Consider the following 461,373-nt stretch of genomic DNA (forward strand, 5'->3'; position numbering starts at 1 on the left):
CTCGTCACCGTTGATTGGTGAGGCGGGTGAGAACGAAGCGCTTGTGGGCAATGCGGCAAGCAATGATCAGATCGTCCGCGACGGTACCGAGTCGGTTGGCCAACGCGCTCAGAACATTGGCAACTTGGTCGGCAACAAGAACAATGTGATCAGTGTGGCGGGCTCGCTGAGCAGTGGTTTTGATGTTGACTTCTATCAATTCGATATCGATTACAGTCTTGGTAACACGTCGCTGCATTCGACGGTATTCGACATCGATTATGCCGACGGGTTCAATCGCCCGAACACCTCCGTGAGCGTGTTTTACGATCCCGACGGCGAAACCGGAGGCCAATTGCCTCGCTTGGTGCTGTACGGTCAAGACGCCAATATTTTGGATGACTTGACGAGTCCTAACGGTGAGAATTCAGCGCTGGAGAAACTGTTGCGTGGTTCGATTGGCACCGGCGATGCCTTCATCGGCCCGGTCTCGTTACCCGAGGGTTCCTACTACGTCGCGGTGACCGCCGACGGACGCGAGCCGGTGGAGTTGACCTCCAACAGTAGCCTTCGACGTGAGCCGATCAACTCGGTGCACCGCATCGTCGAAGACCGCATCAATCCATCGACGCCTAGCACGGCACGGCAAGCCGACCTCATCAAGCTGTTCTCGGATGCGACGCTTGCTGCCGGAGGCTTTGTCGAAGCCGACGACGCAAACCCCGGTCATGGGAAACCAGCCCATTTCGATCGCACTCAAGGTGCCCCAGGTGCCGTCGAGAATACCTCGTTGTATTACAACCGGATGACTGCGACGGGCGCGGGAACGATCACGAGCGATCCGTTCAGCTTGGCGGGCTACGTCGCCGCCGATGCGCCCACATTCTATTACAACTACCGTTTCGACCCCACCGCGGGCGATACGGTTGCGTTAAGGATCTTCAGCGACCAAGACCCGACCGGCAGCACGCTTGACGCCGTGCCGCAAACCGATGCGATTTGGCATCAATCGCGGATCCCGCTAGACGCATTTGCAGGCCACAGCGGCGTCCGGGTTGAAATCACCTACACCCCGCTCGATGCGGGCGGGGGCGTTCCAGTGGTGGGGACGAGCGAAGGCTTGTACCTGGACGACTTTATCGTTGGCTTTGCCGAGCGTGGCGAAACGGTGTTCGGCGCAACCGCGGGCGAAGATGGCTTTACCGGATTCGGGACCGGCGAATCGGGCGAGTACCAATTGGAGCTTCGATCGGGCACGCAATACGCGACCCCGACCCCAGGCGGTACGGTGTTGAATCTCGATTTTGATACCAATGATCGCCACAGCGAAACGATTACGATCGTCGCTCCCGCCGGAGATCAGATTATCGATGGCGACACGTTCATCATTAGCGATGGCAGCGTCAGCCAAACCTTCGAGTTCACCACGACGGCCGGAACTGTCCGCTTCGGAAACACGCCCGTCTTGTTCAGCGCTGCGGATCAGCCGAAGGACATTGCACGTTCGATTCGCACCGCGATCACGACGCAGACTCGGATCAAGGTCGAAGCCTCTTCGGCTGCAGGTCAGGACACCGGCGCGTTGACCGATGGACGATTGTCCTTGGTTGGCGCTCGGGGCGGATCGTTCATGGGCGTTAACGGTGTTGCGGACGCACCGGCGCCGGGCACGCGATTGGACTTGGACAGCAACGGCAATTTGAAGCTACCGGTGATTTTCCACCAAGGCGAAGGGGACGTTAACTTCGTCCGCCGTCAAAGCCAGGTGGTGATCGAGCAAAATATGATCAGCGACGTGCATGCAATCGGAATTTGGAACGAGCCGGGCGTGCGTCAAACCGATCCCGAAGACCAATTCGGAAGCTTCCCATTGCTACCGTTTGGCAATCCGTTGCCCGGTGTTGCGAGAAACCTTCCCACCTTGAATAACGAAGTGCTCGGCGGCTTGATGCCGGGAGTGGTCATTCGCAACAACACCATCGACCAAGCGGGTTATGTCGGCATCAAAGTCGAGGGAGAAACTCGCCCGTTTATGATCGAAACCGGAGACGGCGATAGTATTTCGGATGGTGTGACGATGGCGATCGATTCAGGCGGCACCCGCGTCGTGTTTGAATTCGAAGACATTAGCGGAAGTCCTACGCTCACGAGCGGATCGGGCGTTGTCGGTGGCGATGGCGTCGCCGACGGGCATGTGCCGATCTATTACCGCCGCACCCATAGTGCGCTGTATGACAATCGGGCGAGCGTGGCTTATTCGTCGCGTCAAATGGCCTCGGCGATCATGCAAGCGATCCAGGGCAGCATTTTGGTGACCAACAATTCAACGGAGTTGGTCAGCGCCACATTGGGGCCATCCTTGACGAGTGATCTGGCGAGCGGAGATACCGCTGTCTACCTCTCGGGTGTCAGCAATATCTATGTGGTAGGCCGCAGCGGAGTCGCCGAGACTCCGATTCGAGTTGGCGTGCAAACGCAATTGGCTCCTGTCGCCGAACCGCTTCAACCGTTCACGCGAATCGTCAACAACACGATCTACGGTGCCGATGGAACGGAAGCATTGTTTCCTGAATCGGGCACGCGTGAATCCAACGACACCCTCGCCGAAGCGATCGACACCAAAGTCGGACGCAGTCACGTTGGTCCTTATGTCACCACCGGAACGATCGGTGATAACTCAGGACCGATCGGTGCTGCCGGCGATGTCGATTTCTACCGCGTGGAGATGCAGGTGGGTGACCGCTTGATTGTCGACATCGATACCGGCAACACACTTGATACCGTGTTGCAAGTCTTCGATGCACGAGGCGTCGCTCAATTGTTGGCCAATGGATCGACCGTCGTCGATACCGCGACCGCGCCGGGGCATTTGAACCCAGGGTCCACGGTTGCCAATCCCACGGCCGATGCGGTCAACGAACGCGATCCGTTTGTTGACTTTACCGCATTGTCGACCGGCACGTACTTTGTCGCGGTTAGCGGCAAAGGCAACGAATCGTTTGATCCGGCTAGCTTGTCGGGGCGTGAACTCGGCACCGGCGGAACGGGTGACTACACGATCTCGATCGAAAACTACACCGCGCGTAGCTTCGTGATGAGCATCAATGGCGGATCCGCTAGCGATGGCGGCGGAGTACGCGGTTCGGACTTGTTGGGCACCACCTTTACGGTGACGCAGATCCCCGACGTGCTCAATGGCACCACCAACCAAGTGACCTTCACGTTCGCCACCGGTGGCGGAGTCGGCAATGTGATCATCGCGGCCAACGACCAGATGCCCGATATCATCGAAGCGATCGCTCAGGCGATCAATTTCGCAGCAGGCGTGAACAACGGACTGCTTGAGAATCACGTACGTGGCAACGGGCCGGGTGGAATCAGCGGTCCGATCCAACGCGTCTCGGCACTCGCATTGGGCGGGCGTGATGGAAATAATGCCTCTGTCGCCACGTTCAATTTGACCGGGGATCGCGCGTCGGGCTTCGGGCACGATCGCTTGACGACCCCTGGGGACGGAACTACGGAACTTTACGCGGTCATCAACAACGTCGCCAAGATCGAATTGAGTGCGGCAGCACGGAATGCGGGGTTGAGGCTTGATCCGGTGGAGGGACGTGACACCGATCAACTCTTGAACGAAACGGGGATCATGATCGCCGGGGGCGCTAGTCCCGCAATTTTGAACAACGTCCTGGTCAATCTGCACGAAAGTGTGGTGATCGAAGAGACGAACTTGTTTGGGTTTGGGCAATTTTCGAATTCCCATGTCAAGCCGATGGATCAAGACACCGTGGTGGTGGGTTCGGTATTCCAATTTGACCAACCTGAACCGACCTCCTTCAACGACGAGATGACGTTTCTGTTGAACGGTGGCGTGAACAACGGGATTTCCACCGGAATCAATGAACCGAGCAATCTCAACGGCGGCAGCGACGATTTCAATGTCAGCTTGGGTAACAATGCTGCGGCGCTTCAGTATCCCGGTGGAAATAACTTCTTACCGATCGGAAACTCGGTGCTCGTCGATTCGGGCGTGAATTCGTTAATCGATCGAGACAAGTTCAAGACGCTCAAAGCCTCTGTGGGGATCGCGGCCAGCAACGTGCTCGCGCCGATCCGTGACGTCAACGGCGTTTTCCGTGCCGACAATCCGTCCTTCCAACCTCCGGGTACCGTGGGCGAATCCGTCTTCCGTGATCGTGGCTCCAATGAGCTTGCCGACTTCGTGGGCCCCGTCGCGACAGCTGAATTTCCACGTGATAATGGGGTCACGCAACGTGATGGCGATCCCGCGGTTAGCTTCATCAATTTGAGCGAGGGTGCTTACAAGGAATTCCGTATCCTGCTGCGTGATAACGGTGACGCATCGGACCCGTTCTACGGAATTGGTATCGATGACAACACCGTTGTCGTTCCTGCGATTCCTGGACTGCGTCCAAGCGGATCGAATGTCACCGTGTTTGAAAATGACCGGATGCTGATCGAAGGCATCGACTACACGTTCCATTACGCGGAAACCAAAAACCTGATCACGCTCAAGCCGTTGACGGGGATTTGGCAAGAGGATCGCTCGTACCGAGTTGCTCTGAACCAACGTGACCGCACCGTGTTGGTCGCGCCCGAGGCTCAGGAACTTACCGATGGCGATCAAATCAAGATCACCGATGCCAACGGCGGCGATATCGTCTTCGAATTTGAAACGGGTTATCAGCTGCTATTGCCGGAAACGATTTCCTTGATCGTGCCGCAGGTCGGAACGAATTTCGGAGGCGTTAGCGACGGTGACATTTTCCAAATCAATGATGGAAAGAACCCGGTCGTCGTGTTCGAACTCGACAGTGACGGTGTTCGATTGCCGAGCAGTGTCGTCGTCGCGTTACCGAGCGATCGTCCGCCAACGGATCCGACCGCGTTAGCAGCGTTTTTGAACCAAATTGCCTTGAATATCCAAACCGCAATCGACGCGGAAGTGGCCGGGGGACGTTTGGATGTCGAAACTCGCGTGATCGGCAGCCGCGTCGCGATCGGTGCGGAACCGGGGGCGACGGCCATCACCAGTGGCAGCGGATTGTTGCAAGATGCTCGCACGTTGGCATTCCGAGTTCCCGAAGTGGGATCCGGCTTCGGCGGCGTGGTCGATGGAGACACCTTCATCGTCAATGATGGTATTCGCGCCATTACATTTGAATTCAATACCGGTGGCGGGTTGGTCGACTCGGCCAATACCGAAGTGGCCATTGCGACCGATCTAAGTGCGAACCAAGTTGCGATCGCGATTCAACAAGCAATTTTGGCGTCATCGCTGCGATTGAACCCCAACGTGCAAGGCGATTCGGTTTATCTGAACCTGCCGGATACGGGATCGGCCAGTGTGCCGTTTGGTCAATTGACCTTGGTGGGAATCAGTCGCACGCCTACCGATGGCGACTTGATCACTTTCTCACCTAGTGATGGAAGCGATCCGGTGACGATCGAGATCAATCGCACCGATGAGCCCAACGATATTTTGGGTGTCCGAATCGACGATGGGGTGACCGCTCCGAACATTCCGGTCAACATCACTCGTTCGACCACCGCGTCTGAATTGGCGGACTTGATCCTCGCGGCGATCCAGTCAACTCGACAGGCGGGCGTTGACACGATCGCGGGCTTGGACACCAGTCAAGTTTCGGTGATCAATGGCACCCTCGTCTCCATCGGAGGCAGCAAAGGCCTCGGTTTGGGAGTCACGGGAACGTCGCTCGAAGTGGTCGGTGCACCGGACGTTACCGGCAGCTCGACGATCGAAGTGTTTGGTCCACTGCTACTGAACTTGCCGCTCGTCGGCGGTGGTGGTTTCCAAGACGGTAGCGTGTTGATTCTTCGTGACGCGCTCGGCAACGATGTGGTCTTCGAATTCAATTTGGTCAACACGCTACAAGCGGTACCGGGTGCTATTCCGGTTACCTTCAACACGTTTGACACGGTCGACATTTTGGCGGACAGCTTGGTCGCAGCGATCAATGCTTCGTCGGCCGGAGTGACGGCCCAGAACCTTCTTAACGGCCGGATCACGTTGGGACGCATTAGTGCCGACCGCGTTGAGCTGACCGGCATTCCCGCCGATCCTGATATCCCAGGTAGCGGTGCGCCAGGCGTTTCCCAGATTTCCGTCCGTCGTGGCATTGTCAATGACGGCGAAGTGCTGACGTTGCGTCAGGGAACGACTTCGATCTCGCTCGAATTTGAATCGGTCAATAACGGGGGCGGAGTTCGCCCGGGCAACATTGCGATTCCATTCCAACCGACCAGCACGATCGGGGACATTGCGGTTTCGTTGGCTGCGGCCATCAACAACAACCGGGGGAACTTGAGCATTACCGCAACGGCAGATCTCGACTTGCTCGGCGAGCCGATCGGTACCGTCTCGCTGGACGATCTACCGGGGACGGTGGTTGACGCTTCGCAAGCACCGACATTGAACGTCGTCGGCGTCCCAGGCGGGGCCATTCCGATTTCAATTGATCCGGACTTTACCGCCGAGCAGGTAAAGCTGGCTTTGCTACAAGCAATCAATAACGTCAACAGGGAAGGTCAACCAGCGTTGACGAACCTTGCAGCGGAAGATCGCGGTGGAGCCACGTTGTTCATTGAGAACGGGCAAATCTTCGAGGGCCCGGTCTCGACGTTCTACTTGCCTGGGATCAAGGACAAAGTCGGCAATCCGTTGGAACCGAATCGCCAGGATCAAACAACCCAGTTCACCTTCATGTTGCCAAGCGTTGGGTTTGACTTTGGCGATGCACCGGACCCCGTCAACGGAGTTCCCGGTCGCTATCCCACCACCCTCGCTAGCGATGGTCCGCGACACGTCGTCGATGGTGAAATCATGTTGGGATCCAAGGTCGATGTGGACGTCGATGGGATGCCATCGCGTGCCGCCGATGGGGACGACGCGACGATTTTGGCCAGCTCCACTGGCACTTTATTCACGGTCGCGGTCGTCGACGGTCGTGTCGAAGTCACGGTCAATACCGCGGTCGACGCGGCGACCCGGGATGGGGATACGATTACGATCGATACGGGAGCCGATATTGCCACGCTCGAATTCGACATCAACGGTCGATTTGAAGAGGACAACTTCGCGATTCGTCCGGTCGACAACACCCCAGAATCGATTGCTGCGGCGATCGCGCAGGCGATCCAAGAGAGTCCGCTCCGCCCGGCCGGAGTGTCGATTTCGGGTAACCTGGTGATTGTCGACGGCAACGACGAAGATGGAGTCAGCTTTGTCAGCAACCTGAATCCACAAGGCATTCTCAATCGTGGCGTCGGGGTGACGCGAGTCGATGGAAATGGCCAACTGATTCGCGACAACAACGGAAACCCCGTGATCTTCTTGCCGATTCAAGTGACCGGCACGGGCGTCTTGGACGCTTGGATCGACTTCGCGGCGGACGGTGACTTCACCGATGTCGGCGACCAGATCATTACCAGTGCGATTTTGAACGGCGATGGACGCCCCCAAACGTTCTACGTGCCCTTCCCTGCACACGCTCCGGATCCCGTGACGGCCACCGATACCTATGCGAGGTTCCGTGTTTCCCGCAACGGTGGTTTGGAACCCATCGGGTTGGCACTCAGTGGCGAAGTTCAAGACTATCGCTTGCGATTGCTACCCGGAACACCTCCGATGGTCGGCGATCAACAAGCCAATCTCAGCTACAGCACCGATGAAGACCAGCAGCTCCAGGCCACTGACGTCAACGGTTTGTTGTCGCCCGGAAATGCGAACGACAACAGTATCTTGGTGGGTGTGACCGATGCGGACGGTGACGACATCGCGGTCTATCCCGACGATGTTGGTGTCAGAACGATTATGGTCAGCGGCGAGGCAGCGGGTGTGTTGGATCTGCAAAGCGACGGCACGTTCACGTTTGTGCCGGCTCAGGATTTCAACGGACCGGTGACGTTCAGCGCTCGAGTGACGGACGTCAAACCGCTCTCCCCTGAAGACCAATTGCTCAGCGGGCGGCCGATCTCGGTCACCATCAATGTGCAACCGGTCAACGATCTTCCGGTCGCAACGACCAACAACGTTGTCGTGCCTCGCACGATTGCAGAAGACGCTGTGACAACCTTTACCAAGGCTGAGTTGATCGATCCGTTCTACGTTCCGGGACCTGCCAACGAGGCAAGCCAGCCGTTGATCATTCAATCGGTCGGAAGCGTACGTGGTCCTTTCCTCTCTGCGCTCGGCGGAGTGATTGCGATCTCGGCGGATGGACGAACCGTGACCTACACGCCACCGGCGGATTACAACGGGCCCGACTCCGATACGTTCTTCTACTCGGTTGCAGACGTGCCTGGTGCAGGACAAACCTCCGAAACGGCGATCAAACAAGGCACGGTTTCGATCTCGTTTACGAAGGTCAACGATCCCCCACGATTGGTCAACGACACCTTTACGACCCAGGAAAACGAGCCGTTAAGCATTCCGCTTCGCACGGCGGATAATCAAGGCATCCTTGACAATGACACCGCTGGGCCGACGAACGAAACCGATGCGCCCGAAAGCCAAACCATCAGCTTGGTGACGGCCGAATTTCCTAAGCGGACATTCCGTGGCGGAAATGTGGTGTTCGAGGGTGGTAGCTTGCGTTACACCCCGCCGGCACAATTCAGTGGCGTGGACCAGTTCAGTTACACGGTTAGCGATGACTTGGGACTAACCTCGTCCGCGTTGGTGATCATCAACGTCGGCGGAGTGAACGATGCTCCGCAGTTCATCGGCATCAACGGCGACCCGAACGAAACTTCGTTGACGTTGGATGAGAGCAAAGCGGATGCGAGAACGGTCCAATACGATTTGTCGACTTGGTTCAGTGACCCTGAGAATGACGACATCAATTTCTCCGTGACGTCGTCCAATACGTCCATCATTAGTGCCGCCGTTTCGGGTGACACGTTGCTTCTAACGCTTCCACCGTTCGCGTTTGGGCAAGCCACGCTGAATATTACCGCGGTTGATCCGAGCGGAGCAACCGTCGTCACTCCGATCCCCGTGACCGTCACTGATACGCCCGATCCACCGACGCTCGTCGGTACGCTCGACCCTTTAAGTGGCGTGGAAGACGTGTTGGTGACCGCTGATTTGGGCAGCGTGTTTGCGGATCCCGATGGCGAACCGTTGACCTATTCGGTTGCCCGCATCGGCAACATTGTGAATCCAACGCCGACCCAAATTGCGCAAAATCCGTTGGTCCAAGCGATTCGGTTTGTCGGCGATGAGTTGCAAATTGAACTGAAGCCAAATCAATCGGGTAGCGTTGAAATCGAAATTGCGGCCAGGGACGGAAACTTCCGCATTAGCGATGCGTTCACGTTGACGGTCGCGCCGACGCCGGATGCACCGGTTGCTGCGAACGACGCGTACAACGTCCCCGTGGGAACGAAACTTCAGGTGTTGAATCCAGCAAACGGTTTGTTGCGAAACGATAGCGATGCCGATGGCGATACGTTGTCAATCGACCCGGCTTCGGTCACGCCAAGTGATCCGAACTTTGTGCTCAATGCGGACGGCACGTTTACCTTCACCGCCCAATCGGGCGCCGTCGGGGACACCGTGACATTTAGCTACAACGTGGTCGATTCGACTGGTTTGCCAAGTAATACCGCGACGGTCACCTTCACGTTTAACCAATCGCGTTACCAGAATCCGATTTCGTCGCTGGTCACGGACGTGAACGCCGATGGTTCGGTTTCGGCACTCGATGCGTTACGCATCATCAACCTGCTCGATCAACGACTCACAGGGCAAAGTTCGTCGATCCCGGTTGCCGACCTTGGTGCTCCGCCACCGGACTACTATGACGTCAGCGGGGATGGTCGAGTTTCGGCGTTTGATGCGTTGCTCGTGATCAACGCATTGGAGCTCCGTGGTGTTCAACCGATGGGCAGCGGGGAATCGGTCGCGGAAGGTGAGATCGTGGCGGCAAACGCCTCGCCTTCAAACGATGCGAATTTTGCGGCTTCGGTTTCGTTCGCATCGGCCTCCAATGCCAATTTGCCTGTCCGAAACGCGGTCGCAGTGGCTGAAGAGCCGAGCATCGAAACCGTCGATCCACGCGACGCGATTCTTCAAGCGGGCTTCGAGATTGGTCGCTCGTCGGTTGAAAATGCGGTCGATTCCTTCGGGCCGACGCTGGCCAATGGAGGCTCAGCCGATTCGTCCAGCGTGGATGAAGCGTTTGCCTCGCTACTGGACGATTCCTTGCTTGAGGGAGGATTGCAATGATCGATCCTTCACGATCTCTGAGTCGTTCGGTCGCAACTTGCGATCGAACGTTTAGGGAGCTGACTCGGTTGGGGATACCATTGGCACCGAGAGAACTTTTTTTAGCGAGGTCCGGTGGGGGTGCCCCCTTCGTGCCCCCCCTTGAAATTGACAGTGATACCTCCACATTGACTGCGGGACGTTCCATGATCGGAGCGGTTGAGCCGAGACGACCCGTCGTGATTTGATGAATGGCAACGCGTCTTTATGGGCGACGTTGTCTCGCAGCATGCTTTATTTCCCGCGACGATTTCCTACCTTCCTTTAATACGATCCCTCGAGGTTCGGGCGAATATGACTCAGCGACGAAACTTTCGTAAATCCGCCACGCTATCGAAAAAGACTTCTCGGCGTCTGCACCATGAAACGCTGGAACGCCGCGAGCTTTTGGCGGCAGAAATCGGCATGCTTGGCGAACGCGACATCCAAGCGATGGTGTCATCGTTCCCATCCTCGGCGGATTCAGCGGGAGGCGAGGCCGATCAGTATCGCTCGCAGATGGCTTCGGCCTACGCGATGGATGCCATGTACTCCGCTGGAACGACACAGGCGGTAGCGGCGGAGTCAGCGTCACCCCACTTGCAAATGCTCGATGCAAATGGAACGCAAATGGCGGTAGGGGCGTCGTTTGACGATCTCGATGTCCATCCGCATGCCGTCTTTGCGGAGGGAACTCCGACCGAGGTGGTGGAAGAGTGGGAGCGGCGTTTCAGCGGTCCGACTAGCGAGAATGGAATCAGTTTGCAAGGCGGACGATGGGACACATCGGCCAGTGGTACGAGTCAGAACTATGGTGACGCGGTCACGTTGACGTGGAGCATCGTGCCTGATGGTACGATTGTCGCCGGTTCCGATGGTCCAGGGGCCGCCAGCAATTTGATCTCCTTTTTTGACGGAATCTACGGCACGGGCGGTAACACCGTTGCCGAACGTCCTTGGTTCCCGTTGATCAAGAAAGCTTACGATGACTGGAGTGCCCTGAGCGGGATCACATTCGTCTATGAGGCTAACGACGATGGGATGGCGATGAGCAATCCGGCCCTGGGAGAACTCGGAGTCCGGGGGGATATGCGCATCGGCGGAGCGACGGTCGACGGTGACTACGGTGTCTTGGCCTACAATTTCTACCCGACTAGCAGCGGGGTGGGCGGGGATATGGTGATCGACACGGCCGACATCTTTCTTGCGAACAATGCCAGCGGCGAGAGTCTCGCGCTGCACAATATGTTGATGCACGAAATTGGTCACGGCATTGGCTTGGGGCATGTCACTCCCGTTAATCAAACCAAGCTGTTAGAGCCTTTTGTTTCGACGGCATTTCGTGGGCCACAGCACGATGACATCTTGGCCGCACAAAGCTTGTACGGGGATCGTTATGACGACAATGACGTGCCGGAAAACGCGGTTGATTTAGGCTCCATTGATGCCGATCCCATTGAAATGTTCGATGTTTCGATTGATCGGGATAGCGATGCGGACTGGTATTCCTTTAGCGGTTCGGCCGACACGTTGGTGACAATCGTCGTCGCTCCGGATGGTCAGATTTACGATGTCGGTATCGACGGCGGAACGATTCGCTCGATTGATTCCACCCAATTGGGCGATTTGCGATTCGAGCTCTACGGTCCCGACGGCACGTTGATTCGTAGCCAAGACGCAGGCGGGGTTGGGCGACCGGAGATCATTTCCGGTCTTCGCTTGTCCGAGACCGGCGCCTATACGCTCGGCGTTTTTGGACGCTCGACGTACGGACCCACGCTGGGGGATGTCACCGAATCTCAGCTCTATTCGCTGTCGATCAATCGCAGTGATTTCTCGGATCCAAGGTTGATCGCGGTGGCGCCTAACGGCAGCGATTTGTTCGATTTGGACCCTGCGGATCAAGCCAATCAAAACATTCGGCAAACCGCGCCGACCGAATTGCGGGTGACGTTCAGCGGACTCAATGCGCTTGATTCCGCGACGCTCGACGCCCTGGAAATTTATTACAGTGAAACGGGGAACTTTGAGGCCGATTCGGATCTTGTTCCTATTCCCTACCGCGGCCTCGATGCCGATGGACGCAACGTAACCCTGCGTTTCGCTGAGAACTTGAAAGATGGTTTCTATCAGCTTTCGGTTTCGACCGATCTAACCAGTGTGATCGGCGCGGCATTTGTGCCCACGAATCCTCAATCCGTTCCTGGTGATCCGAGCAAACTACGCGATGTGATCGGCTTTGAACTCGAACTCGGTGGCAAGGTGGTCGCGGTCGTTCCGCAGCCTATCGATAACGGGGTTTCACGACCGAACGAGATCGACGTTTACTTTGACGACCTTGATCTGTTCCGCGGCGGTTCGAGTGTCGACACCAAGTCGTTTTACCAGTTGATCAATACGCAAGGCACGGTGACGACCGAGGACGACGTCGTGATCCCTGTGGTCAGTGCGACACGCGTCGATGCCGATCGAAAAGTGACATTGAGTTTCGCCTCCGATTTGGGCAGCTATGTCAGTGGCGGTAGCACGCTCCGTCTACGCATCGGCGACAGTACTGATTTCAGCACCGTCGGCGTCACCCAACACAACGTCGCCAACACCTCCGCTGCGGATCCTGGTTTGACCGCCGCAACGGCTAACACGATTCCGAGTGCGGCGACGGGCAGTTGGTCGACCGTGGTCGTGGGGCAAGAGGTTCGCAATACGACGGCGAGCGGATTGTCTATTTTGGTTGACAACCCGGGAGGAACGGATGAACCGGGCCATCGTGATATCGAAGTCGAAGATCACTTCCTGTTCCCCGGGGCTCGGGATGGTGACAACTCGATCACGAGCATGCCGTACACCTTCTTGCGCAACACCTCCTATGGAACCAATAGCGCCGGTGCGCAATTATTCAACGACATCAACGCGGACCAAGAAGAGCGATTCCGCGAAATTCTCGAGCTTTACGAGACCTTTCTGGGGATCGATTTCTACGAGACCGCTAACTCAGGTTTAGCGCTGATCGTCGGCGACCTCAGCACCGCCGATCCGACCGTCGTGAGCGGCGTCGGCGGCGTCGCGGGACTGGGCGGTCCTGGACGCGTGACGATGGACTCGCTTGATTTTCAAGATCAAGCATCGAATCGATTTGGCGGATCCTTCTTTGACGTTGCGTTGCACGAAGTGGGGCATGCGATCGGTCTCGGGCATGCTTATGATTTGCCACCTGGAACCGTGCAAGGCTCCGAATCAGAATATCCCGATACCGTGCGTCCCGGTCCGTCTATTTCTGAATGGGCATTCCCGGGCGACAACGATCTCGTCCATGCCCTTTACCTGCACCAACGTGAGTCGCTCGACGTCGATCTCTATCGCGTCGATGTCACTGAAAATGGCATGTTGAAGGCGCAAACGTTTGCTCAGCGTCTGTCCGATGCAAGTTTGCTTGACACGCGATTATCCTTGTTCCGTCAAAACGGCACGGAATTGGAGCTGGTCTCTAGCAATGAAGATTATTTCGGGAGTGATTCGTTTGTTGAGTTCGCGGTCACCCCGGGCGTCTATTTCGTAGGCGTCGCTGCGGAAGGCAACGAAGCTTACGACCCGAACTCAGGCGTTTCGTCGGCCGGCGGTGCCAGCGAAGGCAAGTACGAATTACGGGTTGATTTTAGCTCGGATGTCGGGGCCGCGATCACCGATGCCGGCGGTAGCGAATTGGACGGGGATCGCGATGGAGTCGCCGGTGGGAACTATAACTTCTGGTTCAAACCTGCCGGTGCGAACACGATCTACGTGAACAAATCTGCGGGCGCCGGCAGTGGTTTGCTCGGTTCCCAAACCAATCCATTCAACAACATTCCCAATGCACTCGCGGCGGCCCAAACGCTCGTCAATAACGGTGCCCAAGATGTCGTGGTACGGCTGCTTCCCAACGGCGGAAGCGATGGCGAAATCAGCACAGCGGATGATAATCTCGCCTACGAGGTCGGGTACATCGATGCGTTGGACCAAACCCTCGCCGATGGTCGCAACCTCGTATTGCCCGGCGGGATCCAATTGGTCATCGATGCTGGCGTCGTGATGAAGTTCTTGGACAGCCGGATTTCGGTCGGTAGCGATGACGACGGCGTCGATCGCAGTGGAAGTTCGATCCAAGTTCAAGGCACCCCCGAGTTGCCGGTCTACTTCACCAGCTACAACGACCGCGCGCTGGGGAGTAACAGCAATCCGCTGTTGACTGTCCAACCCGCATCGGGGAACTGGGGTGGGATCGAAATCCGTAATGACATTGACCGGCTACAAGGCCGTGGCGATGCGGAACGCCAAGGGATCTTTGACAACTACATCAACCATGCTGAGTTTACGTTTGGTGGCGGTGAAGTCAGCACGATCAATCGGGTGATCGATCCGATTCATCTCTCCGAAGCCCGTGCCGAGGTCTCCTACAACGAACTCCAATTCAATTCACGAGGCATCTCAGCCGACCCGAATACGTTTGCAGTGACGACGTTCTCCGAACCACGTTACCAAAAACAATCGATTTCTGGAGATGGCTTTGTTAGCGGTTATGACCGCGTCGGGCCGAGCATTCATGGCAACATTCTCGTCAACAACGCGACGAATGGCTTGTTCGTTCGCATCGATACGCCCACGGGCGGTTCGCTAGAGCAATTAGTGGTGCCCGCGCGCTTCGATGATACCGACATCGTGCATGTGCTGAGCGAAAACTTGCTGGTCGATGGATCCCCCGGTGGATTGTTTGAGGAATCGACGCGTCCTAATCCGATCATCGGATTGGCCAAGCAAGCCGGCTCCGGTGCGTTGCCGGCTGGGAACTACCAATACAGCTACACCTTCGTCGATGCGTTTGGATTCGAGAGCCCTGGGTCGCTGGCGCAGAGCGTGACCGGTGTGACCGCCGGCAGTGCGGTGAAGTTGTCGAATATTTCTCCCGCAACGGGGAAATACGTTGGCCGAATTTTATACCGCAGCGTCGATGGCGGACCCTTCAAGCGGATCGCCGCACTGGACAAAACATCGCGAGATTTTACCGACACCGTCGCAGCCCCATTAGCCACCGCGCCAACGTTGGATGTCAGCGTTGCGCGTGTTCGCCAAGGCCGCCTCGATGCCAGCTTGGTGATTGATCCTGGGACGATCATCAAGACCCAAGGTGCACGTATTCAACTTGGGTTTGGTACGACGTTGTTGGCCGAAGGCAAGGAAGGCAAGGAGATTATCTTCACCGCGCGAGGCGATGATCGTTATGGAGCGGGCGGTACGTTTAATACCAACGGCGACGCAACGAGCATCGGAGACCCCGGGGATTGGGCGGGGATCTACGCTTCGCCGACAAGCCGGCTGAGTCTCGACCACACTTTGATCGCTTTTGCCGGTGGAGTGACGGGGGTTGGTGGTGGTACCGCCGCGTTCAATCCGATTCAAATCCATCAAGCCGAAGCTCGAATTGCCAATAGCGTATTCGAGGACAACCTTGACGGAGTCGGTGGAACTCAACTCGGCGCTCGCAGCGACTTTGCACCGAATTCGGCAGCCACCATTCATGTCACCGCTGCGCAACCCACGATCGTGGGCAACACTTTTGTCGGCAATAGCGGCGCCGTGATTGACATCAATGTCAATGCGTTGAATTCCGAGTTGAAGACCGATCTGGGGCGGCAAACGGGAAACATTGACCGTTACGAATTGCCGCCTGCAAATCATGGTCCCGTCATGCGTGGTAACCGCATGGAAGACAACGATGTCAACGGTATGGTAATTCGTGGTGAGGTGTTGACGACCGAAGTGGTCTGGGATGACACGGACATCGTCCACGTGCTGCTCAGCGACATCGAGATCCCCGACCTGCACACGTTCGGCGGGATGCGACTGCAAAGTAGCTCGACGGAATCGTTGGTGGTCAAGCTTAATGATGCTGAAATTCTCGCCACAGGGCGATCATTGGACATCGTCGATCGCATTGGCGGTCGTTTGATGGTACTTGGGCAACCGGGGTTCCCCGTCGTAATGACCAGCATTTTCGATGATACCGCCGGCGCCGGGTTTACGCCCAGCGGGGAAGTACAGAACGATACGATCCCCGGCGGCCCGGATGCACAGCCCGGCGATTGGCAAGGTTTGCGTTTCGACCCGTATAGTCATGACCGCAACGTTGCCGTCGCCACCGAACGCGAGGGACGGACCGGCGGTGTCGGTGACTTGAATGCCAACATTGGACAACACCAAGAGTTAGGCACGTTGGCGGCCAACGAAAAGTCGGGCGACGAAAACATTCGCCTCGGCTTCGAGGTGTATGGCGCGATCGCAGCCGATCGTGACCAGGACTTGTACAGCTTCGAAGGCACGGCCGGCACGATGGTTTGGTTCGATATCGACCGCACCGACGCGCAACTCGATACCGTCTTGGAATTGCTTGACGGCAATGGACGCGTTTTAGCGTTGAGTCAGGATTCGCGATCCGAATCGATGTCCGGACAGTTGACGTTTGTCAATAATGCTTTGATGCGGGATGGTCATGCATTGCCGATGCAATTTGACATTGATCCTGAATTGAATGCGACCGGCGAGTACCGCGATCTGTACTCTCAGAACGATGGCGATTCAGCAATGCGAGTCGTGTTGCCGGGGACGAGCGGAACGCGGAATACGTTCTACGTGCGTGTTCGCAGCAGCAATCCGGCAGCGAATTACACCACGATGGCGGGTATTGATGCGAGTCGCTTGATGGGCGGCACGTCTCAAGGCGGTTATCAGTTCCAAATTCGGCTAAGCGAAACCGATGAATTCGCCGGCAGCGTGGTTCGTTATGCTGACCTGCGTTATGCAACCGATGCGATTGTCGCCATCGGTTTGCCAGCCCATTCGCCTTTGGCCGGAGAGATCTTTAATCCCGGCGGCACGATCGGTTTGGGTAGTCTCAGCAACACCGACCGCGGCGCCATCTCGATCGCTGGTACCGCCGACAATACGGTCGACGTCTATACCTTCACGGTCGATCGCGACTCGTTGCAAGGAGTTGTGCCGACCACCAACAAGGTCTCGACGGTGTTCGATATCGATTGGGCCGATGGTTTGACACGGCCGGATACGACGCTGTATCTGTTCGATGGCACCAGCTTGATTGCGATGGGGACGAACTCGAACATCCTCGATGACCAGATCACGCCGATCGTTCCGGGGCAAACGACTACCGAAAAAGATCTGTCGCGGGGGTCGTTCGGCAATCGCGATGCTTACATCGGTCCATTGGAACTCAATCCCAATGGGAACTATCAGATCGTGGTGGGAACCACAGGCCAAATGCCGGCCGACATGACTCAATTCACTCAAATCAATCCGACCAATACGAACGCGCGTCTTGAGCCGCTTGATCCGACCGTTTTGATCGCCGATGATCGTTTTGATTACGCACCGACCATCGTTTCCAATCCTTCCGAAGGCACGCCGGTTCAGCCGCGCGGAGATCAACTCACTGAATCGTTACAGGTCGCGTTTGAGGATGACGGCAGCAATATCGTCCCGTGGCAATTCGGCGACATTCCGTTGTTGTCAATTCGTGAACGCGTCGATTCCAATGCCGCTTCGCGGTTGTCGATCTACAACCCGTTCACCGGGCGCCACGACGCGATTATCGAAGAAGCGACCTCGGTACCGATCGGAGCGGTGGCTCAATCGGGTCGCGGTGACATCATTGCCATCCGCAATGAAGGGAATACCACACGCACCGACGCCAATACGGGAACGACCTATCGTGTGAGCGAAGATGGCGTGTTCACGGCGATTGGCGCCACCGGGATCCAAACTTACGAACGTGCGTTCAATACCGCCACGCCTCCCGTGGCCATCAACAATCGCGATGATGAAGGGATGCGGTTTGAAAGCTTGGCGTTCTACAACAGCCCGACGACGCAAACACGCTTTTTGTATGGTTTAGCCAATCGTGGCAGCTTCACCGGTACGATCGTGGGGACGGATGGGACCAACGACACGATCGGCGGCGGCACTACCGTCAACGCCAACAACTTGATCTATCGCTTGGATCCCGATACCGGGGCTGCAGTGAGTCGTGCGGGACGAAACATGACGGGCGGATTCGAGTCCGCCAATCCGCTGGACTCACGCATCCAGAACAACTATACGAACTTCAATTTCCCATCGGAAACCCCGTGGGCGGGAACGAACATCGTTGCCCAGATCCAAATCCCGACCGTGTCTCCAGCCACGGGCGGCAATACCGGCAATGTGGTTGACTTAGTCACCGACATTAACGGTGGCGAATTCTTGTATGCCTTTACGGATACCGGGGCGGTATGGCGAGCACGCTTTGACGAAGATAGCGACAACACCTACGCCAGTGGTGACATCCGCGGCATTGCCACTTTGATCGTTGACCCAACGGTCGTGGGGGCGGTTGCGGGAACGGACTTCATTACCGATTCCAACGGCAATCAATTGGTGCTCCAACGTGTCAGCGTTGGTCCCGAGAACTTCCGCGATGTGAACGATACCGTGGGGATCTCGGATCTCTATTTTGGCGTGGGACGTCCCCTCTCACAGCCTTCGGCGCCACTCCGGTTCTACGCCTTTGACTTGAACGATTTGACGGCACAACCCATCTTCAGTTTTGGTGCGGATAGCGTTTTGGTCGACAATACAGCGACCTCAGGCGATTTTGCTGGGTTGTTCTTCAGCTCACTTGATTCCACGCTTTGGCATTTGAGTGACACGCTCCGCACCGCCCCCGGCCACGGCGTCAACGCGCTGGACGATCGACAAGCGTTGCAGGGCGGCGGATCGCTTCGCTTCGGATTTGATGAGTTGGATGATGACTTCAATCATCTCTCCCATCTCGATGGCGATGGTGACGGCCGCGTGAGTGACAACTCCGACGGCAACAACGATTTGGACGCCGACGATCTCCAGGGCTTCTCGGGGTATAACTTCCTCGGCGGGGCTCACGGTAGCGTGCAAAGTAACTCGCTCGATCTGACCGGATTTTCCGCGGATGATCAACCGAAGCTGTACTTCACCTACTTGCTCGATACCGAGAACACCAACGCGGACGATAACGTTACGAGCTTTTCCGATGCGGGGCTTGATGATGTCATGCGTGACTCGCTTCGCGTGATGATTGCCGGTGATGACGGCCAATGGCAACTCGTGGCGACCAACAACTTCGACGATACGATCAACAATCGCGTGTGGGACGATGTTCGCGGCGCCACCCATGAGTACGATCCTGTGGGTAGCCAGGGCTATACCGACGTTTTTGCACAACGGTTCGTACAAGAACTGTTTGATGACAACGTTTTCCGACAAGCCCGTATCGATCTGGGACCTTGGGCCGGCCAACAAGACGTCAAGATTCGCTTCGAGTTCAGCACCGCGGGTGAAGCACGACCCGATCAGAGTGAAATTCAAGCGCTGCCGGGGCATAAGTTGACCGATGGGCAAACATTGACGGTCAGCGGAAACATGCCTGATCGACTCGTCGATGTGCAAGGCGACTCCCTCTCGAATCTAACCAAGGCGTTCGAGTTTGATCTCGGCTTGGTGGTCCAAATGCCTTCGGGACGTCAAGTGACGGCCCCTCTCGCGCTGAACCGTCCCGACGGAACAACGATCGTTGAGCTGGTTCCCGGCGTCGGGGGACTCGGGCAAATTGGAATTGCGACGACCGATACCGCAGCCGATGTTGTGGCGAAAGTCGCAGCGTACATTGCCAATGATAGCGATCCAGGCACGACCACCGTCCAAAGCCCCGGCAAACCCTCCTGGATCGGGTTCAACAGTGAAACGCAAACAGGCTCCTATACTTTCGCGGGGTTGAACGCGTTAATCCATAGCACTCCGGGGATCTCGGCCGCAGTCGTTGGCGTGGATCGAGTGGCCATCGATGTTGACATTTCGATGACAGACATCGAGGTGCGAGACGCGATTCAATTCGCGATGGCCAATGAGATCCATTATATGGATGCCCTGCCAAGCTTGGCGGCCTTCCCAGTCGTCGGCAATACCAACGCCGTCCGTCTTTACGACCTGGCGGTTTCCCAAACCGTCTCGCAAGGCATTGCGGCTGTCACAGGTAATGACACCATTGCTACGGCGCAAAACATTGATGGAGAAGCTTGGACTCAATCGTCCAATTCCAATATTACCCAGAGTACGAGTCGGCCTCATGTCACCCTACGTGGCCTCGGTGACGGCAGCTTCGATTACTACTCGTTCACGGTCGATGCGGCGGGGGCGACGGCGACGTTTGATATCGATAAAACCACCGGCGCCGACTTACAATTGCATCTCTACGATTCGGCCGGTGTTGCTTTGGCCGGCAACGATGATGCTGATGTCGACACGGGAAGCAACACGTCGTTCGATCCCTTCCTCCAGCATACGTTCCTGGCCCCCGGGACTTACGTGATCGGCGTTGCGGCATACCCGTCGACGTCGGATCCAGGTGGCATTACCGGGCTGCCGGTTCCGAGTGGTCAGGGGTATGAGCTACATGTTTCGGTCGATGGCAAGGCGGTTTCCGCTGAGAACAAGCTCACTCCGTTGACCCTGATCAATGGGGAAAACGCTGGGGCTTCTAACGTGCCGGGTTCAGATTTTGGCGTCTATAGCGGAAGTCGAACCGTGTCGGGGCTGTTGCGAGCCGGCGAACGATCGCGTGGACTCGGGGGGGCGAACGGTGTCTACCTTGATGACATTGTGATCGGTTTGGCCGAACGTGGCGAAAGCTTCACCGGAGGGACTCAAGGCACTCAGTTAGCCGATAATCCGTACCATGAAGCGCTACGCTATGATTCCTTCACAGGCACGGTCGCTCCGGTTCGCGAAGAGATTGAATCGGGCCCGTACCAACTCGAGATTCGACTTGGCCAAGAGTACTTGGGGGTCGATAATATCGGTAAGGATCAACGTTTTGCGATTAACCAACGACTTGCCGAGGCCCTCAATCTCGAAGTCCAAAGCGATGGCAGCCAATTGATCGATGGCGACACGTTTACGTTGTCCAACGGTTTTGAAAGCGTGCGTTTCGAGTTCAACGATATCACCATCCCGTCGCTGATCACGCCGGTTGATACTGATAACGTGGCAATCGAGTACCGGGCCTCCGATACCGCGGCCGAAGTTGCCCAGTCCATTCGCAATGCAATTAATAGTGGTTCGGTCCGCACCGCGCTAGGGATCGAAGTGACCTCGCGCAGTGGCGAACTTGTCGACACCACCGATGCGGTGATCATCGTTCACGGTCACGCCGCCGCCACCCATGATGGCGGTATTGACTTCAGCTCAACCGAGAGCGGGCTGACCCATTTATTGGGCGTCATTACGGGCCAGAACGTCGTGCTCGGTGAGGACAACGGCGATCGAAATCGGCATCGTGATCAAGGTCAATTCATTGTTGATTCGAACGTGATCAGTTTCTCTTCCGGAACGGCGCTAAATCTCTCAGCCAGCGACGTCGCGCCAGGAAACAAGGTGCCAAACGAAGGAAGTCGTCCCAAGCCCGGCGCGGTACGGAATCTTCCCACGCTCAATAGCGAGGGTTTGATTCCGGGTGCAGTGGTGCAAAATAATTTGTTGATCAACAACGGCAATGGCATTCTGTTGGGCGGTAATCCCGCCATGGGAGGCCCCGCAGCGTTTTCACGGGTCGTCAACAACACGGTCTACAACTCCGGCATCGGCGTACAGATTGAAAATGGTGCCGCACCAACGCTACTGAACAATGTGTTCGTGGATAACTTCATTGGGATCAACGCGGTGAGCGCGGGACCGACCGTCGTTCGTGGGACGCTGTACCAAGGGAACTTGGTATCCGTTCTGGGGATCGGAGTCGGCACCGAGGCGATTATCGATCCAACGGGCCCCTTGTTTGTGAACCCCAACGCGACGGTGTTCGATTTGGCTGGGGGAAGCCCCAACTTCTATCCCGCTGCGGGAAGTCCGTTGATCGACAGCAGCATTGAAAGCCAAATTGATCGGTCATCGATCGTTTCGGTCAAAAATTCAGTGGGCATTTCGCAAAGCCCGATCGTGGTTACCAAACGTGATTTGGCGGGCCAAATTCGCAAGAACGGTTCGACCGATTCGGGACAAGGCAACAACGTCGACATTGATCGCGGTGCCCTCGATCGTTCTGATACGACCGGTCCAAAAGCTCAACTGACCTCGCCTAACGACAACGATAGCGAGAACATCGATGTAGACCCGAGCCAGACGTTCCTGCAATTGACCGAAGGGGTTTACGAGTTCTTCGAGATCTTGATCACCGAGGGTGCCGGGATTGGTCCGGATGCCTCAACGATCAGCGCCGATCAAATCATCCTTCGTGAAAACGGCGTCGTGCTGGTTGCCGGTATTGATTTCACGCTCGGTTATAACCCGGCGACGCGAACGCTACGGTTGACCCCGATGAGCGGGATTTGGAGACCCGATTCCACTTATCAAATCATTCTCAACAATCAGGATACGCTGAGCAGCGATGGGACCACGATCCGAGCGATCTCGGACTTGGCCGGCAATCCGTTACAACCGAATCGGCCGACCGGCGAAACACGATTCACCATCGTGATGCCAGAGGTCAAACTCGATTATGGCGATGCCCCCGCTTCTTACGGCACCTTGTTGAGCAACTCTGGTGCACGGCACACGCTGAACAACAGTCGCTCGCCTCGTTTGGGGCAATACGTGGACGTGGACTCCGACGGAGCTCTCTTCCCGGGATCGGATGATGCATGGGTTCCGGTTTCGGTCAGCTCGCCTGCGGGGCTGTTCACGATCGTCAATCCGGCAGCCGGTGCGACCACCTTGATCCAATTGAATGGGCTCCCGGTCGGGGGCGAGGTGTTGACCATCGATGTCGCGGGAGTGACCACGAGACTCGAGCTCATTACCGGCTCGCAGGTGCCAAGTTCGAGCAATGTCGCGGTTCCTTTTAGCAGCACCGACACGGTGGAAGAGGTTACCACCAAGTTGCTCTCGGCAATCCGCACGCGTGTTCCCGCAGCAGGGGACTCGGTCGTTGTTTCGCTCGATGACGTACTGGCGAATACCTTGACGATCACAGCGGTCGATGATGAAGACGGCGTTGCCACAGGCATCTACACCGCCCCCAACGGGACAGTGTTACACGTGTTCACGATGCCCGATGCAGGCCCAGGAGCGGTTGCCGCCGACGAAGTGCTGGGTTACATCAATCCATTGGACCCGGCCGGAACGAATCTCAATGTAAGCGTCACCGGTGCCGGACTGCTCGACGCATGGATCGACTTTGATGGGAATGGGACGTTCGAGTCGACGGAGCAAATTTTCGTTGGCACGCCCGTGATTCAAGGTAACAATCTGCTGACGATTTCCAGCTCCCTGCCTGCCTATGCCGCGGCATTGGACGGCGACACCTGGATGCGATTCCGCATTAGCGACGAAGGCAAACTCGGACCCACCGGTGTTGCCGTGGGCGGGGAAGTCGAAGACCATCGGATCTCGGTTCGCAGTGTGAGTCTGCCGACTCCGTTCGACGATTCGTTTAATGCGGTCGAAGATACGACGCTAGAGATCACAGTGGGCGGTGCGCAAGGAACGCTGTTCGACAACGACACCGGTTTGTCCGGCCAATTATTCCCGGTTCGCTATTTCTTGGGGGCGTTACCTCAACACGGCACGATCGAGGTCATCGATCGCACTACCGGTGAATTCCGCTACACGCCTAACGACGATTACTATGGCGAAGATACCTTCACCTACCGCTTGAGCACTCAGGAGAACGTTAGCCAGCAGGCGATGAATCTGTCGACGTTTGCCACCGTGACGCTCAACATTGCTCCGGTCAACGACGCTCCCGCCGCAATCGACCAAGCGTTTGTTGCAAGCGAAGATACGACGTTGACGATCACGGCTGCAGAGTTACTCGCCGGTGCGGCTGGACATGCCGATCCGGCGATCCCAACGGCTCCTTACGACGAATCCGGTCAAACGCTTCGTATTCTTTCGGTCACCGGAGGTGACTTGCTGACCGGCACGACGATCGATCAAGCCAATGCCTCGTCCACCGCGATCACGGTCGAAGGCGGAACACTAACGGCAACCTTTGATGTCGATGGTTCTCTGGTTGAAGTTCAATACACACCGAAATTGAACTTCAACAGTGATAACTTGCCACCGGCACCGGGCGAGTTCCGATTGGACCAATTCTTGTTCACCGTCGAAGACGATGGTGTACTGGTTCTTCCCGATGGCAGCATCGATCCATCGGCGCCAGTTCCGTTGACCACCGTTGCAACCGCAACGGTGCGTGTCACGCCCGAGAATGACGCGCCGCTATTGAGCGGTGATACGGTCGCGATCACGAATCCGGATTACATTGCCTATTACACGTCGCTCAGCTTGACCGCGCCGGTTCCGACCGAAGATCAATCGCTCGTGATCCCGGCGGACTTCTTGCTGCAAAATGATCTGGCCGGTCCAGTCTCCGCAGCGGATGAAAACCAATCCATTCGCGGCAATGACGGCAGCATTAGTGTGGTGCAGCCGGTCGCGTTGGTCGATCCCTCCCTGGGGACGATCGCCCTCGATGCGAATGGCGACGTGGTCTTTACGCCAACGGCCAATGTGTATGGGCAAGTACTGTTCACGTACACGGTGGTCGATCAAGGCGTTGATGAGGCCGTCGATGGGACTCGCGTCGCGAATCCATTGACATCCACGGTCACCTCGACGATTTTCCTCGAGCCCGTGAACGACGAGCCGGTTGCCTTTGACCGTGCCCTGAGCGTTAGCGAAGTCGCCGAGCCAGACGGTCCCGCGGTATTGACCTTCAACGCTGCGGATTTGATCACTGGAAAAGTGGGTGAACAACCAAGCCGCGGCGGTAGCTTCCTAGCGACGTTGCCAGCTCCGTACAATGAGTCCAATCAAGATCTAACCCTTCGTGTCGTCGCCTTCGCCACCAGCGTCGACAGCGTCGATGTGGATGACTTGGCAAGTGGCAATGGTACGGTCACTTTGATGACAGGCATTGGCGGTCAGTTGACATTGACGTTTGATTTAGTCGCGGGGGCATTCGTCAGCGGAACGTATCAACCGCCCGTCGATTACAACGAACGCGATCCGTTCGATCCGAACGACTTCTTTACCTTTACGATCGCCGATGACGGTGACACCGCCTTCGTCTCGGGGATCGCCAATCGCGACTTGCCCGACGCGCGTTCGATCACGGCTGCAACCGTAACGTTGACCGTTACGCAAACGAACGATCCTCCTGTGTTTGAAACGTTACCGGAAGTGGATCTTTTGGAACGAGACGATTCGCTCTCGACCACGATCCCCGGCGTGATTTTCAACCAGGCTGCGGGACCGGAAACGGCACTCGACGAATTGGCCGAGCAAACGGTGACGTTTGCGATCGTCGAAACGCTTTCGAACGTTCCGCCGGGGTTGATGCTACAGGCGCCTCGCGTGCTCGCCGATGGCAGTCTCGAAGTCTTCCCGGCACCGGATCAATTCGGCACCGCGACTTATGTCGTCCGTGCGACCGATGCAGAACCCGGCAACCCGGCGTTCAATGATCCTCGCTCCACGGACAAAACGTTTGTCGTGAACGTACGCCCGGTCAACGACGCACCACGACTCAATCCAGCGGTGCTCGGCACGAGTGATCAAGTCGTTCCAACGGGCCCGAACCCAATCATCGACCAAGCCTACTCGGTCGCAAACGATGGGACGATCACCTACACGCTTCGTGAAGACAATACGCAGGCGCTCGGCGATACCTCACAAGCCTATTTCATTCCGATCCAACGACCGGCGGCGACCGCCGGTTATCGCCAAATCGGTTTGTTGGATGTGTTTACCCCTGGGCCTGCGAACGAAGTGGATCCATTGCTGCCCGGCGGTGCTCAGACATTGGAATTATTTGACTTCCCCGCAAAGACCGCTTTGGGCGGCGATTTGACGGGAGTCTTCGAAGCGGGCGTGTTGATCGGGATCCACTACGTGCCCCCCATTAACTACAACAACGCGATCGGTGGCGACGACGCCTTTACTTACACCGTGCGTGACAAGAGCCAAACGGGTGACGAAACCTACTCGCTTGCCGCGGACGCGTTGGTTCCCGATCCATTGACGTCCACCAATCAAGTTCGCTTGAATTTGAACCCGGTCAATGATCGCCCCCAGTTCCAGATCAACACGCCGCAACTCGAAGTCAGCGAAGATGGCGCGAAGACGACGATCAACAACTACGCGTTCAATATTAACGCGGGACCTCCCTTCACCGCCTTTGACGAAATTGACCTCAATAGCGGGCAACAGGTCGCATTCAGTGTGACGGCGCTCGGCTTTGCCCCCGAGCAATCGTCACAATTCTTCAGCCAATTCCCCGCGATTGATCCCAATGGCCAGCTAACGTTCCGTCCCGCTGCGAATGTGTTCGGCACCTTTGAATTCGAAGTGTTGCTGACGGATACCGGGCCCGGAAACGCGACTCGCGGTGACTTGATTTCGTCACTTCCGCAAACGATGACGATCACGGTCCAACCGGTTAACGATCCGCCGCAGATCAACCCTTCGGTTCCGCCTTTGGAATTCTCCCTGCTCGAAGATGGGGATATCACGATCCCAATTCGCGGCGACAGTTCTAATCCAGGTCTGTTGGACGTGTTCCAAGTTGGACCGGCAAACGAAGCTGCGGATGTGAATCCCGGTGGAAATCAAACCTTGACGTTGGGGACACCGATTCCCGTTGCGTCGACGGGCGGAGGGACTTTGACTCGAGTGACCGATGACCTCGGCAACTTGATCGCGCTGCGATACAAACCGCGTGCTAACTTTACGGGGACCGATTCGATCATTTACACCGTGCTGGACAATGGTGTCACGGTCGATGTCGGCACTGGAGGCACGAGCAGGAATACACCTCGAATCGCTGCCAACACGGTTGCCATCAACGTGTTGCCGGTGAATGATCCTCCGATCTTCAGTGGAGCCGGCGATGTGGTCTCGGTGGAAGACCAGGACACGGGGCTTGGCCGCGGTGTCGTGCGTGTTCCCAACTGGGCAACCAATGTACAAGCGGGCCCCGCAGGTGCGATCGATGAGCTGCAAGGTTCCGGAACGATTCCAGCCCAGCCGACTGAATTCGTAATTACTTTGATCGATGGAGACGCGTCGTTGTTCTCGGTGGCCCCTTACGCCACGATCGAGGACTCCAAGGCGACGTTGGCTTATACCTTAGCTCCCGACGCCACGGGAACGGCTACCTTTACGGCTCAACTTCGTGATCTAGGCCCCAATGATCCCGCGATCGGTGACAATCCGCTGGGGGACACCCAGACGTTCACGATCCGCGTCACGGGGGTCAATGATGCTCCAACGTTTACGGCGGGAGGCAACGTTGTCGTCGATGAAGATAGCGGTCCCTACAATGCACCATGGGCTTCCTCGATCGCTTCAGGCCCAGCCGACGAAAGCGGTCAAACGGTGGTCTTTAACGTCACCGTTCCGCTCGCATCCCAAGCCTTGTTCGCAACGCAGCCTGAGATTAACGAATTTGGGGTGTTGCGGTTCACGCCTGCATTGAACGCAGTGGGAACGGCGACCATCGTCGTCACTGCAAGCGATAGCGGAGGTGCCGTTTCAGCGCCGGTTTCGTTTGAGATCCAGCTCACCGAAGTCAACGACCCACCACAACCTTTCAGTGATGTGTTGAATCCGTCGGATGAAGACACCGTGTTGCTGATTCCAACCAGCCAATTGTTAGCCAACGACAAGGACGCGGATCAGGCGACCGATCCAAGCGAAGTCTTGACTTTGGTGATGCCGGAAGATTCGTTCTCGGTCAGTGGAGCTCGTGTCACGTACGACGAGGACACGCAAACCATTCGCTATGACCCCACGAACTCGTCGGTGCTGCAGTCGCTTGCCCCGGGCGGAAGGCTAACGGACTCGTTCACGTACCGACTGCGTGATAAAGCGGGGGATCTGAGTGCTCCGGTTGTCGTCAGCGTGAATATCAATGGAGTGAACGACAAACCAGAAGTGATGAACGATAATCCCGCGTTGGAACCGGTTGGCTCAACGATCGTGCGTGCTCTGGATAACGATACGGATATCGACGGCCAGATTGCTCCTAACTCGCTTCGCATTGAATTGCAGCCGGCCTTTGGGTCGGTGAGCGTCGATCTCAATGGCGTGATCACCTACACGCCGTTTGCGAGCTTTACCGGCGAAGACACCTTCTCGTATACCGTTGCCGACAATCTGGGGTTACGAAGCGACCCCGCGATTGTCACGATCAACGCGAACCCCGCGCCGCTCGCTAAATCGGATGCGGCAGGAACGTTCATTGATGAGGCGGTCGTGATTCCGGTGTCGGTCAACGACTCCGATTCCAACGGAAGCATTGACAAGACCAGTATTCGGATTGTCTCGGCTCCGGGTCGTGGAGATGCTGTACCGTTGGCGGATGGCTCGATTCGATACATCCCAGCGACCGGTTTCGTAGGGGTTGACTCGTTCACCTACTCGATTGCCGATAACGAGGGACGTTACAGTGCTCCGGCAACCGTGACGGTTCAAGTCGTCGCCAGTCGTCTCCAGAATCCAAATAATTTCTCGGATGTGAATGGCGACGGGGATGTTTCCGCTCTCGATGCGTTGTTGATTGTCAACCGATTGATGCTGGCCGGTGGGAATGTTTCCAGCATTCCGGTCGAACCAGGCGATCGGGGACCCAATTACTACGACACCTCGGGTGATAAGAAGATCTCGGCTCTCGATGCACTGCAAGTCATCAATCAATTGATGCTTCGTGGCACGGTTCCGGGCGGTTCAAGCGGTGCCGGTGAAATGCCTGATGGTGAACAAGTTACCAACGGGAACAACGTCATCACGACTTCAATCCCGATGATGACCAGCGAGACCGTTGCGGTGATCGCAGAGCCGAACTCGCCATTCGCTCTCGCACCGCGTCCGGACATGCTTGAGTCCTCCGGTGTGATTGCAAGTTCCGAAACGACACCGAACTCGGTGGACGACTCGGATACTGATGATTGGCTCGATACCGATGTGGTCGATTTGATCGCCGTGGAGCGTGACTCGGAAGCTTCCGAGGAAGACGCGTTTTCGGCACTCGATTCGGTCTTCCTTGACTTCTAGTTCTAGTGGCGTGTTTGCAGTGTCCCAAACGACGGGGGTGGTGTCAGTACTGACGCTGCCCCCGTTCTCGTTAGGGGGCCATCGTTTTCAAAACAACCGATGAAAAAGGTCTCGCAAACGCGGTCTTAAGCGGCTGAATTGCGGGTTGATCCTGGCTCTTGGTGCCACTCGTTCACAGCACCACTCTGTGGTTGCAGGTGTGTAACCCTCGCCCCCCACTGCAACCGCGATCTTCGCTATAATCATCCTCGCTCGAGCAGGAATGATGTCGTATTTGGCGGTCGATTCCGCGCCGCAATCCAATTGCGCATGAATCGCAATTTTCCGATTTTGCGGAAGAATCGAATTCCGCAGGTGGATTCCTGACCCACCCGACTAATCTAGTGGGTTACGCCTACGCTTTCCTAGCGCGAAGTAATTTTATCTCGAGACCAGCTCACTGCAAATTTGACACCCGGGAACTACATCCATGACGCTCCGCCGCTTCCGTTCAATTCTTGGAAAACAGTCTCACCGTCGCGGTCCCCGCAAGAGTCTCCTTCATCGCTCGCACGCGCGTAAGATGCTGACGGAACAGCTTGAAGATCGACGACTGTTGGCTGGCCCCGAGCTGATCGCGATTCGGCCCGATGCCGGAGCGTTGTTGCGAGACGGCGATACCTTGAATGTTGCACCGCGTGAATTCAACTTGCTGTTCAAGGGCGGCGCGGATCTGAAGGAATCAACCATCAATTCGAACACCGTGCGATTGGTTCGCAGCGGTGGCGATGGGGCGTTCGGAGATAGCAACGATGTCTCGGTTGCCCTTGGCTATGTCGGCTTGGCGGAACCCGGCAGTGCGGACCCCGAAGAACTCCAGCGAATTGTCTTTCGCACTGCTAGCACCGCGTCGCACAACGCGACGGACGACGCCTACGCGTTTCCCGACGATACCTATCGGATCGAGATCATGGGTGCCGGTGGCGCGGCACTTACAAACACCGGGGGTGAAGCGTTTAACGATGGGGTGGACTACGCGCTTCAGTTCCGTTTGGATCGTGGGCCTCAAGTCGTGGGCGTCGTGCCTCAACCGGTGCAGCGTGTTGGTGCAAGTCTGAACCAGCAAAGCAATAAGATTGTTGTCTACTTTGACAACCAATTGCTTGATAAAAACGACGCGGTAGACCCTCGCTTCTATCGACTGATTGATACCGCAACGACGATCGATCGCGGTGACGACGTCACGTTGATTCCACAGACCGCGGTTTACGAAGCGTCGAATCAATCGGTGACGTTGACGTTTGACTCGGACCTGCCTGAGGGAACGTTTCGGTTGGATGTGGGCTATTCGGCGGATGGCACGTCTGCGAACAACGGCGCCGTTCAAGTGGGAAGTCTGTTTCCGTCGGTTTCCGGTTCGGTGGCTAGCGGGTACGTCGTCAACAGCTATTTAGGTGACGAGAGTGGCCGCAACGACGATGCGAGCGACGTGGATGCCTTTGCGTTGCGAGTCGAAACGGGCACGACGGTAAATGTGCGAGTCGAACCCAAGCCAGGCTTGGCAGTCAAAGTGACCTTGCTCGACGCGTCGGGGGTCATGGTCGGTGCACCGGTAACGGGAGCCGATGGGGCCGTAGTGTTACTTTCACAACCGGTCACGGCTGGCAACTACACCGTGAAGGTTGAAAGCGACGGAGGGACAGGATCGTATGTGCTGCAGACCAGCTTGGCGGGCGGCACGTTGTCGATCAACGATGATAACTCGGACGTGACCAAAGCGACGCAGCTCGGGGTGCTCGGGGCCGCCGGGATCACGTTGACCTCAGCCATCCAACCACAAAGCGTTCCGCTTCCGCCGTATCCCGGTGGCAATGACGAACCCGGGCATCGCCAAATTCAACGCGAATCGCATATCGGTTCGACCGGCACCGCGTTGACGACGCCCAGTGCGATTATTACGCGCGGCTACTATTTCCCCTCCACGATCGGAAGCGATACCAGCGGAAATGCCTATCCCAACTTGATTACCGAGGAAGAGAAGCGGATTGTTCGTGGGATCTACGACGTGTTGGCGGAAGTGTCGGGCTACGAGTTTATCGAGACGACGAACTCCGGCGGCGGCGGAACCATGATCGGTAAAGGGGACTTGCGCGCGCTCAATCCCTTGATGGGACCCGACGCGGGTGTCGGTGGCTTGGGAGGCGCCGGTGCGGTCGTCCTCAATGGCGATCTGTTTAATCAAGCCAATCGTTATTACGGCGATGGTTTTACGAGCACGATGATGCATGAAATCTTGCATTCGCTGGGGCTCGGTCATGCCTATGAACTACCCGCGGCCATGTCGGGCGTCGGGTTGCCGAACGATGTCACGCCCGGCGACAACGATGTCGTTCACTTGCAACGCATTGTGCCACCGAGCAGCACCGACGTGGATCTGTTCAAATTTGTGCTCGAAGAATCAGGCAAATGGAGCGCAGAAACGGTTGCCGAGCGACGCAGCAGCCCAAGTCAATTGAACACGCTGCTGAAACTATATCGGCAAAATGATGCCGATCCGAACCAACATGACCTCGTCGCTCAGAACGATCGCTACTTCGGTAACGATTCGTTTCTTGAATTGGACCTCGGCCCGGGGACCTACTTTGTCGGCGTCACCAGTACTGGTAATGACACCTATGACCCCAAGGTTCCCGATTCCGGCTATGGCGGAACGAGCGATGGACCCTATGAATTGAAGCTTTCGTTCGAGGCCGATCGAGGCGAGGCCGGACTGCGAGATACCGACGGCACGTCACTCGATGGCGACGGCAATGGTGAACCCGGTGGTGTCTATTCATTTTGGTTTCAGGCCAGCGATCAGGCGTCGACGATTTATGTCGACCGCGTCAACGACAGCAATTTAAACGCCCCCGATGGTGATGGTTCGATTGGAAATCCGTTCGATACGATTGGCAGCGCCCTGAGTGCAGCCAAGAACCGTATCGTGGTTCCCCAGGATGCCGGCGCACGAATCAATGCCGGGGAAACCCTTACGATCGATGATGGAATCAACTCGGACGTTGCGCTGACATTTGGCAGCGGCGTCGGCGAGATTCCCTTTGTCGGATTAAGCGCCGCGGAGATTGCATCGAATATCGCTGCGGCGATCGATGCACATCGCGGTACCGCTTTAGCCGCATCGGTGAACGTGACCGTTAGCGGGCGGGTTGTCAAATTGAGCAACATCGATGCGCTCGATGTCGAGGCATCGCCGACGCTATTGAAAGCTCCCAACCTGATTCGCATCGTTGGCAACGGCGGTACCGATGGTGACATCGATACCGAGGGTGACAATGTGCCGTACTTGGTTGGGTCGGACAGCAGTAACGTTGCGCTTCGCGACGGACTCGATTTGCTTGTTCCCCAAGGCGCGACGCTGATGATCGATGCCGGGACGCTGATCAAATTGCGCAAAGCAAACATTGACATTGGCACCTCGTCGATCAACATCAGCCGCGCAGGCTCGGCCATTCAAGTGCTCGGTACCCCGCAAAACCCGGTCTTCCTGCGTTCCTACCACGACGATAGCTTCGGTGGGGATTCCGATGGAAATGGCACGGCGATGGCGGGTGATTTTGGAGGGATCGTCATTCGCGACGACTCGGATCTCGAGTCCGATGGTGTATTCCTCAACTACATCAATCACGCGGATATCCATAACGGGGGTGGCAAGGTTTTTGTTGATGCCAACGAAGAAACCTTTACTCCGATCCATATCGTTGATGCCAGACCGACGCTTAGCTTTAACTCGATCGCGAAAAGCAAAAGTGCGGCGATTTCGGCAAGCCCCAATAGCTTTGACGATTCGCTTGGGCGAATTGGTCCTGACGTGCAGGGAAACTTTCTGGCTGACAACAAAATTGATGGGTTGTTCATTCGAGTGGATCTTAAGGACGGGGCGTTACTCGATCGTTTGACCGTGCCGGGACGTTTTGATGACAGCGATATCACGCACGTGTTGACTCAAAACTTGATTATCGCCGGCAATCCTGGAGGCATGGAAACGAACGCATTGGGGCAAACGGTCGCGCGTTCGGCGGGCCGTTTGATGGTTGACCCCGGCGTGGTCGTGAAGCTGAGCAAAGCTCGGATCGAAGCGGAACGCGGTGCGTCGGCCTTAATCGCCGAGGGCACCGAAAACCGTCCGGTGATCTTTACCTCGCTATTCGACGATCGCTACGGCGGAAGTGGTACCTTCAATACCGATAGCGGCGTGTTCACGACTGGAAATCCAGGCGATTGGGCCGGGCTATTCTTTGGCGAGGTATCGTCGGGTAGCATCGACCATGGCTTGATCTCGTTTGCCGGCGGCGATTCGCCGATCGAAGGCGGTTCGGCCAACTTCAACGCAATCGAAGTCCACCAGGCCGATCTGCGGGTTACCAACTCCGTCATCAAAGACAATGCGGACGGGAACGCCAGCGGTGTTCGCAACGGTCGAGGAGCGAATCAGGCCGCGGTCATTTACGTTCGTGGGGCCCAGCCCATCCTTGTCAGCAATTCCATCGTCGACAACACCGGAACGGCGATCAATATCAATGCGAACGCATTGCGTTTTGAAACCCGTGTCGATCCGGGGCGAGCGACCGGTCCGGCTGATCGATTTAGCCAGTTTGACGATAACTCGGGACCGCTCGTCCGGCTAAATCAACTCGACAACAACAGCACCAACGGCATGTCGGTGCGGGGCGAGTTGTTAACCACGGAAAGCATCTGGGACGATACCGACATCGTGCATGTGCTGCGAAATGAAATCACGGTGGACAATCTTCACACCTACGGTGGCTTGACACTGCAAAGCAGTAACACGGAAAGTTTGGTGGTGAAGTTGTCGGGGACGACAGCCGGGTTCACGGCGACCGGAACGCCGTTGGAGACGATCGATCGCATTGGCGGCACGATTCATGTGCTGGGGACGTCCGGCCATCCCGTGGTTTTGACCTCCCTTTCGGACGATAGCATCGGCGCAGGATTCTCGCCTGACGGAACGGTGACGAAGAACACCAACAATACGGCAAACGTATCGTCGGGCGCTTCGGGAGATTGGCGTGGGTTCAAGTTTGATGAGTGGAGCAATGACCGCAATGTGGCTGTGATTCGCGAGCGTGAGAACCCCATCACCGGTGGCAAAGAGTCCAACGGGAATGTCAATAACGCTCAGTTTCTCGGTACGATGGCGCCCGATGAAAAGAGTGCGGATGAGAACCGGCGAGTGGGTTTCGAGGTCAATGGATTCATCAGCCCCGATGATTCAAACGACGTCGATCTGTACAGCTTCAAAGCGACTGCGGGAATCGGAATCTGGATCGACATCGACCGTACCAACACGTCGCTCGACGCGATCGTTGAGGTCGTCAATTCCAACGGTACCGTATTGGCCCGCTCAAATCGTTCGAGCGATCCCACGGGTCCGGGAAATAGTAACGCCAACGCGTTGACACAAAACCCGTTGCTCGGTGGCGATTACTACACGCAAAACTTCCGCGATCCAGGATTATTCTTTGTGTTGCCAGGCGTTCCGGGAAGCGAAGGGATCTACTTCGTCCGTGTGCGTTCCGCCCCCAATGGGGCAAATTTTGCAGTGCTTGATGGTCAAAGCAGCGGCAAATACCAACTGCAAATCCGCCAACGGCAAGAGGACGAATTCCCCGGTTCGACGATTCAACACTCCGACATTCGCGATGCCAATACGGCAATCGATGTGCGGGGGCTGCCATCGCATAGCTTGCTAACGGGCGAAGCGGGTGAACTTTCCAGTAATAACAATACACTTGGTTCGGCGCAGACACTCGTCAATCTGCTGGAAACCGACATGGCCGCGATCGGGATCTCGGGTGCTTTGGATTCCAATTCCGATGTCGATTGGTACAAATTCGAATTGCGTCATACCGGGGTCCAAGAGATCGCCGGCTTCAATGACAGTCCTGGAACGGTCGCGGTGGTGTTTGACTTAGACTACGCCGATAAAGCGCTTCGCGCCGATACCACCATTGCCGTGTATGACAACTCGGGACGTTTAGTCTATGTCAGCCGCGAAGGGAACATCGAGGACGATCAACAATCCCCATCGGCCCCAGAGAGTTACGACCTAAGTCGCGGTTCCCTCGGTGACAAAGACCCATACATCGGACCAATCCATATCACGCCTCAGGGGGCCAACCAGTTCTACTACGTCGCGGTGATGAGTAATCGGCAATTACCCACCGCGTTGATGGGCGTCTTTCAAGCCAGTATGAGCAATGGGGAAAACCGACTCACACGGCTCGAACCGGTCAATTCCGTTACCCGGGTAGTGGAAGACCACATTGGATTGGTCGGCTACAACTCCTACGGTATCCCGATCGAGCCTGAAACGACGCAAGGCATTTTCGATCTGACCGATGCAACGACGCTTAGCAACCACGTCGTCCCCTACCAATTTTCGGACCTCGTCACTTACGTCATCACCGATTCGTCAAGTGAAAACGGAGACAATCTCTATACGGCCAGCATCGCTGAGGACGGGGTTTTTGAAACTCGCGTCAAGCCTAATGTCGGCGATGCAAACAATGACATTCAAGACATCGTCATTCGCAGTGACGGTGCGATGTACGGATACCGCAACTTGACCAGTGGAAGTGGCACCGTTGGACAATTGGTGAAACTCGATCCGTCTACCGGAAATATCGTCAGTTCGCAGAATGACAATATCCCAGGCAACGGAGCAACGCTGAACGTTAACCTCTACCCGACGTCGTCAGCCTTCAATCGTACCGAACAATTCACAACCTCTCATGAGGTTGATGCATTTACATTCCAACGCTCCGGGGAAACAGGTTCGCCGGCTGCACCGGTTCCGACATACAATGTCTATTACTCGGTGAGAGAATCGGACGATTCTTCGAAGCTGTACCGAGCACGGCAAAATGGTGATGCCACGCCGGCGAATGCGGCTGGCGGCAATCCGCAATATGGTTACGTCGGCGATATCCAACCTGCCGGCGTTCAGAACGCGACGGCAAGCTGGACGATTAGCAATGGCGCGAGCCCTGCCATTACCACGAATATTCGATTTGAATCCAAACAGCCTGGTTCTGCCGGCAATGGAATCATCATCAACGTCACTGAAATCCGAGGTGGAACGGCATCCGCAGTCGTGACCAGCGCGGGCGGATCGACGATTAACCTGCAAATCACGCGTACCCCAGCCACCGGTGCGATTACCGGTGGCCCTACTGCGGCGAACATCGTTGACGCGATCAATAATAACGATGATGCCAGTGCGCTGGTCACCGCCGTGATTACCGCGGGTAGCAGCGCCACCACTGCCGTCTCAGGCACCCCCGACAGAACTCTTAACGGAGGCGCCGGCACTCCGCTGTCGGGTCGTGTCACGGGGCTCTCTTATGACAATTTTCAGAGCAATGGCAACCTTTTTGGGGTCACCACCGCCGGCGAACTGCTTGAGATCAATCCCAGCAACGGAGAAGTGGTTTCGAGCCAAATCCTTTCAGATGCAGGAGGCGAGGCTTTCGATTTCCAAGGGCTCGCACTGGGGCCCCAAAACGTTGATGGGGGAATGTTTGCAAATGTGTTGTTCGCGGTCACCAAAGACAATTGGGTGGTTGCGTTCGAGTCCGACGGTACCTTTGTTAACGCATTTAATGGCGGCGCAGACTACGTCAGCACCGTGACCGGAATGCAAGGCAATGCGACCGGGCTAGCCTTTTCGCCGCTCGATTTTAATCTTTGGCATCCAACGACCGGACGGGCAAGTAATGCAGGACACGGGATTAACGAGGCGCCCGATGGCAGTCGCGTTCCCGGCAATGAGGATGTGTCGATTGCGAATCCCGGAGATTTCGAGGATCGCAGCTTTGCTCAAAGTAACGGCGGGGCTAGCTTCCAGTTTGGGTTTGAAGCGTGGCAGGAAGCACCCGGCCCTAATGCGGAAGGCTATCTTACTTACCAAACCGGAACCAATGCCCAGCTAGGGATTCGTCAAACGCAGCAACATGCCGACCTCAGTAGCAATCCCGATATCCGAGACACCTACAATCTGCCCGGTGGCGGTTTAGGAACCTTGCAATCGAACTCCTTTAGTTTGGCGTCGGCAGCGGAACGCGACCGTCCAACACTCTACTTCAACTACTTTTTGGAGACCGAAAACCATCCGGGCACTCTCGCAGGCGACGACTTGGCGGATCCGTTCCGTGATAGCGCACGCGTGTTTGCCTCACGCGATAACGGGGCGACTTGGGAATTGTTGGCGACGAACAATTCGCAAGTCAGTGAGGCCGACCCCTCAGGTGAAACAGGCGAACTGCCCGGGTTCCTTTCGCATCTGTCCGATGCAGGACTCAATGCACAGACGCCACGCGCGAAGGACGAACAACTGGTTCAAGAATTGTTTGACAATAGCGGCGTGTGGCGACAAGCACGCGTCGATTTGTCCACCTTCGCCGGGGCCGACGATATTCGTTTGCGGTTTGATTTCAGCACCGCCGGGACGATGTCCGACGACACCCTTTTCATCGGTGAAGATGTTGATCCGGCCTCGGGACGTAAACTGGAGGGTTCATTTGGCGAATTCCGTGCCGACGACCGTTCCAATCGCAGCGTGAACAATAAGTTCGAAGGTTTCTATATCGACGATATCATTGTGGGCTTCGCCGAACGTGGTGAGATGGTTACCTCCGCGACGACCGATTCGTCCGTTACCAACTTGGACGCGGCGGGAAGTCGAACTCGAAATAATAATCCCACGCCCAATCCCGATATTCTCAAAGGACCTTACCAGTTGGAGATTCGTCGTACCGATGAATTTGCTGGAATGGTAGCGGACGGGATTCGCATCGGGACCACATTCGACACCAACGATCGTCATGTGTTAATTGCGGACGCGATTGCATCGGAAGATTACGAAGGCCGGGCTCTCAATTCGGTTCCTTGGGCGATACCCGGTGATATCGAACTTTTAGGAATTGAAATTCCATCGTTGGTTATCACGCCGTGGAGGGTTACCGATACCTCGCCATTCACCGGGTCCCACAGCTTACAAACGGGCAATTTCAGTGCGGGCAGCGGGATTATCCCTATCCCCAAAGCGGTCTCGGTCTACCAAGCAACCCTAGCTGACCTAGGATCGGTAAGCACCGAGGCGGGGGTAATCGAGTTCGCCTTCCGCGTCGATAGTCCCGAGGATCATGGGTTGCGGTTCTTGATCGACAACGTCCCTCAGAATTTGCGTGCTGGGGGCGATGAGAATGAAGTCATCATTGATGGGACCTTAGCCTCGGGTGACATGCCGTATCAAGTCGTTCGCTTTCCGTTCAAGAGTGGTGACCACACCTTTACCTGGGCCTTTGATTCGACGACCGACCCAGGCACCACGCTTCCCAATGTGGCCTTCATCGACGATGTGAAATTGGTCCAAGGCGGCACTGGATTACTGGCCGATCGAAACCGTGAACGTGTGCAGGGCATGTTCATTGTCGATTCCAACATCATCCGTAATTCCCAAACGGTGGGAATCAACGTGCAACCGGGAACGCCCGAGGCGAATGGGGCGGTTCCGCATCCAGGATCGACCATCCAATTCCCGCAAACCGATCCCAATCGTTTGGTTCCTGGGATCGTGATTCAAAACAACGTGATTGACGGTACCTCGGCGATCCGCTTCGCTGGCGAGTCCAACGCCTCGCCCAATCGTCCCGTACCGTTTGGACGCATTATCAACAACACGTTGATTGGAACCGGTCCCAGCGTGGGGACGGGCGTGAACATCGTCGACCGCGCCAGTCCGACGTTGATGAATAACATTATCACGGGCTTCAATCGTGGCATCAACGATGCCACGTCGGCAGGAGTGAATGTTGTCGTCCGTTCGAATTATTTCCAAGGAAACAGCGTCAATGGAGGACTGGGGACCGATGGCATTGTCCGCGCTGCGGGAACGCCGCTGTTTGTCGACGCGGCGAATCAGAATTACTATTTAGTGGACACCTCGCCAGCCTTGGATAGTTCGCTCGATGAATTAGAAGACCGCTTCGATTACATCACGTTCAAAACCGAGCTGGGGATCGCGATTTCCACGATCGACGCACCGGCACGCGATGTTTATGGCCAATTGCGAATCAGCTCGTCGCAAATTCCAGGCGGCGGTGGGTCGACTCCGTTTATCGATCGTGGTGCGGTGGACCGTTCGGACTTTGAACAACCGTTTGCTCAGTTGATCAATCCGATCGACGATTTGAACACGCTTCGTGATGACCGTGATCCGAATGCGACGGTCGTCCATCTGCGACAACCGATTCTCGATAATTTCTCGATCCTGCTGACGGATGGTCGCGGTCCAAATGCGCCGTTTGAAGGCACCGGCGTTAACCCCGCGACCGTCAATGCATCCTCGGTCACCGTCCGCCGCAACAATGTCACGTTGACCGCCGGAGTGGACTTTGTGCTCGGCTACAACGAATTCACAGGCGAACTGCGTTTGACGCCGTTCTCGACGCTATGGGCTCCCGCGGCGGTCTATGAAATCTTCTTGGACAATAGCTTGATCGCGGATAACGCGGGCAATCTGCTCAAGGAAAACCAAGCCAACGGTACGACTCAATTCACCATCATCCTGCCTGATGTTCCGCTCGATTTTGGAGATGCGACGGTCGGTCTGAGCTACGCTACCGAGCTGGACAAGAACGCGGCGCGTCATGCGATCATCGACGGCGCGTTGCCACGTCTCGGCAAAGTGATCGACTCTGAGCCTAACTCCGCGGCAAGAAGTGGCGGCAGCGATGATATGACTGCGGTTGTTTCCGCTACGAGCCCAACGGGGTCAGCGATCTTTAACATCACGGCGTTGCCCGGCGTCCGTGGTCAATCGATTGAAATCACCGCAACGCCGCCTAGCCCGCATGCACAGATCGCGATTGACATCGGCAACGGGGTCACGTTGTTTGAACTCGTTCCCGACGGCATTGCTCCGAGTGTGGGCGCGATTGCCGTGCGTTACGCTACGGGTGATACGCCCGACATGATCGCGACGCAATTGACCGCGGCGATTACCGCAGCGATGAGTTCACCGGGCGATAGCTTGGTCGTCGATCGTCCCGATCCGCTGAACCAAGCGCTGATCGATGTTTACAATCTTGACGACGAAGATGGCGTCAATGTCGGGATCTACAACGATGGGACCACCGATTACATCGTGTTCCTGAAACCGGGCGTCAATGGCACCACAACCGACAATAAGGACGTGCTCGGTTTCCTCAATCCATTAGATCAAACCGGTACACAGATTCCTGTCACAGTGACTGGTTCTGGCTACGTCAGTGGTTGGATTGATTTTAATGGAGATGGGGTCTTCCATCCCACGCTGGAAAAAGTGATCGACAATGTTTGGGTCACGGACACAGGGAACCCGACGGTCTTCACCGTCAATACGCCAGCGGGGACCGCGGACAAGGTGACTTGGGCTCGCTTCCGAATCTCACCCGAAGGCGGACTACAACCGAGCGGGTTGGCGGTTGGTGGCGAAGTGGAAGACTACCAAGTCCAGATCATGAACGTGCCGTTGCCGGTGCCAGTGAATGATCCGCTCGCGACGTCGACGCATTACACGATCCAAGAGGATCAGACGCTTGTTACTGCGGATAGTCCTAATCTGATTCCGTCGCCGATCGACAACGACACGTTTCATCCGTTGACGTTTACCCCCGTCACGGTGATCGTGGGCCAAGACGTATCCAATGGCACGCTCGATCTCGATTCGGAAACCGGCGACTTTGTGTACACACCGCATGCCGACTTTGTCGGTATCGATACGTTCACCTATCGCTTGGCGACTCAGCAAAGTGCAATTGATTTGACCTTGTCGACGACGGTGTTCGCAACGGTGACGATTGAAGTCGATCCGGTTAACGATGCTCCCCTTGCCCAAGACCAAACGATCATCGCGACCGAGGATGTGATCCGCACGGTGACGAATGCGGAATTGCTAATCAATGCCGCTGCTCATGCGTCACCGGCGTATCCTGTTGACGCTCCTTCGGCGCCATGGGATGAACGCGACCAGGTGTTACAGGTGGTGGCGCTACATGTTGACTCCGGGACGGGGGGAGTCCCCGTGACGATTGATTCCAACACGCCGATCGGTGCGTTCCCCGTTGCCACTCCGCGTGGCCAGATTCTATCGGCGACGTTCAACACCACTGATCCGTCGAACCCCTTCCTGGAAAGCTTCGAGTATCGTTCGAATCTCGACCTCAATCGTGATAATCTACGCACGGATCCTGGATCGTCGATCTTTGACGAGATCAGTTATACGATCAGCGATGACGGGTTATCCGATGATCCGAACGTCTTGGACGATGGCGGAGCCGATGATGAGACCGGGGTATTCGACTCCGACCGCGGACGATTGACTCACACCGCGAAGGTCTTCTTTGACGTTCGCCCCCAGAACGATGATCCGATTGCCAATGCGGATTCGATTAGCAAGGATTCGCCGCGATGGTTGGCCTATTGGGCTGGTCTGACACAGCCCGCTCCGATTCCGACCGAAAATGTTTCGCTCACCATCCCATTCGCGTTCTTGCTCGAAAACGACAAAAACGCTCCTGCGACGGCGGCGGATGAATTAGCTGACTACAACGACAACTTCTTGTCGATACCCGACCCGGGAACCACGTTGACAACCACGCTTGGTGGAACGGTCACATTCAATAGCGATGCCACGTTTACTTACGTGGCACCGTTAAACCACTACGGCGAAGACACCTTCGTCTACACGGCCCAGGATCAAGGAATCGACGAGGACGGTGCTGGTAATCGTCCTGTCGTTCCGAGGACGGCGACTTCGGTAGTGACGATTTTTGTTGAGCCGGTCAACCAAATTCCCGTCGCAATCCCCCGCGTTTTGAACGTCGATGAGGTTGTGGAATACGATGGTTTCGGAAACCTCGTTAACACCGATCGCAGGGTCCATTTCGACAGCGAATTTTTGCTCGGACTCTCAGGTAGCAATCCTGTTTTGCCCGGTTCATCTGATCCGTTACTCGCTGCGCCGTACGACGAGTCCAATCAAGCCTTGAGTGTGGTCGCGTTCAGCGACGCGGACGAATCGATTGACGTCGCCGACCTTACCAATCCCGATGGAACTGGCTGGCTCCCGATGACCACGCCATCCGGTGGAGTGCTGATGTTCTACTTCCAGGATGGTGTGTTCGTCGACGGTTACTACGAACCCCCGGTGGATTACAACGGGCAATTCCCGCATGAAGCTGATCCCGATAACCCGCTTGAGTTCTTTAACTACGTCGTTTCCGATGATGGCACTGTGATGCTGCCTCCGCTTCCACCGGGGACTCCCTACACGCCTGATCCGTTTGACAAAGCTCGGTCGCTTCCTGAGCGAGTTTCGTTGAAGGTCCTACAACAGAACGATGGTCCGTACATTCCAAGTTTTGACACGGGCACGACGATCGTCGATGGGACGCTCATTGCCTATGATTCGAATTCGATTTCGTTAGACGAACGCGACCGTTTCGGCGCGCCCACACTATCCTTCGATCTGTACCGAACCGTAGGAGTCGAAATCAAACCGGGGCGTCCCACCGCGCTTGACGAACTTGTGTCACAGAGTCTTTCGAGCGTCATCGTTCAACCTGCGTTGGATAGCGGCGGTCTTTCGCGTGTACCGGACGGTTTGATGGCCGCCAACCCGATACTCAGGCCCGATGGCTTGTTTACGATCGCTCCGGTAGCGGATGCATTTGGGATTGCGGTCTACGATGTAATCGTGACCGACAGCGGCTTGAGCACGGGGGCCAATCGCAATGTTTCGATCCGCCAATTGACGATCACGATCAACCCCATCAACGATGCTCCACAGGCTTCGGATCAACAGCTTGACAATGTGATCGAGGCGGTTGAACGCGATGCTAATGGCGACGAAATTAGCCCATTGCCGGTTGCTCAGATCACGTTCACCAAAGCTCAATTGTTACGCAATAGCGTCGCAGGGGTGTTCGATGCGAGCCTAAACGCTCAATACAATGAGAGCGAACAGGATTTGCGTGTCGTGGCATTCCGTGTGCCAGGAGTCCCGGACGATGTGGACGGTGCGGCCCTGGGGGCGGGTGAGGTCACGACCACTCGAACGACCCTGAATGACGCAACCCTAACCTTCACATTCATGGACGGAGAATTCATTAGCGGCACCTACGCGCCGAGCGTTGACTATAACCGCCGCTCGCCTTTCACTGCGGACGATTCATTCCAGTTCAAGATTGCTGACGGCGGCTCGGTCACGATCCCAGGGTCGGATCCGGCGGTCATGCAGGACATTGGTTCATTGAGCTCGGTTTATGCAACGGCGACGATCACCACGATCGAGCAAAATGATCCGCCCGAGTTTGATTACCTGCCAATCGTGGATGTGCTTGAACGCGATGACAACGGAGAAACGGTGGTCAAGGGTTGGGCAACCAATATCATGGCGGGGCCGCTAACCGCCCGCGACGAATTGCAGCGTGAAAGTGTTCAATTCACCGTGCGCACGGACATGTCCACGATTCCGCCGGGACTTTTCCGAGTCCCCGCAAAGGTGGCTAATAATGGTAGTTTGTCGATCTATCCGTCACCGGATGCGGTGGGCTCCGCGACGCTCGTAATCGAAGCGAATGACCTGGATCCGACGACGTCTGGGTTCGTATCCGCGTCACGCTTCGTCACGATCACCGTGAATGTCCAACCGGTTAACGATGCTCCGCGTCTGAATCCCGAGGTAGTGGGAACGTCCGCGGTCTCGTTACCGGATCCGGATCTGGGGTACACGGTCGATAGCGATGGCACGATTGTTTATTTGCTGCGTGAAGACAATACGCAACCCGGCGGCACGCCCTCGGTGTTCTTTATCCCACTCGATAAAACCCATGCAACCTCGCTCGGGGATTTTACGGCGCCGGGATTATTGGATGTATTTACCGTCGGGCCTGAAAACGAAGCCGATGGAACCACGGGCGGCTCACAAATCCTTGAATTGTTTAGCTTGCCCAACACCACGCAACGTAACGGGAAGCTGACGAAGGTGTTCGATGTGAACAACCAACTCATCGGCGTGAACTACCAACCGCCGGCAAACTACAATTCGGCGATTGGCGAGGACGATGGCTTCACCTACTCGGTGCGAGATGACAATTTCGTCGACGGCGAAACGTATGCACTTTCGCAAAATGCGTTGGTCCCCGATCAACGCACCGTTAGTAATCGAGTTCGGTTCCGGATGAGTCCGGTCAATGACCAACCCGAATTTGAATTGTCCAATTCGAAGTTGGAATCGAGTGAAGATTCGAATTTGGTGATTCGTAATGGCGTTGCGATTAATATTTCCGGTGGACCACGAAGCACGGCGCTCGATGAATCCACGCAACAAGTCGAGTTTAGTGTTGTGCCGGTCGGCTTTGATGCTGACGAGTTCTTTGTTACCAAACCGACGTTAACGTCAATGGGACGCCTGACCTATCGTCCTGCTGCGGATGTGTTCGGTGACTTTGTCTTTGAGGTGAAGTTGACGGACAAGGGACCGCAGGAAACGGCGACGCGAGGGGATCGCTTCGAATCCGAGCCACAGATGCTTACGCTCAGCATTCGTCCCATCAATGATCCACCGGTGTTGCAAGCTGCCGCGCCAAGTTTGGTCTACTCCACTTCGGAAGACGGTTTTGTCGAGATCCTCTTCGATGGGGATTCAGGAGCAAACCCAGGCTTGCTTGATTTCTTTGTGGTTGGCCCCGAGAACGAAACCTCGGCATTGGTCGGGGGGGGGCAAGACGTCAGCGTGGCCACGCCGTATCCGGTGGGCACGACGCAAGGCGGAGTTTTGACGCCGATCCTCAATTCCGCCAATGCGGTGATCGGGTTGCGTTACACGCCGAAATTGAATTTTGCGGGCACCGATCACTTTACATACACGGTGACGGATGATGGCGTTACGGTGGCACTGGGAGTGGATGGCTTACCCACCCCGGATCCACGCACGAACACCAATACGGTCACGATTGAAGTCGCCGCGATCAACAATGCTCCGATCTATGAAGGTCCGCTTGACAGTGATTCGCTTGAAGACCAAGGTCCAGTGACCGTCAACAACTGGGCCACCGGAATCCAAGCGGGACCCGATGAGGCGATCGATGAACTTGCCGGGGATGGTACAACGCCAGCCCAAACGGTGTCATTTGTTCTCAGACAAGTTTCGGGCGATGCAGCCCTGTTCGCCGTGCCGCCTACGGTCACGATTACGGGGAACACGGCGAGTTTGAGCTACACTGCCGCAGACAATGCCAACGGCGATGCCATCTTCGAAGTCATTCTGCGGGACGACGGTAACCCGACCGATCCGGTACGGGGTGACAATAACGAAACCGCGCCACGAAGGTTTACGATTTCCGTGGCCCCGGTTAACGACGCGCCGACGTTCATCCCCGGATTGCCGGTCTCCGTCGACGAAGACAGTGGCGATTACGCTGAAATTTGGGCAACCAGCGTTATGCCGGGACCCGCGAATGAGTCCTCTCAGGACGTGTCTTTCGAAGTCATCATTCCCGATGCGTCGCGTGCGTTGTTTGAGACATTGCCGACGATTAGCTCGACGGGCGAACTGCAGTTCAAACCTGCCCAAAACGCCAGCGGCTCGGTCGACATCCAGGTGCGCGCGGTGGATTCGCTAGACGGCACGTCGGACTTCGTCACCCTTTCGATCGAAATCGTCGAACAAAACGATGCCCCCGTCGCACAGGGCGATGAGCTCGACACGGATGAAGACACCATCCTGGTGATCCAAAGCAGCGAGTTGACCGCCAATGACGTGGACCCCGATGTGGCGTCCAATCCATTGGAATCGCTGTCGGTGATCCTGCAATCCGATCCGGCCACGCAGCGTAATGCGCGAGTGACGTTCAACGCCGCGACCGGGGAAATTACTTATGATCCCACCGACTCCGAGGAGTTGCAGCGACTCAAACCGGGCGAAGAGTTGGTCGATACGTTCACCTACTCGGTCATGGATGACGCCGGAGAAATCAGTGATCCGGTGATGGTCAAAGTGACCGTCAAAGGGGTCAATGACGCCCCGGTTGTGAAGCCCGATGTCGTGATGCTAAGTCCAGAGGGAGCCACGCAGATTCGTCCGCTGGACAATGACATTGATGTCGATGGTACGCTGAATCCTTTGTCCATCAAGGTGACGCTACAGCCGAAACAAGGGGCGTTGTCCGTGGAAGCCGATGGCACCTTGTCGTACCTTCCTTTCGCGAGCTTCGAAGGCCCCGACGAATTCCGCTACACCGTCGCGGATGACCTTGGTCAACAGAGCCAACAAGCAACGGTCACGATCACACCGAATCAATTGCCGATCGCTCCGGATATGGACGATGTCATCGCCACATCAAAGGACAGCACCTTGATTGATGTGGGGGCTGTGGCAATCGCCGTCGTCGGCCAACTCGATATGGAAAGTATCGAGATGGTCAGCGAGCCATCCAACGGGGTGGCGACGGTCAATTCCGATGGCACCATTTCGTACACGGCCTTCGATGACTATCTAGGGGCCGATTCGTTCGAGTTCACGATTCGGGATGCGGATGGACGCACCAGCCGACCGGCTACCGTGACAATCGACGTGGTTGCCTATCGTCTACAGAATCCCGATCCAACTCGTTTCAGCGATGTAAATGGGGATGGAAAGGTATCCTCCTTAGACGCCTTGATGATCATCAATCGGATTGGGTTGGCCGGTACGAATGCCTCGAGCATTCCCGTAACGGCGGCCGATCGGGGACCGAATTATTACGACGTTTCCGGTGACGATGTGATTTCGGTCTTCGATGCGTTGCGAGTGATTAACCAATTGATGATGCAGGGGCCGCAAACCGTAGCGGGCGGATCAGGTGAACAGCTCCCACAGCTATCTCCGATCGCCCAAACGGCGATTTCGCAATCGACTACGTTGGATGAGGCCAATGCGTTGGATGTCCCACAACCCATTGAAGCGTTTGGCACGCCCCAGAAGAGAGTTGCTGCGTCGTTCTCAAGCTCGACCGAGAACGACATCGTCGAGTTGATCGCCCAACGGCGTGAAACCGCCGATAAGAGCGAAGACGATGAGCGCGTCCGTGCGTTGGACGAGGCGTTCGCTGATCTAATGTGATGTAAGATCACGAGGTTGCTAGCTTTCTGTTTTAAGCCGTGCACTCGTGTGGAAGAGCTAATTCTTCCGCACGAGTCGAGCCGGCTTAAGTCCGGGGCTGCCTCCGTTTATTCGAATCGCTTCGCCACCCATCGCAGTGATCCGTAGGCGGTTAGGATTAAGCGACGGTTTTAACGATTGTGTCAATTGTGCTCGTAGGGATGCCGATGAAAGATTCAAGGCGTGTTTCCTACGGTCAATTGAGACAACCGCATGAGCCTTCTCGGCACAATCCAGCAATCTAAAAGTGCAATCGATGTTGCTCAAATCGGCCTCCAGGTCGTTGGGAACAACGTCGCTAATGCGAATACGCCTGGATATATTCGCCAGCAATTGCAGCAATCGTCTGCGGTGGCGGTACGTGACGGGGGCTTGATAAAGGGCCTTGGTGTTCGGGCAACGGGCATCGTTCAAGTGGTGGATCAAGCCCATTTTGAACGGATGCTTGGTGCCAAGACCGCCGTCGCGGGTGCCGAAGCTCTCGAAAAGGCCTACTCTCAACTCGAAGAACTTTCCAACGACCTGGACAACTCGGGTCTAAGCCAACAATTTTCGCTGTTTAACAATGCGGTCCATGAGCTTTCGACCCAGCCGGGGGATGCTTCGCTTCGCGAGTTCGTGATCCTGCAGGGTGAAACGCTGACGGGCAACCTTCGCCGCGCTCGAGAACAGGCCAGTGATCGTCTACAGGCTTGGGACGGCGAACTGAAGGATGTCGCCAGCGACATCAACCGCTTGACGACTCGGATCGCCAAATTGAATCTCGATATCGCGACGATCGAGGGCGGGGGGCTAGTCCACAGTGACGCCACCGGGCTACGCGACCAGCGTTACCTCGCACTCGAAGAGCTCGCCCAATTCGTTAACGTGAACGTTCAGGAGCAGGAAAGTGGTGCGGTGTCCGTCTTCGTGGGCGGCGACTACATCGTTAACGATGGGATCAACCGCTTGGTCAAAAGTGGTTACAGCGAGGAGCTCGATGCACAAGAGATTCGGATCGTTGAAACCGATTCGCCGCTGCAAGTGACCGGCGGACAACTCGCCGCAACCGCAGAAGCACGCGACGGCATCTTCGGCGACTATATCGACAATATCGATCGCATGGCCTCCGCTCTGATCCGCAGTGTCAACGAGGTCCATTCACAGGGGCAAGGCCGGAAAGGGTACCAGGAAGTTTTGTCGAGTGTGAAAGGCAATGCAAACGTTCCGCTCGCCAACGCCGACCTAGCGTGGGAACCCAAAAACGGTACGTTTGATATGAGCGTGGTCGATTCCAGCGGCGACGTGATCTCCACCCACCGCATCAAGGTGCGAAATCTGGGGCAAGTGACTGATTCGACGATGAGCTCGATCGTGGTGGACATCGATGCGATCGAAGGCATCTCAGCCAGTGTTACCAGTGACGGGCGTATCGAGATTCTATCCGACTCGCACACCTCGTCCTTTACGTTTGGCGAAGATACCAGTGGGTTTTTGGCGGCGGCGGGCATCAACACCTTCTTTGTCGGCCGCGACGCCACCGACATCAACGTCAGCGAGGCGTTGCGGCTTGACAGCGATCTGTTGGCCGTCAGCGCTGGGGGGATTGGCGAAGACACCGACGTGTTGGCGTCGATGCTCGATCTCGTCGATCGCCCGCAAGACTCGTTGGATGGCCGCTCGGTGCGCGGTATCTACGAAGGTACCATCGCTGGGGTAGCGCAAAAGATTAGTTTGCAGAACAGTGAGGCGGATGGGCTGCGGGATTTCTATGCCACCCTGCAATCACAACACCTGGCGATCACCGGGGTCAACATTGATGAAGAATCGATCAAGATGATCACCTATCAACGCGCATTCCAAGCGTCCTCTCGCGTCATTTCGACCGCGACCGAAATGCTCGATATCTTGATGAACTTGTAACGAGTTTGCCTATCTCGCCGAGTTAACGAACGCGTTTCATGTAAGCGACAAATTGTTTGTCCAGAGTTTCGAGTTTGGTGTCGAACGCATCCTCAAACATCTCAATTCGCTCACGTTTACTGAGTTCCACAAGCGGCTTGACCTCGCTGAGTCGTTTCAGATACTCGACAAAGTCTTCACGCTGCGTCTTGAGTAGGAAATAGGTCAACGCCCAACCTTCGCCGTAAGCATCTGCCGCCGTTGCAGGGCTGCGGAATCGCGAGTCATCCGCGATCAACGTTGCCAACGATTCACTGGGACGGTTGGGCAAATAGAGATTCCAGCGACGCAGATTTTTCTGATTCACCCGCCCAATCCCTCGCCAACCTTTGCTGTTCCTGCGGTCGGGAGACTCGAAGAACATCGCCAAACCTTCGCTGACCCACATCGGGTTGTCGGCGAATCGCCGTTGCAGTCCACAATTGTAAGCGAGTTGATGGGTGGCTTCATGAATGATCGTGGCGATGTTACGCTCCCAATTGGGCACGTTGAACGTCGTCATCCGATTGCTCGAAAGATGGTAGTAGCCGATCACCGAATTCGCTGATTCGCCAATCTCGACCTGGGCGTACTTGAGGAACGAATCGTGATCATCCAACAGCAATGCGACTAAGGGGAAACGCGGTTCGGTTAACTCCCAACGCTGGTTCTTCCAATAGGAAAAGAAACTGCGATACAACTGCTCGAATAAACCACCCACCTGACGAGCATGGTTCTCATCGGTGTTGTGAACAATCAGATAATTTGCGGTGCGATAAACCGAGAAACCCTCGGGCATCTCCGTCATCATTCGCTGGTTCATCTCGTCGTCATCGATCGGAACAAGCTCTCCCGGGGTGTTCGTCCGCGCGATCAATTGCTCGGGTTGAATGGTCCAGATGCGACCATCATCGGCAAGAACGAGAAGCCCTCCATCTTGAGCTTCGACCAGCAATTCGCCGGTAACGGTCCTGGTGACTGCATCCTCGTTTGGAGCGGTACCCGCCTTGAATTCGATCGTTTCAAAGGCGATGAGTTCGCCCGCTGCCATCGCCAAGAAAAGGACAGCAGTGAAGATAAGTTGTCTGTCGGCTCGAAGCATCCTTAACATTTTCCTTCGACATGGTTGGATTCTTAGATCGCGTTTTCACGACCCTCCGCTCGATCGGCATCCGCCATTGTAGTCGTGGCGATGCAAGTCTCGCCAGCGATTGAATGTTGGGTGTCCCACAAGACGCGCCGAATGCAAGAGTTATAACACCTGTGATCGACGACAAACCGGATGACGCCCCCCTTCGCAGGTTTGAGCAAGCCGCAAGTTCGGAGTTCCGTGAGCCTCCGAAACGGCGTTCACTCTCCCTTCGCGTGATTGAGTCGTGCCTTTCATCAAGAAAACTCGGCTGCGCACGATGAACAATTCTGGCCCAAATTCCAGGACCATCGGGACTCTGTATTGCCGATCGTAGGGAACCAAGCGAGCCTAAACAACCGCGGGGCATGGGCGGTGCCCCCGGCGAAGTCGGTAAGTTTGTGTATTCCAGCAACTTCGACCGGGGTGGGGGATCGCAGCAACGACAACGCAAGTGATTCGGGATCACTTCGGACTACTTGCCTAATTTGAAGCTGCGTCCGGAAACGCGATTTTCAACTTTTCGCCCTTGGGGTCTGGAAATTCATTCCGCCATGGCGATTCGCTTCCCAACAATTGCAATTCTTCGACACGTTCCGCTGCCATCAAGACGAGTTGTGGCATCTCGACAAACTTGCTGACGTTTAACAAGTCGGGGGCATTGCGGTTTCGTAACGGCAGATCGGTCAAGGCGATTCGCACGATCGGTTCGTGGAAGAGGGATGCGTAGAGCGCCCACGCGGATGCTTCCTCCCCCTGGGCCCGAAGTTCAATGGATCGCTCGGTGAAAGGGGCTAATGTTTCGATGGCTTGCAAGCCACGAACGACGTCGTAAATTTGCGTGGTCGCAGCGGTTTGTCCAAGCAACATGAACCTGCGGCGAATATGGGTGCGTTCCTTGGCGTCACGTGTCCATTCGGTGGGGCCGACGCCACGCGGGACAATGTACACGGTCGGCGAATCGGCCAACTCCGTTGTTAACGCTTCCCATTGTTGGCGGTCTGGCGTCACCCCGACGAACGAATTGGGCAAACCGACCGCTAATCCTGGTGCCACGCGTTCCCAGCCGGCTTGGTCAAGGACGACGACATTGAGCGGCTTGGTGCTATCGGCAGCCTTCGGGACGACAGCCAGCATGGTTAAACGATAGGGTGATTGAGAGGTGAAGTCGATCGCCGAGATCTTTAGCGAGTCCACTTCCGCTTCCGCTTGGACTTTCACGTCGAGCCCTTCGACGTTTTCCGTAGGCCAACTTCCAAACGTGTGACTCCGTAGCGAGTGCATCCATTGTTCCCGTTGAGCTAACATTTCCTCGCGGTTGGCACGTTCGTGCTTGGACTCGAATTTAGGAACGAATGATTCATGGATGTTGGTAACACGTTCATCGGTGGGCAGCGATGCAAAGACTTTCAATTCCTCGACCGAAAAGAGTGGCTTGGCGGGATGTTCAATTAAGGATGAGTCGTTTCGCAAAAAACGATTCATCCAACGAAACGCGTGAATGCGCAACTCTTGTGTGTCGGTGTGCGGCCCTTGGGTAATGTGCAGTCCGAGATTCTTTCCTTGCCCGTACAACCGGTAGATGTCACGCACCTTTGAATGCACGTCCACGACCCCTTCCAAAGGAAAGATCCGATCATCATCGGTATTGGAAATTAACAGCGGTCGCGGAGCAACAAGAGCGGCGACTTTGGCATAGTCCCAGCGGAACGTGTTGACCATGTACATGCAATCGCAATGCCCTTCGACACAGCCGTCCACGATATGGTTTTGTAGCGACGTGATGCCGGCAACCGGCACGGCCGCTTTGATCCGTTCATCCAACGCCGCGATCCACCACGAGGTGGCACCACCGCCACTGCGACCGGTGACTCCAAGACGTTCTGGATCCACTTCGCTGCGTGATTGCAAGTAGTCGAGTGAACGGATGCAATTCCATGCTTCGACGCCCGCAGGCGTGTAACCGCGATTGTTCCACCACCATTGACCTTTACTATAGGTGCCGTGATGAATGCCTTCGATTTCCCCTAATTGAATCGTATCGACGCTCAAACACACGTAACCGTTGCGGGCGAACCATGCACCGTGGTGTTGATAGTAAGTTTTGTTTCCGTAACTAATCCCGTCCTTCTTTACCACACCATGGCCACAGACATACAGGATTGCCGGAAGCGGGCCGTCTTGTTTTGCGGGGCGATAGAGATTTGCCGTCACATAGAGCCCTGGCATCGATTGGAAATGAATCTTTTCCACCACCACATCGTCCGCGGTCGCCGTTCCCGTAACCACCGGGGAAAGCGGAGTGCGCTCGGGCAACGGTGCGAGTCCTAGCATGTCAAAAAGCTGGCCTCGGTAGACTTCGCGGCGACGGGTCCAATCCTCAAGCGTTGTGATGTCGGCGAACGTCTGTGCAGCAATTTCCGCGGTTTGAGCTCGAAAGTACTCGGCGACTAGATCATCGCCAGCCTGCGTATCGAGGTTCAACTTCGCGGGCGGTGTTGCGGCCGGACTTCGCTTCTCTTCGCCCATACAGGTCGAGACGTGAGCCAGAACGGCGATGGAAAACAAGAGGAACGTGCGTATCAGCATGGTGTCTCCGAGGAAGGGTAGGATCGAGGGGGATAGCAAGGGAGTGTGTCCCCGAGTTGGGCACACGGCGGGCACGTGACGCGGTGGGCGAATTCCAGATCCCCAAGCATCGAGAGGGGCATCGTTAGTGGAATCGTGACACCATCTTATCATGCCGGCGACGGACGTGCGTGGCGGTGATCAGGATCATTAAACAGACTAGTCCTAGATACCATGCTGCCAAGGCAGCTTCTTGGTACCGAGCGCCGCTGTGCAAGAGCCCAAACAACCGTGTTCCCACGGTTGAAACGCCCGGCGGGGCGACTGGCAATGTGACCGGAACGTCGCCCGAAGCGACGATGCCCGCGGCGATCACTGAAATCAACAGACTTGTCGCAAGCAAGGGACGGTCAATTTGCCAAATACGACGGCTCAAAGTCGATTCGAGTTTGACGCTTTCCAATACATGCTCTGGAATCCCACGATACCCCGATCTCAATATCCAGTAGGCAATCGTGGTCGCACGAACCGAAATGGCGAGTACGGTCGGGATGATTGTCGTTTCGTAGAGAAACCTCGATCCCGGAAAAGGAACCTGAAACAACGAGACGACTGCCATCCCAATGATTGGCCCGGGGATGCAAAACAGCATGACCGATATCACGTCGATCATGGTTTCGGCTCGCCGGTGCTGGCGTCCGATCGCGGCGAGCGGCCAAGCAAACGCGGTGGCCAAGAGCCCCGTCAACCCGCCAAGCATTAGGGTCCATTGATACTCCGACGCAAACGTGCGTGGCGCCACGACGAGCTCGTGTATCGCTCGCGACCATGACCAATGCGCCGAGCGATTTCCACCTTCGACGATGACATCATGTCCCAATTTTCCAATCAATCCAGCGATCGGAATGGCAATGATCAACAACAGCGCCAAGAACAAGATTGCAACCGCAACGTAGGTGATCCAACGTGAGGGACGCTCCGAGACGCTGCCCGACGCCCAACCATCAAACTGCACCGCGCCCGATTCCGATCGTAGCGATCGCATCTTGCTAAGCAGAACCGTGATCAATGCGAACGCGAAGCACATTGGTAACGCGAGCGTCACCATGATCGACGTTAAATTGGGGTCGATCGCGTACCTCAAATAAAAGGCATCGGCAATCGTTCGATATCCGTACAGATCGACCACCGTCATTTCGGTTGCCGCCAGCGCCGCGTTGAGAATCGTCGCGGAGAGAATCCAAGGCCAAGCCAGCGGCAATTGGACCGTCCACCAAATACGCAGCGGGGGGGCGTCGAGCGAGGCACCTTGCAATAGCGACTGCGGCACCAGTTGGGTCCCGTACCAAGTTGCGAGGGTGACAATCGCGGAACCGAAAATACCATGGATCCAACCGCACGCGAACAGTCCAGCAAAGCCCGGGACCCAACGCGTTGCCGTTTGGCTCAGTGACAGCCACCCAAATTTTCCCGCGGTCGCCTCCCACGCTGCGGCGTGCAGGATCATCGGAGTAGCAATCGCGACGACCATCAGCAACAAAAATAGCTGAGTGATTTGTGGGGCGGGTTTACGGTGCCGCGCCAAAGTCGTTGCCGCCCACGCCGCAGGGATCCCCAGGGCTAAAGAACTAACGATTGTGACGGTTATTAGCCGCAAAGTCGGTAAAAGCGGTTCCCACCAATTCAAAGACAAGATCTCCTAGCGAACAACGAATGGTTTCTTATATCTTCACATTAGAATCGGGGGAAGGTAACCACGTCCAATCTGCAACTCAGAATCGTTCCCCCTTTCTCTCCCCCTTTGCCGTCCTGATTTGTCAATGAAGATCACCGCCATCCCCCAGCTCTATCGCAATTTGAAGCGATGGCGAGAGATCTTGACGGTGCTGCGTCGCTACGGGCTGGCCGATTGGCTGAGCCGATACCAGAGCTTGCCGTTTCGCGATAGCTTCAAAGACGCTAGCGGTGTGCCGCTGTCGCAGTACTCGAGCGAAGAACGCGTCCGCATGGCGCTGACGGATCTGGGGCCTACGTTCATCAAGCTAGGCCAGATGTTGGCGGCGCGACCCGATATCGTCGGTCCGCAACTCGGGCAGGAACTAAAGCGTTTGCGGGCTGATGTTCAGCCCGATGCGATTGAAAAAGTCCGTGAGACGCTTACCAAGGAACTCGGCGCTGAGTACTTGAAACAGTTCCAGTTCATCGATCCTATTCCATTGGCCACTGCTTCGATCGGACAAGTCCATCGTGCCACGTTGAATGACGGTCGCCGCGTGGTGATCAAAGTTCAACGCACCGATATCGAACGAACCGTTCGCCAGGATATGGAGGTGCTCGGCGGTGTCGCTCAGTTGGCCGAACGGGTCGAAGGCTTCGCCGTTTGGGGACCCTGCCAAATTGTGGCTCAGATGTCGACGATGCTGCAGCGAGAGCTCGACTTCGGACGCGAACGACAAAATCTAGAAGTGTTTGGCGAGATGTTGGCCTCGCAAAGTGAACATGTGGTGATCCCCAAGCCGATTCGTGAACTGTGCACCCGCCGCGTGCTTGTCATGGACGAATTGGCCGGTGAACCGCTTTCGAGCGTGCTCTCGGACGCTCACCAAGATCGTCGCCAACTCACCGGCAAAGTCAGTGCCGCCAGCAACCCACACCATCTGTCGGAATCGATCGCCCGAATCTATTTGACGATGATCTTTGATGAAGGGCTCTTTCACGCGGACCCGCACAGCGGAAATCTGTTGCTTCTCGATGATGGTCGTTTGGGGATTCTCGATTTTGGCATGGTCGGGCGAATCGACGAAACGCTTCGCGAAACCATCGAGGAAATGATGGGGTGTATTGCGACCGGGGACCAGAATCGATTGACCCGTTTGATTCGTAGGATCGGCGACACGCCGCCGACGCTTGACGAATCGCTTTTGGCAATCGATCTGGCTGAGTTTGTTGGCACCTACGGTCGACAACACCTCAGCGAGTTTGATCTCACGGGAGCACTCAATGAGCTGAGTGACATTTTGCATCGCCATGCCATCCAATTGCCAAGCCAATCGGCATTGCTATTGAAAATGTTGATTTCGCTCGAAGGGACTTTCCGAGAACTTGGGGCAAGTTTCGATTCGCTGGCAATCGTCCATCAATTTGTGCGAAAATCGATGCTCCGTCGTTTGAGTCCGCGACGGCGGATTCGTCAAGCACGACGCATCTACCTCGAAGCTGAACATTTTCTCGAGCTCGTGCCGGATGAGGTCCTCACGCTACTGCAGCAAGCTCGCCGCGGGGAAATGCGATTGACGCTGGAACATCAACGCCTCGGTCCGACCGTGAACCGAATGGTGCTGGGAGTTATGGCGAGCGCCGTGTTCTTGGGATCCTCCCTCTTGTTAGCAATGAAAGTCCCCCCGCTTCTGTTCCCCGAAAGAAATTTTTTGGCGATGCACGAGATGAGCATTTTGGGAATGCTCGGGATCCTCGCCAGCTGTTCTGTGATGATGTGGTTGTTATTGGCGATCAATCGCAGTGGGCATTTAACACGGAATAATGAGGACTAATCGCTCTCGAACCGCGTTTCTAATACGCATATAATGAATCGATCCCTCCCCAACTCCTTTTTTCCTACCAGCGAGAACGAATGATTTCCATCGTTCGAAACCCGATGACGGCGATCGATGCCGCGTTCCACTGGGGTGTCACGAATTCGATGACCACAAATCCAGTTCGCCGTTTTCTTTGTTGGCTCGCCCTGGCCACGCTCACAATCGGTGTTCCGACTTCAGCGACCGCAGATCAAGCCAGCCACGAAGCGACGTTCCGCGATGCGCTGCTGCCGCTATTGCGCACCTACTGCTTTGATTGTCATGATTCGGGGACTGAGCTCTCCTTGGTTGACGATGACTCGGCGGCCAAGATGCAGATGAATCGCGAGCTTTGGAAACGAGTGATCGCCCAAGTTCAACTTGGCAGCATGCCACCCGAAGATGGCGAAACGATGGACGCCGCGATTCGCCAGCGGATGGTTAAGCTGCTGGATGAAACGGCCAACGCCGTTGATTGTGTCCAGAACCCCAATGCCGGCAAAGTCGTCTTGCGACGATTGAATCGGGCGGAATACCGAAACACCATCAAAGATTTGCTGGAGGTCGACTACGAACCCGCCCGCGGATTTCCCGGCGACGATGTCGGCTACGGGTTTGACAACATTGGCGATGTTTTGTCCTTGCCACCTATTTTGTTGGAGAAGTACCTCGATGCGGCGGAAGCCATTTCCGGTCAAGCGATCGTGACTCCGTTGCCACCACGCATCTACGAACTTGAGGTGCCCGCCACCTCCTTGAAGGGAGCGGAGAAACTTTCACGTGGCAATCGCGTCTCGATGTCCAGCAAAGCCACCGTGTCGTTGGAACTCGATGTCCCGTTCACCGGTGAATACATTTTGACGATTTCGGCGAGCGGTGACCAAGGCGGCGATGAACCAGCGAAAATGCAGGTCGACTACGGTAAAGTGAACCGTGTGATCGACGTCCCGGCAACCCGCTCGGAAAGGTACGAAGTCCCATTTCGGCTTGCGCGCGGAACACGCAAAATTGACATCACGTTTATCAATGACTTTTATATCGCCGGAAAAGTCGATCGCAATTTGCATCTTTACCACGTTCATGTCTTTGGAACAGAAACGGAAGACGCGACGGAAGTGGTGTCCGAAAGTGATCTGCCCCCGATCCATAAAAAGATCTTGTTCACGCGGCCGAGCAAAACGGTGTCACCCGAGCACGCGACGGCCCAAGTGATCGCTCCGCTGGCCAGTCGGGCGTTTCGGCGACCCGCCACGAAAAATGAAGTCATGCGACTGACGCAATTGGCGTCCCAGGTCCGCTCCGACGGAGCAAGTTTTGAAGAGTCGATTCAAGTGGCTCTGCAAGCGATCTTGGTTTCACCCCACTTTTTGTTCAAGGTCGAACAACACGCTACACCCGATCCGTCGGGGGAATTGCCGCGAATCAATCAATATGAATTGGCCACTCGGATTTCGTATTTCCTGTGGAGCAGCATGCCCGATGACGAGTTGTTGTCGATGGCGCATCAAGGAAAACTCCATGATCGCCGAGAATTGCTGCGCAAGGTGGGCGATATGATTGTCGACCCACGATCGAATCAGTTCATCGAGAATTTTGCGGGCCAATGGCTCCAGCTTCGAAATTTGGAAACGGTGGATCCTGATGCGAGCGAATTCCCAGCATTCAATGACGAGATCCGTCAAGCGATGAGGCGAGAAACGCTGACGTTCGTTGCCGCGGTGATGCGTGAAAACCTACCGGTGACGTCGCTACTCGACGCAGACTTCACCTACTTGAACGAAGAACTGGCGGCCTTCTACGGCGTGGCCGGAGTGACCGGTAGCGAATATCGCAAAGTCTCGCTCGCAGGGACTCCACGGGGTGGGTTGTTGACGCATGCGAGTGTGTTGACTGTGACCAGCAATCCGACTCGCACCAGTCCCGTGAAGCGGGGGAAATGGATCCTCGACAATTTGCTCAATACGCCTCCTCCCCCAGCACCGCCAAACGTGCCCGAATTGGACAAGGGCAAATTGAGCGGCACGCTGCGTGAACAAATGGAACAACATCGTTCGAATCCCGCCTGTGCGGCCTGTCATAATATGATGGATCCGCTCGGCTTTGCACTAGAAAACTTTGATGCCATCGGTCGCTGGCGAACGAAGGATGGAAAGGACACGATTGACGCTTCGGGGAAATTACCCGATGGCACTCAGTTCAATGGCGCTGACGATCTTCGGCGCGTGCTGTCCAAAGAACGCAGTGAGCAATTCGTTCGTTGTTTGGCAGAGAAGATGCTGATCTATGCGACCGGGCGAGGAACGGAATATTATGATCGATGTGCAATCGACGCGATCATGGCGGAAATGAAAGAGCGAGACAATCGCTTCGCCTACCTGATTTCCGCAATCATCCAAAGTGAACCCTTCCAACGGCAAGGATCACGCGAATAGCCTTGTTTGCGTTGCCGTTAAGTTACAAACGCTTCCCTTCTCTTAAACGAGTCGATCTCACATGTTAAATTCACTCTCTCGGCGGACGATCTTACGTGGTGTTGGCGCGTCCCTTGCGTTGCCGTTATTGGATTCGATGTCGTCGACTCGCTTGCTAGCGGCCACCTCCACCGCGGCGGAGGTGCCATTGCGGATGGGATTCTTTTACGTTCCCAATGGGATGCACATGCCCGATTGGAAACCGCAAGAAGAAGGGGATGGTTACGCGTTGACGCCGACCTTGGAACGATTGGCCGAGCATCGTTCAAAGTTCAATGTGTTGACCGGTTTGACGCTCGATGGCGCAGCAGCGCACGGCGACGGAGGAGGCGACCATGCGCGTAGCGTGGCAGCGTTCCTTACCGGAGCTCATCCGAAGAAGACCAACGGGGCTGACATTCAAAACGGTGTCTCTGTCGATCAGGTCGCCGCAGAACAAATTGGCAGTGCATCGCGTTTCGGTTCCCTCGAATTGGGCTTAGAGGCGAGTGCCCAGGCCGGCAACTGTGACAGCGGTTATAGCTGTGCCTACGCGTCGAATATGTCGTGGCGTGGCCCCACCAATCCCATGGCCAAAGAGATTGATCCGGGGGCCTTGTTTGATCGCTTGTTCGCCGGGCAAACCGCTAAGGAAACCCGACGCGCTCAAAGCGTACGTGAAAAGTACCGAAAGAGTGTGCTTGACTTTGTACTCGAAGATGCCAAGCAACTTCATCAAACGTTGCCTGCAATCGATCGCCGCAAACTCGATGAGTACCTGTATTCGGTGCGTGACGTTGAAAAACGCCTCGCCGGTGCGGACCGCCTCACGATCTCCGAAGACGGGGTCCCCGATTACCCGCGTCCCAGCGGAGTACCGCACGAATTGAAAGAGCACGCCGAGTTGATGATGGACATGATTGCGTTGGCAATTCAAACCGATAGCTCGCGGATCATCTCGTTCATGTTTACCAACGCGGGCAGTAATCGCAGCTATCCTGAAATTGACGTCAAGTCAGGCCATCACGAATTGTCGCATCACGGCAAGAGCGAAGAGAAGCAAGCTCAGATCGCAAAGATCAATCGCTTTCATTTGGACCGCTTCAATTACTTGCTGACGCGGTTGAGCTCCCTTAGCGAGGGCAATGGGACGGTGCTCGATCATTGCATGTTGGTCTACGGCAGTGGAATCAGCGACGGTGATCGCCACAACCATGACGACTTGCCCATTTTGTTGGCCGGCAATGGCGGCGGACGAATCAAAACCGGCCGACATATCCGTTATGAAAATCGCACTCCACTTTGCAATCTGTATTTGTGGATGCTCAAAGAAATGGGCGTCAAGGCGGACAAGTTTGGCGACAGCAATGCGGTCTTGCCAAACCTAGCATAGCCATGTTGCATGGCGTGGCATCGCGAGCTCGGCAAGCGTTTGTTTGCCATCCCGGATCAAAGCTTGCGGAATCGGCAACCGTGCGTGAAGAGCCGACCGTCACCTTATTTTCGCGTACGCAGCCTAAACGGCTTCCTCGAGATTCCCACGTGTCTCAATGACCTTTGACTGTAACGCCGGAGGTGGGAAAAGCTGAAAAACGCGAGCTGGCTTTGCGTCATGCGCCGCCAGTTTCGCGATTTACTGTTTGACGGTCAAATCTTTCAGTGATCCTTCACCGCGAGATCGTGGGTCTGTTGAACTGACGCGGTCATTGAAGTCGCGAACGAATCGATGACGTTTTATGGCAGTACAACCAAACAGCAAAAAATGGAAGCAACATCCGTGTACATGAGTTGTGGACGCCCAGTTCGCAATCGTTCCTTCGGTGGAAACTCCCAAGCTACTCGTCGTTTGAATCCATCAAGACGACTTCCGAAAACCTGAATCATTCAGGACTCGTTTATCCAAACAAAAAGTCAATTACGGTTCCATTCCGTAATGCTTCTTATTGCGTTCTAGACACTCCGCTGAGAATGAGAGGAAGGTGGCGAACCGAGGGATCCAAGCAAGCTTGAGTCGTTCGGATTTCCCATCAGGATCTCTCCGTCAATCAGGTTTGTGAAAAGTTAAAAGAGAAGCAATCGCGTTGACGTTGTTACTCGCAGTTCATCAACGTTCTGAACGTGCGTGAATGTGGCGACGTTCGGTAGCGATGTCAACAACAAACCGGCAAGAGTTTTTCAAGCGAACGTTGCGTTATCGTGAAACTTCCGCAAAACACTGGCGTTGCTCACTTAAAAAAAGTTTTCAAAAAACGCGAACGTGATTGGCTAAGTTTACATCGCACGATCACATGCCACCTGCGCCAAATTCAGTACCGCGTTTACGGATCAACTTGCGTTACAATCGTCACCGTTACCGCTCGTCATGCTTTCCATCGTAAGTACCACATGCTAGCAGTGGTGCAGGTTCCCCAATGTGTCGTCGTAACGATTTTGGACAACGCGTTACACATCGTTGGACTCGACGTTTACTCGTGGGTGTTCAGTGATCACCAACGCATGGACACACGTCATCGTTCATCGAGAGAGCATTAAAATTCGACCGCAAACTTCGACCTTGGGGGTTTGTTTCTCGCTCGTCAAATTGCGGTGTTAAACAAAAACAAATGGCTTCATTCGGTGTCCATCTTAGGGTCACAACGGATCATCGCATCGCACGCTGGCGGTAACCCGCATCCATCGCCCGCGGTAACCCGCACACTGTCACCCCAATAGCTGCGATCAACCCAGAAGCTGTAATCGAATCCGATGCGTGTCACCTTGCAGCAAGGATCGTGGCAAGCGAATGCCTTAAGTTGAATCAATCATCGAGGTCTTTTTGCGCCGTGACCTACCGTGTGCCATCGAGTCAGCGTTTCGGAGGCAGCCCGAGATCGCTGATCCCTGCGATCTCGCAGAGACGATAGCATGCCGCCCGTCATCATGCCGCCCGTCATCAGGCCACCCGTCATCAGGCCACCCGTCATCAGGCCACCCGTCATCAGGCCACCCGTCGGGATCGATTGGGCGGTAAGCTTTCTGACCTGACTAGACACCTCCCGCTGCACTTCTCAATGCCGTTGCGTTGCCTTAAGGGGCAGAATTCGAGGGCTCACTGGGGCCGATGCATCTGGGGGGCAAACAGTACCGAAACGAAGACAGATTCGGTGCCCCGGTTCGCACGGGGACGTCCGCAGAAAAAGTCCGCAGGGCACGGTCCGCAGGGACCGCCCCTGAGGGATGCTGAGCCGGTCCCGCATGTTCGCCGGTATCGACTCTAAACCTCGTGTTGACGCTGTTCCGACGGCACTCCCCCCCTTCTTGGCGGTGGTTGGCTGAGATCCATTCACACAGGCTGGAAAATGCTTGACCCTCCTCAGTCATGCCCATTAAGATTAAGGGAGCGTTGGGTGAGGTTGGCAAGTCTAGCATTGATTGCCAGAAGGTTTCTAGAAAGTTTTCTGTCTACCGTTAGACGCGCTGCAACTGTTCCGGAGGCAAGTCCATGACTGCGGTTGTTACGACAAATCGAGCAACGACAAAGGCGTTTGTGGTCAATTCTGCTTTTCTGCAGGAGATCAAAGACAGTCATCCTGAGTTATGGGAAACGCTACATCGGGTGCGTCAAGTCTGTGAGTGTGAGGACACCCCGTTTCAATCGGTGAGTCAGCTGGTTCGTTTATTGAACGAACTTCGCGACCAAATGGCATTTCAATTTGCGTTGGAAGAAGCCTACGGCTACATCGAAGTCGGTTTGGACTTCGCGGCAACGGAAGCGAACCAAGCGAGAAAAGTAATCGCTCAGCATTGTTCGCTGTATTTGCAATTAAGCGAACTGATCGAGAAAGCCGAAGAGCTTCAATATCGCGGTGCGGCGGCGGCACACGTCCACGAGTTAATCGCGGAAACTCAGGCGTTCGACGAGCGACTACGTGCTCATGAGCGATCCGAAGACGAGCTGATCGAAGCGTCATTCGACAGACGCTAATTACATTTTGTTGGCAATGATGAAAGGGGAGCATTTCGCATGCATACTGGCTCAAGATTCAAACCGATGGAAATCCTGTTGGTCGAAGATGGTCTAATGGATGCGAGGGTGACCATTCACTCGCTACGACGTAGCCAAGTGCCCCATCGACTCACACTCGTTCGTTGTGTCAGCGAGGCGCTTCAATTTTTGCGACGTGAAGGAATCTTCGCACGCGCTCCCAAGCCCGATTTGTTGTTGCTTGACCTGAATTTGCCCGATGGCTCAGGCATTGATGTGATCGAGGCCCTGAAACATAGCGATGTGAACACCGAAACATTGACGACCGTGGTATTGACCGCGAACGAAGAAGAGTGCGTTCGCGATCGCTGTAACGAGCTTGGAGTGCACGATTACATTCGCAAACCCGTCCATGAAGATGAATTCATGCGTGTGGTTCGCGATCACAAACGGTTGATGGTTCACTCGACGCCCGTATTGGCATAGGCGTTTGCCCGCTCGCATGCACTGCCGAGACTTGCGAGCCACCGTAGCACTTTCCCACAGCCCCGCTTTTCCACCGCCCCAGCTCTCGCTGAGTGTACGGAACCCTCACGACGACACTCGCACGGTGTCACGCACTACGCTGGCGACTTTCTGTCGCCGCGGGCCGGTCCCGTCTCTTTCCCACCATTCCGTCTCCTTCCCACCATTCCGCCTCATTCGCAGGCGGCTGATCAAAGGCAAGAACGGTTCAAGCTTCAGACTCCCGCACGGCAAAAGATCCGTGCGTTCAAAAGCACCCTTCGTAGGCTACTTCTGGAACCATTTTTTAATGGTGTAAACCGTTGTAGCGCGACCGGTACGAGCGATCGACGTGGTCAACGGAATCTCTTTAGGGCACACCGACACGCAGTTCTGTGCATTCCCACAAGACTGGATCCCGCCGGGGCCGGTGAGCGCGTCGAGTCGATCGTCAGCCAGCGATTTTCCGGTCGGATGGTTATTGAACAACATCGCCTGTGAAATCGCGTGGGGGCCAACAAACGCGGTGTCAAACTCCGCGTCCTTGCGGGCCTGGAACGCTTCGTCGGATTCGCCTTCCTGACGCTCCAGCTCGATCTTCGCAAACTGCGGACATGCGTCCAAGCAACATCCACAGCTCATGCATTGGCTGAGCGGGTAGTTTTGCTCCTGATCTTCACGAGAGACCCGTTCGCCGGCTCCCATGTTGTAGTAGCTGTCTACAGGCACCCAAGCCTTGACGCGTGTCAAGTTACGGAACAATCGTTCGCGATCGACTTGAAGGTCACGGACCACTGGGAATTTGCTCATCGGCTCGAGTACAAGCTCATCGCTGTTCTCGGCTAACAAACGGTCCACGAGTGCACTGCAGCTTTGTCGAACGCGCCCGTTGATCACCATCGTGCAAGAGCCGCAAACCTCCTCGAGGCATCCGCAATCCCAAGCGACTGGAGCGACCTTTTTACCATCGGACGTCTTCGCTTGAGCTGCGATCCGTTGCAGTACGCCGATCACGTTCAATTCGGGTTCGTACTTGATTTGATGCAGTTCCCAATACGCGTCCTTTCCAGGGCCGTCTTGGCGACGAACACGAACTTTGATGAACTCGGGACGTTTTTTCAATTTGGGTTCGAGGGCAATCATCCGTCGATCCTAGCAATGGCAAAAGTTGTGATTTAAAAAATTGAATGAGACGATCTGTGTTTTGATGTGGGACAACTTCCTATTCGCCGCGGGGGCGAAATGGGTTGCAAGCGACTCCCACGATCCGCTTAGGGGGCAACCGCCTTTTGGGCGCGTTTGTTCCATACCTCTTCGATTTCTTCGGCACCGACCAAACCATACAATCGAGGTCGCGGTGGAATCAATGAAGTGTCGACATCCTCGTAAGCAAGATCGGGCATCTGAGTTTCTTGGTTCCAACTCGCCACCGTTGTCTTCAAGTACTTGCGGTTGTTCTCTTCAAACGCATCGCACCATTCCTCGGCTTGTTGACGACGCTCGGTTGGATCCTCGGCGGTCAAAGGCGGTTTTTGGAAGTCGGGTTTGAAGTGAGCTCCACGACACTCGTCGCGTTGCAACGCCCCTTTCAAAATCGTCTTGGCCAATGGGAACATGTCTTGGAGTGATTTCGCGAAAATCACGTTCTGGTTGGTCCAGCTACCGGTGTCCGATAAACTAACGCCCATCGCACGTTGATGTAGATCCTGGATCTTCTCGACCGCGTCGGATAGTTGGTCATTACGACGAACCACCGTGGCAACACGTGTCATCAGATCGCCTAGTTCCTGATGAATCAAATACGGGTTCTCATCGCGTCCCGGATGACCGGTCAACAAATCTTGATGGCGTTTGGTCTGAGTCTCCACGGCCGCGGATAAGACCGAAGCGGGAACGTCGTTGGCACCGCCCGATTGATTGTTGGCGTAGTTGACGATGGAAGGCCCCGTGAACAATCCCGTGAAGATACAAGACAACAACGAGTTCGCGCCCAAGCGGTTCGCACCATGGTAGTGATAATCGCACTCGCCGATCGCGTACAAACCGGGGATATTGGTCATGTGATTTTGCGGAGCTCCCGCTTCGAGGCCGCCATTCTCAGCTTTCACATAGTCGGCCCACAATCCTCCCATGCTGTAATGCACTGCGGGGAAGATCCGCATCGGTTCGTCACGAGGGTCGACCCCTTGGAATTTCTCGTAAATCTCGAGGATCCCGCCAAGTTTGCGGTCGAGTTCGGAGCGTTCGATATGGGTCAAGTCGAGATAAACGCACATCCGATCCGGGTCGACGCTTAGTCCATCATTGACACAAATGTCAAAGATTTCGCGGGTCGCGATGTCACGTGGGACAAGATTACCGTATTCGGGATAACGCTCTTCCAAGAAGTAATAGCGTTCGTTTTCGGGGATTTGCTTTGGCTCACGCGAGTCTTGCGGCTTTTTCGGAACCCAGACGCGACCGCCCTCACCGCGAGCCGATTCACTCATCAAACGCAGCTTGTCGCTACCGGGAATTGCGGTCGGGTGGACTTGGATAAACTCAGCGTTGGCGTACTTTGCGCCCGCTTGGTAACAGCGGCTCGCAGCGCTTCCGGTACAGAAGACACTCATCGTGCTGCGGCCGTAGACCAATCCGCAGCCGCCGGTAGCGACCACGACGGCATCGGCCGGAAACGACTTGATCTCCATCGATACCATGTCTTGGGCGACAACGCCACGACAGCGTCCATCGTCGTCCTTGATCGGCGCCAAGAAATCCCAGAACTCAAACTTTCGAACCATGCCCTCGCTTTCACGACGTCGGACTTGTTCGTCCAACGCATACAACAACTGCTGGCCCGTCGTTGCTCCGGCAAAGGCCGTTCGTTTGTAAAGTGTTCCACCAAAGCGTCGACGATCGATAAAGCCTTCGCCGGTGCGGTTAAACGGAACGCCCAAACGATCCATCAAATCGATCACTTTGGGAGCCCAGAAAGCCATCTCTTTCACGGGCGGTTGATGGTTGAGAAAGTCACCCCCATAGACGGTGTCATCAAAGTGCTTCCACTCGTCGTCGCCAAGTTGGCGCGTCGCGTCGTTGCAGCTGTTGATCCCGCCCTGAGCACAAACGCTGTGCGAGCGTTTGACCGGAGTCAGGCTAATCAAATCCACCTTCACACCGAGCTCAGCAAGCTTCATGGTGGATGCAAGGCCGGCGAGTCCACCACCAATAACGACAACACGATGCTCAGACATAATTCAAATCAAACGTTGTTTTAGGAATGACTACAGTTCTTTAGGGGGGGCAAGCGTGCATGCTTTGCCACAATTTACGATTTCACCGCGAAGAGAGCGGCAAGCAATTTTTCTGCTTATTGGTCGCTTGGCACATCGGTCTCGGACGCAGCGGCAGTGTCCGGGGTCACAGCAGCCGATCGCTTTTCAGGTAGATCGGAGATCACGCCCGCTTCGACATTGGCTTTGTACATGCGGTCTTCGATTGTTCTCATGTTGGCCACATCCTCGGGACCGGGCGCGACGGCGGCCCACCATGCACTCAGAGCAATAACCGTAAGCACGGCACCGAAAACCACTGAAACTTTGCTCGCTCGAGCTTGTGCGGCGGGTGAAATCCACAATCCCCAGGTAATTCCTGCTGTCCAAAGTCCGTTTGCCAAGTGGTAAACGCACGCCAAGATGCCCACCAAGTAGAACGCGGGCCACACGAAACCGCCCCATTGGTTCATCGATTCCGCCAACGTGCTGGCGGCGTTGTAGGGCCTAAACGAGGCCATTTGCAAGGGACGAATGACATCCAAGTAGGGACCAAAGTGGAACCAACCGTGCATATGCCAGATGTGCATGAACAAATAAACCAGAGCGATGATTCCGGTCCAACGCTGCCACGCGTAACGGCGGTTGCTCGTGAATCGATACTGGCTGGTATTAAGTTTCGCGTTCTTGGCGATCCAAATCCCTAGAATCCCGTGAAATAGCAGCGGTGCAAAAATACCGCCCCACTCGATGATCGGCAGCGCCTTTCCCGCGCTGTGAATCATGTAAACTGCACGTTGAAACGTTTCGGTGCTGTTCAACAGGCTGGCGTTGGTCGTCAAGTGGATGACCATGTAAAGCCCGAGCGGCACAATTCCAATCAAGGAATGGAACCGGCGAATCGCGAACTCATGTCGAAGGAAAAATGATGTCTTAGTAGTCGAGTTAGCCACGTCTGTCGTCTTGCTTTACATGTGAAAGAGGTAAGACCGCACCAAGCGGCAAGCCATCGGTGATCACAATCACCAGTGAATGCTTGTCACCTGAGAGCCCCAGGTCCAGAGGCCCCAACGGTTCTTCGGGAACACGCCTAGTGCTCTACGGCAATTTGCACTGCCCATTCAGCCCCTGGAACAATTTAGAGCGCAGCGCTTGAATCGCCAAGGACGGCATCTCCCCGTGAAGTCAATATTGGAAACAATGCCACCTATGATCGGTAACATCCTAGCTCCGTCGGGTTTGACCGCCCAAGATACCGCATCGCTCAGTATGAATGTTTGGTGGGTCGTTGGAATTTCAGTGCTAATCGTGCTGATTTCGGTCCTGGTGTTCCGGCTGCATGCCTTTTTGACCCTACTATTAGCAGGATTGTTAGTAGCAAGTTTGTCCACCTCCGCCAATCTTAATCGCTACGCCCAAGCCAAAGTTAGCGAAGGCAAGATGAGCGAAGCGGCGGCGATCTCGTTCGTCTCGCAATCGCCGCCGAGTCGGCTGGCGACTTCGTTTGGAGAAACCGCGGGCAAAATCGGCATTCTGATCGCTCTGGCTAGCGTGATCGGGCAATGCCTACTCGAATCCGGCGCGGCATCGACGATTGTCGACTCGATTCTGAAGATCACCGGACAACGTCGCGCCCCCGAAGCACTCTCTGCGAGTTCCTTTGTCATTGGGATCCCAGTCTACTTTGATACGGTCTTCTATTTGATGGTGCCGTTGGCGAGATCGCTTCGCCGTCGACTCGGCAAGGACTACGTTTTGTTTTTGATGGCGATCATGGCCGGGGGATCGATTGCCCATTCACTGGTACCGCCCACGCCAGGGCCGCTTCAGGTGGCGGAGATCATTGGGGTCGATATCGGCACGATGATGATCGCGGGATTGGCGATCGGAGGATGCAGCAGTGTTTTCTCGCTGATGGCCGCTCGAGTGATCAATCGGCTCGTCGATGTGCCCCTGCGACCTCTCAGCGATAGTGATGCAACGAACGAAAGCGAATCGCGAGCGATGCCGCCGCAAGGCGAGGCGGCCGATGCTTCGCGTCCCTCGCTGATCGCGTCCATTTTACCCATCGTGATCCCGGTCGCGATGATTGGAACCGGATCGGTCGGCGGTTACTTGATTCAATCGGGCTCGCTCGACTTGGCGGGCGCCGCCTCGTGGATGCGAACGCTCGGTGACAAGAACATCGCAATCTCCGTCGGTGCGGCGTTTGCCATGTCGCTGATTCGCTATTGCCCCGCCAGCACTCGGAAGTCGCTTGTCAATCGCTCGTTGAGCTCGGCGGGGAACATCATTTTAATCACCTCCGCGGGTGGGGCTTTCGGAGCGATGCTGTACCAAGCTGGCATCGCGGCTGCGATTGCGGATCTCACCGGCGACCTGCCCGGATTACTGCTGTTGCCGCTTGCCTTTCTTGTCACGGCATCGATTCGAACGCTGCAGGGGTCGGCCACCATTGCGATGATCACCGCAGCCGGCGTGCTCCAGGCGTTTGCACATGCCGAATCGTTGCCCTTTCACCCCGTCTATCTCGCGATGGCGATCGGAGCAGGTAGCAAACCGATCTCTTGGATGACCGACAGCGGCTTCTGGGTGATCACCCGCATGAGCGGCATGACTGAATCCGAAGGGCTCCGAGTGATTGCTCCGATGACCATCGCCATGGGATTTTCGGCATTGTTTTTCACCATGGTTTTCGCGTTTCTATTTCCCGGCGTTTCCTAACGATTCCTTTTTTCTGTTAGGCTAGTCCGCTCTGCTTATCGACTCCGACTCTGTTCACGATTCATCATGACTGCATCCATTTTGGCCGGCTATGCCGATAAAAACGCATCCTTGTTTCGGCGGCTTCAGGTTCCTCTGGGGGATCCGGCGGCCTGGTTTGAAATCCATGGGCACACCGTTGCACTCGTGCGTGACCTGGAAATGGACCGTGTTCGACAACGCAGCAACGCCGATCATGTGACCTGCCCTGCGGAACATGAACCGTCACTCGGATTGAGCGCTGATCGCGAGACCGCGACCGCCCAGGCCGCCGTTCAACTGCTGCGTTCCAAACGCGTTGAACAAATCAAGGTCGATCGCTCGCTGCCGTACATCTTCGCTTGGCATCTCCAGCAAGCGGAGATTGAATTGATCTACGACGAGCATCTGGGAGTGCTCGATCGACGTGTCAAAACCGACCACGAGATCGAGCATCTATGCAGCGCCCAAGCGGTAACCGAAGAGGTGATGCGGATGCTATGTGAGCGGATTGCGAACGCCTCGGCAGACGCCAAGGGGCAACTTTGTGTCGCTGGGGAAGTGCTGACCAGCGAGTCGATGCGTACCCTTGCCGCGCTGGAGTTTTTAAAACGTGGTTTCAGCATGGGACACGGCGCAATCGTGGCCACCGCCCCCGACGTCGCCGATTGCCACCATAGTGGAAGCGGCCCGCTATACACCGAGCGTCCCGTTATCGTTGACTTGTTTCCACGCGACGAGGCGACGCGATACAACGGAGATTGCACAAGAACGGTCGTGCATGGCCAAGCTTCCGATACGGTCAAGTCGATGCATGCGGCTGTGGTCGCGGCGAAAGCCGCTGCGGAAAAAGTACTGGTGGCTGGAAATTTGGCAAGCGAGGTCCAACGAGCCACCGAGGACGTACTGATCCAACACGGCTATCCCGTTTCACGGGGCACCGTCACCGATCACCCCAGCATCCAACATGGCACCGGGCATGGAATCGGTTTGGATGTCCACGAACCCATTTTGCTAGACCATGGTGGGGGGGAACTGCTCGAAGGCGAAGTGTTTACAGTCGAGCCGGGGTTGTATGGGCGATCCGATGGTGGCGTTCGTATCGAAGACATGCTGGTGGTTACCGAAGGCACACCGCGCAACTTGAATCAATTGCCAAGCGGACTCGATTGGTCCACCTGACCCCCGAAGGCAATACGGGCCTCTCGGCCGTCCATTGCCTCTTCGTCGTCCCGACCTGCCGAAACGCCCCCGCCCAAACCAAGGGCACTACGCGTCACGACCGGAGTGGCTTTGGCACCTTGATGGTTCCATGCAATCCGATTCGTCCCGTGTTGCCCAGCCATTTACGATCACGATCGACGGTGGCGTTATCCGGGGACGCTCGGTTTGGAAAAAGAAAGGCTCCATCGGCGGACAACCGATGGAGCCTTGATGGTATGCGGGAGGCTGCCAACGCAGGTGAGCGGCAGCCTCGAAAGCTTGTTCGCATTCCTAGTTGAAGAAGGCGTGCTTTGGGTTGCCGCCGCTGATCAAAAAGGCGATCAAGTCAAGAATCTCTTCTTGCGTCATGGGATTGAAAAGTCCCGTGGGCATGGCCGAGATATCCGACACCTCGAGTTCTTCGATCTCATTGCGATTCAACCTGACTTGTTGATTTGGATCGGTCAGGTCGGTGTTGATCATCATCGTATCGCCGCTCAGATTGACAACCACGCCGGTGTGCACAACGCCGTCTTCGGTCAATACTTTGATCGAGGAAAATTGTTCGTTGATCACTTTGCTCGGGTTAATGACTTGATCGAGCAAATCGTGGGGCGAGTAACGGCCTCCGGCCGACGTCAAATCGGGCCCCGTCATCCCGCCTTGGTCGCCGAAACGATGACAGGCGTAACAACCGCTCGCGGCGAACATTTTGCGTCCGTTCGCGAAATCGCGGTTTTTCAATCCGGTGCGAGCCGCCTGAGAGAGTTCCTCAAGCGTCCACTCGGTGGCCTTTCGCCCCTTAAAGACTTCACCCAAATTCTCGAGTGCCGACTTCTTGACCGGTTTCTTGGCCAACAACTCCGCCATCGATTCCTTTTCAGCGTCGCTCAGCGAAGCCACGGCATCTGTTCGAATGAACTCGATAAACTTGTCAAAACTCGCTCCGCCCTTGTAGTTGGCCGCCTTCAAAAACCACTCGAAATAGGCTTCGTGCAATTCGGGAGTCCAGCCCGCGGTCAATAGCCGAATCGAACGTGCGTACTGCATCTGTTCTTCTTGCGTTGGTGCCTCCGCGATCAAACGCATCGCCTTTTCGGCAACGGTGGGAGATTGCAACCATGCCAATGTTTCGCACAACAACCAATTCATCTCAGCCGTTTCGGCAGGAAAAAGTGGGTCGAAACGAGCGATCAGCTTGTCGACCAATTCTTGTTCGGGACGTCCCATTCGACTCAATGTGATCTGCGTAGCACGTTGAAGCGTCAAAGGTTGGGTTGATTCAAGGCTCGAAGGATCGATCGCGATTACCGCTTCGAGCAACTTGTCTCGCATCGCGGTGTCTACTTCAGGCGTGTTCTCGGTTCGGTGCAGCGGATCAACACCAGCAACGCGGGCAAGTGCCAACAATGCTTCCACTTGCTTCGCTGGATCCGATTCCGTCAACGCCTTGTCGGCCCAAGTTTCGATCGGTTGATGCTCGATCGCGGTGCGTGCTGCGAAACGGATGAACCGATCGCGATCGGAAAGGTAAGGCCAGGCAACGCGGATCGCTTCGGGATCTTGTTTGCCGTGGAACGCTTCCAATTTCTGGCGAGTGGCTCTGGCTTTGTTTTCCTCGGCCTTCGGCTGGACGAGCTCCGTCGATTCGTTGCCGACGTACGTCACACGGTACAAGCCGGATTGAACCCGGCGACCACCGATTGTGAAATACATGGCCCCGTCTTGAGGACGGATGATCGCATCGGTGATGGGCAGCGGAGCTCCGGTTAGAAATTCCTCTTTGGTTGCGGTGTAGGAAGAACCGTTTGGTTCAAGATGGACGGCGTACAACTTTCCCCAACTCCAATCGAGTGCGAACAGTGCCTCTTGATATTTCGCGGGGAATTTGGCGCCGTAACCAAACGTGGTTCCCGTGGGGGAACCGGGACCGATATCGAGCACGCCCGGCAGGTTGTCGGCATAGAACGGCATCCGTTTTCCTGCACCATTTCGCCATCCAAACTCCGCTCCGCTGGTAACGTGACAAATCCGAGTCGGACGGTACCACGGTGTATTGAAGTCGTATTCCATGTCCGCGTCATAGGTGAACAATTCTCCATCGCGATTGACCGACGCGTCAAAAATATTACGGAAGCCGGAAGCATACGCCTCGAATGATTTGCCGTCGGGGGTCACGCGATAGACGATCCCTCCGGGCGCTAGTACGCCACGATTGTGCCCTCGTCCATCCGGCATGCTCGGCAGAAGATGGTCTTCGCCCCAAATTTGAGGCACGGGCGAATTTGCCGCCAGTTCCGGTGGCGACGTGTTGTTGCCGGTGATCAGGTACAGCGCCTGACCATCCGGAGTGGGTACCACGGCGTGGACTCCATGATCGCCTTTCGAATCGACTTGGCGAAGCAATTCCACATGGTTGAGTTGGTCGTCCCCGTTGCTGTCAGTGATCCGGTACAGGCCCGAGGGAATCTTGCTTTCGTAGTCGTTGACCCCGACATAGAGGGCGCCGAAAGCCCAGACCATCCCGTTGACCGCACGAATATCGGCAGGAACCTTTTCTACGTCTGCCGGTTTGAGTGTCTCACCCTCTTCCGGAGGCGTGATGCGATACAAACCACCGAATTGATCGCTCACGATCAGCCGGCCTTGGTTGTCGGTACACAAATTCACCCACGATCCTTGCTCTTCAGAGGGGACGGAGTAGAGCAACTCGACTTTAAATCCGTCGGCCGCGGTAATACGGTCGATCGGAGTGGCTGTGTTGCCAGCGGGGGTTGGCTTGGCTTCTGCTGGCTTGGTGGCGTTCGCTGCCGCTTCCTTCGACTTTCCAGGCGTTTGTTGGGCAACCGCGTTGGAAGAAACAAACGCAGCACAGACCAGTGCAACAAGAACGGCACCTAGCGGTCGCTGCGACCTGAGCCGTGGATGCGGTGATGGGGATCGAGACGTCGAATTAGTCATCAGTTGTTTCGTGGGAAAGTATGAAGGGAGTTTGAAGGACGAATCGTCATCAACGGCGTCCGTCGCAGCTAACAGGCGGTTGCATGCGTGTTGGAATTCGGAGCTCAAACACGAGGCATCTATCCCCCAACGGGGGATGCACCGAGCCTTGCGGGGGCCGAGATGAGGGATTGCCGGCCGTGGCACCCCGGAAGTCGAAGTTGAGGATGTCAAAAGTGGGGCCAAGGACTTGACCAGTTTAACCAGTTCGAACTCGTTGTGCAGCGTTTATGCGTTGAATTTGGCCGCTGTGATGCACGTTTTTCCTTGACGCATGCCCGCTGCTACATGCCCGAAACAGGCCGACGGCTATTTTGAGCGGGCGTGCACTCCCATTCGCAGTTTTCATTTAGCCCCCCCGGCTAGATGCATTCGGGTGGAGATACACTCGGATGGTGGGTGTCTCGCGTAGCACGCGGGAGGAGTTTGGGGCAAAATGGGGGTAAGGAGGGGGCGTTAAGCGGTGGCGTTGATTCCAGACGAACCGGCGGCGCATCCCTTATTCCCAAAATCGGCACGGTTCATAGGCAGGCATCCCTGATGAAATTGGTTCATTATCTAAAGCCCGTTCGCACCGTACTCTTTTTGTGGTGTGCCTTGACTGTCGCTGCTGGCCATGCGGAGGAACCGTTGGGCCGCGAAAACGCCGTCAAGGCACTCCATCGCTGCGTTGAGTTCTTTCGCACCCATGCGTCGACTCACGGCGGATATGTATTCCGCATCAGCGAAGATCTTTCGCTGCGCGAAGGAGAAGTGAAGGTGGGCAACACAACCGCGTGGATCGAGCCGCCCGCCACGCCGAGTGTCGGCAATGCCTACCTCGAAGCCTATCGCTTGACATCGGATCCACTACTGTTGGACGCCGCGATGGAGACTGCAACCGCACTGCTCCGCGGCCAACTCGTCTCCGGGGGTTGGGGCGAACAAATCGAGTTTGCGTCGGACGATCGGGAACGATACGCGTACCGGTCCGATTCGGTTGATGGCACGAAGCGACGCAACACGACGACGTTCGATGACGATAAAACTCAATCGGTGATTCGCTTTTTGATGCGGTTGGATATTGCCACCGGACAAAGCGATGCTGCGATTCACGATGCCGTATTGTATGCCCTCGATGGCGTGCTCCAAAGCCAGTATCCCAACGGAGCGTGGCCTCAGCGTTACGATTCCATTCCCACGGGTGCTCCCAATCCCGTCCTAAAAGCATCGTACCCCACAACTTGGTCAAAGACCTATGTCAAGCAACCGTACGATCGCTATTACACACTCAATGACGGCACGATCGCAGATCTAATCACTACCCTGTTGGAAGCCTTTGATCTCTATCATGACGCCCGTTATTTCAACGCGGCAATCCGGGGAGGCGACTTTCTATTGCTCGCGCAAATGCCTTTACCTCAACCCGGTTGGGCTCAACAGTACAACCCACAAATGCAGCCCTCATGGGCTCGCAAATTTGAGCCGCCCGCAATCACCGGCGGCGAGTCTCAACAGGTCATGCGAACACTGCTGCTACTCTATCGCCGCTCGGCAGACGAGCGATATCGAGAGGCCGTCAAAACGGCGCTGACGTATTACGAAACGTGTCTGCGAAAGGATGGGCGTTTAGCAAGATTCTACGAACTGAAGACCAATCGTCCGCTGTACATGACACAAACGTATGAATTGTCGTATTCCGATGCTGATGTCCCAACCCACTACAGTTTCGTTGTCAAATCATCGCTGGGACGCATTCGCAGCGAACTCGAGAAAATTGAATCGACACCTCGTGATCGACTTTGGGTCCCCTCTCAGCCAAAGCCCCCAAAACAAACGGAGTCCTTGGCTGCGGAAGCGGCACGTGTCGTCGCGGAACTTGACGCACGTGGCGCCTGGGTCGAATCGGGCAAGCTCAAAAGCCACCCCGAAGCGAACGTTAAACGGATCATTTCGAGCGCCACTTTCATCCGAAATCTGAACACACTGGCAACCTACATCGCGGCCACGAACTAGATGGCCTGTCGAAACGTCTCGAACACGCGTGTATTCCGCAATGCGACGCTTTGTTGTCGCACACATCGCTAGGCACCTCGTTTTACAATCGCTGCGGCGCTCGGGGACCACCGCGCCGTGCCGCCTGCCCAATCGACCAGCGCGCGATCGACTGACCACGACGTTTCGCTTAACGCGCGTTCCGATTACAGTATTCCCCTGCGAGGCGTCCGCAATGCAATGATCGATTCATCTAGACCCGAAATCCCAGAGTTCACGAGTGTTTTTAAGTGCCTGTCCCCGCCTTTGGGGCGTCGTCCATCGCCACGTGTCGGCCATCCTGGTCTCGTTTTCGTTGATCCCCGGAGCTGCCGCCTTCGCAGTCTCGCCTAATGATTTCCAGGGCAGCGATGTAGAACGCATCAACCAGGCCATCGAGGCCGCCGCCGCGACAGGTGAACCCGTGGTGGTCCCCCGGATCAACCGCGCCGCCGATGGTGACCGCGACATTTGGTTGCTCGACTCCGCCATTTTGGTCCAGGACGGTACCTATTTGGAGTTGGAAAACTGTCACCTCAAACTCTCGGACCAATCCCGCGATAACATTATCCGCAGCGCCAACTGCGGCATGGGCATCACGGACATTCAACCCATTCGCAATGTCACGATCGTGGGCAAAGGGCGGGTAACTCTCGAAGGGGCCGACAACCCTCGATCGACGGGCGACAGCGCCAAGACCTTGGGAGTGCGTAGCTATGGCACCGACGCGGGGGTTGAAGGGGAAAGCCAGACGGGCGATTGGCGGAATATCAGCATTTTGATGGCCTATGTGGACCATTTCCGCATCGAGAATCTCTTTCTCAAAGACGCCCACGCCTGGACCATCTCGCTGGAACGTTGCGCCTACGGCGTCATCCGTGATCTCGAGTTCTCGGCGACCGAAAGCAAAGTCGTTAACGGCAAACGCGAAGTGTTTTTGAACCAGGATGGACTCGACCTGCGTCAAGGTTGCCACGACATCGACATTGCCAACATTTCCGGGCACACCGGCGACGATCTGATCGCGCTGACCAATATCGTTAATGATGCAATGGCGGCGGGCAGCCCCGATTACATCATGGTCAGCACTCCGAATAACCGCGGCGACGGCCAAGACGACATCTATAACATCACCATCCGGAACGTTCGCGGCCACACCGCCGGCGGCCATCACATCGTGCGTTTTCTTAACGCGGGCGGCCTACGAATTCACGACGTGATCTTGGACGGCTTGATCGATACTTCGACCGGACGCCGAGCCAAGGCGGCTGTTAAAATCGGTGACGCGAATCCCGCCTGGGGCGGCGTCGCGCCGCTCGGAGATACCTATCGTATTTTCATTAGCAATGTGATGAGTCGGGCTCAACACACCATTCTGATCGCGGGCTCGCTCTCAGAATCGTCTATCTCCAACGTGATCAAATACAACGCAGCCGGACGTCCGATCACCTACAAGTCGGGCTCCGATAACGTTCGCAACGTGATGGTACACAACGTGATGCCCCGGATGACGGACTCAAACGACCAATCGCAGTTGCCGCAACGGAAGCGTTGAATGCAGCTAATTTGGATGGAACGCGGCAGGCAATTGATTTTTCAAATTTGGGTTGGCCGGTAGTTCAACGATGACGGTCGTTCGCTCCGTGGCAACGTCGCCTGAGAAGTGGATCGGAAATCAGGACTGCGGGGGAAATTAGCGGCACCGCAAAACGGGCCTGGCGCACGACGTCCTCGTTCGGTAACATTCCCGGATTCAGTTTGCAATCAACCCGACCCTCTACACAGTTGAAGCGTTATGAGCGAAAGAATCCGCGTTGGAATCGTTGGATATGGAAATCTTGGCCAAGGGGTCGAAAGAGCCTTGGCGGTGAACCCTGACATGCAGCTTGTCGGAGTCTTTACGCGTCGTCCGCCTGCGACCGTAAACACGCTTAGCGACGCGGTACCGGTCCATTCAATGGAAGAGCTTGAATCCAGTGACGGCGGGATCGACCTGTTGATTCTGTGCGGCGGCTCACGCGATGATTTGCCCGTCCAGTCCCCAAAGCTGGCGGCGAAGTTTAATCTGATCGATAGTTTCGACACGCACGCTAGGATCCCCGAGCATTTCGCGGCCGTCGATGCAGCTGCGCAGGCCGCGGGAAAGACGGCGTTGATCGCTGCCGGTTGGGACCCCGGCCTGTTTTCCCTCAATCGCCTCTTTGGCGAGGCGATTCTTCCCGAAGGGGATACGCATACGTTTTGGGGACGCGGTCTAAGCCAAGGACATTCGGACGCCATTCGCCGCGTCCCGGGGGTCAAAGCAGGTGTCCAGTACACCGTTCCATCGGAGGATGCGATCGCGCGAGTGCGAGCCGGTGAGCGGCCCACGCTCTCGACACGCGAAAAGCACGAGCGTGTCTGCTATGTCGTGCTCGAGCAGGGGGCCTCTGCGGAGGAGGTATCGCAAGAAATCCAGACCATGCCTAACTATTTCGCCGATTACCACACCCGTGTGAACTTCATCAGTGAAGAGGAACTGCGCCGCGACCACACCGCGATGCCGCATGGTGGTTTTGTCATCCGCAGCGGGCCAACCGGCGAAGGTAACCGTCAATTGATCGAGTATCGTCTCACGCTGGACAGTAATCCTGAATTCACCGCGAGCGTTTTGGTCGCCTACGGTCGCGCCACTTATCGGATGAATCACCGAGGCGACGTCGGTGCTAAAACCGTCTTTGACGTTCCCCCAGGCCTGCTCTCCTCTAAACCGATGGACGAGCTTAGAAAAGAACTGCTCTAGCCGACGGTTTCTACCGTCGCTTGCCCGTGGCGGTCCTCGCGCACGCGGGAACGCTATGCGCGTTCACCGCCAATGCGGATCGCATCGCTGATGGCCAATGCGTATCGCATTCTTAATGGATCGTTGGATGCTTCGACCGCTTGGCAGCCATCTTGGTTGCCGAGCGGTCATTAAGCGAAGGCGAAAGGAATCGCTGATACGATCAGGGACGGGCGAATTCAGTTCGTGGGGCCTCAAGATTAGCTCCAGACCTTCCCTGTGTTTCTGGGAAACGGTCACTCGCGAAGAGCTTGCAGTGGTTCGGTGAACGCGGTGGTCTTTTGGCATGCCAAGACGACACTTGCACCGCATGGATGTAACCAATCTCGCAGCCCCGCAACGACTCAGCTCCCGTGAGAACGAGGACGAAGGCAAGTGCGTTGTACAACTCGCGGTTCGGGGTGTGGACGAGCCCCTTCGTTTCGATCCCTTGGTTGCTAGTCGTAACCAAGCACCGACGCTGGGATTGCGGGGAATGTTGACTCACACTGGGGACGCATTGCGAGGCACCGGTTAGTGGTGGTGTTGGGCTTGCTGAAAGGGCAAATACCGGCCCCGCTTTCTAATCCGGCACGACACGTGCTATTGATCTGCGGTTAGCTGAGGCAGATCGTCGAGCTCTTCGGTTCGCGTCTTCTGCCTCCCTTTAATACCAAGGAACAACAGTCATGTCCGACGAAAAAACAAAACGTGAGGAAGCACGCAAAGAAGTGCGTAATGAAGACCCCATCACCGGCGAAGCGGGCGCGCATCCGGTGGGCACCGGTGTCGGTGCGGCCTTAGGGGGCGCGGCTGCTGGCGCGGCCGCCGGTGCGGTGGCAGGCCCCGTGGGGACGGTGGCCGGAGCGGTGGTTGGCGCCCTCGCGGGAGGCTTGGCCGGCAAAGCGGTTGCCGAAGAGTATGACCCGACGGTGGAGGCGGCTTATTGGGAAGAGGAGCACCAGCGTCGCCCCTACTACAACGACGCCTATCAATACGACCAATATCGTCCCGCCTATCAAGCGGGCTGGGAAGCCCATGACGCCGACGTGAACGAAGATTGGGCCTCGCGTGAAGCGATCGCTCGACAACGTTGGGAGAACGAAGGGGGAGCCGAGTTCATGACGTGGGAGGACGCCCGCCCCGCCGCGATGGACGCTTACACGCGAGTGCAGACGCGCACAAACAAGCCTCGCTAATCGACGGTAACTCAGGACCCGTTTTAAGTTAGTGGCGGAGGAATTCTCGCGGTTCGCCGGTCTGGCCATGCGAACCATGCGTTTGATGATCTCCGCTACGTGGTACCATGGCCCGATGTTGTCTATTCAGGACTTTGTTACATGGGTGGGCCTCGCAAAAGGCCGTTGCTCTTCGCTAGATGGGAACGTAGAAATTGATAAACCATGCTCCAATCGATACCCCGTTGACCGCCGATGCAATGACCGAGCTTCGCGAGGCCAAGCGGGTGCTGGAACATCATGGGATCGCCGATCGCTTGACCGAACTGGTGGGCGCTCCGATTACCGCCTCGCTAAGAATGCTGCCCGACGCGGCTGAGAAAACGCTCTACGCCGCGATTGACAAGTCGCTCCGCGTCGCGCTGGATGTCGCGTTGCGAACGCTGGGAGATGATGCACTCAAAACCGGCAAACCTCGGCTATTGACTCACAAGTTGTTGGCGGGGATTACTGGAGCGGCTGGCGGAGCGTTGGGTGGAGCCACGATCGCTGCTGAACTACCGGTCTCGACGGTGCTGATCCTGCGGAGCGTCGCTGACATCGCCCGCAGCGAAGGAGAGGATTTATCAAGTGTCGAATCTCGGCTGGCGTGTCTGCAAGTGTTCGCTCTCGATCCGGGCGACAAATCGGACATCGACGACGACACCGAGATTGGTTATTTCGCAGTCCGGGCGGCAATGGCGAAACAGATTCGCGACGCGTCTCAGTACGTTTTGAAAAACGGCGTGGCGGACACGTCCGCGCCCGCACTTGTCAAGTTGATGGCTCAGATTGGTAAGCGATTTGGCGTCGTCGTCAGTGAGAAAATCGCGGCTCAAGCGATTCCCGTGATCGGGGCGATCGGTGGGGCGCTGATCAACAGCTACTTTATCGATCATTACCAAGATCTCGCACGTGCTCACTTTGCGATCCGACGTTTGGAACGAACGCACGGTGAAGCGACCGTGCGCGAAGCCTACGGGAAACTGGCGTGATCCCCGATTATCCCAATGAATCTAACGTGCTCGTGGTGTCCTACATCACGATTCGACGAGCGATCGGCGTCAGTGGTCTGTTGTTGCCGATGATGTTGGGGCCAGGTGGATGGTTGTTCGGGGTCCCCTTTCAAGACAATATGAGCAGTTACTACCATACCCCGATGCGTGACATCTTTGTCGGGACGCTGTTCGCGATCGGCATTTTTTTATTCTGCTATCGTGGCTACGATCGGGTCGAAAATTGGACTGCGAATCTTGGTTGCGTTTCGGCCCTCGGTGTGGCACTTTTTCCGCTGGACTTCAACAGCGACCCCTTGATTCAAAAGTCATTGACCGGTTACCTGCATACGTTTAGCGGCGGTGTGTTCTTTTCAACACTCGCGTTTTACTCGCTGTATCACTTCCCTCGTGATTCACAACGTGAGGCCGAACCACACCAACGAGAACGCCGTTGGATCTATCAGATGAGCGGCGTGATGATCCTTTTGACGCTGTTCGCAATGGGGGGCTATTTGTTCCTGTTGGATAGCCCGTGGAAACAAAAACTTAACGCCTACAACTTTCTGTTTTGGATGGAATGGGTCGCGGTTTGGTCGTTCGCTGCCGCTTGGTTGGCGAAAGGACGTACCATTATCGCTGAGATCGCCGTCGACGTATTGGCGTATTCGGCACAGTTGGTACTGAAGCGACATCCGGAATCCGACGCTCCATTCACGCGTGAGTAGCGTTGCGAACTCGGTTCGCAGCCCCACGCTGCGTTGTCGCGACTAACAAGGGGACCGTGAAGCGTAAAGCGGCGGCGGACAAGGGGCGGATTCGGTTGATGCTTTCGCCCCCGGCATGGTTGCTGGCTGGCCACACATAGCGAGTTTCCAAGACGCCCTTGCGGCTAATCATTGCGTTGATGTGCGCCGTGAATTCTCTACGTGGTCTTGAAACGCTATCGTGATTGCTTAGCTCCGAATTCGGAGTTGCGGACGGCGGATATATCAGTTGCCTTTGGTACATGAGTTGCTTTACGTAGGTTTGCTTGAAACACCTACTAGGAGACAATGATGAATGCCAAGCTCAAGTTAATGTCAGTCGCTGCAATGGTGCTGATGCTCCAGCCAGCGGTGGCGGACGATCATCGCGCCGACGCAACCACCGAGAAGCTTCAAGGACAATGGGAGATTATCGGCGGCGTGAATCAGGGACGCGAATTGACGAACGCAGAAGTCGCGGGAACCTATGTGACGATTACTACCAATTCCATCGTCACCTATGACCGTAGCCAACAAGAGAAGTTCCGCGCCGTCTTTACCCTCGATGAATCCAAACAACCGATTCAGATCACGATGACCAACATCGCCAAGAACGCTCCGGCTCGCAAAGGCATTGCCGGTGAAACGCCTGATACAGTGATGGCATCAGGGATTCTAAAGTTTGAGGGCAAGGACAAGTGGACGCTGTGCTACGCACTCCCGGGCGAGGAGCGTCCGACTCAGTTCGCATCACCTAGTGGAAGCCGAATCATGCTATTTCACATGCAGAAAAAACAAGGCGATCCGGTGCCTAAGTTATCAAAGACTCACCCGGCCAAGTAACGGTCTGTTAAAAAAAATGCTCGCCCGAACACTGCGATTCAGTGACCGGGCGAGCTTGACGGTGCCACCGTTGGCGCGTTTTCGAATTCGTCGGCAATGACGTCGGCTTCTGATTCAATTCGATCCGCCAGTTGTTCCCCGTCGCGCTCAACCTGGTCAGCTAAGGCCTCTCCCTCGACTTCGATGCGGTCCGCCATCTGCTCTAGTTCCCGAGACGGTTTGTCGGTGCGTTCACGCGTTTGTTCGGCCAGTATCTCAATTCCCTTGCGCGTTCTTTCGGCTTTCAACTCTGCCTCACTACGGACATCGTCAGCAACTTGCGATGCCGTATCGCGAACGGTCTTGGCAGCGGGGTCCGTTGACGAAGGCGAACATCCTATCGACGCCACCAAGATCGCAACTGCGACGTATGTCATCACGATTCGTATGGTCATCACTCTCACACGGTCGGCGGTAAATAGCATCGGTTGTTTCCTTTATTTATTTTTTCCAACGGCGACGAGGATCCTATGGTAAACCAACACTTTCGGTCAGACGGTTTCCCCGTAAAGGTTCCATGTCGATCTGGTTTCGCCAACGCTCGGTCCACTGGCACTACCGCAACGGGCCGTTAACGTCGTGCGAATTGCAGGGCGGCTTGGTTCCGGTTCACGCATAGGAACGCCGCGGATCGTACCGATTTGCAGTCGACCAATGCGACCATCGCGATGCTACGGAGATCCTTCGGCAACGTTCGCTAAACCATCCGCCGCACATCCGATGCAAATGTCGGGAACGCGAATAACGTTGCTTTGATGTCGGTCGCGGTCAGGCCGTATTTCATGGCAAGGGCGAACAAGTTGATCGTCTCTTCGGATGCGGGGCCGAGCAAATGGGCTCCGAGAATCTTATCCGTGTCTTTATCGACAAGGATTTTATACCCCGCGCACCGCTGCCCCGTTTTGCGTACGCTGCCCCAGGACGATGTGTTGTCATGCCGCACGTCGACGTTGTAGGATGCTTCCGCGTCTTGCTGTGACATGCCGATCGCGGCAATCGAGGGAACCGTGAACGCAACTTGCGGAATGACTCCGTACTGGGGTTGAGCTGAAGGATTCTCGGCAAACAGATTTTTCACAACGATGCGGGCCTCTTCGTTTGCCGTGGGCGTCAAACGTGGTTTACCGGTGTCGGCGCAATCGCCAGCAGCGTAGACGATTGGGTTGCTAACGCTGCGCATGCAATCGTCAACCCGGATACCCTTATCGCCAAAATCGATCCCCCCCAATTCCAGGTTCATACCGTCGAGGTTGGGAACTCGGCCCGCCCCGTGAACGACCAAGTCGGCTTCCACCGACCGGGATTGATCCGATTTCTCGTACTGCACGATCACCGATCGTCCGTCCGAGGCGTCTTCAATCGCGGTGACTGTCGAGGAGGTGTGGGTCTGGATCCCATGCTGGGCCGAGTACTGGACCAATTGAGCAACCAAGTCGGGATCGAACGGAGTGAGAACCTGCTGGCCACGTTGTAGCACCGTCACCGAGGCGCCGAAGCGAGCGGCAACGCAGGCGAATTCCATCGAGACGTAGCCGCCGCCGATGAAAGTGACCCGCTCGGGCATCTCCACTAACTCGAGGAAATCGTCGCTTCGAATCGCTCGCGTTTCACCAGGCAAATCGAGCGGTCGAGGCGCGGCTCCAACGCCAATAAAAATGCGTTCGGCGGTCAATGATTCGCCGTTAACCAAGACGGTATTCCAATCGCCGAAGGAGGCATGGCCGTGAAACGTCGCGATCCCTAGCTCGGCGTACGATGGCTCCGATTTCTCTATAACCGGTTGCGTGAATTCACGTTTGAAGGCATGGAGTTTCTGCCAATCAATGCGCACGCCATCAAACTCGATCAACTTGCCTTTCGCTCCCCAGGCTCGGTCGTACAAGTCGGCTGCGTTGGCATACACTTTTTTGGGGTTACAACCGCGCAGGGCACAGGTTCCCCCGAACTCCCGCGATTCAAGGATTGCGACTCGTTTGCCCTCGGAACGAGTCTTCTTCGCGACGGTCGACGCGGAGGGGCCGGTGCCGATCACGATCAGGTCGAAGTGCGAATCGTTCATGGCAATTCAATCTCCAGTCCATGATTGATCCGATTGGTGAAATTTGCCAATGCGACCGTCGCCGCCAAGGTTACCAATTGGGTGTCGTCGAGGAACTCTTTTAATTTTGCGACCGTGTGGGGGTCCACTTTCGCGGTCTTGGTCAGTTGTTCGGCATACGCCAACACCGTCTTCTCCTGATCGCTAAACGCATCACTGTGATTGTAATTATCGATGGACGCGATTTGCTCATCGGTGGCCCCGGCTTGCTTGGCGGCCCCCTTGTGGTAGTGAGCGCAATACTCACAACCATTGACTTGCGAGGACTTGTAGTACGCAAGTTCACGCAGCAATTCGGGCAAATCGTTACGGATGCCGTCATTGATCTGCGTGGTTCCGCCGAGCACGTCCGGCTGGTAGGCGAGCGTGCTGAAGATGTTCAACGATTGACCAAACTTTTCTTCAATCGCTTTTAGAATGGGTTGAGAATCGGCTGGAGCGTCGGAGGTTTTCAGCGGCAGTACGTGTGGCATTAGTGGACCTCTGGAGCATTGATGGAAGTAAGCGTTTTTATTCGGTTCGGCGGTCACGAGGATTTCGCTACAGCCAAGGATGATGCCCAAGTATGCACTTCCTGTGCCGCAGTGATCTGAGCAAGCTTGCCTCGATATCTCGTAAGCCGACGCGTCAGCAAGTAAACCTTACGGTCGACTCGGTTTCTCGCTGACGCTTCGGGTTATAAACTTGATTCCGAATCGAGATGCGTAAGCGGTAACGATTTGTTGCCGCAGCGGTTTCCACGTTCCCCGGCCGTTCAGATGCATTACCAGGGCTACAACCGCTTTGCCTTGAATCGACTGGCTTAGCATCCTTTAGGGGGCAACCCCGCCGCGCACGTGGGGCAGCGTCGAATCAGACCATCGCCCGGAACAGCGTGTCCCCGATGAGTCGAGGGGCATCGAATCGCAAGCATGGTATTCCCATGTTTCGCGTGGCATTTAGGCCGCCATCGAACGACATGTTTCCACGCAAGCACGGCATGCTTCGGCGCACTTTTGACAATGTTCATGATCGTGCGCCTCGCATTGCGTCGCGCACCACTCGCAGGCGTCGGCACACAATCCACAGATCGCAGACGAAAACCGGCTTCCACGAGCCGTCGCCTGCGCGCAGAGCAGACAAATGTCGATACACTCGCGACAACACGTAGGGCAATCGTTGTCACTGCTCCTACCGATCATCGCATTTAGACAACGCTCACAGGCAATCGCACAACGTTGACACGCTTCAATGCATTGGTCGTGGGTACTCATCTTTCATTTCTCCAATTAAAGGGGGTAGCGATAGTTAGGGGGGTGATCGGGTAAATGGCTTCATCGAACGAGGGCGACCGTTGCAAGCCCACCGAAGTTCATCGATCGAATCCGCACGTTCACCCATCCGCTGGGATCGTCCGCAACCGTGTTTCGAGCGATCAAGATGATCGATTCGAAGTCAGCATGAACTTGCGTCTAACTGAAGGATTCGCGATCTCCACGGCGTGTTAACGAGTGAATGCTTCAACGAATTTCGCCATGGTCACCTGACTCGAACAGCGGATCGATTGCAGCGGAGATTCTCGGCGGCTGCTCACGCCACGCGGGCGTGATCGCTCAGACGTCATCGAGTCCGCTTTGCAGTCAATGGCAAACTTCGCATTCAGGATCGCCCGCCGCAGCCCCGCCAATCCCGAGTCCTTTCGAATGACAGCAAGCTTTGTAGCCAAATTAGCGGCAACTGGCGTGCCAACACCTGACGGCTTCACGCTCCGCGAGTTGCTAAATGTCGATCCCCAGGGCCCTTGAGTGAGTAGGGTGCCTATGAATGAGTAGGGGAGCCTTGAGTGAGTGGGATGTTTCGAGCATGAATTCATCGATCGCTTTTGCGTCGAGTTGTCATTCGCAGAGGAGGAAACTCGATCGCGTAAGCCGCAATATCACGCTCGCAATCTCACGCATCATCCACGGAGGATCATCGAAGCGCCGGATCAATTCTGCGCACCAAGAAACGGGTCTCCCCATCGAGAAACGGGGATTGATCGCTTCGGTCAGAGATGGGTGTATCCGAATCGAGCGAAATCGCCGGCCCAATGCGGATCTCGATTTCGAAAAAAGTTTGGTCCGAGAAATGCATTGCTATGGGGACGGTTCTTCGATCGAAGAATCCACGAACACCCCTGCGGCCAAGAAGGACTCTTAGAACTTCTTTCGCCACAACGTCGACGTGAACCAAGGTTAGTCTTTTGTTGAGGAGCTTGGTAATGAAAATGAAGTTTGTAATCGTTGGCGTGTGTGTCCTGCTGTGCGGATGTCGTAGCGAGTCGAGCTCGCCTACGACGGTGGGTGTGGACCGAGATAACACAGCGGTCAACGAACGCGACGCCGGCGAAGCATCCATTACGCCGATGGATCAGTCCAACGCGCCGGAGGACATCGATCAAGTCGCAACGATTCGCTCGGAGGTACTCGAGATTGACGGTTTATCGATCAATGGGCGGAACGTGAAAATCATCACGGACCGAGGCAAGGTCGTGCTTCGCGGTCCGGTCGCGTCCGAAACGGAACGCGACTCGATTGCCGAAGTCGCCAAACGCATTGCCGGCGAAGGCAATGTGAACAATTTGCTTGAAGTTGAGAAAGAATAACCGCTCTGCTGTCCCCAAAAAAAGACATCCAACCCTTTGAAACGATAGGTGAAAAAATGAATCACGAACATTCACACGATCAAGCCGTTTTCTGTATCGCCGACAATCGGCTCGAAGCCATCGCGATTGCCGAAGGACTGCGTGCCGCCGGATTTCGAGAGTCAGAGATCTCGTTTGTAATGGCCGACGGCGACGATGGAGCTGAGATCGTCATGGAAGGTAACACGAAAATGCCCGAAGGAGCGACCACCGGAGCTGGCAGCGGGTTGTTGCTCGGCGGTGCCCTTGGCTGGGCCGTCGGAATCGGTGCGTTGGCAATCCCAGGCCTCGGGCCGTTTATTGCCGCGGGACCAATCATGGCTGCCCTCGGAGGTGCCGCGATTGGCTCGGCAGCAGGCGGACTCACAGGCGGTTTGATCGGTTTGGGCTTCTCCGAATATGAAGCCAAAGAATACGAAGGGCATCTCAAGGAGGGACGAGCCTTGATTTCGGTTCGCGTCGAAAACAGTGAAGAAGTGGAGCGGGCAAAAGAGATCTACAACCAAGCGGGAGCCGAACACATCTCGGTCAAAGGCGTTGCCTCGGTGAACTGAGAAAACGGCCAGGACGAAACAACTAGAACGACAAGGCAGAATCATGGACGCCTTGTCGAGTTCGTTGATCGGGTCCCTGCTTCCCATCTTACTGCTGATGCGGTGCGTCGCGACTACTTGGTTGGCCGCTGACGGTATCAACACGCCCCGGGTTTGGTTTGCCACCCGGGGCGGTTATGCGTAACGTCGCGGGAGTCCCCTTGTGAGGAGTGGCGACCAGCGTCGGCGGCCCCCCTAGGAAACATCGGAGGGATGGATACAAAAGTCATCCTTGGCGTCGCTGATTTCGGCAGCTCGTTTAAATCGCTGCTATCAAGTAATCCCCGAGAAGTAGATAGGCTGCTCCAGCGATGGTTGCGGTTAACAACGCGTAGGGAAGTTGTGTGGTAACGTGATCCATGTGATCGGCGCCCGCGCCAAACGACGCCAAGCTAGTGGTATCGGAGATCGGCGAACAGTGATCGCCAAACAACGCGCCTCCGGTCAGCGCCCCGATCGTCAACAGCACACTGTCGGAAACGAGATCACCCGACAACGAAAGCGATAGCGGCATCACAAACGGGGTCATGATGGCGTAGGTTCCCCAGGACGTGCCTGTGAAAAATGAAATCACCGCCGCCGTGCCAAACGTGACGAGCGGCAACAAGCTGGTTGTCATCCACGGCCCGACGGTCGAGAGCACGAACTGGGGAGCGCCTAACGACTTTGAGATCGAGTTGATGCAATACGCAGCGGCCAAAATCAAGACCGCTGGCAGAACGGCTTTCATACCACTGAGCGCGACCGACATGCCGTCTTTGACACTGGAGAAATGTTTGCCAACCGCCATCGCAATCGCCATATAAAGGATTGCCGCGAGAAAAGCCTCCAGCACCATCGTCGATCCGGTAAACCAAAACGTCCCCAACGAGATGCAAACAATCATCAGATTCGGTACCAGGAAAAAGAGGACCAGGCTGGGAGCGCCACGATCGCTAGGTGGGATCATGTCGAATTCGATCCCCGTCAATGGCGTCGCTCCGTCACGGAGCACTTTGCCCGTTGTTTGAGCTCGCCGCTCGGCTTTTCGCATCGGGCCGAAGTTTGGGAAAATCCGGAATGCGATCAACCCCGCCATGATCACGGTTAACCAGCCGTAGATGTTGTAGGGGATCGACTGAATGAACACCGTCATGCCTTGTTCGGCCGTATCGACCGGCCCATAACCTTGAAGCAGGGCGGCGATATAAACCGCCCATCCGCTGATCGGGATCAACGTACAGATCGGGGCGCTCCCGGAATCGAGGATATAGGCGAGCATCTCTCGCGATACTTTGTGTCGATCCGTTAGCGGACGGGTGATCGGGCCGCTAAACAAGGGACTGAAGTAATCGCTGAAGAACACACAACCACCCAAGATCCAAGCAAAGCCGGTCGCCGCCCGCGGCGATCGGACTTTCTGCAGCGCCCAAGCAGTAAACGCCTGCATCGCCCCGACGCGGATGTAAAACGCAATCAGCATGCCGACCGACAACTCGATCAGCATGACCCAGATAAAGTCATCGTTTCCAAGCGATGTCCGCAGCAGATGGGCCAACCCTGTAATTGGGTCGTAACCCGCCAAAACGACGCCGACGATGCATCCGAACAACAGCGACAAGACTGCATCTTTCAGGGCAAACGCGACGGCCAATGCCACCACCACAGGCAGCAACGACAAAAATCCGATCTCTACTTCAGTACCCACAGGTCGGTTGCCTTTCATTCAGTGCATTCTGGTTCCGAATCCGCGCACGATAGGCGGAAATTGCTTCGAACTACGCCAACGTCTGCGATAGTTGCTCCGCCGAATGCTCCCCTAATCCGTAGCGACTCATGGTCCGTGGCGCCTCGGACAAATAGTCACGTTCCATCAGCACCGAAACGATCCGAATCAGTGCTGTGATGTTGGAAACATCGACATCCAATTGTTCTCCCAACGACTTCAGAAAGACCAATCCGAAGCCCACGTCTTCTTGGAAGTAGCGGTTGTCTAGTTTTTGTTGGGCCTTGATACCGGCAAATCCCCTGGCGGTTGAGAAGCCTTCGTCATAGTTAGCAACCTGCATGTAGCCTTGCTGACAACCAAGTTCCGGATCCGGGATGATCTGCAGCCCTAACTTGCTACCGATCGCAATCCGCTCTTTGTCGATTGCGGCCATCAAGCGACCGACCGCTGGGGTGACTCCCTCTTCGTAGAAAAAGAAGTCGCCGCCGGTCCGTTCGATCAGGGCCGCGTTCAACAAAGTGACCGCAGGGTGAATAACCGGGTTACCGTTCTGCAAACTGGTCTGCAATACGTTGGTCGCCGGTGCGATGCACGGATAGACATCGTGGATTTGATTCAGCACCTCGAGCGTGTTCTTCGCAGGATAGGCCGCCAAGAAGACTCCCGCTTGTAGTTTGAGAAAGACACGGATTTTCCCAGGTTCCGTGATTCGCACGGCGTACGGTAACGTGGACGTTTCGGCAACAATGATCCCGCCATTTTCAAGATCGATCTCGGCCGCTTTGACGAATTCAAAGCTGCCGCCACAGGAGCTCGGACAGATCACAACCGTTTGTCCGGATCGCAAGTGCGGTTTGCACGCTTCGGCGAACGGTTGAGTGCTGTACGCGGGACCCACGGCAAAGATCATCTCCGCCCCCTCTAGCACATGGGCGATATCCGAGCCGGCGTATTCCACCGCCGCGAACCCCGTCAATTGACCTTCAGAATGAATGCCGCCGTTTTTGCTGATCGCGGTCGTGTTTTCAGTAAACTGTTCAAAGTCAAACAGCCGCACCGTGTGACCATGTTGAGCAAAATCGAAGGCCATGGCACAGCCGCCGTTTCCCGATCCCAAAATTGCGATTTGCATGTGATTTCCTCTTTCGTTGTTCAGTGTCGTTTGTAAAAAGGTTTATTGTTTTCGTTTACGGTAGGAAAGCGGTGTTTCGCCCAGCATCTTTTGGAACATCCGACAAAGCTGCGATGCACTGGAATATCCGCAAGATGCCGCGATTTGTTCGATCGTCATATCGGTATTGGCCAGCTGAGTTTGTGCCTTCTCAAACCGAACTTTGCGAATTTCATGGCCCAACGTGTGACCAATCGTCTCTAAGAATTGTTGTTCCAGCGAACGCCGCGAAATCGGTATGTGGTTCAAAACATCCGAGACATTGATGCCGAGGCTGGCGTTCTGGCGGATGAAGCGAATCGCCTGCACAATTTCGGGACGATCGTAGTTCAAAATGTCGGTGGATTGACGCACCGAAATATGCAGCGGTTTGATTCGGATCGGCTGCTTCGGTGCCGCCGCCCCATCCATCATTTGGTCGAGCAGGGCTGCCGCTTCAAAACCGTGTTGTTTGGAGGCCAGCACCACTCCGGATAACGGCGGGCTCGAGATGGAACTAAGCAGGCCGTCATCATCTCCGGTGAGGACAGCGATGTCGTCAGGGACGCGGATTTTCAAGAAGTGACACCACTCGGTGACCAACCGTCCTTGCCGGCCATCGGCGGTGAAGACTGCCGTGTCCGCGGGCAACTTCAGTAGCCACGTCTTAATCAGATTCTGTTGAGTCTCCCAATCATATCGAAACCATACTCTGTCTTGGTATTTCCAGAAAAGGTCGCACTCTTGCCCCGCTTGTTGCAAATGCTCCTGCACCTGCTCAAACCGTTTCTGAGAATACTGGGGGTGGGGCGGATTGAAGCAAGCGATTCTGTCTCGCTCCAGCGAGAGTAAGTGTTTCACAATGAGCTCTGCACGCGCCTCGTCATCCGTTACGACGTTTGCAATCAACGGATTATAGGTTCCGAACGTGATCGTTTCTAAATCGACGATGGGGATCTTGTAGGACAAATGTTGACGCCGCGCCTGATGCGAAAGAAATCTTGACAGGATCCCATCACCTCGCCATCCGGGCGGCAATTGCAGCCTGCCTTGCGCATCACGCGGCGCGCACAACAATCGCCACCCTCCGTGTCGCGTGGCGTATTCGGCGATCCCTTCAATCGCGGCCAAACTCCAAGTCCCTTCGGGATCGAACAGGATCGCCACCGATCGTTCACCGTGCGACGCGGGCGTATCGGTTCGCTGGTTTGGCATTGTTGCTGTCGAACCACTGCGTTCAAGGGAATCGTTGGAAGGAGGGAGCGTACTTGCAAACGTCGATCGGGAAAAGCATGTCCAGAGAAGTTTTTAATATTTTCTGGGTCGCCCATTCCTTTTTTGGGCGTGCGCAAAGTGCCTGTCACTTTGCGCAAATTTATCATTGTCTTAAGTTGTTGGCAATCTTAGGCTTGCTACGTGGGCTGACTATAGACCTCTGCACAATGGACGAGATTCCAGCCTGTAGAGCAAAGTTCGATTCCGTCCGCCAATTTGTGCGGCGCATTTATCCATTGTTTTCGACGATCAATCAAAGGTAGGCCAATGTCAACTTACAAACGTGTGTCCCGTTCGTATCCTCTCAGCACACGCGGCTTTACGCTTGTCGAGTTGCTGGTGGTGATCGCCATCATCGGAGTTTTGGTTGGATTGCTGCTGCCCGCCGTGCAAGCGGCCCGCGAAGCCGCTCGACGGATGAGCTGCACGAATAATTTCAAGCAGATCGGGTTGGCATTGCATAACTACCACGACACCTTTTTAAGACTGCCACCTGGGCTCGTTGATGATTCAAGCACCCAATCCAGCGCAACGGCGGGCTGGGGTTGGATGGTCGCTATCTTGCCTGGCGTGGAACAGTCGGCTTTGTACGATGCAATGGAAGTCAGCACAAAGACGCTCAATCAACATCGGGGCAGCACCAGCGAGACGGTGACGACGGTACAGACAACCACACCATTGCCTGTCTTCGAATGCCCGTCGGATCCAGGGCCGAGTATCAATACAAAGCGTGGCGGGCACGCAAAAACCAACTATGTCGGCGTCTTTGGCAGCGGTTATTCGACCTCCAGCGCCGGGGGCGGTTATCACGACAGCAACGCCAAAAGCTCGCAGTTTAATGGGCTGTTTGCAGGCAACAGCAAGGTCCGCTTCCGAGACATTCTCGACGGACTCAGCAATACGTTCGCCGTTGGCGAAGTGGAATCGCTGAATAAGAATGCCGGCGTTTGGGTAGGTAACTTTGGTGCCAATCGTTGGGGCGGCGTCTACTTCGACGCTCGAATCGGGGCGCTGATCAACGCCACGTCTGGGACGAATCCAAGTTGGGCGAGTACGGCAAACTTTAGTAGCTGGCATCCCGGTGGCTGCCATTTTGTTAAGGCGGATGGATCGGTTGGGTTCGTGACTGAGAACATCGATGGTCGCACGTATGAGAATCTCGCCAGCCGCAACGACGGCAACGTGATCGGCGAATATTAGGACCCGACTGATGATGAACCGTGAATTTGCGTCGCAGCAACAGAACAGCCGGCAAGCGGACGCTGCGTTGGGGGTTTTATGTTGGCAGGAAGCGGGTTGTCCCCGTGGCCTGCAACAGCTCGAAATGCTGGTCGGTAACAGCACTAACGCCGATTCCTACAACTGTCCCGTGTTGTTTCGTCGGGTGCCGGGCGCCAATATGCAATCGGTGGTCCTGAAGCCCGATCCTCGGATCGTGCAAGCGATGATCGGGGTCGCCCAGGAGTTAATCGATTGTGGAGCCACGGCAATCACAACCAGCTGTGGATTCAATGCAATCTTCCAGCAAGAACTTGCTGCTGCCTTGAACGTTCCGGTGTTCACGTCAAGCCTGCTTCAAATTCCTTTCATCCGTTCGATATTGGGCGCCGACAAAGGAATTGCCGTGATCACGGCTAGCGGCAGTTCGTTGACCTCGCGGCATTTTGAAAGCGTCGGGGTGCACAGCATGCAGGGCCTCGAAGTGATCGGTTTGGAAGACAACGAACAATGGAACAAGATCATTTTCTCACCCGAAGAAGAAATCGATATTGACCTATTTCGCAGGGACCTAGTGCGGCTGGCATGCCGCGTTGCCGAACCAGGGCGAATTGGCGCGTTCCTGCTCGAATGCACCGACCTGCCGCCGTTTGCAAACGAGATTCGTCAGGCGACAGGGTTGCCCGTTTTCGACTTCATTTCGATGTCCAATCACGCGTTCCAGGCCACGAGTTGGAGTGCCCCCGTCGTTGCAATGCGTGACGGGTCGGTTTCGCCGAGAGCCACCACGAACGATCCCGCAGCCTGCCGAACGTAACATCCACGCAATTTACTGAACAACAAAAAGTCTTCCCGATGGTTAACCAGAGAAACAATCATCCGCTATTCGCTGCGGTCGCCCTACTGGCGTGCTACCTGTCATCGCCCGCGGTCGCAGCGGAATTGAACGTCACGGACTTCAATTTTGAAGGAGAGTATGGCTCGGCGGGTGCATCGCTTGAAAAGTTGGGCAGCAACCATTTCTTGATCCACTTGAAATCGGTACCGGAAGAACCGCGTTGGACGAACATGGTTCAGTTCATCATCCAAAGCAACGCAAAAGGGAATGCGTTACAGATCGATTTAGAGGTTCCCTCATCCGCCTCGGGGCTGAACGAAAAGGGCGTGCGGGGCTTCGTCAGTTGGTCAGCGGATCAACAAGAATGGAGTCCCGTTCCGCGGACGGTCATCGAGCGTGACGGCAAAAAATACGTCAGCTTGGTCTTCCCTGAATTCACACAAGACAAAATCTATGTCGGTGGTGAGGTTCCGCTGTCCTACGAACGCTGCGTTGCACTCCTGCAGGAGTTTAAACAACATTCCGATGCCCAACTGCACGAAATCGGGAAGTCCGCGGAAGGCAGGGCGATCTACCGTCTAACGATTACCGACCCCAAAAGCCCAATGCCGCCCGCGAAACGGTGGGCACACCACTTCGTCAATCAACACTGCTACGAATACAACGCCCAATGGCGGATGATCGGCATGATCCGTTACTTATTGAGCGAAGCGGGTGCTGAATGTCGGCAAAAACATGTGTGGCACTTTGTCGTCCAGATGAATGTCGACGGCCCCGCATCGGGGTTGGGACGCGTCAATACGCAGGGCCGCGACATGAATCGATCCTATTCGGCAAAAGGATCGGGCGTCGAGGAACAGGCGTTTGAATCGTTTGTCGTGCAACGCGACCTCGAGCGATTGATGGCTTCGGAAACCCCGGTCACCACCACTTGGTCGATGCACACCTGGGATGGTCCGCTCGTCGAACCGATGGTCCGTCCCGGCTCCGACATGGGCACCAAGGTCGGCCCGTGGACGGAACTACGCGATATTTTGGCCGCGACGGATAAAGATGGGCAATTCAAAAAAATGTACAGCGCCATGTCGATGAAACTCACTCCAGCAACTTGGTGCAGTGGAACGTTTATCCAATTTGGAGTCTCCGCCTTTTGCTGCGAAGGGGGAGGTCACATCATGAATCTCGATGAAACGCTAAAAACCGGCGAAGTCCTCGCCAAGGCCCTGCATCAATTTTATGGCAAAGCCACTCCGTAACCGGCGTTCGCTGATGCTTCATTCATAATTCCATCCTGCTCATGGCGTGCTTGCTTCACGCCACGTCTTCCAACACCGAGACGCGTCTAATCCGTGCCAGCATCGATTCTCTATGAGAGTCTACGGTCGGGGCGAGACAGCGTCCGATTAACACCCCAAAGTTTCGATTCATGAATTCTCCTAAGACCTTGTCCATTTTGTGTGCGGTGGTTGCCGCTTTTGTCGTTGGGTGCGGTGGCCGTAGCGATCAACCCGATCTTGGGCTCGTCACTGGGCTGGTTACCGTGGATGGCGCTCCCGCGGAAAGCTTGTTAGTGACGTTCATTCCTGAGAATGGGCGACCGTCGACGGGAGTGACCAATGCCCAGGGGCAATATGAACTTGAGTACATCGGAGACAGCAAGGGGGCCAAGCTTGGCCATCATCTTGTACGGATTACGACGTTGGATATCGGGGAACCCAATCGGCCAACGCGAGAGTTAATCTCTAGCAAGTACAACGCTCAATCGGAACTTACAGCAGAAGTTAAGGCCGAAGACAACAAAATCGACTTTGCCTTGTAAATCGCCCCGATCTATACTTGCGGGCTCATGGCCTCCGCACTGGCGGATGCAAATATAAACGACGCTGACGACTGCGTTTTCGTCTGTCGATTGTTTGCGACTTACCACTGACTCAGCCGAGGTCCTCTCACCGGTTCCGTTCATGGTCGGTTCGCCGCTCATTGGAACGCGTGATGGAGAGCGAAAGCGTTTGGCGACTGCAAGGCTGCACGTTGTGAGCGGACATATGACAGCGAAGTGGTTTCAGGTCGAGTCTCACGAGTCAGTGCGGTGGTTGGCGGGAGTTTGCGATGGGAGCCAATAGGAGCGTATCCATTCGTGCCTTCGTCTCGTCCGACTCAGATGAATGTTTGCATCTGTTCCGCGACACCATCCATCGCGTCAATCTCCGTGACTATTCGCCGGAGCAAATCAATGCTTGGGCGCCACCGGACGTCGACTTACTGACGTGGGCCCGACGTTTTGAAGATCGATTCGCCTATGTCGCATGCCAAGCAAAGATCATTGTCGGATTCATCGACATGACCCGCCTGGGGCACTTGGACCGTTTGTACGTGTCCGCCGATCACCAACGGCAAGGCATTGCTCGCGGTTTAGTAGAGCGAGTGCTACGCGATGCCGAGCAGCAAGGTTGCCAGTGCGTGAGGACCGAAGCGAGTATCACCGCGAAGCCATTCTTTGAGTCGATGGGGTTTGCCGTAATCAAACAACAACAAGTCGAGTGTCGCGGAGTGATGTTGACCAATTTTCAGATGAGGTTTTCTCGGCGCGCGTGAACCATTTAGTTCACGGGGTGTCTTCGTCCCAAGCACTTGCCGTTCACTCATGCACTCTACCGAATCGTCGGTACAAACGGCCGTTCCGTTCGATTGCCTTGGTCATCGCCACGATCTTGTTTTTCGCTGGTGCGCATCGGGGGCGAGAAACGCGTCTCATTGGGACATGCGCCACGTCACTCAAGCTGGCCCTCTGCCTGAAGAAACCCTTGAATCAACGTTCCTGTTGCCCCCTTCGATTCAAATGTTTCGCCAACCGCTCCTGTATGCGATAGACTCATGGGCAACGGTGTTCTTCCCTTTCACTCAGAGATTGAAATGGCATGGCGACCCGAACACCTCGTAACATCAGGCCAACTCGACAACACACTGAACGGCTGGACCATCGGCTGGTTGGAACTTGATGGAATTGACGAGCGATTGCAGTTAAAACTGGCTGGTAATTGTCACCCCGATCTGGCTGGGTGGAAGTTTCGCATCCACCGCACCGCTCCCGATCCGCCCAAACATTTTGGCAGTGACGAACCACCGGACTACTCGCTTCTCAGTCGCGATCAATCGGGGCACGTCGGCGATATCACGGCCGATCAGATGATCAAGCACTTCGAGCTCTCCATCGACGAACTCGGTCAGCGTCTTCGGGAGGGCGAAAAACCTCCGTTCCAGTGGCGGAGATGTCTCTATTTGGAGTGGTACAGCAACCACAACGGCCGCGTCGTGATCCAAAGTACGCGATTGGAAGTCGAGCGGCTTGGCCAGCGAGCGTTTGAATTGACCGCCACGGAGTGGCGAGAACAGGCCTATCGAAACAGCGAAGAAATGGACCACTTCTTGATGCAGCTTGATGATGCGATCGAAGATTCACCACCCGAGAGCGAAGATGCGTGAGCCTACGACGTTCAACTTCGGTGGCACATGCGGTGCGGGAGTTCGTCGAATCCGTCATGCCATTGCGTTAGCGACGATGGCCAAGATCGCTGCATGAAACCCGTGGGGAATACGCAGTGCTCGCCCCCCCCCTCCCCCCCCACCCCGCTTTCCTGCCGATAGGAGTCGGGGAACTGGCTTAGCGTGCGGCAACACGGTTTACGGGGGATGCCTGCCTGACCCTATTGCAGGAGGAAGATTGGTATGTGGATTGCTCGGTGGCTATTGCGTCGCGGAAGTAAGGATCACTGCGACGATTGATCGACTCCACTGAGAAAGGTTCCATGTTACGTCCTCTTTTTTTAATTCTGCTGTCCCTGGTTCTTACCATCACTGCTCCTCAAACTTCGGCATCGACCGGTTGGAGTCCCATTATCGTCCCCACCGGGGCTTATCGTGATCAGATTAAAGCCATGCCGATTCATCAACGACCAGGACGACCACTCCATGTGTATGGCAACACGGTTCGGCTTTTGGAACACTCCCGGCGACACGACGGACCCTCTCGCCCGCTTCGACAAATACTCTTCGGTTCGCCCACCCTACGTGTCCGCCGCTAATCGTAAAGCGGCGAGGTGAACGCGGCACAGACGCAGATGGCCGCGAAGCATGGGGGGGATAAGTCTTGCGGATGAATCGTTTGCGGGCATCTCGTCCGCCCACGACCAAACCGACGAGCGGCCGCGTGCGAGAACCCAAAATGAGGTCGAAGGATTCCTTCTAACCGGCTCAATCACCCATCGCATCACCCGTCGCATCACCCGTCGCATCAGCTGGGGCGATTGCGCACCTAGAGCATTTTTAGACCGGGAGCAGGGCCAGTTGAAACCGGCCCTGCATCCCGCGTCAATTTATTAAATGCTCTATGCACGGGCACGTTTCAGACCGCATGCGGAAAGAGGAACCATCGGCCCAATCAAGGACGGCGGTTTAGGGTTTGACGCACCACTGGATGAGCTCTTTGACGTCCCGTTCCTCGGTTTCGACTCGTAATTTATCCTTCGCGTGCTGCTCAACGAAGTCGAGAGATGCATTGATCTCAGCCTTTACAGCAGCGGTTCGCAAGTGGTTCCTTGGTTGCAACAGAGCGACACGTCGGGGTGTGATGCTGGCCAACAAATCGGGTAGATCGTAGGCTGATAATGCACCCGCCACCAACGAGTTGGCGTTCACGTCGTAATCTTTGTGCATCACAATGCTCTGATAGTCCAACAGAGAATCAACGAGCACCAACCATCGAATCTCTTGTTCAAATGCGGCCGCATGCAACAAAGCGGGAGCGACATCCCCAAAGGCGACGGCTCCGATTTCGTCCGATTTTACGTCGTCACGATCCTGCAAAAACTTCAACACACGGACGGCATCTCCCGCATTGATACCAGCCACGCTCCGCCCCGACATCAACGCATTGAAAAAGGGTTGTACGGGAGCGTGTCCCTGCGTGGACCGGTAGGTTGTTTCGCCATATCCCAATAGGTCGGGGGCTGCGACGACGTAGCCGCTTCGCACTAGCTCTTCGATCGTTCCGCCCGCAGCGGCGTCGGTGGTCTTTCCCTTGTCGTGCACATAGATAATAGCCGGCCGTGCGGTGGGTTGATCCGGAGCAAAGACCAGCGTGGGAATGATTGTCTGGCCCTCGCCGGGCACTCCCCATTTTTCGACATGGTAACCTTCTCGCTGGTATTGCCCCCGGAATACCGGAGCGATGGTCGGTTCGGGTTTGCGGTAGCCGGACAACTGTTCCGCCTCACGCACGGCCCGGGGCAGATGCTCCGACAATGCTTGGCGGCTATCGTCTAGCTTCTTCAGCAGCGGCATCGCCTCTTGACGGTTGATACTGAAAACGGTCTCACTCTGAAGTGAGGTCGAAATCTGGCCCGTCTCGGTGACGGTCAATTCCGCTTCGCTCAAAAACGGATAGGCGTTTTCCTGGGCGCTTCCGGGTAGATCCAAAGACTTTTGAAAGAAGGCGTACGTGGCTTCGTTATTCTTCTTCGTAAAGCCATGTTCGAAATCGTCTTCGATTTGATCGAAATGCTCAGGATGGCCTAGGATATCAAAAGCCTGACGCACCTCTGCGGCCGTCTCACGCGCCCCCTGGATACTGAAGAAATCTCGTGTGGTGGTCACTTGAAGTGTTGGTTTTGGCGCTCGCACTTCAAGTAGATCCGCATGGTCGATGCCCAACAGCGGACCGTGATAAAAGACCTGCTCCGCGTCCTGAGGACCAATGGAACCCAACAACCGACTGGTGCTGGTGATGAAACCGGTGGGTGCCGCCGCGAGCACCCGCGGATCGACGGCGCCGATGTAGCTGGTTTGAGTGCCCCCTCCAGATAGCCCCGTGACACCGATGCGGGCCGGATCGACCTCGGGGCGGGTCGATAAGTAATCAATCGCGCGAATACCGTCCCAGGTGAAATAGCGGGCAAGAGACCGTCCGGTCAGAAAACACTGAACCCCGGCATGGGAGTGCTCCTTAGTCGAAGAGCCCACGCTCGATTTGCCACGCTGGGGATCAAAGTACTGCAACCGTTCACCTTGTCCAAGCGGATCGATGGTGAACACCACAAATCCCTTATGGACTAGATTAAGAATCACGTTTTGGTAGATGTCGCGCCGGAATGCCTGAGTCGAATGTCCAATGACATCCAAGATCGCGGGACCACGACCGGTGTGCCCCTCGGGGATAAAGATCGCCCCCGTCACATGGAAATTCGGCATCGATTCAAAGACAATCTTTTCGACGCGGTAGCCATCCTTTTGGAGCGTACCGGTAACTCGAGGATTCAGTGGTGATCGAGCGGGCCAAGGACCAAGAATTTGATCGAGAGTTCGTCGCACCTTCGCCTGACGTTTTTCCCAAGCTTCGGCGCTCTTCAAATTGCCAATCTCCGCTTCGCGTGTCGCCAGGCACGCACGGGTCAAGTCGTTCAGATGATGCACCATCATCAGGCCTGGATCGTTCCAATCGATCCAGCGTGGGGCGTTTTGGCGCCCACCGTCGAGAACGGTCAAATCCTCAACGGGCTGAGCCCCCAGTACAGATAGCAAGAGAAGGGAACAGAGGGTGTTAATCATAGAGGCAGCTCAAAGTCGGTAGGTTGGATCGTAATCTGGGGGGAATTTTAGCAGATTCAAGTGTCGCCTGGGACCAACCGACCAGAGACAGTCCACGTAGATGGGAAATTGGTATTCGAACCGGAGCGACCCAGGCAACGACCATCTCTACATCGGCTCATCACACCAAAGGCGTTAAACAACACAGCCCCGGGGCGGGGAACGCGCCTTAGTGCCCTCGAGTCACCTCTCAACGTTGGATCGAATTCCAGCAGGGGCACAGGACAACGCCAGAACCGGCTGCCGTCAAACCGTTTAGCAGCCAGCGCCCCCGCCTCCGTAGTCCTCGCCCTCAGTATCACAGCCTTGTGACCATGCCCCGACGCCGAGCAGGCAATATGCCGAAGTGCCCGACAGCACGCGAATCGGTAACCGGCGGGAAGAAGTCGGACAACCATCCTCGCGTTTCGGTTGCCGACGCTAGGACACCCCACAATCTCTCCCCACAAGACGCACACCAACGGGGGAAACTCTCGTTACGGTCCAGGCAGCCCGCGCGAGATGTTCGTATGAGGTGTCAACATTAATCGCGCGAGTACGGTCGTCACACCGTGTGGGTTGGCGGACTCATCCGACCATCTTCCATTTCGTAGGTCGTGTCGAATACGTCTAACGCCCGGTGGTCGTGGGTGACGACGATCACGCCGGCGCCGTGCTCGTGAGCGACTTGACAGAACAATTCCATCACCTGTCTGCCACGTTCGCTGTCCAAAGCCGCAGTCGGTTCGTCGGCCAGAATCACACTCGGATTGTTTGCCAGTGCCCTGGCGACGGCAACTCGTTGCTGTTGTCCGCCGGAAAGCATCGAAGGCCGATTTTCTGCCCGATCACCGACCCCCAGGTCATCGAGTAGTTCCATGGCCTTCCGCCGTGCCGCACGCGATGACTCGCCATTCAACTCGATGGCGATTTGCACGTTTTCAATCGCGGTGAGGAACGGAATCAGGTTTGATTTTTGAAAGACGAAGCCAATGTGTCGGCGGCGGAAAGCACGCAAATTTGTATGTGCGGTGCTGCCATCGAGTACCAACTGACCGCGAATATAAACCTGGCCAGACGTGGGAGGGTTGATCAATCCGACGGCGGTTAGGAATGTCGACTTACCGCTACCGCTTGGTCCAAGCAATGCGACGACTTCACCCACTGACACTTTCATCGAGGCATTGCGCATCGCTACAACCTCCGTGTTCCCGCTGCCGTAGATCTTGGTCAGGTCGCGAGTCTCTATCGCAAGTTCCCTATCGACATCGCGGTTCATGACAACGCCTCGTTGGGGGACACGTGCAACGCTTTCCAAATCCCCAGCAAACTCGATGCGACCGAGATTCCAAGCACGATAAACCCGAGCTGAATGAGGTCGGAATTCGTCAGGATGACGCGGCGGGGAAACATCGGGAAAATTCGTTGCCCAACGAGATAGGCGACTCCATATCCAACAACACCTAGGACCAGCGCTTGCTGTACGATCAAACTCAAGATGACCGTATTCGGGGCCCCGATTAGCTTCAACAATGCGATCGAGTGAATTTTGTCCAACGTAAGTGTGTATAGAATCAACGCCATGATGATGGCGGCAATGATGGTTAGCAGCACGCGAAACAGACCAATTTGACGCCGTACTTTCTCGACGTTTCCTTTCAACAGGAATTCTCGTTCCTGAGCGTTTGTGTAGACAGAGACATCGCCCCAGCCCGCGATTGCATTGGCGACTTGCTCTCTATCCGCGCTGGGGGAAACCGTGACCATTACGGCGCTGATCTGGGCACGTGGGATCGGCGGTAACTCACCCGCGGGTTTGGAGGAGTTGTCAAGCAATGCCGGTTGCCTTGTGCCGAGATCACTGCGTTCCCCACGAGCATATCGAGACGCTCGTTCAAGACGCACGGCCTCACCGGGGACGTCCGACTGGATCGCTTGGGCGTCCGCGACCGTGAAGAAACCGATTCCGTCGGCGCCAGCGCTGATCATGTTGCTTGTCGTGCCCACAACGACATAGGACTCTTTGCCAAGTCTGATTTCTTCTCCAACCGCCAAGCCTAGCGATTTGTCAGCGATCATTTCAAAGTGATTTTGTTTCAATGACCTTCCGTCGGTGAGTTGAATCCAATCACCCTTGTCGGTCGGCCAACTCAACCCCAGGACCGCAATTCGCAATGCCTCTCCGTCACGCTCCCGTTGAATGGTGTGATACACGAATTCTCGCGAGAGGCAAACGCCAGGGACGGTGTAGGCGCGATCAACGAGACTCGAAGGCACTCGCGAGATCTCGGCAAACGGTCCTCTGGTATCTCGTTGGACAATCCATAGGTCTGCACCGACCGTATCAATCAACAGCGTCGCGTCGGCGATAATCCCTCGATAGATTCCACCCATTCCCATGACGATCATGAGTAACATTCCCACACCGACCGTTGTCAATGCGAATCGCCCAAGATTGTGGCGGATGTCTTTGGCTGCCAAATTCATTGACTGACAACCTTGCGTCCATGATTCAAAACGTCGCTTCGATTCGTCGGGGTTATGACAACGTCGCCGGGCTGCAAGCCGTCGACGACTTCAACGGCATTACGATTGCGAAGGCCGATCATAACAGGACGCCATACCGCTCGATGATTCACGACGATAAACACACCGGTATGACCATCACGATTGACGATCAAGTCGCCTAACAATCGAACAACATCGTCTTTCCGTGCAACTTCGATATAGGCATCTGCGCGCTGACCGACGGCCCAGTTCTTCGGCAGCTCGAGAGCATCGATATCAACGATGAACTCGCGTGTTTCACGATCCGTCTCTATGCCAAGGCGAACGACCTTGCCGGTGTAAGCTTGTGACGGGTCCGAGCGAAAAACAATCCGCGCGGGTTGCTCCGCGTCAAGCTTGGCCATTTCGGTTTCGTCGACCCAGGCGCTGACCCAAATCTGGTCTAACGAAATGAGTCGCATGATCGACGTTCCCGGTACAACGACGTCGCCTAGCTCGCGATTGCGGCTGACGATCATTCCGTCAAACGGCGCATGGATATGGCAATCTTCTAATCTCGCTCGGTGATAATCAAGTGTCTTCTCGGCTGCGACGAGTTCTTTTTGTCCTTCCATGATGGCGGCTTCCGCTCGTGATATCCCCGTGAGTGCAACGGCGAGTGCCTCCGAGGATCGATCGAGTTCGTCTTGGCTGACCGCGCTCTGCACCGCTAGTTTCTCGTTGCGATCGTGGCTGCTCTTCGCCTGAGTGTAGGCAGCCGTCGCTCGGTCTTTGTCAGCCATCAATCTCGCAATGGCGGCTCGCGATGCGGCGACGTTCGCGTCTGCAATCGCTACTTGCTGTTGTAGCTCTTCGTCGTCAAGTTCGACGAGTAAATCGTCTTCGACAACCCGTTCCCCTTGATCGGACAACACGCGTTTGATGCGACCCGAAATCTTCGGGCTGATCGTCGCTTCGACGCGAGCTTCAAGTGTTCCCGTGCCCATGACTTCCGACACGATTCTTCCACGCTCGACCGGATGTTCAGCCACGGGGATCGGCGAAAACTTCATCCAATACACCGCTCCACCGATGACCGCCGCGAGCAGCACAAGTTGAAACAAACGCCATCCAAAACGTCTCGCCTTTACCCAACGTTTGCTCATCGGTGTTGCCTCAACCTTTGTAAAATGCGTTGCATCCCTTCGGCGGCGACATCAGACACCGGAACAAGCTGCGGTAGAGTCATAATACCGCGTCGGTCGCTGGTACTTCCACCCAGAACCAACCTCGAAGCTCATCAAGCTTGAAACCTGTTGCCTCGTCGTTGGGATAGCGTTTAGTAAGTTCCGATTTCACCTCGTCCAGAATGTCGTCTGGATGGCCATGACACATCAAACACTTGACCTTCAGATGAATGGGGAAGAGTGCCCCCAAGTTTCCATTGTCGAGCGGTAGGAATTGCGGCGTGTCGGATCGTTTATCCACAAATGGCTTTACCCAGTCGCGAGGACGGTTGGCGGGATTGCGAAGTTTGAACGAGGTCCGGCCGATGCTAACGCCGTGTTCTTCGCCGATCGTCCCGGCAATTTTCAGAGCTTCGTTACTGCACACATCAATCGCCGCTGCAGCGCCGCTGGACTGCATGACCTCCGCCAATCTTGCCGACAGTTTCGCAAAGAGTGCATCCTTTGCTTGCTCGGCAACCATTTTCCGTTTGCGCGACATCAAAGCTTGCCCGCCGCGATCCCCTTTAAGGTCGCCAGACGGCGGAGTCAGCTTAGGGAGCGTGTACGGCCTGTGAATCTCCTGCATCCCGTTCTTGATAAACCGGCTAACAAGCTTCGCGTGCTCTTGAACCAACATCACAACGTAGGGATCTTCGGACGTGTATCTGACCTTCATCCCTTTCGCCGTTTCTTCGTAGGTCAAAGAATAGTCGTCGGCGTGTTTGATGAGTGCGACAAAAATCGGATGGAACGTCATCGGGGGTAACGGGGTGTTTGCGAGAACACGGTCTTCCATCGCCGGGACATGGGCTCGAATCATACTGGCGATTCGTTCGTCGTCGGACTCCGTCAGTGTTTCCGCGCCATCGGGCAGGTTGGTCACCGTTCGTTTGATCTTGGCACGATTTGCAAACATCGAATGCAGCGTTGTCATGTCTTCCTGCATTCCGGCCATCGCGTTAGGTCCACGTCCCATGCCGCGGCCCATGCCTTGACCACCGCCGGGACCACGTCCACCGTCGAATCCTGGGCCGTGCCCTCCTCGCTGGCCTTGTTGAGCGAGAATTGAGTTAGGCAGTGAAGTCGCTACCAGCAAAACGAACATTGATAACAGTAATCGATTCATCACACCGCTTTTATAAAGAGAAACATGGGACCGGGGCGAGACGCTCGACCTCAGTAGGAACCGTCAATCAAACGAAGGTGAAGGGCCAAGCTAATCAGCGGGGGATATCGGCCGGGATTGGAAAGTAAATGCCGGCTCGTCCATTCGCTGCCTAAGATCGATTTGACGTTCTAGCCAACTCACGTGGCGCTCATCGCGTGTTGCCCCTTGATGCTTGGTAGCCCTTCGGCTTTCCACGCGGTATACCCGCCGGTAAGGTTCACGACGTTCTTTAGACCGTTAGCCTGTAGTACGCTCGCTGCGATCGATGAACGCCCACCGCTACGACACTGCACCACTGTGACTTTGTCTCGTGGCAAGGTATCAAGCGTGTCCCTTAGCCGGCCTAAAAAGTGGTGGCTACCATTTTTGATATGGCCTGCTATCCATTCCTCATCCGAACGAACATCAACTAAGTTCACGTCGCCCGACTGGATTGAATCGGCCAGCTCGGCTGGGGTTCCGGTGGCATACGACTCGCTCGCCTTGCCCGTTGAGGATACGACCGTGCGGTCAAACGTGCCCACGATTTCTTCGATACCGATTTTGTGCAATACCGTCGCGGCTTCTTCCATTTGCGGAGCATCGCAAATCAAATAGACGGGACGGTCGTAGTCGACTAGCCAACCAGCCCATGCCGCCAGCATGCCCAATGGAATGTTGATCGTGCCGGGGACATGCCCCTTGGCATATTCAGATGAAGGCGTCAGATCGACGACCGTGCCATCCTTCACCGCTTCGTCCAGCCTGGAGACATCCAGCATCGTGTGATGATGGCCTTCGCCAAGAATCCGCGGGCCTTCCTTGTTGACGCGTTTCATCACCGCGAAGTACTTCGGGGCCTCGGGCTGGTCCGCTAAAATGTATTTGACAAACTCCTCTTTCTCGGTGTACTGCAGCGCCGGGTTGAACCGTTTTTCGTAGCCAACGGTGGATGATGGAATCGCGCCAAGTCCCTTGCCGCATGCGCTACCCGCACCGTGAGCCGGCCACACCTGCAAGTAGTCAGGCATTTCCTTGAATCGCTTCGAGGATTGGAAGAGATCACGCGCGCCGGGTTCCGCCGTATTAGCGATTCCCGCAGCCTGCTCCAAAAGGTCTGGCCGGCCGATCGAACCAACAAAGACAAAGTCGCCCGTAAAGATGCCCATCGGCTGGTTGGCTCCACCGCCTTGGTCGGTAAGCACAAAGGAAATACTTTCGGGTGTATGGCCCGGCGTATGTAGCACATCAAACTTGATGTTACCGATCATGAACGAGTCACCGTCATGCAACCATTGATGATCATATTGGTCCACGTAGTGATATTTCCATTCGGCTGGGCCTTCATCGGACACGTACAGCTTCGCGCCAACGCGATCCGCCAATTCACGTGCCCCCGAAACGTAGTCCGCGTGAATGTGGGTTTCCGCGACAGCGGTGATTTTCACGCCTTCACGATCCGCCATCTCCAAGTACTGCTGAACGTCACGTCCCGGATCGACAATCACTGCGACGCCGGTGCGCTGACAACCGACCATGTAGGATGCGTGAGCTAGTTTTTGATCGTAGAAGTATTTGAGTAACATGATCTGAGCCTTTGAGTTACAAAGCAACTGATTTGAAAATTACGAACGCCGCCACCAACACGACCGCGACCGAAAAGGCTTTTTGGAGCGTCGAACCGTTCAATCGCTTCGCGACCAAATTGCCAAGCCACATGCCCACAGAGCCTCCGACAAGGAAGAGGAACGCCGTCTCGATCGACAGTTCATTTCCGCCAATCAAGTGGGACGTCACTCCGCTGATACTGATCCACACGATCACGAACAACGACGTGCCGACCGCTCGATGGATCGCCATCCCACTGAAAAGTACTAAGGCGGGCACAATCACGAACCCGCCACCAACGCCAAACATGCCGGACAACACACCGGTCACTAGACCAACCGCGACCAATAGCCGAACACAATTGGAAGTCAGGCGAAGTTTGCCATCTTCATCGCGTTGGCATGCGCTGCGGTCCCGATCGACATTTGATTCGGTGTTGCATACGCCACTTGGGATACTTGGGTTTGTGGACTTTGCCCACATCCGCTGCGCGACGATCAACATCAACGCGGCAAACATCACCAGCAGCACGCTGTCCGGCACAAGAGTGGAGAGGTACGTGCCCAACGGCGCGCCGATCATCCCCGCGACCGCGAATAGCACACCGGTCCGCACCTCGATCTCACCACGTATCAATTTCGGCACCGCCCCAAACAACGCCGTTCCGCCGACCGACGCCAGCGAAATGCCCACCGCTTCTCGCGGTGGGACGTCTAACCCGTAGACCAGCAATGGCACCGCAAACACGCCGCCTCCGCCACCGGTCATGCCAAGTGCAAAGCCGACGAGGGTGCCGAACAGAATGGTTAGAAAGGACATGATCCTGTATCTCCGCAGCGATTCCAGGGCATCTTCGATAGCATCATGCCCATGCCACATGTGTCAGTGATCCCTGCAAACATCAGACCGGCTCCAATGAATCCCGACAGACCGTTGAATGCTGGATGAACGAAGTATCCCAGCACCGCTCCGACCAACACCAGCAATCCGGCCAAGATTCGAACTTGGCGTTCCAGCGAAACCGCCTTCTTGCCACGCACCACCGGCAAGCCGGCTTCGATCCAGGCGGTTGTTCCACCGTCGACGTTGACCACATTGGTGATTCCCGCGCCGAGGAACTTCTCAACGGCCTTGCCCGAACGGTTGCCGCTTTTGCAAATGACATAGAGCGGCTCGTTGGATTGCCCGTTTCGAGCAGCGGTGATCGCCTCGGGGTCAAGTGAGTCGAGTGGAAAGTTTTGGGCTCGCTCCGCGTGAACTTCACGGAACTCCGTGGGCATCCGCACGTCAATCAAATCGACGTGACTACCTTGCTCTTGAAGCTGCTTGAGCTGATGGACGGTAATGGTTTCCATAATGATTTCCTTTTGCTTCGGGCTATCGTAATGTCGCGGGGCGACGAGGTGTTTAGTTAAAAAAAAGTCGTATTCGTTTTCTGCTTGCGATTCGCACGCTCGACGCAATGAGAAAACGCACGTGACTAACGGAGGAATCGGCTTTCAACGCACGCCATCAGTTTTTCCAAATGAGGTTCTGCGACTTGGTAGTAGACGCGTCGGCCCTCCTGTTCCCGTGACAGGAATCCACAACGCTGTAGCAACCGCAGGTGTTCGGATGCCAAGTTCTCGACGATCTGGCAGTCTTCCGCCAACTCGCCGACCGTGTACCGACCATGAAGCAAAAGCTGGACCATTCGTAAACGAACAGGGTGCGCAAGCGTCTTCAGGCACTCGGCTGCTTGCGCGAACGCTGCCGGACTCCCCACAGGTTTCTTCTTACTTGTTTTTACAGCCATTTTCGACCTCCTAAGTTCATTGTATCGTAACATCACGAGATGACAAGTCTAAAGACATCGAACGTCCACCGCATGCCCGTGCATTTGATGTAGGCGATCGGCACAACCTATCGCGACGCTTACATCACCTGATCCGTGTTGCTAAGCTTTGCGGATGACTCATGATATCTGGATAGTGACTTGCGTTTTGCTGGCGACGATCATTGCATTCGTGCTTGACCGTTTCCGGCTCGACGTGGTTGCTTTCGTCTCTTTGTTGTCGCTTCTGCTCACGGGGATTCTCACCCCCACCGAAGCAACGGCGGGTTTCTCAAACTCGCTGGTCCTGATGATCGCGGGACTCTTTGTCGTTGGCGGTGCGATACTGGAATCCGGCGTCGCCGACCTCGCGGGCAGATGGTTAGGCCGAGTTGGTGGTACGTCCACGACCCGGCTAACCGTGACCGTGATGCTCGCCAGCGCGTTGTTATCCGCATTTCTTAGTTCGACCGGGACTGTAGCGGTGATGTTACCGGTCGTCTTAAGCCTCTGTCGCCGCGCTGAGGTCGCGCCTTCAAAGCTGCTGATCCCTCTCGCATTTGCCGCTTCACTTGGCGGCATGCTGACGTTAATTGGTACGCCACCAAACATGGTGGTGAATCAGGAACTACGCGATGCGGGGCTCGAAGTCTTCCAATTCTTTTCCTTTGCTCCTGCCGGAATTCTGATGCTGACCCTTGGCATCGTTTTCATGTGTACCATTGGCACACGTCTGCTCCCGAAACAAGGTACTGGGGCTGAGGATGCGACGCAATTTCAAGGATTCGTTTCACGTCCGGAGCTCATTCACAGCTACGGCGTCGGCGGTCAGATCCGCGAAATCAGACTCCCGCATGGATCGACCTTCGCAGGACGCACGCTACGCGACCTCGAGCTACGCACAACCTTTCACGTCAACGTGCTTGCGGTTTCCACGCCTGGTGCGCGGGGTCCGGTGGTGCGGAAATGCAACCCGGATACTCTTCTGCAACCCGGTGACACTTTGTTTATCAAGTCATCGAATGAAGAAGCCACTACAAACTTAATCCGCCAAGGCCAGATGGAGTTGGTTGCTTCCCCGGCGTCACTGCCCAAAGAAGTGCATTTGGCTGAGCTCATCATTCCTCCGCGGTCGGAATTTGTTGGCCGGACGGTGCGAGATATCGATTTCTTTCGCATGTATGGGGCGATGGTGCTCGCGCTACAAGATAGAAACAAGCCGGTCCGCACTCGGACGTCGGACACTCCTCTGGGGCCTGGCGACACGCTGCTAGTCGCCGCCAACGCAAGTGCGTTGAAGAGGCTAAGAAAATCGCGAAACAATGTTTTACTGGTCAGCGAACAAGAGGAACAGAGAGAGTCTCCACTTACTCCCGCCGCCCGCTGGGTCGTCGTCATCCTCATTGGAATGCTGGTTGCAATGAGTACTGGCATCGTTGCAAACGTGACGGCCGTTCTTGTCGCCGCGGCGTTGATGGTGATTGTGGGAGCGTTTCGTGGCTCCAACGCTTACCAGAGCATCAATTGGGAAAGCATCGTGATGATCGCATCTGTCATGCCGCTCGCAACTGCGTTGGAAAAGACCGGCGCACTCGACTTGGTGGTGGGGGCGATCGTGGAACGTCCCGGACTTACGAGTCCGAGAACGCTCTTGCTGCTGCTGTTCGCGGTCACGTCGCTACTGAGCCAAGCGATCTCCAATACCGCGACCAGCGTCTTGATTGCTCCCCTTGCACTCGAACTTTCCGACCAGCTTGCCGTTTCTCCCTACCCATTGCTGATGGGCGTTGCTTTGGCTGCGTCAACAGCATTTTCCACGCCCGTTGCATCACCGATCAACGCTTTGGTTACCGGAGCGGGAGGCTATCGTTTTGGTGATTTTTTAAAGGTGGGCGTGCCGCTTCAATTCCTGATTCTTATTGCCACACTGTCAATCGTGCCATATCTGTTTCCCTTCAATCCCTGATTAGTTCAGATCGGCTAACCCGGTATCGAAGCTCTCGTTCCTAACAGGTCTGTGGTTCCTAAGCCGACAACACGCCGAAGGATGGGCTCCCTCGCGAGTGTAGGCAATCGCCGGTTGGGATCTCTAGTGAGAACAAAAAACAGCCCGCCGGCTAGCGTTAATTGAATTCATCGGCACACGTCCGGCCCGATCGGCGAGAGCCTCATTTTGGTGAGTCATTCACGGGCGGGTGTTTCTTTCGCATCGGTGGTTTCTAACACCGTTGCCGAGCGTACAAAGGCGATGCCTTGCGTTTGGTTGGATTCGATCATCACGGTCTCGACCACCGGCTCGGTGACCGGCACTCCGGCCATCCACTGGACGATGAAGCTGGATCCGCCACGGCCGGACTTGTCGTTATGCTTCATCACAAATTCGGTCGAGGCCAGTGGCCCTAGCCGCAATGGCTTTTTAAGTAACGACTGCAACGGCTTGCCGCCGGAGTCATAGTAACGCACTGATGTCACTACGATCTCGTGTTGCCGATCCGAGTTTCGAACGCTCAACGTGACTGTCAGCAATCGTGGCTTACCGCTCTGGTCATCGATTTGCGAATACGCGGGCACGTACAGCGTCTGGCCCTGCAACGGTGGCCAAGGCAGCGAGTCCACTTCCATACCGACCTCGTCGCGGACGTCAGGCTCGCGGAACTGCAAACCATCTTCCAACGCTTCGAACCGCAACTCCATAAATACGGCCAGCACGATGATCGGCACGACCACGATGACAAACACGACCAATTTCAAGCGGCGAGCAACGCTCTCAGCGGTTTCCAATGAATCGTCATTCATGGGACGTTCCGTTTCACTGAACTTTAGGGGGACTGCGACCAAGACGCACAGAGCGCAGCGGCAAAACCTGTATTGTACCCAGGCAAGGGCATTGAACGCTATCGTCCTCACCGGAACGGCACTGACGGCCTACTGTTCTTTGTCCGAAGCTTGCTAGCGCCAGCGGAACACCAACATCGGTTTGCGATCGAAACTGCGAAGCGCGAAGCCGATCGTGTAGGCGGTCGCGGTATCGCAGATCGTCAACAGCGGCACCAACAACACCGGAGATTACTTCAGCTACAGTTCGGCCTGCAACCGATCGATTTCATCGAGCAGGCTGGTGAAACGCCTTCCAAAGGCCGTCAGTTCGTATTCAACCCGCGGGGGAACTTCGGGAAAACTGGTCTTTTCCAAGAGCCCAAAGCGGACCAGTTTTACCAATCGCTCATTCAAAACCTTGGTGGTCAGTCCGTCGGCCGAGCGGACCAATTGACCGGGTCGATTCACACCCCGCCGGACCTCGGCCAACAGGTGCAGGGTCCATTTGCAGCCCAACACGTTTTGCAAAATATACGCCACGTCTGGCGAGTGCAGTTCGTTCGACAAAATTGATTCCTCGTTCCTCAATTGTTACCAATAAGTAAGTAGGTAACCCAAAAGTGCTTGGTTTTCAGCCACAGGACCGCGTCTAGAATTCAACCGTCTCGCAACCGCAGAGACTTGTTCGTTACGATCCAAGATTAACATAAAGGAAGTCAGATGAAATCCAAGGCGCAGTTTTACCATGCGGGTTGCCCCGTTTGCATCAGTGCCGAAAAATCCGTCGCCCAGTCGCTCGATCCCGCTCGCTTTGACGTCGAGATCGTGCACTTGGGGGAACAGGGGCAACGCGTCGGCGAGGCCGAACAGCGGGGCGTCCAATCCGTGCCCGCTTTGGTGCTGGACGGCCAGGTGTTCCACATCAATCACGGCGCCGACCTGGCGGCGCTAAAGTAACACGCCGCGGCGTTTCGGACGGTATCCGTCCTACTGTCGCCAGACGGTAGGACTTTGCTCGCCTGTCACGCTCTGGCGAGCCAAGCGATGTGTGGAAATAGGATCACGAGCGAATCGCGTTGTCGGTGGCGATTTAGCTGTCCTCGGTGCTGTGAGTTTCAAACCAGCGAAACACCCTAACGTCGCGGTTCACTTTTTAATCGTTCATCATCGATCACAACGCGTCATCGATCACAACGCGTCACCATCCACGCTCTCACCGTGACCGGTTGTGCAAAGAGTAGATGGGGTTCATCGGTGAGAGGAAATCCACAGGGCTCCGTCATTGTGTTATGCCGCTGTGTCCACGTCGCTGGCGAAAGCCTCCAGGGCGGATGATCGATTTCGCCTCGACACAAGCGACCTTTTCGATCGGCACTGTATAGGCAGTAACGAGCGGTCAACCAGTACTCCAACGTTCCCGGTGCGGCGTAAAATGGTTCACCCGTTGCTTGGTAGCTTGCCGCAAACGCGGCGGAGGGTTCACCGCGATGCGTTCGCTCACTTCGGTATTCAATCGCCCCCGATTCGTCTTGGACGAGCGACATCTTCGCGTCCATGTACGGCAAATTGAACGTCGCCCGCGCAACACGAACCGCGACCCGGCTTTCCGCATCGAGCGAGAAGAACCAAACCCCCGGCTTTCCATCGACAATGACATAAGTGCGCACATTCAGTTCTAGAAAGCGACTCAGCCGTGGCAATGGCTGACAGCACCTTGGAGAGACATTCGACATCAAGAATGGAACGACACCAACCCAGGCTTGCCCTTGATGCGTATCCAGCGTCATTCCTGCGGGGAGCAGTCTAGCAACGCGTTCCGGATCGACCGGCCAATGAGCGAACAATAACTCGGACCAAGTCATGCGCATGGCCCAAGGAAAACTAGGCAACGACCAAGTGCGATCCGTTTTTGCGTTCATGTCAATCTCTCGATCCCCGTTCATGCGGTGGGAGTTAAAACCCCAATGACTCCATCGGCCAATCGCATTGATACTACATCGCGACCGGCTTTTGGGGCGAGCTCAACGACGTTCGAACAATTCTGACCGGAAATAGCCGATGGCGATTCTGGCTACGGGGCTGCGTTCATGGTCGTTAAGCAGGGAGGCAGGAATGATTGAGTGAAATCCCATTAGCCGCTTGGGGCGTAAGCCCCCGCTTGAACAGTGGCTAACGCCAAAACGGCTAATCTACCGAAGACTCCTGCCTGCTTAAGGGAACTCGGATTACACCCACGTCGAGTGGCAAGTTGGATTCTTTGCACGAGAACCATCCATGGCCTAGATTTTGTCATTCCTTGCGCTGCGCTCGTTCCACTGGCGGGCTCTATTGATTGAGCGGCGAGTATTTTCGAACGTGTTGCACTATTTCCCAGGACCGATGGCTTAATCGTGGACTTCTTCATTTCGCTCGTTTTCATCTGGGGCTTGATCACGCTGGTGGGCCACTATTCTTGGGTCTTGCTGGCGAAACTATACCAGTCGCTCGCCGGTGCACCGCCGGTTCCAAGGAATCGTGTCGATCGCGACGGTTTTAACGCAATATTGGATCGTTTGGTTTCTGGGGGGCAACTCAGCCGCGAAGAAGCAGCCCAACTGTGGGATAAAGCGGAACAAATTGGAGCACAGCCTGAGCCGCCGAGGGGAGCGATGCCTATCCCGCAGCCTGCGGCCATGGAACCGGATAGCGAGCCCGTTTTCTCGGCGGAACTAGTTGAAGAATCAAGTCAAGCGAACTCGCCGGTCGCGGCTCCGCACTATCCGCTTTCCGATCGCCGTGCTTGGTCCGAGGTGGTCGCGTCCTTCTTGGCGGTTCACAACATTCGTTGGGGAGAATTGGTCGCCGGGGTCATGATCGTGTTTTGCTCGATCGGGCTTGTCATGAGCTTGTGGAGCACTTTGACGACGGTCCATCGTGTGGTTCCGTCCATTGTTTTCATGACTGCGAATGCCGCGATCTTCTTAGCTGGTTTCTACACATTGGCAAAGTGGAAACTGAGGCACACCAGTCGAGCAGTGCTGTTGATCGCGACACTGTTGGTCCCACTCAGCGTGATGGCGGGACTAGCAACGACGGGGGACATTCACGCGGCAGTGTCGCTTACGGACCCAATCACCCTGATTGCAATTGTGATTGGCGTGATCGTCAATAGTGTGTTGCTGCTTGGTACAGGGCGTGCTTTATACGGCAGCGCGCGTGCACTCGCATTTGCCGTTGCGGTTGCTGGTCCCACATTGATCATCCCTTTGATACCCGCTCTGTTACGAACATTGGGCGACACGGCAGGTTATGTCATTGCGGCTGCGAGCTTCATGGTTGCTGGGGCACTGATCGGTTTCCAAAAGCCTCGCCGAGCTGGCACCCTAAATCGACGCTACCTATCGTGTGGCTCGCGACATCAGTGGTCGTTTCTTGGCGTGAGTGTTTTCTCACTGACTGCGGTCGTGCTTGCGTTTGCCTACATCGGGCGTGATCAGGGCTCGCCGCTTTGGAATTCGCTTCTTATTGGCTGCCTTCCCGCGCTCGCAGCATGGGCCATCGGTACACATTGGACCAAGCTCAAGTCGACGTTGCCGTCGCACCAGTTTGTGGGTCAAGTGATCTGCATTTTAAGTTGCAGCTTGATCTTTGTTGCATTACCAGTGCTGGCGTCGGGCTTCGTTTCGTTGTGGTTGTGGGCAATCGTTTCGACGTCGTCTTTTGTTGGATTGTGGAGTGTCTATCGTCGTCCGCCTTGGTTGGCGATCGCCAGCGTGCCAGTGGGAATTGCGGCCGCGCTCAGTAGTACGAGCTGGATGCGACAAGTTCCCTGGGAATCGGTTCCCTGGACGCATCGAATCTTGGGTGGCGAACCCATGATCTCGGGACTCGTGTTGGCCGCGATCACGATCGGCTTAGCAAAGTGGAAACGAGGAACCGCAGAGGAACGATCGTTGTTGGCAGTCGCTGCGACCTGGTTTGGACTGACCGCGTTCAATGCGACCGTGCTTGCGTTCGCGGGAGAAGATTGGTTCGGTATCGTTCCCCGTTTTCTTCACATTGCAATTTTGGCGATCCTTGTTTCGGGAAGCGTCTATGCCGCTTGCACGAGCGGACTCAAGCCAATCGTTGCCGGAGTGCTCACTGCCGTTTTGGCTTGTAGTTTGTTCCACCCCATCACGCTTGCTCCGGAGATGGTGTTCGGCGATGAAAAAACTTGGTTGCTTTCGCTCGTGTTTTCCGGGGCTGTTCTGGCAGGTTGCATTGAACTGGCGAAGAGAATAGCGACTGAAAACCGCCAGCGAATCCTCACGGAGTGGAGCAATGCAGCGTGCCTGTACTTGGTCGGCTCTCTCGCGGTGATCGCGGTCTCGATCAGTAACGGATGGGGTTCGGAAAACGTGGCGACGATGTTGACCGTCGTGGCAGTTTGGTTAGTCGTTTCAATACGGTGGCTCACGACTAGCGAAGGGACGAATTTGACCTCATCGCTCGGATTGTGTTTGGTGCCGTGTGCCGTTGTGACCAGTGCAACTCTCTATTGGGACCGTCACTTTGTCGTGTGGTTCGAATTGACGGCCGTGGCAATTTTCGTGTTTTCCGAAGCAGTTGCGTTGATCTCCGCTGCGAACGGCCAAGACCGCCTTGATCGTTCGACACTGTCTGTTTCGCTGATCGCGATCGTGTGTGGTATCGCAGCGTTTATGCTCGGACCTGTGTTTGAAACGCAAACCTCCGCGGCATTGGCACTCGTCTCGCTTTCGATCGTGGGACTCGTCATTGGGGTTGCTTGGGGACGCAATCGGGAATCGCGTCTTCATCACACGGGCATGCGTTTGGCATGTGGCTTGGTTCTATTTGGCGGCGGATGGACGCTTGCGAATTGGAATGGAGCCAGTGGATCAATCGATGAGCTGCGAACATTGATTGTCGTTTGGACCACAGGCTGGATGTTGTATTGGCAGTCGGCACTGATGTTGCGAAACCGCATCAAAAACGAAGCTCACACGTATGCAGCGGTTAGTTTTGCGGTGATCTCGGTGCTGCTCGTCGCTGTTGAAATCGGTCACGAAACGATACGACTGGACTCCGGTGATCCGACGTCTCAGCAACTTTTGCTGTTTGCGGTGCGTGCGTTGTTCATGCTACTTCTTGCCAGTCTCACTTGGGTTCGAAGTAAGAACGCATGGACACTTGGGGCTTCGCTCACTGCGGCTATCGGCATGATGGGGTGTAGCGTCCTGAGCGTCGCCCATTTCGCCGGACTTTCCGCTTGGCAAGCAATCGTTGTGTCCGTGATCGCAGCGTCAATGTTGTCAGCGTTGGCAGCGATGGGATTGACGGCCATGGTGAGACTGCATCGTTCAGCAACGGATCGGCTGGTTGGCATCCGTCCTGCCGCATCGGATCATGGCATTTCAATTCTGTGGCCGCTGATCGCGAGTGTGGTGGTTTCCGGGATTGCTGCTGTATCCTCAATGATGTGGGATGCATCTTATGGCGTTTCCCAGTTGCTCGTTTCTTCGATCGCGATTGCCGCGTTTGGAATGAGCGAATTAGCGGAGCGTTTTAATCGTACATCGCTTCAACGATTGACACTTGCCACTGTCTTCCTGGCGATTTATATGGCTGCCAGCGTTCCAGTAAGCGGCCAAATGCACCCTCTATTATGTGGGACGATGCGGTGGTTCATTGTGTCAGTTGCGATGATTCCCGCTTTGATGTGGGCGGTGCCGAAAGTGTTTGGCGAAGCTTGGACAAGTCGCTGGCGTGGTTCCCTCGATTATGCCGCGTATGTTTGTGGCGTGTTCGCCAGCGGTTCGCTGCTTGGAATGCTCATTCAGGAATCCATGCTTCGTGACGCGGCGGGAATTCCTGGCCTTCCGCTGACGTTGATCGTGGGGGTAGCAATGACGATTGCGGTGCTTAGCGGAGTCGCCGCTTGGATAAGCATCCAACGTTTGGAGTTGAACGATTCCTATCGCCGTGGATTGATCATTACGGCCCAGGCACTTGGTTTAGTCGCTTGGTTGCATTTGTTCTTGTGTCGCCGAGAGTTCGCCATGTTTGGGCTTCAAGCGTATTGGCCGTACCTTGTTTTGTTTGTCGCGTTCTTGAGTGTGGGATTGGTCGAGTTTTTGAAGAGGCGAGGTGACTCGGTATTGGCGGGGACATTGGGACAAACGAGTCTCTATCTGCCCCTGATTCCTGCGATTGGGATGTTGATGAGCGGCGGAGGAGAATCGTTCGTGAGTGCGATTCCTGGGATTCGATCATTGACGATCCTGCTAACCGTCGCCGCTGGCTATTACATCTGGTTATCGCGATTGTGGAACGGGTTGCCGCCAAAGGTGTTGATGGTGTTGTTTGCCAACTCTGCGTTTTGGTCCCTTTTGGCCCAGCGTCCTGGTTGGGATTTCTTCAGTCACCCACAGTTCTGGTTGATTCCACCGGCAATCTGTGTGTTGATCGTTGCCCAAATGAATCGCGAACGACTCGACGCACGATTCTTAGCGGCCATTCGCTACAGCGCCACGATTTTGATCTACGTCAGCAGCACCGCGGATATGTTGGTCCATCAGATAGGATCAAGTTTGTGGGGACCGGTCATCCTAATCTTGTTGGCTCTCACTGGGATTGCTGCGGGGGTGATATTCCGAGTTCGGCCATTTCTGTACTTGGGCAGCTTCTTCGTGCTCGTTGGCGTGATCAGTATGGTGTGGCACGCACAACGTTCGATCGATCAAGTTTGGCCATGGTGGGTGTTCGGTATCACAACGGGAGTAGGACTACTCGTCGCCCTGATGTCGATCGAGAAGAACAAAGGAAAACTACAACAACTATCCGCCCGTTTAGCGACTTGGGAATCGTAGTGTGGTAAAAAGCAAACTCGTTGAGCGTGCACCTCAGACCGGCGCCGATGACACTGAAATCGTCGCCCCGCGATTTCGCACGACGCGGCGAGTTGCGACTATTGACTCAAAAGTCTGCAGCGATCTGTATTGTTGAGGAGTAGCCCGACCGATTACGACTGACTTCATCGACGCCGAAGGCAACGCAATGCACATGAAGTTTCGTCGCCGCCAAGCTTGAGTTCCAGTCTCCCAGGACACTCCCGTTGCTTGTTCTTTGCGATCGGATTACTCCAATCCGATCAGAAACTCAAGTGTCGTGTTCGCAAATTCGTCGGGAGCATCCTGGGGAACCCAGTGGGAGCAATTCTCGATCGCGTGCAGACTTGCGTTGGGCATGTCTCGGACCAATTGCTCCGCCGTTGAATAGGGTTGCCAACGATCATCCACCCCCCACAGCATCAGAGTCGGTTGTGACATCCGACTCAATCGTCCGGTCAACGGCGTGGTGTGATTGGTGTTCAAACTCGCTGCGTTTCGCACCAGGCTGACGATGCCTTCCGGTTCCAGATAAGGTGCCATGATTCCATCTCGAAACTCGTCAGTCAGTCTTTCGGGGCGAGACAAACCGAACTCAAAGGCCTTCTCTAATAGCTGCTTCATCTGCTCGGGCTCCATCCTCGCATTGCGAGGATGGCCCAAAGCGAGCATTTCATCAACGGGCCAACTGTCGTAGGCAACGCTGTTGGAAAGCACCATCGAGCGCACGAGTTTAGGAGTGCGATCGGCCAGGATCATCGCGACACCACCACCGATGTCGTGAGCGATGAAGTGGGAGCTTTTGATATCAAGCTCAGCGAGCAATCGTTCGATAACGTCAGCCTGAACCTCGATGGAGCGATCAAATCGGTCACGACGATCCGAGTATCCATAGCCAATCATGTCGGGCGCGATGACGCGGTAGTTTTCGGCCAGAGGTGCGATGACCTCGTGGAAGAGATACGACCAAGTTGGGATCCCATGCAGCAATAGCAATGGTTCGCCTTTACCAATATCGGTGTAAGCAACATTGAGCGGCACATCGATGATGCCATCGAGATCGATTGTTTTTTGACGATCACGAAATGCTTGATAATCCACGTTTTTTCCCCAAGGTGATGGTGACTGCGAAGTAGGAGTTCACGAATCATTGGCGACCACACCGTCGCAACCCGAGATGCCAATCAGCTGGCGGCAATCGGACCATTGCTTTGGCTGATTCGGTCACGGCGGTGGTTCGGCCCAAGTAGGCCAAATCTCCTTCGCAGCATTGGTTCTGTTTGAATCGAAGTCCGTGCAAACGCAATGCCGTAATCGCGAATCAAGCGGGGATGATCAACCTAATCGCCAAATCCGCTGCGGGCGCAAAGGGAACGGGGCGAATTAGGCTTCGGCTGATTTGCGTCGACTATTTTATCTTCATGTTGGCGAACACAGGGACGTGTGGTTGGCTATAGCCCGGTTCGCTCGCAGGTCTCCACCGTCCATTCTTCTTTGCCGGCGCTTCGCTCTTCGATCACGTCGGTAATGACCGATTCGAGTTCTTTGTGATAAGGGGCTGAGCTGAGTGGGGTACCGCAGCGCGTTTGTGGCTGCAAGCAAGTCCACGGGATACTTTTCCGATCCTGGGTGAAGCGTTTGCATGCTCCCCAGTGATTCTTCGATTCTGTGGAACGGCTCCCGCCTCGCATCGCCGCGGTTCATTGCGGTGAGTTTACTCCTGTCTCTGAACGATGCAGACCTTTCAGGTGATGAGCTTCCGCAGTGCTACCGGAAAAAATGGGTCAATGTTCCCCCAGTTGTCTTAGGCAAAAACATTTGGTTGGTCGATTCATGATTCTTGTCGAAATGCTTTGGCATTAGCTAAAAAAGTCGGGTTCGCGTCGATTGGGGGTCCCCTGATCGGTGCAGGAACGGGGGCCGCTTCGGCTGACACCGTTCTCGACGTGATGATAGCGTCAGACAGGTCCGCCCGCGAAAGCCGCCCGCGAAAGCCGCTCGCGAAAGCCGCTCGCGAAAGCCGCTCGCGAAAGCCGCTCGCGAAAGCCGCTCGCGAAAGCCGCTCGCGAAAGCCGCTCGCGAAAGCCGCTCGCGAAAGCCGCTCGCGAACGGGGGAGATTCGTCCGCGAGAAGTGGCATGGGAGTTGCGGTATCGCAGCCCGTGAGATACCCACAATCGGTCGGTAGCGACTCGATGGGCTACCTATCCCGACGGTTCAGGACGGAGAGATGTTCGATGGATGCCGCTTTGATCGCCTTGACCGACCGCGGAGTTCGCTTCACGTTCCTCGGTGAACCTTTTCGAAGTCGGCAGAAGATCCCGAACGAGGACATTGTGGATATCAATTTCAACAAAGTAGAGATAACCGACGCTGACGTTGAAGCGTTGCTGTCGCTTACGAATCTCGAAGGGATCAGCTTCTGGAAGACCGACGTTTCGGATCACGCGATCGAGCTGATTGCGCAGCTCCCTAAACTCACTCGACTCAACCTGTGCGGGACGCAAGTTACCGACGCATCAGTTTCCACCCTCGTTGGCATGACTCTGAACTACATCGACGTCGCGGACACACAACTCACACCGCAGGGAGTAAAAAGGCTGCGGGCGGGATTGCCCAACGCCGAGATTCTATCGTAGCAGCCCGCTGTCGATTACTGCTGGTCTCCGCCGGCAAAATCCGAGCCAATCCTTTGATCCACGACATTTACCCAGACCGGCTTTCTCGGGGCCAGTGAGACTCTCTTCACACGATTCTGGTTAACCCTTCGTTTGCTCTCTCCTACCTAACAATGAGGGCGATCGCCGGATTGTTAGGCTCGTTACCGAAGCCATCGTTTTCAAACGAGCTCACTCGTGTTCTCTTGAGAATTGGTTCGTCGAGCGTTTCTTGGCTAGAATCTCCGGCGCCACACTCATTCACTTGGGTTCAGAGCCTCACCCATGCTCGAATTCACACCAACTCAAGGCCGATACCTTTCCTACATTCACGCTTACACCAGTGGTTTCGGTTTGCCGCCCGCGGAGTCAGAAATCGCCAAGCCCGGGAAAGAGCGTCGTGCTCTGTCAGCGGTTCAAACGCCGGATAAGACAGTGTGAGGCTCCTAAGCTTCGGATATCTACCAGGGTGGCGAGACTGAACCATCCATGCTGACCGAGACGTGCTCGGTAGCGCACAAGCCATTGGACTTTGAGTCGCAAAAAAGTTACCGTGAGGTAATGCCGCTACCGGTTCGCGTACCGTGCGCGAACCCGAGCAAAACTAAGTTCGGCCATGACAGTGCTTTTCCTCGTTCACGTGACCGGTTGTTGGCAACTGTGGGCTGCGGAAAGCACCCGAGTGTCAAACATCCAAACGACAACCATCCGAGTGTAGGTCCAATCTCGAAACTTGTACCTGATTCCATTGCAGATTTTCAAGACTTCAGGCGAGGGCAAAAGCAGATCAAGGCACAGGGATTTTTCTGATCGCAATTTGCTTTGTACGACTGCTGGGGAATCTGTAAACGGAGCATTCACGTTGGAGTTCCTTGAATGAGTGATGTGGTCAAACACCATTTCAACGGAGCTTCGCCGTGATTTCACACTCAAGCGGGTATTAAAAATTCTAATCGCAGCTGTCTGGCGCTTGTTATCGCACCGGATCGCTCTAGATACGACCGCTTGCTACTGCATGTTGATTGAGACAGCTTGTGCCCTTGCCATTTGTACTGGATTTTTCCTCATCTTGACTCTCCATCCTCATCCGGCCCCGATCATCTACAAGTACTTTTAGGTGTCCAACTCCGCCGTTTTCCGCCATCCGCTCCACAATTCCAGTTGTTTCAGAATGCCGATATTCACAATCAGTTTCGGATGTAGTTCGCGGAAAGAATCAACCGCGGCTTTGGCTTGTAAAAACGTACTTTGAAGCTGCTGGTAGCCGGGAGTTTTGCGCAGCGAATGAAATGCCGCTAATGCTTGCATGCATAAACTTGCATGCTGCAGCCACAGATCGAGATACTCCAAACGCTGCAAAATTGCTTGATTTCCGACCGCTGCGGTTTTCGCATCTTGCAATAACTTAGTTCCCATCACAAATGTGTCCGGCGTGAAAACTTCATCGCCACCCCAACTGATGGTACCCCAGCCGCCGCCTTTGTCGCGGAAGGCCTTGTCGCATTTCAATGTCACGGTTTCCCAGTAGGAAAAGTACTTTTGTATCTGCGACGCAGCGGGACCAAATCCTGCGTAATAGTCATTTAATACGTCATCCACATTTAACGTAGAATCGACGTTGAGACGCGCCATCATGTAATAGTTGGGACTTTGCACGCCCCACATTCCCAGCAGTGCGTCGTAATCATCGGCGATCATGTTGCGCGTCGCCACGTATTTATAGATCTTGCCAAACTCTCGCGCGAAAATATATGGCATGCAATATCCAATCAAATGAAGGTTGGGACGCCAGTATAACTGCGCGCCGGTCGCCGCCCATCCGCTCCATAGCTTTTTGAAAGCGGCCTCTTCTGTGTCGCTCATGGGAAACGCATCGGGCGCGACGATGGCAACGATGACGCGGTCATTCAATTGGGTGGCAACCGGAGGCTCCACGTTGTCGGCGTAGGCATAACCTAATACCGTTGCATTCGGATCGTGCTTTTCACCCTCCTTTTGCAGCGCCAACCAGAACTTCGCATAACGATCTGAAAGCGAAAGCATCGGCTTGTCCGACGTATCGCCGATCGCCTGCTTGCGTTTTTCTTGGTTGGGCAACAGCGGCGCGTTGGGCGCATCCCAAGCGTGGCAATGCGGACAGGTGCACGAAGGATCATCAATTCCCTTGTCGTTTTCCGCTCCGTTGATCCAGGGAATACTGGGCATAGTTTTGCGTGTTTTTAGCCAATCGGCGATGATTTGTTGATGCAATCCTTGGCTCGATGGTAAGCCGTTATTGGAGACGCACATCTGCACTAAATCAGTGCGATTAGGGTCGTGCGCTGCGCGGATGCCATCGGGTCGCAGCGCGAAATAGGTCGGATACTCCTTGCCAAAGCGTTTCCAATAGTGCACATAAGCATGACCATATTCAAAACTCTCGCCGCGTGCGAAACGCTGTCGACGCAGCCAAACGCTTACATCGTAAATGTATTGATCTTGATGTGCTGGATCTATTCCTTTCCAAACATTGAGCCGCGGACGTGAATGAATTAACGTGGGAACCACTTTCTTCTGGCCAGCTAGACCCGCAAAAATCACTTTTGTAGGGCGTACCACCGTTCCCAATTCGCCTGGCCACAGCCATTTGACGCCCACCTGGTTTTCCAGCCAATCGTAAACCGCAAACAGCGAACCCATCGAAACGCCATCATCCAACGGCGGCGCACCGATGGTGAAATTGGCCCAATGCGCCGCACGGCTGCGCGAGGCTGGCTCGTCGGGTTTGCCCTCGCTATCTTTGCCGATTAGCAACACGGCGGTAGCGGTGGTTTTTGTTCGGAAACTGTTGGGCGGCAAATCCTCTACTTTGATGCCCGCACTTTTTGATGCATTTCCCTGTCCGATGTAAATGCGATTTTTGAGAGCGGAAGCATCCACGTCGTTCTCCTCAGCCACCGGAAGCAATACACCGCAGGAATGCTGGACATGCCATTGCAATTCTTGCACCGCATATAGCACCACGTGCGACGGGTTTTTCGGAGTCACGATGACCGCCAGCGGCTGACCCTTTTCCACCACTTTGAATCCAGATGTGAAATCCGGCGAATCCAACAGTTCCGCCAAAGCCTGGGACCGTTGCACTAGCGGAGAGGGCGCTATGACGCCCGCAGCAATAAGGCCGTGAGTGGTTTTGATAAAAGCGCGACGAGATGTTGACATGATTTTCAAGCTTATAGTCGGACGTGGCGCGAAGTGGATTACAGTAGGAGCGATTAAGGTGCCCGAGAGATCAAGGTGTCCCGTCCCGGGTTTACTGTCCGAGGGGGTACGGGGGACGCGATCTTGTCTGAGAACGGACGATCTTTTGCCAGCGGGAAGCGATTGGACGACCTAAACGTGCGGAAGGTGCGGCATGCGATTACCCCATGCTCAATCGTGCGAATTTTCGCGTCCCCCTCTTCTTCCATAAGCCAGAGGATTGCGATGCGTTTGAGAAGTTTCATTGCGACGCAATCGATCGCTTCGATATGCGGATTATCAACCATTGTATCATACAACATCATCGACATTTGGTGGTCAGTCCCGCTTGCTGGTGGCGAGATGGGCAGGTCTCTGCACTGGGGCGGACTGACATACACGCAGCGTCACCACGCTCATTATCGAACCGTAGGGGGTGGCATCTCTACCGGGGTCGATACAAAGCGTTTCTTGCGCGAAGACGCCGGTTACTATTGGACTCTGAGCCGTTACATTCATCTGAATCCCTGTAACGGCGGTCACCCATTGCCAGCGGATGCAGAAACCTGGACGTACAGCAGCTTTGCCGGCTATGCGCGGAAGAGCAAGCGAGTCGACTGAGTACGCCAAGTTCCGCAGCGGCGGGACGTTACATGGCAGCCTGGCTATGCCGGCGTTAACAAAAACGGTACCGGCCACCTTTCTTTGCTCGGCACCTTTTCTTCGCTACGTCAAGCCACTCTCTATGGGGACGTGACGGCCAATTGCGTGGCCTGAGACTCTATCCATTGGAGCAATTCGTCATGGACAATGATCTGTACGTCGCTCACTTGACTCAACGTGAACTGAGCTGTCTTGCCGATCAAGTACCATCGCTTCGGCTCGATATGGCTATCGCGAAAGGGAATCAATAGCGGAGGATGAAAGACATGAAAGGGAGGCATCAGCCGAAGCAAAATTCCCTCGGCGGTAACTCCCACCGTGGCGATGCCTTTGTATGAGTTCCACCCAATGTCGCCTCCCACCAAAATAACCGTCTGCATACTTCGTGTGGGGCAACACTCTGACGCGGTGCATTGCAACTTGTCGTGCGCGCGGTACGCCCGTGCAAGGCGGGACCATCGACGGGCGTTGGTCTTCCATAGGACGTACAGCAAGGTGATCAAGACGCCGCATCCTACCGCGTTAAGATACAGTTTCTCTATCATGGGTCGTCCTTCGGGGCTTGTTCGTAGCGTCGAAGCTTGTCGGCGACTCGGCGATGGGCTTTCTCGACCGACTCGGAAGACTGATTCGGGAACACTGGCAATTCCTGGATTTCAACGCCCATCCGAGTTAACGCAAGTCGCCACTGATCGGCGTCCTTAGCGCTCTTCAAAATGGGCGACGGACGGCGAAGGAACAGTTCACGGATCCTTGGCGTCGCAGCCGACGCTTGTGGCCCCAAACGAATCAAGGCCACGCGGATTCCGTCGATCAATGCACGTCGTTCCTGCCAAGTGGGTAGTTCGATCGCGGTAGTCAGCGCCGCTTCGAGCATCGGCATCGCCCGCTGCGGGTCGAGGTCTGACAGATTCCCGATGAACGGCGCAGCGTCTTGATAGATCTCGGGTGATTCCCAAATCTTAAGGTGCGATTCGTTCGGATCCGCAAACGTCCCCGCTGGCAAGCTCGCTAAACCTTCTGCTAGCCGGCGACGCAAGCTAGCGGATGTGTGGTCCATTGTGATTCGCTGTGCGTAAGACTCCCGCATCGCCAATGGTGTTTTATCTTTTGAAAAGACATTCTTGATTTGTTCATCAATGTTGCTCACGCGATCATCGGCCAGGATTCTCGCGATCAGCGCATGGTCGTGCGGCGCGGCGTCAAAGAAAAACAGTCCGAGAAACTGTCGTGCAAGGTCTAGCCGGACCGCTGTTGCCTCAGGGTCATCGAGTGCTTGTTCTACCTGATCACGCAGCTGGATAAGCGCCGTCGGATCGCAACGCGGCAGAGGAAACTCGATGGCTGACAGCAGAGCGGATTCCGGTTTCAGTGACCGCTCGCCAGCCTCCAATCGTTGTTGCCCGAACTGGAACGACGCACCGGAAATCGTGCCGCCGCCACCGTGCAGTCGAAATCCAATGTAAAACATGCGGGCTGGTACGTATTGCTTTCGATAAGTTTTGCGAAAGCGAACGGTGCCATTCGAATCGACAATGGTGAGACGACGGAGGGTCGATTGCCGTGCGTTGGCTTGGTTTTCAATGCGTATGACCCAATCGGCATCGTCAGCGGCAACGGGGGCAACATTTCGCAGACGCTCGTGCTGAGTCAATCGTATAGCCCAATTTGCCTCAACGGCTTTGGCTGCCTTTCGGAGTTTCACCCGCGGGTACATCTGAATTAGCGGCCCGAATTCACGGACGATCTGGCCTGCCTCGTAGGGGAAGATTCCGGCGGTGGAGTTCGCTTGGGCGGATACCAAAGCATAGGCGTCCGATCGCAGCCCGTCGGACTGTTTGTCTCGGCCGACAGTGACTGCGGTGATGCTTTGAACACCTGGCGAGTCGAGCACGGCAAGGCAGAGATGATCACATTTGGGGTTCTCCCGGCGATCAAGCATTTCAAGTCGTACGTGGCCATCGAGCTTAATGGGGCGTGGCGGTGTCACATCGAGCAACCGATGCGCTTCGTATTGTGTTATCGCCGCCATACGAAACGGTTGCATCACGGCCCAGCCCAACAGGATCGCTACACAAAAAGCCGTTGCTGTGGCCGCGACGGACGTAGACATTGGCAACAGCCGACGAACCATCGCCGCAACGACAAGATATACAAACACCGAGGGGGCGATTGTGAGGATCAAGCCTGGAATGATCAGAAAAAAATAGCCTACCACCACCAACGTCGGAGCTGCTATTGCAAGTGCGGCTAAGAGTCCGGTGATAATAAGTGCGTATTTCATCCGCTTATTCGCTACAGGAAACCACTCTGCGCGGTGCAACCGCTTCAATCACAACAACCTTATGCCTGGCCACACGTCAGCGTGCCATGGCTGTCACCAACTTTAGCTTGGGGTTAGTCAGAGGCATCGAGATTATCGCCATCCTGGTGCGACAGCATGGGACGCATAAACACATGATGGTCAACTTCAGTAAGCGTTCAGTGCTGCATTCACTGACGCCGCCAACGCGTTCCACTCCCTTATAAAGGTGCAAGCACTAAGATTTTGAATTCTGGGACTTTGTTCAACCACAGTGATTCGTCGAGGACCTCCGGATGCATGAGGTAGTGAGATGTATGCATTTACATGTAGGTACACAGGTGGGGCGCCCCCTCGCCGCTCCGGCTCCACGTTCATTTCTTTAGAGATCAGGAAACCAACGTCTAGGCTGGCATGGATCCACGTGAATTGACGCGATTAATCGTGCTTCAACCTTTCGAGCAACGGAGATTTGTCGAGCGATCACGTGAATGCAACGGTTTGCCGAATCGCTTTAATGCAGTTTAAAAGCAATGGCGTCATCCTCGCCATCCTCAGCCGATTTTGGATGCAGGCTCGGTAGTGTGGGGACGCTCGGCATCGTCCGCGATCTCAGAATCCAAAGCGTGAACGACTTTCCTGCGGCTGCTCGAAGCAGCCAAGGGCAAGCGAAAGCCGAGAATTTCCGTTTCGTCCCCCCTTATTTGACGTCAGGTGCTCGCCAATCGGAGGCATTTTCCTGTTCTTTGTTCTGACGTTGCCCGCTGGGTGCAGGTGTTCGGTTTCCACAATGACTTCATCGCAGGTTTCGAAGTCGAGTTTTCGTTTGCGTGGCTGGGATAATGAACCGACCTTGGTATGTGGGCTCTGGCAGGTTCGATAGATCGCCTAGAATGGGTTCCCACATTTTTCGAGCCGGCAATTTGAAACACCATGAGTGACTATCCTTACAACTTCAGCGCGAAGATCGTGAGATACGACTTCGGCAAAGTCGTCTTTTCGGTCGTCTATGTGCCGAAAGAGATCGTATCGCTGCTGGACTTCAGCAAGTCAAAGCGTTTGCGAATTGACGGCGAGATTGAAGGCATTCGCATCGAAGGGGCTTTGATGCCCACCAAGGGCAAGTGGTACCTGATGGTGTCAAAGAAACTTCAAAAGTTATGCGGTGTGACACTGGGGGACCGCGTACAGGTGTCGTTCGACATTGGCAATCAAGACGCGATCACAGTGCCGAACGAGTTGCAATTTGCCTTGGAGGCCAACGACGCGGCGAGGAAGGTGTGGGACGATTGGACGGCGGGCAAACGTCGGGGCTTCTGTTACCGTGTCGCTTCGGCAAAAATGCCTGAAACGCGAACGCGACGTGTCGAAGAAACGATTGATTTCTTATTGGCAGAAAAGGAAAACACAATGACCGAGGCGGAGAAAGCGAGCTTGATCGATTGGCTCGATTCGCACGTCATGTCGGCGGTTCCGAGAGCGATAAAGATTGCGAAGTACGGCGGGACACTCTACACGCTGAAGCCAGACGAAAAGGAAGGTCAGTTCTGCGGTGTTTTTCCTTACAAGACGCATGTGCAGTTGTCGTTCGCCCATGGTAGCGATCTGGACGATCCTGATGGCCTTCTCGAAGGCGGCGGCAAGTTCCGCCGGCACCTGACGTTCAAACGCCTCGATGACGTCGATGCGAAAGCCGTCAAGCGATTCGTGAAGGCAGCGTCAAAGATCGGGGCTGAATAGACATAGCCAATGAACGGGAGAAAAGGTCGGCCAGCGAACCAGATCACTCGAATGACGAGTTCGCTCGCTGCCCCCCGCCCTCGGGTTCGCGGGGTTACCGAGCGCGTCCTCGTCCCCGCGTCGTTTCATTCTCTCACTTCTGCAGTGCTTGCACGGCCTCGGGCGGCGCTGGCGGATAGTCTTCACTGGGTTCAGGCAGTTGGAATTGGCGACTCAGCCATGGAATCGCGAGATATCCTTTGAAGTAATGGTGGGCAGCATTCACATTGGCATGGTCCAACCATTCGGTCGCGTTCAGACCCTCCGGGATGGGCTTGCCATCGCGTCGGTCGGCCGGATCACTGTATTTCGGATAGTAGTGGATCGAAACGTTTTCCGAAGCCCCGGCGATCTGGTACGCCTTGCGCACGAGGTTCAATGAATGAGTCGGCCCGCCTTCGGTCACGATCAGTGGACGCGGCGCAAAGGCGGCGACCAAATCAGGATAATCGAACCACTCCCATAGGCCGGGAATGCTGTGGCCAAGCCAGTTCGCCGCCGGCCGAACGCCGCGTTGGTTGGGCATCGTGCTGACTTTCGCCCGCTGGAGCGTGGCGGCAAGGTAATCATTCCACACGATGCCTTGTATCTGCGGGTCGAGCACGGCCAGCACCAGCAGAGGCTCCGTTCCGAGTGAATGACCACTCACGGCAACGCGTTGGGCGTCGACGTGCGGCTGTTCGCGCAGCCACGTCAGGATCTGACGCTTTTGAAACACGGACAGGGCAATGAAATTGCGGCCCATGTCGATGAGGTAGCGGGAAAGGGTGCTGCGATCGTCCATGGTGCTGCCGCGATACTTCGCCAGGTCGGAGAGTTCGCCGGTTCCTGGATGGTCGACCGCCACCGCGACAAATCCGGCTCTGGCGAATTGCACGGCCTGCTGATTGCGCTCGGAGTGAAGCCAGCCGTCATGATTGCGGTCGTCCGGCTTGAATGCCGCCAGCGGCGGCTCTCCGGCCAGGTTCTCTTTGGTGCCGGATGAACCCGGTATGCACATGATCGCGGGCGCGGGTTTGTCGGCCGTCGCGTTTTCCGGGATCAACACGAGAAAGGGAACCACGCTGCCGGGCTCGGGATAGAGCTCCCATTTCTCCAGCACATAACCTTCGCGTTCCTGAGTCCAAAGCTTGTGCGGTGGAGGTTGAGGAACCAGTTCGGGGAAGTTCATCAACTCCAGCAGCTTGGCGCGCACCTGTGACCGCCACTGTTCGAATTCTTCCGACGTGAACTCCGGGTTGAACGCCAGTTTGGGTTTGGCGTTACGCAGCAAATGCTGCTGGAATCCTCGTGTGCTTACATGTCGCCCATCAGGCCGCCCACTTTGAATGACGCGTTCTTTGTTGATGTCCAGCTTTTGCCCGAAGGCAGGCATGACCAGTGCGAACATCCACACGGCGATGGCGATCGTCGCGGGACGTGCCATGCCCCGCCCGTGCAGTTGAGTCTTTTTCATAATATCTCCAGGTGTCAGTCAGATCGGTGAGAACTTCACTTCCAACGCAGGCTCCAAAGCTAGAGCAATTTGAGGAATGACGTAGGTTAAAAAAGTAGCTGCGTTCGCCAGAACGTGGGCCACCGTCTGGCGACGGTAGCTACATCAAAGATGAAAAGGCGCTAACGTACGGATGATTGCAATCATTTGAGAACCAGCCTTTGGCACTGGTATTGATTTGCGTACGACATCATCCAATTCCAGAAACCCTCGACTAACCCTGATGAATGTACCAGACTATCGAGGCAGCGATGAGATTCAACCCGCGATTAAAATTGTCGGCAATGCCGTCCGCGGACATCTCGGTGAACTCGTTCGTTCCACTGGGGAAGAGACGTTAAACCAATTGCTCGATGCCGAAGCCGGTCCGCTCTACGGGGTGAAACGCTAGGAAGCGTCAGCCGATCGATTCGACACTCGAGCGGGTTCCTACAACCATGACTTAGAGACCCACGCAGGAAAGGTTTCATTGGAGGTCCACGACGGCGCAGTTTGCCTTTCCAGACACAGATAATCAAACACCACAAGCGGCGTGAATCCAGTGTCAATGAAGTTTTGCTGGAGATGTGCCTGGCCGGCGTTTCCGTTCGCCGCGCAGAAGACATCACCGAGTCACGAGGGGGCACTCACCTCGACTCCATTAATGGCTGTTGAGAGCCTCTCAGCGTTGCAACTCTTGAATGTCGAGTTCTTTGCTTCGATCTTTGCGTTTCCATTTTCTGAAACGCTCTTGTGTTGGAAATCGTCGCCCGACCAAAAAATACGCGCCGGCTAAAACGAACACGATGCCAACTAGCAGTCCGCTAAAGTCACTGGCCAAACTGCCGATCACCTCCCATTGACTGCCAAAGGCATAGCCGAGTCCGCCGAAAACGAGAATCCACGTCACTTCGCCTGCCACATCGAAGGCAAGAAAACGGACAAAGGGATAGCCACCGCCTCCCGCTGCCAAGTTGGTGGGAACGGCGAACGCGGTGAGCATCCAGCGAGTTAGGTAGATCGCGACTCCACCCCGATTGAGCATTGCTGATTGCGCACGCCGCCACGTGCGACGCTTACCGAAATGGCGTTCGATGCCAATGCGGGCATAGCGCCCCATACCATACGAAACCACATCACCGAGTACGACACAGGCAAGCACGCAAACGGGGGTCAGCGCCACATCCAAAACGCCTTGTCGCATGAATGCTCCAGCCGCGATGACAAAGAGAGTACTGGGCAGTGGAACTCCTACTGCGGCGGCAAAGATGGATAGCCCCAACGCGAGCAGGCCGTACGCTGCAATCCAAGTGAGGATCTGTTCAATCAGCGGGGTCAGCGACAGACTCATTGCACTTCCTGTACCTGTCGAGTGATGACGGCCTTGATATCCTCAATCAGTCCGCGGGGGCCACGAGGATATCGCAGTTCGTGGGCCAACTCCTCCAAGGGTTTGTGGATGTAAACTTCAGCGTTGCTGGCCGATTCATTTGAGGGTGATTCCTGCTCAGCAAACTCGTCCAGTCCTAGTTCGTCAACCATCGTCGTTGTCGGTATCCCTGAGCTATTCGCGATATACTCAAGTGTCATCCAGGGGCGTACGTCGCTTAGACCGGTCGCAACAGGATTTTCGTGATAGGCCAGAATAATCTGGCGTAGGCGATCGATGACGGCCGGGTAATCTCCGGTCTCCGAAGGCCCTAAACGGAGTTCCTCGTTCAGGTGCTTGACGTCAATGTTGCGACGGCGTTCGTTTGCGTTGACCCCCAACTCAGCGTAGATGTACTCTTGAGGGACCGCGTAGGCTGCGGCAATAAAATGAATCGTCATCCAAGGGTGAATGGCGTTGACGTCCGCGTCGCCCGTGTCAAAGCCCTGTTCTTGGATGAATCGCAGTTGTCGATAAGATTCCAGCGTTCGAGCGCCAAAGTAGAAAACCAAGCCAAGCCCGACCAAGACGAGGGCAAATTTCAATAGCTTTTGCCTGGCAATGATCATGTTCTTTTTTTTCATTCGCTATTTGTAGACACCGCCGAATTGACGCTCAGCGACATTAAAAATAGCCTCCTAGAAAACAGAGTCCGATACCCTCGTTGGATTTTGCAAGTCGAACTAAGGCCCATCGGATGTTTAAGTGGTGGTCGATGTTACGTAGCTACCGTCACCAGACGGTGGATCCACGCTCTGGCGAGCGTAGCTACGACAGTTATTGTGGATCCACGCTCTGGTGAGCGTAGCTACGACAGTTATTGTGGATCCACGCTCTGGCGAGCGTAGCTACGACAGTTATTGTGGATCCACGCTCTGGCGAGCGTAGCTACGACAGTTATTGTGGATCCACGCTCTGGCGAGCATAGCTACGACAGTTATTGTGGATCCACGCTCTGGTGAGCGTAGCTACGACAGTTATTGTGGATCCACGTTCTGGCGAGCGTAGCTACGACAGTTATTGTGGATCCTCGTTCTGGTGAGCGTAGCTACGACAGTTATTGTTCCGACGGTCCTTTACGTAGCCTAGACTACGTTTTGCCGTTTCTGCAGAGGTGCTTAAACCGATGATTGTTTGACACATCCGAACACCGTTTTGACGTCTTGTCAATACAATATGGCGACCTAAAGGTCGTGTGGTTGGCCGTAGCGTGGGGGCGGCCATAGCCCGGTTCGCTCGCAGATCTGCTCTGTCCATTCGTGCTTGCCGTTGGTTCACAACAGGATCGACGTTTCGCAGGTATACACCGAACGACCTGCTTACTGCATTACGATGTGAGTCCCTATCGTTCGTAGAGAACATCGATCGTTGCTTCGCCAAGCAGAGTGGTCTTCATTGCTTTTCGCAGGTTGGCTCTTGTCGCCTCTCGCGGCGAGATCACGAGTTTTGATGAGAGCGCAGAGACGGTGATGTGATACTTCTTCAAGCCAGGACCTTTGGAGCACATCGGATCGTAGTTAGAGCTGCCCTTGTCATTTATACCAACCTTGCCGACGCCCTGGGAGTTTTGCTTCAGCGACGTGACGTTGGCCGGAATGTTGTATACAACCCAGTAGGATTTCTCCTGGTCGGGAGCCGTGTGCCAAATGCTAACCGCAAAGGTTTTCGTTCCCTCCGGAACTCCTTTCCAAGCGACCGCCGGTGAGTGCGCGGCACCGTCACACGTGCAGTCGCCCGAGAGAAAATGCTTCTCGTCCACCGAAGTGCTGGTCACTTCAAATCCGGGAACACTCGTGCGTGACATCGAGGACAGGTCTACGGGCGGATCGACTCTAGCGGGTCCGCCGCGAGGGGGACGATCTTGGTTGCCGTCGCGTGGCGGTGGAGGTGGTTGCGGCGGACCCCCACGGCGTGGGCGATCATCACGCGGCGAGTACGACTCCGTCGTCTTTCGACCGTTCGTGTCGACGAAGACAAAATCGGCCGAACCGTTTTCTCCAAGGGTATACGAAACGGAGCCCTGCATTCCACGGACTTCGTAGACGAGCCGATAACTTTCCGGTTTCGGTTGAGTGAACTCTGTAATCTTCGCATCACGCAATGGACGCAAATCAGGTCGGATCGGTTGGGCTCGCGGTTGCGGATCAACCTGCCCCCCACGCTCGGTGACTTCACCATAAAATCCGCCATTCAGATAGGGGTAAGTCTTGGTGGCGTGGTAGTGATATTGACCGTCCGCATCTTTATGCCCTCCCAACGTATCAAGCGGTGCAAAGTCGTCTGCCTGCTCGTCCTGGTATCCGAAAATGGGATAGCCGTCCAAAGCGTAGGCAATCGGCTGGGCTTTGCCCGTTGTCTCTTCGAGATGCACCGGAGCGATATGGTAGTGATAATCATCCGCTCGACCGCAGTGGCCACCGTACTCATCCAATTCACCAAACAACAGGGCATCGTCGCCTCGATTGTTCAGCGGATTGAAGATCGGGACACCGTTAACCGCCAGTGCGATTGCTCCACGCAGAAAGTTGTCCTTCGTTGACATTGGCTGCTTCGCAGGAACCGGGTGCAAAGGAATCTGCCAAGCGTTTTTGCCAAAGTACTTCTGAGGTATCGGGACTTGTTGCTGCCATGAACGAATTCCGATCATCATCGGATGGTCTGGCATTCCGTTGGATCCAACATAAAAGTAATCATCGTCCCAACGCAGATTCAACGTGCTCGCGAACGGTTGGAAGTGTTGGTTGATCAATGGCATGGGGCTGGCCTTCTCCTTCGTCTGGATTCCGTCGCTGTTTGGCGGATTCTGCATGACAAGCCGCAGCGGACGATGCCGGTTGAGCGTTTCGATTGCTTCGAGCCGATTCGCGATCCAAGCTTGGTCGGATGCGATCAAGCGTTCAATCTTGAGAGTGACCAGCCGGTTATCGCCAAGACGGAATTGAACGTCTTCATCGGACGCGGTGACGAAGGTGCCATGCAAGTGGGCACCTTCATCACTGAGGGTCCAGGTCCGTGATCCCTTGGCGACTTCTGAGTCGCCATAATGGTAACCTTCGTGAGCCAATAGGACGTGGGGGACCGCCAGCATCACTGCAATCGCAAGCACGGTGCAGTTCAGCATCCTTCGATCCACTCTTCTCGTAGTGGACGAGGCGACGAGCCCTACAGCGCGCGGCTCGTCTTCTTGTCCATTGCAAGAACCACCATATGTTCGCTCACCGTCGATAGCAGCAAGGACGGTTCGATATGCGTCTTTTGATCTCATCGCTTTGGCCTTTTCGGTGGGGAGTCAGGAACAATGTTGTTTAGGTTTGAGAAGTCGGGGCGAGATTTCCCATCGGGAGCTGCGGTGACGCGGTGACGGAAGATCACCGTATTGTCGAGTTCGATGTCATCGGTCCAAATGAATTTTGCACCGCTGAAATCGTGCTCAAAGAAAGGTTCCTTCGGGCCAACTTGCTGCTGCGAATACTCCTTCGCGAACCCCCAGGATTTGTCGTCGAAGTCGGTCTCGTACCAGCCGTCCGGAATCGGCAGATTTCTTACTTTTGGATTTCGGGTGTCATGATCGATCGGTCCGTGAGAAAACGACTTGGCTTTCCAAGTCGCATTGGTGACCGTGCCGTCACCAAACTTCAGGATGAAGCCTGCGTCACCAATACTGGTATTGGCGTACTCCATTCCGGTTTCTGAATCGGCATTGTCTTTCGCCATGACCGCAATCGTCATCGGATACGCTGGCAGAATATCGACGCTGACAACGTTGTGCGGCATGAATTTGATCGAGTCGACCGCGATATGCTCGCCGTTGATGTAGAGAGTAAACCAATTGTCGGCGTACACATTCGCTTTCACGGTATCGCTGATCCTGGGTTTACCGAGCCGATTCGTTCGTGGTCCGTGATTGGCCGGAGGCTGCGCCCAGACTTGGAACGCGACGTGCGTTGTGTAGAAGCATGCTGCGACACCGATCGCAATCCAAAGGAAACGTTTCATATCTCTTTACTCGTATTCCACGGCTCGCTCGGGTCCGTGATGGGGGGAATGGTCGAAATGGTTGTCCGGGAGGCTTCGCTCTTCGATCGCGGTCATCGTCAATGTGATTCTCTGGGGGCCGTAAGCCATTTCTTCAAAACGCATCTCACTAATCTTGCCACTTGATTCGGCGTAACGGATTTTCACTCGCGCCGCCCCACGGAAACCGGGTTTCTTGACGGCCACCATCCGGCGATACGTTTCACTGTCTCGTGTGGCAGCTGGCTCGGAGTCCGTCTGTGGTAACACCTGCAAGTCATAAGCGGTGCGTAACGCTTCAAGTCCGTCGTGCAGATTGTTGATTGGCAATCCGTCTTCGTGACCAGGGAGATCTCTAGCGAACCGATTCAGGTCATCGCTATAACGAACCGGCCCATCGGGTCGTACGGCCCAGCTTGTCACTGCGTTACAGCCCGTAATGAAGAACTCTCCTTGCGCGGTCTTGCGTTTGAGCACGAACTGGTTCGATCCGCGAACGTCAAGCACCGCGCCGTCTAGCGAAGGTTTGGGAGGACGACGACGCTCCGGTGAGTTGGGATCTTGATGTTTTGGTGGGACCACAGCGTCACGAACGGAAATCAAGAACGTGCGATCCATGAGTAGATCGTTTGCCTCGATGATACGATTCAATTCAATCATGGCGGCCGAAGCCGAAGGAGCATCCACGGTTTGCCATAACAGCGAAACGGCGAGCAGAACGGCACAGGCGGTCGACGCTACGGCAAACGACCGGCGTCTCCATCCGCTTGCTAGCGGTTTGTTGGGCAATACAACGTACGTCGCGTCAGTTTCGGAAGCGACCAATTCACTACGCAGACGATCATGCAGCATCATGTGCGAAGCAAACACTCTCGCGTGCTTTGCATCGGACTTGATCCATTGGTTCAACTGAGCTTGCTGGTCACTTGAAAGTGAATCGTCGAGGTATCCGTGGATCAGCTTTTGATAATCATCGCTCATTAAACGCTTGCCTCCATCGACTTGCGTTCGATGCACCCTCGGAGTTGATCCCGAAGTCGCTGCAGTGCTTTCGCGACTGAATTTGGTGTCATATCCGTTTGGGAGGCAATTGCGGCTGGTTTCATGTCGTCTCGGTACCGCAGGCCAATCAATGTTTTCGCGCGGCCGTCCAGAGAGCCCAGGCAGTCCTGGAGGAAATCGAGTGCGTGCGAACGTTCTTGAGCTTCTTCATGAAATGCGATGGCAAGGCAGGCGACCGCGTCATCATCAAACACCAGCGGATCTCGCCCTCGGCGTCGCAGATACAGCCCTACTTGCCGGCGGGCGATTCCGATCGCCCAGGGGATGAAGGGGGAACTTGAATCGTAGGAATGATAGGATTCGACGACCGCGACAGCGACGTTCTGCAGCACATCGTCACGATCGCGGAAATCACGGACCACCGAGGCAATGAACGCCGAGACGGCCGGCTGGGCCAAAGTCCATTGTCGGGTCGCCTGTCGGGTTGTCTCGTCCACAAATGGCTCCACTGAAAAAAATGCCTCACGTACTTACTTATCCGAGCAACCTCTTTTATGACCAACTATTTCGTGATTTTCGAGAAATGGGGCCGTTCGATGCCATCATGACCACGCCAAATGAAGTCACCAGCCAAGTTGCCGTCGATGCGATCGCACCGGAATGAAGCCCATTTGCGAGCATTCCAGCGAGGAAAACAATCAAGCCAGAGAGTCCGCACAAGGCGGTGCTCAACGAGATCGACGGCCGCAATTGCGTCTTGGTACTGTTAGCGCGCAGTCCCAATCACGCTGCGGTCGCCACCCTCGGCGATTTGATCGACAATGCCCGGAATTTTTGACCTTTGAAGCCAGAACGGCGAAGTTTGCAATTCAATAAAGGCTCTGAGAAGCCGCTCCGTTTATAGCACAATTCGGCATCACTTCAGCGGTTGCGTGCAAGAAACGCCGATGCCTAGCGCGACTCCGCCGTTCATCTCAACGCGTGATGGCATAAGCTCGAGTTCAATTAAGGCCACGTTGTTCGTTTTCCGTTCATCTTCGAGGAAGTGGTTTGGTTTCGTGTCGTTCCCTGTCGCGAAAGCGTGGCCGCCGCTCGTGGGGTTTCGAAGGTCATCCCAAACTCCGCATGCCGGAGCACGAGAACAATCCCCTGATGCCGGGTGGCGACAGCGACTCCCCAGGAACAACGACGCACTTCATTTCCGGTTGCGATTGCGTCAATTCGGAATCGTGGTAGCATGCTACGTTGGCCTGCGCGAAACGAGCATCCATTCGCCGTTGCAAGTTCCCACCGTCTATGCGGCCGGAGCCTTGCTTTTCGCAACCCGCCGTTTGCTCTCGCCGAGACATCTCTTTGGCAGACAAACCGCAGCAGGTCTCTCGTTCGTCCAAGGAGACGATCATGGTGGATGGTTTTACCAAGACACCGCGTTATGTTTTGAAGGATGGTTCTCACCCAACTTGTCCGTCGATTCTTCAGACGCCGTCGGACTCTCAAATCTCGGTCATCTTTGGGTTTTCAGATAAGCCGGAATACGACCTTTTTCTATCGACCAGTTCACTGGCCTTGATGCCCTATCCATTGGTCAAAACTTTCTTGGTGAATCAATCCGAACACGGCGTTGGCTCGCTAAAATTGATCGTGCTTGATGCGGCTTCCGCGCAGCAACGGATTCTTCATGCAGCGACATTTCAGTCCGTTCTGGAGTCGTTTCAACTTGGTTCGGATTTCGTGGCGATCTCGCACCAATTGGTTCGCGAAGGATCTTCGTCAACGTATCACGTTCACGCATATGATGTTGCTACGTCTGAATTGAGCGGACGCGTCGGAGGAATTCTTCGCTAGGTAGCGCGTTGTCGTACGCTGCATTGCGTTTGCGCGACGATTCTGCGGAGACACCAACGCATCACCACGTGAATTCCATCTCGGCACCGAGTTTTGGCAACTGAATTCGCAATGTCGGTTGAATCGACACTTGTAAGGAACGGAAGGGAACGCATGCCCGAGCCGACGCTTTTCAATGGGCTCGCCAAAGGATTCGGGGCGCGTGGATTACGAATCTCGGAGAAGAATTGGATCAACGAATCCCCAAAATGCAGGTTCAAGATGAGGAGAGGATGTTCGCGTCGAGTGCAAACGAATGGCAGAGGCATTTGAAAAGCAAGCAAAACATTGCCCTCCTTCAACTCGGTCACCGTGGACGCATCATCGCTCTCGCTGGCACACGAATTGCCCACGATTGGCGATCGTCTGATGGGGCAACGCCTAATGGGGCAACGACGAGTGAGATTGCTGCTGTGGCAAAGTTAAACGTCTCCAGCGAATTAGCGAGCACTCGACACACACTGAACTCGGCGATTCACCCTTTGGGAAAGTCGGTTATACAAGATTGGCAACCACACCTCCGCAAGCGCCTATCGCCTGCTCACCGTCCGTTGCTTCAAACCGAACGGGAACCACCGTTATCACCGCTGCTTGGGACTCGCCCATGATCACTCGACTATCTGACTCACTCATACTAAGTCCTTGCGACATCCGGCCGTCCCAGTGCGATTGGGAAGTGATCGGTGTTTTCAATCCTGCAGTGGCGATATTGGGCGACGATCTGGTCATGCTAGCGAGAGTCGCCGAACGCCCGACTGAGAAGCGTCTCGGATGGACAGCGCTTCCTCGATGGTCAGATACGGGCGAGACGGCCGTCGATTGGGTTCGCGATAAAGACCTGCACAAAACCGATGCTCGTGTGGTCGCGATCAATGACAGCGGCGATCTCCGACTGACGTCGGTGTCCCACTTTCAGCTCTTTCGCAAATCGATCCTAGGCAGTGACGCGTGGCAATGCGTTGATGCGCTGTTGCCCGAAGGTTGCTTAGAAGAATACGGAATTGAAGACCCTCGAATGACGAAGATCGAGGATACCTACTGGATCACCTATGTCGCGGTATCCCGTTCGGGCGCCGCGACCGCGTTGATATCAACCACGGACTTCGCGACGTACCAGCGTCACGGAATCATCTTTGCCTGCGAAAACAAGGACGTCGTGCTATTTCCCGACCGCATCACTGGGACCTACGTGGCGCTGCATCGCCCCAATCCGAACCAGCACTTTAGCCCGCCACAAATTTGGCTCGCTCGCTCACCCGACCTTCTTCATTGGGGCCACCATGAACCGATCCTGCGTGGAGTTGATTCCTGGGAAGGCGATCGCGTGGGCAGCGGAACGCCGCCGATCTTGATTGACGAAGGCTGGTTGACGCTCTACCACGGCAGTGAATCATCGTCGATCGCGGGCACGGTGGGGCACTATGCCGTTGGCGCAGTGTTGCTCGATCGCGACGATCCCAGTCGTGTGATCGGTCGCTCACGCGAGCCGATCATGCGGTCAATGACTGATTATGAAATAAACGGTTTTGTACCCAATGTCGTTTTCCCGACCGCTATGTTGGATGTCGAAGATGAATGGCGCGTGTTCTACGGAGCTGCCGACACCTCGGTCGCCATGACTCGGTTTTCAAAGCGAGCCGTTTTGGATTCGCTTGTTCTACAAGACTGCACTAAACAATGACCACACCCGAGCTGTTGAAAATCGCGTTCGTGGGTAACTATCTGCCACGCAAATGCGGCATCGCAACCTTCACTCACGATTTACGGTCGGCAATCGCCAAAGCGTCCGCTGCCGATTGCATCGTCGTCCCCATGAACGACATTGTCGGCGGATACGAGTACGAGAACGAAGTTCAGTTTCAAGTCGTCGAACAGGAACTCGACGACTACCGGGCTGCTGCCGACTTTCTTAATTTTAGTAACGTCGATATCGTCTGTTTGCAGCACGAATTCGGGATCTACGGCGGACCGTGTGGCAGTCATGTTTTGGCGTTGTTACACGACCTACGGATGCCTGTGGTGACAACGCTACACACCGTGCTGTCAGAGCCAAGTCAGACGCAGCGTGCCGTGATGACGCAGTTGATCCGGCTCTCCACGCGATTGGTTGTCATGACCGAGCGATGCCGACAAACGCTCATCAATACCTACTCGATTGATCGTGCAAAGGTAGACTTGATCGCCCACGGCATCCCTACGGTACCGGACACCGACCAGAAGGTTTTGAAGGAACAATTCAACGTCGAAGACAAGGCGGTGGCACTCACTTTCGGATTGCTTTCACCGGGGAAGGGAATTGAGTACGTGCTGCAAGCGATCCCGGAAATTGTGGCCCAGTTCCCCGACTTCATCTATCTGGTCCTTGGCGCGACACACCCGAGTTTGATTCGCGAGCAAGGAGAACGGTATCGAATCGGTTTGGAACGGATGGCGAAAGAGCTTGGTATCACGAAGCACGTGAGCTTTTACAACCGATTCGTTGAGCTCGAAGAGCTTACTGAGTTCATCGGGGCCGCTGATCTTTACATCACACCCTACTTGAATGTTCAACAAGCCGTTTCGGGCACATTGGCGTACGCATTTGGGTGCGGCCAAGCCGTCATTTCGACGCCGTATTGGCATGCCGAATCGCTGCTCTCCGACGGCCGCGGTGTGTTAGTTCCGTTCGCGGATTCGTCTGCGATTGCTCGCGAGGTGATAGGGCTGCTCGCCGATGACGAACGGCGATTGGCGATGCGAGCACAGGCTCACAAGCTGGGCCGAAGCATGACGTGGGATCATGTTTCTCAGTCGTATCTTGCCTCGTTCCGTCTGGCTCAAGAGGAACGCAGTACCCAACGAAAGCCATTGGCGGTTCGCACGCTCGACGAGCAACCGTTGGCGCTGCCCAAGCTGCAACTCGACCATTTGGAACATCTGAGTGATTCAACCGGGATCGTGCAGCACGCGATCTATACGATTCCCGATCATGCGCACGGCTACTGCACCGATGACAACGCCCGGGCTTTGATTCTAACCGTGTTGCTCGAGGAACTCGGCAACGATTCGCCGGTCGTCCATTCGCTCGCTTCTCGTTATGCCGCATTCCTGAACATTGCGTTCAACCGAGACACGGGGCGGTTCCGTAATTTTATGAGCTTTGATCGACGTTGGTTGGAAGAGGACGGCTCGGACGATTCGCAAGGCCGCGCGTTATGGGCATTGGGAACGTGCGTTGGCCGATCTCGCCGCGGCGGTCTATCTACCTGGGCTCGCGAATTGTTTCAAATCGCATTACCCGCCTGTGAGCTGACGACGTCCCCGCGAACATGGGCACTGGGAATCTTGGGGATTCAAGAATACCTGAGGCGTTACAGCGGCGAACGTGCTGCCGCGACGATGAGCCAGCGACTCGCCGACCGTCTGTGTGAGATGTACGAAGCCGTTTCCACAAAGGATTGGCCGTGGTTTGAAAACATTGCGTCTTACAATAACGCAAAGTTATCCCATTCCTTGATTGCTCATGGTCGTGGCGCTGACGATCCACGGTCTGCGGAGATCGGCTTGATCTCTCTGCGGTGGCTTTGTGAGCAACAGCGTTCTCCGCAAGGCCGTTTCCGGCCGATCGGTTCCAACGGCTTTAGTCGCGAGGGTGGCGTGGCGGCCGTCTTTGACCAACAAGCGATCGAAGCGCACGCGATGGTTTCAGCGTCGATCGAAGCCTATGCTGCCACCAAAGATCCATTTTGGAACGAGCAAGCTCACTTCGCATTCGATTGGTTTCTGGGACGCAACGATCTTGGTCAACCGATCTACGACGCGTCCACCGGCGGATGCTTTGATGGCTTAATGGAGCACCAAGTCAACCAGAACCAAGGTGCCGAATCCACGCTCGCGTTCTTACTGTCGCTGGTCGAAATGCGCGGCTTAAGCGCAACGATGCGAATCATCTCTACTCCCACCTAGACGAATTGCACGTGCACATTAAACGAACCGGAATCGTTCTCTCGCCCAATAAACAACGCGTCGTGTTGCGACCGTTCCAGCCGCCCGGCGACGACCGCGTGCTGCGTGTGATCGCTCGCGTGTGCACGTTGTCCGAACACGAAGTCGACACGTTGCTTGCAAAGGTGCTCGAGGAATTCCATGGACGGCATCAAAAACCCAAGGCGTTTTTTGAGCGGCGATTCCGCGATCTTCGCCATCACCTCCTGACCGATACGCCTCTGACCGAAAATCGACGCCTGCTACTGGGCGCCTACTTCACCCAAGAATACGCCTTGGAATCGGCCGCCTTGTTCAATCCCTCGCTGGTGTGGCATCCCGACCAGACGAATTTGCCGCCGGGTTCGCGGCGGTTCGCGATGAGTTTGCGAGCGGTTGGCGAAGGACACATTTCGTCCATCGTGTTTCGCAGCGGTACGATTAGCCGCGACGTGCAAATCACCGTTGATGAACCCGTGCGATTCGTTACGACGCCACGCTTTGTCCCAGATTCCAGTTACGAGAACGATCTCTTCCGTCGCAAACTAATCGAGTTGGGCCTAGGAACTCCCTTCACCTACGAAGTGTTGTCGGAGTTGCCCACCGAATTTACGCTCGATCAACTTGAAACACAGCTGAAGTCATCGCTTCGCGAGCACCGCTCACATCACGACGAACTCGCCCCCTTGGTCGAGCAAGTCGTCATGTTGGCGAAATCAAATTACGAGATCCAGTACACCCCCGATCATGATCTCTCGGAGCGTCTGGTGTTTCCCTTCAGTCCGACGGAATCCAATGGGATCGAAGATGCCCGATTTGTGCACTTTCAGCACGATGACGGCAGCAGCCGGTACTACGCGACCTACAGCGCTTACGACGGTCGGATGGTTTTGCCACAACTATTGGAAACCAAAGACTTTCTGCGATTCAAAATGCACACCCTCAATGGTCCCGCGGTTTCCAACAAAGGAATGGCGTTGTTTCCAAGGAAGATCAATGGCCATTACGCAATGCTGGGGCGACAAGACGGCGAGCATTTGCACTTGATGTATTCGGACATGCTCTATTTTTGGCACACCAGCGAATTGATCATCAAGCCCACCAATCCCTGGGAATACGTGCAAATGGGCAATTGCGGATCGCCGATCGAAACGGACGCTGGTTGGCTCGTACTGACGCATGGCGTCGGCGCTATGCGCAAGTATTGCATTGGCGCGGTGCTGCTGGACCTGGAGGATCCGTCCAAAATTCTCGCACGATTACATGAGCCGCTAATTACTTCCAACGAAGTCGAACGCGAAGGCTATGTTCCCAATGTCGTCTATAGCTGCGGCGCGATCGTGTACGAAAACCATCTCGTTATCCCCTACGCCATGTCGGACTACGCCACGACGTTTGGCACGATCGAACTCAACAAACTGATGTCGTTAATGTCATAATGGGGGCGGTTCCTGCCAGCCATCGTTGATAATGCGTTAGAGGCGACCGGCTCAGATTGCCCCTACCTCTACTTGGCCATTCCAATGAACGGAGATCGATCGACATGGATTGCCAAAGCCAAAAGTCGCCTCCCTGGTGGGAAACGGGAGTAATCTATCAGATCTATCCCCGATCGTTTCAGGATAGTGATGGGGACGGGGTGGGGGACCTTGCCGGGATCGAGTCGCGGCTGGATTATCTCGTCGATCTTGGGGTTGATGCGATTTGGCTCTCCCCCATTTTCCCTTCACCCATGGCTGATTTCGGATACGACGTTGCGGATTATTGCGACATCGATCCGATGTTCGGAGATCTCGCCGGGTTCGACCGGCTGCTTGAGGCGGTTCACACGCGGGGGCTAAAGCTGTTGCTCGATTTCGTTCCCAATCATACCTCCGACCAACATCCATGGTTCATCGAAAGCCGGGCATCGCGAGAGAATCCAAAACGCGATTGGTATATTTGGCGTGATCCAGCGCCCGGCGGAGGCCCACCCAACAATTGGATCAGCGACTTTGGGGGCTCGTCTTGGGAGTGGGACGCAATGACCGGCCAATACTACCTTCACGCTTTCCTCAAAGAACAACCCGACCTCAATTGGCGTCATCCCGAGCTGCGTGAAGCGATGATGGGGGTGCTACGATTCTGGTTCGACCGCGGAGTGGACGGATTCCGAATGGACGTGCTCTGGCACATCATCAAGGACGCGGCCCTCCGCGATAATCCGATCAACCCAGACTGGACGCCCAACCGCACTCAGCGAGACCGTTTGATTCAGCTTCATTCAACCGACCAACCCGCCGCCCACGAAATTGCGGCTGAGTTTCGTGCGTTGGCAGATCATTATGGCGACCGCGTTCTGATCGGCGAGATCAGTTTGCCCAACGATCGTCTCGCCCGTTGGTACGGCACCCCGGACCGGCCTCAGGTGCATGTGCCGGTCAACTTCCACCTCATTGAACACGCCTGGAACGCCGAGTCGCTCCGACACATGATTGCGGACTACGAAGCCTCGCTTCCCGCATTCGGATGGCCCAATTGGGTCGTTGGCAGCCACGATGCTAAGCGGATCGCCGCCCGCGTTGGCGAAGCACAAGCCCGAGTCGCAGCGATGCTTTTGTTGACCCTGCGTGGCACGCCGACGATGTACCAGGGCGACGAAATCGGCATCGGTGAGGTGCCCATTCCTCGCGATCGAGTGCGAGACCCACAAGATCTGCGGCAACCGGACATCGGGATTGGTCGTGATCGCTCACGCACACCGATGCCATGGGATGACTCGGACTATGCGGGATTCAGCAAGGTCGATCCGTGGCTTCCGCTCAACGAGGATTGGCCCATTCGGAATGTTACGACTCAGCACCAGGACTGCAACTCACTTCTGTCTCTCTACCGAACTCTGCTATCGCTACGCCGAAGACACGCCGCGCTGTCGATTGGTGCTCTCGTGTTGGTCGATTCCGCAGAAGACGTGCTTGCCTTCGAGCGACATCATGACGACGAACGACTGCGGATCGCGTTAAATCTTGGCAACCACGCCCGCCCGCTACCACGATTCGCGTCGCTGCCAACCGACGCTCACCCCGCTGAAGTTCTTTGCTCGACGTTAGGGGAACCCCACTCTGCGTTTCGCCCTTGGGACGGCGTGCTTGCGCCAAACGAAGGTCTCATTATGCGATGAAGCGTGGCATCGATTTCCAGCCAGTCAATGCCGAGCCGGCGGATTGGGAGCCGATCTCAGATACCAACCTGCTGTTTTTTCCCAAAAACACAACCGAAAGACGAAACACTCTGATGCGTATAGCGATGCTGGCTCCGATCGCGTGGCGAACACCTCCCCGAGCCTACGGCCCTTGGGAACTCGTCACCAGCATGTTGACCGAGGCACTCGTCAAGCGTGGCGTCGATGTGACGCTGTTCGCGACACTTGATAGCGAGACGACGGGAACACTCGATGGCGTGGTCCCGGCGCCGTATGGAGACGATGCATCGATCGACGCAAAGGTCTGGGAGTTCCGTCATCTGGCCCACCTGTTTGAACAAGCCGACCGGTTCGATCTGATCCACAACCAAGCGGACTTTCCCGCCCACGCATTCGCTAGACTGATTGACACCCCGATGGTCACAACGATTCATGGTTTCTCGTCCGACCGTATCTTGCCGATGTATCGGGAGTACCAAAACGAGGTCCACTACGTCGCCATCAGCGATGCCGATCGCCAACCCAACCTGCGTTATGCCGCGACCATTCATCACGGCATCCCATTGGATGATTTTCCGTTCAATCCAAACGCCAACGATGATCTGCTCTTCTTCGGGCGAATCCATCCCGACAAAGGCGCTGCGGAGGCGATCGCAGTCGCCCGCGGCAGCGGGCGACACTTGCACATCTATGGCATCGTACAGGACAACGCGTACTATCAAACGCAAGTCGTGCCAGCCGATGACGGTGTGTACGCCACTTATCACGGGGTGGTCGGAGGCACGAACCGGCTAAATGCACTGGGCAATGCACGTGCACTTTTACACCTGATCAATTTTGACGAACCTTTTGGGCTTTCGGTGATCGAGGCGATGGCTTGTGGGACTCCCGTTATCGCCTCGCGACGTGGATCGATGCCTGAGCTGATCGATCATGGCGTCACCGGTTTTCTGGTCAACAGCGTTGAAGAAGCAAGCCAGGCGATCGAGCGTATCGACGAGATCGATCGTAGCCGCGTTCGCCAGGCCGTAGCGGAACGATTCACAATCGATCGGATGGCCGATGAGTATCTGGCCCTCTATCATCGCATCCTTGGTGATTGAAATTGGCTGTGCTAGGTGTCGGTTTCCACGGCAATCTTCGCTGTACCAGGCACGTGAACTCGCTTTGCAGCAAAAAACTTGATGTAAAAATCAACGTTGGCCGGCCGAAATCGGTTGGTTGAATTGGTTGCGCCGTCTATCCTTGATCCCCTGCGAGCTCGGTGTCGTCCGCCCTGAGAGTCGCTCGATTGGAAGGGCGACGGGAACGCATCAACGCCTCAACTTCTATTTCCGACCATTTCGATCTAAGGAGCGTTCATTGATACGTATGTCTGGTTGCCTGATGATGCTTGGCATGATTTCGGGATCCCTGCTCGCTGCGGATTGGGATCCCAATGACGATACCTTTGACCCGAGCATCCAATCGGTTGTCGTTGGAGACGCAAGCTGGATAGGCGATCCATCTCCGTTCGTCCATTTGGGGCTACCGCGAACCGGCTACACCTATGTCAACGCGACTCATTGGGACGGTTTTGATCCTTCGGTCCAACTCTCTTTGATGGTTCCGCTCAAGGCTGGTGAAACAACCCCGCAGGCTGGCGGAATGTTGATGATGAACAAGGTCCAGACAATCGAACTGATCAAACTCTTCGAGACGGGGTTGAGAGCCGATTCAAAGCAAGAGCCCATCCAAATCAAAACGGCGATGAAGGACGTGAATTGGTCAATGGCGATTGCAACTGACGAAGGGCAGCGATTTATTCAATTGCAGAACAAGACCAACGACAAAGTCGACACCTATCGCTTCTCGATCAACGCATCCAAAAAGCTGCTTGGAGCCATTCGACACTCGCTCCAAAAGCTGGAGTCGACCACCGGTAAGTAGCGTTCCACGGAACGGGCTAAATGGAACGACGTGAGTACGATGTGCCAGGCTGATACACTCCGGTTCTGCACAAAATGGACGGATGCCCCCTATTTCAAATCGACGCCGACGACGAAACCGATGAGCGGGTGCGAGGTCCACTTTGTTAAGTTTGCTCAAGCATCGACGATCGATACTTCACCTCGGCCGAGATGTCCGGTTACCGCGATGGCGGCGGATAACATCGTCAAACCGCGGCAAACGCAAACCGGCGTGATCGTTGCCTACACCGATGCAGAGCGACTCGTTTTCATGGAGTCAATATCCTCAAAGACCTGATCGAGTTCGTGTTTGAACAGATCGCCGATCAGCAGATCGGTAACGTTCCCTCTGTGATTGGGGAACCGGCGAATGAACTCACCGAAGTTGAACCCATCGTAGTATTCGCACACCAATCGTCGCATTCGGTTCATCCCTTCGACGTATCCGGGCTCCCACTTGCCTAATTGGGTTCGAGACGTGTCTCCGATTTGCAAGCCCTCAATAATGGCGTCGGCGGCAAGTTCACCTGATTTCAACGCCAGCAGCACCCCCGACGAGTACAGCGGGTCAAGGAAGCCGAACGCATCACCGACCAACACCCAACCATCACCCGCCGCTTGGCTAGCACGATAGGTGTAATCCTTCGTCGCCTTGACTGGGGCAATTTGTTCCCCGATTGAGACTCGCTCTTTTACGGCTGGACAATTTTCCATCTCATCAAAATAGGTAGCTTCGTGATTCGTTCGCCCGTTGAATAAATACTCGAAATCGGCGACCACGCCGACGCTTACAATATTGTCGTGCATCGGGATGTACCAGAACCATCCTTGCTTATCGCGCAAGCTGAGAACAACGGTCGCACCTTCATCTTTCCCTTGATCTCGATAGGCTCCTTTGAAATACGTCCAAAGTGCTCCTTTGTTTAGTGAGGGATCGGGCACCTTCAGCTTGAATTTGTTGACCAGCATTGAACTCTGGCCACTCGCATCGACGACGACACTGGCCCGGATCTCTTTCGGATTTCCGGCCTCATCTTTCACCCGCACTCCCACTGCACGATCCCCCTCGAAAATCACATCCAGGACTCGCACTCCCTCGTGAACATCGACACCGTGTTCCTCGGCGTTCTTCAACATCATCACATCGAATTCGCTCCGTTGAATCTGCCAAGTTTGTGAGCACTCGTGCGGCTTATTGTCGTGGAAGTAAAATGGAGCGGAATGTTTGCCCGATGGACTTACAAACTGGACGCTGAACTTTTTGACGAAATGGCTCGACTTCATCTTCTCAAGCATCCCCAACCGCTTCAACACCCAGTACGTTTCGGGAATGAGTGACTCGCCAATATGGTAGCGGGGGAAATGTTCACGCTCCAACAGGGTGACGCGATAGCCTTGTTGGGCAATCAACGTCGAGACAGTGGCCCCGGCGGGTCCGCCACCGATCACGACAACATGGGGAGATGGTTGATCTGCCATTTTGCGAGTTCCTAAGGATGCAGTGGAGCGTAACGCGTCGACGAATTCATTCATCGACGAAAGAAAGATTGTCTGAATTCTCGTGCGGTTGACGAGCTTGTTTAAGCAATGCCACTAACTGACTTAACGCTTTCTTGTTCATGTGTCCAAGCTGCTGTTGGTGACATTCCTGAACCGATGCGTGAATGTCGTCGAGCAGTTTTATGCCTCCCGCAGTGATGCGTACGGCAACCACCCGCCGATTTTCGGGTCGCCGTTCCCGACGAAGCAGGCCTTGCTTCTCTAAGCGATCGAGCAGCCGAGTCATATCGGGGGCGCGAGAGATTAGCCGACCGCCCAACATCAACGTTGGCATCGAATCGGGGTGAACGGATCGCAACAATCGCAGGGTGTTGTACTGCTGGGCAGACAAACCGACTTGCCCAAAGACATCCTCCTCCAACGACTTGAGACGGTCGTAGGTCTGCCACAAGTTCAGGTAAGCCTCTTGTTGCAGGGAATCAAAGCGTGGTTTGGATTTTACCGCAGTCGATTTGCTCATCCCCCCTTGATACACGTCGCAACAACTGTCGTCAAGACAACGGTTGTGTGAACGAGCTGTTTCGCGTGGTTTTAGCCGCAGAGCGTTTCCGTGCCCAGCGGATTCCCCGTCGATCAGCCCATCCGAGGTGGCTCGGATAACAGCAATTTCTGGCCTTTAGTTTCGACCGCAAAACCGGGTCCTGCTGCTCGAGCACATGCGGCCGCAATCGCTGCACGGAGCGTTAACAACTCGTGCCGACTCTTGGGATTGCGATTTAAAATTGATTGACCATCATTTCCAGGTTCGCTCGCCCCTCACGCATTTCGTTGCCTGCCGACACATTCGCCGCAAGCGCTGTGATAAAATCCCGTCGTTGCAAGAGGCTGCGTACTCCCCACCCCGTATCGTCCTAGCTGAATCTCTCGCAAAGACTGGAGCCCTGTCCCCATGTTGAACCAACCCTCCCGCCGTGACTTCCTGAAGACTTGCGGCACCGCAGCGGCGGCGGCGACCACGGTCGTTACCTCATCGGCTTTCTCTGGCAACGGCAATGATCCCTCGCCACAGAAACGTTGGTTCAAAGGTAACCTGCATATGCATAATCAGTGGTCCGATGGCAAGCCGCTTGCGCCTTGGGCCATTGATTGGTACAAGACTCACGGCTACGACTTTATCTGTCCAACGGATCATAATATCTTCCAGTCAGACGAACTGCGTTTCCATGGCTTTGGGTTTAACAACGAGCCCGCGGACTTGGCTGCTTTCAAGGACGAGACTTCCTTATGGAAAGTCATCTCGCCGGTCGAGGGTTGGCCAAAGTTGACGCAGCGATACGTCGATGAAACGATCGAGAGGTTTGGCAAGGATGCGGCTCGCACGATCACCGTTGGCGACCATACCTACGTTCGAATGACGACGTTTGCAGAGCTGGAGAAACAGTTCGTCGAGGCGGGCAAGTTTTTGATGATACCGGGATATGAACAAACCGGCGGCTGCAATAACGGTCAACAAGTTCACATGAATTTTATTAACGTCCGCGAGGTCTTTCCTTACATTGCAGCAGAGACACCGAAAGAGATTTTTGAACGAACGTTCATCAAGGGGACGGAGGTCTACCGCGGGCAAGACTATTTATTCATCGCGGATCATCCTTTGTGGCGATACTATGATTTTTCGCCAAAGGATTTGATCGCGCAACCGCGGATACGGTTGTTCGAATTGAACAACAACAGCATTGATGGCCGCTATGATGCACATCCGGAGGGCTGGAAACCCGAGAAACTTTGGGATGTTGTCAATGCGCATCGAGCGGCTCACGACCAACCGCTGTTGCTGGGCATAGGCTCGGATGACCGCCACGACTACACCTCGGACGCCAAAGCTTGGAGCGTCGTCCGGGCGGAGAGCCTTGCTGTCACGGATCTACTCGCAGCCATTCGTGAAGGAGATTTCTACGCATCCAACGGACTTGATTTTGAACAGATCCAGTTCGACGGCAAGACACTTTCGGTCAAAATCAATGTCCAAGAGGAAGCTCAATATCGGATCGAGTTCATCGGAACGAAGAAGGATTATGACCGGTCGAGCCAAGTCGTTACCGTCGAGAAAGGGGCTCGCAATCCCGCGAGAAAAATCGACGTTTTTTCAGACTCGATTGGCATTGTCTTGGATGCGGTGGAGGGGACCGAAGGCTCGTATACGTTGAAACCCGAAGATTTGTATGTGCGGGCAAAAATCGTCAAAGTCGGCAGCGAACAACACGCGGACTGGCAATCCCACCCTGCAGCCTGGACCCAGCCTTACCGGTAAGCCTCTTCGGTGTGGCTTGAGCATGATCATGGGAACCAACCTTTCCGCCGTGGCTTCGCTATCGTTCAATGCCGAGCCATGCCACAGCAGGTGCACGTCGAAATCCCAGCCCTTTATCGAGCGATAGACGCCATACTCACCTGAGCGTGAGCATCGGCGGTTGCAGGTGATAAGCTGATTCGATCGAAATCGAGGAAGCTAGCACCGCCGCGATTCGGATCTCGCGGTTCGTTAACCACGGGAAAGTCAAACGGATCGCATTTGCGATCACTAGTCACCGATTTCGATTCCCAACATCGAAATGTCGTCGTCGGATTTGCCGTCCGACGTGGAGTTGAGGACGGAGCGTAGACTCCGATCGATACTCGATTGCAACGATCTGCTGCGTGTTGCCGTTAGCTCTTGCATAAGACGAACGCTTCCAAATGGCTGGCCGGTCGTTCCCAACTGTTCGATCGCTCCATCGCTGTAGACAAAGATCCGATCACCTTTGCGGAGTTGAATGATCTCCAATTCATACTCAGGACTTGCGACGATTCCCACGGGGAACCCAGGCAACTGAAATTCGCTTGTGTCGTTTCCACGCAACAGGATGGGTGAAGGATGTCCGGCTGATGAAAAGCTAAGCGTGAGTGCTTGGCGATCCAACACCCCGTAACAACAAGTAAAGAACTGCTGAGAGTCTCCATCGAGTTGAAAATTGTCATTCAGGTGCTCAAGCATCTCCACTGGATGGGACTTCAATTCCAACGAAGATCGGGATAGCCAGCGACTAAGCGTGGTCGAAAGCAGTGCGGCCTGAACCCCATGCCCGCTCACATCGAGCACATAAAATGCAATCCGATTTGCATCGATTTGAAAAACATCGAGGATATCGCCCGCTAACTCGTCACAGGGCAAGTAGGCCCAGCGAATCGCGGCACCGGAGAGAGACTCCGCTTGTGTCGGCAGAAGTGCATGTTGAACTCTAGCCGCAGCGTGCAAGTCGCGTTGCATCTTGTCATTTGCATTGCGAAGGCTTTCGTTCAGGTCAAGGAGGTGACGTTCGGCCAGTCGTCTGCGCGTGACATCGGATTGAATCCCGATAAAATGCGTTGTTTGCCCAACATCGTTGCGCACCGGCGTGATCGAGAGACGGTTCCAAAACGTGGTGCCGTCTTTTCGATAATTAAGCAGCTCAACTTCGCAGTAACGCTCTTCCGCGATCGCATCTCGAATCTCCTTGACCGCGGCGGGATCCGTATCAGGGCCTTGGAGAAAGCGGCAATTGGAGCCCAAGGTCTCCTCAATGCTAAAACCTGTCAGCCGAGCAAAACCGTCATTGACGTAAATCAACGGACGGTCTGGCGCCATGGCGTCGGCGATCGTGATACCCTCCGCTGCTGACGCGAGAGCTCGCTCCTTCAGTCGTAATTGATCAACGGGTGCTCCGTTGCCAGTGCTGCGTGGAGTGGTGACTTTTCTTCTCCATTGGACGGCGACGCGATCAGGTGGTGAATACCATCGTTGAGTGCCTAGTTCATTGTAGCCGTTTCATTTCAAGATCGCCGCAATTGGTCATTTCTTGCCCGATACCCGGCTCCTTGAGGGGTGAGCTGCACTTCGAACGGGGGTAATTTCTCGTTGTTGCCCCCGAAGGATTGATCCAATTTGTGCAGGCGTCGAATCGCCAAAGCTCCAATGCGTTGGGTCTTGGTTGTCGTAACCGTAGTGGTCTCCGACACATGAGCTCCGTCCGCCGACGGTAGCGATGCCCGCCACGCTTCGACACGCCACCGTTCGACCACGCTTCTTGCGTTATTATTGATTTCGAAGAGCATTCTCTGGCTTCTGACGCCGCGACCCGCTACGGTAACATGCAAAATTGCGTCTGAACTCCCAGGAGCAGCATGACAATGAATCAACCGATTTCGCGACGGACCGTCATTAGAAGCACACTGGCCGGAGGGGCGAGCGTGGTTGTCGGAGCGGTTCTGCCAGGCAGGCCTCTGAACGCAGTGCAGAACGAGGCAACCGCAAAAGCCGATCCCAAGGTCCGCGGGCCGTTTCCGATTCTGTCCACTCCGTTTACGGAGTCCGGCGAAGTCGATCACGACGTATTGGCAACGCAAGCGAGGTTCGTTGCTTGGGGTGGTTGCCCCGGAATGATTTGGCCTCAATCGGGAGATAGCATCGATCTGTTGACGATGGACGAGAAGATGAAAGGGATGGAGGTGTTGGCCAAAACGGCTCGCAGCCTGCCCACCTCGCTGTGCCTAGGAGTCCAGGGGAATGATACGCAAGAGATGCTCGCGTTCGCCGAACACGCTGAAAAGTTGGAACCGGAGGCCATTATCTCTCGGCCGCCCGATTCTGGAAAGTCAGAAGAAGATCTGCGGCAATATTGGAGAGCCCTCGCCGCGGTGGCCAAACGGCCGGTCATTCTCCAAACCACCGGCGGCGTTGCCTACAAAGGGCCTATTCCTTCACCGGAGCTGATGATTGAACTGGCAAAAGAGTTTCCGCATTTTGGGTATATCAAGGAGGAGGCCGGCGACGTATTGAAGCGAATGCGTACTTCGATTGCCGCCATGCCTCCGGTCCGCCGTGTGTTTAGCGCGCGCGGTGGATTTCATTGGCTCAAAGAATCTCAGCTTGGATCTGAAGGTGTGATCACGGAACGCGCCGCATACGCGGACGTGCTTACCCGTATCTGGGAATTGCAACAAAGTGGTGAAGCCCCCGAAACGCTGCAAGACGTGTTCAACAAGTTCATTCAAATGGTCAAAGTAAAGCCAGGCAGTCTGCGAGGCGCCAACTTGTACATTTGGAAGAAGCGAGGCGTCTTCAAAAACTTGGTATCTCGCGACTACGGAGCTGGAAAATCGATTCCTGCCTCGCCAATCGTATCCGAACTTAAACTCAGCAACGAACAAATTGCTGAAGCAGAGAAACGTTTTGAGGCCCTGCATCCTTACCTCAAAGAGGCGACGCCTAACCTGGCAACGTCATCGTAGCTACCTTCGCCAGAAGGTGGACGCAACTTCCTAGTAGCTACCTTCGCCAGAAGGTGGACGCGCAGCGTTTCCCACGCTCTGGCGAGCGTAGCTACGAAAAAATGGGAGGCTATCCGGAAACGGCATCTGGTCGACGCCGCCGGATTGAATCTATCGAACGCTTCCTATCGGCTCGGTCCCACACTCCAGTTCGATGCCACGACGGAAACCTTTGTGGATAGCCCCGAGACGAACCAACTACTGGGCTGAACTTACAGCCCCGGTTTTGAATTGCCATCCATTAATCGGTAGCGGAACCGCCGAGGCCATCCTGATTCGGAACGGAAGCGAGCTAGACACGTTCATCGTAGCTACCTTCGCCAGAAGGTGGATTCGGTCGGGTCTCCACGCTCTGGCGAGCGTAGCTACGAAAAAATGGGAGGCTATCCGGAAACGGCATTTGGTCGACGGCGCCGGGTTGAATTTATCGAACGCTTCCTATCGGCTCGGTCCCACACTCCAGTTCGATGCCACGACGGAAACCTTTGTGGATAGCCCCGAGACGAACCAACTACTGGGCTGAACTTACAGCCCCGGTTTTGAATTGCCATCCATTAATCGGTAGCGGAACCGCCGAGGCCATCCTGATTCGGAACGGAAGCGAGCTAGACACGTTCATCGTAGCTACCTTCGCCAGAAGGTGGATTCGGGCGATTCTCCACGCTCTGGCGAGCGTAGCTACGAAAAAAGGGAGGCTATCCGGCTAGAATTGGACGCTACGAGTGAGTTTGTCTACCCAAACAGCGCCGCGATCGGTTTTCCCTGGTCCGTGATCGGAATCGGGCGTGAGCCGTCGAACAGTTCGTGGGCCGGATTGATCCCAAGAGCTGCGTGGATCGTGGCGTGGAAGTCAGGCACCGAAATGGGCTTCTCAACGATCTTCTTACTGGCTTCGTCGGTCACGCCGTAGGCACCTTGATGGTTCAGTCCGCCGCCCGCGAGCACTAGACTGAAGCAACTGCCCTGGTGTCCGCGTCCACCGCGAGCGTCGTACGCGGCGGGACGACCGAACTCGGTGCCGATCGCAACGAGCGTCTTGTCGAGGATGCCCTGTTGTTCCAGGTCGGTGATCAATGCTGACAACGCAGTATCGAGTTCGTTGATCAGAAGGTGTTGGTTCTGCTGGCCTTCGTTGTGGGTGTCCCAGCCGGTGCCGTTGATGAAGTTTAGGTTATGGGACACTTCGACGAATCGCACTCCAGCCTGCACGAGGCGGCGGGCCAGCAGGCAGCGTTGACCGAACTCGCCACCATAAGCATTTCGCAAATCATCGGGCTCATCCTGCAGGCGAAAGTGCCGCATGAAGTCAGGTCCAGCCAACCGCAGCGCTTCGGCCTGCGCAGTGCGGTATTGCGAAATAACGGAGTCGTCAGGAACTCGCTCAGAAAGTGGCTGCAGCAGTTGACGACGCCGCTCAACTCGCCGTGGCGTCACGTCTTGCGGCCGGGAGAAACCGGCGGGGCCGCTATCGGTATCGACGAGGTAGACGTAACCAGCCTTGGCGCCTAAAAAACCCGGGCCGCGGCTGACGTTGGGATAGCCGATCAGCATGTAGGCCGGGACATCCGGGCTCACGGCACCACGCACGTGGCCGATAATCGAACCGATCGAAGGATAGGTGACGCTGCCGCTGATGAGACGGCCGGTGTGAACGAAGTTGGTGCCGAAGGCGTGTTCGTCGACGAGGCGATGATTCACCGTTCGGATGGCGGTCAATCGGTCGGCGAGCTTTGCGGTGCGGTGCAGATGTTCGCAGAACTGTACTCCCGGTACAGCGGTGTCGATCGTGTCGTACTCCGAACCGGCGAGCTTCGGCGACGCTTTGGAATTGCCACGCGGTTTGGGATCAAACGTGTCGATCTGGGACATCCCGCCGCCCAGCCAGATGAAGACAACGTGTTCAGCGGTGCCTTTGGGAACGTGCATCGCGGCCGGTGATGCAACTCCCAAACCGTTGACGAGAGCGGCTCCAGCGAGTGCGCCGGTTTGACGAAGGAAGTGTCGGCGTTCCATAAGAGTGATCCTGGTCGAGTCGAGTCGTAGCGAAAGTCATGTCGACTTTTGGCTGCTTTCGTTGTCAGAAAATTGCGTCGTTCGCTGGAACTCTTGGCGAGTTTCGCTACAAACCTTCTACGGTGTAAAAATCCATTCGGGCGCATTCAGGACGGCCCACAGCACGTCTTCCATACGGAGACGCCAATCGTTTTTCAACGCATTGGTCGGCAGATCACCGCGACGAGCGTCGGCTTCCTTTTGCACCGCCAACGTATTGGCCGGGCCATCCACGTGGTTCGACCAGCTCACATAGCGAACCGGCTCGCGTTTGCCCGATGTCGGTCGGATTCGTTTCGGCTCGGGGATCACGCGTGTGTCGTAGCCCTCGGACAGGAAACGGACGTAACGTTCTTTCTCTGCAGCGGACGGCTTCCGTGTGAGTAGCCGGAGGAATACACGATCGACGAGTTCGTCAACGGATTGTTCCTCCAGTGCGAGCTGTGTGATACCGTGTCGGTCACTGAGCCGCGTCAGCCAAACACTCATGACACCGTTAGCGAAAATCGCTGGCTGCAGAATGTTTGACTCGTTGTCACGAAGACTTTGCGGATCCTGTCGCGCACCGCGCCAACCGAACGTCTTCAACACGCTCGTGACGGCCGTCATCCGGGGCAGCGACAAACTGGGACGATCGCGTTCGTTTGAGCTCGAGGCGAGCATCCAACACCGCCGTGCTTTCCCCAAAGTGATGGTGCTCGACACGGCACGTACGCTGTCGATGTCCAGGCTGACCTCCTCCAAATCGAAGGGAGTACCAGTCGCGTGGAAAACGGAATCGACAATCTGCTCGGCCGTCAATCGCCGAGGCGCTGGTGAGACAAACAACGGACTGGTTTCGGTAAGCGTCGGATCGGTCGCACGTTGATACGCATGCGAATTCAAAATCGTTCGGCTGACCGCTTTCAGATCATAACCGGAAGCGACCAATTGATGCCCAAGCCAACGCAGCAGTTCCGGATGCGAGGGACGTTCTTTTTCCCAATCAGACACACTGACAACAAGGCCCCGTCCCATCAATCGCTGCCAAACGCGATTCACCATGACTTGCGCAAAACGTTCGTTTTGCGGAGCGGTGATGAGTGCGGCGAGTCGGTCTCGTGAATTTTGTGGATGTTCAGCCAACGTATCGGCGACCGATTCATCGCAATAACGCTCAAACGGCCAAGCCGGCTCCACTTCTGTTCCCGGTTCGAGGGTGACTTGGATCAGAGGCTTGCGGCCCGCCTGACTCAGCGGCCCCATGGGCACGCTGCTGGAAGCCGGCAGCTTGATCGGCTGCTGTTTCAACAACGCCGCGAGCTGTAGTAAATCCTGCTGCAGCGATACATGCGTGGGGGAGTCGTGACAACGGGCGCATTTCATTTCGACGCCGAGAAATGCGGAGCTGACAATAATCCCCTTAGCCGCCATCGGCAGGTCGTTCTGCGTCGCGGTGCCGAAACCGGCGGGTCCGCCATATCGCTCGCTGCCTTCCATGCGAATCAATTCCGTCGCGAATAGGTCCGCGGGCTTGTTATCAAGCAGCGACTCGTACAACCACCAGCGAAAGGGGCCGGTGTTGTTCAGCGTCGGGTTGATCATGTTCGGGTTCTCAGCCAGAACGTCCAACCAGTATCCCATCCAGTGATCGGCCCAGCGGGGATCGTCTAACAATCGATCGATCACTTGGGCGCGACGCGTTTCCGCTTTGTCATTGCCGAAGGCGGCGATCTCGGACTCGGTGGGCGGCACGCCGACGGTGTCGAGGGTCACACGCCGGAGAAATCGGAGGTCCTCGGCAAGCGGATTCGGCTGGAAATGATCGACGTCGAACTGCGGCCACACGGCACCACCTTTAATCCAACGTTTCAGCAAGGCGATTTCCTCGTCCGTCAACGGATCACCACCCGGCGGCATGACGGTGCCTTCGTCCGCCGATGTGATTCGTTCAATCAACGCACTCTCGTCGATGCTACCGGGAACGACGGCGGGCCCCTCGCTTTCGCCGCCCGCCAACACCGACATGTGATCGTCAAGACGCAAGTTTCCCTGAGCCTTGCCGCCTTGATGACAGTCGTAGCAACGCGACTCTAGTAGGGGGCGAATCTGTTTGAAATAGTCGACATCATCCATGCCGCTTTGGACCGCGTCCTGTTTAACTTCAACGATCCGGGCATTAATGAAATGATCGATCGCATTCTGAGCAGGGTAACCATGGGTCGGCTCAGGCACAGGAACGCTGTCGGTGTCCACCAACCAATCGGCAGCGGCGGTGCGGCGTTTTCCCCAGTAGTCCTGATGGGCAGCTCGACGTTCTGCACGGGCCGCGGCATTGGTCTTGGCGAGCGATTCGCGTCGCTCGGATTCGTATGCCTGCCAACCTTCGTCTGTGTAACGCACCTCACGCGTCCCGGCAGACATCAGCGACCATGCTTCGCTGCCTTCCAGAGATACCGCCACGACGGTCTCGCCGAGTTCGGGGCGGAACGTACTGCCACCGGTGATGCCGCCGACCATCGTTTCCAGGATGACTAAATGATCACCGCCGGGGCTTTCGAATTCACACCAAGCATCCCGATTGCCGGGAGGCGCAAAACGGAAGTCGGGACCGAGATCGAGATAATCGTCCTGCTTGGAAAGCAGTTCATAGCCACCGGGATCGTGCGGCCGGGGCGGGGTTTCGAGCAACTTCTTGGCGTCGATATAAAGCCGACACCTACCACGGCCACGCACCAACAAACGGTGTTTACCCGCTGGTAATTTGACGACCGCCGAAGCACGCAAATGCAACGGATTGGCCCGATCACCTCGGACTCCGGTGGCGACGTACTTGTGTGGAAGCTCAAAGAGTCCGAAGACTTCTTCGTAATAAGTCTCGGTGACCTGCGGTTCAGGCGGCCAGTGGTTGGCTTGGGGAACGCCGTCTTCGCTGATCTGCACCAACACCTTGCCTCGCGGAACCATCTCGCGTGTGACGGGGGGCGGCGGCGGAACAAAACGGTACCGTCCTGCGATCTCCGTGGGATCAAAGCTCTCGCTATAGATCGCCAAGTTGTCCAACGAGCCTTGAAACGAAGAACCTTCGCCGCGGGTAAAGCCAGTGCCGATGACGAGGTCGTCGGCGTCCTGCACAGGTGGCAGATCCGTTGCGCCGCTCTCATCCCATTTGCCCGTGACCGATTTTCCGTCGACCCAGGCTCGCAGGCTGTCGCTGTTCCCGAACGTGAACTCCAGTGCCACATGATGCCACCCTGTCGTTGGCACGGTTGTCTGGCTCCACCAACGATGCCAGGCACGCTTCTTCGTTTCGGGATGCTCGCTAGTAAACAGCAATCCGAATTTGGCGCCGTCGCTCGTGCCCTGGAACCGGATCGAATAATTTTGGTTGTTGTCCGCGAAATCGTCGCCATGTTTTGGATGCCGGCCCTTACCCAGCACATAGGCGGTTTGTCGCGCACGGAGGGTTCTGAATTTCACCCAAGTCTCAAACGCGAACGTGTCGCCGTGGCCGAACCGAACATTGGTGTCACCGCCACGCTCGTGATCTTTGATCAGGAGCGCGCCCTCGTGCCCGGTGAACGACATGGCCGTATTGCTGCTTGCGAATCCGGGATACTTAGGCTTTCGTGGCCCCTCGACAGGTTTGCCGGGTTTTCCCAGCCACGTCCCAGTCTGTGGTTCGCCATCGAACCGCCACTCAACCACTGGTTCGACTGCGAAGGACTGGACGGCTGTAGCCAAAATAAATAGGGCGAGAGCCGAGACGACTTTTGGACCGACTCGAAGCGGATTGAAAACGGACTCGCGATGTTTGAGGTTGTCACGCGGGGAAAGATTAAACTCCTCGACGTCCGTTTGACTGAGTCCTTCGTCGATGGACGCCGAGAGAAGTGCTTCAAAGCGGCGTCCAGCTTTCGGATCTGGCGAGCTATTTGTCATTGCTAATTTGTGAAGAATACCGAAAACGGACGATTGAGCGGACGCTAGATTTCGTAACGTAGCGAAGTCCCTCGAGCGAGACTGGAACTGCAACAGTCTACCGCGCAAGCACACCTGCGGGGACGTACGACTACACGAATGCCCCGTTCTGTGATCGTTCGCTCAACGATTCCTTCCGATATGGACACGCTACCGTGTTTTTGCCGAGAAAGCGAATTCCGCAGATCCCATTCCAATGAACGCTGCGTTTCGCCCTGTGCGTCACTCTCACCGTCGATGTTGGTCTCACTCTCGGTGGCGGCTCTCGGTAGCGGCTCATGAAGCACCACGACGCAGGTAGAGACCCTTTCCGAATATCCTAAACACGGACATGGACGGCGACATTGATGATATCGGGGCCCTCGTCATACTGCGGGGGGTGCAGGAACGGCGTCTCAAGAGCGATCAACCTTGGGTGTGGCTTCCGCTCGCAGGCGGTTGGAAAGGGCCTCGGCGTGCAGCTATACTCTGCTGATCCGGGCCGTCTGTATCAGCGTGAAAGAAATAAAAAATTCTCTTGCGGTGATCCGCTAAAACCTTCCCAAGGGAACCGGCTTCACGGAGCGACCGAATCGAGAATGGACGGCGTTGCGTTGGAATTCGGATTCGCTGGCCAGCATCCAATTCGATCTCGCGTCTCGTCCGATATCAGGTACATCCATGCAGTCATTCAATCGTCGCGATCTGCTTCGTTGTCTCAGCGTCCTACCGTTTTCATCGGCTGCAGCCTTTGCTGATGACGCCACGTCGAGCGTCGTTGTTGACACGCATCTTCATTGTTTCGCCGGTCACGATCGCCGGTTTCCTTATCATGCGCAGGCGCCGTATCGGCCGATCACCGCGGCAACCCCAGAGCATCTTTTAAAGTGCATGGACGATGCCGGCGTCGACTATGCCGTTGTCGTTCATCCGGAGCCCTACCAAGACGACCACCGGTACCTGGAGCACTGCTTGAACGTTGGCCAGGAACGGCTGAAGGGGACATGTTTGTTCTTCGCCGACCGCCCGGCTTCGGTCGAAAAAATGGCTCCGTTGGTTCAGCGGAATCCAGGGCGTATCGTTGCCGCACGCGTCCACGCGTACGCTCCTGATCGTCTGCCCCCCTTTGGTACAAAAGAGTTACGCCATCTCTGGAAAACCGCGTCGGACCTGGGGCTTGCGATTCAACTTCATTTCGAGCCTCGATATGCCCCGGGGCTCGAACCGTTGATTCGAGAGTTTACCGACACCACGGTCGTGATCGATCATCTGGGGCGACCGATGCAAGGCACTCCTCAGGAACATGAGGTTGTTGTTCGCTGGTCACGTTTTCCCAATACGGTGATGAAGGTTTCCTCCGTACCTGATCCGAACAGCTATCCTCATCGCGATGTGAAACCCATCATCCGGCGTTTGACGGACGCGTTTGGCGCTGAACGAATGATCTACGGAGGAGGATTCAAATCGGGAGCGACCGGAGAGACCTATCGAGATTATCGCATGCGCGTCGCGGATTTACTGTCCCATCTGTCGCCCGAGGATCGCACGAAAATTCTTGGCGGTACCGCCGCAAAACTCTATGGATTCAACGGTTCCTGAACATGTCTAGAACAATCGCCAATGTCGTGGCCATCCTTATGGTCTTTACCTCCCACTGCCAACTGAGAGTAGCCGCAGAATCGCTGAGTTTTTCGGGACGGGTTCATGATGCCGTTGAGCGATCGCTGCCGCGTCTGGAAATCGCGTCGGCCGAAACGGCGCAGCGCCGCACCTGCTTCACCTGCCACGGGCAAGCCTTGCCAGCTGTTGTTTTTGCCGCGGCCCGCAAGCATGGCTTTCACATCGACCGTGACAATCTGCTTCGCCAGCTTGATCACACCGAGGCGCACTTGAAACGATCTCAGCAGCAATATGCCGATGGTCGAGGCACCGGCGGACAAGTCGATACGGCCGGTTGGGCATTGTGGGGACTGGAAGCTGGCGAGCGAGTGGCAAACGACATCACCGATCCGGTCGTCGAGTACTTGTTGGGCAAGCAACGTGATAGCGGCGACTGGCGGTGCTCCGGCAATCGCCCGCCCTCGGAGAAAAGCCATTTCGCGACAACGTACTTGGCACTTCGCGCGATCGAAAACTTCGGCCGTTCGTCGCATCAGCCCAAGAGCGACGAGGCTAAAGCAAGTGCAGCGAAATGGTTTGAAACCGCGGAACCGAACGACACCGAAGATCGTGTTTTTCAGCTGCTGTCTCTACCCTACATTGGTCTTGACGAAAATCTTGACGAGCGAACCGAAAAACTGACTCAGGATTTGATTGCTCAGCAACGACCCGACGGCGGTTGGGCTCAACTCGCGGATTTGGAAAGCGACGCCTACGCAACCGCAACGGTTCTGTATGCGTTGGCGGAGGCGGGGACTGCGGCAACAGAAGACAGCTACCAACGCGGCTTAGAGTATTTGTTGCGAACGCAATTGGATGACGGGTCGTGGCATGTCGCTTCGCGTAGCAAGCCGTTCCAAACCTACTTCGAAACCGGTTATCCGCACGGCAAGGATCAGTTCATTTCGACGACGGCGGCATGTTGGGCGACATTGGTGTTGTTGAACGTGCTGCCTGAGCAGCCCGCCGCTGCCATTGAAACGCTTGCCGGCACCAAGCCGCTTGAGTGGCCTGAATCGGATCTATCGGGCCGCTTGATGACCGGAGCCCACAAATTCGTTGAGTCTCGGATCGCCGTTGCTAACGAAAAACGCCACGAATTCGAAATCGATGACAGTCAGCGAACATCGCTTCGATCGGAGCTTCAAACGGTACTCGGTGTTGTCGAAAAGCGTCTACCGCCGCAATTGGAACAATACGGCGACCAAGCAAACCCGGCACTCGTCGCCGAGGGTGATCGTTTCCGCGTATTTCAAGTTCGCTGGCCGGTCTTCGCGAACGTGTTCGGCGAAGGACTTTGGGTGCAGCAAAAGGAGTCCGCCGTCGGTCGGTGTGTTGTGGTTCCCGACGCCGATCAATCACCCGAGCAATTGTTGGGACTCACGGACGGACTCGGCCCCAAAGAACAGATCGCTAGGCGACTGGCCGCCAGTGGTTTCGATCTGATCATCCCGACAATCATCAGCCGCGAAAAAATGCAGACCGATGACGAGCGGATTTTGCGTGCCGAGATGACAGATCGCGAATGGATCTATCGACAAGCGTTCCACATGGGTCGGCACGTGATCGGTTACGACCTGCAGCGGGTGTTCGCAGCCATCGATTGCTTCGCCAATCAACACGAAGACAACAAGCAAATCGGGATTGTCGGCTACGGCGAAGGCGGATTGATCGCCTTGCACGCCGCCGCGATCGACGACCGAATCGACAGCACACTCGTAAGCGGCTATTTCGACAGCAGTGATGCCGCTTGGTCTGAGCCAATCTACCGCAATGTGTGGCAGCGTTCGAAGCGGCTTGGCAATGCCGAGGTCGCCTCCCTGATCACACCTCGTGGATTGCTGATTGAACACAGTGAGTTTCCGACGGTCACGCGGCACAAAGGCGACATCGTCACTCCACCGACCGATCGTGTGCAGTCCGCGTTCAAGAGGATCCGTGAAACGGCGAGCGAACAACGCCCCCAACTAATCCTTGGTGATAACGATCGTCCGGCGACTCGTTGGTCCGACAAGGCTTTCACAGCATTCCTTGATCGCTTTGGCGCGGAGGAAACCGCGACGGAAATCGACGGCCTCGTCGACCGACGCGCCGATGCCGCGTTGCGAATGGCACAGCGTCAGAAGCGATGCACCGATCAGGCCGAGCAGCACGTTCAGTCTCTCGTGCGTCAATCCGAGCACATCCGAGACGACTTCTTTTTGTACAAAGTGCACCCGGAATGGAAGCACCGACCTTGGAGCACAAACAAGACGCACGATGTCAATGCAGATGACGTTTTCGTGAAAGCTACAAAGGAGTTGCGTGAACGTTTTACAACCGAAGCAATGGGGCGTTTTGACGCGCCGCTCATGCAACCCAATGCGCGGACGCGAAAGGTTGCGGAAACCGACAAGTGGACTGCCTACGACGTGGTGTTAGATGTGCACGAGTCGTTGTTTGCCTGGGGAACATTGTTGATTCCGAAGGACTTAGAGCCAGGGGAACGACGACCGGTGGTTGTTTGCCAGCACGGTCGCAATGGCATCCCGCGTGATACGATCGACAGCGGCAAGAATGCCTACAACGACTACGCCGCTAAGTTAGCCGAGCGGGGCTTTATCACCCTTGCGCCCCATAACTTGTATCGTGGTGAAGACAAGTATCGTTGGCTCGATCGCAAAGCCAATGCGATCGGTTGCACGCTGTTCAGCTTCATCATTCCCTCACATGATCAAATGCTCCGCTGGCTGGACTCATTGCCGTTTGTCGATGGCGATCGGATCGCGTTCTACGGTCTGAGCTACGGCGGTGAATCCGCAGTCCGAATCCCCACGGCGCTACCGAAATATTGTCTGTCGATCTGTTCGGGCGACTTTAATCAATGGACACGCAAGGTTGCATCGACCGACCAGCCGTTTTCGTTCATGCGGTCCACCGAGTGGGAAATGCCTTACTGGAATCTCGGGCACACGTTCGACTATGCGGAGATGACCTATCTGATGTACCCAAGACCGTTCATGGTGGAACGCGGTCATCACGACGGCGTCGGCCGCGACCACTGGGTGGCCCATGAATTCGCCAAAGTCCGCTGGCTCTACGCGCAATTCGGAAAGTCCGATCGTGTCGGAATCGAATTCTTCCTGGGTGGGCACAGTATCCATGGCGAAGGCACCTTCGAATTTCTTCATAAGCACCTAAACTGGCCGCCGCCGCGGTAAACATCGACGGTAAACATCGACCTTATCGATCATGATACAGATCCAGGAATCGTTGCTGCGATTGCTCGGTACCGAGCACGAACATTTTTGCGTCACCTTGCTCGCTTTTCCACCATAGAAACGTTTTCAACGGGGTAGGCGGGTGTGTCAGCCCACGGGGCTTAGGCTGGGCTGCTTGTTGAAAGATTGGGGACTTCCCCAGCGTGATCTTCGTCCTCCTCCACGTCCTCGGCTTCCGCGCCGCGAGCCGACAGAAAGTCCCCCAGCGGCTCCAAGTGGGGTATGTGCTCGCTGAACGTACGGACTGTTACCAATAGTGGAACGGCAACCAGCATTCCAACAACGGACCAAAGCCATGCCCAAAATGCCACGGCGATGAAGACGACGACCGTGTTCAGCTTGAGGTTCCTTCCCACGAAGTACGGTGTCACAAATTGGCCTTCGATTGCCGTTAATAGATAGTAGACGACCGCGGGAGCAATGCCGGCCATCACCCCCTCGAAACTGAGGAGGCCGACAATCAGTGCAATCATCGATCCTGCGATCGCACCGAGGTAGGGAACGTAGTTAAACAGAAATCCGACGACGGCGAAGAGAAGTGGATTAGGCATCCCTAGCATCCACATCGCCAGCCCGATTGTGATTCCCAGCGATGCGTTGATCAATGTGATGGTCAGCAAATACCGAGACAGCTTGCGTTCGATGTCTCGGGCAATTTTGATCGCTTTTCGCTTGTCGTGAAACGTCGGCATCACATGGACGATCTTTTCATAAAACATGTCCCCCGACGCTAACAAGAAAAATAGCAATACCATGACCATCACGATCTGAACGATTATGGCGGGGGCCGTCGACGCGACCAGCCCCAAGTAGCTTTGCTCTTGCACAACCACCTCTTGCACGTCCTCGTCGGAGGGCAACGCCGCGTTCTCGATCTGTGCGACGACCTCGTCAACGGAAGGCTGATCTTCGTCGCCGCCCAGCGTTTGGCGGATCTCGCGGATCCGGGCTTCTAAATCGGCGCCGATACTCGGCGCGTCCTTCACCCAGCCAACCACCGGACCTGCCAACATATAAGTAACCAGCAGAATTCCCATCAATAAAGCGAGCACGATCGTCGCAGCGGCTAGGCCCGTGGGAACCCGGCATCGTTCCAGGAATCGACGAACGGGACTGAAAACGAGGGCGAGCAGAAATCCTAGGATGACCGGGGTCAGAAAAACTTGAGCGTAACCAAGTCCTCCAACCAGCAGTAGCAGAAAGATTCCTAACACGATGCGGCGGTGCCATTTACTCGTGTCGCTGACTTGAACTTCGCCTTGGACATCCGACGTTGTCGATGGGGGGCAAGTCATTACATTTCGTCCAACTGAGGGCGTACCGTCCGCGAGTGTTTGGAGGCCGTATCTAAAATCGTTTCCTTCTGTGGCCGGCACCGTTGAACGGGAACGGAAGCTTGTGGAACGGGGGCTTGAGCTAGAGCGTTCAACAACATTCAGCATTCAACAATCAACGTTGAGCAAACAGCAAAACACGTGCCATTTGGCCCGCCATCGGCACACCCGCCATCGGCACACCCGCCATCGGCACGCTTGCCTGACGAGCGAGAGGGGCAGAAATCGTTGCTTTGCGTTGAGGGCGTGAGGGAGACCGATTGGCCGCAGTCTCGATTCGAAATCGAGGCGACACGCTTTAGATTCCAGCCTAGTTTCGTCGTTCTACGGTGAGCCTCGTTTAAGAGACCACGCTCCGTCGCTTCGGCTGACATCCCGATATCAGCTCAGCCCCCCAATGGATCCAAATGAGGGCGACGAGGGATTGGCCCAGGAGCGGCCACAGCATCCATGGCCAAGCGTCCTTTGAATTTCTTCACGAGCATCTTTACTGGCCGGCGCCGCGGTAAACATCGGAGGGGACGATTGCCGCTAAAGATTGATGTTATCGATCATGATACAGGTCCAGGAACCGTTGTTGCGATTCCTCGGTACCGATCACAAACATTTCGGCGTCGGCCGGGAGCGTGACGTCAGGACCTGGATTGACTTGCAGTCCATCCTTGCCGTGAATGGCGATCACACTACAACCGGTTCGTTGCCGTACAGCGCCTTCCACGAGCGTTTTACCGGCAAGCGACGGTGGCACGTGTACTTTGAATACGTCCAACCCTTCGGCTAACAACAACACGTCGCTGCGGCGAAGTAGATTAAAGATCGCGTTGGCCCCCATCGAAGCTTCGGAGATCACGAAATCGGCACCGGCGCGATGCAAGGTTTGAATGTTGCGTTCGAGCGTCGCGCGACTGATGATCTGAATGTCCGAGCGTAACCGCCGGCAATATAGCGTCAAGTAAACATTCAACGCGTCGTCGTGGGTTGTAATCACGACCGCCGAAGTTTCCATAATTCCGGCTTGCGTCAGGATTTCCAAGTCGGCCGCATCGCCTACGATCAGCCTGTCGTCATGTTTTTGTCTGCTCCTTTTCTCCACAACCCGATATTCAATTGACTGTTGATCCAGGGCTCGAGCGGTGGCGGCCCCGACACGGCCGAAACCGAGAATCACGACTGGCACTTCGCTGGCGTGATAGATACAGAACAGGCTATCGTATTCATCGAGTTGGTCGCGTGTCCCCGCCAGCACTAAAACGGTCGTCTCCGTGATCAGTGTATCGGGCCCCGCGTTTTGATAACGTCCTCGTTCCCAAACCCCCGACACGGTGATGTTCACGTGATCGCGCAAGCGGATGTCGCGCAGCGTTCTGCCAACCAACGGCGTTCTAGCCGCGCTGGCCTCGGCGATCAGCAGTTTATCGAATTGTCCGATGACGTGTGATTTGGCATCTCGCCCGATCACGCGTCTGGCTAACGACCGGCCCATCATCTCAGCGAGCTCCAGCACTTGAGTGCACCCGGCAAGCTCCAAAACATCGACCGAAGCAACGTCGGCGGCGGTGGCGACGATCGGTACCTGTTCGGAAACTCCGCGCGCCGTGAAGGCCACGTTTGTATTGATGACGTCACCGCCGACGGTCGCCACGAGTGCCGCCTTGTCGGTGCGCAACCGCCGATATGTCTCCGGATCATCCAATTCCCCAACGACGACTTTCAAGTCCAGATCATGAAGTCGCAACGCCTCCGCAACTTCCGCAACAAGAATCACGTACGGGTATTTGAACTGCGTCAGCTTTTTGATCAACGCGGCCTCGACCGGGCCATAATTTGTCACGATCACGTGGCCCTCGCTATTCGCAGGCAGTTGGCGAGGTGCCCGCGCGGCCTCCTGAGCTTGAATCCATGGCGCATAGAAGAATTGGATGAAGGTAAAGGGCAGCAGGATCAGCATGAACAACGTTCCGCTCATCAACACAAGCATCGAGAAGAGCCGGCCCGGATCGGTGTGAAACGTAATGTCGCCGAACCCCAACGTGGACATCACCGTCAGCGTCCAATAGATGCCGGTGATCCAAGTGTAGCGACGCCCTTCCCACGCCATTAGGTAATGAAAGATCACGCTGTAAACGAGGATCATCCCAATCAGCAAGAGCACGAACTGAGCCAGCACCCGCAAGTTGCGGCGGCTGGCACGGTTCCGCATAAAATGTAGGTACAGTGTCGTGAAAGATTTCATTGCGTCTCCGATGGCGTAGTCAGCATTCTAGCCGCGACGGACTGTTGTGACGACGCTAGTCGACGAGACGAATGATGTGCCCACGGGCTACCCAAAAACGACGAGTGCCGCCGAAAACGATGATTGGCCCCACAACGACACCCTACTCCGCCCAAGACGCATCACGGCCACCGCCGTTCGCTGGAACACAACACTCAGTGCTGAGAATCATCACTCTCGTTGGTCCCTAAGTCGATATTCCGGTGCAATACGTGAGCGCGGTGATTGCCGACCGCAATGCCGATGCAATAGGATAGCGGCCATCCGATCTGTTCCCGTTCCGGAGAGAGCTACCGATGAAGCCGATCACTGTAATCATTTGTGCACCGTTATTGTTCCTTATCACCGCGAACCGTTGTCTCTCCGACGACTGGGGATCGTGGCGAGGCCCGACGAGCAATGGCATTTCGACGGAAACGAATGTTCCCACCGAATGGTCAAAAGACAAAAACGTGGCGTGGCGAGTTGAATTGCCGGGACCAGCGGGTGCCACGCCGGTTGTCTGGGACGACCAAATCTTCCTGACAACGGTCGACGGCACGAGCCTGCTGCTGATGTGCTTTGGAGCCGACGGCAAAGAACAATGGCGAAGGGAAATCGGCAAAGGCAACAAAGAGGCACGCGGCGATGAGGGCAATTCGGCTTCACCGTCCCCCATCACTGACGGAAAACATGTATGGTCCTTCATGGGCACCGGAGCTCTGGCTTGCTTCACGGTTTCCGGAGAACCGGTGTGGCAGGCGGATCTGCAGCAGCGGTACGGAAAATTCGACATTGCGTTCGGGATGTCGGCGACCCCGGTTCTACATGACGGTCGCTTGTTTGTGCAGCTGATCCATGGCGACGGGGAACCGACGACACAGGAAGCCATCGTGGTGGCAATCGACGCGGTCTCAGGCGAGCACGTGTGGAAGGTGGAGCGGGTGACGGGAGCTGCGAAAGAAAATGAGCATTCCTACGCATCACCGATGCTCTACGATTTCGGCGACCACACGTTTCTGATCACTCATGGCGCGGATTACACCGTGGCGTATGCGCTTGAGGACGGATCGGAGATCTGGAGACTCGGCGGCCTGAATCCTCAAGGAACCAGCTATCACCCGACGCTGCGTTTCGTTGCATCCCCGGCTGCGGCGGAAGGCATCGTGGTGTGTCCGACCGCGAAAAACGGACCTGTTTTTGCCGTCGCTCCTGATAGAAAAGGGGATCTGACCGATAGCGATGCAATCCTGTGGGTCCGAGATCAACACACGCCGGACGTCCCCTCTCCGCTGATTCACGACGATCTGGTCTACCTTTGCCGCGAAAACGGAATGCTGCTTGTGCTGGATCGGAAGACCGGCGAAGAGGTCTACATGGAACGTACTCACAGCCACCGACATCGCGCTTCGCCGGTCTTTGCCAACGGTCATCTTTACCTGACCGCCCGCGACGGCAAGACCACCGTCGTGAAAGCCGGGAGAGATTTTAAGATTGTCGCACAGAACGATATGGACGAGACGATGTCAGCCTCGCCCGTGATCTCCAACGGTACGATCTATCTGCGAACATTTGATGCCTTGTGGGCGATCCGAAACGATTGATCGGCGATCATTCGGAACGTCGTCACCGCGAAGCAATGCGGCGTTCGCAGCGCCGCCACCGAGGCAACTCACGCCATCCAATCACCGACGTTCGCAGCACGAACACTTACTTGGTCAAGTAATCGATCAAGTACTCGGCCGTGTTCCGATACTTGGGATCTTTAACGCCCGGCGTGACCAGGACGACGTCGACATTCACTTCGTTGAGTCGTTCTGCCAGCTTCACTCCCATAATCCCGGAGTGCGTTGGGTCTTTGGGTGAAGCCCCCACCACCGGCACTTCGCCGCCATAAAACAAACCGATCGCAGGATCGTCTTTGGAAACATGTTCGATCGGCGAATACTCTTTGATCCATGGCAGGACCGATTCCCGATTATCGATCAAGGCCTGGAATCCACCGAGACCGAACGCATGGGCGCCGTAGCGGTAGTTTGGCATCCACTCACGCAGCTCCTTTGGATCGAGCGAAACTTGGGCTCCGTTGACCGCGGCACAGTATAGCCGTGTCGATTCGCGGGCGATCGGATCTTCACTATCTGGCTTTGCCATGTCATCGTGTAATGCCAGCCAAAGCGAGGAGCACGCGCCAGCCGACCCGCCCGTCGCCCCGATCTTTTTCTTGTCGAGGTTCCATTCGGTTGCTTTCGAGCGAACGAATTGGAGCGCCCTCGCGGCATCATGCAGCGGAGCCTTCACCGGCGGTTCCACTTTCTCTTCCACAGCGTTCTTCACGTAGCGGTAGTTGATCGCAACAACCGAAATCCCCTTGTTGAGAAAGGCTTGAGGGTTCATCTTTTTGTCGCCACCCTGCCAACCGCCGCCGTGGATGTAAAACACGACGGGGGTCGGTGTTTCCGATTTGGCTTGATAGAAATCGAGAACCTGGCGCGGGTGTGCGCCGTACGGCACGTTCTGCAACTGCTTGACTTCTTCGGCTTGCACCGTCTGCACAAACAACAGCAGCGCCAAGGACATGAGCATTCGTTTCATCGGGTGGATTCCTGTTGGAGACTGGAAGGATCGATGGACAACATTTTTACAGGATTCACCGTGACATTCCATCAAAATCGCTGGTTTTAGTGATAGGCAGGAAGAACTCGTGTGCGCCAATGCGACTGCTTGAGCAAGCCTGTTGACTCCGGCAACGAGCATCTGAAACGGACTCTGGTCGTCGACATACAGGTACCGGGAAAACGGCGTTCCTCGGAATCCACACCCCAATCGGCAAGGTGCAAGACGCGACCGTTTGGTCCCCCAAGAGCACCTCGCGGTTGCGCAGACTAAGCAATTTGCTGGGCCTGCGTCCAAGATCCGATAGAATGACCCAACTGCATAGGGCGTCATTCGTAAGCGAGTCGAAGTTTGAGACGCGCGAGCGAAACGAGAACACCTGAATACAATTTTTCAGTGTAAGGATCCAAACATGAATCATCATGCCACGGTGCGGAAGCCCGGCGAAGGACGGAGAATCGGGGTCGTCGGCGATGTGTACCGCTTCCTCGCTACCGGGAAAGAGACGGACGGAAAGTACGCCACGTTCGAGGCCATCGTACCGCCGGGTAGCGGTCCTCCACCGCATATTCACAGTCGCGAAGAGGAGTCGTTCCTTGTGCTTGAAGGCGACGTCACATTCCAACTCGGCGACCAGCGATTTGTGGCCGGTGAAGGCACGTTTTTGAACATGCCCGTGGGCAGCCTACACTGCTTTAAAAACGAGAGCGACAAACTGGCTCGCCTGTTAATCTCCGTTGCTCCAGCTGGGCTGGAGGAGATGTTCATGGAGATTGGGCAGCCACTTTCTGATGAAGCAAAGTCGGCACCGCAGCCGAGTCAGGCTGACATCAACAGGTTGGTGGAAGCTGCACCTCGCTACGGCGTCGAGATCAAAGTGACGCACGAGTAGTTGCCATGGTTCACAAGAAACCTAACATGCCCGAAAAAAACTGCGGCGTCTGCGGACGCCCTTTCAAGTGGCGAAAGAAATGGAAGAAGGTATGGGACGAAGTAAAGGTTTGCAGCGATCGGTGTCGCCGGAACCGTGACGGCATCGCGATCCACAAGTCAGAGAGATCATGACACGCTTTTTCGCCATTTTGAGTTCGCTTCTGCTTCTGACGGGTGCTGTATTCGCTGGGTTCGGATACTTGGCGACATTCGAGCCGACCGACACTGTGATTCAATTCATGGCGTTTCGAATCGGCTATACCGTCGTTGGACTCAGCTGCCTCGTTGGAGTTGGGCTTGTAATCGCAAACGCTTTTTGGAAGTAACGCGGTGACTCAGGGTCCATCCAAACTCCGCCGCCAGCGCTCTGTGATTTGATTTGTCGTGCCTGATCGATTGTGGATCTGAGAAGTTTTTGCGACCAGTGGTGACGTTGATCCCTAGAGATTCACCTTCGGTGTGTTCGCAATTCACAGGCGATCATTGGGCTTATCAATAACACCAGCAAGCCCAACGGCATCAACCCGCCTTTGGTGATATCGTAGGCAGCCGCGATTCGCTCCCAAGACAGTCCTGCCACGAACCGTCCAAACAAGACTTCGAAAGTCACCGTCAACACCAGCCAGTTCAAACCTACCATCAGCAGTTCGAAGGGGCGTTTGGCCCCGATCCAGCGTATCGTGATGAAAGCGATCGCAAGGATGATCGCCGAGCCGGAGAACACCCCGATCTGATTGGAGCGGAACTCGCCAACGACCGGCACGAGTACCATCGCTCGCATGAGACCGTGAAAAATCTCGGCAACGATCAAACCGATCCAAATCGCCAAACTTCGGCGGAGGATTCGTCTTCCATCTGCCACTTCCGCGTCACTCATTGCCCATCGAACTGGCGAGATACGAAAAGACTTCTTTTGGATGTCCATACTTTTGACCCTCTTGGCCTATCAAAGCCGACAACGGCGTTTCGTTCAAACCATACCCGAGATCACTCGGTGACGTGCCGTCTTCGAGCGACAACTTCGCTGCGTAGATAAGGTCGTTCATTGACCCCGTGACGGAGCGATTCAACGCTTTGGCAAAACGTACCGTTCCCTTCGATGGAGCGACAAACTTGCGATAAATAAATTGCTTGCCGTCATCGGCGGTGAAATCCCGAATCGTACCCCAAGCTCGGGTGAGGAATGTGCATTCATCCGTGATTCCCCGTCCATACATGACGCACGAATAGAGCGATAGCGTGTTGGAGAGGATGATGTATTGGGTGCGGTCTACGGTGAAAAGATGGCACGACCAATCGGCGTAGGGATTTTCATTCAACGGCATCTCGGTCAACTTGCCGGCGTTGATCTTCGTGTTGAGTTTCTGGGAGATTCGAAGGATCATCGGCCTCTGTTCCAAAAAGTGATGTTCAATCCAAGCACCGTCGCAATTGCCCCCACGCAAAATAAGGCAGCGGTACAACGGCCACCCAGCGATAGTGAATTCGGATAGCCACCAAGACTCAGATGATTGTCGCTGATACGCTGCGAATGTCGAGTGCGACTAGCGACAAGTCCCGCAGCCCTAACGGAATCGGTATGATGCGTTGGTTCGGCACCAAGTTAATCGCGAACGTCAAAGCGAACGTCAAAGCCACCTTCTTCCTGATGGATTGCACGAGCTCGAAAGCAATGGTCTAAAGCTTGATCGAATGAAACCACTGTCAAATACTCCCCGGCGTAGGCCGCTCGCACGCCCACATCGTTTGATCGAACCTGTTGTGCCACTCCATCGAAGTCAATTTTGGTCTCCGAAAACATCAGCGGTATGATCAAAGGGAGGCGATAAAATGGACGTAGCACTTGGTTGTGATGACGTGTTTTGTTAGTCGGCCCAAGAAAGAACAAAGGTTTCCTGGCTCGCGTTCTCCGGGGCTTTCCAACTGGCACGCTGCACATCCGCTTGCCGCAACTGGGTCAGCAACCCGAGAACGTTGTCAGCCGATACAAGCCCATGGCGGCGCAGCCAACAACAAACCGTGGTACCAGTGCGTCCCATGCCCCCGAAACAATGAACATAGACGGGACGATCGGATGTGAGAGACAAGTCGATCGCGTCAAGGATGCATCGCATTCGATCGGTCGAGGTCGTTCCGCCGTCCGGGATGGGGAATCGCAGGTGAGCGATCGGTTCATCCTGTTCATCAGCAAGTCTCCGCAGCTCGTTGTCGTAACGCACGAAAGGTAGGCCAGAGTTGTTGGCTTCGTTTTCTTCCTGCAAATTGATAAACGTCCGCATTCCGGCATCAAACAATGACTTGATCCGCTGGCGATGATCCATCGGATCGGAGTGGCCTGGGTAGGCTCCTGCTAAAAACACATTGTCGAGCACCCAATAGGTTCGGGTGCAAGGCGTGGGACTGACTGGAGGAACAAATTTAGATGGGATATTCAAACGAAGCCTCCAAAAGATCGGGTAGAATGATGCCCGTGGATGTAGTGCAACCACGGTGTGGATGGTCATGACACGGCTTACAAAGCTTACCGGAATCGACGAGCATTCACTTGTCCCGGTCGCCGAGAATCGTCCGTCGCCAGCGATCCGATCGATTGGGGCAAGGGTAAGTGTTTGTGATTGGATGCCTGGGAACACGTAAAAGCGGTGTGCGACTTAACTACACCCGTTCTCACTACGAAATACATGCTCACTAGGAAATGTAGGCAGAGGTATTACGATGACCGATGATGCTCCGATTCCTCAGCGAGCGGATTCGTCGCCCAGCAAGTGGACGGTCTGGATCATGCTTGCCGTCTTTCTGGCGATCTGCCTCGGTGCAGCCGGTCTCGGGGCGATCGCGACCACGGCCGAAATCGATGGGTGGTACAAGATGATTGAGAAGCCGTCGTGGAATCCCCCGGCCTATATTTTCGGTCCCGTCTGGACGACGCTGTACGTGATGATGGCCGTCGCCGCGTGGTTCGTATGGAAGCCAACTGGATTGAAGGCCGCCAAGACGCCACTCACTTTATTTGCAGTGCAGCTTGCCCTGAATATAGCTTGGTCGTGGGTCTTCTTTCGCTTTCATCAACCGGGTTGGGCGTTCGTGGAGATCGTGGTTCTGTGGCTGTCAATCGTAGCAACCACAATCGCGTTCTTTAGTCGTTCGAAGATCGCAGGCTGGTTGATGGTCCCGTACGTGGTGTGGGTCAGTTTCGCCAGTGTGCTGAACTTCACAATTTGGAATCTAAATTGACGCTGGCGAAGCTCGCCCTGGTGTCTCGATTCACGCGGTCTGCGAGCTAACGCCGCTTCGCGGCTAGGGAACGAGCGGGTTTTTGGCTGCCGCTCTCAATCGCGCAGTGTTGGTAACATTTTGCCGTCGGCGTCAGCCCATCGATCGGCTTGGCATGAAATTCGCTCGTCGATAAGGTTATGTCACGAACCGTCGAGACCGAAAAACGCGCTGCGATCCGCCAACTGGATTCACTGCCTCCCTTTCGCCCGCACTGGCTTTGTCGCGGGGGGTGGATGCAGACGGTTTCGATCAAATGGCTACGACCTGGGCTCTCGCTCGACTCGCGGCCAGATGCGGAGACGATTTCGGTTCCTGACGATCACACGCCGCCGGATAAGCTCAGCGGCTTCTTCTTTCCGGCCCCGAGCGAAAGGGAGCCAGGACCGGAGCCCCACAAGCCGTTAGTCGTGGTCTTCCACGGGATGGGAGGCAACGCGCTGAGTCGCTACATGCGTTCGATGGCCGAGCGGTTAAACCATGCCGGGTACGATACCTTGCTCTGGAACCATCGCGGTGCTGGACGGAGTGCCGAACAATGCCAGCACGTCCATCACCCAGGATTCACCGAAGACATTCGACGGCTGGTGCAGTGGCTCCGCGAGGAACGATCTGATTGGACGCGTGGCGGAATGGCCGGAGTAGCCTTTTCACTCGGCGCAAACCTGCTGCTGAAATACCTTGCCGAGACCAAGGATGAAGCCGGGTTCGATGTTGGCGTGAGTATTTCCGCGCCAATCGACATGGAGATCACCTCGCGTAATCTACGGTCGGGCATGAACCGGTTGTTCGACCGCTATTTGTTGAAGAAACAGAAATCGGAACTGCTCCGCGACAGTGCCGATCTTTCCGACGCGGAACGCCGCGTCGTTCAAAAGACATCGTCGGTCTGGGAGTTGGACGATCAGTTCACCGCCAAACGTCTGGGCTACGATAGCGCGGTCGAATTCTACCGCGACAATTCCGCCATCCATACCCTCGATCAAATTACCAAGCCCACATTGTGCCTGCACGCTGCGGATGATCCCGTGGTCGATCCCGACGTCTTCGATGGCGTGGACTGGGACGCGAACCGCAAACTCTGTCCCGCGATGGCGTGCTCGGGCGGCCACACAGGTTTCTTGGACCGCGATGGTCACCGCTGGCATGAACGCGCCGCCATCACTGCCCTGAAACGCTGGTGCGGCAAATAGGATTCGCATGGACTTAGCCCAGTTAGGTTCGCCATCCAGCCTAGCATTTAGCCGGAGCCGTTGCGGATCCACCGTCGACTTAGGGCCGATTCAAAATAGCCCAAACGGGGACAGAGCATGTTGTCGGGGGATGTTAGCACCGTTTTTTCGCTGAAAATGGTGGGCGGAAGCCTCACCTTAGAACTGGTGACTGTCCCGCTTTTTGCTTTGAAACTTCTGGCGGCAAGGGCAACCGCTCCACCGCGATTAGCGCGAACATCCAACGACGATCCCTTCGTTCCGTCATCGCTTCGCAATCCTGCGAGACGCTAAATGATCCGTTCGATCGCGGAGCTTACCCTCCAAGAAACGTTGTCGAACGTCTTATTGGCTGGCTCAAAGAGCCTCGATGCATTGCAACTCGCTACGATAAACTCGTAACATCCTGTCTCGCGTTCATTCAACTCGCCGCAATGCGAAGTGCCATCCGATGGCTTTGATTTACAGTGCCTTTAAACAACGTTTTAGACGCGAGTCCCAGGCCGGGGTAGTCAATGCGAAATGCAACAAAGCCCCCGCGTCAAGGAAGAACCATCACTTGCAAGTAAGTCTTACGACGTTCCATCCGCTCCAGCGACTTGTGGAAATCACGGTGTCGAAGAGGTCGCTTCAACCAGGACGAGGTTCAGTCGCGACTTTCGTGAACAGAATCACTTTTTTGCAACCGCGTCACTACGATCCGTCGATTTGGCAAATCGAAAGGCATATAGCTTGGTCCCAAATTGCAACTCGAAACGCAGTCGGACTGGTTGCGCGGCAAGTTTTGAAAGGTCGCCGTTTTCCCCCCACGTCACCTTCCAGTCGGTGGAATTGGCCGTATGGATGCGGTCGCAATCTTCCATCGCAAAGCCGGGTAACGGCTTGCCGGCCTCGTCTTGGATTTCAACCCGAGCCAAGCCGATCGCCGACGTTTCGATATTCAAATTGAGAGCGTTGCCATCAAAGTTCAGCGGCGGCGTCGTGAATTCTCCGCCAGCGTATTCGGCCTCAACGCAGGTGAAGCCGTCCTTGCGTAGCACGACCCGGCTGAGTGTGGCACGCTTCATGGCTTCTGCGTCGCCGGTGTGCGGGTCGTCGAAACCGATGTAGTACATCCAGATCTCGTCGTCGACCACATGCATACCACGAGACATGTACATCGTTAGCGCATCGAAGCTGCCTGGTTTGCCCAACGCGATCCAAGGTTTGCGGTCGTAACGTTCCCAGTTGATGCCATCGCGGCTAGCGTCGAGTTCCATGTCTTCGACGCCGCAGTTGTAGGTGAAGTGTGTTTTGCTTTTGGGATACTTCGACATGTCGATTGGCAAATACCAATCCTCGTAAGAACGGTAACGGCAATTGAACAGAAAATATGCGTCCTGCGCGTACGGATACTGAACGACCTGTGGACAGTAAAAATCCATCACCTTCACGCCGCCGAAATTTGGGTCCTTATCGTCGGGCTCCAAAACCACCTCTGGCATTGGAAATTTCGTCGGGTCGTCGCTGACAGCGCGACCAATGGTGCGGCGGGCGTACTTGTTTTCTCCGCCGTATCGCTGTGTACCAATCGTTTTGTAGTAAGGTACCCGCTCGGGCGGGCATTCGTAAATTTTGTTCACACGCACATAAGCCACGTACTTGTTGATCCGAGTGTCATAGAAACAGACGTTTTGGCTGTCCATTCCATGTGGATACCGGGCTTGCTGAGGAAAGACGCTATTGGTGAGTGTCTTCCAGTCAGTACCGTCGGCGGAAGCCCGCATCATGTTTTGTAGGCCATCAAACAATTTGTAACGTTCGCTAGGCGGGGCCTTGGGGTCGACGAACATCGTGGCTCCGCTGAAGTAGGCGCCCAGGATATCGTCCGGCTCGGGTTGGGTAGCGCCCGACACTCTTCGCCAATTAACACCGTCCTTGGTCAAGGCACTCCACATGCGGAATTTACCATCGGGTTCGATGATCGAAGAGTAACCACCAAGGCTGCCCACGAGGCACTTGTGATTCGTCTTGATCGGCTTGCAGACTTCGATGCCAACGTTCTTGACCGATTCGAGATATCGTCCGTCGATAAATATCTGGTTGCGATCGCCGATGTCGATCGTTTCGCTATTGGCCGACGAGCCACAAGTTGCTGCCGCGACGAGAATCATAGCGATGTAGCTTCCCACGAATTTGTTGCACATATCCAGTAGAAGTCCTCAGAGGGTCGTTGTTGATACGAGTGCGTCACGTGCAAACCAATTGCGCGCCTTCCGGAGTGAGACCGCAGCTTAGTACGGTCTTGGCACTTCGCCCGAAACGACCCACTGGGAACTGACGATCTGTGTCGTGGTAGTTGTGCAGGGCGAGCCCGATTTGTTTCAGGTTGGTTGGCAGGTGGCATCCAAGTTAAGCGAATCGAGGTGACATGTCGAATATTTTAGTGAGGATGAATGAGTTGGTTTGGTTTGGTCCCGCCAGCCATCTTCGCAACCTCGATCCCCGCAACTGCGAAACTACCTTGCGTCACAAATTGAATCGGGCGTTATGAAGACCGGTGCCGCTTTGCCTTCCGAGATCAATCGCGCACGGGTGTGCCCCGTGCGCCCCAATCGGGGACAGCGGATGTTGCCTTTTTGCTGCAGGACGCTGAGTACACGGCGACATCGTTAGCAAATCGCAAGTTGGACCTTCACAGCGGCGAGCAAGCATCCACCGCAATCGAGCGATTGCGACGCGACCGGCACTCAATGCACTAAAATTGGAACCTGACCCAAATCGGTGAACATCTGACCTTCATGATGACAGGTGGGATAGAAGGGTTCGGCCGTCGGTAGCGAAGCCCCAACTCCGCCGAAGGCATCACCCAACCCGCCATGTTGCGATGAACACCAGGTCGATGGCGCAAACACTCACGAAGTCTAGCGACTGCCACAGCCGATCACGCACTGCCTTGTTCGTTGGCCTCGAACACACTTTGACTTTGCCAAGCACCTCAGCCTAGACAAAGGATGCCAGGCGGCAGCCATGCATTCCTTGATCGAACGTGTCTTTCATTACACAGCCCACATGCGATCGCGTCGCGAGCAAAAACGAGAGCTCATCAGGAATCTGGGTGAAAGCCCGTGACCCCAGGGGCGGGTCGAGCCAACGTACCATTGGCTCAATCGTTTCCCAGCAATCTTAGCACGATGGGAGAAAAACTTTGACAATCAACTTACCGTACTCCATCGGGCTTGTGCCTACTTCACCGATCAGTGGATCGGAGGGGCCGGATAGGCATTAACTCTTCCGAAAACGTAGGCCCATTTCCCTATTTGCCGTAGAACCAATCTACGTTGAGTCGAGACAAATGCAGTCCATCGTTGGTGTGGTAGACGATTAACGCTTTTCCGTCTTCCAAAAATTCAATGCATTGATACCCCACATCGTCGGCAGGGTCGTCGACCAGATTTCGCTGGTGCACGAAGGTTTTGCCCTCGTCCTGAGAGATTGCTGTGGACAGAACGCTTCGCATTGGGAGGCCGCTCTTGCTTTTGGAACTACCGCTAATCCAAATGAAGAGCAAATCCCCAGTCGATGGAATTCGGCGTACCGTCGGCAGGCCAGCATAAGGCATTTTCAACTCACGGATCATTTCGCCTTTCGACCACGTTTCTCCTCGGTCTTTGGAATAGGCTTTCACGGGGTGACCACTGTATGTGCGCGCAAACATCAACAGTCGACCGTCTTTCAATTCCACGACATCCGGTTCTTGGACTTCGATTTTCGCCGACGCGTACAAGTCCACCTCATTCTTGCTAGGATGCCAACTATACCCTTGATCGTCGGAGAAGAAGGTTAAACCAACATAGCCATTGTGGTCATGAGAACTCGGCATGTACTTCTTCGTCGCGGCCGCCACGACGATGCGTCCATCTGCGAGAGCAAGCAGCTTGTCGTTGTGGACAAGGGTGTAGCCTGCATAAGGCGTCACCGGAAGTTGCTCGCTCCACGTCGCCCCTTGATCCTCGCTGCGACGGTAAAGTGTCACCGCGTAATAAGGCTTGGCGGGGTGAGTGGAATAGTTGTAGGTCATCAGAAGCTCACCACTCTTCAGTTGCAGCAAGCTTGGATGGTTGTATTTTCCCGGTCGCGGGGACTGCGGTTGTGCGACGAGAAGCTTAGATTCACTCCATGTCTTTCCTTGATCCGGCGAAGTCTTGGCGAAAATGCCGCCGCCGTCTCCGTACTCCGTATAACAAAACAAAAGGGGACCATCTTTTAGCTGGATTAAGTCTCCATTGATGCCGCGATATCCACGTATTTTCTCTGCTTTGAGAACAATGTGCACATCTTCAATTGGCTCGGCGGCAACGACGGGCGAAATGGAGACAGCGACGAGTAATAAAGTTGCAAGGACGATATTGGAACGTTGATTCATGCGATGGATTACCTCGAAGGGCATCTTTGTTGGGTAGATGAAATCTGAAGTTTTTAGAGCACGGGGCAGCGGTGACATCATTTGTCACGATTCCAGCGAACCCTACACTGAAGGTCGGTCCATTTCACCAATGCGTCCTTGTCAGTCAGTGAAACGATGACTTCGTTTTCATTCAGCTTGAGCATGCCCGGCTGTACCGGGAATTCCAGCCACCCAGCTTCGGAGGTCGATGCCTTCAGCGTTTCTTCATTTAGCGCGACGCGGATGTTTTCAGGAGCTTCCTTGTCGAACTGAAGACGAAGTGTAATTTGGGGAGGAGTGACGGAGTTCAGTTTTTGGTACTCCACGCCGTTATAGAAGCTAACCGTCACCGATTTGTCGGGCGATAGGGAAAGAGGCGCCTTCGGATTGAGCGTGGCTAACGGTTGGTAGTCGCGATGAGGCAACGCGCCCCCCGCAGCCGCTCCCACTCCTCGGATACTAGCAAAATAATCATGATCCTGCTTGGCAAGGGTTGCCGGATCACCTAGCTCTTTCCAGATAGCCGCGTGTGGATTAAAGGAATTGAACAGATATAGCCCCGCCATCCCGGCGCTTCGAGCGGACAATGCTCGGCCGCGATAGGCTTCTACCGTCATTCTGGATTTTTTAGCACCGACATCTCGGACGCGTGATTCGTCTAACGACGGGTAGACTGGAATGTCATACTTTTTCCCCAATTCGACCGAGTCTTCCCATGGGCGAAGCTGGAAATATCCCGACACCGTCATCAGGTCGATCAGCTCTTCCCCCAACCAATTCTCGATATCAAGACCGCTGTCCCGGCAATAGGCGACCGAGTCGGGAACTCGGACCGAAAGCAGAATGGGTTTCTTTCTTCGTTGCCCTTCGACTTCCGTTACTTTTCGCATCCGACGGATCATTTCCGTCATCAGCGCTCGCTCTTCTTCGGTACAAGGAGTTCCCGATTGGGCAGCCCTCTTAAAGAAGACGGGATGTCGAAAGAAGTCGAGTTCGATTCCGTTGATGTCATAGTTCTGACAAACTTCTTCGACATAGCTGACCGCTAGATCGCGAATCTCAGGGCGAGTGTAGTCGACAGCACTCCAGCCGCCGAACTTGGGACGACTTTTTGGAGTCCCAATCAGCCAATCGGGATGCTCAAGCTTCAACGGATTCGCTCGTAACATGATCGGCCCGTATCCTGACAGCCCGGCATCATGCGTATCGTTCATGCGAAACGACCAGAAGATCTCGATCTCATTCTGTTTGCCAAAATCGGCCATGACCTTGAGCGGATCGGTACCCGCTGCCAGCATTTTTTCGATCAAGTTTTTCGAGAAGAGCCCTTCCTTCGTCTTGAAAACATTGCCCACTTTAGTGTCATGAGTAAACATGCCAAAGCCGCTACTCCACGTGCAATAGAAAATGGTGTCGACGTGGGTATTCGCTAGCGGAGCCGTACGATGACGGAGCAATTCGGCTGGTGTCGTATCGCGACAAAGGTAGATAGGTTCATTGCCGTCGTTATTGAAAATGATCCGCCGCTCACGCTGAGCGGCCTCTTTCCTGTCCGCTCTCAATTGATCAAGGGAGAGAGGATCGTCAGCCTGAGCAGGGCCGAGCGCGGCAACCAACAGAGTCAATAGCGTAACACCAACAAGCGACAATCGAGTCATGGAGCAAATCTCGCAGAATGAAAAGGACAAATTGTGAAGGATCGTCTGAGCACATCAAAGCATCTCGATGTGGTTTAGAATTCTGCCAGGACTTCTCCGCCGGCTCTAGTCGTCAGACCCGAAAGGAGCGACTGATTAATCGATTCCGACAAGAAACGCACGCTGCCATCGGCCAGAGCGAAGTGGGCGCCACCGGGGTGGAAGGCGGAAAAACCTTGCGGACGCCACGCAAAAGCTCCTCCTCCAGGTACGGTGAACGGCCCATTAATTCCGGTCGAAGTATCTAGCAGGTCATACAACGCATAAACATTGCCATTGTAGGTTGTTGCGCTGTCGCCGGTCGCTTGTCTCGGGTCGCCGGTGACTTCACCGATAAACAACGTATTGGAAGTCCCATCGAGGATGTCGCGAAATTTCGTCTTGGATCGAGCATAGAAGATACCGTTGCCATCCGAGCGAGGACGAAGCCCAGTCGCCCCGGAATTGTTACAACGCCAGTCGCGTGAGTCGGCCACACCCGCCATATCCGTACGAGCATAGGCATCGATCAAACTCGATAACGAGGGATTGACCATCGTATCGCCTTGCGGATTGGAGGGGCAAAGGTACGTAGGGATGGGGCCCAATGCGGTATCGGGGTCATGGTTAGGGGCGTATCCATTGGCATAATTGCTGACGTTGAACCTAATCGCGTCATATCGAGTCCCCTGCTCTAAGAATGGCAGCGTGTAAACGCCCCAAGAAAATAGATGGGCCCCAGAAAAGCCACTGCATCCGCCGGAGATTCCTCCCCCCATCGGAAACGAACGGTGTGTGTCGTGATAGTTATGAAGGGCTAACGCGACTTGTTTGAAATTAGCAGAGCAGGACATGCGGCGTGCTGCTTCTCGTGCCGACTGCACAGCCGGCAATAGTAAACCAACGAGCACTCCGATAATCGCGATAACGACCAATAGCTCGACCAGTGTAAAACCACTGCGCAGGAAAACACGCTTGTTCTGTCGAATCATTTTCTATTCCTTATGGCAAGGCAAAAAAGGTGTAAAGCGGTGAATGCTGATGGGGAGGGTGGGGGAGGGATATCTTCAAAAGAGAATCTACGACTTGCGACGGTTGCCGACCGACTGCTTAGGCGTTAGCGCCTTGTTGCGGGCGATGTGCACTCTTAGAAGTTCCGAAGCGGCTTTGATCTTTCCGGCTTCTAAGTTCGCGATAATCTCGTAGTGCTCGCGAATTACCGTCGCTTCCTTCTGTTTGAGAACATCCTCGGTGACGGGAGCCAGCGGATAAAAATGTTGAGCGGAATGGGAAAACATCTTCGCAAGGATTTCGTTTCCCGAGAGTTCTAAGAGGGTCTGATGGAACATGAAATCGGATTCATAAAACCCCATCGTTAACCCTGAATGATGCAGGTCTTCCATCGTGCCGCAGATCTTTTTCAAGGGAGACAAATCCTTGGGAGCCGTACCTGGAGCGAACGCTAATTCGAGCGCCCCGAGTTCGAGAACGACGCGAGCGTCCCATAGCGAATCGTAGTGGACCTCTTCCGGTGTCGGCACAAAGAAGCCACCGGTCGCGTGACGTATCAAAAGCCCATCGTGCGTTAGCAGCACCATCGCCTCACGCAGGGCCGCCCGCTGAGCCCCTAGTCGCTGAGACCATTCCACTTCCGCCAATCGGCTGCCAACGGGGATTTGGCCGCACACCAGCATCTTCCGTAAAACGGAATAACACTTTTCGCTCGCGTTCAGCAAAACAAGTCGCTGGGGTTTCTTTTCGGTGATCATTTGATCCAGAATACCACTTTCTGTGTACATTCGCAACGAAAACCTGAACACAATTCGAGCCGCCGTTGTACGCGTGGCGCTCGCGTGAATCCAGCGATTCACAGCGTCTTATTTCGCTTCGTGCTTCAATCTGTATCGCGAGTCTTTGAGCCTTGCCGATCATCGGCCCCTCTAATCCCATCGTTTTGTGCACACGAAACACTTTCTTTCGCGTACGGCATTGTTATATTTGGTGGTCGCGGTATCGGGGAAACTCCGAGTTTCTGCCTCTTTCCCTTCTTCCACCTCTTCAACGTTGGGTCAAAATCCATGGGACCATTTGATTTCCGCATCGTCAGTTTGCTCGGGCTGGGGCTTCTCGTTTCAGGGGGCTGCACCGGCGAAAGTGGCCCGGAAAGACGTGTCGTTACCGGTCGCGTTACCTATCAAGGCGAAGCCGTCCCTTCAGGAGAAATTCGCGTTGCTCCGCTAGGCGACGGACCTGTGTCGGCAGCAAAAATCACGAACGGTGAATTTGAAATCGCACACCGCGGCGGCGTCGTCACTGGTCCAGCCAAAGTGATGATTGTCGCGGTGCCTTCGGACGACGGTGCCTCGCAAGACGAGTTAGATCGGGGCGGCAATCCACCAAAAACGATCGCGATTCCCGAAAAGTACAACCGAGAGTCTGTTTTGCAAACGGAGATCGAATCGGGCGAAGGGAAACAGACAATTGATTTTGACCTGACCTAAGAGTTCCGTATCGGCAACCTCGCCAACGCGAACTCGATCTGGAAGTCCCCTGTGGAACACGCTTCGTCGTATGTGCCGATTGATTGAGGCGCCGTTGGTTACATTCCCCTTTGCTAGAAAATCTTGATATGCAGTTGGCATCCGTGGTAACTCCTTTTGATGACGAGAACCTGGCACGCGTTGCCCAGTTGGGTGTGAGCGCCGTCGCCATCCGCTATCCGGGATTAGAGCTCCGAGATCTGCTGGAAACCCGCGAGCGTTTAAGTCGCCATGGCCTAAAGATCGCTGCGATCGAGGGCGAACTGCCGATTCAAAATGCGATCTTAGGAACAGCGAACCGAGCAGATGATTTCAACAGCATGAGGCAATTGCTTGCCATCATGGGTGAAGCTCAGGTCCCCATCTGTTGCTACAATTTTATGCCAGCGACCGATTGGGCCCGGACCGACACGAAGGTTCAAGCACGGGGTCGGGCGCTCACAACGGCCTTTCGCAGTTCCGATGCACAATCGGCTGCTTCGCTGCATTCCATTTCTCGTACCGATCCGATAGCGTCCCTTTCCTCCCACGAGATGTGGAGCAACCTCTATCGATTTCTGGAAGAACTATTGCCTACAGCCGAAGCGGCGGGCGTCGCCTTGGCCATGCATCCTGATGATCCCCCGCTGGCCACCTTTGGGAAACATGCCCGCATCATGAATCGGCCCGAGGACTTTGACCGGCTATTGGAATTTTCGGCCTCGACTAGCAATGGAATCTGCTTTTGCCAAGGCAACTTCGCCGCGATGGGAGTCGACATCCCAGCCACAATTCGGCGGTGGGGAAAACGGATTCGTTATGTTCACTTTCGCGATGTACGAGGGACATCGGACGACTTCATCGAGACATTTCACGATAACGGCCCAACCGACATGGTGGCCGCGATGAAAGCCTACCGTGATATCGGATTCAGCGGACCGATACGTCCCGATCACGTTCCCCAGTTGGCCGGCGAAGAACAAGGCCAGCCAGGATATACGATGCTGGGCCGCTACTTTGCTTACGGCTATATCCGAGCGCTAATTCAGGCGACCGAGCTTCCTTCTGAACAATGACGTGTCTGGCTACATTTGATTTCCGCTGCATTTGATTTTACTGATCCTGCAGCCGGATTGAGAAACGTGACGCCTCACACTGTTTCGCCGACACTTGATAACAGGCGTCTGTGCGACGAGTCTTGCGAATGCTGCGTTGGTATAAGGTGATCCGCAGGGATTGATTCAGAACATTGAGCTCCAACGATTTTGAAGGAATCGAGATGGGCAGTCGACCACCATCGTCTGTTCCACCGACCCCAAACAAAGAACATGAAACTAAAAGATAAAACCATCATTGTCACGGCTGCGGGCCGAGGAATCGGAAAAGGGTGTGCCGTCGAGCTAGCGCGTGAAGGAGCTATTTTGATCGTCAATGATCGCCCCGGAAGCCAAGATTTGACGGCCACCGTTCATGAGCTTCGTGATCTGGGTGCCAATGTGAACGGTGTCGAAGCCGACGTCTTCACGCGTGCAGGCTGCGAGCACTTGCTTCGCGAAGCGGTAAAGCAATCAGGTCCGATTTATGGGCTCGTAGGCTGTCCCGCCTTTCAGAAAGTCTCTCCGTTTCTCGACCTGCATCCGGATGACTTTGAAAAAGTGATCCAGGGAACCCTGTTCAGCAATTTTCATATGAGCCAATTGGTGGCACGCCAAATGTTGGACGAAGGTGTTGCCGGCAAGCTTGTTTTTATCTCAAGCGTTCTCGCCCAACGGCCAATGGCTCAGAAGAGCGCCTACTGCGCAGCCAAGGCGGGCTTGAATCAATTGGCCAGAACCATCGCTGTCGAGCTGGCCAGTCATCGCATTAATGTCAACGTGATTGAGCCTGGCTGGATCGACACGCCTGGGGAACGAGAGGCATTCACGCCGAAGTTCTTCGAAGATGAAACGCCCAAGATGCCATGGGGAAGGCTGGGAACAGCTCAGGATATCGGTCGTGCGGCCACCTTCCTGATGTCGCCTGATGCCGACTATATCACGGGATCCATCTTGCCAGTCGACGGAGCGTTTCGTTTTCGCGATGGACGCATGCTCGACTAATCCATCCGATCTCGTGTAGACGGTGAATCACGTAACCCGGCTCAAGAATTTTCGCTGTTTGGCTTGAGTCCGGCTGTGGAACGCGTTTGTTGTTTTGTCCATTTGAACGTGTTGACTACTACGAACATCGCCCTCCACCGCGTTTTGGGCAACCTGGCCCCTCAACGAATTCGCCTCCTCTGGCCGGACTCGCCCGCCCAGAGGAAGCCTGGATTTTCTCACTACGGTTGGTGCAGAAAAGGGGAGCAAGTCACTTGTACGACACCCCATTTGGCATTCGTTCAAACAAGGCGAAGAATGTCGCTCTCAGCCAACAGCGAGAGTGGAATGGTCTGCCCCATCGCCGCGTAGAGCAAAAGAGCGGACGGACACAGAACTTTGTTGATAGGCCGTTAAGCCATCATCTGTGAGTATGCACACAGTCAGCAATCGACTGGCCGGTATAATCAAGGCTACTTGGCAGTTTCACCTACCTGAGTTGCGCACAAGAGATTTACAGATGCTGGAAAAATTGGGTTCGGCCGAACTCGTCGACCAACGAAGACTCACCACCGCCCGCAGACTCGGCAACGAAGTCAAGCCTGTCTTGATTCCGCGTGAGCAAAGGGCGAACCTAACAATGATTTCTCACTCGATTTGGACGTTCGCCGCTTGCGTCGCGATCGCATTGTCGATGACCGCCGATGTGACTGGCCAAACAAGCGAGATCTTCGCTCGCATTGATTCACATGACTTTCACCCGCTTAATGAAGATGGATCATTTACGAGTGATCGCGTCTTAGCGAAGCATGGCGTTAGCGACCTCGCGAACAATGATTGGAAAGTACGCCTGTTGGCACTACGTGATTTGACGCGTTCGCTGCCCCAACAGCTGGATGCCGTTATTTTGGGACTGGAGCATGACGATCCGCACGTACGGCAAATTGCGGCGGCAGCTTTAGGGATCGCTCGTCAAAAAGCGGCCACCAAGGCACTACAAAATGTTCTGAATAGCGACCCGCTGGCACTTGTTCGCTCGCAGGCGGCGATGTCGCTAGGCCAATTGGAGTCGTCGGAGTCGCTTGAATTTTTACGCCAGGCTTTTGAGCAAGACCAATCGCGTGACGTTCGCCACCAATGTGAACTAGCGATCGATCAGATTGAGAAGCAACTTGGTGCCACCGAGTCGCAACTTTCCGCCTTCCGAGCATTAGACGAGTCTGCGTTTGAACAGGTCCAAGTCGGCCAGCCAGCTCCAGATTTCACCTTAAGTGACACCGATGGAACGCCCTGGCAACTGAAGCACGCTGGCGACGGCAAATGGGTGGTATTGATTTGGATTTTTGCCGATTGGTGTCCCGTTTGTCACGGAGAGTTTAACGATTTATTGTCAATGAAAGAGGAGTTTGAGGATGCCAATGCGGTCGTGGCAACCATCGAATGTCACGATCGCTATCGCTGTCGATTGATGGTTGGAAAAGAAAAAGAGGCCGACTATTGGTTTTCCAAAAGCTCGTTTCAGGATAAATATCAGCGATCCATCTGGTGGCCCCACTTAAGCGATCTGGCTGGCGGGATCGGTGCTCAGTACGGCGTCGACCCGATGTCATTTGCCGTGCACGCCGAATATGTAAACAGACCGTCCACAATCATTATTGATCCTCAGGGCCGCGTGCGACTGGCCTACTACGGAACCTTCTGGGGCGATCGCCCGTCAATGCACGAAACACTGCAGATGATCAAGTCTGAAGAATTTGACTTTGAGCATCCCAGACGTCTCAAGTGAGGCGACTTCGCAAGCTAAAAGCGTCGAGGATCCTTTGTGTTTCGTCTCTGATAAGGGAAGCAGCGCTGTGACCTGAAATGCGTTTAGCTTTGCATGCCAAAAAATCTTCTCACAAGTGGGAAGCGGTAGGTTGGACGCAGCAAGGGTAAGCTTGGGGAAAGTAAACTCACGGATGCGTTTGAGTACAGAAATGTCAAATTTTGCAGGCCGACATCGGTTCCCAACATTTTCTAACCGTCCATCTTCTAACCTCCTCGTCCGGCGCTCTGGGTTTGTGCCGTGCCAACGCATTGCATCACTGCCACGGGCACCGTCACTCCAATCCCTATCGTGAGCCTCTGACGCAACCGAGCGAAGAGGAAAGACAGGCTAAAAGATGAGAGGTTAGAAAATGCGATCACAAAACCAAACTCCGACCTCACTAAACTGGGCTACATGACCGGCTGTCTCTTGTTCGGATTGAGCGAAGCCTCTCAGCGAGCACGCCAGTCCCTCGGTGGCAAATGGTTGGAGCGATCGTCGTCGATTCAATGGCCCCCGCATCAGATAACTACGGCGAAGCGAAATGTGCAATAACCAACGGTCGCCGATGGTTTATTGCCGTTGCCGGCCAAAAGTGAACACGATTTCCTTTTCAATACCGGAACGAAAAATCAACCCAGTGCTCGATTTCTTGATCGGGAAATCAAAACGGCTCTGACTCCGAGTCCCGAGTCCTTCACTCTGGCGTTCGTCATCCGCTGTCCTCGTTCGCTTATCCAGCCTGTACACGACAGCGTCGTTTTCGGCATGTGTTTGGGGACTATCGATTCACTCGGTAGGTGAACTCGATCGTTGATACCCGCCAGGTATCGGGCTCGAAGGAAACTCGGCGGACTTTTGAATCAACGCTTGAGCCGGCTGCGGTTCCGGCCGCACCCGAAATTCCGAAGGACGCTTGTGATTGAGCAGATCCTGAACTTGGTGCCGCTCTGCGTTGGGATCCGCCTTGAAATCCTGCGCCAAAGCTGCCCGTGCCACTTGAGCCCCAGGTTCCCGAGTTTCCTCGCTTCCATGTCCATGGTGACGTTGTTCGTGGTGCATAGTCCCCCCAGTTCCAATTAGAGTTTAGGGTCGCCCTTTCGCGGAATACTCGCACGATAATCTTACCAGTTTGACTTTCTGTCCCTTCGCTGGCTGCAACGCTTTGACCTGGCTTACTGACCACAAACTGCTTGACTTGGTTGTCATTGATCCGCCAGCCTTGGATCGTCGAACTTTCGTCCGCCGACAGGATATAACCTCGCTTGCGTTCTGAACGCGGCTTGCCGTCCATTGCTGAGAGCCCGTCGACTTCGATGTCGAACATTCGTCGGCTTCCCTGAGCTTGAAAGCCACGGTTGTTGATGGATGGGTTGGAGATACGAATTTCGTAATTGGTCCCATAGGAGCCGAAGACAACATCGGTTGGCGAGCGATCGCTTTCGCCGGCAGATCGTTCGGCGATGACCTTTCCATTGACCATAATTTCAATTTTAGGATCGGTGGTAACTGTGGTCTGCCGACGATCGTGACGTTGGTGATTGCACCAGCAGTTTGCTCTTTGGCAAGGTGTCGACGAATCGTGACCGAGTATCGTGAAATTGGGGTACTGACCGTTGCAGTCGGAAGCATCAAGGATCATCGCGGTGGCAAAGGCTACGCCGATGGTGATCAAACATCCCAGTTTTGACATGACGAAATCTCCTACGATTCGTGGGTAAGTAAATGGTTCGATTGAGGCCGAGGCACGGATGTGCGGTGGCTGTTGACACGACGCGTGCGTTGAAAGTCGAGTAAACGTGCATCGAGGTTGTATTTCGATATGGTTGGACTCCCTAAAAATTGCATCCGCAACCACAACGCGTCGGCTGCTTCAGCGATAGGAACGAACGCTAGCGATGAATCGGACAAGAAAAACATTTCCTATTGCAATTCATTAATCTGAGGCGGTGACTGCTAGTAGCCTCCGCGACGTGTCTAAGGTCAACGAATCGCGGATCCTGCCAAAGCCCTCCTCATTAGCGGTTGTGGTCGTCGCCGGGACGAAACACAACTGTTGATACAAGTGCTCGTTCTTCACGAAGACAATCCGGTGAAAACAAGATCCCCCGCATCTGCGTCATTTCCAGTGATGACAGATTCAGCGGAGGGCTCTCCCTGCAAACGTGGTATTCTCATTTGGCATGCGCTGCATGTTCTCTACCGATATCTGTTCGATAATGTGAATTGCGAGATCGTCGATCGAAGCCGGTTCTGCGTCGAATACACGGATGGGTCGATGGTCAGCATGCCAGGCCGTTCTCCACGCAGGTCTAGGGTGCGTTCAACAATCACGTTGGTATCGGGATTGAATCTGGATGATTCCCTCTTCGCAAGCAAATCAGCGACTGGGTTGACGGCTGAAAATGAATCCCACTTACCATGTGTTTGAAATGAGGAGTCGACATTGCCATTGCGTGCGTTTGTCTCGCGTTCTGTCGTTCGACCGCCGTCCGTACGGCCCTGATCGCTGGAACCATCAGCAACCAATCGCCCCCCAACAAGCAAACCGAACTGAATACCGAATGCATCTGATATTTTGAGAGACTCGGCATTTTTTTCCGAAGCCAAAGAACGACAGAAGGCAGAGAGTAAATGCGGTGAGGTTCCTAACGAACACCACGGCCATCATCGCAATGGCTCCGATGCGTCCCGCGGTAGCAAGGGGCGTTTTTTGAGATCGCCCATGGCTGGAAATTTGCAGTGCGTTTCAAGACCTGCTACATCTGCCCGAATGAACTGAGTCCCGCCCCGTCCTCAGGACCATTTGCTACAGGGACCGGATCAGTCGAATTCGGAGGCCGATTCATTCTTTCGTCTTTTGAGCTTAGAAACTGAGTCGTTAGTCGTTGGAAAAGTGGGCCGAAAGCGATTCCGATAATTTGGGATCAGCGTAAAGCGTCGCGTCGATCATTGCTTGGCCTTCACGGGGGTCAATGCGCCAGACTTCGCCCTTCTTCGCGATGCAGAGGTCCGATACGGAGTCACCGTCGACATCAGTCAAAATCAAGTCGACATTTCCATCATTGTCGGTGTCGTAAAAGGTGCGGACTTGGCCCAATTTGGTAACGGCAAACTCAAAATCCCATTGCGATCTTTGCTCGGGATCCTCGACATACTTTTCCTTGAAGGTGCGTTTGGAATCCTGGTCCAAGTCGATCATGTAGCCGGTCGTTGACTTTCCCGGTTCACTTCCCATCAACCATGTGTCCCAAACATCATCATCGTTGGAGTCGACCAATTCACTAATTTTGGCACCATCGAACGTGCTGGGCACCACGACTTCAGCTTCCGTTGGTCGATCCTTGATGAACTGAACTAACTCTTCCACGTGAACGTGGTATGAGAACTTGTCGGCCGAATAGTTGGTGTTTTTGTTTCGTGGGATGCCGAAGGTCACACCGACGACCGCACCATCGCGGTCAAGAATCGGTCCTCCCGAATCGCCGGGGTTGATTGGGCACGTAGACAACAGAACTTTTCGCTGCGGCAGCGATGTGGCCGCCGGTTTCGCATCTGCATCGGTTTGAACAAGGGAGGCGATCATGGTGTCGATGTGTTCGTTAGGCCACATGCCAACACCGGAGATTTCACCACGACGAGCTGTCCATAACATCCCAGATGATGGATGCCCGATGGACGTACAAATGTCGGTCGGCAAAGGCGTTTTGGTTGCGGGCGTGAGCGGTTCAATGGTGGGGAGGTACTCGGGCTTCTCCGCGAGTTCAAGCAACGCAAGATCCCGTCGTTCATCCGTAGCGTAAACAAACGCGGGATAAGCCTTCTTGTCCAATTCCATCAAGCCATCATTGAGCCGTCCAAAATGAACCATCACGATGCGACGACCATTGCGGATGAAGATCCCGGCACTGTTGACCACGTGTCGGTTGGTGACAATCCAGCCGTCCTTACCCATCAGGAACCCCGTTCCATGCCCCGTGTCATCTCGAACCACAACGATCGCCGGCGCACACCTTGCATAGATGTTTTTCGCGGTCTGTTTCGCCTGGTCTCTGTTGACCTCAGGCTTCCAGGTTTCGTCCGCACCCCGACTTGCACTGGAGAGTTGCGACAGTCCTCCGATTGGCACTGCGCGCTGCGACAGTTGAAAATCAGGGACTGGAAGGGGAGACTCGGCGTTCGATCGGTTCCCTGCGGTCACGAGGGTCACCAGCAGGATGATCGCCAGCGTTTTCCTTAGCCGACATTTGAATTGATTCATGTTTCGGTTTCCCAATTCAGGTATTCACTCATTCTGGTCAACGGCGGGTTTGGCCGAAGCCGACACCGTTCCAGAAGGTTTCGCTGCGGAGGCGTCTGCCGATTGGACCGTTTCCGTGGCGGCGTCCGTAAATCCGCGTGGCAAGCTGAACGGACACTGGCCGCGCGCGAGCATAGCTTCGTCTTCTTGTGGATATTTTGCTGCATAGCGATCATCCGCATTGCTATCGCCTAGATCGAGAGAGGGACTCAAGTTCCGAACCGGATCAATCCATCGCAGATCGATTTGCAACGAATCGGAGGCCTTGCCATCCTGAGCACGTTGCTTGTTTTGAACTAACCAGCGGTTGAGCTGCCCAAGAATTTCACCGGGCAAAGTCAATTGTTCTTTGCCATAGCACGCGGCCTGGATGGTGGCGTTGTCGTAAATGCTGGCTAGCGGAAATGCCTTGCTGGTTCCTCGCGGCAGGTCGAGCAAGAGATAGCATTCATCATCTAGCACGTAAGTCGCAAGGATGGGATGACTCTCTTCGGGCTTCATGTAGCGAGCCCCTGTCGTGGCTTCGGCTTGGATCTCAAGCAAATCCAGAACGTGTTTGCGTCCAGGAATAGAAATTTTGGCTCGCATCACAGCGTCGTAATAGGGACGTAGATACGCCGTGGACTCACTTCGCACCGTGTCACCGTCAAAGTGATAAGAAGCAAGTGCGAGCCTGCAAAAGCTGAGTAGCAAATCGGAGTCTTCCGCGATGGCGAAACGATTCTGTGTTGCCGAGTGTTCCAGCAATACCCTCGATGCGAATAGCAATATTTCAAGCTGGTCACGGTGCGGGTGTTGCCCTAGCTTGTCGCGTGCCGCCAAGATTGCATCCTTAAGAGCGGACGCTGGTTTTTCACAAGGAACTTCGCCGTCCGTACTGCAAGCTTTTTGATCGAGAACAGCAACCATGGGTGTGGTCAATTTCCCCAGTGCCCAATACAGTCCGGTTGCAATTTTCTCTTTCTCGTCGAGCTCAAACATCGCATCGGCGCGGGCGCACATTTCGATTGCCATTTGCGTGTCTTGGATATCGGACGGCATTGCCTGAGCCAGTGCTGTCTTGTAAAGCAGCACGGCTTCCAATTGCCGTCGCTGAACTCCCGCTATCTGGTACACGAGATTTCGTGAACGGCGGTAGTCGTCGATTGCTTCCTTCAAGTCGATATAGTCTGGATCCCCGAAGAGGTTGCAGTCGCCAAGCCGTTCCTGGGTATTGATCGAACGAATCACGTACATCCGTCGGATCGTGTCAGTAGCGGCGGTTTGAGTCAGGTCGGAGTACGTAGCTTCGACATGGCGGGCCAGCGAGCGATAGTTCTGCGAAGCATCGAGCGTGTGGCCACGGAAACGTTGTGCCATCGCGATCCCGTGCAGGTTGTGTAGGTAGGCCAGTTTTGATGCGAAATCCTGAGAGTCATGGAACGCCTTAAAGGACTTCAGACCGCGAAACGGACGTTGCGCTAGCGGGATGCCATCCGATTCTAGCGCCGGAGGAGGCACCAAGTCCGCATCACTCGCGCTTTCGCCGTCATCTTCACGTTCGTTTTCAAACAAGCTTGCCAGGATTTGGTTCGACTTCTCAAACGAACCCTTCGCCTCTTGCATCTTCCACTGAATGATCTGGGCCCAGGCGCGATTGCGATGAACTTGGGCAGCAAAGTAGCTATCCGAAGCAAACGGCTCGGTCAGTTCTAGAGCGCTGAGCAGCAACTGATTTGCACCCTTCCAGCGGTTGATTCTCAGGTAAGCACTGGCTTCCCGGCAAAGCACCGTCATGCGAAAGACCGCGCCCGCATCCCGTTCCTCGGTCAGCGTCCGTATGCCGGATTCCGCCTCACGAAATTTTTCGGCAGCCTCGTAGGCCTTTCCCATCTCCTCTAACAACAATTCGCCATGATCTGCACAGCACAGAGCCGAGGAAATACGAAACCTTGTGTTGCCCGTCTTTTTCTGTTCGTCATAGGCGGCTTCCGCCCGACGGTAGGATTCATGAGCGCTGTCGCTTTCCTTGAGTGCATGCTGCATAATCGCCAATAGGTGCAGTTCCTCTGGCCGAACGTGAACTGAATTGTTGGGCGCCGAATCCTCGACGGTTGTCATCTGTAGCAACTCATCGCGAATTGTTCGTAACGCGTCTTGAAACTTATTTGTTCCCTGCGTCGTCATCAATAATTCATAATGTCGCTGTGTCGAGTCGTGATCGGAACCTTTGCCATCGAATGCCTTTTGCGCCGCAATGCGCAGCGCCACTTCATCAATATGTCGATCGGTGATCGCGGCTCGCGGTAGATCTTGCGCGTCTGCTAATTGGTTCAAAATGAGCGTGCGAACTCCTGGGATGAACCAAGGCCGCTCATTGAACCACCAGTCACCGTGCCGACTGGTCATCGCATTCAGCATATTGCGGTCACCAGCATTAACTCGGAATTTTTCAAACGAGACGCCCGCAGCGGGCCAAAAGGAAAACTCGCCGTCGGTGGTGTCCAGATTGCGACACTCCGGCTTTTGTGTGGCGACGTCGAACGTGGTTGCAATGTATGAGGCGAGTTTGGTCGTCCCGATGGCGTCCGAGCGTTTGCCATTGGCTGGCAAACGCGTTAGGCCGTCGATAAGTGCAGCGGTAAAGGGCGAGTGACCTTGATTGTTCTTTCCGGCGTCAAGAGCCACCTGCGTCGCTCGGCAAGATGCCATTGCCTGGAAAGCCGGTTCTCGCAACAGTCCGCGATCGGCACGATCCTGTACACTTTGCGCCTGGAAATTGTTGTTGAATACGTCGCCGGAATAGCAATGATCCAAAACCAACAGTTTGTGCTTTGCCGGACAATCTTCCAATCGTCGAACAATTTCTTCAAGTCGCAGATGGCCCGAAACCGGAGATCCAGCGGCGAGGTGAACATCATGGGCCAAAAACGAGGTTCCTCGAACCGACCGCACGCCATGGCCAGAGAAAAACACAAATACGCAGTCCTCCTCATCCACCTCTTCGACATTGCACAACGAGCCAAGAGCGGAGTCGATCGCGGAAAACGTTGCGTCCGCCTCGAGCAATTCAATTACGTTTTGCTCTTCGAATGCGTAGTATTCTCGAAGCACCGTCGAGACCTCTTGAGCGTCCTTGACCGCATTGTTGAGCGATGGAAGAGCCGCAGCGTTCTTCGAAGATAACTCCCGTTCTTCACCACGGTTGGCGTAGTTGACGCCTACGATCAATGCCCATTTCTTTCGATAAACGGGTGAGAATTTTGTAGGTGCGAGACGGAGGTCTCCACGAGTTTTCAATTGAGGGTCAATCCCTAAGGCTTCCCCTTCAACCGGAGCTGGCCGCGACGGAGCAGCATTGATCGCCGGGGCAGGCACGCTGCCATCTTGTGCGTGGACCGAACCGACTAGGCACAGCGTAACGAGAAAAGATAATTTCAGTTGGCCCATGATTGAGACCTTCTCGAGGGGAGTTTATTGATCCATCCATGGTGCAACGTATGTATTTAAGTCCGAGCCGGGCACGATGGGTTCCCGGCATTAATCGTCATTTGTTTCCGTGCGGAAATGCGATGATTTCGATGGTGATCTTGCTCTGCTGTAGATTGGAAATCAGTTCAGACAAATGTGCTTGAACAACGTCAATATTCCTGTCAGTCGTCACCGGTAACCCAATCGCACGTGTCTCGCCGGCAAGTTGATCAAGTCCGGGAATTCCCGCCTGGGCTATTGATGCGTTTGAGCCGGGGCGAACGGACCAATCCGAATCGTATCGTTTCCGGAATGATGATACGATTGTCGGCAGCGGAATTATCGGGTTGGCTGAGAAGTTATCGTTGAGGATGGCGCGGATCACGACGCAATCTTCACCAATTGCTAAGCCGACGATTTCAGTTCCCGGCGCCCCTTCTAAAGGCAGAGACAGGGTGTCTTGGGATGGGTAGCTGATCCAAGCGTCAGAGCGGTCTTTTTCGTGCTCGCTGAGCACCTGCAGTTCACCGGTTGGAGCGATGTTAAACAGAACTGCGGCTTGTCCGGTTGGCACGGCACCAACGATCCGGATCTTATCCCCCGTGCGCACTTCCGATCCGGCTTCTTGAATCGGCAAGAAGTCACCCCCATCGGATTGAACCAGAACACTGAGGGGTGCGATTGGCGTTGTCGACAAAGGTTCCGGGCGGGGCAGTATGAAAAACAAAGCGATCATCGAAGCCGCGATTGCTCCGCCACTCCCCCACGGGAACAGGCTAAGACTCTTACGTTGCGGTGTCGCGATCTTCCGCAGTTCGTCAGCGAGCGACTCGGCATCTCGAAAGCGATTTGCCGGATCCGCTGACATTGCCTGTTTCGCGATCGCTTGCAGACGAGTGCTTGAACCGGCATCCGCTAAGCTCTGGTGGTCCCATCGACACGCTTGGATGTCGGCAAGGTCGGCAAGACTGGCACCTTGGTAAGGCGGGTGGCCACAGATCGCCAGATATAGAAGCGAACCAATACCAAAAACGTCCGTCGCCGACGACAAACGCGACGATTCCCCTGATGCCTGCTCCGGGGACATGAACGGTAGTGTGCCGCGAATGGCGTCGGGATCATCTCCAATGGATTGGTTCGACCGGCTCATACTCGCCAAGCCAAAGTCAATGACGTAGGGCTTGTCGCTTGCGTCAATCAGAACATTGTCGGGCTTGATGTCTAAGTGCAAAACACCACGCTTGTGGGCATGCCCGATTGCCGTGGAGATTTGGCTCACGACATCAGCAATGGTTTCTCGAGAAGGACGTCGTATCGTCACCCACTGCGAAAACGTCATCGCATCGACGTAACGACTGACGATGTAGTGACGGCCCTCGACTTCCCCTGTGTCAATCACTGGGGCCAAGGCTGGGTGCTCAAGATTTGCCCGAATCACAGCCTCGGCGGCGGCGAATTCGCTGGCTGCCCCTGTCGCGTCCGGATTTTGTAGCTTGATCACGACATCGCGTCGTAAATTGGGATCGTGCGCTCGGAAAACTGCCGCCTGGGTTCCGGCCCCTATTCGTGCGATTAGCCGATAACGACCGATATTCTCAAATGGCAGAGATATTATTTTGCTGTCCGGGATGTTGTCGTCCTTATCCAAATCAGCAATTGCATCTTCGATCGCCAGTTGCCGGCTGATCGCATCAGCATAGGTTCGATGACGAGATAGCAACTCCTCTGTGTCAACGGACTGACCCGCTTGGACGCGAGTAACGTATTCGCCATAGATCAGATCGACCGCCACTTCTTCTGACGGCGATTGGAGCAACGAAAGATAGTTGTCGGCGGAAAAGGTCACGCCAGCTTCGCAGCGCGAACGCATTTCGTCCCAGCAAGCTTCGACCCACTCGGCTGACACGCTTGCCGGTTCGGATAGCAGTTTGGCGGCGTCTCGCTCTAGCATGACCTTTTGCTTGTCGTTCGACTCCATTTCCTCTGGGGACAGTCTCATGCCATTGCTCCCAATTTGCTTGCCGCATCTTTGATCGCACGCGAAACACGATGTCGCATTGCGTCAGCGGTAGTTCCGGTACGCGACGCGAGTTCGGCCCAGCCTTCGCCTTGCATTCTGGCTTCCACCAGTTCCCGGTCTTCCTCGGACAAATGGTTACGAAACTGAGCCAGCGTCTCGTGATCGGCCAAGACGCTGGCTGGGGTGCGGTAGCCGTCGCCGGTTCGCTGCAACGCAATGTCGGCCTCGGCTTCCACGCGGCGAATGTCTCGCTTTCCACCTTGGTGGTATCTCGCCTTATCGACCAGTTTGTTCTTTGCCATTGTCATCAGAAGCGCCTTGAGTTGATCCGGAGACTGCGGACAGACAGCCTCTCTCTGGAGATCAACGAAAAACTTGGCAAAAACGGACTGGCAAATATCAACCGACTCAACTAGCCGCTTCATTCGAGAGGTTTTGAGCCGAAATCGGATGAACCGACGGATTTCCGTCTCGAATGATTTGACAATTTGAGCGGCGGCATGCTCATCGGCTGCCTTCAGGCGAGAGATCAGATGGTCGAAGTCCGATGAAGTCATCGCAATGCTGGCCGCAAATCTGCCTTGACGGATGGGGATTGAGGCAGTGGCGAAGAAAACAAGAGGACGCCCCCTTCCCCCCCCACGGCGGATTTCCTTTTTGGTAGTATAGCGTCTCCCCTCGGTGTGACTACACGCATCGCGGGAATTTCGCAGAATTGAAGTTGCCAAATCAACAAGATTCGCACCATCGAGTAGCGACCTCGTCGATCGACTGAAAAGTTCACGGAAGTTTTGTCCGGTTACGGATCGGTTTTCGTTCGACTCGATAGTGGTCCATCCAGATCCTTTCCAGTCCACTTTTCAAAGGAAACAAGTGATGAAACGAAAACTCTTTCGAGCGTCAGTTCGCAGACTCGCGTTCTGTACCGCCTTCGCGGTGAGCAGCGTGACAGCGAATCTTGCTGTCGCAAAAGACCAAGCGGGACCGGCAACATCGGGGCACGCCGATAGCGGTGCAGAGAAGTCGAGCATTGATGCCGAAAATCTATACGACGCGGATTTTGATGAGCACGTTGACCTGCGACTTTTCGGTGTTGCGTTCAGCACGCTTGACGCCAAGCTGATGACGGATGTGGCGCTGCAACTCCGCGAAGCCGAGTCCATCTTGGGGCGAAAACATAAGATGATCAGCGCGGATCAAATGCTGGAATTTGCAGCAAAAATGGCGGCAGAGGGAAAAGACGCCGTGACGATTGACCGGTTGATGCGTGTCGCGAAAGCATCCGGCAATACCGCTCGTGCTGAAGTGCTCGAGCAGATGAAGGGCCTTGCGGCTAACTCACGCGACCTCCGCAACGATGCAATGTTCTCAGCGATGGACGTGCAACGAGGTGCGTTGGCGGCGTTTGCCAACTTGACGCTACAAATTCGTGCAGCGGAATTGTCCGGCAATAAGGAGACTCTCGAAAGCTTGAAAAAGGCAATCGAGAAGCTCGAATCGCTGCGTGAGCCACAGCGGAATCGGCTCTATGGCTTGGTTGACGATGCAGTGAACTTGCTCGGAGATTCCGGTGGTGACAAGACGTCCGATTTGTTGCGGGCGCTCAATGGTGCTTCGCGGGACTTCTATCCAGGTGCTCCTGCGCCCCAAGCAGGTACCACGATTGCGAATCAACAATCAGGCCAAGAACGGACCGCCGCAATCATCGTTGATCCGAACATCGGTCAGCCTAACCCAGGCGGATCTAACCAGATTTCCTACGCCACCGGCGGCATGCGATACATGCCATCACCATCGGGAGCCATCGTGCAGTCACACGGGCGTCTCGGGTCGATCCTGTTCGAGCCAGGCGACGTGATCACTTCCGTAGGTGGTATTCCCGTCGGCTACGGCCAGACAGTCGATGGCGGAATCAATGCGGGCTACTTGACCGGAAACCGGACCGTCGTGGTCCGGGATCGCAACTCCGGACGTGTTCTGACTCTTTACTTTTAGGCAACGGCTCCGAAAAAATTTCTAAAACACCCCCACTTAAAGAGAATTTACGATGAAGACTTATCTCCCGCTGGCAATGGCGGTAGTCGCCGCTCTTGCCATTTCCGCAAACGCGGATAGCGCCAAACCTCACGACAATGCTGACCAAGCGGCGTCCATTGATGCGGCCATCGGCTTGATCGAGGAGACGCATGATCCGATCATCGAACAGTACGTGGACCTTTCAGAACTTGGTGCGGCATGGACCTACTTGGATGCAGAAAAGCTTGCCGAGATTGGGACCGGCTTAGCCAAGGCTGAGCGAATCTTGTTTCGCACGCACCCGGCAGTGACCGCAAGCGATGTGCTGAAAGTTGCCGTCCGAACCGCAGGAGTGACCAATAAGCCTGACGTACTCAAGGGGCTGCTTGAGTTTTCCAAAGAGACAAAGGACCAGTCTCTGACAGAGCAGATCGAGCTTTCCATGCAACTGGCCGGAACCTCGCGTTCGGTTGCCCCGACCGTTTCACTCGACGACGTCACGATCGGTGCATTTTTGGCCTACAAGCAAGCCAAACTGGATCTCGACGCGGCCTTGGTCTTCGCCAGTCCAGAACGACTTGATGTACTTCGTGAAAAATTGAAGGTTTGGAACGAGAAAGAACCAAAGATCTGGGCCGACATGCTAGAGCACGTTGAGCAAGAAGCTGCAACGATGAAGGCACTAGGTGCCCCTAGCCGCGGCGGCCCAGATGACATGTCGGAGGCCACGGAGGCATTGAATCAGATCACGGCCGTTTCGCGGCGGTGGCCACAGCAACCAAGTTACGGTGGTCGACCAAGTTATGGTGGTCGACCAGGGTACGGTGGCAGACCAGGTTACGGTGGTCGACCAGGGAGTGGTGGCAGACCAGGGTATGGGGGCAGCAATTTCGGACAGCAAACCAACATCAACGCTTGGCAACAGCAACAGCTCGAATTCCAGCGACCAGGCGCGCTGTTAGTTGGTGGAATCCTGGGCGCCGTGGGGCAAGGCGTTGGCCAGAAAGATCCGCAAGCTGGGGCGATCTTAAATGGAATTGGAGGAACACTTCAGCTTCTGTCTCGCCCCCAAATCAACACGCAGGGCGGCATAAACATCAATCAGCAGGGCTACCAGAATCAGTGGGGAGGCGGGGGCTTCAATTGAGCCAATCGCCGCCCGTAATTCAATCCGATCCTCAGCATTCTGCTGATGATCGGATTTTTTCTGAGTTGATCTGTCCGGTCCACTTCTCGATTTCGTCTATCTCGATGAAGGCGACGCGAACACCCGCAAATCCATGTTCCGATCGCCACGTAACTTTCACCTCAGTTCAAGGAAGCCTAGTTATGAACCGTCTCTTTTTAACTTTCGCCATTGCTCTAAGCTCGCTTTGCCTGATGACAGAAACCACCTATGCACAATACGGAACTTCGAATTCGTCTTCATGGAACAGCAGCTACTCCAAGAGTTGGGGCAGCAGCCAAGGTCTTGGGCCAAACGGATACTTCAATAACAACTTCTCAAGAGAACAATCGCAAGGATCGATGACCCAAAACAACGGTTACACAACGCCTTGGGGTGGCGGCAACCGTGGCACGACCCAGCAATGGGGCTCCCAAAGGTCGTCGTTCAACAACTCGGGTTGGAGCCCATACAACGGCTCCTACAACAACAGCGGAGGATCGCAGAACGGATTCAACCGCGGGCGCAACTGGAACAACAACTGGGCGTGGTAAACCCTACGATTTGATTAGCACCGCGTCGGACACCGAAGGTCGACGCGGTGCTTCGTCCCATTCAGACAAATGCCTGTCCAAACCATTCTCACGAAGGATTGAAACGATGAAACGACTCCTATGTTTACTGGCCACAGCTAGCGTCGCCCTCACAGCAATCGCCGCCGATCCGCAATCCGAAAGCGAATCAAAAACCCAGGACGACGGCAAGGGAAACTCGAGTTGGTCGCACAGCTATTCAAACAGTTGGGGGGATCAACCGCCGATGGCCGGGCAATTCGGGGATCCTGGATGGAATTGGATGGGGCCGCCAACGGAGTTTAACCCGATGACTGCACCACCGATGCCGAATTTCAATCACGGTTTCTATCCCGGATGGAACATGCCGATGCCAGGAGGACCAGGCCAACAGTATGCGAGCTCAACGAGATCAAACTCAATGTCCATCTCGGGTGCATCCGTCTTATCTGCACTCGGCAGTCTTCAGTTTTCAAGCCGACTTGAGATTCGGCTGACAGTCGCTGCGGCTGAAGCAATTCAGAACAGCGAAGCAAAAGTTTCTATCTCGGAAGTCAACAAAACACCGGTCGATTTGGCAAATAAGATGTTGTCCGGAACAGGATGCGAGGCCCAGCGAGTCGATGACAAGCTGGTTATCCACAAGCAGGCCGAAAAAGTTGATGCCGCAAGCGTGTCAGACGCAACCCAGTCACTCAACACGATCATGGTCGCAAAGGCACTTAAGAGTCCGGTCACGTTGACGATGCAGCAAACCCCGCTGCCATTCGTCACGCAGATGTTGCAAGGCATGACAGGCGTGACCATCGAATTGCCTGAAGCGAATCGCAGCTTCTTTTACACGCCGCAACCGCGGATCGACGTAAATGCGAATCAAACGCCGCTTTCTGAAGTGCTCGAGTCGGTTGCCAAGCAAATCGACGCTGAGCTAGATGTTTCCGGCGGGCGAGTCCGGTTGCGATCCAAAGACGCGACAACCAATTAGGTGGTCGGCTCGATCCGGTTACGTGCGAGCGGCGACCGTTCGGACTGCAGCCGCTAATCCACTCTGATTTCGTTTTTTTCTTGCTCAGCTTTGCTCCGAGGTAAACAAGATGTGCCGCACCATTCAGAGACTCTTCTGTGCGTTTGCCCTACTGGCTGTTGGGCAGGGTACTTCAAAAGCCCAGGAGACAATTGAATCGTCACTTCGTCAGCTCAATGGCGAGGTTCGACAAATCAGCGGACCTTCGCGGCGAATGGGGGGCAGTGCAGCCACGAAAGGGCTGCCAGAACAGCTGAGTCTTTCAATGCAGGGTGGATCGGTGATCGTCAGCGAGACGGACGCTGCCGGTTCGTTGCTTTCAATCTTCCGAACTTATGATGGCGAGAAGCTGCGTCTAGGAGGTAGTGAGTCGACGCTCGCCGGCGTGACGCGTGCTTTGACTGGTAATTCGCCTGCGAACGAAACACTCTCGATCGCTTCAGCGCCAGTTGGGTTGGCTCAACTGTTGGGCCAATCCGTTTTCCGCGGTACGTCGATGGTGACTCCTTCGGCTGGTTGCCGTTTGCTGTCCGGGACGCCAACGTTTCGTCGCGCAAGCGATGATGGTACTCCGCTTCAGCATGCCGCAGTCGAGGTTCGCAACAGAAACCGAATCGTTTTAGAGTTCACGTTTTCGGGTGAGTCAGCCTCGATCACATTCGATCAGATTCGAAGACAATCGGAGAAGCCGATAGCTGCACTGCAACCGGGGCAATACAGCATGATGGTTGATGGTAAACCGGCTGGCGGTTTTACCGTTGAAGACTCGGAAATCGCGGATTGGATCAATGAACCATCCAAGACGATGGCGGAATTTTGCAAGGACCAACAGCAGACCGCCGCAATTTTCCGAATCGAGTCGTTGCTTTCGCAACTGGACGAAAATGGCAATCCAGCTCCGTACCTTTGCGACGCTCTTGATCTGGTCGAAACGATTCGGCCCCTGACGCCTTACTTAGGCAACATCCGCAATCGAATTCTTGCGAAGCTTGGCCATCCCGCTGATTCCGCTCCCAACCCGTCGGGTGTGGGAATCGAGTCCATTGACGACATTCGTTCCTTGCTGACGCTTGGGTATTGGTCTAAGGCGAAAGATGCCGCCGAAGCCATTATCCAAGCCGACAAACGCTCAAAGAGGGAAGTGAATCTTGCAAAACTCTATTTGGCAGTTGCTCAAGGAGAAGCGGCAACGGGGCGAATCGAATCCATTGACGACACTCGAAACCTCTTCATCGAAGCAATCACCAGTCTCGGGGAATCCGACCGCCACGACGCGTTCCGAGCCCACAACAACTTTGCGAACTATCTCGCTGGCAAGGCTCAGTCTCGTATCTACAACTATGCCATTCAATCAGCCGCGGAAGTTGAGAGCCCTCTCTTGACCGCGCTGTGGTATTGGAAGCAAGCCGACGACCAATTCACCAACGCGGTCCAATTCAGCGATGCAGCCTCCCCGGCGGACGTTGCCGCTTTGTCGCTCAATCAAGCTCGTCTCTATTCGACCCTTGGCGACTTCGCACGCAACCTCTTTGCCGAAGGCGATTCGCTTAAAGCAATCATTGATTTCGCTGATGCGGCGACCTCCAAATACGCACATTTGGCAGGTCAAGCGGCAGAGGTGGAGCCGCTTGTCGCCGCGTCGGCCGCTGAAACGCTCGCGAACATTGCCTACCGGCGTGGGGAGATCGACAAGGCATTGGCGAACTTGACCGATGCAATCCAGGGATATCAAGCGACTGGATCATTGGCCGGCTTGGCGAGCTGTAATCGGACCATTGGACTAATGCGAGCCAACGCAGACGACGGTCCCACGGCCCGCAAGCATCTGATGATCGCGGTGGAAATCAGCGAATTGCTGCGAGAGCAACTGGGATTAAGCGATGCCGGGCAAGACCGTGCCGGGTACTTCGCCAAGCATGCTTACACAAATGAACGTTTGATCGGCCTGCTAGTCGCAGCGGGCGAGCCACGAAAGGCTCTGGAGATCGCCGAGCGATCGAAGGCACAGACGTTTGAAGACCTCTTGAAGCAGCGCCAAAAAAGAGATTCCGACTCGCCCGCCGACGATATCATCCCCCTGCTTGATGAAGCCATTGATTCGCTCGGCAACAATACCGTCGCCATCGAATACTTCGTTGGCGGCAAGGATGTCTTCGCATTTGTTGTTGAAGATGGCGAGGTCACCGCCCACCGCCTGGTCGGTTCGGATGGTTCGCCATTGCTCGCCAGCGAATTGATCTCAAGGACCAGGGAGTTCCTTTCGCGGATGGAAGGACGCGCTCGACGAATGATTGTCGAAGCGAGAACGCCCAATGGTTTTGACAAAAATTGGCAACACGAACTTCACCGTTACTACTTGGAATTGATTCCCTCAGAAGCAAGAGAGTCGGTGGCGGAGGCTGAATTGTTGGTGGTCATCCCCCATCACATCCTGCATTACTTCCCGTTCGCAGCTTTGGTCACCAAAGTTGATAAGCAGGAAGTGACGAAGTTCCAGCTCCCCCAGCCAACCTTTTTAATCGAATCAGGAGCTGACATCACTGCGGCTCCTTCACTACGCACCTACGCATTTATGGCTGACAGTTCGTCGTCAGTCGAAGTGGCCAATGCAATCGGGATTTCGGAATTCGATGGTGCGCCCCGTCTTCCGGGCGTCGAAACGGATCTGGCGAATTACCAGGAGGTGTTCGGTGAATCGGTGGGAAAGTTGCTTGTTGGCAAGCCGATCACCGAAAGCCAGATCATGTCGGCCATGGAAGATGAAGGCCTCTTGTTCATCGGCACCCACGGAAAGAATGAAGCGGACCTTCCGCTGAATAGTTTCTTGCTCTGTGACGCTGACAAGGAATCCGATGGTCAGTTGACCGCACGCGAAATCTTTGATTCGGCGATCGGGTCTGAGGCAATCATCATGAGCGCGTGTTACTCAGGCCTTGCCGACCGTTCGCCTCTACCCGGTGACGATCTCTTTGGTCTTCAACGTGCCATGTTGCAAGCAGGTTCGCGTTCAATCGTCTCCGGTTTGTGGGATGTCTATGATGACACAGCACCACTGTTAATGCGATCGACGATGAAGCACTTTGCCGATGGAGACACACTGCGGCGTTCCTTGGCTCTGGCTCAACGAAACTTCGTCGCGGATCGCAAAGCCAAAGGGCCCAAAGATCTCTGGATTCATCCTTACTTTTGGGCAGTCTACAACTGCAGCGGTTCAGGTCATACGATTCTACGAGCTCGATAGTATTAAGGGGGCTGAAATGTTGTCGCCAAAAATTCTCGTCATTGCGATTGCGTTGTTTCTTGGATCCACGACCGTCACCTCCGCGGCCGGGCCGGCCCAGTTTGCTTTGCTCGTTGGTGCAGGCGAGTATCGACATTTGCCTAAGTCGAATCAGCTGGGCGGAACAACCAATGATGTCCGTTTGATGCGGGAACTGCTTCAAAGTCGTTTTGGTTTTCAAGCCGGCGATATTCAAACGTTGGAAGGTGATTCCGCAACCGGGGATGGAATCCGCTCTGCGTTCGAACGTATCATCCAGGCCCTTCAAGAGTTGCCGGACGAAAACAAGCCGGCGCAGGTCGTGTTTCATTTCAGTGGTCATGGCGGGCAACTTCCAGATCAGGAAAGCGAGGGCCGCGATGAAACCGATGGGCTCGATGAAACGCTTGTGCCTACCGATGCCACCATGGTGGGAGGCGAAGAGGACATCCGTGACGACGAACTCAATCGCCTAGCACATATGATTTGCGATCAAGGACAAGCAAACCTTTGGATCGTGCTTGATTGCTGCCACAGCGGAACCGGGACGCGTGGTGTCCAAAAAATGGGCGTTCCGGGGCTGGTCGGCTACCGCGCATTGCGTCGAGATGTCAAACCGACAACAACACCTATGGCGCCGATCGTCAACACGTTACCAGAAGGAGCCGTTGCACTGTACGCCTGTCGCGATCACGAACTTGCACCGGAGTACTTCGATGGACAACTTCGATATGGTTTGCTGACGCGTTTCCTGACGGGTGTTTTGCAAGACAGCCCGGAAGGATCGAGGATCAGCTATACCGGTTTGCGAGATGCGATCGCGGCGCGATACCGACAAGATCGCCAAATCGGCGCTTCGGCTCCCGTTCCGCAGGTGGAGGGCAACGCCAAGCTTCTTGATGCGGGGGTGCTTGGCAGCGGTCTGATTCCCTCTCCCCGATACTGGAAAGTCGACGCCGCGTCCTCAAGCCCAACGCTAGTTGCCGGCGCATTTCACGGAATCGCCAAGAATGCAATTTATCGGCTGCACGAATCACCGGAACAGATCGGGAATAGCATGAATGAACACACCGAGTCAGAGACGGGTTTTGCAAGGACCACAAAGGTCGAAGCGGCGACTAGTTCGTTGGAATTTGTTCGTTGGGATGGGAAGAAATGGCAACCATCGCAGTGGCCGAAGAATCTCAAACGAGCTTACGCTACGCTCGATTCGCGAGGCGATAACGACTTTGGGTTGCGAGTTCTGGTACGCGAGGTTGTTGAATCCAACCGCGAGAGAACACTGAACCTCGAGTCGCTTTCACCCCCGTTGCAGACAATCTTCGTCAAAAATGATGGTCAACAACGAACGGACGACTGGCTTAGTTTGGTCGAAGCCCCGTACGAAGCAGATGTGATTGTCAAGATTGCCGGCGACCAAATGGCTGCGTTCAACGCAGCCGGACACTGCTCCTGGCACGCCGACGATCAACCGCATGAAGGAAACGCTTTGTTTGGCGGCTGGGGGCCAATTGACCTCCGTGACGACAACGCTGCGGAACAATCACTTCACTTGCTTCGGCGAATCGCGAAGGCAAGGAATCTATTGCGTGTCGCCGCTCACGGAGATTCAGGCGGTATTCGTCCAATCCGAATTGGGATTGAGTTGCTGGCTCACGATCAAAACAATTCTGAAGCGGCTCCAGAATCCTGGCCGAATTCAACTCCAGGGAAATTGCCGGGTGCCTATGCAATGCGAAGCGGCGATTGCTACAAGTACCGAATCCGTAACGATGGAAACGAGCCCGTTTACGTTTCGGTTTTGCATCTCAATTCAGACATGGGCATCGAGCAAGTATTTCCCTACCAAGCGGGATCCGAGATCGAGGGTGCGGACGACACGCAAATCCGCCCTGGAGAAAGTCGAATCGAAGGGCCGTTTCAGTGCAACGGAATCGGTGCGTCAAGTTTTGGACAACGATACACGGTGGTCCTCGCTACGGCGAAACCGAACAGCTTTTACATGCTTGTCCAACCAAGTCTGCCAAAGGTCCGAACTTTTGGTGAAGCTGACTCTCTGTCTGACATCTTGATGTCGGGAGCCTACTTCAAGACGCGGTCACGTCGCCGTCCGGTCAAGCTTTTCGACAATTCCTGGGGCTCGGCGATCGTGCAGTGGGTCGTTCAGCCTTGACGGATACGCGAAAGAAAACCAACCCGCATCCACACCGCAAGTGCGAGCGATTGTTGGGTTGATCCAACGCCAGGTTGCCGCGGATCGTATTTCGAGACTTGGTTGATTGGGCAACAAGCAAACAAGGGATTGCTCGAAGGTCCGTAGTGACGACGTGTCAAATGAGAAGCTTCAATAGGATCGGAGCGATCCACCGCCCACGTCCGTGAAACGCGTCTTCACTCTCATGGGAACGCTTGTCGCCATCGGTCTGATCTCGCTGAGAAATGGAATACTTCGGTCTGAGAAATGGAATACTTCGGTCCACACCACAGTAAAGTCTGGACGCAGCGTTTTGACCGTCTTGAGGAGGCCGATTTCCTCCCCGGCACTGGCTACCTGCTGGCTAGCTGGTCGAAACGTTTCGCCTTGTCTTGTTCGTTTGACGACGATCGACATCGTTGGGACGAGGTTCACAGCGGTCGTTCGCCAAATTCCTGGCTTTCGGATCTGCAACTGGAAGCTTGCTATTTCGCGTGCTGTCATGTTCGCGATGATTGCGTTCTTCACCGTTTCCCAGAGCACACGCCTCCTCTCGCTGGACAAGGTCCCTGACGACATGGCAAGCTGGACCTGGAGGCGTTTTTGCAAGCGGCACGATTCTCCTACGTGTGGTACTTGCCCTACGACCTAATCAGCTATATCGTTGTTTTCGGTGGTCGGTTTGCGTTTCCGTTTATTCGGCGAGCTCGACGACAGCAATCTCACGGAAGTGTTTGAGTACAGAAATGTCAAATTTTGCAGGCCGACATCGGTTCCCAACATTTTCTAACCGTCCATCTTCTAACCTCCTCGTCCGGCGTTCTGGGTTTGTGCAGTGCCAACGCATTGCATCACTACCATGGGCACCGTCACTCCAATCCCTATCGTGAGCCTCTGACGCAACCGAGCGAAGAGGAAAGACAGGTTAAAAGATGAGAGGTTAGAAAATGCGATCACAAAACCAAGCCCGCAGGCAAACCGCGAAGAGGGGCAAAGGCGGTTCGATCCAATCTTGACGATGATCGAAATTGTCCACGAGCCCGGATGATCGTTTATCCACAGCAGAAATCGACGGCTCTTTATGGTTGTCAGTTTCCTTCCGGCACCGGCTTCAGTGGCTCCTTGTGCTGCTGTTCCCACAGGCAAGCACTCAGGCTCAGCACGAACAGCGTCGCAAAGATCGCGTGGACAATGATTTCGCTGCGGAACTCCTGCCACAGGAATGACCATCGTCCGCCCGCGGGGGCAATCAATTCCGGGTTAGGCCACCAGATATCGGACATTCCAAGCCCCATCAGGTATCCGATCCCCATCAGTATACAAGCCGCAAACAGAAACAGACTTGTCAATTTGGGAGCTCGGCTCTGCTGCCATCTCTGAACGAAAATGACGGATACGGCCGCTGTCGCCAACAGGAATAGCAGCCGGTATTGCTCGGGCATGTTGATGTCGCCACGAGGATGCAGATCTTCTAACCAGTCGATCGCTGCCGCCACGATGGTCACACTGATTGCCAACTGCCACGCCACGGTCGGCCAACGTCGAGACAGCAACAGCATGACGCATCCCAAACCGGTAAAGTCCGTGAGCACGTCGGTTGCCGTCATCGACAGGCTGCCACGCGTCACCTCGGCCAAGTTTGGAAACACAAGAAGCGTTAATCGTGGCCAAAAATAGAAGACAAACAGAACCACCGATGCGCCCAACAGCGTGCCGAGTAATCCACGGGCCGCAGACTGCGGAAGGGATTCCGTATTGCCCGAAGTCTCATCCGCGATGATGTGATCACGCAAGCGGTATGCAGCGAATCCCAATCCACCACCAAAGAGCAGGCCAAAGAAGAATTCCATGAACTTCCAATACGGCAGCCAACGCCAGGCCTCCGGAGCATGTGGTTGCCAGGCCAGGAACAGACTGCCAATGCCAAATCCCAAACCACCCCCGATTGTCCCGTAGAAGGCAAACGTTGCCGGTAACCGAAACGTTCGCGGCTGGACGAATCGCAAATACGCCAACAGGGCGATGGCTCCGGCCAGGAGTCCAGCCCACGACTCATCGCGTGGCTTATTCAGAGGATCAGAGAAATAGATCCACCTGGGGGCATTGATACAAACGATGCCAATGGTGATCCCAATCAGCAAACAGCCGATCACTCCGATCAGATGGCGCCATCGCATGCGATCGGCGATAAAGCCCAGCCCAAGCATCGCGCCACCCAGTAGCCCCCAGACTGCTCCTTTGGTCGTTGTCCCGATCAGTCCCCACAAAAATGTTTCGTCAACGCGAATCAGCCCGAGTGTCTGACCGTAGGTCATGTTGCCACCGAACCCGATCCCCATTGTTCCAAATGCAACGACAACGGAAGCGGCCCTGACATCAACGCGCAGATACTCGCACAACATCAGGCTTACTAGCGCCCCAGGAATCATGGCACCGAATGGGCCACCACCAATGTATCCACGCAATCCCCATCCCAATGACATGATCACCGCCGGCACTAAAATCCAGGCCAGCGTGGAATGGGTTCGAACTTCGGGCGTTTCTACGGATTCGATCATTTTTGCCGTTCCCAGACTGATGCAGGTGCAGTCGCTTGAAGAAGATTAAGAGCACCAGCCGCAATGGTATCGAGCGTATACGAACCAAGGCTGGAGAGTGGTCTTCTCCAGCGCCTTCGTTGTATAGCAAATCCACCCGGTAAGATTCGAACCTCAGATCTCCGATTCCGAAGGCGATCTGAGCGTCCGGCAGCAGCACCTCTAAGCCTCAACTGCCATTGAGTTTACATCAGTAAGTGACCAGAGGACACTAACCAGAGGTGACTAGAGGGACACAGCACTTGATTAGGGGCAGTGCCCATGCCCCGTTCGGAATGGAGTTGAGAAATAGGCAGGGGCGGCGCGGATTTTGATCTGGAAGATCAGCTGTTAGCGAGGGCTTTACCGTCGTGATTGAACATTGTGTTGGGATCGGCCGAGCGTTTCGGGGCGACGTGGTTTATCCGACGGTCCGCGCAGGCGAGCCGAGTGTGTTTCGCGACTGCTACTTCCTGGCCTTGGATTGGGTCGGTGACACGACTGCGGTGCTGTTGGGCGGCTGGGAAAAATCGATGCCAGAGCACCCGCACGCGGTTTTCGAAAACGGCACGATGGTGCACCCCGACAATGCCGTGGCCACGTCTTATGCCAGTCATTGTGCACAAGCCCGGTTCAGCAATTGTCGCATGATTGCCTTGAACTTAACGCAGCCAGAGATGGGCGGAAAATCGACCGGCATACTGTGCACACAAGGACACGCTCCTACCGGCCGCTTGCACGTCGATTTAAAAGACTGCCAATTAGCTGGATACAGCCTGTTCACGCCCGGCGCGGACGCCGAAGCGGTGACCTACACAACCGCTGGCAAGGTGACGGTTTATGTGCAGTTCAAGCAGTCCGTGCCGAAAGGATTCGAGCGTCAAGGCCGGTGGCCTGTCGAGTTGTTTTCTCGGATCGCGCCTCCGTCGCAGTAGCCGGCTACCGCGGGGAGCTGGTTTCCGGTCGGCCGCCGCCAACAGTCTGTATTAGTGCATGATTAGTAAAGATTAGTGTTCGGCGCAGCCACGTTTTTGAGGAACACTAATCAACTCTAATATCACACTAATCGGTGTCGCGCCAGAATCGCAACGCCTCCGCCATCGGAAAACGGTAGTTCGACTCAACGTCCGCTCTTCGGCCATCAACGTCCGGTTGTCCGCTCGCATCCGAGTGCCATTGAAGCCGAGCGTCTCCAGCGGAACGTGGCCCAGATCGCGAGCGACCAATACGATCTGGACAAACAGTTCTTTGAGGGCTTCGGAATTCTTCTGCCGGAATTTGCAGATTGTGGTGTGATCGATGGTACGTCCCTCGAGAAGCCAGCGAAAGTTGTTACGGTCTGTGAGCGATTCTTCGAGGGTCCGAGAGGTGCAGATCCGACAGAGAAATCTGCACAAAACGATGCTGGCAATCACGCGTGGATGAATCGGCGGCTGACCGATGTGTCTCTCGGGGATCGCCCGATCCAGTTTTTCCGGGAACAGAACGAGTGGATCGCGACTGAGCGGCGGATGTGCGAAATTAACCATCGAGCATCGCCTGGGCGCCTACCATAACGCAAAAATCAATTCGCGATATACGATTAAATCAACACGCCGGGGAGCCTGGGAACGAGTTGGATACGCAAACGGCAACGCTTATTGTTCCCGCGATCCTCAGGGAGCCCGGCGGCCTGTTTTGTCCTCAACGATGCTCTCTAGCAACTTCAGCGATTCGGCGAGAATTTTTGGTTCGGCAGTCACTTCCAACAAGCTCGAACGCGCTGGCCATGTTTCATAGCCGCCTAGTTCGTGTTGCTTAGGAGGCGGCAGATAGCCGCCATAACCGTTGGCGAGTTCGATGGTGAACGTAGCCGGATGTTGGCTTTGCTGCTTAATCGCCAAGCCGGTCTCGGCAAACACCTCACACGGCACGGCGGCAATCGCAACATCACCAATGCGGATCGCTTGCAGCTTGATTTTCATCGTGCTCGGATATTCGTGTAGATGCAACGCTTCGTCGGCGTAAATTTTAGACCAGCGATGCGGATGCGGACCTGCGGGATTCGCCAACACAGCATTGGCCCAGGCTAAGCGAGCTTCATCGGGTCGGCGCACGGCGAGTTCTAACTCCGATTGGTGCATGTCAAGGGTTACATCGCTGCGGTGCTCAATCGCTTTGATGGCGTGTTCCGTTTCGCTCGCCAGCATGCGGGCGGCAACCGCCATCCATTCAAAGGGCGCATACTGCTTACCGTCGCCTCGAATCACGCTGGTGTTCCCGCTGGTTCCGTTGGACATCATGCCGACAAACGGCGGATGCTCGGTACCAGCATGCATCTTGCTTTGCAGCGCTGTGGCGTAGTGACCGAAGTAATCGGCGCTGACCATACCTCGTTGATAGCCGCCGGTATAATGCACACTGAAATTGCCCAACACTGCCAGCGGGGCACCATCGGCATGACGGATCGAAACAACGGAGAACTGCGGATCGACAGGGCCCGCTGGACCAATCACCGCCGAACTGCGGCCAGCGACCGACTTGATGCGCTCCCCTGCGGTGCCAAACGGATTCACATCCACGCTGCCTGGTTCACACAGAAAACGCCGACATCGCACGAACTCGGGTTTATTGAACGATGCGTGGCCAATTTGTGCCGGGGCAAGGTTCTGCTCGGCTTGCAAAACGGCGTCAGCGATACGACGTGCAAAAAATCGATGATATTCGTCATCGATTGGATCCGTGCCGATATGCGTCACCCGCACAGCGGCGTGGGTATGCGTCGCGGCCATTAACATGCGGTCGGTCGGCAGGCCGCTTTGTTGTTGTACAAGCGACTTAGCCGCGTCGAACACCTCCCGTTCAATCATGCACGCATCGCAAATCACAATCGCCAACCGTGTTGCTCCGTCGTCCAGCACAAGCGCCCGCGCATGCAACCGATCGTGAATGCCGACCACCGGACCATTTTTGCTGATCGCTCCATCCAGCGAGACGCCTGGTTGGGGCGTGACGTCGGCAACCGCTGCGCCGGCGCGAAACTGCGTTTCCCCAGCCACACAAAAGTGGAACACGAACAGGCTTCCAATCAGAGCAAATACACTGCATCGCATCATATACAAACCTATGAGCCTATTCATGTGAAACTTGTTCGTCAGTACGGCGTTGGCGGCAACTACGCAGGCAACACGATCTTAAAACACCGGCCGACAGTAAAAGAAGGGGCGGTGCAATCCTACTACCGGCAACAGAGAGCGGTCAATCAAATTTTTCGGGAAGTGTTTGCTCACAATTTGAATGTCAACTTCACTGGAAATACGACATCTCAATTGAGAACGCCCGCCAACACGACTCCGTTCTCTTGGAAAAACTCATAATAAACGACTCAAACCATCCACCCGGAACCAGGAGCGAGCCATCCCGAAATGGTGGGTTTTCTGAGGCGTTAAGCCCGGCACAACGAGTTTCCGCGCCCGCGCCAACCGGTGGCCGGCCCCGGATTTCCTGCGAGGGGCAGGCCACGTCGACCGCCATCGCCAGCGGTTTAGTCTCGGCATTCCAGAATGCTGAGCACGTCGATGTCGTGGTCCTCGTACCCTTCGATGCCGCGAAACTCCGGTTTGTGCGTCGATCCGTACATCGCCGCAGTCCCGCTGGAGTACACCGATCGTCGATTTTGAGCCACAACAGCATGACTCAGTCCCCAGCTAACCCCAGCGGGCTGGCGGGCGTTCCAGGCATCGACGACCGCGTCGCGGACCTGCTCGACCAGGAAATCCACATAATCGGCCGGCTGCATCACGCCCTCGGCCGGGATCACATACTTGCCCTCAACCATCACCGGTGCGGTTTGCGTGTGAGTAATGTTCACGAATAGTTTTTGCGCATCCACCACAGGGAGTTTCTCCGCGACCGCTTTCCGGATCCGCGACTGCACATCCTCACCAATGACGACAAGATCACAGGAGACCATGATTGCGAGGTCGAGCGTTTTATCGCCGTCGTGAGATTCCGGTACCATCACGTTCGCCGTCACCGGGCTTTCGACATCCTTGGCAATTCGTATGGCAAACTGACCCGAGAGTGCCACGGGTCCTCCCGGCGTAATACTGGTGCGTGCCGCTCCGACTCTCAATTCAACGGCATGGAGAGTCGTAGCTTGGGAACCGCACCACGCGCTCAAACAAACGATCAGTACGACGAACTGGACATGGGTTGGGGGCAATGTGAATCGAGGTTGATTCGGTGTCATCATTGTTCTCTTCATTCTCAAGCGACATCGTCAGAGCCCCAGTGATTGACTTCTCCGATGAGGAAACGAGAAATAGGCACACGCCGCTCGGTTCCCATGAAGAAGTTTCGGTTTTCACATTCATATTCGCAAAAACTAATCATTTAAGGAGGTCAAAGAGGTTGGGAGGAAAGGTGAGTCCCACGTAGACACGTCGGCTTAGGGACAACGAGGGTTGATAATCTACCAAAGTTTCGCGTGGCGTTTGCGCCGTTCCGCAACACAGTAGATGGTATCGGGCTGACGCCCCGGCATTGACAGCGGTCGGCGGAACTAAACCGATTGATGCAGACCGTGGCCATAGGCACGGTGCGATTCCGAGTCGACGTGTGTTCATACGTGAGCAGGAAAGAGATGCAAGGACAACTTGTGATCACTACAATGCTCGGATCCATTCACTACTAAGGGAGATCAGCATGAGCCGAAGCAAATTCTTCACAACAACTTTTTTGGTCTGCGCGGCATTCGTTGCATTGCCGTCCAACATTCTTGCCGACAGTGCCGACGCGGACGGCCTCCACATCGGCTGGGCGTCGGCCGACATCACGCCCGAGCAGCCTGTCGTTCTCACCGGATTCTCCCGCGCCAGGGTTTCCGCAGGCGTGTTGGATCCGATCACGGCTACGGCCCTGGTTCTCGATTCGGTACAGGGCGGCAAGTCGTCGGAAAAGGTCGTAATGATTTCGCTCGATCTGATCGGCGTCAGCAATGATCTTCGCGATCAGGTGCGAGAAAAGGTCTCCCAGTCGCTGCCGGAAATTGACCCGAACAAGGTCATGCTGAACGCAACCCACACCCACTGCGCCCCGGAAACCCGCACGAACACCGAGATGGCCGCCAAACTCGGCGAGCTCGGACTCGAAGTGCCGGCGGCATGGTCGCGCTGGGGAATGGACCTCGGCGTCATGTCGCCGCTGGAATATGTCGAGTTCGCCGCCACACGAATTGCCGCCGCAGTCGAGAAGGCGTGGAAAAGACGTAAACCCGGCGGTGTGAGCTTCGGCCTGGGCCATGCTGTGGTGGGGCAAAACCGGCTCACGTCCTATTACGACGGCAACTCGCGGATGTACGGTACGACCGACCGCCCCGACTTCAGCCACATCGAAGGCTACGAAGATCATTCCGTCGGCCTGCTGTATACCTGGGACGCTGAGGAAAAGCTGACAGGCGTGGCCGTCAACATCGCCTGCCCGTCGCAAGCTAGCGGAGGCTCGCGAATCACCGCCGACTTCTGGCACGAAACACGCATTGAACTGCGGAAACGGTTGGGCGAAGACCTTTTCATCTTTCCGCAGTGCTCCGCCGCTGGCGACCAGTCGCCAAGCGTTCTGGTCGACAAGAGGGCGGAGGCCCGCATGCAACGCTTCACCGGGCGAAACCGCCGCCAGCAGATCGCCGTGCGGATCGCCGATGCCGTTACCTCGGTTCTTCCCATTATGGAGAAACATATCGACCGGGCGCCTCTTCTCGCCCATCGCATGGATCAGGTCGAACTGCCTCGGCGTCGCTTAACCGCGGAGGACATCAAGACACCGCGGAGTACACACCATCGCCCCGAAACCGAAACGGTGGAACAGGCGTTCGACCGCCTGCTCGGCGAATATCGCAAAATGCGTGAGGAACTCGAAGAGCACCCCCAGCGGAAAGAGAAGCCGGGTTGGTACAGTTCCATGACGGCGGTCTTCTGGCGGCTGAGCCGGGCGTCGCGCGTGCTGGACCGCTACGAATTGCAGCAGACGCAGCCGACTATGCCGGTTGAAGTCCACGTCGTTCGCCTGGGAGACATGGCGATTGCCACGAACCCATTTGAACTTTATCTCGACTATGGCGTGCAAATCAAAGCCCGCAGCAAGGCCGTGCAAACCTTCGTAGTCGAACTGGCCAACGGCAGCGGGGCAGGCTACCTTCCGACCGCGCGCTCCGTGGCTGGCGGCGGTTACGGCGCCATTCCCGAAAGCACCGAGATCGGCCCCGAAGGCGGCCGTGTGCTGGTGGAAGAGACCTTGAAGATGATCGATTCCCTTTGGGACGAGAAGTAGGGCGGCAACGCCTCGGCGAGTCAAGCGTATGCGCGGACCGGCAAGAAGGTGTTGCCGCCGCTGGAGCGGTTCTTCAATGAGACGGCAAGGCGGATCGCACGGTGGCCCAACTCGTCAAACCGTGCCGCGGCGCTGAGGAGATGGGCCGTAAGCCAGAACAATTGGTCTTTCGATTGTCACCTCTTGATTTGTGGGATATCACAGTCAGTTCCATCCAACTTAGGACTCAAAAACAAGTCCGCCCCCTGCAACGCCCCAAGGACTCACGCGGTAAAACGAAAGAACTTCTGCACAGGTGCTTAACAGCAGAAGAGCCCGACAACGAAGCCTCGTGCCGGGAAGATGTTTGGCAATGGGCCGTGTAATCGCCACAGGTATTGAAGGAACGTTCCACGACACCCTTGCTGGGATGCTTGATCGGTTCATCCTTCACCGAGTTCTGCGGCCAAGCAAGGGAACCATCCGTCTTCGGCTCGCTGCATTTACCGGATGCCGCATGGGCAATTATGGCAAGACGAAGGAATCCGGCCAACCGTATTTTTGTGAGCGTTCGCATGGCTGATTCGGCAACAGCTTCCTTCTGGTTGAAGGATGGCATCGCCCCGGTCAAGCCGCTTGGCTGTTCGAGGCCTCGACATCAAGGAAGACTGAAATTCGCTTTAGGATCTAGTGAAAAACAACTTCGATGTTTGATAGGTTAGCGCGATGCCAGAGAACCTGACATGCTCCCCCCTGAGCGTCTGCCTTGTGCGCTGCCCGACAGGATGCCGAGGCGAGTGAGCAAAGGATCCTACGTCGGCACGACGAAGGATTCAAACCATCCCAGACGAACGGGAATCGAGGGAACGCCCAGAAGTCGATGCGATGCGTAGCCACACGCGGAAATCCGAAGACCCGTTTCACGAGCATTCATAAAGTGCTCTGTCCCTCTTTTGACCTTCAACTTGTTATCAAGTATCCGGCCTTTCCAAGGCGAAATCGACGTTATTGTTCTCACCTGGCTTGACGTTGACGGTGAGCGTGCTGGTTGTATTGTACTGAGACGGTACGATCTGCTCGATCATGTCGACCATCGTGCCAGGAGGTTCCGGAGGGCCAGCCTCAATTTGCTGGCCGGTCTTCTGCATGCTGGTGATTTGAACCTGATGCATTCCGATCACAGCTCCTTTTTTCGCCGGAACCGCATACACCCCGTTCACAATTTGAGCGCCGGTCGTAGGGCCCAAGGTTTCTCCCGTGGGAATGAATGCAATCGTCCCCTGCTCAAGCGACTCTCCGTTAAGCGTCACCGTCCCATGGACAGCAACGCGTCCCGGCCCCCCATCGCCACAGCCGAGCATCGTCACGACTGCCAACGCGAACACGCCACGACAGATCGCCATGGAGTCGTGCATCCGGTCCATCACAAATGCCTTCATTTTTGAACTCCTTGAAATTGAAAATTACATCGCACGCCTTCAGGCGCGCAGGAATTGGTGCCGTCTCAGAGCCTGGAAAAATGCCCCTCACTTAGAATTCGTTCAGCACGTTCCCATCCTGAGGAGTCCCCAGCCACTGCCAGGTCTGAGCATGGATGCTGTCGCTGACAAACCGCACGGAGCCGTCACCGAGTAGCGCCTGCACGCCTCCTGGGTGCAGGCTGCGTGCAGCAGCAGATATCTCACGGGTGGTGTGACCCGTATATGTCTCGGTACAAGGTGCCCGATCAATATTGACGCATTTAGTTATCCGTAAAGTATCCGGTATGTTGGTGTTAGGAGTTTGGTTGTGATGATAAAATGGTCCTTCGGTATAATGCATCATGCCTCGATAATCTTCTCCGGGCACTTTGAGCAGCTCGGAAACCAACACCGTGTTGCTGCTGCCGTCAAGCAGGTCTCGGAAGCCGTACCGTTTATTGCCCACGAAGACACCATCGGGGCCTCGCGTTGCAGCGGAGGAGAGCCACCAGCTTACCATAGGCCCGATGCCGTTATTGGCGACATAATTCCCTCGAGCGCGATTCCTGGAAGTGCTCAGCAGGTCAACCTCCACATCCGAAGGGCAAAGCATTGCGGGAAGAGTGGTACTAAAGACCTGCTGGAGGGCCGCGCTGGGAGCAGATCCGAAGTTGGCCGACGAGTCAACAAGGTCATAAAGCGCCTGCTGCTCTAAAAATGGTAAGAGGAAGTACACCCATGTCGAATCGTGGTATCCCACGAAAGGTGGCGCCGGGCCGCCGGACACTTGCTGAATGTAACCTGCCGGAAACTTATTGTGCGTGTCGTGATGCATGTGGAGAGCCAACCCGATCTGTTTCAAGTTGTTCGTACACTGCATGCGGCGGGCCGCTTCACGTGCCGCTTGCACCGCTGGCAACAGCAATCCCACCAACACACCAATAATGGCGATGACGACAAGTAATTCGACAAGGGTAAAACCACGAGACCAGGCTGTCCTTCTGCAAATGGACACGCGAGTGGCTGGGAGAGTTGGGGCAGGGGTATTGTTCATGAAATTTCTCTACTGGATTACAATCGCAAATGACGTGGCGGGCTGCAGGCCCGTTGAAAGCCGTTAGCGTGGTGACCGACACCGCCAGAGGATACCACGCCCCCTCCCTAGATGCAGCATCTGCAGTACGTTTTTCCCCAAAAAACCCCTCCGGTGGCTATTCCACTGTGCTTTTTTCGGCAACACGGTCTTCTGGTCTTCGTATCGGATACCCGCGTCGGCCCCAACTAAGCTACCAGGGACATAAGCCGAGGGGTGAAGCACTTCGCTGGGGTGTTGACTGGGGGCTACTGAGGGGACGGGCTGGCTCTTCTAATTGCAGCAGTCTTCTCTTATTTCGATGGCCGCTTTGCATCGAAAGGCGTAAAGGGGACGGGGGTTTTCCGTGGGATGAGGCTGCTTGAAACCATCGAGCAAACCAGGGCGCTGGCGATCTGGCCGGTAAATTCCGTTAGACCAAAACAACGCGGGTTTTCCCCCACTGCATCACGCGACACGAGCGTGGCGTACTTTATGCCAACACTTCCTTCACAACGTCGCCATGCACATTGGTCAGTCGACGTTGGATGCCGTTGTGGTAATAGGTGAAGTTGTTCATGATTGAGACCGAACAGATGCAGGATCGTTGCGTGAAAACCCAGTAGCCGCTTGGATGCTAGCCCCGGTTGAACCGCGGATAGTGTTCTGTTACAGCCCGATGTTAGGGTAGTGGACGAGGCGACGAGTCCCTTACCTACCACGAATCCCAGGGACTCGTGGCCTCGTCCACTACAGTCAAACCCGACTCTTTAGCGATGACGAAGCACTCACGCCAAACCGGCTAATTCACTGAAGGACTCCTGCCTATCTGCTCTATTGCCGCGTCTGCGAAGGTAAAGGGGGCAAAACATTTCTGCTTTCCCCCAGCAGCGCAGCGAACAACCCCGCAGCGAACAGCGGGGCAGAGGATTAAGGAGAGGGGATGAACTGCACCGCATCGGCGATCACATATTGGCCGTCGGTGCCATCGGATGAAATTCGCACCCACCCCTGTTTGCCGCTTTCAAAGCGGAACTTGCCTAACGTACGAAACAGCCGCTGGTGTTCGGGAACCTGTTGTTGGTTGATCCGCAGCGTCGTTTCCCCGTCGGCATGATGAATCGTCACCGGCGTGTTGGTGGACCGCCGTACGTTGTAGCAATGCGACAAGCGAACTTCATAAGTGCCCGCCTGGGTCAGATTCGGCGTATAGGTGACCGAGCTTGTGCCTTTGCCCTGTTTCTGGTCGTGCAGGTACCCCACACCGACGTAAGGCGGAGTGTGTGTGGAATACTGCCACTTGCCGACCAGTTTTGCGTCCATTTCGTCGACCACGATCCCCAGAAGGTCCGCGGAAGTTCTCACGATGAACCGAACCAATTTTGGGTTGTCGACTTCGCCCGGCGGATGGGTGTTGGGAACCGCGTCGGGATGCGGCAGGCGTTTTTCAGCGGGTGATTCGGCAATCGCTGACGCCGTCAGCAACCCGCTCAGAACTGCTAGGACAACCGTTGCATGATGGATGGTGGGGTGGGGCATCGCTGTTGTGCTTTCTTGTTTCTTGCTTAGTTTGGCAGCGTTCGCGGGGGGTCGCCGTTTTCAGTTCCTGGAGGACTAGGTCCACCGTAGCAGCAGCCCCCTATGCGCTGAAGTGTGTCGTGTCCGCTTCATTGAATTGTACGCCGCTTTAAAGCTTGCGTATCGCCAAAGGCGTTACCCGCGTCAGTGGTCAGACCACCTCGTATTTCAAAGCATGTGTCAAACTCCATGAGCAGCTCTTTGAAAGTTTGATTGGCCTGGACGTCAAAGCGATGTGATGAGGCAACCGATCGAGCGTGGATATTTAGGGAACGTTTGTGGATAGGGTCGATGGCTGGGCCATGACAATGGGGCCATGACGATGGCGGGTACAGTTTCGGTATGGGCCAATGACAGGGTTGCGTTAGCAACGTTGGCGGGGCAGCCCGTCTTAGTCGGACTGCTACTTTGCCTCGAGTTTGGGAGGTATGCGGATTTGTCCGACAACAACCCGATGACGCGAATTGCGACGACCCAGAATCTGCTGTTTTTGCTCAATGTCAGTTGCTTTTGGGGCTCATTACATTTGCTTGGTTCGATCCGCCGGGCAGCGGCCTTGGGGTGCTGGGGACGCTCTGCTTGCTCGCGCTCACGAGATCCGCACTCGGACAATCCATTTCCGCCTTGGCAAAATCAGAGGAGACTGCAATCGCAATCGTTCCGATAGCCGTTATTCCGCAGATCATTTTGGGCGGTGTAGTGGGGTCGCTGTCAGGAGCTTCGGAGTGGTTTGGGAAAATTTTGGCAATTATCTTTTGGGGTCAATATTTGCTGTCCGGGAGATTGCCGAAGACGGAGCGAGCTGTGACTGAGTTTCAGCCGTCTGACGCGGCTTGTCTCATGGTGATTGCGTTTCACATGACGGTTTTCTTGGTGGCGGCGTGGATCGGCGTTCGCCGAGCAGGCCGTCATTAACCCGTGCCAGAACCTGACTTATTGCATCTCTGTGAAATTTTCAATTTCTCTGACATGAGCCTACGTTTGATGCCCTTTCTGGATGTCGTCACGGGTGCGGCGGACTTGAAGCGAGTCTGCCTAACCTGCTCCCCTTTTCTGTACCAACGGCAGTGAGAAAATCCATGCTTCATCGGGGCGGGTGCGACCTGCCAGATGAAACGAAGTTTTTTGGGGGCCGCGTCCCCCGAAACGCTGTGGGATTGATGTTGGTTATAGTCAACACGCCAAGCTTCGATCGTCTCCTTTGTGTCGCGTGAGCGACAAGAACCCATTTTCGTTGAGGAGTTCGGCGCGGACGCGTCCGTTGAAGGATTCGATCAATGCGTTATCGATTGGTATCTCCGAGCCTACCGAATCTCTGGACCTACCGAAGTCGAGTGTCACGCCATTTTTTTTCGCTGCCTGACACCCTTTTTCCGCACCGCGTTTCCTATCGGCTCGGCCCCGCCAGCACTTTGATTCAGTCGCGTCGTCGATTGAAGAACAGGAACAGATGCCCCGAAAGCAGTTCGACGTCAATGTGTTCGGCGACCAGGGGGCCAAAGAATTGAAAGGAAAACGTGTGAAAGTGGCAACGTGATCCGTGACCGAGTCCATCCGCCGGCGAGTATTTTGGTGCCCTCATTTCCTTTTTACGCAGTTAGGCAGGAATGAATGGCAGAAATCCCATTAGACGCTGGGAGTTAGCCCCGGTTGAACGTGGGAACCGTGGCTAACGCTAAAACGGCTAAGCTACCGAAAGACTCCTGCCTATCTGCTTAACAAGCAAAAACGGCCAGTCCCCTGTTAGCCTCCTCATGATACGGGGAGTCTCCGGATTCACGGGATCGCTTTCAGAATGCGGCCGATCGTTTCGTTCATGTAGGGATAGACATCTTTGGCGCTGGGCCCCATTCGCACGACGACCAGTTTGCGGGAAGGAATGATCATCGTGACCTGCCCCATGAAACCCGCCGGCCAATACGTGTCCTCAGGGACTTGATCCATCCGTGGCGCCCGGTTGAGCCAGAACATTCCACCGTAGTTCAGTTTCTTGTCGGCCGGCGCCGGTGTCATAACGAAATCGGTCCAGCCTTCGGGCAGTATCCGCTCTCCCTGCCAGACGCCATCCTGGAGATAGAGCAGTCCGAAACGGACCCAGTCGCGGGCAGACAGGTAGTCGTAGCCCGACAGAATAAAGTTACCCCACGGGTCGGTTTCTAGAACCGGACTGCGGGCACCGATCTTGTCAAACAGAGCTCGCTGTGGAAAGGTGAGATAGTCCTCTCCCTGAGCCTCGACCGTGTCACGAATGATTTTCCCGAGACTCAAGGGGTCGCTGTTGAGATAGGAGTAGCGCGTTCCGGGCGGAACCTTCGCAGGCGCTGCGATGACGTGCTCGAACACGTTGAGGGAATCGAAGTAAACCCGCATGTGTTCGTTTTCCGTCGTCAACTTATCACCCCCGAATCCAAGATTGCCGAAGTCCAGACCGCTGCTCATATGCAGCAGATCGCGGATCCGGATCTCGCTCCGTGCGTCTCCCTGCCACTCCTTGATCGGTGCCGGCTGATCAATCTCGAGAAGACCGCGTTCGACGAGGATGGCGATCAGCGTTGCAGTGATGCTTTTGCCCTGGGACCAGCTGATCTGCGGTGTGTCTTTCGTCCAGCCGGGGGCGTAACGTTCGCCGATGATCTTGCCATCGTAGGCGACAACAAAGGCGCGGGTGTTCTGCTCTTCCTGGGCCATCGCCCAATCGAGCGCCGCGGCCACCGCTTTGGAGTCAACGCCATCGGGAACAGGCGTCGTTGCTCCGATCTCGCCCATGGGCCACTGCTGGGTAGAAGCAGCGGGGAGATTGCGGGGCACTTTGACGGGTTCGAAGAAAACGTCCTCTTTGCCGCGTGGCAGAATCGTGCTGCCTTGGTCACCGGTGTATCGCGCGCTGCGGGGCGGAGCGCCGGGAGCCGTCACCGTGACCATTTTGCGTTCTTCATCGACATGATATTTGAAATCGGGTTGCCAGCCGAAATACGTGAACGGGGCGATGTCCTGTGCGATGACTTCTTCCGCAGTCCGTTGGTAATCCCGTCCCACGACCCACATTCCGGAGCTGATATGATGGGCGCAGATCGCCGCGCAGAACTCCATGTTTTCCCGCTTCTTCTCTTCGGCGGTCGTCGCTTTCGCCGTCGGCTCCTGTGCAGCCAGAGGATTCGGCTGAGTGAAAATCGCGAGCGCGGCCAATAGCGGGATTGCAAACAAGGAGTGGAATTGAACGGGTCTCATGGTCAGCAAGGTCCTGGAGTTGGTTTCTAGTCTTGAGAGTCAGTTTGCTTAACTTCAGCACTCACTGGCTGGCTGTGGCCTTGGTGTCGGCGACAACATCCTGCACCGCGATCTTCAGATGCATCGCCCGCGGCGTCGTTCCCCAGCCATCGTGAGGATCGATGAACCCAACCCACAGTTCCCCTGGCTGGTTTTCGAGGATGAAGGGATAGGTTGCCAAGCCCCTAGCAACCACGACCGAATCGGTCCAGGTGTGCCCTTCGTCTTGTGAAAAAGCAACGCTCAACTCCTTTCGACCGTCCGGGTTCCACGCCAGTGCCAGCCGCCCGTCCGCCATGCGGATGACATGTCCGGGAGAATGGCTGCTCCTGATTTTGGTCGGCTTTGCCTCCGACCAAGTGAGTCCGCCATCTTCGGAAAATGACTCCCAGAAAAATTTGCGGGCGGTGCGAATAACCATCCATAGACGCTTGTCTTTTAACTCGATCACGCAAGGTTCCACCGCACCGGCATGGTCCCCCGCTCCGCCGATGTCGATTTGGTTGCTTGGCGTCCACGTCTTGCCTCCATCGCGTGACACCACGGTCCGCGAGACCAACCGCCCCGGATTGGCCACGTAATGCGAGAAAGGTACCACTAGATTTCCGCCGCTCGTTTCCTCCGCACCGTTGGTGCTTCCCGTGTATCCCTTAAAAATCATCTGCGGCTTGCTCCAGGTCTTGCCTTCGTCACCACTTCGCACCGTCCACAGATCGCTGCGAGTATTTTCAGTAGGGTTCTCCGTTTTCCGGTCCCAGGCATGCTGCTTGTAGCCCAGAAAAAACAAATGCATTGTCCCGTTGCGGGCGCGAAATGCGGTGGGATGGGCCGAGCGTCCGTCCGGCAGACGGGTGATCTCGCGTTCGGGTTCCCAAGTCTTGCCACCGTCACGGGTCGTGCGTGCGGCGATATAGCATTCGCCTGGCTTGCCTGCGTAACTCGTCGGCGTCGAGTAAACCGACATCACCGCCCCGTCACTGAGCTTAATCAGCGCCGGTCCCAGTACGGTGGGGTGCTCGGTGTCGTGGGTAATATTGGTCGAGCGCGGATGCATCTCCACCACATCGCCACTGCGATGCCAAACGGTGAATGGCTTGCGGGCAAATTTTTGGTCGCTCTTGGCAAAATGTTCGATCAACAGATCGGCAATGATGCGGTGCCCGGCATCTCCCGGATGCATGCCGTCCGGGTTCAGTGCTCCCGGCTTGTGCTTTGGCTCGGCATCATAAGCCTCGAATGCAGCGAAAACATCCACCAACCCAACATCCTCCGTTTTGGCGATCTCCCGCACGGCGGAAACATAATCACGCAACACGACATTGAAGCCATCGACATCCTCCGGTCGATAGGGCGGCTTGTCATAAAGTTTAAGCGTCGTCGCTGCCCAATAGAGCGGATTTGAAGTCATCAAAACCACACGCGTCCCTCGCGATTTGAGAGCCTGAACCATTTCAGTGAGATTGTTGCGGTAGTCGGCCAAGGACACTCGTGGCTTGTCCGCCGGGGGATCTTTCCACACATCGACCGCGGCATCGTTGATCCCGAACATAATCACCGCCACGTCCGGTTTCACATTGAGCACATCTTTCTCAAAACGTGCTTTGCCCATCGTCGTGGTGTGGCTACCGATTCCCGCATTGATGATCTTGACGTCCTTGCCATCGTAGGAAAGATCATTGGCCAGCAGGTCTGGGTAAACCGCTGTTCTACCGCGTGGTGCCGTAACCGAGTCACCAAACGTGACAATGGTCGGCGGCTCCACAGCCAATAAACAAGCATTTTGCGCACATAAAAATGCAGCGGTGATGGATAGAATGAGACGTTTCATGAGTTCTCAACGAGGAGTTTAAGGTCAGCTGTTGGATTCACCTACTGCCACGGTTTCCAGGCGCCAGTGCTACTGATCACGCGAAATTTGTCTTCGGCTCCGAGCTTTTTATAGAGATCACGCGTCCACTCATAAGCGGGTGGTAGTTTGCCGATGATGGTGATCGGGCGGGGATAGACAAGAGCGAGGTTGTGGGGCAGGTCGCCAACGCGGAGAACACCGAGAAATTCCGGGGTGTCGCTGTCCTCATGGCTCTCCGGTGGAGCGGCGAGAATCACCTCGGATACCTCGGGGTTCAGTACGGCGGCGTAGATCGCCGTTGGTGCGGTCGAGCCCCGACCATACAGAGCGGTCGGGCCAGAGTTCAATCGTTGTCGCACCAAGCCGAAAGCCTCGATGAGATCGCTGGTTTGACGTTCGGGAAGAGACTGGCCAAGCATCGGATAAGTGCGTCGCAGGGTCGAGTAATAGCCCGGGCCGATCGAGGTGATTCCGGTCCCACGGACCTCAACTCCGGCGGTCATGACCGGGGCTGGGATGCCGGGACGCGACGAACCACCGCCGGCAAAAGTTCGCGTCGAGTCGGGCTGCATCGCATAGACGACGGCCGGTGCTCCGGCAGAGGCGTCGGTGTAGCGACGCAATCGGATCTGCAGATCGATGTCATCGCTGGTGCGGAACAAGAGAGTGTCGTAAGCGACATTGGGTTTGGCTTGGCCGTCGTCGCGGCGACCGAGATACGAAGGAGAGGCCGCTTTAGAAATCGATTGAAACGTGGTCCCACGCAGCTTGCGGATGGCTTGGTCGCGGTGCTCGATCCATTCATCCTGACTGCTGATCTCGGGGAGCGCAGCTCGATGGACGATGTGTTTATCGGCGTCGATCAATGTGTCGTTTTTCGGCAGCTCACCTGCGAAGACAAGCAGGTTTTCCTCCGGCTCGAGAAAATCAGTGACGTCGTCCTCGACCGGAGTCGGATCGTTTTTCAAGTGAGTGTTGAAAAAGGTAAAAACCGCCTTGCGAAGTTTGGGTGTGTAGCCGTGCGGTGTTAGATCCTCGACCAAGTTGAAATGATCGGAAGCATCGAGCGCGACGTATTGGTGACGGATGCGGTGGGCGACATCGCGGTAATGACGAGGCCGCCAGAGCAGGTCCTCGCTACCGGAGGCGATTAGAAACGCACGCGGCGCGATCAGCGCGCCGAGGTCGGGCCAACCCCACTGGTGATAGTTGATCCAGAACGCGCAATCGCAGTGTCCCTCGACCGACCGATCCTGCGCCACACCGGCGACGCTGCCGCTTTGGCAAACGGGAACGACCACCTTCAGCCGGTCGTCGGCAGCGCCGAGTGCCCAGGAGACCACACCACCACCGCTGAGGCCGGTGACACCGAAACGCTCGGGATCGACGTCAGACCGCGTCGACAGGTAGTCCAGAGCGCGCATTCCGTTCCAAACCTCGGTACCAAGCGGAGTGTAGCCGCGGCTGGGCCACTCCCAATGTGTGCCCCGATTGGTGCCGTGATGATATCCCTGGCACTCGCCAAGTTGAATCGGATCGAGCACCAACGCGATGTAGCCATGCTGGCCGAACCAGCGGGGGTTCTGTTGATAGGGGTTGTTAACTTTGCCCTTGGTATGCCCGCAGAGATAGAGCACCGCAGGCAGTTTTCCTTCGACCTTCGCGGGCCGGTAGAGATTGCCGGTGACGTGGGCGCCGGCAAAACTTTGGAAATGAATTTTTTCAACGACATAGTCTCCACGGTCGAGCGTGCCAGTGACAGTCGCCTGCAGCGGCGACCGCTCCGGTAAAGGGGACAGTCCAATCATCTCTCGCCACTGCTCGCGTCGTTGCTCGAGCGTCGCCTCCCAGCGGTCTGCGGCGAGAGGTGCTGCGAGTGACGATTGTGAGATGCCCTCTCCCGTCTGCGACACGCTGCCGTAAAGACTGGTGCCATCAGCTCTTAGATGGGTGGTTCCAACCGAGATGGCAATCAGAATGGCGACGCCGATGACGAAGAAAGAACGGATACGATGATTCATGGGTGCCGCCACCTTAAGCGAAACAGGGCTGGATTCAAAATCGACATACGTCTTGCGTGGGCCGTCTTCTTTTTTACGCTAAGCACGTCGGAACATTGCATTCGGCGTAACGATTGATGTGAAGGCGTCTATGATACTTCGTCGAACCCACTAAGTGTTGCAGTAAGGGACGCAAGCAGCTCTGGGATCCGTACCTATGTGTGTTCGGGTATGAGTTGGCATTTGGTCTTTCTCCGAAAACGTTCGATTGCATTGAATTCCGGTCTGTGGGGCGGTAGATAACCGACGGCGAAGAAAAGGTACGCGGACTCATGTGTCAATTTGAGTCCGGGACCTTTTCCTTCCCTTGCGACAGGATTCACAATCAGGCTGAAAGAGCAAACATGATGACGATCACCCGAGCAACGATCACCCGAGCGTGAGGGACTCACTAATAAACGCCTCGGATTTCAGCTTCAATCGACGACGCGTAAAACTCCGCAAGCTGTCGGTGCGTTTGCTCACTCAACCGCTCCAAGTCCGACACCACGGTGTTGTCCGCCACTTGTGACGGCTTGGAGGCTCCGGTGATAACCGTGGTCACCGCTTCGTGATCCAGGATCCACCGCTGGGAAAACTGGGCCATCGTCATGTCGGCGGGAACCATGGTTTTGATCTGGTCGGCCAGGGCAACGCCTATTTTAAAGGGCAGACCCGCAAAGGTTTCGCCGACATTAAACGCATCACCATTGCGATTGTAATTGCGGTGGTCGTCGTCGGCGAATTGGGTCTCGTTCGTGAACTTTCCCGCCAGCAGTCCGCTGGCCAGCGGCAACCGCACAATGATCCCCACACCCTGATCCCTGGCTCGGTCAAACAGAGTGGTGATGGGTTTCTGGCGGAAGACATTAAAAATAATCTGCAGAGACGTCAATTCGGGTTGCTCGAGGATGCTAACCGCCTCGTCCATCGACTCCACGCTCGCGCCAAAATTTTTGATCAATCCGTCGCGTTTGAATTTTCGCAGCCAGTCGAATATGTCTCCCGCGGACATGACTTCGGATGGTACACAATGCAGTTGCACTAAGTCCAAGCTGTCGACCCCCAGGCGGCTGATCGATTCGCATAGATGCTGTTTGAGAACTTCGGCAGAATACGGACCAGGATAGTTTTGGCGACCCACTTTGGTGGCAACAAAGACTTGATCGCGATGCTGTTGAATGAATCGCCCGATCAGCTTCTCGGACCGCCCGCTGCCGTAGACATCGGCAGTATCAAAAAACGTAATGCCGTGGTCCCACGCTGTTTCCAATATCTGCATCGCTTGCGGCTCACTAACGCTGCCCCAATCGGCGCCCAATTGCCAACATCCCAGGCCGATTTCGGAAACCGAGCGACCGCTATTTCCAAGAATTCTCGTCTTCATATCTATTTTCAATCAGTGCCGTATAGCGTCGTAAGGATTCCAAGAAAGCGTACCCGGTTTCGTGCGAATCAGCCAGCTACGGTGCTTTGGGTCCGCTATATTGGGTGCCACTTACCATTCCGGTGTATTGCCCTTAGGGTCTCTACAAGAATCACGTTAAGACATTTTCCAGATAAGCGATCGGAGGATTACCACATGAGCATCGTGGTGCTGGTGGCTTTCAATCCAAATGCCGGTGAAGCACGCAGGCACGTCCTTTCCGAGCCTGGACAATCAATGTGATCAAGGGACCCCAAAATAAGTTATCGAGTGGAAAGGTGGTCGGTGAATAACTCGCACTGTCGGATTTGATTTTGCGGCGTAGCGGTCTGGTGAAACTTCGTCTTAAGCACCTCGTCTGTCTGGTGGCCCAGCTCCCGCTCAACCAATTGACTGGCCTGGCGACACTCCGCGCCAACGAAGCCCTGCGTTTCGACCTTCGTCTGACCGTTGGACAGGACAGTGATTTCATTGGTCTTGCTCAGGCCGCACCTCCAACGCTCAATGTCAACTCCATCGAGCTATCGACCAAGACTACTTCCACCCTCTGCTTGATAAAGCGGGCAACGCAATCGGTCAGCATCGATGGAGGAACGGGCAGACGGTTTGGATACACGCGCTCCATTCGATTCAATCTTCGATCGTAGTGGGACTTGGACACAAAACGTCGGCACAATTCTGCTTGAGCCACTGGATTCCGTTGAACCGCAGGAATTTTTGCCGGATTTTTAAGCGTGCTTGACATCGATGCCTGGGTGGCATTCCAGCGTGTTTATGCTGCGAGAGATGAACGATTTTGAAACAGACGTAATTTGTAAGGAACTGGAGATCAGTACGTCTTATTTGTGGGTGTTGCTGCACCGTGCACGGGCCCGTCTCGCCAACGGTATTAAGTAGCGTTGGTGTCAAAAGAAAAACATAACCGCATTACCCCGTCATGTTGTCGTGCAAAGAAACTACCAAACTCGTTTCTGAGTCGCTCGATCATCCCTTGCCTCTAAGCAAGCAGATTTCCGTTTGGATACATCGGAGCATGTGTCAGCTTTGCTCTGCGTTTCGCCGTAATCAGGTTGTGCTGAAAGAACGAATTCCTAATGAGGCGGAGCGATGGACCAGTGAAGAAATGTCCAATGTGGTGAAATTATCTGACGCCGCGAAGCAAAAAATTGCGCAAGCAATGCCCCCGCACGGCTAACAAGCGGTGAAACTTCTTCCTACCCGTTGATACGTTGAATGATGCTCGGACGTCATCGGCATTCCAATCGAGACCGCTTAGTTCACTTGTTGCTCGACCTAGCAGAGCAGTTTGGCATTCAAGATTCCGAGGGGATACATCTGAGGATCAAATTAGCTCATCAGGAAATCGCAAACCTGATGGGCAGCACCCGCGAAACAGTGACCATTTTGCTTGGTCAACTAAAATCGGAGGGTCTGGTCGATGTTGGCCGGCAACGGATTGTCTTGGTGCAAGCGGAGCAATTAGCGATATCAGTGCACCGAAACGCACCAAGCCTGAACTCGTAGCCTAGGCTTCCAGCCTGGGACCAGAACAAAACCGAGGCTGGAAGCCTATGCTACGTCACGGCATTAGCCCGTAGTTCGTGATTGTCAAAGTGGGGAAATGGATCAGGGCAACGACATAGAGAGACGCTTGTCGCTCGTTGATCAGAAGGCGAAGCTTCTCCAACCCCCAGACGCATGCCGCTCCGTATCCGCACAGCGACTCCGGTACGACGTTCGCACATGATTTCTATGCAACGAAAGCCGTGTCGTCCGTGCAACCATCTTCGACCACGATGGCTCCGGTGACGCACGGAAAGTCACATGAGTCAAGAGCGACGAACTTTTCTTCGTTGACTGACAGAATGACACCCCAGACCGATTCGCTAAGAGGGCCGTTGAGATCGTTCAAGTTTCCTGCCTTGGTTAGATGGGCTGGTTGCGTTTCATTGGATCCCTTCATCGTCACAGGAATGCGTGCTGTGCTTCGGTCCCGTCAATCGCATTCGCGGGCCGAATCCTTTTACCGAACCGTATGCGGTCTCACCAAGTTGCGAGTTGCTATTGGACGATTTCAGTCGCAAGGATCAACTGAGACCTTTGTAAGCAATCGTCGGGCATCCTTATTGACGAGCTTTGGATTTATTAAATCCTTCTCGCCTCTCACGGCGGAAAGAGTCGGTCAAACGCAATTGCTCAGACAACAATTTCGGTAACCAACCTCCTTCATCAACCGAACCAACTGGTCATCCAATGAAAGTCACTCGTCTTGCCACCCTAATTGTGTTGCTTTTTGCAATCGTGTTCTTTTCCGGCTGCACGGTCGGGGGCACAATGGCATTTCGCAAGACCTCCTCAAGCGACATGGACGCTCTTCTATCTGAATCGCTTGTGATGCAGGAATTAGACGCAAGCGACCCGCAGGTGGTTCAACGAAAAGAAACACTCGTCAGCACCGACTCCGCAGGCATTCCGCACCAATCAACGCTTGTTACCCTAGCCCCAGGCGAAGACTTGATGGCAAAGGTCAATAACGCACACGGACCCGTTTTGCTCGATTTCTACGCCGACTGGTGCGGTCCCTGCAAAATACAGGGAAAGATTCTCCACGACATGGAGCAGGAAGCGGCAAGGCACGGAACAATGATGATTAAAATCAATATTGACGACCACCCACAAATCGCTGAACAACTACAAGTGGAAGGAATACCGACGTTGATGTTGGTCAAGGACGGTCGAGTTGTGAATCGACAGTCAGGTGTTGCCGATAAACGCAAACTAACGCAGTGGATGCAGTAGTCAATTGAAGCTGTTCGTGGTTTCACATTCGACACCGTCGATTAGGTGTTGACGAAACAGTTCGATCGCAACCTGTTTCATGAAGCAGGCTAGGACTCTACCGCACTTGCACAGTCGATACGGTTGACACTGGCACCTCAGCGCTCCGCAAAAACAGTTTGGGACGGCCGTTCGTATCCGCTGTGCCGCACAAATGGTTTGCTCTGACGGTAGCAGGACGGTTTCGACCACACACCGTCGTGGTCATGTCTTATCAATCTACGTTCGACGCCAGCAGAGTTTTGTGCGTTTGAAAAACGTTTGGCGAATTGCCGAGTGGATTATTGTCCACAAACGGCATATGGGCCCTCTTCATCGCGTCCATCTTTGCTTGGCAAGCCGGACACTGCTGAAGGTGAGAAGTGAACGCATTTCGCTGGTCTGGTTTCAATTGCCCCATCACAAACTGCTGCATGGAGGCTTGGACTTCGCTGCACGTCACGCCACCGAAGTTGCACTCGCGAAGCGGTTCTTGGTGCGACGGTGGAATGCCAGATCCAGCGAAGTTCCAAACGCCCATTCCTAGCGCTGCCATTACAACGATCGGAGCACCAATGCGAGCGACAGACTTACGTCGACGATCGGCGTTGAACCGATTCTGCAATACACCGATAGTGCCTGGCGTACATTCGTCCCAATCTGAATGAGCTTCAAAATTTTGGCGGACCATGACCTCGTTCCTCTATCTCTTGTGAAGGCGAACGTAGCGTATGCTGCTACCCTGGGTTTGAAGTGATCCCAGGCTACAAGCCTAGCCTACGTCTCTGACGTGCTATCGTTTCTGACGTCTCGCTTCCGACGTCGTTGCATGTCTCTATCGTCGCCTCGTACCGGCCAAGCGTCTGTGTCGAATCTCACAACGCTGGGATTTTCTTTGCTGACGGATGATCAGGTTGCTACCGTGGCTGAAACGGCCGGTACTCAGAGTGCATGATTGGTTTCGTCTGACATTTGCCCCGTCTGGCATTTGCCCCGTCCACTGTTTGGCGTGGGCATGTCCACAGCATCGTGGTTGGAACGAACCTGACAGCCATCCATCACGGGGACATCCTTCTCAACGGCGAATTCAGATCGCGTCATCTGTTCAAGATTCGCCTGACCTACATCGCTCCCTACGTTGTGTCGGCGCTTTCGAACGTGGCAGCGTTGAACCGTCTCGCCAAATAGTTTTGTAAGGAAATCCTGACGAATGCGTCGACTTCGTGTAACTGCTAGAGCGTAGCTCCCCGGCTACGAATCACCGCAATCCAAGGGCTCCAATAATGGAAACGATCAATAACCAGACGACCGCGGCTAGCATGGATGCCTCAGGTCAGCCAACACAAAGACACTTTAGAACCGGTCCGAACCGACTCAATCTCGTCATTCGCTGGGTGTCGACCCTGTGCATTCTAGCTTCACTTTTAACGCTCGTCCGTTCGCTTCCGTTTGACCAAGCTATGTCAGCAGCGAAAGGCTGGATCTCCGGATTGGAATTCTGGGGGCCGATCGTCTTGGCCCTTCTGTACATTGTCGCAACGGTGCTGTTTTTTCCAGCCACGATTCTGAGTCTGGCGGCCGGCGCGATGTTCGGGCTTGGTGTCGGGACAGCCACTGTTTCCGTTGGATCGACGTTAGGAGCCTGCTTGGCGTTTCTGATCGCTCGCTACGGAGCACGCGATAAAGTTGCGGCGATGGCGAGCGGCAACCGCCACTTTGGTGCGATTGATCGAGCCATCGAGGAGGGAGGCTGGAAAATTGTCGGCCTATTGCGTCTCTCTCCTGCGATTCCATTCAATGCCCAGAACTACATGTACGGCCTGACTCCGATCCGATTTTGGCCCTACGCCGTGACCAGTTGGATTGCGATGCTTCCTGGCACATTTCTGTACGTTTACCTCGGGCATGTGACTGGCGCAGCCGTTGGCGCCGATCGAGAACGCACGACGTTCGAGTGGGCGATGCTGGCGATTGGCCTATTGGCGACAGCCGTTGTGACGGTATATGTCACACGATTGGCTAACCGCAAACTAAAAGAACAAGTGCACGAAGCACCGGAAAAGGGCCAACCGACGGATAGCGTTCGGACATCGTCTAACGTGCCGTCAGCTCCGAGAACACGAAGCACGGTGATCTTGGCGAGTGCTGCACTGCTACTTGTCGCGACTGCGACCTATACACATCTCAATGCGGGGGCGATCGAACGCAAATTAGCGAGTCTTTTTGGACCGCCGCAAGTCGATCTTCAAGAAGCGTATTCCGCGAATACTGCAGGACCGGCGATGGATCATTCGACGCTGGATGCCTTGCTAAAGAAACATGTCGACAAAAACGGATGGGTCGACTACGAAGGCCTGAAAGACAACGAAGCGAAACTCGACAGCTACCTCAGTGCGGTCGCTGCTGCACCGTTTAACGAGTTTGGACGCGACGAAAAGTTGGCCCTGCTGATCAACGGTTACAACGCGTCGACCTTAAAGTTAATCCTCGATCACATGCCAATGAAATCGATTATGGATATTCCCGAATCCGAACGTTGGGACGCAATACGTTGCAACATTGGCGGACACAAGTTGAGTCTGAATCAGATTGAGCATGAGCAGATTCGCCCCAAGTTCGCCGAGCCACGCGTCCATTTCGCGTTGGTGTGTGCAGCGGTTGGATGTCCACCACTGCGTAATGAGGCGTACGTGGCAAATCGAATTGAAGAACAATTGCAAGAGCAGACCGAGTACGTCCATCATCACAAAACGTGGTTCACCTTCGATACCTCGTCCAACAAGTTAGAGCTAACCAAACTCTACAACTGGTACGGAGATGATTTTGAGCAGGTCGCCGGCAGCGTTTCTCAGTTTGCAGCTAGCTACTCAACCAAATTGAAGCAGGCTCTGGACCACGGCACCGCCCCGCACCCTGACTGGCTGCCCTACGATTGGAAGCTCAACAGCTTAAAGAACAAACAGCCGCGATAAGCATGTCTTTCGGTATCTTCCGGTTAAACGCCGGTCATTCTGTGAGCCGACGCCGCTAGCCGCGGGCCGGTAAATTGTGTGGGAAACATGCCCCCGGGTAGTGCCGTCGGCTCAGATCATTATGTTGAACGTCTCATATTGACCTGCTTAGATCAAAGGCATGCCATCTTCTGCGTTAGACGTTGACGTTACTTACTGAAACGTTGATGACTTCCGTACGGCTCTTGCCGCCATGAAGTGGCCTAGGCTTCGTTCAAACAAGGCGAACAATGTCGCTCTCGGCAAACAGCGAGGGCGGAATGGTCAGCCCCATTGCTGCGTAGAGTGACGGTGGAACGCTGATGTCCCCCAGGTACAACTCTCCGACATGACGCGAGCCGGCCGCGGAGAATAGGCCCGACTTGGGTAGGGCCAATGTGAATGTCGCTGCTGCTAGAATCGACGTATCGGACACCCCGCCGGAGGCAGCGTCAATCCCGGATGGTGTATCCAATGCGAGGGTGGGCGCCGGCTGTTGGTTGGACCAACGAATCAAGTCCGCTGCGCGCCCCCTTGGATTTCCCCGCAGGCTGTATCCGATCACCCCGTCCAGGATGACATCGACTTCACGGCCGGGAAGCGACTTATCGTCAACCGGAATGCCAAGCTGTTGGACGATCGAGAGTTGATGAGCCGGTACGCCTTCGAACGCGCCGCTAGGCTTGGTGAGAAGGACAGAAACGTTCGCTCCCCAACAGTGCAGCCGGCGAGCTGCGACCAGGGCACCTCCGCCATTACCGCCCCGCCCCGCAAGTGCAACCACATTCTTGCCGCGAAGCGAATTGCCCAGGAATCGTGTAGCAGCTAGCCGGGCCAATCCGCGTCCCGCGTTTTCCATCATTTGGAGAAGCACAATCCCATAGTCCTCGATCATTGCACGATCGACTTCGATCATCTGCTCCGTCGTCAAATGCGGTAACGCGTTTACGGCGACTTGGGGGAAACGATCTGTAGTATTGGGCACACTCGTTCTCCTGGAATGTGTGATTGATTGGCGTTGCGTCCGAGAGTGTACGTTTCACGCTACCGCTGGGATCGCATCTGTTTTGAATCGCGGTGAGCGACCATCGACGGATTTTGGTTGGATGATACGCATTTTCGTGTAAGAAATTCTAGCGTCCGTCGTCACCTCTTTAGCTTGCACGAATGCGGCACGCAAACTTTCACTTGGCCAAACAACATGCTTGCCGTTTGGGCACCGCTCGCATCGAGGAACGGGGGGCAAACGAACGTTGGCTGAGTGAGGGCCTTTAACAAGAGATTGACACCGGTGGCATGATTCAGTGCACGGACAACTATACCTGAGAAGTTGGAGACGATTGAATGTGGATTGAACAATGCGAAGAAACGGACTGCTTCATGCACGGGCTTGAACGGCGGAATCCCGGGGAACAGGAGTATCACCAAGCGGTGCGGGAGTTCGTCGAATCCGTCATGCCATTCGTGCTAAAGCACCGTAAGTACAAAGACGCTCAGATACTCGAAAGGATGACGGAGCCGGATCGCATCGTCATCTTTCGCGTCACTTGGGAAGACGACGCTGGCAACATTCGAGCAAATCGGGCATGGCGAGTGCAATTCAACAATTCGATTGGACCGTACAAAGGCGGAATGCGGTTGCATCCCGACGTAACGTTGAGCGTCCTGAAGTTTCTCGGATTCGAGCAGACCTTCAAGAATAGTCTCACCGGACTACCGATGGGTGGGGCTAAAGGCGGGGCGAATTTCAACCCCAAGGGAAAGAGCGATCGCGAAGTCATGCGATTCTGTCAATCGTTGATGATTGAACTGCATCGCCACATTGGCGAAGACACGGACGTTCCGGCCGGTGACATCGGCGTCGGTGCCCGTGAGGTTAGCTACCTGTTCGGGCAGTACAAACGACTCGAAAATCGCTTCGCGGGAATCTTAACGGGCAAGGGACTAACCTTCGGCGGCAGTCTCGTCAGGACCGAGGCCACCGGTTACGGATGCGTCTACTTCTGCGAGAATATGTTCAATCAGGTCGGCGATAGCCTCAGGGGGAAGACGTGTGTGGTATCGGGTTCGGGAAACGTCGCGATCTACACCGCCGAGAAAGCCCACGAGTTAGGCGGCAAGGTTGTCACGATGTCCGATTCATCCGGCTTCGTTCACGATCGGGCGGGCATCGATGCCGAGAAACTGGCGTTCATCAAAGATCTCAAAGAGGTGCGTCGGGGACGAATCTCGGAGTATGCCGACAAGTTCGACGGCGTCACGTTCCACGCCGATGAACGTCCCTGGAATGTACCTTGCGATGTCGCTTTTCCATGTGCCACGCAGAACGAGATCAACCTGGACGATGCGAATGCCTTGATTGGCAACGGAGTCAAAGCCGTCAGCGAAGGTGCCAACATGCCTACCGAACTGGCTGGCGCTCATGCGTTCCTTGACGCCAAGATCCTATACGGTCCGTCAAAAGCCGCCAATGCCGGCGGCGTTGCGGTGTCAGGTTTAGAGCAAAGTCAAAACGCCTTGCGACTTTCATGGAGTCGCGAAGACGTCGACGAGAAACTGAAGACCATCATGCGTGATATCCACGACAAGTGTGTTGAGCACGGTCAGACCGACGGATTTGTGAACTATGTTCGTGGATCAAATATCGCGGGGTTCATCAAAGTGGCCGACGCCATGCTGGCTTACGGCGTTGTTTAAATCAAAGGACTTACCAATCATGACCGATTTTTTTGAACGCAGCCTGATCCTTCACGAACAACTCCGTGGAAAGATCGGCATCGTGGGAAAGATGCCGATCGCAAACCGTGATGATTTGTCGTTGGCCTACACCCCCGGAGTTGCGCGCCCGTGTGAAGTAATCGCGAGCGACGCCAGCAAAGCTCGCGAACTAACGATCAAACGAAACAGCGTTGCCGTGGTGACCGACGGATCGGCGGTCTTGGGACTGGGCAACATTGGCCCGCATGCAGCGATCCCGGTGATGGAAGGCAAGTCGCTGCTGTTTAAGGAGTTCGCCAACATTGACGCTTGGCCAATTTGCCTCGACGCACAGGACGTTGACGAGATCGTTGCTACCGTTCGGCGTATTGCTCCCGTTTTCGGCGGTATCAATTTGGAAGACATCTCGGCTCCACGGTGTTTTGCCGTCGAGCAACAGTTGCAAGACATCGGCATTCCAGTCTTTCACGATGATCAACACGGAACGGCGATCGTCCTGCTCGCTGCGCTGCTTAACGCAGCCAAAGTGCTCCGTCGCGATATCACCCAAATGAAAGTCGTGATCAACGGAGCGGGTGCTGCCGGCACGGCCATCGCACGTCTGCTGCGTTGTGTCGGTCACTCTCCCAATGTCTGCGTCCCCGTAGATGATGTCATTGTGTGTGACTCGAAGGGAGCGATTCACAACGGCCGTGACGATTTAGCCGACTACAAACGCGAACTGCTGCGGTATACGAATCGCAAGCATCGCACCGGCACGCTTCAAAATGTGCTTGCCGGAGCAGATGTCTTTATCGGCGTCAGTAAGGGAGGTCTACTTTCCGCGGACGACGTTTCCAAAATGGCAAGGGACTCGATCGTTTTGGCGATGGCCAACCCCATCCCTGAGATCATGCCGGACGTGGCGCGAAGTGGAGGTGCCGCCGTCGTTGGTACAGGACGCAGCGACTTTCCCAACCAGATCAACAACGTGCTCGCTTTTCCAGGAATCTTTCGTGGCGCTTTGGATGCGTCCTCATGTGCGATCACGGAAGAAATGAAAATCGCTGCCGCCCGCGCGTTGGCCGCCGCAACAACCGATCCGTCACCGGAACGAGTATTGCCCGATCCGTTAGACCGCAGCGTCGCACCTCGTGTGGCCGCCGCCGTCGCCGAAGCAGCGGAGCGGGAATGACTCCAATGAGTCCGCGTCATCCACCATGAACAGGAATAACAATGAAAGCCTCTAATCTATTTGTCAAAGCCCTCGAGAACGAAGGCGTTGAGTTCGTCTTCGGGATTCCAGGTGAAGAGAATCTCGATTTCCTCGATTCACTATCGAGGTCGAATATCCGGCTGATCCTCACTCGGCACGAACAAGCTGCCGGTTTCATGGCAGCAACCTATGGACGGCTGACAGGCAAGTCGGGCGTTTGTCTCTCCACACTTGGGCCGGGGGCAACCAACTTGGTTACAGCCGCCGCTTACGCGCAGCTGGGCGGCATGCCGATGCTGATGATCACGGGGCAAAAGCCAGTCAAGACGAGTAAGCAAGGTCAGTTCCAGATCATTGACATCGTCGACATGATGCGTCCGTTGACGAAGTACACGCGGCAACTTGTTAGCGGAGCCAACATCCCATCACGCGTGCGCGAAGCGATGCGCCTCGCACAAGAAGAAAAACCTGGCGCAGTGCACCTTGAATTGCCCGAAGACATCGCCGCCGAGCAGGTCGGCGAGGTACCGATTCCCGCCAGCCTCGTCCGGCGGCCGGTCGCCGAAGACAAGTCCATTCACGCGGCTGTAGAGATGATCCGTGCTGCCAAGTCGCCCCTGTTGTTAGTGGGTGCCGGCGCGAACCGCAAACGGACGTGCAACATGCTTCGGCAGTTCGTGGCCAAGTTGGGTATCCCCTTCGCAACGACTCAGATGGGCAAAGGCGTCATCGACGAGCGAGACCCGTTGTTTCTCGGCAACACAGCTCTTTCGTCGAATGACTTCGTGCACCGAGCATTCGAGGCGGCAGATCTAATCATCAATGTCGGCCATGACGTGGTCGAAAAGCCACCGTTCTTCATGCACGCCGGCGGCGTCAAAGTCATCCATGTCAACTTCTCATCGGCGTCTGTCGATCCGGTCTACTTTCCGCAAGTCGAGGTCGTAGGCGATATCGCAAATAGCATCTGGCGGTTGATGGGGGAGCTAAAGCCACATCCGCATTGGGACTTCTCTCGCTTCATGACGGTTCGCAAAGCGGCCGAGGCCAGCGTTGCCCAAGGTGCCGACGACGATCGCTTTCCAATTTATCCACAACGGCTGGTTGCGGACGTTAGAAACGCAGTGCAAAAACGCGGAATCGTCGCACTCGACAACGGAGTTTATAAGATTTGGTTCGCGCGAAACTACAAGGCAACCGCGCCGAACACGGTGTTGCTCGATAACGCCCTGGCAACGATGGGAGCCGGGCTGCCGTCGGCGATGGCAGCCAAATTGGTCCATCCGGATCGGCAAGTTATGGCGATCTGCGGCGACGGTGGCTTCATGATGAACTCGCAAGAACTGGAAACGGCCGTGCGGTTGAATCTCGATCTCGTCGTCTTGGTCCTGCGTGATGATGCCTATGGGATGATCAAATGGAAGCAGGCCAACATGGGGCTGAAGAATTTCGGACTGGACTACGGCAACCCTGACTTCGTCAAGTACGCGGAAGCCTATGGCGCAAACGGGCATCGTGTCGCGTCGAGTGAGGAACTACTGCCGTTGCTCTCCCAATGCTTGGATTCGCCCGGTGTCCATCTGATTGAAGTACCCGTCGATTACTCGGAGAATGACCGCATTCTCAATCACGAGATTCAAGCACTCAGTCGTAGCCTAGGCTTCTAGCGTGTGACCGCGACAAAACCCAGCCTGGAAGCCTAGGCTACGGCCAATTGACCGCGGAACAACACTCAACGCGACGATAGCGTTCAAGTTTGAACCCTGTAGAGAAACATCCAAATGCCAGTTTCGGAGAAACCATGCTAGCGAATTCATACCCCTACTATCTTGCGAATGAACCCGTCGCTGCGAATCAGGACCTCATCGTAACGGACAAGTACACAGGTGAAACGGCGACGAAAGTCGCATTGGCCGACTCCGCGGCGATTGATCGTGCGATTGTCGCATCGGTTCAGGCGGCCGAGCCGATGCGCCACATGCCGCCTTACGAACGACAAAACGTATTGAATCATTGCGTAGCCCGATTCACCGAACGATCCGAAGAACTGGCGATGTCGTTGTGCATCGAAGCGGGCAAGCCGATCAAAGACAGTCGTGGCGAAGTGTCTCGACTGATCGACACCTTTCGTATTGCTGCGGAAGAATCGGTGCGGATCGGCGGCGAAGTCATGAACCTAGAAATCTCACCGCGTGCGCGTGGTTATCGCGGAATGTACAAGCGAGTGCCGATCGGCCCGTGTTCGTTTATCTCGCCGTTCAACTTCCCGTTGAACCTGGCCGCCCATAAAGTCGCCCCTGCGATCGCCGTCGGTTGCCCGTTTGTCTTGAAGCCGGCCAGCCGCACGCCGATCGGAGCGCTAATCATTGGCGAGGTTCTCGCGGAAACCGACTTGCCCAAGGGCGCGTTCTCGATCCTTCCTTGCCACCGCGACGGGGCCGACTTGTTCACAACGGACGATCGCTTGAAGTTGCTTAGCTTCACTGGCTCGCCCGCCGTCGGCTGGGATTTGAAGGCTCGTGCCGGAAAGAAGAAAGTCGTGCTGGAACTGGGCGGCAACGCAGCCTGTGTCGTGGATGCCGACGCGGATCTAGACGACGCCACGGAGCGGATTGTCTTCGGCGCGTTCTATCAATCGGGTCAGAGTTGCATCGGCGTGCAACGCATCCTGGCTCACGACAGCATTTACAACGAACTGCGCGACCGACTGGTCGCGGCGACAAGCAAGTTAGTGGCTGGCGATCCGAAGGAAGAGTCAACGTTCATCGGTCCCATGATTTCAGAGCAGGAAGCCGCTCGGCTTCAGTCGTGGATCACGTCAGCGGTTGCAGCGGGTGGAAAACTTCTCTGCGGCGGAACGCGAGACGCCGCAATGCTCGACGCGACGTTGCTAGAAAACGTGCCGAAAGACCAACCCGTTTGTACGCAAGAGGCTTTCGGTCCAGTCGCAGTGATGAGCCGATTCAGCAACTTTCAGGATGCGTTGGACGAAGTCAACGACGCTGCGTTCGGCTTGCAAGCAGGTATTTTCACGCGAGACATCTACAAGATCCAACAGGCTTGGGACGAGTTGGAAGTTGGCGGTGTGGTGATCGGTGACGTGCCAAGTTGGCGTGTGGACAACATGCCCTACGGCGGCGTCAAAGACAGCGGTCTTGGTCGAGAAGGCATTCGATTCGCGATGGAAGATATGATGGAACTTCGCAATCTTGTCATCCGCACGCCCAACCACCTCATCTGATCGATCTCATGCACGGGCTAGCTGTTGTTTTCTTCAGCAATCATCGTCCAGCTTGATGTTGGTTTGCCGGCTTTCGTCGCAGCCTAGGTTTCCAGCCTGGGTTGGTTGTGGTCCCAGGTTGGGAGCCGAGTCTACGGACAACCACTGTTTGTAAGCGATCTCACACGTACGGGTTGATGCCGTGGTAAGAAATGCGTGAAACCCATGAAATGTGACGGATTTGCGAGGAGCGTTAGCAACAACACAGACCCCAGCGTCGCGTCGGCCCGACAAGGCCTTAAACCGATACTTGCTCAACTCCCTCATGGCCATAGATGTGCCCCCATGAAAACGAAACTGATGCTGGTTCTGACCAGCTGTATTCTGCTGACCGGATGTCACTCGATCGGTCGCAGAAGCCAATCAAACGCTTTGTCGTGCCGCGATGCTGCGACAGAAATTCAGGTTGAACGAGGTCGCCCCAACGCGGTCATCGACGGACTTGGATGGGTCGTCGGGACGCCGACGAAATTGGCACTCTGGGATCGTCGAGCTGACAATCATGACGTTTCTCCGCAAACGGAAACCGCACTTGTTCAATACATGGAACGAAACGGACTTGGCGGCAGTATGATTCGGATCAATCAATACGATCCGTGGGGCGAATGGGAGCGTCTGACCTCCAACAAACGGATCCATCCGAGTTGGCGCTACACGGTGGGCACGTACAACCATTTGAAGTACACGCTGCTGCCGGGACGAGTCTTCGGCGGTGATTGGTACAACCCGTTTACGGATTCCACGCACGTTTACTCTGACATCGCACCATTGGCGATTTCACGCGTTGCTTATGCAAAAGATATTCGGGCGCAGACACAACCGGGAACGTACGCGGCGACCCAAGAGCTACCATTCGTTAACATGGTCCACACGACCCGTGCAACCAACGATGCTCTCAAGTACGTCGCCCAATATGGAACCGCACAAGAACAAGCGGAAGCGAATCGGATCCTTTCACCAGACTATGGCAGCAGTTGGGGTGGTCAGATCGCTTCGTTTCTGCCCTTCGGTGCTCCCCTTGGTCGTCTCGCCGGAGCGGCTGTCGGTCATGGTGCCAATCGACTCAGTGGGCGCGGCGGCCCAGATAACTCGCGGGCGTTGAACGATACCAGTTGCGATACTGCTGACGTTGATTGAAATCGCAGCAATCTGAATGATTGATCCACCATCACGTTCGCGTCTCTTTCCCTGTACGAAAAAAAGCGTATCGCCATACAGCGTGCTTCGAGCCGGAACATTCGCAAAACTACAGCGTCGCGTCGGTGTGTTGGCTTAAGGAGCGACCACTTGGAGTCAGCGAGTGACTGGGAAATGGACTCCAGCTCCCCTGCTTATTCGCCCCCTAGCCGCGGTGCAATCCTGCAACCACGTGACAGCAGTCGCTCTTCTTTTGCCGTTCGCACTGCTGCAACGCCGACTTCAGCACACGTCGAACGTGGCGAAGGTCCTTTAATCGGCGATCCGTATCGATAAGTCGATCTTCAATCAGCCCGCGAACGCTTCCACAGGTCGGCGTCCCGCCAGAGCCATCTAGAAGCAGTGCCTTCACGTCGTCGAGCGTGAATCCGGTCGTTTGTGCCGCTCGGATGAATTTCAACTTTTTGAGTGATTCGTCACTATACAGCCGGTAATTCCCCTGGCTTCGTCCTTCGGGTTCGACGAGACCGACCCGTTCGTAGTATCGAATGGTCGACGTGGGAATCCCCGCTGATTTCGCTAGTTGGCTAATGGTGAATTGTCCGCTCATAACTCGTCTGTCGAAAGAAAACATGAAATGGACTTGACCTTACATCTGGGTGCAAGGTCGATAATAGAGGAAAGACAACCGTATTGCACGCGATGCGAAAAAAGGAATTCCGATGAGTAACCAAGTAACCACTCCGAATCGAGTCGAGTGTCCAGCCTGCGGTAAGAAGGCGAAGCGAGTTGCAACGGCTACGCTGCAAGCGTTGCTAAAAGACGAGTTCGCTGGCGAATTTGCGGCCGATGACCACTCCGGTTGTCGTTCCTCTGGTAGCAGCGATGGTGGCTGTTCATCGTTGACCAAGGACAGAGGCTGGCGGTTTTGCGATTCGCAGAATTGCGACGTCGTCTACTTCGCTGAAACTGATGACCGGGCGTTTACGAAGGACCAATTGCGCGTCGGTGTCGGGGTCAAGCAAACGACTGGAGAGCGGCGCTTGTGTTACTGCTTTGGTCATTCCGTCGCAAGCATCAAAGAAGAGCTTCGCTCGAAAGGCGTAAGCAACGCCACCGAAGACATTCGGGAAAAAATGACGAACCCTGGATGCCGATGCGAGACCGAGAACCCGTCCGGCTTGTGCTGTTTGGGGAGCGTCAGAAATGGAATCAAAACTGCTAAAGGAGAAATTGGAATGCATGCTACAGATACGATAACGACACCCGCGAAGCCAACCGGTAACAAAGGCGCGAAGATTGCCAAGGTTGGAACGCTCGTCTCGGCGATCATGGCTTCGGCGTGCTGTTGGTTGCCCTTGGTCTTGCTAGCCGTCGGTGTCTCTGGAGCGGGGATTGCAGCAACATTGGAAGCATACCGCCCACATTTCATGGTCATTACATTTAGCTTCCTTGCTGCAGCGTTCTATTACACGTATCGTCCCAAGAATGCGTACCGAGCCAAGAACACAAGCGATACCGCTGAAGGGCACGGTTGCTGTGCGAGGGAGTCACCCCGCAGTGAAGCATGCTGTCCGCCAACCACTGGCCGTTTCAACATGATGACCATGAATACAGTCATGCTGTGGGGCGTGACCGCCATGGCGGTTTTGTTCCTGTTTGTCCCAAGCTATGTCGGAGTGTTTTTCGGTGGTGACGCGACGGCGGTGACGGGCGAAATGAATCGGGCGGCTATCAAAGTCGGAGGCATGACGTGCGAAGGCTGCTCAGCCGTTGTTGCTAAGACAATTCGCACCGTGCCGGGCGTGTTGGCAGTCGAAATCAACTACGAAAAAGGGGAAGCCATCGTCGGCAGTGAAATCGGTTGCCCCATCCCAAAAGAGCAGATTCTCGTATCGCTCCAGGACGCTGGATACACTGGCCATTAACGACGCCGAATTGGCAAAATCGTCGTATCCTACTCATACTCGCGTGGCGTGGAGCCCGCTGCAATCCAGTTTACGGAGAGCGAGTTCGAACGGAACTGGGCTGCTCTCGCTCAGTCGCAACGACCGCAATCTGGTTGTTTGACGGAGATTGCATGCAACGGGGTGATTGCAGTAACAACGCCAGCACATTGTCGGTAAAATTGCCGATGTCGCAATCGAATTTTGTCGTATTTTCCCCTAAACGGTCTTCCCCTGTATCGCCATCGACTAGCCGCGAACCCAGCACTCCCCGAATCACAATCACTGGGTTGCGTTCATAGTCGGACCGCTGGGCAAGCGGGTTGTAGATTGCAGCGAGGGACGCGTTGTTTTTTCGAGTCACACAGACTGGCACGAACACAACCATCGCGATCACGGGCAACAACAGCCTGCACGCACGAATGGAATTTTGAACTACGGTTTCGACAACTCGTCCTGCTTTAAATTGCTTGGCCGATCGCGAGCGCACCGACCACAAACGCAGAAGCCAAGCAAAGACTCCCAGCAACAACAGGGGCCAAAGTATAGCCAGCATGTCCGTTCGCGATACTTGTCCCGCTTCAGGAACCATCGTTCCCACGCGAACGAGCAGATAAGTTGCAGGCAACATACCGGCCTGGCTAATCAGCCAGAATTGCTTGATTGACAATCGAGAACGTCCTGCCAGCACGTTGACGGCAAAGAACGGCATCACGGGTGTTAGGCGTAAGAGCAGCAGTTCCCATTTGCCTAGTCCTAGGTTCCCTTGCTCTGGGCAAATCGACTGGTTCTGATCGTTCCGATCGTGCGTTGCTTTGCAAAACATGTAACGGCGACTGGCCATGAAGGCGAATGTAGCACCGGTTGTGCTCGCGAAACTTGCGACGATCGTCCCTGGTCCAAGTCCGAACAAGGGACCGGCTAGAATCGTCAGCAGCACCGCACCGGGAATCGCGAGTCCAGCCATCGTGACATAGACGCAGCTATAAACCGCCAATCGGATCAACAGATGATATTCCGCTGCATTGGTAACGACCAGATGCAATGGGTCACGAGCGAACCAAGCAGTGGTGGCAATCACTACCCAAGCAGCGCGGATTGCATTGTCTTTCGTGCTGGTGCAAATCATCGAGGTCATCCATGACCGATTGAAGGAGACGGTAGCCTAGGCTACGTTTTCGTGCATCAACGGCGTGCCGTGCGAGCGGATGCCAGATCGTTCAAACCCCAGTCGTAATCGAGATAGGAGACTGAAACCGAGTTCGCAATTGCTGCATCGTAGGCTTCGCGTGATGGCAAATAGGGTGCAATGGTACGGAGCTGGGTCGCTTGGTCGCTTCCAAAATCTTCGCCAAACCAGTCAAGGATCGACGAGAGCTGGAACTTGCGACCTACGGGGTCGTATTGGAAGTTACCAGGGTTCGCAAAGAAGGCTTTTGTGTTGGTGGTTAGCTGAGCAACCAGCTTCTCGGCCGTGTAGGCTTCGGCCAACAATCGCGGACAACTGCGTGAGGCACAAACGATGGCGAAGTGAATTCGCGGTTCACCCATCTTTCGTAACACCTCATGTTCCATCTGGTTCAACGAGTACGGCTTTCCGCCAACCGTCAACAACAGGTCGTCCCAAATGTTGTAGCCAACCAGTTTCGCGGTGTGATTGCGAATACTGGTCGTGGGATACTCTCGGAGAATTCCATGAACCGTCATCGCGTTATAGGCGTTGATCCAAAAGGCAAGCTTGGCCGCCGGGCTCGCCTGAACGTTGGGGTTTGCTGACGAGAGGTGCCCCAAAAACGCTTCAAGAGCCTGTATGTCTGCGGCGGACTGTTTCCACCCCACGTAATTGACGTTTCCGTTTTCATCAACGTACCGCTTTAGCAAGGCATCCCAATTGCAAGGATCGATCTGGTCCATCGAAACTTGCTCGTTCACCGGTACGTTGGCACCCACGGTAACCTTTGGCCCGGCCCAACTCGGGTTGATCGAAAGCAGCGTGAGGGCACCAGTGGCCAACGTCATCTTGATGTAAGAGGCAAAGTTTCTTCTCATTGAGAGTCTCCGTTCGTTCATTGAGGTAATTGAAAAGAATGGCTTCCGTTAGGCCATTCGCTACTCAATGGCCATCGGAACGCGTGCTCCGCCTAAGAGTTGCATCCGCCGAATCACGTGTCAGTGAGACTCCTTACAATGTCCGGTGCAACAACACGCACTCCATTGCTAGCAGACATTTCACCGATTGAACTAGGATTGATCCGGAACCGGGGCCGTTGTGAATTCGTTCGCTGCGAACGGAACCCACTTGGGGTCTTGCCACAAAAGACGCGCCGCAGGGATCGCACGGTGCCGCAGTCTGAAATCCGTTGTCACCACGCGACACCATATTATTGAACGGCTCCAGTGCAGGGCACATCATCGATGTACGTACGATTGGGAGTCGTCGTTAGTTTTACGCCAACGGTTGGGCCTTGCTCTTTGAGTGACCGACCGTAACCCAAGTACCTAAACCGCCAACTGCAATGCTGTTTCCATGGGTGGTGCGAAATCACTTCGACTTCCGGGAGTGCTACCGGTTGAATCCCCGGCTTCCTTTTCGCAAGTCGGATGGAAAGCGAATTGTTGAGTTCAGCTTTCACTCGTGAACATCCAACACCATTTTTGGCACAGTTCTCTGCCCTGGCTGGCATTTGCCGAACGGTACGCCATCACACACACCGAGAGTCTTAAAACTCGTTTCGTCCGAAGTGTCAAGCAGCAGCAACTGCGTCAACCGCCTGTTTGTTGCTTAATGCAGACGTTTTGCATCACGCCCCACATTGTCACCCGAACGGACTGGCCGAAGGAACAAGAAGGGAAATCTTAGTCCAGGCTCATTGAAGCTGATTTTTCGTAGGGCAGGTGTTGCCTCGCTTTGTAAGGACGCAAAGTGACGACGAAAAAGTTATTTGGAATCTTGTAAGAATCGTGTAGGTCGAGCGTCTTCCTTTGCGAACTGCCTCGTGTTGGTATCCTGTAGCCTAGGATACGGATTATTACAAGTCGCATCCGAAGGGAAGTCGGTCCTATGAAAACAGCTCTGTTAGACGAGAAACAAGTCGCCGAGTCGTCGGTCTACCAGCGATACGCCGCTGCCGCCCAAGCAGTCGAACCCGCGCTTTGCTGCCCGGTCCAGTACTCAACCGACTTGTTGAAGGTGATCCCTCAAGAAATCATTGAACGGGATTATGGATGCGGCGATCCCACGCCCTACGTTCGCCAAGGCGAAACGGTGCTGGATCTGGGCAGCGGAGGTGGCAAGTTGTGTTACATCGCGGCCCAGGTCGTCGGTCCCGAAGGACGCGTGATTGGGGTCGATTGTAACCGTGAAATGCTGGGGCTCGCTCGCAAGCATGCACCCGCGGTGGCCGAGCAGCTCGGTTACGCAAACGTCGATTTTCGCTACGGTCTGATTCAGGATTTAGCTCTCGATCTGGATCAACTTGCAGCCGAGTTGTCAGCACATCCCGTGAACGATCCGGCTGGCTATCTCGAGCTCCGCCACACCGAGGAACGATTACGTCGCGAACAACCACTCGTCGCTGACGAATCGGTCGACTGCGTTTTGTCCAACTGTGTTCTGAATCTTGTCCGGCAACAAGATCGCCGACATTTGTTTGCTGAAATTTTCCGTGTCTTGCGTCGCGGAGGCCGCGCTGCAATTAGCGATATTGTCAGCGACGAAAGTGTCCCGCAGCGTCTGCAACAGGACCCGGAACTTTGGTCGGGCTGTATCACTGGCGCGTTTCGTGAAGATGAGTTTCTTGAAGCGTTCGAGGATGCGGGCTTTCACGGAATCGAAATCGTCAAGCGACAAAGCGAGCCTTGGAGGACGGTGGAGGGAATTGAGTTTCGCAGCGTGACAGTCGTTGCGCACAAGGGAAAGCAGGGTCCCTGTTTGGAACGCGGGCAAGCGGTGTCGTATCGCGGCCCATTTAAGAAAGTCCAGGATGATGATGGTCACACGTATTTCCGGGGCGAGCGGATGGTTGTTTGTGACAAGACGTTCAATCTGCTTCAGCAAGAACCGTACACGAACATGTTTGACGCGATTGAGCCGCGTGTCGTTGTGCCGTTGGAAGATGCGAAGCCGCTCGATTGCCGGCGCAGCACGCGACGTCATCCGCGTGAAACGAAGGGCCTCGAGTATCACGCGACCACCGAAGCGACGAATGGCTGCAGCGACGAAGGTTCGTGCTGTTAGACCGTAGCCTAGGCATCCAGCCTGGGTCTCATCCATGCATCCAATTGTCCCAGGCTGGAAGCCTGGGCTACGCAAGGAACCAACATGCAATTATCACTGCTAAGGCAAAAAAGCGAACTCACTAACGCAGCCATACAGCGAGAAATCCTCGAAGGCGACGCAAAGCCACGACAGCCCTACTTCCACGAGAAGCTGCGGTCGAGCGGCTTAGAGAATCTTCGTGCCGCTGGCATCGACGTCATGCAAATCAACGTGGGCAAGTTGTGTAATCAAACTTGCACCCATTGCCACGTGGACGCGGGGCCAGACCGTCGCGAGAGCATGTCGCGAGAAACGGCCGAGCAGATCATCGACGTGCTTGCGAACAACGACATTCCCACCCTAGATATTACGGGGGGCGCACCGGAGATGAATCCCCGTTTTCGTTGGATCGTCGAGCAGGCGCACAAGCTTGGTTGTCGAGTCATTGACCGCTGCAACCTAACGATCTTGATGGCCAATGGATTCAAGGATTTACCCGAGTTCCTAGCCAAGCATGATGTCGAGGTTGTCGCCTCTTTGCCGTGTTACATGGAAGAAAATTGTGATAGCCAGCGCGGCAACGGCGTTTTCAAACGTTCCATTGACGCACTCAAACGTTTGAACCAACTTGGCTACGGACACCCCGGTTTGGGGCGGAAACTGACGCTCGTTTACAATCCCACTGGAACCGCATTGCCGCCGTCGCAACACGAACTCGAAGCGACCTACCGTGACGAGCTGAAAACGCGATACGACATTGTCTTTTCGGAACTGCACACGATTACCAATCTTCCGCTCAGCCGGTTTCTCGATGAACTGCTCCAGGGCGACCAACTCGATGTGTACATGCAGAAGCTGATCGACAGCTTCAATCCGCGCACCGTCGATGGCGTCATGTGTCGCAGGATGATCTCGGTGGATTGGCAGGGATACCTGTTCGACTGCGATTTCAACCAGATGTTGAACATGGGATTGTCTGCGGACCTGCCACAGCATATTTCAGATTTCGATCCCTCGAGACTTAGCGACCGCATGATCCAAACCGGCCGGCATTGCTTTGGCTGCACCGCCGGATGCGGATCGGGATGCCAGGGAGCCACGGTAACGTTTGCGTCGAAGGAGGCATCGTGATTCCACGCCCACCTCTCCTGAGAACTACCACGCTTTTCGCCCTGACACTACTATGCTTCGTCTTCCTCGGTTGCTCGTCAAACGATGCTGATAAGAACAAGAAGCAAATTGTGCTGACAGGGTCGAGCACGGTTGCGCCATTGATCGGTGAGATCGCCAAACAATTTGAAGCTCAGCATCCCGGAGTGCGGGTCGATGTGCAAAGCGGCGGCTCTTCACGAGGCGTTGCCGACACACGCCGCGAACTTGCAGATATCGGAATGGTCTCGCGAGACCTGAAGACCGGTGAACAGGATCTAACAGCGTTCACGATCGCTCGAGACGGGATCTGTGTCATCGTGCATCGAGACAATCCCGTTACATCACTGACCGACGATCAGATTGTGGCTATCTATACAGACCGCATCAACAATTGGAAAGAAGTTGGCGGATCAGACGCTCCCATCACCGTCGTCAATAAAGCCGAAGGTCGATCCACGCTGGAATTATTCGTAAGCCATTTCAATTTGGACAACGCACAAATCAAAGCCGATGCCGTGATCGGTGACAACGAACAAGGAATCAAGACCGTTGCCGGTAACCCCAACGCCATTGGTTACGTTTCGGTTGGAACCGCTGAATACGATGCCACTCACGACGTCGCGATCAAACTGCTGCCATTGGCGGGCATTGCGGCGTCCATCGAAAACGTACGAGCCGGCACGTTTCCATTGTCGCGGCCGTTGAATCTGGTCGTGACAAGCGAGACCACCGGAATCGTGGAGGAGTTCATCGCGTTTGCTTGCTCACGCGATGTAAATGAGATCATCTTGGAGCAGTACTTTGTCCCGCTTTCCCAGTGATACCATTCTCGTTTGGCTGCTTCGCGGCTGCGGATTGCTGACGGGGGCGATCACCGTGCTAATTGTAGGCTTTCTGATTTGGGAATCGTCACCCGCGTTTCGCGATGTCGGTGTTCAGCGTTTTGCTTCCGACTCATCGTGGCATCCTTCGGCGGGACCGACGAAGGGACAATTCAATCTTGTTCCCATGATTGCGGCGACATCACTGGCAACTGCGGGCGCAGTTCTATTGGCCGCACCGCTTGGGATCGGCTCGGCGGTATTCGCCCATTTCTATGCACCACGACGATTAAGACGAGCGTACGGTAAAATGATCGAACTGCTCGCCGGGATTCCTTCGGTAGTGTATGGCCTGTGGGGGCTGGTGGTGCTCGTTCCACTCATTTCGCGATGGCATCCGCCGGGAACCAGCCTGTTGTCGGCGATCATCATCCTGACGATTATGATTCTACCGACGATCGCGTTGCTGGTCGGTGCCGCTTTTGACAACCTGCCGTCGGAGTACCTGCGAGCATCCGCGGCACTAGGGCTTTCACGCGGACGAACCGTCACTAGCGTCGTCTTTCCAGCGGTTCGGTCAGGATTGTTCACGGCGGTGCTACTGGGAACAGGCCGAGCGATCGGCGAGACGATGGCGGTATTGATGGTTGCTGGCAATGTCGTTCAAAACCCAACCCGCATTTTTCAACCCGTCCGAACGATTACAGCAAACATTGCATTGGAGATGGCTTACGCGATGGACGGCCATCGCTCGGCATTGTTCGTTTCGGGGCTGCTGTTGATGGCGATGGTCATCGTGCTCGCCGGATTCGCAGAATGGGTCAGTCGGGGGCGTATTCATGGCTAGTCATCCTCAAACCTATTCGCGTTCAGCCGTCAGCGTATTGTTTGATACACTGGCAACCTGTGTCGCATGGTCTATCGCAGCCTTGGTCAGTGGCATTTTTGTTTGGATATTGGCGGACATCGTCATCGCAGGTCTGCCGTCGATCTCTTGGAGTTTTTTAACCGAAACGCCTCGAAATGCGGGACGCGATGGAGGGATTTTTCCCATCATCATTTCAACGCTACTGATCCTGTTCGTGGCAATGCTCGTTTCGGTCCCGCTCGGTTTAGGAACCGCGATCTTACTGAGCGAATTGACACGGGCGGAAAGCACGTTTGGAATGCTGGTGCGCCGCAGTTTGGATGTTCTCGCAGGCGTGCCTTCGATCGTATTCGGGCTGTTTGGCAACGCATTTTTTTGTATCTATTTGGGACTCGGGTTTTCGATTTTATCAGGAGGGCTGACGCTATCGTGTATGGTGCTGCCGATCCTGATTCGAGCGACCGAGGAAGGTTTTCGCTCGGTTCCGAACGAATATCGCATGGGTGCGGCGGCGTTGGGGTTATCTCGAACTGCGACGCTTGTGCAACTGTTGTTGCCAGCCGCAGTACCCGGGATCGTCGTTGGATTGGTGCTGGGTATCGGCCGCGCATTAGCGGAGACCGCGGCACTGATTTTTACTAGCGGATACGTGGATCGTGTCCCCGGTTCGTTGTTCGATTCCGGGCGTTCCTTATCCGTTCACATTTTTGACTTATCGATGAATGTTGCTGGCGGTGATCGATATGCGTATGCCTCCGCATTGGTTCTCATTGCGATGTTGATCGTCATCAACGCGAGTGCGAGTTGGACTGCCAATCGTTGGTTGAGAAAAAGGATCGTGGTGACATGAAATCAGAAAACAGAGAACGCCCTGACCGCGGTGGCTGCGAACAGGCGAATTGTCCGGAACACAACGGGTTCACCCTCGGTCCCCTCGATACCGGACCACCATGCTGTATTCCCGAACCATTGATCGAAGTCGACGACCTTGCGGTTCACTACGGGAATGCTCGCGTCTTGAGCGGAATTTCGTTGACGATCAACCGCGGATGTGTGACCGCGTTGATTGGGCCATCGGGCTGCGGAAAGACAAGCTTCTTGAGTAGTTTGAATCGCATGACGGACATGATTCCTGGATGCCGTGTCGAGGGAAACATTACGATTGGCGGGCTCGACGTCCAAGCGACGAAGGATGTGATCTCGCTCCGCCGTCGTGTCGGAATGATCTTTCAAAAACCAAATCCCTTTCCTCTTTCGATTCGCAAAAATATCGAGATGCCTTTGAAGGAACACGGTTTTCGCCAGCGAAGTGAACGGACAGAAATCATCGAAAGCGTTCTCGAGGACGTCGGCTTGTGGGCAGAGGTGAAGGATCGACTTGATTCATCCGCGTTGTCTCTTTCGGGCGGCCAACAGCAACGGCTTTGCATCGCACGCGCTCTCGCTTTACGCCCCGAAGTTCTATTGATGGATGAACCATGTAGTGCTCTGGACCCGTTGGCTAGCAGTGTCGTTGAAGAGCTGCTGCAGAATTTCCGAGGACGGTACACCGTTGTCATCGTGACCCATAACTTGCAGCAAGCGCGGCGGGTCGCCGATTATGCCGCTTTCTTCTGGGCGACCGACGGTACGGGCACGTTGATCGAACACGGGACCGGCGCCTGTATATTCGACAAACCGCAACAACCGTTGACGGTAGCCTATGTCAATGGCAAGGCGGGGTAACGAAGTGACCGCGAATCAAATCGAGAAACTCACTGGCGACCCGTCGGGATCAACCACGTTTTCGGCGAAGCCTCATCGCGTGATCGTGTTTTCACGATATCCAACACCTGGCGTGACGAAGACCCGGATGATCCCCGCGCTCGGTGCCGAGCGCGCGGCACGCCTACAGCACTCATTGACGAGTTTGACGTTGGGGGTGGCGAGTGATTATCGCGCGGACCGTCCCTGCGATTTAGAAGTTCGGTTCGTAGGCGGCGATCCAACGTTGATGCGAGAAGCGTTTGGAACGGAAAAACGCTATCTCCTGCAACGAGGCGTAAGTTTGGGAGAGCGACTAGTCGACGCATTCGCTGTCGCGTTCAACGAGGGGGCAACACGAGTCGTCGTGATCGGATCAGACTGTCCCGAAATTTCTTCGACGATTCTCGACGAAGCAATCAACGCTTTATCACACGCCGATGTGGTCCTGGGGCCGGCAATCGACGGTGGTTACTACCTGATTGGGCTGAACACGAATCAGCCTCAACTCTTTCAAGGGATCGACTGGGGAAGCGGAAGCGTATTGCGAGATACCATTGCAAAGGCAAAGCACTCGCAATGCAAAGTTCATCGATTGCAAACGCTTTCGGATGTCGATTATCCCGAGGACTTGGTTACCTGTCGTCGTAATCCCGAGGCCTTCGGCAACGTGCTTCCCCTGACTCGGGATGGTGTCTTGTCGGTGATTGTACCGACACTGAATGAAGAACGCTGTATTGAACAGACGCTTAGCCGAATGGTCGGGATTCCGAATGTCGAAGTCGTTGTCGCGGACGGCGGCAGCGAGGATTCGACGATCGACATCGCGCGAAACATGGGTGCGACGATCGTCTCTGCTAAACCTGGGAGAGGGAGACAGATGAATGCGGGCGCGGCGATCGCGACTGGCGACGTGCTGCTATTTCTGCATGCTGACACCCAGGTGCCGGACTCGTTTCATCAGCATGTTCGGGCGACACTCCAGCATGGCGTGATCGCGGGCGCGTTCTCATTGCGGATCGACGGTGACGATTTTGGACTGAGATGGATTGAGAAAGGTGTGAATTTGAGGTCGCGTTTTCTTGGGCGACCTTACGGGGACCAGGGGTTGTTTGTGTCCGCAAGTTGTTTTTTCAAAATCGGCGGTTTTCCAAATTGGCCGTTAATGGAAGACGTCGAATTTGGCAGCCGCTTGCGGAAATACGGCAGCATCTCGCTGGCCGAAGCCGCCGTCACAACGTCCGCACGCCGGTGGTTGCGACTGGGGATTCCGAAGACCACACTCATCAACCAACTTTGCATCGCCGGATTTTGCTTGGGCATTCCATCGGAGACATTGCACCGCTGGTATCGGTCGCGGCGTTAAGTTTTCGCACGGCTCGACGCTACGCGTGTTTGCCAATTTCCCAACCGCTACCGCCAAGATGTTTTTGGGCGAAAGCGGCGGAGTCCGGTTCAAGGGTTGTTGCGAACGTGTCGTTCCATCGATTCAGGAATCCAAATAGCGCAATCGTCGCCCCAAGCTCAACAATCTGATTCTCGCTGTAGTGCAGTCGCAAAGTAGTGAAGTGGTCGCGGGTGACGGCACTGGGCGTACTGCCAGCCGCAAGTGCAAAACGTAACGCAGCGACTTCGGCAGCGTCGAAAAGATCGCTATTCTCGAAATCCCAAACCGCTTCTAGCTTTTCGATGGAGATTCCCAAGTGAAACGCTTCCCCGATCGTGTGCGCTTGGCAATATCGACAACCTGAAGCATTGCTACTCACATGCGCAACCAAACTCTTTAGTGACGCGGACAGACGATCTGCCGAGCGGAGATGACGAATCGACCAGATGATGTTCTTGAGATACAGCCGTACTCCTGTCCAAACCGGTAAGCCACGATCGCGTGGCGGCCCCAGAATGTTTGCAACCAGCATTGCAAAGCTGCCAAGCACTGCGGGCTGACGAGCCATCGTCAACATCGAGTTTGGAACAAACCCGAGTTGCTGGCGTGCCATGCGAAAAATCAGTTCACATTCACGAGCTTCGGCCTCAATCAACGGCGGTAGATGTGATGGCATGAATACTTAACTCCCACGATACATAGATACTGAAAACTATCGAAACGCAATCATGCCGATTTGAAAACACGGAATCTCGAAGTCACGAATTTTGAATGTCATCGAGCACCGGTATGCGATGTGAAAACGATTCTAAGTAGGAAGTGCAGGGGGGCAACGTCAGCGCCCCGTGATCTCGGTTTCAGGTCGAAACGCATACCAAGCGAACCAAAACGCATTCATCCACTGCACTCCAGCATCTGCCTCGACGACTCGAATCGTTTGATCGTTGGCGTCGAATGCAACGACGAACTTTTTGCTGCCAAGCGACTTCTCGATCTGCGTCGACTTCCCTGCAAATGCTGAAACGGGAATCGCCAGTGCGGCGGTATCATCCCAAACTCCGATCATGCGTTCCTTCTGTGGCAACGCATTGCTGATCGGTTTCGCTGGGAACATTAAATTGGGCTGTTGGAAGTAACCTGCATACGGGCTGGTTCTATAGTTTCTCCGGTGTCCGGTTTCGGATGAAATCACAGTGGTGTTTGGATGGCGAGCTTGCCATGCTGCCCATGTGGTGAGTTCCATTGGCAGAACGGTTAATTTTATTCTGGCGCCAGGTCCCGAAACCCCTTCTCCCTTTACCTGCGACCAGAGACTTTCCGTGTTGGATCCGTCGTACATCAATACGTTGCTGTTGTAGAGCAGTCCTGAGACACCAAACTCTCGTTCACCCAGAGGAGTCCGACGATCAAATACGACGGCCGAGTCACACAGCGGACAATAGGTCACGGCAATCGGTAATTGGCCGATTCGATCATTGATGATTTCGTGGTAGTTCAAAATGGCCAGCGGATAGGCACGTGATTCGCTACCCGACACGACGCCAACCACCCGGTCACTGGGGCCGAGGTAGGACGCTTCTGCAGGCGAAACCAACGTTGGATTTGTCAGCGCAGGAATGCCGTTTTTCGGAGGACCACCGGATTGAATCTCCCCAACCGGAATCGTTGCCTGGCTCAAGTCAAACCCAACACCGCCCGGTCCTGAAAACTGCACCAGTGGGACAATGGACTGCGCCTGGAGAATGCGTTGAACATGACGCGGGATCGACCACGAAACTGCAACCGCTAACGCACTAAACAGCAACACGCTGCGAACGTAACTGGACTGAATCCCCATTTCGGTCTACTCCCTTTCGAACAAACAAGGTACCTGAGTGAGCTGCCTGACGATGACGTAGGCTAGGCTACGTAGGAATGAGTGCCCGCAAAATCGGATGGATCGGCCCGCGCATCCTTTGCCACAAATCCAATGTCACTATCGCAGTGACGTGTTCGTTCGGCTGTGATGCAACTCACCGTTAGCAAAAGAATTCTCCGGCGAACAGTTCTAAACGCGATGCCAAGGTCATTGTGATTCTAATGACCGCGCCGCGTCGCCGTTGTGACCACCGGGACAACGAATGCAACTAACACTGCTGCCGCCCCCCTGACGCCAAGCATTCCGGCGACGGGTATGGATGCATCCAACAGGAAGCTTGCTTCGATTAGCGGTGACGGAATATTTGACGCCGTGGGCGACAGTGTCCGTTGCTACATGTCGGCGGAGATGCGTAGTGACGCGTTTGGTGGTATTGCGTCGGTGATTGGTACACGGGAGCGTAGCTCTGGTACGCCATCGACGACGAATAATTGAGTGTCGGGCTGGCCGGAATACCGCCACCACAATTGCCCGATGCGCATCCTGAGCCGATTCCGATCGGCGCCAATGGAACTGCGGCGGCCTGCTGTGGAGCATACGACTGCATGGGGGCGGGGGCTATGCGAGGCGCTGCAGCTGCAGGCATCGTTGGTGCAGTGTATCCGCCGCGGCGCGATCCGCTTTGTGCTTGGGCGTCACCGCAGACTGTACTGACCAAGAATACGAACACAACGCTTGCAAAGCACTTCTTAGCAAATTTCATCGAGGGAGTCTCTTCATCGAGTAGACGTGGGAAGCCAAAGCGTTCCCCATAAGTTGAACGAACAGCATTCTGGTCTGGCACGCCTATCTGCGTTGTGAGTGGCCTCACAGACGAAAAACTTTTCAGGCGAAACGAATTGTTGTAAGGAAAAGTCCCCATTTCCGTCTTCATTCTTAACTTAGAAAACCATTCCATTACTCGGATCCGCAAAGAGAGATACGATGAACCGCCTCCAATCCCAAACACGCCTGTCGATCACACGCCCCGTCGCGATGTTCGCGACTACACTTGTGCTCGGTTCGCTCCTCGCAACCGCCGCTCATGCTCAATCAGGCACACGAACCAAGTCATCAGCTAGCTCGCCGGCCGCTCATGCAGGTAGCAGCACGAAATCAAACGCCAGCACGGTGGGGTTACGAGGTTATTGCCCCGTCTGTGTCATTGAAATGAAAAAGTGGATTAAGGGCGATGCACAGTTCGCGGCACAGTACGATGGAAAGACGTATCTGTTTCCTAGCGAAGAACAGAAGCAGATGTTCGTGAATGACCCGAGCAAGTACACACCCATTCTTGGTGGCGACTGTATCGTCGCCTTGGTGGAGATGGGAAAACGAGTCCCCGGCAGTCTTCAATACGCGGCATTGCACGAAGACCATCTCTATCTCTTCTCGAATGAGCAAGCGAAAGGAATGTTTCAATCCAACAAAGAGAAATACGCTCATGCCGACATTGCACTTGGCGGCAAGTGCACGGTGTGTCGTGTCGAAATGAACAAGGATGTTGACGGCGTCTCCGAATTCACCAGCCTCTACAAAGGAATGCGATACCTATTCCCCGGCCAAGAACAACAGCAGATGTTCAATCAGAACCCGAGCAAGTACGAAGTCACGAAATAGGAGCTTGGTGAACATAAGGCTAAGTCAGGATCGTTGGATCCAACTTGGTCCGTACGGGGACGATGTGCATCGTTCCCCAGCACAGGCCAGTTTCGGCCCTGACCGCCTTGCCCGATGAATCCTCCGTCAAGGGCTTTCCCCTGAGCAAATGCGAAGCAATCCAGGACGATGCGAACATTTAAATTTATCGCAAAGATGGAGGAATGCCTCTCGGTACTGGTCCAATGTTATAACAGTAGCGGTTTGGCCCCCGAATTCGCAAACTCCGACGGGGTGAGACCACTGAGCCCACGGCGGGGACGATGGTGGTTTGCACTTCCCATAATTATAATGTGTCCACACTTCCGCCGCAGCCTTGGAGCTGACGGGGACGGAGCGTCTTTGGCGGGCACACGTGACTAGCGAGAGCGGACTGATCGTGGAAGCTAGGCGTGGCTTCACGGTTGCCACGACCGAACCCCATGCTGATCGCGCGGCCCGTCGACGTCCGTGCCTGGCTGGTCAGGCACTGCTAGCCCGCATGACGACCAAGCGTTAGGACCGCCCCGTTGGTTTTTTTCAGGCGTTTGTCGTTGATAACTCAGGCCGTTGGCCTCGGCTGACATAGCGCTGCCCCGTTGGCACGGAGATGTGACGGTCTGTTTTAGGCCCAACGGGCCGCCGTTAGGTCAGCCCATGGCAACGCCCTGGGATTGCGGGAGCCCCTGTCCAGCCAAGCCCCAACGGGGCGGTCCTAATCGCACGCGTATCGTTCGTCCCAATCGATACCGTGTCGGCGGCACAAGATACGGACGTCGGGGACAGGACGTCGGGGACAGTGCATGCGCTCCGCGTGGCCGTCGATTTGAGTGTCCAGCAAACAGGGCTGCTTCCTACCGGTCGCCATGCGCCGCTGGCAGAACCGGCTCTACTTGGCTTGTGTGCGGGATCGATTTACTTCGCTTGCGTTCCCATTTTCTAACCTCCCATTTTTTAACCTGCCATTTTTTAACCTGCCATTTTTTAACCTGCCATTTTTTAACCTGCCATTTTTTAACCTGCCATTTTTTAACCTGCCATTTTTTAACCTGCCATTTTCTAACCTCCCATTTTCTAACCTCCCATTTTCTAACCTCCCATTTTCTAACCTCCCATTTTCTAACCTCCCATTTTCTAACCTCCCATTTTTTAACCTCCCATTTTTTAACCTCCCATTTTTTAACCTCCCATTTTTTAACCTCCCTCCATCCTCGCAAGGCTTTGTCAAAAGGCTCACGATCTCGGTTGGACTGACGGCGTCTGTGGCAGAAAGGCAAGTCGTTGGCACAGCGTAGATACGGTGCTCCGGACGAGAAGGTTAGAAAATGAGAGGTGAAAAAATCGAGAATGGGTGTCGCCCACCAAAATTGACGTCGCGTGCCGTACTCGGTGGATGCCATCGTCGCTTGTTTTCTAGCCAACCTCCGGGACCACAACCTCCGATAGCGACGCCCAACTTTGGCCGCTCTGTCGGGTCCCTGCGCTGGATGGCATTCGTCGATTGTATTCGAGCCACAAAGCGGCACCGAATTCACAAAAGGTAGGGCGCGTGCAATGAGCTCTGTTCCCTCAATGCCAATTTGTCCGCTTGCGGGATTCTGCCCAGTCGTGAATCGACGGCAAAAGGAGCTGCAGCGTCAGGCCTTGCCTATGAGCCAATCGGTACTGAGCCAATCGGTACTGAGCCAATCGGTACCGGCCACCGTTTCATCGCCACAGGCGCCCCGGCGCAGCCACCGCTCGTCCACGACCCGAAATTCAAGCTGCGGCGGACTACTAGACATGAAGCCCGAAACGCGAACTTGGCCCCACGTCATGCGTTCCCCCAACATGCTTGTCGGGAGGGAACGAAATGCAGCAGGGCCGATTCCCGGTTACCGAGATCGCGTGACTAGTTCGTAACCCCAGCATCGGGCGTTTTGGAATGTGCATTTTGCGGGAAATCGAAGGTCAACACGAGGGGCTCGGATCCTGTGTTTTCGATTTCAACGCCACCGTTGGCAAGCGCGGCCTGCGTGATGAACCCGATCTCGGGATAGATCTCGCCGAGAATCATATCCTGGTGATATTGCACTTTAAGTTTTCCAACTCGGCCGCTTCCGCCGTTGGTGTGGAACAGCGCGGGAGTCTCCGGGCAAAAATGAGTCTTGCCGCCAGGCTGCACAGTCAGCCGCAGGATCGAGCACTTCTGATCGCCGAGGAAATCACCGTAAACAATCCACTTCGCATCGACACCGTCACCTGCAAATTCTTCGGCGGTGATCGCCGGACGCCTATTCTTCTGGACGAAATCGGGATCCTGATTGGCTGCGAAGTCGAACTTTTCGACCAGGTATTCCCAGTCTTCGTGACGATCTTTCGGATAGTCCTCTTCCCTGCATGCGTAAAACGCATCCGCTGCACCGATACGTCCGTCCAGCGTCAGGTCCTCGGCCAGGAAGTGCTCATCCATCGTGACATGCAATTCGTGCGTGCAAAGGTCTGTCGGCGAGTGCAGCACGCCGTTGGGCATCACGAAGCCGTTATCAATATGCATCATCGTATGCGGCGACAAATGCCTAACCCCGTTGTACTCGCCCTGTCCGAAACGCTTCATGCAGGCCAGGAACTCATCCTTGGTCACGAACGGGTACAGCCCCATTGCCGTGGTGTGGTAATGCGACGGACAGACTCCAGGATTGTCGAAAGAATTGATGTCGTACACTTCCCACTTGGACCAGTGAAGGTGATGCGGGATCGGGTTCAGGTTGTCGAATTTCTTGGATACAATCGGCCAAGTCGGCGTCCCAAAAAGTGATTTCGAAAACGCCGTTACCTTCTCACCCATGACCGCTTCTGGATTGGCAGAGATCAGATCCTGCAACGAGATGAACTGCCCGTTCGGAGTAAGAACGTGCGCTTCACCTTCACGAAACGGTGCTTTATTCGTGCGAGTATCGATGACACCCGTCACGATGGGCACGGTGCAGCACATCCAGAGTTCATCGAGCCCCGTCCCGTTCATGTAGTCGGGGTAATACGATTTTTCATCAAGGCGAAGCCGTTTACCCGGCGAACAAAATGTCCGGCCAGCGTAGCGGTGTGTTAGCTGCAACACCCCGTCGTTCTTATTAAGGCAGTCATCGAGAATCGAATCCGGTCCTCCGCCGGTTCCGTCGATCACATCTTGCTTGGGATACTCGTGCAGTTTGTCGGCGAGAATGGACACCATGGGTAATGAACCTCAATGAATCGAAAGAAGCGTGTCGGTTCCAAAAAATGATTTTTTGGAGGATGGGTGGGGAACTTCGTTTGCTAAAACGCAACGAGACTGACGAAGAATCGAATGGTCCGCGGTGATAGCAGAGGGGTGCAGTGTACAAAAAGTGGGCCGAAGGAATCAGGGGGCTGCCATGCGACGTTGTGTCCGGCTTAGGCAATGAATGACGCCAATCGCAGCCTCAAACGGATTCCCGTCACGCCCAAAATGGTAGTCCCCATAGGGCCGCGAGCAGGTCGTTTGCCCACGCCACGAAACAAAATGACCTTCCCCCGGCAGGAACAGCACGACCATTGAAAACGCGGGCGAAACCGATGTTTCCGAAGCGGTGGGTGCAGGCTTGGGTGCAGCAAATGACAGCGACGATTTGCTACGCGAGCTGATCAGAATCTGGGAACATGTTTCGCCCGAGATTCGACAAGCGATCCACACTATCGCACGGCAACACGTGGCAGCGAACATGACACGCTGAATCAAACTTTGCAGCTTTGTCAGACAGCGCAGTTTGTGACGGATACGCTCGCCTTCCCGAATAGGCAGCGACTTACTTGTTCTGAAATTGTCAAAATACTCGACTTCCAGTGGATGGAGGAGCGAATACGCAACTATTCGCAACGCATTTTTGTTTCTCGAAGCCGAATTACTTTCGAGTGGAGTTTCTCGTAAACTGTCGTGTTCACGGACCTGAACCTGACCGCTCCGAATTGAAACTCATACTCACATCACGCAACTACAAAATCGGAGCTACGGAGGGATGATCGAAAGCAAGGAGCACCGGATCCGCCCGTTCATCAAATGGGCTGGTGGCAAGCGATGGATGATTGACCATCACTCAGACCTATTTGATGTCGACTTTGATCGGCTCGTTGAACCCTTTCTCGGTAGTGGTGCAGTTTTTTTTGGTCTCGCACCAAAGAGGGCTCTGTTGGCAGATTCAAACCCTCAGCTAATCGAGACTTACATGGCACTAAGAGACGACTGGAAGAGCGTAAGACGCAACCTTATTCGCCACCAACAGAACCATTGCACCGACTACTATTATCGCATGCGAAGCTTCACTGGGCGGACTCCGGCCACTCGAGCAGCGCGTTTTATTTACTTGAATCGCACTTGCTGGAATGGATTGTATCGAGTTAATCAAAAAGGTCATTTCAATGTGCCGATTGGCACACGCGACACAGTCCTGTTCGACTCGGATGATTTTGAATCGGTATCCCGTCGGCTAAGCGGCGTGAAGATCGCGACAGCCAACTATTCAGAAACGATGAAAAAGACGCGCAAAGGCGATTTCGTATTCGTTGATCCTCCATACACGGTTAAGCACAACACAAACGGTTTTATCAAATACAATGAGTCTTTGTTTTCTTGGGAGGACCAAGAAAAACTTCGCGATGCGGTCTCGGAGGCTGTTTGTCGCGGCGCAAAGGTTTTGGTTACGAACGCGTACCATAAAAGCGTTCTTAAGCTATACCGCAACATGGGCACTATTCGTAGATTGAGCCGAATGAGTTCTATTGCCGGTGCCTCTAAGTCTCGAGGACAATTTGACGAAATGGTGGTTCAATGTTTTGGGTAGCTTTCTCCTATACCAAAGGGTTCTTTTGCAACACGATCCCTTTCGTCAATGCTTACAAGTCCTATTCGCCTCAGGCTCATTCCAGGGCAGTGAAAAAGTTTCTTGTTCTTTGGCTTATCTCGATCCTTCCGTTAGTCATTGCCGCGTCCGTTAAACCCGCTCCGGAACTGAGCAATTCCTCTTGGTTGATTTTCGTTTCATTTTCCAAGAATCTTACTGATGCTTTTTTCCAAACTCACTTGTTCATCTATGCCGTTTCGTTCATCACTCCTGTCATGTACTTGCTCTACGAGAACCACGAAACGGTTAGCCGGTGGGTGAGATTAGGGGGGCGTCGTCCAAAGGACTTGCGTTCAACGCCACGTGGCTACGGCAGTATCCTTGGATGGGCAGTGCCGGTTTTTCTGTTCACGCTCTTGGCCTATGCAATTCAAGAAACGGAGTTTGTAAGCAAGAAGACCTTCATCCAGTTGGTCGCGTCCAAGGGAGCACTTCCCGTATATCTTTTTGGACTGGGATGTTGGTATTTTTCAATTGTTGATTCTCTAGGGACACCATTTGATTTCACTGCTCAAGTGAAACAGAACGAGGAAGCGGTGACAGCGGGTTTGTCTGAACGCGTATCAAAGCGGTCGGCTCCAGAACCAGAACCAGAACCAGAACCAGAACCAGAACCAGAACCAGAACCAGAACCAGAACCAGAACCAGAACCAGATTCGGATTCGGATTCGGATTCGGATTCAAGTCACGGAAAAAGCACTGAAGAAGGGAAAGAGAACATCCAAGGCAACGACAAAAATCCATCGGAAGGTGCATCCAATGCGTGAATTTGAGCTCGAACTTGCCGCGATCGCTGTCTCACAGCCAATTGGCGATTTCTTTATTACGTCAATTCCTGCCAGAGACCTTGTTGAAATTTCTTTTGCCGATGTCCGACGGCTTGTGACAGACGAGAGGGATATCGAACGCTATCTCGGCATCCAGCGTCCACTTAGTACACGACGGGTAAAGGAGATTAAAAAGTATATTGAAGGTGGCGATGCCACGTTTCCAACTGCGGTGATTCTCGCCGTTGACGAGAGATGCGTTGAGTTCGACGAAAAGGCATCAGGATGTGGCCTGCTGAAACTATATGCATTCGATCCGGAAGCTGGTGTTGATGAAGATTCAATTCCATGGGAGCGAATCGCGAAAGTCCTCGACGGACAACATCGAATCGCGGCATTTATGGATGAGAAGACTCACGAGTACTCATTTGGGGACCGAGAATTTGACATCAACGTTGCAGTCTTTGTCGGAGCAGATGTGTCGGAACAGGCCAGTATTTTTGCGACTGTAAATTTAGCGCAGACGAAAGTGAACCGCAGTCTTGTCTATGATCTTACCGAACTCGCTAAAACGCGAAGCCCGTATCGCACTTGCCACAATGTTGCTGTTGCCCTTGATGACGAAGAGTCGAGTCCGCTGTATGAAAGGATAAAACGCCTCGGCACAGCAACTCCGGGTAGAAGGCGAGAGCCGCTTACGCAGGCTGCGTTTGTGGAATCATTGGTGGCGTTTATTTCAACTGATCCCGTTGCTGATCGGAATCGCCAGCTGGCGGGCAAAAAGCTGCGTAGAGCAAGTGTGGGTGAACTAGCGGTCTGTCCATTTCGGAACATGTATATTGACAAGGCTGACGTCGATATCTCTGAGATCTTGTTTAACTATTTCGACGCGGTTCGTCAGAAATGGCCAAGATCGTGGATTAATCTCGAAACTTCTGGGAATTTGCTACCGAAGTCCAATGCATTTAAGGCGCTTATGAAGTTTCTTAGGGAGGACGTTTATCCTGATATCGTTGGAAGCGACTTTGGATTGATTCCGTCCACGCGTCAGTTCTATAAGTACTTCAAGGATTTGGACTTCCGGGACTCAGACTTTACGACAAAGAATTTTTCGCCAGGTAATAGTGGTCAGGCCATGTTCCTGAAGATGTTGCGTGGAGAGGTGACGAGAGAAGATTTGCTTGAACTTGATTAGTGCTGCAACAACGGACTAAATCCGACGGCGTGTTTAGCTTGATCGAAGCAATTGGCGTAACCACGCGGTCGGAACCTTGGTTGGTTTTCAACTTATAGTGCGAACATGGTTATCCAGTGCGATCGTGGCTTGCTCCTTCGGGGTTCGGCGTTCTGCATTCGGCGGCAGGATGCCGCCGCACACCGGGCACGATGCCCGCCACCCTGGACGACCGCCTGAACTCCCGGAGAACGCTTCGCGGGGTCAGGCTAGGTTTTCGGTTTCCAGGACTAGATTGTACTCGATTTCTTGGATCGCTTTGGGGAACGCTTCGCGGGGTCAGGAACGCTCGCGGGGTCAGGTTAGGTTTTCGGTTTCCAGGTCTAGATTGTACTCGATTTCTTGGATCGCTTTGCGGTAGGACTTCGACTCCGTCTCTCGCTTCTTGGCACGGCGAACAAGGTTCGATGCGCTGTCGGGATGAGACAGTCCGAAGCGTTCCGATAGTTTAGAAAGTGGCTCGCCAGTCCAACGATGACATAACAATGCCGCGATATCACGCCCCGCGGCGGCACTGCGAAAACCGATGTAATCTGCTTCGTTGACATCATAGTAGGCACCGGTTGCTTTCATGATTTCTTCGCAGGTGACGGCCTTCAGACGGCGAGTAGTGCGTTGTCGTTTCAGAGTATCGCTGGACTGAGCCATCGTGATGGCCTTCTTGAGAAACGCTTCGCTACCAAGAACCCAGCCGCTGAGTGCTTGGGAAAGCGGATTTTCCGGCAATTCCAGCCCATCGCTGACGTACTGCCGGTAGGCCCTTGCCGGGTCTTTTCCTCCATTTGCAGCCACCCAGTACTGGTGAAGTTCGTCATAGACGATCCAATCCACTCGGCTAGTCTTGCGAGCGTATCCGCCGTAGCTGCTGTGTTCCCAAGCGTCAGGAGTGATCGCCAAAGGACGAGTACCTGAGCAAGGATTCAAATGAATGTACCGACTGAGTGACCAGAAGTAACCAGCGTCTTCGACAAGGAATGCCTTATAGCGTCCCTGGAAGAGGTGACCGACGCGTCGATTTCGCTTGGCGTACCAATTGGCAAATCCCGAGAGCCAGTGCTGCATTCCTCGAGCGAGGTTTGGTTCGGGTGTTTGTAACAACAAATGGATGTGATTGGGCATCCAGCAAAACGCCAAAATTTTCCAGCCTGAACGAGTGACTTCTTCTTTGAGGCCTTTGGTCATCCGATCATAGTGGCCATCGTCATGAAAAAGCGGACGTCGTCCGTCACCACGCGTGACAATGTGATAAATCGCACCAGGAAACTGTACTCGAAGTTGCCTCGCCATCAGTCCACGCTTCCGGTCAGAACTTCAGAAGTAAAAGGCCAATATCCTATCACACCGAAAACCGAAAACCTAGCCTGACCCCCGCGAAGCCCCCCGCCTCACACTGATAAACCGAAAACCTAGCCTGACCCCCGCGAAGCGTTTCCCCGATCGGGGACGCTTGATTAAATTAGACCGCGCCATACTGCACCCGGGGGTCGTGTTCGTCCACTCCGAACGGTTCACCAGCGTTGTCGCGCCGCAGCGGTGGGGCCGGTGGTCCGGGGAGGTGTCCATGTCGATTCTGAATCAGCGTAAGTCGAGTCTAGCGGCGCGTATGTTGCCGAGTTCCTTCGCTGGCCGCCGCCTTGTGCCGTTGTCGTCAGCGCCACCATTGCCAAAATCCGGTGATTCTCCCCGTGCTGATCGTCGATGGTTTCCCGCCGACCGAACTGATATTCCAATCCGACGGCCACGTTCTGGCTGGGGAAGATCAGAAAGTTCAACCAGGCTTGCTTGAGAATTTGATTCGTCTCGTCGGGCATTTCAGTACGGGATTCCAATCCTGAATATCCGTAAGCCGCGTTGACCCCGTATTCGATATCGTTTGCGCCCACCCACTGACGTTTAAAACCGACGTAACTGCCCAGGCTGTCCAGCGTCGTCAGTCCAGCGCCGTCGAACACTGCTGATTTTTCAATCCCGGCGACGTAGTCTCCCAGCCCACTTCCGGCCGCGACTCCGAGGTAAAAGCCTTGCACACTGTCGTTGTCGACTTGTGATCCCAGAAACCCGTAAGCGGAAAGCCCCCAGGCGGTGTCGAAGTGCTCGACTCCGTCGGATGCTTCAAACCCAAGTGAACGAACAATTCCCGACAATTGCAATGAATCCAGCTCGTCTTCGCCCAGGTAAACGACGTTGCCCGTAAACGTCGGCCAACGAGTCAGTCGTGCCGCATTAGCTGGGATATCAAAGTCGTCACCGAAGGGGTCTTCCACCGCGATGCCCCAGCCAAAGTCATTGGGCAGTGCCGATCGTTGCATACGAAGTTGACCGGGCTTGGCTGAGTCATCCCGTTCGCCGGTTCCGACCAGCCGGCCGGTCTGCGCGATCGTCGCCGGTAGTGCCCCGCCGACGCCGAACAGCGAATACGATTTTCCGGCACCAATGCTGAACCGGTTGAGGTTCCACGCGCGGACGTACAAATGTGCCAGCCGCACCTGATCCTGAACCTCGTGATTGTTTGCTTCGACATAAATCTGGACCTGATCGTCCAAGCCGAACGCTTCCATGAGCTGGTTGTCCAGAAGCAGCGAGAATGGAACCGGAATCAGGTCTTCCTCGCTGCCGGTGAATTTTGTTTGACCCGATTTTTGAGATTTCCCCAGATCGATTTGGGCGACGTCGAAGGATGTTCCCACGAATCCGGTGTCATAAAAGAGTCCAAAGCTCGGCAGCACTTTGAACCGGGTCCAGAGATCATGATCGGCATCTTCGCCGACAAACAAGCCGTATACATACGGCTGCGTTCCGGGGCCGAGTCGAGGGTGCGCATAACCGATATGCGATGAGAACAAATCGTTGGCGTCGTTGGGCGCCGGAAGCAGCGTGAGCTCGGGTTTTCCCCGGGCCACGTAGGTCGCCGCCGACAGGTGCGCCGCAGATACATCCGCGAATCCGCTCCCGTACGCGAGGCCGGGGGCGAAATCGATTGCCGACTCGCCGTAGTCGTAGGTCGGGGTGGCGGGAACCATCAGCAAACGCGGGAAGTGAGGGTCGAGGCTGCGGGTCGTCAGCGCCGATCGGATCGGCAGGGCGTCATCGCAGAACCTGTCGTCGGTCCAGGCCGACGTCGACATCACCACCGACAATAGGCAGGCGAAAACGCGTTTTTCCAACCATGAGATTTGCAACATGACTCCTCCCGAACAAAACAGACCCGATTGTGCATCGGTTCTGTAGCGGGGTGGTGTGGCCCCCGTCAATATCGATCTCCGCTGCGTTCATATTCTGCCTCTGGAGACCGTCGTCGGTCTCGATGAAGGCGACCATCTGATCCGCACCGGCGATGTCAAAGCCAACTTGTTGATATTGAACGAGTTGGCATCGGAAGTTTCAAAGCCTTCCGAGATGCCAACAGCCCGAAAGAACCCGCAATCGCCGCCGTGTTTTTCATTTCTCGGCAAAGGCTTCGCTGGGGGCAGGCCTCGTGTTCGGTGTTCAGGTGAAGTTGCCGTTCAGTATTGGCGGCATCTTGATGCCACTTCCAGGACTCCAGGTGCCGCTGTTCCGCACGGCGCGGACGAGGTTCGATTCGCCGTCCACACCCGACAGACCAAGCCGCGGTCCCAAAAACTCGCAGGGTAGCCGACGACCATCGTCGGCAAAGCCAAGCCGCCGTGCCATGCCCTGCTGCGGCGCGGCAGAACACAGCGTCGTCCGTCGGTTCTACTCCGTGATAGGAGGCTGCTGCGGAGGCATTGTTTCTACAGACGCACTCCAGTAGGTGTGGAGCTGGTGGTAGGCAAGCCAGTTGACCGGTTTCGATTTCCTCGCGCGACCCTCGCGAGCACCGAAGACAAGGCCTGACTCCGGTGCAGCTCCTCCCCTCTTTTTTCTTGCCCTTAATCTTCTTGCCCACTGCACCAGCAGGAGCATCACGCCTTGCCCGGCCCGATAGTGCGAAGGGCCAGCCACCGCCCGAGTAGACGGGTCTTATTCGAGGTGCCAATCGTGGCCGTCGGCCATGATGCTGGCGTTGATCTCCAGCAGCCTTTGCTTCATTCTCGCTAGCGTCTCGGGGTGTTCATCGGCGACGTTGGTCGTCTGCGCGCGGTCCTTTTCGAGATCGAACAGCTGATAATCTTTGTAACCGCCCGCCTTAATCATCGGGATCCAGGATTCCTTGAACATGTTGCTGCTCGACAATTCGTAGTCTCGGTGAGCGACCAGAGACCACTTGCCGTCTCGCATGGCGACGATCGGTTCACTCCGCTGCAGGTGCCAGAACAACGGTTGGTGCCGCGTAAAAGCTTCCGGTTGTCCGCGCAGGATCGGTGTCAGGCTGGAGCCGTCGAGATGCCGTGTCGGGGGAGGCGTGACACCGACGAGTGAACAGATCGTGGGCAACACATCCACAATCCCTGCGGGTTCACCGGCAACTTGTCCGGCTTGCACTTGCCCGGGCCAAACGAAGATCCCCGGCACGCGAATACCGCCTTCCCAGTTGGCTCCCTTGCGACCTCGCAGACCTCCGGTCCGATCATCGCGATAGCTTCCGTTGTCCGATGCGTAAACGATAATCGTGTCCTCAGCCGCATCAACTTCGCGGAGTTTTTTAATGATCCGTCCGATCGCGCGATCGGTATTGTCAATCGTGGCACTGTAGACGGCCGCCTTGTCTTTCCGAGCCCCATACGCATCAACGATTTTCTCAGGAGCAGCGATCGGCGCGTGAGGTTCGTGAAACCAGACGTTCAGAAAAAAAGGACGATCCGCTCGCCCTTCCTGATCCAGCCAGCGGATGGCTTCGTCGGCGACCAGTTGACACGAATAGCCTTCCAAGGGTCCGACAGGCTCTCCATTGCGAATGAAGTTATCCGGGTTTCGATGGCTGGGCGAGGCGTTATTCCATGTCGCAAACCAGTGATCAAAGCCATGGTCAGCGGGAGTCGGTTTGTGGCGTTGGGGCGTGGGCAGCCCCAAGTGCCACTTGCCCACGTGTGCGGTTGCATATCCCGCACCTTTCAGCAATTCAGCAAGCGTGTTCTCGCGGAGCAGCAAGTGCGAGTTCTGGCTTTCATCGTGAATCCAGCTATAGACGCCGGCGCGAATGTGATGTCGACCTGTTAGCAGCGTTGCCCGAGAGGGACTGCAAACGGCGCAGCCGGAGTAGAAATCCGTGAACCGAGTCCCCGCGGCGGCCAGTCCATCGATGTTCGGCGTGCGCACGGGCCCGCCATAACACCCGACATCTTCGTAACCGAGATCATCCGCCAGCAGAATCACCACGTTGGGCTGATCGGCCGCGTGCAGGCGAAGCGTCCCCAATCCCACAGCAACCATCGCCAGAAACAGCAAACGAATTCTCATTTCTTAATTCTCTCCAGGATCCTGTCGGACGGTCACAGTGCGTCGATCACGTGCTTAGGATAACTACATTCCGGGCGGCCGGTAGCCTCACGCTCGGTGTCACGGCTCGAACCAACGCAAGCTCGCGCTCGCATCAGACGTGCCCATTTCACCTATTCATAGAAACGATCGCACGATAGCTTCCGTTACCAACAAGCACAATGTCGCCCCGATGATACTTGTCGTCCGCAAGCTTTTTGCGTTCTTAGCTCCTACCATTCGAAGCAGCGAAAGGCTTCGCCGGGGTCAAACCTTTTGCTCGGTGTTCGGGTGAAGTTGCCGTTCAGTATTGGCAGCATCTTGATGCCACTTCCGGGACTCCAGGCGCCGCTGTTCCGCTCGGCGGACCAGGATCGATACGCTGTCCAGACTCGACAGGCCAAACCGCGTTCACAAAATCTCGCAGGGTGGCCGACGACCATCGTCGATAAAGCCAGAGTCACTTCGGGGACAGCACTTCGGGGACAAAGCATCTCACTTCGGGGACAGAGCATCTTGTAGGGGCGTTAGAGAGTAGTGAAAGCGGGCTAGGCGTGGAAGCTCGGCACGGCTTCACGGTTGCCAGGTCCGAAATCATCGTCGGTCGCGAGTCGTTACGCTGGAGAGCAAGAGAAATCGGCCCGTGCTACGCATTGGAGTAATGGGCTCTGTCCCCATGGTGCTCTGATCGCGCGGCCCGGTCGACGTCTGGGCTTGGCTGGTCAGACGTTGCGTGGCCGCATGGCGACCAAGCGTTAGGACCGCCCCGTTAGGGCTTTTCAGGCGATTGTCGTTGATACCCCAGGCCGTTGGCCTGGGCTGACATAGGTCTGCCCCGTTGGGGCGGAGATGTGACGGTCTGTTTAGGTCCAAAGGGGCGTCGTTAGATCAGCGGGGACAGAGCATCTTGTGCGCGCATATGTCGCCCTGTCACGTCCACACCCCCGCGAGTGAGCAACCAGCAGAGCAACCAGAGGGACACAGCGCTTTCATGGGGGTAATGACTGCGCCCCGTTCGAAGCAACCAGAGGGACACAGCACTTTATTGGGGGTAATGACCGCGCCCCGTTCGGGATGGAGTTGACGATCAGGCTGGGGCGACGCGGATTTTGATCTGGAAGGTCAGCGGGTAGGAGCGGGCGGCCAGTGAGGAAAGGGCCAGCGAGGAGATGACCAGAAACGAAAAAAGCCCGTGAATCATTGCTGACACACGGGCGTTTCTCGGGTGCGGCTGAAAAGTTCGTGACTTTTCAAACTAGCTCCCCCGACAGGACTCGAACCTGTGACAAGCGGATTAACAGTCCGCTGCTCTACCGACTGAGCTACAGGGGATTTTGAGCTGCGACCTCTAAAGTCGCTTAGACTTTCTACGTCGGCAAGTTTGCCGCGTGAACTCCTCTCATTTCCTGGGAAATTTAATGAAACTCTGCTTCGCTGGCAAGGCCCTTTGAGCCTAGTTTCCACCCGCTTCCGATTTATTTTCTAGTTTGCGGCTTTCGATCGCCAACGCCCCTTTGCGGGACGGCTTGCGGCTTCGGCAAATCGCCTGAATCCCCCCGTTTCAACCGCGGATGAGATCGACGCCCCTTATCAACGCCCCGTGTTGCCCTCTCCGATCCGCTCGCTGGGACTAATCCTCGGAATCTTCGGCGTAGGGCTCGTCCCCTTTGATCTTGATCATCGTCACTTCATTGCCGAGGCTGTTGTACCGCACCTCGCTCATCACCTCGTGAATCAACAACACACCGCGGCCACCGGGAACGTCCAACAGCTCCTCTTGGCGTGGATCAGGCACCTCTGCGGGATCAAACCCCTCACCTTGATCCTCGATGCGAATCATTACCCGTTCGTGATCGCAAGTCATTTCAACATCAACCGTCTTCTCCTGCGAATGTCCGTTGCCATGCCGGATCGCATTGACGATCGCTTCCTCATAAGCCAGCTGGACTCGGAAAAGGTCTGTCGGCGGCCAGTCACGCTGCGCCATCGCTTCGATCAAATCGTTCACCAATTCGCTGCCGATCGCCGCATCACTCGGTATCCGATGCCGGATCGACCACGATGAACCATGCTCAGACCCCGTGAATGATGATTCTTTTTGCACGCGTGCTACTCTCATGACTAGTCGATTGGATCAGATTTGGATGCGGAGCCGTTCGCCACGAGGGCCGCAGTCAACTCGGTGCTTTGAGCTGTATTAAGCGATTAGGCGGGATGCGTAAACACCACTTCCGCTACATCGGGGCCATTTTTCCCCTCCGCTCGGCCTGCGCCAGATGTCGCCCCAGGCAAATCTAAACGCAAAATCTCCCATGCCGACCGCGATAGCGGTGCTAGCAAGATCGAAACGGGAAGCAAACCTACGTCACTGAATCTTCGGATAAACGATAAAACGGCCTCGCTTTGACACATACGCACACAAATCCTGGCTGTGTTTTTCTGAATCCGGAATAATTCATATGAATTCCGAACGGCGTTGTGGCATAATTCTAGGGTTGGCGCAGACGATTCCTGGACGAGTTCGGTCACGAAGAATCGATTTGAGGCTCCGTTCCCTGATACTGAATCGCGTCCGGGCTGCTAAACCGCCTCTCCCGCAATGGGAAGCGTGATTTTCATTCGGAATCGCCATTTACGACATCCGAGGTTCCTGGAATTGAGAGGTCCAAATGATTGGTTCCAATCCTGAGCGCGTTCATACGGGCGAATCGTCTTTTCAAGCGGAGGTGGGGCAATTGGTCAAGGACTTGGTCGGCGCCATTCGCGCTCACAACCCGCTAAATCCCTTGATTGACGGTTGGCACGACGCGATCTACCTGAAATCGGCGGACGGCCAGATCTTGCTCACCAACAAGGCTTATGAACATGTCTTTTCGGGGAACATTAGCTCCGTCGGACGCTTCAGTTCCGACTACCTCAACGAAACAATCAAACCGGTGGCGCAAAGTTCGGATGTACTGATCCTGCAGGGCTGTACGAGCGTCGAATTCGAGCACGTTGCTCGTGACAAACACGGCCGCATGCTGCTGCTGCGTTCAATCAAGCGATCGCTGTTGGGCAGTGGTCACACGCGCGCGGCGATGGTGGGAGTGACGCGGATCATTGAGGTGCAAGCTGAAAACCCAGGGGCGTTGCGGTTGCTGGATCTGTCGCGTGTTTGGGAAGCGTATTCCAATCTCGACGATCGCGAAAGGAAGGTTACGGTGTTGGTCGCCAAAGGAGAATCGGTCAAAGACATGGCCAAGATTCTCGACGTTTCGGACAAGACGATTGAGAATCGCCGCAATGCCGCGATGAAGAAATTGGGAGTGGAGAACCAGGCGGGGCTGATTCGTTTGATGGTCCGTTTTCAAGACAACGGGTTTCAAGACTTTGGTTTGTAGGAGGTCGCGTGCGACGTGGCGAATCACTGCGAGCGACATGCCGTGTACTTTGGTCGCGCTCGCGGGGCACGCGCGATCGATAACTTGCGGCAGTGTTTGCGTTAGTCTTCGTTCGACCGCGTCGGTGGTTGCCCATGCTGCTGCGTCGATCGCAGCCGGCCAGGCAGTCGGCTAGGCAGCCGGCCAATTCCGGTGTCGCTAATCGCTCGGAACCTAGGCCGCCCGTCCACCGCTACCGAGATCGGCCAATGGAGGACTTTCCCAACGGCCCCATGCTCGTCTATTCCTGTTTGTGCCCGCTTATCCCTTGCCCCGTTTATCCCTTGCCCCGTTTATCCCTTGCCCCGTTTAATCCTGGGTCTCGTTTAATCCTGGGTCTCGTCTATTCCTGGGTCTCGTCGCGGGTTTCGTCGCGGGTTTCGTCGCGGGTCGCGGAGGCTTGCAGTTCGGCATTGAACGCTTGGAGCATGACGTGAAGTGAAACGCGAGGGTCCAAGCCGGTGACGTCATCGAGCGACTTAGCGATTTGACGAGCAAGGTCAGCCAGCATGATCCCCCACGCTTGACGTTCGTCCGTGTCAGTTCCCGTGTGCCAGTGTCCGACATTGAGCGTGCAGTGCAGGGCCCCCTTTGCGATCCAAGCGCGAACCATCTCAATTGCCCTCTCGTCCTGTTCTGCGGCAGGCGGGATCGTCAATGGTTTGTGCTTCTCATGCATGGGAACGACCCGAAGGTGAATGGATACAGGAACGCAATCGCTTAAGACCAACGGGGCTTCAGGAATCAGCGTGCTTCGATGAGCGTCGCTAACCGCAGTGTCCGTCTGGGATCGCAGGGCAAAACGGGAAATCTCACGCCATTGTAGCTGCGAACCTAAACCACCACGCGATGCCATGTAAATAGAAACCACGCTCGCGTGCGGCAGATTGCGACAGGAATCTGACGCCATAATAGGGGTGAAATCCGGCATTTGCCGGTGCACTTGAGCGGCAATCCATCGTTAACCTGATGACGTTGGCGTGGGGTGCTTGCTCGATGATAAAAAATCACGTCGTGCAAGCGTTGATTCCGCTGCGGGTTCGTTTTGCCGCCAAGAGAGAGTTCGCAGATTCGACGGTGTCCAATGGATTTGTTTCCTTCCGGGCCGCTGGGACGGATTCGCCAGAGGGATCGTCCCCCCTTGCCGCCTCATTCACGGCGGGAGCAGCGAGGGAGGGAAACAGCCCAACGGATCGGATTTTCGCGTACTTGGGGCGTGGGAATTTGTCGGTCAAGTGGTTAGAATTCCGCGGTCCACAAATCAAACGCGCCCATAGCTCAGTTGGATAGAGCAGTTGACTTCTAATCAACAGGTCGTAGGTTCGAATCCTACTGGGCGTGCTTCTTGTTGCTCTTTTCTCTCTGCGTTTGGCTTTTTACGGGCCAAAGTCTGCATGATCCTGCCAAAGCCTGCATGAATCGGTAAGCGTCTTAGGCCCAAATTCGCAGGCGCTGCTGCCCAAAGCGCATCGGGGCAAAACTCATCGGCATCTACTTTGAAAGCGTTCGTGGCGCAAGCCGTCCGGTTACGGCGGGCGAAACGTTCGAATTCGACCGGGCGGCTCACGCCGCACCGCTAGAAAACAACTCGTTTAGAGCCAACGTCGCTGGCGTTTCAAATCAACGTCGCGGGCGTGGGGCTAAAGTGCCCCGGCGTACGCGTCTCGTAAGATTTGGATCGTGTGACGGACATTCACATCGGATCCTGCGGAGAGCAAATGACTTTCCAATTGCGTTAAACAGCCAATGTTCCCGGTCGCGACCAGATCGGGGGTGGTGCTCAGCACGTTGCGAACTTTGTCTTCACCGAGCGTTTTGGCGATCTCAGGTTGATCCACGTTATAAGTTCCCGCCGAGCCGCAGCAGAGATGCGAATCGGGGATTTCGAGCAATTCCACTCCGGGGATCAACGAGAGCAAGCTCCGCGGCTCACTACGGACCGATTGAGCATTGGACAAATGACAGGCGTCGTGGTAGGCAATTCGAACGGGTTTGCGGGTCTCGGGCAGCGGCGCAAGTTCCCCCAGTTCCTGTAAGACCACCGAGACATCCTTGACCTTGCCAACGAACGCTTTGGCACGAGCTTCAAACTCGGTGCCTTTTAGAATCAGGGCGTACTCGTGCATCCCCGAGCCACATCCCGCCGCATTGGTCACGATCGCATCGACGTCATCGGGAAAGGCGTTCAAGTTGGCGACCGCAAATTTTTGAGCTTGGCTAAGGTTGCCGACGTGCCAACTGAGCGCACCGCAACAGGTTTGCTTGGGGGGCACAACGACCTCGACGCCATTTCGAGTCAAGACGTCAATGGTGGCCGAGTTGATGTCGGGAGCAAGCACCGATTGAGCACACCCGCTGAGCAGGGCAACGCGCGCACGTCGGGTGCCGATCGCGGGATTGACCGCGGCCCAGGTTTGCTTCGGAGGCAACCGATCGGGCAACAATTTCAGCATCGCGGCGATCGACTGGGGGAGCAACGGCGCGAGCGGGCGTGCGAAGCGGCCAAGTCTCGCTGCCAAACGAAAGCGACTGGGATAGGGCAAGGTGGCATTCGTCATCGCTCGGGAAAGTCGGTCGATCAGCGTCCGTTTCCGCTTCGCTTCGGTCGTGGCGCGATAGGGGCTGATCAGATCGCGATAGGGGACTCCCGATGGACATGCAGGCTCGCAGGCCAAGCATCCCAAACAGCGATCAATGTGCGGCGAGGCGTCGTCAACCGAAAGGGTCCCTTCGAGCACATCCTTCATCAACACGATGCGGCCGCGCGGAGAATCGGGCTCTTGACCGAGGACGTCGTAGGTCGGGCACGCTGCAAGACAAAAACCGCAATGCACACAGGTGCTGACGGCCGCCGCCATCTCTTCGCCGAGGGGACCGAGTTTCGTGGTGGGAATGTTGTGTTGCATGAAAATCTATCAAAGTTTGCAATTCATCATCGATATCCTCGACGACTCGTCCCCACGCTACGTTTCGCTGACGAACGTAGGTTCAAGGGAGCGGTAAAGAGGGATCGCTACGATTTAAATCGGCCGGTGGGATCGAATGCCTGTTGAACGGCGGCCTCGATGTTCGTTTCGTTGTGCGGGTTCAGCTTCGTACGGTTGGAGGGACCGCAAACGCAGAGCCCGCGATGGTTGTGGGTGACGAGCAGCGATTCCAATTCATCGAGCCCATCCTCTTCCGTCAACGCTGCCCAAACGACGTTGCCACATCCACTAATGTGCAGCTGGATCGGCATCGCCGCGGCAATCGTATCGCACAACGTCGCTGCGTGTCGGGTCGTGCTGGGGATTTTGACAACGTGACTGCCGTCGCCACTCCAATTCAATTCGGTGATCGAATTCCATAAGGCATTGGCTTCGTCTTCGTCGAGGCGTTCAAGATTACCAAATTGCGATTCGATTTCCGCTGCGATCAATCGGTTAGCCTCAGCCGGTCCGCGTTGACGCATATAGAGTGTCGACGTGTCGTAGTGATAATCGATGGCATCCAACTCCCAGCGACGCAGCGCCGCGTCGGCCATACGATCGGTCGCTTGTTGCGATGACTCGCAGGGCAACTTGAGCGTCGCTGTGGCGGGCGGTTTCGGGAACACCTTGAAGGTGACCTCGAGCATGGCACCGAGTTCGCCCGCACTTCCCACCAACAGTTTCGGGATATCAAACCCAGCGGCGTTTTTGACCACTTTGCCGCCAACATGAACGACCGTTGCGTCGCCCAACATCAACTTCGCGCCGATCAAGAAGTCGCGAATTGAACCGTAGCGAAATCGTCCGGGCCCACTCAGCCCCGAAGCGATCGTACCGCCCAAGGTTGCCCCCGCGCGGATCCGCATCGGATCGAAAGGCAAATATTGGCCGCGTTCGGCCAGCACTTCCGCGACCTCCGAGACCTTCGTTCCCGCCAATGCGGTGAACGTGTACTCCGAAGGTTGGTATTCCACCACACCACTGAGTTGGCCAAGCGAGACCACGTCGCAGGAATCATGGTGCGAGCAAAGCGGCGGTTTGGTTTGATTGCCAACGACCTTGACCCGTGTTGACGCTAGCACCGCGTCTCGAACTTCGTCAATGGAATTGGGTTGCAGGGCTGCGTTACTACTCACGCGAGATCACTCCTTGTTTTTCAAGCGGATGCAGGCCCGACATGGACAACGACGGTGCATCGGCAGCGGGGAACATTTTCCCGCGATTGGCAACTTCCTGGGGATCAAATGCGCCGCGAATGCGATGGAACAACTCGATCGTTGCGGCGTCAAACATGTCAGGCAGAAAGTCGCGTTTTTCCATCCCCACGCCATGTTCGCCCGTGATCGATCCGCCCATGTCGATGCACATTTTAATGATCCGGCTACAGACCTCTTCGGCGCGATGGAATTCACCGGCGACGTTTCCATCGTACAGAATCATGGGATGCAGATTCCCATCGCCCGCGTGAAAGACATTCGCGACTCGAATCCCGCTATCCCGCGAGATTTCTTGAATGTGAACGAGTGCTTCGCCGAGACGATTGCGAGGCACCACGCCGTCTTGGACGAGGAAATCGGGGCTGATGTGGCCGACGGCGGAAAACACGCACTTGCGACCTTTCCAAATCGACAACCGTTCCGCTTCGGTCGTGGCGATATGTTCGGCGAACGGGTCGGTTCGCGCGATGATCGTTCGCAACTGCTCCGTCTCGTACTCCACTCGCTCACGCGGACCTTCGAGTTCGACGATCAAGACGGCCGCACAGCCTTTGGGGTAGCCGCAATTGACCGCCGCTTCAGCGGCCTCGATCGATAACGCATCCATGATTTCCATGGCCCCGGGCAACAATCCCGATTCGATCACGGCGGAGACGGCATCACCGGCCGCTTGCAGCGTCCGATAGCCGACCAAGACGGTGTGGAATTTTTCGGGCTTCGGTAGCAATCGCAACGTGATCTCCGTCGCGATCCCAAACAATCCCTCGCTGCCGCAGAATAACCCGGGATAATCGGGACCGATCGCATCGGTGCTGTCCGAACCAAACTCGACACACTCTCCGTTGGCCAACACCACTTTCATTCCGGTGACATGATTGGACGTCATCCCGTACTTCAGGCAATGGGCACCGCCGGAGTTAAACGCGACATTGCCGCCGATCGTGCAAACCGTTTGACTCGATGGATCCGGGGCGAAATAGAGCCCGTGTTGTAACGCGGCTTGCGTGACCTTGATATTCACAACGCCCGGCTGGACCACCGCGGTGCGATTGACGGGGTCCAACGACAAGATTTTCTTCAAACGATTCAATGCGATCACAATCCCGCCAGCGATCGGCAGCGATCCCCCGGAGAGACTCGTCCCGCTGCCTCGGGCCACGAAGGGAATCTTCGCTTCATGACACCAACGAACCGTCGTCACGACTTCCTCGGTCGTCTCGGGAATGACCACGGCCAGCGGTTTTTGGTGAAACGCGGTTAATCCATCCGATTCAAATGCCACGCCAAAGGCCGCGTCCTGCATCACCCGTCCAGGCGGCAATCGTTCGATCAGACGTGGGAGGGCTTGCTGCGTTGAATTCATGGCCGCATTGTAGCAAACGGAGGAAGCGAGGAGGGATGGGGGGGCGACGCGTGCAGGGGACCGCGACGCGACGCGTCATTTGATCAGCCCGGAGGGGGGCCTTCAGCGATCGCTGACTAGGGTAGCACTGAAACCGCTCCGCGTCAGCATGGACGGGTCCGCCGAGCGACCGATTTGGAGAAGGATCTCAGCTTGGGCAAGGATCTGCGGACGTTATCGATTTTCCCAATCGATCCCCGACATCTCGGCCAGGGCTAGGACCAACGCATGGGTGCCACAGCGGCCGTAGCCCTTCGCTTTGACCGATTGATAGAGTTGCTCGCCCAAGGCGAGCCCCGGCATCGAAAGTCCCATGCGGCGACTTTCGGCAAGGACGATGCCCATGTCTTTAATAAAATGTTCGACAAAGAAGCCAGGATCAAAATTGTTTTCGATGATCCGAGGCCCCAAATTGCTCAGCGACCAACTGCCCGCGGCACCCGAACCGACCGATTGCAGCACGGTGTTCAGATCCAAGCCTGCGCGATGTGCATAGATCAGTGCTTCGCACACGCCAATCATCCCCGTGGCGATCAACGTTTGATTGACCATTTTGGTATGTTGGCCTGCCCCGGCTGGGCCTTGATGCACGATCGTTTTGCCCATCGCTTCGAAGCATGGTTGCACCGCCGCGACCACGTCAGCTTCCCCTCCGATCATGATCGACAACGCTCCGGAGCGAGCACCGAGATCGCCTCCGGAAACCGGTGCATCGAGCCAATGAACGCCCTGTTGCTTGGCGAACCCATTGATTTCGACCGCCAACGAAGGTTCGCTGGTCGTCATATCGACGATGATGTTTCCTTCATCGCAACCGGCCAAGATGCCGTCGTTCTGACACAGAAAAACCTGCCGGACATCGCGAGGAAAGCCGACGATTGCGAATACCACATCGGATTGCTCGGCGACGCCGCGCGGCGAATCGGCCCACGCCGCCCCTCGATCGAGCAACGGTTGGGCTTTGGAACGCGTTCGATTGTAAACGGTCGTTGCGAATCCCTTTTCGATCAGGTGCCCACACATGCTGGCGCCCATCACCCCGGTTCCGATCCAACCGATGCGAGTGTGTCCGGGGGCAATGTTCATTACGTTGGTCATGGAAAACGCTCTTTAGCGAGGGAAAGACGATAGCTTTAGCGGTGGCGAGGAGGGTGAGTCGCGGGTTAGCCCCCCTCTTGATTTGACATTGGGTTACTTAAAACCGCCCGTGGTGGTCCAGAACACAGCCAACATGCACAACCAAACGATATCGAGAAAGTGCCAATACAGGGCGGCGAAATCAACCGGCCAATGCCGTTCGTGATCATAACGGCCTTGTAGCAGCCGGACCGCGACAATCCCCAGCGAGATGATTCCGCCGGCGACGTGAAGTGCGTGCAAAAACGCCAGCACGATCACCATGCCGACGAGTCCTTTGCCGTTTCCTTGTTGCACGACGGGGCCCGAAAGCATGGTGTACATCGAATGAATTTGGAACCCCGTGAACAGGATCGCCAAGACCGCACTGAGCCCCATCAAGCCGGAGGTCAACAAGCGTTTTTCGCGACGAATCGAAGCGGTGGCAAGATGCAGCAACCCGCTGATCCCGAGCAAGCACACCGTGCTGGCCAGAAAGGTCATCGGAATCGGGACATTGGACAACGGATCATCGCGCCGCGAGTACGCGTAGAATCCATACAGGATGATGCTGGTGATAAAAAAGACGAGCAACGAGCCAATGAACAACCATCCTCCCTGTTGGTAACGACGGTCCGTTGGCAAACGGTCGGTAGGATGGGGGATCGCGGTGTTGGGCATCGAAAATTCTAGAACAAACCTAAACGGGGGACAGGTCGCACATTCTAGTGAACTTTCACCAACTTGATTAGGGGCGCAGAAATGTCGCATCTTCCCCTAGCACGCACCTTAAAATCACGGAACGTGTCCGCCAATTCCCGTGAAAAAATGCGACGACGATCCCCCGCACCGCGACACCGCCATCGGGGCCTCAGCAAGACGTGAGGCCTCAGCAAGACGCGGGGCCTCAGCAAGGCTCGAGACCCGTAAAATCGTTTGTACCCGATCGTTTCGATCTTCGATCGACTTTGATAGGGGATAGCTCCGTATTCGATCACTTTACGTTTCGAGAGGTAGCGATGGCGTTCTGAGGCACAGGGCAAAGCGTTTCGCCCCCCTTTGCGATATCGACGAAGGTCGTCTCCAATGGTTTGAATACGACCGCGCGGAAGGGATTCGACAACGAAGGATCCTGTCGTATCCGCGGCGTAACTGAACCGCGTGTGTTCCGCAACAAGCAAATTCAGCGACAAGCAAAACGTGTCACTTGATGTTGACCCCATGAACGATGTTGGCTGCCATGACGCAAAGGGCTCACGACAAGACGGCTGTGTTTCGCGCCGTCGACATCGCCAAAATCTACGAGATGGGCGAGGTCAAGGTGCATGCGTTGCGTGGGGTCACACTGGAGCTCTATGAACACGAATTTGTTGTGCTGCTGGGAGCGTCCGGTAGTGGCAAATCGACACTATTGAACATTTTGGGCGGATTGGATGTGCCCACGTCGGGCACCGTTCACTACCACGGGCTGGAATTGACGCAGAGTGGCGATGCGGAATTGACACGCTACCGTCGCGAGCACGTCGGTTTCGTCTTCCAATTCTATAATCTGATCCCGAGCTTGACCGCTCGCGAGAATGTCGAATTGATCACCGAGATTGCCGACTCGCCGATGGATGCGCTGGCGGCGCTCGAGTTGGTCCACATGCAGGATCGAGCAAACCATTTCCCGGCTCAGCTTTCGGGCGGCGAGCAGCAGCGAGTGGCGATTGCGCGAGCGATCGCCAAGAATCCCAAGGTGTTGCTTTGTGACGAACCGACCGGAGCACTCGATGTACAGACCGGCATTGTCGTGCTCGAAGCGATCGCGAGAATCAATCGAACCTTGGGAACGACCACGGCGGTGATCACGCACAACGCGGTGATCGCACAGTTGGCCGATCGTGTGATCACGTTGTCGGATGGTCAGATCTCGGGCATTGAAGACAATCAGGGCAAAATCGCGGCAGCGGATTTGCGATGGTGAGCGATGCTTAAACTTGACCAAAAACTGATCCGCGACCTGTACCATATGAAGGGACAAGTGCTTGCGATCATGGTCGTGATCGCTGCGGGGGTGGCAACGTTCGTGATGTCGATGTGCGCCTACCACTCGCTACAACAGAGCAAAGAAGCGTTTTATCGCGATTATCGCTTCGCAGATCTCTTTTCACAGACTCGGCGAAGCCCCACCGCAATCGTGCCAAGGATCAAGGAGATTGATGGCGTCGCTGCGGTGGAAACACGACTCGTTTTCGATGTGCTGCTCGACGTGCCGGAGATGTCCGAACCCGCAACGGCGAGACTGATCTCGGTTCCAGATTCAGGCGAAAGTTTACTCAATAAAGTCTACATTTCGCGGGGGCGAATGATCGAACCGCTGCGAACCGGCGAAGTCGTCGTCTCGGAAGTGTTCGCCGACGCCCATGGCTTCGTCGCGGGAGACCAAGTGCGAGCGATCATTAACGGCAAACGGCAAACGTTAAAGATCGTAGGGGTTGCGTTGTCGCCGGAATACGTAATGCAGATTCAACCCGGCAGCATCATGCCCGACCATAAACGCTTTGGCATCTTTTGGATGAACGAGCGTGATTTGGAAGCCGCGTTTGATATGAGCGGGGCCTTCAATGGTATCACGTTGAAACTTGCCTATGGAAGTCATCCCGATCAGGTCATCGACCACCTCGACCGACTGTTAGAACCTTATGGCAGTGTAGGGGGATACGGTCGCAGCGAACAACTGTCCCACCAATATCTATCGGACGAACTGAAACAACTAAGATCCACCGCGATCATGGCCCCCGTCATTTTCTTATCGGTCGCTTCGTTTCTATTGAACATTGTCGTCTCGCGGATCATCAGCCAACAACGAGAACAGATAGCCGCGTTGAAAGCGTTCGGATACACCGACTACGAGGTGGGATTGCACTACTTGAATTTGGTTTTGATCATTTCGCTATCCGGGACGATCATGGGCACCGGATTTGGGCTTTGGATGGCATCGGGGATGACGTCAATGTACGGCGAGTTCTACAAATTCCCAACCTTGTCGTTTCGGATCGATGGGATGGCGATCGCGGTTAGCTTTTTGTTGACGACCGCAGCGGCTTGCCTGGGGACATGGATTTCCGTCGGCCGTGCGATCCGATTGGCACCCGCCGAAGCGATGCGTCCGGAACCTCCACCGAGTTTCAAGCCGACGATGGTAGAGCGATTGATTCCTCGAGAGCGATTACCCGCCGAGATGCGAATGATCGTGCGCAACATCGCTCGCAAGCCGTTCAAAGCCAGTCTGTCGGTGCTCGGGATCGCCATGGCCGCTGCGGTGATGGTGTTAGGAAACTTTTCGCTTGATGCGATGAACTACATGATGGATTTCCAGTTCCGCAAGGCACAACGGCAAGACTTGACGGTCACGTTTTTCGAACCAGCAACAGCCTCGGTGATGTACGAACTGAGTCAATTGGACGGGGTGCTGGCCAGCGAGACGATGCGGTCCGTGGCGACGCGAATTCATTTTCAAAACCGCTCTCGGCGAATCGGACTGTTGGGCATCGAGCCCAACCCACAACTGTATCGACTGCTCGACAAACAAGAGCGAGTGGTGCCGGTGCCCGAGTTCGGGATCATGCTCAACACCAAACTGGCCAGTTTATTGGACGTCGAGCGTGGCGAATTTGTCACGATCGAAGTGCTCGAAGAGAAGCGACCGACGTTAATCGTCGAGGTCACGGCGTTGGTCGAGGAGTATGCAGGGCTAAACGCCTACATGAACAAGCAACAAATGCACGCGATGTTGAAGGAATCGAGTGTCGCATCGGGGGCGTTTTTGAAGGTGGACACGAATCGAATCGACGAATTGTTTCATCAGTTAGAACTCCGCCCTGGGGTCGCGAGCGTAACGATCAAGGATGCCGTGCTCGACAGTTTTCGCGACACCGTAGCCGAGAACATTCTAATGATGAGATCCTTTATCATCTTTTTTGCAGCGGTGATCGCGATCGGAGTAGTTTACAACAGTGCTCGGATTACCCTTTCCGAGCGAAGTCGCGACCTCGCAACGATGCGAGTGGTAGGGTTCACGCGGCGTGAGGTTTCGATGATGCTACTCGGTGAGATCACGCTATTCACACTCGCTGCGATTCCACTTGGTTGTCTGATTGGATATGGATTGGCCGCGTTGATGGCGAGCGGACTCGACACCGACAATTATCGCATTCCGTTAGTGATCAGCGGCAATACCTACGCTTTGGCTGCGGGGGTTGTGATCGTGGCGACCTTTCTCTCCGCGCTGGTGGTGCAACGTCGCATCGCTCGATTGGACTTAGTCGGGGTGCTAAAAACCCGAGATTGACATGAAGTTTTCCTTGAAAACATTGCTGTGGGGCATTCTGCTAATCGCGGCCATCATGGCGGGCGTGTTTGCCATGTTCCCCAAGCCGGTGGCCGTGGAGTCGGCGACGGCCAAAATCGGTTTGTTACGAGTCACCGTGCAAGAAGACGGCAAGACGCGAATTCGTGAGAAATACGTCGTCTCGGCCCCCGTCTCGGGACGCGTCTCACGCATTGAATTGGATGCGGGAGACCAGTGTAGCGAAGCGACGTTGTTGGCGGTCATTTTACCCAGCGCGCCGGCGATGCTCGATGCTCGCGCACGAGCCGAGGCGATCGCGCGTGTGCAAGCGGCCGAGGCCGCGTTGCAACGTGCCCAATCGAACCGCGAACAGGCGGTGATCCACCACGAGTTAAACATCACAAAACTCACACGTGCGCAAAAGCTGCGTCCCAGCAATGCGATTTCGCAAAGTGAGTTTGACATTGCCCAAACGGAAAGTTTAGCGAGTGCCCAAGCGATCCAAACGGCTCGTTTCGAGACCGAAATCGCGAGTTTCGAATTGACGATGGCCAAGGCGGCGGTGAATCAATTTTCCGAATCCGCGGAAGACACGAACGTCGACCCCTTCGAGATCGCAGCCCCGATTGCGGGTCGAGTGTTGCGCGTGATACAAGAAAGCTCCGCTGTGGTCGCCGTGGGGACCCCATTGATTGAACTAGGCGATCCGCGAAATCTTGAAATTGAAATTGACGTCTTGTCCAGCGACGCCGTCCGCATCCAACCGGGAGCAAAGCTGACGGTCGAACACTGGGGCGGCGAAACGCCATTGCAGGGATACGTGCGCGTGATCGAACCTCGCGCGTTCACCAAAGTGTCTTCACTGGGCGTCGAGGAACAACGTGTCAACGTGATCGCGGATTTTAATGAACCGCCCGAGCGAATTGCTTCACTCGGCGATGGCTATCGCGTCGAAGCCAACATTACTGTCAACGAAATTCCCGATGCGTTGATCATTCCCAACAGTGCCTTGTTTCGCCATCAACGAAAGTGGCATGTACTAACGATCAACGACGGCAAAGCCGAGTTGCAAGCGGTCGAGATTGGTGCACAAAACGAATCGGAAACTCAAATTACGGCGGGGCTAGAATTAGGCACCGAGGTGATCGTCTATCCCAGTGACACGTTAAAACCGGGAACCTTGGTTCGTCCCACCATCCGTTCTTAGTCCGTTCGTTCTTAAGTCGCTTGGTCTCGTGCGAAAAACACGTCGCTGAGAAAAAGACGTCCCGAATCGCTTCGGCGCGTCGATCAACGTGTCACTCGCCAACAAACCTGTCACGCGCCAACAAAGTGCTACTCGTAGACAAACGTGATCGGGGCATCGATGTCGGCGTGCAAGCTTTGATGAACCGGACATTGGTGAGCGGCATTTTCCAACCGTTTCCGCATGTCGGTGTCGACGACACGTCCTTGGGGGACCGTCACGATCGTCTCAAGACGCCCGATCCGTCGGAGCGGCTTGGCGACCATATCTTTGGTCACGCTGACGGTCGTCCCGTTCAGATCGAGGTCGTGTCGATCGGCCATCAAGCCAATGATCGTGAGCACGCAACTGCCTAGCGCCGTGGCGACCAAATCGGTCGGCGAGAAACTCGTCCCTTGCCCGCCATTATCGACGGGGGCATCGGTGGTCAACTCCTTGCCGCTGGGGCCGTGGGTTGCTCGCACGCCGAGATTCCCGGTGTAAACGGCTTGGATATTAACAGACATGGAAATCACTCGTACGGAAAAGCGGAAAGGATAGAGTTATGTTGCATTCAGCGCGTCGCGACGACGCGATTTAGGGATTGCCCTTAGGGCTTCGCCGGTATTGTCCGGGCGTCATCTTCGTTTCGCGGCGAAAGACGACGTGCATGTATTCGGGGTGATCAAAGCCGCAAAGTGAGGCGATGCGTTCCATCGGTAGATCCGTTTCCGTCAACAGGCGACGAGCTCGTTTGATTTGTACATGTCGGATCTCTTGTTGCGGAGAACGCCCCAACAATTTTCTCAATTGACGTTCCAAGGTGCTACGTGAAAGCCCGGAATGGTTGATCACATTTTGCACGGTGATTCCATCGCACGCCTGTTCCCGAATGTAGGAGAGCGCCGCGGCGATCGATGGATCATCAATGGCCACAATGTCGGATGATTGACGGACTTGGATGCCTAACGGAGGAATCAGGTGAAGCTTGTTCTCGGCCGCTTCGCCCGCCATCAACCGCGCCAAAAGTTCCGCAGCCTGGAACCCAATTTCCTCGGCGTTAGGAATGACGCTCGAGAGTGACGGATCACACAACTCGCAAAGCACGCGGTCATTGTCGGTGCCGATCACTGCCACTTCCTCGGGAATCACAAGCTCCGATTGGGCACACGCTTCGAGGACTTGTTGCCCGCGGACATCATTGCAACAAAAAATCCCCACGGGCTTGGGCAAACCGAGCAACCACTTCAACAATTCGGCTTGTTCATCTTCGGCCGAGCGAGCTTCCTCACCTTGCCAAATGGAGCGATAGATCTCACACGCCTGGGTCGACGCGGGGGCGTGCCGGACGAACGCTTGTTCGCGGAGAGTCGACCATTCTTCGGACTGAAAACCACAGAAGGCGAAATTTTGAAAACCGCGTTCGGTCAAGTGTTCCGCCGCCAAACGACCGATTTCAGCATCGTCGGACCGGATCACGGGAAAGCCAAAATCTTGGCCGCGGTCGGTCAATTCCACCATCGGAATTCCATTATGCCGCACCGTCTTGGCGAACTCAGCCGTCGTCACTCGAGAAATGATGCCGTTGCCGGTCCAGTTGGCCAGCCAAGCGGGCGGTTTCGCCGTCAAATCTCGTTGCTCGAGAAAAATGGACCAATCGTGGTGGGTTCGTCGAAATCGAATGACTCCCTCGAGAAGCTGGCGCCCGTAGATGGTCGACGTCTCGATCATCAACGCGACCCGTTTTTTCTTCAACATGAGAGTATGCGTTGTGACAGGAGAGCGGCAAGTCGGCCAACAAGTTGGAACCGAGTCTAAGAAAATAACGCCCGGAGCACCATTCGGGTAGGCTATTTAGCTGTCAAATCCTGGGCGCATCGCCACGACAACTTCACGATACAATAGACGCACGCTGCTCATCGCCTGTCCTTACCCCGCCAGTGCGGTGTCGCATTGCTTGGGCACTTGCCGTGCGACCGTTTACCCGCGAACTCTCCTGTGAACGGAGGCGTACCGATTTCCAGCTCTCTCGGTTCCAAAGTCATGCGAATCCTCGACCTCGTCACTCCAGGTGAACTTTCCCGTGTCGCCGCACTGCAATTGTTAGCGCGGCAAATCGTCGAAGGTTTCTGCTCGGGACGTCACCGATCGCCCCACAAAGGGTTCAGCGTCGAATTCAAACAGCATCGTCAATACGTCCCCGGCGATGAGTTGAAGAACATCGATTGGAAAGCGTTTGGCAAGAGTGACCGTCTGTACATCCGTGAGTACGAAGAGGAAACCAATCTACGCTGCACGCTACTCGTCGACCGCAGCGGATCGATGCAGTATTGCGGCGAACGTTCCAACGGCTTGAGCAAGGACCAGTACACTCAGCGTCTGGGGGCGTCGCTGGCCTACTTGATGCTCGCCCAACAAGACGCCGCTGGCGTGATCACGTTCGATGACCGACCGCGATCGATCGTGCCGACACGGGGGCGTCCGTCGCATCTTCGCTCGGTCCTCGCCGCGCTCAGCGGTCCACCGCAAGGCCGTGAAACGGACTTGGGAGGAGCGCTCCGCATGTTGGTTCCCAAGTTAGGACGACGGGGATTGGTCGTGATCTTGTCCGATGCGATGGGAGATCTCGAATCGCTGAATCGTTCCTTGGCGCAAATTCGATCTCGAAAGCATGAAGTCGTTTTCTTTCAGATCCTAGATCCAGATGAAGTTGATTTCCCGTTCACCGGGCGCGTGCAGTTTCGCGATCTCGAAGGGATGGCCGAGGATCAAACGGTCGATGCCGTTTCCATTCGCAATGCGTATCTCGAACGACTCGCACAACACAACACACGACTCCGAGACACTTGTCGTCGCCATCGCATTGACCTCGTCTCGATTCGCACCGACCAGCTTTACGACGACGCGTTGCACCAATATGTCTCGCTGCGGAGACAATTGTCATGATGTTGTTAAACGGACTGCTCGCCTTGGGGGCACTCGCGTTCACCATCCCGCTCGCGATCCACCTGCTCTATCGAAGCAAGTTCAAAACGATCCAATGGGGCGCGATGCACCTACTCGAACCCGTCGTGCGGATCAATCGCCGGCGGATTCAATGGATGCACTTGTTGTTGCTATTGGTCCGATGCCTGCTGCCGATCCTGTTAGCGTTTTGTTTATCGTTGCCGCTACTAACGGGATGCCGTGCGCTGCCCGGTGACGTACCGCAAACCCTGGTGATCGTCGTTGACGATTCGTTGAGCATGGCGGCACGAGACGCCTCGGGAGTGTCGCGTATCGAACGCGTCAAGCATGAACTGGCTGACTATTTAACCGGGCTGACACGACGCGACGAGATCATTTGGATCCCAGCAAGTGAAATCCGCACGGCTCCCTCAGTGTCTGGTCGCGGGACCATGGGCACCGCCGACGCACTCGCTCGACTACGAAACTTGGCGGCAACGACGGGACCATTCGATTTGGCCCAGGTGATTCGCGCAGGGATCACCGCGGCCGATCACGGTTCCCATCTCGAACGACGCGTTATGATCGTGTCCGATTTTCAAAGTTGCAATGTCAACGATGCGGCGATCGATGGCCTAAGGACGCTCACGCACGCATCGCCGAGCGACCACGCACCTCCCTTGGTTCAATTTTGGGACGTCGGTGGCGATGCGAGTTCACTCGAAAACGTATCCGTTGATTCCATTGAAACGCTCTCGCCCGCGGTCGTGCCGGATCGGCAAACTCGATTTGCCGCACGGGTTCGAAACGCAAGTGACACCCCCGTCGATAAGGCTCGCGTAAGCTGGGCGTTCAACGGCGTCGCTGTGGAACCAGAGCTGGTTTCAATTCCAGCCCGATCGACGTCATTGGTCCATCACACCGCGGCCCTTTCTAAATCCGGGATCCACGAAATCTCCGTCTCGGTAGACCATCCCGATGCATTGATCGAGGACAACCAAAGAAGCATGGCGGTGGAAGTGATTCGCGAAATCGACGTCGTCTTGGTCGATGGTCAACCGGGCGCCAAGCCGCTCGAAGGGGAAACCGATTATTTGGCGATCGCGTTGAGTCCTTTCGCCTTTGCACACCAAGAGGAGGTCGATGCCGTGCGTGCGTCCGTCATCTCCCCTGCGGAATTGCTGAAACGGATCACTCACGCCCCGCCGAACATCATCGTGTTAGCGAACGTTGCATCGCTGAGCGAAGACCAGCAAACGAAGATCGCCGAATTCGTTTACGCAGGAGGTTCCTTGATTCTGTTTGACGGTCAAAATCTTGACGATGCGACCTATGCCAAGTCATGGAAGTACGGAAGCACGACGATGCCGCTGCCGGCGAAACTTGAGGAGATCGTTGGCGTCCCGTCGGGCGACCGTGACTCCGCGATGCGTTTGGGCGATTTGAACTCTCAGTACACACCATGGTCGCGACTTGCTCCCGCCGAGCAACGCCCTCTCTCAGGAGTGGACGTGCATGCCTATCGAAAGCTTGTCCCGATCACGCCGCGAAACGAACCCAATTCGCAGCAAGAATCCGAACCGGAGTCGGAGCCTCGAGCGGATGCGGAGTCCGTTGTTTTGTTGGTCATGGCCAATGGCGATCCTGTCGTCGTTTCCGCCCAACGTGGTCGTGGGCGAATCGTCCAATTTGCCATCCCTTGCGACGATTCTTGGACATCGCTGCCATTGCGTCGCGTTTACTTACCGATGATGCAGCAACTGACGCTCGATTTGATCGGCAGCGGCAAAGCGACCACCGTGAGCACCGGCGAACCGATGCTGATTTCACTCGACGAGTTTCGCAGCAACCCGCGCCACGAATCCACACCCCAGGATGCCAAGGACGCGAACGTCGTGATTCCGACCGGTCAAGCTAAGTCCGCCCGTGACTCAGAATCAAGCGGTGACGCCGAGCTCGATGTCGAGGCTCCCTTCTTTACCGCCCAGACACCACATTCAAGTGAAGTCAGGATCGAATTGCCTGGGGATTGGCAACGCGATGGCACCGCGCCCCTGCTGTGGACGCAAACCAATCATGCCGGTCTGTATCGATTCCGCCAACTGCGTACCTTGCCAGATGACGTGCAAGTGGTGACCTCGACGATTCGAGTTGCTGAAGTTCCCGCGGAAGAGTCTCAATTACGAGCGACCGAGGGTGACCGCTTGACGGCCGTCGCAGAGATGATCGGAGCCACGCTCCATCGGGATGTCGCTTCGATCCAAGACGCCGAGCAAACACGTCGGTTTGGACGCGAGATTTGGCGTTGGTTCCTGTACGCACTGTTGATCGCGATGGTCTTGGAAATGGTGGTACAGCAGCAACTCGTTCAGAAGAATCGCGGGGGAGTTGTCTAATGGACTTGTTTCCAACGATTCGGTTTGCCGGTGAGATGCCCGCTGGCGTCGTTTTGGCGATCGCGCTAGCGGCGGCGTTCGCGGTGATGTGGTATTACGTTCGTGAAACCCGCACGCTCGCCACTCCCTATTCGTATCTGTTACCGGCCCTTCGCGGCGCCGCGGTCGCATTGGTCATTTTCATTTTAGCCGGTCCGGTTTGGCATCGGCGTCAAGTCATTGGCACGCTGGGCAAAGTGACGTTCGCGATTGACGCTTCGGCGAGCATGTCGGTCACCGACAGCACCAACTTTGAGCCCTCCGAATCGCGACTTCGCCGGGCAACGCGACTTTTGGAGGGAACACCTGAAAATCCCGGCTGGGTCCCACAACTCAGCGAAACCCATGAGATCGACGTGATCGCCTACAGCTCGGGAACGCCGGTCCGGTTGTGGTCCAGTGGCGACGAAGAGTCTCTAACGGCTTCATTGCATTTAATTGCCGATGGCAACCGTAGCAACTTGGCTTCGGCGATCACATCGATGGCTACCGAAGTGAATTCGGAGGTGCTCAGTGGAGACGCTAAGCCGAGTGCTAACGCAGAATCGGATCACGATTCGAGTGACGAGTCCGAAACCGCAAATGCGGCTGAAAATTCGCAGACGCAAACCCGTTCGGCCTTGGTGATCATGACCGAGGGACGGCACAACTTGGGGCCTTCGCCGGTCGACGCTGCCCGGCGGGTTGGATCAACGGCGATGCAGGTGGTGACATTGGGGATCGGATCCGAAGACGAACCTAGCGACATTGGTATCTCTCAAGTGCTCCGCCCCGACACGGTGGCTGCGGACGGAAAGCTAACCGGAAAGTTGATCGTCAAGCAATTTGGGATGAGCGGTCGACCGCTGGGATTGCGGATTGAACATCGCGGGGAAACGGTTTGGCAGCAGCGAATCGCTCCCGACGTCGAGGGAGACACCGAAGTGCCTTTTGACTTTGATGTCGAACCCTTGGTCAAGGCGTTGCAAAACGAGTCCATTCGAGGTGTCAGTCGTAGCGCGGTGGTATTGGATTTGCGTGCGGTGATCGATGGGGCCCCCGAATCGGACCATCCCCGCAATGATTTGGCGACAAACCAAAACATCATGACTCAAAACAATTCGATGTCGTTCCGCGTTGCCGCCTCGACACGGGATCGCCGGTTATTGATTCTTGATGGCTCGAGTCGTTGGGAAACACGCTACTTGCATAATTTGTTTGATCGTGACCCGGCCTGGCAAGTCGACCTGGTGTTGTATGGACCGGGCACCGACACCGCGACCGTACAACGGGGCGACCAAGCGGGTCAATTCCCTGCCACGGGGGAAGCGATAGCGAAATACGACGCCATTATTTTGGGCGAGGTGCCGGCGGAACAAATCAATTCAACTGATGTGATGTTGCTACGACAATTTGTCAGTCGTGGGGGTGGGTTAGTCGTTGTCGATGGACGCTACGACCGATTGCGTCCCCTCGTGCAAACTCAATTGTCGGATCTCGTTCCCGTTACGTATCCAAACGATACAGGCGTAATCGACGGTGGCAAATTGGAGCCTCGCGGGGTGGGGTTGGAACATCCAATGATGTTGCTACGCCCCTCCGCAGGAACGGACATCGGTGAAGTCGTTGATCAGTGGAACCGTTTACCCGAGCCGATTTACGTCAACAAGGTCGAGGCCCAAGCCGGCGCTGAAGTTTGGGCCCAGGTCCGCCAACGTGGCGACGACGCGTCGCCATGGTTGGTCACCCGATTGTACGGTGCAGGTCGCGTCTTCTATTTTGCTTCGGACCAAACGTGGCGATGGCGTTATAAGTTGGCCGATGAGCTGCACGCTCGGTTTTGGAACCAAGTACTCAGCGCCGTGATGCAACCGCCCTATTCGGCGAGCGATTCGTTTGTCGCACTCGGCACCGATCGTGTGGAGTACGAAGTCGGTGACCGCTCGCTGATCCGTGTGCGGTTACAGGGCCCAAGCGGAAAACCGCTGGGCGACGCCACCGTCGATGCGTTATTGGTGGCCGAGGAACGGGTCGTAGCGACGGTCCCCTTGTCGCTAGAAAACCCCGCACGCGGTACTTACCAGGGACAAACTCCGCCGTTGGAGCAGGGCGAATTTGAAATCCACATTCGAGCAAGCGGTTTCGATGCGAGTGCCCTTCAAGCGACCACGCCAATTTGGGTAGGCACGCCCGATCACGCCGAACTTCGACGCGTCGGATTGGACAAGAACGCCTTGGTTCAGATCGCCCAGGCAGGCAAGGGCAGGTATTACCATGAATCATCGGCCGAGGAGTTGCTTGAGAACTTGAAACCGCTTTCGAGTGGCTCGGTGATTGAGTCCGATGTTTTGATCTGGCAGTCTTTCTATTGGTTTTGGTTGGTCATCGCGTTGTTGACTGCAGAGTGGTTGTTACGCAAACGAGCTGGATTGGTGTAAACGATGTCGACGGCGAACCGCTCTTGCACAAATCATCTAGAACTTGACCCTACGACCGCGGCGACCTTGCAAGCGTTCGCGCGGCGACGTCGTTGGTTGATCGTGCTGCGTTGTATCGCGATTACGGTCGTCGCATTTATCGCTGCCCTAATTGCCGTAGCAATCGCGGACTACCTATGGTTGCTTCCCGATGCGGTCCGCATGACGCTGACGCTCGCCGCTTACCTAGTTACCGCCACGGTGTTGTGGTTCTTTGGCTTACGCCATTTGCATCACGATGACCCACAGGAGTTGGCTCGCCAATTTGAAACCAACGCACCGACGGTGCGTGACGACTTGCTCTCGGCGGTCGAGCTTGCCAATCCCGAATTTGCCAACGGATCCCCTGAACTTCAAAGCCGGTTGCAAAACTCGGTGGGACGTCGACTCCAAAAAATCGACATCCGTGGATTATTGCCGATCACGATGATTCGGAAGTGGTTGGTGTCGGGGGTGGTGGTGATCGTCGTTTGTGTTCTCTTGATGCTGATTCCTTCGTTTCAGTTTGGCCGGCGTTTGGCCCGCGCGATGTTACCGATAGCTTCTATTGAACGCGCCTCCAAGGTTCAATTGACCATTGTCGAGCCCGCGCCGCCAACGCAGTATGTCGCCGAAGGAGACGCGGTCGCCGTCGTCGTTGCCGTCACGGTGCCCGGCCCCGAGCAACTGCGATCTTCACAATCCGACACGAGTGGAGCTTATTCCGACGAGGTCCTATTACAGTGGGTCGTCGAGAACGAATCGTTCGAAACTCCGATGTTAGCCCGGACGGCGCGATTCGTGGCGGACTCGGACGACTCGACTCAAGTTACCGACTCCGGTTCACGTCCGAACGTCTTTGCCGCCAACTTGTCGATCAAAAACAAACCGGTTCAGTACCGTGTTCTTAGCGGCGACGCCGTGACGCTTTGGCATACGCTTACACCGCTGCCGCGACCACGCGTCGCCTCGTTTGAGAAACGCTATGAGTTCCCTGAGTATGCAGCCCTGGAAGATATTACCGAGACCGCCGATCATGGCGATTTGACAGCGATTGCTGGGACGATGGCTCATTTGACGGTGCGATTCGACCAACCGGTGCATTCCCCAGTGTTGCGTTATGGTAACAAAGGGGTTTCGCTCGACTTGCAACCACTCGCTGCGGATGAGATGACGTTCACGGTCGCGTTGCCGATTCAAACCCCCGGCAATTACCAAATCGATGCGATAAGTATCGAATCCCAACTCGACAACCCGTTTAGCCCCCAGTATTCGATCACGCCGATTCTCGATGGCCCGCCGGTGGTTCGTTGGGGCGAGGAAGTGAAAGCAACAAGTCTCGCGTCGCCGCTGGACGTGCTCGCGCTGAGTGCATCCATTGAAGACGACCTGCCGATCGAGCAGGTATTTTTGGAATTTGTCATCAATGGATCGGAGCCATCGAAGTTTGAAATCGACATCCAATCCGCTGCCAAAACCCTTTCGCCGCTCTGGAACTGGGATTTGATGCAGCGCAATGACGCCCCCAGCCAAGCCCAGGCGTTGGTGCAAAACGACATCCTGCAATTGCGTGTCGTCGCACTCGATCGCAAAGGCCAACGTGGCGAATCACGTGTCGTCGAGGTGTTGATCGTCGATGAGGGTTTTTCGCAATCAAGGCAAGACCATTTGGATGTGCTGCATGACATCGTTGGCGACACGGTGGGTTGGCTCTCCGATGCACAAACGTTGATCGCTGGATTGCGTAAGTTTGCCTCCGAAACGGAGTCCAATGATCTCCCAAAAGCAACGCGGGAGTCACTGCGTGATAGCGCCGTCACATTGGGCGAAGAAAAAGATCAATTGCTTGAACGAATCAAAGCCGGGCTTCCCCAGAGCCAAAATCCCGTTGAAGCGACATGCCTTGAACGCGTCGGACTCTGCGTCATTGATTTGCAATCCAAGATCGACGGTGCGGTTGCGAGCTTCACCGAAGCCTCCCCCACGCCCGATGACGCGCCCGATGACACAGCCAATCGGGCGCGTCGTGAGCAGTTGAGCCAAATCGATAAACAACTCGGCAACGCCGACACCCAATGTTCACGGGTCGATGAGTTTGCTCGCTCATTACTCGCTCATCATAGCAATGTGGGTGTGTTGACCGACGCGGTAGCCCTGCTACGAAGTGTGAACCCAATCGCCGAGGAAGGCTCGTCGGTTGCGATTGAACTGTACAAGCGTTATGTCAACGTCGCCATCGCCCGCATGAAGACGATTGACGCGTTGATCGATCGTCATCAAACACTAATGCCCGAAGCTCATCGCAAGCACCTCGGCAACTGGGATGATTTCTCCAGCCTGTGGCAAATTCGCTTGGGCAATACGATCGAAGATCCGCCGGGCAAGGACAACTTGCGGGCGTTGATGCGACAATACGCTGACGAGTTGCGAAGCCGAGTGCAAAGCAACATCGTGGACCAGCGTCTCGGCGGTCAACTGAATCGACTGCTCCGAGAACTGGACGATCGGCGGCAAGCGGCTGAGGAGCAACTCCGCAGCGCGAACCAGGATGGACGCACCGCGAACAAGCTAAGTCAAGAGCTTGAATCGATTGACGATGCCAATCAAGCGATTGCGACGACACGCCAATGGAAAGAGAAACAATCCGCGTACGAATTCACGGTGGCTGACGTACTCTCGCGTCTCGGTCAAGAGGAAGCTCTGCATCGCACGCGGCCGATCGTAGACCTCCGGTATGCCGCAGATATAACGTTGTTTCGCCGCGCGGTCGAGAACGTCACTTCCGATGGTTACGTTGACTACAAAGAGGAACCGATCGGCGAGGTCCACGAGAAACTGGCGGCCGCATTCGCGCTGATTCATGCTGCTCATGAGGTGCCGCTTCTGCGAACCGAACTCGAGTCGCTGCGATTGGCAGAAAACCGGCTTGAGTTCTATGCCGAAGCGAGAATTGAATCTCCGTTGTGGATCGAACGCTTTGTATCCGGGCTGGACACCGCAACCAAACGTCTGAGGGCCGCCGGGGTCCCTTCCTCCATCGCCAATGACCTCGGTCGCTGTGCCACCAGCGATTCCATTCGTCAAGCCAGCGAGCGAATCCGTCAACGTCGCTGGGACGAAAAAGCGATCGTATCCACCTCCGTATGGCTACGTTCGGCGCTGGTGGAACTCGACGCGGCGATTGAACCTCTGACTCCCCTTGTCGAGGAAGCACGCAACGTCATCCTCCGCTACGTGCCAACGATCACGGAACAAGCACACCAAGCGGCGGAGAAAGCTGCTGCGGCGGAACAGCGAATCAAACAACGAGAGAATGCATCGCCGGAGACCACCGAAACGTTAGCCGAACAGCAACAAGACGCTGAACAAGCGGCATCCGACACCCTCCAGGCATTGGCCGATCGTGCCAATAACGTCGACCTTACCAACGCACAGGAACGTGCACTCGCTCGCGACGCAGATGCGGCGTCGGCACAGATAGCGGATGCGTTAAAACGAGCTCAACAACAAATGGACACCGCCGCGAGCGCGGCTGCCGAAGCCGCTCGCAGCGAACGGCTCGATCAGACAGCCCAAGCGCTCGCGGACTTAAAGGATGCCCTTCAGCAGACGGCGGAACATTTCGAGCGTGCGGACGAACGCGCGGATGTGACCGCATCACGGGAACAATTGCGTGCCGCAGAACGAGAGCTCCAAATCGCAGAGGAGTTACAGCGACAGTTCGAGCAAGCCGAATCATTAGCGAACGCCGCAAACCAATCGCCCCAGGAACTGATGCGCCAGCTCGAGCGGGAGCTCAAGCGAAACGCACTGATGCAGCAAGAACTTTCAGAGATCGCGACCAATGCCGCCCAATCCGCCGCCGCCACTCTCCAGCAAGCGGCCCAGTCGGAACGTCAAATCAACAAAAGCTTGGAACGTTCCGACCCCAAGATCCAAGAGCAAAAGAAGCTGATGCAGCAGGAGATGTCCGCGATCGCTGACAAAATTGATTCGGTGCGTAATTCCCTTTTGAACCCGAGCGAGCGAGCTGCAAACTTGGGCAAACAACCGCAACTGCGAAAGGAAGTCGCACAATTACAAAAGGATCTGGAGACCGCAGCTCGAACGGCCCGTGAGCCATCGTATGGGGATCCCTTGATGTCCGACCTCCATCAATCCAGCAAGCAAGCGTCCCAGGCGATTGAGTCATCAAAACAAGCAATCGAACAGGCAGAAAAACTAGCCAAAACCGCGGCAGCCGAAGTGTTCAGTGACAACAAGCAACAACTGCAGAATCTGCAACGGCAAGCCAGCCAACTACAAAAAGAGTCTCGGGATCGCCGTGCCCAAGATGCCAGCCGACTACGCGGGCAATGGGACAAAGCCGAGAACGAGGCGAAAGCGAGGGGGCGTGAGGCAATGCAACAAAAACGTGAGGCAGAGAGACTACAAAGCAATGCCCAGAAGGAGCTCGCTAAGAACAAAGACAATGCCGGACAACAGCAACAGCTCGCCCGAGCCGAGGAACGGATCGCGATGGCAAAATCGGCAGTGGACGCGGCCGCCCAATCCGAAGCGGTTGCAAAGCAGCGGAAACAACAAGCCGAGGCTAACAAGAATGAGATCAACCGCGAGAAGAGTGAGTCCCTTGATCAAGCCAACCCGGCCGCGCAAGCGGCCGAACGAATGACTGCACAAGCCAAGGAACAACTGAATCACATCGAACAACAACTCAAGGGCATGGCGGAGCAATCCGCAACGATGGAGGCATTGAACGCCTCGACCGAGGCAACCCAGAGCGCCGAGCGAACCCAAGCTGAGATCACCAAGCAAACCGAAAGTGCCGCTGAGCAATTGGAACGCGCCGCACGCCACGAAGAACGCCTTGGTAAACATGCCGCCGCTCAAGCGTTAAAGCAAGCGGCCGATTCGGTAGATAAAAATGCGGTGGCGAGCGCTGCCGAGGCGCACCAAGTCGTAGAGGCCGCCAGCACTGAAAAGGCAAAATCCGCCGTAGCCAACCAAAAGGTGGCCGAAGCGTCCGCGCGGATCCAAGCAGAGGCAGAGCGGATTTCAGGTGTGATCAACCAAACCTCGCCCCTCGCATCGCCCGATAGCGAACCCATCACTGATTCGCCTTCGGCAACGCCATCGGGGCAACCCTCTTCGCCTGCGTCAGCGGCACCGGCGGCCAATTCGCCAGAAGCCCGAGCGCGGCAATTGGCGCAAACACTTGACGAACTCGATCAAGGGATGGCGGAAAACGCGGAGTCAAGCAAGAACGCCGGACCAAGTCAATCCGGAGAAGAACAATCCGCGGAGGGTCAAGCATCCGAGCAGGGCGTCTCGTCGGAGTCGGCCCAAGCGGCCAGCGATTCGAAATCCGGTCCAGGCCAATCTCCATCGGCGGGCGAGATGTCGCCCACCGTGAAGGCAGCAATGCAGCAACAAGCACAAAACATGGCCAAGCAGCGACAAAGCCAAGTCAACGCGGCTCAGCAAGGCCACAAACCAAATCCAAGTGAATCGATGCCCAGTTCATCCCCCAATAGCGAGAGCGTTGCGTCGTCCAACGGAATCGCCGATAGCGAGTCGATCGATACGAAGAACCAAGACCGAACCGGTTCGTCATGGGGACAACTTCGTCAACGACGTACCGACGACGCCAACGAACCGGAAACCAGTTTAGGGGCCCCCGAGTACCAACAGCAAATCGAAGCCTATTTTCAAGCTGTCGCCCGCCGAGCTGCAGAAAAGGCATCGACGCCCGAGCGATAAACGATAAACGAGAGATTCCGCCCGCATCGCCTCCGCGACACACCCCCTTTGTTCCATTCGTTACCTCTGTCCTCTCAATAATCCAACGCGTGCGATTACAGTGGCTGTGATCGCAGCGGAAACGAACTCCCTAACGACCGATGACATCATTCTCACTCAACCGTCGCAGGCTGCTTCAAAACGCGATCGCAGCTGCATGCCTGCCCATCATCAGCCATCGTCTGGGCGAGCGGAACTGCATTGCCGACGAACCGCTTAGCACCCTCTACATACCTGACGACATCGATCGCGCCGTCAAAAAGGGGGTTCAATACCTTGCCGACACGCAACGAGATACAGGGGCTCTCGCCGATCGCAATCATCACGTCACCATGACGTCGCTTGCGATCATGGCCATGGCATCGATTGGAACGCAACCGGGCGACGAGTCTGAATGGGGGCAAGTGATGCAGCGTGCGATCGACTTTGTGTTGACGCCTAAGCATCAAGACGACACAGGTTACTTCGGCAAATCCGATGGCTCCCGAATGTACGGCCATGGAATCATCACCCTGATGCTCACCGAAGTGCTCGGCATGGGAGCATCGATCGACCAAAACACTCGCATCCACAAAGCTTTAGTGCCCGCACTCAAGCTGATTTTGGCCGCACAGAAAGTGAGCAAGCCGCAAACGCATCAAGGAGGATGGCGTTACGAGCCGCGCAGTACGGACTCGGATCTTAGCGCATCGGTTTGGCAATTGATGGCGTTGCGTTCGGCAAAAAACGATGGAGTCGATGTCCCGGGCGAAGCAATCGACCAGGCGGTGAAGTACTTAGAAGCCTCCTACACCTCACCACGCCGATCGCGACGTGGCACAGGCGAAGTCAGTGGTTTTAGCTACACTCCGGGCACCCACCAAGCGACATTCACGATGACCTCGGCCGGCTTGCTGGCGATGCAGGTTTGTGGTTTGTACGATTCTCCGATGGTTGCGGGGGCGGCGGAGTGGTTGATGCAGAACCCACCGCAAGTCAACGAACGCTATTTCTTTTACGGGATCTACTACTACGCCCAAGGGATGCACCAAGTCGGTGGCAAGCACGCGGAGACGGCCGCCGGTTTGGTCCCAAAGTTGTTGCTCGACACTCAACATCAGGACGGTTTCTGGAAACCCCAGAGGGAAGAGAACAGCTATGGACAGGTTTACGCGACCGCGTTGGCGGTGCTCAGCTTGAGCGTCCGCTATCACTACCTGCCGATCTACCAACGCTAGAGATGCGACGTCGTACGACGCTCATGTTGGTTTGATACAACCGCCGGTTCATGCATGGTTGGTGGCGTCTCAACCAGCGTGATCCGCTGCCCTCACACGTTGCGGCGTTCGATGCGTTTCAAGGATGAAACAAGCTTGTGCGGGCAGCACGCGTCCCCGGCCAAAGGACGCTGTTCCTCGCCGTTGTCTCTCGCTCGGCTAACTCGTTTCGATCAAGCGTTTCGCTCAATTCACGCCCGTTTCCACCGTCAACGAATCCGATAGCGTGCGTGGTCCGGTGGGCGGATTGCCACGATAGGGGTCAGCGTTCACGGCGAAACGGAACGCTTGAGGTCGCATGTTTTGTTGGCCACGCAAGCTGTTCAACACGCTGCTTGCAGTATTCCCTGGATTGGCCAGGATCGCCATTTTCCGCTGCTGGAAGTACGCATTCGAATTTTGCGAAACCGTATTCAGAAACGCATCCCAATCGGAATCCTTGTTGATTCGTTGACACAAGTTATAGGTGAACCAACCTCCAAGACTTGACGTGAACCAGCTGAACTCATCACGGGAACTCGCGCTGATGTCGATTTCGCCACGATTGAACAACAGAAGTCTTTCTAGCGGCGTAAAGTCGTTGATCCGCGTCTGAGTCATCCGCTGTTCCAACACGCTACGTGGCCGAGCGATGGATTGGACATTGCATGTGTCGGTGATCAACGTGGTCAGCCGTGTTCCTTTGCGACGCAACCGATCCCATAGTTCGTGGCGCATCAGATCTCCGCTGGGGATTTGAAAGAAATGACCTTGCGATGGATCATTGAACCCGGCTCGCGCGGGATCATAGGCGCCGTGTCCCAAGTAGTAACAAAAGAGCGTGTCGTTGGGCGAGGTTTGGATGGAGTTGACCGCACGAATGATCGCGGTTGCATTACACTCCGGTCCAGTGATCTCTCGGAAGCTGCCAACAAACTCGGGTGCAATGGCGGTCTGAATCTGGGTGGACAATGCGTCGACGCTTCGTGAAATCGCCTCGCCGATACTTTGATCTTCAGTCAAGCCGCAAATCAAAACATGAATCTTTCGGTCCCCGTTCGTGAGGGGAACACCCGAATTGACCAACACGGCTTGGGCGCGAAGGGGAACGAGTCGACCGGTGTTGATGTCACGCAGCGTCAGGTTGACGAAGCCTCCTGTCGCTCGGGCCTGCTCCATCAGTTGGAAGAATTGGGGGAAGCTTTGAACGGGAACGCCATTGAGCGAAGTCAGCACGTCACCCACTTCCGCCCATGTGATTGCACCATCGCGGTTGGTTAGTTTTGTCAGCGGGCCATTGGGCGTGATTTGATCAATGCGAATTCCACCGGGAACCTCCATGCCGCGGAATTGCAGGCGATACACCATCGCGTCGTCCAGATTGGGCCGATTGGCGATGTGAACGAGGTCCCCTTGGGCGCTCCAATGAATCCGTCGGCCCGAATTGACATCCATGATGGTGAGCATCACACGCCCTTGATTCGGTTTGGATCGATCCATTGCTCGATAGTAGTCATCCATCGAATTCAACGGGACACCATCGACGGCGGTGATCACATCTCCGACCTCCAAAATGCCTCGTCGGTTGGAACCGTCGGTACGCGTGATCCGTGTTGCCGGTCCATTGGGAGTGACCGAATCCACCACGAGCCCGAGTCCAGGTTGGGCGTGAGCCATAAATCCTAGACGGTAAGTCTCGGAGACGATCCGGGTGCCCGGCGCCGTGTCATCGAACTGCGCTGTATCGACTTGCACCGCTTGCGGTTGAGCCCGAACGTCACTTGGCCAGACGAGCGCGGCTAGGACTAACATCCACAGGTAACGAGAGCGGTTCATGGCAAACGACCTCTACAATCCGGATGGGGGGGGTGGTGTTTGTGTTATATCTCCTGAAAATTTTCCAGTCAAACGATTCGTTCGGACGGATGCCAGGCAGTCAACAACCGCGTTGCTGGCAAAACGATACGCATCCTGCACTACGAAACGCCGTCACGACTGCGGCGAAAGCCGACGCAAAGAATGTTGGTCAACGCAGAAGCCCTTTCGAGATGGGGGCCCCTGCGAAAGGCCCGTCTCTTGGCGTCCTTCCCGTTGGGCCCGTCCCGTGGGGCCCGTCTCGTGGAGCCCTTCCCGTGGAGCCCGTCCCGATGGTCGGGGGATTGCCCCTTCGTATCGGTCACCAAGATTGCGTTATAAACGGTTCGGAGAGCGGTTGGCGGTGATTGAACGGGGGGTGCCGATCGTTGTTTTGCGATGGGGTGATGCGATGATCCACAACTTGATGACGACTGCAGCCCCCTCTATGCTCAGCGTTTTAAATTTGGATTAAGGGCACACGCGGTTAGGGAATCGAGATCATGCGAAGGGCAATTTTATGGATCGTTGGCGTTTTAGTGACGGTCCCCACGGTGCTGCAATCGGCCGAACGCCCAAATGTTTTGCTGATCGTCTCGGATGACCAGGGTTACAACGACCTTGGTGAACTCGGCAACGGCATCTTGACTCCGAATCTCGACCGCTTGGCCAAGGAGGGAACACGGCTCACCAACTTTTATGTCGCGTGGCCGGCCTGCACGCCGTCCCGAGCGAGTTTGTTGACGGGACGGTATCCGCAGCGGAACGGGGTTTACGACATGATCCGCAACGAGGCTCCGGATTACGGTCACCGCTATTCCGCCGAAGAATATGCCGTCTCGTTTGAGCGTGTCGGCGGAATGGACGAACGTGAAGTGATTATTCCGGAAGTGCTGAGGTCGGCGGGCTACAAGAACGGGATCTTTGGGAAGTGGGATCTCGGAACGTTGAAGCGATACATGCCCACGTCACGTGGCTTCGATGACTTCTATGGTTTTACCAATACGGGAATCGACTACTTCACGCACGAGCGATACGGGGTGCCGTCGATGGTTCGCAATCTGTCGCCCAGCGAAGCGGACAAGGGAACGTACTGTACCTATTTGTTCGAGCGTGAGGCACTGCGGTTTCTGGGCGAACATGCCTCGCAGGATCCGTTCTTTTTATACGTGCCGTTCAATGCACCGCACAACTCATCGGCCCTCGAGCCGGAAATTCGCTCGTCAGTCCAGGCACCTGAGAAGTTCAAGCAGATGTACCCGCCTGTGAAAGCGGAAACAAGAGTCACAAACAAGTATCGGTACGGGACACCGGCTACCGTGGCCACCGCGGAATCGCGACGTCGGGACTACCGCGCCGCGGTGACGTGCATGGACGCATCGATCGGCAAGTTCATCGATACATTGGAACGCAAGCAGATTCTTGACAACACGATCGTCATCTTCTTTTCGGATAACGGTGGCAGCGGTGGAGCCGACAACGCCCCCTTGCGAGGACGCAAGGGGCAAACATGGGAGGGCGGTATTCGCGTGCCCTGCATCGTACGTTGGCCTGACGGCGGTGTGAAAGCGGGCCACGTCAGTGATCAATTTCTCTCAAGCCTAGAACTGTTGCCGAGTCTCGCCGCGGCGGCCGACACGCCGCTGCCAACGGGCGTCGTCTTGGACGGCTACGATTGGTGGCCTACGCTGCGGGGCGAAGCGTCGTCACCAAGAACCGAAATGTTTTGGAAGCGTCGAGATCTGATCGGAGCACGCGTTGGCAAATGGAAGTGGGTCAAGATGGGCGACGCGGGAGGTCTCTTCGATCTGGAATCCGACATCGCTGAGAAAAAGGATCACTCCAAATCGCATCCTGAAATACTCGCCATGCTGAAAGCACGCTACGCAGACTGGATCAAGGAAATGGAATCCGCGGAGCCACGCGGCCCGTTTCGTGATTTCTAGAGCATCTTCCGTTTTGGCGTAGCGGAGGGGCCAGCCGATGGCATTGGGCGAGGTTCACATTCCGTTGACTTGTGCAGCTGGATCGTACTCCGCGATACTCTTTTTCACTCGGCTGGATTCATCTTGGCTGACGATGATCTCCGAAAGGTAGATCGAAGCTCGCCGAGCGGGCTGAAAATCTTGAACGAGCAATGTTTTTTCAGGGAGTTGAACGACCACACCTGTCAATTGGATGGGGTAGCTGACGATGCCATCTCCGTCAAAACGCCATTGGCTGTTCGCGGGCCAAGGATAAATCCCGCCGGGGTATTGCCCGGGCAGTGGAATGCCGAGATATCGCCAGCCATCAAAGTTGATCCGGCTGAGGCCAAAGAGGTCGTTGGTGTTCCAGTCAGCGTGCTGGTCGGGGTTATACGAATCGAGCATCTCCGGCGGTAGCCAGTCCGCCAACCAACGGTTGCCGCTTTTACCGGGCGCCCCAATCGAGCTCCAACGCTGACCTTTGGCGTCCTCGAAGCGGAAGATAATACGCCCCCAACCGGAGTTGCCATTGACCCAGATGCCGAGCTCCGACGGTTGCCCTTGAAGTGGGATTGGTTTGTTCGCGATCAGCTCCGCATACATCGGCATCGTCGCCTTGCCTCCCTCGATTGATTGGGGAGTGACCTTGATCACATTGTCTCGCCCTTCAAACGTCGGCAGATGTTGAAACTTAAAATCCCCCTTACGGCGAGGTTCCATCGGGTTATAAGCTTCCAATTCGGGGCTGCGTTGATCGCTCACCGTCCAGCTATCCAGAGCATTCATTGGCGAAACAACCGCAGTCGTTCCGCGAGGAGTGGACGCGTAAACCGGCGTGCCGGGCTCGACGCTGCGGATAGTGACGTCACGATCGATCCGCAGGTAGGCCGGCTCGCCAGTGACGGTGATGGTGGCTTTGTTGTCAGTCAGAGGAAGCGAGGTTTCCACCGCTTGCCCATTGATGTAGGCGACGTTGGCGGTGTGATTGAAGGTGAACGTGACGGGGCGTTGACCGTGAATGGTCCAGAGGGCGATCACGCGTTTGCCATCCTTGCGATCAAAAGCGAGGGCATACAGGCTGTCGCTACCCATGTCGAGTTTGTGATCAAAGGTGGCGCCGTCGAGCATCCAGGTGAGTGTCCCCAGTGCAACAGCGGCCGGCTTGGGGTTCACCTCGGGCCACTTGTGCATGATTCCACTGGCGCCCCAGTTACTGAAGTAGTAGCTGTTGGCCATGTCGGTGATCGAGCCGACCCGCAATTGAGGCATCCCCCAACTCATGCCGTGAAGAAGATGGCGTGCGAAGTATGCCGCTTGCGTTTCCAGACTAAGGTTTCCCGGGTTCGTCGAGGGATAATCGATCTCATAACACTGCGCAATTCCTTTTTCGGGATAGCCATAGTGGTCGAGCAATTGGCGATCCATCCAAACGCTAGCGTTGTTGGCGACGATGTCCGGTGGTTGGACTTCCGGAGCCCGGCCGAATACGCCCGCTTCGTTGCCTGCGTTGTCGAATAGTTCTCGAGGGAACCCACGACGCAGGAATTCTTCGCGCAGTGGGATCGGGCCGTTGCCGATGTTGATCGTCACCGTTGGATCATGCGCCCGCATCCGCTTTGCCGACTCCACAGCCAATTCATACATTGCATCCCAGCGTTTGCGTTCTTCCTCATTCAATTTGTAGGGTTCACGATCGGTGAATAGGTCTGGCACACGGGTAACGTGGCCGGCCGAGATCGAGTCTTCGTGAAAGATCAACAAATTCTTGAGCAGGTCCGGGTGCTGGCCGCGCAGCGTTTCGTACTTGGGAATCAGTTCTTCGACTTTGCCACTGCTACGGACCGAGTATTCATTGCCTTTGACGACGCCGTATTGTTGGCGTTTTTCGTGAGGGTAATGGAACATGCCGTAACGAATCCCCAGTTTCTGATACACGGGTCCGGTGAAATCAGGGTCGTCGGCGGTGAGGTGACCGCCACAGAAATCCCAAACACCAACCGGGGATTCATTGTGGTAGGGGCGTTTCACATCGGGCAGTACGGCGAAGCTGGATTGACGCTCGAGTAAACGATTGCCTGACGCGTCAAGCAACTCGATGACGATGTCGTAGTAGCCGCGAATGGTTGCCGGGACCGCTACCGCGACGTGTTTGCTTTGGCCGGCGTCGACCGAACCGGAACGACGAACGTTGATGGTTTCGCCGTTGACGTAGGTGCCGGTGGCGTTCAGCGTGAAGGGTTGGGCATCGGGAGAGATGTTTGTTAGCGCGACATCGAACGTGGGCGTTTGGGATTCCACAAACAGGTGGCCGTTCTGCTTGCTGGTGACTCGCATCTGCAGCGGACTGCGTTCGAAGGTAATCGCCGCGATGCGTACGCCGCTCGGCGGTCCCTGGGGACGCCAACGGAATCGGTTTGCGTCGGGGGTGCGACGCGCCAACCGAATCTCCTTGGTGATCTCAACATCCATCACGACATCGAGAATGTCTTGTGCGAACGCTTTCGACATGTCCACGCGAACGCTTCGCATCGGAGTGTCGTCGTGTCCGTCACGCGGGATCGGGGCGGGAAAATCGTAGCGGACGGCCTGGCCACGGTAGCCGCTGTTGTATCGGCCCGCACGCAGCGTCAGAGTGTTGGAGGTGTTGGGATTGGCGTCAGCCGAAGCTAGCACGTAAGCGGCGGTGTAGTCGGCCACCGGGATCTGGATCATCGGCATTCGCTCATCGCCCAAGAAATACTGGCCCGAGTCGTAACGCTCGTAGTAGCTGCTAGGATTTCGTTTGCCATCGATCCAGTCGGCGTGCTTCAGATCGAGCAGCGAATACCCTTGGTTGGCCAATTCGTAGGGAATCGTTCCGCGTGCGTCGGGAGTGATCGGTGACTGGACCGCCGTGTTCACAGCGGCGGAGAGATCAACGGTGTGGTACCGCCAACTCTCTGTATCAACAAGTGGATGCGTGGCAATGGTGGCGATCGTATCGCCCGCGTCGGCGAGCAACTGCACTGCGATGTCGCCAGCTTGGTTGTCGACGGACGTTTGCCCAATGATTTTGCCTTGCAGGTAGAAACGCAACGAATTCGCTTCGAAAGCAATACGGCACGGGAGCCTTTGGTCACGCCAAGAGCGAGGGGCGATGCCATCCTCTCCAGCGCGGGTGATCGCAATCTGATTGCGTTGCTCAGGCCAATAGGTCAGCCGTGTGCTGGCACTCTTGCTCCATTTTCCATCGCTCCATGTGGCAGCGGTGGTGGAAAGGATTCTCCCATCGGCGTCACGAACGATGGTTACCTTGAGCAGGTTGACCGGCGTGCCGACGTCTTGATGTCGACGCGTCAAAAGGAACTGTAGTGGTTTACCCTGGGAAGCCAATTTCAGGGTCAGGTCGAGCGTTTGTTGTTTGGAGGTTGATAGGTGATAGTCCCATTGCTTGCTGGAGCGGGTGGCTTGCCACACCGGTTGGTTGCCCTCAGCAGGTCGCGCCACAGTGGTTGTCGAACAAAGAAACAGCGCTGCCAGTGTTAGGGCACACGTCGTTCTCATACCAAGCAATCGATATTGGAACCGAAAGGAAACCATGAGCGACCTTCTAGGGGCGGGGGCATCGGCGCGAGTGCACGGGGCGAGTGCATTGGGCGAGTGCATTGGCGCGAGTGCATCGGCGCGAGTGCATCGGGAGCGGGGGATTCGTCCATTGTAATGGTGTGACGGCGCGTGATGGGCTTCACGCGAGAAAAACTGGATTCAAGTCGGATCCAATTTCGGGACGGCGGTCGTTTCCACCGCTTGGTGCGACGAGTGCGCCACCATTCGCCTCGCCATGCCTATCGAAAGCCGTCCGCACTCACAAAACGAGCTGGATCGGAAAGCAACGTCGCGGCACGATCATCGAGACCGTCGCTGGCCCACGGCAACGTCGTCGGTTTAGAAACGATATGAAAACTTGAATCTAAACCGACATCCCCATCGTTGCTGATGACGGGTAACACGCTCGGACGAGGGAAATCGTCACGCGTTCGCTGGGTTCAAACCATCTTCACCGATCCGATCACGCGAGCGAGTCAGCTCTGAACAGCATTACATCGCAAATTTGCCGATCGTCGGTTTACATAAACGCGAGAAATCGCGGTAGCTCATTTGCATCAGCTCGCTGTGATTCCCTGCGTTGAACGCGATCTGATCGTCTTCGCACAACTCTTCGCCAACGTAAACGTCCATCCCGTAGAGATTGCCAAAGGGCGGCATCGCTCCCAGATCACAATCGGGGAACAGATCACGAAACTCATCTTCGTCGGCAAGCGTCACTGTTTTGGCCCCCGCGAGCTTAGCGAGTCGTTGCAGATCAACATCGTGGGATGCAGGAACGACGGCCATCGCCATTTTTCCGTTGAGCCGGACCATCACCGTTTTGGCCATGTCGTGCTGCGGGACGTGGGCGGCGACCGCGGTAGCAATGGCCGACGTCGCCGGCCGATGAGAAATCATTTCATAGTGGACATTTTGATCGTCCAAAAACTGTTTCAATTTTTGCGCGGGCATGATTATCTCCTCGAGATTGAGTGAATCAACCGTTGCTGCGATGTCGTTGCGACAAGGCGGCGTTGGATGATGGAAATGCAACAAAGACAACGGTTAAACGTACGACCGAAGGTTAGGACTCCTACACGGACGTGCATGCAAATTGGGAAAAGAGCTTCTTGCCATTCCAAGTGAATCCAGGATGGCGGTTCAGCTAATTTTACGCTTCACGCCACAGAGGTCACCGATTGCGTAACGGCTCGTTGCCTTCAAGTCCGCCACTGCGGACACTTTCCATCCCATGCGGAAGTACCGGTCCGGCGAAACCGAGTGAGCGATGACCGATCATTCCAGTTGCGACAGCATCCGCATCCAAGTGGTCCGTAAGGTGCGCGCCGGGTTTGCAGTAAGATTCCGTAAAGGGCGACACCCACCACCATCGACTGCTTCGCAAAACGTCGCCAGCAACGAAGTGAGGCATGGCCCTGGCTCGCTGTAAATGCCGTTTTGTTGGTTTCAGCTAATGGTGGGTCGAGTTCCCCAAACCGCTCCAGACAATTTTCATCGCGGACTTAGGCACTTGGTTCACGTTATGCCGGAGTCCTTGTTTTCAGTAACCGAGTCGCGAGGTGTAGGGTTGCACGAGAAAAGGTTGCGACCATCCCACCCTCGGCAACCGTGGATGAGCCCCGGAGAATCACTGCAGTAGGCAAACAAGTTGGTTCGGCACATCAAGTTTCACCGCATACGTTTGGCCCACCGAGGTCGCGGAACCCTCGGCCGGCCCCTCGCCCGGTCCGCTTCAACATTTGGAAGATCGGCCCAGAAATTGCACTCACCGCTTTGCCAACTCACGTGATTGATACTGAATCCCACACCCAAGGAAACAGCGTGCAATCACAAAACGACGATATACCCTATCGTCGAGACAAGGCGTACTGTTGCGACGTTCCGTGCGAGTGATATCTCAAGCGGACGTCGCCCACGAACCACAACTTTGCAGAAAATGGTTTCACCAGGGGGGAATATCATGTCACGTTTAGTTGGGATTGGCTTTGCTTTTTTCGACGTGGTCGCGTCCGTTGCTTCGTTATTTAGCACTCCGGGATCGCTGCTGATCTTAATGCTCTCGGTAATCTCGTCGTTCGCTCTAGCATTAATGTCAGCAACCGTGCGAGCCGTATTATGGCCAAGCTATTTCTGGGGCGAATCGCAATAAGCCCTAGGTTGGCTCGCCAACGAGACGTTAACTGATTCCGCTGACATCCATTGCCGCCCGATCGCCCCAACGGACTTTCGCTAGCTTTGTGTCAGTGGACTCGTGGGCCTACACCAAGCACCAATGGATCCATCATTGCGATACTTGGCACGGCATGCTGAGCTGTTTTGATGTACTCACCAGACACGCGTTGATTCCGAGATGACGGTTCGCTCACCACGCATTTCGTCTGTGCTGCAGTCAAATTACAGGACCGTTAATCGATCCCAAAACTCGCAACCGACTGCTTAACACACACGAAATGTTCGACATGCGCGTTGTGTTCCGATCCTCACCCACCGCAGCCGAAAGATTCCGTAAACCAATTGCATGGCATTGACGCTGCAAAGCGAGCTGACGCGATCGCGTTTCCGGCAATGCTGAATCTAAGATCATCGGGACGGGCTTGCGTGAGAGAAAAGTGTGACGGCGACGGATTTCGCAACCCACTCACAATGCATCCCAAGTGCTGCGGATGATTGCACATCCACCACGTTGGTTGATCTCCGCGCCATCGTAAGCACTAACCGAGTCCGATGCGAAGCGGGCTCCGAAATTGCGAGACTTCGGGACGAGCCGGCACACTTTCCGTGCCCCCAAAAAGTGAATGCAGGAGGCGGGACGTTTGGCACGCAAGCTGCATGCCACCTAGCTCATGGATCGCATTGGTCACTTGGTGTGACAAGGTGATGCAGTCGAACGGGGCAATGAAGTGATCGGAGTGACCGTCACGTTTCGCTTCGTGCCCCTAAGATTTTGTGCCTCTAAGATCTAGCACGGTTACAAGATGGGACCTAGGTTCATGATCGTCAAAGCACTCATTGTCTGTTGTAGTTTGTTCGTGTTAGGTACCGATGCCATTTGGGCTCAGGACATCATTGTTTATCGGACCACGACGTCGGTGCCTATCGCGGCGGGAGCCCCGGATCCGATCGTGGTTGCGCGGCCAGTCATGCCGTCGGTTGTGCCACTTAACACGGCGCCACGCCCTGTCGTGAGCTACCGGCCCGTCGTGAGCTATCGGCCTGTTATGAGCTACCGCCCCGTCAACGTTCAAACTCCTGTGATTGCCTACCGTCCCCTCGTAGATGGCACTCCCTATCCTCAACCAGTCGTGTCCTATTCGCCGGTTGTGCCTGGAGCGAATCAAGGAACGATCGCTGTTCCCACGGTCTCGCAGTGGAACGCACCCCAGGTGATTAATCCCCCCGTGATCGTTCGTCCCAAGGTTTACATACCAGGGCGACCCATCCGCAATTTCATTCAAGCGATCACGCCATGAGCCAAAGAATCCAGGGTGCCAACGGAGTTTGGCCAAACGCACCTGCTAGCTGCCACCGTGTCGCAGCCAACGAGTGGAGGCGAACGACACGAGCATGATTCGTTTTCATCCCACAACTCGCCCCCACTGCGTAAGTCTCATTTGCTCCTACAAGCGTGAGTCTCCAGGTGGTGCGATGCAGAAGCCCATCGTTTGATTTTGTTTTCCTGTTCCATTCTTCATTCCATCGCACGAGGGACTGACAATGAAGACCTTTTCCATCGTCGTTTCCACGATTCTCTTCCAGCTCGCATTACCGGGGGCCATTCTGGTCGGCGACGAACCCGGTCAACTCGACCGCGACTCCGATGCGTCCCCAAGAATCGCCAGCGTGAGCCACCTCACCGTCGACCATCTGAGGAAATTGAACGGAGAGGTCCAGGAATACGAACGGTTGAGGGCGGTCTTAGAGTTAGCCGATGCAAGCTACCAATTTGTTTGCAACGACATTCGAGATTACACATGCACCGTCGTGGTGCGGGAACGCGTTAAGGGACGTCTTCAGTCGCCAAGGTACTTGGATGCCAAGGTGCGACATCAAAGAATTGAGAATGGGAAAATCGTGACACCCTTAAGCATTTACGTCAAATTCAAGGCACCCGAAGAAGTGAAACAGCGTGAAGTGCTGTATGTGGATGGCCAAAACGATGGGAAACTACTCGTTCGCAATGGAGGGGCGCGGTTGGCGTTTTTGGTCTTGTCACTCGATCCCACGGGCCGGATCGCAATGCACGATAGTTTGTATCCAATCACCGAACTTGGAATCAAACGCCTGATCCAGCGTATTGCCGACGTTGGGAAAAGAGAGTTGGTATATAACGAACACACCGTAACGCTGCGGGACGATGTCAAGCTACACGATCGTGTTTGTACTCGAATCGACTTGACCCATCCCAAACGCCGCGACCATTTCGAGTCTCATCTCGCCCGAATCTATGTTGACAATGAGCTGAAGATTCCGATTCGCTATGAGTCGTATGATTGGCCGGCCGAAGGAAGCGATGATCCTGTGCTGCTGGCTGAATATACTTACCTCGACCTGAAGCTTAACGTGGGACTGACAGACGCCGATTTCGACAAAACGAACCCCGCCTATCAATTTCGCTGATCAACTGCTTGGCCAATCCGTTCCTGAATTCCCTTTCCCGCTTGCCGAACTAAGGCAACGAGGTAATGCCGGTGAGCGTTGATGGATGAGTCACGCACCACGACAATCACGCCTCCGTGGGATCGCCAAGCAAACCCCCGCGGTCTAAACGTCTTGCAACCGACTGAGCGTCAAATTCCGATCCTTGTCTCTGCGAGATTGTGTTCGGTTGCGTCGGAGAAACGGAGGGCGTTAACGGCACGATGATCCCTTCCTGGGTTCGCGGACTCAAGCGACGCAGCGGCCTGCATTCGGCTTGACTTTAGATCCCTCGACCGCGGTTAGGACGCGCCACTTCCGCAACACTGCGTTGCGGTTCGCTGTCAGCAAAAGCATCGGGAAAGCAGGTTCAAATCCTTCCCCTGCTTCGCGTCTTCGCAAGCATCTTCGGCCATGCACCGAGTATTGTTGAACGACATCCCCCCATGCATCCACATGACCGAGAGCGTTCTTGGTGCATTGCGATGTGGAAACGTCGTCGTGGTCGGGCGTGGCGTGTGATCGGACCTCGGTAGCCCGCATCATGCTCACTGCGTTATCATCTTGCTGCCCCCCCAATAACGGCCTCCTTATCGGGCGTTCGATCAACGCGTCATCGAACAAGTGGCCGCATGTTAAGCGTCCGACGACAATCGCTGGAAAGTCGCAACGGAGGAGGAATCCGTCGGTCCAGCGTTAACGTCTGGAGCAGAGCATGAGTCCGAGACTTAGTTAGCTTCCCGCGTGAGGCGGCATAGTGCATACTCTGACGCGTTATTAGTCGCCCCAAAAAGCAACCTTTCGAGTTTCGCCCTATCGTCAAGTCACACTGCGTGAGAACCGATATGGGCCCCCGATCGTGACAACGGCGTATTGTCATGCTTGAGGGTGGAGTGCCGAATGGTCGAGCGACAAAGATTGAAAGCCTATCTGGTTACGGATGCAAATTGATATGGTCACCCCTCCACCACGCCTTCCGATCACGTTTTTTAACCGATATACGGATCAAATCGAACAAGAGGAGATTTACGGCGAATCGTTCTTGCGGTGGACGTATGAAAGTCGGGCCGGTCAGATCGCTCTTGCCTTGGCCGCCAAACGTGTCTGGTTTTCAAAATGGTACGGATGGCGGATGGATCGCCCCGCCAGCCGAGCGAAGGTGTTGCCATTTATTGAAACCTACCGACTCGATCCAAACGAGTTTCTCGATGCTCCCGAGTCATTCCGTAGCTTTAACGAGTTCTTCTATCGCAAACTGAAGCCGTCGGCACGCCCAATCGATGACAACTCCGACTCCATTGTGTTCCCCGCAGACGGGCGTCATTTGGCGATCGCGGATGTCTCACTCGCGGATGGTTTTTGGGTGAAAAGCCAAAAAATGGACCTCGCCCGGCTACTTGGAAGTCGGGAGTTGGCGGACCGATATGCCCGAGGCAGTATGTTGATCTCGCGTCTTTGTCCGGTCGATTACCATCGTTTTCACTTTCCCGTTGCCGGCAAAGCGAAGGAGACAACGATGATCCCGGGATCGCTATCTTCGGTCAATCCGATTGCGTTGCGCAAACGATTGGCGATCCTGTGGGAGAACAAACGGGTGCTGACCGAGATCGATACCGCGGCGTTGGGTACGGTCCAGATGATCGAGGTCGGAGCGGCCTGTGTCGGAGGAATATGGCAAACGTTCGCAGCGGGGGACGTCCCCAAGGGCGGCGACAAAGGATACTTCACTTTTGGCGGATCGATGACGATGGTTTTATTTGAGCCCGGACGAATCCAATTCACACAAGATCTACTGCACCACTCGTCGCAGCAACGCGAACTCTATGCACGCATGGGCGATGTCGCCGGACACCGTGCAAACTAGGGCACACTAAGAATTGATATGGGATGTAGCTCCGGATCCCACCGCCCAATCACCAGCTATCCGGTAGGAGCCGGCTCTACAAGCTGTGCGAAAAGACTCTACCGTCCTAGCTTCGTCGTCGCGATTACGATCTCGCTATTTCAAGGCTCATCCCTTCGTCAAGATATCTTCGAGGACATGACCATGCACATCGGTTAGGCGTCGCTCGAAACCGTTGTAATAATAGGTCAACCGCTCGTGATCGAGGCCCAGCAAATGCAAGATGGTGGCGTGGAGATCGTACACCGTCGAGACGTTTTCGATCGCTCGATAGCCGAATTCATCGGTGGCTCCGTAAGTGAACGGTGCCTTGACTCCCGCGCCCATCATCCATGCGGTGAAGCCTTCGGGGTTGTGGTCGCGCCCGCTGGCCCCCTTTTGAAACGTAGGCATTCGACCAAATTCAGTGACCCACACGACCAGCGTATCCTCGAGCAATCCTCGCTGCTTCATATCTCGCAGTAACGCCGCGCATGGCTGATCCAGCACCGGGCCGTGTTGACTGTATTGCTCGAAGAGATGTTTGTGGCCATCCCAATTGCTGACCCCTTCGCCGCCCGTTTGATAGGCTCCGTTAAAAAGCTGAACAAAACGCACGCCTTGCTCGATCAAACGCCGAGCCAAAATGCAATTCTTGGCAAAATCGGCCTTCAGCGGATTTTTGGTATCGTCAGCTCCATAGGCACGCCAAGTGTGCTTCGTCTCGGTCGTTAAATCGGTCACTTGCGGCACGCTCAATTGCATCCGAGCGGCGAGTTCGTAGCTGGAGATCCGTGCGGCAAGTTCGCTGTCTCCCGGGAACTGCTCGAGATGTCGTTGGTTCATCTGTTCCAAGAATTTACGAGTGGCGCGATCGGTCTGGGCGGAGGTGCCCGGCGGAATCTCCAGGTGGCTCAGTGGCTTGGTGGCATTGAACTGCGTGCCCTGAAATGCGGCCGGCAGAAAACCAGGCCCCCAATTGTTAACGCTCGACTGAGGGGTGCCACGAGGATCGGCGATGGCGACGTAGGATGGTAGGTTTTCATTTTCCGTTCCGAGTGCCCACGTCGTCCAAGCGCCCATGCTCGGGAAACCATCGAGCGTATTCCCGGTCGACATTAAATTTTCGCCGGGACCGTGCGTGTTAGTTTTTCCCGTCAACGAATGCAGAAAGCACATGTCATCGGCGAGTTCCGCTAAGTTGGGCAATAACTCGGAAACCATCTTGCCCGACTCGCCTCGTGGTTTGAACTCCCAAGGGCTTTGGGTCAACATGCCCTGCTCGCCTTGGAATGTGACAAGATTCTCGGCACCGGGAAGGGGTTGACCGTTCCGCTTAATCAGCTCGGGTTTAAAATCAAACGTATCGAGTTGGCTGCACGCACCGGCACAGAAAATAACCAGCACGTTTTTCGCTGCGGCACGATGGTGCGGTTCACGTGCGGCAAAGGGACGCGCCGGATCAATCGATGGCCCAACGGAAGAGGGCGTTTTGGCAAGCAATTGTTGTTGATCGAGTAGACTCGTCAAGGCGATCCCGCCCAACCCGGTCGCAGCGTCCGCCAAGAATTTGCGTCGATGAAGAAGTTCGTTCATGGTGCTCCGCAGACATTGATTAGGGAATGAAGACGAACTCGTTGGAATTCAGAATCACGCGAGTGAATTGATCGAGCCCATGCTGTTCAATGAACCGCGTGCTATCGCGAATTTCCTGCTGCGACGGTCGTCGCTGGAAACAGAGCTGCCAAGCACGCGTGATCTGTGCAGGAATTGAATCCGCTTCTTGTTGCAATCGCGTGGCAAGTATTCCCGTCTGCTGCATCACAAAGGGACTATTGAGAAGATTCAACGCTTGCAGCGGCGTGGTTGATCGGCTGCGTTTAGGAGTGACCATGCTCGCATCGGGGCAATCGAAGGCGCCAAAGACCGGCTCTCTTTCTTGGCGGACCTTGGTCATGTAAATCATGCGGCGCCAATCCTCAGGCCCATAGACGGATTTGGGATGGTAGTGCCGGACGTTCTCTAGCTCCACTTCAAAACCGCTGAAGCCTGGACCGCCCAACTTTGCGAGATCCAACGAGCCACTGGCCGCCAGCATCGAATCGCGAATCCCCTCGGCCTCGAGTCGTCGCGTCGGGAACCGCCACAGCAGCCGAGCATTGGCGTCCACGTTGAGTCCTTGAGGCGTGGGGCGACTGGATTGTTGCCACGTGTGCGAATTCAAGATCAGCCGATGAAGATGCTTGAGCGACCATTCACTCTCCATCAATTCAACCGCTAGCCAATCGAGTAATTCAGGGTGCGTGGGTGCGGTTCCGTTGAGCCCGAAGTCGCTTGGCGTGTCTACAATGCCAACCCCAAAATGAAACTGCCAAAGTCGATTGACGATGACTCGAGCGGTCAGCGGGTTTTCTTTGCTGGTCACCCAATCGGCGAATGCCTCTCGTCGTTGCTGTTCGGGCGTATCGAGAGGCAAGTCGAGCGACGCGAAAACCGCGATGCCGTCTGGCCCGACTCGGTCACGTTTCGCATCCGGTTCACCACGGTACAAACGATACGTTGGACCGGGTTGCTTAAACCGTCCAATCCAAGCTTTCGTCGTCGATTGCAGTTCAGCTCTTTCCGCCTGGATTTGTTCCAATCGCTCAAGCCAAGCCTGGCCTTGTTGAACGTCCGACTCGGGGAATCCGGTGAACACGTAGGGGGACTGGTTCGTCGACTTCGATGGCGTCAACCGATCGGCCGAAGACGCCAGCAATTCCCAGTGGCCGGGGTCGGAGGCACATTCGATGCGGTACTCAATAGCGAGGCGATCCTGGTACTGCCCTTCGCGATCGCGTGCCCATTCGATCCGATCGATCGTGGTCACCGCCGGCAACTCGATCTGGACCCACCCTCCCGACTCGGCAGCAGCGATCCAACTGCGTTGGTTACCGTATTGACCGTCGTTAATCTGTGTTAGCTTGTGTATCGGATGCTTGAAATCGCCGGAGGACGTCGCAATGGCTCCGCTGCTAGCGAGAGCGACGTTAAGCTCGCCCGAGAAAATTTCAAGTTCATCAATACAAGGCTCACTTCCATTGGTTGCATCGATCCAAAAGCGAACGTACTTTGCTTGGCGTGCTGGAAAGCGTTCGATGTTGTGCGTTGCTTTAACGCTTTCACGAGGTGCATGAGACGCAGTGCCCGAGTCTTCTGATACGGCTTGGAACACGATCACATCACTGGTGATGGCGCTGCCGTTCTCGCCCCCTTCGAGAACGATCCGATCGTTGGGTTCAATCCAATGCACACCAGCGTCGTACAATCCGCTCCAAAGTTTTACGCCTGTCGGCTGCCCTGATCCGTCGGCGAGTCGTTGTTGATCGATCTTCGCGATTTCGGTTCGCCCGGTGCCGGATTGCAGGATATAGCGAGCATCGGTGGTATGCGATTTGAAGCCAGCGCCCCAACTGAGCCAAATCCGATACCTTCCACGCTGATTCGGTTGGTAGTGAACGACCTCTTTTTTAAACTCATTTTTCCACCACGTATAACGGCCGCCACCGAGATTGGGGCTCACGCCACCAAGGTCCGCAGCGACGCCGGAGGGTGTCACCCGCGGTTCAGCCTCCGCGTCATCGATCGCGAACAGACTCGAATTACGGCCCCGCACGAATTTCGCCAACGAATCCTCTAAGCCCTGGATCTCGTGCTCAATCTCGGCAAGCTTCTGCTTGGATTGCTCGCTTAACGGGATCACCCCATCGCCATGTTGAACTCCCGCAAAGACGGCTTGCATTGCGTAGTAGTCTTTCTGAGTGATCGGATCAAATTTGTGGTTATGGCACCGAGCGCACCCCGTGGTTAACCCCAAGAACGCGGTACCGCAGGTATTGATCATGTCATCGAGTTCGTTCATGCGTTGCATTTGCAACAATTTCGCGTCCGGACTCTTGACCTGGTCTACGGGCCCAGCCACTAAGAACGCGGTTCCGATCGCGGATCCCATTGCGTCGCCCGCAATTTGTTCACGAACAAATTGATCGTAAGGTTTGTCATCATTAAGCGAACCGATGACCCAGTCCCGATAACGCCAAGCCGTTGGCCGTTCGCGATTCATTTCAAAACCATGCGTTTCAGCAAAGCGAACCAGATCGAGCCAATGGCTGGCCCATCGCTCGCCGTAATGCTGGCTAGCAAGCACCCGATCGACAAGATTGCCCCACGCGTGTTCCTCGGGATCGTTGACAAACGCGTCGACTTGTTCGGGTGTCGGGGGCAATCCGAGCATCACGAGATACAACCGCCGTATGAGCACCCGACGATCCGCTTGTGGCGATGGCGACAACCCGATCGTGCTGAGTTTGTGACGAATGAATCCATCGATGTTATCGGCCGTGACCGGACGCGTGACTCGACGGAATGACCAGTGCGTCAATTCAGTCGTCTCGGTCGCGGGGCCGTAGTGTTCAGGTGTCTTGGCACCATCGGCAATCCATCGTTCGATGTGTTTGATCTGCTCGGCGGACAAAGAGTCATCGGGAGGCATTTCAAGCCCAGATTCTTGGTGTTTGATCAATTTCACCAAGAAACTAGCGGCCGGGTCACCCGGCACCACCGCCGCTTCACCTGAGTTGCCACCGCGGAGCATGTTAGCCAACCGGTCGAGTCGGAGTTGACCGCTGGGTTCATCTTCACCATGACAATCGAGACAGTGCTCCTGTAGGATCGGTTCAATGTCGTTCGTGAAGTCAACCGCGAGAAGATAGGACGAAAACGTAAACGAAAGGATCATCAAGAGAAACGCCGCACACAATCGCTGCGCGGGCCGAGGCCTTCGTCCAATCATTAAACATCCCATCAATCGGTCGATAGTGGCGGTCATGGCAGGGCACCTACCGATGCTGGGCTTAGGGGCTCAGTCGGCACTGGGGAACATCACGTCAGCGAATTATAACAGAACACAACTGTTAACGTGGCAGCCGGACATGTTGGGTTCGTCTGGGACCGCCTTTTGATCACACCACTCCCTATGGCGAGGCCCGCGTCGTCCACTCTCTCTCGATCTGTTGAAAATCGAATGCGATCCATGACCTGGATTCCCGCTCGCGAGCGGTTCGAACACGAAATCCTCCTTTCTCCCCAACAATGACAAACGACTAACCGGGGAATCATCGTAGTTTCGCTTCCGCAACGTATCCGCTCCAATCTCAAGGTCCGTTCAAGACCTTAGCGAGTCTGCGGGTTCCAACCTTTTCGGCGCGTAATACCGCATCGACTACGTTTTGCTCCCGAACGAGCTTACGCTCAGCAGATCCCAGGGCTGTTCGTCACCCAGAACGGTGATCCGTGGAGGATCAAGTCGCATTCGATGGCGTACTTCGATCGTTTCCCACGCCAAACGCTGAACCAGATAGACCAAGACCAAGTCGCCAATCAACCGTCCCGACTCTCCACACATAGGTCTTTGTGATAGCGGGCCTGATTAGGCGAAGCGGTGTCACGTCGGCCACCTCGTCGCTCAGGGTTGTCGGTTGGTAAAAGTGCAACCCTTTGTCCGTACGCCTCCCAAAGTCCTTGAACCGTGGAATTCGCGGCGGAGACTCGCTTTGGCTGCTTACAAACGTGGCTGGTGTCACCAACGTGAGAAAACTCGTCGTATCCATTTGCGGATTAAAGAAGCACCGACGCCGGAGCCTTGCCTCACCCTTAGCCGCATGCGACTGGCCGCCGTACACGTGGCCATAGGAATCGTGGCCAACGGGAATCGTGGCCACAGGAATCGTGGCCACAGGAATCGTGGCCAACGGGATCGTGGCCAACGGGATTACGTCCCCCATCCGCCCATCGGCCCATGAACATTCTCGCCGAATCATTCGAGCCTATTTGCTATCGTCGTGTTTGCGGCCCCTCGAGCCTACCTCGAGCCTACCTCGAGCCTACCTCGGACCGCATTCGCTCCGCTTAACCCTTCGCAGGTTAATGACTTACGTCTTCCTAACCGCGTTTGCAATCAACAAAGTGCTCGACGAAGTGAAGGGGGAAACGGGATCCGAATTGAACAAGTTCGGAAATTATTTATCTTAATGCAGTGACGGATTCGTCCAAAGTCAGCCTGGATAGGTAAGGAGACGAGCGGTGTTGAATGAAACAAAACTTGATGCTGCGTCGGAACGCTTACGCCGAGCAATCCAAGGGGATCGCGAGAGCCTTGAAACGTTGCTACCAAGCTACATCGGCTATTTGAAGGTGCTGTCGCGAACCCAGTTAGACAAACGCATCCAGCACCGCGTGAGTCCCTCGGACTTGGTTCAAGAAACCTTACTCGAAGCGCATCGTGACTTTGCTAAATTCCAAGGGACGACCATCGAAGAATTCACCGGATGGCTTCGGCGAATCCTCGTCCACAATCTGGCTCAAGCGGTGGGAACCCACATGTTAGCTGCAAAGCGTGACGTACGTCGCGAACAAGTGATCGAGAATTTCTCGGGCGCCATCGACCGGTCACACCTGCGTCTTTCGGCATTATTGTTCGACCGTCGTCGCACCCCAGCCTCCGAGGCCGATCATCAAGAGTCGCTCACGCGAATGGCAAACGCACTTGAAACCTTGCCCTCAGACTATCGCCAAGTGATCGTGCTGCGACATCTCGACGGATTGCCCTTCCGCTTGGTCGCAGAGCGGATGCAGCGGACGCCGGGGGCGGCACGAATGCTGTGGTTAAGGGCAATTGAACAACTTCGTTTAACGATGGCGATAAACTCATGATTCCCACCCCTTGGACGCCGTCAAACACGCCCAGCACAGGTCGCGTCAATGCGGCCGGTTGGCTTGATTTACCCGAAGCAGAGCAGTTACGCCTGGCGGAGTTGCTCGATCAATACGCCTGCCGGTTGGAACAGGGTGATACCAGCGGTGCCGCAGTGTTGCTCGAAGAGCATCCGGAGTTGTTCGACCACTGTAGGGGACATTTGGAAAGTCTGGACCTGCTTTGCCGGGCGAGTGCTCCGTTGAATCCACCCGATATTATGTCAGACCCCTCAGCGGCAGCCGACACGAATCTGCTGGGTGATTATCGGCTCGGACGCGAAATCGGACGCGGCGGGATGGGCGTGGTGTACGAAGCGACGCAAATGTCGTTAAGGCGGAATGTGGCGATCAAGATACTGCCATTTGCGGCGGTGTTGGATCAACAACAAGTCGCACGTTTTCGCAACGAAGCCCAGGCCGCCGCTTCGCTTCACCATCCCCATATCGTTCCGGTGTTTGCCGTCGGTTGCGAACGGGGCGTGCACTATTACAGCATGCAACTCATTGATGGACATACGCTCGAACAGGTTATCAAAGAGATGTCTGGGGAGGGTCAAGGTAACAACATCGAGCCGGTCAAACCCGTTGCGATTTTTGATCCCGATGAAGAATCGACGATCGCGCTGCCGATCGGGGATCGGATGAAAGGGAGCTCGCGTCGATCCGCTACGAGTGCCCGCCCAGGATCGCTGGATTCCCCGTCGAAAGAGAACACACGGCGAATCGATGCGGGGACCACCGTCCAAACCATCCGTAACCGCAACTTCATCGAGAATACGGTTGACTTGATCATTAGTGTTGCCGATGCGCTCGATTTTGCCCACCAACAGGGCGTGGTACACCGTGACATCAAGCCATCGAACTTGCTGATCGACTCAGCGGGGAAGGTCTGGGTTGCCGACTTTGGATTAGCTCGAGTGCGTGGGCTCGGCGACCTGACGGTCGAGGGCAAGGTAATGGGAACCGCCCGCTACATGAGCCCAGAGCAAATCGGCGGACGTCCACAAGAAATCGATCATCGCACCGATATCTATTCGCTCGGCGTCACGCTGTACGAATTATTAACCCTGCGCCCGGCATTCACCGACGTGAATCGCGACCAATTGTTCGCGGCGATCGAGAGCGACATGCCCACCCCGCCGCGGCGGCTGAATCAATCGATCGCGATCGACCTCGAAACGATCATGCTAAAAGCGATCGCCAAACGAAAGGATGATCGATATGCCACCGCTGGGGAAATGGCGAACGACCTTCGACGTTTCCTCGAGGGGAAACCGACTTTAGCTCGTCGTCCAACCCCGGTCGAACGCGCCTTTAAGTGGGCGATTCGTCGGCAACGCTTGGTGACGGTCTCCTTTGCGATTGCGATCGTAGTCATGGTTGGCTTGACGTTCGCTACCCTATTGATCTCACACCAAAGTCGGCTTAAAGAACAAGCAACCGCTCGCGCCCATTTACACCTTGATCAAGCTCACGCTTTAGTCGATCGAATGGGCGGTTTGATGACGCAACGACTGCCCGCGGTGCAAGTCGTCGCTCCATTGCGGATGGAGATGTTACGTGAAGCTGAACGCTACTACTTAGACTTCCTTCGCTATGCCGAACACGAACCGTCACTGCAGACAGAATTGGCGAAGGTGCAATTTCGCCTCGCCGCGACCTACTCTCATTTGGGAGATGTGGCTGCCGCCGAATCGAAGTACCAAGAATCGCTGCGTAGCTACGAAGCGGTTCAGGATGGCGACCAGTGGAACGCGGAAGTCCAGGCCGACTTTGCATTGTGTCTGAACAATTTGGCGACGCTGCGGAAGGAACAGGGCCGGTTTACCGAGGCCTTGGCGAGCTATCGCAAAGCGACGGCATTACAAAATTCACTGTTGGCATCCCACGTCCACTCAGCTCGCTTTTTACGCGAGTGGGCAATGACTCAGAATAATTTTGCATTGCTACTTTGGCAATGTGCGGAGCAGCAACAAGCCGAGCGATTACTTGTCGAGATTGAATCCCGGCTGACGGAGGTGCTTGGCAGTGCGCCGCCCGATTGGGACGCGTGGCAGCAACTAATCGAGTCCCGCAATGTGCTCGCCGCGATCTTACTTGACAATGACATCGCACGGGCCGAAGGGTTACTTAAAACAAACATCGATGATCTTGAAACCATGGGTGCGTTGTCCGGTGCGCAAAGCCAGCGTGACTGGAAGCTCGAGACCGCAATCAATTCTCTGACGCCTGCGACCCAGTGGGCCGTCGCGCAGAACAATCTGGCTACGCTACTCAGTCGCAAAGGTGACTACGACTTGGCGACAAAGCATGTCCGGCTTTCGATCGAAATGCTCAATCAAGCTGCCGAGAACAACCTCAACGATATTGATACCCAGGAACAACTGGGGATCGCACACAACAATCTCGGCCAATTGATTTGGAGTCAAGGTTCGGGCGAAGACGCCCAAGCCGAGGCCGCGTTAGCCGAGTTCAAAATAGCGGAGACGACATTTCGAAACCGGCTAGCCGTCCAGGCAAATCATGCGGATTCGATAAGTCGGTTGGGTGGCGTGTTGCACAACATCGGAATGGTCCAACAACGCTGTGGCAACCTCGCCGCCGCCGTCGACCGGGTGACCGAAGCCATGGAACTGCAAGCCGAGGCGGTTAAACAAGCCCCATTTCATCAAGGCTATCGGGAGTATTTGGAAAGTCATCGCGAACTTCTCGACCAAACTCTGAGTCGAATTAAGAAGTCAGGAGCCCCGCTCGCGCTGGAACGGGAACATCCCGACACAGCGTACCACGACGGCGTGCAATGGACGTGGCTTCGAGCAACAAATAACGGGCGGTAAGGAAGGGACCAATGGCGCGTCAGCAAAGGAAATATCGTACCACCGCCCCTCTTCGTCATCGACATACGACGATGAGAATCGAGCGTTTGGAGCCTCGTACCCTGTTGGCTGGCGTGGCCGATCTCGGTGCCGACTCCGCGTTTCCGCCCGCAAGCGACACTGCGTTTGAGTCAAGCGATCACCCCCGTGATGAAATAACGCGCCACGTTGCGTTGGCCGCCGATCCGACCACGCGTGAATTCTCAGGCGTACCAGCGTTCAAATCCGCGGACGACAGCGCCATGCCGACTAAGATTTCGGAGGCGGCCAATGGAAACGTGCGTTCGAATTGTCGCCCTGACACGATCGACGATTACGTTGGCAAAGAGGAAGAAATTTGTCAGCCCGATCCGCCCGTCGTAGAAACGAGTGAAGCCGAACAAGACGCTGCGACCGATATCGAACCCGTTCAAATGTTTGACGGATCATTGCGGATAACCGGCAGCGGCGTGAAAAACGCCGCGGACGTCGAAACGCAAATGCGTTCATCGCCGATCGCAATCGTTGCGACATCGCCCTCCGCGCCGCTAAGGTCCACGCCGCAAACCGCTTCGCTTGCGCCGAAGGAAATCGGTTTCGCGTCGAGCAGCCCCTTTCGCTATTTTCAAAATTCCAATCAATCCGAGAATGACGCTTTGGATTCTCTACGCACCGAATCGATTGCCAAGTATGCGGTGGCTGAGACCTATATGGCGTTCGAGCTCTTGGCGGCGGGCGAAGTGATTGAACCGGAAGCTCAGCAAAGCGTCGACCACGTGAGTCGGCACATTGCGGAACGCGACCAAGCGGGAACGGAACGCCAAGTCGCGAGTTCGTCTCGGCACGTGCTCTCCACACCACCTCCCATCGAGAGTTCGCAGGTGCGTGTTTTGATGAACAAGGGAACCTCCGCACTCGAACTTGCCGCCGAGGCCATTCGAGATGCCGATGCAGAGATCGCGGCGACGCTGAGAAATCGTGAACAAGACTCGATGCCCGTGGAAACCGTGTCGGCTAAATTGCCAATCAACGCTCTGGCTGCGACCGGTGGTGAATCGCTAGTCGAAGCCGATGAGAGTGTTCGCGGTAGTGGATTTGCAACGCAAATGAAAATCACGCTCTACGGCATGATCTCGCTCATGCTGACGATCCGCCCAAAATCCGCGGCGGTAGCACTCATCCCAAGAAATCCGTTTGCGACCGCTAAAACCGAGTAGCCACTGAACCGCATGTTTGCCTAAGGAACGAAGTCAAGCCAGAATTCAGTGGCGTGGTCGCGCAAGATCCCGGTGGCCGTTCGGTTAGGCGAGCTCGCGATTTCGAATGCTCGCGATTTTGAATGCTCGCCGTCGGAATTTCGATTCGTGGGCGATTACTGCGAGTTAGTGTTCCCCCAAAAATTGGCTGCGTCAAACCCAACGCTTCGCTCATCAAACACGAGTCCAAAGCGTGTGCTCGATGACCTAGACAGATGACTCAAAAAGATAACCTCGACAGCTAACCTCGGAACTGGTCCGGTGGCCTAATACGGTTTTGCCACCCAAGGCCTTCGGCACACCTTGTTTCGCTGGTTTCGCGGGCTCATTGTTCGCCCTCAGACTCCGACGGGATCCTGCTGCCGTGAGGATCCTGGATGGGGGCATCCATTTCGTCGTTCAACTGGGTCCTCATTTGCCGATCGGTAAAGTGCTCAAATTGCTCGGCTTTCTCGTGCAATCGCTCTTCATTCACACTCGCCCTGGACAACAGATATTGCTCCCATAATCGATGCGAACGAACGAGTTGGCGGGCATGATTGCGACCAACGTCGGTCAATGCGACTTGCCCCTGTTGGACGATGACCTCGCTCCGATACCGCAAGCGATGAATCGCAAACCACAGCGACCATGAACCGGCTAAGAGATCGTGAGCCAACTCGGTGGTGGAGGGAGACTGAGGCAAATCACGTTCCTCGCGCCGGTACAGCAACGCCACCACATCGTCGGTCAAGATTTGAAGCGACAACAACCGTTGACGCACCCATTTTACGATCACGCCATGGCGTGGCGAAAAGGCGACCGCCAGCAACAAGAGCACTCCCGTCGCGACCGCCATCATCCCGGCCGTCGTGGTGCTGCGATATCCGAACCACGCGGGAACCGAGACCGCGCCAAAATGTCCAATCACCGCAGCAAACGCGGCTAACACGACACTCAAACCAATCATCATTGGCAACCGGTCGGTCAACATGAACGCGGTCGCAGGCGGAACCACAAACATCGCCACGACTAAGATGTTTCCGACACTTTCGAAGCTAGCCACCGCGGTCACCGCCACAAGCACCATCAACGAATAGTGCATCAAGTTGGCATTAAATCCGCTGGTGGTTGCCAACGCCGGATCAAACGAGCTGAGTTTCAGTTCCTTATAGAATACGAGGACAAACAACGCATTGAGCATCGCGACGGTCCCCAGCGTTGCGACCGCTCGAGGAACCTCAAAACCCGCCACCACGATTTTATCCAACGGCGTCAACTCGATCGCCCCATAGAGCACGCATCCTGGATCGAGGTCGACGTGATCGGCCGCTTGAACGATCAACACCAAGCCGAGCGCGAATAACGAAGTGAACACCACCCCCATCGACGCTCCCTCATCGACTTTTCCGACCCCACGGATCCACTGAGTAAACAGCGCCGTCATCACGCCCACGATCACGGCGCCCAAAAACATCGGCAAACTGTTGCGTGTTCCACTTAAAAAGAAAGCCGCAGCCAAGCCCGGCAACACCGCGTGGCTGATCGCATCGCCAAGCATGCTCATGCGCCGCAGCACGAGGAAGTTACCCAACAACGCAGCGGCAACGGCCGCCAAAATACCTGCGGCGATGATCCAACCGTCGAGACTCCAACTCCAATTCGCCGTCAACATGATCTACGACACCTCCGTCAACGGATGCGGACTTGGCGGAACTAAGGTGTCTTGTCGGTCTAACATGGCCTCGAGTTCACGAACCAGCTCGGGTTCCAACACATGTTCAATTGCATCGGCTTGTCGGTCCACTCGGCTGGGAGCAACGTCGGCATAAGTAATCAAAAACAGCTCCCATAAACGGTGCTGACGCGTCAACCTCGCCGCCTCGGCGAACCCTGCTTTGGTCAAGCCGATTCGTTCGCCGATTTGAAGTAGCATGCCCGATCGCCGCGCCCGACGGATCGCTCGTCTCAACCGTCGAGGTGACCAGCTGCGTTGGTCCAACAGCTCCGCAAATTTGATGTCAGGCTTCTGGGCGGATTCCGCCTCGCTCAATTCGAACGCGGCTCGCAGCAGATGTTGACGGTCGATGGCGCGGTTGAGCCGTCTTCGCCGCAACGAACGAACCAACACTCCGCGCGATGTGCCCAGCAGCATACTTAAGAGAAAGAACGCGGTGCATACCAACACGATCATCGCGCCGGACGGCAGCCGCGAAAACAAGGCACTGACACCGCCACCCAACATCCCACTGATCGCGCCAATCAGCCCGGAAATCAAAAACATCGCCCACAATTTTTCGGTCCAGAAACGGGCCGCCGCTGCAGGAATGATCAATAACGCGATCACCAATATGAGTCCAACCGCCTGCAGTCCGACAATACAGACCGTGACCACCAATCCCATCAATGCGATGTCTAAACGGATGGTCGGAAACCCACGCGCCCCAGCAAATCCTTCATCAAAACAGAGCAGTTTGAACTCTTTGAACAACAGCAAGCAGGCCCCGATACATCCGGCTGCGACGAATCCGATCAACCGAACGTCCTGCAGTCCCATCGAAGCGGTCTTGCCATAGATGAACGATTCGAGCCCCGCCACATGGCCTTGTTGCATTTGCTGGCTCACGCCCAACAATGCCATTCCGCCGCCAAAGAAGACGCTCAGCACCGCTCCGAGCGCGGTATCCTCTTTGAGCCGAGTTGCATGACGAAGCAGCAATATTACGGCCAACCCGAGCAATCCGGTGATCGTCGCTCCGGAGAGCAGAATCGGCAAGGATTTCCCGTCCGCCCCGACCCAGGTCGCGATCAGAAATGCCAAGACAATTCCAGGCAACGTGGCGTGCGAAAGCGCGTCCCCCATCAAGGCCCGTTTTCGCAATAGCGTAAAACTGCCCACCATGCCCGCGGCACACCCCAGCAATGCGACCCCTAAAATCACCACTCGCGTGTTGTATTGCTGTAGCAACAGCAACTCGGTCCATTGTTCCCAGGAGGGCCATTGCAGTCGTCGATCGGTGATCGATTGGGCCGCTACCACTTGGGCGAAGGGAAAGTTACCTGCGGCAAGCACGCCCACCGATAGGATGGCAACGGCGTTCATAACGAGCGTTCTCGCTGACGCATCGCCTCGGAAACCTCGTCCAACAGCGTCAACCGACCGCCGTAGGTCTTTTGCAGATTCTCCGGAGTGAAAACTTGGTCCACCGGGCCGTGAGCGACGACACGCATATTGAGCAGCACGACATAGTCAAAGAATTCTGCAACCGTTTGTAAATCATGATGGATCACAACGGCCGTTTTACCACGCGTCTGCATCTCTCGTAACACGTCGACGATCGCCAACTCGGTGGCCGCATCGACGGCCGCAAACGGTTCATCCATCAAATACAAGTCGGCATCCTGGACCAGCGCCCGGGCCAAAAAGGTGCGTTGCTGTTGCCCGCCCGAGAGTTGACTGATTTGGCGTTTGGCGAGATCGGCGATCCCAACGCGGTCAAGCGCTTCCATCGCCGCCTCGCGATGCTTTTTACGTGCCGGCAAGCACCAGCCGATTTCACGATACAACCCCATCGTGACCACGTCCAAGGCATCCACCGGGAAGTCCCAATCGACCGTTTCTCGCTGCGGCACATAGCCCACTCGCCCCCGCATTTTAGCGTACGGCTGGCCAAACACCTTGACCCGTCCCGAAGCTCGCGGGATCAAATCCATCACTGCTTTGAGCAGCGTGCTCTTCCCGGCTCCATTGGGACCAACCACCCCCACGAGTGAACCTGGGGGCAGATCAAAGCCGACATCCCAAATCACCGGTTTACGGTGGTACGCGACCGTCAAATCATCAATTGACAAGGGAATGGAATTCACCGCGGTCGTGCTCGTGTTGACAATACCGGCCATTATCGAGTGGGCCCCGCTGCGTGCGATAGTTTGCCTTGGAAACCGTGTTCGGGTGCATCGCCGCCGAGCGCGCGCGTGACTAGGGTGAGATTGTGGTCGATCATTCCGACATAGGTGCCTTCATACTCTCCGTCCGGCCCCATTGCATCGGAATAAAGTTCACCACCGATGCTCACTTCTTTGCCACGCTCGCGAACGCCTTCGACCAACGCCTCGATGTTCTTGCGTGGAACGCTCGTCTCAACAAACACCGAGCGGATCCCACGCTCACTAATCATCCCCACCAGTTCATTGATGCGCTGCAACCCCGCCTCCGACTCAGTCGAGAGCCCCTGCACACCTTGGACATCCATCTCGTAAGCGCGACCGAAGTAATTGAAGGCATCATGAGATGTGATCAAGACGCGGCGATCGCGGGCAATCGAGCCGATCGATTGCTTGCCATACGCGTGCAGCTCGCCAAGCAATTTTGTATACGCCGCTGCGTTAGCGTCATAAGCAGCGGCATGCGACGGATCAAAATCAGCCAACGCCTTGGCTACCGCGTCAACGCATTTTGACCACGCCAACACGTCCATCCAAACATGGGGGTCGGGATGCCCCGCGAAATCCTCGGGCTCGAGCAGGTAGGTTTCGTCGATGGACTCAGTCACCGCCACCACGGGTTTGCCGCGTGCGATCTTGACCAAGACGTCGGTCATTTTACCTTCCAGCATCAAGCCGCTGTAAAAAACCACGTCACTATCCATCATCATTTGGACATCGTCACGCGTCGCTTTGTACAGGTGCGGATCGACTCCGGCGCCCATGATCTGAGTCACCTCTATATACGAGCCCCCAACGGTGCGAACGATGTCTGCCACCATCCCCACCGTCGCAATCGCCCGGATCGGGTACTCGCCGCGATAGAGTTTCGCTGCAGGATCGCCGTTAGTGGAGGCATTGTCCGAGTTGGACGTCGAGGGGCCACAGCCTGCTAAGACCAATAACCCCACTAACAACACAAATGACTTATCCACCAAATACCTCATCGGATACGGAGAGCTGGCCAACACTGAACTTAGCCTTGGCTAACTACAGGCAAGCTATTGTAGTGGACGCCCTGTTTTGTGCAATACCCGTTAAAGTCGCCGATGAGATCCACGGCCGCCTCCGAGGGCGAAGATCGCGCTGCATCAGGTCAACAAACGCGTTCAGGTCACCAATCACGTCGCCCCGACGCTACGCTTTACTCACAACGCCCGACGGCAACCCATGCTGTTGCTGGGGCGACGCTCGCCTCCGCTTCAACCCGATCTTCATCCCAGGTGGGCCCCCGATGATTGGCGTTCGGCGTGGTCCCTTTACGGCCGTTCCTCGATTGGCACGAATGACCTTGGCCCGTGACCGCTGTACTCGGCCGCCGGACGGATCAAGCGATTCTCCGCACGTTGTTCAAAGGCGTGTGCACACCATCCCGCCGTCCGGGCAAAAACAAACAGCGGCGTGAACATTGATGTCGGAATGCCCAGGCAATGGAAAACCGTGGCGCTATAAAAATCAAGATTCGGGAACAACCCTTTCTCGCGGCGCATCACCCCTTCGATACGTTCGGCAATCGCGTACAGTTGTGTCAGCGCGGTCTCTTCGCAAAGCGACTGTGACCAGCGTTTGATGATCTCAGATCGAGGGTCAGCCGATTTGTAGACTCGATGTCCGAAGCCCATGATCTTCTCTTTCCCATTCAGTTTTGCCAGCACACCTTCCTCAGCGGCTTCGGGGTCGACATAAGTTTCGATCAACTCCATGGACGCTTCATTGGCGCCACCATGCAATGGACCGCGCAACGTTCCGATCCCGGTGGTGACCGCCGAGTACAGGTCCGACATCGTCGACGCCGTGATTCGGGCAGCGAACGTTGACGCGTTGAATTCGTGTTCGGCGTACAAAATCAGTGATACATCAAGCGCTCGAGCGAGATGTTCCGAGGGGGACGTGTCATGCAACAAATGTAAGAAGTGTCCCGCCAAGTCCAAATCGTCGGTCTCGACCTCGATTTGATGGCCACCATGATGAAAGTGATGCCAATAGCAAAGCATCGACGGAAACGTGCCCAACATTCGTAACGCAATTGCGTGTTGCTCGTCGAATGAACTCTCGGGCTCAAGACAACCGAGTACCGAACACCCCGTCCGTAGCACATCCATGGGATGCGACGTTGCGGGTAATTGCTCGAGAATTGTCTTCAACGCGTCGGGAAGCGCCCGTTGGCTTCTTAAGTCTTCTCGGAACGCGACGAGTTGTTCGTAGCTCGGCAATTCGCCGTTCAGCAACAACCAAACCACCTCTTCGAACGACGCGTGCTCGGCTAGGTCCTCGATCGCGTAACCGCGATAGGTTAATCCGAATCCTTTCTTGCCGACCGTGCTGATTGCGGTGTGACCGGCGACGACGCCCGCCATGCCTGATGACTGTGTTTGAATCATAATAGCCCTCACTATTTCCGGTTTGATTTGCCTTCGGACAGTTCTTTCGCGTAGTAATCGAGTACTTCGTAGAGCTCCTCTCGTGTTTGCATCGAATCGATCAAATCAATTTGGGTCCCTGCACCACGCAGTGTTTCGTAGACGCGTGCGGCCACGGCATTCATCGCCCGATAGGCGGTCAACGGGTACAACACCAATCGTATACCCGCATCGCGCAGTTCGTCCACTGAAAACAAGGGCGTTCGCCCGAACTCGGTGATGTTCGCCAACACCGGAATTTCCACCGCCGCAGTAAATTGCCGGTATTCATCGAGCGACGTCAGCGCTTCGGCAAAAATCATGTCCACCCCGGTCTCGACATACTGCGTCGCACGTTCGATTGCCGCATCGATCCCCTCGACCGACGCCGCGTCGGTCCGCGCCATGATCACGAAACTCGAATCGCTTCGCGCATCCAACGCCGCCTTCAAGCGATCGTTCATCTCGGGTACCGAAACGAGTTGTTTGCCCGGACGATGGCCGCATCGCTTGGCGTCGACCTGGTCCTCCAGATGCATCCCCGCCACACCGCCGCGGATAAGCTCGCGCACGGTTCGCTCGATCATTAACGCACTTCCCCAACCGGTGTCGGCATCGACCAAGAGCGGCAAGTCGGTCACCGACGTGATCCGCCGAGCATCATCAAGGACATCCGCGAGTGTCGTCACTCCCAAGTCGGGTAGCCCGTGCGAAGCGCTTGCCACTCCCGATCCAGACAAATAGAGCGCCCGAAATCCTGCTCGTTGGGCCAACAGAGCACACATGGCGTTTACCGCGCCAGGGACTTGCAGCGGAAGCTCACGGTCAACCGCCCAACGGAAACGTTGCCCTGCAGTTGAGGGTTGCGACGCGGACATAGCTAGCTCGCGGAAGAGTGGCTTAGCAGCCCAGATGGGACTTGCCATTTTTAAACTCGCGTATAATCAATTGTATCAACTTGATTGGAGCTCGTCATGCAATCGGTAAACGATGAACCCATCGCTGAGAAATTGGTAAGGACGACCCTTAGCGGGGCGTCTATCAAGCCCTTGTACACCCCCGCCGACTTGCCAAGTTTTTCCCCAGAGGCGGAGTTGGGACAACCAGGCCAGTTTCCCTACACACGGGGAATCCACGCATCGATGTATCGGGGACGATTGTGGACAATGCGGCAATTTGCCGGCTTTGGTCGACCACGCGACACGAACGCTCGCTTTCGTTTTTTGCTCGATCAGGGGCAAACCGGACTCAGCACGGCCTTCGACCTGCCGACGTTGATGGGGCTCGACAGCGATGATCCTCGCTGCTGTGGTGAAGTCGGGCGACTCGGCGTGGCGGTCGATACCGTCGATGACATGCTCGCGTTGTTCGACGGGATCGATTTGCACCAAGTGTCGGTATCGATGACGATCAATGCTCCCGCGATTGTCGTGATGGCGTTCTATTTGTCGGCTGCGCGCCAGCGGGGATGGGATTGGAAAGCACTGCGTGGCACGATTCAAAATGACATTCTGAAGGAATTCCACGCACAAAACGAATTCGTGTTCCCCCCCGAGCCTTCGGTCCGTTTGGTTGTTGATCTCATTGAGTTTTGTACGCCGCATGTTCCGTTATGGAACACGGTCTCCATCAGCGGCTATCACATTCGCGAGGCCGGTTCCACCGCGGCACAAGAATTAGCCTTCACCTTGGCCGACGGACATCACTATGTTCGCCAGTGCCTCGCTCGCGACCTGCACGTGGACGCGTTCGCGCCACGATTGAGTTTCTTTTTCAACGCCCACAACGATCTGTTCGAAGAGGTGGCCAAGTACCGAGCCGCCCGCGCGTTGTGGGCGGCGACGATGAGAGATGAGTTTGGCGCGAAGACCGAAGCTGCATGGAAACTTCGATTTCATGCTCAAACAGCAGGTTGCGCGCTGCAAGCGGTGCAGCCAGAGGTGAATTTGGTGCGTGTTGGATACCAAGCACTCGCAGCGGCGTTGGGCGGATGCCAATCGCTGCACACCAACTCGATGGACGAAACGTTAGCGTTACCGAGTGAACATGCGGTAACGCTCGCCTTGCGCACGCAACAGGTATTGGCCCATGAAACCGGAGTCACCAACACCGTTGACCCATTGGGCGGCAGTTACTTCATTGAGAGTTTTACGCGTCAAATGAAGCAGGACGCACGTGCATACTTTACTGAGATCGCCGACCAAGGGGGCATGATCGCTGCGGTCGAAAACGGCTATTTTCGACGCAAGATTTCTGACGCAGCGTTCGCGTATCAATTAGCGATCGACGCACAAGAGAAATTGATTGTCGGCGTCAACGCGTTCCAGCAAGCCAACGAGGAACCGATCTCGGTGATGCCCTTCGACGAGTCCACCGAGGACGATCAACTTGCATCACTACGCACCGTCAAAGAGCAACGCAGCGGTGACGAGGTTCGCCGCACGCTGACGCAGCTAAAGCAGACAGCAGAAACGGGAAACAATGTGTTTGCGGCATTGTTACAAGCTTCCGATGCCCGAGCGACGGTGCAAGAGTGCATGGATGCGATGGCTGAAGTGTACGGACGCTTTCGACCTGCTGCGGCTTGGTAGTGGTGGGGGAATCCATTTTATGACACAACAAACCATTGCTAAACGAATCTTGTTGGCCAAAGTCGGACTTGATGGCCATGACCGTGGGATCAAGGTTGTCGCTCGCGGATTGCGAGACGCGGGGTTCCATGTGATTTACAGCGGCCTTTGGCAATCCATCGAGTCGGTCGCCCAGGCCGCCGAGGACGAGGATGTCGATTGGGTTGGAATCAGCGTGCTCAACGGCGCCCACATGACACTCATCCCCGCATTATTGCAGGCTTTTCGAAAACGCGATCTGAACCACGTCGGCGTGATCGTGGGCGGGATCATTTCACACGCCGATCAACAAGAGCTAAAACGACTCGGTGCGCGAGCCTGTTTCGGCCCCGGCACATCCATCGAGTCGATCGTCCAATTTCTGAAGTAGCCCGAAACCGCACGGATGACGAGATGCCGCGTCCCCGCAATCGCAACGACCTTCCGACCCTCGTCGCTCGACTTTCGCAGCGAGACCGTGGGGCACTGGCACGTCTGTTGACGTTTGCGGCGTCGCGAACACAGCACTCCGAATTGATTGCTGCCCTTGCCAGCGCAACGACGCATGCTTCACCGGTGATCGCAATGACCGGCAGCGGAGGCGTGGGAAAGAGCAGTTTGGTCGGCTGCCTTTCGAATCATTTTGCCTCGCGTGGCGAAGCGGTCGGCGTGCTCGCTTGCGATCCCCAGAGTCCTGTTACGGGAGGTGCGTTGCTGGGGGATCGATGCCGCATCGTCAACTCCGAATTCGCCGACCGCGTCTTTGTCCGTAGCCTGTCGACCGCTTCGGGGCACCAAGGTGTCGCACAAAACTTGGCATTGATGTTGCTCGCGATGCAAGTCTACGGATTCGATCGAATTTTTGTCGAAACCGTTGGCATTGGTCAAGGCGATATCGCGGTGCGTGATCTCGCCGATATCGTCGTCCTGGTAATCCAACCGCAAACCGGCGACGAACTGCAATGGGAAAAGGCAGGCATCTTGGAGGTCGTCGATTTAGTCGTGGTCAATAAATCGGATCTAGCGGGAGCCGACCAGACGAAACGTGACGTAAAACAACAGCTTCACTCACCGGCGCTGCGTGCCATCCCCGTCATCAGCACCTCGATTGCGAAGAGAGAAGGAATCGAAACGCTTTGTCTAGAAATCGACCAAGTCCTCCGCAAATCTGCTAAAAAGGAGATGAGCGATGCGGAGTCTTCCGGCCAGTCCGACGTTTTGGTAGGACGCAAAATGCAAAGCATTGAACCTTCAGCGGTAATAGCGAGTTCCGATCTCGTGTTGGATCAGATCGCCGACTATGTGTGTGCTTCCGCAAACTTTAGCGATGAAGCGTGGGCCACAGCTCGAGTCTGTCTGCTCGACAGCCTGGGGTGTGGGTTGCTCTCGCTTCGCTACCCGCAATGCACCAAGTTGTTAGGCCCGGTCGTACCGGGGGCGACGCTGCAAAACGGTGCACGGGTGCCTGGGACCTCGTACGTCTTGGATCCCGTCACCGCGGCGTTCAACCTCGGTTGTATGATCCGTTGGCTCGATTACAACGACACCTGGCTGGCCGCAGAATGGGGGCACCCGTCGGATAATTTTGGCGGCATTCTAGCAGTAGCGGATTATCTCAGTCGCCAAGATCAAGCGTTAGCCATGCGCGATGTGCTGGTCGCTGCCATCAAGGCCTACGAAATCCAAGGGGTGTTGGCGCTACAACATGCCTTCAATCGAGTCGGGTTGGATCATGTGATTTTGGTCCGGATTGCAACCACCGCGGTGGTGACGCGTATGCTCGGCGGGACACGACGACAAGTAATCAATGCGCTCAGCAACGCTTGGCTCGATGGCGGGGCGCTGCGCACCTATCGCCATGCCCCCAACACTGGAACCCGCAAAAGCTGGGCGGCCGGCGATGCCACCCGTCGAGGAGTCCAGCTTGCGTTATGGAGCATGGCCGGTGAGATGGGCTACCCCACCGCCCTTTCGGCACCGCGATGGGGCTTCGAAGATGTCGTCTTGGCGGGAGAAACGCTATCGATTCCTCGACCTTTGGGCTGCTATGTCATCGAAAATATCCTTTTCAAAGTCGCATTTCCCGCAGAATTCCACGCTCAAACCGCAGCCGAAGCGGCGATCCAATTACACGATCAAGTCGCCGGTCGATGGGACGCAATCGAGCGGATTCGGATTGAAACGCAGGAATCAGCGATGCGAATCATCAACAAAACGGGCCCCCTCTCCAACGCCGCCGATCGTGACCATTGCCTCCAATACATTGTCGCGGTGGCGCTGCGAAAGGGACGACTTGATTCGGATCACTACGAACAAGCCACAGCCGACGATCCCGCCATCGACGCGATGCGCGATCGAATGGAGGTCGTCGAGAAACCCCGGTATTCGACCGATTACCTCGATCCCGATAAACGCTCGATCGCAAATGCGGTCCAAGTCTATTTCTCCGATGGAACAGCGACGGAGCGAATCGAAGTCGAATACCCCCTCGGCCACCGCCGCCGTCGCGCAGAAGCGTTACCGAAGCTACGTGACAAATTCCGAGTCAACGTCGGGTCTCGATTCGCTCCGGGACGCGTCTCATCGCTCGAGCAATTTTTTGATGCCGGAGACGACTTCAACGACATGCCGGTCCGCAACTTCATGAACGAGTTTGCCCAGACATGAAAAAGAATCAACTAAGTATGCCCGCACGGTCCTATTCCTAGGAGAGATTGGTGGCAACATTGCGTAACCTCACTGACGAATTGCTTCACCAAGAGGCGACGCTGCGGCAAGGTGGAGGTGCGGACGGTCAGCAACGACAACGACGCCATGGTCGATTGCCGGTGCGTGAGCGAATTGCGTTGCTGTTGGACAAAGATTGTCCCTTTTTTGAATTGGGCGTGTGGGCCGCATACGGGATGTACGAATCGTGGGGTGGCGTTCCCGCGGCCGGGATTGTGACAGGCATCGGAACGGTCAAAGGGCGAGCCGTCTTAGTCGCCGCCAACGACGCGACGGTCAAGGCAGGGGCGATGTTTCCTCAGTCGGTAAAGAAGTTGCTCCGCGCGCAAAAGATTGCCAATCAGTTTCGTTTGCCGGTGATCTATTTAGTCGATTCGGCCGGGGTGTTCCTGCCGTTGCAAGATGAAGTGTTTCCGGACGAGGACGATTTCGGTCGCATCTTTCGCAACAACGCCGTGCTCTCGGCGGCGGGGATCCCGCAATACGCCGCCGTGATGGGCAATTGCATCGCCGGTGGGGCGTACCTGCCTGTGTTGTGCGACAAAATGCTGATGACCGACGGCAGTCAGCTCTGTTTGGCTGGCCCCGCTTTGGTCAAAGCTGCGATTGGACAAACGGTCGATCCTGAGGACTTGGGGGGGGCGGCGATGCACGCAGCGATCAGCGGCACGGTCGATTTCCATGAGCCCGACGACCCTTCCTGCCTAAAGCGATTACGTGCTTTGGTGGACCTGTTACCGAAACCGGCGGAGACTCATCTCGAGCAACAACCGGTAATCGGTGACCGCCTCTACGATCTCGTCTCAGCAGACGGTCGAGGCGAATACGATGTGCGTGAGGTGCTCCGATGTATCGTCGACTCCGATTCGTTGCAGGAATATAAGGCCGAGTTTGGGAAGACGATAGTGACCACGTTTGCCAAAATCGGTGGGCACGCGATCGGGGTGGTCGCCAACCAAAAAGTTCGTTGTCGAACCGCCAGCGGCGAGATTCAAATCGGCGGCGTGATCTATCCCGATGCAGCGGACAAGGCCGCACGGTTCGTGATGGATTGTAACCAAACGCGAATCCCCTTGGTGTTCGTTCAGGATGTCCAAGGATTTATGGTCGGCAAACAAGCTGAACAAGCGGGAATCATTCGCGCCGGCGCGAAGCTGGTCAATGTCGTTAGCAACTCGATCGTCCCCAAATTGACCGTCATCATCGGAGGTTCATTTGGTGCGGGTCATTATGCAATGTGCGGCAAAGCCTACGACCCGGCCCTGATCCTCGCCTGGCCGTCAGCGAAATACGCCGTCATGGGAGGCAATCAAGCGGCCGACACCTTGCTCGCTCTACAACTACGCGAAGCCCAACGCAATGGGCGTGTACTTGCGGAACAGGAAGTCGGCGATTTGCGTCAATCGATCCTGCAACGATACCAGCAGCAGACGGATATCCGGTACGGTGCCGCCCGCGGTTGGGTCGACGCCATCATTCAACCCCACGAAACGAGACTGTGGCTATCGGCCGCCTTGGATCAATTGCCTGCTACCATCGGCCGTGATTTTCGCACCGGAGTGTTGCAGGTTTAGTTGGGAACGGGTGCAAAGCAGTGTTCAACGGGCATCGCATTGACGGCCGTGCATGGCGGAAAGTTCGATTGCGGTTTTTGTAGGTTCAGCTCACGCAGGAGCGTTGGATCCAACTCATCATAACAGGGCATTGTCGGCATGTCGCAAACGATTCGAATCGGGAATGCACAAGCGTTTTGGGGTGACCGAACCGCGGCGGCAATGGAGATGCTGACGCGTGAGCCAGAGCTCGATTTTCTGACGCTTGATTACCTTGCCGAAGTTTCGATGTCGATTCTTGCCTACCAACGTCAACGGGATCCGCAAGCGGGTTATGCACGAGACTTTGTTGATCTCGTGAAATCGTTAGTGCCCTATTGGTCGGCGGGCGGTCGATGCCGTTTGATCGCCAATGCCGGCGGATTGAACCCTATCGGTTGTGCGGAGGCATGTCGCCGCGTGCTTGAGGCAGCGGGGTGCCCTCCGCTGCGGATCGGCATCGTCAGCGGCGATGACGTGCTTGATTTAGTGCGTTCCGCTGCGTTGGAGAATCAAAGCAACGAGTTTCGCAACCTGGAAAGCGGCGAGTCGTTGGGCGAAGCAGCGACTCGGCTGGTCACCGCTAACGCCTATCTCGGGGCCAGACCGATCGTCAACGCATTGGCCGAAGGAGCCGAGATTGTGATCACCGGCCGCGTGGCCGACCCGTCCTTGGTCGTCGCGGCATGTCAGCATGATTTTGGCTGGACCGACGCGGAATTCGATCGTTTAGCCGGCGCGACGGTGGCGGGGCATTTGATCGAATGTGGTACTCAGGTCACCGGCGGCATCAGCACCGATTGGCTCAATGTCCCCGACCCGGCGCACATCGGATTTCCGATTGTGGAGGTCAGCGACGACGGGAGCTGCGTGGTCACGAAACCCAACGGCAGCGGCGGTTGCGTGACCCCGTGGACGGTCAAGGAACAACTCGTTTACGAAATCGGCGATCCCGCAAACTACCTTAGCCCTGACGTGACCGTTTCCTTTTCGTCGCTACGCGTTGAAGCGATCGGACTCGATCGTGTCCGGGTGAGCGGCGCGCTCGGTAAACCGCCCCCTCCTCAATATAAAGTCAGTGCCACGGTTCGCGACGGCTATCGCGCCGCGGGGACGCTCTTGATTGTGGGACGCGATGCCACTGAAAAGGCAACTCGATGCGGCGAAATGGTGCTGCAACGGGTGCGTGAGGCGGGACACGATCTGCGCGAACGCGTGATTGAATGTTTGGGTTCCCCAGGCAACTGCATTGGGATGCCCCACTCGGCGCCGCCCGTCGACCGAGCGTCATTTCATGAGGTCGTGCTGCGGGTTGCGGTCGAATCCGAATCGCGCGACGCGGTGGAATGTTTTACCCGTGAGATGATGCCATTGATCACGGGGGGGCCGCAGGGCACGACCGGATACGCCGAAGGCCGACCGCGTATCCATCCTGTGATTCGCTATTGGCCCTGCTTAATCGACCGCAATGCGATCCTACCAAACGTCGAGCCAATGGGAACAACGGAAACGACTCCCCGATCAACTTCGATGGCGGGGAGTAACGTGATCGAGACGCAGGGGATTATCGAGGAGTGTGCTACACCGGACATGCTCCCTCCCGATCAATTCTCGTCCTCCATCGGCACGGCGGTTAAAGCCGATAACGGGCCATTGGCATCGCAATTGCACGACATTGCCTTGGCCCGTAGCGGCGACAAAGGCACATCGGCGAATCTGGGGGTCCTGGCCCGCAGCCCGGATGACTGGGATTTTCTGAAACAATGGTTGACTGCCGAGCGTGTGTGGGAGTTTTTAAAGCCGCGGGGATGCGACACCGTGGAACGCTTTGAACTCGATAATCTGCAAGCTTTGAACTTTGTGGTCCGGGGCATATTGCGTCAACCATTACGAAGCGATGCACAGGGAAAAGCGTTGGGCCAAATGCTATTGGAAATGCCGCTACCCGCAGATCAGAAGCGTAGAATAACTCGTAGGGAAGACAGGGGAAAATGATGGACAATCTCACTCTGGTGGAGACGCTTGAGCCAGGAATCGTATCGCTGACTCTAAATCGCTCTCATCGTCGTAACGCCCTTAACATCGCCTTGCTAGAACAACTCAATCACGAGATCCAAAAAATCGAAGGGGATCGCGGCAATCGTGTGGTGATCCTTGGCGGTGCCGGACCGGTATTCTCAGCGGGATTGGATTTAAAGGAAGCGTCCGACGTTTCGCTGGTAGAACGTTCAGCCATCGCGGTCGAGCGCGCGCTGTATCGCTTGCAGCGGACGTCGCTGATTGTGATCGCGGCGGTGCACGGCGGAGCGTATGCGGGAGGGGCGGGGTTGATGGCAGCGTGTGATGTCGTGATTGCGGCCGAAGATGCACAGTTCGCGTTCCCCGAAGCACGGCGGGGGCTGCTGCCTGCACTGATTTGCAATGTGCTTCGACACAAAGTGGGCGAAGGGGATCTCCGCGATCTATTTTTGGTGGGCGATCCGATCGATGCCCAGCGTGCATTGCGGATCGGTCTGGTGCAACGGATCGTCCCCGTGTCGCAGTTGCGTGACGCAGCGCGTGAATTAGCCAAGTCGGTGATTTCAGGGGGTCCCTACACGATTCGCCAAACCAAAGAATTGATCAACGAAGCGTTTGCTGACGCCATCCAAAGCAGCGGAACCCATATGGTCAAAGAACATCTCGCGGCTCGTCATAGCGAAGAAGCGCGAGAGGGGTTGGCGGCATTCATTGAAAAGCGAGAACCAAAATGGGATTAGTCGATTCAACATCGCATGCCGACCGGATGGAGCAACGCGAGCAACAAATCCGGCAAGCCGAAGAACTACTTGGTTCGCTACCACAGGCGAGCGGCGTCGCCAAAGGAATGTTCGCGGGGCGGTTCGTCGACGATTGGGTGTTCCCCTACCCCGACTTGACGGGCATCGAGCGGGCGGAGGTGGAAGCGGCGGTCGTGGCACTGAGTCATTTCTGTGACGAACACCTCGACCCCACGCGGATCGATCGCGAGGCCGACATCCCACGGGACGTCATCGACGGACTCGCCGAACTAGGGCTGCTAGGGATGACCGCGCCCGCGGAATTCGGCGGCAGCGGGTTTTCACAAATGGGTTATTGCCGACTGCTTGAGGTGATTGGCGGCCGTTGTAGTTCGACCTCCATTTTCGTCAACGCTCATCATTCGATCGGGATGCGTGGGTTGCTGTTGTTCGGCAGTGAATCGCAGAAAAAAAAGTGGCTGCCCGATTTGGTCCGTGGCAAAAAGCTGGCCGCCTTTGCACTCACCGAACCCGAGGCCGGATCGGACGCTTCCAACGTGCAAACGATGGCGATTCCGTCGGCCGATGGCAGCCACTTCGTCCTGCATGGACAGAAGCGTTACATCACCAACGGAGCGATCGCGGATGTGTTGACGGTGATGGCACGCACCCCGATCGAAGATAGTCGTGAAACAGCGATCACCGCCTTTCTGGTCACCCCCGACATGCCTGGCTTCCAAGTCACCGAACCGCGGATGGAGAAGTTGGGCATTCGCGGCACCGCGACGGCACGGTTGGCGTTTGACAATCTGCATGTGCCGCGAGAGAACATTCTCGGCCCAATCGGCAAGGGACTCAAGGTGGCGTTGACGGTGTTGGACTTTGGCCGCACCACCTTCGGTGCCTGCTGTACCGGAGCCGCGAAGACATGTTTGCGTTTAGCCACCGATCACGCCCGCTCGCGACGTCAATTCGGCCGCCCGCTCGCCGAGTTTGAACTCGTGCAAGAAAAACTGGCTCGGATGTCCGCCTGGACCTACGCCATGGAAGCAACGACCAACGTCACCGCCGGCTTGATTGACCGTGGACTCGAAGACTACATGCTCGAGACCGCGATGCTCAAGGTCTGGAGTACGGAACGTCTGTGGACGATCGTTAACGATGCCTTCCAAATATTTGGTGGCGCCGCCTATTTTACGGATTTGCCACTCGAACGCATGCTACGCGATCATCGCATCAATCAAATCGGCGAAGGGGCCAATGAAGTACTGATGTCGTTCATTGCACTAACGGGCATGCGCGGTCCAGGAATGCGTATGAAAGAGGTGAGCGAGGCTTGGAGACATCCTTGGGCAGGAGTCGGGACAGTGGGCCACTTTACCAGCGACACATTAAGAATGCGTTTTCGATCCCCCGCCGTCCCCGTACGAGCCCCCGAACTCCGCTCTGACGCTCGCCGCTTGGGGAAAGCCATCCGGCGACTCGGCACAACCGTCCAGTGGACGTTGGTCCGACATCGCGAAGAGGTGCTGGAGAGACAACTCGTGTTGCAACGGATCGCTTGGATCGCGATGGAATTGTACGCGACCGCCTGCACACTGAGTCGCTGGGACCACGAATTAGCAGACAACAATCACACGCATGACGCTGTCGCCAGGCTGTTCGTGGCCGATTCGCTGCGACACGTCGACGCTTGTTTTCAAGGCATGCGTGACAATCACGATCCGCTGCTGTTAGCAGCCGCCAGCCCACAAGACGTGCCGTCTTGATATTGCCCTACATTATGTGTTTCGGGCCGAAGACACCGTAATTTGCCTAGAGCATTGTTTTAATCGACGTGGGATCCCATCCGCAGCTGCGTTCGCAAGAACGCGGTCCACCGCTTAGCAACACGGAAAGCGTCACAATAATGGTCGTAAGTACAGACCGGTTCGATGGAACGTTTTGCGGTCGTTTCGCACCAAATTCGGCACGATCCACAGCGTTCCACACTCGAGCGTGCGAGAGTGCTGTTTTGGAGGTTCGGACAACGGATCGTAGATGCGGTTTTCACGACCTCGATTCTATCCGATGGCGCGGCGGTTGGTGCCAGTACGAACGCCAAAAAGTTTTTTCGTTGGCTGCCAGTCCACGCACCTTCACGACGCACGGGGCGAAGGTACGAGCAGCAAGTATTCGGCAATCGAGCTCTATCCAAGGCTGGCGGCATCGTGCCGAAGATGGCGACGACATCCTGTCGTCGCTGGTCATTTCGCGCCGGTGCGATCAAGCGTGCGCGGGTCGATGCCCGCGTTCGACATCCTGCCCGCCAAGACGCAAAGCCGCCTCGCGGCGGCCGCATGAAAGCGAAGGTTCACTCCGGTGCATTGGGCGTGTCATTCCGCGAAGAAGCCTGACCCGTTTGATTTCTCCCCTCATTCTGCCATGCTTCAATTGAATCCAGAACTGCTTGAACTTTCGGCGGTAGCTCTTGACCATCAGAAATTGAGAGTTCCTTTCTAACCCACTGATCTAGTCGGAAATCAATTGCTAGGCCTTCCCGGGATGCGATCAGATTTCTAATAAAAACTGCGGCAAGCAACATTTCCTGGTCCGTCGGAAGCCCGCCAGTCAGTACGGATGCTTTTTGATTTGTGTCAACAATAAGACAGAGGCCGAAACGTTCATGTAAACGATAGCCACGCAAGTCAATGCCAGCAGTCGGACTAAAGCGAAACATGCTTTTCTCTGCTGAACCTAAGACCTTTGTCGAATCCAATGTATCTTCTCGAAGCGGGACAGCGGCGGAAAAAGTTCGTTCGGCAACCTGTTGCTTTGCTCCGACTTCATCTGCAACCGACCAGCCAACGAGCAGCGTTGCAGAATATAGAAACGAACCGATCAGCAAAAAAACACCACAACGCTGAAAACTAAACTTCCGAATCATCTTATTGCCAAAAATCAGGTTAACGCATTCCAGGAAATGGGCTGGGTAGCGGATTGCGAGGTGGCGGCACGTGATCGAAAGGAGGGTACTCATTGTCCACCTCTGGCGGTCTTCCAGGTTGATGCCCCGCTTGATTCGCCAGGATATTGGTCAACAGTTTATCCTTACTTTTCAGGTCGCTGCAATGACTTTCGCAGCTCGCTTTACCCGCCTCGCCCTCACCAAAATTTTTGCCGCTTTGAGGATTCAAGATATCAAGGAGGAGAGATTTTGCCTCTTCGATAATCAGTCGCACATGATGTTGCTCATGACCGTAAGCTCCCGAAACCGATAGCCCATCCGTTCCATCAAATAACCATCCGCCGCCATCGTCTCGAATCTGCTGAACATCAATGAATAAGAAAATCTTAACTTCAATGTTCACATGTTCGAGAACCCAGTTTCCACAACTCTCCTCACAGCTAATGCGTACGCCTGGCAAGTCAGGCCGTAACGGATGCCCCCCAGAGGAGTGCCAATCCAGCCCATTCCAGGAATGCCATCTTCGTCGATCAATGTTTCAATAGTGACACCCTTCCAATACTCCAGCCCGTAGGGATCCAAAAAACGAAGAGGGTTACCATCTAGGCCCTCGAACAGATTCCAACGACTTCCCTCGAAGCCGATAGGATATTTGGAGCAAGACTCCAATCGTCGGCAACTGTCGTAAATGCAAGTGGATTTGCCGGTGCGTTTTGCGAGAGTTTCGACGCAAACTCGGCGCGATCGACGGCGCTCAACTCTCGCGTGCGCGCGAGTGCGGTTTTTCGGTGTCGGACGGCGGATCGTAGATGCGGTTTCCACGCCTCTGATTGTATCCGATGGCGCGGCGGTTGGAGCCAGTACGATACCGAAAAGCTTAGTCTTTAGCTGACCGATCAGCAAAGGCTGGTTGATGGATGGCACCGTTCAGTTCTCTCGCCCGGAAGAACCAACGCCTGGGCGGCTTCGTGCCGCAGGTGTGGCGGACTTCCTGTCCGCCAACGAAAAACGGCAGCCTATCGGCTACCGTTTCATTGTCGCTTCGCTCCGGTGCAACTCCTAGTTTACCCAACAAAGAGACCTGACCCATTTGATGGCTTCGACCCATTTGATGGCTTCTAGATGGATTTTTTTGACAGGACGGAAACGCTGCCATTTTCCTTAAGCACCGAACAGCATGAAGATCATCGCTCCTGACACCCCGATCACAATGCCAGCAAAAATAATAATACCCAACACTCGACGAAGGATTCCCGCTTCAGGCGGGATGGACCGAAAACCAATCGTTACGGCAACTGTGACTGCTGTGATCGGCATCAATGCGCAAGCAATCCTAATTGCCGTGGTCGTGATTGGATGAGGCGAGGCAATCGTCCAACCAATAGCGACAACAACGAACGATAGGAGCAGTATTTCAATTCTGACCAACCACCTGATCGGAATGCTATTCATTGCTCTGGCATTCATTCGGCGTGTAGCAACCTGCTCCCGTTCCAATCGCACTGTTGATACCAACATCTACGCAAATCCAAGTAGCCAACTGCGAGTTTATTCCGGGATTAGTTATCACTCCGGTGGATAGGTTAATCGCACCACTACCGGCAGACTGAAAACCAGCAGCAGCCCCATAGCCCGTCAAAGGGCCAACAGCTGGTACTGGACTAAATGCACCAGCCGCGGCCCCTGAGATTGGAATGCCTGTACTGCCTGCTACGGTAGTGCCAGCTTGTCCACCCGTCGTAGCCCAGAGGCTCGAACCAGCCCCCGTTCCTAAGGTATTGCTCCCAGTAATTGCCGCCGCATTTCCCGGGGAAGTGAAGTGTGTTAATCCAGAGGAAGCGTTTCCGGCCGCAACACCCGCGCCGACACCTGCGAATACGCCAGAGACAGTCCCGCCAACTGCTCCCGCGATCGCTCCACCACTCGCAGCGTTGCCTGGATTGAAGCCGGTATTACCTGAGATGCCCATGCCTACACCCGCGGAAATACCACCGCCGATTGCACCTGAGATCGCCCCGGCTGCAGCACCTCCGCCAGCACCGGCTAAAGCACCAGCGGGTCCACCCACAACAAATCCGACGACTGCACCGGTGATAGCCCCGGAGATTGCGCCGGTCACAGCGCCTGCACCCGCCCCAACCAGGATGTTTCCAACGCCGCCCCAAAAGCTCAGCCCATACGGATCGACCGTCAGCAATACAAAGTACGCATCGTATAGCGACGTCCCGTCAACATACCCGATAGGGTCTCTGGAGCAAGACTCCAATCGTCGGCAGTTGTCGTAACCGCAAGTCAGTTTTGTAGTGCGTTTTGCGGGGCTTTGGTACGAAGCTCGGCGCGAGCGACAGCCATTAACCCTCGCGCGTGCGCGAGTGTGGTTTTTGGGATTTCGGCGGCGGATCGTAGATGCGGTTTTCACGTCGTTGATTGTAGTCGATGGCGGAAAAAACAAATGGGTCAAACCTCTTTGTTTTCATCAGGTGGTAATGGTCGCACTCTTGGTCGTCCGCGAGGTCGCATTGTGGATTCAAGATCCAATCGTCGCGCGATGGATTCGACCCACCCTTCATCGCCAAGTGGTGCTCCACGCTGGGCGCAATTGCGGATGGCTTTGAGTTCATTGTTGGTAAGGGGTTCATTGACTCGTTCAACCCAGTTTGGCAGCCGTGCTATCGGCCATGGGGAGAGCAGCTTCGGTTCAGGGGCAGGGCTTTGCAACCAACGCCAGAGTGAACCCCAACGCCAATCCTCTGCGTGAGCGACCATCTCCGCACGCCGAGCATTGCGTTCTACGTAGCGGCAAACCACGAAGAAGTGTTCGTCATCTTGAATCGGAAAACTCTTGAAACGGCCCTGATAGAGATGACCTTTCCCTGTCGTGTGGTAATGAGCATTGTATCGCATCGTGTGCGTGCCACCCACCCACTTGCAAAATCGCCCCATTTCGCCATCGACAAGTGGTCGTAAGACCAAATGCCAATGCGTACTCATGATTTGGTACGCGAATAGTTGAACCTGGTAAAGCTGCAACGCTTCGCCAAGAACTTTCTCAAAAGCGGCGAAATCTCCCTCTTTGCGAAAGATCTTCGCACCTAAGTTAGCGCGGTTCAGGGCGTGATAAATCCCACCCGCTTCGTCGGCTCGTGGTGATCTAGGCATTTCAATAGCCTACCGCCTGCTCCCGCTGAAACAAAGAGGTTTGACCCATTTGATTCGTGCGCCGTGTCGAATCCGATGCTGACCTTTTTGCCCCCACGGGAGACGTGTTTCAATCACGCCTAGTCGACATGCACGAGTTCGACGATGAAGTGAAGGTGCGAGTGAGGAGGAATCGAGCCTGGGGAGCCGCGTTCGCCGTAGCCGAGTTTTGAAGGCACCCACAGTTCGATCATTCCGCCCTCGCCAACGAGTTGCAGTCCTTCGGTCCAACCGGCAATGACATTTCGCAAGGGAAAGGTGGTTGGTTCACCTCGCTCATAGGAGCTGTCAAACACTTTTCCACCATTGAGCCAGCCGCGATAGTGGACGGTCACCGTGTCGTCGGCCGTCGGCTTCTTACCGTCGGACTTTCGCAGAATGCGATACTTCAGTCCTGAATCGGTCGCCGAGAACTCGAGTGCGGCATCCGCATCCATTGCCCCCGTTCCGGCTTGAAGTTCAGGCCTGTCGACAAACGAGGTTGGTTTCCATTTCGCTTTTGGGGCATCCGGAGTGACCGGCTCGGAAGTAACCGGCTCGGAAGAAATGTTCGGACTGGATTTCGCGGTGGAGCGACATCCCGGAACCAGGAATACGACGCTCAATAGACACCAAGGCAACCAACGCTTCATTGTCGTTCCAACGCTCCAGTCTCGCATCAATCCAAACCGCCCACCGGAAGCGAACCTTGCCTCCATTCATCACTGGGCCTCCATTCTCCGTTGGGGAGGTTAGCGAATACAGGCATTTCTTGAAAGTCCGTAATTCGGCAAGCGTTGCGTTCACACCGTAACTCACTTGACAGGCGAGCTCGTTGAAAAGGCTGCGAAGTCGCACGTAAAAACTCGCCGCCAGCAGGTCAACGCTCTGGGAATCCCCCCCACAAAAGCAAGTCCATCGTCGGTTCACGAACCAAAAACGAGACTATCGATCTCGTTTGTTGTCGCAGTCGCTGTCGCTGTCCATTTAGCATCACGGTTGTTTTGTTTTTCATAATGGGGGCGGTTACTGATAAAGTATGCCGCAGTGCTGAGCCTCCCCCCTCCCCTGCGCCATCAGTCGTCTATACTGGATGCGGTGTAAGCTCCGAGCTTACGCCACTTCATTGCCCTTACGAAACTTGCTGCTGTGTGGCTGTGTCTGACTTGTTTACCCGGTCGATGCAATCAATTACTCGGTCGATGCAATTAGATGGATGATGCCAAACTATGTCCCCACCCAACGCTTCTGCCCCACCCAGTGTTTCTGTTCGTGGCAGCATTCGATTGTGGCTGCTGGTCGTAACGACTGCCCTTGCACATGTTCCATTACCCACATTCGCCTCGGATGACTGGCCGATGTGGCGCAACGATGCGCAGCGTTCGGCAGCGACGACCAACACGGTTGCCGATTCGCTCAGCCCGCTATGGCAGCGAGAATTCGCACAGCGCGTGCCTGCCTGGGACGATCCGCTTAATCTTGACTTGATGACCTACGACCGGATCTTTGAACCGATCGTCGTCGATGGACGAATGTTCGTCGGGTTCAATGATCAAGACAAATTGCAGGCGCTCGATGCAGACACGGGTCGTGAACTGTGGTCGTTCGTCACGGAAGCTCCCGTGCGTTTACCACCGGTGGGATGGCAGAACAAAGTCTATTTTTGCAGCGACGATGGTTTCCTGTACTGCGTTAACGCCGAGGATGGATCGCTCGAGTGGAAATTCAGCGGCGCACCGAATGCCCAACATGTGATCGGTAACCGACGGCTCACGTCAGCATGGCCAGCTCGCGGCGGTCCCGTGGTGCGTGATAATCGAGTCTACTTCGCTGCCAGCATTTGGCCTTTCATGGGCACGTTCATCTATGCCCTCGATGCAGAGTCCGGCGAGATCCAATGGCTCAACGATAGCACCGGTGCTCAGTACATTAAACAGCCCCACAGCGCTCCATCCTTCGCCGGCGTGGCGCCTCAAGGTGCCCTGGTGGCGACGCAAGACGAATTGATCGTGCCGGGCGGCCGCTCGGTTCCCGCTGTCTTGGATCGGGCCACCGGCGAATTACGCTACTTCGAATTGAACGCAGGTGGCAAGGGAAGCGGCGGATCGTTTGTCGCTGCGGCGGACAATTTCTTCTATGTGCACACGCGCGGTAAAGGAACGCGAGCCTTTAATGTCACCACAGGAAAGAAAACGGCCTTCATGCCTAACGAACCCGTGTTGACGCCCGGTACCATCTATTCAGCAGAGATGGTCGACGATCAACCGATGGTCCGGGCTTATGGAACAGACGAAAAGTTAATCTGGGAAATCGCCGCCGATGGACGCGGCGATTTGATCCTAGCCGGCGACAAACTGATCGCTGCAGGCAGTGGCCACATCACTGCGATTCGCTTGCCCAGCCAAAACAAGCCGGCTGAGATCGTATTTGAATTGCCTTGCGAAGCGCAAGTAGAGCGGTTGCTAGTCGCTTCCGAAAAACTCTTTGCAGTCACGCTCGACGGCAAATTGCTGGCCTTTGGCGATAGCAAGACTTCCCCTGCTCGGGCGACCGAACCGTCTACTGAATTACCTGCCGATGGAAATGTCGTCGCACAACAGGACCAAACGCCGGGCGGACAGAAAGCCGCCTGGGAAACCACCGCCGCAGACCTTCAGATCGTGCAGCAAATGCTCGCTAGCTCGTCGCCCGAAGGCTATGCTTTTTGGTATGGATCCACCGATTCGGGCATTGCCCGCAGCTTGGCCAGCAAATCACCGTTTGTGCAACTGGCCATGGTCGATTCGGAAATGCAGCGCGTACACCGGATGCGCAGGCAGCTAGATTCACAAGGTATTCAAGGCGTCACGGTGCATCATGCCCAGGCTGCTGCGTTTCGTGCGCCGCAGTACGTGGGGCACATGGTGTTCATCGCGCCCGATTGTGTGGCAAAGATCGTCGATGAGATTAGCAGCACGGGGCGTCAATCAGAAACGCTAGCCAGCTTGTATCAAACGGTCCGCCCCTATGGAGGCACGCTGCATCTGTTGACTTCCGATAGCAGTAGCGATGAAAGTGCCGACGCGATAAATGCGGAGCGTTTGGCGACGCTCGTCGATGCGTTGGAGCTGGAAAAGGCAGAGGTCGAAGTTCGCGACTACGGGGTCTGTGTCCGCCGCGTCGGAGCGCTGCCCGGTTCCGCCGATTGGACGCACCAAAACGGGGACGTGGCCAATACGCTTAAGTCCAACGATAGCCGAGTCAAGCTACCGCTGGGCGTGCTGTGGTTCGGCGGCAATAGCAATATGGACATCCTGCCGCGGCATGGTCACGGACCACCGGAGCAAGTTGTCGGAGGGCGATTGTATATTCAGGGTATGAACAGCCTCAGTTGCCGCGATGTCTACACGGGCCGCGACATCTGGAAACGAGACTTTGACGATCTGGGAACGTTCGACGTCTATTTTGATACGACGTATGAAGATACGCCTCTGGATACGAAATACAACCAAGTCCACATTCCCGGCGCTAACGCACGAGGCACCAACTATGTCGTGACCGAGGATCGTGTTTACATGTTGGTCGGTAACGCCTGTTTGGCACTCGACCCGCTGACCGGAGAAACGCTGCATCAAATCGAACTGCCCCACGATGACAACGGCGATCAAGCCGAGTGGGGATATATCGGCATCTACGAAGACGTGCTGGTTGGCGGGTTGGGATTTGCCAAATATCGCGAGCGGCATGACTTGGAGTTCGAATCGGACAAAGGTCTGAGTGCGAACAAGGCTGGCTTCGGTTCGAAGAGTCTCGATCGGGCGGCGAGCGCAGGATTGATCGGTTTTGATCGCCATACGGGCAAGCAATTATGGCAGGTCATGGCCAAGCATAGCTTCTGGCACAACGGCATCGTGGCGGGGGGTGGCAAACTCTATTGTCTGGACAAAAACCCCAGTCACATCGAAGAGGCCTTGTTGCGCCGCGGCCAACCCGAGCCTGACGACTACCGTATCCTGACCATGGATTACCGAACCGGTCAGACGTTATGGGAAGTCGCGGAAGGCATCTTTGGAACTTGGCTTGGCTATTCGCCGCAATTCGATCTGCTGCTTCAAGCTGGCGCCAAGGCCAGCGATCGCTTGACGTCCGAAACCGGCCATGGCATGACCGTCTACCATGCGGCTGATGGTACGATCAAGTGGCAGAACCCAGACCTGGACTACTCGGGGCCCTGCGTTCTGCACAATGATTTGATTATCACCAACGCAAACTCTTACGCTGAATCTGCGGGTGCCTTTCACTTGCTGACCGGCAAGCAGCGAATGGTCAAGAACCCGTTGACGGGAGAGCTCCAGCCATGGAAGATCACGCGTGCATACGGATGTAACAGCATCATTGCCAGCGAAAACATGCTGACGTTCCGCTCCGGTGCCGCCGGGTATTACGACATGTTGACTGAAGGTGGCACGGGCAACTTGGGTGGTTTTAAATCGGGCTGTACTTCGAACCTCGTCGTGGCCAACGGCGTACTCAATGCGCCTGACTATACACGAACGTGTAGTTGCGCTTACCAGAATCAAACCTCGTTGGCATTGGTCCACATGCCCGACATCGATATGTGGACGATTGACTTGATTGCAAACAACGCTACGCCCGAGCAGTTGCTCGAGCGCATGGCGATCAATTTCGGCGCACCCGGGCATCGCCGACAACCCGATGGCCAATTGTGGATGGAGTATCCCGTCATGGCTGCCGACTCTATTCCCATCGATATCCAAACCAATGCCGAGGCCAAGCCATTTCAGCATCACTCGTCGCTAGTCAAAGGCGTGGATCGGCCCTGGGTGCTGGCATCGGGCTTGGAGGATCTGACCGAATTGCGGATTGGCATGCGAGTCAAATCACCCCCGGCCAAGGCAGCCGCTAAAACATCCAAATTGAAAAAAGCAGACGCCACGGCAAAAACGGATACTGCGACGAGCCGGCGCCGTGAGCAGTTGGTCGCGACCACGGTGCCGGAGGTCGACGATCCGGTTCACCACTACGATGTGCGGCTGCATTTCTCTAGTTCGCCCATTACCAGCCAAGGCCGACGAGTCTTCGATGTTTACGCGCAAGACAAATTGGTGATCAGCGACGTGACGATCGACCCGGCCGACGGTTCGGGCCAGCAGACTGCGGAGCATCTGCTTGAGCAAATTCCTATCGCTGGCAATCTGCGATTGCGGTTTGTGCCCAAACAAGGCTCTGCTGTCCTGTCAGGCATCGAAATCGATAAACGTGAAACGGAGAAGAAGTAGTCAAGATGAAAAAGCCTTTGCAAATTTTTCTATTGATCGCCACGGCGGTGGTCGCATCCGCCGCCGCTTCGATGGCTTGCCAAGTCCCGGTGTTTCGTTACGCACTGGAACGATGGTCGGCCGATAAGTACCAAGTCATCGTGCTTTCCTCGGGCCCCCTCGAAGGAACTTCGCAGACCAACCTGCAGCGATTGCAAGCGTCAGCGGCGGAGCAGGGAGCCAATTTCGAGGTGGTGACAGCCGACGTGGCGACGATTGAGGACCGTCGTTTACTCGAGCTATGGCAGCAGCATCAGCCCCACGACTCGCCGCTCATGATCACGCTCTATCCGCGTTCGGCCGAACAGGTCCCGGACCGCGTGATCGAGGCAGGCGCACTCACCAGTGATGCTGTGTCACGTTTGCTGCATTCACCCGTGCGAAAGGAGGTTGCTCAGCGATTGAGCAGTGGACAATCCGCAGTCTGGATTTTTGTCCCCAGTGGTGATGCGGACAAAGACCGCTTGGCGATGCGAGCCCTTGAGCAGCGTCTAACCGCTAATCAACAAATACTGAAGGTGCCCACCGCGGAAGAGCTGGATATCGCCCCGCTGCGTTTGGAAAACAACAAGATCCCGCTGCGGATTGAATTTTCGGTCGTGACGCTTGACCGCCAGGATCCGCAGGAAGCTTTCTTGTTAGCCGCACTGACACACAGCGAGGCTGGATTGCCGCAGACCGAACCGCAAGCGTTCCCAGTTTTCGGGCGTGGCCGAGTCTTGTATGCGTTAGTGGGTCGGGGAATAATGCCCACGACGATCGATACTGCCTGCAAGTTCATGGCTGGCCCCTGCTCGTGCCAGGTCAAGAATCTGAACCCGGGTTTCGATTTGCTGTTGTCGCATGGCTGGGACGACGTGGTAGCGGGATCGATGATTTCGGATGCCTTGCCCGCTGAGTCCGCTGAACCCGTCCTGCTGACCATTCCCCCAGGCCGCTAAGAATCGCGTTGCTTGGGAGGTGGACGAGGCTCGGAATCACGCGATCCAATTTCACCTTGACTCTCGCTTGCTCATTTGAATTCAACATGCACTCTCACCAGTCACTTACCGCCGAAGAACATGCCACCTACGAGTGGCAGATGTGGGTTTCCGATTTCGGCGCCGCAGGACAACAGAAACTCAAAAATGCATCAGTGATGATTTCACGCGTCGGCGGCGTCGGCAGCGTTGTGGCCTATGAACTGGCCGCTGCAGGTGTGGGCAAGTTGATTCTCGCCCACGCTGGAAACGTTAAACCGAGCGATTTGAATCGGCAATTGCTGATGACTCACGATTGGATCGGCAAGCCGAGGATCGAATCCATCCGGCGACGCTTGCTAGAACTAAACCCACGTTTAGAGATCGTGGCGGTCGGTGAAAACGTCGGCCCTGAAAATGCTGCCCAACTAATCGAACAGTGTGACGTCGTCGTCGATTGTGCGCCGCTGTTCCCCGAACGTTTCCTCATGAACGAGCAAGCCGTTCGCCAAGGCAAACCGATGGTTGAATGTGCGATGTACGAAATGGAAGCCCACATCACTACCATTATCCCGGGTCGGTCCCCCTGCCTGCGGTGCCTATTCCCTGAAGCTCCTCCGACTTGGAAACGTCAGTTCCCCGTGTTCGGCGCCGTCTCTGGGACTGTCGCCTGTATGGGCGCGGTCGAAGCGATCAAAGTCATCGCGGAAATCGGCACCCCCTTGGCCGGTCGGTTAGTAAAAATGGATCTGCGTGATATGAGCTTTCGCACCCTGAATTTTGCACGTCGCAGCGATTGCCCGGTGTGCGGCCAAACACAGCAATCCATAACCGAGTGAAAGGAGCTCCTAAGTTATGAACGTCATCATTCCCACTTCCCTGCGTCAGCATACCGGCGGCCTTGGGATCATCGATGTCCAAGGCCAGTGCGTTGATGAAGCACTGCTGTGCTTGGTCGAGTCGCATCCTGCGCTGAAACCGCAACTACTCGATGCGTCCGGAGGCCTGCTCTCTCACGTCAACGTGTTTGTGAACGATACGAACTCGCGAGATTTGGACGCGGGTGCCACCCCCCTTGCCGAATCCGACGAAATCTTGCTGGTGCCAGCGATCGCGGGTGGATAGATGAGCAAGGACAACACGGCATTGTCGCCCGAGGAACTCCAGCGATACGCGCGGCATCTCAGTTTGCCGGAACTTGGCTTGGCGGGGCAAGCCAAACTGCGTGCCGCTTCGGTACTGATCGTGGGAACCGGTGGCTTGGGTTCACCGGTGGCAATGTACTTGGCCGCTGCCGGTGTCGGGCGACTGGGAATGATCGATTTTGATCGCGTGGAATACTCGAACCTGCAGCGTCAAATCATTCATACGACTGATAGTGTTGGTCGCTCGAAGGTCGCGTCGGCAGCCGAGGCTGTTGCCAGGATCAATCCACTGATCACGGTCGATGCGATCGACGCCGCACTGACAAGTGAAAATGCAATGAGTATCGCCGGTGACTATGACATCATCATCGACGGAACCGACAATTTTGCGACGCGGTACTTGGTGAACGATGTCTGTGTGCTGCTGAAAAAGCCGAACTGTTACGGTTCGATCTTTCGCTTCGAAGGCCAAGCGTCCGTGTTCGGTCACGCGGGCGGACCTTGTTACCGCTGCTTGTATCCTCAACCGCCCGCACCAGGAACCGTACCGAATTGTGCCGAGGGAGGTGTGCTGGGAATCCTGCCCGGAATCGTAGGTACAATTCAGGCCACTGAAGCGATCAAGTTGATCCTGGGAATCGGTAACTCATTGTCAGGCCGATTGCTGCTGATCGATGCCGCCGAGATGAGGTTTCGAGAGTTGAAAGTGCGACGCAGCGCCGATTGCCCCGTGTGTGGTGACGCGCCGACGATTACCGCGCCGATCGACTACGACCAGTTCTGCGGCTCGTCTCCGGCCAGCGAGGAAACGGACGTACAAAGCCGCTGGGATATTGAGGCGAGTGAGCTGAAGCAAATGCTCGATGACGGCACGGAGTTCGTTTTGGTTGACGTCCGCGAGCCCCACGAGCACGAGATCTGCAGCTTGGGAGGAACTCTAATCCCACTTGCCGAACTTACCGATCGCCAACACGAATTGCCAACCGACAAAACCATCGTTGTGCACTGCAAACTCGGCGGTCGCAGCGCTCAGGCGGCCCATCAACTGCGAGAGCTTGGTTTCAAGGACGTCCGCAATTTGCGTGGCGGGATTGATGCCTGGGCCACCCAGATCGATCCTTCGATGCCGCGATACTAATTCGCTACGCCGCGAAGCACTTAGAGACGGCAAATTACAGCATTTGCGTTCCGTAGCTACGCTCGCCAGAGCGTGGATGGTTGCCGGCCAATACGAATCACCACCTTCTGGCGAAGGTAGCTACGAGAATATGGTTCTTCGCTGCTGTTCGCTACGCTCAAACCACCGGCAAATTACGGCATTTGCGTTCCGTAGCTACGCTCGCCAGAGCGTGGATGGTTGCCGGCCAATACGAATCACCACCTTCTGGCGAAGGTAGCTACGAGAAAATCGTTTTTCGCTGCTGTTCGCTACGCTCAAACCACCGGCAAATTACGGCATTTGCATTCCGTAGCTACGCTCGCCAGAGCGTGGATGGTTGCCGGCCAACACTAATCACCACCTTCTGGCGAAGGTAGCTACGAGAAAATCGTTTTTCGCTGCTGTTCGCTACGCTCAAACCACCGGCAAATTGCAAAAATCTCTATCGCGATTGCGGCGAAACCAATGTGCGACAGGAACGATCAAGGCAACGCTCATTCGGCGGTGATTTTGCCGTCATCGAGCACAAACCGGCGGTCGGCAAGCGCGGCCGCCTCTGCGCTGCTATGGGTGACATGCAGCGTCGTCACGCCGGTGGTTTCCTTGACCCGCCGCAGCAACTCACGCATCTCCAGTCGCGTCGATTCGTCCAGTGCGCTCAGCGGCTCATCGAGCAACAACACGCTGGGATGAAACGATAACGCTCTGCCGAGCGCCACACGCTGAGACTCTCCGCCACTGAGTCCATCAATCTTGCGGCTTAGCAACGACGTGATACCCAGCATCTCGCTCAGCTCTTCAGATCGACGATTCATCTCGGCACGCGATTGGCCACGCAGCTTCAGAGCAAACGTCAAGTGTTCGGCGACGCTAAGCGTGGGAAACAACGCCAGGTCTTGCGGTACATATCCGATTTGTCGGTCGCCGGGCATCCAATCGGTGACGTCCGTTCCCTCGATTAGTATTTGGCCATGATGAATTCGGCGGAGCCCGCAGATCGCTTCGAGGATCGTTGTTTTGCCACGTCCGGTGCGGCCCATCAATGCCACGTATTCGCCCGAGCGGATTTGAAACGATAGCTGCCTCAGTCGGAATTCACCCGCCCCAATGGTGATGTCACGTAGTTCAATCATGCCGTCAATCCTGTTCCCAAAACTCGCAAGACCAGCAGCACGATGACCGCCATCGCGACCATCAGCAGAGACACCGCGACGGCGGCATCCAGCTGTCCGACACTGAGTTCTAAAAACACCGTCGTCGAGAGCACCTCCGTACGCATTCGTGTCGCGCCGGCAAAGACCAAGATCGGTCCGAATTCGCCCAACGCCCGTGCCCACGCAATCGTGGTTGCCGCGATCATACCACGCCACGCCTGGGGGATCGCGATCTGCATGAACGCTTGGGCGCGGGTACAGCCGAGCGTGCGTGCGACGTCTTCGGCACGAGGGTCGATCTGATCGAACGTCACTCGCATCGTGCGCACGGCAAACGCACAGGCCACCGAAAACTGCGCCAGCACCACGGCGGGCCAGCGATAAGTCACGGGAAAACCGACACTGTCGCGAAGCCAGGCTTCGAGTTCCCAACCACCGACCGGAAGGTGAAATAGAATCAACAAACTAAGGCCCAGCACCAGCGGCGGCAGCACAATCGGGATGTCCACCAGCGTATCGATCATCCATCGTCCGGGAAAACGATAGCGAGAGAGCAGATACCCCAGCGGCGTGGCAACCCAAATCGAAAGGATCGCAGCAGCGGTACAGGACAACATGGTCAGCCGAAACGCTACTTGGATTTCCGGCTTCGCCAGCGCCGCAGTAAAGTCAGAAAAGGATGTAAACAGGATATCGGCAGCCAACAGCAAAACAATCAGCAGCACAAAGAGAGCGGAAATCGCGCTCATGACGAAAAAGAACGGCACATCGCTTCGTCGGCGACGAACTGCAAGTCCCTTCTTTGTTGTTACCGTTACGCTTGGTTCGACTTCGCTTGTCATTTCGTCAGAGCTGAAGAGTTGTAGTTTTTTGAAGCCGCAAGATTGGTGATTGCTTTCTTAACCAAAGACCACCGCCATCGTAGCCTCGGGCTATGTCGAGTGCAGGACCTTGGCCATAAAACTCGGGGCGATATTATCCCGTGCCGTGGGCAAGGCTGTCCAGTGCCATGGGCAAGGTTGTCCAGTGCCGCGGGCACATCAATGCCGCGCACGGCGGTCATTCTCCCTTGTTCGCATCCAATTGCCAGCGGAAACCTTCGGCGGCGAATATCCCCTGTGATGACTGCGAACAGATTTGTTGGAACAACCGTCCGGCCAATTCTGGGTACTTTGACTCTTCCGCGACCGCCCAGGGTTGCGTTGCGACGCTACACGAGATGTCTTGGATTCGGATCGCATCCAACGACTCCGAGGCCCCCGCTGCGTTACTCAAATAAGCCACGGCGGTGTCGAGTGAACCGGTCAGCAACTGATTCACCAACATATCGCCCGTCGGCGACTGGACCGTCACGTTGGGCATCACCTCTTGCTGAATACCACTTTCACGAAACGTGTTTTGAGTGACCCAGCCCATCGCACATTGCTTCTCGTGTCCAATCCCCACTCGCAAGTCCTTGCGAGTTAAATCCCGTAACGATCGGATGTTTTTCGGATTGCCTTTTTGCACCAAAATCACCAGTTCGTTTTGGGAGACCGGAACCGGCTCGGGAAACAAATCGTGAACTTGGTTCATGAATTCCGAATCGCAGGCGAAATAGGCGTCCGGATGTTGCCCCGCCTTCATTTGAGCAACCAAGATTCCGCAGCCATTGTAAACCCGGTTGACCTTGATGCCCTCGCGTTTTTCAAACGCTGCGATCGTGTCCTCGATTGCGGGACGCAACATCGAGCCAGCAAAAATCGACAACTCCGGCACGTCGCTCCAAGTGTCTCCGCCTCGGGTGCGAAAACCGAACTCAGCGTAGTGCTTCAGTCCGCGGTCTCGCGCCGAAAGGTAGCGTGCGAAATGAAGTGCCGCCTGGGGTTGGTCCGTCGAAGCGATCACGCCTACCGAAATTTGAGATGCGGCATCCGCCAACTCAGGCAACTCAATGTACTCGAGGTCGTCATAGGTATTCAGTACCGCGTCGTACACGATTCCAGCATCTGCGGCACCGATCGCAACATCATTGGCAACTTCGTTGACCGTTGCGCGTGACGCAGTCACGGACGACTCGATCAGCTCCCACTGGCCATCCGCACTCAGAACCTCACGTACGACTTTGCCAATCGCGGCCGTATCGGGACTGGCCATGACCAACCGCACCTCATCGCGGAGCAGGTCCGAGAACTGCTCGATCGACTTTGGGTTGTTCCGCTTGATAGCGACCACGGCCTGCATGCGAGCGATCGGCACCACCTCCGCGACCAATTGCTTGTCGCGAGCCATGTCGAGATAGCTGTCATCGGCTGGCAAGAACAAGTCTCCCGATCGAGTCACCTCAATGGACGACAGCAAGGTTTGTGACGGCCCGTACTGGATATCAACCTTGCGACCAAACTCTTGTTCGTAGTCCTCGCGAATCGACTCCATCACTGCGCGATTGCTGGCGGCACAGTACAGCATTATCGATTGTGGTGGATCGTCCGAGGTCGCGTGATTGCCAAGGTTCAAAATGGCAAAGATCCCAGCCAGCAAAATCACCGACCCGATGATGAGTAGTAAGATCCGATTCTTTGATGACATGTCTACCAATTCCATGCTGTCGAACGAAAGGAATTAAGCCAGCATACCATGATCGATTTCCTGCATCGCCACCCTCTAAACCTTAAACAAGCGAGCTTCGCTTGTTTCCTTATGCTTAGGTTCCAACATCCATTTCACGTTCGTTCCAATCGGAACGCCTCTCGTGGTCGGTCACGATAGAAAGAATTGACCTGCCCCCACCCCCTACTCTCATAACAGTGGACCATGAATTAGGGGCATTCCATAGCGGAGCGTCCCCTTGCCATAGCCATTCGGGGGTGAACCAATTCGTTTCGCTATGATTTATGCTTCTTCGTTTCCGTCGAGGGTTTCCGTCGAGGGGTTTCTTCGCCCCGGCGGTGGATGACTTTTTACGATTGAGGGTTTGCCCAAAGCCAAGCTCGACAAATCGTTGCCTGATAACCGACGGTCTTGGCACAAAAGAAAACAGCATTCGCAATCGGAGTGAGTGTCCATGCCGGCGCCTCTGCATCCGCCTTGAGCAATATTTGAGCACGGCGAACTTTGGGGCCGGTCCACTTGAGCTTGCGAATTAACTCAGCGACGATTTCCCAATTGGACACAACCCTAGCTTTCACGCATGACAAAGCACTCGATAAAAAAACGCAATGCCCATTGGCTCTAGCGAGGCCCCATCCGTACGGCGCCATCGAGTCGCAGCGTGCAACCATTGAGCATCGCATTGTTGAAGACGTGCGTCACCAGTGAAGCAAAATCGTCGGGCTCGCCCAACCGTTTGGGAAACAACGTTTGATCGATCAGCGACTGACGTACTTTGTCCGGGGCGGCTTGCATCATCGGCGTATCGAAAATCCCAGGCGCAATCGAAACGACACGGATTCCATGCTGACTCAGTTCACGCGCCAATGGTAGCGTCAGTGAGGCAACGGCGCCTTTGGATGCAGCGTAGGCCGCTTGCCCGACCTGGCCTTCAAACGCCGCGACCGATGACGTCATGACCATCACGCCTCGTTCGCCATCCGTGTCCGGCTCGGACCGTGAAATCGCCTCGGCCGCCAACCGCATCGTGTTGAACGTCCCGTTTAGATTAATGTCGACGGCGCGGCGAAACGCATCGAGCGAAGCGACACCCTCGCGAGGCAACAAACGCTCCGCGTGCAACACCCCCGCACACGCAACCACGCCACGCAAGCTGCCAAAGGCTGCCTCACCCGCCGTGATCGCCGCTTGCATGTCGGCTTCGCTCGTGACATCGGTTCGCACATAGAGCACACGATCGCCAAGCTCTTTTTGCACTTCCTCGCGTGGCGAAGCCAAGTCAGCGACGGTGACTCGGGCTCCTTGGCGAGCAAGAGAACGGACACACGCCGCTCCTAATCCGGAACTGCCACCGGTTACCAACAGATGCGATTGATCGATTTGCATGAATGAATTGACTCCAATCTTGATGTCCGAAGGCTCGCGGAACGAAGGAACGCGCGGCACTAAGCGCTACGTTATAACGATCCACCTGGAATCGTGTAGCGCGAGCGTCAAAAAAGCGGTTTGCAAACACCAGCCCGTCCCGATCAACGACGCCGAATATGCCGCTGCGACGATGATCGTTAAGTACGAGAGAGAGCGTTGAATTCCGCCCCCGAAGCTGATTCGTATCGCCCTGAGTTTCGTAGTCTCACGAATCCGAATGAAGTGAACGCCAGCGTGATTGGTGAGCGACTCAGGCGGTTTCAATGTTCGCGATGTCGTGAAGGCCCAGTTCCGTGATCGCTTGTTCTCGGATCTTAAACTTTTGGATTTTGCCAGTCACGGTCGTTGGAAAACGTTCGACGAACTTCCAGTAGCGTGGCACCTTGAACCGCGACAACGATTCACCACAAAATTCACGCAACTCCGCTTCGGTTGCCGTGTCTCCGCGTTTCAATTTGACCCACGCCAAAACCTCTTCCCCAAATCGACGATCAGGCACTCCCACGACTTGCACGTCTTCGACCGCGGGATGTTCGTAGAGACGTTCTTCGATCTCTCGCGGGTAGATATTTTCGCCGCCACGGATAATCATGTCGTGCAAACGCCCGGTGATGCGATAGTATCCGTTGGATTGCCGCATGCCGAGGTCTCCGGTATGCAGCCAACCGTCGGCGTCAATCGCCGCGGCGGTTCGGTCCGGCATGTGATAATAACCGATCATCACACCATGCCCACGTCCACAGAATTCACCCTGCACGCCATCACCAAGTTCCTGGCCCGTGTCGGGATCGATAATCTTCGCCTCAAAACCCGGCAATGTCTGTCCCACAGTACCGACGCGAAGTTCGATGGGGTCGTCCGTACGCGTTTGAGTGATTAACGGCGAAGCTTCGGTTTGACCATACCCAATCGTGATCTCGTTGGCCCCCATCTCTTCGGTGACCCGTTTCATCAACTCGATCGGACAGGGGCTTCCCGCCATGATGCCAGTACGCAATGAAGTCAGATTGCGTTGCGGATAGTCGGGGTGTTCAAGTTCCGCAATGAACATCGTCGGCACCCCATATAGCGAGGTGCATCGTTCGTGTTCAATCGCACCGAGCGTTGCCTCGGCGCTAAAGCTTTCCGCCGGAAAAATCATCGCTGATCCGTGGACAACGCATACCATCGTCCCCAACACGCAACCGAAACAATGGTACAGCGGAACCGGCAAACAAATTCGGTCACGGTGATCCAACCGCTGAGATCGCCCCGCGTAAAACGCGTTGAGCAGCACGTTACGATGCGACAACATCGCCCCTTTGGGATGTCCGGTGGTTCCGGAGGTGTACTGAATATTGATCGCGTCGGTGGGTCTTAAAGCGTTCGCGATGTCTTCAACTCGCTGTTGCGAAACAGACTCGCCACGCGAGTAAAGCTGGTCCCACATCAAGGCATAAGGTTGACGATTGCCACGTAGTGCAATGATCCATTCCAATTTGGGGAAAGCCTTGCTCTGCAATTGACCGGGCGACGCAGACGCGAGTTCGGGACAAGTTTGGCAAAGCATGTCGAGAAAGTGCGATGACTTATAGTGATCGATGAGTGCCAAGCCACGCACATCGGACTGTTGCAACGCATACGCTAACTCGCTGGCGCGATAGGACGGGTTGATGTTGACCAACACGACGCCGATTCGCGCCGTGGCAAACTGTAGCAAAACCCACTGCGGAACGTTCGTCGCCCATACCCCAAAATGGTCTCCAGGGACAAACCCCAGACCCAACAACCCTCGTGCGATACGGTTAACGTCCGCATCAAACTCAGCCCATGTCATGCGAGCACTGGCGGCGCAGAACACAAACGCATCATCGTCGGGAAACCGCCGCGCCGTGCTTTGCAACACTTGCCCGATCGTCAATCCATCGACCCACGGTACCGACGAATCACCCTCTTTTCTCGTGACGCCCATTTTGTAACTCCCGAGTTCGAGTTCCTTCTATTTTAGGCTATGGGTGTCAAGACGAGCGTTTGAAAGTTGCCAAAAATAACTCGTCCCTCTAGCGGTGGTTGCATACAATAGAGGAACGGTGGTTCTGAGTGGCAATTCGGGTTAGGTTGCTTACCAGATTGACTCCGTAATCCGTAAAACGCTGCACGCTGTTTTCGTTTTCAAAGGGTCATCCGATGCAGGACGCCTTTATCCTTTCCGCCTGTCGTACGCCGATCGGACGGTTCCAGGGTGTGTTTGCGTCGGTCCCCGCAACTGAGCTTGCGGCGATTTCAATCCATGAAGCGGTCACCCGAGCCCACTTGTCGTTCGCGGCAATCGACGAGGTGATTCTTGGTCACGTATTGACCACCGGGGTTGGCCAAGCGCCGGCACGCCAAGCAGCGCTCGCCGCGGGACTTCCCGTAACCGTCGCTGCCTATACCGTGAACAAGGTTTGTGGATCTGGGTTAAAAGCGGTAATGTTGGCGGTCCAGGCAATCCGCTGCGGCGAAGCGAATGTCATCGTGGCCGGAGGTATGGAGAACATGAGTCGATCGCCCTGGGTTCTCGCTCGTAATTCACCGCCGCTTGGAGACCGCGTACTTGTCGATTCCCTCATGCACGACGCGCTCGTCTGTTCCTTCAGCGGATGTTCGATGGGAGCCATTGCAGAGCAACTCGCCGACAAAGCGGGCATCGGCCGATCCGACCAAGACCGCTATGCGTTGGAAAGTCATCGCCGTGCACTCGAGGCAACCCAAGCGGGTGTTTTTACATCGGAGATAGTGCCCGTTACCACGGGACACGAATCAGCGCAGGTGACCATCCGATCCGATTCGGGGCCTCGTAGCGACAGCACACTGGAGCGGTTGTCCGCGTTATCGCCTGCGTTTCGCGATGACGGAACGATCACGGCGGGAAACGCCTCGATGCTTAGTGATGGCGCTGCGGCAGTGGTCGTTGGCAATCGTTCCGCCTGTGATCGATCGAGCCAAACCCCCTTGGGCCGCGTCGTGGCTGCTGCCACGTCAGGTGGCAAACCGAGCGACGTGTTCACCGCACCGGTCGAAGCAATCCTGGAAGTCGTTCACAAATCGGGGCACGCGTTAAGCGATATTGATCTCTTCGAAATCAACGAAGCCTTCGCGGTCGAGATGATCGCGTGCATCGACCAGCTCGCGCTGCCCTCCGATCGCGTCAATATTCATGGAGGCGCGATTGCTTTAGGACACCCCATCGGCGCCAGTGGCGCTCGGGTGCTGGTAACGTTGCTACACGCGTTAAAACATCGTGGAGCCCGATTGGGCATTGCCGCGCTTTGTTTGGGCGGAGGTAACGCCGTGGCCATGCTCGTCGACAGGAACGTTTGAATGAGTGCCTGGATTCGGCTCGGCGAAATCGAATTGTTGCCCGTTAGTGGTGGGCGATTGTGGATCGATGGCGGCAATATGTTCGGCGTGATTCCACGCATGCTTTGGCAACAAGTCGCCGTTCCCGATGAACAACATCGCATCTTGGTCGAAACCAATTGTGTGCTGGTTCGCACGGGAACTTCACTTGGTTTGATTGATACCGGATACGGCAGCAAAGCAGCAGAGAAGATTCGCAACCGCTACTCCATGGAACCGGGACTGCCATTGCTGCGGAACCTCGCCCGCTGCGGCGTTGCCCCTGAGGATATCGATTGGCTGATTCTATCGCACTTGCATTTTGATCATGCCGGTGGCGCGACGTATCGCGATCCGACGGGGCAACTACGCCCGACATTCCCACGTGCTCGGCACTTCGTGCAACAGCGTGAATGGGACGACGCCACCGGAGAATTACCCGAGTTAGCCGGCGCGTATTTTCTCGATGACTTCGTGCCGCTCTTGGATGCCGGGCAACTCGAACGAGTCCAGGATGCCGCAGAAATTGTCCCTGGAGTCTCGGTCGCTCTGACCGGTGGCCATACACGCGGGCACCAAATGGTGGTGTTGCACTCGGAAGACTCCTGGGCGGTCTACCCCGGCGACCTCGTCCCCACAGCGGCTCATCTGGAAACGTTCTGGACTTTGGCGTACGACCAATTTCCATTAACAGTCCGCCGTTTAAAACCGGAAATCATTCACGACATCGTCTCACAACACCGGATCATCCTCTTCTCGCACGATCCCTCCACTCCCGCTGGGCTACTCAACCACGCCGTGGACGGCAAACTCGAGATCACGACCCCTTGGGCTTCGAGATAGCTTCCCCCATCATTCAAGCCGAGCGAGTGGGCCATTCTGCAAAAAGCTTACGTTGAAGCGCGGGCGGTGGATGCTTCCGCACGCAGTTGGCGATTTCGCTTGAACAAGCTGATAATTCCTGCGGTCAGCGAGCGTTCTTCGGTTTTGCGGTAGGGTGAGTCTGCGGGCAGCGATTCCATCAAACGGCGATGGGCTTCGGGCATGGCATGATAGGGCAATGATGGAAACAAGTGGTGCAACGCATGGAAACGCGTCCCCACGGGGCCCCATAATTCCGTGATCCAGGCGTGATGCGGATAATTCACCGAGTCGAGCATCTGATCCATGAATGCCATCTCCTCTCCGTCATTGGACCAGCGGTGAGACCCAATCGTACGCACCGAATTAATGAAGATGATGCACACCGAGAGCAGATACGCTTGGATCAAGAATGGCGTCGGCCATTGTCCGACCAAGATCGGTACGACGACGATGATCGCCAGACTCCAAAGAAAGCAGAAGAACTCTTGAATGTAGATGATCTTCATCGTTTGCTTGTTCGGCAGGGGACGGATGTAGGTTGGATCCATCACCATCGACGAAGCATGTCGGTGGACGAAAGCTCGGAATCCCGGAATGGTCCATGCCAACGGGGTGAGCAATAGAAAACGAACCACCGCGAAAATGGGAATCACCAAGGACCAGGAAAGGTAGAACAAAATCTGCCACGTTTGTTGATGTTCCAAAGGCATGTACTCTCCGTCATGCTTCGTCCCATAGTGCTTGCGGCGATGATGATCAATATGCGTGTAGTAGACAAACGACGGAATCAAGAAGGGGATTCCACATAGTAGATTCCAGGTGATTCGAAACCATTTCAGTTGCCGAGTATTTCTCTGATGTACCACTTCATGAATGAACAACGAAGCTCGGTAAAACAGCAAACAAGAGGCAAAAAAGAAGGCGATTTGTTGGAAACTTCCCGTATATCCCTGGTGCCGTTGATAGATCGGCCCTCCATGAACCATGCTGTAGCAATACGCGCCCGCAGCGTACGTCAAGAGAAAGTCGGTCCAATAGATCCAAGCGCGCGGTCGCAAGAGATCTCCTATCTGGCGACGGCAATCGGCGAAAGAAAAATCAGAAGGAGTTGTCGAGGGTGATGACATGGCTACGTTGGCGAAGTAGAGAAATTGTCCATTGCGTATATTGTTCCGTCGGGACAACTATGTCAAAAGAAAAAAGGGATGTCAAAGCGGATCCAACCAAGAATTGACTCCAAACCGTGGCACAAGACGCCTAACGTTTCCAATTCAAAGGAGTCAAATTGAGCCACGCGAATCAACGTCCTCCCGCCTCCTTGCCCATTTTACCCGCCAACGTTCAAACGACGGTCGCTAATGAGCCCTCCCGGCACTCCGTCGGCGAAGGTCGAACCTTGCCTTCTTACAATCCTAGACCGCCTAATTTTGGATGCAGTAGATTCGTGACGCGGTGCGGATCAGCAATCGGTCTCCTGCGATTGCGGGCGACGCCATGCCCATGTCGTCATCGGACAACTCATTGCTGCCGATCACTTCGAATTCGTTGCCCGCCTTAATCATCGTTGTTTTGCCATCCTCATTTAAGCAAAAAACTTTGCCATCGTATGCCCAAGGCGACGCAGTGTACCCGCCCCCTTGGGGGATTCGCTTTTTGGAATAAATTTCGGAACCGTCAACCGCGTCATACGCGGCGAAAAGGCCTCGATCGTAGAGCACGTAGACAATCCCGTCGTATGCCAACGTCGATGGGTTATAGGGTGCTGCGGTCGGCTGGCTCCACACGATCGACGCATTGGAAGTTTCCGTACCCTCGAGTGAGATATCCCCTTTACCTCCTGGGCGAATCGCATACAGCGGGCGATAGGGATCACCGACATAGCCTGAACTGAGATACAACAGCCCTCGGTATTGATACGGCGTGGCGATCGTGATGGTAGACATTCCCGTCAATGACCAGAGCAAATGCCCATCGAGATCGTAGGAGCGCACCTGCCCCGATCCCAGCGTGACAATCTCAGTCCGCAATTCGTTGTTCCAGATGAAGGGGGTCGACCAATTGCTCTTTTCATCCCGCTCGGTCCGCCAAATCGACTGGCCAGTATGTTTGTCAAACGCCTGCAAATACGATTCTTCCTCGTTGTCGTTGACCACATACAAACGATCGCCATGCAAGACGGGCGAGGCCGCTGTTCCCCAACCGTAACGCGTTTTGCGTGGGGCGATATCTCGCATCCAAACCTCGTTCCCTTGCATGTCAAAGCAATAGATTCCGACGCCACCAAATAACACGTAGACGTGCTCTCCGTCGGTGACCGGCGTCTCTGATGCAAGGCTATTCTTTAGGTGGATTGAGCTTTGGGGCGTGGCCTTGCGAACTTGTTTCCTCCACAACGTGCCCCCATCTTTCAAATCAAGACACATCACGATCCATTCATGTTCCGACGATGGGGGTTCGGGACGATTACCACCAAAATAAAGTCCTTTCTTGGGCGTCTCTGCTTCGCCGAGGTTGACCACGGTCGTCACAAAGACACGGTCCCCCCACACGATCGGAGACGACCAACCACGCCCTGGAATGTCAGTCTTCCAGGCAACGTTTTCCGTTGCCGACCAAGTGTCGGGAAGCTGCCCCGGATCGTCGACGACTCCCGTCGCGTCGTGACCTCGGAATTGAGGCCAGTTTTCCACCGCCAAAGCCGACAGCGCCGGCAGGGCGAATGCAAACATGAGCGTGAACGATTTCAGACTTCTTGCGTGCTGAGAAATGATCATAGAACGGATCGCGTGTGACTTTGATTAGTGGATCGAGCCACAATTGTACCGAATCAAATCACATCCGACGAATGGCGCGATCCCCCAAGTACGCCAAACCGCTGCGCTGTGGATCGAAGCCACCGCGGCGAAACAAGGGAGCGGGCAAGTCCCATTGCAAGCAGGCAAGTCCCATTGCAAACGGATGGCCCATGTCGGGACGATCACAAAACACGCCCCGATGAAGCTCGACACGAAATCCTAACCATCAACGCATGCACCACGTCGGGGCCAGACCGAATCCACGATCGGCCCATGACGAAGTGACCATCGAAACCCTACGAATGGGATGATTTCGCGTTTAAATCAATCCCATCGCCTGCATTGCATCGGCAACGCTCATGAACCCGGCGATATTAGCACCTTGGGCGTAATTGCCTGGCACGCCAAACTCATCCGCCGTTGCCAGACACCGGTCATGAATGTCCTTCATGATGTGGGCCAGTTTGCGGTCGGTGTATTCGAACGTCCAAGCGTCGCGTGATGCGTTCTGCTGCATCTCCAGGGCGCTCGTTGCCACACCGCCTGCGTTGGCAGCTTTACCGGGAGCGTAGGCGATCTTGGATTCGGTAAACAACTCAATCCCTTCGGGAGTCGTCGGCATGTTGGCGCCTTCGGCAACGGCCATGCAACCATTTTTCAGCAGCGTGGCGGCGTCCTTGCCGGTCAACTCGTTTTGCGTTGCGCAGGGAAGTGCCACGTCACATTTGATTTCCCAAAGATTTCCGCCACGTTGGTATCGAGCGTGCTTCCGCGTTTCCACGTACTTTTCGATTGGCAAGCGATCGACTTCCTTGATTTGCTTGAGCGTTGGGAGATCAATCCCTTCGGCATCGTAAACCACACCGGATGAATCAGAGCAAGCGATCACACAACCGCCGAGCTGAGTCACTTTTTGAATCGCGTAAATCGCGACATTCCCGGCCCCCGACACGATGCACTTCTTGCCCTCTAAGGACTCGGACCGCGTGGCCAGCATCTCTTGAACAAAATAGCCCAGTCCATACCCGGTCGCTTCGGTACGGACGAGTGCGCCACCGTAGCGGAGTCCTTTGCCGGTCAGCACACCCGATTCATAACGGTTGCTGATCCGTTTGTATTGTCCAAACAAGTAACCAATCTCGCGTTTACCGACTCCGATGTCACCCGCAGGCACGTCGGTGTACTCGCCTAGATGGCGAGACAATTCAGTCATGAAGCTTTGGCAAAACCGCATCACTTCATCATCGCTACGCCCTTTGGGGTCAAAGTCACTGCCCCCTTTTCCGCCCCCGATCGGCATTCCGGTCAGCGCGTTCTTGAAGATCTGCTCGAAGCCGAGGAACTTGATAATGGAGAGGTTGACCGACGGGTTGAAACGCAGTCCTCCTTTGTAAGGCCCCAACGCACTATTGAACTGCACGCGAAAGCCGCGGTTGATATGCACTTCGCCTCGATCGTCTTGCCAAGGCACTCGAAAAATGATCTGACGCTCCGGTTCACAGATGCGCTCGATAATTTTTTGCTCTGCCAACTTGGGGTACTTGGCCAACACTGGCCCCATCGAGGAGAGCACTTCTTTGACGGCTTGAATGAATTCGGTTTCACCCGGATTGCGTTGTTGAACGTTCCAGTACACGGATTCGAGTTTTTCGTCCATAGTGCCTTTCCAAGGTAGCTAACGATGCGTTTTATTTGGGGTGAATTGCCAGCAGCAGCGTCCACCGGAGGCTGGCGTGAGGTCTCCGTGCCACCGCTTAAACCATCGACATGGTTCTTCGGCAAAGGGTCGGCACGGAGTGGTGACGCGTAATATAAATTGCCGCTTTTTTTGCGGCAGGTGGGCAGCGGTAAATTCGTTGCCCAAATTTGGCCAGCGACAATTCACTCACAATCCGCGTCAATGTCCGCAGGCTGTTTAGGCCGCTTCAGCCCCCCTTCCTGTGCCACCAAAAGGCCACTGAGCCACCTTGGCTCAGTGGGCGAATCAAAACAGAACCACTACGCACCCCACTAATTGACTGTGTCAACGCGACTTGACACCATCCCCTTCGGGGGGAGAAATCGAGTGGTCGATGGGCCAGGTTTTCCGTGTTAGCAACCCATTCGCGGGCCCGTCCGGTTAAATGCACGAGCGTGTTCGGTTAGCAGATCAACGGGCTGGAGCACCATGTTGGGACGAAAAAAACCAACGGGGACTGCGAAACCGAATCGTCGGCATGTCGCGGGGCTCGGTTTGATTCTTGGCCGGCCCGCGATTGGCAGGCATGCCGTTTTCGAAGGAGATTTTGAATGCGATGAAGTCAGTCCCCGCCCCCATATCGTCCGCAGGTGATATCAGGGGCGAATGCGCTCGAAGTCTCGTAGACCGATACTCCACGAATCGCGAGTACTCCACGAATCGTGAGGAGCATCGTCTCGCGACCGGCGACCGGCATCGGCTCGGCTCGGAATCGGCTCGGAATCGGCTCGGGTCGGCTCGGGTCGGCTCGGGTCGGCTCGGGTCGGGTCGGGTCGGGTCGAACACACAATCGCGTCTGGTTCGCCGTGCATTCCGGACCGCTTGAGTTCCAATTCGCTGTCGTGAGGTCGCCGGCGGGGTATATTAGTTTGCGAACCGTTGGCGATTTGCCCCATTCGGTTCACCCGTGCTTCGTCTGGCCTTGTTAGGTGAGGGGGTGCTGATGACGTGCCAAACGTTGTCAACGCTGCGAGCTTTTGCTGCCTTGGACGACGAGACGGTTGTCGACTCACTCCCCATCGATTCCGCCGCTGGAAATTGGTTCCTATGATTCGCCCCAATTTTGTTGTGCCTTTCGTCGTCGTCGTGGCCTGCGTCACGTCCCCATTCCACCCCGATATGGCATCGTCCCGTGCTGCGGCGAACGACGCCAAATCCGACGCGATGGTTCCCAGCCATCGGAAAGCGGCACTCGCGGGCGATGTTGTCCCGCAGCGAGTTAGGATTTCCCCGACACAAGTCAACCCAACTCATGACACCGAGTTCGTTTGTGTCGGCGAGCGTGCCTTCGCCTTCGAACGTGCCTTCGCCTTCGAACATGCCTTCGCTCTCGAATCTGACAACCGCATCCAACCGGAACACGGTCCTGGGGTGATCGAAGGCCGCTTACAGCGTCTCGAGACTCTCACCACATTTACGCTTCCGCAAGCCCCGGTACCAGCCGAACCTCTCTCAGTGAGGAATGCGGGCATCCAACCGTTCACCGAACGTGATGACGCGTGGTCTGAAGCACCGCGTTTTCTGATGGCACGCTGTGGCGAAGCGGATGTAACGGCGGAAAAAGGGGGGAGCGAGAAGGCAAATCCTCGCACGCTGATTAGCCAGCCGTCGGCTAAAAATATCACCGAAATGTCCGAAGCGGAAAGTCAGCAAGGCTTTGTCGCCTTGTTCGATGGCGCGTCATTCGACGGATGGGAGCATGGCGGTAACTGGAAAATTGAAGAGGGTGCGTTCTATCGAGCCTCCAAGGGCGGCGCGCTGACGTACAAACGCAAACCGGTTCCGGACGACTTTGAACTCCGCTTCGAGTGGAAAGTTTCCAAAGGCTGCAACAGCGGCGTGTATTACCGACCGGGACAAGTCGAGTACCAAGTGCTCGATAACGTGGACAGCCCCTATGGTGAGAACCCACGCCAAGCGGCCGCGTCCCTGTTTTTCTGTATGGCTCCGTCCAAAGACGCCACGCGGCCGGTGGGACAATGGAACACGGGGCGTGTCGTTTGCAAGGGATCCGTGATCCAGCACTGGCTCAATGGTGAAAAGGTACTGGACTTTGATTACAGCGACCCGAAATGGGCGGCGATGGTGGAATTGTTAACGATTCGCGGCGGTGATTTGAGCGGACGCGGTGGCGAGCTTTGGTTACAAGATCACGGCCAACCGGTGTGGTATCGCAACCTGCGTTGGCGACAAATTCCCGCCGACGAGCAACTGACGCCGTCCGCTGAATTTCAGCCGATGCCTGTGCCCCCGGGGCCGCTCGCGAAAGAACAAGCCCGAGTGCAAAGAATGCTGGAACAGGCTAAAGCTAAAGCAAAGGGGAGTGGGAACTAGTCGCGTCAAAGAGAGAACGAGCTCCGAGGGAGCGACGACAATGTCCCCCCACGCGGCCGTTGCCGCGTCGCGGATGTTCATTCCGGCAAGAGAGTCTTAGTGCCCCTTGCCGTCTTTGTTCGCGTGAATGCGTTCGAACCAATCAATCGCCGCCTGCGGAATGAGTTCGTGTTGGCCGTCAAAAATCGTCACGGTGGCGTTGCCCGAGGTGCGACGGAACAACGGTTTCCGGGCGCCGTAGCTTGGGTCCACAATGGGACTTTGGAGCGATTCGGGAACCTGTGCTTTCTCAACAAAGTAGCGAATATCGCCATCGGACAAGCGATCCTGAGGGCTCGCGACCTCGTTGAAGGCCAACAACGAATGGCTGATCGGCACGCTGCCATCGTGCCCGTCACGAATTCCTGCGTTCAGATGCAGCGTGACGCCTTTCGCATTAGCGAGATACGTCAGCGGAGATCGATCGCGATACTGTTGATCGATTGCGGTACTCTCGCCTGGTGCACCCCCACATGAAGCGGCAACGTTGCGGAAGTAATTGCGTCCGGCGAGTTTGCACTCTTGATACCACGCGCTCAGATCCGAGATGGGAACCCACACCGAAACCCCGGCCCAAATCGAAGGATGATGTCCCGCCATCACCAGCGCCGTATAGCCGCCGCCGGAGGTACCAACGAGGTAAACGGAGTTGCTGTCGATGTTGACCGTCTTCTTTGCGTAATCAACGGCGCTGACGATGTCCTTGACCACCCACTCCGAACCTGTCGCCTCGGGGCGAACGTTCGGACCCCGGAAATTGGGATGGATGTACGCCCAGCCTTTCTCGATACACCAAGCTTCGATTGCTTTGTGACTCGTCTGTTTGTAATCCCCGGACCAGGTGTGCAGGGCGACGACGAGAGGAACGGCAACATCCGACGCGGGAGCATAGAACATCGCAGGTTGCTGAGTCGCATCGGCCGAACTGAGATAGCGGATCTCCTGTGCCTGTTGCCCCTGGGCGATGCCGCCAGACGTTTCCAACGTGACCACCCCCAAGGCGAGGACTGCGTTTCGTATCCAAGTTCTCATGATCCGATATTCCTGATCTATCTGAAGTATGATTAACGTCGATTCTGCATCTTTATATCATCCAAGTAGAACTGGGACGCGTTGCGGGCAGCTGAAATAAACCCCACCCAGCGAGTTTCCATCCACTCGGGATCACATACCAAATCAGGGTGGTGATGGCGTTGTCCGTCCGCCAACACGAAGGTTGCACTCCAACGACCGTTGGATTTGCCCTGCGGCGCCTCCATCGTGACATCCACCCAAGTGTCAGCCGCAATGTCGAATAGTTTTTGGCCTCGGCTATGAACCGCTCGACCAGAGAAATGCAAACTCGGACCAGTCCGGTAAGGCGCCCCACGGTCCCGCCACTCGCACACAACCTCCGATTCGGCATCCATGCGAATGCGGAAGGTCAACGTTGAGGTACCTGCAACGTAATTGGGATCCCAATACAAATGGGGATTGTAACTTGCCTTCAAATCGGCTGCATCTTGAACCCTTAAACAATGCCCACTGAGATCCGGTGTCTCGACAACCGTGATCAACGATGCCCGCCCCTCGTGATGGAGTTTCGCCAAACGCAATAACGATATCGGACTGTCGCTCTCAAAGTCGTCCGTGATATTGATCGGAGGCGATGTTGGGACCACAAACGGATCGCGAACCGGGGTCGCTGCGGCGAGTTGCTTCCAATCGGAATCGCCCTGCACTCCGGCCATGGAGATATCGAACGGCACGAATCCGATTTGGTTGGCGGGCGATCCAGGACGCAACCGGAAATCACGTTTCGCAGCATTGACGAACAATGGGTCGGCCACAATGGAACCTTCGTCGTTTCCGGCTTCACGCCACTGCGCCCACGATTTGCCAGCGAAGTCAAACGGCTGGCCACCGGCACGCCAATACAAGTTGTGTTGTAAGTTGACCTGGGCACCGTTCTTCCACCCCGAATAGCCCAACAAGTGTCCTTCGTCCCAAAAGACTAAGTTTCGTTCGAACGTGAACGAGAGGTGAGGCTCGGACCGCGTCACCGCGACCTGTCCCTCTTCGCTAAACGCCAAGATGTTGTTTCGCACGATGTTCTCGCGGCCATAGTGTTGATGAAAACCACCATCGCGGACGTCATACACCAAGTTGTTCTCAAACAGGATCTGCGAACTGCCTTCATCCGGGTACAATCCCCACCCTCCATAACGAGTCGCGTACACGTCGTGGATCACATTATTGCGAACTCGGGTCCCCTCGGACGGCCCCAACAAATAGACGCCGCCCATGTCGCTGAGGATGCGATATCCGATGTGGTGCAAGTGGTTGTACTCGATACGATTGCGTTTTGCACCACTCTCGGCGTACCCCCAGCGCCATCCAACTGAAACGGCCGTGTAGAAGAAATCGGCGACATCACAATGCGTGATCGCATTATCGCTGCTATGACCAATCCAGACGCCAACGGCATGCGGCGTGATCCGCCCACCGCTCTGCAGAATACAGTTGTCGACGGTAATCCCACCGGTCCGCACCGCGGTGGGCACCAGTCCGGTTTCCCCAATCCGAACCGCGGTCACGCCAAGATCGAACACCCGTGTGCGTTCGACGCGGCAATCTCGGCACGCTTTGCGGAACCAAAACCCGCTGCCCCCGACATGTTCCACGCTACAGTCCGAAAAGCGAATGTCTTCGGCACCGTCGAGTTGGATCGCGGTGGCATCGACATTCATCGCCGCTTGCGCCGAGCGAATGCCGCCCGCGGGAATTGGAAACTCAGCGTGACGTAGATTCAGCCCCTCAAAGCGGAGATGTTTGACCCGTTGCTCGGCGTTGTCAATTTCGCCCTGAAAATCAAACAAGCGGGAAACGACCGGGGCGATCACACTGGCCGTAGTCATGTCTTCATTTTCGCGCGGTCGATAGTACAACCAACCCTCGCGATCCAAGAACCATTCTCCTGGCGCGTCGAGCGCTTCACGGTAATTTTCAAGGAAGTACAAACAATCCCGTTTCATCGGATTGTGCCCCTTCATGACCTCGCCATGCGTGCTAAACAAACCTTGCTCGGGGGCGGCCGACTGTAACCATTCTCGCGTGGTGTCCCACTTGTGGTACACCACCACTTGAACGTCCTTTAACGCAGCGGAATCAACATTCGCAAGCGTGGCGAGACCACCCTCTTGAACAGCAAACGTGTGTTTCAGCACACGCTTGGTTCCGGCAATGGGCGTCTCGCGAACCCCCAATAGCATGTGAAAGTCTCCGTCGTTGGGCGTTCTTGCCCGCACACCGCGGCGACCATTTACCCATAGTTGCTCGAACCGCCAATCGCCATGATCGTCCCCAGGACGCGCTATGATGCGTGTTTTCCACAATCCAGGATGATCCGCGTCCGGTTTCCATTCACGGATCGCGCGCCCCCCAGATAACACGACCTCGCCATCGGCTTCACCTAGGTAACGCACCGGATTTGCAGCGGAATGTCCGGAGTCTTCGGGGGTAAAGACGATGGTTTGATCCAAAGTGTAATGGCCCGCGCGAATCTCGACCGTCACCGCGTTCTCAGGATGCTGCTTACGAGCTTCGCGGACGGCGCGTTGAGCGCGGGGCAACGTGGCAAATGGTTTTTCGGAGGTCCCAGCGTGGGTGTCCGAACCATCGGTTGCGACATGAAAGTGAATGGGATTAGCTGCATGCGCGAAAGCAGGGATCGCGAACGTCAAGCCAATCGCAACGGGAACAAGAAATCGTAGTGCATAGAACATCAATCGCTCCGCATCGGGGATGATTTTAAAGCTCGAGACTGTGAAGTCGATCGCTACCGGCGCAGGCGTCAACGACGCGCAAACGCAAACGCAGAGTGGAAACGCTCACTCTAACCGTCTCAGCTGATGATTTCGCTTACCACGCGACCATGAACATCGGTCAATCGGAAATCGCGTCCAGCGTGTCGGTACGTCAACCGCTCGTGATCGAGTCCTAGCAAATGCAACATCGTGGCGTGCAGATCGTGGACGTGCATCTTGTTCTCGACAGCTTTAAAACCAAACTCATCGGTTTGACCGTAGGTCATGCCTCCCTTCACTCCTCCACCGGCCATCCACATCGAAAAACCATGGTGGTTGTGGTCACGCCCCGTCCCGCTCTCGGAGGTTGGCGTGCGACCGAACTCGCCGCCCCAAACGACCAAGGTGTCTTCGAGTAACCCACGCTGTTTTAGGTCGGTCATTAAGGCCGCGATCGGTTGATCGATTTGTTGACACAGTTTCGGCACCGTCTCATTGTGCTTGCTATGCGTATCCCAGGGTTGCCCGCTGCCATAGTAGACTTGGACGAAGCGAACACCGCGTTCGACCATTCGCCGTGCTAACAGACAACCGTTGGCAAAGTGTCCCGAACCATAAGCTTCCCGCGTTTGTTTCGTTTCACGAGCGAGGTCAAACGTTTCGCTCGCTTCGAACTGCATCCGATAGGCGGTTTCCATCGCTTCGATGCGCGCGTTGAGGACCGAATCGCCTCCCCGCGCGGCCACGTGATCCTTATTGAGTTGTTGCAACAGATCGAGTTGACCGCGCTGGGTCGCATGATCCCACTGCGTGTTACTCAAATGCGGCAGCATTTTCTCGGGATTGACGGTGGAATGATTGATGTACGTGCCTTGATACTTCGAAGGCAGAAAGGCACTGTTCCAAAGGATCGAAAATCGAACCGGTCGTCCGGGACAGAGCACCACATAACCAGGCAGATTCTGATTCTCGGTACCCAGCCCATACAAAAACCACGCCCCCATACTCGGCCGCGTGGGAATGATCGTGCCATTGTTCATCTGCAACAATGCTGGACCGTGGTTGGGATTGTCGGCGTGCATTGAATTCAGGACACAAATGTCATCGATATGCTGACTCAATTGCGGCAACAAATCACTGACTTGAACGCCGCTTTCGCCGCGTGGGCGAAACTTGAACGGCGATGGCATCAGTCCACCGGTAGGTCGCTCGGTGACAAGATCGGCGCCCGGGGGTCTGCTGCCCGCATATTTTTCAAGTGCGGGCTTAGGATCAAACAAATCTCCCTGGTAGGGACCACCATTCATGAACAGGTGAATGACCCGTTTGGCCCGAGCCGGAAAATGGGGCATCGACAGCAAGTTTTGCTGCGAGGCCATCGTCGGTTGCGCCGCCCCAAGAATACTTGCCGCTCCAAGCATTCCCACTCCGCCCCCGAATTGTTGAAGCAGCCCGCGACGGTCGACGGTTGCGGGCGATCGTGATGCATCATTGCGTGTTGGTTGCATATTCATTGAAAAGAATCTCAATCGATAAAGATGAATTCGTTCGAGGCCAAAAGCACGTGAGTGTATTGACGCCACCGCGCAAAATGGGCTTCGGACTTTGCGTCATTCACTGCCACGGGGCCCGCCAAATAAGCCAGTCCGAGTTCCAATTCGCGATCGCTGGGGTCTCGCGAAAACAACCGCAAGTAAGCTTCTTTGATCCGGCTACGATCATCGTCAAACTCCCCTTGTTGCAGCTCGGTTGCTAAGCGTTGCGATTGTTGGTTCAGCAGCGGGCTGTTGATCGCGAAGAGTCCCTGCAGCGGCGTGACCGTTGCCATTCGCATCGGACTATGTTGTGTCGGATCGGGGAAATCGTGAATCATAAACGTAGGCGACATATCTCGGCGGTCGATGGTTGCATACAGAGTGCGGCGATGATTGCTGGCGGTATCCAGTGGCACCGAAGGACCACCCGCGGTTGGGTCCAGCACACCGCTGACGACTAACATCGCGTCCCGCCACTCTTCGAAGGAAAGCCGGCGGCGATTCGCACGTGAAAGCCACGTATTTTCGGGATCGGCATGGTTGTCATCGACCGCAACGGCCGATGATTGTTGCCAGGTTTCGGAGAGCAATATTTCACGGTGCAGCCGTTTAATCGACCAACCTTCGGCGACGAAACGGGCGGCCAAGTCCTCGAGCAACTCGGGATGAGTGGGGCGATCGCCTTGTTGACCAAAGTTGCTGGGGGTGGCCACGATTCCTTGGCCGAAATGAGCGAGCCAAACGCGATTGACGATCACGCGTGCGGTCAGCGCTTTCGCCTCCGTTGTGATCGACTGAGCCAACTCCAAACGCCCGCTGCCGTTCTGGTACGGTCGAGGTTCGTCGGTCAACACCGTCAGAAAGCGGCGCGGGATGACGGGCCCGGGGCGGTTGGGGTTTCCCCGGATAAACGAAGGTAGATCGCGTGGTTCAGGGCGGTATTCCAATCGTGTGCCCTGTTCAGGCGTCTTGCCGGCGCGGACCACGTACATCGATTCCTCGGAGAGCGCGTTGGCCATGGGCGTATCGTAGAGCGGCGTCGAGGTTTTCAGATCCTTGATCTTCGCAGCGAGTTCATCCATTTGTTCCTGGGGCAAAGGCTTCTGTCTTTTCAGCTTCGCCATCTTCGCTTCAAGCTTGGCGACCTCTTCCTTGGCGACGCGCACGGGTTCGTAGGCTTCGTCGCTAATCAACGGCCGCTCAATATGCCGGGTGCTGGCAAAGACGCCAGCCAAGCCGTAATAGTCGTCGGCGCTGATCGGATCAAATTTGTGATCGTGGCAACGGGCACAAGCGACCGTCAGCCCAAAGAAGGTGCGAGAAACCGCGTCCACCCGTTCCTCCCACTCATCGGCAACAATCACGTTGATCAGCTCGCATGGCAACTTCAGTTCTTTCCAATAAGTAGGGCTGAGACTGAGGAACCCCAGCGCGGGCAGATCCTCGGGGCCGGTCTCTGACATCAGATCGGTAGCGAGTTGACGGTGAATGAATTCATCAAATGGAAGGTCGTCGTTGAACGCTTTGACGACCCAATCGCGATAGAGATGCGCCTGGGTCGTTTTCGGCAACCAGCTCGCCGTGCGGTCGGTATACCTCGCCATGTCCAACCACCATCGTCCCCATTTCTCGCCGTACTGAGGTGATTCCAACAATTCGTCGACCAGCCGTTCGTACGCATCCGCGGAGTCGTCGTTGACAAACGCATCGAGCCGCTCGGGGGATGGCGGCAATCCGGTTAAATCGAAGCTCAACCGACGAATCAATGTCGCGCGGTCGGCGCGGGGTGAGGGCGTTAGTCCCGCGCGCTCGATCGCAGCCAAGACGAACCAGTCGACTCGGTTGCGTGGCCAGTTCGTGTTTGCGATTTCGGGCAGCGGCGGTTCGCGGAGCGGTTGAAACGACCAAAATTGACGGCCTTTCTCAAAATCGATTTTGCCGCTGGGACGAGCCACAACATCCGCGGATGGAGGAAATGGGGCGCCACGCTGCACCCAAAGGGTCAATTCGGCGATGTCCGCTGCGGCAAGTTTCCCCTTGGGGGGCATTTCGATGCCGTCGTAATGAAGCGTCTCGATCAGCAGACTTTCCTCCGGCTTTCCCGGCACGATCAACGTGCCGCTATCGCCACCGGCGGCGATTCCCGCGGCGGAATCGAGCAACAACCCGCCATGAACCGTTTTCGCCTGAGCCGAATGACATTCGAAACAATGTTCGCTTAACAAAGGGCGAATGCGTCGCTCGAAATATTCGAAATCCTCGGCGTGAAATTGGGCGTCGGTCGCGACCGCCGTGATCGTGCTTCCAATCAGACTTACGAACAGCAGGGCAAAACGAATGAACATAAGCATTGCTGGAGGGTTGGGGTGGGACCGTAAAAAGAGGGGACGCTCATTCTAAACGAAACCGTAGCGGATTGCACGGTCGATCGACCCTTGTCGCCCTCATGCCTTTCCAGCCGGGTAGGGTGAGCCGGAAACGGATGATCCGGCCAAGTTCGATGGAGGTGGCGATGCATTTTTCAATGATGGCATCATCTTCGAGGCTGTCGTCGATTGTGGGTTTAACGCTACCCAATACCGGGCCTCAGGACGACGCGATCGATCGGCATCAACGCGACGATGTTGCGGCCGTCTTGATGTGGCGGGCCGTCTTGATGCAGCGGACAGGGGTGATGTAGCGGACGTGTTGATCTAGCGGACGTGTTGACTAGTGGACGTGTTGACTAGTGGACGTGTCGATCTAGTGGACGTGTCAATCTAGCGGACTGCGATTCGCTTTTGCGAATCAAATGAATATCGACTTTGTCGCCCACGCCCCAAGACAGCATCTCGCGGCGGGTGACCAACGATGCCTCGACAGTGTGCGATCGATTGTTGAGAACCGCGCGCTTCGGCCCTCGACCGGCTTAGCTCGTTTGCAATCTTTTCAGAATCTTCGCGAGAAACTCCAGCCTCAGATTGGCTCTAACCCAATGGCTATTTCGGTTGCGACGATCGAGCACTAGGCGCCGCCGGAACTCAGGTCAGCCGCTGAAAGAATCACCACGTAACGCAGCGCATTAAGACGCATCGTGAACACCGAGTTCGCCTGAACTTCGTTTTGAGCGTTCCGAGGCACCGCATGCCAAACGCTTGCATCGCGTTCCAGTAGGAACGATTTGCATTCAATCAAGATTGGAAGAATTTTTCGCGTCCCTTCGGTACGCCGACAACGGTTGGGAACACCGCGTGCAGCATCAGTGTGATCGTTGGCCGCGACTTTGTTGTCGCGGCACTCAATTTTGAAATCGGCATTTAGGAGTGTTCCCATGTCGAAATTACGTTTCGCTGCCGCTGTGTTGTCCATCGCGGTAATTCCCGGTCTTTCCAACGTCCAAGGACAAACGACGTCGGATCAACCCATTGTCAAACCTGCTCCACCGGCCGTCGAACCGGGACAACCTCCAACATCGCCGGGAGAGAGCACCGATCAACCAAAGGGAGCGCAAACCGACCAGGATGATCGTTATGAAGCGCGTCGAGTTTCGGCGAGTGCACAGAAGCAGCAACAAGGGGTGACGATAAAGCAAGCTTTGGTGCAACGATTGATCAAGGTCAACGATGCGGAAATCGAATTGGCGAAGTTGGCACAGCAAAAAAGTGACAACGACGAGCTAAAGCAATTCGCTCAAATGATCGTCCAGGATCATCAAGCACTCAACCAAACGCTGCAGCAACACGCGGGCCATTCCGCTTCAACGCGGTCGCACAACGCGGAAGCAGACGCCTCGACACGTAATCAACCGCGGACAAGCGAGGACCGCAAGGGCAACGCACAAGCCAAGCAGCAAGACCGTTGGGCTGATGCACAATCCAACAGAGTGCCGATGGAATTCTGTCAGATTGGCGAGCAAGCTTGTGACTTTGCGTTAAAAATGACCAAGGACATGCTCAACCAGTACGAAGGCCAAGACTTCAACATGGCCTACCTTGGTCAGCAAACGGTCGCACACATCAACTTGCTTTCGGAATTGAAAGCGATTGAAAGTGCAGGTCCGCAAGAGCTGCAACCGATCGTGCAACAGGCCGCAACGAAGGTCCAAGCTCACCTCGAACAAGCCAAGCAGCTAGCCAAGAAACTCGAAAACGACCGCAAGTCGCGAAGCTAACCCAAGTTATCCCTTGGACTGATTTCGCGAAGTTTTTCGATGGCATCCGATCAGCCGCGGAGCGTCAACGACCCGACGAGGGGTCCAACGCTCGGCGGCTTTTTTTCTAATGTTTTCTTTCCCCAAGCGATAGCAGAACAATTTCCCATGAGCCGGATGGAACGGAGTTTGCTACTGCTTTGCTACTACAAAGTCCATTTCGTTCCCAATCACCCTGATAAGGATCCACGATGACCATCAAGAAGGAAGCTCCAAAAATTGGTGACATGTACCGCTGCGCAAAATGCAATCTTGAAATTCATGTGACCAACGGATGTGATTGTCAAGATTGTAAAGCGGAATTCAACTGTTGCGGTAAATCAATGGATCGAGTGACTTCGCTGCCCGTTCAAAACGCCTAATCGCAACGCCCCGTTCCTATTGGAATGGCCCTATCGGAATGGCGTCCCTCCATCGAGTTCAAATCAGGTAATGAAGATGCGTGCCTTAATCGTAGTGGTTGTTTTACTCGTGATTCTCGGTCTTGTCGGTTGGGTGAGATACAGCTCGCCCAACGGCGACCCGACGCTTCGGGTTGATACCGAAAAAGTCAAAGAGGACACGTCGGCGATCGTTGAGAAGTCGAAGCAAGCGGTAGACGACGCGGCTCGAAAGATCGACGCCAGCATTGAGCAAACGCCCGCCGAGCAATAAGACGACAACGTCACCGTGCAAAGGAATCAGTACGTCTTCGGATGCACCGATTCCCGCCGCGCCGAGCGGTCATTGCTAAGAGCCAATCCGAAAATGGTAGCTCTAGATAATGGTTTCAGCGACATCCATTTCTTGAATACGTCCGAAGTGGCGTTTATGCGGCGTGCCTCGTTTTCTAATCGACGGCTCTAACCGTCTGCCCCCACCAACACCTCTTGTGTGTTTTCGCTAACGAAGCTGGCATCTGCCCAGTTCCCCGTTTTCACTTTAACATCGCGAGCTACGATACTTTTTCGGTGTTCTCAGCGTGGTCCGTTTGACTTTGCAATCGCGAGACAGGATAGTGGACGACTAACCTCACCGTGGTGGCGAACTTTGATTGGACAGCAGCTGGATGATGACCCCACGATCTCAAAGCGAAGCCGCCAACCACGGTGTAGCCGAACCGGTTTGGAAAAAAGGTTCACATCTACCGGAACTCGACGGACTGCGTGGTTTCGCGATCCTAATCGTGACACTCTATCGGTTCGGGAAAGAGTTCCCTGTGGAAACGACCGCAGGCAAACTGATTGGGTTGTTGTTGAGCCAAGGGGATCGGGGCGTGGAGCTGTTCTTTGTCCTCTCTGGCTTTCTCATCACCGGCATCTTGATCGACGCAAAGAATCGTCCTCACTACTTTCGTAATTTCATCGCCCGTCGCAGCCTGCGGATCTTTCCCCTCTACTTCTGCAGCTTGCTATTGATCGTTGTCGGCGCGGAACTGCTTCCGGAGCTGCATGAGATGTTTGCGACGCCGCTGGGGAATCAGTTCTATCTGTGGACGTATCTGGTCAACGTCAAGATGAGCATCGAAAATGAGTGGTGCTTTGGGTACCTCGATCACTTTTGGTCACTCGCGGTGGAGGAGCATTTCTACTTTGTTTGGCCACTCGTTGTGCTTTGTATCCGCTCGACCTACCTACTTCGTGTTGCAGTCGGCCTGGCAATCCTTAGCGCTCTGTCACGGATCGCCTTCGTTCTGATAACCCACCATGGCATCGCCGCGGACGTGTTCACGATCTTCCGAATCGATGCGTTATTGGTTGGTTCGGTGATCGCATCACTGGCTCGAAGCCAGCGTGGGCTAGAACCACTTAGAAAATGGTTGCCGATCACCCTGGCGGGTTGTGCCACGATCATCGTTTCTGGACTGGTGCTGAAGAAAGGATTATTCACCATTCCGCTCAGCGTTTGGCCAACGATTTGGGGATGCATCTTGGTTTGGTTGCTGACGGCGAATCGAAGTGACGCGTTGGCTCGATTATTTAACTCGGCTGCGCTGCGGTCACTCGGGAAGTACAGCTACGCGATGTACGTCTTCCAAAACCCATTGATTCCGATGATGTCAGCGGTGTTAAGCGTCGCCGCGTTAACTTCATCGGTCGGCAACCCGGTCGTCGGACACCTACTCTATATTGCGTTGATGTCGTCGGTGACTTACATGGCGGCGATCGTCAGCTGGAATCTATTGGAACGACACTTTCTGAAGCTGAAAAAATACTTCCCAAGTCACCCGGCCGTTTGACTATCCCAAAGGGCCAGCAGCGAATCGTGTTGTCCACCGCTCGTTTCGCAATCTTTTTTACTCGTCCTCTCGCGGCTTCTGGCTTCTGGCTTCGCAAGCGTTCTAAGCACATGGGGAGGCAGTGAGAAAGGGGTGCAAGCATGGAGCAAGCGATGCTCGACCTCGCGCGGGGTAGTCAACCATGTTCGCGTTACGCTTCTTGCATTTTGCGCACAGGAACCCTCCGATCGCGAGTTCAGTGCGACGCATTCCACGCCAAGTCTAGATACGCATCGTAGCTCGACCCTATGACTGCAACTCAGTTTTCCACGACATTTGAGTTTTCGGCGTGACCCAAATGCGGTTGGACTCGTTTCACATTCTCCTGCAACTTGTTTGCCCAATGCGCCGCTTCGCCTGGGCCGTATGAGTAGAAGCCTTGACCGCTAGCCGCGCCACATGCCCCCTGCTGAACTAAATCCTGAATCAATTGAGGTGGCTGGGTCGCCTGGCTGAGCTCAGGAAAGAGTCGTTTCATGACTTCGGCATAGGCAGCCAGTCCAGTCAGGTCCATCCACCGAAAGGGCCCCGCGACATCCGCCCAAACCGAAATCGCATTGACGAACGATCGATCGATTGTCTCGATATCGGCAACCCCGTTCTCTAACAACCAAAAAGCCTCGCGGTACATCGCATAAGCCAACCGATTCACAATGAACCCTGGTACATCGCGGCGGACCAAACTCGGGTCTTTACCCAACCGTTTACCCAATTCCATGGTGATATCGGTCGTCGCATCATTGGTCTGTTCCCCGCGAATCACCTCAAGGAACCGCGTCAAATGGCAGGGCTCGGCCCAGTGCATTCCGATCACTCGCTCTGGATTTTCAAGCGGCTGTTGAATCACCGTGATCGGCAGCGCCGAAGTATTGCTGGCGATCGGAGTCGTCACAGGAACCAATGACTCCAGCTCTTTCAACACACGTTGCTTGAGCTGCAAATCTTCCGGCAAACTCTCCACAACGTAGTCGCAGTCCGCCAAGGCCTCCAAGGTCGACGCCCAATGAAAGTGATTCCGCCAATGCGCCGAGTTCTTCATTTCACGCAGCGCGGTCTCGATATGTGATTCGACCTCCGTCGTAATGTCCGTTCGGGTATCAAACGCGATGACGGGTATTCCACGCGAGAGGAGGGCCGCGCAGATACCGCGTCCCATCAATCCGAGACCGATCACGCCAACAAGTTGCACGTTCATGTACTTGGTTCCGCTTAAAGGTTCAATCGTTTCAAAGAGTCACGATGAATCATGTCATGTAGACACTTCTCGTTGAGTCGCGGGAGCGCCGTGCCTTCTAACATCGAGTTCAGATTGCAAAGTCCCGCAATCGAATCGTTGACGTTGGTGAACGGGTAATCGGTGCCGAACATCAATTTGTCCCATACACCGTATTCTTGCACCAACATCAGTGATTGATAAAGTTGGAACGGACGATAGTACAACGCCGAAATATCCGCGTAGACGTGTTGGTGTTTACGAATCACCGCCACACACTCGCCTTCATAAGGATGCCCCAGATGGGCCAGGATCATACGTTGTTCGGGAAATCGCATGGCTACCCGATCCAACAGTCGCGGCAGGGTAAATTCCAGCGGCGCCTGGGCGATAAAGGTCGTCCCGGTGTGCAACAAAACCGGCAACCCATGCTTGGACGTGTATTGCCAGAACGGTTCGAGCGCTTCGCTATCGGGCGCAAACCCGGAATACATGGGCATCAGTTTGACCCCACGTAGCCCCAGCGTTTGGTGCCCATGCCGGAGTTCGTCCATCCAGCCGGATTGTGTGGGATCGACCGACAAAAATCCAATCAAGCGATCGGGATGTTTCGCCACATAATTGGCAACCGTCTCGTCGTCCACCCACAACCCCGAGCGTCTCGCCTTGCCGCCGAAAACAATCGTGGTCACGTCGTCAGGCGCAGTCGCTTGGTAATCCTCAAATCGAACGGTCAAATCGACTTCATCGCCACCGCGTGCCCGCGCCGCTTGTTGTCGGAAAATATCGTCGAAGTGGGTTGGATATTCCCACACATGACTATGTACGTCGATGATCATTTGTTCTCCAAAGTGTCACAGAGTAAATCGAACAGACGGTCAACCTCAGCGATCGTTTCCGCATCGAGGCGGTAAGCCTGCGGACCGCGGACGATCGTATTGCGAAACACGCCTTGTCGTACCAACAAATGTTTTTCAATCGCCAGAAAGGCATCCAAGCTGTGCTGCGCCGCCACAATCGCCGAGATCGGTAGCGATAACTGATAAATACGCTGGTGATCACCGCTTTGGAGCGCTCGATACAACGCGACCACACCGCGAATCAAATCCGAGCCGGGCATGGTTCCGACAATTCCGCGACGATAGCTGTCGACTAATGCGATGCCGCCGGTCCCCTCGAAAATCCGAGCTTGAGAATCAGTCGCGTCGCGAAGTTGCGAAAGCCGTTGTCCGATCGGTGGGGCTTCTGGTTTGAAGTAGATCTTCTCGGGACCCAATCGCTGCAGCAGTTCCGCCTGCAGTTCGATGGACAGCGGCTTGCCCACGTAACCGCTGGCGTCCTGTACGATCACGGGCAGCGAAGTGGACTGGGCGATCGCTTCATAATACTTCAACAGCTCGTCGCCCAACGCACCCACCGCAACCGGTGGAATGGCCATCATCGCGGTCGCTCCTACTTCCTCGGCATGGACCGCGTTCTCTCGAGCAATGTTCGTCGACTCGCCACCAACACTGAGTACAACGGGCCCTCGTCGGTCCATCACTCGACAAACAAAGGCAGCAAGTTCTCGGTTTTCGGTATGGCTCAACCTCAGGACTTCCGAGACCATCGCGACGACGATCCCATCGGAACCACATTCGAGCAACCACTCAATCTCTCGCTCAAGTGTGTCAAAGTCGATTTCACCTGATTCAAAATAGGGCGTTTGTAGGACAGGCAACACGCCCTGAAGTGGATGTTGATGATCGTTCATGATGTCATGCCGCGAGTGTCAATCTCCATCGCGGTCAAGCTGCCATCCAACGTCTGGAATTGCATTTGGGTTTGCAAATTGACACAGGGACAAATATGGTTTGGGATGATCGTAACCCGTTCACCAAGGGCGGGCGGATTTGCGCAATCGCTTAGATCGAGTTCACCGTGTTCTTCGCTCAGGCGTGTAATGCGTGCCGCTGGGTACTCCAGACAGTGGCCGAACCCGGAGTCCGGCTGTGTCACATTCCGGTCATTCGTTAAGGTCTTCGAGCCGGCATCAATCACGGCCTTCCCAGAAACCGCCGTACTGACGATGGTGCACACGATGGCAGCGCCGCAATCGCGCAAGTCACAGAAGCCCGCCCGAACCGTGTTCATGTCGTTGAGTATATGGGTGCCGGGCCGAATTTCTGTTTGTGAAGAAACCCAGTGAGATTGGTACGCCGTCGGCGTGGAGCCCCCCGAAACAATCGATGCTTGGAGCCCAGCGGAACGCCACAATTCAATCACCTCGCCCAGACGCTCGTCCACTTCCTGCAACGGAGCCTGCTGCTCCTGGGCAGGTTCCCAGATATGTCCCGGATAGAAAAAGATGCCATCGAGCCGAAGCGGCCCCTCGTAGCGAGCCACCGCGGTTGCAAGTGCCAACGCCTCTTGCGCTGTCGATACCCCGGTACGATTCATGCCCACGTTGACATCAACCAAGACGCCCACGCACGAGCCTGCCGCCGTCGCAGATTCTGCCAGCGAATCGATCCCCTGCAAGGAGTCCAACGCAACTCGCATGGTGTGATTTCGTGCGAGTTCCGCAATCCTAGTTCGGCGTGACAAATCGATCGCCGGGTAAGCGATTAGAATGTCATCACAGACCTCGGACATTACCGCCGCCTCGCCGACCTTGGCCACGGTCAAACCACGGCACCCCGACTCGAGTTGCATGCGAGCGAGTTGTTGCGACTTATGCGTCTTGGTGTGCGGGCGAATGGCAATCTTGTGAGAATCGGCATACGTTTGCAGGCGACTCAAGTTTTGACGAACGGTATGCTCGTCGATCACCAAGCTTGGTGTTTGTGTAACGCGTTCTTTGGCATTCTCGAAAGTGTTTACCATGCGGTCCATCCTCCATCGACGACGAGATTATGTCCGGTGACATAGCTCGACGCATTACTAGCCAAAAAGACCGCTGGGCCGACAAGCTCCTCCGCCCGCCCCATCCTGCCCATTGGCGAATGCTGCGATAGATTTGAAACCAGTTCATCGGCAACCGTGGGTGCCGGGAACGGCCCCGGAGAAAGACAATTCACCCGTACTTTGTCAGCGGCCCAATAGACCGCCAAGTGCCGCGTCATGTGAATGATCCCGCCTTTGAGCGCATGATATGCCACCGGACTGGCCGGTCCGATTCCCGCATAGGCATCGGGATAAGAGCCAACCAAACCATACATTGATCCGAGAAAGATGACGTTGCCGCTCGCGGAGCGAGACACGACGTGCTCTCGCAACAGCCGCGCCAACATGAAATACCCTGTCGCATTTCGCATCTGTTGATTGAACTCATCGTCGGTCACTGATTTCCAGTCCGATGCCGTTGGTTGATGTCCATTGGCAATCAACACATCGAGCGTTCCTACTTCGGCGACCGCCCGCTCGAAGCCGTTTTGCAACGAGTCCTGATCGAGATGATCAATCTGGGCCGCCACATGCCGCGCGCCGGATGGCGATGGCAATTCGTCGGCAACAGATTTCGCCGCAGCCATTGTCCGGCTGCTGACAACCAATCTGGCCCCGGCTTCGGCCAGTCCATGGGCCAACGCACGGCCCAGGTGTCCGGTGGCCCCCGTCAGTAACACAGTCAAACCGCTGAGATCGAAGAGTTTGGTTTCCGCTTGCATGATCATTTCTCACATTGGTGGTTGATTGCTTCCCACTGGCCGCCCCGCCAGCTCGAAATCGCTGCGACATTCATGCGTAAGGTTTGCAGTCCTTCCTGCAAATCACACAGTGGTGCTGCTTTGCCTTCGATCGCATCCAAAAAAGCATCTGCCTGACGCACAAACAACTCATCTCGCAGCAAAGGTACTGGCAGAGAAAAATCACGCCAATCGGTATCCGGTGCGGTGCAAACTCGCCATCGTTCACGATGATTTTCCATTCGCAACTGGCCTCGTTCACAAACAACCGTCATCGTCATCTCATTCGCTGGCTGATGTTGATTCAAAACATAACTGGCCATGACTCCATCGCGATGCCGGGCGAGGGCGTGCACCGTATCCTCGACTTCCACTCCATCGAGTACTTGATGATCCGCATCGACGACAATTTTCTCCATCGGTCCTACGAGAAACTGCCCGACATTGAACACATGTGTCAAGGCATCCTGAATGGCACCTCCACCCGATTCATGGCTGCGATAATAGGTCTCGCGATAGGCGGGGCGGTACGTGGGAAAGTGCTGACCCCCATACGCAATGAACTCCAACGGCTTACCGTATTCGCCCGATCGAATTGCATCTCGCATTTGCACTAGCAATGGATTGGCTCGATAAACATAGGCCACCGCAATGACCTTGCCATGTGCTTCGGCAGTGCGTGAAAACGCCTCTGCCTCTGCGACATCAACCGCCAACGGTTTCTCGATCAACACGTTTATTCCACGTTCCAGCATCGCTTGGGCATGAGTCAGGTGCTGTGGCGCCGTCGTTGCAATCACCGCTGCATCGAACTGATCCCAGTCAGAAATCTCATCCAACGACGCGAACGAACGAACGTTGGGATAGAGCGATTCGATTTCTCGTCGGATCTCTTCACGAGGTTCGACAAACGAAACCGCGGTCCGTTTGGTATCTCCGAAGCAACGGATATGGCGATGGCCAATCGAGCCGGCACCTATGACGATGACATGGTGTTTCATCTGTGTCACGAGACCACCTCGCAGTCTTGCGCCGCTGGCTGTCCGTTGTGCTCACCGGAACCCTGTTTGGAAAACGTTTCGGCAATATCCGCGTGGGCGATCGCCCCCGTGGTGGCCGCCCGTGATACCCGCACCCATTGAGATGCTTTTTCGAGACCGCTCGAGTGATGTTTCAGGTCCATCCAAATGGCATTGAATCTCATCCAACTGGCCATCTCAAACAAACGGGAAGAACCAAGATGCAGAGGCCCCCTGAAAACGGGTCTGCTAGGTCGGATCGTATCAAGTAGTTTACGGTCGCGCATTGAATATGCTGTTCTCGTTAAGAGTTAAGTTGTGCCGACAAGTTGAAATGATACCGAGCGATACTGAGGGCAACCAGCCTGATCGCCACCCACGTCGCCGTGGGAGCAACCCACAACCTCGACGCTGACAAAAATGCGACGAACCAACCGGCCACCGTGCCCGCCAACATACCAATCATGACCGAGGCTCTGCGTGCGAACGACCATTTTTTGCGATGTGCATCGTTCGGCTTCCATCGTCCTACGAAATCCATCGTCAAGCATCCTACGAGTGAGTTGATCCTACTGGTCATACTGCTCATGGTGGCTGCTAAGATCGCAGCAAAAAAAAATCCCTGGTGCACCAACAGGAAAGTACGTTGCGACAAAAGTGGAAAACACACGATCTGCGTTCGTAGGCGGTGCTTGGTCAACGACCATCTCATACCAAACGGACAAGGCGAGCCCCGGCAATATCAAGAGGGTCAAAACAAGCATCACGCTGCACAAATCCAAAATGAACGACCGTCGTGCACTTCGTTCCTCTTCGGACACTCAGTAACGCTAATACGACATCAACGCTAATACGACATCGGGTCCGCAGTATCCAGTGCTAGATTTGCCGTTAGCATGCCCGCCAATATCGACCAAACCGTAAACGTCGTCGGCGGATCCATTGCACCCACGCTAGGCTGGGTGGTGAACTCAATCGAAACGTCATCGTGCACAACCCACTTTTGGAACACAGCCCAAGGTATTCCCAGTGCTGAACGCCAAGGTCAGTTCCCGCACCTCGCGTGAATCGATCGCTAACTCATTGCGCCGCATGCGGGTTAACAATTCGATCGCCTGTTTACCGAGCGAAAGCTCATCAACCGTGACCGACGCCAAATGACGCGACAGCCCGCCGCCGCGAAAGACACCGCCGACACCGACGACCGAAATGTCCTGAGGAACGCGTAGTCCACGCTGAGCTAACAACACGTAAAGGCTTTCGGCCAACGAGTCGAACGAACAAAAAATCGCAGTCGGCGGCTGTTCGGACGCGAGCATCTTGTCCAGCGCGGTGGCACTTTGCTCCGTCACGCTTTGATAGTCTGTCGCTGCGCAGCCTGACGCCGTGAAAACGGTGATCGTAGCATCGCTGCCGAGTGACTTTCGCAAGCCTGTCTCATAAGCCGCCGACGCTTCGGTGACCCCGTTACTAAAAAACGCCACCCTGCGATGTCCAGCCTTGCGTATCTCCTTACCAGCGAGTCCCCCCACCTTTTCAAACGGGATTGAAATCAAGGGTGATTCCGTGCCCAGCACCGGACGCGAACAACACACCACAGGAATGTTATGCTTTTGCAATTGCCGGATGTGGAACGCAGGCGTTGCCGCGGAGGTCGTTGGCACGATCGCGACCCCGGCGACTTTAAGATCGATCAACTGCAAGACAATGCTGGCCTGCTTGTCCAAATTATTGTTCGAGTTACAGACGATCACTTGATTGTGAAACGCTGCGGCCGCTTGCTCAAAACTCCGCTGCAGCGATGGATAGAAAGCCGTCTCCGTCTCAGGAACTACGAGCGCGAACAACTCCCGCGGCTTGCGCAGACGCTGCGACGCCTCCTCGTGAATGAAGGTCCCTTTGCCATGAATCCGCCGCACCAAGCCATCTCGTTCCAAGGCGGCCAAGGCTTGCCTGACCGTGCTACGAGCCACCTGCAGAGTCTCTGAAAGACGCATCTCCGATGGCAACGCAGCCCCGGCTTGGAGTTCACCGGACTGGATCTGCGAAATAATCAAGTCGCGAGTCTGTTCGTGTTTGGGTGGCGTCCCCCCCGCCACACCGGAGTCGTCCATCGAACTGCCACCTGAACTCGTAAACTTTGCCATGACGATCTAATTGACCTGAATTAGGGTACGCACCTTTGCGGTACTGTACCTGGGTTTCTCACCAACGCCTATCTGGATAGCGTTCGAAGAGTCGACGTCCCGACGAACTGGCGTAGCGGATCTCACGAAAGATTCCCGAACACGAGAGTTCTCGCCAGACACGCTACCCCTTTGGGAGTTTTGCTCTTGCGTGGCTCCCTAATGTGCGCGTCTCCCTATTGACTCGCCGCCCGTCCGAACTGAATCGAGTAGAGATCCGCGTTCTTCATCGAGAAACGCAATCGAACGGTGCGGCCCTGAAGTGCGTCGAGGCCAGTCCCCGCCTGCCATGGCACCGGATGAGCAATCTCGTCCCCTGTGATCCATGCGGATTCGGCCAACATCTCCCCGCTAGGCGACTCCAAACGCACGCGAATCTGTCCCCCCTCTCCTGTCTTGAAGTTAAGATTCAACGGCATGCCACTCAGCGTCAGAGGCTTGGTCAGCAAATCACCGCCCTCCTCACCAGCGCGAACCGACACGAGTCCATCGACGCGGTACGTAAACCGACGCAGTCGACTATCGGGCCCCTGGTAATACGCTTCAGTCGCGTAAACCGACCACTCACGGTCATTGGCGTTCATCGAAACCAATCCATTGGCCATGTAGTTACTACGATTGCCCATGCGATCCTCGGGAGCCGTCCCCGGAATAACCGGCTCATCCCAACGATTAAAACGAACTCCATCGCGACTGGACATGAACAGCGGTTCGACACGTTGCCCTTCGTGCGGAAGATAGCGAGTCGGGAAACCAATGCGAATGTGGTCCGCTCTCGGATAAAGTCGAATCGCGTTGGTATACAACTCCTGCACGGGTGAACCTGGATATGTTAGCGGCACCGGATCGGACCAATGGACATAATCCGTCGAGTGACACATTACGATCGTTCGCTTCCCCTTGGTGAATGTGCGGTGGTAATCGACATAACGTTTGTGGAACGAATCCCAAAACGCGAGATTCTGGGAATCGAAAGCTCCCTGCGTAATCACCGCATGGTCTTCCATCAACGTCCAGTGAATCGCATCCGCAGATTCAAACACGTACAACCCATGTTTTCCTCCCGGTTTGCCTTGCGAGATATGACCGCGCGAGATCCCTTTGTATTTTGATTCGGGCGGACAGTCGGGGTTCGTATCTTTGAAAGCGACAAAACAGTGAGTGCCGAGGCCCTCTAAGATGATGTTGTTGTGCTTGGATCCCTGGAATTCAACGATACCGAGATCAGGTTTTGTCCAATGGATGCCATCGGTACTCTCGGCATAACAGGTGAACTCGGGATGCTCGGCATTCCCATTCCCTTTGCCCGAGTGCGATCCCCGGTAGTACATCCGATACCGATCATCGTCTTGGAAAATGGTGTAGTACGCACTAGTGTTTCCCTCCCACGGCTGATCGGTGACCAGCACGACTTCGCGTGGCGTCGGTTGCTGCAATTGCTGATGCACATCGCCACTCATTTCCGAGATCAGGAAATCGTCGATCAACGGCTCAAGACGCGACCCGATCGCTATCGGCTCCGCAGCGTTAGAGGCGGTGACGAAGCCGATCACCAGAACCAGCGTGAGACAACGAACTAAGAACACCATAGGTACCACCGGCAGCGTTAGAGAAAAGGACAAGTGACCATCGAAACCCTTGACGAGATCCATTACGACAACGACCTATCAAGCGGTCCTTATCAGCTTACGAACCATTATCGTTCACAGCATCCGAGGCGTCGCTTCCAGGGATCTTCACCTTGGCAAGGTAGATGCTTGATTTACCCTCGTGCGACGAATAGTAACTGACATACAAGGTGTCCCCCTGGATCACAAAACCGGGATAAGAAGTGTCACCTCCTGAGGGCAGCTTGAGGGCTTCGCTTAACTCCGCCGTCTCGGGATCAACCCAAAACAGCGACGTTCGCACTTTGCCGTCGTACAAACGTCCGCCAGCAAGCAGTCGGCCATCGGGCACTTGGATCATTTCAGGACCACCGATGGCGCGATCGGCGACTTTCCACTGCCAATTGTCATAAGGCGGCGTGGCGACTCCCAATTGGGCCGGTCCTTTGCAGCGCAACAAACAGTAGGCTTTGTCGCTGTCCCGATCAAAGACAATCACACTCTCATTGGGATAGGGGTCCTTCACCCCCAGGTTCTCGACGAGAGTATCAAAGTCCGTCCCCTGCTGGGTCGAGTACAGCCTGACATACCTCGGATTTTTAGTGCGATAGCCGATCGAGTAGCCGACATCCTCATGAAACACGATCCCCCATGCCCAGATATCCGCATCGCCGACATCGTGCGGTCCATCCCAACTCTTTAAGTCCTTGGTAAACCAAGCGTGTGACTGATGACTTTGCTTGGACTTGTCAAACAACTGAGTCGCGGTCAACAGCATCAATCGACCGTCGGGCATCAAGGCAAACTTGGCGTCGCGAATGTCTCCGCGCTTCTGGTCATCGATCACGCCCGCCGATTCCCACTGTTGTGCGTCGCCGGAGACAATCACGCGAATCCGAGAGTCCTTCACACCGCCCGTGTGCGATGGTGCCTCGCGAAATCCACAAACCCATTTTCCCTGATAGCGGACCAAATCGGTAAACGCGTTGTGTGGCCCCGCATCCCAGATCTTACGCGTTTCGACTAATTCCAAATCGCCACCCGATGCACCACTGCCCACTGAAGTCGCGAGCAGCATCGCTAGCGCGCAAACGGGAATCAAAGTTGCTCGATACATTCCATTAGATCCTTATCAAAGTTGTCAATTTAAAATTACGAAGCTAGCCTAAGTCCTTCACTTCTCGATCACCAATTCCAGCGTGTCATCGCCACCTTCGGGGATGGTCACCTTCAGTGGCGATGTATCAACATTTGCATATTTGGCGGGTATCGTAGCCGCCTGGCTGCTGTCTTCACCGTCGAGCGGCGGCGGAACGTCAATCGTCACCACGTGCTCTCCGATGACGGCGCCGTCGTCGCTTCCGTAGGTCGACAATGAAAAACGCCCTTCGGTGTCCAATCGACTTACGCCGGGGTTCCCTTCACCGCTCGGATGAAACGTGACCGTCCCCTGAGTGAAGGGCTGGCCGTTGTACAGCACTTGCCCACGAACCGTCGCAGTCGCAGGTAAATTTGGATCCCGCGATGGACCGCAACCAACCATCAAGCAGCCCAAAATCATGGGCAAGAAAGCCGATGCGCCTCGCGACGTGGGCGTCATTCTCGAGATTGTCTTAATCATAGCGCAAACCCTCCGATCGGCTTACTGTCTTGGGGATGCCCCAGGTTTTGGTAAAGCACGAGATCGATCGATTCAGTGACAAACTGAACACTTGCGTCGACCATCAAGAAATGAGCGCCGCCAGGGTGGCGACTATTGGCGGTGAGGTTATCTGACCACCCATGTTCGGCCGCCGTCCGCTGGCTGCCCCCGCTGTAAACACGATGAACATAGTTGACGCCACGCTGGGTACTCATCGGACTGGACCAAGCCATCCAAGTCGGCCAAGCATACCATTCGGGGGAAATCTCCCCGACGAACAGGACGTTTGTGGTCCCATCGAGGACATCTCGTATTTTTAGCGGAGCTCCCTCCCGACGATCGAACATTCCGTGCGGATAACTGCTCGTCGAGAACGGGATATCAAACCCGTTGCCTTGAACCCCTTTGTAGTGCGTTACGCCAACTGGTTGATCCCGAGGATTCGAGGAGTGTGGATACGCCCAGTTGCTCCACAGATACTGATTGCCTGACTTGGTTACCCCACCGTAAGGATCACTAGGGCAGAGGTACGCTGACATCGGTTGGCGAGCGAGATCCAAATTTGATGGCGTGCCGACCGCGCTACTAACCGGTCGGCTGAAGTCAATCTGCTCATACACAGCGGACTGCTCAATGTATGGCAAAATTGCCGCCCGCCAACTGATCGAACTCGATGCATTCGGGCTACTGACACTTTGATTGGGGTTGGCTCCCTTAGTCACCCACGCTTGGTTCTGCGGGAACGAGCCAAAACTATCGTGGTAGTTGTGCAACGCTAGCCCCATCTGCTTGAGCTGATTGGAGCATTGCATCCGCCGAGCGGCTTCACGAGCGGCCTGCACCGCCGGCAGTAATAAACCAACCAAGACGCCGATGATGGCGATGACGACCAACAATTCAACCAATGTAAATCCGCGGTGAACAACTCGGCGATTAAGAAAACAACGCATAACGGCTCTCCTATGTACCTAGGAACAGATTGACGTCGCAGACGGTCACGCTAACGAGCTTAACGGCCCCCCACCAGCAGGTCAACAAGTTCGCACCAATCCCAGGCCACTTTATCCAATTGTTGCGGTTATCGTCTCCTTTCGAACACGTGGCACCGATCGCTTAGTGGCAAAACCACACCGTGAAAGAACCTCCGGTTCTTACGGATTGTCGATTCATGAAACCGACGCGAACGCTTTGAATCCGTGTGCATCGCAAATCGAGTACGTTGAGATCCACGCAATAAATTGCAGTGTTTTTCCCAGGAGCGCATCGAATAACGCGACTTCAAAACGTTCGCGTCGGGCAGGGACTTGCGAGCTGAAGAACGCTCGCAGATCGCCCCCTCCCCTAAGCGAGGTAAGTTGAATCATTCAAGGCTATTGGACAAACAACCTTCGCTGTTGTCCGTACCTATTCCGTGCGTCTTCGCCTGCCGTTGGGATCCAGCGGGAGCAATCAACGCATTGTCATGACGTTTTCCTGGCTTCGACAAGGGTGTCCGCATGTGCCGGTGGGACGCCCGAAACGTGCTGACGAAGCGGGTGGGATCGCTCACGCTCTGAACCGTGGCCCACGCCAGGGACGGTCTCTTTCGCAAGCCGCAGGACGACCACGCCTTTGATTCGCCCTGGCCGATTCCCAGGTTGCCGAATGGGTCGGAGCGCGCCCACGGATCACTCAAGGACGATGAATGAAAAGCGGTTCGCGGGAGTGTCGAACCGAGTTCGCCCTACGGTCATGAATCTTGCGCCGAGTCATTCGCCAGACGTCTGGAACACGTTCTGGCGAACGAAGGTGCATCTCTCGAGCCTACCTAAAGACTAAAAATGCTTGCATGTGCGGTGTTTCATGAACAGCTAGGAGGCTGTTGAAAAACGAAGCTCTCCGCACAGGTGCACCCGCCCACGTAAGATTGGTAATGGTAAACGCAGCGAAAGGCATCGATCGAGCAACCGCCGCCCCCTCATCTCAATTCGTCCCGTAACAGTTGGAGCGTCAGGAACTGCTGCATATCGGTACCGCCGGTTTTACGATCGCCTCGATAGCGCAGCTCCGACTCGACTCCGAGTGACTGCAACTTTCGTTGCAGCATGAGGCCGGACACCGCTGAATGCGTGGGGTCAGCCTGGCTTTCGCCAGCAATGGGATCTTTGTCCTGTTCCGGGAATTCCATAAAGATTGGAGGGTCGTCATTGCTGACGTGCTCGATCGGAGAATAACGTCGGATGTGCGGAAGAAGCGAGTCTCGTGCGGCCAGGAACGGCGCGAACGCATCCGGCCGGGTCGCACCCGGAAACCCAAACGCTCTGCCCCCGTACTCGTAGTTCGGAATCCATTCTTTCAACTGCAGTGGGTCGAGAGACGTTTGCGGTGCTTTTCCCGCGGCACACCAAAGTCGCGTTGATTCGCGGGCAATGAGATCGTCACTGTTCGCCTCGGCCATGTCGTCATGCAGGGCTAACCACAGCGAGCTGCACCCGCCAGCACTGACGCCGCAGGCACCAATGCGTGCTTTGTCGATCCTCCACTGGCTGGCGTTGGAACGCACAAACTGCAGTGCTCGTGCGGCATCATTCAATGGCCATTGCACAGGCGGGCTGACGTCTGCGGCACTGGCATCCTGCAACAGTCGGTAGTTCACCGAGGCGACGGAAATGCCCGCGTTTAAAAGGGCACGCACATCGAGGTGTTGATGAATATCGGTCTTGTCCTGTGCTGCCCAGCCACCGCCGTGGAGATAAAATACAAGCGGTGTGGGGTTTGGGACTGGCGCCAACCAGAGATCCATCGTTTGACGAAAATGTTCTCCGTAGGGCATGTCGGTGAATGTGGCGGGTGTGGCATCGGCCTTGGCCGTTGCAAATCGTTGCTGTACGGCGGCCGGCGGCATCCATCCGTTGGGGCGGACTTCGTTCGGTTCGTAGCCGCAGGTGATGAAATAAAGTTCCGTCTTGCTGGCCTTCGTAGGGGGCACGTTCACGTGCACTTGCGTGAAGCCATCGGCGAACCAAGTTTCATAACCATCCGTGGCGCTGGGTTTCAGGGCTTGTCCATTTAGCTGTACGTCGAGCTGAGATGGATTACGGTACGGCAGTCGCAGACGGAAGCTGATACCGTTTTCAATCCTCACATCGTCGGTATCTGTTGCGGCCAGCAGCTGCGAGCGCGGGGTGCCCATGCCCAATTTGAACTCCGGGCCCGCTTCGATGAAATTCCTAATGTTCCCCGCGTCAGCACCGAAATGGTCGTGCAGATTAAGCTGCAACTCGCGAAAATCAGCGGCGGCAACGGCCCGTTTCGCCGCAGCCGTGGTCGTACAAACCAGGCTCTCGCGCCCCACAGTCTGCGGATACAGGAATCCGAGCGAGAATTGGGCTTGTTTGGACCACAGTTCAACGCGGCTCTTGCGGCGCTGGGCCGCCGTGTTTCCATACGCGGTCACAAAGTGCCCGACGAAATTCTTTATTCGATTGACCGGATAGCTTGGCTGTCGCTCGTCATTCCAGACATTGTTTCCAATGCTTAGCAGTCCCTTCATTCGTGCGACGATGCTTTGCTCCCACGCCACCTCATGAGTGCTGAGCATCGTGTGGTATTTGGCATAGGAATAGTGCTGGGAATAGAACATTGGCTTTCCTTGCCACAATCGTTTCGACAATGGATCGAGTTCCGTTCCCCAGAAGGTGCGCTGCGCATCGGCCTCAAATCGATCCGAGGGGAATCCGGCTGCGTTGCCCGCTTCGATCATGGCTTCGGTGACCCGCCAATCCCAGGGCCGCAATGCATTGTTGGAATAAGCGCTTCCCGTAATCTCAGTCATAATTTGACCGTGATAGGTTCGCCGCGTGCCAAGTTGATCAGGCGAGTATTCCTGAAGCCCGGTGCCATGAAAATCAGCGTGAACCTCCGGTTGATATTCGTCGACCACGGAAAGCACGGCCATCAGTTCCGGTGCATCCTGCGGATTGCGTATCGTGAGCGTTTTCACATCCCAGAGTTTGCCCTTTCGATCCAGTCCGGCATACGGCTCGACGCCGTGTTCATTACGCCAGCGGTCGGTGTGAAACAACGATAGAGGGTTCACAACCGGCATGACGAGAATGATCTGTCGGCGGCGAGTCTCCGCTGCGAGTGGGTCACCGCTCAACATCCACTCGACAAACGCCATGGCTCCCGAGGCCCCGGTTCGCTCCGGTCCGCAATGTAAAGTGGTGATCAGGCAAATTTGTTTGTCTTCATCGGACACGTCACGATCCGTAATTTTGACCAGATAGACAGGCAAGTTCTGCCCGCTGAGCCCCCGCGACTCAAGCGTGACCCACTGCGGGTAGGTGGTTTGCCAAAATCGCAGGGTGCCTTCATATTCATCCATCGTCAATCGATGCATTGGTGCATAGCGAATCTGCTTGTCCTGAGCCTCGGCGGTCGTCATACAGAACACGACGAGAAACGGGATCCCCGCCGTCAGCAGCCGCGGCACGAAGCGTGGCTTTTGCACAGAATCGTTCGAACTCATACTGATGCCTTCTTTCCTGGGAGCGACCAAAGGTGTCAGAGCGCTCAATGGAATCGCTCAATGGAATCGCTCAATGGAATCGCTCAATGGAATCAACGCTCAATGGAATCAACGCTCAATAACGAGTATTCCGCCCGCGGTACCAGATTAAAACGACGCGGAAGGCAACACAGGTTTCAGGAGCGAATAGCGTTGGCCACCGCGTTTCAGCTATTTTCTGCGCATTGCGTTGCAGATCGCGTTACGATTTGATCTCACTCCACTTCAATTCGTGCGGCATGAGCTGCTTCTGGATCGAGACCGCAGCGGCCAATCCCGCCGCCTCGCCCATCGGGACGGAGTTACCGGTCACTCGGTAACTGGAGTGGGCAATGAAGTCGCCGCTAATGCAGCGACCGGCCAGCAGCAGTCCATCAACATCCTCGGCAACCAGCGCGGGATAAGGAATATCGTACGGTTGATGCCCCCCCTTTTTGAACTCGCGATTGATCTCTTTGTTTCCATGCGCGTTCAATGCGTGCACATCGATCGGAAACTTCGCGGTACAGACGGATTGCTCATGCTTGAGACCTGTGGCCAGATCATTGGCTGTGATTTGGTAGCGACCGCGAATGCGTCGACCTTCGCGGATCCCGATCTGTTCAGCGGTCGCAACGACGGCAATGTCTTTCCATACACCCCCGATGCGGCGCAGCCCGTTCACAAGATCATGGATCTCGCGACGGGCACGGATGGTCGACTCACTAATCGCGTTTGCGTCGAACGCGGAAACACCGTACTCGTGATTCGTCATCAGCGAAAAGACGCCACTGTGCAAATGACGTAACGTTGGCGCACGGTAGGATGGCGTCATCCCATGTTCTTCCATCAACTTCAGCAGCAAGCGTTTTGCCGACGAGGCGGTTTCCCGAATGTAAGGCCGCACCGCATCCGCATCGATGCCGGTCAACAGCGCCATCATCGACATCGGTTGACATTCACAATCCTGTCCCACGCCAAGTTCGAAACGACACCCTGCATGGGCCGCCAAGTCGCCATCACCGCTACAGTCGACGAATCGCTCAGCCAGCCATGCTTCGCGTCCCGACTTTGATTCGGTCAACACGGCCACGACGCGACGGTTAGAGTCCGTGACGGCACCGACAAGCCGCGTGTGCAAGCGAATCTTCACGCCCGCCTCGACACAAAGTTCTTCCAGTACGAGTTTGGCGATTTCAGGATCGTAGACGGTGCCGTCGGTCTGCTTGGCCACCGAACTGCCTTGGGCTGCGAATCGGTTTAGCAACTCGGGCATGATCCCCGACTTATTTTCCGCGTCAAGGATCTTGGTCAACAAGCCCGCCGTCCAGACGCCGCCCAGACAGCCTGCGACCTCGATCAACTGCACGGTCGCCCCAGCACGCGCCGCCGCCAACGCCGCAGCGATTCCAGCCGGACCACCGCCACAGACGAGGACATCCGTTTTTCCCACCACGGGAATCGATCGCTGTTCCTCGATCAAATGCTGGGCGTCCGCGGAAAGCTCCGCCTGAGTCTGCAACACATCGCCGCTGAGTGGATTCACAACGCGGGTGGCCTGCGCCGTTTCCGCCGCCTGAGTGTCAGCGGATGCAAGCGAGGCAGAGACAACCAAGCCGCCTGCGGTGGCTTGCAGAAAGTTTCGGCGTGAGGGAACTCTACGGTCCATGAATCATCCTTCATCGTTGGGGCTTGTGTATCGCGCGTAACGCAATGACGAAATATTATTTGGGTCGCGTCACTCGACAAGTGTTTCCACCACCCCTGAAAACGAAAGCCATGTTGAACTTCCGCTACGCTAGAACCTGCGTATGATTATCCCGAATCATGATGCATTGTCCTGCCAATTTGTAAACGGATGTGTGCGTTTGGCGAGCGGCAACTGCACGACTTTCCCACCCTCGACATGCGAGGCGTACGCCCCGTGAACCATCTCGAGCGTCGCTCGGCCATCAACATCACTACACAGCGGAGGCCGATCCTCGTTGATCGCAGCGAGCAGATCACGCACCGCCAAGATATGATGGGCAACCTGATTGACGATGTCGGGGATCGGTTCCGTTTTGCCGATTCCGGCGCTGCTGATCGGAATCCACGGCCGCGGTTTTGATGCGGGTTGAAAGGGATTCGCAGGGATAAAGTGGGCGATTGGCTCACTATCCATACGCAAATCGACGATCCCTTCGGTGCCAATCAATTGCAAACCGAAGCCAGCCGCACCGACGCCATGATTACGGATCGAGTCAAAATAGACGGGCATGCCACTTTCGGTTTCGTAACGCGCGTGCAGGCGATCTCCTGCGATTGGGCCATTGCCCTCGTTGCCTTGAACAATATCGCTAGGGGTCACAAGTTCGTGCCCCTTCATCATGACTGCGGAACAGGCGGTCACGTTACCGGCGAAAACAGGGACGAGATTAAACAGGTGCGTGCCGAGCACCCATAGATCCTGACATCCTCCGCGTGCGTCTTCCTTACCACGGCAGCGAATTTCCAACGGTTTGCCGATCGCTCCCGCTTTGATCGCCGCTTGGGTCGCCACGAGCGCCGGGTGGTAGCGGTTGCGGTGGGCCAGTGCCAATTTTGTACCACTCCGCTCACAGGCCGCGACGATCGCGTCGGCTTCCTCGAGCGTGCGGCAAAACGGCTTCTCACAATAGATTCCCTGTGCTCCCCCCTCGATCGCCGCCATGATCATCTCGTGATGCTGGTCGACGTGACGAGCACAAACCGCGACGATGTCGGGACGGATCTGCTTGATCATTTCTCGGTAGTCTGAAAACGCATGCTTGGCTCTCGTTCTTTGCTGCTCACGTTTCAGACCTTCTTGATCCACATCGGCAACCGCGACGATCACCGTTTCGCTAACGTTTAGCCAAGTCGTGCTTAAACCATGTCCAAATCCACCTCGCCCAGTGTGCCCGATCGCCGCGACTCGCAAGCGATCGGCTTCGGGCGCAGCGGAATCAGCGGCGGCCAAGGAGAGCGCTGGTGCGAGTGCGGCGAACGTGCCAGCGGCGGACACGAAGCCACGTCGATTGAGAGTTGGCGAAGCAGATCGCTCAGTGCGCTGAAAATATGCATCGCCGCACTGAACGCGTGTATCGTCCGATTCTAGTGAGTGAGCGTCCAGCGACGTGGCACTGCGACGCTTGGATTCGGTGGCACGCGGTATTGGTTGCAATGTCATTGTTAGTGATCCATGTCAAACTTGTTTGTCGATTGCGATGGCTGGTCCGGCAGAGTGTGGATGGCAGCAATCCGCTGACGCGAGTGGTGACACCAAGTGTACACCCCCAGACAACGGCACGCACACGCGGGCCTGATCGAATGAGCACATTGTTTTCGCACCACGGGTGGGTAACCCAGCGCGGTGGCGATGCCGTGATACAATACCGACCATTGCTATTGGATTTGCGAAATTCCATTCGCGTTGTCGAGCATTGAATTCGCAATCGTCCCTCCACCCCGCTGAATTCCACGCTGTGAATCAAAAACCCATTCTACTCTGCGTGCTGGCCATTCTTCTCTCTGGAGCCACGGATCCTCTGATACCGCGGGGGACAGCAGCAGATGACGGCGGCGTCCTTCGCCGCAGCAATCAAGTGGCTTGGTGCATCGTTCCCTTTGACGCAAAACACCGCAATCCGGCCGAGCGGGCTGCGATGCTGAAGGAGCTGGGGATAACTCGTTCTGCCTACGATTGGCGAGCTCAACACGTGCCCACGTTTGAACAGGAAATCCGGGAGTACCAGAAGCACGGCATCGATTTTTTCGCGTTTTGGAGTGTGCATGAGGATGCGTTCAAACTGTTTGAAAAGTATGACCTGCATCCTCAAATCTGGCAGACGTCGGGGGACAGCGTCGGGGAAACCCAGGCCGCCAAAGTCGAAGCCGCGGCCCAACACATGCTGCCGCTTGCCCACCGCACCGCTGCGATGGGATGTTCGCTCGGGCTCTATAACCACGGGGGTTGGGGAGGCGAACCGCAGAATCTCGTCGCGGTTTGCAAGCGATTGCACGAACTGGGCCAGGCTCATGTTGGTATCGTTTACAATTTTCACCACGCTCACGCACACCTGACCAATTGGGAAGCCTCGTTTGCATTGATGAAGCCATTTTTGCTCTGCGTCAATCTGAACGGGATGAACCCGATGGAACAGCCCAAGATTCTCGGTATCGGCAAAGGGGAGCACGAATTGGAGATGATACGGGTTGTCGTTGAAAGTGGTTATGACGGACCGATCGGGATTCTGGATCACCGCGAAGCGATTGATGCACGCGAATCACTGAAGGAAAATCGCGATGGCCTCGAGTGGATTCGCAAAGAATTGAACACTCCGGGTAGTGCCGGACCGCTGCCCCCGACGCCGCAGAACTTTGTCAAACCAAGCCCGCCCGACGAGGCCCGCTCAGGCCGGATCTACCCAGGCTCGGACGTCTACCGAACGCCACCGATCACGGTCGAACTTCGCGTGACGATTCAGCAGCGTGAGCGCTACAACATTCTAGTGGCGAGTGACCCCAAGTCATCCTCCGATCACTGGGAGTTGTTTACCATGAACGGCAACGGCCGATTGACGGCCTACCTGCCCGGCAAACGGCCCGACCACGTCCATTCCCAAGCGATGATCTGTGACGCAAAGCCGCATACGGTGTCGATGATCTATGAACCCAGTCGCGTCCGATTGTATGTCGATGGAGAGCAGGTCGCCGACCAGGCGATTGTTGACACCGGTAGCGGGTCGCCCGTGCCCGGAGGCCTCGGCATCGGGCGACTCGTCGAGGGCCGTTTGGCATGCGACGGCAAGATTCATTGGCTGCGTATTTCGAAGGGAGTGCGAACGATTCCGAAGAAGCCCCTCGTCGATGTTTCACGCGACGCGACAACGCAAAGCTTGTGGAAATTTGACAACCCCAGCGAGACGGACTCGCCTCGCGAGGATGATCTCAGTGCCATCCCCGCTGACGAAAATGAGTTAAAGGCAACTGCGGGCGTCGCAGGCTTGCCCTACGATCCGGCATGGGCACCGCGACTGGTCCGTGAGGCACAAACCTCGGGTGACGCGTTACGCGGAGCGAGTGTCTTTGCCGATGCCAAATTGGCCTGTTTGTCGTGTCACAAGATAGGATCGCAGGGAGGAACGGTCGGCCCCGATTTGTCCACGATTGCGAAAGATCGCAAGTTGAACAAGATTGTCGAGTCGATTTTCTGGCCAAAGCGAGAGGTGGCAGCGGAGTTCATGACGTGGAAGATCCTGACGACCGATGGCGACATCGTCACGGGCTATAAAACCGGCTCGGGCGACGATCCACGGGTGATTCGAGATACCGGATCGGGCAAACTGACCACGGTGGCCGAGGATGACATCGAGATGGAGATCGCGGTGGGCTCGGTGATGCCCGACGGGTTAACCGCCGCGATGTCACATCAGCAGCAAGTCGATCTGATTCGATTTCTGAGCGAACTAGGACGCAGCGAACGGGGACGCGATGGCGAACCGCTGGCGGAGGCGCTGCAACGCGCGATCGCTCATCGCCAAATGCATGGCCCGGTTGAGTTTCCCATCACATCCGCCCCGCTGCAGCCCGCAAATTGGCCTCATGCAACCCACCGAGTGAATCGAGATCGGGTCTACGACTTCTATACAAAACAAGCTGAACATTTTCGTAAACAACCCCACCTGCCGATGCTAATCGCTCCCTATCCAGGCCTCGATGGCGGCGCGCAGGGACATTGGGGCAACCAGAGTGAACCGGACTGGGCCGATGATCGCTGGAACGCAACACAGCTGGGATCGCTACAAGCGGGAGTGTTTCGAGCCGACGCAATTACGGTCCCACGCGGTGTGTGCGTCCGGCTCGGTGACGATGGCGAGATGTCAGCGTGCTTCAATCCTGACACCTTGTCATTCGATGCCGTCTGGACGGGCGGCTTTGTCAAATTCGATGCGGTTCGTTACGGATTCGTCGGAGGGCTGCGAGCGGACGGGAAACTGATCTCGGTGCTGCCGGGCAAGAAAATGGATGGCCAATTTCAGTATCATGGCTTTTATCGAAGCGGTAAACGGGTTGTTTTTTCCTACACGATTGGTGAGGTGAAGTATCTCGATTCCGCCTGGGTTGAGCACGGCGAATTTGTTCGCAACGTCGCGCCGGCGAACGAGCATCCGCTGCGGCAAATCATGGCAGGGGGACCGCGACAATGGCCCGAGGTGACCGAAACGAAGATCACCCCAGGCACCCAGCGGCCCTATGCCATCGACACGATCGAGTTGCCATATGACAACCCATGGGATGCGCTCGTCTTTTGCGGAGGACACGACTTTCTCGACGACGGGAGTGCGTTGGTGTGCACGATGCAGGGGGACGTTTGGAGAGTCAGCGGATTGAATTCGGGTGTGGATCAACCCGGTGTGGCGAGTTGGACGCGTTTCGCGTCGGGGCTGCATCATGCCTTGGGATTGGTCGTGACCGAGGGGCAAGTCTATGTTCAATGCCGAGACCAATTGACCCGTCTGAGCGATTTGAACAACGACGGCGAGGCCGATTTCTATGAGTGCTTTAGCAACGCGTTCATTACGTCGCCGGCCGGACATGACTTCATTTGCGGTTTGCAGCGTGACGAACAAGGCAACTTCTTTACCGCATCGGGCAACCAAGGATTACTACGCATTTCGCCGGACGGGAAAGCAGCGGAAGTGATTGCCACCGGTTTTCGCAACCCCGACGGTCTGGGGATCCTGGCCAACGGCACGGTCACCGTGCCCGTTTCCGAGGGCGAATGGACGCCGAGTTCCGCGATCCATGCGGTCCAGAATGCTTCGTCACGGAGATCCGATGATCCGACTCACCACGGATACCGTGGCCCCAAGCATGGTGATCCACCGGAATTACCCTTGGCCTATCTGCCCCGAGGGCTCGATAACTCCAGCGGTGGCCAGGTCGAGGTCACCAGCGATGCCTTCGGTCCACTCGCAGGCTAATTATTGCATTTTTCGTTCGGGGCTGGGGCGTGGTTCGCGGTGCTTGGCGACGAGTTTGACGACGAGGTTGGCGATCAACTTCAAGGCGCGGTTGTTCCGCTTGCCGGTGATTTTTTGTCGGGGGCACATCGCGGACGTTTTCATCCGCTGGACGGACAATTGTATGTGTCCGGAATGTCCGGATGGGGATCGTACACTCGCGACGATGGATGCTTCCAACGCGTTCGTTATACAGGTGACGCCATTCAAGTCCCCGTCGGCTTCCATACTCATGAAAACGGCATTCGCATCACGTTTGCTGCCCCCCTCGACGCCTCCATCGCCGGTGATCGGACTCGCCATTTTGCTCAATGTTGGAACTACCGTTACAGCGGCGGGTATGGTTCCCCAGAGTATTCGAGCACGCATCGGGGAACGCCGGGGCACGATCCGCTGCGGATTCAATCTGCCCACGTCTTGGACGATGGCCATTCGCTATTTCTGGAAATACCGGACCTGCAACCGGTCAATCAATTGCACCTGCGAATGCACGTCAATAAAGAGGAGTCGTTTTCTTGCAATCCCGCGGGCAGCGGCCATGACATGTTCGTGACCGTCCATCGACTCGACATCCCATTCACCGAGTTTGCAGGTTACCAACCGCGAGAAAAGCAAATCGCGGTCCACCCGCTGCTCGTCGACTTGGCATCGATGGCCGATCGCACGCCTAATCCGTGGCACAGAAAAATTGCCGGTTCCCGCGAGATCCAAATCGAAACGGGCAGCAATCTCAGCTACACCACCGGCCAATTCACCGTCAGAGCGAATGAAGCAGTGGCGTTAACGCTATCGAATCCCGATGTCGTTCCTCACAACTGGGTACTCGTGCAACGTGGAGCGTTACAGCACGTCGGTGAGCTTGGCAATCAGATGATCGCAAATCCGCAGGCCTTCGCTCAGCAATACATCCCCGACTCGGACCAGGTCCTAGCTCACACCGACATCGTTGCCCCAGGGCAGGAACAGACGATTTACTTCGTCGCGCCGGCCACGCCCGGTCGCTATCCTTTCCTTTGCACCTTTCCCGGTCACTGGATGGTTATGAACGGAGTGATGGTGGTTACCGAGGAAGGATCCTGAGAGCAAACACAGCAGGCTGAAAATCGAGGTTCAATGGATATCGGCAACACACGCTTTCACTCTCCACGAATGTGCTGCGCCATTCGTGGCAACACGAAGGGAACGAAGATGATGCCGGAATAATGATCCGCCAGCATGCGCACGTGATGATTCAGAGAGAGACCAATCCCGTTGGCAAGAGCGACCGCGTTTTTGATGTCGACGACCTGATCGTAGTCCGCTGAATAGAGCCAAGTGTTGTTTGGATTCAGCCGATGGGCCACTCGCAGCGGTTCGACTTGTTCAACAATCGACTTGATCTCGTCGACCGACAATCCCGATTGTTCGAGTTGTTGTCGGAACCGGGCGGCGTCCCGTTTGCCGCTTTGAATCACGTCCATCAGATTCCCGCCGGCCAACAAAATAATGACTTTGTCGTAACCGCAGTCGTCGTATCCACTATCGAGGCTAGCGCTAGTCGCCGAGACGAATCCTCCCAGACTTGTTCCCTGTAATGACACCTTGCCATCCTCGACAAAGGGTAATGCCGCGACGGCATCGCGAGCACGACGCACATCGGCGACCGCTTGACGCATCGCTTCGACAAGCTTGCGTCGATCGGGATCTTGGTTCGCGGTTCGTCGTTCCCCATAGTAGGGCAGATGAATTAGGAAGGCGTGCAGCCCACTGGCCTGGAAACCGCGAGCGAACACGCGGCCGGCAACCATGTTGGATCCCGATTCGTGAACGACCACGACCGCCGGTCGCACCGCCGGTTTCTGATCGTCGTCGCGAGCCAAGTACCATTCCATTGTGACGCGATCATTGAGCGCATCGCCGCTGGAGATCGGAGATGGAAACGAGACCAAGGCATCGCCCTTGGATGCCAACGGAGATCCGCATTTGACTTCAAACTTGCCCGGTTCCCAGAGCAAACCGTCGAGACACTTACGCGCGTCAGCCGACGCTTCCTCACGTGCGTCTAGGGTATCTTCACTGGCAAAGACCTGGCGCTCAAGGAACGCCAAATCGGCGCCTTCACAGAGGGCATCGACGCCCAAGAGTGAAACGAGCAACACAAACATCTGTAGCAATCTCATCAACAGCCGCCTCGGTCTGGATATTCGGAAAAACGCAGGGCCACCCCCCGTCAGTGTTGACACTATAGCTTAGGGGGATCTTCCCAGGTGTCTCAACCCGGTGGGCGATCAATTTTACTTTTCCTCGCTCCCTCACGGATTTTCCTCGCTCCCGCACGGGATGGAACAACAGAGCTATTGAATCTGTAAAAAGGGGAGCTCGGGATCGGCGGGGATAACAACATCCGGAATGCCTGCGAATTCGGATTAACGACGAAGTTTCGGGCCGAGAAGACCGTATCGGCAACGCCGCGACCAAGGAGGCGTGGACACGGCCACCACCGGCGTACCCACTCGGCGAGGCTACGCGCCGGTGAGCAGGGCCCCGGATCTGTCGACTTGGCGAGAAGCCAATCGGAACGGAAGAAAAATGCCCCCGCTGGCGGTTCGCGTCTGTGGGCTTGGTCACGTTTGTATTCTTTTCTTCGCCTCGATCCTCTACACTTCAGCACGCAGCCACACGGGAACGTCTCGTTTACGGTTAACGAAAGCCCCCATCGTCCTCCCCTCGAAGACACCTTTTTACATGATGAATCGCACCGGCTTGATTGCTGCTATCCCGCTCGCCTTCGCGATGCTCGTGCAGACGCCGACTTCGCAGGGCCAGTCGCCCGAAGAACAGGTGGTACTCGCCTCCACCGTTGTGCTCAATGAAGCCATGACGACGCCTTTGAACCGCGTTCCCCAGGCGATGTTAGCGAACGCATATGGGGTGGCGATCGTCCCCAATGTGATCAAAGGAAGTTTTATTGTCGGGGCGCGGCACGGACGAGGGCTACTGTTTGTGCGTGAACCCGAAGGGGTTTGGCGTGCCCCGGTCTTTATCACACTGACCGGTGGCAACATCGGCTGGCAGATCGGCGTGCAATCCTCGGACCTTATTCTTGTATTCAAGACCGAACGGAGCGTGCAGGGAATTTTATCAGGAAAGTTGACCCTCGGAGCCGATGCCGCGGCCGCGGCGGGCCCGGTTGGCCGCGAAACCGCGGTTGCGACCGATGGGCAATTACAGGCTGAGATTTACACCTACTCGCGTACCCGCGGCTTATTCGCCGGCGTATCGATCGACGGCTCGGTAGTGCAAGTCGATCCGCGGTCGACCGGAGCCTATTATCACAGCCCGGCACCGGGCCTACCTGTGGTTGTCCCACCGACGGCCGAACAATTGACGCTAACGATCGCACGCTTTGCCGGCAACACCGTGGCAACGGGAGCGCCGGTGGCATTACAAAATCATCAATCCCAATCGCAGTCCCCCGCAAGCACCGTGGAAGCGGACGCGTTACGCGCTCAGTTGCTGCAACAAGCTCCGCAACTCTACGCGGTGCTCGACGAGCAATGGAAAAGTTATTTGGCGTTGCCCTCGTCGATGCTTGCCGGCGGTGCCGCGACATCACCGCAAGAACTTCAAACCACGATCGACCACTTTAACGTCGCGGTCCGTGAGCCACAGTTTCAAAGTCTCGCCGCCCGTCCCGAGTTTCAATCGGTTTACAGACTATTGAAACACTATCAACAAGCGATTCAACATCCCGCGCCGCCGCTCCAATTGCCGCCCCCCCCGCCAAACAACGGCCGCTAACGCGAGGCGACTTGAACGAACCGAGCAGATCGGACGAACGTGAAATCACGCGCCGAAGAAATCACGCGCCGAAGCATGTCCTAGCCCGCTGAATCACCGCAACATTGGAACGTCACTGCGCCATGGCGGCGTCCAGTCGCTTCAAGGGATCGGCCGCGTAGGGAGCTTGTTTGATTTTAATGTAGCGACATCGCCAGACGGTGGAACGCGTTCTGGGGAACACGTGCTAGGGAACACAGCGACGGCTTGAAACCCACTTCATTTCTCAAAAGGCTCGAGCGACCGCCGTCGCGACCGGCCCGATTGGAAAAATCGGAACCTTTTGACAGCGAAGATCGTCTCAGTGGGGTGAGTTTGACGGCCGTTGCCCCAACATCAGCTAAGCTTGCTTTGACTGGCGCTAGTTCGGATGAATCCAGCTTTAGGATTGCCACGTGCCATTTGTCACGCAGCACCACGTTCGTGGAAGGAAAATGGCTGCGGATCAATAGTGACGGATCAGCCATTACGAGAATTATCAATATGAGCGACAGCCTAGAATCCCGATTGCAAGCATCATTGCAGAGACTTGGCTTTAGCAACATTCAAGTAAGTAGTGAGTCAAACGGGCATATCCAACTATCAGGAACCGTCGAGGATCCCAACGAGCGAGCCTCCGCTTTGTCGATCGCTCGGACCACTCCGGGCGTAGCAAAGATTTCAAATCGCATCTCGATCTCTTCTTAAAGCCTGCTCACGGCGCCGGATTCTCAATCGCCCGCTTCGCGATCATCTCTACGTCAGTTCGGCTAAAGCCGTCTAAGCAAAAAAATGGCCTCGAATCATCCGATTCGAGGCGCTAAGCGTTTCTCAAGATCAAGCCATCCTCGAGCTTAGTGATGGTTTCCGATGCCGAGGTGGAATCGCCCGATGTCCAAGTGGACGCCGCCCCCGTGGCCATAGCTTGGAGTGTAACCGCGGTACCCCGACGAAGAACCACGGTAGCCCGACGAATAGCCGCGCGGATACGATCCATATTGGTATCGCGAAGCGTGGGAGTGAATCGAGCGATGTTGGTTGTTGTGGTAACCGTGGCTCGATTGACCATACCTCACGCCACCATGCCCGTAGCTACCATGCCCATAATTTGAATGACCACCGTAGTGCCCGCCGTGTCCGTAGTGGTGATCTGCCGCCGAAGCGGTCGGAGCGGTTGCAAAGAGGGCGAGTGCGGCCGCGGTCAGAACGATTGCGAAGAGGCGTTTCATGATTGATTCCTGGGAGGGAGGATTCCTGTGACGGAGAAGGCCGCCATGGACGAAAACTAAATCGCACATGGCGTGCCAACGCATAAACAGCGTAAAACCTGCGGTTCATGCACCCAAGGCGCCATCACTTCGACACCACCACAGGCGTCACAATGACGACACCCGATTGCGAGCGTGCTGGAAGGCGGCCTCGTTCCAGGCCGTGTTTCTCCAACGACCGATGCTCCGTAGGAATTCTTTTGCTGCCCGACAACTCGCCAGCCCAGCCGGCCTCGTTTCCATTCACCGAGCACGCGAAGGCTTCCCGGCCGGAGGGGTTATGCGAGCGTTCTTTTGAAAAACGCGATCGTGCGCTGCCACGCTAAGCCCGCAGCGGCCTTGTCGTAACGAGGCGTCGTGTCATTGTGAAACCCATGATTGACGCCGGGATAGACAAATGCTTCATACGACTTGCCGTGCTCCTGCAACGCTTTTTCCAACGCCGAGGCGCCCGCCATGATGCGGCGGTCAAGCTCCGCATTGTGAATCATCAACGGCGCCTTGATCTTCGCCACCTCACTGACCTCAGGTTGGCTGCCGTAAAACGGCACCGCCGCGTCGATCAATTCGGGAGTCCGCACCGCCAATTGATACACCATCCCGCCGCCAAAACAGAAACCCTCTGCGCCAACCTTGCCGGTGGACCTATCATGCCGTTTGAGAAACCTCGCAGCGGCAATGAAGTCTTGTGTCATTTCGTTACGGTCACGTTTCGCTTGCATCACGCGGCCTTCGTCATCATTGCCTGGATAGCCCCCAAGTGGTGTCAGTGCGTCGGGGGCAAAGGCCAAGAATCCTTCACTGGCCAAACGACGTGCAACGTCTTCGATATACGGGTTCAACCCCCGATTCTCGTGAATCACCAATACGGCGGCAAACTTACTTCCCTGCGCAGGCATCGCCAAAAGGCCTTTCATTTCACCGTCGGCGTCGGGAGAATCGTAGGCGACCACCTCCGTTTTGATGCGGGGGTCGTTGGGAGCAACTTGTTGTGCCCAAGCGTAGTTCGGGCTGAGACTGGCAATCAGCGCTTCGACTGTAACACCGCCGACCGCGAACGCGGCCAACCGGCTGACGTATTCCCGCCGCGTCAATCGCCCGTGAGCATAGTCGTCGTACAAATCCAATACCGTTGGATCAAACTGATTCGCCGTTTTTCGCTTCATCGCATCACTCCGTGCAGAAAGAGGCATTGTCGTTAGGCACACACTGCGGGGCACCCGTCCATCACGACTGCCCTTCGAACCGGGAATCGTCCGAGTATATCAGCCCTCCCATTCCGCCGCAGCAATTCGGGAGTTCTATGCGCCGTCCTATCAGCCTCCTAAGACGTCCTGTCGATGACCGGAAATTCGATTGCTTCATCATCATGGTCAGTCGCTCCGTCCTGCCATGTTCCGTTCCTAAAAGCTTTGACGTTGTGTGACGATGAATTTCGCGTCCGCAACACTGCGACTCACTGGCAACGGGACACTCGTTTTGCACTGGCACCCTATTTTCAGGGTGCCGATTGAGCGTTCTCAGCAGCTTGCTGTTTCGCTTCGCGACGGACATGCTTATCTCTTAGAATCAACACACTGCAATGCACATGTCGCAACACGTACCGCGACGTGCTACCCAGAAACATTCGCGTCAACAGTCCGCTGTCGCTATCACCGGTTACGACCAAGTCGCACCCGTGCTCTTCAGCGTAATCGACTAACGCTTCGCCGACGTGATTGGCTTCGACCAAATGCGTTTCCGTATTCACGCCCAGCTTCTGGAGCTGTGTTTCAAGATCGATCAATTGGGCATGAGATTGCTGCAACAACTGGTTCCAAAATGAACTCGCCTTTTGGCGAATGTCTTGGCGATAGAACGTGCTCAAGAGCAGAATGCGAACCAAGTGGACCTCGGTGCCGACGGGCCATTTGAACCCTTTTAGCCAATCGATCATGCGTTGATCCTCTGGGCTGCCTGACAACGCGAGCATGATTTTCCGCAGTTCCGGAGGCGCGCTCGATTCACGAGGCGGACGAACAATCAACGTGGAAATATCACCATGCGTGGCAACGTAATCCGAGATACTTCCCAGCAACACACGCTCGAGCCCCGAGTGACCGACGGCCCCCAGAACGACCAAATCCGCATCCGTCGTCTCGGCCAGATCGAGCAACTCCGTCGCAGGCGATCCGATCGGGATATGACACCGAAGCGAATGCACGGGACCCGCTAATTGATCGGCCGTTTCTTTGACACGCGTTTGCGCCGCCTCTCGTTCTTCTTCGATAAACAAGCCAAGGTCCGAAGGCAATAACATCGTCCCCGCATCGATCATCATCGGAGGAACGACCGCTGAAACGATGTCTAAGTCAATCGGCTTGCGAAACGGCAGTGAACGTAGGTAGTCGGCCGCCGCCTGAGAGTGCTTCGACGCATCGTTGGCTAACAGTACTCGCATGATGGGCTCCGGTGTGAATCGATGGATGGTTGGCACGTTGCTTCTACAACTGATGCTGGGGCAATTTGAATGCCGCTTCACGAGCGGCCAAATTCGGTCGCTGTCACGTTGCGAAACGCTCCACCCCGCACGTTGCCTCCTCTGGTGCGTGCGTCAACGCACAAGCAGTCGACCGTGTTAAATGGGTTGGCAATTCTCTTTCGACACGGCGACGGTGGCCGCACACGCGTTTACTCGCTTCGCAGAAGCGCGTCGGTCCTTTGGTGGGTCCAGAAAGGGCCCCACCGATTTCATTGATGGTCGGCGGTGCGGCGCAGGTCTCCGTTTCACTCTCCGTGCGTGCTACCGTGATTTACGTTTTAGCCAGGGAGTTTTTGCCAACCCGATGGATTCCAAATCTAGCTGGATTCTCAACGCAACAATCGCTTCATTGCTGCGGCAACGCCAAGCGTCACTTCGGTCATCCGTGTGTAATCGAGCGTTTCGGGCGTATCGGATTGACGGTGGTAATTCGGATTCCTCAGAAAGCTTGTGTCCGTCAACATCAATGCTGGGTAGCCTTGATCCCAAAATGAACTATTGTCGCTACGGCGGATCTCGCTGATTTTCTCTGGCAGCACAATCGAAAAGAGAGGCAGTTGCGAACCGCATTTGAAACCACGGCGGAATGCCCAATTCAGTTTCCAAGAAGGCAAATTGCCGACCGCGGCCAGAAAGTTTCCCCGCTTTGGGAAGAACCGATGGAGTATTTGGGGAATCGATGCGGGGACCTGTTGGGAACCGAGTTCGTCACGAAAATAGCCCAACATCTCCAAACAGAGCATGCCGACAAGTTTCTCGTTGCGTTTTCGTGATTGCCGCGCATGATACTGACTGCCCATCGCGTGCAGGCTAAAGTAGGGCATCTCTTCGCAAGCGAAGGCGACGTAACGCGCCGACCTAGTGCCGCAATGATCATTCAACAAACGACTGACCTCGATCATGACCGCAACGCCCGACGCATTGTCATCCGCTCCCGGAGTCGACCAAACCGTGTCGTAGTGTGCGCCTAATAGCACGATTTCATCGGCTTGCTTGGTCCCTTGTTTTTCAACGACCAAGTTCGTCGCTATCTCGCCCATCGCCTCGTACGACTCGTCACGCACTGGATATCCCATCCCGGACCATTGCCCCTTGATGTATCCGAGCGTGGCCTGGATGGTCTTAGGACGCTCAAGCGTGCGTGGTCCGATCAAACCGGCGATCCGGTCAACGTGCAAACGTAGATTCTGTTCAATTTCGCTGCACATCGTCCCCTCCCAACTCGATTTCACAACATGATTTTGCAAGTCCATTGACAAGGCTTTTGCACCACAGAACTCCCTCCACGCGAAAGATCGAATTGTAACGAATCTCCATCGTCGTGTTACAACACACTTCGCTACCAGACTGAAAACAGGCGAGACTCGCATCGCAAAACGATGAAAACGTTATCCATAGCTCCCGACGTGGTTACGCCCATCGCAGTCCTTTTGCAAAGATCCCTGCTTCCTCATTGCGACGGCCTCTTGCGAACGAGCGTGGCACCGTAAATCGAGACGCCACATCCACGGTTCCAAACTCTGCGAGCACAATCAAATGAAAAACCAAGTTTCGGTTCATTCCTCTAGCGGGGATGCGGCGCGATTCAAGGTGCCGATCAACTATGGCCACACGCTGATCGATTGAATCACGGCATGAGCTCCAGCGTCACGAAGCGTTTGGACCGTTCACTCCCGCAGTATCGATTGTTCATCGACGATCGGGTTCTCGTAGTCGCACTGCGACATCCCCATCAACCGACTGCTGTCGCCTACGCCGACCGCTAGCCCCGTCTACCGCTAGCCCCGTCTACCGCTAGCCCCGTCGACGCTTAGATTCGGCAACGCAAACAATGGGGCAACTGAGGATCCACCTTGGCAAAATCGGAAAACAGCGTTGGATGGGGAAAGGACAATGTTCCCCCTCCTTATACGCGACGGCCAAATGAGGCACGTCGCGGCCACTATCCGCGGTCATCGGGATGCGATTAAGCAGGTAGGCAGGAATCCTTGGGTGAAATCCCATTAGCCGCTTGGGCGTTACCCCCGCTTGAACCGCTTGAACCGCGGCTAACGGCCAAAACGGCTAATCTACCGAAAGACTCCTGCCTACCTGCTTAGCGGTGCCTCAGCACAGGGGATCGAGGCCTTTCGAGAGGCGATATCGTCGCCATCGCTGCTTTGAATCGCCAAGCTAGCCATCATCTTCCCCGGCTCGAACTACGTTCCGCCCGCCAGCCGAAATCACCACTTCGGCATGGGAGCTGCGAGAAGGCGTCAGTGCCACGCCTGAGTCAGTGCCACGCCTGAGGTTGCTGAGTTCTGGGGGGGTCAATTGGAAACCCGCGAAGGTGGTAAACGCACCTTTGCGCGGTGTGGCTTGGAGCGTCGCTGTGACGCCCGACACTTGATGCCCAACGGCATCGTATCGCTAAGACTCTCCTTCCTCTCCAATGAGAGCTAGCTTTCTAACGTATACGAATGTTTTGTAAGGCAGGGCCTCGCTTGGACGTGGCCCCCCTCGAAACGAGGGGGTGTTCCGGGGGGTGTGATTAGCGCGGTTATCAGTCTTATACTCTGTTTTTTCGTTTTCGAAGCTAATATACATCCGATCGCCGCTCAATTCCTTTTGTGGGTTAGGAAGCTTGCGTAGACTATAGGGTATAACATCGGCGTGTAGACTCATCGCTTGGGTTTTGCCTGCGGCCGTTGCTTTCCAACCGGACTGCTGGCCCGACGTCACCGACCTTGTTGTTTGCTTATCTCTGTCTTCCCTCATCCCGCAAACCTATTTGTTTTGCACTCCTCCGTGATCCAATCGATTCACCCTCTATCCCGCTTGCGCTTCTCGTGTTGTGGTCTTGCCACACGCATCGGGTCGACGCGTGAATATTGGCAACCAAGACTTCCGTGTTGGCGACGGGTGACGGGGCTATTGCTACTCGCATTATCGATTGTTGCCGATTCGGGTACTGAGGTGATCGGCCAGGGGCCAGGCGCCGAACCCCCGCGCGAGATCCTGCAATCGGGTAGTGAATCGGTCGACCCCGGCAACGGCAGTCCGCTGCGGGTCAAGGGATTTTTGTTTTTGGACAATTCGGGCGTGCCCGTCTTGATGCCAGGAACCTCCTTTGAAGAGATCGAACGATTACAAAATCTGGAAGCCGGAGTCGACGCCCGCAGCCAAGTTTTCGACTTTCAATCGCTCGAGATCACGGGATCCGCTTCGCAAACTCGGGCGGAACTTCGCATTGTGATCCGTTTAACGATTGATTCGACCGCGGGGCGGACCGTGGCGATTCCATTGCGAATGCGAAACTTTTTCCCGTTAGGGCCTCCCGACGTCAGCGGACTTGATGAATTTCGCATGACCGTCTCGGGCAACGAGTCGGGACATTTGTTGATGGTCAAGACGAATCGTCGACGTGAAGCGGTGATCACAATGAATGTGGCGGCACGCGTCGATCCAGGCCCGACGCATGCCTTGCAATTCCAACTTCCTGATGTGCCTTCGCTGGTGCGCATTACCACCGATGACGAACAAGTGACCGGCGAGATTGTCGGCCGTGGCGATGAGGTGATGCAAACCAAACGCGAGTCGGGGCGTCCTGCTCAATTCGTGATTGAAAGTGGCGGAGGCACGTTTTCGTTGCGTTGGGGAAAACGCGATCGAGCAACGGATGGATCACCGCTGTTGGAAATCGATAACAGCCGGATCGTGGTCCAATGGGACTCACCTCAAGACCAACCCATTGCCGCGTGCCAAATGATCATTCGAAGTGTGCGTGGCAGCATCAACACGCTTCAGGTTCGATTGCCCGAGAATGCAGTATTGTTGGACATGCCGACCTTAGGCCCGAATGCACAATCGGTCGAACTGGTCAGCCCCACGTCGCCGGCCAGTTCCCCGAGCAATGGGGAAGGAGCACTGTTAGACATAGTCATCCCTGAGCAAGAACGTCAGCAGCGGATTGACTTGAATTTTGACATTCAGTTTTCTGCGAGTGATCCCAACGCAGCGACTCCACTCAGTTTCCGCGCGCCCGAGGTCATCGGAGCGCTGCGGCAACGGGGAGAGATCCAAATTTCGACCGGCGACGACTACCGATTGCGATGGCGGTCACGTCCATGGGTACAAAGCATTTTGGGACAACCGACCGACGAGACCGGTCGATCGTATTTGTTTCGTTATGATCGCGCGTCGTTTGATTTACCAATTTGGTTGGCAACGACACGTCGACAATTGAGGCTTTCCACCGAGTCGGAGATTTCGCTTCACGACTCGATCGCTCGGATTAAGTATCGCATCGTTTCCAGTGGACGTGCCGCTGAAGGAACGATGCTGAAAATTGACATGGGGTCGTGGCGTTTGCGTTCGATCGAGAACGAAGACACCTCGCAACAAATCGAGTCTGGGCTCAATGGCAAGCACCATGAAATCTATCTCGAATCGGTGGCCAACGGTGATCCCTCTCCCATTCGGATTGTGGCCGAACACGATTTGCCACTGGTGCCCAAAGATGGGGCGTTGACCGGCGGTGCCGCTCAAGAAGACATCGTGTTCGAATTGCCCCACATCACCGATATCGAAGACACGATGTTGGTTCAAGCCTCTACAGTCTCGGTTGCCAACCAAGGACGATTGTCGTTCGTCGTCGACTTGGAAGGTTCGCAAAACATCGATCGCGTGATCAACGCCGACACTCCCGCGACCGTGGAAACGCCTCGTTCGCATTACCGCGTCATCCCGCCCGACGCAGCAAGTAAGTTGATCGGACGGATCGTTCAGCAATCGCCCACGATTTCGCTAGCGGGTGACGCGTCGATCGAAGTCGAAGGACGGAGTCTCCGTGCAACACTCGATTGGATCGTAAATTCATCGCTTGATCTGGAAGGCCGATTACCGATCCAAATCCCAGCGCAAGGCCCTATCGCGTCCGCCGCCTCCAAGCCCGCCGCTGCGTCCGCTCGGGCGACTAACGCAACCGAGAAATCGGGTGCGGGAGATCCGTCGACGAACGAGGATCTGCCGGACGACTCCGCCGACGCCCAGACAAACTCAGCGAGTCTTCCTAGCGACTGGACCGTCACAGTTAACAATCGCCCCGCAGTCTTGGAATCGCGAGGCGATGATCGTTATGAATTGATCTCCGATCAACTATCGAGTGGCTCGATGGCGATTCGTTGGAAGTTGCTGCGGCCGCTGAACGCCCCCACCTCCGACAACCAGATCGAAACGGTATCCATTCCCCGCCCGTTTGCGGTCGACACGACGTTCCGAGGAACGATGCGAGTGCTGCTGCAAGGCGACGCGGCCACCGAAATCCTGGCGGCCGACGCCATCGGTCATTACGGGAATAGCGTCGAGGGAGACCCCGAAGCGGAGGAAACGGGGCCACCACCGTCGTCGAATCGTGGCCTCGACAAATCCACCATGATTCTCGATGCATTGCCTCGCGAACCGCTACGATTGCGAGTTCGCGCCCGACAAACCGCAACTGAAAATATATTCGTCTCACGCGCTGTCCTGAGAACGGCGGTGGGGTATGCCACACGCATGGAACAATTGCTTGCCAGCGTCGAAGGGAGTCAAGAACTTCGCCTGGGATTGCCGCCGGGTGACTACTCGATTTCGACCGAAGCATTCGTGGATGGCAATTTCGTCACCGTTCGTCGTGAAACCAATGCGTTGTTAATCGCGTTGCCTGACGATGGTGAGTCGCACTTGGTTGATTTACGAGTCTGGTTGCCGCTCGATGCGTCCATGATGGCCGAGGCGATTACGCCCGCCTTGGAGCTACCGATTCGCGTAGGTCGCGTCTATTGGGAAATTGCCGCGCCTCAAGATTCGCATGTGATTTGGGCGTCACCGACGCTCGGTCGGTCGATGGCGTGGCGATTTGATCGCTGGCGACTGTATCGTGAATCAACTCAAAATTCACGTTCGTTAGCAAGCTGGGTGGGCGGTCATGATCTGATCGAAGTCCCTAGAGGAAACCGGTACTTGTACGTGGGTGCGGACGTAAAATCGTTTCACGCCGTGGTCGTATCACGCACCATTCTATGGGGCGTGACCGGATCGATCGTTTTGTTCATTGCGGTTTTACTATCGTTCGTACCGCAAACCCGCCATCCTTTGTTTGCGGTTACCGCGGGGGTCTTGTTTTCCGGGATGTTGGTAATCGCCCCTGATGCCGCCGTGTTGGCTGGACAACTCGGCATGATCGCGCTGGTGCTCGTGATTGTGATGTCCGCCATCCGCACCATGGTGCAGTCGCGTGAACACCCTAGCGCACTCGATTCACGGCACCGATCACGTCGGATCGATAACTCGACTCAAATGCACAAGGACAGTTCCGGAGCCAGTCGCGGCACGCTTTCGGCAACCCGCTCGTTGGCCCATGCATCGAGTGTGAACAAGGTGACGCCGTGATTCAGATCGTTCGCCACGCTTTCTTTGCCTGCATCCTGGTTGGCGTTGGGGTCGGGGCGGCGTCCTTGCCGTGCGTTGCCCAAGAATCGACCTCCACCGAGCAACCGCCAACGGCGGAGCCAGCCGGCGATGGTGAAAGCCCGATCACAGGCGAGGTGAGCGAGACCAGCGAGACCAGCGAGACCAGCGAGACCAGCGAGGGCGCGTCGAATGAAGGCGCCTCGAATGAAGGCGAGACCAAAGCGGGCGAGGCTAGCGACGGTGAACCGAGTGACGCCGAACTTAACACGGAGCAGACCGACCCGGAAACGGGGCAATCGCCCTCCCGCACTAACGATGATGGAAAACCGCCTCAGCCCGAGACCGCAACGTCGCAATCGGATAACATGGCATCGTCCGCCCCCGAAGGCGACGCAGCGGAAGATTCGATGGACGAGAGCGTTTCTGAGACACCCTCACCGGAACCGACACCGTCTCCATCGGCCCCCGCTCCCCCGCTCGTCCGTGACAACCCTTTGGCGGTGCTTCCCGACCAGTTACCCGATGGAACTCGGTTGAGACCCATCGCGTTATTCCATTCTCAATTGACCGAATTGGTCCCCGAGAATTTCCAGCCCATTTCGATTTTGCGGCTCAAGGATGCAATCGATTTGGCAACCAGCATGGTGCCTGACGAAAATGCCAGCCGGGTTCGACACGCGTTGTATGTCATCGAATTGGTTGATGACACGTTGATCAGTGAGCGGTCGGTGCTTGACATCCAATGTGACACGAAAGACACCGTCCATCGCAACCTTGGGAAGGTCAACTTAGCAATAAACTCGTCCTCACGCGGTGGCAACCTTGTTAATAGCCCCTCGATACCTCGACTTGAATCGCTCGCCGATGGCAATTTGGTTGCGGTGGTCAATGGTGACACCTCGCTTGCGTTTGCGTGGACGTTAAAGAGTGAAACCCCGGGCTTGGTCAAGCAATTCGATTTACGGCTGCCACCCTCACCACAGACGCGAATCGTACTACAAGTCCCCAAGGGGATCTCGGTTGAATCGCTTGACGGCGTTGTCCGCTTGTCACCGAGCCCTCCGCCTGAGCTCGAAGTGCGGGCGTTGGGCGTCGACGCCCGTTACTACCTGATCGACGCTGGTGGGTTATCGCGTGTGCGTTTGAAGACGACACGCGAAGGATCACGTGACGATCCACACGAATTGTTGGTTCGCAACCAATACACCCAATATTCGATCGACGCAACTCGCGTGGTCTGGTCTCACCAAGCGATCTTACAACTTCAGGTACCCGATCGGTTGCCGTCGATGGTGATTGGCAACAGCACGATCACGTCGATCGAAGTCAATGCGATCGACACGCCATTCAACTCGACATTGATTGGCGACGGTGTCTATCGCATCGACATCAATGTCCCCACCGGCTCGCTGCCACAATCCGATTCACCGACGTCGTTGACGATCAAAGGGCAAGCGGTATGGCGGGACGCTGATGGATGGTGCGATCTGCCTCAGCCCCAATTTCTAGTCGGCGGACTGGTTGTATCAGAAGTCACGAGCAAGGTTGAGTTAAAGACGACCGATCCATTGCGCGTGATCGAGTGGAAATTGCCCGACGGTTGGGCGATGTCGAGGGAAACGACCGAAAGCGAAGAGACCAAACAAATCTCGGCCTCCGGTCCTCCGGTGACACTGGACGATTCGGTCATCAGCCATTACAGCTCCGTCAATGCAACAGACGCTGGCGGATCGAGCGAGCAAACGCAGCCCAGTTCCGATCGTGATCCGGCAGCTACAACGGACATCAAACCCCCAGTCTGGTCGCGTGTCCGCATCGCTCGTGAGTCGCCCCTTCGCGATGCTTCGACCGTCATCAACCTTTCTTTGGCCGATGGAATCATCACGGCAACGTCACAATTGCGAGTGCGGTTGGATCCACGGCGTGTGGAACCAATCAAGATTGAATTGCAACGGGGTTGGACGCTGCAATCGATCAACCTACTCGTATCTGGACGAGTGATCGAAACGCCTTCGATTAACCCGACAACTTCCCAATTCACCATTTGGCCTGAAGCGACGGATGTCTCGGATTCTGAGTTACTGATCCAAGCCGTTGGACAATCACGAATCATACAAGCCGATCCGCAGATCATCGTTCCGCAAAGTTGGTTTCTGCGATTTGTGGATGTCCAAGGTGAATTTCTAGCTGCGGTGACACCTCCGGGCAATCTCGATTGGTCGAGCCAGATGTCGTTATTGAGCCAGCGAATCAAACGTGCCGACATCGCTGAACGATTTCAAGAGTTTTTTGCTTCGGCAACGAAGAACGCGATGTTTCTGCGTTGTGTGACCGGGCGCACGCCCGCACTCGTGTTGCAACCACCGAGCGTCGCATTCGATGTCGCAACGACATTGGTATATCGGCTCGTCGGTGAGGAAGTTTTCGAGGACTTGATCATCGAGATGTCGGCCACGAGTCCATCGCCGCAAACCATCACCGCGCAAACGGGGCCCGATCTTGATCGTCCTGCATTCACATGGAGCCTTCGACAATCCGATGGCCGCGCCGCGGTCAGTTTACCCGTCTCGAACGTCTCGCTTGACAAGCCTGACTCGGACGGTGTCTATACCATCGACGTTTCTCAGTGGAATTTACGTGGACAACGCTTGGTTGGACGCCGCCACTATTCAATTCAGAACGACCTCTCGGTTCGTCTACCGGTCGTCCCCAATGCCACGTCCCAAACAGCCGAAGTGTTGATCGGCGAGGGATTGAGTGTCAAACACGGTCATGATTCCGTATTGCGAGTTTCCGTTGATGCGAATGTTCGACTGGCCGAGTTGCTCGAAGGACGTCGCGACAACGACGCCGCAGTGACCCCGCCAAGCGACGCCTCCGGTGCCGCTAAAACGGACTCCCCAGCCGGTGACCCCGCATCGCGATCGTCGACACAAGCGGACTTTGTCAAAACGAAATTGCGCTACGATGCCGTCGATCAACCCTCGTTGGTGATCACTAAAAACGCCGCGAATCCCAACGTCAATATCGTTTGGGACCAAGAGGTAACCCTGGTTGCCTCGAGTCACGGTACCGATCGCATCGAAGCGATGCTGGATGTGACGGCGTCTAAACCGCTCGAAATTGATTATGATCATGACTTGAGACTGATTTCAGTCGAGCAAGATGGAACGCTGTTGGATTCCATCGATCTCCATCGGCGCCCACTTTTGATCGGAGCGACCAAACCGATCAAGAAACAACGGATCCGTTTGGTTTGGAGCCGACAACAGTTTCATCGCAATTGGTGGCGAGATTGCACCATTCCGCTCATTGAGCTCTCCGGCGTTGTGATGCGATCGCATTATCAAGTCCGCGCTTCGTCGGATTCCTTTCTGCCGGGAATTCTCTGGGCTAGCTCACCGACAACCGCAACACGTTGGACGTTGCCGATCCAACCCGGTGGCAACGTGCTGTTGGTTCGTCGCAACAATGCGTTGGCCTTCGGATGGTTGACCGCAATCTTGGTGTTCGCATTGTGTTGGTGGATTGCACGTCGATCCCTTTACCTGTGCGCAATGATTGTCATTTTGTTGGCCACGCTCGCGAGCGTGTGGTGGCCATGGCATTCGATCACCATTGGATGGTTTTTGGTTCCTTCGCTGATGGGAGCATTGTTAGTCAGCACGCTCCGTTGGAAGGACCGCGTCGAGCAACGAGGTGAGCGGTTGCGATCACAACACGAGGCGGACAGTCAAGCCGAGATGGCCGCGGAGGACTCGACGGAGTTTTCGGTGTCGACACCGGTCGGCGGCATGATACTTTTTGCGTTTTTGAGTTTGTCGGTGACCACCACCTCGGCTCAGGAAGCCGCGTCGCCTCCGCTGGATGCAAAGCCAGCTCCTCCCCCCGCTGCGGTTGAACGTCCCACGCCAGCGGTCGACTTGTTAGTTCCCGTGGACATCGATGGCCATGTGGTCGGCGACAAGCTCTATATTCCCCGAGAACTAAAATCCTCGCTCTTGGCGATGTCATCACGATTGGCACCGGAGGAGGCTCGTTTTCAAATCGCTAACTACCGCCTACGGATTGAATCAAGTGAGGAATCGCTTCGCCCGGGCGTGTTGCTGCTCGACGCTGATTACATCATCCACACCGACCGCCCAACCGATCGTGTTCGCTTGCCATTCACTCCCGCAGTGATTCGCCGAATCGAACTAGTCCAAGATGACCAAGACCGCATTGTTCAGTTTGTGGCAAACTCGACCACCGATGTCATCGCCAACGTACCTTTGGGGGATCGATTTCGAATGCGCGTCACGCTGATCCCCGAATTGGTGATCGCTGAAAATTTCGACAACAAAGGGCAATTGAATATCCAACTGCCTCCGATTGCAGCGTCACGTTTGACGGTTGAAGGCAGCGGTAAGCTAGAGCGAGTGCGCATCGGCGGGGTCACCGGACAAGTCGTCTCACAACGTCAATTGCAAATTTGGACCGCGGACATTGGCCCAATAAAAAAACTGGCCATCGAGTTTGAATTCAACAAAGGCAACGCGGCAACGCCCACGACATCGCAACCACTGCGACGACGCTACTGGCTTCACGCGGGCAAGTTGCAAACCATCGTCGAATGCCAAGTCGAGCCCGCCTATCCCGTCTCCTCCGGCGATACGGTGTCGCTATTGCTACGCGATTCGTTGCTCCCGACCGTGGTTTCGAGCTCGTGGGAGATTCGCCAAACTGATTTATTGAGCCCCACCCGCCGTCAAGTCACCTTGGCGGCACTGCTCGATGCGCCTGGACCGATACAATTGCTGTGGACATTGCCTTCGCGAGTCAGCAACGCCAACGCGGTGGAGGATGCGATAGCGATGGTCATTCCCGATGTCGCCCCCACAGCAGCCGGTGATAGTGAACCTGCGTGGGTCGGAATCAATAGTGACCCTGGAATCCGCGTCCAGCCCATCACGCGTGAACCGCTCGACGCGTTGACGGACGATCAATTTCTCGCCGTTTGGTCGGGATATCGTGGCAATAAACCAGATCGTACTTTCGTCGCCTTTGGCCAGCTCCCTTCGTTTCAATTGGTGCAAATCCCCGATCCACCGCCCACCATCGCGCAAACGCATCAAGTCCATATTGCGGTCGATGCACTCGAAATTCGCTATCGCGCTGAGATCACGAATCACGGCAAGCGGCCACGGCGGTGGATCCTAAAGCTGCCCACGGGAGTATCGTTGCGTCAATTACTCGTCGATGGGCAACCTCTTCAATCGCGACCACTGGTTTCAAAAAACTTTACGGAAGTGATGCTTGGCGATCTCTCCGACCCCGCAACCACCGTGGTCGAAGCCATCGCAGTCTCTAACCTACCCTCCAACGGAAAGTTCACCCTTCCCCGACTCACGCTGAACCCAAGCTCCGCGACGACGGATCGCTACTTCGTCACACGTGACCAATCACTCGACGTTCGGTTCGCCTCCCAAGCCCCCCAAGAGTTCACCGAACGCGTCACGGTCGGCGACCTCGATCATTTGGCCAAGGGCTGGGTGCCGATCGTGGGTTATCAGTTCGATTCAAGCATCGTGGGTGATGCGATGCAACTACCTAAATTGGTGTTGCGATCGTCACTTCGTCCAACACGCTTCGATGCAAATCAATTGATCGCGTTGTCGTGGAGCGACGGTCGTTGGACCATGCAATCACTGACTCGTTTCGCCCCCGGAAAACTTCCTGATTTCATTGACATTCAAGTACCAACTCGATGGTGTGAATCACTGGAGGTCAGTTCGGCGGTGCGATGGTCACGGCAACCGGCGAACGATGTTTCCACCCAATTGATTCGCGTCTCGTGTGATGAGCAGGTGCGTGAGAGTCGTGTGATTTCGATCAGCGGGACACTAGCGTCAGCAGACAAATCTCGCGTCAGCGTTCCTTCGATTCAAATTCTCGGTGAAGGGCGTCGCTCGGTTCACGTTTCCGTACCAAGCCGTTTAACGAACGAGCCGATTCGATGGCGTTCAAGTTCCGTTCGGGCCGCAGAATTACCCGCATTCTGGTCGACGGTGACCCCTTCGACGAATCTGGATTTGCTCAGCCCACGAGCAACGTATGCGGTCGCGGCGAGTGGTTGGTCGATCGAATTGGCGCCGCTTCAGCAACAAAACCGGACCGCCATCGTGCTGGCCGCGGAGACGCGTGTGTTCCCCGGGCACGAACGAATCGTGGTGATGTCCCGATTTGATTTGATCCCCGGTGCGCTTGACGACGTCGAACTTGCCTTACCCCAAGACGCAACCTGTTTGGGCGCATGGACGGCAAACCAAGCCGTCAACCCAATGACCGTCGGCGCGCAGGAAACTTCGCAAGCGACGCCCGATAACCCCTCAGCGAACAACGTCGTACGTTTACCTCTCTCGCTAAGCCGACTCGCCCAAAGTGTCGAAGTCTTGTTTGAACTACCGTTGTCGCGGGCCCATCGAGGTGACTACGCGGCCCGAATGCTGGCCATTCCTGTTTCGGAAGCGTGGGTTTCGACTTATGCCTTGTCCGATTCGCCTGACACCAATGATCCAAGCACGCCGGCGGGGGTCAAAAACAAGCCCATCGGCAATGCAAGCGATCCCCATTGGACGCGTGATGAAAAGCGAACACAGATGATCCAGCGACGCGGATTGTCGCTGGCCGCTTCGATCGTGCAAATGATCAATGATTCCAGCGACATTCTCGCCGAGCGTCCGACTGCCGAGTCGACCACTTGGATTCGGCCGATGATTGCACGATATGAGGATTTAGCTGCCGAAGCCGGGCATCCGGTTCAGTGGGGGGTGGCGTCTCAGGCGGCGATCCCTCCCAACCCCGAATCGGGATCCAACTCCGATGCCCCCCGTCCCTCAGGTCCTCAACCGCCAATCGTTGGAACGGAGGCATCACCTCGCTCAGTCGTTTCCAACCCTCCATCACTAGAGACGCTGAGCTGGGAGCAGCTCAATGCAAAAATGGAAGTTCACGTCAAACGATATTCGAGTCCTTCGGACGATGTTGCGTTCTTATTCTCCAATCGTGCGAATTTGAAGGGTTACAAGGTACAACAGATTGAGCAGATTGATTCGCAATTGGACTTAGCCTCGATCACGCTTGACGCCCCTACCGATACCGATTTGCGTACGATCATCACGAATTCCATCTCCTTGCTTTGCGGCATGGCGGTGATTGTGTTGCTGTGGCCGCTAAGACGTTACTTTGACGCCATGACGTCGCATCCCGCGTTTTGGTTAGCATTGGTAGCGATCTGTGGTTTCTTTGTGGCACCGATTCCCGTAGCCGCCAGCTTATTGTTGGTCGCGATTTCGTTACCAGCGTTTCCCAGCGACGGCTTCAAACGTCATCGCTCGCGATAGTCAATCGGCCGTCGCCAACGCGGAACGAGAATGCGAACGTCTCACGCGGCTCGATTTGATCCACGAACGTTGAGCGGCGATACCGCCGAGACGTTTCTCGCGAACTGTATCGGCCGCGAACTGTATCGGCCGCGAACTGTATCGGCCGCAAACTGTATCGGCCCGGAGTCGACACCGCGACGGGCGTTCCCGCTTTCGGACAACTTGCGAGAGCATTTATCTTTTTGCGGTAGTTACCGTCGCCAATCGGTGAACCCCATTTGGGCGAATGCAGCGACAGTTTGAATCCCACGTCATTTTTCGAATGGCTCGAGCTTGTGCACGCTCTCGATAGTCGGCCTCGATGTAATTCAAGCGAGCATTTCGCGATCATTCCAACTGCGCATAAACATTCCAGCTGCGCATAAAAAAACGGCTTGCTTAGGAAGACCTATGCAAGCCGTTCGATATTTCAAGCGTATCAAAACGTGCCCTCGGAAAAGGGCGAGCGAATCAACAGCACAACCGTGAGGTCTTAGTAGCGATCGCCACCGCGACCACCACCACCACTGCGACCGCCACCGCCGCCACCGCCGTAGCCACCGCCACCGCTGCGACCACCGCCGCCGCCGCCACCGTAACCGCCGCGACCACCGCCGCCGCCGCCACCGTAACCACCACGACCGCCACCGCCGCCGCCACGCTCTTCGCGAGGACGAGCTTCGTTAACGGTCAAGGAACGACCGTCATGTTCTTTCTCGTGCAACCCAGTGATAGCCGCCTGTGCTTCGGCATCGCTGCTCATTTCGACGAACCCAAAGCCTTTGCTACGACCGCTATCGCGGTCGGTGATGACTTGGGCACTTTCGACCGTGCCAAACTCTGAAAACAAATTTTCCAGATCCGAACTTGAGACAGCAAAGCTCAAGTTCCCACAATACAATTTCCTTCCCAACGCTAAACTCCTGTGCAAGGATTGACCGCCCGCCGTTGGAAGTTGCGGGCATTAAAGACAGCGGTCTCTGGAGAGACCTACCAAGTGGGACGGAGGAAAACTGCACGCCCCGGCCTACAAATCCGGCTACGAGCTGCACGATCAACCAACCAACTACGGTTCAATTTACTGAATTCTACTGCCGCGTATAGCCCAAAGCCCCCCCAGGACGGACGGGAATGTGGGAAAAGAAGACAAACTCGAGGGACTAGAGAGAGATCCCAAGCAAAGCTCAAACCTCAAAAACAACGCTCCTGGACGAGGCAAGTTTTCGTTCAACACGCAAATCGACGCGAACCTTTTAGCCAAGACGGCCCGCGATCGAATTAATTGACTTTCCCCAAATCTAGCTCGACACCTCCAACTCCTCCCATTCCACCTCGCCGCCTCAGATCACCCAGGCTGTCCGGCACCTCCGCAGCCAATTCGCGGCCTACTCGACACTCGATGACGGTGGGCCATCGCCCCAACGGTTGGGTGCCCTGAACGATCTAGGACTCTGGACGCGCGGTGCAGCTAAAGCGATGGAGACGATGGATCACCGTCGAGCAGCTTAGCCGCGTAAAACGTTGGAAAGTCGAATTTAATTCCAACGGTGTTTCCGCAGTTCGCGAATTGCATCGTCTCGCGTCTGTAGCACTCCATCAAGTTGTTGGTTGCGCAGGTGACTCAAGATTTTCGCATACGCCGGCCCCGCGGGAATCTCGAGTCCGGCCAAATCGGAACCCGTCAATAACGGAGCGGGATCAAGCACCATCGCAGGCAGCGACAACGCCTTTTGCACAAGCTGGATTCCGTCGCTTTCCAATCCCGTCGCCCTGACGCACTCGGATGCAACATCCAACACCACCGCGATGTCACGATCTATCAAGACCGGTTGAACCTTGGACCACGCCAACTTGTGAGCAATGCTTAACACCGGCGCCCCATGAATCGCGGCGGTCACGATGCGTTTTTCTTCATTCGACAATTTCCATCGTTTTGCAATCGACCGCAAATCCGCCAGCGCGTGTTCGCTGGCCAACAACAGACATGCCAGCGCCGATGGAAAGGAGCGGCGTCGTTTGTGCGCGAAGTATTGCGCGAGTCGATCGCCATCCATGTTCTCAAGCTCGGGTAACACGTACGCCGCCAATGATAAGGCGCGAAGATGCTCAAAACCCTGGTACGCATTTTCCGAACTCATCGTCCGTCGCATCTCAATTCCGATTCGTTCCCCACTGACCCGCACGATTTCGCTCGCCTTATCGCGAATCGACTGGGCGGTGCGGGGCTCGATTTCAAAGTCAATCGTGGTGGCAAAACGCACCGCGCGAAGCATTCGCAGCTTGTCCTCGCCGAAACGTTGATCCGGATCACCAATCGTCCTCAACACGCCTCGTTTCAGATCATCGTGGCCGGAAACGTAGTCGATGATTTGCCCCATCGCCGGATCATAAAACAAACCATTGATGGTAAAGTCACGTCGTTGGGCGTCTGCAGCCGCGTTTCCGAAATGAACGCTGTCGGGCCGACGCCCATCAAGATAGACGCCATCGCTACGAAATGTAGCAACCTCGGTCGGTTCCACCTTTGTTATTGCGGCCTCTTCACCATGCTCCGTTGCCGCGTTAGCCCGCTTTCGGGGGGCCGCCAATTTCCGATCCGGTAGAACGCCAATCACCCCAAAACTGGCTCCGAACGCCAAGGTTCGTTTGCGGCCAAACACATCACAAATCGACTCAGGCGTCGCATCGGTGGCAACGTCGTAGTCTTTGGGATGTTTATTAAGCAGCGCATCACGCACGCACCCACCGGCGAGATAAGCGGTGAAACCCGCCGCTCGCAACCGACGAATCACGCGCAGTGCTTCTTGGGCGGATTCCGTGGAAAAATCGAAGTCGAATGGGGTGCAAGTAGGATTCAAAAACGTTGCGATTGTGTGGGTATGTGTTGGAAAAAAACGATCGGTATACGACAAACCGGATGATGCCGCGAATGAATCTACGATTGTGGACCAACCCGATCTTAGGTAAAAGCACCCGTATGAGTGACAACATGCCAAGAATCGGAAAAAAGCGAGGCGTCGTGGGAGTGATCTTCCGCGAGGAAAAACTATTGATCATTCGCCGGTCCTTGACCGTCACCGCACCGGGAAAGCTCTGCTTGCCGGGCGGCACGATCGAAAAGGGCGAAAGCGAACAGTTTGCGTTGGTTCGCGAGATGCAGGAAGAGTTGGCAATCGATGTCGAACCGATTCGCCTGCTGTGGCGGAGCGTGACCCCCTGGGGAACCACCTTGGCGTGGTGGTTGTCAGCATTGGAACCCGACGTTTTACCGGTCCCGAATCCCGCGGAGGTCTCCGAATATCACTGGATGGATAGCCGGGAAATCTGTAACGCTCGCGAGATGTTGCCGAGTCTGCCTGAATTCATTCAAGCGATTCGCGCTGAAGAGGTCCGCTTAGACATCGCCTTCTAAGCCGCCCGGCGTCGCCTCCGAAACCGCCGCCTCCGAAACCGCCGTCACGCCACCGAGAGCGTTGACGGCTTACTTCACGCCCGCGAGCGGTGATTTTGCTTCACGCTCGAGAGCGGAGATTGCTTGTGCAACCGTCTCGCTCGCCACCCCACTCGCGTTAGCGAGCCATCCTAGCGAGCATCCGGTCGCGTTGCGATCCTCGCCTGATCAAGCTCGCTTAGCGACAGCGCGATCCATCCTTCACGCAATTCGAGTTGGCTAATCGCCAAACTTTCGCTGGCGGGATGCATCGCCAACACATCGCTCGTCAAAGGCAAACCACGATTCGGCGAGAGCACCTTGGTGAAGATCGCTCGAATGGGCAAACGTTCTCGCATCGACAGATTCGGTCCACTGATGCTCAAGTGCCCGTCCCGGACCAACGTCGCCTTTAACCCATCAACCTTGGGCACGTAGCTCGCCCGCACGATAAAGCGGCGCAGATCAAGCATCTCGCCACGCGTTAATTTTACGACGCGAAGCGTCAGCCATAACTTACCGTTCTCGATCTCAACGGTAATCGGCCGCGTCTTGGCGAATTGAATCATTACATCGTCAGGAATGTCCTCAGGAATCGCCGATGCTTGCTGGCCGAACAATACCATTCCCTCTTGGATCATATCGACGATCCGGCGTGGTTGATCCCTGGGAACCAATTGTTCTAACGTATTGTTCATCGATGACTGATGCACTTGCACACTCATCAAACTGTTGCGAAGAGCGCGCGGGCGTGGTGTGAACGCGCCGAGTTGCCAATCGCCAGCCAACCGATAGCGGGCGAGCAAACGGTCATTTGTCGTCTGCATGTCGGCCACTTGTGGATCAAGTTTAAGCGCCCCCAACGGGCCGAGGACCAACTTCGACAAACTACGCGCCGAATCATTGATTTGTTTATCGACTCGTTGATCGATTTCGCCGCCCACTTGGCTACGCACTTTTTCAATGGAGATTTGGTTCGACAAAGGCTCAAGCGACTCGTAGCGAGTCGTTGCGAGACTACGTACAAGGGTCCCAATCAAGGGCCAACTGTCGTAATCAGTCGCGATCCCTTGGAGTTGATTTCTGCCATTAACGTCGACCCATGAATCACCAAGCTGAACGCCATCGGGTGTAATTTCGATTGGCGTGGAGGCGAGGAAATCACTGTCACCAGCGGTTCGCAAGGCGACGGGCCCGCTGTGTCCGATCGATCGAGTTTTCACATTACCCAACGTACGGAGGTCAATCTGCCAATGGTTTGGCGAGGGCAGTAACGCAATGCTTAGGTTACTTTTGACATGGCTGATTCCTCGTACTTGACTTCCCAACACCTGGGTGCGAATCGGAACCGATTGAGGCGCGATGGTAGGCAACATCCGTTGCAACATCGATTGGCTAATCGCCAAACGTATATTGGCGTTGCGGTAGTGCGTGTCAATCGCCGAAGCAACCTTCACTGCGATCGGATTGTCCGAATGGCGAAGGGTCTGGACCGCTTCGGCAATCTCCAAAGAAACCGTGTCAATTTCATTTGACTCTTGGTGTTCAAGTTGATTCAGCAAGCTGGCGTAATCAACCGCCCCACGCGTCCAAGGACGAATAGCGATCGCAAGCTGCTCGATTTTGTCGCCACGAAGCCATTCACGGTGATCGGGATGCAATCCATGCCATCGGAGACGCGCCAAGAACCGCTTGGCCAACATTGCACGATCCTCACGCGAGGCTCCCGTGGCGGCCGATTCAAGTGGATCTAACAACAAAAATCGATTCCAACCTTCGGCATCACCGGTTTCGCTAAGGATCGCTCGCACCTGGGCCACAAATTCACTCGCGTCCGCTTCGGTTGCCACGTGGTTTCGCGGCGCCAACATCTGGGTATCCCCGGTCTGGCTCAGTTGCCAAATCGGTTGCCAAACGGCCACGCGGCGCTCAATGGCGTAGCAGGCATACAGAAAATGCATCTGCGTTTCACGCGTCACCATCGCCTCCGCAGTATCCTGACCCTGTCGGCGGAGTGTATCCAGCCGTTCGATCAACGTTCCAGCGCGAGCGCCCCCAAGACGTGGCTCGGTTCGCAACTCAGCCAACGTTTGTTGAACTCGCTCGGACCAACTCGATAGCTCCGCGAGCTCCTGGAGTTGCGAGTTTGACTGCGTGCCAGGCTCGGCACGATAGGAGTTCACAAATTCATCGAGTCGGTCTAGTTGCCGATTAAGGCTGTTGGTCACGGGCCAACCCGCGGGGCTGAGCTGATGCGATCGACGAGTGGATTCGAATACCGAAGCGGCGTCGAACGATTCGCCTGCGTCGGCAGCCGAAGAAACGTCGGGGATCATCTCAGACGCGACGCTCGACGCCTTTGGGTTCACTGTCGGACGAGGACTTATTTTCGCAAGGACAGCGATCGATTCCGGCAACACGGAAGCTCGCTTGCGGTCGCTTGCCCTTCGTTCGCCCAGCTCCGCTTGCACGGCCTCCGGCTGCACCGCAGCAATCGTATTAAGCGGAGATTGAATTTCGGGCAGAGGCGAATAGTCGGCAACGCCATCGACGCTGGAGGGAGCGTCGAGGGAATCCGAAAGCGAGGCTGCGATCGCGCTATGGTGTCCCGCTAACTCTTGGTGCTCATCACGGATCGGAGCGATTAGGCGTCCCGGTTTCTCGGACGGCAGGGCGACTTTAATGTCGGCCTCTGTGGAAGCCTGAGCTTTAACCGTGCTGGGATTGAGCCGATACTCGTCGCTCGCGACCGACTCGAGATCCATGTGATCCAGATCGATCACCAATTCATTATCCGATTCGCGCGGTGCCGCCTTCGCGATGTTCGATTCGCCGTAATGCGGGTTGCGGGCCTCCGTCAACAGGTCGCTTGGGGCATCGTGCTTCTCGGTTGAAGCGAGCTCTCGCTCAAGACGTAGCGGCATACGCATGCCCCGGACGCCGTATTCCGGCCGTTCGATCGCAGCGACTTCGGCGGGGGTGGGGGCGATTTGCGGATGCAAAACTTCAAAAGTTGACTCTAGACGCGTTTCGCGAGTCCGTTCTACCGCGGTCGCGTTCACCGACGACCGCCCTTGAATGTTCGCAGGCGACTGAAACGTGACCACTTGCGAATCCCAACTCGGTCGTTGCTGATCGTCTGCGGATGGTCCTAGGGACTCGAACCAACCTTGGTTCATTGTTCCGTGCCACGAAACCGCGACCATAACCAGAGAAGCCGTCAATGGCCATAAAACCAGTGATCTTTTAACGTCCTTGCGCATCCCGATCTCGTTTTCGAATAGGCGGGAATTGTTGTCTAAACGGTCCTATCCCGCTCGATAGCCATCCGTGGCAAATCTTATCAACCGCTGTACACTAGCATCGGCGATCCAACCGGCTCCATCCACAAAGGTCTTTCAAACCCGACAAAAAGACGAGAAGTCGCCATCCCCCCCAACCCACCCAGAGGATATAAAGGTCCCTTCTGACGAATCAAAATTCGTCTTTTAATGCAGCCCGCGATTTTGCTATCAGTCACCGAACTGACTCACCTTCGCGTCCCAACCCCGATTTCGCTCCATGACTACACTCTCAGGAAAAATCTACGTCGCCGGCCATCGGGGCATGGTCGGTTCCGCGGTATGCCGTCGGTTGGCGGCTGCAGGTACCTGCGAGGTGCTGACGGCCAGTCGCGAGGCGCTGGATCTAACGCACCAAAGCTCAGTCGAAGATTTCTTTGCGGAAGAAAAACCTGACACGGTCATTTTCGCTGCCGCTCGTGTGGGAGGTGTGCTTGCCAACGATACCTATCCCGTGGAATTCTTGGCCGATAACTTGCTGATGTCAACATTTGCAATCAATGCGGCTTATGCATCGGGGGTGAAACGCTTTTTGTTTCTCGGCAGCACCTGTATTTATCCTCGCGATTGCGCTCAACCCATCCAGGAGAACGCTCTGCTGAGCGGTCCGCTAGAAAAGACAAACGAAGCCTACGCGCTGGCTAAAATAGCGGGCTTGAAATTGTGCCAATATTATCGTCGCCAACACGGCGTGATGTTTCACAGCGCGATGCCCACCAACCTGTACGGCCCCGGCGACAATTACCATCCCCAACATAGCCACGTATTGCCCGCATTACTGCGGCGATTCCACGAGGCAAAAATCGCGGGCTCGCCGAGCGTTACAATCTGGGGCACGGGGACGCCACGTCGCGAATTCCTTTTCGTTGACGACCTGGCCGATGCATTGCTATTTCTGCTGGGACAAGACAATCCACCGGACTGGGTCAACCTAGGAACGGGCATCGACCTTTCGATTCTTGAACTCGCCCAACTTGTCGCCAAGACGGTCGGCTATGAAGGCGCCGTCAAGACCGACCCCGAAAAACCAGATGGCACCCCGATTAAATGCAGTGACGTATCGCTGTTGCACCGCATGGGATGGAAACACAAGGTCGAACTCACCCAGGGACTCCGAACCACGTATGATCACTTCCTGAGCGAAGTTGAATCGGGTGAAATCCGATCCGTTTGATGCGTTGTTCAAAGATCCTTGAACGATCGACAAGGCAACATCGTTTCGCTGGGCCCGCGTTTTTATGGCAATCACGCTGCCCAAAACGTTCCTCACAGTTCATTTCTTCGTTCACTGTCTACCCTCTTTATCTTCCCCCTTTCGCAATCTCCCCTAAACAACCGACATTGACATGGCAAACAGCACCCCGACGCCGAAAAGTGCATTAATCACCGGGATCACCGGCCAAGACGGCAGCTATCTGGCTGAACTGCTGCTTGAGAAAGGCTACACCGTCCATGGACTCGTTCGCCGCAGCAGCACGTTTTCGACCGAACGCATCGAGCACATCTATAAAGACATTCACGAAAACTCAAGGCTCCGCCTGCATTACGGCGACCTAACGGACGGCCAAGCGTTGACGAACTTGGTACTCGAAATTGAGCCCGACGAAATCTACAACCTGGGCGCGCAAAGCCACGTTCGCGTCTCATTTGATCAACCGGTTTACACTTTGCAAACCGTCGGCGTCGGCGCTCTGAACGTTCTCGAAGCGGCACGCTTGCTGAACAAAAAGAAGTCGGTTCGCGTCTACCAAGCCAGCAGTAGTGAAATGTACGGCGATGTCATGCAAACGCCGCAAACCGAACTGACGCCGTTTAACCCTCAGTCGCCCTACGCGTGTGCCAAGGTGTTCGCGTTCCACCAGACGGTGAACTATCGCGAAAGCTACGACATGTTTGCCAGCAACGGGATCTTGTTCAACCATGAATCCGAGCGTCGCGGAGAAACCTTTGTAACGAGAAAAATCACGCGTGCAGCCGGACGGATCAAAGTCGGGATGCAGAAAAAACTGTACCTCGGGAATCTCGATGCCAAACGTGACTGGGGCTACGCAAAAGACTATGTCGAAGGCATGTGGCGGATCCTTCAGCACGACGAGCCCGATGATTTCGTGCTTGCCACCGGACGAACCGAAACCGTGCGCGACTTTGCGAAACTCGTGTTTCAACAACTCGACCTAAACTACGAAGACTTCGTTGAGATCGATCCACGCTACTTCCGCCCTGCCGAAGTGGAACTATTGCTTGGTGACCCGAGCAAAGCCAAAGAGAAACTCGGCTGGGAAGCAACGACGAACCTTGAAGAACTCGCACGCATCATGACCGAGCACGATCTTGAACTGGCGAAGCGTGAAGCCCACGCGAACAGCTTCGTACCAAGCTAGACAAGCGTCGCTAATTAAACGCTCGCCTGGGCACGGGCCTTTCGTCCACCCAGGAGAGCTGGCAAGGCGTGCAAAAACGCAAGCAAAGGAATCACCTTTGCAACCGCCTTCGCATCTTCAGGCCAACCGCTCGAGGCGCGACTCCGCCTCATAGCGACAATCTTGCGGCCACGTCTTCAATCAAGGCCATGAAATCGGGGACGTCCATTGGACTCGATCGAGAAACCTCTAAGCTGCGGATCGCTGCAGAGAACGCTGGGCCAGTGAACGCTGACTCAGGAAACTACCGCGTGGGGCACGCATCCATGTGACCAGCCCGTCGATTGAGTGTGGCTTGCTCAATACGAGTTCGACCCCCGCAGCCTCGGCTTCACGGGCCTGATGGACTCTCGGGCACGTAGCAATCCAGGCATGCGAAGCATTGGCCACCGTATCGACCGACGCCATCCGAATCTGCCATTCGGCTTTCGTGCCAAACGGCGCGACTGAGTCGTCCCAGATGACGCGGTCAATATTGCGAATCCGCTGTGATTCGGCGGAGCGCAACCAGACCGCAGTGGCGCCGTCGATGGACGCCAAGTCCAACAGCGGTTCTGCGGCGGAAAGGCAGGAGGCCAGCACCGCCACCGTCATTTTGCTAGCTGGCCGCTGAGGGGGCGTCTCCTGCCCGGCACCGGATAGCCCGGCACCGGATAGCCCGGCACCGGATAGCCATGCGGGAACCACATCCCGCCAAGCGGCTGCATTGACAATCGGAACGAGCGGCGTCGACATCGCGTCCACAGCAGCCGCGATCGCGAATCGCTCGGCGTGACGAACGCCCTCGCAAAGCGACGAGAGCAAGATGACCCCCTCGGCGCCTACGCTGTGCCGAATTAACTGGATTGCTTGGTTCCAATCGAACGCCCCGCGATCCCTCCGAGCGATCACAATCCGATCGACGGTCGAAGCCGGCCGCTCAAGTGCATCGCGAATCGAGTAACGATAGGCTATCTGCAGCGAGCTGGATTCAGCCAACGCATAACATTCGCGAAACTCGCTCGAGTCCCTGGGGCCAATCCACATTAACGTACGGCAAGGCGTGGCCAGTGCCGCGGTCGGGGAGTCATTCCACATAGAGACAATCAAACAAAGGCGACAAGGTTGCTATCAAAGCTCGTCAACGCGTTCTTCGCACTCCTTCAGTGCGTGCCACGCTTCGCCGGGCGATGTACTGGTACGTAACTCAATCAAAAACGAATCGTCGATAATCATGCGACTCAATTTTGCGAGGATACGAAGGTGAATCCGATCGTCGTAAGAGCAAATCAGGAAGAAAACATCGGTTAATTGGCCACGATCGGCGAACGGGATGGCCGAAGGACAGATTCCCAACGCAATCACCGAGTCGGCCAGAATGGAGGTTTGGGGGCGTCGGGGGTGCAGCAACGCCACGCCGCAATCGAGTGCCGTGGGATGCATTTGTTCGCGTGCCTGCACCGCTTCGGCCATTGCCGGGGCGTCCCACATCAGCCCCGTCTTTCCCGCCAAATTGCACATCGAGCGAATCACGCTGCCGCGCGTGCGCGCGTTCAATGGGACTTGCAGGGTGTCGATGCTGCACAATTCGTGAATCGGTCGATCGACCGCTTCGGGCGAGACACGGTCGAGCACTTGTTGAACTTTGTCGAGCTCATCGGCCGCGCTTAACCCAATTCGTTCCTCGAGCCAGTGATGAATTTCGGCCTTACTAAACCGCCATTGGCCACCAACTTTTCGTGCCGGCACCCTGCCACGGTCAGCCATTTTGACCACTTGGTCCGGGGTCACGTGCAGGTATTCCGCTATTCGAGCCGCGTCGAGATCGTCCATTATTAGGAATTTCTTGGGTTAGGGGTGAGGTGAGACTGCCGGCAAATTTCCCTTCGTTGGAGCAAAGGAACGCCGTGGAAGCAACCAGAGCGTCAGGCTTTTGCCAGCATGTTCACGAAGACTTTACCATTGACATCGAAATTAATTTCACGGTATTCCAAACTTAGTCTAAAGTCCCCTGGCGAACTATCGATCGCTAACCGAATTGACGTGTGGCGCAGCCACTCGTTGAACCTTTTGAGCAGGATCTTATGATTCGCTGGCTCCCAACGAACGTTTTCTACATGAATTGTCGACAGAACCAACGCCTGGGGCTGTCGAGTGTAAGCTTGCTGCGCCGCGTTGCTCGACGTCTAGCAAGTCGCAAGCCGGACGAAACCGGCTGCTCCACCCCGCCAATCACGACAACACGGTCGCCAATCCCAGCAACGAGGTCTATCTGCCGACTGTTGTTTTCGGCGTTGATCGTGCTGGTCACCAGCGGTACCAAGGTCTCCGCGCAAGGCTCGAGCTTTCCGCCAAGCAATACACCGATCTCACCGGGGCTTCCGTACGGCAGTCGAGCTCCCGTCGATATCCCGCAAACGAATCTGCAACCGATGGGCAGCCCGTTCGCGGGGGCTCCCGGCGGTTCGCCAGCCCCCACGGCACCGCCATCGATGGGCGCCCAATTTGATCCCTACGCGAGTTCGGGGTCGGCAAGCTTGCCAAGTTACCCCGCACCGAGCTATCCATCGTCGCCCGTTCCACTGGGCAGCACCCTCGGCCCCGTTCAAGCACCGGGCGCCTTGTTGCCACCCTCTCGACCTGGCGGTGAAAGTCTGTTCAGTCGCATTTTTTCGCAGTCCGCGTCCGCCCCCATCCTTCCCGGCGGACCGGCCAGCTACGGTGGTTCACTGGCCGCTCCCACCTTGCCTCCTGCGAATTATGGAGCAACCGCCCCGGGGGCGTCTGCCTACGGGCCTCCCGTCTATGGCCCCGCACCGAACTATGGGGGCCCGGCGACCATTCCCGGTCCCGCGTACCCCGGCTCGATATATCCTTCGACCGGGCCGAGCACCCTATTCCCTGGCGGGATCTTCGGCAGCAACGGAGATTTTTTCGGTAACGGATCGGAGTTTAGCGCCTACCGACTACTCCAAGGCCCTCGGCTGCGACACACCTACTTAGGTTCAACCAGCGACCCCGATTCACTTGAAATCAACGACACCGATGTTTCGTTAGTCTTTGCTTGGCAGAACTTCTTGTATTCGAGCCAGCCGTTGATGATCGCTCCGGCATTCTCGTTGCATCAATGGAACGGACCGGAGAACACCCCCACACAGAATGCGGATCTCCCCTCCAAGGCCTACAGTGCGTTCTTGGATGTGGGTTGGCAAAGTGATCCTAATCAAATACTAGGGCTGGAGCTGGGCGCGCGAGTCGGCGTGTTCTCTGATTTTGACACGGCGAACAGCGACAGCCTAAGAGTGCTTGGTAAGGGCTTGCTGAACTTTCGTTTAACCCCCGCGGCCACACTTAAAGGCGGCGTCTACGTCTTGGATCGAATTCGCTACAACGTCATTCCTGCCGGTGGGATCCTTTGGCAACCAAACCCTTATACACGATTTGACATTTTCTTCCCGCAACCCAAATTGGCGCGTTATTGGCGAACCGTTGGGACACAAGACGTGTGGGGGTATTTGGGTGGCGAGTACGGCGGCGGTTCATGGACCGTGACACGTGACAACAAAGACGAACAACTCATCGATATCAATGACTATCGCGTGATGCTTGGGCTGGAATGGGGACAACATGAGTATATCCGCGCCGGCCGCCGAAACGCGTTTGTCGAAGTCGGCTACGTCTTCGATCGCGAGATTCTATACGAGAACAAGAACAATCGATTCACCCAAGATGACGCGATCATGTTTCGCGCGGGTATCGGTTATTGAGACCGCTCCTTCGGGCACACAAGCCCACGTTTTTTATGGCGGGCCGCCGTACTGTGATCGTGGAACCGCTGCGTTTACTTCATGAGCGGTAGCATTCTCCGCACGATTCGTTATAATTCGGCTCGTCGGCCCGAAAGAGTGGGCCGTACCGTTGGCCCCGGTGCCTCCGCTGGACTGGTTACCACACCTCACGTCGGAGTGCCATTAAGACGCTTTCCATGAGCGTTGTGCAGGGGCGAATGAAAGGGATTGAAAACTGACTCGAAACACCCGTTGATTGGAATCATGTTGCTGTCATGGTCGCTGAGTGATGATCGTTTCGATCGGTCTCGCACGATGACATTCCTTTGTTGCAACGTCACGAATTCCTCACGAACGGGTTCCGACTCGCATTTTTCGAGCGGTGGATGTTTCCATGGCGACCTTGTCGAGGATGCCTCGGCCAATGGCGGCCTGTTAGATTCAATCTCAACGTTTGGCGATTGTCAGCTTCGGCCTCACGCTGGATTGAATCGCGGTTGCCGCGAATTCGTCGTAATCCGGCACGATAACGCAAACGCCTAGATGAACCAACGTACTCGCTGCGGGGTTGGGTTGATACGCAATTCGGCGCGGGGACATGACTCGAAATCAGTAGAGGAAGTCGATGTCGATTCCGAAGGATGGAAACACACACTCGATGCCGCTATCGCCGCCACAGCAGCGGTTTGGCAAAAACCCGGTGAAGCAACGAGAGACCGACAACTATGCCCAGGAGTACATCAAAGGGTTCGTCGACAAGTGGGACGAGCTAATCGATTGGGACAGTCGTGCCGAGAGCGAAGGTGACTTTTTCATCCAAGCGTTAAGAAAGCACAATGTACGCAGGGTGCTCGACGTCGCCACCGGAACCGGTTTTCATTCGGTCCGCTTATTGGAGGCCGGATTTGAGGTGGTCAGCGCCGACGGGAGTCCCGAAATGCTGGTGAAAGCGTTTGAGAATGCGCGACACCGAGGCCACATTCTTCGCACCGTTCAAGCGGATTGGCGGTGGCTCAATCGCGATGTCCGTGGCGAGTACGACGCCATCATTTGTCTGGGGAATTCGTTCACTCACATGTTCCAAGAACGCGATCGCCGCAAGGCCCTCGCTGAGTATTACGCGATGCTAAAGCACGATGGCATCCTGATTCTCGACCAACGGAACTACGATCGTATTCTCGACGATGGCTTCTCCAGCAAGCACACCTATTACTATTGCGGCGACAACGTCCGAGCGGCTCCGGAGCACATCGACGATGGGCTGGCGCGGTTCCGATATGATTTTCCCGATCAATCCAGCTATCACTTGAACATGTTTCCGCTACGCAAACACTACATGCGACGGCTGATGCAAGAGGTCGGTTTCCAGAACATCGAAACGTTTGGTGATTTTCAAGAAACGTATCACGATGAAGAACCCGATTTCTATATTCACGTTGCCGAGAAATCCTACGAGTCGCTTGAAGGATCAATCGACATCCAAGTTGCAGGGGCAAGCCAATGAGCGGAAACTATTCCACCGCCGTGAACACGGCACGCGAGTACTACAACAGTGAAGATGCCGATTCGTTCTACTCCTTGATCTGGGGTGGCGAAGACATTCACATCGGCTGCTACGCGAACGACGCCGAGCCCATCGAAACAGCCAGCCGTCGTACGGTGTCAAAAATGGCCGATCGGCTCCGTGACACTCTTTCGCCAAACTCGCGTGTGTTGGACCTCGGCGCGGGCTACGGCGGCGCCGCACGCTATCTCGCCGAGCGATTTGGTTGCCAAGTCGTCGCCTTGAATTTGAGCGAAACCGAAAACTCACGATGTCGAAAATTGAACGCCGAGCAATCCCTCGATCATTTAGTCGAGGTGGTTGACGGCAGTTTCGAAGCGATTCCCTCGGATGACCATCGTTTTGATGTGGTGTGGTCTCAGGATGCGATCTTGCACAGCGGAAATCGAACGCAAGTGATCTCCGAGGTCTCGCGCGTCTTAAAGCCGGGTGGCGACTTTGTCTTTACCGATCCGATGCAGGCCGATGATTGCCCCGTAGGGGTGTTGCAACCGATTCTAAATCGGATTCATTTGAACACGCTCGCGTCCCCCAAATTCTATATCGATCAATGCGATGCAGTGGGCATGCGTTTGATCGATTTCGAATGCCTGACGCCACAGTTGGTGCGACATTATGCTCGCGTGCTCGAGGAAACGACCGCGCGCGAAATGGAGATCAATGAACTGATTTCACCTGACTACCTGCAACGAATGAAAGCGGGACTCGGTCACTGGATCGATGGCGGTCATCACGGCTATTTGGCGTGGGGGATTTTCCACTTTACCAAGTCCGAACTCAGCTAAAATCAAACGGGCGCTGGCAATCCCCTCCTTCCGGAGGCATTCGGTTCACCGCGAGCGTCGATCCGCCCCGTGCTGTTCGCTTCAATACATACTGGAACCAAGTTTGATCAATGCTCAACCAAAGCGAGCGATTCGTCGCCGCGTGCTTGGTGTCGAAATCGAGGCCCACCCGGTCGTCTTTCCGGTTTCGGCGATCATCGTTGTCGGATTTGTTATCGCTACCGCGGCGGCGCCTCGCCGCGCGATGATGCTGTTCGATTACTTGCAAACCACCATCGCCGAACAATTCAGTTGGCTGTACCTCGCGGCGATGACTGGTTTCCTGTTATTCGCTATCTACCTTTGTTTCAGTCGTTTTGGGAACATTCTGCTTGGCAAAGACGGCGAACGCCCCGAGTTCTCGACCATGACATGGTTCGCGATGTTATTTAGCGCCGGGATGGGGATTGGTATGCTGTTCTTTGGCGTTGCCGAGCCCATGCTGCATTTCGTCGATCCACCAAACTTGCGCAACGGCGTCATCGCCAATGCCGAAAGTCTCGCCGCAGCGCGCGGTGCGATGGGGATCACCTTGTTTCATTGGTGCTTGCACCCCTGGGCGCTCTATTCGTTGGTCGGCGTGTCGCTCGCGTACTTTAGCTTTCGTCGCGGCATGCCACTGAGCTTCCGATCGGTGTTTTATCCATTGTTGGGTAAGCGGATTGATGGCTGGCTCGGCGACTCGATCGATATTCTCTCCGTGGTTGCCACGCTGTTTGGCTTAGCAACCTCGCTCGGACTCGGGGCCAAACAAATCAACGCGGGATTGAGCTATGTGTTTGGTTTGCCGCAAAGCACTACAGTGCAAATTATCTTGATCGCGTGCATCACCATGCTCGCAGTCGGATCGCTGCTATCGGGACTACACGTTGGCGTTCGTCGCTTAAGCGAATTGAATATGGTTCTAGCGGGATCGCTGCTCGTGTTTCTGTTTGTAGCAGGCCCTACGGTCTACTTGCTTGGTGCCGTCGTGGACAACGCCGGTGCCTACGCCGAACGTTTGCCGCATGCATCGTTTTGGACGGCCAGCTATGCCGAGTCCTCCAAATCCGATTGGCTTGCTAGTTGGACTTTGTTTTACTGGGGTTGGTGGATCGCATGGTCACCATTTGTAGGCATGTTTATCGCCCGCGTCTCACGAGGTCGGACGATTCGCGAATTTATTACCGGCGTATTGTTGGTTCCCAGCGGCGTCGCGATTGTTTGGTTGACTGGATTTGGTAACACCGCGATGCACCAGGAAATCTACAAGTCGCTTGACCCGCACGCTGCGACGATCACTAATTTCTACGACTACACACCCCAGCAATATGATGTGCAAATCATCGACCCGGCGTCCGGACTCCCCCAGAGCGAAGACGGAGCGTGGCTAATCGGAGCCACGGCAAATGGGGTCGCCAGTCCTCAAGGCGTACAAATGCGTCAAAGCCCCTCAGGGCTCCTCACGAAATCGGGAAATGCGGTCGAGTATGTTCGCGGGGTGCTTGTTCACGCCGGAACGTGGACGCCGTATCATCCAACGGTGGAAGAACGCTTTCATGGACCTTTCAAGTCCGAGCACGCATCGCTGAGTCTATCGGGCTATTTAACCGAACCGGTACTGACATCGTCGCATCGATCCAAAGTCGACACTAGCGCGACGGCCATGTTCGTGATGCTGCGATCCTACCCATTCCCCACCGTCACGGCATTGTTGGGAGTGCTATGTGTGATCCTGTTCTTCGTCACCTCATCGGACTCCGCGTCGCTGGTCGCCGACATCATTGCCTCCGGCGGAAGCCCCAATCCCACGGTAGGAACGCGTTTGTTCTGGGGGATTTTGGAAGGGGTGTTGGCCTCGGTACTTCTTCTCGCTGGCGGTTTAAAAGCCTTGCAAACGGGTTCAATCACGATCGGTTTGCCGTTCTGTGTGCTGATCATTCTAATGTGCATCAGTCTATTAAAAGCGCTGCGAGAGGAAGTCGACGCGCCCGAGATCCGCTAATCCTTAAATGAGCAACTCTTAATTCTAATTTCAATGCGGTCTGCGAATCTGCGTTGAAGCGAAGCCTGCCAAAGAAGCTTAGGATTAAGAGTTAGACGACGAAGAAAAAGCATCTAAACGTGGCAAAGCCAAGCGAGCGATTCGATCACAAGAAACGGGATATCGCTATTCACATATAATCGACCGCTGCAGTCCAATGCACCTGGATTACGGGGGCTTGAATCACGGGCGCTTCGTCGATGTTCTCCAAAACCCTCGCATGCTTACGGGTGAGTCCGCTTTATCGCCACCCCATCAGTTGAACCTGTCGCGCTCCAACGCTATCACGCCAAGCATCCAGATGCACTGGCAACGCATGTTCGCTGAAACGTGATTCGGCTTCGACATGAAACCCGGTATCCTTCAGCAATTGCTCGATTTGTGCTGCAGAATTGTATTCAACGCTGTCGTCGGTTTCGTGGACTTCAACGTAGATCGCTTCCACGCGATCCAACTGATCGGCTATCTCCACTAACACACGTTGTTCCGCTCCTTCGATATCGAGTTTCAAAAAACTGACATCCCGCATGGCAATGTAGCTTGATAAACGTTTGCATTTGACCATGCTCTCTGCCGTCCCTTCACGTTGTCCCCAGGCGGCATCAATGGAATTACCGCGGGCATCGCCTCGCGCTGATACCTCGCCATAAAAGGGAACCGTGTCCTCGCGATCGGATACCGCCGCGTTGATACACCGCACACTCGGGACATCATTGAGATCAATGTTTTTTTGCAAGATTTGGAACGCAAAGGGATCGGGTTCAAAACAGATGATCTCCGATCCCGGCCAACGCGTCTTCCATTCCAGCACGGAGACACCAATATTCGCACCGCAGTCAATGATCAACGGGCGGTCGACTTTGGGCGTAAAGAAGGACGGGAACTCATCAATTTGACGGACCATCGATTCGGCGGAGGCTTGGTTCTCGAACAACAGCTTGTAGCTGCGAAATTTCATTCTCTGCATGGTCGTCTGGTGAAAAAGGTGAGTAGCGGGGGGGCTGTGCCTCTGAAATGAGCTTCACGCTCACTTCTTCGGCTTGGATTTGCCCGGCGGATCGTCTCGAGGATGACGATCAAGTAATGCCAACAACATCATGGCGGCCACCGTGACGGCGATCACAAGCATCGAGAATTCGCCAAACTGTAGAACCAGATCAAATGCATGCTGCATTGAGTTCACTTTACTTTTAAAACGCACCCCGCGTTAAGTTCGCCGCCGTGCTCCGTTGTGGGCGAGTCCGCCACCCAGTGAGCTGACTCACCTTGATGCCCGCCGTTCTGCTTGCTGCCCGCCTGCTTGATGCCCGCCGGTCTGCTTGCTGCCCGCCTGCTTGATGCCCGCCGGGCGGAGCGCCGCCATTCTACCATCACTCGGGCTGATCACCAGTATCGCAGCAGACTCGACAAACGAACCGGTCTCTAACCTCCGTACGCACGTGCACGAGTCCGCGAGCTCATCGTGCTGTAACGAAGGTTCGATCGTAAACCGATCGTTGAGTGAACATCGATCGTGTGAGTGAACATCGATCGCTGCGACGTGATTGGCATCGCGCGGGGACTCGTTTCTCAAGGCCGACCGATTGGCGGTGGCGACGATCACTCAAGACTCACATTCCCCCGGATGCTCCGTTTTCTAGTAGGTGGACATTTGCAGACGACTTCCCCCTTGGCGATGCCAATCCAAAGTCCGATCCAAAGTTTGCTAGTGAAAGGCTTTGCTTGCCAGTCCCTCTTGGGGTACGATACACCCCAAAGGAGCGGTTGCCATGCAGAACATCCTTCTTGCCACCGATGGTTCCAAAAGCGCCGAAGTTGCCGCTGAATTTTTGGCACATTTGCCCCATCGCGACAAGGTCGAATTGACCGTGGTCACGGTGATCGAGATTCCTTCGATTGATCGTGCCTATCCGATGTCCGAATGGATGCTGAAGTCCATGGAGCGCGAACATGCCTACGCGCGGGAGTCGTTTGCCAAAATTGAGCAGATGTTCGCAGGAGCCAATGTCAACCTACGGCACCTCATTCGTGAAGGCGATCGCGGCGTCTCAATCGTGCAAGTCGCGCGCGAGTTATCAGCGGGTCTGATTGTCCTTGGCGCCCGCGGTCATTCTCTTGTCGGTCGCATCTTGCTCGGCAGTACCAGCGAGTTTGTCGCCACGCATGCTCATTGCAGTGTGCTGGTCGTCCGCCCCCGACCGACACCAGCACCGGATCGCCCCTTGCGAATCGCCATCGGATACGAAGCGACGCCTTCAGCTCAAGCGGCATTAGAAGAATTTCTTGAAACCGGCTGGGGGCACCAAACCGAAGTCGACCTCGTTGCGGTAATCTCATTCTCAAGCGGCATCGCTTACCAGATCGAACGCGATCCCGAATCCATCATCCAAATCGCCACCACCGCAAATCAATCTGCATTGATCCGATTGCATCAGGACGTGCCGCAGGCGGAGCCCCATGTCATCGAAAGCACGCATGTCAGTGAGGGTTTGGTGACGTTTGTCGAAACCCGTCAAAGTGACCTCTTGATCGTGGGAGAAACTCCTCGCCATTTTCTCGGTCGAGCCTTGATGGGAAGTGTCACTCGGTACGTCGTCCGTCACGCGCCGTGCAGCGTCTGGATCACGCGAAATCGGGTAATTCGTGATCTGGGATTCGCAAACGAGACATCTACACAAGGGGACACTTGAGATGTGCAGATCCGCAAACAAGAAGCTCATTGTGTCAAACGCCACCGGTTCGGAACGAAACGACGCGAATACGGGTTCCGGTTGTCGCCCATTGAACTGGACAACGCCCTCCCGTGACAACCGCCGGACGACATTCTCCTGTGACGTCGGGAATGATGGCTTGTCGCAAATTGTTCTCATGACCTTGATGTTCTCGCGATCGCCCGATTTTGCCTATTGAATCAACGACCGCTTCCACACTCTTGCCTAACCCGTTTCCCGTCATCCGTACACGACCTCGGTGACTTTCCACACAGCGGAGAACGATCATGAATGCCGAATGTTTAGTTGCGGTGTATCCATCGTTAGCAAAGGCACAAGTGGGCTTGGAGGTCCTCGAAACATTTGATTTTGCCTCGGATGCAGTCTCCACGGTTTGGCGTGGGCGGGAGGAAGCATTGGAACACTTGAATTGGGAACAAGGCGCACAGAACGCGCAAGACGTCGTCACCACGATGGCACTGGGCGCGTTCATCAGCGGTGCGGTGGCGGTACCATTTGCGGTCGCGACCATGATCATCCCCGTCATCATTACCGGGCCACTCGTGGCGATTGCCGGAGGGGCAACGATGGGAGGGGTTTTAGGCGAAGCTCGACACTGGGGCATCCATCGCCACGCTTCAAAAAGCTATGAACAACAAATCGCCGACGGAGCGGTGCTTGTGATTGTGACCAGCACGAAAGCACGGATCGACGAAGCACAACAAGGACTGCAAACCACGCATCCTAGCCATCTCGATCGATTTGCCTATCAACACGCAATCAAATTGGACGCGGGGTAACCGATCGCTACTCGCTAAAAATGGATGTCGCGTTGCAAGTCGATTGCCCCAACTGACCAGCATCGAAAGATGCTCGATGAACCAAAATCGTGCCTCCAATGGCGATGTCACTGCCGTACTAAACTCATGCAACCCTCACAACGTACGCTGCTTGCAGCGGAACGCCCTCAAGGCTGTCAATGCTGAACATTTTGTCACCGCATGATTCGGTCCCGGATTGCAGTTTGCCAATATATTCTGACAAAACCATGTTACACAGCGGTGCTCCTGAGTGCCATCGCTCCGCGGCAAGTGCTAGAATGCTAGCGATCGCAGGAAGCTGGAACGGTCGTTCGCGTGACGTTCACAGCGTGAGCTTACGAACATGAGTGGTGCGGTGACGTTGATGAGCTCCTACGGTGCATCGTTTAATCCAAACGATCAAGGAAACGCAAATTGCTGTCCGCAATCCAGTCCTAATCTTGACCGCCGATCGCAAAGCCTTCAATGCTCGGCAAACTACCGATGCGATGTCGCGTCTTAAAACCTATTCACACCCGATCGGGGCTGAGCGAATCGGCATTCGCCCATCCCTTTTGATCCTTTGATTACCACCAAGAATGCCCATGCAGACCGACCCTGGTATGGCAATTGCCAAACGAGTCTTTGAATCGCACCGTAGCACGATGGAATTGCAATCGGTGTCGCGCAATGGAACGGGGTTCCAGATCCTATTGTCCAGGGGTCAACGATGAACACTTCGCTACGTATTGTTGTCGCCGATGACGATCCCGCAATGTGCGAGTACATGCAAACGACGTTGACGTTGCTGGGACACCAAGTCGTCGGCATCGCCAACAGCGGCCAAGAATTAGTCCAGCAGTGTCGGCAGTTGAAACCTAAATTGGTCATCACGGATTTGAAAATGCCCGAGATGGACGGACTCGAAGCCATCAAAGCGATTGGAAACACATTACCAATCGCGTTCATTTTAGTCAGCGCCCATCACGACAGCGATACGATCGCACGCGCGTTGGACCAGCAAGTGCTCGCCTACCTCGTCAAGCCAATCAAACGCGCGGATTTGGAAACCGCGATTGCAGTCACGATGCGTCGATTCGCTGAGTTCCAAGCGTTGTTTCAACAAACCGACTCGCTGAGGCAATCGCTCGAAGACCGTAAAACAATCGAAAAAGCAAAGGGCGTATTGATGCAACGGGCCGGCATCGATGAACCAGATGCCTTCAAGCGGCTTCAGAAAATGGCCAGTGATAACAATTGGAAGTTGGCCGAGGCAGCGAAATACCTGCTCGCGACCGATCAAGCGCTTCAATAGCCCTTGCTCGATTCTCGGTTCCCCTTCATCCGATGGGCGTTTCCTGCTTGATTGGCGGGAGCTTCGATCCGCTTCACCGAAAAACGACAAATCGTGTAGGGGTCACTAAGCCGCCCGGGGGGCAAAAAAGAGACCTGATCCTTCACCGGTGGCCATGCCTCACACTGCATCCTCTCGCATAAATGCCGCAATTATCGACACGACAGAAAGTCGCACCACCAATTAATAAAGTCCAGAAAATCTTGTTGACACCCCCAAAGGGATGGGTACAATCCTAAGCATCGTGCGTTCGCGACGGACACGCTTTTCTCTTGTACATCTCTTATCGACGAATGATTCTCGCGCCTGGTGAGCGGGCACCTCGGGATTACAAGTTTGATTCCTGAATGAATCAACGATGGGTGACTCATTCAATCGGTTCAATGTGACACCGGCTTTGTCAGTGTTATGAGCCGCTAATGCTCACGTAGCCGCGTCTTGCCCTAGACGCATGGCGCCTCGTCGTTTCGGAGTCCTTCCCGACTCCGCGACACGCTGCGACTTCTCCGCTACACGGTGATCTTAGCGGTTTCGATTTCCATCAGTTCCTTTCGAGAATGGAGACACAAATGATGCAGGTTGCATCCAGACGCATGAGCGGGCGATCGAACAGACAGCCGATGACAACAGGTCATCACACACCGTCAGGGGAAAGCTCCGCAAGACGGATCGGGCGAGAGCGCCCTTTCGTCTCGTCGGCCCCAACACGTTCGGCTTCATGCGGTAACGCCACGAAAGTCGTTTCGACTTTCGCTTTGCAAAGCCATCCCGATCCATTATTCAAGGAGGTTGAGCCATGTTGGTTCTTAGCCGCAAGTGTAATCAGCAACTCACGATCGCCAATGACATCGAAGTGACGGTCCTTAGCATCAAAGGAGGTCGGGTTCAGTTGGGCATCAACGCGCCCAAACACGTCTCGATTCAACGCGCCGAACTGCTTCTGCGAATTGACACCGAACTGGGGTCCGCCAGCAACCCGCTGCTGCCTCCTGCGGTCGAAACAAAAGGAGCCACGGCATGATTCGCTCTCGATTTTTCCAACGTTGCCCGGTCTGTGGTCGCGGAATGTTGATTCCCATCGAGCAACTCGGGGACCCCGTTTCTTGCAGCCATTGTAGCGGTCATTTCCACGCGACCGATGCATCGGCGTGTCCCCCACGTGGAGTCCAAGACCACGGTTCATTGATGCGACGAGCAAATGAATTGTTGGTTGCGGAATCCAGCGACATGGCCGAGGCATTGCCTTAGAAAACCAAACCGCGTCGCCGATGCCGTGGCGGCATTGGCGACGCATTCACGTTCACGATCGTTTCTGGCTAACGTGAATCGTCGCCAAGCAACTCGATCGTCGTCGATCGAATCCGGCGCGCGACGGTTACATCGATTCTTCGTATTCCGTTTTTTGAATCCACCGCTAGCTTGAGTGCGCGAGGCAAGCCGTTTCGTTTGCCGCCGTGATCTCCGTCTTTGCTGCAAACACGCTCTCAATAAACGGTCCCGTTCTACAGACCAAGCCATCGTGCCTCGCTATCGTGACGCGCTGTCGTGACGCGCTGCAAATCGGATCCCCAAACGTAGCCGCCGCGGACGATCATTCCATATCGTTCCCCCATCGCACGTCACGCTGTGTGGGGTTGTGCATCCGAGCGGACACAACCGGATCGCAGCGACCTTTTCCATAGGATGGCAACTCGCAAACCTGATCGCGACGTGTTGTGATCCACGACGCCGCACTTCTTGATCGCGTTCCTTGACCGCAGCATCAAACAAGCGATTGCCGCCCCCGTTGCGGTAAAGCGTTACCTGCGATGTCGCGCCGGAGGCCCAACGAATTCCCTGCTATCCAGGCTGAAAAACCGGCATTCCTCAAAGTCCCATGCCATTTGATCAAGTGAATTGCTCATTTTTCTGAGCTAGCACAATTGCTTTGGCCGCCGGTGCTGATACAGTGAAATACCCCAACGACGGGCCCCCTGCCCACCTTGCTGGCCTCCTTCCTCCCTCGCAACGGGCAACTCGCCTGTTGCCCGGCTACCACGCTCTAGAAAATACTGGATCCCGCTTATGTTTGCCGCGCCGTCTCGCTATATCACTGCCGTCATCGCCTTGCTCGTCCTCTCCGCCAGCCATGTGATTGCCGACGACTCACAATGGACGTCGCTGTTCGACGGCAAGTCCTTGGCCGGATGGAAAAAAGTTGGGAATGAGAAGAGCGTGTGGGAAGTCAAGAACGGAGCGCTTAGCGGATCGGGACCGGCATCCATGTTGGTCACGACCAGCGGCCCGTATAAGAATTTTCGCTACCGAGCTGAAGTAAAAATCAGCGATGGGGGCAACTCTGGCCTCTACTTTCGCACCACCGCGGAACCTGGATTTTCGGATGGTTACGAAGCGCAAATCGATAGCACCCATACCGACCCGATTCGCACTGGATCGCTCTACGGGATGTGCCATGTCTACAAGCAACACGTCAAGCCTGACACCTGGTTCGCTTACGAAATCGAAGTCCGTGATGACGTATGGCGAGGTCGCAATGTGACCCGCATCAAAGTCATCATTGATGGCAATGAACTTTACGAATATCTCGATTTCGCGCAGACCTTCAAGGAAGGCCACTTCGCCTTTCAACATCATGATCCGGGCAGCACGGTCAGTATCCGCAAAGTCGAAGTTCAACCGTTACCGTAACCGGTAGGTTGATTGGGTAACTTGATTGCGAATGCACCCGACTGCGCAAGCCAAGGGGCGCCTGGGCGGTAAGCTACCGCTCGCGGGTACATTCGGGCTGGGCGTGCGGGCTCGCTAACTCAGTGTGCTCTCGATCACGCCCCGATCGGTCGTCACCCGATGAGGGACATCGTCCGCAAACGTGTGCCCCCAGTCCGCATCAAGGGTGACGAAACCTCCACACGCCGCTTGGCGTGGATTGAAACTGAAAACTCTCTATGACTGGATCGACCAAGCGATCGATCCCCTCCCCTCCGAAGGAAGCTAACATGCATCGTGCTTTTACATTTTTGTGTTTTCTGTGCACCGTGATCGGCACTGTGAGCGCTAACGACGACTCCGGCTTCGTTGACTTGTTCAACGGCAAAGATCTGAGCGGATGGAACCAACGCAACGGCACCGCCACCTACCGTGTCGAAGGTGACTCGATCGTCGGAAAAACATCCGAAGGCAGCCCAAACTCATTTCTATGTACCGATAAATCCTACGGCGACTTTGAGATGACATTCGATGTCAAAGTCGATTCGGGCCTTAACTCCGGTGTTCAGATTCGTTCACAGAATGTTGGCAACAAACCTGAGGGACGCGTCAATGGTCCGCAGGTCGAAATCTCGATCGATAAGATGGCAGGCTATGTTTACGGTGAAGCTGCTGGCGGATGGATGACACCGGACGCCGACCGCAAACCCCATGATGCATTCAAAGATGGCCAGTGGAACTCTTACCGCATCGTGGCAAATGGCAATCGAATTCAAACCTGGATCAACGGCACCCCCATTTCAGATCTGACACATGAGGAGCGTTTCAAGTCGCATCCCAAAGGCTTCATCGGGCTGCAAGTACATGGTATCGGAGCAGGAAAGGGGCCCTTCGAGGTTCGCTGGCGAAACCTGAAGCTTCGCGAATTGACGAAGTAGCCGTCCACAAAACCACTGCGAGTCCTTCCCCCCGTGCGGTAATCTCACGGGGGGATTTTTTTGGACTCGGCGAATTCTATCGCCACTCCGATCCCACCGCGTCGACGCTCGCTATCTCCCTTGCATCTCCAATCCATGATTTCCGGTCATGTCATCAATCGCGATTCCCACGCGTCCATGATCTCCAACGGGAGTATCCACACCCGGGTTCGCAACTCTCACTAAATGCTACTCTCAATCCTCGGGTCTCAAGCATGACGTCGCTGGGTCGGCTTCGATCACGCCGCTCAATGAAAGGGTTCTTGTAACCACCCGCGCCCATTCGCATGCTCAGCCACTCGCCTTCGGTATCCCGTAACCAAGCTACCTTGTCCTAAACGCAGTGACCGGTCGTCCGATCGGACGCTGCGAAAACACATAATGTCGCTTGACGCCATGTACCTTACGTGTCATATATTAACGCGTAAGGGAACACGAATTGATGGGCATGTAAGTCACCCTATTCATGATGAACAGGGGAAAGCAGTCACTTGGTCGCGTCATGCATAGATTCCCCCCGAGGGAGCAATCGTCCCGGCGAACAACGCGAGCCCAAAACACGCGATCGCAGCGGTGATTTAGACCGCCGCCTCCACGACTGAAATGCCGCTGATGGGGGTGTTTACGCCTTAGATATTTTCATGGTCCATGTGTGTTTTGCTGTGTGTTTTGCCGCGAGTTTTTTGGCGAGGGCCTGCGTCGCACCGACGACCTGGTTCTTTTGATCACGGTTGGCGTGGCGTCTCCGAATTTGGCCATATTCCCACTGACGCATTTTCTGCGAGACGGATTCAAAGTCTTTTAAAACCCCTTCGAAGGTATTACAAATGAACTTACGTTCGGAAAAGTTGACCTCCACTGGACTGCTGTTTCTTCGTGTCGGCATCGGCGTTCTGATGCTCGTCCACGGCATTGCCAAGCTGAAGGGCTTCGGTGAGATGGCGGACCAATTCCCAGACCCGATCGGAGTGGGAAGCAAGTTGAGTCTGATCCTTGCGATTGGTGCCGAGGTCGGTTGTTCGCTATTGCTGATCGTCGGCTTTGCGACTCGTCTCGCCCTGCTGCCGCTGGTAATGACGATGGTCGTCGCCTTGTTTGTCGTCCATAGAGCGGATCCGTGGGTGGCCAAAGAATTAGCGGCGATTTACTTACTCGTCTACCTGTCGTTACTGATGACCGGGCCTGGCCGGTTCTCCATTGACAACGGTTGTTGTGGCCGCAGGAATTCCCCGACGGCCGAACCGACCTTACCCGAGACCGCGACGTGATCACGAGTCCTTTGCCTCGCCAACTTGCTTGTCCTCGTCTAACTCATCTTGTCTAAAGCACATGAACTCAATGCGAACTATCCTCGTTCTCAGTGTATTCGTATCAACCGCGAGCATGCTCGGCTGTAGCAAACCGCCCAGCGGTGAACGTCCTCAGGCTCCGCCGGCGGCGGTACGGGTTGCCAATCCGTTGCGGAAAGAGATCGTGGAGTGGAAGGAATTCACGGGACGTATGGAGGCCGTCGACTTCGTTGAAATCCGCTCTCGCGTCAGCGGATATTTGCATTCGATGCACTTTTCTGAAGGCCAGGATGTCAAGAAGGACGCCTTGTTGTTCGTCGTCGATCCGCGGCCGTTTCAAGCCGAGTTGGAGAAGGCCGAGGCGGCGCTCGCAGAGGCCAAGGCGCGTGTCGAGCAATCCAATGCACAGCTCGAACAAGCCACCGCGTCCAAGGAGACCGCAAGCTCTCAATTGCGATTTGCCAATACGGAAATGGAACGGCAACTCACGCTGCAAAACCGTAGTGCGACGTCCCAATCCGAGGTCGATCAGGCGCGCAATGAATTGAGTAAAGCGCAAGCGAGCCTCGAATCGGCCAACGCCGGGATCGCGTCGGCGAAAGGGGCGATCGCCACCTCCAAGGCCGCGATTGTCACTGCGGAGGCAGCGGTCAACGAGGCGAAACTAAACCTCGAGTACACCAACATCAAAGCGCCGATTAGTGGCCGCATCAGCCGTCGTTACGTCACCGAGGGTAATTTAATCAGTGGAGGGTCGGAGCAATCAACACTGTTGACCACGATCGTCTCACTCGATCCGATCTACTTCATGTTCGATGCCAGCGAACAAGAGGTGTTGCGGTTCCAGCGGATGGTGCTGCAAGGCGAACGACGGGATGTCCGCGAAGTAAACTATCCCGTTCATCTTGCTCTGGCCGACGAGACAGGCTATCCGCACCAAGGCTACCTTGACTTCGTTGATAATCGCTTCGATCCAAATACGGCCACGATGACGGCGCGGGCGATGTTCCCCAATGCTAACGGAATTTTGACGCCTGGCATGTTCGGCAAAATGCAAATTGCCAACACCCTGCCCTACGAAGCTTTGTTGCTGCCCGATGCGGCGATCGGGGCGGACCAGTCCGAAAACTTTGTCTACGTAATTGATGAAGACAATACGGCGAGGCTACAAGTCGTGGAAACGGGACCGCTCGCCTTGGGGCTTCGCGTGATCCGCAGCGGCATAACCGCAACGGACCGCATTGTGGTCGGCGGGTTACAACGAGTGCGTCCTGGGGCGCCGGTGGAAGCAAAAACCGAAGTGATCACCGCAGATGAAAGCAATACGGTCAAGTACGACTCGGCTCCCATGGAGAAAGGTTAAACATGAATTTCTTCATCGACCGCCCCATTTTCGCAACCGTCATCTCGATCGTGATTGTCGTAGTAGGAGCGATCTCTTACGTCAATCTTCCGGTTTCTCAATATCCCAACATCGCCTTGCCGACCGTGGTGGTGAGGGCCCAATACGCCGGTGCAACCGCCGAAACGTTAGCCAACACGGTGGCGACTCCGTTGGAACAAGAAATTAACGGCGTCGAGAACATGCTTTACATGGAATCGTCATCGACCGCCGATGGGACGATGCAATTGACGATCACCTTCGAGCAAGGTACGAACCTTGATGATGCTCAGGTGTTGGTACAAAACCGCGTCTCGTTAGCCGAACCACGGCTCCCCGCGGAAGTGCGCCAGATCGGTGTCACCACTCAGAAGAGTTCGCCGGACATGTTGATGGTGGTGCATCTCTATTCGCCCGACGAATCACGCGGATCGCTGTACATTAGTA

At 55.5% G+C, this 461,373-nt stretch carries 310 protein-coding genes, 2 tRNA genes and 3 pseudogenes (2 of these 315 cut by a window edge); 155 read left to right on the plus strand and 160 right to left on the minus strand.

Going from position 1 to position 461,373, the window contains the following annotated elements:
- The 4 genes from Pla52o_RS06685 to flgK form a co-directional block, all read left to right on the plus strand.
- Positions 1-10,255 carry the 3' portion of a tandem-95 repeat protein gene (locus tag Pla52o_RS06685; RefSeq protein WP_146593824.1) on the plus strand. 6,437 nt of this gene lie to the left of the window's left edge, so the window shows 10,255 of its 16,692 coding nt (coding positions 6,438-16,692); its start codon lies off the left edge, out of view; its stop codon occupies positions 10,253-10,255.
- Between the two features lie 333 nt (positions 10,256-10,588).
- The gene (locus Pla52o_RS06690; protein WP_197169053.1) at positions 10,589-29,440 is read left to right on the plus strand and encodes a tandem-95 repeat protein; all 18,852 of its coding nucleotides are present in this window, start codon (positions 10,589-10,591) and stop codon (positions 29,438-29,440) included.
- Between the two features lie 562 nt (positions 29,441-30,002).
- Positions 30,003-47,645, plus strand: coding sequence for a tandem-95 repeat protein (locus tag Pla52o_RS06695; protein ID WP_146593826.1), 17,643 nt, complete (start codon positions 30,003-30,005; stop codon positions 47,643-47,645).
- Positions 47,646-47,897: 252 nt separating this feature from the next.
- The gene (gene flgK, locus Pla52o_RS06700) at positions 47,898-49,586 is read left to right on the plus strand and encodes a flagellar hook-associated protein FlgK (RefSeq protein ID WP_146593827.1); all 1,689 of its coding nucleotides are present in this window, start codon (positions 47,898-47,900) and stop codon (positions 49,584-49,586) included.
- Positions 49,587-49,608: 22 nt separating this feature from the next.
- Here the strand turns inward: flgK and Pla52o_RS06705 are convergent, their stop codons facing one another.
- The 3 genes from Pla52o_RS06705 to Pla52o_RS06715 form a co-directional block, all read right to left on the minus strand.
- Positions 49,609-50,706 (minus strand): DUF1570 domain-containing protein, encoded by a 1,098-nt coding sequence (locus tag Pla52o_RS06705; RefSeq protein WP_146593828.1) that lies wholly within the window; start codon positions 50,704-50,706, stop codon positions 49,609-49,611.
- A 510-nt stretch (positions 50,707-51,216) separates the two neighbouring features.
- Positions 51,217-53,322, minus strand: a complete 2,106-nt coding sequence (locus tag Pla52o_RS06710) for an alpha/beta hydrolase family protein (protein ID WP_231612143.1) — start codon at positions 53,320-53,322, stop codon at positions 51,217-51,219.
- 124 nt (positions 53,323-53,446) lie between these two features.
- The gene (locus tag Pla52o_RS06715) at positions 53,447-54,988 is read right to left on the minus strand and encodes an ABC transporter permease (RefSeq protein WP_146593829.1); all 1,542 of its coding nucleotides are present in this window, start codon (positions 54,986-54,988) and stop codon (positions 53,447-53,449) included.
- A gap of 133 nt (positions 54,989-55,121) precedes the next feature.
- Between Pla52o_RS06715 and Pla52o_RS06720 the strand changes: the two genes are divergently transcribed.
- From Pla52o_RS06720 to Pla52o_RS06745, 5 genes are all read left to right on the plus strand, one after another.
- Entirely contained in the window at positions 55,122-56,852 is a 1,731-nt protein-coding gene (locus Pla52o_RS06720) for an ABC1 kinase family protein (RefSeq protein WP_146593830.1), read from the plus strand.
- Between the two features lie 80 nt (positions 56,853-56,932).
- Complete coding sequence (locus tag Pla52o_RS06725; RefSeq protein WP_231612144.1) at positions 56,933-59,308, plus strand: DUF1592 domain-containing protein; 2,376 nt, start codon at positions 56,933-56,935, stop codon at positions 59,306-59,308.
- Positions 59,309-59,369: 61 nt separating this feature from the next.
- Positions 59,370-60,719 carry a DUF1552 domain-containing protein gene (locus Pla52o_RS06730; RefSeq protein WP_146593831.1) on the plus strand — a complete coding sequence of 450 codons (1,350 nt, stop codon included), beginning with the start codon at positions 59,370-59,372 and terminating at the stop codon, positions 60,717-60,719.
- A 2,088-nt stretch (positions 60,720-62,807) separates the two neighbouring features.
- Entirely contained in the window at positions 62,808-63,290 is a 483-nt protein-coding gene (locus Pla52o_RS06740) for a hypothetical protein (RefSeq protein WP_146593833.1), read from the plus strand.
- Positions 63,291-63,329: 39 nt separating this feature from the next.
- Positions 63,330-63,776, plus strand: coding sequence for a response regulator (locus tag Pla52o_RS06745; protein WP_146593834.1), 447 nt, complete (start codon positions 63,330-63,332; stop codon positions 63,774-63,776).
- 306 nt (positions 63,777-64,082) lie between these two features.
- On the opposite strand, the gene sdhB is transcribed toward Pla52o_RS06745, so the two are convergent.
- The 3 genes from sdhB to Pla52o_RS06760 form a co-directional block, all read right to left on the minus strand.
- Entirely contained in the window at positions 64,083-64,937 is an 855-nt protein-coding gene (gene sdhB / locus Pla52o_RS06750; protein ID WP_146593835.1) for a succinate dehydrogenase iron-sulfur subunit, read from the minus strand.
- A gap of 128 nt (positions 64,938-65,065) precedes the next feature.
- On the minus strand, positions 65,066-67,030 hold the full coding sequence (sdhA, locus tag Pla52o_RS06755; protein WP_146593836.1) for a succinate dehydrogenase flavoprotein subunit: 1,965 nt from the start codon (positions 67,028-67,030) through the stop codon (positions 65,066-65,068).
- 116 nt (positions 67,031-67,146) lie between these two features.
- On the minus strand, positions 67,147-68,001 hold the full coding sequence (locus Pla52o_RS06760; protein ID WP_146593837.1) for a succinate dehydrogenase cytochrome b558 subunit: 855 nt from the start codon (positions 67,999-68,001) through the stop codon (positions 67,147-67,149).
- 247 nt (positions 68,002-68,248) lie between these two features.
- Here Pla52o_RS06760 and Pla52o_RS06765 point away from each other — a divergent pair, with 247 nt between their 5' ends.
- Both Pla52o_RS06765 and Pla52o_RS06770 read left to right on the plus strand, forming a co-directional pair.
- On the plus strand, positions 68,249-69,772 hold the full coding sequence (locus Pla52o_RS06765) for a GntP family permease (RefSeq protein WP_231612145.1): 1,524 nt from the start codon (positions 68,249-68,251) through the stop codon (positions 69,770-69,772).
- Positions 69,773-69,838: 66 nt separating this feature from the next.
- Positions 69,839-70,972 carry a M24 family metallopeptidase gene (locus Pla52o_RS06770; RefSeq protein WP_146593838.1) on the plus strand — a complete coding sequence of 378 codons (1,134 nt, stop codon included), beginning with the start codon at positions 69,839-69,841 and terminating at the stop codon, positions 70,970-70,972.
- A 312-nt stretch (positions 70,973-71,284) separates the two neighbouring features.
- Here Pla52o_RS06770 and Pla52o_RS06775 read toward each other — a convergent pair whose 3' ends face one another.
- Positions 71,285-73,954: a c-type cytochrome gene (locus Pla52o_RS06775; protein WP_231612146.1), complete on the minus strand. Its 2,670-nt coding sequence runs from the start codon at positions 73,952-73,954 to the stop codon at positions 71,285-71,287.
- 579 nt (positions 73,955-74,533) lie between these two features.
- On the opposite strand from Pla52o_RS06775, the gene Pla52o_RS06780 reads away from it, so the two are divergent.
- From Pla52o_RS06780 to Pla52o_RS06815, 7 genes are all read left to right on the plus strand, one after another.
- A complete protein-coding gene (locus tag Pla52o_RS06780) occupies positions 74,534-75,988 on the plus strand; it encodes a pectate lyase (protein WP_197169054.1) in 1,455 nt (484 codons plus the stop codon).
- A gap of 259 nt (positions 75,989-76,247) precedes the next feature.
- Entirely contained in the window at positions 76,248-77,561 is a 1,314-nt protein-coding gene (locus Pla52o_RS06785) for a hypothetical protein (protein ID WP_146593840.1), read from the plus strand.
- A gap of 240 nt (positions 77,562-77,801) precedes the next feature.
- Positions 77,802-78,788, plus strand: coding sequence for a diaminopimelate dehydrogenase (locus Pla52o_RS06790; RefSeq protein WP_146593841.1), 987 nt, complete (start codon positions 77,802-77,804; stop codon positions 78,786-78,788).
- A gap of 707 nt (positions 78,789-79,495) precedes the next feature.
- On the plus strand, positions 79,496-80,005 hold the full coding sequence (locus tag Pla52o_RS06795; protein WP_146593842.1) for a hypothetical protein: 510 nt from the start codon (positions 79,496-79,498) through the stop codon (positions 80,003-80,005).
- 239 nt (positions 80,006-80,244) lie between these two features.
- On the plus strand, positions 80,245-81,018 hold the full coding sequence (locus Pla52o_RS06800; protein ID WP_146594121.1) for an EcsC family protein: 774 nt from the start codon (positions 80,245-80,247) through the stop codon (positions 81,016-81,018).
- Positions 81,015-81,746 (plus strand): hypothetical protein, encoded by a 732-nt coding sequence (locus Pla52o_RS06805; protein WP_146593843.1) that lies wholly within the window; start codon positions 81,015-81,017, stop codon positions 81,744-81,746. The genes Pla52o_RS06800 and Pla52o_RS06805 overlap by 4 nt, the downstream gene beginning before the upstream one ends.
- 330 nt (positions 81,747-82,076) lie before the next feature.
- Positions 82,077-82,607, plus strand: coding sequence for a TIGR03067 domain-containing protein (locus Pla52o_RS06815; protein WP_197169056.1), 531 nt, complete (start codon positions 82,077-82,079; stop codon positions 82,605-82,607).
- 38 nt (positions 82,608-82,645) lie between these two features.
- Here the strand turns inward: Pla52o_RS06815 and Pla52o_RS06820 are convergent, their stop codons facing one another.
- From Pla52o_RS06820 to Pla52o_RS27835, 4 genes are all read right to left on the minus strand, one after another.
- Positions 82,646-83,023 (minus strand): hypothetical protein, encoded by a 378-nt coding sequence (locus Pla52o_RS06820; RefSeq protein ID WP_146593846.1) that lies wholly within the window; start codon positions 83,021-83,023, stop codon positions 82,646-82,648.
- A gap of 320 nt (positions 83,024-83,343) precedes the next feature.
- Positions 83,344-84,705: a dihydrolipoyl dehydrogenase family protein gene (locus Pla52o_RS06825; protein ID WP_146593847.1), complete on the minus strand. Its 1,362-nt coding sequence runs from the start codon at positions 84,703-84,705 to the stop codon at positions 83,344-83,346.
- Positions 84,702-85,217 carry a carboxymuconolactone decarboxylase family protein gene (locus tag Pla52o_RS06830; protein ID WP_146593848.1) on the minus strand — a complete coding sequence of 172 codons (516 nt, stop codon included), beginning with the start codon at positions 85,215-85,217 and terminating at the stop codon, positions 84,702-84,704. Before Pla52o_RS06830 ends, Pla52o_RS06825 begins: the two co-directional genes overlap by 4 nt.
- 465 nt (positions 85,218-85,682) lie before the next feature.
- Positions 85,683-85,997, minus strand: a complete 315-nt coding sequence (locus Pla52o_RS27835) for a four-helix bundle copper-binding protein (protein WP_146593849.1) — start codon at positions 85,995-85,997, stop codon at positions 85,683-85,685.
- 986 nt (positions 85,998-86,983) lie between these two features.
- Between Pla52o_RS27835 and Pla52o_RS06840 the strand changes: the two genes are divergently transcribed.
- Positions 86,984-87,367 (plus strand): BON domain-containing protein, encoded by a 384-nt coding sequence (locus Pla52o_RS06840; RefSeq protein ID WP_146593850.1) that lies wholly within the window; start codon positions 86,984-86,986, stop codon positions 87,365-87,367.
- A 56-nt stretch (positions 87,368-87,423) separates the two neighbouring features.
- Positions 87,424-87,960, plus strand: coding sequence for a hypothetical protein (locus Pla52o_RS06845; protein ID WP_146593851.1), 537 nt, complete (start codon positions 87,424-87,426; stop codon positions 87,958-87,960).
- A gap of 298 nt (positions 87,961-88,258) precedes the next feature.
- On the opposite strand, the gene Pla52o_RS06850 is transcribed toward Pla52o_RS06845, so the two are convergent.
- From Pla52o_RS06850 to Pla52o_RS06860, 3 genes are all read right to left on the minus strand, one after another.
- Positions 88,259-89,686: a Na+/H+ antiporter NhaC family protein gene (locus tag Pla52o_RS06850; RefSeq protein WP_197169057.1), complete on the minus strand. Its 1,428-nt coding sequence runs from the start codon at positions 89,684-89,686 to the stop codon at positions 88,259-88,261.
- Positions 89,687-89,756: 70 nt separating this feature from the next.
- Positions 89,757-90,839 carry an NAD/NADP-dependent octopine/nopaline dehydrogenase family protein gene (locus tag Pla52o_RS06855; RefSeq protein ID WP_146593853.1) on the minus strand — a complete coding sequence of 361 codons (1,083 nt, stop codon included), beginning with the start codon at positions 90,837-90,839 and terminating at the stop codon, positions 89,757-89,759.
- A 42-nt stretch (positions 90,840-90,881) separates the two neighbouring features.
- On the minus strand, positions 90,882-92,072 hold the full coding sequence (locus Pla52o_RS06860) for a substrate-binding domain-containing protein (protein WP_146593854.1): 1,191 nt from the start codon (positions 92,070-92,072) through the stop codon (positions 90,882-90,884).
- A gap of 327 nt (positions 92,073-92,399) precedes the next feature.
- Here Pla52o_RS06860 and Pla52o_RS06865 point away from each other — a divergent pair, with 327 nt between their 5' ends.
- From Pla52o_RS06865 to Pla52o_RS06890, 6 genes are all read left to right on the plus strand, one after another.
- Complete coding sequence (locus Pla52o_RS06865; RefSeq protein ID WP_146593855.1) at positions 92,400-93,332, plus strand: DUF1559 domain-containing protein; 933 nt, start codon at positions 92,400-92,402, stop codon at positions 93,330-93,332.
- A gap of 10 nt (positions 93,333-93,342) precedes the next feature.
- Positions 93,343-94,167, plus strand: coding sequence for an aspartate/glutamate racemase family protein (locus Pla52o_RS06870; protein ID WP_197169058.1), 825 nt, complete (start codon positions 93,343-93,345; stop codon positions 94,165-94,167).
- Positions 94,168-94,205: 38 nt separating this feature from the next.
- A complete protein-coding gene (locus Pla52o_RS06875) occupies positions 94,206-95,444 on the plus strand; it encodes a M14 family zinc carboxypeptidase (RefSeq protein ID WP_146593856.1) in 1,239 nt (412 codons plus the stop codon).
- Between the two features lie 170 nt (positions 95,445-95,614).
- The gene (locus Pla52o_RS06880) at positions 95,615-96,007 is read left to right on the plus strand and encodes a carboxypeptidase regulatory-like domain-containing protein (protein WP_146593857.1); all 393 of its coding nucleotides are present in this window, start codon (positions 95,615-95,617) and stop codon (positions 96,005-96,007) included.
- A gap of 290 nt (positions 96,008-96,297) precedes the next feature.
- The gene (locus tag Pla52o_RS06885) at positions 96,298-96,783 is read left to right on the plus strand and encodes a GNAT family N-acetyltransferase (protein ID WP_146593858.1); all 486 of its coding nucleotides are present in this window, start codon (positions 96,298-96,300) and stop codon (positions 96,781-96,783) included.
- Positions 96,784-97,101: 318 nt separating this feature from the next.
- Positions 97,102-97,671 carry a hypothetical protein gene (locus Pla52o_RS06890; RefSeq protein ID WP_146593859.1) on the plus strand — a complete coding sequence of 190 codons (570 nt, stop codon included), beginning with the start codon at positions 97,102-97,104 and terminating at the stop codon, positions 97,669-97,671.
- Between the two features lie 969 nt (positions 97,672-98,640).
- Here the strand turns inward: Pla52o_RS06890 and Pla52o_RS06900 are convergent.
- The 9 genes from Pla52o_RS06900 to Pla52o_RS06940 all read right to left on the minus strand — a co-directional run bounded on the left by Pla52o_RS06900 (position 98,641) and on the right by Pla52o_RS06940 (position 109,075).
- Positions 98,641-100,791: an alpha/beta hydrolase family protein gene (locus tag Pla52o_RS06900; protein ID WP_146593860.1), complete on the minus strand. Its 2,151-nt coding sequence runs from the start codon at positions 100,789-100,791 to the stop codon at positions 98,641-98,643.
- Positions 100,792-101,374: 583 nt separating this feature from the next.
- Positions 101,375-102,088: an ABC transporter ATP-binding protein gene (locus tag Pla52o_RS06905; protein WP_146593861.1), complete on the minus strand. Its 714-nt coding sequence runs from the start codon at positions 102,086-102,088 to the stop codon at positions 101,375-101,377.
- Positions 102,085-103,296, minus strand: coding sequence for an ABC transporter permease (locus tag Pla52o_RS06910; protein WP_146593862.1), 1,212 nt, complete (start codon positions 103,294-103,296; stop codon positions 102,085-102,087). The genes Pla52o_RS06905 and Pla52o_RS06910 overlap by 4 nt, the downstream gene beginning before the upstream one ends.
- Positions 103,293-104,462, minus strand: a complete 1,170-nt coding sequence (locus tag Pla52o_RS06915; protein WP_146593863.1) for an efflux RND transporter periplasmic adaptor subunit — start codon at positions 104,460-104,462, stop codon at positions 103,293-103,295. Before Pla52o_RS06915 ends, Pla52o_RS06910 begins: the two co-directional genes overlap by 4 nt.
- Before the next feature lie 79 nt (positions 104,463-104,541).
- Positions 104,542-105,651, minus strand: coding sequence for a c-type heme family protein (locus tag Pla52o_RS06920; RefSeq protein ID WP_146593864.1), 1,110 nt, complete (start codon positions 105,649-105,651; stop codon positions 104,542-104,544).
- A gap of 179 nt (positions 105,652-105,830) precedes the next feature.
- A complete protein-coding gene (locus tag Pla52o_RS06925; protein WP_146593865.1) occupies positions 105,831-107,258 on the minus strand; it encodes an MBL fold metallo-hydrolase in 1,428 nt (475 codons plus the stop codon).
- A gap of 16 nt (positions 107,259-107,274) precedes the next feature.
- Complete coding sequence (locus Pla52o_RS06930; protein WP_146593866.1) at positions 107,275-108,099, minus strand: sulfite exporter TauE/SafE family protein; 825 nt, start codon at positions 108,097-108,099, stop codon at positions 107,275-107,277.
- On the minus strand, positions 108,087-108,635 hold the full coding sequence (locus Pla52o_RS06935; protein ID WP_146593867.1) for a rhodanese-like domain-containing protein: 549 nt from the start codon (positions 108,633-108,635) through the stop codon (positions 108,087-108,089). Before Pla52o_RS06935 ends, Pla52o_RS06930 begins: the two co-directional genes overlap by 13 nt.
- Positions 108,636-108,760: 125 nt before the next feature.
- Positions 108,761-109,075 (minus strand): ArsR/SmtB family transcription factor, encoded by a 315-nt coding sequence (locus Pla52o_RS06940; RefSeq protein WP_146593868.1) that lies wholly within the window; start codon positions 109,073-109,075, stop codon positions 108,761-108,763.
- Between the two features lie 175 nt (positions 109,076-109,250).
- Between Pla52o_RS06940 and Pla52o_RS06945 the strand changes: the two genes are divergently transcribed.
- Complete coding sequence (locus Pla52o_RS06945; RefSeq protein WP_231612147.1) at positions 109,251-111,059, plus strand: SLC13 family permease; 1,809 nt, start codon at positions 109,251-109,253, stop codon at positions 111,057-111,059.
- 215 nt (positions 111,060-111,274) lie between these two features.
- Here the strand turns inward: Pla52o_RS06945 and Pla52o_RS06950 are convergent, their stop codons facing one another.
- Together Pla52o_RS06950 and Pla52o_RS06955 are read right to left on the minus strand one after the other, a co-directional pair.
- The gene (locus Pla52o_RS06950; protein ID WP_146593870.1) at positions 111,275-111,889 is read right to left on the minus strand and encodes a DUF3124 domain-containing protein; all 615 of its coding nucleotides are present in this window, start codon (positions 111,887-111,889) and stop codon (positions 111,275-111,277) included.
- Between the two features lie 279 nt (positions 111,890-112,168).
- Positions 112,169-112,477 (minus strand): winged helix-turn-helix transcriptional regulator, encoded by a 309-nt coding sequence (locus Pla52o_RS06955; RefSeq protein ID WP_231612148.1) that lies wholly within the window; start codon positions 112,475-112,477, stop codon positions 112,169-112,171.
- A gap of 153 nt (positions 112,478-112,630) precedes the next feature.
- On the opposite strand from Pla52o_RS06955, the gene Pla52o_RS06960 reads away from it, so the two are divergent.
- Positions 112,631-112,867, plus strand: coding sequence for a thioredoxin family protein (locus tag Pla52o_RS06960; protein ID WP_146593871.1), 237 nt, complete (start codon positions 112,631-112,633; stop codon positions 112,865-112,867).
- A gap of 224 nt (positions 112,868-113,091) precedes the next feature.
- Here Pla52o_RS06960 and Pla52o_RS06965 read toward each other — a convergent pair whose 3' ends face one another.
- On the minus strand, positions 113,092-113,829 hold the full coding sequence (locus Pla52o_RS06965; protein WP_146593872.1) for a YqjF family protein: 738 nt from the start codon (positions 113,827-113,829) through the stop codon (positions 113,092-113,094).
- 471 nt (positions 113,830-114,300) lie between these two features.
- Here Pla52o_RS06965 and Pla52o_RS06970 point away from each other — a divergent pair, with 471 nt between their 5' ends.
- Positions 114,301-118,761: a hypothetical protein gene (locus tag Pla52o_RS06970; RefSeq protein ID WP_146593873.1), complete on the plus strand. Its 4,461-nt coding sequence runs from the start codon at positions 114,301-114,303 to the stop codon at positions 118,759-118,761.
- A 267-nt stretch (positions 118,762-119,028) separates the two neighbouring features.
- Here Pla52o_RS06970 and Pla52o_RS06975 read toward each other — a convergent pair whose 3' ends face one another.
- A complete protein-coding gene (locus Pla52o_RS06975; protein WP_146593874.1) occupies positions 119,029-119,880 on the minus strand; it encodes an alpha/beta fold hydrolase in 852 nt (283 codons plus the stop codon).
- Positions 119,881-121,015: 1,135 nt separating this feature from the next.
- Here Pla52o_RS06975 and Pla52o_RS06980 point away from each other — a divergent pair.
- Positions 121,016-121,417: a hypothetical protein gene (locus tag Pla52o_RS06980; protein WP_146593875.1), complete on the plus strand. Its 402-nt coding sequence runs from the start codon at positions 121,016-121,018 to the stop codon at positions 121,415-121,417.
- 303 nt (positions 121,418-121,720) lie between these two features.
- Entirely contained in the window at positions 121,721-121,876 is a 156-nt protein-coding gene (locus tag Pla52o_RS27335; protein ID WP_231612149.1) for a hypothetical protein, read from the plus strand.
- Between the two features lie 672 nt (positions 121,877-122,548).
- Here Pla52o_RS27335 and Pla52o_RS06990 read toward each other — a convergent pair.
- Positions 122,549-124,636: a DUF4838 domain-containing protein gene (locus Pla52o_RS06990; protein WP_146593876.1), complete on the minus strand. Its 2,088-nt coding sequence runs from the start codon at positions 124,634-124,636 to the stop codon at positions 122,549-122,551.
- 264 nt (positions 124,637-124,900) lie between these two features.
- Here Pla52o_RS06990 and Pla52o_RS06995 point away from each other — a divergent pair, with 264 nt between their 5' ends.
- On the plus strand, positions 124,901-125,275 hold the full coding sequence (locus tag Pla52o_RS06995; RefSeq protein ID WP_146593877.1) for a hypothetical protein: 375 nt from the start codon (positions 124,901-124,903) through the stop codon (positions 125,273-125,275).
- 122 nt (positions 125,276-125,397) lie between these two features.
- On the opposite strand, the gene Pla52o_RS07000 is transcribed toward Pla52o_RS06995, so the two are convergent.
- Both Pla52o_RS07000 and Pla52o_RS07005 read right to left on the minus strand, forming a co-directional pair.
- Positions 125,398-125,862: a hypothetical protein gene (locus tag Pla52o_RS07000; RefSeq protein ID WP_146593878.1), complete on the minus strand. Its 465-nt coding sequence runs from the start codon at positions 125,860-125,862 to the stop codon at positions 125,398-125,400.
- Positions 125,859-127,601 carry a hypothetical protein gene (locus Pla52o_RS07005; RefSeq protein WP_146593879.1) on the minus strand — a complete coding sequence of 581 codons (1,743 nt, stop codon included), beginning with the start codon at positions 127,599-127,601 and terminating at the stop codon, positions 125,859-125,861. Before Pla52o_RS07005 ends, Pla52o_RS07000 begins: the two co-directional genes overlap by 4 nt.
- A gap of 951 nt (positions 127,602-128,552) precedes the next feature.
- Here Pla52o_RS07005 and Pla52o_RS26700 point away from each other — a divergent pair.
- Positions 128,553-129,359, plus strand: a complete 807-nt coding sequence (locus Pla52o_RS26700) for a YdeI/OmpD-associated family protein (RefSeq protein WP_197169059.1) — start codon at positions 128,553-128,555, stop codon at positions 129,357-129,359.
- Positions 129,360-129,492: 133 nt separating this feature from the next.
- Here the strand turns inward: Pla52o_RS26700 and Pla52o_RS07015 are convergent, their stop codons facing one another.
- Positions 129,493-130,854: an alpha/beta hydrolase family protein gene (locus tag Pla52o_RS07015; RefSeq protein ID WP_146593880.1), complete on the minus strand. Its 1,362-nt coding sequence runs from the start codon at positions 130,852-130,854 to the stop codon at positions 129,493-129,495.
- Positions 130,855-131,116: 262 nt separating this feature from the next.
- On the opposite strand from Pla52o_RS07015, the gene Pla52o_RS26705 reads away from it, so the two are divergent.
- Both Pla52o_RS26705 and Pla52o_RS07020 read left to right on the plus strand, forming a co-directional pair.
- Complete coding sequence (locus Pla52o_RS26705; RefSeq protein WP_197169060.1) at positions 131,117-131,284, plus strand: hypothetical protein; 168 nt, start codon at positions 131,117-131,119, stop codon at positions 131,282-131,284.
- Positions 131,285-131,385: 101 nt separating this feature from the next.
- Positions 131,386-131,547: a transposase gene (locus Pla52o_RS07020; protein WP_197169061.1), complete on the plus strand. Its 162-nt coding sequence runs from the start codon at positions 131,386-131,388 to the stop codon at positions 131,545-131,547.
- A gap of 7 nt (positions 131,548-131,554) precedes the next feature.
- Here Pla52o_RS07020 and Pla52o_RS07025 read toward each other — a convergent pair whose 3' ends face one another.
- The 6 genes from Pla52o_RS07025 to Pla52o_RS07050 form a co-directional block, all read right to left on the minus strand.
- Positions 131,555-132,223 (minus strand): DedA family protein, encoded by a 669-nt coding sequence (locus tag Pla52o_RS07025; protein ID WP_146593881.1) that lies wholly within the window; start codon positions 132,221-132,223, stop codon positions 131,555-131,557.
- A complete protein-coding gene (locus tag Pla52o_RS07030) occupies positions 132,220-132,885 on the minus strand; it encodes a hypothetical protein (protein ID WP_146593882.1) in 666 nt (221 codons plus the stop codon). The genes Pla52o_RS07025 and Pla52o_RS07030 overlap by 4 nt, the downstream gene beginning before the upstream one ends.
- 758 nt (positions 132,886-133,643) lie before the next feature.
- Positions 133,644-135,422, minus strand: coding sequence for a YHYH protein (locus Pla52o_RS07035; protein ID WP_146593883.1), 1,779 nt, complete (start codon positions 135,420-135,422; stop codon positions 133,644-133,646).
- Between the two features lie 140 nt (positions 135,423-135,562).
- Positions 135,563-136,297 (minus strand): hypothetical protein, encoded by a 735-nt coding sequence (locus tag Pla52o_RS07040; RefSeq protein ID WP_146593884.1) that lies wholly within the window; start codon positions 136,295-136,297, stop codon positions 135,563-135,565.
- Positions 136,298-136,303: 6 nt separating this feature from the next.
- The gene (locus Pla52o_RS07045) at positions 136,304-137,296 is read right to left on the minus strand and encodes an anti-sigma factor family protein (RefSeq protein WP_146593885.1); all 993 of its coding nucleotides are present in this window, start codon (positions 137,294-137,296) and stop codon (positions 136,304-136,306) included.
- Complete coding sequence (locus Pla52o_RS07050) at positions 137,296-137,814, minus strand: sigma-70 family RNA polymerase sigma factor (RefSeq protein WP_146593886.1); 519 nt, start codon at positions 137,812-137,814, stop codon at positions 137,296-137,298. The genes Pla52o_RS07045 and Pla52o_RS07050 overlap by 1 nt, the downstream gene beginning before the upstream one ends.
- Positions 137,815-137,834: 20 nt before the next feature.
- Between Pla52o_RS07050 and Pla52o_RS26710 the strand changes: the two genes are divergently transcribed.
- The 8 genes from Pla52o_RS26710 (at position 137,835) to Pla52o_RS07085 (ending at position 148,274) form a co-directional block, all read left to right on the plus strand.
- On the plus strand, positions 137,835-137,981 hold the full coding sequence (locus Pla52o_RS26710) for a hypothetical protein (protein ID WP_197169062.1): 147 nt from the start codon (positions 137,835-137,837) through the stop codon (positions 137,979-137,981).
- A gap of 689 nt (positions 137,982-138,670) precedes the next feature.
- The gene (locus Pla52o_RS07055; protein ID WP_146593887.1) at positions 138,671-139,162 is read left to right on the plus strand and encodes a hypothetical protein; all 492 of its coding nucleotides are present in this window, start codon (positions 138,671-138,673) and stop codon (positions 139,160-139,162) included.
- A gap of 643 nt (positions 139,163-139,805) precedes the next feature.
- The gene (locus Pla52o_RS07060) at positions 139,806-140,882 is read left to right on the plus strand and encodes a glycoside hydrolase family 130 protein (protein ID WP_146593888.1); all 1,077 of its coding nucleotides are present in this window, start codon (positions 139,806-139,808) and stop codon (positions 140,880-140,882) included.
- On the plus strand, positions 140,879-143,146 hold the full coding sequence (locus Pla52o_RS07065) for a glycosyltransferase family 4 protein (RefSeq protein WP_146593889.1): 2,268 nt from the start codon (positions 140,879-140,881) through the stop codon (positions 143,144-143,146). Before Pla52o_RS07060 ends, Pla52o_RS07065 begins: the two co-directional genes overlap by 4 nt.
- 11 nt (positions 143,147-143,157) lie before the next feature.
- Entirely contained in the window at positions 143,158-144,603 is a 1,446-nt protein-coding gene (locus Pla52o_RS07070) for a glycoside hydrolase family 130 protein (protein ID WP_146593890.1), read from the plus strand.
- 104 nt (positions 144,604-144,707) lie between these two features.
- Positions 144,708-146,324 (plus strand): alpha-amylase family glycosyl hydrolase, encoded by a 1,617-nt coding sequence (locus Pla52o_RS07075; protein WP_146593891.1) that lies wholly within the window; start codon positions 144,708-144,710, stop codon positions 146,322-146,324.
- A gap of 113 nt (positions 146,325-146,437) precedes the next feature.
- On the plus strand, positions 146,438-147,448 hold the full coding sequence (locus Pla52o_RS07080) for a glycosyltransferase family 4 protein (RefSeq protein ID WP_146593892.1): 1,011 nt from the start codon (positions 146,438-146,440) through the stop codon (positions 147,446-147,448).
- A 268-nt stretch (positions 147,449-147,716) separates the two neighbouring features.
- Positions 147,717-148,274 carry a hypothetical protein gene (locus Pla52o_RS07085; RefSeq protein ID WP_146593893.1) on the plus strand — a complete coding sequence of 186 codons (558 nt, stop codon included), beginning with the start codon at positions 147,717-147,719 and terminating at the stop codon, positions 148,272-148,274.
- Positions 148,275-148,537: 263 nt separating this feature from the next.
- Here Pla52o_RS07085 and Pla52o_RS07090 read toward each other — a convergent pair whose 3' ends face one another.
- Together Pla52o_RS07090 and Pla52o_RS07095 are read right to left on the minus strand one after the other, a co-directional pair.
- Positions 148,538-149,773 carry an NAD(P)/FAD-dependent oxidoreductase gene (locus Pla52o_RS07090; RefSeq protein ID WP_146593894.1) on the minus strand — a complete coding sequence of 412 codons (1,236 nt, stop codon included), beginning with the start codon at positions 149,771-149,773 and terminating at the stop codon, positions 148,538-148,540.
- Positions 149,774-149,819: 46 nt separating this feature from the next.
- Complete coding sequence (locus Pla52o_RS07095; RefSeq protein WP_146593895.1) at positions 149,820-150,314, minus strand: MarR family winged helix-turn-helix transcriptional regulator; 495 nt, start codon at positions 150,312-150,314, stop codon at positions 149,820-149,822.
- A gap of 429 nt (positions 150,315-150,743) precedes the next feature.
- Here Pla52o_RS07095 and Pla52o_RS07100 point away from each other — a divergent pair, with 429 nt between their 5' ends.
- The gene (locus Pla52o_RS07100; protein ID WP_146593896.1) at positions 150,744-152,105 is read left to right on the plus strand and encodes a twin-arginine translocation signal domain-containing protein; all 1,362 of its coding nucleotides are present in this window, start codon (positions 150,744-150,746) and stop codon (positions 152,103-152,105) included.
- A 270-nt stretch (positions 152,106-152,375) separates the two neighbouring features.
- Here Pla52o_RS07100 and Pla52o_RS07105 read toward each other — a convergent pair whose 3' ends face one another.
- Positions 152,376-153,512, minus strand: coding sequence for a PP2C family protein-serine/threonine phosphatase (locus Pla52o_RS07105; protein WP_261343340.1), 1,137 nt, complete (start codon positions 153,510-153,512; stop codon positions 152,376-152,378).
- Between the two features lie 488 nt (positions 153,513-154,000).
- On the opposite strand from Pla52o_RS07105, the gene Pla52o_RS07110 reads away from it, so the two are divergent.
- The gene (locus Pla52o_RS07110; RefSeq protein ID WP_197169063.1) at positions 154,001-155,101 is read left to right on the plus strand and encodes a dihydrodipicolinate synthase family protein; all 1,101 of its coding nucleotides are present in this window, start codon (positions 154,001-154,003) and stop codon (positions 155,099-155,101) included.
- A gap of 771 nt (positions 155,102-155,872) precedes the next feature.
- Here Pla52o_RS07110 and Pla52o_RS07115 read toward each other — a convergent pair.
- Both Pla52o_RS07115 and Pla52o_RS07120 read right to left on the minus strand, forming a co-directional pair.
- On the minus strand, positions 155,873-157,153 hold the full coding sequence (locus tag Pla52o_RS07115) for a DUF1501 domain-containing protein (RefSeq protein ID WP_146593899.1): 1,281 nt from the start codon (positions 157,151-157,153) through the stop codon (positions 155,873-155,875).
- A gap of 117 nt (positions 157,154-157,270) precedes the next feature.
- Positions 157,271-161,113, minus strand: coding sequence for a DUF1553 domain-containing protein (locus tag Pla52o_RS07120; RefSeq protein WP_146593900.1), 3,843 nt, complete (start codon positions 161,111-161,113; stop codon positions 157,271-157,273).
- A gap of 699 nt (positions 161,114-161,812) precedes the next feature.
- On the opposite strand from Pla52o_RS07120, the gene Pla52o_RS07125 reads away from it, so the two are divergent.
- Together Pla52o_RS07125 and Pla52o_RS07130 are read left to right on the plus strand one after the other, a co-directional pair.
- Positions 161,813-162,730, plus strand: coding sequence for an amidohydrolase family protein (locus Pla52o_RS07125; RefSeq protein ID WP_146593901.1), 918 nt, complete (start codon positions 161,813-161,815; stop codon positions 162,728-162,730).
- Positions 162,731-162,732: 2 nt separating this feature from the next.
- The gene (locus Pla52o_RS07130; RefSeq protein WP_146593902.1) at positions 162,733-165,990 is read left to right on the plus strand and encodes a dienelactone hydrolase family protein; all 3,258 of its coding nucleotides are present in this window, start codon (positions 162,733-162,735) and stop codon (positions 165,988-165,990) included.
- Positions 165,991-166,151: 161 nt separating this feature from the next.
- On the opposite strand, the gene Pla52o_RS07135 is transcribed toward Pla52o_RS07130, so the two are convergent.
- Both Pla52o_RS07135 and Pla52o_RS07140 read right to left on the minus strand, forming a co-directional pair.
- On the minus strand, positions 166,152-167,345 hold the full coding sequence (locus tag Pla52o_RS07135) for an AI-2E family transporter (protein WP_231612150.1): 1,194 nt from the start codon (positions 167,343-167,345) through the stop codon (positions 166,152-166,154).
- Between the two features lie 583 nt (positions 167,346-167,928).
- Complete coding sequence (locus tag Pla52o_RS07140; protein ID WP_146593903.1) at positions 167,929-169,617, minus strand: potassium channel family protein; 1,689 nt, start codon at positions 169,615-169,617, stop codon at positions 167,929-167,931.
- A gap of 335 nt (positions 169,618-169,952) precedes the next feature.
- On the opposite strand from Pla52o_RS07140, the gene Pla52o_RS07145 reads away from it, so the two are divergent.
- Positions 169,953-171,239, plus strand: coding sequence for an outer membrane protein assembly factor BamB family protein (locus Pla52o_RS07145; protein WP_146593904.1), 1,287 nt, complete (start codon positions 169,953-169,955; stop codon positions 171,237-171,239).
- Between the two features lie 106 nt (positions 171,240-171,345).
- Here the strand turns inward: Pla52o_RS07145 and Pla52o_RS07150 are convergent, their stop codons facing one another.
- Complete coding sequence (locus Pla52o_RS07150) at positions 171,346-172,230, minus strand: alpha/beta hydrolase family protein (protein ID WP_146593905.1); 885 nt, start codon at positions 172,228-172,230, stop codon at positions 171,346-171,348.
- 433 nt (positions 172,231-172,663) lie between these two features.
- Between Pla52o_RS07150 and Pla52o_RS07155 the strand changes: the two genes are divergently transcribed.
- Together Pla52o_RS07155 and Pla52o_RS27840 are read left to right on the plus strand one after the other, a co-directional pair.
- A complete protein-coding gene (locus tag Pla52o_RS07155) occupies positions 172,664-173,143 on the plus strand; it encodes a cupin domain-containing protein (RefSeq protein WP_146593906.1) in 480 nt (159 codons plus the stop codon).
- Positions 173,144-173,169: 26 nt separating this feature from the next.
- The gene (locus tag Pla52o_RS27840) at positions 173,170-173,316 is read left to right on the plus strand and encodes a DUF2256 domain-containing protein (protein WP_197169064.1); all 147 of its coding nucleotides are present in this window, start codon (positions 173,170-173,172) and stop codon (positions 173,314-173,316) included.
- A 316-nt stretch (positions 173,317-173,632) separates the two neighbouring features.
- Here Pla52o_RS27840 and Pla52o_RS07165 read toward each other — a convergent pair whose 3' ends face one another.
- Positions 173,633-173,995 (minus strand): hypothetical protein, encoded by a 363-nt coding sequence (locus Pla52o_RS07165; RefSeq protein ID WP_197169065.1) that lies wholly within the window; start codon positions 173,993-173,995, stop codon positions 173,633-173,635.
- Between the two features lie 58 nt (positions 173,996-174,053).
- On the minus strand, positions 174,054-174,569 hold the full coding sequence (locus Pla52o_RS07170) for a DUF6933 domain-containing protein (protein ID WP_146593909.1): 516 nt from the start codon (positions 174,567-174,569) through the stop codon (positions 174,054-174,056).
- A 122-nt stretch (positions 174,570-174,691) separates the two neighbouring features.
- Between Pla52o_RS07170 and Pla52o_RS26715 the strand changes: the two genes are divergently transcribed.
- The gene (locus Pla52o_RS26715) at positions 174,692-174,865 is read left to right on the plus strand and encodes a hypothetical protein (RefSeq protein WP_197169066.1); all 174 of its coding nucleotides are present in this window, start codon (positions 174,692-174,694) and stop codon (positions 174,863-174,865) included.
- A 184-nt stretch (positions 174,866-175,049) separates the two neighbouring features.
- On the opposite strand, the gene Pla52o_RS07175 is transcribed toward Pla52o_RS26715, so the two are convergent.
- A complete protein-coding gene (locus Pla52o_RS07175) occupies positions 175,050-175,619 on the minus strand; it encodes a protein-tyrosine phosphatase family protein (protein ID WP_231612152.1) in 570 nt (189 codons plus the stop codon).
- 280 nt (positions 175,620-175,899) lie between these two features.
- On the opposite strand from Pla52o_RS07175, the gene Pla52o_RS07180 reads away from it, so the two are divergent.
- Both Pla52o_RS07180 and Pla52o_RS07185 read left to right on the plus strand, forming a co-directional pair.
- Positions 175,900-176,418: a TspO/MBR family protein gene (locus Pla52o_RS07180; RefSeq protein WP_231612153.1), complete on the plus strand. Its 519-nt coding sequence runs from the start codon at positions 175,900-175,902 to the stop codon at positions 176,416-176,418.
- Positions 176,419-176,597: 179 nt separating this feature from the next.
- Positions 176,598-177,650 carry a YheT family hydrolase gene (locus tag Pla52o_RS07185; RefSeq protein WP_146593910.1) on the plus strand — a complete coding sequence of 351 codons (1,053 nt, stop codon included), beginning with the start codon at positions 176,598-176,600 and terminating at the stop codon, positions 177,648-177,650.
- A gap of 689 nt (positions 177,651-178,339) precedes the next feature.
- Here Pla52o_RS07185 and Pla52o_RS07195 read toward each other — a convergent pair.
- Positions 178,340-179,854: a hypothetical protein gene (locus tag Pla52o_RS07195; protein WP_146593911.1), complete on the minus strand. Its 1,515-nt coding sequence runs from the start codon at positions 179,852-179,854 to the stop codon at positions 178,340-178,342.
- Positions 179,855-179,897: 43 nt separating this feature from the next.
- The gene (locus Pla52o_RS27660) at positions 179,898-180,047 is read right to left on the minus strand and encodes a DUF1559 family PulG-like putative transporter (protein ID WP_197169103.1); all 150 of its coding nucleotides are present in this window, start codon (positions 180,045-180,047) and stop codon (positions 179,898-179,900) included.
- A gap of 371 nt (positions 180,048-180,418) precedes the next feature.
- Between Pla52o_RS27660 and Pla52o_RS27845 the strand changes: the two genes are divergently transcribed.
- Positions 180,419-180,487 (plus strand): hypothetical protein, encoded by a 69-nt coding sequence (locus Pla52o_RS27845; protein WP_146594130.1) that lies wholly within the window; start codon positions 180,419-180,421, stop codon positions 180,485-180,487.
- 58 nt (positions 180,488-180,545) lie between these two features.
- A pseudogene (locus Pla52o_RS27345) lies at positions 180,546-180,929 on the plus strand (IS5/IS1182 family transposase); the annotation flags it as partial.
- 34 nt (positions 180,930-180,963) lie between these two features.
- Here Pla52o_RS27345 and Pla52o_RS07210 read toward each other — a convergent pair.
- From Pla52o_RS07210 to Pla52o_RS07225, 4 genes are all read right to left on the minus strand, one after another.
- Positions 180,964-182,154: a sialidase family protein gene (locus Pla52o_RS07210; RefSeq protein ID WP_231612154.1), complete on the minus strand. Its 1,191-nt coding sequence runs from the start codon at positions 182,152-182,154 to the stop codon at positions 180,964-180,966.
- Entirely contained in the window at positions 182,151-183,752 is a 1,602-nt protein-coding gene (locus Pla52o_RS26725; protein WP_197169067.1) for a hypothetical protein, read from the minus strand. Before Pla52o_RS26725 ends, Pla52o_RS07210 begins: the two co-directional genes overlap by 4 nt.
- A 74-nt stretch (positions 183,753-183,826) precedes the next feature.
- Positions 183,827-184,762, minus strand: coding sequence for a DUF1559 domain-containing protein (locus Pla52o_RS07220; protein ID WP_146593912.1), 936 nt, complete (start codon positions 184,760-184,762; stop codon positions 183,827-183,829).
- A gap of 87 nt (positions 184,763-184,849) precedes the next feature.
- Positions 184,850-185,569, minus strand: coding sequence for a GntR family transcriptional regulator (locus tag Pla52o_RS07225; protein ID WP_146593913.1), 720 nt, complete (start codon positions 185,567-185,569; stop codon positions 184,850-184,852).
- A 279-nt stretch (positions 185,570-185,848) separates the two neighbouring features.
- On the opposite strand from Pla52o_RS07225, the gene Pla52o_RS07230 reads away from it, so the two are divergent.
- The 4 genes from Pla52o_RS07230 (at position 185,849) to Pla52o_RS07245 (ending at position 190,153) form a co-directional block, all read left to right on the plus strand.
- Positions 185,849-186,271, plus strand: coding sequence for a hypothetical protein (locus Pla52o_RS07230; protein ID WP_146593914.1), 423 nt, complete (start codon positions 185,849-185,851; stop codon positions 186,269-186,271).
- 143 nt (positions 186,272-186,414) lie between these two features.
- A complete protein-coding gene (locus tag Pla52o_RS07235; protein ID WP_231612155.1) occupies positions 186,415-187,365 on the plus strand; it encodes a mannonate dehydratase in 951 nt (316 codons plus the stop codon).
- A 252-nt stretch (positions 187,366-187,617) separates the two neighbouring features.
- Positions 187,618-188,388 (plus strand): SDR family NAD(P)-dependent oxidoreductase, encoded by a 771-nt coding sequence (locus tag Pla52o_RS07240; RefSeq protein ID WP_146593916.1) that lies wholly within the window; start codon positions 187,618-187,620, stop codon positions 188,386-188,388.
- 499 nt (positions 188,389-188,887) lie between these two features.
- Positions 188,888-190,153 (plus strand): redoxin domain-containing protein, encoded by a 1,266-nt coding sequence (locus tag Pla52o_RS07245; RefSeq protein ID WP_197169068.1) that lies wholly within the window; start codon positions 188,888-188,890, stop codon positions 190,151-190,153.
- An 802-nt stretch (positions 190,154-190,955) separates the two neighbouring features.
- Here Pla52o_RS07245 and Pla52o_RS07250 read toward each other — a convergent pair.
- From Pla52o_RS07250 to Pla52o_RS07270, 6 genes are all read right to left on the minus strand, one after another.
- On the minus strand, positions 190,956-191,867 hold the full coding sequence (locus Pla52o_RS07250; RefSeq protein WP_146593918.1) for a hypothetical protein: 912 nt from the start codon (positions 191,865-191,867) through the stop codon (positions 190,956-190,958).
- A 506-nt stretch (positions 191,868-192,373) separates the two neighbouring features.
- The gene (locus Pla52o_RS26730) at positions 192,374-192,784 is read right to left on the minus strand and encodes a hypothetical protein (protein WP_197169069.1); all 411 of its coding nucleotides are present in this window, start codon (positions 192,782-192,784) and stop codon (positions 192,374-192,376) included.
- A gap of 271 nt (positions 192,785-193,055) precedes the next feature.
- Positions 193,056-194,435, minus strand: coding sequence for a S1 family peptidase (locus Pla52o_RS07255; RefSeq protein ID WP_146593919.1), 1,380 nt, complete (start codon positions 194,433-194,435; stop codon positions 193,056-193,058).
- Positions 194,436-194,459: 24 nt separating this feature from the next.
- Complete coding sequence (locus tag Pla52o_RS07260) at positions 194,460-197,903, minus strand: caspase family protein (RefSeq protein WP_146593920.1); 3,444 nt, start codon at positions 197,901-197,903, stop codon at positions 194,460-194,462.
- A 97-nt stretch (positions 197,904-198,000) separates the two neighbouring features.
- Complete coding sequence (locus tag Pla52o_RS07265) at positions 198,001-199,923, minus strand: serine/threonine protein kinase (protein WP_146593921.1); 1,923 nt, start codon at positions 199,921-199,923, stop codon at positions 198,001-198,003.
- Positions 199,920-200,501, minus strand: a complete 582-nt coding sequence (locus Pla52o_RS07270) for an RNA polymerase sigma factor (RefSeq protein ID WP_146593922.1) — start codon at positions 200,499-200,501, stop codon at positions 199,920-199,922. Before Pla52o_RS07270 ends, Pla52o_RS07265 begins: the two co-directional genes overlap by 4 nt.
- Before the next feature lie 319 nt (positions 200,502-200,820).
- On the opposite strand from Pla52o_RS07270, the gene Pla52o_RS07275 reads away from it, so the two are divergent.
- The 6 genes from Pla52o_RS07275 to Pla52o_RS07300 all read left to right on the plus strand — a co-directional run bounded on the left by Pla52o_RS07275 (position 200,821) and on the right by Pla52o_RS07300 (position 210,153).
- Positions 200,821-201,939 carry a hypothetical protein gene (locus Pla52o_RS07275; RefSeq protein ID WP_146593923.1) on the plus strand — a complete coding sequence of 373 codons (1,119 nt, stop codon included), beginning with the start codon at positions 200,821-200,823 and terminating at the stop codon, positions 201,937-201,939.
- A gap of 52 nt (positions 201,940-201,991) precedes the next feature.
- Complete coding sequence (locus Pla52o_RS07280) at positions 201,992-203,107, plus strand: hypothetical protein (protein ID WP_146593924.1); 1,116 nt, start codon at positions 201,992-201,994, stop codon at positions 203,105-203,107.
- A gap of 182 nt (positions 203,108-203,289) precedes the next feature.
- On the plus strand, positions 203,290-203,679 hold the full coding sequence (locus Pla52o_RS07285) for a hypothetical protein (protein WP_146593925.1): 390 nt from the start codon (positions 203,290-203,292) through the stop codon (positions 203,677-203,679).
- Between the two features lie 106 nt (positions 203,680-203,785).
- The gene (locus Pla52o_RS07290) at positions 203,786-204,682 is read left to right on the plus strand and encodes a hypothetical protein (RefSeq protein ID WP_146593926.1); all 897 of its coding nucleotides are present in this window, start codon (positions 203,786-203,788) and stop codon (positions 204,680-204,682) included.
- A 109-nt stretch (positions 204,683-204,791) separates the two neighbouring features.
- Positions 204,792-207,962 carry a CHAT domain-containing protein gene (locus Pla52o_RS07295; protein ID WP_146593927.1) on the plus strand — a complete coding sequence of 1,057 codons (3,171 nt, stop codon included), beginning with the start codon at positions 204,792-204,794 and terminating at the stop codon, positions 207,960-207,962.
- 16 nt (positions 207,963-207,978) lie between these two features.
- Positions 207,979-210,153, plus strand: a complete 2,175-nt coding sequence (locus tag Pla52o_RS07300) for a caspase family protein (RefSeq protein WP_146593928.1) — start codon at positions 207,979-207,981, stop codon at positions 210,151-210,153.
- Positions 210,154-211,262: 1,109 nt separating this feature from the next.
- Here Pla52o_RS07300 and Pla52o_RS07305 read toward each other — a convergent pair.
- Complete coding sequence (locus tag Pla52o_RS07305) at positions 211,263-212,732, minus strand: hypothetical protein (RefSeq protein ID WP_146593929.1); 1,470 nt, start codon at positions 212,730-212,732, stop codon at positions 211,263-211,265.
- Between the two features lie 389 nt (positions 212,733-213,121).
- Here Pla52o_RS07305 and Pla52o_RS07310 point away from each other — a divergent pair, with 389 nt between their 5' ends.
- Positions 213,122-213,685 carry a hypothetical protein gene (locus Pla52o_RS07310; protein WP_146593930.1) on the plus strand — a complete coding sequence of 188 codons (564 nt, stop codon included), beginning with the start codon at positions 213,122-213,124 and terminating at the stop codon, positions 213,683-213,685.
- A 72-nt stretch (positions 213,686-213,757) separates the two neighbouring features.
- Here the strand turns inward: Pla52o_RS07310 and Pla52o_RS07315 are convergent, their stop codons facing one another.
- Both Pla52o_RS07315 and Pla52o_RS07320 read right to left on the minus strand, forming a co-directional pair.
- A complete protein-coding gene (locus Pla52o_RS07315) occupies positions 213,758-214,279 on the minus strand; it encodes a transposase (protein WP_146593931.1) in 522 nt (173 codons plus the stop codon).
- Between the two features lie 126 nt (positions 214,280-214,405).
- Positions 214,406-215,869 carry a neutral/alkaline non-lysosomal ceramidase N-terminal domain-containing protein gene (locus tag Pla52o_RS07320; protein WP_146593932.1) on the minus strand — a complete coding sequence of 488 codons (1,464 nt, stop codon included), beginning with the start codon at positions 215,867-215,869 and terminating at the stop codon, positions 214,406-214,408.
- Between Pla52o_RS07320 and Pla52o_RS07325 the strand changes: the two genes are divergently transcribed.
- The gene (locus Pla52o_RS07325; protein ID WP_146593933.1) at positions 215,870-216,106 is read left to right on the plus strand and encodes a hypothetical protein; all 237 of its coding nucleotides are present in this window, start codon (positions 215,870-215,872) and stop codon (positions 216,104-216,106) included.
- Between the two features lie 167 nt (positions 216,107-216,273).
- Here Pla52o_RS07325 and Pla52o_RS07330 read toward each other — a convergent pair whose 3' ends face one another.
- Entirely contained in the window at positions 216,274-216,981 is a 708-nt protein-coding gene (locus Pla52o_RS07330) for a hypothetical protein (protein WP_231612156.1), read from the minus strand.
- Positions 216,982-217,436: 455 nt separating this feature from the next.
- On the opposite strand from Pla52o_RS07330, the gene Pla52o_RS07335 reads away from it, so the two are divergent.
- Positions 217,437-219,059 carry a neutral/alkaline non-lysosomal ceramidase N-terminal domain-containing protein gene (locus Pla52o_RS07335; RefSeq protein ID WP_146593935.1) on the plus strand — a complete coding sequence of 541 codons (1,623 nt, stop codon included), beginning with the start codon at positions 217,437-217,439 and terminating at the stop codon, positions 219,057-219,059.
- A 950-nt stretch (positions 219,060-220,009) separates the two neighbouring features.
- On the opposite strand, the gene Pla52o_RS07340 is transcribed toward Pla52o_RS07335, so the two are convergent.
- From Pla52o_RS07340 to Pla52o_RS07355, 4 genes and pseudogenes are all read right to left on the minus strand, one after another.
- On the minus strand, positions 220,010-220,477 hold the full coding sequence (locus tag Pla52o_RS07340) for a hypothetical protein (RefSeq protein WP_146593936.1): 468 nt from the start codon (positions 220,475-220,477) through the stop codon (positions 220,010-220,012).
- 91 nt (positions 220,478-220,568) lie between these two features.
- Positions 220,569-221,552 carry a DUF1559 domain-containing protein gene (locus Pla52o_RS07345; RefSeq protein ID WP_146593937.1) on the minus strand — a complete coding sequence of 328 codons (984 nt, stop codon included), beginning with the start codon at positions 221,550-221,552 and terminating at the stop codon, positions 220,569-220,571.
- 511 nt (positions 221,553-222,063) lie between these two features.
- Positions 222,064-222,187 (minus strand): annotated as a pseudogene (locus tag Pla52o_RS27850) (DUF1501 domain-containing protein); the annotation flags it as partial.
- Positions 222,188-222,500: 313 nt separating this feature from the next.
- Positions 222,501-223,109, minus strand: a complete 609-nt coding sequence (locus tag Pla52o_RS07355) for a golvesin C-terminal-like domain-containing protein (protein ID WP_146593938.1) — start codon at positions 223,107-223,109, stop codon at positions 222,501-222,503.
- 549 nt (positions 223,110-223,658) lie between these two features.
- Here Pla52o_RS07355 and Pla52o_RS27855 point away from each other — a divergent pair.
- Positions 223,659-224,063, plus strand: a complete 405-nt coding sequence (locus Pla52o_RS27855; protein WP_390620842.1) for an ABC transporter permease — start codon at positions 223,659-223,661, stop codon at positions 224,061-224,063.
- 502 nt (positions 224,064-224,565) lie between these two features.
- Here Pla52o_RS27855 and Pla52o_RS26735 read toward each other — a convergent pair.
- The 6 genes from Pla52o_RS26735 to Pla52o_RS07390 all read right to left on the minus strand — a co-directional run bounded on the left by Pla52o_RS26735 (position 224,566) and on the right by Pla52o_RS07390 (position 232,235).
- On the minus strand, positions 224,566-224,730 hold the full coding sequence (locus Pla52o_RS26735) for a hypothetical protein (RefSeq protein ID WP_197169070.1): 165 nt from the start codon (positions 224,728-224,730) through the stop codon (positions 224,566-224,568).
- A gap of 194 nt (positions 224,731-224,924) precedes the next feature.
- Positions 224,925-226,352 (minus strand): serine hydrolase domain-containing protein, encoded by a 1,428-nt coding sequence (locus Pla52o_RS07370; RefSeq protein ID WP_197169071.1) that lies wholly within the window; start codon positions 226,350-226,352, stop codon positions 224,925-224,927.
- Between the two features lie 85 nt (positions 226,353-226,437).
- Positions 226,438-228,243, minus strand: coding sequence for an exo-alpha-sialidase (locus Pla52o_RS07375; RefSeq protein WP_146593942.1), 1,806 nt, complete (start codon positions 228,241-228,243; stop codon positions 226,438-226,440).
- Positions 228,244-228,284: 41 nt separating this feature from the next.
- A complete protein-coding gene (locus Pla52o_RS07380) occupies positions 228,285-230,285 on the minus strand; it encodes an alpha/beta hydrolase (RefSeq protein ID WP_146593943.1) in 2,001 nt (666 codons plus the stop codon).
- A gap of 430 nt (positions 230,286-230,715) precedes the next feature.
- Positions 230,716-231,690 (minus strand): aldo/keto reductase, encoded by a 975-nt coding sequence (locus Pla52o_RS07385; protein WP_146593944.1) that lies wholly within the window; start codon positions 231,688-231,690, stop codon positions 230,716-230,718.
- A gap of 302 nt (positions 231,691-231,992) precedes the next feature.
- Entirely contained in the window at positions 231,993-232,235 is a 243-nt protein-coding gene (locus Pla52o_RS07390) for a DUF2997 domain-containing protein (protein ID WP_315852938.1), read from the minus strand.
- A 431-nt stretch (positions 232,236-232,666) separates the two neighbouring features.
- Here Pla52o_RS07390 and Pla52o_RS28005 point away from each other — a divergent pair, with 431 nt between their 5' ends.
- The 3 genes from Pla52o_RS28005 (at position 232,667) to Pla52o_RS26740 (ending at position 234,528) form a co-directional block, all read left to right on the plus strand.
- Positions 232,667-232,924 (plus strand): anti-sigma factor family protein, encoded by a 258-nt coding sequence (locus Pla52o_RS28005; protein WP_449289957.1) that lies wholly within the window; start codon positions 232,667-232,669, stop codon positions 232,922-232,924.
- Positions 232,925-232,965: 41 nt separating this feature from the next.
- On the plus strand, positions 232,966-233,253 hold the full coding sequence (locus tag Pla52o_RS07395) for a Crp/Fnr family transcriptional regulator (protein ID WP_231612179.1): 288 nt from the start codon (positions 232,966-232,968) through the stop codon (positions 233,251-233,253).
- 612 nt (positions 233,254-233,865) lie between these two features.
- A complete protein-coding gene (locus Pla52o_RS26740; RefSeq protein ID WP_197169072.1) occupies positions 233,866-234,528 on the plus strand; it encodes a thioredoxin family protein in 663 nt (220 codons plus the stop codon).
- Positions 234,529-234,781: 253 nt separating this feature from the next.
- On the opposite strand, the gene Pla52o_RS07405 is transcribed toward Pla52o_RS26740, so the two are convergent.
- Positions 234,782-235,237, minus strand: coding sequence for an anti-sigma factor family protein (locus Pla52o_RS07405; protein WP_146593946.1), 456 nt, complete (start codon positions 235,235-235,237; stop codon positions 234,782-234,784).
- 338 nt (positions 235,238-235,575) lie between these two features.
- Here Pla52o_RS07405 and nrtS point away from each other — a divergent pair, with 338 nt between their 5' ends.
- Together nrtS and Pla52o_RS07410 are read left to right on the plus strand one after the other, a co-directional pair.
- Positions 235,576-235,734 carry a nitrate/nitrite transporter NrtS gene (nrtS, locus tag Pla52o_RS27860; RefSeq protein ID WP_197169073.1) on the plus strand — a complete coding sequence of 53 codons (159 nt, stop codon included), beginning with the start codon at positions 235,576-235,578 and terminating at the stop codon, positions 235,732-235,734.
- 272 nt (positions 235,735-236,006) lie between these two features.
- Positions 236,007-237,518 (plus strand): VTT domain-containing protein, encoded by a 1,512-nt coding sequence (locus Pla52o_RS07410; RefSeq protein WP_231612157.1) that lies wholly within the window; start codon positions 236,007-236,009, stop codon positions 237,516-237,518.
- Between the two features lie 253 nt (positions 237,519-237,771).
- Here the strand turns inward: Pla52o_RS07410 and Pla52o_RS07415 are convergent, their stop codons facing one another.
- Complete coding sequence (locus Pla52o_RS07415; protein WP_146593947.1) at positions 237,772-238,521, minus strand: NAD(P)H-hydrate epimerase; 750 nt, start codon at positions 238,519-238,521, stop codon at positions 237,772-237,774.
- A 359-nt stretch (positions 238,522-238,880) separates the two neighbouring features.
- Here Pla52o_RS07415 and gdhA (Pla52o_RS07420) point away from each other — a divergent pair, with 359 nt between their 5' ends.
- From gdhA (Pla52o_RS07420) to Pla52o_RS07440, 5 genes are all read left to right on the plus strand, one after another.
- Positions 238,881-240,233 (plus strand): NADP-specific glutamate dehydrogenase, encoded by a 1,353-nt coding sequence (gene gdhA, locus Pla52o_RS07420; protein WP_146593948.1) that lies wholly within the window; start codon positions 238,881-238,883, stop codon positions 240,231-240,233.
- 19 nt (positions 240,234-240,252) lie between these two features.
- Positions 240,253-241,428 carry an NAD(P)-dependent malic enzyme gene (locus Pla52o_RS07425; RefSeq protein WP_146593949.1) on the plus strand — a complete coding sequence of 392 codons (1,176 nt, stop codon included), beginning with the start codon at positions 240,253-240,255 and terminating at the stop codon, positions 241,426-241,428.
- Positions 241,429-241,469: 41 nt separating this feature from the next.
- Positions 241,470-243,116 carry an acetolactate synthase large subunit gene (locus Pla52o_RS07430; protein WP_146593950.1) on the plus strand — a complete coding sequence of 549 codons (1,647 nt, stop codon included), beginning with the start codon at positions 241,470-241,472 and terminating at the stop codon, positions 243,114-243,116.
- A gap of 134 nt (positions 243,117-243,250) precedes the next feature.
- Positions 243,251-244,690, plus strand: a complete 1,440-nt coding sequence (locus tag Pla52o_RS07435; protein ID WP_146593951.1) for an aldehyde dehydrogenase family protein — start codon at positions 243,251-243,253, stop codon at positions 244,688-244,690.
- Between the two features lie 324 nt (positions 244,691-245,014).
- On the plus strand, positions 245,015-245,866 hold the full coding sequence (locus Pla52o_RS07440; RefSeq protein ID WP_146593952.1) for a hypothetical protein: 852 nt from the start codon (positions 245,015-245,017) through the stop codon (positions 245,864-245,866).
- A gap of 205 nt (positions 245,867-246,071) precedes the next feature.
- Here the strand turns inward: Pla52o_RS07440 and Pla52o_RS07445 are convergent, their stop codons facing one another.
- Positions 246,072-246,476: a MerR family transcriptional regulator gene (locus Pla52o_RS07445; RefSeq protein WP_146593953.1), complete on the minus strand. Its 405-nt coding sequence runs from the start codon at positions 246,474-246,476 to the stop codon at positions 246,072-246,074.
- A gap of 112 nt (positions 246,477-246,588) precedes the next feature.
- Here Pla52o_RS07445 and Pla52o_RS27355 point away from each other — a divergent pair.
- Together Pla52o_RS27355 and Pla52o_RS27360 are read left to right on the plus strand one after the other, a co-directional pair.
- Positions 246,589-246,858, plus strand: a pseudogene (locus tag Pla52o_RS27355) (hypothetical protein); the annotation flags it as partial.
- A gap of 246 nt (positions 246,859-247,104) precedes the next feature.
- Positions 247,105-247,794 (plus strand): mercuric transporter MerT family protein, encoded by a 690-nt coding sequence (locus tag Pla52o_RS27360; RefSeq protein WP_231612180.1) that lies wholly within the window; start codon positions 247,105-247,107, stop codon positions 247,792-247,794.
- 70 nt (positions 247,795-247,864) lie between these two features.
- On the opposite strand, the gene Pla52o_RS07455 is transcribed toward Pla52o_RS27360, so the two are convergent.
- Together Pla52o_RS07455 and Pla52o_RS07460 are read right to left on the minus strand one after the other, a co-directional pair.
- Positions 247,865-248,941: a TVP38/TMEM64 family protein gene (locus Pla52o_RS07455; RefSeq protein WP_197169074.1), complete on the minus strand. Its 1,077-nt coding sequence runs from the start codon at positions 248,939-248,941 to the stop codon at positions 247,865-247,867.
- A 56-nt stretch (positions 248,942-248,997) separates the two neighbouring features.
- Positions 248,998-249,861 carry a DUF547 domain-containing protein gene (locus Pla52o_RS07460; RefSeq protein ID WP_146593956.1) on the minus strand — a complete coding sequence of 288 codons (864 nt, stop codon included), beginning with the start codon at positions 249,859-249,861 and terminating at the stop codon, positions 248,998-249,000.
- 1,012 nt (positions 249,862-250,873) lie between these two features.
- On the opposite strand from Pla52o_RS07460, the gene Pla52o_RS07465 reads away from it, so the two are divergent.
- From Pla52o_RS07465 to Pla52o_RS07495, 7 genes are all read left to right on the plus strand, one after another.
- A complete protein-coding gene (locus Pla52o_RS07465; RefSeq protein ID WP_146593957.1) occupies positions 250,874-252,049 on the plus strand; it encodes a methyltransferase domain-containing protein in 1,176 nt (391 codons plus the stop codon).
- An 84-nt stretch (positions 252,050-252,133) separates the two neighbouring features.
- Complete coding sequence (arsS, locus tag Pla52o_RS07470) at positions 252,134-253,201, plus strand: arsenosugar biosynthesis radical SAM (seleno)protein ArsS (protein WP_146593958.1); 1,068 nt, start codon at positions 252,134-252,136, stop codon at positions 253,199-253,201.
- On the plus strand, positions 253,156-254,043 hold the full coding sequence (locus tag Pla52o_RS07475) for a phosphate ABC transporter substrate-binding protein (protein WP_146593959.1): 888 nt from the start codon (positions 253,156-253,158) through the stop codon (positions 254,041-254,043). The genes arsS and Pla52o_RS07475 overlap by 46 nt, the downstream gene beginning before the upstream one ends.
- Entirely contained in the window at positions 254,024-254,890 is an 867-nt protein-coding gene (gene pstC, locus Pla52o_RS07480) for a phosphate ABC transporter permease subunit PstC (RefSeq protein WP_197169076.1), read from the plus strand. The genes Pla52o_RS07475 and pstC overlap by 20 nt, the downstream gene beginning before the upstream one ends.
- Positions 254,883-255,761, plus strand: a complete 879-nt coding sequence (gene pstA, locus Pla52o_RS07485; RefSeq protein ID WP_146593961.1) for a phosphate ABC transporter permease PstA — start codon at positions 254,883-254,885, stop codon at positions 255,759-255,761. The genes pstC and pstA overlap by 8 nt, the downstream gene beginning before the upstream one ends.
- The gene (locus Pla52o_RS07490) at positions 255,758-256,636 is read left to right on the plus strand and encodes a phosphate ABC transporter ATP-binding protein (RefSeq protein WP_146593962.1); all 879 of its coding nucleotides are present in this window, start codon (positions 255,758-255,760) and stop codon (positions 256,634-256,636) included. The genes pstA and Pla52o_RS07490 overlap by 4 nt, the downstream gene beginning before the upstream one ends.
- 4 nt (positions 256,637-256,640) lie before the next feature.
- On the plus strand, positions 256,641-258,020 hold the full coding sequence (locus Pla52o_RS07495) for a TIGR04283 family arsenosugar biosynthesis glycosyltransferase (protein ID WP_231612158.1): 1,380 nt from the start codon (positions 256,641-256,643) through the stop codon (positions 258,018-258,020).
- A gap of 19 nt (positions 258,021-258,039) precedes the next feature.
- Here Pla52o_RS07495 and Pla52o_RS07500 read toward each other — a convergent pair whose 3' ends face one another.
- The 3 genes from Pla52o_RS07500 to Pla52o_RS07510 all read right to left on the minus strand — a co-directional run bounded on the left by Pla52o_RS07500 (position 258,040) and on the right by Pla52o_RS07510 (position 260,662).
- Positions 258,040-258,717 carry a carboxymuconolactone decarboxylase family protein gene (locus Pla52o_RS07500; protein ID WP_146593963.1) on the minus strand — a complete coding sequence of 226 codons (678 nt, stop codon included), beginning with the start codon at positions 258,715-258,717 and terminating at the stop codon, positions 258,040-258,042.
- A gap of 159 nt (positions 258,718-258,876) precedes the next feature.
- Positions 258,877-259,878, minus strand: a complete 1,002-nt coding sequence (locus Pla52o_RS07505; protein WP_146593964.1) for a DUF3179 domain-containing protein — start codon at positions 259,876-259,878, stop codon at positions 258,877-258,879.
- A 367-nt stretch (positions 259,879-260,245) separates the two neighbouring features.
- Positions 260,246-260,662 carry a hypothetical protein gene (locus Pla52o_RS07510; RefSeq protein ID WP_146593965.1) on the minus strand — a complete coding sequence of 139 codons (417 nt, stop codon included), beginning with the start codon at positions 260,660-260,662 and terminating at the stop codon, positions 260,246-260,248.
- Between the two features lie 221 nt (positions 260,663-260,883).
- Here Pla52o_RS07510 and Pla52o_RS07515 point away from each other — a divergent pair, with 221 nt between their 5' ends.
- Positions 260,884-261,558, plus strand: coding sequence for a hypothetical protein (locus Pla52o_RS07515; protein ID WP_146593966.1), 675 nt, complete (start codon positions 260,884-260,886; stop codon positions 261,556-261,558).
- Between the two features lie 872 nt (positions 261,559-262,430).
- Here Pla52o_RS07515 and Pla52o_RS07520 read toward each other — a convergent pair.
- The 3 genes from Pla52o_RS07520 to Pla52o_RS07525 form a co-directional block, all read right to left on the minus strand.
- A complete protein-coding gene (locus Pla52o_RS07520; RefSeq protein WP_231612159.1) occupies positions 262,431-262,793 on the minus strand; it encodes a hypothetical protein in 363 nt (120 codons plus the stop codon).
- A 420-nt stretch (positions 262,794-263,213) separates the two neighbouring features.
- Positions 263,214-263,360 carry a hypothetical protein gene (locus tag Pla52o_RS26750; protein ID WP_197169078.1) on the minus strand — a complete coding sequence of 49 codons (147 nt, stop codon included), beginning with the start codon at positions 263,358-263,360 and terminating at the stop codon, positions 263,214-263,216.
- A gap of 107 nt (positions 263,361-263,467) precedes the next feature.
- The gene (locus tag Pla52o_RS07525; RefSeq protein ID WP_146593968.1) at positions 263,468-264,787 is read right to left on the minus strand and encodes a hypothetical protein; all 1,320 of its coding nucleotides are present in this window, start codon (positions 264,785-264,787) and stop codon (positions 263,468-263,470) included.
- 802 nt (positions 264,788-265,589) lie between these two features.
- Between Pla52o_RS07525 and Pla52o_RS07530 the strand changes: the two genes are divergently transcribed.
- From Pla52o_RS07530 to Pla52o_RS07540, 3 genes are read left to right on the plus strand one after another with little or no spacing between them, the layout of a single operon-like run.
- Entirely contained in the window at positions 265,590-266,411 is an 822-nt protein-coding gene (locus Pla52o_RS07530) for a DNA adenine methylase (RefSeq protein WP_146593969.1), read from the plus strand.
- Positions 266,399-267,238 carry a hypothetical protein gene (locus tag Pla52o_RS26755; protein WP_197169079.1) on the plus strand — a complete coding sequence of 280 codons (840 nt, stop codon included), beginning with the start codon at positions 266,399-266,401 and terminating at the stop codon, positions 267,236-267,238. The genes Pla52o_RS07530 and Pla52o_RS26755 overlap by 13 nt, the downstream gene beginning before the upstream one ends.
- Entirely contained in the window at positions 267,231-268,433 is a 1,203-nt protein-coding gene (locus Pla52o_RS07540) for a DGQHR domain-containing protein (RefSeq protein WP_146593970.1), read from the plus strand. Before Pla52o_RS26755 ends, Pla52o_RS07540 begins: the two co-directional genes overlap by 8 nt.
- 336 nt (positions 268,434-268,769) lie before the next feature.
- Here Pla52o_RS07540 and Pla52o_RS07545 read toward each other — a convergent pair whose 3' ends face one another.
- The 5 genes from Pla52o_RS07545 to Pla52o_RS07565 form a co-directional block, all read right to left on the minus strand.
- Positions 268,770-269,759, minus strand: coding sequence for a transposase (locus tag Pla52o_RS07545; RefSeq protein ID WP_146593971.1), 990 nt, complete (start codon positions 269,757-269,759; stop codon positions 268,770-268,772).
- 221 nt (positions 269,760-269,980) lie between these two features.
- Positions 269,981-271,654 (minus strand): hypothetical protein, encoded by a 1,674-nt coding sequence (locus Pla52o_RS07550; protein ID WP_146593972.1) that lies wholly within the window; start codon positions 271,652-271,654, stop codon positions 269,981-269,983.
- Between the two features lie 799 nt (positions 271,655-272,453).
- A complete protein-coding gene (locus Pla52o_RS07555) occupies positions 272,454-273,830 on the minus strand; it encodes a sulfatase-like hydrolase/transferase (protein ID WP_231612160.1) in 1,377 nt (458 codons plus the stop codon).
- A 1,277-nt stretch (positions 273,831-275,107) separates the two neighbouring features.
- A tRNA-Asn gene (locus Pla52o_RS07560) sits at positions 275,108-275,180 on the minus strand.
- A 298-nt stretch (positions 275,181-275,478) separates the two neighbouring features.
- The gene (locus Pla52o_RS07565) at positions 275,479-275,967 is read right to left on the minus strand and encodes an ATP-binding protein (protein WP_146593973.1); all 489 of its coding nucleotides are present in this window, start codon (positions 275,965-275,967) and stop codon (positions 275,479-275,481) included.
- A 550-nt stretch (positions 275,968-276,517) separates the two neighbouring features.
- Here Pla52o_RS07565 and Pla52o_RS07570 point away from each other — a divergent pair.
- A complete protein-coding gene (locus tag Pla52o_RS07570) occupies positions 276,518-277,231 on the plus strand; it encodes a helix-turn-helix transcriptional regulator (RefSeq protein ID WP_146593974.1) in 714 nt (237 codons plus the stop codon).
- Between the two features lie 382 nt (positions 277,232-277,613).
- Here Pla52o_RS07570 and Pla52o_RS26760 read toward each other — a convergent pair whose 3' ends face one another.
- Positions 277,614-277,949, minus strand: a complete 336-nt coding sequence (locus Pla52o_RS26760; RefSeq protein WP_197169080.1) for a DUF5076 domain-containing protein — start codon at positions 277,947-277,949, stop codon at positions 277,614-277,616.
- 588 nt (positions 277,950-278,537) lie between these two features.
- On the opposite strand from Pla52o_RS26760, the gene Pla52o_RS07580 reads away from it, so the two are divergent.
- A tRNA-Arg gene (locus Pla52o_RS07580) sits at positions 278,538-278,611 on the plus strand.
- A gap of 299 nt (positions 278,612-278,910) precedes the next feature.
- Here Pla52o_RS07580 and glcF read toward each other — a convergent pair.
- The 5 genes from glcF to Pla52o_RS07605 form a co-directional block, all read right to left on the minus strand.
- Complete coding sequence (gene glcF, locus Pla52o_RS07585; RefSeq protein ID WP_146593976.1) at positions 278,911-280,176, minus strand: glycolate oxidase subunit GlcF; 1,266 nt, start codon at positions 280,174-280,176, stop codon at positions 278,911-278,913.
- Positions 280,177-280,283: 107 nt separating this feature from the next.
- Entirely contained in the window at positions 280,284-281,375 is a 1,092-nt protein-coding gene (locus Pla52o_RS07590) for an FAD-binding protein (protein WP_146593977.1), read from the minus strand.
- Complete coding sequence (locus tag Pla52o_RS07595) at positions 281,368-282,819, minus strand: FAD-binding oxidoreductase (protein ID WP_146593978.1); 1,452 nt, start codon at positions 282,817-282,819, stop codon at positions 281,368-281,370. Before Pla52o_RS07595 ends, Pla52o_RS07590 begins: the two co-directional genes overlap by 8 nt.
- Before the next feature lie 213 nt (positions 282,820-283,032).
- Positions 283,033-283,956, minus strand: a complete 924-nt coding sequence (locus Pla52o_RS07600; RefSeq protein ID WP_197169081.1) for an NAD(P)-dependent oxidoreductase — start codon at positions 283,954-283,956, stop codon at positions 283,033-283,035.
- A gap of 93 nt (positions 283,957-284,049) precedes the next feature.
- Positions 284,050-284,655, minus strand: coding sequence for a cytochrome c oxidase subunit 3 (locus Pla52o_RS07605; RefSeq protein ID WP_146593979.1), 606 nt, complete (start codon positions 284,653-284,655; stop codon positions 284,050-284,052).
- 559 nt (positions 284,656-285,214) lie between these two features.
- Here Pla52o_RS07605 and Pla52o_RS07610 point away from each other — a divergent pair.
- From Pla52o_RS07610 to Pla52o_RS07620, 3 genes are read left to right on the plus strand one after another with little or no spacing between them, the layout of a single operon-like run.
- On the plus strand, positions 285,215-285,940 hold the full coding sequence (locus Pla52o_RS07610; protein ID WP_146593980.1) for an ABC transporter ATP-binding protein: 726 nt from the start codon (positions 285,215-285,217) through the stop codon (positions 285,938-285,940).
- A 3-nt stretch (positions 285,941-285,943) separates the two neighbouring features.
- Positions 285,944-288,307 carry an ABC transporter permease gene (locus Pla52o_RS07615; RefSeq protein ID WP_146593981.1) on the plus strand — a complete coding sequence of 788 codons (2,364 nt, stop codon included), beginning with the start codon at positions 285,944-285,946 and terminating at the stop codon, positions 288,305-288,307.
- A 1-nt stretch (position 288,308) separates the two neighbouring features.
- A complete protein-coding gene (locus tag Pla52o_RS07620; protein WP_146593982.1) occupies positions 288,309-289,514 on the plus strand; it encodes an efflux RND transporter periplasmic adaptor subunit in 1,206 nt (401 codons plus the stop codon).
- A 128-nt stretch (positions 289,515-289,642) separates the two neighbouring features.
- Here the strand turns inward: Pla52o_RS07620 and Pla52o_RS07625 are convergent, their stop codons facing one another.
- Entirely contained in the window at positions 289,643-290,059 is a 417-nt protein-coding gene (locus Pla52o_RS07625; RefSeq protein WP_146593983.1) for an OsmC family protein, read from the minus strand.
- Positions 290,060-290,129: 70 nt separating this feature from the next.
- Positions 290,130-291,290 (minus strand): XylR family transcriptional regulator, encoded by a 1,161-nt coding sequence (locus tag Pla52o_RS07630; protein ID WP_231612161.1) that lies wholly within the window; start codon positions 291,288-291,290, stop codon positions 290,130-290,132.
- 285 nt (positions 291,291-291,575) lie between these two features.
- On the opposite strand from Pla52o_RS07630, the gene Pla52o_RS07635 reads away from it, so the two are divergent.
- The 5 genes from Pla52o_RS07635 to Pla52o_RS07655 all read left to right on the plus strand — a co-directional run bounded on the left by Pla52o_RS07635 (position 291,576) and on the right by Pla52o_RS07655 (position 304,364).
- The gene (locus tag Pla52o_RS07635) at positions 291,576-292,478 is read left to right on the plus strand and encodes a DUF58 domain-containing protein (RefSeq protein ID WP_146593984.1); all 903 of its coding nucleotides are present in this window, start codon (positions 291,576-291,578) and stop codon (positions 292,476-292,478) included.
- Positions 292,475-294,874: a BatA domain-containing protein gene (locus Pla52o_RS07640; RefSeq protein ID WP_146593985.1), complete on the plus strand. Its 2,400-nt coding sequence runs from the start codon at positions 292,475-292,477 to the stop codon at positions 294,872-294,874. Before Pla52o_RS07635 ends, Pla52o_RS07640 begins: the two co-directional genes overlap by 4 nt.
- On the plus strand, positions 294,874-297,330 hold the full coding sequence (locus Pla52o_RS07645) for a glutamine amidotransferase (protein WP_146593986.1): 2,457 nt from the start codon (positions 294,874-294,876) through the stop codon (positions 297,328-297,330). The genes Pla52o_RS07640 and Pla52o_RS07645 overlap by 1 nt, the downstream gene beginning before the upstream one ends.
- 3 nt (positions 297,331-297,333) lie before the next feature.
- Positions 297,334-303,108, plus strand: a complete 5,775-nt coding sequence (locus tag Pla52o_RS07650; RefSeq protein WP_146593987.1) for a hypothetical protein — start codon at positions 297,334-297,336, stop codon at positions 303,106-303,108.
- A gap of 140 nt (positions 303,109-303,248) precedes the next feature.
- Positions 303,249-304,364: a prenyltransferase/squalene oxidase repeat-containing protein gene (locus Pla52o_RS07655; protein WP_146593988.1), complete on the plus strand. Its 1,116-nt coding sequence runs from the start codon at positions 303,249-303,251 to the stop codon at positions 304,362-304,364.
- 225 nt (positions 304,365-304,589) lie between these two features.
- Here Pla52o_RS07655 and Pla52o_RS07660 read toward each other — a convergent pair whose 3' ends face one another.
- Positions 304,590-306,218 (minus strand): PDZ domain-containing protein, encoded by a 1,629-nt coding sequence (locus tag Pla52o_RS07660; RefSeq protein WP_146593989.1) that lies wholly within the window; start codon positions 306,216-306,218, stop codon positions 304,590-304,592.
- 521 nt (positions 306,219-306,739) lie between these two features.
- Here Pla52o_RS07660 and Pla52o_RS07665 point away from each other — a divergent pair.
- Positions 306,740-308,182 carry a sulfatase-like hydrolase/transferase gene (locus tag Pla52o_RS07665; protein WP_146593990.1) on the plus strand — a complete coding sequence of 481 codons (1,443 nt, stop codon included), beginning with the start codon at positions 306,740-306,742 and terminating at the stop codon, positions 308,180-308,182.
- Between the two features lie 54 nt (positions 308,183-308,236).
- On the opposite strand, the gene Pla52o_RS07670 is transcribed toward Pla52o_RS07665, so the two are convergent.
- The 3 genes from Pla52o_RS07670 to Pla52o_RS07680 form a co-directional block, all read right to left on the minus strand.
- The gene (locus Pla52o_RS07670; protein WP_146593991.1) at positions 308,237-311,689 is read right to left on the minus strand and encodes a hypothetical protein; all 3,453 of its coding nucleotides are present in this window, start codon (positions 311,687-311,689) and stop codon (positions 308,237-308,239) included.
- 591 nt (positions 311,690-312,280) lie between these two features.
- Positions 312,281-312,742 (minus strand): aminoacyl-tRNA deacylase, encoded by a 462-nt coding sequence (locus tag Pla52o_RS07675; RefSeq protein ID WP_146593992.1) that lies wholly within the window; start codon positions 312,740-312,742, stop codon positions 312,281-312,283.
- A gap of 220 nt (positions 312,743-312,962) precedes the next feature.
- Entirely contained in the window at positions 312,963-313,202 is a 240-nt protein-coding gene (locus Pla52o_RS07680; RefSeq protein WP_146593993.1) for a hypothetical protein, read from the minus strand.
- Between the two features lie 1,564 nt (positions 313,203-314,766).
- Here Pla52o_RS07680 and Pla52o_RS07685 point away from each other — a divergent pair.
- The 3 genes from Pla52o_RS07685 to Pla52o_RS07695 all read left to right on the plus strand — a co-directional run bounded on the left by Pla52o_RS07685 (position 314,767) and on the right by Pla52o_RS07695 (position 318,290).
- On the plus strand, positions 314,767-315,261 hold the full coding sequence (locus Pla52o_RS07685) for a hypothetical protein (RefSeq protein WP_146593994.1): 495 nt from the start codon (positions 314,767-314,769) through the stop codon (positions 315,259-315,261).
- A 244-nt stretch (positions 315,262-315,505) separates the two neighbouring features.
- Positions 315,506-316,408, plus strand: coding sequence for a DUF1571 domain-containing protein (locus tag Pla52o_RS07690; RefSeq protein ID WP_146593995.1), 903 nt, complete (start codon positions 315,506-315,508; stop codon positions 316,406-316,408).
- Between the two features lie 958 nt (positions 316,409-317,366).
- Positions 317,367-318,290, plus strand: coding sequence for a phosphatidylserine decarboxylase (locus Pla52o_RS07695; protein WP_231612162.1), 924 nt, complete (start codon positions 317,367-317,369; stop codon positions 318,288-318,290).
- Positions 318,291-318,437: 147 nt separating this feature from the next.
- On the opposite strand, the gene Pla52o_RS07700 is transcribed toward Pla52o_RS07695, so the two are convergent.
- Entirely contained in the window at positions 318,438-319,904 is a 1,467-nt protein-coding gene (locus tag Pla52o_RS07700) for a DUF1501 domain-containing protein (RefSeq protein ID WP_146593996.1), read from the minus strand.
- Between the two features lie 19 nt (positions 319,905-319,923).
- Complete coding sequence (locus tag Pla52o_RS07705; RefSeq protein ID WP_231612163.1) at positions 319,924-323,175, minus strand: PSD1 and planctomycete cytochrome C domain-containing protein; 3,252 nt, start codon at positions 323,173-323,175, stop codon at positions 319,924-319,926.
- A 1,253-nt stretch (positions 323,176-324,428) separates the two neighbouring features.
- On the opposite strand from Pla52o_RS07705, the gene Pla52o_RS07715 reads away from it, so the two are divergent.
- The 3 genes from Pla52o_RS07715 to Pla52o_RS07725 all read left to right on the plus strand — a co-directional run bounded on the left by Pla52o_RS07715 (position 324,429) and on the right by Pla52o_RS07725 (position 329,172).
- The gene (locus Pla52o_RS07715) at positions 324,429-325,058 is read left to right on the plus strand and encodes a sigma-70 family RNA polymerase sigma factor (protein ID WP_231612164.1); all 630 of its coding nucleotides are present in this window, start codon (positions 324,429-324,431) and stop codon (positions 325,056-325,058) included.
- Positions 325,055-327,937: a serine/threonine-protein kinase gene (locus tag Pla52o_RS07720; RefSeq protein ID WP_146593997.1), complete on the plus strand. Its 2,883-nt coding sequence runs from the start codon at positions 325,055-325,057 to the stop codon at positions 327,935-327,937. The genes Pla52o_RS07715 and Pla52o_RS07720 overlap by 4 nt, the downstream gene beginning before the upstream one ends.
- Positions 327,938-328,008: 71 nt before the next feature.
- Entirely contained in the window at positions 328,009-329,172 is a 1,164-nt protein-coding gene (locus tag Pla52o_RS07725; RefSeq protein WP_146593998.1) for a hypothetical protein, read from the plus strand.
- Positions 329,173-329,536: 364 nt separating this feature from the next.
- On the opposite strand, the gene Pla52o_RS07730 is transcribed toward Pla52o_RS07725, so the two are convergent.
- The 6 genes from Pla52o_RS07730 to prpB form a co-directional block, all read right to left on the minus strand.
- Positions 329,537-330,865, minus strand: coding sequence for a metal ABC transporter permease (locus Pla52o_RS07730; protein WP_146593999.1), 1,329 nt, complete (start codon positions 330,863-330,865; stop codon positions 329,537-329,539).
- 3 nt (positions 330,866-330,868) lie between these two features.
- Positions 330,869-332,293: a metal ABC transporter permease gene (locus Pla52o_RS07735; protein ID WP_146594000.1), complete on the minus strand. Its 1,425-nt coding sequence runs from the start codon at positions 332,291-332,293 to the stop codon at positions 330,869-330,871.
- A complete protein-coding gene (locus Pla52o_RS07740; protein WP_146594001.1) occupies positions 332,290-333,057 on the minus strand; it encodes a metal ABC transporter ATP-binding protein in 768 nt (255 codons plus the stop codon). The genes Pla52o_RS07735 and Pla52o_RS07740 overlap by 4 nt, the downstream gene beginning before the upstream one ends.
- Positions 333,058-333,089: 32 nt before the next feature.
- Positions 333,090-334,109, minus strand: a complete 1,020-nt coding sequence (locus tag Pla52o_RS07745; protein WP_231612165.1) for a metal ABC transporter solute-binding protein, Zn/Mn family — start codon at positions 334,107-334,109, stop codon at positions 333,090-333,092.
- Positions 334,110-334,433: 324 nt separating this feature from the next.
- Entirely contained in the window at positions 334,434-335,555 is a 1,122-nt protein-coding gene (prpC, locus tag Pla52o_RS07750; protein WP_146594002.1) for a bifunctional 2-methylcitrate synthase/citrate synthase, read from the minus strand.
- Positions 335,556-335,566: 11 nt separating this feature from the next.
- Positions 335,567-336,499, minus strand: coding sequence for a methylisocitrate lyase (gene prpB, locus Pla52o_RS07755; protein WP_231612166.1), 933 nt, complete (start codon positions 336,497-336,499; stop codon positions 335,567-335,569).
- A gap of 48 nt (positions 336,500-336,547) precedes the next feature.
- Here prpB and Pla52o_RS07760 point away from each other — a divergent pair, with 48 nt between their 5' ends.
- From Pla52o_RS07760 to Pla52o_RS07795, 8 genes are all read left to right on the plus strand, one after another.
- Positions 336,548-338,164, plus strand: coding sequence for an acyl-CoA mutase large subunit family protein (locus Pla52o_RS07760; RefSeq protein WP_146594003.1), 1,617 nt, complete (start codon positions 336,548-336,550; stop codon positions 338,162-338,164).
- A 19-nt stretch (positions 338,165-338,183) separates the two neighbouring features.
- Complete coding sequence (locus Pla52o_RS07765) at positions 338,184-338,573, plus strand: cobalamin B12-binding domain-containing protein (RefSeq protein WP_146594004.1); 390 nt, start codon at positions 338,184-338,186, stop codon at positions 338,571-338,573.
- A gap of 23 nt (positions 338,574-338,596) precedes the next feature.
- On the plus strand, positions 338,597-340,849 hold the full coding sequence (locus Pla52o_RS07770) for a bifunctional 2-methylcitrate dehydratase/aconitate hydratase (RefSeq protein ID WP_146594005.1): 2,253 nt from the start codon (positions 338,597-338,599) through the stop codon (positions 340,847-340,849).
- 50 nt (positions 340,850-340,899) lie between these two features.
- The gene (locus tag Pla52o_RS07775) at positions 340,900-342,483 is read left to right on the plus strand and encodes an acyl-CoA carboxylase subunit beta (protein ID WP_146594006.1); all 1,584 of its coding nucleotides are present in this window, start codon (positions 340,900-340,902) and stop codon (positions 342,481-342,483) included.
- 138 nt (positions 342,484-342,621) lie between these two features.
- Positions 342,622-344,496: an acyclic terpene utilization AtuA family protein gene (locus Pla52o_RS07780; protein ID WP_146594007.1), complete on the plus strand. Its 1,875-nt coding sequence runs from the start codon at positions 342,622-342,624 to the stop codon at positions 344,494-344,496.
- Positions 344,493-345,260: an enoyl-CoA hydratase/isomerase family protein gene (locus Pla52o_RS07785; protein ID WP_231612167.1), complete on the plus strand. Its 768-nt coding sequence runs from the start codon at positions 344,493-344,495 to the stop codon at positions 345,258-345,260. Before Pla52o_RS07780 ends, Pla52o_RS07785 begins: the two co-directional genes overlap by 4 nt.
- Entirely contained in the window at positions 345,251-347,029 is a 1,779-nt protein-coding gene (locus Pla52o_RS07790) for an acyl-CoA dehydrogenase family protein (protein WP_146594008.1), read from the plus strand. Before Pla52o_RS07785 ends, Pla52o_RS07790 begins: the two co-directional genes overlap by 10 nt.
- A 165-nt stretch (positions 347,030-347,194) precedes the next feature.
- Positions 347,195-347,656: a hypothetical protein gene (locus Pla52o_RS07795; RefSeq protein ID WP_146594009.1), complete on the plus strand. Its 462-nt coding sequence runs from the start codon at positions 347,195-347,197 to the stop codon at positions 347,654-347,656.
- Here Pla52o_RS07795 and Pla52o_RS07800 read toward each other — a convergent pair.
- The 5 genes from Pla52o_RS07800 to Pla52o_RS07820 all read right to left on the minus strand — a co-directional run bounded on the left by Pla52o_RS07800 (position 347,614) and on the right by Pla52o_RS07820 (position 352,037).
- Entirely contained in the window at positions 347,614-348,186 is a 573-nt protein-coding gene (locus tag Pla52o_RS07800; protein WP_146594010.1) for a hypothetical protein, read from the minus strand. The genes Pla52o_RS07795 and Pla52o_RS07800 overlap by 43 nt on opposite strands.
- 19 nt (positions 348,187-348,205) lie before the next feature.
- Positions 348,206-348,610, minus strand: a complete 405-nt coding sequence (locus tag Pla52o_RS07805) for a hypothetical protein (RefSeq protein ID WP_146594011.1) — start codon at positions 348,608-348,610, stop codon at positions 348,206-348,208.
- A gap of 758 nt (positions 348,611-349,368) precedes the next feature.
- On the minus strand, positions 349,369-349,725 hold the full coding sequence (locus Pla52o_RS07810) for a hypothetical protein (RefSeq protein WP_146594012.1): 357 nt from the start codon (positions 349,723-349,725) through the stop codon (positions 349,369-349,371).
- Between the two features lie 939 nt (positions 349,726-350,664).
- Positions 350,665-351,366, minus strand: a complete 702-nt coding sequence (locus Pla52o_RS07815) for a transposase (RefSeq protein ID WP_146594013.1) — start codon at positions 351,364-351,366, stop codon at positions 350,665-350,667.
- Between the two features lie 119 nt (positions 351,367-351,485).
- Positions 351,486-352,037: an FKBP-type peptidyl-prolyl cis-trans isomerase gene (locus Pla52o_RS07820; protein WP_231612168.1), complete on the minus strand. Its 552-nt coding sequence runs from the start codon at positions 352,035-352,037 to the stop codon at positions 351,486-351,488.
- A gap of 705 nt (positions 352,038-352,742) precedes the next feature.
- On the opposite strand from Pla52o_RS07820, the gene Pla52o_RS07825 reads away from it, so the two are divergent.
- The 5 genes from Pla52o_RS07825 (at position 352,743) to moeB (ending at position 359,944) form a co-directional block, all read left to right on the plus strand.
- A complete protein-coding gene (locus Pla52o_RS07825; protein WP_197169084.1) occupies positions 352,743-356,663 on the plus strand; it encodes an outer membrane protein assembly factor BamB family protein in 3,921 nt (1,306 codons plus the stop codon).
- Between the two features lie 5 nt (positions 356,664-356,668).
- Positions 356,669-357,643: a hypothetical protein gene (locus Pla52o_RS07830; RefSeq protein ID WP_146594015.1), complete on the plus strand. Its 975-nt coding sequence runs from the start codon at positions 356,669-356,671 to the stop codon at positions 357,641-357,643.
- 86 nt (positions 357,644-357,729) lie between these two features.
- On the plus strand, positions 357,730-358,500 hold the full coding sequence (locus Pla52o_RS07835; RefSeq protein ID WP_146594016.1) for a HesA/MoeB/ThiF family protein: 771 nt from the start codon (positions 357,730-357,732) through the stop codon (positions 358,498-358,500).
- Between the two features lie 16 nt (positions 358,501-358,516).
- Positions 358,517-358,786, plus strand: coding sequence for a MoaD/ThiS family protein (locus Pla52o_RS07840; RefSeq protein ID WP_146594017.1), 270 nt, complete (start codon positions 358,517-358,519; stop codon positions 358,784-358,786).
- Complete coding sequence (moeB, locus tag Pla52o_RS07845) at positions 358,787-359,944, plus strand: molybdopterin-synthase adenylyltransferase MoeB (RefSeq protein ID WP_146594018.1); 1,158 nt, start codon at positions 358,787-358,789, stop codon at positions 359,942-359,944. It begins immediately after the preceding gene.
- Between the two features lie 515 nt (positions 359,945-360,459).
- Here moeB and Pla52o_RS07850 read toward each other — a convergent pair.
- From Pla52o_RS07850 to Pla52o_RS07875, 6 genes are all read right to left on the minus strand, one after another.
- On the minus strand, positions 360,460-361,098 hold the full coding sequence (locus Pla52o_RS07850; RefSeq protein ID WP_146594019.1) for an ABC transporter ATP-binding protein: 639 nt from the start codon (positions 361,096-361,098) through the stop codon (positions 360,460-360,462).
- Positions 361,095-361,961, minus strand: a complete 867-nt coding sequence (locus tag Pla52o_RS07855) for an ABC transporter permease (RefSeq protein WP_197169085.1) — start codon at positions 361,959-361,961, stop codon at positions 361,095-361,097. Before Pla52o_RS07855 ends, Pla52o_RS07850 begins: the two co-directional genes overlap by 4 nt.
- A gap of 217 nt (positions 361,962-362,178) precedes the next feature.
- The gene (gene modA, locus Pla52o_RS07860; protein WP_197169086.1) at positions 362,179-363,687 is read right to left on the minus strand and encodes a molybdate ABC transporter substrate-binding protein; all 1,509 of its coding nucleotides are present in this window, start codon (positions 363,685-363,687) and stop codon (positions 362,179-362,181) included.
- 371 nt (positions 363,688-364,058) lie between these two features.
- Positions 364,059-364,271, minus strand: a complete 213-nt coding sequence (locus Pla52o_RS07865; protein WP_197169087.1) for a hypothetical protein — start codon at positions 364,269-364,271, stop codon at positions 364,059-364,061.
- Positions 364,272-364,329: 58 nt separating this feature from the next.
- Positions 364,330-365,094: an SDR family NAD(P)-dependent oxidoreductase gene (locus Pla52o_RS07870; protein WP_146594022.1), complete on the minus strand. Its 765-nt coding sequence runs from the start codon at positions 365,092-365,094 to the stop codon at positions 364,330-364,332.
- A 292-nt stretch (positions 365,095-365,386) separates the two neighbouring features.
- On the minus strand, positions 365,387-367,087 hold the full coding sequence (locus Pla52o_RS07875; protein WP_146594023.1) for an AMP-binding protein: 1,701 nt from the start codon (positions 367,085-367,087) through the stop codon (positions 365,387-365,389).
- Between the two features lie 215 nt (positions 367,088-367,302).
- On the opposite strand from Pla52o_RS07875, the gene Pla52o_RS07880 reads away from it, so the two are divergent.
- Both Pla52o_RS07880 and Pla52o_RS07885 read left to right on the plus strand, forming a co-directional pair.
- A complete protein-coding gene (locus Pla52o_RS07880) occupies positions 367,303-368,478 on the plus strand; it encodes a thiolase family protein (RefSeq protein ID WP_146594024.1) in 1,176 nt (391 codons plus the stop codon).
- Positions 368,479-369,339, plus strand: a complete 861-nt coding sequence (locus tag Pla52o_RS07885) for an MBL fold metallo-hydrolase (RefSeq protein WP_146594025.1) — start codon at positions 368,479-368,481, stop codon at positions 369,337-369,339.
- A gap of 47 nt (positions 369,340-369,386) precedes the next feature.
- Here the strand turns inward: Pla52o_RS07885 and Pla52o_RS07890 are convergent, their stop codons facing one another.
- The 4 genes from Pla52o_RS07890 to gdhA (Pla52o_RS07900) form a co-directional block, all read right to left on the minus strand.
- Positions 369,387-370,418 carry a fatty acid desaturase family protein gene (locus Pla52o_RS07890; protein WP_231612169.1) on the minus strand — a complete coding sequence of 344 codons (1,032 nt, stop codon included), beginning with the start codon at positions 370,416-370,418 and terminating at the stop codon, positions 369,387-369,389.
- Between the two features lie 363 nt (positions 370,419-370,781).
- A complete protein-coding gene (locus Pla52o_RS07895) occupies positions 370,782-372,089 on the minus strand; it encodes an outer membrane protein assembly factor BamB family protein (protein WP_146594027.1) in 1,308 nt (435 codons plus the stop codon).
- A gap of 103 nt (positions 372,090-372,192) precedes the next feature.
- Positions 372,193-372,327: a hypothetical protein gene (locus Pla52o_RS27665; RefSeq protein ID WP_261343338.1), complete on the minus strand. Its 135-nt coding sequence runs from the start codon at positions 372,325-372,327 to the stop codon at positions 372,193-372,195.
- A gap of 147 nt (positions 372,328-372,474) precedes the next feature.
- Positions 372,475-373,812, minus strand: a complete 1,338-nt coding sequence (gene gdhA, locus Pla52o_RS07900) for an NADP-specific glutamate dehydrogenase (protein ID WP_146594028.1) — start codon at positions 373,810-373,812, stop codon at positions 372,475-372,477.
- 24 nt (positions 373,813-373,836) lie between these two features.
- Here gdhA (Pla52o_RS07900) and Pla52o_RS27670 point away from each other — a divergent pair, with 24 nt between their 5' ends.
- Positions 373,837-373,965 (plus strand): hypothetical protein, encoded by a 129-nt coding sequence (locus Pla52o_RS27670; protein ID WP_261343339.1) that lies wholly within the window; start codon positions 373,837-373,839, stop codon positions 373,963-373,965.
- Between the two features lie 975 nt (positions 373,966-374,940).
- Positions 374,941-376,227: a 3-keto-disaccharide hydrolase gene (locus Pla52o_RS27365; protein WP_231612170.1), complete on the plus strand. Its 1,287-nt coding sequence runs from the start codon at positions 374,941-374,943 to the stop codon at positions 376,225-376,227.
- 96 nt (positions 376,228-376,323) lie between these two features.
- Here Pla52o_RS27365 and Pla52o_RS07910 read toward each other — a convergent pair whose 3' ends face one another.
- The 4 genes from Pla52o_RS07910 to Pla52o_RS07925 form a co-directional block, all read right to left on the minus strand.
- Positions 376,324-377,298, minus strand: coding sequence for an alpha/beta hydrolase family protein (locus Pla52o_RS07910; RefSeq protein ID WP_146594029.1), 975 nt, complete (start codon positions 377,296-377,298; stop codon positions 376,324-376,326).
- Positions 377,299-377,330: 32 nt separating this feature from the next.
- Entirely contained in the window at positions 377,331-380,030 is a 2,700-nt protein-coding gene (locus Pla52o_RS07915; protein ID WP_146594030.1) for a right-handed parallel beta-helix repeat-containing protein, read from the minus strand.
- A gap of 119 nt (positions 380,031-380,149) precedes the next feature.
- Positions 380,150-381,559 (minus strand): DUF1501 domain-containing protein, encoded by a 1,410-nt coding sequence (locus tag Pla52o_RS07920; RefSeq protein ID WP_146594150.1) that lies wholly within the window; start codon positions 381,557-381,559, stop codon positions 380,150-380,152.
- A gap of 17 nt (positions 381,560-381,576) precedes the next feature.
- Positions 381,577-383,937 (minus strand): PSD1 and planctomycete cytochrome C domain-containing protein, encoded by a 2,361-nt coding sequence (locus Pla52o_RS07925; RefSeq protein WP_146594031.1) that lies wholly within the window; start codon positions 383,935-383,937, stop codon positions 381,577-381,579.
- A gap of 161 nt (positions 383,938-384,098) precedes the next feature.
- Between Pla52o_RS07925 and Pla52o_RS26765 the strand changes: the two genes are divergently transcribed.
- Positions 384,099-384,266: a hypothetical protein gene (locus Pla52o_RS26765; RefSeq protein ID WP_231612171.1), complete on the plus strand. Its 168-nt coding sequence runs from the start codon at positions 384,099-384,101 to the stop codon at positions 384,264-384,266.
- Positions 384,267-384,589: 323 nt separating this feature from the next.
- Here Pla52o_RS26765 and Pla52o_RS07930 read toward each other — a convergent pair whose 3' ends face one another.
- Entirely contained in the window at positions 384,590-384,898 is a 309-nt protein-coding gene (locus Pla52o_RS07930) for a hypothetical protein (protein ID WP_146594032.1), read from the minus strand.
- Here Pla52o_RS07930 and Pla52o_RS07935 point away from each other — a divergent pair.
- From Pla52o_RS07935 to Pla52o_RS07945, 3 genes are all read left to right on the plus strand, one after another.
- A complete protein-coding gene (locus tag Pla52o_RS07935; RefSeq protein ID WP_146594033.1) occupies positions 384,897-385,736 on the plus strand; it encodes a DUF4142 domain-containing protein in 840 nt (279 codons plus the stop codon). The two genes, Pla52o_RS07930 and Pla52o_RS07935, sit on opposite strands and share 2 nt — an antisense overlap.
- A 477-nt stretch (positions 385,737-386,213) precedes the next feature.
- On the plus strand, positions 386,214-386,429 hold the full coding sequence (locus tag Pla52o_RS07940) for a hypothetical protein (RefSeq protein ID WP_146594034.1): 216 nt from the start codon (positions 386,214-386,216) through the stop codon (positions 386,427-386,429).
- A 394-nt stretch (positions 386,430-386,823) separates the two neighbouring features.
- The gene (locus Pla52o_RS07945) at positions 386,824-387,993 is read left to right on the plus strand and encodes an acyltransferase family protein (protein WP_146594035.1); all 1,170 of its coding nucleotides are present in this window, start codon (positions 386,824-386,826) and stop codon (positions 387,991-387,993) included.
- A gap of 298 nt (positions 387,994-388,291) precedes the next feature.
- On the opposite strand, the gene Pla52o_RS07950 is transcribed toward Pla52o_RS07945, so the two are convergent.
- The 16 genes from Pla52o_RS07950 to Pla52o_RS08025 form a co-directional block, all read right to left on the minus strand.
- Positions 388,292-389,227 carry a 3-hydroxyacyl-CoA dehydrogenase family protein gene (locus Pla52o_RS07950; RefSeq protein WP_146594036.1) on the minus strand — a complete coding sequence of 312 codons (936 nt, stop codon included), beginning with the start codon at positions 389,225-389,227 and terminating at the stop codon, positions 388,292-388,294.
- Between the two features lie 14 nt (positions 389,228-389,241).
- Positions 389,242-390,084, minus strand: a complete 843-nt coding sequence (locus Pla52o_RS07955; RefSeq protein ID WP_146594037.1) for an amidohydrolase family protein — start codon at positions 390,082-390,084, stop codon at positions 389,242-389,244.
- On the minus strand, positions 390,081-390,998 hold the full coding sequence (locus Pla52o_RS07960; RefSeq protein WP_146594038.1) for a dihydrodipicolinate synthase family protein: 918 nt from the start codon (positions 390,996-390,998) through the stop codon (positions 390,081-390,083). The genes Pla52o_RS07955 and Pla52o_RS07960 overlap by 4 nt, the downstream gene beginning before the upstream one ends.
- A complete protein-coding gene (locus tag Pla52o_RS07965) occupies positions 390,995-392,110 on the minus strand; it encodes an alanine racemase (RefSeq protein WP_197169089.1) in 1,116 nt (371 codons plus the stop codon). Before Pla52o_RS07965 ends, Pla52o_RS07960 begins: the two co-directional genes overlap by 4 nt.
- On the minus strand, positions 392,104-392,892 hold the full coding sequence (locus Pla52o_RS07970) for an SDR family oxidoreductase (RefSeq protein WP_197169090.1): 789 nt from the start codon (positions 392,890-392,892) through the stop codon (positions 392,104-392,106). The genes Pla52o_RS07965 and Pla52o_RS07970 overlap by 7 nt, the downstream gene beginning before the upstream one ends.
- 2 nt (positions 392,893-392,894) lie before the next feature.
- Positions 392,895-393,911: a Gfo/Idh/MocA family protein gene (locus Pla52o_RS07975; RefSeq protein WP_231612181.1), complete on the minus strand. Its 1,017-nt coding sequence runs from the start codon at positions 393,909-393,911 to the stop codon at positions 392,895-392,897.
- Between the two features lie 5 nt (positions 393,912-393,916).
- Positions 393,917-394,114 carry a hypothetical protein gene (locus Pla52o_RS27370; RefSeq protein ID WP_146594042.1) on the minus strand — a complete coding sequence of 66 codons (198 nt, stop codon included), beginning with the start codon at positions 394,112-394,114 and terminating at the stop codon, positions 393,917-393,919.
- A 119-nt stretch (positions 394,115-394,233) separates the two neighbouring features.
- Positions 394,234-394,641, minus strand: coding sequence for a sodium:solute symporter family transporter (locus tag Pla52o_RS27865; RefSeq protein ID WP_146594043.1), 408 nt, complete (start codon positions 394,639-394,641; stop codon positions 394,234-394,236).
- Positions 394,642-394,912: 271 nt separating this feature from the next.
- Entirely contained in the window at positions 394,913-396,076 is a 1,164-nt protein-coding gene (locus Pla52o_RS07990) for a LacI family DNA-binding transcriptional regulator (RefSeq protein ID WP_146594044.1), read from the minus strand.
- 215 nt (positions 396,077-396,291) lie between these two features.
- Entirely contained in the window at positions 396,292-397,767 is a 1,476-nt protein-coding gene (locus tag Pla52o_RS07995; protein ID WP_146594045.1) for a hypothetical protein, read from the minus strand.
- Between the two features lie 34 nt (positions 397,768-397,801).
- Entirely contained in the window at positions 397,802-398,839 is a 1,038-nt protein-coding gene (locus Pla52o_RS08000) for an exo-alpha-sialidase (protein WP_146594046.1), read from the minus strand.
- 57 nt (positions 398,840-398,896) lie between these two features.
- Positions 398,897-399,343, minus strand: coding sequence for a hypothetical protein (locus Pla52o_RS08005; protein ID WP_146594047.1), 447 nt, complete (start codon positions 399,341-399,343; stop codon positions 398,897-398,899).
- Positions 399,340-400,314, minus strand: a complete 975-nt coding sequence (locus Pla52o_RS08010; protein ID WP_146594048.1) for a DUF1559 family PulG-like putative transporter — start codon at positions 400,312-400,314, stop codon at positions 399,340-399,342. The genes Pla52o_RS08005 and Pla52o_RS08010 overlap by 4 nt, the downstream gene beginning before the upstream one ends.
- A gap of 1,007 nt (positions 400,315-401,321) precedes the next feature.
- Positions 401,322-403,874: an alpha/beta hydrolase fold domain-containing protein gene (locus tag Pla52o_RS08015; protein WP_146594049.1), complete on the minus strand. Its 2,553-nt coding sequence runs from the start codon at positions 403,872-403,874 to the stop codon at positions 401,322-401,324.
- A 241-nt stretch (positions 403,875-404,115) separates the two neighbouring features.
- Positions 404,116-405,561 carry an FAD-dependent oxidoreductase gene (locus Pla52o_RS08020; RefSeq protein WP_146594050.1) on the minus strand — a complete coding sequence of 482 codons (1,446 nt, stop codon included), beginning with the start codon at positions 405,559-405,561 and terminating at the stop codon, positions 404,116-404,118.
- A gap of 156 nt (positions 405,562-405,717) precedes the next feature.
- The gene (locus tag Pla52o_RS08025) at positions 405,718-407,082 is read right to left on the minus strand and encodes a Gfo/Idh/MocA family protein (protein ID WP_146594051.1); all 1,365 of its coding nucleotides are present in this window, start codon (positions 407,080-407,082) and stop codon (positions 405,718-405,720) included.
- A gap of 295 nt (positions 407,083-407,377) precedes the next feature.
- Between Pla52o_RS08025 and Pla52o_RS08030 the strand changes: the two genes are divergently transcribed.
- Both Pla52o_RS08030 and Pla52o_RS08035 read left to right on the plus strand, forming a co-directional pair.
- Complete coding sequence (locus tag Pla52o_RS08030) at positions 407,378-410,878, plus strand: DUF6797 domain-containing protein (protein ID WP_146594052.1); 3,501 nt, start codon at positions 407,378-407,380, stop codon at positions 410,876-410,878.
- A gap of 3 nt (positions 410,879-410,881) precedes the next feature.
- On the plus strand, positions 410,882-411,997 hold the full coding sequence (locus Pla52o_RS08035; RefSeq protein ID WP_146594053.1) for a plastocyanin/azurin family copper-binding protein: 1,116 nt from the start codon (positions 410,882-410,884) through the stop codon (positions 411,995-411,997).
- A 56-nt stretch (positions 411,998-412,053) separates the two neighbouring features.
- Here the strand turns inward: Pla52o_RS08035 and Pla52o_RS08040 are convergent, their stop codons facing one another.
- The gene (locus tag Pla52o_RS08040; protein ID WP_146594054.1) at positions 412,054-413,076 is read right to left on the minus strand and encodes an alpha/beta hydrolase family protein; all 1,023 of its coding nucleotides are present in this window, start codon (positions 413,074-413,076) and stop codon (positions 412,054-412,056) included.
- 568 nt (positions 413,077-413,644) lie between these two features.
- Here Pla52o_RS08040 and Pla52o_RS08045 point away from each other — a divergent pair.
- Complete coding sequence (locus Pla52o_RS08045; protein WP_231612182.1) at positions 413,645-414,697, plus strand: lipid-binding SYLF domain-containing protein; 1,053 nt, start codon at positions 413,645-413,647, stop codon at positions 414,695-414,697.
- Positions 414,698-415,219: 522 nt separating this feature from the next.
- Complete coding sequence (locus Pla52o_RS27870) at positions 415,220-415,423, plus strand: BON domain-containing protein (RefSeq protein WP_146594056.1); 204 nt, start codon at positions 415,220-415,222, stop codon at positions 415,421-415,423.
- Positions 415,424-415,569: 146 nt separating this feature from the next.
- On the opposite strand, the gene Pla52o_RS08055 is transcribed toward Pla52o_RS27870, so the two are convergent.
- From Pla52o_RS08055 to Pla52o_RS08070, 4 genes are all read right to left on the minus strand, one after another.
- Positions 415,570-415,944, minus strand: coding sequence for a hypothetical protein (locus Pla52o_RS08055; protein ID WP_146594057.1), 375 nt, complete (start codon positions 415,942-415,944; stop codon positions 415,570-415,572).
- 317 nt (positions 415,945-416,261) lie between these two features.
- Positions 416,262-417,149 (minus strand): dienelactone hydrolase family protein, encoded by an 888-nt coding sequence (locus Pla52o_RS08060; protein WP_146594058.1) that lies wholly within the window; start codon positions 417,147-417,149, stop codon positions 416,262-416,264.
- A gap of 332 nt (positions 417,150-417,481) precedes the next feature.
- Positions 417,482-418,423, minus strand: coding sequence for a universal stress protein (locus Pla52o_RS08065; RefSeq protein ID WP_146594059.1), 942 nt, complete (start codon positions 418,421-418,423; stop codon positions 417,482-417,484).
- Positions 418,424-418,833: 410 nt separating this feature from the next.
- The gene (locus Pla52o_RS08070; protein WP_146594060.1) at positions 418,834-419,712 is read right to left on the minus strand and encodes a M28 family metallopeptidase; all 879 of its coding nucleotides are present in this window, start codon (positions 419,710-419,712) and stop codon (positions 418,834-418,836) included.
- Positions 419,713-421,405: 1,693 nt separating this feature from the next.
- Here Pla52o_RS08070 and Pla52o_RS08075 point away from each other — a divergent pair.
- Genes Pla52o_RS08075 through Pla52o_RS08085 form a run of 3 tightly spaced genes read left to right on the plus strand, consistent with a single transcriptional unit; the run spans position 421,406 to position 432,603 of the window.
- A complete protein-coding gene (locus Pla52o_RS08075; protein WP_146594061.1) occupies positions 421,406-424,915 on the plus strand; it encodes a hypothetical protein in 3,510 nt (1,169 codons plus the stop codon).
- Positions 424,912-432,318, plus strand: coding sequence for a hypothetical protein (locus tag Pla52o_RS08080; protein WP_146594062.1), 7,407 nt, complete (start codon positions 424,912-424,914; stop codon positions 432,316-432,318). Before Pla52o_RS08075 ends, Pla52o_RS08080 begins: the two co-directional genes overlap by 4 nt.
- A gap of 30 nt (positions 432,319-432,348) precedes the next feature.
- Positions 432,349-432,603: a hypothetical protein gene (locus Pla52o_RS08085; RefSeq protein WP_146594063.1), complete on the plus strand. Its 255-nt coding sequence runs from the start codon at positions 432,349-432,351 to the stop codon at positions 432,601-432,603.
- A gap of 229 nt (positions 432,604-432,832) precedes the next feature.
- Here the strand turns inward: Pla52o_RS08085 and Pla52o_RS27675 are convergent, their stop codons facing one another.
- Positions 432,833-433,252 carry an RNA recognition motif domain-containing protein gene (locus Pla52o_RS27675; RefSeq protein ID WP_197169092.1) on the minus strand — a complete coding sequence of 140 codons (420 nt, stop codon included), beginning with the start codon at positions 433,250-433,252 and terminating at the stop codon, positions 432,833-432,835.
- Positions 433,253-433,874: 622 nt separating this feature from the next.
- Positions 433,875-435,197, minus strand: a complete 1,323-nt coding sequence (locus tag Pla52o_RS08095) for a CCA tRNA nucleotidyltransferase (protein ID WP_146594064.1) — start codon at positions 435,195-435,197, stop codon at positions 433,875-433,877.
- Positions 435,198-435,268: 71 nt separating this feature from the next.
- On the opposite strand from Pla52o_RS08095, the gene Pla52o_RS08100 reads away from it, so the two are divergent.
- Positions 435,269-435,751 (plus strand): NUDIX hydrolase, encoded by a 483-nt coding sequence (locus Pla52o_RS08100; RefSeq protein WP_231612172.1) that lies wholly within the window; start codon positions 435,269-435,271, stop codon positions 435,749-435,751.
- A gap of 170 nt (positions 435,752-435,921) precedes the next feature.
- Here the strand turns inward: Pla52o_RS08100 and Pla52o_RS08105 are convergent, their stop codons facing one another.
- Entirely contained in the window at positions 435,922-438,948 is a 3,027-nt protein-coding gene (locus Pla52o_RS08105) for a hypothetical protein (RefSeq protein WP_146594065.1), read from the minus strand.
- Positions 438,949-439,330: 382 nt separating this feature from the next.
- Here Pla52o_RS08105 and Pla52o_RS08110 point away from each other — a divergent pair, with 382 nt between their 5' ends.
- Both Pla52o_RS08110 and gmd read left to right on the plus strand, forming a co-directional pair.
- Positions 439,331-440,284, plus strand: a complete 954-nt coding sequence (locus tag Pla52o_RS08110; protein ID WP_146594066.1) for a GDP-L-fucose synthase family protein — start codon at positions 439,331-439,333, stop codon at positions 440,282-440,284.
- 172 nt (positions 440,285-440,456) lie between these two features.
- A complete protein-coding gene (gmd, locus tag Pla52o_RS08115) occupies positions 440,457-441,491 on the plus strand; it encodes a GDP-mannose 4,6-dehydratase (protein WP_146594067.1) in 1,035 nt (344 codons plus the stop codon).
- A gap of 228 nt (positions 441,492-441,719) precedes the next feature.
- Here gmd and Pla52o_RS08120 read toward each other — a convergent pair whose 3' ends face one another.
- A complete protein-coding gene (locus Pla52o_RS08120; RefSeq protein WP_146594068.1) occupies positions 441,720-442,607 on the minus strand; it encodes a hypothetical protein in 888 nt (295 codons plus the stop codon).
- A gap of 33 nt (positions 442,608-442,640) precedes the next feature.
- On the minus strand, positions 442,641-443,342 hold the full coding sequence (locus Pla52o_RS08125; RefSeq protein WP_146594069.1) for a PTS sugar transporter subunit IIA: 702 nt from the start codon (positions 443,340-443,342) through the stop codon (positions 442,641-442,643).
- Positions 443,343-443,791: 449 nt separating this feature from the next.
- Between Pla52o_RS08125 and Pla52o_RS08130 the strand changes: the two genes are divergently transcribed.
- A complete protein-coding gene (locus tag Pla52o_RS08130) occupies positions 443,792-445,276 on the plus strand; it encodes a hypothetical protein (RefSeq protein ID WP_146594070.1) in 1,485 nt (494 codons plus the stop codon).
- Positions 445,277-445,744: 468 nt separating this feature from the next.
- On the opposite strand, the gene Pla52o_RS26775 is transcribed toward Pla52o_RS08130, so the two are convergent.
- A complete protein-coding gene (locus Pla52o_RS26775; RefSeq protein WP_197169093.1) occupies positions 445,745-445,897 on the minus strand; it encodes a hypothetical protein in 153 nt (50 codons plus the stop codon).
- Positions 445,898-445,922: 25 nt separating this feature from the next.
- Between Pla52o_RS26775 and Pla52o_RS08135 the strand changes: the two genes are divergently transcribed.
- The 3 genes from Pla52o_RS08135 (at position 445,923) to Pla52o_RS08145 (ending at position 449,669) form a co-directional block, all read left to right on the plus strand.
- Positions 445,923-446,801, plus strand: a complete 879-nt coding sequence (locus Pla52o_RS08135; RefSeq protein ID WP_146594071.1) for a glycine/sarcosine N-methyltransferase — start codon at positions 445,923-445,925, stop codon at positions 446,799-446,801.
- Positions 446,798-447,646 carry an SAM-dependent methyltransferase gene (locus tag Pla52o_RS08140; protein ID WP_146594072.1) on the plus strand — a complete coding sequence of 283 codons (849 nt, stop codon included), beginning with the start codon at positions 446,798-446,800 and terminating at the stop codon, positions 447,644-447,646. Before Pla52o_RS08135 ends, Pla52o_RS08140 begins: the two co-directional genes overlap by 4 nt.
- Before the next feature lie 103 nt (positions 447,647-447,749).
- Positions 447,750-449,669, plus strand: coding sequence for a BCCT family transporter (locus Pla52o_RS08145; protein ID WP_197169094.1), 1,920 nt, complete (start codon positions 447,750-447,752; stop codon positions 449,667-449,669).
- A 280-nt stretch (positions 449,670-449,949) separates the two neighbouring features.
- Here the strand turns inward: Pla52o_RS08145 and Pla52o_RS08150 are convergent, their stop codons facing one another.
- Positions 449,950-450,675: an FkbM family methyltransferase gene (locus tag Pla52o_RS08150; RefSeq protein ID WP_146594074.1), complete on the minus strand. Its 726-nt coding sequence runs from the start codon at positions 450,673-450,675 to the stop codon at positions 449,950-449,952.
- A 60-nt stretch (positions 450,676-450,735) separates the two neighbouring features.
- Positions 450,736-450,882, minus strand: coding sequence for a hypothetical protein (locus tag Pla52o_RS26780; protein ID WP_197169095.1), 147 nt, complete (start codon positions 450,880-450,882; stop codon positions 450,736-450,738).
- A 595-nt stretch (positions 450,883-451,477) separates the two neighbouring features.
- Between Pla52o_RS26780 and Pla52o_RS08155 the strand changes: the two genes are divergently transcribed.
- Positions 451,478-452,398: a universal stress protein gene (locus tag Pla52o_RS08155; RefSeq protein ID WP_146594075.1), complete on the plus strand. Its 921-nt coding sequence runs from the start codon at positions 451,478-451,480 to the stop codon at positions 452,396-452,398.
- A gap of 34 nt (positions 452,399-452,432) precedes the next feature.
- On the opposite strand, the gene Pla52o_RS08160 is transcribed toward Pla52o_RS08155, so the two are convergent.
- Entirely contained in the window at positions 452,433-452,708 is a 276-nt protein-coding gene (locus tag Pla52o_RS08160) for a hypothetical protein (RefSeq protein WP_146594076.1), read from the minus strand.
- Here Pla52o_RS08160 and Pla52o_RS08165 point away from each other — a divergent pair.
- The 10 genes from Pla52o_RS08165 to Pla52o_RS08210 form a co-directional block, all read left to right on the plus strand.
- Positions 452,707-453,219 carry a DUF1269 domain-containing protein gene (locus Pla52o_RS08165; RefSeq protein ID WP_146594077.1) on the plus strand — a complete coding sequence of 171 codons (513 nt, stop codon included), beginning with the start codon at positions 452,707-452,709 and terminating at the stop codon, positions 453,217-453,219. The genes Pla52o_RS08160 and Pla52o_RS08165 overlap by 2 nt on opposite strands.
- Before the next feature lie 398 nt (positions 453,220-453,617).
- Positions 453,618-453,806: a hypothetical protein gene (locus Pla52o_RS08170; RefSeq protein WP_146594078.1), complete on the plus strand. Its 189-nt coding sequence runs from the start codon at positions 453,618-453,620 to the stop codon at positions 453,804-453,806.
- Between the two features lie 143 nt (positions 453,807-453,949).
- Positions 453,950-454,534 (plus strand): ANTAR domain-containing response regulator, encoded by a 585-nt coding sequence (locus tag Pla52o_RS08175; RefSeq protein ID WP_146594079.1) that lies wholly within the window; start codon positions 453,950-453,952, stop codon positions 454,532-454,534.
- Positions 454,535-455,369: 835 nt separating this feature from the next.
- Positions 455,370-455,594: a carbon storage regulator CsrA gene (csrA, locus tag Pla52o_RS08180; RefSeq protein WP_146594080.1), complete on the plus strand. Its 225-nt coding sequence runs from the start codon at positions 455,370-455,372 to the stop codon at positions 455,592-455,594.
- Positions 455,591-455,821 (plus strand): hypothetical protein, encoded by a 231-nt coding sequence (locus tag Pla52o_RS08185; RefSeq protein ID WP_146594081.1) that lies wholly within the window; start codon positions 455,591-455,593, stop codon positions 455,819-455,821. The genes csrA and Pla52o_RS08185 overlap by 4 nt, the downstream gene beginning before the upstream one ends.
- Before the next feature lie 816 nt (positions 455,822-456,637).
- Positions 456,638-457,261, plus strand: coding sequence for a 3-keto-disaccharide hydrolase (locus Pla52o_RS08190; protein WP_146594082.1), 624 nt, complete (start codon positions 456,638-456,640; stop codon positions 457,259-457,261).
- Between the two features lie 308 nt (positions 457,262-457,569).
- A complete protein-coding gene (locus Pla52o_RS08195) occupies positions 457,570-458,217 on the plus strand; it encodes a 3-keto-disaccharide hydrolase (protein ID WP_146594083.1) in 648 nt (215 codons plus the stop codon).
- An 866-nt stretch (positions 458,218-459,083) separates the two neighbouring features.
- A complete protein-coding gene (locus Pla52o_RS08200; RefSeq protein WP_146594084.1) occupies positions 459,084-459,524 on the plus strand; it encodes a DoxX family protein in 441 nt (146 codons plus the stop codon).
- Between the two features lie 70 nt (positions 459,525-459,594).
- Positions 459,595-460,908 carry an efflux RND transporter periplasmic adaptor subunit gene (locus Pla52o_RS08205; RefSeq protein ID WP_197169096.1) on the plus strand — a complete coding sequence of 438 codons (1,314 nt, stop codon included), beginning with the start codon at positions 459,595-459,597 and terminating at the stop codon, positions 460,906-460,908.
- Positions 460,909-460,910: 2 nt separating this feature from the next.
- A protein-coding gene (locus Pla52o_RS08210) for an efflux RND transporter permease subunit (RefSeq protein WP_146594086.1) crosses the window boundary here: on the plus strand, positions 460,911-461,373 show its beginning. It continues 2,870 nt past the right edge of the window; only the first 463 of its 3,333 coding nucleotides appear in the window; the start codon lies at positions 460,911-460,913; its stop codon lies beyond the right edge, outside the window.

Source organism: Novipirellula galeiformis (assembly GCF_007860095.1).
GTDB classification, from domain to species: domain Bacteria; phylum Planctomycetota; class Planctomycetia; order Pirellulales; family Pirellulaceae; genus Novipirellula; species Novipirellula galeiformis.

What these genes read in the sequence shown, in the direction of transcription:
- Pla52o_RS06690 (WP_197169053.1), top strand. Translation starts at nt 10,589, where the DNA reads ATGACTCAGCGACGAAACTTTCGTAAATCCGCCACGCTATCGAAAAAG.
- Pla52o_RS06695 (WP_146593826.1), top strand. Translation starts at nt 30,003, where the DNA reads ATGCTGACGGAACAGCTTGAAGATCGACGACTGTTGGCTGGCCCCGAG.
- flgK (WP_146593827.1), top strand. Translation starts at nt 47,898, where the DNA reads ATGAGCCTTCTCGGCACAATCCAGCAATCTAAAAGTGCAATCGATGTT.
- Pla52o_RS06705 (WP_146593828.1), bottom strand. Translation starts at nt 50,706, where the DNA reads ATGCTTCGAGCCGACAGACAACTTATCTTCACTGCTGTCCTTTTCTTG.
- Pla52o_RS06710 (WP_231612143.1), bottom strand. Translation starts at nt 53,322, where the DNA reads ATGCTGATACGCACGTTCCTCTTGTTTTCCATCGCCGTTCTGGCTCAC.
- Pla52o_RS06720 (WP_146593830.1), top strand. Translation starts at nt 55,122, where the DNA reads ATGAAGATCACCGCCATCCCCCAGCTCTATCGCAATTTGAAGCGATGG.
- Pla52o_RS06725 (WP_231612144.1), top strand. Translation starts at nt 56,933, where the DNA reads ATGATTTCCATCGTTCGAAACCCGATGACGGCGATCGATGCCGCGTTC.
- Pla52o_RS06730 (WP_146593831.1), top strand. Translation starts at nt 59,370, where the DNA reads ATGTTAAATTCACTCTCTCGGCGGACGATCTTACGTGGTGTTGGCGCG.
- Pla52o_RS06740 (WP_146593833.1), top strand. Translation starts at nt 62,808, where the DNA reads ATGACTGCGGTTGTTACGACAAATCGAGCAACGACAAAGGCGTTTGTG.
- Pla52o_RS06745 (WP_146593834.1), top strand. Translation starts at nt 63,330, where the DNA reads ATGCATACTGGCTCAAGATTCAAACCGATGGAAATCCTGTTGGTCGAA.
- sdhB (WP_146593835.1), bottom strand. Translation starts at nt 64,937, where the DNA reads ATGATTGCCCTCGAACCCAAATTGAAAAAACGTCCCGAGTTCATCAAA.
- sdhA (WP_146593836.1), bottom strand. Translation starts at nt 67,030, where the DNA reads ATGTCTGAGCATCGTGTTGTCGTTATTGGTGGTGGACTCGCCGGCCTT.
- Pla52o_RS06765 (WP_231612145.1), top strand. Translation starts at nt 68,249, where the DNA reads ATGCCACCTATGATCGGTAACATCCTAGCTCCGTCGGGTTTGACCGCC.
- Pla52o_RS06770 (WP_146593838.1), top strand. Translation starts at nt 69,839, where the DNA reads ATGACTGCATCCATTTTGGCCGGCTATGCCGATAAAAACGCATCCTTG.
- Pla52o_RS06775 (WP_231612146.1), bottom strand. Translation starts at nt 73,954, where the DNA reads ATGACTAATTCGACGTCTCGATCCCCATCACCGCATCCACGGCTCAGG.
- Pla52o_RS06780 (WP_197169054.1), top strand. Translation starts at nt 74,534, where the DNA reads ATGAAATTGGTTCATTATCTAAAGCCCGTTCGCACCGTACTCTTTTTG.
- Pla52o_RS06790 (WP_146593841.1), top strand. Translation starts at nt 77,802, where the DNA reads ATGAGCGAAAGAATCCGCGTTGGAATCGTTGGATATGGAAATCTTGGC.
- Pla52o_RS06795 (WP_146593842.1), top strand. Translation starts at nt 79,496, where the DNA reads ATGTCCGACGAAAAAACAAAACGTGAGGAAGCACGCAAAGAAGTGCGT.
- Pla52o_RS06800 (WP_146594121.1), top strand. Translation starts at nt 80,245, where the DNA reads ATGACCGAGCTTCGCGAGGCCAAGCGGGTGCTGGAACATCATGGGATC.
- Pla52o_RS06815 (WP_197169056.1), top strand. Translation starts at nt 82,077, where the DNA reads ATGAATGCCAAGCTCAAGTTAATGTCAGTCGCTGCAATGGTGCTGATG.
- Pla52o_RS06820 (WP_146593846.1), bottom strand. Translation starts at nt 83,023, where the DNA reads ATGACATACGTCGCAGTTGCGATCTTGGTGGCGTCGATAGGATGTTCG.
- Pla52o_RS06825 (WP_146593847.1), bottom strand. Translation starts at nt 84,705, where the DNA reads ATGAACGATTCGCACTTCGACCTGATCGTGATCGGCACCGGCCCCTCC.
- Pla52o_RS06830 (WP_146593848.1), bottom strand. Translation starts at nt 85,217, where the DNA reads ATGCCACACGTACTGCCGCTGAAAACCTCCGACGCTCCAGCCGATTCT.
- Pla52o_RS27835 (WP_146593849.1), bottom strand. Translation starts at nt 85,997, where the DNA reads ATGAGTACCCACGACCAATGCATTGAAGCGTGTCAACGTTGTGCGATT.
- Pla52o_RS06840 (WP_146593850.1), top strand. Translation starts at nt 86,984, where the DNA reads ATGAAAATGAAGTTTGTAATCGTTGGCGTGTGTGTCCTGCTGTGCGGA.
- Pla52o_RS06845 (WP_146593851.1), top strand. Translation starts at nt 87,424, where the DNA reads ATGAATCACGAACATTCACACGATCAAGCCGTTTTCTGTATCGCCGAC.
- Pla52o_RS06855 (WP_146593853.1), bottom strand. Translation starts at nt 90,839, where the DNA reads ATGCAAATCGCAATTTTGGGATCGGGAAACGGCGGCTGTGCCATGGCC.
- Pla52o_RS06860 (WP_146593854.1), bottom strand. Translation starts at nt 92,072, where the DNA reads ATGCCAAACCAGCGAACCGATACGCCCGCGTCGCACGGTGAACGATCG.
- Pla52o_RS06865 (WP_146593855.1), top strand. Translation starts at nt 92,400, where the DNA reads ATGTCAACTTACAAACGTGTGTCCCGTTCGTATCCTCTCAGCACACGC.
- Pla52o_RS06870 (WP_197169058.1), top strand. Translation starts at nt 93,343, where the DNA reads ATGATGAACCGTGAATTTGCGTCGCAGCAACAGAACAGCCGGCAAGCG.
- Pla52o_RS06875 (WP_146593856.1), top strand. Translation starts at nt 94,206, where the DNA reads ATGGTTAACCAGAGAAACAATCATCCGCTATTCGCTGCGGTCGCCCTA.
- Pla52o_RS06880 (WP_146593857.1), top strand. Translation starts at nt 95,615, where the DNA reads ATGAATTCTCCTAAGACCTTGTCCATTTTGTGTGCGGTGGTTGCCGCT.
- Pla52o_RS06885 (WP_146593858.1), top strand. Translation starts at nt 96,298, where the DNA reads ATGGGAGCCAATAGGAGCGTATCCATTCGTGCCTTCGTCTCGTCCGAC.
- Pla52o_RS06890 (WP_146593859.1), top strand. Translation starts at nt 97,102, where the DNA reads ATGGCATGGCGACCCGAACACCTCGTAACATCAGGCCAACTCGACAAC.
- Pla52o_RS06900 (WP_146593860.1), bottom strand. Translation starts at nt 100,791, where the DNA reads ATGATTAACACCCTCTGTTCCCTTCTCTTGCTATCTGTACTGGGGGCT.
- Pla52o_RS06905 (WP_146593861.1), bottom strand. Translation starts at nt 102,088, where the DNA reads ATGAACCGCGATGTCGATAGGGAACTTGCGATAGAGACTCGCGACCTG.
- Pla52o_RS06910 (WP_146593862.1), bottom strand. Translation starts at nt 103,296, where the DNA reads ATGAATTTGGCAGCCAAAGACATCCGCCACAATCTTGGGCGATTCGCA.
- Pla52o_RS06915 (WP_146593863.1), bottom strand. Translation starts at nt 104,462, where the DNA reads ATGAGCAAACGTTGGGTAAAGGCGAGACGTTTTGGATGGCGTTTGTTT.
- Pla52o_RS06920 (WP_146593864.1), bottom strand. Translation starts at nt 105,651, where the DNA reads ATGAATCGATTACTGTTATCAATGTTCGTTTTGCTGGTAGCGACTTCA.
- Pla52o_RS06925 (WP_146593865.1), bottom strand. Translation starts at nt 107,258, where the DNA reads ATGTTACTCAAATACTTCTACGATCAAAAACTAGCTCACGCATCCTAC.
- Pla52o_RS06930 (WP_146593866.1), bottom strand. Translation starts at nt 108,099, where the DNA reads ATGTCCTTTCTAACCATTCTGTTCGGCACCCTCGTCGGCTTTGCACTT.
- Pla52o_RS06935 (WP_146593867.1), bottom strand. Translation starts at nt 108,635, where the DNA reads ATGGAAACCATTACCGTCCATCAGCTCAAGCAGCTTCAAGAGCAAGGT.
- Pla52o_RS06940 (WP_146593868.1), bottom strand. Translation starts at nt 109,075, where the DNA reads ATGGCTGTAAAAACAAGTAAGAAGAAACCTGTGGGGAGTCCGGCAGCG.
- Pla52o_RS06950 (WP_146593870.1), bottom strand. Translation starts at nt 111,889, where the DNA reads ATGAATGACGATTCATTGGAAACCGCTGAGAGCGTTGCTCGCCGCTTG.
- Pla52o_RS06960 (WP_146593871.1), top strand. Translation starts at nt 112,631, where the DNA reads ATGAAATCCAAGGCGCAGTTTTACCATGCGGGTTGCCCCGTTTGCATC.
- Pla52o_RS06965 (WP_146593872.1), bottom strand. Translation starts at nt 113,829, where the DNA reads ATGAACGCAAAAACGGATCGCACTTGGTCGTTGCCTAGTTTTCCTTGG.
- Pla52o_RS06980 (WP_146593875.1), top strand. Translation starts at nt 121,016, where the DNA reads ATGGATGCCGCTTTGATCGCCTTGACCGACCGCGGAGTTCGCTTCACG.
- Pla52o_RS27335 (WP_231612149.1), top strand. Translation starts at nt 121,721, where the DNA reads ATGCTCGAATTCACACCAACTCAAGGCCGATACCTTTCCTACATTCAC.
- Pla52o_RS06990 (WP_146593876.1), bottom strand. Translation starts at nt 124,636, where the DNA reads ATGTCAACATCTCGTCGCGCTTTTATCAAAACCACTCACGGCCTTATT.
- Pla52o_RS06995 (WP_146593877.1), top strand. Translation starts at nt 124,901, where the DNA reads ATGCGTTTGAGAAGTTTCATTGCGACGCAATCGATCGCTTCGATATGC.
- Pla52o_RS07000 (WP_146593878.1), bottom strand. Translation starts at nt 125,862, where the DNA reads ATGATAGAGAAACTGTATCTTAACGCGGTAGGATGCGGCGTCTTGATC.
- Pla52o_RS07005 (WP_146593879.1), bottom strand. Translation starts at nt 127,601, where the DNA reads ATGAAATACGCACTTATTATCACCGGACTCTTAGCCGCACTTGCAATA.
- Pla52o_RS26700 (WP_197169059.1), top strand. Translation starts at nt 128,553, where the DNA reads ATGAGTGACTATCCTTACAACTTCAGCGCGAAGATCGTGAGATACGAC.
- Pla52o_RS07015 (WP_146593880.1), bottom strand. Translation starts at nt 130,854, where the DNA reads ATGAAAAAGACTCAACTGCACGGGCGGGGCATGGCACGTCCCGCGACG.
- Pla52o_RS26705 (WP_197169060.1), top strand. Translation starts at nt 131,117, where the DNA reads ATGAATGTACCAGACTATCGAGGCAGCGATGAGATTCAACCCGCGATT.
- Pla52o_RS07025 (WP_146593881.1), bottom strand. Translation starts at nt 132,223, where the DNA reads ATGAGTCTGTCGCTGACCCCGCTGATTGAACAGATCCTCACTTGGATT.
- Pla52o_RS07030 (WP_146593882.1), bottom strand. Translation starts at nt 132,885, where the DNA reads ATGAAAAAAAAGAACATGATCATTGCCAGGCAAAAGCTATTGAAATTT.
- Pla52o_RS07035 (WP_146593883.1), bottom strand. Translation starts at nt 135,422, where the DNA reads ATGCTGAACTGCACCGTGCTTGCGATTGCAGTGATGCTGGCGGTCCCC.
- Pla52o_RS07040 (WP_146593884.1), bottom strand. Translation starts at nt 136,297, where the DNA reads ATGAAACGTTTCCTTTGGATTGCGATCGGTGTCGCAGCATGCTTCTAC.
- Pla52o_RS07045 (WP_146593885.1), bottom strand. Translation starts at nt 137,296, where the DNA reads ATGAGCGATGATTATCAAAAGCTGATCCACGGATACCTCGACGATTCA.
- Pla52o_RS26710 (WP_197169062.1), top strand. Translation starts at nt 137,835, where the DNA reads ATGCCTCACGTACTTACTTATCCGAGCAACCTCTTTTATGACCAACTA.
- Pla52o_RS07060 (WP_146593888.1), top strand. Translation starts at nt 139,806, where the DNA reads ATGATCACTCGACTATCTGACTCACTCATACTAAGTCCTTGCGACATC.
- Pla52o_RS07065 (WP_146593889.1), top strand. Translation starts at nt 140,879, where the DNA reads ATGACCACACCCGAGCTGTTGAAAATCGCGTTCGTGGGTAACTATCTG.
- Pla52o_RS07075 (WP_146593891.1), top strand. Translation starts at nt 144,708, where the DNA reads ATGGATTGCCAAAGCCAAAAGTCGCCTCCCTGGTGGGAAACGGGAGTA.
- Pla52o_RS07080 (WP_146593892.1), top strand. Translation starts at nt 146,438, where the DNA reads ATGCGTATAGCGATGCTGGCTCCGATCGCGTGGCGAACACCTCCCCGA.
- Pla52o_RS07085 (WP_146593893.1), top strand. Translation starts at nt 147,717, where the DNA reads ATGTCTGGTTGCCTGATGATGCTTGGCATGATTTCGGGATCCCTGCTC.
- Pla52o_RS07090 (WP_146593894.1), bottom strand. Translation starts at nt 149,773, where the DNA reads ATGGCAGATCAACCATCTCCCCATGTTGTCGTGATCGGTGGCGGACCC.
- Pla52o_RS07095 (WP_146593895.1), bottom strand. Translation starts at nt 150,314, where the DNA reads ATGAGCAAATCGACTGCGGTAAAATCCAAACCACGCTTTGATTCCCTG.
- Pla52o_RS07100 (WP_146593896.1), top strand. Translation starts at nt 150,744, where the DNA reads ATGTTGAACCAACCCTCCCGCCGTGACTTCCTGAAGACTTGCGGCACC.
- Pla52o_RS07110 (WP_197169063.1), top strand. Translation starts at nt 154,001, where the DNA reads ATGAATCAACCGATTTCGCGACGGACCGTCATTAGAAGCACACTGGCC.
- Pla52o_RS07115 (WP_146593899.1), bottom strand. Translation starts at nt 157,153, where the DNA reads ATGGAACGCCGACACTTCCTTCGTCAAACCGGCGCACTCGCTGGAGCC.
- Pla52o_RS07120 (WP_146593900.1), bottom strand. Translation starts at nt 161,113, where the DNA reads ATGACAAATAGCTCGCCAGATCCGAAAGCTGGACGCCGCTTTGAAGCA.
- Pla52o_RS07125 (WP_146593901.1), top strand. Translation starts at nt 161,813, where the DNA reads ATGCAGTCATTCAATCGTCGCGATCTGCTTCGTTGTCTCAGCGTCCTA.
- Pla52o_RS07130 (WP_146593902.1), top strand. Translation starts at nt 162,733, where the DNA reads ATGTCTAGAACAATCGCCAATGTCGTGGCCATCCTTATGGTCTTTACC.
- Pla52o_RS07135 (WP_231612150.1), bottom strand. Translation starts at nt 167,345, where the DNA reads ATGACTTGCCCCCCATCGACAACGTCGGATGTCCAAGGCGAAGTTCAA.
- Pla52o_RS07140 (WP_146593903.1), bottom strand. Translation starts at nt 169,617, where the DNA reads ATGAAATCTTTCACGACACTGTACCTACATTTTATGCGGAACCGTGCC.
- Pla52o_RS07145 (WP_146593904.1), top strand. Translation starts at nt 169,953, where the DNA reads ATGAAGCCGATCACTGTAATCATTTGTGCACCGTTATTGTTCCTTATC.
- Pla52o_RS07150 (WP_146593905.1), bottom strand. Translation starts at nt 172,230, where the DNA reads ATGAAACGAATGCTCATGTCCTTGGCGCTGCTGTTGTTTGTGCAGACG.
- Pla52o_RS07155 (WP_146593906.1), top strand. Translation starts at nt 172,664, where the DNA reads ATGAATCATCATGCCACGGTGCGGAAGCCCGGCGAAGGACGGAGAATC.
- Pla52o_RS27840 (WP_197169064.1), top strand. Translation starts at nt 173,170, where the DNA reads ATGCCCGAAAAAAACTGCGGCGTCTGCGGACGCCCTTTCAAGTGGCGA.
- Pla52o_RS07170 (WP_146593909.1), bottom strand. Translation starts at nt 174,569, where the DNA reads ATGATCCTTCGAATCTCCCAGAAACTCAACACGAAGATCAACGCCGGC.
- Pla52o_RS26715 (WP_197169066.1), top strand. Translation starts at nt 174,692, where the DNA reads ATGATTGTCGCTGATACGCTGCGAATGTCGAGTGCGACTAGCGACAAG.
- Pla52o_RS07180 (WP_231612153.1), top strand. Translation starts at nt 175,900, where the DNA reads ATGACCGATGATGCTCCGATTCCTCAGCGAGCGGATTCGTCGCCCAGC.
- Pla52o_RS07185 (WP_146593910.1), top strand. Translation starts at nt 176,598, where the DNA reads ATGTCACGAACCGTCGAGACCGAAAAACGCGCTGCGATCCGCCAACTG.
- Pla52o_RS07195 (WP_146593911.1), bottom strand. Translation starts at nt 179,854, where the DNA reads ATGTGCAACAAATTCGTGGGAAGCTACATCGCTATGATTCTCGTCGCG.
- Pla52o_RS07210 (WP_231612154.1), bottom strand. Translation starts at nt 182,154, where the DNA reads ATGATGTCACCGCTGCCCCGTGCTCTAAAAACTTCAGATTTCATCTAC.
- Pla52o_RS26725 (WP_197169067.1), bottom strand. Translation starts at nt 183,752, where the DNA reads ATGACTCGATTGTCGCTTGTTGGTGTTACGCTATTGACTCTGTTGGTT.
- Pla52o_RS07220 (WP_146593912.1), bottom strand. Translation starts at nt 184,762, where the DNA reads ATGATTCGACAGAACAAGCGTGTTTTCCTGCGCAGTGGTTTTACACTG.
- Pla52o_RS07225 (WP_146593913.1), bottom strand. Translation starts at nt 185,569, where the DNA reads ATGTACACAGAAAGTGGTATTCTGGATCAAATGATCACCGAAAAGAAA.
- Pla52o_RS07230 (WP_146593914.1), top strand. Translation starts at nt 185,849, where the DNA reads ATGGGACCATTTGATTTCCGCATCGTCAGTTTGCTCGGGCTGGGGCTT.
- Pla52o_RS07240 (WP_146593916.1), top strand. Translation starts at nt 187,618, where the DNA reads ATGAAACTAAAAGATAAAACCATCATTGTCACGGCTGCGGGCCGAGGA.
- Pla52o_RS07245 (WP_197169068.1), top strand. Translation starts at nt 188,888, where the DNA reads ATGCTGGAAAAATTGGGTTCGGCCGAACTCGTCGACCAACGAAGACTC.
- Pla52o_RS07250 (WP_146593918.1), bottom strand. Translation starts at nt 191,867, where the DNA reads ATGTCAAAACTGGGATGTTTGATCACCATCGGCGTAGCCTTTGCCACC.
- Pla52o_RS07255 (WP_146593919.1), bottom strand. Translation starts at nt 194,435, where the DNA reads ATGAATCAATTCAAATGTCGGCTAAGGAAAACGCTGGCGATCATCCTG.
- Pla52o_RS07260 (WP_146593920.1), bottom strand. Translation starts at nt 197,903, where the DNA reads ATGGGCCAACTGAAATTATCTTTTCTCGTTACGCTGTGCCTAGTCGGT.
- Pla52o_RS07265 (WP_146593921.1), bottom strand. Translation starts at nt 199,923, where the DNA reads ATGAGACTGTCCCCAGAGGAAATGGAGTCGAACGACAAGCAAAAGGTC.
- Pla52o_RS07270 (WP_146593922.1), bottom strand. Translation starts at nt 200,501, where the DNA reads ATGACTTCATCGGACTTCGACCATCTGATCTCTCGCCTGAAGGCAGCC.
- Pla52o_RS07275 (WP_146593923.1), top strand. Translation starts at nt 200,821, where the DNA reads ATGAAACGAAAACTCTTTCGAGCGTCAGTTCGCAGACTCGCGTTCTGT.
- Pla52o_RS07280 (WP_146593924.1), top strand. Translation starts at nt 201,992, where the DNA reads ATGAAGACTTATCTCCCGCTGGCAATGGCGGTAGTCGCCGCTCTTGCC.
- Pla52o_RS07285 (WP_146593925.1), top strand. Translation starts at nt 203,290, where the DNA reads ATGAACCGTCTCTTTTTAACTTTCGCCATTGCTCTAAGCTCGCTTTGC.
- Pla52o_RS07290 (WP_146593926.1), top strand. Translation starts at nt 203,786, where the DNA reads ATGAAACGACTCCTATGTTTACTGGCCACAGCTAGCGTCGCCCTCACA.
- Pla52o_RS07295 (WP_146593927.1), top strand. Translation starts at nt 204,792, where the DNA reads ATGTGCCGCACCATTCAGAGACTCTTCTGTGCGTTTGCCCTACTGGCT.
- Pla52o_RS07300 (WP_146593928.1), top strand. Translation starts at nt 207,979, where the DNA reads ATGTTGTCGCCAAAAATTCTCGTCATTGCGATTGCGTTGTTTCTTGGA.
- Pla52o_RS07305 (WP_146593929.1), bottom strand. Translation starts at nt 212,732, where the DNA reads ATGATCGAATCCGTAGAAACGCCCGAAGTTCGAACCCATTCCACGCTG.
- Pla52o_RS07315 (WP_146593931.1), bottom strand. Translation starts at nt 214,279, where the DNA reads ATGGTTAATTTCGCACATCCGCCGCTCAGTCGCGATCCACTCGTTCTG.
- Pla52o_RS07320 (WP_146593932.1), bottom strand. Translation starts at nt 215,869, where the DNA reads ATGAATAGGCTCATAGGTTTGTATATGATGCGATGCAGTGTATTTGCT.
- Pla52o_RS07330 (WP_231612156.1), bottom strand. Translation starts at nt 216,981, where the DNA reads ATGACACCGAATCAACCTCGATTCACATTGCCCCCAACCCATGTCCAG.
- Pla52o_RS07335 (WP_146593935.1), top strand. Translation starts at nt 217,437, where the DNA reads ATGAGCCGAAGCAAATTCTTCACAACAACTTTTTTGGTCTGCGCGGCA.
- Pla52o_RS07340 (WP_146593936.1), bottom strand. Translation starts at nt 220,477, where the DNA reads ATGAAGGCATTTGTGATGGACCGGATGCACGACTCCATGGCGATCTGT.
- Pla52o_RS07345 (WP_146593937.1), bottom strand. Translation starts at nt 221,552, where the DNA reads ATGAACAATACCCCTGCCCCAACTCTCCCAGCCACTCGCGTGTCCATT.
- Pla52o_RS07355 (WP_146593938.1), bottom strand. Translation starts at nt 223,109, where the DNA reads ATGCCCCACCCCACCATCCATCATGCAACGGTTGTCCTAGCAGTTCTG.
- Pla52o_RS26735 (WP_197169070.1), bottom strand. Translation starts at nt 224,730, where the DNA reads ATGAGGGCACCAAAATACTCGCCGGCGGATGGACTCGGTCACGGATCA.
- Pla52o_RS07375 (WP_146593942.1), bottom strand. Translation starts at nt 228,243, where the DNA reads ATGAAACGTCTCATTCTATCCATCACCGCTGCATTTTTATGTGCGCAA.
- Pla52o_RS07380 (WP_146593943.1), bottom strand. Translation starts at nt 230,285, where the DNA reads ATGAATCATCGTATCCGTTCTTTCTTCGTCATCGGCGTCGCCATTCTG.
- Pla52o_RS07385 (WP_146593944.1), bottom strand. Translation starts at nt 231,690, where the DNA reads ATGAAGACGAGAATTCTTGGAAATAGCGGTCGCTCGGTTTCCGAAATC.
- Pla52o_RS28005 (WP_449289957.1), top strand. Translation starts at nt 232,667, where the DNA reads ATGTTGTCGTGCAAAGAAACTACCAAACTCGTTTCTGAGTCGCTCGAT.
- Pla52o_RS07395 (WP_231612179.1), top strand. Translation starts at nt 232,966, where the DNA reads ATGCTCGGACGTCATCGGCATTCCAATCGAGACCGCTTAGTTCACTTG.
- Pla52o_RS07405 (WP_146593946.1), bottom strand. Translation starts at nt 235,237, where the DNA reads ATGGTCCGCCAAAATTTTGAAGCTCATTCAGATTGGGACGAATGTACG.
- Pla52o_RS07410 (WP_231612157.1), top strand. Translation starts at nt 236,007, where the DNA reads ATGTCAGCAGCGAAAGGCTGGATCTCCGGATTGGAATTCTGGGGGCCG.
- gdhA (WP_146593948.1), top strand. Translation starts at nt 238,881, where the DNA reads ATGTGGATTGAACAATGCGAAGAAACGGACTGCTTCATGCACGGGCTT.
- Pla52o_RS07425 (WP_146593949.1), top strand. Translation starts at nt 240,253, where the DNA reads ATGACCGATTTTTTTGAACGCAGCCTGATCCTTCACGAACAACTCCGT.
- Pla52o_RS07430 (WP_146593950.1), top strand. Translation starts at nt 241,470, where the DNA reads ATGAAAGCCTCTAATCTATTTGTCAAAGCCCTCGAGAACGAAGGCGTT.
- Pla52o_RS07435 (WP_146593951.1), top strand. Translation starts at nt 243,251, where the DNA reads ATGCTAGCGAATTCATACCCCTACTATCTTGCGAATGAACCCGTCGCT.
- Pla52o_RS07440 (WP_146593952.1), top strand. Translation starts at nt 245,015, where the DNA reads ATGAAAACGAAACTGATGCTGGTTCTGACCAGCTGTATTCTGCTGACC.
- Pla52o_RS07445 (WP_146593953.1), bottom strand. Translation starts at nt 246,476, where the DNA reads ATGAGCGGACAATTCACCATTAGCCAACTAGCGAAATCAGCGGGGATT.
- Pla52o_RS27360 (WP_231612180.1), top strand. Translation starts at nt 247,105, where the DNA reads ATGCATGCTACAGATACGATAACGACACCCGCGAAGCCAACCGGTAAC.
- Pla52o_RS07455 (WP_197169074.1), bottom strand. Translation starts at nt 248,941, where the DNA reads ATGATTTGCACCAGCACGAAAGACAATGCAATCCGCGCTGCTTGGGTA.
- Pla52o_RS07460 (WP_146593956.1), bottom strand. Translation starts at nt 249,861, where the DNA reads ATGAGAAGAAACTTTGCCTCTTACATCAAGATGACGTTGGCCACTGGT.
- Pla52o_RS07465 (WP_146593957.1), top strand. Translation starts at nt 250,874, where the DNA reads ATGAAAACAGCTCTGTTAGACGAGAAACAAGTCGCCGAGTCGTCGGTC.
- arsS (WP_146593958.1), top strand. Translation starts at nt 252,134, where the DNA reads ATGCAATTATCACTGCTAAGGCAAAAAAGCGAACTCACTAACGCAGCC.
- Pla52o_RS07475 (WP_146593959.1), top strand. Translation starts at nt 253,156, where the DNA reads ATGCCAGGGAGCCACGGTAACGTTTGCGTCGAAGGAGGCATCGTGATT.
- pstA (WP_146593961.1), top strand. Translation starts at nt 254,883, where the DNA reads ATGGCTAGTCATCCTCAAACCTATTCGCGTTCAGCCGTCAGCGTATTG.
- Pla52o_RS07490 (WP_146593962.1), top strand. Translation starts at nt 255,758, where the DNA reads ATGAAATCAGAAAACAGAGAACGCCCTGACCGCGGTGGCTGCGAACAG.
- Pla52o_RS07500 (WP_146593963.1), bottom strand. Translation starts at nt 258,717, where the DNA reads ATGCCATCACATCTACCGCCGTTGATTGAGGCCGAAGCTCGTGAATGT.
- Pla52o_RS07505 (WP_146593964.1), bottom strand. Translation starts at nt 259,878, where the DNA reads ATGGGGATTCAGTCCAGTTACGTTCGCAGCGTGTTGCTGTTTAGTGCG.
- Pla52o_RS07510 (WP_146593965.1), bottom strand. Translation starts at nt 260,662, where the DNA reads ATGAAATTTGCTAAGAAGTGCTTTGCAAGCGTTGTGTTCGTATTCTTG.
- Pla52o_RS07515 (WP_146593966.1), top strand. Translation starts at nt 260,884, where the DNA reads ATGAACCGCCTCCAATCCCAAACACGCCTGTCGATCACACGCCCCGTC.
- Pla52o_RS26750 (WP_197169078.1), bottom strand. Translation starts at nt 263,360, where the DNA reads ATGTCTAGTAGTCCGCCGCAGCTTGAATTTCGGGTCGTGGACGAGCGG.
- Pla52o_RS07525 (WP_146593968.1), bottom strand. Translation starts at nt 264,787, where the DNA reads ATGGTGTCCATTCTCGCCGACAAACTGCACGAGTATCCCAAGCAAGAT.
- Pla52o_RS07530 (WP_146593969.1), top strand. Translation starts at nt 265,590, where the DNA reads ATGATCGAAAGCAAGGAGCACCGGATCCGCCCGTTCATCAAATGGGCT.
- Pla52o_RS26755 (WP_197169079.1), top strand. Translation starts at nt 266,399, where the DNA reads ATGTTTTGGGTAGCTTTCTCCTATACCAAAGGGTTCTTTTGCAACACG.
- Pla52o_RS07540 (WP_146593970.1), top strand. Translation starts at nt 267,231, where the DNA reads ATGCGTGAATTTGAGCTCGAACTTGCCGCGATCGCTGTCTCACAGCCA.
- Pla52o_RS07545 (WP_146593971.1), bottom strand. Translation starts at nt 269,759, where the DNA reads ATGGCGAGGCAACTTCGAGTACAGTTTCCTGGTGCGATTTATCACATT.
- Pla52o_RS07550 (WP_146593972.1), bottom strand. Translation starts at nt 271,654, where the DNA reads ATGTTGCAAATCTCATGGTTGGAAAAACGCGTTTTCGCCTGCCTATTG.
- Pla52o_RS07555 (WP_231612160.1), bottom strand. Translation starts at nt 273,830, where the DNA reads ATGAGAATTCGTTTGCTGTTTCTGGCGATGGTTGCTGTGGGATTGGGG.
- Pla52o_RS07565 (WP_146593973.1), bottom strand. Translation starts at nt 275,967, where the DNA reads ATGAGAGTAGCACGCGTGCAAAAAGAATCATCATTCACGGGGTCTGAG.
- Pla52o_RS07570 (WP_146593974.1), top strand. Translation starts at nt 276,518, where the DNA reads ATGATTGGTTCCAATCCTGAGCGCGTTCATACGGGCGAATCGTCTTTT.
- Pla52o_RS26760 (WP_197169080.1), bottom strand. Translation starts at nt 277,949, where the DNA reads ATGCATGAGAAGCACAAACCATTGACGATCCCGCCTGCCGCAGAACAG.
- glcF (WP_146593976.1), bottom strand. Translation starts at nt 280,176, where the DNA reads ATGCAACACAACATTCCCACCACGAAACTCGGTCCCCTCGGCGAAGAG.
- Pla52o_RS07595 (WP_146593978.1), bottom strand. Translation starts at nt 282,819, where the DNA reads ATGAATTCAACGCAGCAAGCCCTCCCACGTCTGATCGAACGATTGCCG.
- Pla52o_RS07600 (WP_197169081.1), bottom strand. Translation starts at nt 283,956, where the DNA reads ATGACCAACGTAATGAACATTGCCCCCGGACACACTCGCATCGGTTGG.
- Pla52o_RS07605 (WP_146593979.1), bottom strand. Translation starts at nt 284,655, where the DNA reads ATGCCCAACACCGCGATCCCCCATCCTACCGACCGTTTGCCAACGGAC.
- Pla52o_RS07610 (WP_146593980.1), top strand. Translation starts at nt 285,215, where the DNA reads ATGACGCAAAGGGCTCACGACAAGACGGCTGTGTTTCGCGCCGTCGAC.
- Pla52o_RS07615 (WP_146593981.1), top strand. Translation starts at nt 285,944, where the DNA reads ATGCTTAAACTTGACCAAAAACTGATCCGCGACCTGTACCATATGAAG.
- Pla52o_RS07620 (WP_146593982.1), top strand. Translation starts at nt 288,309, where the DNA reads ATGAAGTTTTCCTTGAAAACATTGCTGTGGGGCATTCTGCTAATCGCG.
- Pla52o_RS07625 (WP_146593983.1), bottom strand. Translation starts at nt 290,059, where the DNA reads ATGTCTGTTAATATCCAAGCCGTTTACACCGGGAATCTCGGCGTGCGA.
- Pla52o_RS07630 (WP_231612161.1), bottom strand. Translation starts at nt 291,290, where the DNA reads ATGTTGAAGAAAAAACGGGTCGCGTTGATGATCGAGACGTCGACCATC.
- Pla52o_RS07635 (WP_146593984.1), top strand. Translation starts at nt 291,576, where the DNA reads ATGCGAATCCTCGACCTCGTCACTCCAGGTGAACTTTCCCGTGTCGCC.
- Pla52o_RS07640 (WP_146593985.1), top strand. Translation starts at nt 292,475, where the DNA reads ATGATGTTGTTAAACGGACTGCTCGCCTTGGGGGCACTCGCGTTCACC.
- Pla52o_RS07645 (WP_146593986.1), top strand. Translation starts at nt 294,874, where the DNA reads ATGGACTTGTTTCCAACGATTCGGTTTGCCGGTGAGATGCCCGCTGGC.
- Pla52o_RS07650 (WP_146593987.1), top strand. Translation starts at nt 297,334, where the DNA reads ATGTCGACGGCGAACCGCTCTTGCACAAATCATCTAGAACTTGACCCT.
- Pla52o_RS07655 (WP_146593988.1), top strand. Translation starts at nt 303,249, where the DNA reads ATGACATCATTCTCACTCAACCGTCGCAGGCTGCTTCAAAACGCGATC.
- Pla52o_RS07660 (WP_146593989.1), bottom strand. Translation starts at nt 306,218, where the DNA reads ATGAACCGCTCTCGTTACCTGTGGATGTTAGTCCTAGCCGCGCTCGTC.
- Pla52o_RS07665 (WP_146593990.1), top strand. Translation starts at nt 306,740, where the DNA reads ATGCGAAGGGCAATTTTATGGATCGTTGGCGTTTTAGTGACGGTCCCC.
- Pla52o_RS07675 (WP_146593992.1), bottom strand. Translation starts at nt 312,742, where the DNA reads ATGCCCGCGCAAAAATTGAAACAGTTTTTGGACGATCAAAATGTCCAC.
- Pla52o_RS07680 (WP_146593993.1), bottom strand. Translation starts at nt 313,202, where the DNA reads ATGCCTCACTTCGTTGCTGGCGACGTTTTGCGAAGCAGTCGATGGTGG.
- Pla52o_RS07685 (WP_146593994.1), top strand. Translation starts at nt 314,767, where the DNA reads ATGGGACCTAGGTTCATGATCGTCAAAGCACTCATTGTCTGTTGTAGT.
- Pla52o_RS07690 (WP_146593995.1), top strand. Translation starts at nt 315,506, where the DNA reads ATGAAGACCTTTTCCATCGTCGTTTCCACGATTCTCTTCCAGCTCGCA.
- Pla52o_RS07695 (WP_231612162.1), top strand. Translation starts at nt 317,367, where the DNA reads ATGCAAATTGATATGGTCACCCCTCCACCACGCCTTCCGATCACGTTT.
- Pla52o_RS07700 (WP_146593996.1), bottom strand. Translation starts at nt 319,904, where the DNA reads ATGAACGAACTTCTTCATCGACGCAAATTCTTGGCGGACGCTGCGACC.
- Pla52o_RS07705 (WP_231612163.1), bottom strand. Translation starts at nt 323,175, where the DNA reads ATGACCGCCACTATCGACCGATTGATGGGATGTTTAATGATTGGACGA.
- Pla52o_RS07720 (WP_146593997.1), top strand. Translation starts at nt 325,055, where the DNA reads ATGATTCCCACCCCTTGGACGCCGTCAAACACGCCCAGCACAGGTCGC.
- Pla52o_RS07725 (WP_146593998.1), top strand. Translation starts at nt 328,009, where the DNA reads ATGAGAATCGAGCGTTTGGAGCCTCGTACCCTGTTGGCTGGCGTGGCC.
- Pla52o_RS07730 (WP_146593999.1), bottom strand. Translation starts at nt 330,865, where the DNA reads ATGTTGACGGCGAATTGGAGTTGGAGTCTCGACGGTTGGATCATCGCC.
- Pla52o_RS07735 (WP_146594000.1), bottom strand. Translation starts at nt 332,293, where the DNA reads ATGAACGCCGTTGCCATCCTATCGGTGGGCGTGCTTGCCGCAGGTAAC.
- prpC (WP_146594002.1), bottom strand. Translation starts at nt 335,555, where the DNA reads ATGATTCAAACACAGTCATCAGGCATGGCGGGCGTCGTCGCCGGTCAC.
- prpB (WP_231612166.1), bottom strand. Translation starts at nt 336,499, where the DNA reads ATGGCAAGTCCCATCTGGGCTGCTAAGCCACTCTTCCGCGAGCTAGCT.
- Pla52o_RS07760 (WP_146594003.1), top strand. Translation starts at nt 336,548, where the DNA reads ATGCAATCGGTAAACGATGAACCCATCGCTGAGAAATTGGTAAGGACG.
- Pla52o_RS07765 (WP_146594004.1), top strand. Translation starts at nt 338,184, where the DNA reads ATGACACAACAAACCATTGCTAAACGAATCTTGTTGGCCAAAGTCGGA.
- Pla52o_RS07770 (WP_146594005.1), top strand. Translation starts at nt 338,597, where the DNA reads ATGCCGCGTCCCCGCAATCGCAACGACCTTCCGACCCTCGTCGCTCGA.
- Pla52o_RS07780 (WP_146594007.1), top strand. Translation starts at nt 342,622, where the DNA reads ATGTCGCAAACGATTCGAATCGGGAATGCACAAGCGTTTTGGGGTGAC.
- Pla52o_RS07785 (WP_231612167.1), top strand. Translation starts at nt 344,493, where the DNA reads ATGATGGACAATCTCACTCTGGTGGAGACGCTTGAGCCAGGAATCGTA.
- Pla52o_RS07790 (WP_146594008.1), top strand. Translation starts at nt 345,251, where the DNA reads ATGGGATTAGTCGATTCAACATCGCATGCCGACCGGATGGAGCAACGC.
- Pla52o_RS07795 (WP_146594009.1), top strand. Translation starts at nt 347,195, where the DNA reads ATGGAACGTTTTGCGGTCGTTTCGCACCAAATTCGGCACGATCCACAG.
- Pla52o_RS07800 (WP_146594010.1), bottom strand. Translation starts at nt 348,186, where the DNA reads ATGATTCGGAAGTTTAGTTTTCAGCGTTGTGGTGTTTTTTTGCTGATC.
- Pla52o_RS07810 (WP_146594012.1), bottom strand. Translation starts at nt 349,725, where the DNA reads ATGTTGGTATCAACAGTGCGATTGGAACGGGAGCAGGTTGCTACACGC.
- Pla52o_RS07815 (WP_146594013.1), bottom strand. Translation starts at nt 351,366, where the DNA reads ATGCCTAGATCACCACGAGCCGACGAAGCGGGTGGGATTTATCACGCC.
- Pla52o_RS07820 (WP_231612168.1), bottom strand. Translation starts at nt 352,037, where the DNA reads ATGAAGCGTTGGTTGCCTTGGTGTCTATTGAGCGTCGTATTCCTGGTT.
- Pla52o_RS07825 (WP_197169084.1), top strand. Translation starts at nt 352,743, where the DNA reads ATGTGGCGCAACGATGCGCAGCGTTCGGCAGCGACGACCAACACGGTT.
- Pla52o_RS07830 (WP_146594015.1), top strand. Translation starts at nt 356,669, where the DNA reads ATGAAAAAGCCTTTGCAAATTTTTCTATTGATCGCCACGGCGGTGGTC.
- Pla52o_RS07835 (WP_146594016.1), top strand. Translation starts at nt 357,730, where the DNA reads ATGCACTCTCACCAGTCACTTACCGCCGAAGAACATGCCACCTACGAG.
- Pla52o_RS07840 (WP_146594017.1), top strand. Translation starts at nt 358,517, where the DNA reads ATGAACGTCATCATTCCCACTTCCCTGCGTCAGCATACCGGCGGCCTT.
- moeB (WP_146594018.1), top strand. Translation starts at nt 358,787, where the DNA reads ATGAGCAAGGACAACACGGCATTGTCGCCCGAGGAACTCCAGCGATAC.
- Pla52o_RS07850 (WP_146594019.1), bottom strand. Translation starts at nt 361,098, where the DNA reads ATGATTGAACTACGTGACATCACCATTGGGGCGGGTGAATTCCGACTG.
- Pla52o_RS07855 (WP_197169085.1), bottom strand. Translation starts at nt 361,961, where the DNA reads ATGACAAGCGAAGTCGAACCAAGCGTAACGGTAACAACAAAGAAGGGA.
- modA (WP_197169086.1), bottom strand. Translation starts at nt 363,687, where the DNA reads ATGTCATCAAAGAATCGGATCTTACTACTCATCATCGGGTCGGTGATT.
- Pla52o_RS07870 (WP_146594022.1), bottom strand. Translation starts at nt 365,094, where the DNA reads ATGCAAATCGATCAATCGCATCTGTTGGTAACCGGTGGCAGTTCCGGA.
- Pla52o_RS07875 (WP_146594023.1), bottom strand. Translation starts at nt 367,087, where the DNA reads ATGGGCGTCACGAGAAAAGAGGGTGATTCGTCGGTACCGTGGGTCGAT.
- Pla52o_RS07880 (WP_146594024.1), top strand. Translation starts at nt 367,303, where the DNA reads ATGCAGGACGCCTTTATCCTTTCCGCCTGTCGTACGCCGATCGGACGG.
- Pla52o_RS07885 (WP_146594025.1), top strand. Translation starts at nt 368,479, where the DNA reads ATGAGTGCCTGGATTCGGCTCGGCGAAATCGAATTGTTGCCCGTTAGT.
- Pla52o_RS07895 (WP_146594027.1), bottom strand. Translation starts at nt 372,089, where the DNA reads ATGTTTGCATTCGCCCTGCCGGCGCTGTCGGCTTTGGCGGTGGAAAAC.
- Pla52o_RS27665 (WP_261343338.1), bottom strand. Translation starts at nt 372,327, where the DNA reads ATGGGCCATCCGTTTGCAATGGGACTTGCCTGCTTGCAATGGGACTTG.
- gdhA (WP_146594028.1), bottom strand. Translation starts at nt 373,812, where the DNA reads ATGGACGAAAAACTCGAATCCGTGTACTGGAACGTTCAACAACGCAAT.
- Pla52o_RS27670 (WP_261343339.1), top strand. Translation starts at nt 373,837, where the DNA reads ATGCGTTTTATTTGGGGTGAATTGCCAGCAGCAGCGTCCACCGGAGGC.
- Pla52o_RS27365 (WP_231612170.1), top strand. Translation starts at nt 374,941, where the DNA reads ATGATTCGCCCCAATTTTGTTGTGCCTTTCGTCGTCGTCGTGGCCTGC.
- Pla52o_RS07910 (WP_146594029.1), bottom strand. Translation starts at nt 377,298, where the DNA reads ATGAGAACTTGGATACGAAACGCAGTCCTCGCCTTGGGGGTGGTCACG.
- Pla52o_RS07915 (WP_146594030.1), bottom strand. Translation starts at nt 380,030, where the DNA reads ATGTTCTATGCACTACGATTTCTTGTTCCCGTTGCGATTGGCTTGACG.
- Pla52o_RS07920 (WP_146594150.1), bottom strand. Translation starts at nt 381,559, where the DNA reads ATGCAACCAACACGCAATGATGCATCACGATCGCCCGCAACCGTCGAC.
- Pla52o_RS07925 (WP_146594031.1), bottom strand. Translation starts at nt 383,937, where the DNA reads ATGCTTATGTTCATTCGTTTTGCCCTGCTGTTCGTAAGTCTGATTGGA.
- Pla52o_RS26765 (WP_231612171.1), top strand. Translation starts at nt 384,099, where the DNA reads ATGCATTTTTCAATGATGGCATCATCTTCGAGGCTGTCGTCGATTGTG.
- Pla52o_RS07935 (WP_146594033.1), top strand. Translation starts at nt 384,897, where the DNA reads ATGTCGAAATTACGTTTCGCTGCCGCTGTGTTGTCCATCGCGGTAATT.
- Pla52o_RS07930 (WP_146594032.1), bottom strand. Translation starts at nt 384,898, where the DNA reads ATGGGAACACTCCTAAATGCCGATTTCAAAATTGAGTGCCGCGACAAC.
- Pla52o_RS07940 (WP_146594034.1), top strand. Translation starts at nt 386,214, where the DNA reads ATGCGTGCCTTAATCGTAGTGGTTGTTTTACTCGTGATTCTCGGTCTT.
- Pla52o_RS07945 (WP_146594035.1), top strand. Translation starts at nt 386,824, where the DNA reads ATGATGACCCCACGATCTCAAAGCGAAGCCGCCAACCACGGTGTAGCC.
- Pla52o_RS07950 (WP_146594036.1), bottom strand. Translation starts at nt 389,227, where the DNA reads ATGAACGTGCAACTTGTTGGCGTGATCGGTCTCGGATTGATGGGACGC.
- Pla52o_RS07955 (WP_146594037.1), bottom strand. Translation starts at nt 390,084, where the DNA reads ATGATCATCGACGTACATAGTCATGTGTGGGAATATCCAACCCACTTC.
- Pla52o_RS07960 (WP_146594038.1), bottom strand. Translation starts at nt 390,998, where the DNA reads ATGAACGATCATCAACATCCACTTCAGGGCGTGTTGCCTGTCCTACAA.
- Pla52o_RS07965 (WP_197169089.1), bottom strand. Translation starts at nt 392,110, where the DNA reads ATGGTAAACACTTTCGAGAATGCCAAAGAACGCGTTACACAAACACCA.
- Pla52o_RS07970 (WP_197169090.1), bottom strand. Translation starts at nt 392,892, where the DNA reads ATGCAAGCGGAAACCAAACTCTTCGATCTCAGCGGTTTGACTGTGTTA.
- Pla52o_RS07975 (WP_231612181.1), bottom strand. Translation starts at nt 393,911, where the DNA reads ATGAAACACCATGTCATCGTCATAGGTGCCGGCTCGATTGGCCATCGC.
- Pla52o_RS27370 (WP_146594042.1), bottom strand. Translation starts at nt 394,114, where the DNA reads ATGAGATTCAATGCCATTTGGATGGACCTGAAACATCACTCGAGCGGT.
- Pla52o_RS27865 (WP_146594043.1), bottom strand. Translation starts at nt 394,641, where the DNA reads ATGAGATGGTCGTTGACCAAGCACCGCCTACGAACGCAGATCGTGTGT.
- Pla52o_RS07990 (WP_146594044.1), bottom strand. Translation starts at nt 396,076, where the DNA reads ATGGCAAAGTTTACGAGTTCAGGTGGCAGTTCGATGGACGACTCCGGT.
- Pla52o_RS07995 (WP_146594045.1), bottom strand. Translation starts at nt 397,767, where the DNA reads ATGGATCTCGTCAAGGGTTTCGATGGTCACTTGTCCTTTTCTCTAACG.
- Pla52o_RS08000 (WP_146594046.1), bottom strand. Translation starts at nt 398,839, where the DNA reads ATGTATCGAGCAACTTTGATTCCCGTTTGCGCGCTAGCGATGCTGCTC.
- Pla52o_RS08005 (WP_146594047.1), bottom strand. Translation starts at nt 399,343, where the DNA reads ATGATTAAGACAATCTCGAGAATGACGCCCACGTCGCGAGGCGCATCG.
- Pla52o_RS08010 (WP_146594048.1), bottom strand. Translation starts at nt 400,314, where the DNA reads ATGCGTTGTTTTCTTAATCGCCGAGTTGTTCACCGCGGATTTACATTG.
- Pla52o_RS08015 (WP_146594049.1), bottom strand. Translation starts at nt 403,874, where the DNA reads ATGAGTTCGAACGATTCTGTGCAAAAGCCACGCTTCGTGCCGCGGCTG.
- Pla52o_RS08020 (WP_146594050.1), bottom strand. Translation starts at nt 405,561, where the DNA reads ATGGACCGTAGAGTTCCCTCACGCCGAAACTTTCTGCAAGCCACCGCA.
- Pla52o_RS08025 (WP_146594051.1), bottom strand. Translation starts at nt 407,082, where the DNA reads ATGACATTGCAACCAATACCGCGTGCCACCGAATCCAAGCGTCGCAGT.
- Pla52o_RS08040 (WP_146594054.1), bottom strand. Translation starts at nt 413,076, where the DNA reads ATGAGATTGCTACAGATGTTTGTGTTGCTCGTTTCACTCTTGGGCGTC.
- Pla52o_RS08045 (WP_231612182.1), top strand. Translation starts at nt 413,645, where the DNA reads ATGAATCGCACCGGCTTGATTGCTGCTATCCCGCTCGCCTTCGCGATG.
- Pla52o_RS27870 (WP_146594056.1), top strand. Translation starts at nt 415,220, where the DNA reads ATGAGCGACAGCCTAGAATCCCGATTGCAAGCATCATTGCAGAGACTT.
- Pla52o_RS08055 (WP_146594057.1), bottom strand. Translation starts at nt 415,944, where the DNA reads ATGAAACGCCTCTTCGCAATCGTTCTGACCGCGGCCGCACTCGCCCTC.
- Pla52o_RS08060 (WP_146594058.1), bottom strand. Translation starts at nt 417,149, where the DNA reads ATGAAGCGAAAAACGGCGAATCAGTTTGATCCAACGGTATTGGATTTG.
- Pla52o_RS08065 (WP_146594059.1), bottom strand. Translation starts at nt 418,423, where the DNA reads ATGCGAGTACTGTTAGCCAACGATGCGTCGAAGCACTCTCAGGCGGCG.
- Pla52o_RS08070 (WP_146594060.1), bottom strand. Translation starts at nt 419,712, where the DNA reads ATGTGCAGCGAAATTGAACAGAATCTACGTTTGCACGTTGACCGGATC.
- Pla52o_RS08085 (WP_146594063.1), top strand. Translation starts at nt 432,349, where the DNA reads ATGCGAACGTCTCACGCGGCTCGATTTGATCCACGAACGTTGAGCGGC.
- Pla52o_RS08100 (WP_231612172.1), top strand. Translation starts at nt 435,269, where the DNA reads ATGAATCTACGATTGTGGACCAACCCGATCTTAGGTAAAAGCACCCGT.
- Pla52o_RS08105 (WP_146594065.1), bottom strand. Translation starts at nt 438,948, where the DNA reads ATGAACCAAGGTTGGTTCGAGTCCCTAGGACCATCCGCAGACGATCAG.
- Pla52o_RS08110 (WP_146594066.1), top strand. Translation starts at nt 439,331, where the DNA reads ATGACTACACTCTCAGGAAAAATCTACGTCGCCGGCCATCGGGGCATG.
- gmd (WP_146594067.1), top strand. Translation starts at nt 440,457, where the DNA reads ATGGCAAACAGCACCCCGACGCCGAAAAGTGCATTAATCACCGGGATC.
- Pla52o_RS08120 (WP_146594068.1), bottom strand. Translation starts at nt 442,607, where the DNA reads ATGTGGAATGACTCCCCGACCGCGGCACTGGCCACGCCTTGCCGTACG.
- Pla52o_RS08125 (WP_146594069.1), bottom strand. Translation starts at nt 443,342, where the DNA reads ATGGACGATCTCGACGCGGCTCGAATAGCGGAATACCTGCACGTGACC.
- Pla52o_RS26775 (WP_197169093.1), bottom strand. Translation starts at nt 445,897, where the DNA reads ATGTCCCCGCGCCGAATTGCGTATCAACCCAACCCCGCAGCGAGTACG.
- Pla52o_RS08135 (WP_146594071.1), top strand. Translation starts at nt 445,923, where the DNA reads ATGTCGATTCCGAAGGATGGAAACACACACTCGATGCCGCTATCGCCG.
- Pla52o_RS08140 (WP_146594072.1), top strand. Translation starts at nt 446,798, where the DNA reads ATGAGCGGAAACTATTCCACCGCCGTGAACACGGCACGCGAGTACTAC.
- Pla52o_RS08150 (WP_146594074.1), bottom strand. Translation starts at nt 450,675, where the DNA reads ATGCAGAGAATGAAATTTCGCAGCTACAAGCTGTTGTTCGAGAACCAA.
- Pla52o_RS26780 (WP_197169095.1), bottom strand. Translation starts at nt 450,882, where the DNA reads ATGCAGCATGCATTTGATCTGGTTCTACAGTTTGGCGAATTCTCGATG.
- Pla52o_RS08155 (WP_146594075.1), top strand. Translation starts at nt 451,478, where the DNA reads ATGCAGAACATCCTTCTTGCCACCGATGGTTCCAAAAGCGCCGAAGTT.
- Pla52o_RS08165 (WP_146594077.1), top strand. Translation starts at nt 452,707, where the DNA reads ATGAATGCCGAATGTTTAGTTGCGGTGTATCCATCGTTAGCAAAGGCA.
- Pla52o_RS08160 (WP_146594076.1), bottom strand. Translation starts at nt 452,708, where the DNA reads ATGATCGTTCTCCGCTGTGTGGAAAGTCACCGAGGTCGTGTACGGATG.
- Pla52o_RS08175 (WP_146594079.1), top strand. Translation starts at nt 453,950, where the DNA reads ATGAACACTTCGCTACGTATTGTTGTCGCCGATGACGATCCCGCAATG.
- csrA (WP_146594080.1), top strand. Translation starts at nt 455,370, where the DNA reads ATGTTGGTTCTTAGCCGCAAGTGTAATCAGCAACTCACGATCGCCAAT.
- Pla52o_RS08185 (WP_146594081.1), top strand. Translation starts at nt 455,591, where the DNA reads ATGATTCGCTCTCGATTTTTCCAACGTTGCCCGGTCTGTGGTCGCGGA.
- Pla52o_RS08190 (WP_146594082.1), top strand. Translation starts at nt 456,638, where the DNA reads ATGTTTGCCGCGCCGTCTCGCTATATCACTGCCGTCATCGCCTTGCTC.
- Pla52o_RS08195 (WP_146594083.1), top strand. Translation starts at nt 457,570, where the DNA reads ATGCATCGTGCTTTTACATTTTTGTGTTTTCTGTGCACCGTGATCGGC.
- Pla52o_RS08200 (WP_146594084.1), top strand. Translation starts at nt 459,084, where the DNA reads ATGAACTTACGTTCGGAAAAGTTGACCTCCACTGGACTGCTGTTTCTT.
- Pla52o_RS08205 (WP_197169096.1), top strand. Translation starts at nt 459,595, where the DNA reads ATGCGAACTATCCTCGTTCTCAGTGTATTCGTATCAACCGCGAGCATG.